Here is a 400,065-nt window from a genome sequence, read left to right as displayed (position 1 = left end):
CGCCTCGTCCTTCGCCGTCGCACCGTCACGCGGATGGGGCAGCATGTGCTCCAGGTTCGCCACACTCCACCCCGTGACCGGCACAGGATCACCACAGCCGACCGAACAACTCGACAGGCGGATCGGGGCGCCACCCACGAACTTGAAGACGTTGCCCGCCTCGTCCTTCGCCGTCGCACCGTCACGCGGATGGGGCAGCATGTGCTCCAGGTTCGCCACACTCCACCCCGTGACCGGCACAGGATCACCACAACCGACCGAACAACTCGACAGGTGAATCGGGGCGCCACCCACGAACTTGAAGACGTTGCCCGCCTCGTCCTTCGCCGTCGCACCGTCACGCGGCTGAGCCTCCATGTGGTCGAGGTTCGCCACACTCCACCCCGTGATCGGCACAGGGCGTCCGCAGCCGACCGAGCAACTCGACAGGTGAACCGGCGCCCCACCCACGAACTTGAACACATGGCCGGCTTCGTCGCGGGCGGTCGCGCCGTCCACCGGGCGTTGACGCAGATGGTTGCCTGGATGCTCAAGCTGAAGCGTACCGGCCGGAACGGGCACCGGGCTGCCGCAGCCGGGCGCGCAGCTGGACAGGTGGATGGGCGCGCCACCGACGAACTTGAAGATGTTGCCGCCTTCGTCCCTGACGCTCGCGCCATCGCGCGGGTACGGCCGGGCCGCGTCGACGATCCGCTGCGTCACCTTGACATGCCTGCCCGGGCACAGCCCGTTGGCACACGTCGTCATCCACAGCGGCGCACCCCCGGCCATCTTGTAGACGCGCCCGGTGTCACACGTCGCCAGGACGGTGCCGTCGGCCAGGTTGCCGACCGAGGGCAACTCGGGGCAGGGCGTCTCCACCGGCGGCTGCTCCCCCGGAGGGGGATCGTCCGGCGGCGGCGGGTCGTTCGGCGGGAACGTCGGCGGCACACCGGTGATCTCCCGGCACACCCGCGCCGTCGGGTCCGTGGGGGACGGCCCCTGCATGCCGCCGGCCACCCACTTCTCCGCTTCTCTGAGCATGTACTGCAGGTCGGTGTAAGTGGCCCTGCCGCAGTAGGTGCCGGGCCCGGTGAACCGCATCCGGACTGTCCTGGCGCACGGGTTTCCGGCGAGATCCTTGTCGGTCATGCACACCGGGGTGCTGACCATGTCACCCCCGCGGTAGGGGTCGCTGCCGGCCTTCCATATCGCCACCGTCAGCGTCCCGTCGCCCAGGCACATCGGGCCGGTGCGCTTCCGGCACTTCCACGGGCCGGCCAGCTCACCTATGCAACCGAGGAAGCGGCCACTGACATAGATGGTGCCGTCGGCACCGACCTGTGAGCCCATGCTCGCGGTGATTCTGCACTCACCGGTGTAGGACTTGCCGCCGAGTGGCCAGGAGAACGAGGTGTTACCCGGATCGGCACGAGCCGGCTCAGCCCTGCCGACCTGCCAGGTCACCAGGAACGCGGCCATCATTACCCACGCCACGGCAAGAACCCCGAACCTTCGTAAACGAACCCGTATAGCCATGAATCCTCCTGTTGATGACACGCGCTGCGACGAACCTCGCGTTCGCCGACAGGGGGACAGCCACCACGGCAGCCACCGGCTGCCCGCCGAATCAGGCGCTCACCGAGCCGAAACCCGAAAGCGGGCGGCCATCTTTTCTGAACAAGTGTCCAATATCCTAGTGAGCGTCTGTTCACAACAGCTCGTGAACGGGCCCGCTCCCTCGTGATCCAGGGTTGCCCGAGCATCCGCGGGCCGTCGAGTGGCCACCACAGCGTCAGCACCCGGGCGACGCGGCCATGCACGATCTACGACTCTTGCTACAACGATAAGAGTATGTTCACACTTTTATTTTCCCGGCCAGGGCCACTTCGTGGTCACCTTCAGCCATGTTGACCTCGCTGGAACGCCGGTCTTCGACCTCTTCCCGTTCGCGGTCGGCCGACCATCGAGAGCCGGGAGGCAAGTAGCCGGTCACGACACCACAAGACGCGAAGAACCGGCGCAAAGTTCTGCTGGGGCAGGTCGAAGAGGCCAGCGCCTTCGCCCTGAAGGAAGGCGCCCCCATCGAGGACCTTCGCGCCGCGGCCGACCCCTTGTTCAGCTCGTACGTGGCCATGGGTCCCGCGATGCCGGACCCCACGACCGCAACTTCGCTCGCCACACCGACCCCCTGGCTATCGATCGATAACCGTCACGAGTGGAAGGTTATCAATTGATAATCTTCCGGGCAACCGGAGGAGGACCGCGGCAATCCGTGCGTCAGCCGCAGGGCACGGAGTCGTCTCCCGTCGTGTATACCTTTGGCGGTGTCGCACGCCCGACTTGCCGGGGACCATGGGGAGGATGTCGCACCAAGAGACGGATCCACGTGATCAACCGGCCCCTTTCGGCACCATCGTCGTGCTGACCACGCTGTCAGCCATCGTCGTGATGGCGATCGAGCGCCTGCTGGCGACACCCGTGAGCATGAAATGGCTGCTCGTGGGGCCGATGGCGCTCGTGGTCTACGAGGTGGTGATCCACGACGTCTGGTGGAGGCGATGGTGGGGCGCCGTCCCCGGAGCGTTGGCGGGACTGGCGATCTACTTCGAGGGGCGCGAGATGGTCACCGTCGTCGTGGGGCCGTCGTGGGCCCACGACGTGGCGTATGTCGTGGCCTGGTCCGCCTTCGCGGCGATCTTCGCGGCGGCCAGCCGGGCCGCCGTCCTGGACGGGGATCGAGCACCTCGCAACAGTGGTGAGGACCAAGAGCCCGGACCTGCCTGACCTCGCGGAGCTCGAACAGCCAGAGCGAGGACACCGACGAACCGGCGGCATCCTCGATCGCGCCGTCCGCCGAGCCCACGACTTGCGGGTTCGCAGACTGCTACCACCGACGATGCAGGTTGGGCGAAAGGCGCCGGGCGATCCTTCACGGCGCGCGAGGGACCCTGTGGGGATCGAGCAGGCGGCGTCGATGTTCCGAGAACGGGGTTCGACAATAATAAAAATATAGTGATACGATTTCCTGCATGCCGAGAGTCGCCGACCACGCAGAGCGCCGCCGCCAGGTGGTGGAGGCCACGCTCCGGGTGATGGCGGCCCGGGGAGTGGAAGGGCCCACGATGGCCGAGGTCGCCGCGGAGGCGGGGGTCTCCGTGGGGCTGGTGCAGCGCTACTTCCCGACCAAGGACGAGATGCTGCTGCTGACCTTCGAGTTCCTCGGCGCCCGGCTGATGGTGCGGATCAAGACGGCGTGGCAGGCCGGTCACTCGGTCAGGGAACGCCTGCGCCGGTGCCTGCTGGAGTTGCTCCCGCTGGACGACGAGCGGATCGCGGAGATCAAGATTTACCAGGTGTTCTGCGGCAGGGCGATGAGCAATCCCGCGCTGCGACGAGTGCAGGTGACGCTGCACGCCACCGCACGGGCCGACCTCGGGGCGGCCATCGCGCGGGCGCAGGACGAGGGGGAGATCCCGGGCGAGCTGAATCCGGGCGAGGAGGCGGCGTTGTTGTGGGCATTGGTCGATGGACTCGCGGCGCACGGTTGTGCCGATCCAGCCGGGATGCCGCCGGCCATGGCCGAGCGTCTGGTCGACCGGCAACTGGACCGGCTGTTCAGCTGAGGCGCGGCATGTCCTCATGACTTGTTTTTGAACAAGAGTTCAGCAAAGAGTGAAGATGCTCGGGAGTGCCGCTTCGTCTTCCCGCGCACCGTCGTCGAGGGCGGCCTGGCCGCCCAGCTGAACGGCGGGCACCCTGGTCCGGCTGTGAAGCCGAGCAGCGCCAAGAGCACGGTCAACCGTGACCGATTCGGCGTCATTGACGGGCCTGCGGTCTCTCGGGGACCAAGGCAGGAGAAACGATCAAACCGAAGGAGCACGACCATGAAACTGAACGGTGTCTACGTAGGTCTCCCGGCCGTCGATCTGGCGGTCTCACAGCAGTGGTACGAGCGGGTCACCGGCCTGACGGGGGACGCGGAGTCGGCCCCCGACATGGTCGTCTTCGAGGTCTCCGGAGACAACGGGTTCGAGCTCGAGCGCGTCGAAGTCGTACCGGCCGGGCTCGGCTGGGGTCTCCGGCTCGTGGTCGAGGACGTGGAGCGCGAGCGCGCGAGCCTGGTCGAGAACGGTTTCACGCCCAGTGCGATCGAATCCGTCCCCGGCCTCGTGGCCTTCTGCCACCTGCACGACCCTGACGGCAACCTGGTCACCGTGGTCCAGGAGCTGAGTTAGGTCCTTGTCTCAAAGCCGGTCAACGCGTGTCGCATCCGGATGGACGAAGAGGTCTCCGGTACAGGGTTCGCCGACGAAGGAGAACCTGAACATCGGAGACCTCATGGCCGCCTCAACGGTGACGCGGCGGTGCAGGCCCTGGCCGATGCTGCAGGCCTGATCCCTGCGTCACTTCCAGCGCTTTGCGCAGTTCTGCGGTCTCGTGGCGCCGAGCGGCTCGTTCTTCCTCCAGCGTGCGAGCCAGCGCCCTCAGCGCCGATGACGGGGCAGCGGGTTCGGCATCCGTACCACGGGGTCCGCCATACCGCGCGACGTCGATCGTTGCCGTTCGATCCGCGCACGTGGTTCCGGGTGACGGCAGAGGAAGTCCGTGCTCACCCCAGCAGCTGCGGCGACGGCGGTGAAGCTGACCGGGCAGGGGCGACGCGGCCATGCGGCGTCGCCCCTGCCCGGTCGCCCTGCGAGCTCACTCGCGCCGCGGTCCTCCCGCGTTCAGGGCGGTCATGAAACGCGTGAGGAGCGGGCCCATGTCCCCGGCTCGCCAGACCAGGTGCAAGGTGGTGGCGGTACCCGCGAGTCGTCGAGCCGTCACGCCGTCCCGGTGCAGCACTCGATAGGAGTCGGCCATCACGGCCGCGCCGAACCCGGCGGCGACCAGCGCGAGGATCGTCTGGACGGTCCGGCCCCGTGCGCCGACGCGCGGAACGATCCCGGCGTGGTGGCACAACGAGGTGATCTCGTCGTGCGCGTGGGGCGCGGATTCGCGTGGCCACAGCACCAGGGGGATCTCGCTGAGTACGGACACCGGTGCCGGTTCACGGGTCGTGGCCAGGGCGTGGCCGGCCGGCAGGAAGAGGGTCAACGGCTCTCGCGCCCAGACTCGTGTGGCGAGACGGGCGTCGCGGACCGGCAGCCGCTGCACGGCCACGTCGAGGCTTCCGTCCAGGATGCCGGCCGACATCTCGGCGTCGTCGAACAGCTCCACCAGGGACAGGTCGACGTCGGGAAGTTCCGCTCGCAGCCGGCCGAGGGCGCCTCCCAGCGCGCCGTTGATGCCCGATCCGGCGAACCCGACCGTCACCCGGCCGGTCTTGCCTTCGGCGGCCAGCCGTACGTCGTGCAGGGCGGCTTCTGCTTCGGCCAGCATGCGCACGGCTCGCCGGAGCAGCGCCGCGCCGGCCGCGGTGGGCGCGAGGCCTCGGCCGGTGCGGACGAACAGCTCAGTATCCAAGCGTCGTTCCAGGTCACGCAGTTGCCGGCTCAGGGTCGGCTGGGTCAGCCGCAGGCGGCGAGCGGCTCCGCTGATGGATCCCTCTTCGGCGATCACCACCAGGTAGCCCATCACCCGCACATCCATCCATGCCTCCACAGCATGGATGGTATATCGATCGATGCCTTGCAGTAGGCGGGTTGGGGTCCTCAGGGGAAGAATGAAGCCGTCCCGCTGTTCTGAAACGCCGGAGTCGTCGTGAAACACCTTGGAGTTCTCGCTCACAGCACGGGAGGAGCCGCCCTTTGCTTCCTCACCTTCTGCGAGGAGGGATTTCGCCGTACCGGTCGCAACGAGCATCCCGACGTCACCCTGGACTACGTCGCCTTCGGGTACAGCATGCCCGCCTGGGAGAGCGGAGATCACGCGACCGTCCGGGCCACCCTGGCCACCAGCGCGCGGCGGCTCGCCCGGGCCGACGCCGACTTCTTCGCCTGCCCGGACAACACCGCCCACATGGCTCTGGAGGTGCCGGGACCGGACCTCCCGCTGCCGGGTCTCCACATCGCCGAGGTCGTCGCGGACCAGGCCGCGGCCGAAGGGCGTACCCGCGTCGGCGTGCTGGGCACCAAGTACACGATGGACGGCCCGATGTACCCGCGGGCGCTCGCCTCCCGTGGGATCGCCGCGGAGCTGCCGGACGCCGACGACCGCGACCTCGTCAACGAGGTGATCTTCAAGGAGCTGGTGAACGGTGTGATCAGCGACGCGTCGCGCCAGCAGTACCTCCGCGTCATCGAACGGCTGGCCGGCCGGGGCTGTGACGCGGTCGCGCTCGTCTGCACCGAGATCCCGTTGCTGATCACGCCCGATGTTTCTTGCCTGCCGACGTTGGATTCGACCCGTCTGCTGGCCCGTGCGGCCTACGACGTCGCCGTTGGGGAGCGTGCGATGCCCGATTGGCGCGGTGGCCCTCGATGAGCCCGGGACGCCGCGCGACCCTCTCACACCCCGAACGGCGCCTCGAGGCGCTGGGGTTGAGGTTGCCGGAGGTCGTCCCTCCGGTCGCGGCCTACGTGCCCGCCGTACGCAGTGGTGACCACGTCCACGTCTCGGGCCAGGTGCCGCTGCGGGAGGGGCGGCTGATCGCGACCGGCCGGCTCGGTGACACGGTCAGCGTGGAAGTCGCCTACGAGTGCGCGTGTCAGTGCGCGCTGAACGCGCTGGCGGCGCTGAAGGCGGAGATCGGCGATCTGGCGGCGGTGGCGCGCGTGGTCAAGGCCCTGGTGTTCGTCGCGTCGACGCCCGATTTCACCCGGCTCCCACAGGTCGGCGATGGGGCGTCGGACCTGCTCCGCGAACTTTTCGGCGACGCCGGACGGCATGCCCGCTCAGCGGTCGGGGTGTCGTCGCTGCCGCTGAACTCACCCGTCGAACTGGAACTTCTGATCGAGATTCGCCGACCGGCACGCGGCTGAGCCCGCGAATCCCTGGAACCCCCGGCCGCCGGCCCGTGGGGACGGCAACACCTTTCGTCACAAGGAGCGCGTACGCATGCCCGTGAAAGTCCCGGCGGCGATCGTCGGTTCAGGCAACATCGGAACGGACTTGCTCTACAAGTTGCGCCGATCCGAACTCGTCGATCCTCGTTTCATGATCGGAATTGACCCTGGCAGCGAGGGCCTGCGGCGGGCGAGGGACCTCGGTGTCGAGGTGTCGGCGGAGGGCGTCGACTGGCTGCTCAGCCGATCGGACCGGCCCCCGCTGGTCTTCGAGGCGACCTCGGCGAAGGTACACGCCGCGGCCGCGCCACGCTACGCCGCCGCGGGGATCACCGCGATCGACCTGACACCCGCGTCGGTCGGCCCCTGGGTCGTCCCCGCCGTCAACCTCGACGAGCACCTGCGGGCGCCGAATCTCAACATGGTCAGCTGCGCGGGGCAGGCCACCATCCCCCTCCTGTACGCGATCGACCAGGTCGCCGACGTCTCGTACGGCGAGATCGTCGCCACCATCGCGAGCGCGGGCGCGGGTCCGGGCACTCGGCGGAATCTCAGCGAGTTCAGCGAGAAGACCGGACAGGCCCTGACCGCCGTCGCCGGGGTCGACGAGGCCAAGGCGTTCTCGCTGATCAATCCTGCCGAGCCGCCCATGGTCATGCGCGACACCGTGTACGCGAGGGTTCGCCGGACTGACGCGGAGCGAATCGAGCAGGCCGTACGAGACATCGTCGCCGAAGTCCGACGGTACGTGCCGGGTTACCGGCTGCGATTCTTGGAGGTCGACGGCAACCTGGTCACCGTCATGGTGCAGGTGGAGGGCGCCGGCGATTTCTTGCCCGCCTACGCGGGCAATCTCGACATCATCACCGCCGCCGCGACCGCCGTCGCCGAACGGATCGCGGAGAAGACCCTGGGAGCCGTGCGATGATCACTCTCGTGGACACGAGCCTGCGCGACGGCATGAGCAGCGTCTCGCACACGTTCACACCGGAACAGGTCGGCGCGGTGGCCGGTGGCCTCGACCGGGCCGGTGTCCGGGTCATCGAGGTCGCCCACGGCATCGGCATCGGCGCCTCCTCCATCCAGTACGGCTTCGCCGCCGCGACGGACGTCGAGTACGTACAGGCCGCCGTCGCCGCGGTGGACAGAGCGGACATCGCCGTGTTGTACGTCCCGGGGATCTCGACGCTCGCGGCCTTGGACGCCGTCCGCGACGCCGGGGCGACCACCGTACGGGTCGCCACGCACTGCACCGAGGCCGACTGCGCCGAGCAGCCGATCCGCCACGCCCGCGAGCGCGGCATGCGCGTCATGAGCTTCCTGATGATGAGCCACAAGCTCGAACCGGCGGCACTCGCCGAGCAGGCTGCCAAGCTGGACTCCTACGGCGCGCAGGTGATCTACGTGGTCGATTCCGCCGGGGCGCTCGTGCCCGGTTCCGCCGGAGCCCGTGTCGCCGCGCTGCGCGACGCGGTCCACGCGGACATCGGCTTCCACGCCCACAACAACCTGGGCGTGGGTATCGGCAACGCGCTCGCCGCGGTCGAGAACGGCGCGACCTACGTCGACGGTTCGCTCCGAGGTCTGGGAGCCAGCGCCGGCAACGCCCAGACGGAGGCTCTCGCGGCGGCGCTGGAACGTTCCGGCCACCACCCAGGAGTCGACGTCCTCGCCCTGATCGAGGTCGCCGAACACCTCCTCGCGCCGTTGATGACCGAACCGCAGATCATCGACGAGACCGCGCTCCTGCTCGGCTACACCGGTCTCTACTCCACCTTTTTCCACCCGGCGAAGCGCGCCGCGGACAAGTACGGCGTACCAGTGCGCACGCTTCTCCTGGAACTGGGGCGACGCGAGGTCATCGGAGGCCAGGAGGACATGATCATCGACGTGGCGGCGGAGCTGTCGGGCCGAGCGCGAGGCGCGTGAACGATGAAGCCTTCTGAGGTCCGGGAGGCGGCGGCCGCGCTGCTTCACGCCTACCGGTCGGGCATACCGATTCCTCCCCTGAGCACCACCTATCCCGGCGCGACCGTCTCCGACGCCTACCGGATCCAGCAGGAGCAGGTGCGGTCCTGGACCGAGGCCGGAGACCAGGTCCGCGGCCACAAGATCGGCCTCGTCTCGGCCGCCATCCAGCGGCAGATGGGCGTCCACGAGCCGGACTACGGCCATCTGACCGCGAGCATGTTCCACGCCGAGCACCGGCCGATCCCCTACCGCGGGTTCACCCAGCCTCGGATCGAGCCGGAGATCGCCTTCGTCCTGGGCGCCCCTCTCCGGGGACCCGGCGTGACCGCCGACGACGCCATCAGGTCGGTGCGATACCTGCTGCCGGCGCTGGAAATCGTCGACTCCCGGATCCAGGACTGGAAGATCTCGATCGTCGACACGATCGCCGACAACGCATCGTCCGGGGCGGCGATCCTCGGGAGCACGCCGATCGATCCCGCGGACGTCGACCTGCGATCCGCGACCTGCGCGCTGATCAGGAACGGCATGATCACCGAAACCGGCAGGGGGACGGCGGTCCTCGGTTCTCCGTTCAACGCACTGGCCTGGCTGGCGAACGCCATCGGTGCGCTGGGGGTGTCGCTGGAGCCGGGCCAGGTGGTGCTGTCCGGCTCCATGACCCGGGCCATCACGATCGCGCCGGGCGACAGCGTCACCGCGGACTTCCCCGGGATCGGCCGGGTCACGGCGACCCTGTCCTGACCTACGGCGCAGGTCGTGGGATTGTCCACCCAGGAACCGGCGGGGTGAGCTTCCCGCCGTTCTCCGGGCACGTGATCTGAGGCCACCCCTGATCGTCAGCGGGGAGGCCTCGATGGCCAGTCCAACCAGCGCGCTAACGAACTCCGGCGTCCTCAACCGACGGCCCATGCATGGCCGCAGGGCGAATCGGGATCACGCCTGCGGTGGTGACCAGCCGTACTTGCGGATCAGGTCCTCGTCGAGCAGCTGCATCTTCCCGCCGCCCAAGGACCAGTCCTCCCGCCCGGTCTCCTGCAGCAGGATCAGCACATCCTCCGGTCGCACGCCGGCTTCGGACAGGTTGGCCACGATCGTCTGGTAGAGCGCGAGTTTCATGTCGCGTGTCCGCCCGCGGGTGAGCGTGATCTCCACCATCACCGGATCACGCCGATCACCGTCGAGGAAGTGGCGGTCTACGTGGAAGGCGGTGGCCGGTTGCGCGTCGACGATCTGGAACCGATCGTCCGGGGGAACACCGAGGGCGCTGACCAGCGCGCTGCGCACGCCTTCGGCGACGGCTGCGCGCATCGGTTCGGGACGGTCCGTACTCAACGTGATCCGGACGAACGGCATGGGGACCCCTTCGGTGGCAACATCGCCGATTGTCGTGACGTCTTCAGTGTCAGGTAGCGATCCGGCGGAGCGTTAATCAAGACCCGTGGATGAAGAACGCCGCCTCGGCCACGCCAACGACCGCCCCCTGCGCCTGGACACCAACCCGCCCGGCGGGGAGACGACCGCTGACAGGCCCGAATCCCGGACAGCCCGTCACCATCACGGTCACTTCGCGGCGCACGTTCGATGGACGCCCGCTCGGGCGCCGGTTCAAACCCTTCTCCTTGAGGATCTCCCAGACCGTCGAGGAGTCCGGCCGGACAAGCGGCACGTATGCCTCGACGCTGTCGATCGGCCGTCCGATGCCGCTGTCACCGCACCCACGGGGTGACCGCTTTCCACGGCCGCTACACCTGTCGTCATGGCCGTCCCTATCATCTCGTCATGGTGTCGAATGCGCTGCCGCGGCTCAGCCGGCGGGCGGTGCTGGTGGCCGCCGGCGGGCTGCTGGCCGGGTGCGCCGCGGGCCCGGAGAGCGACGAGGTACGGCTGCGCCTGGCGACGGGCCCGGCGGGGGCGGTGTACCGGCGGATCGGCGGCGCGCTGGCCGAGCACGTCTCGCGGCAGGTGCCGGGCGTGACCATGAGCACGGTGCCGAGCGGCGCGTCCACCGACAACATCCGGATGTTGCGCGCCGGGGAGGTCCACCTCGGGTTGTCCAGCCTCGACGCGCTCATCACCGCCGACGGCGGCGCGCCCCCGGGGCTGTCCGCGCTCTGCCGGCTCTATGACAGCCATCTGCATCTCGTGGTCATGGCCGGATCGCCGATCGGGGCGCTGCGCGACCTCGTGGGCAGGCGGGTCTCCCTGGGCGCGCGTGACTCGGGCACGGAGTTCACCTCGCGGCGGGTGCTGGAGCTGAGCCGGGTCGCGGCGCAGGCGCGGCTCCTGAGCCAGGCGGAGTCGGCCGCGGCCCTGCGGGACGGGGCGATCGACGCGATGTTCTCGCTGACCGGGGTCCCGACTCCGGCGATCACGGAGCTGGCGCTGCGGCACCGGGTGCGGCTGATCCCGCTCGACTCGCAGGTGGACGCGCTCTTCACCGCCTATCCCGGCCCCTACAGCCCGGGGACGATCCCGGCGACCGCCTACGCGGGGGTTCCGGCGACGCCCGCCGTGGCCGTGCCGAACGTGTTGCTCGTGCGCGACGACGTGGCCGCCGATCTGGTGTACGCCATCGCCGACACGATCTTCACGCACACCCGGGCGATCACCGGGGGCGGGGACTCCGGTCCCGAGGCGGTGCCGGAGGCGTGGCACATCAATGTGCGTACCGGCATCTCCACCGGCCCGGTGCCCCTGCACCCGGGCGCGGCCGCGTGGTTCCGCGACCGCAAGCACTGACCGGTTGCCGTCTATCCGGTCTCGTCCGGTACGGCCGGCAGTGTGATCACCGTCGCGAAGCCGCATCCCCGGCCGTGGGTGGAGTCGTCGGGGCGCGGCAGCCCGTCCTCGACGCGCAGCCCGCCCCCGGCCGCGCCGACCAGGTCGGCGCAGATCGCCAGGCCCAGCCCGGTTCCCGGGAGGTTCTGGTGCCGGGGTGAGCGCCAGAAGCGCTGCAACGCCTGGGATCGTTCGGGCTCGTCCATGCCCTGGCCGTCGTCGCGGACGGCGATCGTGATCACCTCGTCGCGGGCGCGGGCGGAGACCTCCACGTGGCCCGCGTCCGACAACCGCAGCGCGTTGCTGACCAGCTCGTCCAGGATGCTGCCCAACCCGCCGGAGGGCTCCAGGACCCGCAGGCCCGGCGGCACGTCGACCGACAGCCGTTGCCCAGCCATACCCGTCAGTGCCCGCCAGCGCTCCACCCGGGTGGCCAGGACCTCGTCGAGGTCGACGGGCGAAGACGTACGGATGCTCTCCATGCGGGCGCTGGCCTGCAGTGAGTTGAGCAGGTCCTGCATCGCCTTGGCCTCGTCGACGGCCATGTCGTACACCGGCCGGCCCTCCGCCCGGAGATACGGCTCGACGCTCTCCACCGCCAGGCGCAGGCTGGTCAGGGGGTTGCGCAGCTGGTGGGAGGCGTCGGAGACGAACGCCCGCTGCCGCCTGACCGCGTTCTCGACCGCGTCCATCATCGTGTTGAACGAGCCGGCGAGGCGCCGCAGCTCCATCGGGCCCGCCTCGGCGTCCGCCCGGATCGTGAGATCGCCCTGGGAGATGCGCGAGCTGGCCGCGTCCAGCTCGCGCACGGGCCGGAGCACCCACGCCGACACCGGCCAGGCGACGGCCACCAGGCCGATGAGCGGGAGCAGTCCGAGTCCGGCCAGCTGGGCCCAGCGGACGAGGATGCGGTGCCTGGTTTTCGACAGGTCCGAGATGGTGACGACCGCGCCGACGACCTCGCTGTCACGGCCCACCGGCTCGGCGACGACCAGGGCGGCGTCGTCCCACGGCGCCCACTCGCCCGACGGCTCCGAGCGTGTGCCCGCCAGCGCCGCCGTCACGATCCCGGGCAGGGCCGGCTGGGCCCGCGCCGCCTCCAGGTAGGCGCCCGACGGCCCCAGCAGCACCGCGCCGGAGGTGTCGATGACGGCGGCCCGGATGCCGTAGAGCTCGTGGTAGGTGGCGAGCTCCTGCTGCAGCGCCTGCGTCCGGCCCGTCGACAGCGCGGCGTCGGCCAGCGAGGCGAAGCGGCCCGCGTCGTTGAGCCGGTCGACGTAGGTCTCCTGCATCTCCCGCTCGGCCACCGTGACGCCGAGCGGAGCCCCGAGCGCCACGACGAGCAGGACCGCGAGAGGTACCAGGACGACCAGCAGGCGGCGGTGCACGGCCGGTCAGGCCTGGATCCGGTAGCCGACCCCGTGGACCGTCCGGATGGGCACCGCCGGACCGAGTTTGTGGCGGACCGCGGCGATGTGGGTGTCCAGGGTACGGCTGGAGGCCTCCCAGACCGCGCCCCAGACCTGGTCGAGGATGGTCTCGCGGCTGACCACGTTCGGCGCCCGGCGGGCCAGCAGCAGGAGCAACTCGAACTCCTTCCGGGTCAGCGCCATGGGCACGCCGTCGACGCTCACCTCCCTGGTGCCCAGGACGATCCGCAGCGGGCCCAGTACCAGCGGCTCGTCCGGGTGGCTCAGCGACCGGGCGACCCTGGTGCGCCGCAGGACGGCGTCGATCCTGGCCAGCAGCTCAGGGACCCCGAACGGCTTGACGATGTAGTCGTCCGCGCCGGCGCGCAGCCCGCGTACCCGCTCATGCTCCTCGGAGCGGGCCGTCACCGCGATCACCGCGGTCTCCGGACGGTCGCGCAGCTTGCGGATCACGTCGAGCCCGTCGCCGTCGGGCAGGCCCAGGTCGACGAGGACCACATCGGCCGGATCAGCCTGTACGGCTTCCGCCGCGGTGGCGATGCGGCTGACGTCGAACCCCGACTGAGTCAGCACGGTCACCAGCGCCCGGGCCACGCGGTCGTCATCCTCGATGATGGTGATCCGCATGAAGGCGGATTGTAGGGGTATGCCCGATGTTTGTGTGACCCCCAGATTTCTTGGGATTCTTTTGACACCATCCGCGCTCCCGCCATCCCAGACTTAGGCCGCGCACTACGACATCTGCGCCTGCCCTGCCGAGGAGGCCGCGATATGCCTACGACCAGCACATTACGGATGATCGCCGCGATCTGCGTCCTGTCCCTCACCGCCGCCTGTGGCGCAGGCGGGAGCGCGGGCGGCGGCGGCTACCCGGAGCAGAACATCACCATCGTGGTCCCGTTCAGCGCGGGCGGGCCTACCGACACCGTCACCCGCATGATCGCCGAGCCGATGGCCGCCAAGCTCGGCGCCAAGATCGTCGTCCAGAACGTCGAGGGCGCGGGCGGCACCGTCGGCGCGGACGAGGTCGCCAACGCCGACCCCGACGGCTACACCGTGCTGATGCACCACATCGGCATGTCCACGGCCCCCGCCCTCTACGCCAACCTCGGCTTCAAGCCGCTGGAGAGCTTCGAGATGATCGGCCTGGTCACCGAGGTGCCCATGACCATCGTCGCGAGCAAGAACTTCGAGCCCAAGACGCTCCAGGAGCTGGTCACCTACGTGAAGGCGAACGCCGCCAAGGTCACCCTGGCCAACGCCGGCGTCGGCGCCGCCTCCCACCTGTGCGGCCTGCTGTTCCAGACGGCCACCGGGGTCAAGCTGCAGGAGGTCCCGTACAAGGGCACGGGGCCCGCGCTGACCGACCTGGTCGGCGGCCAGGTCGACTTCATGTGCGACCAGACGACCAACACCAGCGGCCAGATCAACGCCGGCGAGGTCAAGGCCTACGCCGTCACCACGCCCGAGCGGGTCAAGAGCCTGCCCAACCTGCCCACCACCGCCGAGGCGGGCCTGCCCGACCTCAAGGTGAGCGTGTGGCACGGACTGTACGCGCCCAAGGGCACGCCACAGAACGTCGTGCAGAAGCTGACGGAGGCGTTGAAGACCGCGCTGGCCGACCAGAAGGTCATCGACCAGATGGCCAAGCTCGGCACAGAGCCGGTCAAGGCCGAGGACGCCACCCCGCAGGCGCACCGCGCCAAGCTGGAGGAGCAGCTCGGCATCTGGGCCAAGGTCATCGCCGACGCAGGGGTCAAGGCCTCCTGAGGTGAAGCGCAGCCGATCCCTCCCCGACGTTCTCGCCGGGGGAATCTTCGTCCTGCTCGGCGGCGCGTTCGCGGCGGGGTCGCTCGGCTACGAGCTGGGCACCCCGCTGCGGATGGGCCCCGGCGCCTTCCCGCTGCTGGCGGGGTTGATCGTCGCCGCCCTGGGCCTGGCGATCGTCGTCAAGGGCCTGGTGGCGGGCGAGCTGATCGCGTTCGGGCCGATCCCGTGGCGGGCCGTCGCCGCGATCACCGCCGCGCTCGTCTTCTTCGGGCTCACGGTCCGCGGCCTCGGCTTCGTCCCGGCCTCGGCCGTGACCGTCCTGCTGACGGCGCTGGCCAGCACCCGCGTACGCCCGCTCACGGCCGTGGCCGTGACGGCCGGGCTGACCGCGGCGGCCACCGTCATCTTCGTCGTCGGACTGCGGCTGCGGATCCCGTTGATCGGCCCGTGGCTGGGAATGTGACATGGACCTCCTCGACAATCTCGCCCTGGGCTTCTCGACCGCCCTGCTGATCCAGAACGTCGTCTACTGCTTCGTCGGCGTCCTGCTCGGCACCGCCGTCGGCGTCCTGCCCGGCATCGGGCCGACGGCGACGGTGGCGATGCTGCTGCCGATCACCTTCAACTTCGAGCCGGTCACGGCGCTGATCATGCTGGCGGGCATCTACTACGGCGCGCAGTACGGCGGCTCGACCACGGCCATCCTGATCAACCTGCCCGGCGAGTCATCGGCGGCGGTCACCGCCCTCGACGGCCACGAGATGGCCCGCCAGGGCCGGGCGGGCGCGGCGCTTGCCGCGGCCGCGGTCGGCTCCTTCATCGCCGGTACGGTGGCGACCGTGGTGCTGGCCGTCGCAGCCCCTCCCCTGGCCCGCGTCGCGTTGCAGTTCGGGCCCGCCGAGTACTTCTCGCTCGTGCTCCTCGGCCTCATCGTCTCGATCTCGCTGGCGCGCGGCTCGGCGCTGAAGGCCCTGGCGATGATCGCGCTGGGCGTACTGCTCGGCACGGTCGGGCAGGACATCTACACCGGCACCCCGCGTTTCACCTTCGACCAGCGTGAGCTGTTCGGCGGCATCGACTTCGTATCGGTCGCGGTGGGCATGTTCGGCGTCGCGGAGATCCTGCGCAACCTGGAGAACGAGCACGCCCGCACCACCATCGCCGGCCGGGTGCGCAACCTCTGGCCCACCCGCGAGGACCGCCGCCGGATCACCGGCCCGATCCTGCGCGGCACCGGGCTCGGCGCCGCGCTCGGCGTACTCCCCGGCGGGGGTCACGTGCTGGCCTCGTTCACCTCCTACGCCGTCGAGAAGCGCGTCTCGAAGCGCCGGGAGGAGTTCGGGCACGGCGCGATCGAGGGGGTCGCCGGTCCCGAGTCGGCGAACAACGCCGCGGCGCAGACCTCCTTCATCCCGCTCCTCACTCTCGGCCTGCCCGCTCACCCGGTGATGGCGCTGATGGTCGGCGCGTTCATCGTCCACGGCATCACCCCCGGACCGAACGTCATCACCGACGAGCCGGCGCTGTTCTGGGGCCTGATCGCCTCGATGTGGATCGGCAACGTGCTGCTGGTCCTGCTCAACCTGCCGTTGATCGGCATCTGGGTACGCATGTTGCGCATCCCCTACCAGGTGCTCTTCCCGATGATCATCCTGTTCGCGGCGATCGGGACCTACTCCCTGGGGTTCAACGCCTACGACGTCTACGCGATCGTCTTCTTCGGGCTCCTGGGGTACGTCCTGATCAAGTGCGGCTGCGAGCCGGCGCCGCTGCTGCTCGGGTTCGTGCTCGGACCGCTGATCGAGGAGAACCTGCGGCGGGCGCTGATCATCTCGCGTGGCGACGCGACCGTCTTCCTCACCCGGCCGATCTCGGCGGTGCTGCTGGTGCTGGCCGTGGCGGCCCTGATCATCGCGGCGCTCCCGGCGATCCGGCGACGTCGCGAGATCGTGTTCACCGAGGAGGACTGACCCCATGGGCACGAGCCGGAGCGCCCACATCTCACGCGTGCGGTGATCCAGACAGGCCTTCCGCGTTCGCCCGAGGGTGGCTTCGCGCCGGTTCGGGAGCTGAAGGTTTCCTGGATGGCCCGGGAAGTCCGATGAGCTGCGAATTCTCCGCTGCCACCGGCCAGAACGTGACCAGCACTTGGCACCGCTTGGAATACAGGGTGCCGGAAGTCGGTTAGAGTCGAGTGGCCGCTGTGGTTAGTGTCCCCCGGGCCGCAAATTACCGCCTTCACGGAATACCGTTCGGCTGGAGCCGTGTTGTGCCTCTCGCCGAGGAGGCGACCGCCACAGCGGCCTTGACGTCTTACCAGGCGCCCCACATCGAGTGGGGCGCCTGCTTTGCTGCTCAGGCCCACACCACCTGCCACCGCGCGAGATCGTCTCAAGGCGCTGACGGACGGAGCGCGGTGGCGATGTCGGTCTCGATGGCTTCGACGGCGGTGATCACGCCGTAGGCCAGCAGGTGGGTGGTGCAGTGGTCGCTGAGGTGACGGTCGCCGGCCCGCCACTCCACGACGTCCTCGTCGGTGAGGACGTCGGGGGCCAGGCCGGCCAGGAGGGCGACCTTCGCGCCCGCCCGGCCGCCGCCCTCCAGCGGGGCCAGGGCCTCGTCCAGCCACGCACCCGCGGGCACGCGGCGGCCGCGGTGGGCGGTGATCGTCGCGGTCACCACGTCCGACGCCGCCGGGGAGAGCAGCGCGGCGCCCTGGCCCGCGGTCGCCGTCAGCGCGGCGTACGCGGCGCCGATCGGGGTGCCCTCGGCCCAGGCGGGCTCTTCCCGGGAGGGCAGGCCGTCCAGCAGCGCCAGGGTGGCGCCGGGCTTCAGTTCTCCGGTGGGCTCGCGCAGCACGGGAGCGTCCTCGAACGCCGGCGGGTCCTCGGGGTTCAGGGTGCCGGGCATCAGGCCCGCCGGCAGCATCGCCGCGGCCACCCGGTCGATGAAATGGGTGAAAAGGACTGTGCCGACCAGTTCGGCGGCCGTCTCGCCGGTGAACGGCGCTTCGCCCGGCTCACGTACGCCGGTGGAGGAAGCCCAGGAAAGCAGTGCGCCAAGCCGTACATCGGCCGGATCTTCACCACGCTGGACGGCGTCGGCGAGCGCGCCCGCCCCCAGGCGGCGCACCACCACCACGAGCGTCTCGATCTCGTACGGGACGCCGTTGGCCAGCGCCGCGCCCAGGGCGGCGACCGCCTTGTCGAGCATCGGGACTGAGCCGGCCAGCTGCGCCTCCCGCATCAGCGACCACCCGGCCGCCATCAGCTCCTCCGACTTCGACAACATCATCACCGCCGGGCCGATGCTGCTGAACTCCCGGTTCACCTGCGTGTACACCTCGGCGACCAGGCCGCGGGCCCGCTCCGGCCGGACAGGGCTGACATGACGGATGAGGGATGACATCCCCGATGCTCCTCACGATCGTGCGAGTGGAGCCTCGATCCTCGCCGCCCGCCGACCGGTGTGTCGTCGCACCGGGGAAGGCATCCGGCGGTGGTAGGGCGGCTACGACGACGGGCGTACGCGCCAGCCGGTTTCCGTGCCTGGCGTCTTCCGGAGTTCTACGTTTCACGCCGGGTGAGCACCAAGGGGACGTCGTCGGTGATGGCGATCGTGTGCTCGGAGTGGGCCGTGCGTGAGCCGTCGGCCGAGCGGATGGTCCAGCCGTCGGCGTCGTAGACGATCCGATCGGTCGTCCGCGCGAACCAGGGTTCGAGCGCGAGAGTCAGTCCCGGCCGGAGTATCAGGCCGCGGCCCGCCCGGCCCTTGTTGGGAACGTGGAGTTCCTCGTGCATGGTACGGCCGATGCCGTGACCGCCGAACTCGGTGTTGACCGGATAGCCGTGGTCGCGGGCCACCGCCCAGACGGCCGCCGAGATGTCGCCCAGGCGGTTGCCCGGACGTGCCGCCTCGATCGCCGCCTCCAGCGCTTCCTCGGTGGCGCGGATGATCCGCAGGTCCTCCTCGGCAGCGGTGCCGACGACGATCGTACGCGCCGAGTCGGCCACCCAGCCGTCGATGCCGACCGCGAGGTCCGCGCTGAGCACGTCCCCGTCGCGCAGGGTGTAGTCGCGTGGCAGGCCGTGCAGGACGGCGTCGTTGACGGACAGGCAGATGACGTTGCGGAACGGGCCGCGCCCGAAGGACGGCGCGTAGTCCCAGTAGCACGAGTCCGCCCCGCGCCGTTTGATCATGCCGCGCACGTGGCGTTCCAGGTCCAGCAGGTTGACGCCCACCTCGGCGAGCCGGCCGACCTCGGAGAGCACCTCGGCGACGAAACGCCCGGCCACCTGCATGCGCTGGATCTCGGCAGGCGTCTTCAGTTCAATCACGAAAACCTCGCGTCAAAGTCGGTATTACTATACCGGCAACCTTAACACTTGCCGGTATAGTAATACCAACCCTATGCTGGGGGCATGGTCCGCCAACCGCTCACACCCGAGCAGATCGAAGCCGGCAGGCGTCTCGGCACCCTGTTGCGCCGCGCGCGAGCGGGACGCGACCTGGAGGAAGTCGCGGGCGCGGCCGGCATCTCGCCGGAGACCCTGCGCAAGATCGAGACGGGACGCCTGCCGTCCCCAGGATTCGGCACGATCGTCCGCCTCGGCGAGGCACTCAACCTGCCCGTTCAAGAGCTGGCCGCCACCTGGCGCGGCAACGACGTACCCCTGGAGGCCGCCTCGTAGCCGCCGACGCCCCCGCACGACCACCATCGCCCCGAGGCCAAGAGCCTGCGGGGCGTTGACTTTGTCGCAAGGCATGTCGCACTATGTTGCTACAAAGCTTGCGACAAAGGAGGCGCTGTGACGCGCGAACCCCTACCGGGCACCGACCCGCGAAGCCGTGCGGCCGACCTGCGGCTGGCGGGTGAGTGGCTCGCCCAGCACGACCTGGCCGGCGCCCGGCCGACCCCGCTGCTGGCCAGCCGGCTGGCGGTCCGCAGACGCGCCCGCCTGGCCACGTACGTCATCCTGGCCGCGCTGATCATCGTGAGCGCCCTCGCCGCCACTTCCGCCTTCGGCGGCCTCCAGCGGTATCGCCCGCTCCTGCTGCTGGCCCTGGCCGTGTCGGTGGCCGGGCTTCTGCTGGCGCAGTCCCTGCTCGGCCGGTGGGTGCGACGCGTCGACCGGCGAGCGGGCGCTACGCTGTCGCGCCGGGCCGCCCATCCGATCCAGCCCGGCTGGCGGGTCGTGCTCGGCCGGCCGTACGCCGTCTTCGCGATCGCCACGTTCGCCGGTGCGATGGCGCTGGCCGCCAGCGCCCTGACCGTGCCCGACCCCACCGTGCGGCAGCTGGCCGTCGTCGTGCTGATCGGCCTGCTCGGCGCGACGGCCATCACCGGCATGCAGCTGCGCCACCTGCTCAGGTTCCCGGTCGTGGCGGAGGACGAGGAGTCGCTGACCGCCGACGTCATCATGCGCGTCGAAGACGCCCGCGAGCTCACCACGCCGAGCGTGCAGTGGTCGCTTCCGGTGGTGCTGTTCGGCACCGCGCCCGGCTGGTGGGGCGCCGCCGCGTTCGCCTTCATCGTTCTGAGCCTGGCCGCGTGCGTCGCGCTCCACGCCAGGACGGCGTCGTGCGCGACGGTGGCCCGGCGGGCCATGATCGTTCAATGATCGTCATCGACGCGACCTCGCCGGTGCCGCCGTTCGAGCAGTTGCGGGTTCAGCTCGCCCGGCAGATCCAGGACCGCACGCTGGCCGTGGGCGCCCGGCTGCCGACCATCCGCCACCTGGCGGCCGACCTCGGCCTGGCCGTCAACACGGTCGGCCGGGCCTACCGGGAGCTGGAGGAGGCGGGGCTGATCGAGACCCGCGGGCGGGCCGGCTCGTTCGTGTCGTCCGCCGGCGAAGAAGGCCGGGAGCGAGCCCGCCGGGCCGCCGCCGACTACGCCGCCGTGATCGCCAGCGTCGGCCTCGACGCGGGCGAGGCGATCCGCATCGTCCAGGCGGCACTGGCCTCCGGCACGACAGCACCGGCCTCGCCGTAACGGCGACCCGAGGACCCGCGACCGCCGCCGGAACCATGATCCACAAGACGTCGTTTCGGAATACTCGCGGAATGATCAACGTTGGAGGATGCGGCCGGCCCCGCTCCGGCGCTGATCAGGCGACGATTTCGCACGCGAATCGATATTGCACATCGAGTGGGGTGCCTGCTTTATGGTGGGGTGCGCCGGAGCGAGATCGATTCAGGAGACCTGTTGCTGTACCAAGTGGTCAAGTTCGCCGCCACCCCCCTCGCGAACGTCATGTGCCGCCCGCACATCTCGGGTGGGTCGAACGTCCCCAGGACCGGCGGTGCCATCCTGGCCGCCAACCACCTGTCGATGATCGACTCCTTCCTGCTGCCCGCGCTGCTGCCCCGCCACGTGACCTTCGCCGCCAAGAGCGAGTACTTCTCCGGCAACCCGGTCTCCCAGTGGTTCATGCGGCTCGGCGGCAGCCTGCCCACCGACCGCGACAGCGCCCACGCCGCGCAGGCCATGCTCGAAGCCGCCGCCGACCTCCTGGAGCGCGGCGAACTGTTCGGCATCCACCCCGAGGGCACCCGCTCCCCCGACGGCCGCCTGTACCGGGGCAAGATCGGCGTGGCCTGGCTGGCGCTCAAGACGGGCAAGCCGGTGCTGCCGGTGGCGCTGTCCGGCACCGAGAAGGTCATGCCGGTCGGCGCCAGGGTCCCGCGCCCCGCCAAGATCGGGATCACGATCGGCGAGCCGATGCGCTTCGAGGGCGACTACAAGAGCGCCCGCGACCGGCGCCGCGTGACCGACGACATCATGTCGGCCATCCAGAAACTCTCCGGCCAGGAATACGTCGCCCAGTACGCCGCCAGCCTCAAAGCCGCCTCGTAGCGCACCTCGCCGCCCATCCGTCACGGCACCGTCCCGCTGTGGTGTCCGTGCCGTCACGCCGCCCATCCGTTACGGCAAGCCGCCCCACCCCCACCCGCCGCCGCGCGCGGGCGCCGATCGTGGGGATCGCTTCTCACGCCGGACAGACGCACCGCCGCAACGGCCCACGTGGACCAGCCGCACGGGGGCGCACAGCGAACGGCCGGAGCGGGATCTCCCGCCCCGGCCGGCCCCCGCTTGCTAGGTGTAGTTCTGGACCCGGACGTATGCCGTGCAGTTGACGGCCGCGACCCGGACGTCGTAGTACCGCGACGGGTTCAATCCGGTGATCTTGGTGGATCGGGCGATCGGGAACGCCCATCTGCCGCCGAAGTAGCTCTCCCTGTTGGTCGTCCGGTCCGTGTACCAGAAGTTCAGGTAGCACGATGCGGAGTTGACCGAGGAGTAGCGCACGTAGAGCCACCCCTCCGGGTTGTGCGGTTCGATGGCGCCGGGCTGCGAGCCGGCCTGGTTGACCACGCAGTCGATGATCACGTAGCTGGGAGCGCACCAGCGCCACCCCCAGGGGTCGGCGCTGGCCGGCGCCGGGTTCGCGGTGAACAGGGCCGCGGCCGTCGCGAGCGTCGTCGCGAGCACGACCAGGGTCCGCTTGATGCGTTTGCGCATGTCTCTCCCCGTGCTGTCGAGCAGGTGTGAGCTACCGAACGAAGCCAGCGAAAGGGATCTCCGGGGCGAGCGGCAACGGGCCACGAATTCTCCGCACAAGGCCGCACAAAAGGCCCGGCGCTCCGCCACTATGGGTGCGATGTCGCGCCAGGTTCGCGGAGGATGGCATGCCCGATGGCTTAGATCGTCCCGACCCCGACCGGGTCACCACCCCCGGGGAATCCCGCCCCGACCGGGCCACCACCCCTGACGATCCACGCCCCGACCGGGTCACCAACCCCGACGGTCCCCATCCCGGCCGGGCCACCACTCGCGAGGATCCCGATCCCGACCAGGTCGCCACCCGCGAGGATCTGGCTAGCGAGCTGACGCTTCTGCGCAACACGGCGCGAAAGACGATCAGGGAGCTCGGCAAGGCCGTCGACGTCCCCTACGGCACGCTGGGCGGATGGTTTCGCGGGGCGAACGTGCCGCTGGCCTCGCAGGCCGACCAGTACGAGAAGGTCCTGCTCACCTGCGGCGTGACCGACCCGGAGCAGCGTGAGCGGTGGGTGCGGGCGCTGCTGCGCGTACGGCGGGCGCCGGGCCGCCGCTCGGCCGACCAGGCGCCGCCGTACCGGGGACTGGAGTGTTTCCGGCCCGAGGACGCCGGCTGGTTCTTCGGGCGGCAGGAGCTGACCAGGCGGCTGATCGACCAGGTGTCGCCGGGGCTGACCATGGTGGTGGGGCCGTCCGGGTCGGGCAAGTCGTCGCTGTTGCGCGCCGGGCTGATCCCGGCCCTGCCGTCCTGGGTGCTGCTGAATCCCGGCGAGAGCCCGTACCCGCGAGCGACCGACGGGGTGGTGATCGTCGACCAGTTCGAGGAGATCTTCACCGAGGCGCTCACGGAAGGCGAACGGCTGCGTTTCATCGGCGAGCTCACCGAGCTGGCCGAGGCGGCGCCGGTCGTGGTGGGCATGCGCGCGGACTTCTATCCGCACGCCCTTCGCCACCCGGCGCTCGCCGGCGCACTGCAGACGCGTCAGCTCGTGGTCGGGCCGATGACCGAGAACCAGCTGCGCCAGGCCATCGAGGGCCCGGCCCGCCGCGCCCGCCTCGACCTCGACACCGGGCTGGTCGAACTGCTGCTGCGCGAGATCGCCCCCCACGAGGCGGGCACGCTCCCGCTGCTGTCGCACACACTGCTGTCCACCTGGGAGAACTCCCGCGGCCGCAGGATGACCGTCGAGCACTACCGGGCCAGCGGCGGCCTGCGGGGGGCGGTGGCGGCCACGGCCGAGTCCGTCTACGCCGAGCTGAAGCCCGACGGGCAGAAGCTGGCCAGGCAGACGTTCCTGCGGCTGACCCACATCGGGACCGACACCGCCGACACGCGCCGCCGGGTCACGCGGGACGAGCTGGCCGACGAGGCGGGGCCGGTTCTGGACCACTTCGTACGGCGCCGCCTGCTGACCGTGGACGCCGACACCGTGCAGATCAGCCACGAGACCCTGCTGTCGGCGTGGCCGAGGCTGCGGTCGTGGATCGACGCCGACCGGGCGGGGCTGCGCGTGCTGCGGCAGCTCACCCAGGCCGCCCAGTCGTGGGAGGCGGGCGAGCGGGACCCCGGCGCGCTCTACCGGGGCGGACGGCTGGAGGCGGCCCGTGAGTGGGCCGGCGACCCGATGCGCCGCGCCGAGCTGAACCCGCTGGAACGGCAGTTCCTCGACGTGAGCCTCCAGCAGCACCGGCGCAGGAACCGCCACCTCTACCAGCTGCTCGCCGCCCTGACCGTGCTCGCCGTGCTGGCGGGCGGGCTGGCCGCGTACTCCCAATGGAAAAGGGTGGAGGCCGACCAGGCGCGGGACATGGCGATCTCGCGGACCATGACGATGACGGCGGCGCGGCTGCGCGCCACGGACCCCGTGCTCGCCGCCCAGCTCGCGGTGGCCGCCTACCGGCTCGCGCCGACGGTCGAGGCGCGTTCCGGCCTGGTGGAGGCGGCCGGCGCGCCCGCGGTCACCCGGATGGTCCGCCCGGGACGGGCGCTGCAGGCGGTGGCCACCTCGCCGTCCGGGCGGCTGCTGGCCGCCGCGGGCGCCGCCGTCACCGACAGCGCCGTCCTGCTGTGGGACCTGTCCGACCCCCGCCGTCCGGTACGGCTCGGCCCGCCGCTCACCGGGCACACCAGCTCGATCTACGCGGTGGCCTTCAGCCCGGACGGCCGCATCCTGGCCACCGGCGGCAAGGACCGCACCGTCCGGCTGTGGGACGTGTCCGACCCGGCGCACGCGAAGCCGCTGGGCGCCCCGATCAGCGGCCCCGCCGACACCGTCTACGCGCTCGACTTCAGCCCGGCCGGGCAGGTGCTGGCCATCGGCAGCCGCGACGGCACGATCCGCCTCTGGGACCTGCGCGCCTCCACCCTCACCACCCCGGCCCCCGCACAAGGCCAGGACACCCCGAAGGACACGAAAGACGCGAACAGCACACCAGGCGCACAGGGCGCAGAGAGCGCAGAGGGCGCAGAGGGCGCGAAACACGCGGAGGGCGCTGGAGAGGCGGAGGGCGCGGTGCGGGCGCTGGCGTTTCGGGCGGACGGGCGGGTGCTGGCGGTGGGGAGCGGGACCGACACCGCGGGTTCGCTGCGGCTCTGGGACACCGGTGACCTGACCGACGTGCGGCCCGCCGGTCCCCCGCTGCCGCTGCCGAGCCGGGTCAACGCCCTCGCCTACCACGGCGCCCTGGTCGCGGTCGGCAGCAACGACGGCTCCGTGCGGCTGTGGGACACCACCCGCCCGGACCGGCCGGCGCCGTTCGGGCGCCCGCTGGTGGCCGAGGTGAGCGTGTGGGTGAACGTGGTCTCGTTCAGCTCCGACGGCCGCCTGCTGGGGGTCGGCAGCGCCGACAACAGCGCGCGTGTGTGGGAGGTGGCCACCGGGCGGGTGGTCGGTCTGCTGCCGCATCCGGAGCCGGTGACCGCCGTGCAGTTCAGGAACGGCGACCGCCTCGTCGTCACCGGCGGCGCCGACGGCGTGGCCCGCGTCTGGGACCTGCCGGGACCGGTGATCGAGGCGAGCGAGCACCCGATCGACAACGTGGCCTTCAGCGGCCGCTCCACCCTGCTGGCCGCCGCCGCGGGTGACATCAGGCTCTGGGACGTGGCCGGTCGCCGTCCCTCGCGGGTGAGCCCGCCGCTGACCGCGCCGGCGCCGTACGACCGGATGGGCAGCACGGTGGCGATCAGCCCGGACGGCCGCACGCTGGCGGGTGGCACGAGGCTCGGCAACGCCGTACTGCTGTGGGACATCACGGACCCGGCGCGGCCGGTGCGCCGCGCCACGCTGCTCGGCCCGTCGGCGCTCGTCCAGGGTGTGGCCTTCAGTCCCGACGGCGCGCTGCTGGCGGCGGGCGGCGACGACGGCACGGTGCGCCTGTGGGACGCGCGCACGTGGCGGGCGCTCGCCACGCTGAACCCGGGATCGGGGCAGGTCTTCGCGGTCGCGTTCAGCCCGGACGGGCGGCGGCTGGCGGCGGCGACGCAGGGCGGCGTGGTGGCGCTGTGGGACGTGCGCGATCCGGTCGCGCCGGGGCGGGCGACGACGCTCCTGACCGCGATGGGCGACGACGTGCGCTCGGTCGCCTTCAGCCATGGCGGCGCGCTGCTGGCCGCGGGCAACGCGTCGGGGACCATCCGGCTGTGGCGGCTGGGCGGCGCGGCCGGTCCCGTCCTCGCGGGCGCGCCGCTGACCGGGCCGGACGGGCGGGTCTTCGCGGTGGCCTTCGACCCGCGCGACGGCATGCTCGCGGTGGGGACCGGGGCGGGCCAGCTGTGGCTCTGGGACATCGCCGACCCGGCGGCGCCGCTGCTGCGGGTGGCGGTCAACAGCCCCGGCGAGAGCTACACGGAGCTGGCCTTCAGCGCGGACGGCGGCATGCTGGCCAGCGCCGGGGGCGACGTGCGGCTGTGGGAGGTGGACCCGGCGCGGATCACGGCCAGGCTCTGCCGGGAGTCGGGAGACGCGATCACAGAGCCGGAGTGGCGCAAGCACGTGTCCGGTGTCGCCTTCCGGCCGCCCTGCCCCGCGTAAGAATTTGCTGATCGCGCATCTTTTCCGATTCGGCAAGTTTGCGGCGGGCGTGACGGGCCTGCTGCTGCGTCCCGGCTGCCATGTCGCGTGGGCGTCGGCCGCGCCCCGGCCGGACGCTCAGGAACGCGAGGAACTTCGCACGGCCCCGTCACGCTGGTCCGGCACACCCCTCGCCGTGGCGGGGCGTGTGCTGAGGGATGTTCATCGCCGCGTCCAGGCGGGCTGGGCGACGTCGAAGACGCGCTGTTCACGGCCGCGCAGGCACACCTCGGCGAACTGCCACAGGATCGCCCCCGTCGGCGCGTGCACGAGGATCGCGGGCCCCAGCGGCATCTGCAGCAGAGGCCCGCGCCAGCGCGGCACACCGGGGGCCAGCAGCCGCTCCAGCGGCACCTCGTGCACGGAGGCGACCTCGCGCGGGTCGGGAACGGCCCGCTGATCGCCCCCGAACGCCACCACCGGAGTGATCACGAACCCGGAGTCGGTGACGAAGTCGTCCAGCAGCCCCGCCACCCGCACCCCGGTGATCCCGGTCTCCTCGGCCAGCTCGCGCAGCGCCCCCCGCACGGGCTCCTCGCCGTCGTCCAGCCGCCCGCCCGGCAGCGCCCACTGCCCCGCGTTGCGCCCGCGCGGCGCGCGCTTGATCACGATCAGGTGCGGCTCGCGCCCCTCCAGCACGCACACCGTGACCGCCGCCGCGCGCAACCCTTCGACCGGCGGCGCCGCCCGGCGCTCGAACCCGTCCAGGTTGGCCCGTACCGTCGCCTCCAAAGCCGCCAGCGCCTCGAACACCGGCCCAGGATCTCACCCCGCCCCGGCTCAGGAGGCGGCGGGCCGTACCGCGAAGGCGAGGGAGAGCTGGTGGAAGGCGCGCCCGGCGGCGGCGACCGCCTCGGGGTGGACCTCGTCGGCGGCACGGCCGCGGGAGAGCTCCAGCCACGTACGGCGGGCCAGCACCCGCTGCGCGGCCAGCACCTGGGCGGACAGCAGCGCCGCGGACAGCTCATCGTAGTGCCCGGCCAGGGCGTCGGCGAGGGCGCTCTCGTCGGCGGCGACGTACACGGCCACGCGGGCGGCCAGGCTGGGCGTCTCGAAGACCATGCGGTGGAAGGCGAGCACCGCGGGGTGGTCGTTGAGCCCGGTGACCGGGTCGCGGCGGGCCAGCCCCGCCAGGAAGTGGTCCCGCAGGGCCGCCAGCGGGTCGCCGTCCGCGGCGCGCACGACGCGGGCGGCCTCGCCCTGGTGGTCGGCGATGCGGTGGACGACGAGGTCCTCCTTGGTGGCGAAGTACTTGAAGAGCGTGGGTTTGGAGACGTCCGCGGCGGCGGCCACCTCGGCCACGGACACCTCGTCGAAGCCCCGCTCCAGGAACAGCGTGATGGCCGCCGCCGAGATCGCCTCGTGTACCCGCTGCCGCTTGCGCTGGCGAAGTCCCGTCATGCCACCATGTTAACCTGGTTAATAACTTAACCGAGTTAAAGGAGTTGGATGAGCACGCTGGACCAGGAGCGTGACTACGTCGAGACGTGCCGCGCGGGGCTGCGGCGCATGCTGGCGGGGGCGCGCGAGAACGTCATCATCGGCGAGAGCGTGGCCGGCGACCGCTACAGCGCCGAGCGGCTGGGCCGCTACCTGAAGAGCCTGGCCAAGGAACTCGGCGAGGAGCCCGACGGGCCGCCGTTCTTCGGGCGGCTGGCGTTCGGCCAGGGCGAGCACCGCGACCGCTCCTACTACATCGGCCGCCGCCACATCCCCGGCGAGCACGGCGGCGTGCCGCTGGTCATCGACTGGCGGGCGCCGGTCTCGCGCGCCTTCTACCGGGCCGGCGCCCGCGACCCGCAGGGCGTGGCGACCCGGCGCCGCTACGGGTGGTCGGGGCCGCGGCTGACCGGGTTCGAGGACGAGGACCTGGGCCGGGGCGAGCAGGGCGGCGGCGCGATCCTGACCGCCGAGATCGAACGGCCGCGCGTGGGCCCGATGCGCGACATCGTGGCCACCATCCAGCCCGAGCAGGACGACCTGGTGCGGGTGGAGGTGGGCGAGTCGGTGTGCGTGCAGGGCGCGCCCGGCACCGGGAAGACGGCGGTGGGGCTGCACCGGGCGGCGTACCTGCTGTACGCGCACCGGGCGCGGCTGGAACGCTCGGGCGTGCTGGTGCTGGGGCCCAACCGGGCCTTCATCGGCTACATCTCCGCCGTGCTGCCCGCGCTGGGCGAGGTGGAGGTGGAGCAGACGACGCTGGAGGAACTGCTGGGCGGCGCCGAGGTCCGGGCCGGCGACCCGGCGCCCGCCGCGGCGGTCAAGCACGACGCGCGGATGGCCGAGGTGCTGCGCCGGGCGCTGTACGGACGGATCGCCAGACCCGTGGAACCGGTCGTGGTCAGCGACGGGGCGGCGCGGTGGCGGGTGTACGAGGACGAGCTGCGGCGCATCGTGGACGACACGCGGCGCGAGGGCCTGCCGTACCTGACCGGGCGCGAACGCGTGCGCTCGCGGATCATGGCGCGTGTCATCCGGCAGGCCGAGCTGCGCGGGCACCTCGTCAACGCGGCCTGGACGAAGCGGATGGGCCGGCAGGTCACGCCGTTCCTGGACGCGGTCTGGCCGGCGCCCAAGCCCGAGCAGGTGCTGGCCGACCTGCTCACCGATCCCGCGAAGGCGGCGGGCGGCGTCCTGGAGACGCACGAGATCGAGGCGATCACCTGGGCGCGGCCGCCGCGCTCGTACAAGAGCGCCCGCTGGTCGGCCGCCGACGCGGTGCTGCTCGACGAGCTGGCCGGGCTGCTGGAGCGGCCCGCGGGCTTCGGGCACGTGATCGTCGACGAGGCGCAGGACCTGTCGCCGATGCAGTGCCGCGCCATCGCCCGGCGCAGCGAGCACGGCTCGCTGACCGTCCTCGGCGACCTGGCCCAGGCCACCACGCCGTGGGCGGCGCGCGCGTGGGCCGCCCAGCTCGCCGCGCTCGGCAAGCCGGCGGCGCGCACGGTCGAGCTCACCACCGGCTTCCGTGTCCCGGCGGCGGTCGTGGAACTGGCCAACCGGCTGCTGGCCGCCCTGGAGGCCGACGTGCCGGCGACCCGTTCCTTCCGCCGGGACGGCGCGCTGAGCGTGCGGGAGACCGCCGACCTGCCCGCGGCGGTCGTGGCGGCGGTGCGGCGGGGACTGGAGCTGGAGGGCTCGATCGGGGTGATCGCCGCCGACCCGGCCGTCGACGGGCTGCGTGCGGCGCTGTGGGACGCCGGCCTGGACGCCACCCTCGTCGAGCCCGGGACCGGCGGCGACACGGCGTTCCGGGTCAGCCTGGTGCCCGCCTCTGCGGCCAAGGGACTGGAGTACGACCACGTGATCGTCGCCGAGCCCGCCGAGATCGCCGAGGCCGAGGCGCGCGGGCTCAACCGGCTGTACGTGGCGCTGACGCGGGCCGTCTCCCGCCTGGACGTGCTGCACGCCCGCCCGCTGCCCGGCCCTCTGATCACCGCAGACTCGACAGGACATGCGCGTTCGGTGTGAGATGAAGTCCAGACACGCGTGACTTTCGGGGGTCCATACCTAGGGAGCAGTCCTATGACCACACCAGACGATCCCAACGCCCGGCCGCAGTGGTCACCGCCGCCCGAGCAGCCGGGGCCCGCTCCTCCCTACGACCAGCCGTACGGCCAGGCTCCCTACGGCACCCCGCCCAAGAGCGGCTCCGGCGTCCAGATCCTGTCGATCATCGGGTTCGTGTTCGCGGCCATCGCGCTGCTGTTCATCCCGATCCTGTTCGGCCTCATCGGCATCGTGCTCGGCATCGTCGGCCACACCCGGGGCGAGTCGCTCGGCAAGTGGGCCGCGGTCGCCTCCGGCGTCACCATGATCCTCGGTATGGTCATCGGATTCCTGGTGGTCCGGAGCATGACCGCTTGACCTTGTCGTAGCGTCAAGGTTTTTCATAGAGGTATGCGGATAGGAGAACTCGCCGCCCTGGCCGGCGTCTCGACCAGGGCGGTGCGCCACTACCATCACCTCGGCCTGCTGCCGGAGCCCGAGCGGCGGGCCAACGGCTATCGCCTCTACACCCTGCGCGACGCCGTCACCCTGTCGCGCATCCGGCGGCTGTCGGAGCTGGGCCTGTCGCTGGAGGAGATCCGCGACGTGCTGGCCGACCAGCAGGGCCGCGAGCTGCGCGAGGTGCTGACCGAGCTCGACGCCGACCTGGAGCGGCAGGAGGCGGAGATCAGGGAGCGGCGCGCCCGCCTGGCCACCCTGCTGGAGCAGGAGAACCCGCAACCCGACGACGCCCTCTCACCCGACATGGCGCGTATCCTCGGCCGGCTGCCCCGGGGCGCCGGCGGCATGGCCGCGCGCGACCGCGAGTTCCTGGCGCTGCTGGACACCTCGATGCCCGCCGACCGGCGGGCCGACTTCGTGGACCCCGTCCTGGCCCTGCCGGAGACCGACCCGGAGTTCCACGCCCAGGCCATGCAGGTCTACGCCGAACTCGACGCGTTCGCCGACATCGTCCCCGACGAGGACGACCCGCGGGTGGAGGAGCTGGCCTGGCGGCTGATCGAGCTGACGCCGCGCGAGCTGATCCCCGAAGGCAGCCTGCCTATGCCCGGTGAGGAAGACCCGTTCGTGCGGGCCTTCATGGCCGACCTGAGCCCCGGGCAGGCGGTCGTCATCCGCCGCGTCATGAAGCTGCTGAGCAAGCCGTGAGGGTGGCACGCCGCATGCTGGCGCACGAACTGCGCGCTCTGGCCAGCCTCGGCTACTGGGTGCTGGGCCGGCGCCATGGCGTCGGGCCCGGCCAGGTGGCCATTCCCTACCACGCGGGCGGGTCGATCACGCTGTGGATGTTCCTGTTCGCGATCGTGGTGGAGGGCGTGGCGCTGGAGCTGTGGCTGGGCTGGCCGATCCTGACCGTCGCGCACGTCTACTTCGTGCTCGCCAACCTCGGCATGATCGCCGCCGCGCGCTCGCGGCCGCACGTGGTGGGCGAGCACGAGGTACGGCTGCGCCAAGGAGCCGCCTTCGACCTGCGCGTCCCCCGCGAGCTGATCGTCTCGGCGCGGGCCGCGAGCCGGATCCACGACTCCGGGTTCGTCACCCTGGCCGAGGGGCGCCTGGAACTGGTCGTCGACTCGCGCACCAACCTCGTGCTGGAGCTGTCGGAGCCGGTGACGGTGGTGCGGCCGCTGGGCCGTACCGGGGAGGCGAGTTCGATCAGGGTGTTCGCCGACGATCCGCGAGAATTTCTCCGGACGCTGTCGATTCCCGCGCCGCCCGCGCGTCATGGCAGTGACCGAAGGGAGAAATCATGAAGTACGTGCTGCTCGTCGTGGGCGATGAGAGGCCGTGGTCGCAGGCGGGTCCCGAGGAGCGCGCCGCCGTCTACGCCCGGTGGGGCGCCTACACCGCGATGCTCACCGAGCGCGGGGCGAACCTCGGCGGCAACGAGCTGGCCCACTCCTCCACCGCCACCACCGTCAGGAAGAACGGCGACCAGGTCCTCATCACCGACGGACCCTACGCCGAGACCGTGGAGCAGATCTCCGGCTACCAGATCGTGGAGGCCCGGGACCTGGACGAGGCGATCGAGCTGGCCGCGGCCATGCCGTCCGACGTGGAGATCAGGAGGTGCGCGTCGTGAAATACGCCCTGTTGCTGTACGGCAACGCCGCCGACTGGGCCAGCGCCACCCCGGAGCAGATCCAGGAGGGCATCGCCCGCCACGGCGCCTACATCGAGATGCTCAAGGGCCGCGGCGCCTACCTGGAAGGCGAGGAGCTCGGCGCGCCGGGCGAGGCGGTCTGCCTGCGCAGGGGCGAAGGGGAGGTGCTGCGCACCGACGGGCCGTTCGTGGAGACGGTCGAGCACCTGGGCGGCTACTACCTCATCGAGGCCAAGGACCTGGACGAGGCGATCGAGCTGGCGACCGCCTGCCCGGAGCGGACCGTGGAGGTGCGGCCGGTGGTGGAGTACTCGGGATGAGCGCCGTCGAGCAGGCGTACCGCGAGCACTGGGCGCGCCTGCTCGCCATCCTCACCGCCGAGCTGCGTGACCTCGACCTGGCGGAGGAGTCGTTGCAGGACGCCTTCGCGGCCGCGGTGCCGGCCTGGCCGCCGGTGCCGGACAACCCGCCGGCGTGGCTGCTGACCGCGGCGCGGCGGCGGGCGGTCTCGCGGCTGCGCCACATGGCGGTCGCGGCCCGCAAGCTGCCGCTGCTCGTGGTCGACGAGCCACAGGCGGGCGACGACCTGCTCAGCCTGATCTTCACCTGCTGTCATCCGGCGCTGTCGATGGAGGCGCGGGTGGCGCTGACGCTGCGCTGCGTGGGCGGGCTGGGCACGCGGCAGATCGCCCGGTTGTTCCTGGTCGGCGAGGCGACGATGGCGGCCCGGATCACCCGTGCCAAGAAGAAGATCAGCCAGGCCGGCATCCCGTACCGGGTACCGTCCGGGCCGGAGCTGGTGGCGCGCCGCGACGGGGTGCTGGCCGTGCTGTACCTGATCTTCACCGAGGGGTACGCGGCGGCCGAGGGCGAGGACCTCATCCGGACGGAACCGGCGGCGCAGGCGATCGCGCTGGCCCGGATGCTGGCCGCGCTGATGCCGCACGACAGCGAGGTCGGCGCGCTGCTGGCGCTGATGATGCTGCACCACGCGCGGCGCGATGCCCGGCTGGACGAGCGGGGGCGCATCGTGACGCTCGCCGAGCAGGACCGCGGGCGCTGGCACCGCGAGGAGATCGCCGAGGCCCTGGGCCTGCTGCGGCCAGGACCGCCCGGCCTCTACCAGGTGCAGGCGGCGATCGCCGCCGAGCACGCCTCGGCGATCCTGCCCCAGGACACCGACTGGACCGCGATCGCCCAGCTGTACGAACTGCTGGAGGCGCTGACCGGGTCGGCCGTGGTCCGCCTGAACCGGGCCGTCGCGGTGGCCGAGTCGCAGGGGCCCGCCGACGGGCTGGAGCTGCTGGCGGGCCTGGAGGAGCGGTTGCCGCGCCATCACCTGCTCCCGGCGACGCGCGCCGAGCTGCTGCGGCGGCTGGGCCGGCTGGAAGAGGCGGTGGAGGAGTACGGCAAGGCGCTGGCGCTGGTGGGGACGGCGCCGGAGCGCGAGTTCCTGCAGTCCCGCCGCGCCACCCTGCGCGCGTGACGATCACGCGGGCTCGTGCAGCCAGGTCTCGTGCAGGTGCAGCCAGCGCAGTTCCCCGTCCGCTCGCTGGAAGACGGCCGTCGACCGGCGGGCGCCGCCCTCCTGCCACTCCTGGTAGGCGGCCACCAGCAGCGGCCCGGCCTCGGCCACCACGCGCACCTCCCGGATCTCGATCCGCAGGCCGGGCATCGCGCCGCGCAGTCCGCGCACCTGGCGCATCACCTGCTCCCGTTCCAGGGTGCGGCCGTCGGGCCCGGTCAGGGTGAAGGCGGCCGCGTGCGCCCGGTCGAACTCCTCGAACCCCTGCCCCGGCTCCCCCGACAGCCAGCGTTCGATCACCTGGTGGTGGCGGACGATCTCCTGCCGCGCCGTCATCGGGGCCGTCCGGTGAGCCAGTCGATCGGGGCGGCGGGCCGTACGCCCAGGAGGTCGAGCGCGGCGGGGTCGGCGGCCAGCAGCGCGCGGTCGGCGGCGGCCCAGCGGTAGGTGTCGGCGACGGCGGCGGCGGTGACCGGGCCGGTGAGAGCGCTCAGTGCCACCTCGAAGGCGGCGGGGTTCTGGGCGTGGAAACGGGCGCCGATCGCGGCGGCCAGGTCCGCGCCGGTGACGGCCTCGGCCGCGCCGACGTTCAGGATCTCGCCCTCCAGCCCGTCGAGGGTCAGCGCGGCGTGGGTGGCGGCGGCCAGGTCGGCGTGCGACAGCCAGGCCACGGGCAGGTCGGCGGGCAGCGGGTACGCCAGCACGCCCTCGGCGGCCAGCGGTCCCGCCACCCAGGGGGCGGCCAGGTTGTCGAGGTAGATCGGCGGGCGCAGCTCCACAACCGGCAGCCCGGCCGCGCGCAGGTCGTCCCCGGCGCGGCGGCGGGTCTCGAAGGCGGGCACACCGGTGCCGGCGGCGGGCAGGCGGTTGCCGGTGTTGAACACCAGCCGCCGCACCCCCGCCGCCAGCGCCGCGTCCCGCACGTTGCGGACGTAGAGGTCCACGGTGCCGGCGTCGTAGACCATGGGCAGCATCACCGAGGCGTGGGTGACGCCGTCGAAGGCCGCCTTCACCGCCGCGCCGTCGGCCAGATCTCCGGTGAACGGCCGCGCCCCCTCGGGAGCCGGGCCGCTCCGGGTGAAGGCGCGTACGGGAAGGCCCTCGGCCAGCAGGCGGCGGGCGACCGCGCCGCCCTGGGCGCCGGCGGCGTTCATCACAAGGAAGGTCATGGGAGACAGTTTGCCCGGCTCACGGGATACGCTCCATAAAGCACGCTCTCACAATCTTTAAGGATCGTCCGGTGGATGGGGACCTGCTCAGCGACCTGCTCGCCCCGCTGCGGCTGCACGGCGTCTTCCACAGCCGCTGGCAGGCCCGCGCGCCCTGGGGCGTGGCCGGGCGGCGGGAGAGCTGCGCCCTGCTGCACTACGTCGACCAGGGCTCGTGCACCGTCGAACTGCCCGGCCACCCGCCCGTCACCCTCGCCGCCGGCGACCTGGCCGTCTTCCCGCACGGCAGCGCCCACCGGCTGGCCGACCGGCCGGGGCGGGCCACCGTACCGCTGAGCGGGGTCCTTCCCGAACGCCAGCCCGGCGGCGTGCGCACCGTCGAGATCGACGGGCCGGGCGCGCGGACCGTCATGCTGTGCGGCGGCCTGCACTACGACCGTGCCGCCGCCGCTCCCCTCTACCAGGCGCTGCCGCCGCTGTTCGTGCTGGAGAGCGCGCGGTTGCGGGCCCATCCGCTGCTGGGCGCGACGCTGGAGCGGCTGGCCGGCGAATGGGACACCGCCGCGCCCGGCGCCCGGCTCGTCGCCCTGCGCGCGTTCGAACTCGTCTTCGTCCTCGCGCTGCGCGCCGCCCTCGACGCCCCCGGCTCGGCGCTGCCTGCGGGCGCGGCGGTCCTGGAGGCGCTGCGCCATCCGGGCGTGGCCGCCGCGCTGCACACCGTCCAGACCCGCTTCGCCGAGCCGTGGACCGTGGAGACGCTCGCCGCCCAGGCGGGCATGTCCCGTTCCGCCTTCGCCGCGACGTTCCGCCGCCTGGTCGGCCAGGCGCCCATGCGCCACCTGACCGCCCGCCGCATGCAGGAGGCGGCCCGCCTGTTGTCCGAGACCACGCTGCCGCACAACCGCATCAGCGAACGCGTCGGCTACGGCACGCCGGTCGGCTTCCACCTGGCCTTCCGTCAGTGGTACGGGCTGACGCCCGGCGAGTACCGCGCCGAAGCCCGGCCGTGACTACAGGAGGGTCAGCTGTTCGGCGTCCGGTCCGGGCTTGGCAGGGGCGCGCCTGGCGAGGCGGCGGGGTCCGGCGGGGCCGGATCCGCCGATGCCGTGGCGGCGGGCCAGATCCTTCACCTGAGCGGTGACGCGCTCCTGGTAGGCGCGGGGCGCGTAGGCGCCTCTGCCGTAGAGCTCCAGGTAGCGCGGCACCAGGCGCGGGTGTTCCCTGGCCAGCCATCCCAGGTACCACTCCCTGGCCCCCGGTCGCAGATGCAGCACCAGGGGCGTCACGTGCACCGCGCCTGACACGGCGATCGCCTCGACGGTGCGTTCCAGCTCGGCCGGGGAGTCGGTCAGATACGGGAGGACGGGGGCCATCAGGACGCCGCAGCGGATCCCGGCGGCGTTGAGGCGGGCGCAGGCGGCCAGGCGGCGTGCGGGGTGCGGGGTGCCGGGCTCCACGGTGCGCCAGGCCCGCTCGTCGACGAAGCCCACCGACACGTTGACGGACACGTCGGTCACCCGCGCCGCCTCGGTCAGCAGGTCGAGGTCGCGCAGGATGAGCGTGCCCTTGGTGAGGATGGAGAACGGGTTGGCCGCATCGCGCAGCGCCTCCAGAATCCCCCGCATCAGCTGATACCGGCCCTCGGCCCGCTGGTAGCAGTCGACGTTGGTGCCCATCGCCACGTGCCCGCCCTGCCAGCGGGGCGCGGCCAGTTCGCGGCGGGTCAGCTCGGCGGCGTTGACCTTCACCACGACCTTGGAGTCGAAGTCGAGGCCGGCGTCCAGGTCGAGGTAGGTGTGGGTGTTGCGGGCGAAGCAGTAGCGGCAGGCGTGGGAGCAGCCCCGGTAGGGGTTGATCGTGTGCTGGAACGACATGCGGCTCGTGGCGGGGACGCGGCTGATGATCGAGCGGGCCCGCACCTCGAAGAAGGTCATCCCCCGGAATTCGGGCGTGTCGAATCTCCGCGTCACCGCCTCCTCGGCGAACAGCGGCACCGCAGGATCACGGTCGTCGGCCCCGGTGAGCCGCAGGTTGTCCCAGCGCATGGCATGATTAGAACAGAGGTTCGACAGTGATCGCAAAGGAAAAGAGCGTACAATTACTGGGCAAGATCACGGCTAATGATCTTCATGGTTGGGCAGAAAGTCGGAACAGAGCTTGCGTTCCGGAGGTGCACCATGGCCTGGTCGCAGGACGAGGAGAGGCTGCTGGCCCAGATCGAGCGCCACCTCGTCGACGAGGACCCGCGGCTCGTCGCGCGTCTGGAGTCGTTCAACGAGCGCGCCCGGCGCAGCGAGGCCAGGGCCAACGCGGAGGCGGTCCCCCGCCGCCGCCCGCGCCGCTCGACGATCATCATCATGATCAGCTGGCTGCTCATCGCCACGCTCGTGGCCACGCTGCTCATCCTCGTACTCCGCAACGAGGCCGCCGCCCTGGCGTTCTGATTCAGATGTACGGCCCCGCGTCCCGCCGCGCCCACCCACAGGCGAAATGTCGGATTTATGGAGCAAGTGGGTATTAACGGCGTTGATGTCGCATCGGGCATCACGAATACGTCGCGAGTACATCGGGGGAAGAGAGCAATGGCAGAGCAGCGCAAGAAACCCGCCGCCAAGTCCGGCAAGGCCAAGAAGGCCACCATCAAGGCCACCAGGCAGGCCAAGGCCGCCAAGCGCCAGGAAACGCGCAAGCCGGTGGAAGAAGCATAAGAGTCACCGGCACTGAAAGGATCAGACAGCCGGGACACCACGTCCCGGCTGTCTGACCACGGAGAGACGATGCCCGCCTACCTGCGCTTTCCCGCCATCTTCCAGGACGTCGTCGTCTTCGCCGCCGAGGACGACCTCTGGATGGTCTCCGCCCAGGGCGGGCGCGCGTTCCGTCTCACCGCCGGGCTGGCCGAGGCCGGATACCCGCGCATCTCCCCGCGCGGCGACCAGCTCGCCTTCGTCGGCCGCGAGGAAGGCCCGGAAGAGGTCTACGTCATGCCCGCCGAGGGCGGCGCCGCGACCCGCCTGACCTACCACGGCGCCCGCTGTACCGTCACCGGCTGGGACCACGACGACCGCATCCTGTACGCCAGCGACGCCGGCCAGCCCTTCGAGGGCCGCAAATGGCTCCACCGGGTCGCCCCGGGCGGGGTCCCGCAGCGCCTGCCGTACGGCCCCGCCAACTCCATCGCGTACGGCCCGCACCACATGATCGTCCTTGGCCGCAACACCGCCGACCCCGCCCGCTGGAAGCGCTACCGGGGCGGCACCGCAGGCGACCTGTGGATCGACCCCGACGGCCACGGCGACTTCCGCCGGCTCATCAAGCTGCCCGGCAACCTCGCCTCACCCTGCTGGAGCGGCGAGCGCGTCTCCTTCCTGTCCGACCACGAGGGCACCGGCAACGTCTACTCCTGCACCCCCACCGGCGAGGACCTCCGGCGCCACACCCACCACAGCGACTACTACGCCCGCAACCTCACCAGCGACGGCCACCACCTCGTCTACCACGCCGGCGCCGACCTCTACCTCCTCCCGCCCGGCGCCGACCATGCGCGGAAGATCGACGTGCGCCTGGCCTCCTCCCGCACCCAGCGCAACCGGCGCTTCGTCGAGGCCGCCGACTACCTCGACAGCGCCACCCTCGGCCCCGACGGCACCACCCTGGCCCTCACCACCCGCGGCAAGGCCTACACCATGGCCGCCTGGGAGGGCCCGGTCCGCCAGCACGGCGCGCCCCACGGCGTCCGCTACCGCCACCTGACCTGGCTCAACGACGGCGAGCGGCTGGTCGCGGCGGCCAGCGGCGCCGACGGCGACGAGACCGTCACCCTCCTCGGCCCCGGCTCCAGCACGGAGCTGGCCGAGCTCGGCCGCATCAACGAACTCGTCCCCGACCCCGCCCACGACCGCCTGGCCGTCACCAACCACCGGGGCGAACTCCACCTCCTCGACCTCGGCACCGGCCAGGCGACGCTGGTCGAGGCCAACCCCCACGCCGGCCCGCACGACCCCGCCTGGTCGGCCGACGGCACCTGGCTCGCCTACGCCAGCCCGCTCAACGCCCAGACCACCGCCATCAAGCTCCACCACCCGGAGTCGGGCCGTATCGTCCAGGCCAGCGAGCCCATCCTGGAGGACAGTGCGCCCTGCTTCGACCCGGAGGGCCGCTACCTCTACTTCATCGGCCAGCGCACCTTCTCCCCGGTCTGGGACCAGCTCCAGTTCGATCTCGGCTTCCCGCTCGGCACCCGCCCGTACGCCATCGCCCTGCAAGAGGACGCGCCCGACCCCTTCGTCCCCCAGCCCCGCCCGCTGGAGACCAAGGACGAGGAGGAGGACGAGGAGGAGGACCCCACGCCCCTCCAGGTCGACGCCGAGGGCCTGATCCACCGGGTCACCGCCTTCCCGCTGCCCGAGGGCCGCTACGAGCGCATCGCCGCCCTGCACGGCAAGGCGCTCATCCTGTCGAGCCCGCTGGAGGGCGAACCCGTCCTGCACCTGTACGACTTCGCCAAGGCCAAGAACGAGACGTTCGCGGAGGACGTCACCGACCTCGAACTCGCCCGCGACCACAAGACGCTGCTCTACCGCGCCGACGCCCGGCTCCGCGTGGTCAAGGCCGGAGAGGTCCCCGAGCACGACGACGACCCGCCCAGCCGGGAGAGCGGCTGGATCGACCTGGCCCGCGTCAAGGTCTCGGTCTGGCCGGAGCACGAGTGGCGGCAGATGTTCCGCGAGGCCTGGCGCCTGCAGCGGGAGAACTTCTGGACCGCCGACATGTCCGGCGTCGACTGGCAGGCCGTCTACGAGCGCTACCTGCCCCTCGTCGAACGCGTCAGCACCCGGGGCGAGTTCTCCGACCTGCTGTGGGAACTGCACGGCGAGCTCGCCACCAGCCACGCCTACGAAAGCGGCGGCGAGTACCGCCCGGGTCCCGACTACAGCCAGGGCAAGCTGGGCGTCGACTGGGACTACCGCGACGGCGTCTACCACATCGGCGCCATCGTCACCGGCGACCCCTGGGACCCCGAGGCCACCTCGCCGCTCAACCGCATGGGCCTCGACGTACGGCCGGGCGACGCCGTACTGGCGATCAACGGGCACCCCATCGGCGCCGAGACCACCCCGAACGAACGGCTGGTCAGCCAGGCCGACCAGGAGGTCGAGCTCACGCTGCGCCGCGGCGAGGACACCTTCACCGCCACCGTCAGGGCCATCGCCGACGAAGGGCCCGCCCGCTACCGCGACTGGGTCAACCTCAACCGGGCCCGCTGCCACCAGCGCTCGGCCGGCCGCATCGGCTACCTGCACATCCCCGACATGAGCACCACCGGGTTCGCCGAGTTCCACCGCGGCTTCCTGGCCGAGTACGACCGGCACGCCCTCGTCGTGGACGTCCGCTTCAACGGCGGCGGCAGCGTCTCGGCCCTGCTGCTGGAGAAGCTGGCCCGGCGCCGCCTGGGCTACGACTACCCGCGCTGGGGCCACCCCGAGCCCTACCCGGCCGAGTCCCCGCGCGGCCCGCTGGTCGCCATCACCAACGAGTGGGCCGCCTCCGACGGCGACATCTTCAGCCACACCTTCAAGCTCCTCGGCCTCGGCCCGCTCATCGGCAAGCGCACCTGGGGCGGCGTCGTCGGCATCTGGCCGCGCCACCGGCTGGCCGACGGCACCGTCACCACCCAGCCGGAGTTCTCCTTCGCCTTCGACGACGTCGGCTGGAAAGTGGAGAACTACGGCACCGACCCCGACATCGAGGTCGACATCACCCCGCAGGACTACGCGGCCGGAATCGACACCCAACTGGAGAAGGCGATCGACACCGCCCTTGACCTGCTCGAACGCAAACCCCCGCACACACCGGCAACTCGCGTGCAACCTTGACGGGGTGAACAGCGTCTAAAAGGTCATAGAAGGGGCAGTGCCACGGGGACATCGGTGCTGCCCCGGCTACACAGATCCTGGAGCCGGTGGCGGGAACCTTCCGTCACCGGCCACGTGTGTCATGACACCGGACGAGGGGACAAGGACAAGGTGCGCGCACTGGCACGCAAAGGGAAGGCCGCGGCCGCCCGGCTGTACAGGGGATACAACCGGCGCAGGCAGCGCAACGCGCCGCCTCCCTCCATCGGCACGATCCGCATCCTGCTCCTGCACGCCAACGGCATGGGCGGCACGATCAGAACGGTGTTCAACCTGGCCAGCTACCTGGCCGCCACCGGGCGCGACGTGGAGATCGTCTCCATCCTCAAGGAGGCCGAGCGGCCGTTCTTCCCCGTCGACGAACGCGTGAGGTTCCGCTTCCTCGACGACCGGCTCAAGCCACGCCGCGGCGTACGCGCGATGCTGTCGATGATGCCCAGCCGCCTGATCCCCGAGGGGGAGTCGGCCGCCCACCGCTTCAACGCCTGGACCGACCTGCAGCTGGCCCGCTACATCCGCTCGCTCGACACCGGCGTCCTCATGGGCACCCGCCCCGGCCTCAACCTGGCCATGGCGCAGCTCGCCAACCCCAACGTGATCACCGTCGCGCAGGAGCACGTCGGGCTCAACGCCAAGCCCGAGGCCCTGCAGGAGCTCATCAAGTGGCGCTACCGCCGCTTCGACGCCCTGGTCACCCTCACCAAGGCCGACCTGCGCGACTACCGCAACACCCTGCCGAAGCGGCCCAGACGGCTGGTACGCATCCCGAACGCGGTGCCGCCCATGACCGGCGGCCAGGCCAAGCTCGACGCCAAGCTCGTCATCGCGGTCGGCCGCATCACCCGGCTCAAGGGCTTCCACCGCCTCATCACCGCGTGGGAGCAGATCGCCAAGGCCCACCCCGACTGGAAGCTGCGCATCTACGGCGACGGGCCCCAGCTCGACAACCTGCGCGCCCAGATCGCCGAGGCGGGCCTGGAGGACAAGGTCGAGCTGCCGGGACCCACGCAGGACGTGGGCGCCGAGCTGGAGAAGGCCTCGATCTTCGTGCTGAGCTCGCGCCACGAGGGCTTCCCCATGACGATCCTGGAGGCCATGGCCAAGGGGCTCGCCATCGTCAGCTTCAACAGCCCCCACGGGCCCAAGGAGATGATCAGCGACGAGGTCGACGGGCTGCTGGTCAAGCCCCGCACCAACGACAACCTCGCCGCCTCGATCCTGCGCGTCATCGAGGACGAGCAGCTGCGCCGTTCCCTGGCCGCCGGCGCCCTGGAGACCGCCCGTACCTACGACGTGGACGCGGTCGGCCGCATCTGGGACGACCTGCTGGAAGAACTGCTGGCCCGCCGCAACGGCACCTACGTGCCCAAGCCCAAGCCCGTCGCGTAACCCCTTTCCGACCGGCCGTTCCTCCGGGAGGCGGCCGGTCAGACGGTCAGCTCCAGCGGCTCGGCGATCACGTCCACGAGCGCGCCGTTGCGGTAGACGGTGATCGGCAGCGGGCGTCCGATCGCGTCGGCGAACATCAGCCGCTGCAGGCTCTGCGCGTCGCCCACCGGGGTACGGCCGGCGCTCAGCACCAGGTCGCCGCCCCGCAGCCCGGCCCGCTCCGCGGGCGAACCCGCCACCACCTCCACCACCCGCAACGCCGCCGCCTGCCCCGTGCGCCTGCGCAGCGGCTCCGGCAGCGGCGCGGGCGAGGTCACCAGGCCGAGGAAGGCCCGCCGTACCCTTCCGTCGCGGATGAGCGCCGCGATGATCGAGCGCGTCGTGCTGTTCATGGGTACGGCCAGCCCCACCCCCATCCCGGCCACCGCGGTGTTCACGCCCACCACCCGGGCCCGCGAGTCGGCCAGGGCGCCGCCGGAGTTGCCCGGGTTCAGGGCGGCGTCGGTCTGGATGACGTCCTCGATCATCCGTACCGCCGACCCGGCCCGCGCCGGCAGCGAACGGCCCAGCCCCGAGACCACGCCGGCCGTCAGCGACCCGGCCAGCCCGAGCGGGTTGCCGACCGCCACGACGAGCTGCCCGACCACGAGCTTGTCGCTGTCGCCCAGGACCGCGGGCTCGGGCGTGGGCCCCTGCGCCCTGATCACCGCGAGGTCCGACAGCGGGTCGCGGCCGACCACCGCGAACTCCTCCACCGTGCCATCGGCGAAGGCCACCGTGCCGGCCCGCGAGGAGCCGACCACGTGCGCGTTGGTGAGCAGGAACCCGTCGGAGGTGAACACCACCGCCGAGCCGCTGTTGCGTCCCGCCCGTACGCCGGCCACCTTGGGCAGCAGCTCCGCGGCGACGGAGGAGACCACTTGAGAGTAGGCGTCGAGGGGATCCGCCATCGCGCGCTCCTTCGTTGCTTACAGGATTACACGCTAACTCTTCACGATCGGCCGTGCGTCGTCACGACCAGGCGTGCGTTCGTCACGATCACACGTGCCTGTTCACGACCGGGTGTGCGTCTTCATGACCAGGCGTGCGCGAGGGCCGCCCCCGCCGCGGCGGCGCCCAGCCCGGCCGCCACGCTGAGCACCGCGTTGCCCGCCGCCGCCGGCCCCGCGCCGCCCTCCGCCAGCCGCAGCGTCTCATATCCCAGCGTCGAATAGGTGCTCAGCGCCCCGCACAACCCGGTGCCCGCCAGCGCCATCAGCCCCTCACCCGTGGGCCAGGCCACCAGGAACCCCAGCACCGCAGAACCGACCACGTTCACCACGAGCGTCCCCCAGGGGAACACCACCGGGCCCGACCAGCCGCGCGCCGCCACCCAGCCCTGGACCGCCCGGTCCAGCAGGAACCGCGTCGGCGCGCCCACCGCCGCCCCTATCGCCACCAGCAGCACGTTCATCCGGCCCACCGCCGGGCCAGCAGGCGCGCGAGCCGTACCCCTGACCAGGTCGCCACGACGGCGCCCGCCATCGTCCCCACGAGGTAGACGAGCGCGAGCCAGAACGGCCCCTCCCCCGTCAGGAGCCGCACATCCACCACATAACCCGAGAACGTCGTGAAACCCCCCAGAACCCCGACCCCCAGGAACGGCCGCGCCAGCCGGTGCATCCGCGGCGCCGCCACCATGAGCATCCCGATCAGCAGGCAACCCGCCACGTTGATCACCAGGGTCGCCCACACCGACGGCCACCACGTCTGCAGCCCGAACCGGGCCAGCGACCCAGCCACCCCACCCGCCGAGACCGCGCCGAGAACCCGCCACTGCCCCACAACACCCTCCTTCATCGTGTCAAAGCAGGCGATCATGGGAATTCACCGAGAAGAGGCCAAGCCTACGGAGGCTCCTTGAGCACACGGGACGCGGTCGCCCTCCTCGCCGGCGGCGTAATGATCGTTTCCTTGCTCGGCACCACGAACCGCACCCAGGCGGGCACCGCCACCAGCCCCCTGGCCAACACCACCGGCACCGGCACCGGCCTGGCGCCCCTCACCAGCCAAGCCGACAAGCAGGACGCCCGCGCCCTCATCTCCCGCCTGCGCGTCAAGGACCGCGGCTCCAGCACCGGCTACCAGCGCACCAACTACGGCGGCAACTGGGCCGACTCCGCCCCCGGCGTCCCCTACGCAGGCAACGGCTGCCGCACCCGCGACGACCTGCTGGCCCGCGACGGCCGCGACGTCGTCCGCGCCGGCTGCACCGTCCTGTCGTTAACCCTGACCGACCCCTACACCGGCCGCGACATCCACTGGCGCGTCTCCGACGCCGACGAGATCCAGGTCGACCACGTCGTCCCCCTCTCCTACGGCTGGCGCATGGCCGCCAAGTCCTGGCCGAAGTCCAAGCGTCTCGACTTCGCCAACGACCCCCTCAACCTCCTGCCCGTCGACGGCCGGGCCAACGAGGAGAAGGACGGATCGGGGCCCGCCGCCTGGCTGCCGCCCCAGCGCCGCATCCGCTGCGCCTACGTCACCCGCTTCGCCCAGGTCGCCGTCAAGTACAACATCCCGGTCACCCGCGCCGACAAGCAGACCATGCTCGACCAGTGCCGCTAGCCCTGCCGGCGCGCGTCCGTCCAGTCGAAGCCGTGCTTGAACGTCTGCTCGGCCAGCGCCCGCTGGCCCGCCGCGTTCGGATGGAAGAAGTCCCACTTGCTGATGTGATCCAGCGTGTACGGGAAGGAGAACACCGCCCCGCCGTCGCTGCGGCAGTTGGGGCCGTAACCGGCGCAGGCCCGCTCCAGCACCCGGTTGAAGTCCACGACCCGCTCCCGCACGCGCGCCCGCCGCTGCACGTCCTTGCGCTTGGTGGAGTCCGGCGCGGCCAGCATCGGCCGGCAGATCCGCCCCAGCGTCCAGAACGTCCGCGCGATCGGGTTGTCCTTGCCCGCCTGCCACAGCCGCCGAAGGTCCGGAATCGTGGCCACGAACACCCGCGCCCCCGGCAGCCCCGCCCGCAACGCCGCCAGCGACTCGGCTATCCGCCGCTCGAACACCGGCACCGGCGTCATCGTCTTCTCGGTGCCCGCGCACACGTCCTGGGCGCCGATGAGAATCGTCACATATTCCGCGTCGGCCGCCACCGCCTTGCCCACCTGAGCGCGCAGGTCGGCGCTCGTCGAGCCCGGCACCGCGAAGGTGAGATTGCCGTCCTTCATCCCCAGCCGGGTGAAATGACTGCCGACCGCGGGGTCCTTGCCCGCCGCCCACGAACGCGACGTGCACGAGACGTACCACCCGCACGCGTTGAACCCCGACGTGATCGAATCCCCCAGCGCCGCCATGACCTGCGGAACCGGAGCGACGATCGACCCAGACACCAGCACCGCGACCGCGGCCAAAGGCGTGATCATGGACACAAGGTAGATCGGCCCTTGCCTCCCGGCCAGGCGAACGGCCCGCACCACACCCACTTCGCATCGCCGCTTGACACGCCCGATCCGCAACACGCGAAAATTTTCGTGTTCATGGTCCGTAACCGGTCATTCACGGGGCCGGGAGTCGAACGTGTTCAGTTCCCGCATAGAGTGTCTTGAGTGAGTGTCGCGCTCGGAATCACCCGCCCTCTGCCGGTTCGCACCACCTCGGTAGGCGACCCCGGCGACCTGCTGCAATCCCTGCCGAAGACCGCGCCCTACGCGTGGATCCGGCATGGAGAAGGACTGGTCGGCTGGGGAGAAGCCGCCCGCGTGGCCGTCCCGCCCGGCCCCGGGCGCTTCGCCTGGGCCCGCGAGTGGCTGACCGACGTCTTCGGCCACGCCGCCGTCCGCGACGACGTGGGCACCCCCGGCACCGGGCCCGTGGCGTTCGGCACCTTCACCTTCGACGAGGACTCCCCCGGCTCCGTCCTCGTCGTCCCGCAGGCGATCCTGGCCCGCCGCGACGGCCACGCGTGGCTCACCACGATCGGCGACGCCCCCCTCGAACGCTTCAGCCCGATCCGCACCCCGGGCCGCATCAGCTACGGCGACGGCAGCCTCACCGCACCCGAATGGGAGACCATCGTCGCCCGCGCCGCCCAGCGCATCCGCGACGGCGAACTCGAGAAGGTCGTCCTGGCCCGCGACCTGCTCGCCACGGCCGAACGCGCCATCGACATCCGGCTGCTGCTGGGGCGCCTGGCCACCCGCTACCCCGACTGCTACACCTTCTCCGTGGCCGGCATGGTCGGCGCCACGCCGGAACTCCTCATCCGGCGCACCGGCCAGGAGATCGAATCCCTGGTCCTGGCCGGCACCACCCCGCGCGGCACCAGCCCGTCCGACGACCTCTCCCGCGGCGCCGCGCTGCTGGCCAGCGCCAAGGACCGGCACGAGCACGAGTGCGCGATCGCCAGTGTCCGCGACACGCTGGCCCCGCTCTGCTCGGCCCTGCAGACCCCCGACGAGCCGGAACTCCTCGTGCTGCCCAACGTCCAGCACCTGGCCAGCCACGTGACCGGCCGCCTGGCCGACGGCGCCTCCGTCCTGGACGTAGTGGCCGCCATGCACCCCACGGCCGCCGTCGGCGGCACTCCCACCGACACCGCCATCGACGTGATCCGCGAACTCGAGGGCATGGACCGCGCGGGCTACGCGGGCCCGGTGGGCTGGATCGACGCCCACGGCGACGGCGAGTGGGGTATCGCCCTGCGCTCGGCCCAGATCAGCGGCCGCCGCGCCCGCCTGTTCGCCGGCGGCGGCATCATGTCCACCAGCGACCCCGCCCTCGAACTCGCCGAGGCCCAGGCGAAGTTTCGCGTCATGCAGTACGCCCTCGAAGGGCCCTGAGCCCCTTTATCATCCTTTACGGCTCCGCCACCCCCACCCCACCCGCCGACGTCGGCGCGCGCAGGTCGGGGGGATCGCTTCTCACGCCGGACGGGCCGGGCGCCGCAACGGCGCCCGTCAACCACCCGACCGGGAACCCCAACCGATACCCCGGCCGTCCCGGCCCCTGCCGAACCGGGGTCAGGGGGTGATGCCGGCTGCTGCGATTCCGCGGCGGGTGTAGCCGATTCGGGTGTAGACGCCCAGGGCCGGCCCGTTGTCGTCGTCGACCATCAGGGCCGCCCGGCCGTAGGCGTGCACCAGTTCCCGTGACACCCACCGGCACACCCGCTCGCCCAGCCCCCTCCCGCGGAACGGCCCAGCGGTCGCGACCCCGGCCAATAAGCCCACGTCCGGCGCGCTCCACGCGTCCGCCGCCACCGCGGCCAGCTTGCCCTCCGCCCGCAGGCCCGCCCACCGCGTCACCCCGGCGGCGCCGGGCACCGCGTAGGACTCCGGAGCGAAGTCCGTCAGCAGCGCCGCCACCTCCGGGGACGCCTCGCCGGGCAGCCAGCCCACCTCAAGCTCGTCGGCCGGAACGGGGACAGCAGGCTCGCGAAGCAGGCTCATCCAGGAGAATTCGCCCGCCACCTCCATCCCCTCGACCTTCGCCGCCACCTCGGCGATCGTCCGCGTCTCGCCCAGCGGGCGGTAGGCAGGGCCCAGTTCGGCCAGGGCGTGGCGGACCAGCGGGACGGCGCTCGCCGTACCGCCGGAAACTGCCAGGCGGGCGCGACGGGCGAGGTCCGGTGCGGCCGTCACCACCGCGTCGCCCAGCGACCAGGCCCGCGCGCCGGGCCTGAGGCCCTGGGCCGCCCACATCAGCAGGTCGTCGTCGCCGCACGCGGCCCTGACCTGCGCCGGTGAGGTGAGCTCGTGGATCACAGAATCGAACCCGGCCGATACGCCGCCGCCTCCGGGTGGGCCGAGACCACGTGGCCCACCCGCTGCGAGACCGACTCCACCTGGTCGGCCGCGGCGCCGGTGAAGGAGACGCGGTCGGCCAGGAGAGCGTCCAGGGCCGGGCGGTCCAGCGGGAAACGTTCGTCGGCGGCCAGACGGTCCAGGAGCTCGTTGGCGGCGCCGCGCGAGCGCATCGCCAGCGCCGCCGCCACCGCGTGCTCCTTGATCAGCTCATGCGCGTGCTCCCTGCCCACCCCGGCCCGCACCGCCGCCATCAGCATCTTCGTCGTCGCCAGGAACGGCAGGTAGCGGTCGAGCTCGGCGGCGATCACCGCGGGGAAGGCGCCGAACTCGTCCAGCACCGTCAGCATCGTCTCCACCAGCCCGTCGAAGGCGAAGAACGCGTCCGGCAACGCCACGCGGCGCACGACCGAGCACGAGACGTCGCCCTCGTTCCACTGGTCGCCCGCCAGCTCGCCCACCATCGAGGCGTAGCCGCGCAGGATCACGGTGAGCCCGTTGACACGCTCGCACGAGCGCGTGTTCATCTTGTGCGGCATCGCCGACGAGCCGACCTGGCCCTCCTTGAAGCCCTCGGTCACCAGCTCGTGCCCGGCCATCAGCCGGATCGTCTTGGCCAGCGACGACGGCGCCCCGGCCAGCTGCACCAGCGCGGTGACCACGTCGTAGTCGAGCGAGCGCGGATACACCTGCCCCACCGAGGTGAACCGCCGCTCGAAGCCCAGGTGGGCGGCGACCCGGTTCTCCAGCTCGGCCAGCTTCTCGCGGTCGCCGCCCAGCAGGTCGAGCATGTCCTGGGCGGTGCCGACCGGGCCCTTGATCCCGCGCAGCGGGTAGCGGGCGATCAGCTCCTCCAGCCGCGTGTACGCCACCAGCAGTTCGTCGGCCGCGCTCGCGAACCGCTTGCCCAGCGTCGTCGCCTGCGCCGCCACGTTGTGGGAACGGCCGGCCATCACCGTGGCCTCGTGCTCCTCGGCCAGCGTCGCCAGCCGGGCCAGCAGCGCCACCGTGCGCTCGCGCACCAGCAGCAGGCTGTCGCGGATCTGGAGCTGCTCGACGTTCTCGGTCAGGTCGCGCGAGGTCATCCCCTTGTGGACCTGTTCGTGCCCGGCCAGCGCGTTGAACTCCTCGATACGCGCCTTCACATCGTGCCGGCTGACCCGCTCCCGCTCGGCGATCGAGGCCAGATCGACGTCCTCGACGACCTTCTCGTAGTCGGCGACCGCGCCCTCGGGCACCGTCACGCCCAGCTCCGCCTGCGCCCGCAGCACCGCCAGCCACAGCCGCCGCTCGGCGACGACCTTGTGCTCGGGAGACCACAGACGAGCCAGCTCAGGGGAGGCGTAGCGGGCGGCCAGGACATTGGGGATACGCGGCTTAGTCACGTTCCATGAGTCTATGGTGCGCCCATCGCCCAGGGCACGCCGACCCGGCCTGCCGTACCAGGGAGAAGAGCCACTGCGGTCTGCCGTGGTGGCGGACCCGAGCAGCAACAAGGCGACCTACCCGGATGCTGCGGGTCCCGGCGCCGACCTGGTGCTCATCGCCCTGCCGACGGGGTATCGCCAGGAGATCGTCCTTCGAGAGAAGCCCGCCAAACCGGTGGAGACGTGGTCACCGACAAGCAGCTTTCCGAGACCGGGGGGCAGGTGGTGATCGGCATTGAGGCTCGTCATGAGTGTGAACCCCTCTTCCCCTGGGAAGAAGGGGTCACCACGTTCGCCGTGGGATACCGGCTCGAACTCCGCTTCGATCTGAAGAGCCCTCTGAAGGGGCGGCAGATCGTAGACAGGGCAACGCGACAAGCCGTTCCCATGCTGTAGCCACATGCGCGCCTGTACGGCCCAGCATCGCCGTCAGACGGATCTCGTGGGTGAGAAGGCGCTGCGGCGGGCGGGGCACCACACCCGTCCGCCGCAGCGCGCTCATACCCCCCGGATCAGGGCGCCGAGGCCAGGACCTTCGGCTCTTCCTCCACCTCGGCCGCGGGCTTGCGGCGCAGGCGGTCCTTCGTGCGCTCGACCATCGTGTACAGAGTCGGGACCAGCACGAGGGTCAGCAGCGTCGAGGAGATCAGGCCGCCGATGACCACGATCGCCAGCGGCTGCGAGATGAACCCTCCCGATCCGGTCACGCCCAGCGCCATCGGGGTGAGGGCGCAGATCGTCGCCACCGCCGTCATGAGGATCGGCCGCAGCCTGCGCCTGCCGCCTTCGACGACCGCGTCGACGATGCCCATCCCCTGCTCGCGGTACTGGTTGATCAGGTCGATCAGCACGATCGCGTTCGTGACCACGATGCCGATCAGCATCAGCATGCCGATCAGCGCCGGCACGCCCAGCGCCGTGTCCGTGGCCACCAGCAGGCCGATCGCGCCGGTCGCCGCGAACGGGATCGACACCAGCAGGATCAGCGGCTGGATGAACGAGCGGAACGTCGCCACCATGATCATGAAGACGATCGCGATCGCCGCGAGCATCGCGATGCCCAGGTCCGAGAACGCCTCCGCCTGGTCGGCCGAGACGCCGCCGATGGTGTAGGAGGCGCCGGCACCCAGGGCCACGCCGTCCAGCTTCGTCGTCAGCGTCTGCGTCACGCTGCCCAGGTCGCTGCCGGCCGCCTTGGCCGAGATGGTCGCCGAGCGCTCGCCGTCGATGCGCGAGACCTGCGTCGGCCCGGCCACCTCTTCGACGTCGGCCACCGACGACAGCTTCACCAGGCCGGCCGCGGTCGGCAGCTTCAGCTTCTCGATCTCCTTGATGTCGGAGGGCGCGTCGTCGCCGCGCAGCACCAGGTCGGAGGAGCGGCCGTCGAGCGTGACCTCACCCAGCGGCGCGCCGCGGAAGGCCTGCGCCACGGCCTGGCCCACCTGGGCCTCCGACAGGCCCTTCTCGGCCGCCTTCTCCCGGTCCACCCGCACTTCGACGCGCGGCGCGCTGGCCTCCAGGTTCGAGGAGACGTCACGCAGGCCCGGCACGTCGGCCATCGCGGCCTTGACCGCCTCGGACGCCGTGCGCAGCGACTCCGCCTCCGGCGCCTGGACGATCACGTCGATCGAGTCGGAGGAGAACCCGCCGCTCTGCGCGCCGACCTTCACCTCGCCGACGCCGCTCAGCCCTTCCAGCCGCTCGCGGATGCGCTGCTCCACCGCGACCGTGTCGACGTCCTCCTTCAGCGTCACCGAGTACGAGGCCCGGTCGGCGCCGCCGCCGACGCCACCCTGCATCTGGTTGCCGCCGCCCACGTTGACCTGGTAGGACTCCACGCCGTCCAGCCCGGACAGCGAGTCCTCCACCTTCTTGGCCGCGGCGTCGGTGGTCTTCAGGTCGGTGCCGACCGGCATCTTCTGGCTGATCGAGATCGTGTTCTGCCCGGAGGAGTCCAGGAAGTTCGTCCGCATCTGCCCGGCCAGGCCCATCGTGCCCACGAACACGGCCACGCCGATGAGCAGCGTCACCACCCGGAAGCGGGTCGCGAAGCGCAGCACCGGCAGGTACATGCGCTGCAGCGGGCTGCGCAACTCCTTCGCCTCGGCCTTCTCCCGGTAGGCGCGCGCCTGCTCGGGCGTCAGCTTCGGCGTCTTCAGGAACCAGTACGCCAGCACCGGCACCACGGTCAGCGACACCACCAGCGAGGCCAGCAGGGCGACGGCCACCGTGACCGAGAACGGGCCGAACAGTTCGCCGACCATGCCGCCGACGACCGCGATCGGCGCGAACACCGCCACCGTGGTCAGCGTCGAGGCCGTGACCGCGCCCGACACCTCGCGGACCGCGGTCAGGATGGCTTGGAGTTTGGCCTCGCCGTACGCGAGATGGCGTTTGATGTTCTCCAGCACCACGATCGAGTCGTCGACCACGCGGCCGACGGCGATCGTGAGCGCGCCGAGCGTGAGCATGTTGAGCGAGTAGTCGCCCGCCCAGAGCGCGATCAGAGCGATGACGACCGACAGCGGGATCGAGACCGCGGTCACCAGCGTCGAGCGCACCGACAGCAGGAAGACCAGGATGACCAGGACGGCGAAGGCCAGGCCCAGCAGGCCCTCGGTGGTTAGGCTCTTGATCGACTCCTGGACGTAGGGGGCCTGGTCGAAGACCACCTCGACCGCCGTGTTCGAGGAGTCGCCCAGCGACTTGGTCAGCTCGGGCAGCTTCTCGCGGATCTCGTCGGAGATCGTCACGGCGTTGCCGTCGGGCGACATCGTCACCGACACGCCGAGGCTGGTGTGGCCGTCGGTGCGGGTGATCGTGCTCGCCTCGGCAAGGCCGCGCTCGACCGTGGCCACGGAGCCGAGCTTGACCGGCTTGAGCGGCTTCGGCGTCGGGATGGCCTGCGCCGGGATCTGACCGGTCTGCGGGCGGCCCTGCGGCTGCGCCTGGGGCTGGCCCTGCGGACGGGCCTGGGCCGGGTTCTGCGGCTGCGCCTGGGGCTGGGCGGGGGTGAGGTAGAGGTCCTTGAGCTTGTTCAGCGAGTCGACCCGGGCGCCCACCTGAACCGACAGCGACTTGCCGTCGTCGGTCAGCGAGCCGGCCGGGATCGGCGTGCCGTTGGCCTTCAGCACCTCGGGGATCTGCGCCGCCGACACGCCCGCTTTGGCCATCTTCTTGGCGTCGGGGGTGATGGTGACCACCTCGTCGCGGGTGCCGGTGACCGACGCCTCGCGTACGCCCTCGACCGCCTGCAATTCCGGCACCATGATCGTGCGCAGTTTCTCGGCCATCCCGCGGGGGTCGCCGCCGTCGCCCACCGACAGCACCATCACCGGGATGTCGTCGGTGTTTCCCGCCACGACCTGCGGATCGACGTTGTCCGGCAGCTGCGACTGAATGCGGCTGACCGCCGTCTGCATCTTGTTGAGCGAGGCCTCGATGTCGGTGCCGAAGGCGAATGCCACCTGGATCTGCGCCAAGCCCTCCTTCGAGGTGGAGGTGATCTGCTCCATGCCCTCGATGCCCTTGAAGGAGTCCTCGATGGGCTTGGTGACCTGATCCTCCACGATCTCCGGCGAGGCGCCCGGATAAGGGGCGACCACGAACGCGCCGGGGAAGGCCAAAGAGGGCAGCAACTGCTGCTTCAACTGCGGAATCGTGAATGCGCCGAACGCGCTGAGCACGATCGCGACCAAGATCACAAGGCTGCGGTTGACAAGGCTCAACCGGGCGAGAGCGGTCATGGGGGTCCCTTCAGAGTTCGCCCCAGACTAACACTTCGCCTTGCACGAATATTTAACGAGCAGTGGACTTCCTGATAACCTTCTCAGGAAGCAAGGGGTGAGAGTGGACGACGAACGCGCCGAACTGATCCGCCGGATCACCGATACTCAGCGTGACCTGGGGCGATTCCTCACCCAAGATCGATCGCCCCTCTTCGACAGCAACCTGACCCTGCGCCAGCTCAAGGTCGTCATGATCGTGTCCTTCCACGGCTCGGCCTCCGGTCAGGACCTCGCGCACAACCTCGGCGTCGGCCTCGGTACGGTCACCGGCATCGTCGACCGCCTCGTCGCCCACGGCCTGGTCAGCCGCTACGAGGACCCCCACGACCGGCGGGTACGCCGCATCCGGCTGACCGAGGCGGGCCGCGAGCTGATCGAGCAGATCAACGACACCGGCCTCGGCCACTTCCGCCGCATCATGGAGCGCCTCGACCTCGACACCCTGAAGACCCTCGCCGAGGTCACCGAGAAGATCCACGAAGTGGCCCGCTGCCTCTGAAGCTAGGCCGGAGAGGACTCCAGCCGGGCCAGCACCCTCGGCAGCGGTCCTTCGTGCACCACCGTCAGCCGCCGCGTCGCCCGCGTCACCGCCACGTACAGGTCGCGCCCGCTCATCCCCGCCGGATCGACCACCACCACCGTGTCGAACTCCAGCCCTTTGGCCTGCGTCACCGTCAGCACCGCCACCGGCGCGTCAAGGTCGTCGCCACCCGGGAACAACGCCGCCACCCGCGCGTGCTCCGCGTCGGAGACGATCACCCCGGCCCGCCCCTCCCCGATCGCGGCCAGTTCGGCCGCCACCAGGCCGGGCAGCACCTCGGGCCCGCCCGCCACCGCCCTGGGCTCGGCGCCGCCCTCACGCACCGATTCCGGCGGCTCGTGGCCGGGGTCGATCTCCAGCAGCACGTCGGCGGCCAGCCGCATGATCTCCACCGGCGTCCGGTAGTTGACCAGCAGCCGTTCCTCCCGCCACCGGCCCTCCAGGTACGGATCGAGCATCTGCGCCCACGTACGCGCCCCGGCCGCCGAGCCGGTCTGCGCGACGTCGCCGACCACGGTCAGCGAACGGGCCGGGACCCGGCGCATGACCAGCCGCCATGCCATCGCCGACAACTCCTGCGCCTCGTCCACGATCACGTGACCGTAGGCCCACGTGCGGTCGGCGGCGGCCCGCTCGGCCAGGCTCGGCCCCGGCCCGTCGTCGTGGTGGCGCTCGGCCAGTCCCCCGCCCTCCAGCAGGTGGCCGACGCCGGTCAACCGCACCACCTCGCTCGCGAACAGTTCCTCCTCCTCGCGCTCGCCGTCACTCTCGCGGGCCGCCGCGCGCCGGGCCGAGTCGTCCTCGCCCAGGAGTTCGGCCGCCTCGTCCAGCAGCGGGACGTCGCCGACCGTCCACCCCGCGTCCAGGGGCCGCAGCAGAGCCCGCGGGTCGAGCCCTTCCGGCACGGTCCTGGCGAGCGTGTGCGGGTCGGCGAACGTCTCGCCGATGAGTCGCTCCGGGGTCAGCTCCGGCCAGAGGCCGTCGACCGCGCGGCGTACGCCCTCATCCGCCCACAGGCGCTCCGAGCCCAGCCTGAGGTCGGTCTCGTCGAGGTCGCGATCCAGCTCCAGCGGCTCGTACTCGGGGTCGTCCAGGTCCTCGATGCGCAGCGCCGCCTCCAAAGCCCGCGTCTCGGCCACGACCAGCTCCTTGAGCAGCTCGGTCACGAACAGCTTGCGGGCCATGTTGTGCGGCAGGCGGACCGCGCGGGCCCGCCGCCGCAGCGCGGCGCACGTCGCGTGCGCGACCCGCAGGGGCAGGCCGTCGTAGAGGATCTCCAGGTCGCCCTCGGGCAGGCGTTGGCGGTCGCGCACCGCCGCCGCCACGAAGCCGGCCATCCGCAGGTCGCCCTTGACCAGCGCGACAGGGGCCGGGTCGGGCGCGGCGGCCCGCACGCCGGGGAACAGCTCGCCCACCGTCGCCATCACCACCTGCGTCTCGCCCAGCGCGGGCAGCACCTGGCCGATGTAGCGCAGGAACATCGGGTTCGGGCCCACGACGAGCACGCCGCGCCGGTCGAGGGCGTCGCGGTGGGTGTAGAGCAGGTACGCCGCCCGGTGCAGGGCCGCGACCGTCTTTCCCGTGCCGGGTCCGCCCTGCACCACCAGCGCCCCCTGGAGCCCGGCCCTGATCACCCGGTCCTGCTCGGTCTGGATGGTGGCCACGACGTCGGTCATCCGGCCGGTGCGTCCCCGGCGCAGCGCCGCCAGCAGCGCGGCCTCGCCGACCAGGTCACGGCGGTCGTGCTCGCTCATCCCGGCCAGGTCGAACACCTCGTCGTCCAGGCCCACCACCATGCGCGCGCGGGTGTGCAGGTGGCGGCGCCGTACCAGGCCGGCGGGATCGGCGGGGGTGGCGACGTAGAAGGGGCGCGCGACCGGCGCGCGCCAGTCGACGAGGACGGACTCGTGTTCGTCGTCGCGCAGGCCGATGCGGCCGATGTAGAGGGTCCGGCCGCCGGTCTCGTCGACGCGGCCGAAGCACAGGCCCCGCTCGACCGCGTGGAGCCGGGCCAGGCGGCCGGCCTGCTCGCCCGCCGTCACCTCGCGTTCGACCAGCATCCGGGCGGTCAGTCCCGCCCCGCCGCCGCCGTGCACCTCGCGCAACGCCCGCTCGGCCCGCTCGCGCGCGAGGTCGAGCCTGCCGTACAACATCGAGACCTTGACCTGCTCGGACTCGATCGCCTCAGCCAGAGCACTTTGACGATTGGACATCGCGTGGTATACTCCTTACTGGACATGTGTGGACATCGGCCAGCTCTTCACCATACTACCGCGTGCGATCGCACGCGGTTTTTGCGTCTTACGACCGTTTTACGGCGTGCGGCATTGACTCCCCGGTAGATCGAGGAGGCATGCCATGACCGACATAGACCCTGTCCGCGTGATTCCGCGCAAGCTCATCATCGGCGCCCTCGCCGCACTGGTGATCACCACCGCCGGCGGAGCGGGCGTGGCCACCGCGGCCAGCGCCTCGCCCACCCCCTCCCCCAGCGACAGCGCCACCCCCACCGAGACCCTGGCGCCCACCGAAGAGCCGACCGCCGAACCCCCGAGCGCGAGCCCGGAACCGCCCAGGCGCGCCCACCTGAGGGCCATGGGCGGCATCCGCAGCGAGGTCGTCGTGCCCAAGGCCGGCGGCGGCTACCAGACCGTCGCCACCCACACCGGCGAGGTCACCGCCACCGGCGCCGACAGCATCACCGTCAAGAGCGAGGACGGCTTCTCCCGCGCGTACACCGTCAACGACACCACTCGCGTCAACGCCGGCCGCGAGGGCCTCGGCGGCGTCAAGAACGGCGACACCGTCCACGTCACCGCCACCATCGAGGGCCAGAGCGCCACCGCCCAGCAGGTCACCGACCTCACCCGTCCAGAAGCCGGGCCCGAGACCCTGCCCGGCCACTTCAAGGTGCTGCCCGGCATCATGCCGCCCGACTTCGCCATCAAGAAGCGCCTGCCCGAGAGGGAGTGAGGGGCGCGCTGCTAACTTCGAGGCCGTGTCCGCTTACCTGACCGAACTGTTCTCCCTGACCGGCCGCCGCGCCCTCGTCACCGGCGGCAGCTCCGGCATCGGCTACACCATGGCCGAGGCCATCGGCCGCGCCGGCGCCGAGGTGGTCATCGTCGCCCGCCGGCGGCCCGAGCTGCGCCGGGCCGCCGACCGGCTGGCCGCGCACGGGGTCAAGGCCTCATGGATCAGCGCCGACCTCGGCGACCGGGCCGACCTCGACCGGGTCGTCGAGGAGGGCGGAGAGATCGACATCCTCGTCAACGACGCCGCCAACAACATCCGCAAACCCATGGCCGAGCTCACCGACGACGACTACGAGCAGACCATCGCGCTCAACCTCACCGCCCCCTACCTCCTCGGCCAGCACCACGGCCCCCGCATGGCCGCGCGCGGCTGGGGCCGCATCCTCAACGTCGGCTCGCAGCAGACCAACAGCGCCTTCGGCGACAGCGGCGTGTACGGCGCCGCCAAGGCCGCCATCGCCGGCCTCACCCGCTCCCAGGCCGAGGCCTGGTCCCGCGACGGCGTGTGCGTCAACACGATCATCCCCGGCTTCGTGCTGACCCCGCTCACCGAACCCGCCCAGGCCATCCCCGGACGCACCGAGGAACTCGCCGCCCGTCACATGAGCGGCCGCAACGGCCTGCCCGCCGACTTCGCCGGCGCCGCCGTCTTCCTCGCCTCCTCCGCCTCGGCCTTCGTCACCGGCCAGCAGCTCTTCGTCGACGGCGGCTTCTCGGTGCACTGACAGGCGGCTTCTCGGCGCACTGACAACCGCGCCGGCAGCGGCGCGTACGCCCTGGGGATCGTCCGGCCGGCGGAGGGGCGCTCCAGGGGTTTCGTCCCAGGTGAGGACGCCCGCGCGGCCCCGTGCTGGAAGGGTTTTGAGCACACACACCGACACGAAGGCGGTTGCCTTGCTCAGATACCCGGCCGCGTCCCTGCTCGCCGGAGCCCTCCTGCTCACCGGGCTCGCCGCCCCGGCCGCCCAGGCCGCCACACCCGCCATCTCCTGGGGCGCCTGCGCCCAGAAGGTGGCGGGCATGGAGTGCGGGACGCTCACCGTCCCCCTCGACCACGCCGACCCCAAGGCCGGCACCCTCGACGTCGCCGTCTCCCGCTTCAAGGCCACCGGCAGGCGGATCGGCTCGTTGGTCATGAACTTCGGCGGCGGCGGCAACGGCGTCGCCATCCTGGGCGCCGCCCATGCCCAGTACGCGGCGCTGCGCGCCGGATACGACCTGATCGGCTTCGACCCGCGCGGCTCCGGCGGCACCGCGCCGGTGCGCTGCGGCGACGGCCGCGCCTTCGCCCGCCTGGTCGAGCTCAACCCCGGCTACACCAAGGCGTTCCGCCGCGAGACGGCCGCGTTCGCCCGCGCCTGCGCCAAGGACTCCGCCAGGATCCTGCCGCACGCCGGCACCGCCGACACCGCCCGCGACCTGGACCTCCTGCGCGCCGCGCTCGGCGAGGACAAACTCCACTACTACGGCAAGTCCTACGGCAGTGCCCTCGGCGGCGTCTACGCCACCCTCTTCCCCGGCAGGCTCGGCAGGATGGTGCTCGACGCCGGCGTCGAACCCCGCCAGAGCCTCCTCCAGCTGGAACGCGGCGTCACCCTCGCCCTCCAGACCGGCTACGAACGCTTCCTCGCCGACTGCGCCCGCCGCGCCTGCGAACTGGGCAAGAACCCGGGCAGAACCATCGAACGCCTGCTCAAGCGCCTGGAGCACGACCCCCTGCAGGTCGGCAAGCGCCGGCTCGGCCGCGCCCTGGCCACCTCCGCCCTGACCTTCGCCACCACGCGCGAAGCCTGGCCCGGCCTGTCGGCGGCCATCGGCCAGGCGGTCAAGGGCGACGGCGAGACCCTGCTGGCCGTCTCCGACTACGTGACCCAGCCGCTGCCCGACGGCACCTACGGCTCCTATGCGGGCACCGCCACCAACCTCGCCGTCTACTGCCGCGACCGCATCCGCCCCGGCGAGAAGGAGCTGCGCCGCGACCAGGCCGAGCTGAGCCGCCTGTCGCCCGTGTTCGGGCCGATCGGGGTCACCAGCGGGTTCCTCGCCGCGGCCTGCCGGTACTGGCCGGTCGGGGCCGACGCGGAGGGCCGCACCGTCGCGCACACCGGCGCCACACCCGTCGTCGTCATCGGCTCCCGCAAGGACGTCGCCGCCCCGCTGAGCGGCGCCGCCAGTCTCGCCAGGCAGTTGCGCACCGGCATCCTCGTCACCTACGAGGGCGACATGCACGGCGCCTACCCCGACGGCGGGCCGTGCGTCACCGGCGCGGTCGAGGGATACCTGCTGCGCGGCGAACGGCCAGGCCGGAACCTGTCCTGCCCTGCCGTACGGTGAACCCATGGACGAGCGCCCTCTGCTGCTGGTGGGACGGCTGCGCCACCGGCACTGGGTAGCGCTGGACGTGGCCATGGCCGCCGGTCTCACCCTTCTGCTGGGCGGCGCGGCCGTGGTGCTCGGGACACCCGCGGCGGCGCCGTACATCGTGTGCATGTACGCGCCGCTCGCGGTGCGGCGGCTGTGGCCCCTGCCGGTGCTGGTCGTCATCTTCGCCGCGGCCGCCCTGTCGCTGCTGGCCGGGAACGTGCCGACCGGGCCGCTGGAGGTCGGCGGGTTCCCCGACGCGCTGCGGGTGCTGGCCTGGAACCAGCCGATGGCGGTGACCATCGCCCTGTACACGGTCGCGGTCCACTGCCGGCGCGCCACCGCCCTGGCCGCTCTGCTGGCCGCGGGCATCGGGCTGAGCGCGCTCGTCCTCGCCACGCGGCCCGCGCCCGAGGCGGTGGGAGCGGTGCTGATCTGCTGGTTCCTGTTCGCCAGCCAGTGGGTCACGGGTCTGGTCGTGCGCGAGCGCCGCCTGTACATGACGCGGCTGGCGGCCAGGACCGCGCGCGAAGCCGTACTCGACGAGCGCCTGCGCATCGCCAGGGACCTGCACGACAGCGTGGCGCACAGCATGAGCGTGATCACCGTCCAGGCGTCCGTGGCCGCGCACGTGGCCGAGGCGCGGCCGGCGGCGGCGCGCGAGGCCCTGGCCCAGATCGAGGCGACCGGCAGGGCCGCGCAGGTCGAGATGCGGCGCATGCTCGGGCTCCTGCGCCGCGAGGACGACGGCGCCCCGTGTGACGCGCCGGGGCCGGCCGCCCTGCCCGAGCTGGTCCGTGCCGCCGGGGCGGCGGGCGTCGAGGTCACCCTCGACGTGGACCCCGGGCTCCGGCTGGGCAACGGGCCGGGGCTGACCGTGTACCGGCTGGTCCAGGAGGCGCTCACCAACACGGCCAAGCACGCCGCGCCCACGCGCTGCCTGGTCACCGTCACCGCCGCCCGCGACGGGGTGCGGGTGCGGATCACCGACGAGGGCCCGCGAACCGGCGCGGACTCACCCGGCCGGCGTGCCGGAGCGCCGGGCGACGGCGGCCACGGGCTGGCGGGGATGCGCGAGCGCGTCGCGCTCTACGGCGGCGAGCTGACGGCGGGGCCCCTGTCCGGGGGCGGATTCGCCGTCGAGGCGTTCCTGCCCGACGAGTCCGCGCCGCGACCCGTGCGGCAGCCCGCCCAGGAGGAGCGGTGAAGCGGCGCACGATCCTCGTCGCCGACGACGAGCGGCTGGTGCGGGCGGCGTTCCGCATGCTCATCGACAGCTCGGACGACCTGGTCACCGTGGGCGAGGCGGGCACCGGCGGCGAGGCCGTCGCCCTGGCCGCCGAGCTGCTTCCCGACGTCGTGCTCATGGACATCCGCATGCCCGGCATGACAGGTCTGGAGGCCACCGGCCTCATCCGCGCCCTGCCCGGCGCCGAGGGGGTGCGCGTGCTGGTCCTCACCACCTTCGACCTCGACGAGTACGTCTACGGGGCGCTGCGCGCCGGGGCCAGCGGGTTCCTGCTGAAGGACACCCCTGCCGCCGATCTGCTGGCCGCGTTGCGCGTGGTCGCCGACGGGCAGGCCCTGCTCGCGCCCAGCGTCACCACACGCCTGATCGCCGAGTTCGCCCGCCGCCCCGGCGGCGCCGGGAACGGCCGTCACGGGACCGGCCGCCATGGAACCGGCCGTCACGGGATCGGCGGTGACGGGGGCGCGGGTCGCGCGAGCGTGCCGATGGCCGAGCTGGCCGGGTTGAGCGAGCGCGAGCGGGAGGTGCTGCTGCAGATCGCCCGCGGCCACACCAACGACCAGATCGCCGAGCACCTGGGCATCTCCCGCGTGACGGTCAAGACCCACATCCGCCGCCTGCTGGCCAAGCTCGACGCCCACGACCGCGCCCAGCTGGTCGTGGTCGCCTACGAGTCCGGCCTGGTGACACCGGGGCACTGATTCACGTCGCGGACTTCCTGGCCGGGCCGCCACGCCGCGCCCGGTACGCGGCGGCCTTGGCGCGGTTCTGGCAGGCCAGCCCGCAGAACCGGCGCGAGGCGTTACGCGTGACGTCGAAGAACACCAGCTCGCAGCCCGCCGCCTGACACGCGGCCAGCCGCTCCCCCTGCCCCACGCCGATGACCATCGCCAGTGCCGTGCCCGCGTCCGCGGCCATCGCACCGGCCACGTCGGCCTCGACCGCGTGGAAGGCCAGGACCGGGGGCTCGCCGTGGAGGTTGGGGACGGCGCCGTGCCGTACCAGGAGGGTGTTGAGCTCGGCCACGCCCGCGTACGGTCCGGCCAGGAAGGCGGGGCGCAGGGCCGTGGCCACCTCGGCCAGCCGGCCGGTGTCGAGCGGGCCGCCGTCGCCCGGGGGGCGGGGATGGCGGGCGCGCCAGTCGGCCAGCGCGGGTTCGAGCGCCGCCAGCCGTTCGGCCGGCGTCTCGGGAAGGGGCCGGGTACGGCCCTGCGTGTGGTCGACGGCGAGGGCGTTCACCAGCACGACGGCCAGCTCCGCCCACCGCCCGACATAACTGTCTATTTGGGATTGACCAGTGATGCGCCACACGTCTATCGTCACTGCCATAACCTTATTAGACAGTGAGAGGACGCTTCATGTCCACGATCTCCAGGCTTGCCCGCAGCATGTGGCACCAGTTGGAGCCGGTCCACGCCGCCGTCTACTTCGCCCCGCAGGCCTTCGAGCGGGCCGCGAAGCTCGGCTACGACGTCGAGTCGCGCTGGCCGAGCTACTTCGCCTGGCGCACCGCGCCGCTGGGGGCGGCCGGCCCGCACCTGGTCAGCGCCGCCTACTACAGCTTCAGCCCGGCCATGGTCGCCGGTTGCGTACCCGGGATCTGGGCGACCGCCTCCCCCGCCGAGGTGCTGACGGCCCGCCTGGAAGCCGTGGACCACCTCTACCGCGACTGGCTGGGCGACCACCTGACCTCCCCCGGCCTGGCCGAGGCCGCCAAGCTGGCCCGGTCCGCGGCCGAGAGCGTCACCACGCCGGGACGCCCCCTGGCCGCCGCCAACCTCGACCAGCCCTGGGCCGCCGAACCGCACCTGGTGCTCTGGCAGGCGGCGACCATCCTGCGCGAGCACCGCGGCGACGGGCACCTCGCCGCGCTCCAGGCGGCCGGGCTGGACGGCTGCGAGTCGCTCGTCTCCTTCGCCGCCATCGGCGCCGCGCCGGTCGAGACCTTCGCCGGGCGCGGCTGGAGCCCCCAGGAATGGGCGGCCGCCGGGGAACGGCTGCGCGAGCGCGGGCTCATCGGCGCCGACGGCCTGGCCACCGACGCGGGACGCGCGCTGCGCGACCAGGTGGAACGCATGACCGACGACCTGGCCGCCGCGCCGTGGCGCGGCCTGGGCGAGGAACGCGCCCAGCGCCTGGCCCAGCTCAACGGCCCGGTCCTGGGCGCGGTCTTCCAGGCCGGCGTCCTGCCCATGACCAGCACGCTGGGCATCGCCACCGTCAAGGCCCCGGACTGACGATGATCGAGCGACTGACGGGTGAGTCCGCGCGGGCCCGCGCCGAGGCCCTGGTCGCGGTGTACCGGGAGGCGTTCGGGCCGCCGCCGTGGAACGAGGGCGAGGACGAGGTCGAGGCCTTCCGCGCGCGGCTCGACGAGGACTCGCGGCGGCCGGGGTTCACGGCGGTGCTCGCCACCGCGGACGGCCGCCCCCGCGGATTCGGTACGGCCTTCCCCACCCCGTCGCCCCTGCCCCGGCGCAGGTCCTACGGGTGGGCGGCGGAGATCGCCGGGGCCGGGCGGCTGATCGGGGCGCTGGAGGTGACCGAGCTGGCCGTCTCGCCGCAGGCCCGCGGCCGGGGCCTGGCGGGCCGGCTGCTGGAGGAGCTGTGCGCCGGCGCGCCGCGCCGCTGGCTGCTGACCTCCACGCAGGCGCCGGACGCCGTCCGGCTCTACGAGCGGCTGGGCTGGCGGCGGCTCAACGACGGGCCCGGGGTGATCGTGTTCACCTGGGATATGGTTGCCCCAGACGTTAACGGTTAAGGGCTGGGGACAGTGAACGACCTGGACGCCACGCTATCCGCGCTCGCCGACCCGACCCGGCGCAAGGTGGTCGACCTGCTTCGCGAGGGGCCGCGACCGGCCGGGGAGCTGGCCGAGGCGGTCCAGATGAGCGCGCCCGCGCTCAGCCGGCATCTGCGGGTGCTGCGCGCCGGCGGGCTCGTCCAGGCCGAGACCGGCGACGACGACGCCCGCCTGCGCCTGTACTCCCTGCGCCCCGAGCCCTTCACCGCGCTGCGGGCCTGGCTGGACCAGGTCCAGGCGTTCTGGGCCGAGCAGCTCGGCTCGTTCAAGGAGCACGTGGAGCGCGAGCGGTGAGCGGGCGCACCGACTCGGTCACCGTGAGCGTGACAGTGGCCGCCGATCCCGGCACCGCGTTCCGGGTGTTCACCGACGAGATCGACGCGTGGTACGTGCGCGGGCCCTACAGCTGGGTCAACGCCGAGCGGGCGGCCGGGATCAGGTTCGAGGACGGCTACCTGCGCGAGGTCTGGAAGGACGGCGGGCACGTCGACACCGGGCGGATCCTCACCTGGGAGCCGCCCCGGCGCCTGGTGTGGGCCGACCTGCTCAACGACGGCGCCATGGAGATCGAGGTGGAGTTCCGCGGGGTGGCCGGCGGCACCGAGGTGGTGCTGGTCCACCGCGGCCTGGACACGCTGCCACCCGACGTGGCGGGGCGGATCCGCCGCGGATACTCCTGGAAGATCGGCCTGGAGTGGTACGCCGACTTCCTCGGCCGCTGAGGGGTCAGCGTCTGCCGTACTTCTTGTGCGCGGCCTGCTTGCTGACCCCGATCGCGTCGGCGATCGTCGCCCAGGGCAGGCCCGCGACCCGCGCCCGCCGGACCTGCACCGCCTCCATGCGCTCGATCTCGCGCCGCAGCGCGGTCGTGGCCCGCAGGGCCAGCAGCGGGTCCTCGTCCTGTGCTTGCCGTACGAGGCCTGCCAGGTCGTTCGTCATGGACTAAAGGTAGTCCAGCAACAGCGTGGTGATCACCTTCGGACGTTCCAAGGACGGCAGATGACCGGCCCAGTCGAGCTCCACGAGCCGCGCGTCCGGCAGGTTCTCCGCCAGGTGGCGGGCGCTGCGCCGGAAGTGGAGCAGGTCGTGGGCGCCGCCGGCGACCAGGGCGGGCACGTCGATCTCGGCGAGCGTGAAGTCCGGCTCGAACTCGTCCACGTCGCGGCCGAGCTGCAGCGAGAAGGCGTTCGCCTGCATCTCCACGACCAGCGCGCGCGCCTCGTCCGTGGCGTGGGGGCCGAGCCACGTGGCGGCGTTCAGCTCGGCGGCGCCCCTGATGTCGCCCAGCTCCAGCAGCCGGTCCTCCTCGGCGCCGAACGCCTTCATGTCGTCGGTCTTCGGCACGTCGGAGGAGCCCGGGTTGAGCAGCACCAGGCGGGTGGCGCGGCCCTGCTGGGCCAGTTGGAGGGCGATGCGGCAGCCGTAGGAGGAGGCGACGACGGCCACGCGCTCGTGACCCTCCGCCTCCAGCACGTCCGCGACGTCTCCGCAGGTGCTGAACGGCTCCGCCGCCTCATAGGGGGTACGGCCGAAGCCGCGGAAGTCCGGGGTGATGACCCGGAAGCGCCCGGTCAGCTCCGGCATCTGGGGCTCCCACATGCGGGAGTCGGCCACACCCGCGTGGAGCAGCAGCACCGGGTCGCCGGATCCGGCGGCGCCGTACCAGATCGTCATCGTGCCTCCAGGACCAGGCGCACGCCGAGCCCGATGAGCACGACGCCGGAGATCTGCTCCAGGCGGCGGCGCACGGACGGGCGGGAGAGCACCGCCTTGGCGCGCGCGACCATCCAGATGACCAGGCCGTACCAGAGGGTGTCGACGAGCACCCAGATGACGGCGAGGGCGACGAGCGTGAGCGGCACGTTCTGGCCTTGGGGCACGAACTGGGGCAGGAACGACATGGCGAACACCGCGGCCTTCGGGTTGGCCAGGCAGGTGCCGAGACCGGCGAGGTAGGACCGGCGCCAGCCGTCCACGGCCACGGGCTCGGCGAGCTCGGGACCGGCCGCGTCCCGGCGGCGCTTGCGGGCCTGCCACAGCGACTGCGCCCCCATGTACAGCAGGACGCAGGCGCCGGCCACCCGCATCACGTCGTAGGCGAGCTGGGAGGCCAGCAGCAGAGCCGACAGGCCGAAGGCGGCGGCCAGGGCCCACAGGAAGATGCCGGTCTCGTTGCCGAGGGTGGCGGCCATGCCGGAGCCGCGGCCCGCGCGCAACGTCTGGCGCAGGATGATCGCGGTGCTCACCCCGGGGACCATCGCCACCAGGACGCACGCGCCGATGAACGCGAAAAGATACATGGCGGCCATACTCGCACGCGTCAGGACATGTCAGCCGTAGATTTTCCCCAGCTCCGCCACCGCCTCGGCCATCAGCTCGCGCAGCTCAGGAGGCCCGAGCACCTCCACACTCGCGCCCATGCGCAGCAGCAGCCACCGGGCGTGGGTGATCGACTCGATCGGCACCGTGAGCGTGCGCCGGCCCTCGGCGTCCGGCTCACCCGCCGCCGCCATCGCCCCGGCCACGACGTCGTCGCCCATCGTGTAGGCCAGCAGCTTCTCGACGCCGGGCGCCGTCCTGATCACCGCCTCGGCCGTGTACATGCGTTCGCGGAACTCCTGCGCGTAGGCCCGCCAGAAGCCGCCCAGCTCGAAGTCGCCCGGCCGCTCGAAGGAGTGCCCGCCCGGCTCGGCGGTCAGGACGCGCGAGACCCGGTAGGTGCGCGGGTCGCCGCCCGCGGCCGGAGCCGCCACCAGGTACCAGGAGCCGCCCTTCAGCACCAGCCCGTACGGGTGCACGAGGCGCTCGACCACCTGCTGCCCCCAGCGCCGGTAGGTCATCCGCACCGCCCGCTGCTCCCACACCGCCTCGGCCACCACGCTCAGGAGCGGCACGTCGTCGGCCCCCCGGTACCAGCCGGGCACGTCGAGCAGGAACCGCTCGCGCATGCGCGAGGCCTGCGAGCGCGGCTCCGGCGGCAGCGCCGCCAGCAGTTTCAGCTCGGCGTTGGCCACGACCTCCGACAGCCCCAGCTCCGCCGCCGGGCCGGGCAGGCCCGCCAGGAACAGCGACGAGGCCTCCTCGGCGGTCAGGCCGTTGAGCCGGGTGCGGTAGCCGTCGAGCAACTGGTAGCCGCCGGCCGGGCCGCGGTCGGCGTAGACCGGGACGCCCGCCGCCGACAACGCGTCCACGTCGCGGTAGACGGTCCTGACCGACACCTCCAGCTCCCCTGCCAGCTCGCCCGCCGTCATCCTGCCCCGCGTCTGGAGCAGAAGGAGCAGGGAGAGCAGGCGGCTGGCGCGCATGCCAGCACCCTACGCGATAGGTTTCTTGCCGCCTTTAGCCGGACAGAAGGGATGCCCTCATCGTGGTCGACGACAGCGGCCTGCAGGCGCTGCGCGAAGCGGCGCGCCTGTCCCCCGACAATCTGCCCCTGCGCCGGCACCTGGCCGACCTGCTCCTGGGCAAGGGCTACCTCGCCGAGGCCGAGGGCGAATATCGCGCCGCCCTCCTGCTCGCGCCGCGCGACCCCGCCATCACGGCCGGTCTGGCCGAGGCGTTCGCCCGGCAGGGCGCGTACGGCGCGGCGCTGTCGGCGCTGGAGCCCTTCCTGGCCCAGCCCGGATACCCGCCGCGCATGGGCGTGATCGCCGCCCGCGCGCTGCTCGGCGAGGGAGACCTCGCCCAGGCCGGGTTCCGCTACCACGAGGCGGTCATGCGCGAGCCGGAGGCCGCCGACCCCGAGCTGGCCGCCCGGCTGGCCGCGCCCGTGCCCGCGCCCATGCCCGTGCCCGCGCCGCCGCCGGAGGAGAAGCGCTCCGGGGTCACCTTCGCCGACGTGGCCGGGATGGAGGGCGTCAAGGAGGCGCTGCGGGTCAAGCTGCTGCTGCCGGTGCAGCAGCCGGAGCTGTTCGCCGCCTTCGGCAAGCGCGCCGGCGGCGGGGTGCTGCTCTACGGGCCGCCGGGCGGCGGCAAGACCCACCTGGCCAGGGCGGCGGCCGGCGAGCTCGGCGCGTCGTTCGTGAGCGTGGGCCTGTCCGACGTCCTCGACATGTACGTCGGCCAGAGCGAGCGCAACCTGCACCACATCTTCGACGCCGCCCGCCGCAGCCGGCCGTGCGTGCTGTTCTTCGACGAGGTGGACGCCCTGGCCGCGCGCCGCTCCGACATGCGCCAGGCGCACAACCGCCAGATCGTCAACCAGTTCCTGGCCGAGCTCGACGGCGTCGACGACAAGGCCAACGAGGGCGTGCTCGTGCTCGCCGCCACCAACGCGCCCTGGTACATCGACGTGGCCTTCCGCCGCCCCGGCCGCTTCGACCAGCTCGTGTTCGTGCCGCCGCCGGACCTCGCGGCGCGGGCGGCGATCCTGCGCATCCTGTGCCGGGACAAGCCGCTGGCCGAGATGGACTTCGACGCCGTCGCCAAGGCCACCGCCGACTACGTGGGCGCCGACCTCAAGGGCCTGGTCGAGCGGGCCGTGGAGGACAAGCTGCGCGAGTCCATCGCCGCCGGGCGCCCCGTGCCGCTGACCACCCGCGACCTGCTCGCCCTCACCAAGTCGCAGCGGCCGAGCTCGGTACGCGAATGGCTGGCCACCGCGCGCAACTACGTCATGCACGCCAACGACTCCGGCGCGTGGGACGAGCTCCTGCCGTGGGTCAACCGGACATGGTGAGCGCCGAGGACGGCATCCGGCGCGCCCGCGCCCTGCTCGACCTGCGCCGCGCGCCCGAGGCGGCCCGCGCGCTGCACGGCGTCCTGGCCCAGGACCCCGGAAACTCGCTCGCCCACGCCTACCTCGCCCTCGCCCTCAGCTACCAGGACCGATGGGAGGAGGCGTCGGACGCCGCCGCCGAGGCGATCAGGCTGGCTCCCGACACCTGGTTCCCGCACTACATCGCCGGCCAGGTCCACCACCGGGCGCGCCGCCCGTACGAGGCCCTGCCGCCGATCCAGGTCGCCCTCGCGCTCAACCCCGAGTGGGCGCCGCTGTGGGAGCTCCTGGCACGGGTACGGCTGAGCGCCGGCCAGTACGGCGAGGCCGTCGCCGCCGCCCGCCAGGCCCTCGCCCTGGACCCCGAGGACGCCGACCCCGCCACCCTGCTCGCCCTCGCCCTCACCGGGCTCGGCCAGGTGCCCGACGCCCGCGCCGCGGCCGCCCGAGCCCTCGCGCTCGACCCCGAGAACGCCAACGCCCACCTGGCACTCGGCCGCCTCGAACTGGCCCACGGCGACCCCGCGCGCGCCGCCGACGCCTTCCGCGAGGTGCTGCGCCTGGCGCCCGGCTTCGACGACGCCCGCGACCTGCTCGTGCTCGCGCTCAAACGGCGCAACCCGCTGCACCGGGCGCTGACCCGCGTGCGCGAGCGCTACCGGGGCGGCTGGCGCCTGCTCCTCCTTCTTCCCGCGGTCCCGCCGATCATCCTCGTCTTCGTCGTCATCGCCTTACTGCACTGGGCGGCGTGGCTGGCCGAGGCGTGGGCGACGCTCCGCCTACACCTGGGCGTCCGCACCCGCCTGTTGCTGCCGGCCGCCGAGGCCCGCACCGCCGCGCTGAGCTGGGCGCTGGCGATCATCGGGCTGACGACGCTGGTGACGGGCATCGCGCTCGGCCACGAGCCGCTGGGCACGGCGGGGTTCGCGGTGATGGCGCTGGTCACGCCGCTGCAGGAAGCCGCCCACACCTCCGCCCGCCGCGGTCGCGCCCTCCTGTACGGCTGGGCCGCCCTGCTGGCCGCCACCGTGGTGACCTCGGCGGCGCTCGTCTCGGGGCAGACGCTGGGGCTGCTGGGCGCGTACGCGGCGCTGGGCACGATCTGGATCGCCGGCGGAGTCCGCCGGCTGGTCACGCGTTAGCTCGTACCGGTTCTTGGCGGGCCGGTTCCGGACGGGTCAGGCGAACTGCTGCCAGGCCAGGCGGGTGACCATGGCGGCCACGACGATCAGCAGCACGATCCGGACGAACGAGGCGCCGCGCTTGAGCGCCATGCGGGCGCCCAGGCGGGCGCCGGCGATGTTGCACACCGCCATGCCGAGACCCAGCGCCCACAGCACGTGCCCCTGCAGCCCGAAGACGACGAGCGCGCCCACGTTGGTCCCGATGTTGATGATCTTCGCGGTGGCGCTGGCGTTGACGAAGTCGAGGCCCAGGATGGTGGTGAACGCGATGATGAGAAAGGTGCCGGTGCCCGGCCCCATGATGCCGTCGTAGAAGGCGATGCCCACGCCGCCGACCGCGACCGCCGCGACCACCCGGGCGTTCGTGCGCAGGTGCGGCTTCGGCACCTGGCCCATCGCGGGCCGCAGCGTGACGAACGCCGCCACCCCCAGCAGCACCACCATGACCACCGGCCGCAGCACCTCGGCGCTGATCGCCACCGCGGCCGTGGCCCCGAGCCCGGAGCTCAGCACCGCCAGCGCCCCCGCCGGGATCGCCACCTGCCGGTCCAGCTTGGTGGAGCGCACGTACGTGATGGCGGCGGTGGTGGTGCCGAAGACGGACGACAGCTTGTTGGTCGCCATGGCCTGCACCGGCGGGATGCCCGCCATCATGAGCGCGGGCAGTTGCAGCAGCCCGCCCCCGCCCACGACCGCGTCCACCCATCCGGCTCCCGCGGCGGCCACGAGCAACACGACGACCTGTTCCAGCGACACGCCACTCCCCCGTCACGGCCCACACGGACCGCACAGAGGGTACAAACCCCACCCAAACTCCCCCACACCCGGGGTCACCCGCGGGTCCCGTGCCGGCAGCGACACCAGAACCCCGAGCGTCACCCGGACCCGGAGACCGGCCCGCCGAGATCACGTACGGCCCGGCGCGATGACCCCCACTCCCCGGCACCCCGGGGGCGGCTCGTGCGCCGTTGCCGGAGTGCCGGGGAACCCGAGGGGGTCAGCGGGGGATGAGCGTGCGCTTGCGGCCGGCGAAGACGTCGTCGATCAGGCCGTAGGTGCGGGCCTGCTCGGCGGTGAAGACGCGGTCGCGTTCGAGGTCGCGCCGGATCTCCAGCTCGTTCCTGCCGGTGTGCCGGGCCAGGATGTGCTCCTGCTGGTCGCGCATGCGCAGGATCTCCCTGGCGTGGATCTCCAGGTCGCTCGACTGCCCGCGCCCGCCCTCCGTGGACGGCTGGTGCAGCAGCACCCGGGCGTGCGGCAGCGCCCCTCGCTTGCCCGGGGCCCCGGCCGCCAGCAGGACGGCGGCGGCCGAGGCCGCCTCGCCGATGCAGACGGTCTGGACCTCGGGACGCACGTACTGCATGGTGTCGTAGATGGCGGTCATGGCGGTGTGGGAGCCGCCGGGCGAGTTGATGTAGAGCTGGATGTCCTGGTCGGGGTCGATCGACTCCAGCGTCAGCAACTGCGCCATCACGTCGTTGGCGCTGGTGTCGTCGATCGGCGTGCCGAGGAAGACGATCCGGTCCTCGAACAGCTTGTTGTAGGGCGTCATCTCCTTCATGCCGTAGGAGGTGCGCTCGGTGAAGGAGGGCAGGACGTAGCGTCCGCTCATGGTCAGTTCACCCCGCTGCTGGAGATGTGGTCGACGAATCCGTACTCCAGGGCCTCCTGCGCGGTGAACCAGCGGTCGCGGTCGGAGTCCTCCCTGATGCGCTCCAGCGGCTGCCCGGTGTGGAAGGCGATGAGCTCGGCCATGCGCCGCTTCGTGTACATCAGGTTCTCGGCCTGGATCTGGATGTCGGTGGCCGACCCGCCGATGCCGCCGAGCGGCTGATGCATGACGATCCGGGCGTTCGGCAGCGCGTAACGCTTGCCCGGCGCGCCACCGCACAACAGCAGCTGCCCCATCGAGGCGGCGAAGCCCATCGCGACCGTGGCCACGTCGCAGGGCACGAACTGCATCATGTCGTACAGCGCCATGCCGGCGGACACGGAACCGCCCGGTGAATTGATGTAAAGGGTCACGTCGCGCTTCGGGTCCTCGGCCGCGAGCAAAAGCAGCTCACCACAGAGTCGATTACAAATCTCGTCGTCGACCTCCTGGCCGAGAACGAGGATGCGCTCCCGCAGCAAACGCTGGCCCAGCTGCTCCGGCCACTGCTTCGTCTCTGTCATGACCTGCCTTTCCGTCGACGTGCAATTACTTCCGACGGTAGACCCGGCGGCTCTGAATTCGGCTTTCTTTTCGCTCACGGGGGATTTCACCAAAGGCGTATTATGCCGTCCGCGAATTTCGTCGACATACAATGCACCCTGTGAGAAAGAACCTCGCCAGGCGGTGGGCCTGCCTGGTGCTCGGCGGCGCGCTGCTGATGCCGTACATGATGGCCGGGGTCCTGATGTCCGGCGTGCTCAGCGGCGGCGGGCGGGTGCCCGACCTGCTGCTCCCGGTCGAGCTGGGCGTGTTCGCGGCGGTGCTGCCCGTCGTGGCGCTGACCGGATTGTTCCTGCCGGTGCGCGCCCTGGAGGTCAACGCCGCGCAGGGGCTGCTCGGCGTGCACGTCGACACCCCGCCGCGCCAGGCCCGCCGCAGCTGGCAGGAGCGCCGCCGCACCGCCGCCTGGTTCACGCTCCACCTGGGCGTCGGCGGGTTCATGAGCGGCTGCACGCTGGCGATCGTGCCGTTCACGCTGTGGACGCTGCCGCTGCCCCTGCACGGCGCCACCTGGCTCGGCTACGACGTCCGGCCCGGCTGGGCCGCGCTGCCCTGGACGCTGGCCGGGCTCGCGCTGCTGGTCGCGCTCGTGTTCGCGGTCGCGGCCGCCGGGGCGCTGCTGGCCAGGCTGGCCCCCGTGCTGCTCGGCCCCACCCCGGACGAGCGGCTGGCCGCCGTCGAGGAGCACGCGCGCGGCCTGGCGGAACGCAACCGGCTCGCCCGCGAGCTGCACGACTCCGTCGGCCACGCGCTCAGCGTCGTCACCCTCCAGGCCGCCGCCGCGGGACGCGTCCTGGACCGCGACCCCGGCACCGCCCGCGCCGCGCTGGCCGCCATCGAGCAGTCCGCGCGCTCGGCCCTCGACGACCTCGACCACGTGCTCGGCGTCCTGCGCGAGGACCGCGGCGGCCGCGGCGGCACCGAGCCGCAGGCCACGCTGGCCGACCTCGACGCGCTGGTGCGCGCCTCGGGCGCCGAGGTGCGCGCGGAGGTGGGCGATCTGAGCGGGGTGCCCGCCGTGGTGTCGCGCGAGGCGTACCGCATCGTGCAGGAAGCGCTCACCAACGCCATCAAACACGGTCATGGTCCGGTACGGCTGGCGGCAGCCGTACAGGGAGACGACCTGAAACTCGAGGTCGGCAACCCCGCGGCGGCCCGCGAGGAACGCGGCGGCGGGCGGGGCGTGACCGGGATGCGCGAGCGCGTCCGGCTGCTGCGCGGCGAGCTGGAGGCCGGACCCGCCGAGGGCGGCTGGCAGGTCTCGGTACGGCTGCCGCTACGGTCGAGCCCATGACAGTCAGGATCGTGATCGCCGACGACGAGGACCTCATCCGCGCGGGCCTGCGCATCATCCTCGACTCCGAGCCCGATCTCAGCGTCGTGGGCGAGGCGGCCGACGGGGCCGCGGTGATCCCGGTGGTGCGGCGCGAGCGGCCCGACGTCGTGCTCATGGACGTGCGGATGCCCGCCGTGGACGGCATCCAGGCCACCCGGCAGCTCGTGGCGATGGAGGAGCCGCCGAAGGTGCTGGTGGTGACCACGTTCGAGAACGACGACCACGTCTACGACGCGCTGCGGGCCGGCGCCGACGGGTTCCTTCTCAAGCGGACCAGGCCGGAGGAACTGGCGAGCGCGATCAGGACGGTGGCCAGGGGCGAGTCGCTGCTGTTCCCCGCGGCGATCCGCGCGCTGGCGGGCAGCCGTCCGCGCGTGCGGGCGCCGGGGATCGAACGGCTGACCGGACGCGAGGGCGACGTGCTGCGGCTGATGGCCAAGGGGCTGTCCAACGGCGAGATCGCCGCCGAGCTGGTGGTGAGCGCCGAGACGGTCAAGACCCACGTCGGCAACGTGCTGACCAAGCTCGGCGCCCGCGACCGCACCCAGGCCGTCATCGCCGCCTACGAGTCGGGGTTCGTCAGCCCGGCCTGAGACGTCACCTGCTCGCGCGCAGGATCTCGGCGGCGGGCAGGCCCGAACTGCCGGCGGCGCTCATGCCGGTGGCGGCCAGGTGGGCGTCGACCAGGCGCAGCCCGACCGCGTACCCGGCCATGTCGGGGATGCCGCGCGGCTCCCCGCCGAACTTGCGCACCGCGCTGTCGCCCAGCACGTACGCGGGCGTGTGCCGCATCCCCTGCAGATCGATGTCGGCCATGATCTTGCGGTAGGCGTCCTCCAGCGGCTCGCCGCTCACCATCGACGACCACGGCCCCATCGCCCCCGGCCCGGACACCTCGCGCACGAACGCCTCCGCCAGCCCCTCGGCCACGATGTGCTCGCCGACCGTGACGGTCTCCGGGTCCCACACGACGTTGTGGTAGCGGATCTGGTGGTGCATCTCGTGGACGGCGCAGTGGGCGATGCGCTCCACGTTCTCGTCGGTGGGCCAGGCCAGCAGGTAGAGCCAGCCGGGCGCGCCGCCCATGCCGTAGTAGCCGCGGGCGGTGGTCATGAGGTGTTCGTTGTCGGGGTTGCCGAGGACGAACATGACGCGTACCCGCTCGGGCTGCTTGAGGTGGGCCAGGCCCGCGCCGGCGCGCTCCAGCTCCTTCTCGATGCGGCCCTTGAGGTCGATCGAGACCAGCCGCTCGATGGCGGGCAGGTAGCGCGGGTCCTCGACGTCGGCCCGGAAGCCGCCGCCCTCGTGGTGGATGTCGACGAGGTCGCCGGGGAACGGGATGATCTCGCCGACCGGGGCGAGCATCTCGCGCAGCAGGTCCGGCCGCTCGGGCAGCGGGGCGCGCAGGATCGCGGCCATCACGTCCAGGTTGTCGTGAACGATGAGCTCCATGCCGGAGACGCTAAACCCTCCTGTTACGGGAGGGTCAAACCGGAATCAGATGGGGTCGCCCTCGCCGGACTCGTCGCCCGGCGTCGGCCCGGGGGTGCCGCTGCCGCTCTGGCTCGGCGACTGTGACGGTGTCGGCTGCTGCGGCTCCGGCGTGAGCGGCGTCGGCGGCGGCGTCGGCACCTGCACCGTCGGCGGCAGCGGGCGCGGCAGCGGCTCGCTCTCCTGCCTGCCCAGCAGCAGGACCAGCGCGATCACCACCCCGACCAGCAGCAGCGTCAGCAGAACGGCCAGCGCCAGCAGCACGCGCCGCGCGGTCTCGGTCAGCGGCCTGGCCGCGCCCGGCCGCCCCGGCAGCGCCGGAGCCCGGTCCCCCAGCCAGTACGGCACGAAGTCCGGCCCATGCGCCTGCCCGATCAGCGTCCCGCCGACCATCACCGGCTCCAGGAAGCGCTCCGCGCCCGGCCGTCCCGGCAGGTACGGCACCGCCACCCAAGGCGCCACCCCCGCGTCCATGGCCAGCACCTGCGGCGTGCCGTCGAGCACCGCCGCCCGTCCCGTGGCCCGGCCCAGCCACCCCCGCACCCCGGCGGGCGCCGACTCGCGCACGGCGGTGACGAACCGGTCGCGCGCCGCCGCGTCCAGCGCCGCGCCCTTCGTCAGCACGGCCAGCGACACCGCCCGCCCGTCCTGTGCCTGACCGAGGTAGACGAACCCGGCGGGCAGGACGTGCAGGCGCGCCTGCACCGTGAAAGGGCCCAGGGAGGGCGGATCACCGTGCTGCAGCGGACTGGCCACCCACCCATGAAAGCACAGCCGGCCTGCCGCCCCCGCGAGAGCGGGCCGCCCTGCCGGGGGTGCCTCCGTGCGAGTTCGCGGCACGTTTGGTGAAATGGCACCCATGACCGTCGCTGAAGAGCTGCCCAGCGGAACCGACCCGGCCGTGCTGCGCAAAACGCTGGACGAGGTCCGGCGCGTCATCGTGGGCCAGGAGCACATGGTGGAGCGCCTGGTCGTGGCCCTGCTCGCGCGCGGCCACTGCCTGCTCGAAGGCGTACCGGGCGTGGCCAAGACCCTGGCCGCCGCCACGCTGGCGACGGTGGTGGGGGGCACGTTCGCCCGCATCCAGTTCACCCCCGACCTGGTGCCCAGCGACATCGTCGGCACCCGCGTCTTCCACCCGTCGAGCGAGAAGTTCGACGTCGAGCTCGGGCCGGTGTTCGTCAACTTCCTGCTCGCCGACGAGATCAACCGCGCCCCCGCCAAGGTGCAGTCGGCGCTGCTGGAGGTCATGGCCGAGCGGCAGGTCACGCTGGCCGGCGTCACGAACCCGCTGCCCAGGCCGTTCATCGTGCTGGCCACGCAGAACCCGATCGAGTCCGAGGGCGTCTACCCGCTGCCTGAGGTCCAGCGCGACCGCTTCCTGTTCCGCGTACGCGTGCCGCACCCGAGCGCGCACGAGGAACTGGAGATCCTGCACCGGATGAGCGTGACCCCGCCGGTGCCCGAGCGGGTCCTGGAGCCGGACACGCTGATGGCGCTGCAGGAGCAGGCCGAGCAGGTCTCGGTGCACCAGCTCGTCGCCGACTACGTGGTGCGCCTGGTGATGACGACGCGCTCGCCCGCCGAGTACGGCCTGCCCGACCTCGCCGAGATGATCGAGATCGGCGTCAGCCCGCGGGCCACGCTGGGACTCGTGTCCGCCGGCCGGGCGCTGGCGCTGCTGCGGGGACGCGACTACCTGCTGCCCGACGACGTGCGCGACGTGGCCGTGGACGTGATGGCGCACCGGCTGATGCTGACGTTCGACGCGCTGGCCGACGGGGTGGATCCGGAACAGGTGGTCCGGCAGATCCTGCACGCCGTGCCGCCGCCCCTGGTGGTCTGGAACCAGAACCGATGACCGAGGCGGGAGCCGTACCACCGGGGAAGCGCGGCGCCGAGCACGCGCTACGGCGGCTGGAGCTGACCGTCACCCGGCGCCTGGACGGGCTGCTGCACGGCGCGCACCAGGGACTCCTGCCGGGAGCGGGCAGCGAGGCGGGCGACAGCCGCGTCTACGTGCCCGGCGAGGACGACGTGCGGCGTATGGACTGGGCGGTGACCGCACGCACGACGGTCCCGCACGTGCGGGACCTGATCGCCGACCGCGAGCTGGAGACGTGGGCGCTGGCGGACCTGTCGGCCAGCATGGACTTCGGCACCGCCGACACCGACAAGCGCGATCTCGTGGTGGCCGCGATCGGCGCGATCGGCTTCCTGTCCAGCCGGATGGGCGACCGGTTCGGGGCGCTGGTGCTGCACGAGGAGTTCATCCACCGGCTGCCGGCGCGCACGGGCCGCCCGGCCCTGTACGGGCTGCTGCACGCGCTGATGGACGCGCCGCGCGGCGGTCCCCGGCAGGACGCTCCCGACCTGGCCGAGGGTATCGACGTGCTGGCCGCCACGCGCAGGCGGCGCGGCATGCGGCTGGTCGTCTCCGACTTCCTCGACGCCCGGCCGTCCCTCGACCCCGACGCCGAGCGCCCATGGGAGCGCCCGCTCCGGCGGCTGGCGGCCCGGCACGAGGTCCTGGCGGTCGAGGTGATCGACCCCCGCGAGCTCGAACTACCCGATGTCGGGCAAATCGCGTTCACTGATCCGGAGAGCGGGAAGGTACGCGACGTGCACCTTTCACCCAAGGTACGGCAGGCGTACGCGGAGGCCGCGGCGCTGCAGCGCGAGGGCACGCGGGTCGCCCTGCGCCGGGCCGGCGCCGCCCACCTGGTGCTGCGTACCGACCGCGACTGGGTGTTCGACGTGGCGCAGTTCGTGCTCCGCCGCCGCAGGATGGCCCACCTCGCCCACCGGAGGGGCGCGTGACGTTCCTGTCCCCGGCCTGGCTGTGGCTGTTCGCGCTGATCGTGGCGCTGATCGGCGGCTACGTGGCGGCCATGTTCCTGCGCCGGCGCTACACGGTGCGCTTCACCAACCTCGCCCTGCTCGACCTCGTCGCCCCCGAGGGCCCCGGCTGGCGCCGGCACGTGGCGCCCGCGCTGTTCCTGGTGATGATGTCGCTGCTGGTCATCGGCGCCGCCCGGCCCGCCGACCAGGTACGGGTGCCGCGCGACCGGGCCACGATCATCATCGCGCTGGACGTGTCGTTGTCGATGGAGGCCGACGACGTCCAGCCCAACCGCATCAGCGCCGCCAAGGCCGCCGCCCAGGCCTTCGCCCGCGACCTGCCCGAGCGCTTCAACGTGGGCGTGGTCGCCTTCGCCCGCTCGGCCAACGTGGTCATCTCCCCCACCACCGACCACCAGGCCGTGGTGACCGCCATCGGCAACCTGACCACCCGGCCGGGCACCGCGATCGGCGAGGCCGTCTTCAACGCGCTCGACTCGATCCGCTCCTTCGACCAGCAGGCCGCCACCGACCCGCCGCCCGCGGCGATCGTGCTGCTGTCCGACGGCGACAACACCTCCGGCCGCTCGGTGCCCGAGGCGATCGAGGCCGCGACGTCCGGGCGCGTGCCCGTCTCCACCATCGCGTACGGCACGCAGGAAGGCACCGTCTCCATCGACGGCCGGGAGGTGAACGTGCCGGTCAACAAGCAGACGCTCCAGTCGTTGTCCGAGGGCACCAGCGGCCGGGCCTACGCCGCCGAGTCGGGCACCGAACTGCGCGAGGTCTACGAGCAGATCGGCACCTCGCTCGGCTTCAAGCTCGTCAACCAGGAGATCAGCCAGTGGTTCATCGTGGCCGCGGTGCTGCTGGGCGCGCTGGTGGCCGGTGCCTCGGTCTGGTTCGGTGCCCGGATCCCGTAACGTTTCTGCACGTGGCCCACTACTTCTCCGAGCGGCCTGACACGAGCCACAAGCCGGGCTCGGTCAGTCTCGTGCTGCCCGATCTGCACCTGCGGCTGGAGACCGACAGCGGCGTGTTCTCCCCCGAGCGGGTCGATCTGGGCACGAAGATCCTGCTGGAGAGCGTGCCACCGCCGCCGCGGGAAGGCGACCTGCTCGACCTGGGCTGCGGCTACGGGCCGATCGCGCTGACGATGGCCACGCGGGCGCCCGGAGCGACCGTCTGGGCGGTCGACGTGAACCGGCGCTCGCTGGAGCTTACGGAGCGCAACGCCCAGGCCGCCGCCCTTTACAAAGTAAGACCGGTTCATATCGACGACGTACCAGATGACGTGAAATTTCGGGCTATCTGGTCTAATCCGGCGATCCGGATCGGCAAACCGGCACTCCACGCCATGCTCACCAGGTGGCTGTCGCGGCTGACCCCCGACGGCGTCGCCTACCTGGTCGTCCAGAAACACCTCGGCTCCGACTCCCTGCAGCGCTGGCTCGGCGAGCAGGGCTGGCAGGCCTCCCGTGAGGCTTCCAGGGCCGCGTACCGAATCCTGAAGGTGACACGATGAGAAGGCAGCTTCGCCCCACGGACGTGAAGCGGCTCAACCGCACCTGGCGGCGCGGCACCGAACACCGGATCGCGCTGATCCTCGAATCGGTGACCGGCCCGTTCAACGTCGGCTCGATCTTCCGCAGCGCCGCCGCGTTCGGCGTCGACACCATCTGGCTGGCCGGCAACGCGACCCCGCCCACCAATCCGAAGGCGGGCAAGACGGCGCTCGGCACCGACCGCCTCGTCACCTGGCACGAGCCCATGCCCGCCGTCGACGCGGTCAAGGCGGCCCGCGAGGACGGCTACGCCGTACTGGCGATCGAGCTCACCTCCGACGCTCAGCCGATCTTCCGCGCCGACCTCGCCCGCGACGTCTGCCTGGTCGTGGGCAGCGAGGACCACGGCTGCTCGCCCGCGCTGCTCGACGCCGCCGACGGCGCCTGCTACATCCCGCAGGTCGGCCGGGTCGGCTCCTTCAACGTCGCGGTGGCCGCGGCCATGGCACTGGCCGAGACCCGCCGCCAGGAATGGGCAGCCCTGCCTGATTCGTAACCCAAACGTTCACCCACGGAAGGCATACTCGACCCGTGCTCAGCCGTCGATTCCCGTTCCTCGACCATCCGGGCCCCCTGGCCTTCGCCCACCGGGGCGGGGCGCTCGAAGGACGGGAGAACACCGCTGCCGCCTTCGAGCGGGCCGTCGCTCTCGGCTACACCTACCTGGAGACCGACGCCCACGCCACCTCGGACGGCGTGCTGCTGGCCTTCCACGACCACACGCTCGACCGGGTGACCGACCGGCGCGGACGGATCGCCGACCTGCCCTACAGCACGGTACGCCAGGCCCGCATCGGCGGCGCGCACGAGATCCCCCTGATGGAGGACCTGCTCGGCAGCTTCCCCGAGGCCCGCTTCAACATCGACGTCAAGGAGGCCGGCGCGATCGCCCCGCTGGCCGAGGTGGTCAGGCGCACCGGCGCCCACGACCGGGTCTGCCTGACCTCCTTCTCCGACGAGCGCCTCGAACGGGCCAGGGCGGCGATGGGCCGCGAGGTCTGCTCCTCCCTCGGGCCGCGCGGCGTGGCCGCCCTGCGCACCGCCGCCAGCACCTCCGGCTACGGCCGGCTGCTCACCCGCCTGGCCCGCTCCGGGGTCCCCTGCGCGCAGGTCCCGGTGGGCTTTCGCGGCCTGCGCGTGACGACCAGGGCCCTGGTGCACACCGCGCACGCCGTCGGCATGCAGGTGCACGTGTGGACCATCAACGACCCGCTCCGCATGGAACGCCTGCTCGACCTGGGCGTCGACGGCATCATGACCGACAACATCTCGGGCCTGCGCGACGTCCTCGACCGGCGCGGCCTCTGGCATCCCGGCTCCCTGGCCGCATAGGAGAAGCATGACCGTCCCCTCACCCCCCGCGGTCTTCGACGACTCCCCCGCCGCGCGCAAGCGCGAGCAGTGGGGCTGGTACTTCTACGACTGGGCCAACTCCGCCTTCCCGACGACGGTCCTGACCGTCTTCCTCGGGCCGTACCTGATCACGATCGCCGAGGCGGCCGCGAACGGCGCGCCGTACGTGGACGTGCTCGGCTTCGACGTACGGCCGGGCGCGTACTTCTCCTTCGTCGTCGGCGTCGCGGCGATCATGCAGATCATCTTCATGCCGGTGGCGGGCGCGCTGGCCGACCACACCGGGCGCAAGAAGGAGCTGATGGGCTTCTTCGCGATCCTGGGCGCGCTGGCCACGGTCTGCTTCTGGTTCGTCGGCGACGGCCGCTACATCCTCGGCGGCCTGCTGTTCCTGATCGCGAACGTGGGCTTCGCGTGCGCGTTCGTCATCTACAACTCCTTCCTGCCCGACATCGCCACGCCCGACGAACGGGACAAGGTCTCGGGCATGGGCTGGGGCTTCGGCTACCTCGGCGGCGGGCTGCTGCTGGCCGTGCACCTGGTGCTGTTCCTGTTCGGCGAGGACCTGCTCGGCATCGACAAGGGCACCGCGGTGCGCATCGCGCTCGCCTCGGCCGGCCTGTGGTGGGGCGGCTTCACGATCATCCCGCTGCTGCGGCTGCGCAACCGGCGCGGCCCCGCCCCGCGCCGCGAGACGGCGGGCCAGGCGATCGGCGGCTCCTTCCGCCAGCTCGGCCGCACCGCGATCGGGCTGAAGGCCTACCCGCTGACGCTGGCCTTCCTCGTCGGCTACCTGCTCTACAACGACGGCGTCCAGACCGTCATCTCCTTCTCCGCGACCTTCGCCGAGAAGGAGCTGGGCCTCGACACGACGGTGCAGATCGGCGCCATCCTGATGGTGCAGTTCGTGGCGTTCTTCGGCGCGCTGCTGCTGAGCTTCGTGGCCTCAAGGATCGGCGCGAAGAAGGTCGTGCTGATGGCGCTGGTGGCCTGGACGGCCGTCGTCGCGATCGCCTACTTCCTGCCCGCGGGCTCGGCCGCGGCCTTCTACGCGCTCGGCTTCGCGATCGCCATCGTCATGGGCGGCACGCAGGCGCTGTCGCGCTCCCTGTTCTCCCACGTGATCCCGAAGGGCAAGGAGGCGGAGTACTACAGCCTCTACGAGATCAGCGACAAGGGCTCGACCTTCCTCGGCTCGGCGACCCTCGGCATGGCCATCCAGCTGTCGGGCAGCTACCGGCTGGGCATCATCTCGCTGGTCGTCTTCTTCATCCTGGGCGGCGCCATCCTGGCCGCGGTCAACCTGCCCAAGGCCATCCGCGCCGCCGGCAACGACGTCCCGGACAAGCTCTAGTCCGGCTTGGCCAGCACCATCGTCCCCGGCCTCTGCGCGGCGCCGGGGCCTCCGACGATCGTGATCGTGTCCGCGCCGGCGGCGCCGCCGCAGTGCGGGCACGTCACCTCGGGCGTGAACTGCCGCCCGCAGGAGTGGATCAGCAGCGCGGGCGGCCCGCCGGGCGGCGTCGCCCACCGGTCGCCCCACGCCATCAGCGTGATGAGCGCGGGCACGATGTCGCGGCCCGCCTCGGTCAGGTGGTACTCGTGGCGGGCCGGCCGTTCCTGGTAGGCGACCTTCTCCACCACGCCCGCCGCCCGCAGGCGCTCCAGGCGTTGCGTGAGCAGGTTGCGCGAGATCCCGAGGTCCTCGCTCAGCTGGTCGAACCTGCGCAGGCCGAGGAAGAGGTCGCGCAGGATCAGCGGCGTCCACGGCTCCGCCACCACGCCGACGGCCTGGGCGATGGAGCAGTGCATGTCCCCGAACCTGTTCATGACCCCAGCATAGTCAGTTGATAAAGTGAACCCATGACAGTTCATTTTCAGGACTCACTCAACGCGGTCAGCCGCCGCTACCGCGAGGCCGGCGAGGCCAAGGACGTCGACGCCCTGATGGCCACGCTCTCCCCCACGGTCTCCTTCCACTCCCCGCTGAGCGCCCGCGCGGGCTTCTCCGGGCACGCGCAGGTCCGCGAGCTGTTCACGGTGGCGCTCGGCGCCCTGCGCGAGCTGCGCTACCACACCGACGTCGGCGACGAGCGCACCCGCATGCTCGCCGCCACCGCCCGCCTCGGCAAGCACGAACTGGAGGAGGCCGTCCTGCTCAGGATCGGCGAGGACGACCTCATCGAGGACGTCACCATGTGGATCAGGCCGCTGCCCGCGCTCACCGCCATGATGGCGGCGCTCGGCCCCGGCCTGGCCCGCGCCGCCGGCAAGCCCGCCCTGGCGGCGCTGGTCGGCGCCTCGGTCAAGCCGCTGGCGTTCATGACCGACTTCGGCGACCGCACGCTGGTGCCCCTCGTCACTCCGAAATGACGCGTACGTGCGCGCAGTGGCGGAAGACGTCGTCCGGGTCCCAGGCCGACTTCACCCGCCGCAGCCTGCCGTAGCGCTCCTCTCCCATCGCCCAGCGCACCCGGTCGTCGTCCGGCGCCTCCAGGTTCAGGTACGTGCCGGTCACCTCGTGGCCCCGGATCGCGGCGGTCACCTTGGCCGTCCAGGCCCGGTTGGCCTCGTCGTCGGCCGGGTCCGTCCAGACCGCCATGGGGTGGATGAGGTAGCGGCCGCCCTCCCGGCCCGGGTAGGCCGAGTCGGGGCCGTTCCTGACCGCCTCCGGCATCGCCGCGACGACCAGTTGCGTCAGCGGGCTGGGGGCGGTCATCGCGGCGTCCTGCAGGTCGGCGACGAGGTCCGGCGGCAGGCCGCGGACCATCTCGGCGCTCCACCGGTTGCGCCAGCCCGGCTGGGCGCCGCCGTCGATCATCGACTGCAGCGCCACGTAGGGCATCGGCTGGACGGCGTCGAACAGGGGCTCGGCCGCCGCGTACAGGGGCCTGATCAGCTCCTTTCCGGCGTCCGGGTCGCCCAGCCACACCGGCGCCACCGCGAGGACCGGCCGGCCGACCACGTGGCCGGGCACGAACGGCTCAGGCGGCGCCGTCATGAAGATCACCGCGCCGTTGAAGTCGGGGAACTCCTCCAGCCCGGCCAGCACGTCCAGGACGGCCGGCGCGTCGGCCACCCGGTAGCCGATCAGCCCGCCGAGCATCAGCGGCTCCACCGGATGCAGGCGGAAGGTGAAGGAGGTGACGACCCCGAAGTTGCCGCCGCCGCCGCGCAGCGCCCACATGAGCTCCGGCTCGTCCCGCTCGGTGACGGAGACCACGCGGCCGCCGGCGGTGACCATCTCCACGCCGATCAGGTTGTCGGAGGTCAGGCCGTGCCGTCCCGACAGCCACCCGTGGCCGCCGCCCAGCGTGAGCCCGGCAACGCCGGTGTGGCTCACCCGGCCGCCGGGGACGGCCAGGCCGTGGGCCTGCGTGGCCTGGTCGACGTCGCGCCAGGTCGCGCCGCCCCCGACCACCGCGGTGCGCTCGCGCGCGTCCACGGTGACACCGCGCAGCGCGGACAGGTCGATCACCAGGTCGCCGCCGAGCGCGAGCCCGGCCACGCCGTGCCCGCCGCCCCGCACGCTCACCTCCATGCCACGGGTGCGGGCGTGGGCCAGCGCCACCACCACGTCCTCCGTGCCGCCGGCCCGCACGAGCAGCGCGGGCCGCCGGTCGATCATGCCGTTGTAGAGCCTCCTGGCGTCCTCGTAGCCCGGGTCGTCGGGGGTGAGCGCTTCTCCTCGTACGGCGAGCCGCATCGTTGTCTCCTCAGGCCGTGTAACCGATGGCGCCCAGCCTGGACGGGCGACCTTCCACCTCCGTTTCACCGGCGTCTCACCGGCGAGCCTGGGATAATCCAGCCCATGTCATCGCCCTCCGGCCTGGACGTCCTCGTGCTCGGACCGGTCGTGATTCGCGCCGGTGAGGCTCTGGTCCGTCTGGAGCGTCCGCTCGAACGCGCGCTCCTGGCCCGGCTCGCGCTGGCCGGCGGGCGCCCCGTCCCCGACGAACGGCTCGCCGCCGACCTGTGGGGCGCGGCCGAGCTCACCCGGCCCACCGAACGGCTGCGCGTCCTGGCCTCCCGCCTGCGCACCGCCCTCACCGCGGCGCCGTCCCCGTCCTCGTCCTCGTCCGGTGCGCGGCTGGTGAGGGCGGCAGGCGGCTACTCCCTCGACGCCGGCCCCGCCGACCTGCGCGCCGCCCGCGAGGCGGCCGAGAGCCTGCACGCCGCCGTGCGCGCCGGCGACCACCGCTCGGCCAGGGCGGCCGCGGCCGAGGCGCTCGGGTTGTGGCGCGGCTCGTCGCTGGAGGACCTGCGATCCGTCCCCTTCGCCGCCGCGGAGGGCGAGCGGCTGGACGCGTGGCGCTTCGACCTGCTCGTGGAGCGGCTGCAGGCCGACCTGGCCCTGGGCGCCGCCGCCGAGGCCCGGCCCGAGCTGGAACGGCTGGCCGCCGAGCACCCCCTGCACGAGCGGCTGCACGGGCTGCTGGCCACCGCCCTCTACCAGAGCGGACGGCAGGCGGAGGCCCTGGACCGGCTGGCCAGGCTACGCCGCACGCTCGCGGAGGAGCTCGGCGTGGACCCGGCCCCGGAGACGGCGCGGCTGGAGATGCTCCTGCTCCGCCAGGACCCCTCCCTGCTCCACGAACGGCCCGGCCCCACGCGAGAGGCGGGCGCGGCGCGCGAACCCGCCGTCGGCGAGCGGCCGGGAGAAGACGCGCGGCCGGGAGAAGACAGGTCACCGGGAGAAAGCAGGCGGCCAGGAGAAGACGGGCAGCCGGGAGCAGACGGGCGGCCGGGAGACGGGGCGGTGCGGCTCCCCGGGCCCGCGACCAGTTTCGTGGGCCGCGACGGCGACCTGGCCGCCCTGGTGGGCCGGTTGGCGCGGCCGGGGCTGGTGACGCTCACCGGCGGGCCGGGCAGCGGGAAGTCCCGGCTGGCGATCGAGGCGGCCAGATCGGTGGCCGGGCAACGGCCCGCCATGGCGGCGCGACAGCGACCGATCACGGGGGCCGGGCGGCGGGCGGTCACGGTGGTCGAGCTGGCTCCGCTCCAAAGGCAGGACGCGATCTGGGCGGCCGTCGGCGCCGAGCCCGGCGACCCGGCCGAGGCGGCCGCGCGGCTCGACGGCTCCCTGCTGGTGCTGGACAACGCCGAGCACCTGGTCGAGGCGGTGGCGGAGCTGGTGATGGCGCTGCTGGGCCGTACGACGGAGCTGACCGTGCTCGTCACCTCACAGCGCCCGCTGCTGGCCCCCGGCGAGGAGTTGCACAGGGTCGGGCCGCTCGCGCCCGCGGCGGCGGCGCGGTTGTTCCTGCAGCGGTGCGCGCCCGACCAGATCGGCGCCGACCCCGACGCGGTGGCCGCGATCTGCGCCGCCGTGGACCGGCTGCCGCTCGGCATCGAGCTGGCGGCGGGACTCACCCGGGCGCTGACCGCGGCGCAACTGGCCACGCGCGTGGAGGACCGCCTGCGGCTGCTGGTCGGTGGCGGGCGCGGCGCCGGCGGACGGCACACGAGCCTGCGCTCCGCCCTCGACTGGAGCCACGACCTGCTGGAGGCCCGCGAGCGCGCGGTCCTGCGCCAGGTGTCGGTGTTCAGCGGCGGCTTCACGCTGGAGGCCGCCGAGCACGTGGCCGCCGCGCGCATGCCGGTCGGCGACGTCGCCCCCGCGCTGGCCGAGCTCGCCGACCGCAGCCTGGTGACGGTGGAGACCGGCGGTGGCGGGCGCAGGTTCGGGCTGCTGGAGACCGTCAAGGACTACGCCACGGTACGGCTGGCCGCCGCCGGCGAGACCGAGCCGGCCCGCGCCGCGCACCTGGCCTGGTGCCTCGACTTCGTCAGGCAGGCCGGCGACCCCGACGACTTCGCCGGGGCGGAGGCGGTCGGCGCGGTGTTCGCCGAGTGGCCGAACCTGCTGGCCGCGCTGGACGGCGCCCCGGGCACCGAGCGCGCCGCCGACGGCCTGCGGCTGGCCCTGGAGCTGCACACCCCGTGGCTCATCCGCGGCTGGTACGCCGAGGCCAGACGCCACTTCGCCGCCCTGTCCGACGCCCCTGGCAGCACCCGGGCGGAACGCGCGTCCGCCCTGTGCGACCACGGCTTCGTCACGACCATGGTCGGCCGCTTCGACGAGGCCGCGGACCTGCTGGCCAAGGCCGCGGAACTGGCCGACGACGACACGCTGACCATGAACGTCCGCTACTACCGCGGCATCGTGGAGATCGAGCGCGGCCGGCTGAAGGACGCCCTGGCCCCGCTGCTGGAGGGCCAGGAACTGGCGGAGCGGCTGGCCAACAGGCAGCGCAGGTCCGCGTTCGCCGACGCGCTGGGCACCCTGTACCTGTACACGGGCCGGGCCGAGGCGGCGCTCGACCGCTACGTCACCGCCAACGCGCTCGACCGGGAGAGCGGCGACGAGCACGGCCTGGCCAGGGGCCTGAGCAACCAGGCCCAGGCGCTGCTGGCCATGGGCCGTACCCGCGAGGCGGTGGCCTGCGCCGACGAGTCCGGCCACTACGCGACCCGGCTCGACGACCGGCAGATCCTGCCGCTGAACGAGCTGATCAGGGGCAACGCCCGGCTCGCCGACGGCGACACGGGCGCGGCGCAGGCGCACCTGCGGGCGGCGCTGGCCTACGCGGCCGAGGACGGGACCGGGGCGAGCATGGCGCACATCGACCTGGCCGACGTGCTGATCCTGCGCGGCGACCTGGACGAGGCCGGTTCGTTGCTGCGGGCGGTCTACGCCGACGCGCCGGAGGGCAGCACGCCGTGGCTGGCCGCCAGGGCGGTCTCGGCGGCGCTGACGCTCGCCTCCGGCGACCGGGCAGGCGCCGGGGACCTGGCCGAGGCGACGGCCTCCGCGTACGCCGCCTCGGGGTTCGGCTGGCCCAGGTACACCGCCCGGCTGGCCGAGGTCCGCCACTCGCTGAGCCGCTAGCGGCCGGCGATCCGCGCGTCCAAGGCCACAGCTTGGCCGTCCAAGGGCCTCAGCCTTCGGTGATCTGGGCGTCCAGGGGCTCGCCGTACCCGCCGAGCTGGACCTTCACCGACGCGACGTTCTCGGGGGGCGCGGGCAGCAGCCCCCACAGCGTCACCTCGGCGCCGGCGGGCAGCACGTCGAGCTTGCCCGGCATGAAGCCGGAGCTGAGCGTGCCGACGAAGTCGAAGTAGGTGGGCTCGGCGAACCCGCACAGCTCGTGGCGGCTGCCGGGGCCGCTGACCGACAGCTGTCCCGTGGTCAGCTCCTTGGGCGTGAAGTGGTTCTCGTACGGCAGCGGCGCGGGCTCGGAGCCGGGGTTGGTCACCTTCACCGAGGCCAGCAGATAGCCCGACAGCCGCCGCACGCTGTCGACCTCGGCCCGCAGTCCGGCACCGGACAGTTCGCCGCCGGAGACCGGCGCCTCGGGCTCGCGCCGGCCGTCGACCTCGACCTCGACGCGCCGGTTCTTGGCCCGTCCCCGGGGGTCGTCGCTGCCGTCCGGCTTGGCGTTCGGGGCGACGGGGTCGCTCTCGCCGTGGCCCTTGGCCCGGTAGTCGAAGGAGTCGCCGAGCGAGGGCCCCAGCGCCTGGCGGACCGCCCGCGCCCGGCGCTCGGACAGCGTCTGGTTGTCGGCGTCGCCGCCCACCCCGTCGGTGTGGCCGTCGACGGTGACGGTGCCGGAGGAGGCGCCGACCCGCTCGCCCAGACCGGTGATCGCCGACCTGGCCGCCGGTGACAGTTTGGCGCTGCCGAACTCGAACAGCACGTCGCTGGGCAGCGTGAACGCCTCCTTGCCGCCCTTGCCGACCTTGCAGACCAGCGCGCCCACCTGCGCGCCGCCCTGCCCGGGCGGCACCGCGCCGTCCTCGGGCCCGGCGGGGCCGATCGGCACCATCACGGGCCGCAGGCCGTTGAGCGCCACGAGCAGTTCGGAGGTCTCCCCGGGCGGCGCGGTGAACACGGCCGTCACCGGCGTGCTCCCACCGGGCTCCACGTCCACGTCCTCGCTGATGCGCCCTTGGCCGGAGTTGCCCGCCAGGCCGTAGGCGGTGCCCGTGACCGGGTCGACGAGGGCCACGAGCCGTTCGCGGGCGTCCAGGCCGAGCGCGCCGAGCGACAGCTCTCTGTCCGTGCCGTTGAACAGGTCGAACCGCAGCGCCAGCTCCTTGTCCCCGGACCTGGCCAGGCGCAGGTTCCTGCCCTCGACGGGCAGCGCGGTGGAGACGGCGGGGGCGACGATGCCGGGATCGGGCCGCCGCGGCCGGGGCTTGTTCGCGCTCGGCCGTGGCTCGTCCTCCGTGGAGCGGGGCTCCTCCCCCGCGAGGGCGGAGGGTTCCCCCGCGGGGGCGGAGGGCTCGTCTCGCCCGGCGGCGGTAGGGGGGAGCACGCCACAGGCGGACAGTCCGATGACGAGGGCCAAGCCGCAGGCCAGGCGCCGGGTGTGAGGGGTCATGGCGATAGCGTGCCGGGGGCGCGTTCCACGGACGTCTCACCGGCGTCTCACGCGAACCGCCTCGCGGAGAGCAGCGCTCTTGACACATGCGCTCTCATTCGAGAGCATTGCTCTCACAACAGAGCAATGCACTTCAAGGAGAACCCGATGCCCGCCCCTCGTCTCACCTCCGCCGCCTTCGCGGCCACCGGCCTGATGTTTCTGCTTTATCCCGTTCTGCGGCCCTCGGGGGACGACGCGGCGGCCATGGCCTCGGCGAACTGGGTCATCGGGCACCTCGCGGCCATGCTCGGGTTCATCCTGCTCGGCCTCGCCGTACTCGGGCTCCACCAGGTCCTCGGCGACCGGCTCTCGCTGCGCGCCGCGGTCGTGACCTGGATCGGCGCCGGGCTGACCCTGCCCTACTACGGCGCGGAGGACTTCGGGCTCAACGTCATCGCCAAGCGCTCCCTGCGCGACGGCGCGCCCGCGCTGATGGAACTGGCGCAGGAGTTCCGTTATGGGACGGTCGAGGTCACGATGTTCGCAGGTGGCCTGCTGCTGCTCGGCGTCGGCGCGGTCATGGCCGCGGTGGCCGTCTGGCGCACGGGCGTGCTGAACAAGTGGAGCGCGGTGCCGCTGGCGGCCGGGTTCGCCCTGTTCATCCCGCAGTTCTTCGCGCCGGTCTACGCCCTGCGCATCGCCCACGGAGTGCTCATCACGCTGGGCGCGCTGTGGCTGGCCGTGGAAATGTGGCGCTCGCGAACCGCGTGAAACAAGAACTTCCTCCCACTCCTGGCGGCCTGAGCGGTTGGATCACGCTCCGGGTGGGAATCCCATCACGGTACCAAGCGTTAGACACCGTGGGAGACAGACCCCCCATCTTAGTGGGGGCCCTGTAGGAGGCATTTAGACATGGGCGAGCGCGCACTTCGTGGCACCCGGCTCGGGGCAACCAGCTACGAGAACGACCGTAACACGGATCTGGCCCCGCGCCAGGAGGTGTCCTACACCTGTCCGAAGGGCCATCGCTTCGAGGTTCCGCTTGCCGCTGAAGCCGAGATCCCCGCCACCTGGGAGTGCCGCATGTGCGGCGTGACCGCGGTGCGCGTGGACGGCGAGCAGCCGGAGTCGAAGAAGGCGAAGCCACCGAGGACGCACTGGGACATGCTCCTGGAGCGGAGGTCCATCGAGGACCTGGAAGAGGTGCTCAACGAGAGGCTGGCCGTCCTACGCGCCCAGCGTCGCAAGAGCGCCTGACACATTCTCACGGTGAAGCCCCCGGGCCCTGACGGGTCCGGGGGCTTTGGCTTGTCCGCGACGGCCGCTCAGCCGCCGTCGCGCTCCTCCCTGATGACCTCGCCGTGCACGACCTTGCCGCCCGACGGGTCGGCCGGGGAGCTCTGGTCCGCGCGCTGGAAGGGCACACCCAGGTTCGCGTACGGCGAGGCCGCCGCCATCGCCTTGACCCGGCGGGCGAAGAACCACGACCCGAGGCGGCGCATCATCGGCCGCGTGAACGGCAGCACGCACAGGAACCCCGCGATGTCGGTCAGGAATCCCGGCGTCAGCAGCAGGGCCCCGCCCACGAGGATGAGCCCGCCGTCGGCCAGCTCTTTGTCCGGCATGCGCCCCGACTGCAGCGACTCGTTGATGCTGCGCCAGGCCCGGCGCCCCTCGCGGCGCACGATCCACGCGCCGAACAGGCTGTCGGCGATCAGCAGCGCCACCGTGGTCCAGCCGCCGATCACGGAGCCGACCTGGATGAGCACCCAGATCTCCAGCACGGGCACGACCAGGAAGGCCAGGAAAAGCAGGAGCCGGACCATCGATTTCCTCATTCGGGCAGGCGGACGCCGTCTACTGACGGTACAACGTCCGGGCCGCCCCGGACGTTCCGCGCGAGGACGGCGTCAGCGGCGGCGGCGCAGGCGTGAGGGCAGCCCGGTGACGCCCCAGAGGCTCACCCGCCACAGCGCCTCGGTGATGACCTTGCCGCTCATCTTGCTGACCCCGTTGACCCGCTCCACGAACGTGATCGGCACCTCGCGGGCGCGCAGCCCGCTGCGGACGGTGCGCAGGGTGAGGTCGACCTGGAAGCAGTAGCCCTGCGACTCCACGCCCGACACGCCGATCTTCTCCAGCGTGGCGGCGCGGTAGGCGCGAAAGCCCGCCGTGGCGTCGCGGATCGGCAGGCCCAGGATGAGGCGCACGTAGACGTTGGCGCCCCGGGACAGGAACTCGCGGTGCGCCGGCCAGTTGACGACCTTGCCGCCGGGCACCCAGCGCGAGCCGATCGCCAGGTCCGCGCCCTCGGCCAGCGCCTCCAGCAGCTTCGGCAGCTCTTCGGGCTGGTGGGAGCCGTCGGCGTCCATCTCGACGAGCACGTCGTAGCCCTCGCTCATGCCCCAGCGGAACGCGGCGATGTAGGCGGCGCCGAGCCCCTGCTTGCCCGGCCGGTGCAGGACGCGGACGTGGTCGTCCTTGGCGGCCAGTTCGTCGGCGAGGTCGCCGGTGCCGTCGGGGCTGTTGTCGTCGACGATCATGAGGTGCGCGTCGGGCACGGCGGCCCGGATCCGTTCGGCGATCAGCGGCAGGTTGTCACGCTCGTTGTACGTGGGTACGACGATGAGCACCCGGCCAAGCGTCTCCATGGTCAGTCGTTACCCCATCCGATCGTCTCGGCGCCTGCCGCGCCACGCGGCGGCGCCTACGGCCCCCACACCCATCACCATCAATGCCCATTCGGGCGCCGCGCCCACCGTGGTGGCGAGCGTGGCCCGGGTCCTTACGGGCACCTTGACCACGTTCATGTCGGCGACCCCCTCGCGGGTCTGCCAGGAGACCTTACCCTCCGGCGTGACGAAGGCGGAGATCCCTGTGGTCGCGGCGGTCACCACGGCTCGATTGTGCTCCACCGCGCGCAGCTTGGACATGGCAAGTTGTTGCGGGGGAAGATTGGACAGCGCGTAGGTGGCGTTGTTCGTCTGCACGGCCAGCGGCGTGCCACCGGCCCTGACGGTCTCGCGGACGGTCGCGTCGAAGGCCACCTCGTAGCAGTTGACGGCGCCGATGGTGACCGGGCCCATCCGGAGGTCGCCCGGCCTGGTGCCCGCCACCGACTGCCGCCCGACGAGCCTGGCCCGCTCGAACAGCGCCAGGAAGACCTCCTTGAACGGCGTGTACTCGCCGAACGGGACGAGCTGCTGCTTGTCGTAGTAGGCGCCGGGTCCCTTGACCGGGTCCCAGACGAGGCTGCGGGTGGCGCGCTCCGCGTCGCCGATCGAGACGACCGCGCCGACCAGCGTGGGCACCCCGACGTCCTTGACCGAGTCGTCGATGACCGAGCGGGCGAACTCGCTGCGGTAGGGGTCGATGTCGGTGGAGTTCTCGGGGAGGATGACGATGTCCGGCTTGAGTACCTTGCCCTCGCGCGCGGCCTGGGCCAGGCGCTTGGTCTCGTTGGCGTGGTTCTGCAGGACGATGGCGGGTTCCTCGCCGAAGGCGTACATGCCCTTGCCGGGCACGTTGCCCTGGACGATGCCGATGTTGATCGACCTGCCCTCGTCGCCCGGCCGCGGGATCGCGAGCGCCGCCAGCGGTACGGCCAGCGCGAGCGCCAGCGGCGCCACCGCCAGGCGCCTGTCACGCGGCTCTGGGGCGCCGGTGGCCCGGCGCAGCGCCGGAAGGTGCCGGACGGCCGCGTAGGCGATCAGCGAGCCGCACAGCGCCACGACGAAGGTCACCAGCGGCACGCCGCCGAGCGCGGCGTACGGGGTGAACGGCGACTCGCCCTGGCTGAAGGCGACCCTGGCCCAGGGGAAGCCGCCCACCGGGAAGGTCGAGCGGCACCACTCCATGCCCACCCACAGCGCCGCCGGCCACAGCGGCCACCAGGGCAGGCGCAGGGTGAGCCGGGTCAGGAAGGCCCAGGCGGCGTAGAAGAGGCTCTCGACGCCGACCAGCGCGATCCAGGCGTCGACGCCGATCGGGCTGACCCACCACAGGGTCGGCAGCAGGAAGACCACGCCCGCCAGGTAGCCGAGCCAGGCGGCGCGGCGGGGGCGGCAGCCGTACACGGAGATGACCAGGAGCGCCAGGCCGATCGGCGCGCTCCACCACCAGTCGAGCGGCGGGAAGGCGAGGAAGAGCGCGAGCCCTCCGGCGACGGCGGCGGCCACGCGGGCGAGCAGGCGCGCGGGCGGTTCCTTCGGCCACGTCACCGACGGCGTGGCGGGCGCGGCGGGGCCGGGGAGGGGCGAGGGCGGTGGGGCCGCCGCTTTCTCCTGCACCACGCCGGTCTCCTCGCGATCGCTTCAAGCCGTCGCGCAAACGGTACCGCCTGGCCGGGGCGATCGGCTCCGCGCCTGGCCAGGAGTGCCGCACCTGGCAGGGTGACCTCGCGGGCCGTCGGCCGCGAGATCACCCGGCGCTTGTGGTGATCCACTGGCACGGGAGCGGGAAGAGGGCCCGGAAACCCTTCGGACCGGACCCGTCTCGTCGGCGGCGAGCGCGGAATTCCGTTGTCTACTGGGCTACCGGGCCCGTCCCGGGTCCAACCCCCCGCCCGGTTGGGGTGCCCCGACTCGACGGACCGACGGCCCTGCACCTGGCTGTGTGGACGGAGTCGCGCACAATTTGTCACGCTCCGTCACGGACGCAGGATCCGACGATGTCAGAGACGGCCAACCGGCCAAGTCCCGTGCTGGACTGCGCAGCAAACTACCGACTCCAACTCAGATGTCAACCGTGTCCCGATCAGCGGAAACATCAAGTTTTCGCAGGTAGTCCATGGGAGCGGCAGGGGGACCGGGCGGTGACCCGCCATGACCCAGCCGGGGAGCCGCCGCGCTAAAACCCATTTGTCGGTCCATTTCCTCGTGGCCGCAGGCGGCTCAAGGCGGGCCCCAGCGGGCGATCGTGGGCGACGCCGAGGCGTTGTGTGGCGCGGGTCAGGGCCACGTAAAGATCGCTCGAACCGCGCGCCGACTGCTCGACGATCAGTTGCGGTTCCGTCACGATCACGGAGTCGAACTCCAGCCCTTTCGCGTCCGCCACGCCCATCACCGCCACCGGCGCGTCCAGCGCGGCCGCCCCGCCGCCCACGGCCGTGCCGGGCACCGCCGCGGCGACGCTCGCGCCGAGCGTGCCGACCAGGACGTCCGGGGCGACGACCACGACCTTGCCGCCCTCGCCCACCTCGGCCTTGACCAGGTCGGGCAGCTCGGTCAGCGGCGCCGACCAGGGCGTCGCCCCGCTCTCGCGCACCGAGGTCGGCGCCCGCAGCTCGAGGTCGATCGTGGCCAGCACGTCGGCGGCGACCGCCATCAGCTCCACGGGAGTGCGGTAGTTCACCGTCAGCTTCTCCTGGCGCCAGCGCCCGGCCACATAGGGGTCGAGGACGTCGGCCCAGGCGCGCGCCCCGGCCGCCGAGCCGGTCTGGGCGATGTCGCCCACGATCGTCATCGAACGCGTGGGAATGCGGCGCATCAGCGCCCGCCAGGCCATCGGCGACAGTTCCTGCGCCTCGTCCACGATGACGTGGCCGTAGGCCCAGGTGCGGTCGGCGGCGGCTCGCTCGGCCGTGGTCAGGTAGGGACCGCCGCCGCGCTGGCGCTCGGCCAGCCGCTCGGCCTCCATGACATCGGACAGACCGGTCAGCTCCAGGACCTCGCGCGCGTAGGCGAGCTCGGCCTCGCGCTCGTGCTCCTCGGCCTGGCGGGCCGCGGCGAGGTCCTCCTCGGCCTGGGCGGCGCTGGCGCGCAGCACCTTCTCGTCGATCTCGCCCAGAAGCTCGGCCGCCTCGTCCAGCAGCGGGACGTCGGACTCCGTCCAGTCCCCGCCCTCCCTGCGCAGCAGCGCGCGTTCCGCGGGGGTCAGGACGGAGGCGGCGTAGTCGAGCCGCTCGGGCGAGCCGTACAGGCCGAGGAGGAGACGCTGCGGCGTCAGGTAGGGCCAGAAGCGGTTGAGCGCCGTGCGCACCACCTGCTCGGTGCGCAGTTCCTCGCGCAGGTCCGCCAGTTCCTCGTCGTCGATCAGGCCCTTGCCCATCTTCTTGGCCGCCTGGCGGGCCAGGGCGTTGAGGATGGACCGCACGAACACCGTGCGCGCCTGGTTGTGCGGGCGGCGCGAGCGGACCGCCTTGTTGCGCGCGGCATCGAGCATGCCGGGCTCGATCGTCAGTGTGTAGCGGCCCAGCGGGAGCTGGACGGGCTTGCGCTGGACGCGCTGGCGGTCGCGCACGGCCCGCGCGATCACCTCGGCCATCCTGATGTCGCCCTTCAGCGCCGCCGCCTGCGGCCGGTCGCGGGCGGTGGCGTTCAGGCCCGGGTAGAGCTCGCCGACCGTGGACAGCAGCACGTCGGTCTCGCCGAGCGAGGGCAGCACCTGCTCGATGTAGCGCAGGAAGGTCAGGTTGGGGCCCAGGATGAGCACGCCGCGCCGTTCCAGGCGCTCGCGGTGGGTGTAGAGCAGGTAGGCGGCGCGGTGCAGCGCCACGACCGTCTTGCCCGTGCCGGGGCCGCCCTGGACGACCAGCACGCCGTTGAGGTCGGCGCGGATGACGCGGTCCTGCTCGGCCTGGATCGTCGCCACGATGTCGCGCATGCGGCCGGTGCGCTTCTCGTCCAGCGCCGCCAGCAGGGCGGCCTCGCCGTTCAGGGTGGCGCGGTCGGCCTCGCTGATCCCGTCGAGGTCCAGCAGGTCGTCGTCGACCCCCACCACGGTACGGCCGCGCGTCTGCAGATGCCGGCGGCGGGTGACGCCCATGGGAGCGGCCGGCGTGGCGCGGTAGAACGGCTGGGCGACCGGCGCGCGCCAGTCGATGAGCAGCCGCTCCTGCTCGTCGTCGGTGAGGCCGAGCTTGCCGATGTAGAGCCGGCCTTCCTCCGTGTGGTCCAGCCGGCCGAAGACCAGTCCGCGCTCGACCGCCCACAGGCGGGCCAGGCGGTTGGCGTACATGTCGGCGAAGGTGTCGCGTTCGGAGCGGTTCTGCATGGTGCCGACGGCTCCGGTGGCCAGGACGTCCTTCAGCTGGCTCTGGGTGCGCTCGCGCAGCACGTCAAGCCGGGTGTACAGGCGGGAGACGTACTGCTGCTCCTTGGCCAGCTCGGTTTGACGGGCGGTGGTGGGACCACTAGTGTTTGTGGTGTTAATGGGACACTCCGGGCCATTCTGCTAGTTGTTACGACAAATCACGACCTTAGCATGCCTGTTGAGACACCCAGGATCTTCCTTTCCTTGAGACGGTCACGTCTTGGTTTCACCTCTTGACCGATCCTGCCAGGACTCCGTACGTTCACACCAAGTTAGGAAACTTTCCTAACCCTCAACCCAGGAGTCGGGAGCCCCAGATCCCGAGGGTGAGGACGTGGCGAGGGAGATGTCGTGAGTGGTCCGGTTCCTGGTACTCCAAGTCTGCTCCGCGCGATCAACGACCGCGCGGCCCTGCAGGCGCTCCTGGAGCGAGGGCCCCTGACGCGCCCCGAGATCGGCACCCTGACCGGCCTGTCCAAACCCACCGCCTCCCAGCTCCTGTCCCGTCTGCAGGACGCCGGCCTGGTGGTCCTCGACGGGATCAGGGAAGGACTGCCGGGCCGTACAGCAGAGGTTTACCGGATCAACCCCGCCGCCGCCTACGTCGGCGCGCTCGACGTCACCCCCGATCGCGTCCAGGCGCGGGTCGCGGACATCACCGGCGCCGTCGTGGGCGAGTACACGCTACCCACGACGCGCCGCCCCTCGGGCACCCTCGTCGAACGGCTGCGCGCCGCCCTCGACGGCGCCAACGCCCCCGGCCCGCTGCGCCGCGTGGTCATCGGCGTTCAGGGCGCCATGGACCCGACCACCGGCCGCCTCGGCTTCGCCACCGCCAAGGACGTGCCGGGCTGGCTGATCCCCGACCTGGTGCCCACCCTCGCCGAGGGCCTGGACGCGCCGGTCGACGTCGAGAACAACGTCAACCTCGTGGCGCTGGCCGAGCAGGCCCACGGCGTGGCGCGCGGGCACGGCGACTTCGTGCTCCTGTGGGCCGACGAGGGCATCGGCATGGCCATCGTGCTCGGCGGGCGGATGCACCGCGGCGCCACCGGCGGCGCCGGCGAGGTCGGCTACATGCCCACGCCCGGCGCCCCCACCGCGCGGGAGGCCGGGCGCTACGCCAACCACGGCTACCAGGCGCTCAGCGGCGGCCCCGCCGTACAAACACTTCTCCAGTCCTACGGCGTGCGCGGGTCCGACTTCCGCCAGGCCATCGCCAACGCCACGCGCGCCGCCCAGGGAAGCGGGCAGCGCGCCGACGACGCCAGGGCGGGGCTGCGCGATGTCGCGGCCCGGCTCGCGGTGGGGCTGGCCTCGATCACCTCGGTGATCGACCCGGCGCTCATCGTGCTGACCGGCGGCACCGTGCTGACCGGCGGCGAAACCCTGCGTGAGCTCGTCGAACACGAGCTTCACGCGCTCACCACCCTTCGACCTCAGGTGCGCTTGTCGACCATGGAAGGCAATCCCGTCCTCGCCGGCGCGCTCGACCTGGCCCTCGACACAGCCCGTGACGAGGTCTTCAGCAGTACGGTTTCCACGCCATGAGGAGGCACCCCCCGTGCGCTTCGTCCCCCTGGCGGTCGCCGGGCTCACAGCCCTGGTCCTGACCGCCTGCACAGCGGGCAAGGAAGCGGCGCCGTCACTCGGCGCCCAGCCCAAGCCCTCAGGATCGGCCTCGCAGGCGCTGCCCGCGGCCACACTCGAACTCTGGCACGGCTTCGCCACCGATGCCGAGGCCAAGGCGTTCGAGGACTCTGTCGCGGCCTTCACCAAGAAGTTCCCGCAGATCACCGTCAAGACCAAGAAGGGCGTCCAGGACGACCAGATCACCGCGGCCATCCGCGGCGGCAAGGCGCCCGACGTGGCCGCGTCCTTCACCACCGACAACGTCGCCCAGTGGTGCAAGTCGGGAGCGTTCCAGGATCTCACCGCGGTCATCAAGCAGGACGGCATCGACCTGTCGGTGCTGCCCGAGGCCTCGCGCGCCTACACGGAGTTCGACGGCAAGCGGTGCACGATGCCGCTGCTGGCCGACGCCTACGGCCTGTACTACAACCGCGCCCTGATGAAGGGCAGCGAGCCGCCCAAGACGCTGTCGGAGCTGACCGAGCTGACCAAGAAGCTCACGGTCCGCGACGCCAACGGCGACATCAAGGTGGCCGGCTTCATCCCCAGCGCGCAGTACTACGAGAACAGCCCGTCGCACCTCGGCCCGATGGTCGGCGCCAAGTGGTACAACGACGACGGCACCTCGGCCATCGGCACCGACCCCGCCTGGAAGCAGTTGCTGACCTGGCAGAAGGAGCTGGTCGACTGGTACGGCTACGACAAGCTGGAGAAGTTCCGCAAGGGCCTGGGCGACGAGTGGGGCGCCGAGCACCCGTTCTTCAAGGGCAAGGTCGCCATGATCCTCGACGGCGAGTGGCGCAACGCCATGATCGCCAATGACCCCAAGGCCAAGAGCCTGGACTACGGCACCGCCCCCCTGCCGGTCGCCGACGACAAGCCCGACCTGCACGGCAGCGGCTTCACCGCCGGAACCGTCATCGGCGTCCCCAAGGGCGCCAAGAACCCGCAGCACGCCTGGGAGCTGATCAAGCACCTGACGACCGACACCGACTCGCTGGTGACGCTCTCGAACGCGCTGCGCAACGTGCCCACGACCAAGGCCGCGATGGAGTCGCCCAACCTGGCCAAGGACGACAACTTCAAGACCTTCCTCGACATCTTCGCCCACCCGAAGACCTCGACGCTGCCCGCCAACGTCAACAGCGTCTTCAACCAGGACGCCTTCTCCACCTTCATGGCCTCCTGGGAGAAGGGCCAGGTCAAGGACCTGGACGCCGGGCTGAAAGAGGTCGACAAGCGGATCGACGACAAGATGAAGCTGTCCGGAGGCTGATGTGGCTTCCCGCGCTCACGCTGCGCCGCCGTCCCGGTGGCGGCGCAGCGAGGGCCTGCGCGCCCTCGTGTGGCTGTCGCCCTGGCTGGTCGGGATCTCGATCTTCTTCGTCTACCCGCTCGTGGCGACCGTCTACTTCTCCTTCCACCGCTATGACCTGTTCACGCTGGAGTTCATCGGCCTGGACAACTGGCGCTACCTGTTCAAGGACGACCGGGTCTGGACCTCGATCCAGAACACGCTGTGGCTGGTCGCGTTCATGGTCCCGGCGCAGCTGATCTTCGCGCTCGGCGTGGCCCAGCTCATCACCCGGCTGAAGTCCGGCCTCGGGCTGATCCGCACCATCGTCTACCTGCCCTCGCTGGTGCCGATGGTGGCCGGCACGGTGGCGTTCGTCTTCCTGATGAACCCCTCGACCGGCCCGTGGAACCAGATTCTGGCACTCGTCGGCATCACCGGCCCCGACTGGTTCGGCAACCCCGCCTGGTCGAAGCCGAGCCTGACGCTGCTGGCGATGTGGAGCTGCGGCAACATGATCGTCATCTTCATGGCGGCGCTGCTCGACGTGCCCAAGCACCTCTATGAGGCGGCCTCCATCGACGGGGCGAACGCCTGGCGGCAGTTCCGCAGCGTCACCCTGCCGATGATCTCGCCGGTGCTGCTGTTCTCGACGATCACGGCGGTCATCTACGCCCTGCAGTACTTCACCCAGGCGATGATCGCCTCCCGGGTCGCGTCGGGCTCCACCGACTCGGCCGGGTCGGTGTTCACGCCCGGCTATCCCGACCAGTCGCTGCTGACCCTTCCGCAGTGGCTCTTCCACGCCGGCTTCCGCGACTTCTCCATGGGCTACGCCTGCGTGATGGCGCTCCTGCTGTTCGCGGCGGCGATGTTGTTCACCACGGTCCTGCTGCGCAGGTTCCGTTACGCGGAGGAGGTCTCATGAGCGCCACCGCGACCGCACCCGCCCGGCGGCGCGCCGTACGCGCACGCCCGGCGGCCGGCGCCCGGCGCAGGACGCTCGTGTGGATCGCCAAGCACGCGATCACCATCGTGCTCTGCATCATCTTCATCGCGCCGCTGGTCTTCGTGTTCCTGACCGCGCTGATGACCGACGAGCAGGCGCTCACGAGTGATCTGTGGCCGCAGACGTGGAACTGGTCGAACTTCGCCGCCGTGTTCGCCAAGTCGAAACTGGTGCAGTGGACGCTCAACACGTTCATGTACGCGGCGCTGGCGACGACGTTCACGCTGCTGTCGTCGATCCCGGTCGCCTACGCGCTGGCCCGCTTCCGCTTCCGCGGGCGCAAGCTGGCGTTCCTGCTGGTCATCACCACGATGATGCTGCCGCCCCAGGTGGTGGCCGTCCCGGTCTACCTCATCTGGGCCCGCTTCGACCTGACGGACTCACTGTGGCCGCTGATCCTGCCGATGCTGCTGGGCGACGCCTTCTCGATCTTCCTGATGCGCCAGTTCCTCGTCACGATCCCCCGCGACTACACCGACGCCGCCCGCGTGGACGGCTGCTCGGACGTCAAGACGCTGTTCAAGGTCATCCTGCCGATGGCCCGCCCGGCGATCGCGGCGGTCGCGCTCTTCCAGTTCTTCTACTGCTGGAACGACTACTACGGCCCACTCCTGTATGCGGGAGTCGACCAGGAGGGGTGGACGCTATCGCTGGGTCTGGCCACCTTCAAGGCCTTCCACAGCGTGCAATGGAACCTCACCATGGCGGCCACGCTGCTCGTGACGGCTCCGGTCATCATCATCTTCTTCCTCGCGCAGAAGGTGTTCATCGAGGGGGTGACATTGACGGGGGTGAAGGGCTGATCCTGGCCATCGACGGGGGCAACAGCAAGACCGACGTCGCTCTGGTCGCCGCGGACGGCCGGGTCCTGGCCACCGCTCGCGGCGGCCCGTTCACGCCGCACACCGACGGCGTCCCCGCCGCCGTCGCCACCGTCCTCCACACGGTACGGCGGGCCGGCATCACCACCTCCCCCGCGCTGGTCGCGGCCTTCCTGGCCGGCGCCGACCTGCCCGCGGAGGAGGAGATCCTGGCGGCCGAGTTCTCCCTCCAGGGCTTCTCCGGCCGGATCGTGGTCCGCAACGACACGTTCGCGCTCCTGCGGGCCGGGGCGTCGGGACCGTGGGGAGTGGCCGTCGTCTGCGGCGCCGGCATCAACGCGGTCGGCGTCTCCCCCACCGGCCGCGTGGCCCGCTTCCCCGCCCTGGGGAAGATGTCGGGCGACTGGGGCGGCGGGCAGGACGTGGCGGAGGAGATGCTCTGGCACGCCGTACGCGCCGAGGACGGCCGCGGCCCCGCGACCTCGCTGAGCACGCTGGTCAGGCGGCAGTTCGCCGTCGGGTCCGTCGAGGAACTCGTGCTCGACCTGCACTTCGGCCGGATCGATCCGGCCCGCGTACTGGAGCTGGCGCCCGGGTTGTTCACCGCCGCCGGCTCCGGCGACGCGGTGGCCGCGTCCCTGGTCCGGCGGCTGGCCGAGGAGGTGGTGGTGATGGCGGAGGTGTGCCTGCGGCGGCTCGACCTGCTGGAGACGCCCACCGAGGTGGTCCTGGGCGGCGGCATGCTGACCGCGCGGGACCCGCTGATGACGGCGCTGCTCGACGGTGAGTTCGCCGGGCGGGCGCCGCGGGCCAAGCTGCTCGTCGCCGACGTGCCGCCGATCGCCGGGGCGGCGCTGAGCGGCCTGGACCTGCTCGGCGCCACCGAGGAGGCCAAGGCCCTCCTGCGCGCCCAGTACGCGCCCCGGCTGCCCTGAACGGCTTCCCCGCCGCCAAGCGGGGAGCCTGTTTAGGCGTTCTGAGCTGCGGATACTAATCACCTCGGCAAGAGTTTCGCGACTCTGGGTGATGGTGTGACCACGTTGTGTTCGCAGATCGGATCGGCACGGTGGCCGGCGGTGCTGGCCGCGTTCTGGTTGTGTGTCGCGCTGTGGTCACCCGGTCACGCGGCCTGGGCGGCCGAGTCCGTCGCGGTGGCCTCGGCCGTACATCTGGGTGAGGAGTGCGGCACCGACGAGGCCGGTCCGCGCGGCACCCGCCGCCCGCCCGTGAAGCGGCCGCGCGCCGCGGCGGGCCGCCCTCTTCCCGGGGTACGGCGGGCCGTGGCGCGCACCCGGGCGGCCGGGCGCACCGAGCGCCTGGTCCTGCTGAGCGTCTGGCGGCTGTGAGCGGCGGGAGACCACTCCCCCGCCCGTCAGCCATCCGCACCGAACGCCAGGAGGGTGCTTCGCCATGCGCGAAACCGACGTCTTCTCCGAGATCTGGACCTTCTTCTGCCAGCGCTGCTCACACGTCTGGCAGGACGAGTACGAAGCCCGCCACCTCGACGACGGGCACGGCGGCGACGCCGTCGCCTGGCGCCACCACGGCGTGCACAGCATGCCGCCGTGGGCGCACGCGACGTGCGTGAGCTGCGACGGCGTCATGGTCACCGTGCTGCCGGCCATTCCCGGCCAGCGCTGAGCGCCGCGGCGGCCTCCCCGTGCGCCGGGGAGGCCGCCGCGGGAGGGTCACTCGGCGAGGTCCGCGCCGCCCTCCAGCTGCGGGGGGCGGTGCTCGTACGGGGTGCTCAGGACCACGGTCGTGCGCGTGGAGACGTTGGCGGCGGCGCGGATCTGCTGCAGCAGTTCCTCCAGGCCCACCGGCGAGGCCACGCGGACCTTGAGTATGTAGCTCTCGTCACCGGCCACGCTGTGGCAGGCCTCGATCCCGTGCAGATGCGCCAGCCGGTCGGGCGCGTCGTCGGGCGCGGCGGGGTCGATAGGCTTGATCGACACGAACGCGGTCAGCGGCAGCCCGATGGCGTCATGGTCGATCACGGCGGTGTAGCCGCGCACGATGCCGCGCTTTTCCAGGCGGCGCACCCGCTGGTGCACGGCCGAGACGGACAATCCCGTCTCCCTGGCCAGATCGGTGAAGCTCATCCGGCCGTCCTTGGCCAGCAGCGTGACGATCCGGCGGTCGATCTCCTCCATCGGTCAAAGGTAGCGGCTTCGTGTCACGGCGCGGTTCCGACGGGCTCGGCACCGGTCCGCAGCGCGTGCTCGACGAGCGTGATGAGCACCTCTTTGCCCGAGTCCTTACGGCGGGCGTCGCATAACACGATCGGGATCTCGGGCTCCAGCTCCAGCGCCCTGCGCACCTGGCCGACGGTGAAGGGGCGGGCGCCGTCGAAGCAGTTGAGCGCGACGACGAAGGGGGTGCGGTGGCGTTCGAAGTAGTCGATGGCCGGGAAGCAGTCGGCCAGCCGCCGGGTGTCGGCCAGCACGACCGCGCCCAGCGCGCCGAGCGCCAGCTCGTCCCAGACGAAGTAGAAGCGCTCCTGACCGGGGGTGCCGAACAGGTAGAGCATGTAGTCGTCACGGATGGTGATGCGGCCGAAGTCCATGGCGACCGTCGTCGTGGGCTTGGTCTCGACGCCGGACAGGTCGTCGACACCCGCGCTGACGTGGGTGATCATCTCCTCGGTGCGCAGCGGGCGCGTCTCGGAGACGGCGCCGACCATCGTGGTCTTGCCCGCGCCGAACCCGCCGGCGATCAAAATCTTGATCGCGGTCGGCAGTCGCCATCGTTCAGAGCGACCGAAGTCCATCGAGCACCGCCCTGTGAAGTGCCCTGGTCAGAGTGACCTGTCAAGGCGCAGAGAAAAGGTCCCATCCACTTACCTGGCAACGAGACACCCTAGCAACGCCACAATTTCCACTCAAGGCACAATCCATCACAGGAAGCCATATGTCCCTCTTTGTCGCCTAGAGCACGGTAATACATGACGGCCCGTCGCGCTCGTAAACTCCGGAGTCAGTGAGCTGTCAGGCCATAAGGCCCGAAATGCCATGAAAACCGGTATTAAATCCGATCTGACGGCGCAGGTACGCGGCCGTCAACGGGCTCACCTCGCGCAACGGCCCGATCAGCGCCGCCGCCTCCTCGGCCAGAACGGTCATCCGGTCGGTCACGTCGCCATGACTGACCCCCAGCATGAGCACGTTGAGGTCGCCCCAGCTGACGTCCCGGCGGTAGGAGGCCAGGTCACCCAGCAGGTGCAGATACCGCTGCACATGCCGGCTGGCCGGCTCCAGCTCACCCAGATGCCGCCGCGCCCACGGGTCGCCCGCGTAGATCCAGTGTGACAGATCCACGAAGCTCGAACCGCAGCTGTCGGCGTTGTCGAGATAGCGCCCGAGCGAGGGCACCATCCCCGCCTCCCGCCACACCCAGGCCCGCTCCATGGCCGCCAGCATGCGCTCCAGCTGCGTCCGCCAGCGCCCCCGCAGCCCCTCGAACCCCTTGACCGTCGCCATCTCATCCCGCAGATCCGCCAGGAACCGGGTCGCCGGCACCCTCGGCGCCGCCCCGTCGGCGACGGCCATGCAGTCGCGGCTCAGCTCGTCCACCTCGTCGCGGGTGGCAGCGGCGTGTTCCACCAGCCAGCCGACGGCCCGCACCCACAGCGCCGCCCGGTTGGCGACCTTCAGCCGCTCCGCGGCCGACCAGGGCGAGCTGAACGCCGTGGACAGGCAGAGGGCATGGTAGAGATCGGGGTCGAAGGCGGCTCTGGGGAACAACCCGCCGTACATCTCGACGCACCGGCGCAGGTCGCGGGCGCATTCGGCGGCGAGCGCACAGACGCGACCAAGCTCGGACGCCTCGCCCAGCTCGTCGCCCGCCACCCTAGGGCCGCTCGCTCAGCGTTCGCACCATGACGCCGACCCCCACACCGCGTGTATCGACCTGTGGGCGAATTGTCACATGATCGCGCACGACCGATCAAGGTATGCCCCCGTTCCTTCCCTCACCCATCCCCGACCCCCAGACCCAGCCACCAACCCCTTGCCATCCAGCCCCACCCAGCCACCCCACCCGAAACCCCGCGGCCTCGGGTGTCGCGTGAAGGCGGCCGGTACCGGCGCGCGGATTGGGCACGGCGACGCCTGGCCCGTTCAGGGGCCGGAAAGTCGTGGGCGAGTTGGCAGGTCCGGTGGTCCCCGGGGGCCGGTCGGCGGCCGGGAGATCGTGGGGCTGGCCGGTGTTACTTGAGGGTGTCGAGGAGGCGGTTGAGCGGGCTGTCGAGGTCGTAGCGGTCGGCGAGCTGAACCAGGGTTTCCGGATCGCGGGGCTTGGCGGGCAGGGTGAGGTCGGTGGTGGGCAGCGGGGCGTCGGAGGCGACCTCCACCACGGCAGGGGCGACCCGGAGGTAGTCGCGGGCGGCGGCCAGCTTGGTGCGGGCGCCGGCCGGGAAGCCCTCGGTGACGCCCTCGTCCAGGGCGGCCAAGAGAGCGTCCAGGGAGCCGAAGCGGGTGATCAGCGCGGCGGCCGTCTTCTCCCCCACGCCCGACACGCCGGGCAGGCCGTCGGACGGGTCGCCACGCAGGGTGGCGAAGTCGGCGTAGGAGCGGCCGGGAATGCCGTACTTGGCGGTCACGAACGCCTCGTCCACGACCTGGAGGTTGCGGATGCCGCGCGCCGTGTAGAGGATCCGGACCGGCCGCGAGTCGTCGACCAGCTGGAACAGGTCCCGGTCCCCCGTCACCACGTCCACCGCGCCGTCGCCGGCCGAGTGGGTCAGGGTGCCGATGACGTCGTCTGCCTCATACCCGGGCGACTCCAGGCGGGCGATGCCGACCGCGTCCAGCACCCGCTCGATCACCGGGATCTGCGGCACCAGCGTGTCGGGAACCTCCTCGGTGTCACCGTGGGCCACCCGGTGCGCCTTGTAGGTGGGAATCGCCGCCACCCTGAAGGCCGGGCGCCAGTCGGCGTCCATGGTCGCCACGAGCTCGGCCGGCCGGTACTTGCGCACCAGCGTGGCGATCATGTCGATCAGCCCGCGGACCGCGTTGACCGGCATGCCGTCGGGGGCGGTCATCGACTCCGGGATGCCGTAGAAGGCACGGAAGTAGAGCGAGGGTGTGTCGAGAAGCATCAGCACCCGCCCATGTTCGCACCCCACCCCGACATTCCGCTCCCCACCGCCCCCACCACCACCCGTTTTCCCGTACGCCCCCGCCCCAACCTCCTCCGCCAACGGGACAAGGCAGGGGGCCGAGCGGCGGGCCAAAGCCCAGGGCCGAGGCGTGTCGGGGAAACCTCAGAACCGGGAGCGCAGAAGCCGGGGCCCGGGAGCCGGAGGGCCGGGAGCCGGAGGGCCGGGGGCACGGGGGCCGGGGGCACGGGGGCCGGGGGCACGGGGGCCGGGGGCACGGGGGCCGGGGGCACGGGGGCCGGGGGCGGAAGGGCAGTGGCCGAAAGGGCGCGAGGGTGGGAGGCCGGGTTCGGGGGTCGCCTGTGGTGGCGGGCTGGGCTTGCCGCGCCGCGGGCTCAGGGTGGAGTCGTTACGGCGGGCAGCCCGTGAGCCCTCACGACCGGCGCTCGACGGGCGGTCACGCACGACGGCCGGGGCGGGTGGGGCGGCTTGCCGTAACGGATAGTAAAGATGGGACAGAAACATGTCAGATGCCCACGCCCACGGCGAGGAGGCAGGCGTCGTCTTCCGGGTTGGGGCCGCCGATGTCGGCGAGGAGGCGGTCGAGGCCGGCGTCGAGGTCGGTGGTGAGGAGGCGGGCGGCGGCCGACACCGCCAGGTCCAGGCCTTCGTCGATGTCGCGGGTACGTCGTTCGACCAGGCCGTCGGTGAACAGCAGGAGGAGGTCGCCGTCGCGGAGTTCGACGCTGGCCAGGCGGTAGGGCTGGTCGCAGGTGGCGCCCAGCAGGACGCCTCTCGGCTGGCTCAGGGTTTCGGCTTTGCCGTCGCGGACCAGGATGGGCGGCAGGTGCCCGGCCTGGCTCCAGGTGAAGGTCCAGGTCTTGGTGTCGAGGTGGCCGATGATGGCCGTGGCCGTGGTCTCCTCCAGGCGGTGCAGGACGAGTTCGTTGAGCCAGGCGAGGAGCTGGTCGGCGGGCCGGCCGGTCATGGTGAGGCCGACGAGGGCGTGGCGGAGCTGGGCCATGTGGGCGATCGCGGGCAGGCCGTGCCCGGAGACGTCGCCGATGGCGAGCAGGACGCGGTCGTCGGGCAGGGCGGCGGCCTCGAACCAGTCGCCGCCCAGGTTGGCGGTCTTCTCGGCCGGTACGTAGCGGACGGCGATCCTGGTGCCGGGCAGGTCCAGGCGGCCGGTCGGCTCGGGGAGGATGGCCTCGCGCATCGCGAGCATGACGTGGCGTTCCTCGGCGGCGCGTTCGCGGGCCTCCAGGAGCTGGCGGCGCGATTCGGACATGATGCGTTCGGCGCGGCGGCGGCCGGTGATGTCCTGGACGACGCCGTGGACGCCGATGGGACCGCCCGGGGCGATGAGGGGTTCGAGGACGACGCGCAGGTTGCGTACTTCGCCGCCGCGCCGGATGCGGAACTCCGCCTGGACCGGCTCCACGCCCTGCACCACGCTCCACAGGAGCTGGTCGAGGGCGCCGAGGTCGCAGGGCTCGACGTAGCCGGCGAGCTCGGGCAGGCCGAGCGGGCCGTCGGCGCGGTCGCGGCCGAAGATGACGTAGACGTGGTCGGACCATACGGCGTCGCCCGTGCGCAGGTTCCACTCGGCCCAGCCCATGTTGCCGAGCCGCTCGGCGTGGGACAGGCGGATGGCCAGCATGGCGGCGTCGTGCTCGCCGGCCTGCTGCCGGGTCAGGTGCCCGATGAGCTCGGCCGCGCTCATCGGACGGTGGTCCGGTGATGGGAGGGGTGGCTGATGGCCGCCCGTAACGTCGACCATAGTTCACTCGCAAACGACATGGATCGGGACAAGAGGTCCCACAGTATGTGATCGCCCTTGAACGGAGTGTAGCGATGGCTTGCCGTGTTGTGAGAGCTTTTCGCGGATTTTAGGTGAGCGGTGACGAGTAGATTGGGGCGCGTGACGTCCCAAGACTTGTATCCCGTGTCCCGTCTGGCCGCCGCCCAGGAGGCCACCGCCAAGGCCGGGCTCGACGCCCTGCTGCTCACTCCCGGGCCCGATCTGCGCTACGTCAGCGGTTACCAGGCGCTGCCGCTGGAACGGCTCACCTGCCTGGTGGTTCCGGCGGCGGGCGAGCCGTACATGATGGTGCCTCGGCTGGAGCTGCCGGCGGCGCAGGCCTCGCCCGCCTCGCGGCTGGGACTGGAGTTCGTGGCGTGGGACGAGACCGACGATCCCTATGAGATCGCCGCCAGGCGGCTCGGTTCGGTGGCCAAGGTGGGGCTGGCCGACCGGATGTGGGCGATGGCCTCGCTGGCCTTCCGCGCCGCGATGCCGGGGACCGAGCAGGTGCTGGCCGGGACGGTGCTGCGCGAGCTGCGCATGCGCAAGTCGCCGGCCGAGGTCGAGGCGCTGCGCGAGGCCGGTGAGGCGATCGACGCCGTGCACCGGCAGGTGCCCGGTTTCCTGCGGGCGGGGCGGACCGAGCGCGAGGTGGGCCGCGACATCGCCGACGCCATCCTGGCCGCCGGGCACGAGACGGTCGACTTCGTCATCGTCGCCTCGGGTCCCAACGGCGCCAGCCCGCACGCCGAGCTGTCGGACCGGGTCATCCAGGCGGGCGAGCCCGTCGTGGTGGACATCGGCGGGCAGTTGCACAACGGCTACTGCTCCGACTCCACCCGCAACTACTGCGTCGGCGAGCCGCCGGCCGAGTACGCGGAGTACTTCGCGGTGCTGCGCCGCGCCCAGGACGCCGCGTGCGAGGCGGTACGGCCCGGCGTGTCGTGCGAGTCGGTCGACGCCGCGGCCCGCGAGGTGATCACCGAGGCCGGGTTCGGGGACAGGTTCATCCACCGCACCGGGCACGGGATCGGCATCGAGACGCACGAGGAGCCGTACATCGTGGCGGGCAACGGCGAGCTGATGGAGCCGGGCTTCGCGTTCTCGGTGGAGCCGGGCATCTATCTGGCGGGCTCGCACGGGGCGCGGATCGAGGACATCCTGGTCTGTACCGACTCGGGCGGTCTGCGGCTCAACAACACGCCGCGCGACCTGGTGATCGTCTAGCCGGGCCAGCCCGGTTCGAGCAGGTCGAAGACGGCGCGCATCGCGGCCAGGGGGTCGGGCTCGGCGGCCGCGAGCTCGGGGATCTCCAGCACGTAGCGGGCCAGCGCGCGCACGCCACGCCGGACGGGTCCCGGCCGGCGAACGGCTGCGCGCCCTGCCCGCCGGGCTCCTCCTCCAGAGCGAGCGGGCGGCGGCGTGGCCGGCGGTCCGCGCCGTCCTCGACCCGGACGTGCGCGGCAGCCGGTTGTGAGGCCCCAGGGTGTTCGGCCTGCGCGGCCGGCCCGCCGGCGAACCGGTGCGGGGCCCGCTGGCCGACCCGGGGCTCGCGGCGGCCGTGTGGGCGGCCGGTGTCGAGCTGACCGGCGTCGACCCCGTTGGGAGCCTCCGCCGACCGTCAGCCGGCGCCGAACCGCGGCACCGGCAGGTCCTCGGTCGCCAGGTGCACGATCGGCGAGACCGTGTACACGTCGATGCTGTGCTGCCCGCCCTCGCGGCCCAGGCCGCTGGCCTTCACCCCGCCGAAGGGCGTGCGCAGGTCGCGGACGTTCTGGGAGTTGACCCAGAGCATCCCGGTCTCGATCGCCTGGGCCATGCGGTGCGCACGGCGCAGGTCGTTGGTCCACAGGTACGCGGCCAGGCCGTACCGGGTGGCGTTGGCCAGTTCGATCGCCTCGGTCTCGCTGCCGAACGGGGTGACGCACACGACCGGGCCGAAGATCTCCTCCTGGAAGATGCGCATGTCCGGGGTGACGTCGGCGAAGACGGTCGCGGCCAGGAAGTTGCCGTGGGGCAGGTGCGGCGGACGGGCGCCGCCGGCGGCGAGGCGGGCGCCCTCCTCGACGCCGAGCCGTACGTAGCCGGCCACCCGCGCGTAGTGCTCGGGGTGGATGAGCGCGCCCAGCTCGGTCGCGGGGTCGGAAGGGGCGCCGACGCGTACCTGGGCGGCCCGCGCGGCCAGCCGTTCGGTGAACTCGGCGTAGATCGAGGCGTGCACGAGCACGCGGGAGCTGGCGGTGCACCGCTCGCCGTTGAGGGAGAACACGCCGAAGACGGCGGCGTCCAGCGCCCGCTCCAGGTCCGCGTCGTCGAACACGATCAGCGGGGACTTGCCGCCGAGCTCCATGGACAGGGTCTTCAGCGCGCCCGCGGCGTTGCGCATGATGGCCTGGCCGGTGGCGCTCTCACCGGTGAAGGAGATCACCGGGACGTCCGGGTGCGCCACGAGCGCCGCCCCTGCCTCCTCGCCGATGCCGTGCACCAGGTTGAACACCCCGGGCGGCAGGCCCGCCTCCTCCATGATGTCGGGCAGCAGCCCGGCCGACAGCGGCGACCACTCGGCGGGCTTGAGCACCACGGGGCAGCCGGCCGCGAGCGCGGGAGCCAGCTTCCAGGTCTCCAGCATGAACGGCGTGTTCCACGGGGTGATCAGCCCGGCCACGCCGGCGGGTTTGCGCAGGACGTAGTTCAGCTGGGCCGAGCCGACCCGGTAGACGTCCTCGCTGAGCGTGGTGACGACGTCGGCGAAGAAGCGGAAGTTCTGCGCCGCGCGCCTGGCCTGCCCGCGGGCCTGGGTGATCGGCAGTCCGGTGTCGCGGCACTCCAGCGCCGCGAGGCGCTCGTCGCGCGCCTCGATCGCGTCGGCGATCCTGCGCAGCGTCACGGCCCGTTCCTCGCCGGGCAGCCGCGGCCACGGACCGTCGCTGAAGGCCTTCCTGGCCGCGGTCACGGCCGCGTCGACGTCCTCGGCGCGCCCCGCCGCCACCGTCAGGTACGCCTCGTTCGTCGCCGGTTCCACCGAGGTGAAGGTGGCGCCGGAGATGCTCGGGACGCGGGCCCCGTCGATGTAGTGCTCCAGGGTCATCGGGTCAGTTCCTCACAGTCGGCCAGCAGCGCCTCGATCCGGGTGATTCCGGCCGGGGTCGGCGGGATGAGCGGCGGCCGCACGTGTCCCGAGGCGATCCGGCCCCGCAGCTCCAGCACCCATTTGGCCGGGGCGGGGTTGGTCTCCACGAACAGCAGCTCCACGAGCGGGTGCAGGGCGTAGTGCAGGTCGAGCGCGGTCCGGTGGTCGCCTTGCGTGTACGCGGTGTACATGCGGGCCACGGCCGCCGGAGCCAGGTTGGCCGCCGCGCTGACGAACCCGGTGCCGCCGATGGCCAGCAGCGGCAGGCAGAGCAGCTCGATGCCCGACCACATGAGGAAGTCGCGGCCGCACCGGTGGAGTACCTGCGAGAAGTGCTCGAAGTCGCGGGTCGTCTCCTTGATGCCGACGATGTTGTCGTGCGCGTGGCGGAGCCTGGCGACCGTTTCCGGCGCGATGTCGACGGCCGTGCGGGAGGGCACGTTGTAGATCACGATCGGCAGGCCGGGGAACTCCGTGGCGATCGTGGAGTACCAGCGGAAGAGCGCTTCCTGGCCCGGCCTGGCGTAGTACGGGGTGATGACGAGGACGGCGTCGGCGCCGAGCCGTTCGGCCTCGGCGGTGAGCAGGAGGGTCTCGTCCAGCTTGGCCGAGCCGGTGCCGGGCAGGAACGGCGCCCGGTCGCCGACCTCCTCGGCGACGGCGGCCATGGCGGCGATCCGCTCCTCGGCCGACTGCGCGCCGGGCTCGCCGGTGGAGCCGCCGATGGAGACGCCGTGCGAGCCCTGGCCGAGCTGCCAGCGGACCAGGCCGCGCAGCGAGGCGAGGTCGAGCGCGCCGTCGGCGGTGAACGGCGTCACCACCGGCGCGATGGACCCCCTGATGGCGGCGGGGTCGGAACGGTACTTCACGCGTCTCCTCCTTGCTGCCAGGCCCGGTAGGACTCGCGCCAGGACTGGTTCATCGGGTAGAGGCCGTCGATCGAGGCGCCGGCCGCGACCCGCTGGTAGATGAAGCGCTCCTCGTCCTCCTGCCCGGCGGCGGCTCCGGCCACCTCGGCGGCCAGGGCGGGCGGCAGCACGACCACGCCCTCGGCGTCGCCCACCAGCACGTCGCCCGGCATGACGAGTACCCCGCCGCACGCCACGGGCACCTGCGACTCGATGGGCACGTGCCGGCGCCCGAGCACGGCGGCGTGCGGCACCGCGAAGTAGGCGGGAAGGTCCAGTTCGGCGAAGGAGGGGCTGTCGCGCAGTCCCCCGTCGGTGACCACCCCGGCCGCTCCTCTGCGCAGGGCGCGCATGGCCAGGATGTCGCCGAGGGTGCCGGCGCCATGCTCGCCGCGGGCCTCGATCACCAGCACCTCCCCGGGCCGGATCTCCTCGACGGCGCGCTTCTGGGCGTTCATGCCGCCGCCGAGTTCGGCGAAGACGTCCTCGCGCAGCGGCAGATAGCGCAGGGTCCGCGCGAGGCCGACCATGCGCAGGTCGGGCCGGGTGGGCCGGACGCCTTCGATGAAGTGGTGGTCGATGCCGCGTTGGCGCAGCTGCGCGGAGAGCGTCGCCGTGGAGACCGACCGCAGCGCCGCGATCGTCGGATCGTCCAGCGGGTACGGCGCCGCCGCCCGCCCCCGCCCGACGGCGGCGGCCCGGCTCTCCTCGTCGGCCCTCGGCTGCGCGCCCCACGCGGCGGGGGCGGCCCGGGGTTCGCCGACGACCTCGTTGCGCAGCCGTCCCGCGTCTTCGAGCTCGACCTCGACCACGTCGCCCGGCTCCACGACGGTCGAGCCCGCGGGTGTCCCGGCGAGGATGAGGTCGCCGGGCTCCAGCGTCATGTACCGCGACAGGTCGGCGATGAGCAGGTCGAAGCCGAACAGCAGCTCGCCGGTGTCGGCCTCCTGCGCGAGCTCGCCGTTGACGTAGGTCCGCAGCCGCAGGGCCCCGGGGTCCACGCCGGTGAGGATGGCGGGGCCGACGGGCGTGTAGCCGTCCTGCCCCTTGGCGCGAAGGTTGGATCCCCGGTCGGCGTGCCTGAAGTCGTACACCCCGAAGTCGTTGGCGGCGGTGTAGCCCGCGACGTGCTCCAGCGCCCGCTGCGGCGGCACGCAGCGGGCGCGCGCGCCGATGACGACGGCGATCTCGCCCTCGAAGGTGAGCAGTTCGCACCCGGCCGGGCGCACGACGGGCCGGCCCGACCAGGACAGCGAGGAGGGTGGCTTGAGGAAGTAGGAGGGCGCCGAGGGGAGGCGTCCCCGTTCGGCGGCCCGGCCGCGGTAGTTGAGGTGAACGGCGATGATCTTCCCCGGCGCCAGGCCGAGCGGGTGATCCATGGCGACTCCAGATCATATACGACATCGTGGATGATAGCGGATCCGAAGGATGGAGTACTATAGACAAAGATATCTGAGTTCGTACATGATTTTGCGATGCCGGGGGGTGGAACAGGCCCCCCGCCCTTCGGCATACTCAGTGAGCCGATGCCGGGCCTGGGAGGATGCGCATGGGAGAGATCGTCCTGGCAGCCAAGATCACACACGTCCCGTCCATCTGGCTGTCCATCCAGCCGGGCAAGCACTACGGCATCCGCCGGCCGGCCGAGATGGCGCTGACGGAGATCGGCAGACGCGCCCGCGAGCTCGGCACCGAGACCTTCCTGGTGGCCGACACCCACTGGATGAACAGCATCGGCTTCCACCTCAACGGCAAGGAGCGCCACCGCGCCTCCTACGCCAGCCACGAACTCCCGCACTTCATCCACGACCTCAAGTACGACTACGACGGCGACCCCGAGCTGGCCGAGCTCATCGGCGAGGAGATCGTCGCCGGCGGCCAGAAGGCGCACGTGCACACCTACAAGGACCTCGGTCTCGAGTACGCCACGCTCGTGCCCATGTACTTCGTCAACGGCGACGCCGCCATCAGGGTGCTGCCGATCGGGTGCAACATCTACTCCTCCATCGAGGAGAACCGCCGGATCGGCGAGGCGCTGCGCCGCGCGATCCTGCGCAGCGGGCGCAAGGTGGCCTTCCTGGCCAGCGGCTCGCTCTCGCACGCCTTCCCGCCCAACGAGATCGCCGAGACCCTGCTCAACGAGGTCAGCAGCGCGTTCAACCGCAAGACCGACATGGCGGTGCTCGACCTGTGGACCGAGGGGCGGATCGCGGAGTTCGTGGAGATGCTGCCCGACTACAACCTGCGGTGCACGGGCGAGGGCGCGATGGCCGACACCGCCATGCTCTTCGGGCTGCTCGGCTGGGACGAGTACACGGGCAAGGGCGAGCAGCTCTGCCCGTACTTCGGCAGCAGCGGCACCGGGCAGGTGGTCGTCGACTTCCCGGTGCCCTCGTGGAGTAACATCTGAAATCGTATGTGAAAGGTGCTGGAGTCATGGGAGAGCTGGCCGTACGCGTGTTCGCCGCCGAGGTGACGGCCGGTCCCCCGGTGCTGCTTTTGCACGGGTTCGCCACCGACGGGCAGCGCGACTGGGTGGCGACCGGGATCGCGGACGCGCTGGCCGCGACCGGCCGCCGGGTCGTGGTCGCCGACCTGCCGGGGCACGGGGACAGCGCGGCGCCGGTCAGCCCGGCGCAGGCGGGGGCGGGCCGGATCGCCGAGGCGCTGGTCGCGGTGATGGACGACGGGGTGTTCGACATCGTCGGGTACTCGCTGGGGGCCAGGATCGCCTGGGAACTGCCCGGCGCGGCGCCCGGCCGGGTGCGCAGGGCGGTGCTGGGCGGGCTCAGCCCGTTCGACCCGTTCACCGCCGTCGACGTCGAGGAGCTGCGCCTGGCCGTGGCGGGCGGTCCCGCGCCCGCCGACCCGCTCACGGCCATGATCGCTGATATGGTCCTCGCCCAGGGCCACCGGGCGGCCGGGCTGGTGACCTGCGTGGAAGGGTTGCGCGCCACCCCGTTCGAGCCGGGGGCGTGGGCCGGCGCGGAGCCTCCGGTGTTCGTCGCGGGGCAGGAGGACGTGGTCGTGGCCGGAATCGAGCGTATCGTCGGGCAGGTGACGGGTGCCCGGCTGGTCACCGTCGCGGGCGACCACTTCCAGGCGTTGTCCGGTCCCGGCCTGCGCGAGGTCGTGACGGCGACGCTGGCGCCTTGACAACGAGGGGGATCTCGACTTGAGAGGGATCTCGACTTGAGGGGAATGAGGAAAGAGCGGTGACTTCCGCGAAGGGGTCCACGCGGGCCAATGCGTCCAAGGCCGAGATCAGCTACGAGCTGTTGCGCTCGCGCATCCTCGACGGCACCTACGGTCCCGGCTACCGGCTGGTCATGGACCAGCTCGCCCGCGAGACCGGGGTCAGCACCATCCCGCTGCGCGAAGCCGTACGGCGGCTGCAGTCCGACGGGCTGGTCGAGGTGGTGCGCAACATCGGCGCCCGGGTGGCCGTCTTCGACGCCGCCCAGGTCGAGCACGCGCTGCAGGTGCTGGCCCGGCTGGAGGGGTACGCCACGGCCATCTCGGCGCCGCTCATGACCCCGGAGCAGCTCGCGCGGGCCCGCGCGGTCAACGACCGGATGGTGGAGGCGCTGGAGGAGTTCGACCCGGTGTCGTTCACCGCGCTGAACAGGGAGTTCCACTTCGCGATCTACGCGCAGTGCCCGGACGAGCATCTGCTGGCGCTGCTGGAGGCGGAGTGGGCCAGGCTGGACCACATGCGGCGCTCCACGTTCAGCCACGTGCCGGGGCGGGCGCGCCGTTCCGTGGAGGAGCACGAGCACATGCTCGACCTGATCCAGGCCGGAGCGCAGGCCCAGGAGATCGAGCGGGTGGCCTGCGCCCACAAGATCGCCACCGCCGACGCCCTCCACAAGGCCCAGGCCAAACACGTGAAGAACAGCTGAGTCAGAGGACACGCGCTTGGGGGCTGCCCTTCACGTGGGAGAAGGCCTGGGCGCCCCTGCGACGGCCGCGTGGCTCGCCCCTTCCCGGCAGGGCGAGCGCGGCTCAGGTGAGGAGCTGCCCGCCGTCCACCTGGACGACGGTGCCGGTGATGTGGCGGGCGGCGGGTGAGGCGAGGAAGAGGACCAGCGGCGTGATGTCGCCGGTCCCGGCGATCCTGCCGAGCGGGATGCGCGACTCCCAGGCGGCGCGGGCCGCGGGGTCGGACATGAGGCCCGCGGTCATCGGAGTCAGCACCGGGCCGGGCGCGACCCCGTTGGCCCTGATCCCGTGGGGGGCGAGCTCCAGGGCGGCGGTCCTGGTCAGGGCGTCCACGGCGGCTTTGGTGGCCTCGTAGTGTCCCAGGCCGGCGGTGGGCTGGCGGGCGCCGATCGAACTGACGTTGACGACGCAGCCGCCGCGCCCGGCCGCGATCATACCGGCGGCGACCGCCCGGGTGACCGTGAAGGTGCCGCGCAGGTTGACCGCGACGACCCGGTCGAAGACCTCCAGTGGCAACTCCACCAGCGGACCGCCACCGGCGACGACCCCGGCGTTGTTGACCAGGACGTCGATCGGGTCCCCCACGTGGGCCAGCGCGGCGTCCACCGACGCCGCGTCGGTGACGTCCATGGTCACCGCGTCGGCCCCGATCTCGGCGGCGGCCTTCTCCCCCGCCTCCCCGTCCACGTCGGCGATCACCACCCGGTCCCCCGCCTGCGCGAACGCGCGGGCCACGGCCTTCCCGATGCCGCTGGCCCCACCGGTGACGAGCACCAGCCGTCCCGCCTCGCCGGAAGCGCCCGAGGCGGGCGCGGCGGGCGCGGCGGGCTCGCCGTGCGGGCTCATCGGGCGTACGCCACGATCACGCGAGGGCAGCCGGGCAGGCACAGGGTCTGGCCGGGTTCCCAGCCCGCCTCGGTGAGCCAGCCGCGTACCTCGTCCTCGGGATAGACCGTGGTGCCGTCGATGACCAGGTACTCGGCGGCGTGCAGGGCGTCCACGACCCGCTGTACGGGGTCGGCGTCGAGGAAGAAGTCCAGCAGGAGCAGCGTGGCGCCGGGCGAGGCGAGTTCGCGGGCGCGTTCGGCGTAGCGGATGTTCCGTTCCGGGCCGAAGCGGTGCACGACGTGCTCCAGCAGGACGAGGTCGTAGCCGGCGAGCAGGTCCGCGGTGAACGGGTCGGCGACGGCCAGTTCCGCGCGGTCGCCGACGCCCGCCTCGTCCAGCGTCCGCTTCGCGAAGGCGGCCAGGTCGCCCTCGGCGCAGAACGTGCCGCGCAGTTCCGGAGCCGCGTTCAGGGCCTGGGCCAGGAACGCCCCGGACAGGCCGCCGAGGTCCAGGGCGCGGCGGTGCGGGGTGAAGTCGTAGTGCGCGGCGAGCGTCTTGGCGTGCAGGGAGTTGTAGGTCATCACGCCGGTGAGGAACACCTCCATCCGCTCGCCTTCCAGGTCCAGCGGGGCGGGCTCCCCGGTACGGGCGCTGGCGCCGAAGCCCAGCCAGTGCGGGTAGCTGACGGCCTCCAGGAAGGTGAGGAAGGGGCGCAGGTCGATCTCGCCCGCCGCGCCGGTCAGGTGGCGGTCGGTGGCGGGCGTGTTGGTGTAGACGCCGCCGGTGCGGGTGAGCAGGCCGAGGCCGGACATGGCGTCCGCGAGGATGCGCACGGTGCGCTCCGGCAGGCCGGTGCGCCGGGCCAGGTCGGGCGCGCTCGCCGGGCCTTTGGCCAGCGCGGCGAACAGGCCGAGCTCTCCCGCCGCGAAGAGCTGTTTGGCGGCCATGTATCCGGTGGCCACGTCCACGATGCGCGCCGCGCCGCTGCTGTCCTGGTAAAGCGACATGTGACACCCCTTCAGGAGCGAACAGTATCGGGAATGATATACGATTCTTGCGCGTGGCCGCCAGGCCCGTCGTCGCTCGGCTCAGGAGGTGTGCGGTGCGATACTCCGGTGCGGTGCCCAGGCGCAGGCTCGGCGTGCGGGGGCCCTTGGTCCCCATGGCCGGGCTCGGCTCGTGGAACACCTGGGATCGGATGGAGTTCGGGGCGGCGGTCGAGCTGATCGGCGCCGCCGTACACCATGGGGCGAGCCTGTTCGACGTCGCCCACTACAACGCCGGGCCGCACGCCGAGGACGCGACGACCGACGTGATCTTCGGCAAGGCGGTCAGGGAGGCGGGGATCGCGCGTGAGGAGTACACGCTGTGCGGGAAGCTCTGGCTGTGGGACTACCCCGCCAGCTCCTTCGCCGCGCAGATCGAGACGTCGCTGGAGCGGATCGGCACCGACCGGGCCGACCTCGTGGTCGTCGGCGACTTCCTGGGTGAGCTCGACCTGCCCTCGGTGCTGACCGACGTGTCGGAGCTGGTGCGGGCGGGGCGGTTCGCGGCCTGGGGGGTCAACAACTGGGCGGCGCGCGATCTCGGGCGCGCGTGCGCGCTGGCGGCCGCCGAGGGGTTCACGCCGCCGTCGTTCGCCCAGCTCAAGTACAGTCTGGCCCGGCGTTCCGTGCCCGAGGGCCTGCCGTACGGCCGGCTGCTGTCGCAGGCGGGGCTGGGGCTGCAGGCCTCCGACGTGTTCGAGGGCGGCATCCTGGCCGGCCGGCTGCACCCGCGGCGCAAGATCGGCGCGGACCCGGGCGGTATCCGGGAGCGGATCCGCGCCTCGTTCCCGCTGGTCATGCGGGCCGCCGAACGCTTCGGCGCGACCCCGGCGCAGCTGGCCGTCGCCTTCTGCTTCACGCACCCCGCGGTCGCGACCGTGCTGTTCGGGGCGAGCGGCCCACGCCAGCTCGAGGAGAACCTCGGCGCGCTCACCCTTCTCGAACGCCACGGCCCCGAACTGCGCGAAGCCGTGGCCGAGCTGTGGCTGGACCGCGGCGTGGTCGATCCCGAGGCCTCCTGGGGAACCTCCTAGGCCTGGTGCACGACGCGCCCGTCCACCATCGTCAGCGCGACGGGCACCCCGGGCAGCGCGGCCGGCTCGACCGTGCGCAGGTCGCCGCCGAGCACGCACAGGTCGGCCACCTTGCCCGTCTCCAGCGTCCCCTTCCAGTCCTGCGCGCCGTCCTGCCGGGCCGGGACGACGGTGTACGCGCGCAGCGCCTCCTCCATCGGCAGTCCCGCCTGGGCCACGCCCACCCGCCAGTCGGGTGTGAGCACAGGCGCGTCCGAGCTGAGGCAGAGCCGCACCCCCGCCGCCAGCGCCTCGCGCAGGGGCCAGGCGCCCGCGAGCGCCTCCGGTCCGAGCGCGGCGGCCAGCATGTCGCCGGCGGCCACGGCGATCCCCGGCTGGGTGTTGAGCCCGATCCCCGAGCCGGCCATCGCCGCGAGCGTCCGCGGCGCGACCAGGTCGCCGTGGATGACGTAGTGGCGCCGGTCGCGGCCGTCGCGGGCGGCGGCGGCCCGCATGGCCTCGACCGCGGCGTGCACGGCTCTGCCGCCGGTGGCGTGCACGCCGACCTGGTATCCGGCCGCGTGCGCCGCGGCGATCATCTCGGTCAGCACGGCCGCGCCGGCCTCGGGTGAGGAGCCTTCGACCAGGAGGCCGCCGTGGCCGCCGTGCGCGTACGGCTGCTCGGTCCACGCGGTGCCCATCGGCGGGATGCCGTCTGCGAAGATCTTGACCCCGGCCACGCGCAGCCATCCCGGCACCTCGGCGGGGGGCCGGAAGCCGCGCAGCCCCTCCCGCAGGGACGCCAGGGTGCTGGGCCCGTCGAGCTCCCCGAACAACATCAGCGCGGTGACCCTGGCCGTGAGCCGCCCGTCCGCGGCCAGCCGCGCGTAGTCGCGCAGCGCCGCCGACCCGAAGCAGCCGGTACGGCCGGCGTCCTCCCCCGGCCCCAGCCCCGGTTCGGTGTAGCTGGTGACGCCGAGCGAGGCCAGCAGCCGCCCGGTGCGCAGGATGGCGGCGCGCCGCTGCCGTCCGTTCTCCAGCCGTACCGGCGCGCCGTCGTGCTCGCCCGCGGCCATCTGGTCCATGAGCAGATCGGGCCACATCGCCCCGAGCCACACGCCGTGCAGGTGCGAGTCGTTGATGCCCGGCAGCACCGACCGGCCCCGCAGGTCGATCACCCGGGTGTCGGGTCCGATGAGCGGCGCGACCTCGCGGGCGGAGCCGGCGCGGGCGATGAGCCGGCCGCGTACCGCGAGCGCCTCGACGACACGATCTTCCTGGTCGAGCGTGTGCACCACACCGCCCGTGAGCACCGTGTCGGCGGGCCGGGAACCGTTGCGCAACATCTTCCTCCCCACTCTGGACACCACTGCGTGGATGCCCATAACGTACACGGAATCAGATACGATTCGAGTTCTGGCCCCGGGTGCGTCTCTCACCCAGGCGAGCGGAGGTAGGCATGCCTTTGCACCCCGACGCGCAGGCGATCATCGACCGCACTCCCGCCGTAGAAGCCGGCCGGCCCGTCGTGCTGGACCCCCAGACCATGCGCGAGCAGTTCCGCACCACCTGGCGGCTGCCCGACATCCTGCCCGAGGTGCACCGGGTGCGCGACACCGCGATCCCCGGCCCGGCCGGTGAGATCCCCGTGCGCGTCTACACCCCGGAGGGCACCGGGCCCTTTCCGGCCTTCGTGTGGTTCCACGGCGGCGGGTGGACGATCGGCAGCCTTGAGGAGAACGAGTACGCCTGCCGTACCGTCTGCGCGCAGGCGGGTGTCGTCGTGGTCTCGGTGGACTACCGGCTCGCGCCCGAGAACCCCTATCCGGCCGCGGCCGACGACTGCTTCGCCGCCGTTCGCTGGGTGCACGGGCACGGGGCGGAGATCTCGGCCGATCCGGACAGGATCGCGGTCGGCGGGGAGAGCGCGGGCGGCAACCTGGCCGCCGTGGCCGCGCTGAAGGCCCGTGACCTGGGCGGACCGCGGCTGGGCCTGCAAGTGCTGGTCTCGCCGGTGCTCGGGCATCCCGACGACGGGCGCGCCTCCTACCGGGACTTCGCCGAGGGCTATTTCCTGTCCCGGGCGAGCATGGAGTGGTTTTTCACCCTTTATCCGCGTGACCCCACGAACCTGCGTGAGCCCTACCTGCTGCCGCTGCGGGCCGAGGACCTGTCGGGCCTGGCCCCGGCGCTGGTGCTGGGGGCGGAGTACGACGTGCTGCGCGACGAGGGCGAGGAGTACGCGGCCCGGCTGCGCGAGGCCGGGGTGCCGGTGGAGGTGGTCCGCTACGACGGGCTGATCCACGGCTTCTTCGGCCTGCTGGCCACCGAACTGCCCGCCGCGCGCACGGCGCACGACCGGGTGGTGCGGGCGCTGCGGGCGGCGTTCGGCGGAGGCGGGCGGTGAGCGGGAGCGCCCCCGGCCCGGACCCCGGCCCGGACGCGGTCCTCGACCCGGACCCGCACACCAGCCCGGAACCGCGCACCAGCCCGGATCCGGACCCAAGTCCGGGCCCGGACCTCGGCCCTGACGCGGACCCCGGCCCTGACGCGGTCCTCAGGCTGGAGGCGGTCGGCGTCAACCGGGGCGAGGCCGAGATCGTCCACGAGGTCTCGCTGGAGGTCGGGCCCGGGACGGTGACCGTCGTCCTGGGCTCGAACGGGGCCGGGAAGACCACGCTCATGGACGGCATCGCCGGAGTCGCCCAGGTGTCCTCGGGCGCCATCCGGCTCGGCGGCAGCCCGATCGAGAAGCTGCCGGCCTACCGGCGGGCCCGCGCCGGCCTCGGCTACGTCGAGCAGTCACGCACCGTCTTCCGCACGCTCACCGTCGAGCAGAACCTGCTGGTCGCGCGCAGCGGGCGGGGCGAGCTGGGCCGCGTGTTCACGCTCTTCCCCGAGCTGGAGCGCCGCAGGAACCTGCAGGCCGGGCACCTGTCGGGCGGCGAGCAGCAGATGCTCGTCCTCGGCCGCGCGCTGGTCAGCGACCCTCGGGTCATGCTCATCGACGAGATGTCCATGGGCCTGGCGCCCGTGGTGGTGCGCCGGCTGATGGGAGCGGTGGGCGACATGGTCGGCCTCGGCATCTCGGTCCTGCTCATCGAGCAGTTCGCGGCGCTGGCGCTGGAGATCGGCACCCGCGCGTACGTGCTGCGCAAGGGACGGGTGGTCTACGCCGGCTCGTGCGCGGAGCTGAGGCGGAACCCGGAGCTGCTGCACGAGTCCTACTTCGGGGTGGCGCCGGCATGAACCCGCGCGCCCTGGCGATCGGGCTCGGCCTGGCCGTGGCGGCCTGCGTCGCCGTACCCGCCCTGTTCTCCGCCCACTGGGTCTTCCTGGCGATCACCGCCGTCGTCGTCTCGATCATCATGCAGAGCTACGGCGTGATCGTGGGCAGGGCCGGGATGATGTCGCTGTGCCAGATGTCGTTCGCGGCCATCGGCGCGTGGGTGGTGCTGAAGCTCAACCTGCACGACGCCCCCGGTGGGTTCCTGCTCTGGCTCGTGCTGGGCGGGCTGGCCGCGGTCCCGGTGGGCGTCCTGATCGGCCTGCCCGCGCTGCGCATCCGCGGCGTCAACCTGGCCGTGGTCACGTTCGGGTTCGCGGTCTCGACCGACATCGTGCTCAACGCCAACCAGTTCCCCGGCACCGGGGAGCTGAAGACGGTCGTGCGGCCGGCGCTGTTCTCCGGCGACCGGGGCTACTTCGTGCTCACGGTGATCGTCTTCTGCCTCGTGGCGGTCGGGCTGGGCCTGTTCAACCGCACCCGGCTCGGCATGTCCTGGCTGGAGCTGAAGCACTCCGAACGGGCCGCGGCCGCGCACGGCGTCTCGGTGGCGCGCAGCAAGCTCGCCGCGTTCGCCATCAGCGCGTTCGTCGCGGCCGTCGGCGGCGGGCTGATGGCCGGGCAGCTCGGCCTGGTGGTCGCCCAGAACTTCTCGATGGGACAGTCGCTGGCCTTCTTCGCGGTCGCGATCCTCATCGGGCCGCACCACGTGGACGGCGCGATCATGGGCGGCCTCTTCGGCGCGATCATGGCCACGATCCTGGAACGGCTGCACCTGCCGCAGGATCTGGGCGGCATGCTGTTCGGCGTCTTCGCCGTGCTCGCGCTGCGCTCCGGCGTGAGCCAGACCGACTTCGTCCAGGCCCGCAGGCGCGAGCGGGCGGCGCGGCCGCTGCTCGAAGGGCGCGGCGAGGTTCCCGAGGCGGTGCCGCCGGCGCCCGTGCCGCCGTCCGGGCCGCCGGGTCCTCCGCTGCTGGAGGTCAGCGGCCTCACCGTGCGCTTCGGCGAGGTCACCGCGCTGCACGAGGTGGACCTCACCGTGCCGGAGGGCGCGGTGGCGGGTCTCATCGGGCCCAACGGGGCGGGCAAGAGCACGTTCATCGCCGCCGTGACCGGGTTCCTCGGCGGCTACCGGGGCTCGATCGTGCTCGCCGGGCGGCCGCTGGACGGGCTGCGGCCCGACGTCCGGGCCGGGCGCGGGCTGCGCCGTACCTTCCAGACCACCACGATCCCGGCCGAGCTGACCCAGTACGAGTATCTGACGATCGGGGCCGGGCGCCGCCTGGACCGGGGCGAGGCCGGGGAACTGCTGGAGTTCTTCGGCTGCCCGCCGGCGGACGTGCCGGTGTCGCTGCTGGACGCCGGGACCCGGCGGCTGCTCGACGTGGCCGCCGCCGTCGCCGCCCGGCCCAAGGTGGCGCTGCTGGACGAGCCGGCGGCCGGTCAGTCGGGCGCGGAGTCGCTGCGCTTCGCGGCGCGGCTGGCCGAGGTGCCGTCCCGCTTCGGCGTCGCCGTCCTGCTGGTCGAGCACGACATGGAGCTCGTCTCCGCGGCCTGCTCGCAACTCACCGTCCTCGACTTCGGGCGGGTCATCGCCTCCGGCCCCACCAGGGACGTCATGGAGGACCCCGCCGTCGTCAACGCCTACCTCGGCATAGCGGCTGCCCCGCTGGCCTGATCTCCCTGAGGAGGAAGCACGCACATGCAGCTTTCACACAGGCTCGCCGCCGCGCTCGGGGCCGCGGCGCTCGCGCTGACCGGATGCGCCGCCGGCGGCGGTACCGACGGGCCCATCAAGGTCGGCTCGATCAACGGCGTCACGGGCCAGTTCCAGGCGCCCGAGGTGCCCAAGGCCGTGCAGGCCGTCTTCGACGAGGTCAACGCGGCGGGCGGGATCGGCGGCCGCACGATCGAGTTCATCAGCAAGGACGACGCCATGAACCCGCAGCGCTCCACCGAGGCGGCCGTGGAACTGATCGAGTCCGAGGGCGTGGTGGCGCTCGTCGGCTCCTCCAGCGCCGTCGACTGCGGCCTGAACCGGGCCAAGTACGGCAGCGCCGGCATCGTCTCCATCCCGGCCGTCGGCGTCGACCCCGCCTGCTTCACCAGCCCGAACATCGCCCCCGTCAACCCGGGCCCGTACAAGCTGCTCACCGCCGCCCTGTACTTCCTGTCGCAGACCAAGAAGCACGAGAAGGTGTGCGCCTACCTGACGGTCCTGCCCGGCAGCGGCGACGGCATCGAGAACGCCATCAAGGAGTGGTCCACGGTCACCGGTAAGCAGCTGACCGTCAAGGAGACCTCGGTCGGGACGGGCGACCCGACCCCCTACCTGGTCAAGGCCAAGGAGGCGGGCTGCACGGGCATCGTCTACAACTCCCAGGTCGGCCCCTGGTTCGCCCAGGCCAAGACCCAGGGGATGACCGCCGTCGACTTCGCCATGCTGGCCAACAGCTACACCGACGCCAACGCCCAGGCGATCCCCGAGGGGCTCAACGTGTACTCGGCCACCGAGTGGCAGCCCTACACCGACGAGAGCCTGCCGGGCAACGACAGGTGGGCCAAGATCGTCGGCGGCAAGGGGATCCCGAAGACGGCCTTCAGCCAGGGGGCGGTCATGGCGGCCGACGTCTTCGTCCAGGTGCTCAAGGGCATCCAGGGGCCGATCACCCGCGAGTCGGTGACCAAGGCCTTCAAGGAGATGAAGCCGGTGGACTATCCCATGGTCGGCACGCCGTACGTGTTCGGGCCCGGCGACGCGCACAACCCGGTCGAGGGCGCCAGGTTCGTGAAGGCGGAGAACCGCGCGTGGCGGGTGCTGCCCGAGGGGTTCGTCGTCCCCGGCAAGGGCTGAGCGATGCTCAACTCCCTGATCGCCGGGCTGACGAGCGGCGGCGTGTACGCGCTGCTCGGGCTGTGCGTGGTGCTGACCTACCGGCTGGTCGCCGTGGTGAACTTCGCCATGGCGGCCACGGGGGCGGTGGGCGCGTACGTGATGGTCTCGCTGATCGGCGCGGGCGCGCACGGGGCGCTCGCGCTCGCCGCGGGGGTCGCGGCGGGCGCCGCGCTGTCGGCGCTCGTCGGCGCGGTGCTCGTGCGGTGGTTCGGCGAGCACAGCGAGCGGACCAAGGCGGCGGTGACCGTCGCGCTCTACGTGGCCGTCATGGCGATCGGGCTGCGCGTGTTCGGCAGCGCCACCACGGGCACCCGGCGCTTCCCCGCGCCGCTGGACGGGCCCGCGTTCGTGCTGGGCGACGTCGTGGTGCCGATCTCCACGCTGGTCTCGCTGGCCTTCGCCGCGCTCATCACCGCCGGGGTGGGGCTGCTGTTCAGCCGGACCCTGCTCGGCCTGCGGCTGCAGGCGCTGTCGGAGCGTCCCACGACCGCGCAGGTGGTCGGCATCGCCGTGCCGCGCCTGGCCATGGCGGTGTGGGCGGTCATCGGCGGGCTCAGCACGCTCGTCATCGTCCTGGTCGCGCCCCGGCTGGGCGGCGACTTCGCCACGCTCGGCAACCTCATCACCACCGCGCTGGCCGTGGCCATGGTGGGCGCGTTCCGCAGCCTGCCCATGACGCTGGCCGGCGGGCTGATACTCGGGCTGCTGGAAGGCGTCGCCGTGTCGCTGAGCGGCCTGCAGGCCTACCGCGGCGTGGTGCCCTTCCTGGTGATCCTGGTGCTGCTGTGGTGGCGCAGCAGGAACGAAGTCTGGGACACCGCCCACACCCGCTGAGAAAGGACCCCGATCGTGCCTGCCCCGACCGCCACCCGCGCCGCCGTGCTCCGCGAGCACGGCGAGCCGCTGGTCATCGAGGAGCTCCCGCTGCCCGAGGAGGTGGAGCCGGGCGCGGCCGTCGTCAGGATCGGCTGCGCCACCCTGTGCGCCACCGACGTGCACATCTGGTCGGGGGCGATGTCCTGGCCGGGGATGCTGCCCATGGTGCTCGGCCACGAGATGTCGGGGACGGTCGCCGCCGCCGGGCCCGGCACCCTGGACGCGCTGGGCCGGCCGGTGCGGGCCGGGGACCGGATCGGCTGGTCGGAGTCGACGTGCGGGCACTGTTACGGCTGCGCCGTGCTGCGCGCCCCGGTCGCCTGCGCCCAGCGCGGGTACGGGTTCACGCAGCGCGCGGACGCGTGGCCGTACTCCACCTGCGGTCTGGCCGAGTACGCCTACGTCCGGCCGGGCGCGCTGAAACTCCTGCTGCCCGACGACGTCCCCGACACCTGGGCGGCCGCCGCGGGCTGCGCCGTCAAGACCGTCGTCCACGCGTACGGCAGGGCCGGCGGAATCCGCCCCGGCGCCGCGGTCGTCGTCCAGGGCGCCGGCGCCCTCGGCCTGGTGGCCACGGCCATGGCCGCCGCCTCGGGGGCGGGCACCGTCATCACCGTCGGCGCCCCGGCGGCCCGGCTGGAGCTGGCCCGAGGCTTCGGAGCCGACGTCGTGATCGGCCTGGACGGCACGCCGCCCGAGCGCCTCGGCCAGGTACTCGAGGCCACCGACGGGCGCGGCGCCGAACTCGTGCTCGACCTGGCCGGCGCGCCCGGCGTGGCCGCGGAGGCGGTGGACATGGCCGCCTGGGGCGGCACGTTCGTGGTCGTCGGCAGCACCGGACCGCGCCCCGACCCTGTCCCCATGGGCACGGTCATGGGCAAGGAACTGAACGTCCTCGGCTCGCTCAACGGCGACATCGGCGACTACCACCGCGCCCTGGAGTTCCTGCGCGCCTTCCGCGCGCGCTTCGACTGGAACGCCATGTTCGGCGCCCCCGCCGGGCTGGGCGCGGCCACCGGCGCGCTCCGGTCGATGTCGAGGCTCGACGAGGTCAAAGCCGTCATCCACCCGTGGCTACCGTGACGAGGAGTCTCATGCACACCGTTCCCCGCCGCACGATCGGCACGCACGGGCCCGAGGCCTCGGTCCTGTCCCTGGGCTCCTGGCACATCTACGACCGCATGGACTTCGCCGAGGCCGTCGCCATGGTGCGCCACGCCGTCGACCTGGGCGTCAACCTGTTCGACATCGGCGTCTACGGCATGCCGGGGCACCCGCCGGTCTTCACCGACGTGCTGTTCTCGGCCATCGTGCGCGCCGCGGGCATCGCCAGGGACGACTACCTGCTGTCGGAGAAGCTCTGGCTGGAGCGCTACCCCGAGCAGCCCTTGCGCGAGCAGCTGGAGCACGCGCTGTTCCGGGCCGGCGCCGACCGGGCCGACCTGGTGGTCCTCGGCGACGTCCGGCGCGCCGGCCTCGATCTCGAACGGCTGGCCGGCGACCTGGCCGAGCTGGAGCGCGACGGGATCATCGGCTGCTGGGGCGTCAACAACTGGTCGGCGAGCGCGATCAGGACGATCCGCGGGCACGCCCTGGCCGCCGGCTCCCCCGGGCCGCAGCTCGCGCAGCTCAAGTACAGCCCGTGCCGCCGCTCGATCCCGGACGGCGGGCCGTTCGCGCCGCTGTTCGCCGAGGGCCTGTCGCTGCAGGCCTCCGACGTGATGGAGGGCGGCATCCTGGCGGGCAGGACCAGCCCTGCCCGGCAGGTCGGCCGCGACCCCGGCGGCGTCCGCGAGCAGATCGTCCGGGCCGCCCCCGGCCTTGCCGAGGCCGCCGCCGGCGTGGGGGCGACCGCGGCCCAGCTCTGCATCGCCTTCGCGCTGTCGCATCCGGCGACCGGCACCGTGCTGTTCGGCGCCAGCAGTACCCGGCAGCTCGTGTGCAACATCGGCGCGCTGGCCGTGCTGGAGCGCGTCGGCGCGCAAGGGATCAGGGAGCTCGTGGAACCGTTCTGGGCCGACCGGGACGCGGTCGACCCAGAAGGTCCGTAGCCGCCCTAGTGGGTGCCGCAGTACGGCCCCGGCGGCACACCGGGGGCGTAGAACGACATGCACACCACGTCGCCCGGCACCAGCGCCGGGCTCGGGTAGTAGACGCCCTCCAGGTGGGTGGGCGTGCTCCACGTGGAGATCGACCCGCCGCGGGGCGCTCCGTTGACCGTGCTCTGCATCGACAGGGTGGACGGCCGCGGCTTGATGGTGAAGACGAAGCGCCCGTTGTCGAGGCCGGCGCACACCGGGGCCTCGGGGATGCAGATGGGCCCTGCCGCCTGGGCGGGCGCGGCGGTGAGGGCGAAGGCGAGGGACAACGACAAACCCAGAATGATCCGTACTGCGCTGATGACGCACCCCCTGCGGGTCCGCGGGATGACTTCGGGCGTGCCGCTCCGACCGTAACCCGGCCGGGCGGTCCGGTCCAGCGCCCGGCAGCGAGCCTGCTGGGAAACGGGGCGGGGCCTACCTAGGGTTGTGCGGTGAGCGCGGATCAGGTCCTTGAGGTGGCGACCAAGCTTTTCGCCGAACTGGGTTACGACGAAACGGATGTCGGGCTCATCGCGCGGGCGGCCGGGGTGGAGCCGGCCTTCGTCGGCCAGGAGTTCGGCGGCAAGGCGGATCTGTACAAGACCGTCATGCTCAAGGCCGACGAGGCGGAACACGCCGCGATCTCGGCGGCGCTCGCGCAGTTCACGGGCACGCCCGAGGCGCTGCACCGCATGGTGGACGCCTATCTCGACTTCTTCGCCGCCAACCCGATGCTGGTGCTCCTCTGGATGCATCGCTGGATGGGCGACGCGGCGGACATCCCGGAACTCGAGGAGGCCTATACCCGGCCGCTCCTGGACGAGATCCTCCGGGCGATCTCGCCTTTGCTGCCGCCCGGGGTCGAGACCCGCTACTTCGTCTGGATGATCGTGTGGTGCGTCTATGGGTTTCTCACCGGCGGCGTTCTCGAACGGCGGCGGAGCGAGCGCACGGTGAAGCCCGCGGAACTGGCGCGCTTCCGCACCTACCTGCACTGGGTGATCGGGCGGCTGGTCGCCTGAGTGAGGGGGGCCTGGCGGGTGGAGAACCCCCATAGTGTCCACGCCGCAGGCCCCACCACAGCATAGAGTGATCGGGCGGCGACCGAGGGTGGTTTTCACGCCCTGATTTCACGCCCCGGGCGCGGGGGACAGAATTGGCTGAATGCCGCCATGTGCCAGATGGCGGCAAGGGGATCGCGATCATAGCGTGGGCTCATGAGCGCTTGGTATGCGATGGACGCCGCCGAGACGGCCGAGCGGCTGGGCGTCGACCCGGCCGGCGGGCTGAGCGGGGCGGAAGCCGTACGGCGGAGGGACGAGCACGGCGCCAACCGGCTGCCCGAGGCGCCGCGCGAGCCGCGCTGGCACGCCTACCTGCGGCAGTTCCAGGACCTGCTGATCCTGACGCTGATCGGCGCGGCCCTGGTGAGCTTCGCGGTGACCCGCGAGTGGGAGACGCCGGCGATCATCGTGCTGGTCGTGATCCTGAACGCGACGATCGGGTTCGTGCAGGAGTCCAGGGCGGAGGCGTCGCTGGAGGCGCTGCGCAAGATGCTCCACACCGAGGCCACCGTGCTGCGGGGCGGGGCGGCCATGCGGCTCGACGCGGCCGATCTGGTGCCGGGCGACGTCGTGGACCTGGAGGCGGGCGACCGCGTACCAGCCGATGGGCGGCTGGTGTCCTCGGCGTCGCTGGAGGTGCAGGAGTCGGCGCTGACCGGCGAGGCGGAGCCGTCCGCCAAGTCCGCCGGCGCGGTCGTGGCCCGGGACGCGCCGCTGGCCGAGCGCTCCACCGCGGTGTTCATGAACACCACGGTCACCCGCGGCCACGCCCGCATGATCGTGACCGCGACCGGCGCCTCGACCGAGATCGGGCAGATCGCCGGGCTGCTCCAGCAGACCAAGCAGGCGCCGACCCCGCTGCAGCGCCAGATCGACACGCTCGGCAAGACCCTGGCGCTGATCGCGCTCGCGGTGATCGCGGTCGTGTTCGTCCTGGGCCTGCTGCGCGGGCAGCCGGTCGGCGATCTGTTCACGACCGCCGTCTCGCTGGCGGTGGCCACGGTCCCCGAAGGGCTGCCCGCCGTCGTGGCCTTCACCCTCGCCATGGGTACGGCCCGCCTGGCCCGCAGAGGCGCCATCGTCAAGCGGCTGGCCTCGGTGGAGACCCTGGGCAGCACCTCCCAGATCTGCACCGACAAGACCGGCACGCTGACGCTCAACCAGATGACCGCCCGCGAGGTGTACCTGGCCGACCGGCGCTTCACCGTCTCCGGCCACGGCTACGCGGTGGAGGGACGCATCCGCAGCACCGACGACGACCCGCCCGACAGCCAGACGCTGCACGTCGCGCTCGTCGCCATGGCGCTGTGCACCGACGCGGTGGTACGCGCCGCCGACGACGTGGTCGGCGATCCCACCGAGCTGGCCATGGTCGTGCTGGCCGAGAAGGGCGGGGTCGACGTCGCCGCCCTGCGGCGCAGGCATCCGCGGATCGCCGAGGTGCCCTTCGACTCCGACGACAAGTTCATGGCCACCTTCCACGAGGAGGACGGCCGGGTGCGCTGCTTCGTCAAGGGCGCGCCGGACGTGCTGGCCGCCCGCGCCGACCGCTACCTGACCGCCGACGGCCGGCGGCCCTTCGACGCGGCGGCCCGCGAGGACTACGCCGCCGCCAACGGCGAGCTGGCCGAGCAGGGGCTGCGCGTGCTGGCCGTCGGCGTGAAGGACTTTCCCGCCCTGCCCGAGGACGCCGATCTCAAGTCGATGCTCGACGGCATCGTGCTGATGGCGCTGGTCGGCATCGTCGACCCGGCGCGGCCCGAGGCGTCGGCCGCCATCGAGCAGTGCCACCGGGCGGGCGTCCAGGTACGGATGATCACCGGCGACCACGCCGTCACCGCCGCTGCCATCGCCCGCGAGCTGGACATCCCCGGCAAGGCGGTGACCGGCGCCGAGCTGGACGAGCTCTCCGACGAGGAGCTGGCCAGGCAGCTGCCGGACATCGGGGTCGTGGCCCGGGTCACCCCGCAGCACAAGATCCGGATCGTGCGCGCGCTGCAGGACGGCGGCGCCGTGGTGGCGATGACCGGTGACGGCGTCAACGACGCCCCGGCCCTGCGCCGGGCCGACATCGGCGTGGCCATGGGCGTCACCGGGACCGAGGTGAGCAAGGAAGCCGCCACGATGATCCTCACCGACGACAACTTCGCGACCGTGGTCGACGCGGTCCGCGAGGGGCGCGGCATCTACGCCAACATCGTGAAGTTCACCCGCTTCCAGTTGTCGACGGCGTTCGGGTTCGTGCTCACGTTCCTGGCGGCGTCGATCACCGGGCTGGCGGGCGGCGCGCCGTTCACCGCCGTGCAGATCCTCTTCGTGAACCTCATCATGGACGGCCCGCCCGCGCTCTCGCTCGGCGTCGACCCGGCGGGGCCCGACGTCATGTCGCGCCCGCCGCGCCCGCGGGACGAGCGCATCCTCACCACCGCGCGGCTGCTGCGGATCCTGCTGGCCGGGACGACGATGGCCGCGGGCACGCTGGCCGTGCTCGCGCTGGCTCCCCCGCCGGCCGCCGCGACGATGGCCTTCGTCACCTTCGTCTTCTTCCAGGTCTTCAACCTGGTCAACGTCCGCAACGACCTGCGCAGCGCCTTCCACCGCGACACCTTCTCCAACCGCTCGACGTTCGTGGCGATCGGCGTCGTGCTCGTCCTGCTGGCGGCCATGGTGGAGTGGAAGGGCCTGCACGCCTTCTTCTCCGTCACCAACCTCACCGCGGGGCAGTGGCTGACCTGCGCGGGCGTGGGCTCGGTGATCCTGTGGCTGGGCGAGCTGGTCAAGCTGATCCTGCGCCGCGCCGGCGCCCGCCCCTAAGGCTCGTCTTCGACGGTCACAGCCAGTTCTCGCGGGCGGCGTGCCAGGCCAGTTGCATCCGGGTCTGGGCGCCCGCCCGCTCCATCAGGTGGGTGATGCGGCGCTGGACGGTGCGCTGCGACACCTTCAGCTGCGTGGCGATCGACTTGTCGGGCACGCCCGCCAGCAGCAGCGACAGCAGGTAGAGGTGGTCGGCGTCGAGCGGGCTGCCCGGCGTGGTGAGGCTGACGGGGGTGGCCCGCTCCCACAGGGTCTCGAACAGCGCCTTGAGCGCGTCGAGGAGGCTGCTCGGCCGTACCAGGGCGGCGGTGAGCTGGGTCAGCCCGCCGGTGTGCTGGACCAGCGGGAGCACGCCCAGCTCGCCGTCGGCGATCATCATGCGCACCGGCAGTTCCGGGAGGGCGCGCGCCTGCTCCCCGAGCGTGATCCCCTCGGCGAGGTTGACCAGCATGCCGGGCTCTTCGAGCAGAGCCCGCTCGTACAGGACCCGGAAGCCCACCCCGCGCCGCAGCGCGGCCAGTTCCTCGGTGTTCTCCTGCGAGGTCATCGCCACGTGCCCGGCCCTGCACAGGCTCACGACCTCGTTCCGGGCGTTGTCCTGCATCAGCCGCAGCTGTTCGCGCAGGACCGTCCTGCTGCTGACCACCTCGATCAGCTGCGCGGCCTCGCGCCGCCTGGAATGGGCCAGGTACTCCCCCGTGAGCTGCTCCACGGCCTGCCGGGCCCGGTCCACTTCCTCCTGGCGCCGGTGCAGCCGCGCCGCGAGCGCGACGTCGGGGGCGACCGCGGTGAACGTGTCGCTTTCTCCAGGTACGGCACGCGCCAGCCCCTTGGCCAGCAACGACCCGAGCGCCCGGCGGGCCGCCTCGTCCGCCACGCCCAGCTCGCCTGCCAGCTCGGCGACCTCGACCTCGGCGGTCCTGACCAGGAGCCGGTAGGCGGCCTCCTCCTCGGCGCCCAGGCCCGCGGCGCTCAGCACGTCGCCGGGGAGATCCGGCCGGTGATCTCCCAGGGTCCACCACGTGGTGCTTTACGGCCATGAATCGGCAATATGTGGTTCACGTGCTCATTCTAGGGATGGCCATTCCAGGGAGCCGCCCGCTCCCGGGGGCATCCGCTAGGTCGGCGTGTGGCGTTGGCGGAAGGCGCCGTACAGGCCGCTGGCCACGCACAGGCCGACGATGGCGGCGAGCCTGATCGCGTCCATGCCGCCCGACACCACCAGCTCACCGGCGGGGTCGATGAGGAAGCCGGTGGCCATCGTCCAGGCCAGCGCCCCGGTCGCGGCGGAGGCGATCAGGTCGGCGGTGAGGCCGGCGTAGAGGGCGGCGATCAGGCCCACGACGGCGAAGCGGATCTCGACCTGGGCGTGCGGGACCAGTAAGGCGACCAGCGCGCAGGCGGCGATCACGACGAAGAACCCGATGCCGATCAGCAGACCGGTCGGTCGCGAGGAGGGAAGGTGCGGGCTGCGGAGAAACATGGGCCTCTCAGACGGCGACGAAGGAACGGCGTTGATGTTCATCAAAGTACGCCTGAATGACCATGTTGGCATCCGCACCCCCTTGACTTTGGGTCTTGCGCGTTTCCTCATCGGGAGTTGACTATTAGGAAACTTTCCTAAGCATTACACCCCCCAAGGAAGTGATCACGTGCGAAAACTCCTGGCCCCGCTGGCCGCGCTGCTCATGGCGCTGGGTGTGCTGGCGGTCGTCCTGCCGTCCGCCGCCAGCGCCGCGGCCTGCGCCACGGCATGGAGCTCCTCGGCCGTATACAACGGAGGCGCCGTCGTGTCGCACAACGGGCACAACTGGTCCGCCAAGTGGTGGACCCAGAACGAGAGTCCGGGCAGCGCCGCCGTCTGGGCCGACCAGGGCACCTGCTCGGGAGGCGGCGGCGGTGGCACACCGTGCAACTACCCGAACTGGGCCGCCGGGACGTTCTACGCGGTGGGCAGCATCGTCCGCTACACCGACGGCAACCACTACATCGCCGTCCACGAGAACCCTGGATACGACCCGGTGATCAGCCACTGGTTCTGGGACCCCTACGCCTGCGACGGCGGCCCCGGCCCGACCGACCCGCCGGACCCGTCGGGGTTCGTGGTGAGCCAGGCGCAGTTCAACCAGATGTTCCCGAGCCGGAACTCCTTCTACACCTACAGCGGCCTGACCGCCGCCCTCAGCGCCTACCCCGCCTTCGCCAAGACGGGCAGCGACACCGTCAAGAAGCAGGAGGCCGCGGCCTTCCTGGCCAACGTCAACCACGAGACCGGCGGCCTCGTCCACATCGTGGAGCAGAACACCGCCAACTACCCGCACTACTGCGACGCGAGCCAGCCGTACGGCTGCCCCGCCGGGCAGGCCGCGTACTACGGCCGCGGCCCCATCCAGCTGAGCTGGAACTTCAACTACAAGGCGGCCGGTGACGCGCTGGGCCTGCCGCTGCTGACCAACCCGTGGCTGGTGCAGCAGGACGCGTCCGTGGCCTGGAAGACCGCGATCTGGTACTGGATGACCCAGAACGGCCCCGGCACCATGACCCCGCACAACGCGATGGTCAACGGCCGCGGCTTCGGCGAGACCATCCGCAGCATCAACGGCAGCCTGGAGTGCAACGGGCGCAACCCCGCCCAGGTGCAGAGCCGGATCAACGCCTACCAGCGCTTCACCCAGATCCTCGGCGTCACCCCCGGCGGCAACCTGTCCTGCTGAGGGACCCCTCACCCGCCTCCGCGCCGTCCGTCCCCCGGTGGGACGGCGCGGAGGCCATGGCCCGGGTGAGGGTCCCGGCTTCTACTGCTCGTACGGCGCCGGCGGCCGCAGCGACGCGCACCCCGCGAAGACCTGCTTCTCCGCGGCCGAGCCCGGCTTGACCTGCTTGAACCCGGCCGGCTTCGCCTCCTTGCCGAGCGGCTGCCACACGCCGCCCTTCTGCAGGCACGTCGCCCAGGCGGCGAACGCGGCGTCCTCCTCGGGCGAGGCCGGCTCGCTGCTGCCGAGGATCACCGAGTCCCATTCCTTGCACGCCTTCATGGCGGCGTCGAGCTTGGCCTGGGTGACCTTGGTGACGGCGCTGGTGTCGAGGTCCTGGCCCTTGACCGGGTCGGGGACGTCGATGCCGTTGTCCCGCATGCAGGCCGCGAACTTCAGCGCGGTCTCGTGCCAGGTCGGCTTGGCGGACGCGGACGCGGACGCGGAAGCCGCGGGGCTCTGGCTCCCGGTGCTGGCGAAGCTCTGCGCTCCGCAGGCCGCGCTCAGGGCCAGCGCGGGCAGGGCGGCCATGACGGCCAGACGTCGCCTGCTGATGATCACGAATTCCTCCTGGAGGTGGCTGCTGATTGCCCCTGAGACTCTGGCGCGGCACTGTGCGCAACCGGTCCGCACGATGTCATGAACCTGTAATAGCTCCTGAGACCGGACAAAGCGCACGTCAGCGCGGCCGATACTGGGACGCATGGCTCGCGTGTTGCTGATCGAGGACGACCCGGCCGTCAGGGACGGTCTGACGCTCGCCCTGAAGGGCCGCGACCACGAGGTCGAGGCGGCGGCGTCCGGCGAGGAGGGCCTCGACCGGCTGGCGGAGTTCGCCGCCGACGTGGTCGTGCTCGACCTCATGCTGCCCGGCATCGACGGGTTCGAGGTCTGCCGGAGGATCCGCGCGGGCACCGCCACCTCCATCGTGATGCTGAGCGCGCGGGGCGACGACTTCGACGTGGTCGGCGGGCTGGAGGCGGGGGCCGACGACTACGTGGTCAAGCCGGTGCGCCCGCAGGTGCTGGAGGCCCGGATCAGGGCGGTGCTGCGCCGTACCGAGAGTGTGCAGTCGCCCGTCGAGACCCACGGCGCGCTCCGCGTCGACCGCGCCTCCCTCACCGTCGGCAGGGACGGGCGCGAGGTCGCGCTGCCGCCGATGGAGCTACGGCTGCTGCTGCACCTGTCGGCGGCGCCCGGCCGGGTGTTCACCAGGCAGCAGCTGCTCGAGTCGGTGTGGGAGCACGACTACCTGGGCGACTCCCGGCTCGTGGACGCGTGCGTGCAGCGGCTGCGCGCCAAGATCGAGGACGTGCCGGCCGAGCCCCGGTACGTGCAGACCGTGCGCGGGTTCGGTTACCGGTTCGGGCCGGTATGACCTGGCTGCGGGGCTTGCGGGCCCGGCTGGTGATCACGTTCGTGCTGGTCGGCGGGGTGTGCGCGGTGGCCGCGGCCGGGCTGACCTATCTCCAGGCCCGCAAGGACCTGGTGGGCGGGGTGCAGGACCGGCTGCTCGACGACTTCAGGAACCGGGTGCTGCTGCTGTCGCGCGACGTCGCGCTGCCCGCCGACGACGGCGAGCTGGCCCTGCTCGCCGAGGACCTCGAAGTGGGCGACCGCAAGGTGTACGTGGTCAGGGACGGCGCCGTCCCCAGCGACGCCCGCATCACCGCCGGCCTGCGGCAGGCCGTGGCGAGCCGGCCCGAGCTGGCCTGGCAGCGGGTCAGCCGGGACGGCGTGCCGTACCTGGTGGGAGGGAGCAGGGTGATGCTGCGCGCGGGCGGCACGCCGTCCGGGATCACCGTCTACCTCGTGGAGTCGCTCGCGCAGGCCGCCGCCGACGAGGCGGCAGTGCTGCGCGCGGCGCGGACGGCGGCGGCGCCCGTCGTGCTGGTGGCGGTGCTGGCCGGGCTGCTGGCCGCGCGCGGCGTGCTGCGCCCGGTCGCCGACCTGGACCGCGCCGCGCGCCGCCTGGGCGAGGGACGGCTGGAGACGCGGCTGCCGGTACGCGGCGGCGACGAGCTGGCGCGATTGGCTGGCCGGTTCAACGAGACCGCCGCCGCCCTCGAACGCTCGGTCGGCGAGCTGCGCGAGATGGAGGCCAGATCGCGCCGGTTCGTCGCCGACGTCTCGCACGAGCTGCGCACCCCGCTGGCCGCCGCGACCGCCGTCACCGACGTGCTCGAAGCCGGGGCCGGCCGGCTGGACGCCGACGCGGGCACCGCCGCCCGCATGGTCACCGCCGAGGTCGCCCGGCTCACCCGGCTCGTGGACGACCTGATGGAGATCTCCCGGTTCGACGCGGGCGCGGCCGTGCTCAACCTCAACGAGATGGACGTGGGCAAGGCGGTCGCCGCCTGCCTGCGTACGCGCGGCTGGACCGATGCGGTCACCGCCGACCTGCCCGGGGGCATCCACCTCGCGCTGGACCCGCGCCGCCTGGACGTCATCGTCGCCAACCTCGTCGGCAACGCGCTGCGCCACGGCGCGCCGCCGGTCACGCTCACGCTGCGCGCCGGCGAACAGGCGCTCACCCTCAAGGTGGCCGACCACGGCCCCGGCCTGCCCGCCGACGTCCTGCCGCACGTGTTCGAACGCTTCTACAAGGCCGACGCCGCCCGCGCCCGCTCCGAGGGCAGCGGGCTCGGCCTGGCCATCGCCCGCGAGAACGCCCTGCTGCACGGCGGCGACCTGTCCGTCGCCCCGGGCCCCGGCGCCGTCTTCACGCTCACGTTGCCGAGGACCCGACCGTGACCGGCCGGTCCCTGCTCCCGCTGCTCCTCCTGGCCGCCACGGCCTGCGGCACCGGGCCCACCGGCGTGGTCGGCGCCGGCGAACCGGCCCGCGGGTTCACCCAGGGCACCCGCCTGTACTTCGTGCAGAACGGGAGCCTGGCCTCCGTCGGCCGGCCCGAGGGCCCGCTGGACGCCGCCGGGGCGGTCGAACTGCTGACCGGCGGCCCCACCGCCAAGGAACGCGGGCGCGACTTCGACACGGTCCTGCCCAGGAATCTGGCCGTCCGGGTGAGCGACGACGGCTTCGCGCTGGAGAAGGGCTCGTCGATGCTGGTCGGCGGCACCTGGCTGCCGCCGGTCGAGCGGCTGTCGCGCATGGCCACCGGCCAGCTCGTCTGCACGATCGCCGCCGCCACCGCGGCCGGGCGCGGCGTGGACGTGGACGAGGTGCGGGTGACCGTACCGGAGAAGGGCGCGGTCCGCTGCGAGGACTACCGCTGAGACAAGCGCCGCTGGACAAAGACGCGCGTCCATGGTCATCGTTGGCGGCATGCGACAGGAAGAGATCTGGGACGAGGACGCCGCGCGCGGCTATGACACGCCGGGGACCGGCATGTTCGCGCCCGAGGTCCTGAAGCCGGCCGTGGACCGGCTCGCGGAGCTCGCGGGCGGCGGGCGGGCGCTGGAGTTCGCGATCGGGACGGGCCGCGTCGCCCTGCCGCTGGCCGAGCGGGGGGTGGCGGTCACCGGCATCGAGCTGTCGCGGCCGATGATCGAGCAGTTGCGGACGAAGGCGGACGAGGCGGCGATCCCCGTGATCACCGGGGACATGTCGGCCGCGACGGCCCCCGGGGAGTTCTCGCTCGTCTACCTCGTCTACAACACGATCTCCAACCTGCTCACCCAGGCCGGGCAGGTGGCGTGCTTCCGCAACGCCGCCCGCCACCTCTCGCCGGGCGGCCGGTTCGTGATCGAGCTGTGGGTGCCCGAGCTGCGCACGCTGCCGCCGGGCAGGCAGGCGACCGTCTGGCACCACGAGCCCGGCTACATCGGCCTGGACACCTACGACGTGCTGGGGCAGCAGATCGTCTCCCACCACTTCAGGTTCGGCGAGGACGGGCGGGGCCGGGTGTTCCGCAGCCCGCACCGCTACATCTGGCCGGGCGAGCTCGACCTGATGGGGCAGCTGGCCGGGTTCGAGCTGGAGAGCAGGCACGCCGACTGGTCGGGGTCCGAGTTCACCGCCGAGTCGCGTTCGCACGTGTCGGTGTACCGCCTCCCGCCGTCGGAGTGAGCCCTGCCCGCCCGCGCCGGCCGTCGCGATGAGCCGCGCCCGCCCGGCCGGCGGGCGCGGCCCCGGAGCCTAAGGCCGCCGTGCCACCAGGAGCAGCCTGGGACTGCCCAGCCGGTACGGCGTGCCGTCAGGCCCGCCGTACAGCCCGGCACCGGTGAACCCGGCCTCGGTGACCAGCCGGACGACCTCGGCCGCGGTGTACACGTGCTGCACCGAGGTCCCGCGGTGCTCCTGCTCGCCCCTGCGGAAGGTGAACGAGGTGAGCCAGCGGCCGGCGGCCACGTCGTACTCGTTGACCGAGACCGCCTCGACGCCGCCGAAGGTCATCGGCTCCTCCTCCAGGCTCAGGCCGGGAAGCAGCGACTCGGCCACGAACCCGTAGTCCAGGACGAGCGCGCCGCCGGGCACGACGAGCGCGGCCAGCCCGGCCAGGAACTCCCGCGTGGCGGCGTGTTCCAGGTAGCCGAAGGAGTTGCCCATGCAGATGACCGCCTCGGCCCGGACGTCGGCGGGCAGCGCCCGCATGTCGCCCCGGCGCAGGTCGAGGTCGAGCCCTTCGGCCTCGGCCGCGGCCCGGGCGTGGGCGACGGCCTCGGCCGAGACGTCGAGCCCGGTGACCCGGCAGCCGCGCCGGGCCAGTTCGAGCGCGTGCCGCCCGCTGCCGCAGGGCACGTCCAGCACCCGGGAGCCGGGACGGAGCCCGGCAGCGCGGACGACGAAGGCGACCTCGTCGCCGGTCAGTTCCTCGGGTACGGCCGCGCGCCAGAAGGCGTTGGGCAGCTCGGTGAAGAAGTCCGCGTACCACGCGGACAGGGAGTCATGCGACATTTCGTGAATGCTCCAGATCAGGAGAATGCGAAAACGGGCTGCGTGACCCGGGGCATGGCGAGGACACCTGTCCGTCCGCCCCGGAGTGACCGGGGGGCGACCATGGCATCGCCTTCTCGTGATCGGCCGGGCGGCGCCCGGCGGGAACATCTCCCGTCCAGGCTACAGGCCGCGGCCCTACGCTGGACAGGTGGAGACGGGTCGCTGTTACGGGTGCAAGCGGGAGTTCAGCTTCGATCCGGCGGAGGTCGAGACCTTCCTGGTCGATCCGGAGACCGGCCTGCCGCCGGGCCTCACCGTCCTGGCCTCCCTGCGCCCGGCCACGCCGGAGGCCGTCGCCCGCTCGGTGGACCTGCCCGTCTGCCCGGACTGCATCGAGAGGGCGAAGCGCTTCCCGGGCTAGCCCTTGCCATATCGTTTTTCGATGCTATCGTTTTTCGATAACATCGAAAAACGATATGTCCAGGAGAGTCTGATGGCCACCGCACAGCCCAGCGTCCTCGGCAGGGCGCGACGCCCCGCGATCTTCGCGCTCCTCGTCGCCGCGACCGGCGCGATCACCGGCATGGTCCTCTACTCCCAGGCCGGGCTCTTCGGCCTGGGCAGCCGGCTCGCCGTCGCCCGATCCCCCCACGGCTTCGGCATCAGCCTCGACGGCCACCCCGCCTTCACGCAGGGCGCCCTGCCGGGCGTCCACGTCTCCGCCGGGTCCGTCGAGTTCTTCACGGGCTCCCCCGGCACCGTCCAGTACATCTGGCAGGCCCTCACCACCGTACCGACCTTCCTGGTGACGGCCGTGGCCTTCTTCCTGGTGTGGCGGCTGCTGTGGCGGGCCCGCCAGGGGGTCTATCTGCCGCGGGTCGTCGGCCAGGTACGTCTGCTCGGCTGGTGTCTGCTGATCGGCGGCCTGCTGGCTCCTCAGCTCGAACACTTCGCGATGATGCGGCTGCTGGACACACTCGCGCGGAATGAGTCCTTCTACGGCCCGGCGAACGCCTCGCTGGCCGTCCCTCTCCTCGGCCTGGGCCTGCTGGCCGTGGCGAGCGTCCTGCGCGACGGCGTGCGCATGCGCGACGACCTCGAAGGCACGGTGTGATGTCGCCGGCCGAGGCCGACACCAACGCCATCAGCGTCCATCTCGACCGGCTGCTGACCGAGCGCGGCATGACTCTCACCGACCTCGCCGACCGCGTGGGGGTGACCGTCGTCAACCTGTCCATCCTGAAGAACGGCAGAGCCAAGGCCATCAGGTTCACCACGCTCACCAAGATCTGCGAGGTCCTCGGCTGCCAGCCCGGCGACCTGCTCACCCACACCCCGCACAACCGGCTCCCCCGTGAGGGGGAGGCGGATCGCCCGGCGGGGTGATCACCGGGCCGCGGCGTGCGCGACAGGCTCGGGACCATGCAGAACCTCACCAGGCCGTGGGCGTGCGCGGTCGTGATCTCGCTGGCCGCCCTGGCCGTCGGCGCGCTGTGGCTGGCCGTCCCCGGCTCCTACCCCTACGGCGCGGCCAGCCGCGTCACCGTGGGCGTCAACCACTGGATCGAGCGCGGCCCCGGCGCCGCGCTGCTGCTGGCCTCCGGTGCTCTCGGGCTGCTGCTGACGGCCGTCCGGCGGTCATGGCCCGGGCCGGCGTCGGCCGGGGCGGTGCTGGAGGCGGCGTTCTTCCTGCTGGTGATGTCGGACGCGGCCGTCCTGTCCTCGCTCGGGTACGCGCTGATCCCGCTGTCGGCCGCCGCGCTGCTCGGGCTGATCGTGGTGGGGTGCCTGCGGCGGCATCCGGCGGGGTACGCCGCTGCCGCCCTGGTCGCGGCGGCGGTGGCGGGGCCGGCGACCGGGCTGGTCGACGCGGGGCCGGTCGCCGGCTATCTGGGGAACCTGGGCAAGGGGTTCGGCGACTTCGGGGTCAGGATCGCGTGGTCGTGGGGCATGGCGGCGGGGGCCGCCGGGTGGGCGTGGGTGGCGCTCGCGGCGCTGCGTCCCGTCTCCGCCGCCGTCGCGGGGCCACGGCGGTGGGGGCGGGTGGTGACCGTGCTGGCCGCGCTCGGCGCCGCGCCGTACGCGCTGGCGCGGATCTCGTGGGCGACTCCGTGGCCGTTGTTCGGGTTCGACCCGCGCACCGACCGGATGGTGGTGCTCATCTCCGGGATGGACGCGGCGACCAGGCTGCAGGGCTTCCTGATCGGCCTGGGCTCCCTGGCGGCGGTGGTGCTGACGTTCGGGCTGATCAGCCGGTGGGGCGAGGTGTTCCCGCGGTGGCTGCCCGTGGTGGGCGGGCGCGAGGTGCCGGTCAGGGCGGCGGTCGGGGCGGGAACGGCGGGGGCGGCGGCGCTGTGCGTGTCGGCGCCGGGGGTGCTGGCGGGCGCGGTCCAGAACAGCGCCTGGCTGGACGGGGTGCTGTTCGTGGTGTTGTTCCCCTGCCCGGTGTGGGGGCCGCTCCTGGCCGCCGCCGTCTACGCCTACTGGGTGCGCCGCCGTACCGTAACTAAACCCCTTTAGCGGCCGGGGCCGTGCTCTCGCGGACGGTCAGGCGCGGCGTCGGCGTCTTGACGTCGCGCGGCCGCGACGGCTCCTCCAGCGTCTCCAGCAGGGTCTCGGCCACCTTCTCCCCCAGCGTGAACGTGTCGCGCGAGAGCGCCGTCAGCGCGGGGTGCACGATGCGGTTGAGCACCGAGTCGTCGAAGGCCACGATGGACAGCTCCCGCGGCACCTTGACGCCCATCTCGGCGGCCACTCCGAGCCCGGCCACCGCCATCACGTCGGAGTCGTAGACGATCGCCGACGGGCGCGTGGCGCGCGACAGCAGCGAGCGGGTGGCCGCGGCGCCCTCGGCGTCGCTGAAGTCGGTGGGCACCGACAGCACCTCGGCGAGCCCGAGCCGCCGGGAGGCGTCGCGCAAGGCGCGGATGCGGCGCTGGGTGTGGCGGAAGCCGGGCAGCCCGGCCACGTGGGCGACGCGGGTGTGACCGAGGGCGGCCAGGTAGTCGGCGATCGACAGCATGGCCTCGCGGTCGTCGGCCCACACGCTGGACAGCGTGCCGTGCCTGCCGGGTCCGCCCAGCACCACCGCGGGCACGCCCAGTTCCTCGATGACCGCGATGCGCGGGTCGGACACCTGCAGGTCGACCAGGATGAAGCCGTCGACGCGGTGCTCGCGGGCCCAGCCGCGGTAGACCTCGATCTCGGCGGCGGTGTCCTCCACGACGAGCAGGTGCAGCGCCACGCCCCGCGCCGACAGGCCCGCCTGCAGGCCCGACAGCAGGTGGGCGAAGAACGGCTCGACGCCGATCGTGCGCGCGGGCCGGGCGATCACCAGGCCGGCCGCCTGCGCCCGCGCGCCGCCCAGCGCCCTGGCGGCGCTGTGCGGGCTCCAGTTCATCTCCTCCGCCGCCGCGAGGATGCGGGCGCGGGTCTCCTCGCTGACGCCAGGGCGCCCATTGAGCGCGAACGACACCGCGCCCCTGGACACCCCGACCTTGCGCGCGATGTCGTCGATCGTCGGCCGTCCCACGGCCCCTCCCCTTGACACGATAAGTACAGCGGGTAGATAGTCCCGAAAACTGAAGCGGTTTAGCAACCCGGCAGGAGAGTGCACCATGCGCTTCCCCTTAACAGCGCTGACCACGGCGACGGTCCTGATGCTCGCGGGCTGCGGGCTCGGTTCCGCCGAGACCCCCGCGAACGGCCCCGCGGCGAGCGCGAGCGGCGCGATCACGGGGAAGGTCTCGCTGCAGACCTGGTCGTTGAAGCCGAAGTTCACCGACTACGTCCAGGGTGTCATCGATTCCTTCGAGAAGAAGTATCCCGGTACCGAGGTGGAATGGCTGGACCAGCCCGGCGAAGGATACGCCGACAAGGTGCTCAGCCAGGCCGCGAGCGGCACGCTGCCCGACGTGACGAACCTTCCGCCGGACTTCGCGCTGCCGCTGGCCCGCCAGGGCATGCTGGCCGACATCGGCAGGTCCGACACCGCCGCCCTGGCCGACTACGTCGAGGGCGGCCTGGCCGCCTACCGCTTCGCCGGGCTCGACGGCGTCTACGGCTACCCGTGGTACCTCAACACCGACGTCAACTACTGGAACGCCGAGCTGATGAAGAAGCACGGCCTCGACCCGGCCAAGCCGCCGGCGAGCCTGGACGAGCTCATCGAGCAGGCCCGCATCCTCAGGGACAAATCCGGCGGCAAGGTGTACCTGATGAGCCGCAAGCCGGAGCTGGGCGACCTGACCAACGCCGGCGTGAAGGTCATGAGCGACGACGGCAAGAGCTTCACCTTCAACACCCCCGAGGCCGTGGCGGTGCTCGACCGCTACCGGGAGGCGTTCAAGGAGGGCCTGCTGCCCAAGGACGTGCTGACCGACGACTACGCCGGCAACGCCAAGCTGTTCACCGAGGGCAAGGTGGCCTGGACGACGGCCGGCGGCAACTTCATCTCCTCCCTGGCCGTGGACAACCCGTCGATGGCGCCCAAGGTGGCCTCCAGCAAGGCGTTCGGCACCCCGCCCCTGTACGTGCAGGGCGTGTCGGTCTCGGCCAAGAGCAAGAACCCGGCCGCGGCGACGGCGCTGGCCCGCTGGGTGACCAGCCCGGACAACCAGGCGGCCTTCGCGCACCTGACCTCCATCTTCCCGAGCACCAAGGCCTCGGCCGGCGACCCGTTCTTCAGCAAGAGCGACGGCACCAACGGCGGCGACGCCAAGGTGACGGCGTTCGCGTCGCTGCCCGAGGCGAAGATGCTGCAGCCGGTCGAGGTGGGCGAGGCCATCTCCAAGGTCGTCAAGCAGCAGTTCTCGCTGGCGATCAGCGGGGGCACCACCTCCAAGCAGGCCCTGGACACCGCCGTGGCCAAGGCCGACGAGCTGCTCCAGCAGTGATCAGGACCTTCCAGGGCCGGTTCACCCCGTGGTTGTTCGCCGCGCCCGGCCTGGTGTGGCTGGTGGTGTTCAACCTGTGGCCGGCGTTCAACACGGTGGTGCTGGCCTTCACCAACGCCAAGCCGCTGGGCGGCGGCCACTTCACCGGGCTGGCCAACCTCGGCCGGGCGCTGAACGACGACCAGCTCGCCACCGCCCTGCTCAACAGCGTGATCTACATGCTGGTCTGCCTGCCGGTGCTGACGCTGACGCCGTTGCTGCTGGCCGTGCTGGTGGAGAAGAAACTGCCCGGGATCACGTTCTTCCGCACCACCTTCTACACGCCGGTGGTGGCCTCCGCGGTGGTGGTGGCGCTGATCTGGGAGTGGCTGCTGGAGGACCGCGGGCTGGTCAACGGCTTCGCGCAGTGGCTCGGGGTGATCGCCGAGCCGCTGCCGTTCCTGACCGACCGGTGGCTGCTGCTGCTCAGCGCGATCAGCCTGACGATCTGGAAGGGCATGGGCTACTACATGGTCATCTACCTGTCGGCGCTGGGAAACGTGCGGCGCGAGCTGCACGAGGCCGCGGCGGTCGACGGGGCGGGGGCGGTGCGCCGCTTCTGGTCGATCACGGTGCCGGGCGTGCGCAACACGATGCTGCTGGTGTCGGTGCTGATCTCGGTCTCGGCGCTGCGGGTCTTCTCCGAGCTCTACGTGCTCTCGAACGGCACCGGCGGCCCCGGCGGCCAGGACATGTCGGTCGTGATGCTCATCCAGATGTACTCCCGCGGCTTCACCGGCCATCTGGGGTACGCCTCGATGCTCAGCCTCGTGCTGTTCGTGGTCACGGTCGGCCCGATGCTCGTGCTGCTGCGGCTCAACAGGAAGGCGGCGTAGATGCGCGGCTTCACCGGGGAGAACGTGCTGCGCTACGCGCTGCTCCTGCTGGTGCTCGTGCTGACCGTGGGCCCGTTCGCGTGGATGCTGTCCACCTCGCTCAAGGGCAGCGGGGAGGACATCTTCACCGAGATCCCGGCCTTCCTGCCGCAGCAGCCCACGCTGAACAACTACGCGCGGGTCGCCGACAGCATCCCCGTGTGGTCCTACATCGCCAACTCGCTGATCGTGGCCGCCATGGCCGTGACCGGCAACGCCGTCGGCGCCACGCTGGCCGGGTACGCGCTGGCCAGGCTGCGCTTCCGCGGCGTGAAGCTGCTGCTGGGGCTCACGCTGGGCACGCTCATCCTGCCGGGCGAGGTGACGATCATCTCCCAGTACGTCACCGTGCGCGGCATGGGCCTGGCCGACACCCTGCTCGGCGTGGCGCTGCCCGGCGCGATCGCGATGCTCAACGTGCTGCTCATGCGGACCGCGTTCGCCGCGATCCCGGACGAGATGGACGAGGCGGCGATCATCGACGGCGCCGACGCGTGGCAGCGCTTCGTCCGCATCGGGCTGCCGAACGTCAAGGGCATGCTCAGCGTGGTGGTGATCTTCTCGTTCATCGGCGCCTGGGACGACTTCCTGTGGCCGCTGATCGTGCTGACCAATCCGGAGAAGTACACGCTGACGGTCGGCCTGCAGTACCTCAGCGGCGCCTTCAGCTCCGACCCACGGCTCATCGCGGCCGGAACCATGATCGCGTTTCTGCCGATCGCGGTCGTCTTCGGCGTGGCGCAGCGCTTCTTCTTCCGCGGTGTCGAGGAGGGCGCCATCAAGGGGTGAGGGTAGGTTTGCCCTGTGACGACCAAGATTCGCGTGCACGGCGAGGTCCCGGCCCGGCTGGACGAGGGGTTCGAGCGGATCAGGCGGGAACTGAAGCTGCCGGAGGCGTTCGCGCCGGCCGCGCTCCGGGAGGCCGAGCAGGCCGCGGACGCGGGCCACGGTGAACGCAAGGACCTCACGGACCTGCCGTTCGTCACCATCGACCCGCCCGGGTCGATGGACCTCGACCAGGCCGTCCACCTGGAGCGCCGGCGCGACGGTTTCCGCGTGTGGTACGCGATCGCCGACGTCGCCTCCTTCGTACGGCCCGGCGGCGCGCTCGACACCGAGGCCCACGCCAGGGGCGAGACCGTCTACCTGCCCGACGGCAAAGTCCCGCTGCATCCGCCGGTGCTGTCGGAGGGAGCCGCCAGCCTGCTGCCCGGCACCACCCGCCCGGCCGCGGTGTGGCAGATCGACCTCGACACCGAGGGCCGCATGGTCGGCGCCGACGTCCAGCGGGCCCTGGTCCGCAGCCGCGAGCGCCTCGACTACGCCTACGTGCAGGCCGCCGCCGACACCGGCGCCGCCGACGGCACCCTCGCGCTCCTGGAGGAGATCGGCCGGCTGCGCCTGGAACTGGAGCGCGAGCGCGGCGGCGTCACGCTGCCGACGCCCGAGCAGGAGGTCGTCGCCGCCGGTGACGGCTACCGCCTGGAGTTCCGCATCCCGCTGCCCGCCGAGGCGTGGAACGCCCAGATCTCCCTGCTGACCGGCATGGCGGCCGCCACCATGATGCTGGACGCCGAGGTCGGCGTGCTCCGGGTGCTGCCGCCGCCGCGGCCCGCCGACCTGGCCAAGGTGCGCCGGGTGGCGCGGGCGCTGGACGTTCCCTGGCCCGACGGCGCCTCCTACGGCTCGGTCGTGCACGGCCTCGACCCCAAGAATCCGCAGCAGGCGGCGTTCCTGCAGGAGTCGAAGGTGCTGCTGCGCGGGTCCGGCTACGTGGCCTTCGACGGCGAGCCGCCCGCGCTGGCCGAGCACTCCGCGGTGGCGGCGCCGTACGCGCACGTGACCGCGCCGCTGCGGCGCCTGGTGGACCGCTACGCCACCGAGGTGTGCCTGGCGGTGGCGGCGGGCGAGCCGATCCCCGACGCGATACGCGCGGCGCTGCCCGAACTGCCCGAGGTCATGGCGGCGACCGGGCGGCGCGCGGGCGGCGTGGAACGGGCCTGCGTGGATCTGGTGGAGGCCTTCCTGCTGCGCGAGCGCATCGGCCAGGACTTCCCCGCGGTCGTGATCGACGTGGACGAACGCGGCACCGGCGGCCAGGTCCAGCTCGTGGAGCCCGCCGTGATCGCCCGCTGCGACGGCGCCCTGCCGCTGGGCGAGCGCGTCACGGTACGGCTCGCCAAGGCCGACCCGGCGACCCGCGAAATCCGCTTTACCCTCCCCTGAGGCGCTGCCCCCACGCACTTTGACGAGGCCACGCGTCTCGATCTCCGGCCGAGGTTCTCCGTGTGGTAGCCCTTCAGCGACCTGGCCCGCACCCTGTGGAGCCCGGCGGCTCGGGGTGTCAGGCGGGCGCGGGAGAGGGCGTCAAGGCGTCGCGTACCTCGGCGGCGGGGCCCGGGGGCAGCCAGGCGTGCAGCAGCTCGACCCGGTGCACCAGCCGCGGCCCCAGCAGCGGCACCCCCTCCCCCACCGACGCGGGCAGCAACGTGAGCCCGTGCCCGGCCCTGACAAGGTTGAGCACCGTGTGCACGTCGTCGCCGGTGTAGGCCAGGCCCTGCCTGAAGCCGTCGCCGAGCAGGTCGCGCAGCCGTTCCAGCGGGCACAGCGAGGTCTGGAGCCAGACCGCGTCCACCAGGTCGCCCAGCCGCAGCCCCGCGCGCCCGGCCAGCGGGTGCCCGCAGGGCAGCGCGACGACCAGGTCCTCCTCGGCCACGCCGAGCGCGCTCATCGGCCCGGCGTCGGGCAGCCGCAGCGGGTCGCTGGGCGCGGTGATGCCGTCGGCCAGGCCCAGTTCGGCGCGGCCGGCGGCGACCTCGACGGCCACGCCGTCCCGGCTCGCGGTCCTCAGCTCGACGTGCAGGCGGGGCTGGGCGGCGCGGGCGCGCGCCAGCCGTGCCGCGATGCCGGGCGTGACGGCCAGCGGCGTGGCGGCCACCGTGAGCTGGTGGGCGGGCGCGGCGGCGGTACGCCGCACGTCGGCGCGGGCGGCGTCGATGCGCAGCAGCAGCGGCCCGGCGTGCTCCAGCAGCCGCGCGCCCGCCTCGGTCAGCTCGACCGGGCGCCGGCGCAGCAGCGGCAGTCCCAGGTCGGCCTCCAGCGCGGCGATCTGCTGGGAGACGGCGGACTGGGTGTAGCCGAGCTCCTCGGCGGCGGCCGAGAACGACCCCAGGCCGGCCACGCGGACGAGTGTGCGGAGCAGGCGCGAGTCCATCAGCAATTCTTATCAGAACACCAGGAACTGTCGTTGGCCTTATCCCCACGGGCCGGGCAGGCTGATGGCCATGAGAATCGCCCTGGTCGCCGACCGTTCGCCCAGCGTGCGGGCCCACGCCCGCGTACCCCGGATCCTCGAGTCCCTGCGCGAGCGCGACGGCCTCGCCCTCGACGCCTACTGGATCCCCACGCCCGAGGCCGTGTCCGGCCTGGAGGGCTTCGACGGCATCTGGGTGCTGCCCGGCAGCCCCTACGCCAGCGAGGAGGGCGCGGTCAACGCCGTCCGCACAGCCCGTGAGCACGGCATACCCTTCCTCGGCACGTGCGGCGGCTTCCAGCACGCGCTGCTGGAGTTCGCGCGCGGCGTGTGCGGCCTGGACGTCGCGCACGCCGAGAACGACCCGGACGGCCGGCGGTTCCTGCTGACGCCGCTGCGGTGCTCGCTGGCCGGGCACGAGAGCCTGGTCCTGCTGACGCCCGGCTCGCTGGCCGAGCGGGTGATCGGCGCGCCTTCGGCCCTGGCCGCGTACAACTGCTCCTACGGGCTGGACCCCGGGCACGAGGCGCTGCTGAGCGCGGGCGGGCTCGCCTTCACCGGCCGGGCCGAGGACGGGTCGGTGCGGGTGGCGGAGATCCCCGGCCACCCGTTCTTCCTGGGCACGTTGTTCCAGCCGGAGCTGTCGGGCGAGGGGTCCCGGCCGCATCCGGTCATCTCGGCCTTCGCCGCGGCGGTCGCCGTCCGGGCGGCGGCCGCGCTCAGCCGGTGAGGGCCTGGGTGATCTGGCGGGTGGTCTGCTCGGCGACCCGGGGGTTGACCGCGGCGTAGGCGTCGTAGGCGTTCAGGCCGGTGGTGAGCGCCCAGCCCCGTCCCCTCAGCCAGGTGGCCTCGTCCACGTCCAGGGCCGCGCGGAAGGCGGTGCGGCCGGCGGGCGACATCAGGGTGTAGGCGATCGTCAGGTCGCAGGCCGGGTCGCCGGCGCCGAGACCGCCGAAGTCGATGACCGCGCTGAGCCGGCCGCCGACGGTCAGCAGGTTGCCGGTGTGGAAGTCGCCGTGGAACCACACCGGATCGCGTCCCCACTCCGGCGCCGCCAGCGCCTCCTCCCACAGCGCGGTCATGGCCGCGCCGTCGAAGGCGCCGTCCGCCCGCGCGATCGCCGCGCGGGTCGAGCGGTCGCGGGCGGCCAGCGACTCTGCCGACAGTTCGCTCTCGGGGACGGCGGCGAAGCCCTGGAGCGCCAGCAGGAACGCGGCCAGTTCCGCCGCGGCCTCGCCGGAGTCGGCCAGCGCCTCCACCGTGGCGACCTCGCCCTCCAGCCAGCGCGCGACCCCCCACGGCCAGGGGTAGCCGAAGTCCGGCCGGCCCACCGCGACCGGCACCGGGATGGCCAGCGGCAGGTGGGGGGCGAGGCGGGGCAGCCACTCCAGTTCCTTGGCCGCCTGCTCGATGGCGCCGGTGTGGCGCGGCAGCCGTACGGCGAGTTCCTCGCCCAGCCGGTAGATCATGTGGTCGGAGCCGCCCGGGTCCACGAGGGCGAGCGGAAGCCCGGCCCACTGCGGGAACTGGCTGTCCACCAGCCGTCTGGCCAGCGCGGCGTCGATGTGGGGTCTGAGCGGCAAAGAGCCCTCCTGGCGATCACGGGATGCTGCCCGTGATTCTCGCCGCAAACCGGGCGAGCCGCACACCGGGACGTGTGCGGCTCGCCGTGGGAGGGCCGGGGTCACTTCTTCATGGGGCTCCAGCCGGCGCCTACGCCCATGAGGTGCAGGGCGACGCAGAGCAGGCCGGCGGTGCCGAGCGTGGCGACGGTGATCACGCCGCCGACGGCCACGTTGGCGATCTCGAAGATCAGGGCGAGGAGGAACAGCAGGGCGGCGACGAGGGCGAACATCTCAACCTCCTGGCAAGGAGCCGGACACCGCGTGGGGAGCGGGCCTCAGCGGATGCGTCCGAGGGGCTGACGGGCTTCGACATGGGGATGTCCGCCGAGATCGCCAAGGAAACTGGCCCGGAGGTGACGATGGGTGAACCATTGACGACAGCATCTTGACCGGGCGGTCAGTTTGCGGCGTGGTCAGGCGAGCTCGACGTCGTGGTCGGAGAAGAGCCGCCGCTGCTCGGCGGCCTTGCGCAGCCGTACCAGCGCGACTCTGCGCACGCCGCCGTCCTCGGGCTGCTCCTGACCCAGGAGTACGGCCAGCCGCCGCAGGCACAGCAGCAGCCAGCCCCCGCACATGTGGTAGCCGTCCCTGCCCCGCGCCCGCAGCCACGCGGCGGCGCAGGCGGCGGCGGCCTCGGCGTGCGCGCAGCCGGAGCGGCGGGCGCGGAAGAAGCCGAGCAGTTCGAGCAGCCGGGGCGCGTGCGGCCCCGGCAGCCCGTCCTCGCCGATCACGCGGGCCGCGGCGGCCAGGCCGTTCTCGCGGGGCGGCGGCGCGGCGGGCGGCGGGCCGAGCCAGGACAGTTCCGGCGGCACCGGCACGAACGGGTCGGGCGGCAGGTCGTCCCCGGGCACCGCGGGAGGCAGCTGGTCGTCGGCCAGCGCGCCCGCCACGGCGCTGTCGCGGCGCATCTTCTCCACGATGCCGGCGCTGTACCCCGGCCCGCCGAGCGCGCCCGCCAGCGTCTCGACGGCGTCGCCCGCCATCCGCGCCGCCAGGCCGGCGAGGCGGGCGCTGGCCGCGGCGAAGGCATGCGGGTCCTCACGCGCGGTCCGGCACAGCTCGTGGCAGACCGCCTCCCCGATCAGCAGATCGGCATAGGCGTCGGTGAGCCGCCGCGCGAGCACCGCCGCACCCGCCTCGGCCCGGCCCGGCCCGGCGGACTCCGCCGCGTCCCTGCCCGGCTCCTCCGCGTACGGCAGCGCCGCCCGCAGGCACGTGTCGAGCGCCCCGAGCGCCAGCCCCGCCACCAGCAGCCGCGCCACCGGCAACGTGCGCCCGGCCGTGGCCAGGCCCTGCCCGAGCCCGCCGACCACCTGCGCGTCCCCGGCGGGCACCCCGGCCAGCGTCAGCCGGCTGAGCGCGCCGCCGCGCAGGCCGTGCGCCTCGTGCGCGGGCTGGAACCACCAGTGCTCGCCGTCCCCGCGCAGCAGCAGAAAGGTCGTAAGCCCGTCACCCGTACGGGCCAGCACCGTCGTCCCGGCGGCGTGGCTGCCGTTGTCGATCAGCGACGTACGCCCGTCCAGCCGCCACGCGTGCCGGTCGCCGAAGGCGGCGATCTCGCGGGCGAGGATGTCCGCGCCCTGCTCGGCCTCGCCGACCGGCAGCCCCATCAGCTCGTGCTCGCGCAGCAGCCCGGCCACGGCCCTGCGCTGCGACTGGCTGCCGTCGCGCCAGACGGGCAGCGCCGACAGGAAGCTGGCCGCGATCGTCGTGGCGGCGGTGAGGTCGCGCCTGGCCAGCACCCTGAAAAGGGCGAAGGCCTCCTCCAGCGAGGTGAGCCTGCCGCCGGAGACCGCCGGGATCAGGTACTCGGCCAGTCCCCACGCCAGCGCCGACCCGCACAGGTGCCGGGGGAAGCGGGCGTCGCGGTCGGCGCGGACGGCGGCGTGGAAGGAGGCGGGGTTGCGCTCGTCCATGGGGTCGGCCAGCGCCCGGTCGAGCTGGGCGGCGACCGCCAGCGCGCGGGTGATCGCCTCGTCCATGCGCTCTCCTCCCCGTCAGGCCGGCCGCGACAGCGACAGCGCGGACCGGCCGGCGTACTCCATGGCCAGCTCCAGGAACAGGCTCTCGACGTTCTCGCCGGGCAGCGGCGTGCCGGGGCGCAGCACGGCGGTGAGCGCGGGGGCCAGCCAGTGCAGCCGCTCTCCGGCCAGGTGCCGCCTGGCCAGGCAGAGCGCGGCGAAGACCCGGGCGTAGCGCTCCCCCGCTCGCTGGCCCTGCTCGGTGCCGGGATCGGCGGGCTCGCGGGCGCCGGCGCGCAGGCGGGCGCCTTCGGCCCGCAGCAGCGCCGCCGCTCCGGCCAGGGCGGGCTCGTGGGTGCGCAGCGCCGTACACACCTCGTCGAGTCCTGCCGTGACGGGGTCGTTTCCGCTCGCGACGGCGAGCGCGCGCAGCCCCAAGGGGTACGGCGGCGCCACGCACCCGGGCAGGAAGGCCGGATCGGCGCGGCGCGGGTCGGCCCCGGGCCCGTCCAGGCAGGACAGCCGGGCGGCGAGCGCGCCGAGCATGTCGTGGGCGGCGCCGTAGAGCAGGACGAACAGCCGCGCGTCGCGCAGCAGCTTGTCGAAGATGCCCGACCAGTGGTCCTGGCGCAGCAGGTAGCGGGGGCCGAGGACGCCGGCCAGCCGGCGCAGCCGCTGCTCGGCCAGGTGCGGGACCAGGTACTTGGCGACGGCGGAGGAGACGGGCGCGAGCGCGGGCAGGCGCTGCAGGAGGCGGGCGCAGGTGCTCGCGACGGTCTCGGCGACGCGCAGGTCGAGGTAGGCGGTGGCCAGTTCGGCGCGTACGGGCGGCAGGTCGGCGGCGCGGCCGCCGTGCACCCGCTGGTGGCGCAGGAAGTCGAAGGCGCAGCGCAGGCCGGTGTCGAGGGCGCCGAGGCCGAAGGCGGGCAGGACGGTCCTGATCGCGGCCAGTGAGCGGGCGGCCAGGCCGGCGCCGCCGCCGGGACGGCCGAGCACCGCTGAGGCGGGCACGAACGCGCCGTGGAAGCGGATCCCGGCCACGTCGGCGCCGCGTACGCCGTGCGTGGACACGCGGGGCAGCAGCTCGTACCCGGCGGTGGGCAGTTGCTCCAGGTCGGTGAGCAGGAGGGTGTGGGCGCCGGTCTCGGGCTCGCGGGCCTGCAGGCAGGCGAAGCGGGCCATGCGCACGTCACTGACCATGGTCGCGGTGCCTTCGAGGCGGTAGCCGCCGTCGGCGCGGCAGGCGGTGAGCGTGTCCGTGCCGCCCTCGTGCGGCCGGTGCGATTCCGGCTCCCGCAGGGACAGCGCCGACCACTGGCCGCGCAGGGCGGCGTCGGCGTAGGCGCGCTGCTGGGCGGGGGTGCCGGCCTGCCAGACGGGGACGCCGGCCATCCAGGGCGAGGTGGCGATCAGGGCGGCGGTGGGGTCGCGCCTGGCCACGACGCGGGCCAGCGCGAGCAGTTCCTCCAGCGAGGTGAGCCGGCCGCCGAGCGCGGCGGGCACCAGGAACGCCGGGTAGCCCCAGCCGCGCAGGCGGTCCAGGGAGGCGTGCGGACGGCGTTCCGCGCGGTCACCGGCCATGGCGGCGGCGTAGGTGAGCGGGCCGTTCGGCAGGTGGGGGTCGCCGAGGGTGTGCTCAAGGGCCTCGGCGGACGGGAAGGTGTTCAATGCCGCTCTCCTGACCCGCTCGGTGTTCTCAGGCGGCCTGCTCCTGCTCGCGCAGGCACAGCCGGTGGACCTCGTCGGCCAGTTCGCTCAGCGTGGCGGTGCGGAAGAGCACCTCGTTGTCGAGCTCGATGCCGAAGGCGCGCTCGATGCGGCCGCCGATGCGCAGCAGCTTGATCGATTCGACGAGGCTGAGGTCGGTGATGCGTGAGCCGGGCATGATGCCGCCCTCCTCGACCTGGAGGACGCGGGCCACGATGCCCTTCATCGTGTTGCACACGGCCTGCTGGGTGAGCTGGTCGCCCATTTCGGGTACACCTCCGCCTTCTTTTTCGCCTATACAGGCAGTAAAGCCAGGCGGGCGGGGTGGTCCAACCCCTGCCGTGCCGGGGCGACCCCTATCCAGAGGGGGTCGCCCCGGAGCGGGCTTACCTGAGGCCGGCGTCGAGGGCGGTGGTCAGGGCGCCGGTGTCACCGGACATCTCCCAGATCATCGCGCCCAGCAGGCCCTTGCTCTTGATCCACGCGGTCTTCTTGCCGATCGACCAGGTGTCGTCGAAGCTCCACCACTGGCCGCCTGGACCGGTGTAGCAGTAGGTGGCGACGGCGGCCTCGTCGTGCTTGACCGCGCAACCGGGCACGCCGGCGATGAGGTTGCTGTAGCCGCGGGTGCCTGCCTCCTCGGCGAACTGGCCGGGGGCGGCGCCGTTGGCCGACTGCCACTCGCCGGCCTTGCCGCCCTCGGCGACCTCCTTCCAGCCGCGGCCGTAGTAGGCCAGGCCGATGGTCAGCTTGCGCGGGCTGACTCCGGCGTCGAGATAGACGTTGACCGCCTTCTCCACGCTGAAGTCGGGGTTGTAGGGGCTGTCGGCGTCCAGGTAGAGGTTGCCCTGGTGGCCGGTGCGGAAGGGCTCCCACGAGTTGTCGCTGCCGGCGCCGTGGAAGTCGTAGCCCTGGATGTTGAAGATGTCGAGGTTGGGGGCGATGTTGGGCAGGTCCCAGCCGGCCGCGATCTTGGCCGGGTCGGCGGGGGTGAACGCGGTCAGCTGGTAGCGCTTGCCCGTCGTGGTGGTCAGGGCGTCCAGCTGGCGGCGGAACTCGGCGATGAGCAGCGTGTTGTTGGCCTTGTCGCTGGGGCTGACGTGGTTGCCGGCGTGTCCTTCGGCGCCGGGCCACTCCCAGTCGAGGTCGATGCCGTCGAAGACGCCCGCCGCCGCGCCGGGGCCGCCCGCGGCGTTGACCACCGGCAGGTTGCCCTTGATGTAGATGTCGATGCAGGAGGAGACGAACTTCTTGCGGGCGGCGTCGGTGGCGGCCACGTCGGAGAAGTACTTGGAGTAGGTCCAGCCGCCGAGCGAGATGAGCACCTTCAGGTGCGGGTGCTTGACCTTGAGCTTCTTGATCTGGTTGAAGTTGCCGCGCAGCTTCTCCCAGCCGGTGTCGGCCACGCCGTCCACGGACTGGCCGGCGCTGAAGGGCCTGCCGTAGTCGGCCTCGGCGTCACCGGCGCCGTCGCCCTGGTTGGGGTCCTGCGGGTTGGGCGTGGTGCCCCTGGTGACACCCTGCAGGCAGGTCAGGTTGACCGGGTCGATGTTGGCGAAGGCGTAGTTGATGTGGGTGAGCTTGGCGGCGGCGCCGGTGGTGTCCAGGTTGCGGACGAAGTACTGGCGGCCGTAGATGCCCCACTGCACGAAGTAGCCGACGCGGGCGTAACCGGTCTCGACGATGTCGAGCGTGGTCACGGCGACGGGGGCGGTGGCGGCCGAGAGGTTGTCGTACAGGTCCCGGGCGCGCACGGTGAAGTTGTAGGCGGTGGACGGCGACAGCCCGGTGACCGTCGCGGTGGTGCCGGTGACGGTGGCGGCCAGCGTCGAGCCGGCGTAGACGTCGTAGTTGGCCACGCCGGTGTTGTCGGTGGCGGCGTTCCAGGCGAGCGTCACGCTGGCGGAGGTACGCGCGGTGCTGCGCAGGTTGCCGGGCACCGTCGGCGCCTGGGTGTCGTCGGCGGGGTTGTTGGTCGTGACCGTGACCGGGGCGCTGGCCGCCGAGAGCGTGCCCTTGCGGTCCTTGGTCTTGACGGTGAAGGTGTAGGACGTGTTCGGGGTCAGCCCGGTGACGGTGGCCTCGGTGCCGGTGACGCTGGTGGCCAGGGCGCTGCCGTTGTAGACCTCGTACCCGACGATCGGCAGGCTGCCGGGGGTGGCCGCGTTCCAGGCGAGGGAGACGGTCTTGGTGGTCTTCACCGGCGAGCGCGGGTTGCCGGGCGCGCCGGGCGGGGCGTCGGCGGAGCCGTCGCAGTTGACGTCGTTGACACGGCAGCTGGTGGGCTCGGCGTTGGCGCTGCTGACCGTGAACGCCGGGCTGTAGGGCTCGGTCGTGCGTCCGGCCGCGATGGTGGTGTTGTAGTGAGCGGGCGAGAGCGTCACCGTGCGCCCGCTCTGGCTGATGGAGCCGTGCTGGGCGTTGCTCGCGGTGACGCCGGCGGGCAGGTCGAAGACGACGCTCCAGCCGTTGAGCGCGGCCGTGCCGTTGTTGGCCACGACGATCTTGGCGGAGGTGCCGTTGACGTCATAGGTGGCGGTGACGGGCGCGGGGGCGGGTGGCTCGGGTCCGGTTCCGTCGCAGTTCGCGCCGTTGACCTTGCAACTGGTCGGCTGTACGGCCGAGCTGAGCGTGACCTTGGGGCTGAACGGCTCGGTGCTCTTGCCCGGCTGGAGATTGTCGATGTAGTAGGCCGGGGTGAGCGTCACCTTGGTGCCGTTCTGGCGGATGGTGGCGTTCTGGGGATTGCTCGCGGTGACGCCCGAGGGTAACTCGAACACGATCGACCAGCCCGTGACGGCGCTCGTGCCGGGGTTGCTGACCACGAACGTGCCGGTCGTCCCCGACAGGCTGAACGCGGCCAGCAGCCGGCCGGCGGCGTTGGCGGGCAGGGTCGACAGAGCGAGAACCACGAGGACGGCGATCAGGGGGGTGAGTGATCGGCGCACGTGCCAGGCCTTTCTTTAAAGAAAGTTTCCTAAGAATTACGCGGATCGTAAGCCCGCTGGGACGGCCATGCAAGGGAATGACTGGCAATCCTCACCAGAACGGATCAACATGGTCGTTAGGAAGCTTTCCTAATAAATTCGGAAGGAGCATGGCATGGGCCGCTTATCGGTGCTTTCCTTATGCGTCCTGCTGCTGTCCCTGATCGCGGTCCTGCCCGCCCAGGCCGCCACCACCCGCTACGAGGCCGAGAACGCCACCAGCGTCCGGGGCGTGGCCGAGGCCAACCACCCGGGCTTCTCCGGCACCGGATTCGTCAACAGTGACAACGCGGCGGGGCCGTACACGGAATGGACCGTGCGCGCGCCCGCGGCGGCGGCCCGAACGTCGACCGGATCACCGTCAGCGGAGCGGGCGGCCCCGACGGCCAGGCGCCCACCGCGCCCACCGGTCCGCGCGTGACCGGCACCTCGGCCACCAGCATCTCGCTGGCCTGGACCGAGTCGAGCGACAACGTCGGCGTCACCGGCTACCGCGTCTACGAGGGCACGGCCGTCGTGGCCACCTCGCCGACGCCGGCCGCCACCGTCGGCGGCCTGGCCACCGGCTCCACCCACACCTACACCGTCACCGCGCTCGACGCCGCCGGCAACGAGTCGGCCGCCGGCGCGCCGGTGACCGGCCGTGCCGACACCGGGACCGGCGGGCCCACCGCCGAGCAGTTGCTGTCCAAGGTCACCACCTGCCAGCAGATCTCCAACGGCCGCTACAAGACCGACGCCGACGTCGCCACGGGCACCATCGCGGTCTGCGCCAAGACCGGCGCGGTCCACTGGACGGCCGACATGGACATCGACTGCGACGGGGTGCGCACCGCGCAGTGCAACGAGGACACCGACTGCTGCTTCCAGCCCCAGACCTTCTGCCCGGCCAGTGGCGGTGGCTACCTCAACGCGGCGCGCCTGCCGTACATGGTGGTTCCAGGTCCCAGCGGCACCTGGGACTACAGCACCAGGGGCATCGGCTGCGGCACCGTGGTCGCGATCGTCTACAACGGCCAGGTGGAGTACACGGTGATGGGCGACACCGGCCCGGCGGCGATCATCGGCGAGGCCTCGTACGCGGCCGCGGCGAACCTGGGCATCAACCCCGACCCCAAGAACGGCGGCACCGACGGCCCGGTGACCTCCATCGTCTTCACCGGCACCGGGACCAAGGTCCAGACCATCGACGACCACGACCAGGCGATCACGCTGGGCAGGCAACTCGCCCAGCGGTTCGTGCAGAGCGACTAGGGAAGAACCCGGCCCCCGCGGCTGCGCACGCACGGGGGCCGGGGGCCTGATGCTCGAATTTACAGGAAAGTTTCCTGCAAATTCGGGAGCGTAGGGTTTCGTCATTCATCCGTCAATCCCTTGCGTCAAACCGTCCCTTCGGCGATAGTTGAACTCTTAGGAAAGTTTCCTAAAAGATACATCGGCTGCTGCGCGCTCCTCACCCCCCGTTCTCCAGGAGAGACAGTTGCGAACCCGAAACAAGGTGGCCCTCGCGACCACCGCCAGCCTGCCCCTGGCCCTGCTGGCCTCCGTCCTCACCAGCACTCCGGCCCTCGCCCACGGCACCATGTCCAACCCGCCCAGCCGCGTCTACACCTGCAAGAACGAAGGCCCCGAGACGCCCAAGTCCGACGCCTGCAAGGCGGCCGTCGCCGCCGGCGGGACCCAGGCCTACTACGACTGGAACGAGGTCTCCCTGCTGGAGGCCGGCGGGCGCCACCGGCAGATCATCCCGGACGGCAAGCTCTGCAGCGCGGGCCGTGACAAGTACCGGGGCCTGGACCTGCAGCGCGCCGACTGGCCCGCCACGCAGTTCAGCGCCGGGCCGCGCACCATCACCTACCACGCCTCCGCGCCGCACTCGAACAGCAACTTCGAGTTCTACATCACCCGCGAAGGCTGGAATCCGACGCAGCCGCTGCGCTGGTCGGACCTGGTGCACATCAAGACGTTCAACAACTTCAACCCCACGACGTTCACGAACTGGACGATCGACATCCCGCAGCGCACCGGCCGGCACATCCTGTACTCGATCTGGCAGCGGGTCGTAGGCAGCAACGAGGCCTTCTACACCTGCTCCGACGTGCAGTTCGGCGGCTCGAACCCGACGCCGACGCCGACCCCGACCCCCACGCCGACCCCGACGCCAACCCCCACGCCCACGCCGACCCCCACTCCCACGCAGCCTGGCGGTACGTGGGCCTCGGGCACCGCCTACCGCCCCGGCGACCGGGCCACCTACAACGGCGTCACCTACCAGTGCCTGCAGGCGCACACCGCGCTGCCCGGCTGGGAGCCGCCGAACGTCGCCGCCCTCTGGCAGCGCGTCTGACCGCACCCGGGCGCGCTCCCGTGCGGAGCGCGCCCTGACCGGCTCAGGTCAGTGACGAGTAGGCCACCACGCCGCGGCGCATCGCGTCCATCGCCTTGCCCGCGGTCGCCTTGACCTTGCTGTCCTTCGGCGCCGCCGCGCCGAGCTGGCTGAGCAGGTCCATGAGCTGCTTGATCCACCGGACGAAGTCGCCCGCGGCCAGCTCGCCGCCGTTGACGCCGTCGGCCAGCACGGCGTCCAGGCTGTGCCCCTTGGTCCAGCGGAAGGCCGCCCAGGCGAAGCCCAGGTCGGGCTCGCGGATCGTCTGCAGGGCGTGGTCGTTCTCGATCGCCTCCAGCTCGCCCCACAGCCGCACCATCTTGGTCAGCGCGTCCTGGGCGCGCCCCGCCGGGATCTTGGGACGGCGGGCGTCGTCGGCCTGGCGCGACTCGAAGACCAGCGCGGACACGCACGCCGCCAGCTCGGCCGGGTCGAGCTCCTCCCACAGCCCCTGGCGCAGGCACTCGGCCGTCAGCAGGTCGAGCTCGGTGTAGAGGCGGCCCAGACGGCGGCCCTCGTCGGTGACGCTCTCGTCCTCCAGGTAGCCGAGCTGCTCCAGCACCGCGCAGATGCGGTCGAAGGTGCGCGAGATGACGTGGGAGCGCCCCTCGACCCTGCGGCGCAGGCCCTCGGTCTCGCGCAGCAGCTTGTAGTAGCGCTCGGCCCAGCGCGCGTGGTCCTCGCGCTCGTCGCACCCGTGACACGGGTGCTGGCGGATACGGCGCCGCAGCTCGTTGATCTCCTCGTCCTCCACCGCGTGGTCGCGGGCGCGCTGCGGCTTGCCCAGATCGCGGTCACCGATCTTGGCCAGCAGCGTGGAGACGAGGTTGGCGCGCTCCTTGGGCGCGCGCGGGTTGAAGTTCTTGGGGATGCGCAGCTTCTCGATCGGCTCGACCGGCACCGGGAAGTCGGCCGGGTCGAGCTTCTTGACCTGCTTGCCGATCGTCAGCACCAGCGGGCTCGGGCCGTGGCCGCGCGGGTTGCGCCCCGGGTCGAGCACGATCGCCAGCCCCGCCCGGCGCCCGCCGGGCACCCGGATGACGTCACCGGGCTGCAGGGCCTCCAGCGACTTGACCGCCGCCGCCCGCCGCGCGGCGCCGCGCTCCTTGGACAGCTCCGCCTCGCGGTCGGACAACCGGCGGCGCAGCGCCGCGTACTCGGGGAAGTCGCCCAGGTGGCAGGTCATGGCCTCCTGGTAGCCGTCGAGCGCCTCCTCCTGCTTGCGCAGCTGCTTGGCCAGCCCGACCACGGCCCGGTCGGCCTGGAACTGGGCGAAGGAGGCCTCCAGCAGCGTCTTGGTGCGCTCCCTGCCGAACTGGCCGACGAGGTTGACGGCCATGTTGTAGGAGGGCTGGAAGCTCGAGCGCAGCGGGTACGTGCGGGTGCCCGCCAGCCCCGCCACGGCCAGCGGGTCCATGCCCGGCTGCCACAGCACGACGGCGTGGCCCTCGACGTCGATGCCGCGCCTTCCCGCCCGGCCGGTCAGCTGCGTGTACTCCCCCGGCGTGAGGTCGGCGTGCGTCTCGCCGTTCCACTTGTCGAGCTTCTCGATGACCACGCTGCGGGCGGGCATGTTGATGCCCAGCGCCAGCGTCTCGGTGGCGAAGACCGCCTTGACCAGGCCGCGCGTGAACAGCTCCTCGACGACCTCCTTGAAGGCCGGCAGCATGCCCGCGTGGTGGGCGGCCAGGCCGCGCTCCAGGCAGTCGCGCCACTCCAGGTAGCCGAGGACGGCGAGGTCCTCGTCGGGCAGGTGGGCGGTGCGCTCGTCGACGATCTGGCGGATCTCGTGCTGCTCACGCTCGGTCGTCAGCCGGATCCCGGCGTACAGGCACTGCATGACCGCGGCGTCGCAGCCGGCCCGGGAGAAGATGAAGCTGATCGAGGGCAGCAGGCCCTCACTGTCGAGCTTCTCGATGACCTGGGCGCGGTCCGGCGGCCGGGAGCGCTGCGGACGGCCGTAGCCACGCCTGCCCTTGCCCTGGGTGAGGCGCTCGGCGTCGCGCGTGACCCGCATGAGCGTGGGGTTGATGCGCGGGGTGAGCTCGTCGGTGATGAACAGGTCGTAGATCCTGTTGCCGATCATCATGTGCTGCCACAGCGGCACCGGGCGGTGCTCGTCGACGATCACCGTGGTGTCGCCGCGCACCTCGCCCATCCACTCGCCGAACTCCTCGGCGTTGGAGACCGTCGCCGACAGCGCCACCAGCCTGACCGACTCGGGCAGGTGGATGATGACCTCTTCCCACACCGCGCCGCGGAAGCGGTCGGCCAGGTAGTGCACCTCGTCCATGACGACGAAGCCGAGGCCGGACAGCGTGGACGAGCCCGCGTACAGCATGTTGCGCAGGACCTCGGTGGTCATGACCACGATCGGGGCCTCGCCGTTGACGCTGTTGTCGCCGGTGAGCAGGCCGACCTTGGCGGTGCCGTACCTCTTGACCAGGTCGTTGTACTTCTGGTTGGACAGCGCCTTGATCGGGGTGGTGTAGAAACACTTCATGCCCATTTCCAGGGCGATGTGCACGGCGAACTCGCCGACGACCGTCTTGCCCGATCCGGTGGGGGCGGCCACCAGGACCCCGTCGCCGGCCTCCAGCGCCCGGCAGGCGTCGAGCTGGAACTCGTCGAGCTCGAAGTCGTACAGTCCACGGAACGACCTGAGGGCCGTACCGTCGTCCCCGAATTTCTCGCGGAAGGCCGCGTAGCGCTCCGCTGGCGTCGTCATACCGATCAGCCTACCGAAACCGCCTTTCCGGTCAGGCCAGGTAGCCGCGCGGCCGGGGTGGACTCTCCCATGGCAGGAGAGCCCATGCTGGTCCGCATGATGCTCCACGACATTTCCCCGTACGGCACCGCCCACTGCGAGACCAGCGCCCTGGGCGTGCTGCTGCGCCACCAGGGCGCGGACCTGTCCGAGCCCATGCTCTTCGGCCTGGGCTCCGGGCTCGGCTTCATCTACTGGCAGGGCTTCGTCGGCGGCCGGATCAAGCCCATGGAGCTGACCCAGAACCTGGCCCGGCGGCTCGGCCTCGACCTGGTGGTGCGCGAGACCGGCTCGGCCCGCAAGGGCTGGGAGAACGTGCGGGCGGCGCTGGAGTCCGGGCTGCCGGTGGGTCTGCAGCTCGACAGCTACCACCTGGAGTACTTCAGCGCCAAGGTGCGCTTCGGAGGCCACGTGGTGGCCATGTACGGCTACGACGACGAACGCGCGTACCTGGTGGACACCGGCCAGCAGGGCGGCGCGGTGACCACCAGCCTGGAGAGCCTGGCGGCGGCGCGGGCCGAGCGGGGGCCGATGACCGCCCGCCACCTGTCCTTCACCCTCACCGGCCGGCCCGGCGACCTCGCCCCCGTGATCGGCCCGGCCGTCCGCGCCAACGCGGCCGAGTTCCTGGCCGCGCCCATCGCCAACTTCGGCCACCGCGGGATCGCCAAGACGGCCGATCTGGTGGAGCGGCTGCCGCCGGAGACCGGCATGCTGATGGAGCGCGCGGGCACCGGGGGCGCGTTGTTCCGCAACCTGTACCGGGACTTCCTGGCCGAGTGCCTGACGATCGCCGACGACCCGGCGCTGCGGCGGGCGCACACGATGTACGCCGAGATCGCGCCGAGGTGGAGCGCGGTGGCGGAGCTGCTGACCGACGGCAAGGCGCAGGACGCGGCGGCGATCCTGCGGGAGCTGTCGGAACGGGAGAGGGCCGCCATGGAGACGCTCGCCACCGTGGCGATCTGACGGCGCCTTTACAAAGTAGATCAGGTGAGGATGTGGAGGGCGCCGGGCTCGATCCGGCAGGTGACCGGGGCCGGGCCGACGCGCTCGCCGTCGGCGTAGGCGACCACGTCCGGCGCCTCAAGCGTGACCGTGCGGACCCGGTGGATCGAGACCGCCGGATGCCGCACGTGCGTGCCCCGGTACACGCTGGGGAACACCCGCAGGAACTCCCCCTTCGACACCGCCCGCAGCACCATCACGTCCAGCAGCCCGTCGTCGGGCCGCGCGTCCGGGCAGACCCGCATGCCCGCGCCGTAGGAGCTGGTGTTGGCCACCGACACCAGCATCGCCTCCCGCTCGATCACCTCGCCGCCGTCCAGCGTCACCCGGAACGGGATCGGCCGGAACGTACGCAGCTCCTCCACCAGCGCCACCAGGTACTTCGCCATGCCCGGCGGCCACGTCCGCCGGTTGGCCCGCTCGTTCACCCGGGAGTCGAACCCGCAGCACACCACCCCGGCGAACCACTCCCCCACGCCGTCGCCGGCATCGATCCAGGCGGCGTCGGCCCGCCGGGGACGCATGCGCAGCACCACGTCGGCGGCGGCCAGCGGGTCCTTGCGCGGCAGGCCGAAGGCGGCGGCGATGTCGTTGCCCGTGCCCGCGGGGATGATGCCCAGCGGCACGCCGGTCCCCGCCACGGCCTGGACCGCCAGGTGCACCAGCCCGTCACCGCCGAAGGCGACCAGGGCGTCGGGGCGTTCGGCGGCGGCCGTACAGGCTCGGGCGAGGGCGTCGGCGGCGTCGTCGCCGACGATCACCGACACGTCGGCGCCCCCGTCACGCAGACGGCGCACCACCGGCTCCAACAGGCGCACGGTACGGCCGCCGCGCGCGGCCGGATTCACGAGGAGGGCGAGTTGCACGGACACGCCCGGAACCTACCGGGGATTCGGGGAGGACACCAGATCAACCTGCCTCCGGGCTTGAGGCTGCGCCGCGCCTGACCTGCGCGAAACGGCCGGAAGTCTCCGGGCCGCGTTCAACGACAGGCTGGAGGGCATGGCGAACACCCCTGCTTTCCCCATGCCCCGCGACGCCCGCTGCCCCTTCGACCCGCCGCCGGGCCTGACGCTGCACGGCCCGGTCGCCCGCGTACGCCTCTGGGACGGCGGCACGGCCTGGATGGTCACCCGGCACGCCGACGCCCGGGCGCTGCTGGCCGACCCGCGCGTCAGCGTCGACGTCGCCGAGCCCGGCTTCCCGCACACCAACGCCGTCAGCAAGGCGCGCGACGCCCGCATGAAGACCCTGATGCAGATGGACGCGCCCGAGCACGTCACCCACCGGCGGCTGCTGACCGCCGACTTCACCGTCAGGAGGATGGAGGCGCTGCGGCCCAGGATCCAGGAGATCGTGGACGGGCTCATCGACGCCCTGCTCGACGGCCCGAAGCCCGCCGACCTGTTCGAGGCGTTCGCGATGCCGGTGCCCTCGCTGGTGATCTGCGAGCTGCTGGGCGTGCCGTACGCCGAACGCGGCTTCTTCCAGCGTGTGGCCGGCGAACTCGTCATGGACGAGGGCGACCCCGCGCGCGCCCTGGCGGCCAGCGAGGAGCTCCACGCCTACCTGGAACGCCTGGTGGACCGCAGACGGGCCGAGCCGGGCGAGGACGTGCTCAGCCGGCTGGCCGTCGAAGGCGTGCTGAGCCGCGCCGAGATCGCGACGACGGGCCAGCTGTTGCTGGTGGCGGGGCACGACACGACCGCGAACATGATCGCCCTCGGCACCGCCGCGCTGCTGGCGAACCCCGCACAGCTGGCCGCGGTGCGCGACGGTTCCGTCGCGCCGGCCGTCGCGGTCGAGGAGCTGCTGCGCTACCTGTCGGTCACGCACACCGAGGCGCGCCGCGTCGCCCGCGAGGACATCGTGGTCGGCGGGCAGCTGATCCGCAGGGGCGAGGGGATCATCGTGGTGAAGAGCACCGCCAACCGGGACCCGTCGGCCTTTCCCGGGCCGGACGCCCTCGACGTGGGCAGGGACAGCAGCCACCACATCGCGTTCGGCTTCGGGCCGCACCAGTGCCTGGGGCAGCCGCTGGCCCGCGTGGAGCTGCAGGTCGTGTTCGGCACGTTGTTCCGCCGCGTGCCCACGCTGGCGCCGGCCGTACCTCTGGAGCGGCTCGAGTTCAAGGAGCAGGCGGTCTTCTACGGCGTGCGCGCGCTGCCGGTCACCTGGTGAAGGCCGTGATCACCGCGGGTCGGGGCCGGTCTCCATGTCGGTGTTGTCCGCCGTGACGTCCGCGGGGGTGTCCAGCGGCGAGGCCTCGTCGTCGTCCAGGCCGGAGTAGTCCTCCGTCGCGGGCAGGCGCCGCTCGCGCAGGAACATCACGAACTCGGCCAGCGCGAACAGGATCAGCATCGGCACGGTCAGGGCGAGCATGGTGAAGACGTCGCCGCCGGGCGTGATGATCGCGCTGAAGACGAAGAGCAGGAAGACGATCAGGCGGCGGTGCTTGGCCAGCGTCGCCCGGGGCAGCACCCCGATGATGTTCAGGAAGACCATGAGCAGCGGCACCTCGAAGGAGACGCCGAACACCAGCAGCATGATCACCCAGTAGCTGAGGTACTCGTTCATCTCGATGAACGGCAGCGCGCTCTCGGGCATGAACGACAACAGGAAGCCGAGGCCGGTGTCCATCACGAGGTAGGCGAAGGCGGCGCCCACGAGGAACAGCGGGACGGCGATCGCCAGGAACGTGACGGTGTACTTCTTCTCGTTGCGGTAGAGGGCCGGCGTCACGAACCGCCAAACCTGGTACAGCCACACCGGAGAGGCGGCCACCAGACCGAAGAGCGCGGCGACCTGCAGGTTGACGAAGAAGGACTCGAAGACGCCGCGCACGGCGAACGTGCACTCGGGCCGCAGCTGCTGGGAGATCTTCAGCGAGCAGTACGGCTCGGCCATGAACTTCCAGATCGGATCGAAGAAGATCAACCCGACGATGGTGGTCACGGCCAGGGCGAGGACGGAGATGACGATGCGGTTGCGCAGCTCACGGAGGTGATCCATGAGCGGCATGCGGCCCTCGGAGTCCTGAGGTGCCTCGGAGCCCTCGGAGCTCTCGGAGCTCGTCCGTTTGAGCAGCGCCATGTGCGGTCCTCGTCCGTGTGTTGGGGGTCAGGCCTGCTTGTCGGCTTGGGCGTTGGCACGCAGCCGGGCGGCCTCCTCCTCAAGGCGGCGGGCCTGCTCCTCCGGCGTCAGCGGGGGCACGGCCGGCGGGATCTGCTGCGGGCTGACGGGCGCGGCCGGCTGCTGCACGGTCTGCCCCTGTACCACCGTGGTCTTGGAGTCGTCGTCGTCTTCCTTGCGCAGGTCGCTGGTCTCAGCCTTGAAGATGCGCAGGGACCGGCCCACACCGCGGGCGAGGTCAGGGAGCTTCTTGCCGCCGAACAGCAGGAGAAGCACCACGATGATGACGATCCACTCAGGTCCGAAGGACATGGAAAACTTCCTTTAGTGCGAGCGAGAGGCTTTCTCAGCCACGATCGTACGCTGCTCGGGGCCCAGACTCATCCCTCCACGGCCTTGTTCATCCCGATTTGACCCCGCAGGCGTTCCTCGGCGGGCGAAATCCGGGCCTCGGCAAGGGTGAGTTCCCTGCTCAGCTCGCGTGCCGCGGACAGGACCCGCACCCCCGCGGCCACCAGCACGGCGATGCCCGCGACCCCGAGCCCGATCGCCACGAAGATCCACGTCATGACCGGTGAGCGTACAGGGCCAGGGCGCGCTCGGCCTCCTCGCGCACCCGCTCGGCCATCGCCTCGGGGGCGGCCACGCGGCCGGTGTCGCCCAGCCGCAGCGCCAGCTTGAGCACCCAGTCCTCGTCACGGGCACGCAGCGCGATGCGTAGCCGGCCCTCGCCCAGCTCGGTGACGCCCTCGACCGGGTAGTACTCCGCCACCCACCGCCCGGCCGCGCTGACCTCCAGCTCGACCAGCTCGTCGGTCGGCGAGGGCCGGAAGACGCCCTGGGTGACGTCGATCGGCTCGGCGTCGGCGGGCGGGTCGGCGGGCACGTCCAGCACGTCGACGCCCACGACGCGGTCGAGGCGGAACAACCGCATCGCCTCGGCGCGGTAGCACCAGCCCTCCATGTAGGTGCGGCCGTCGACGACCATGACCCGGGTGGGGTCGACCTCGCGCGGGGTCACCTCGTCGCGGCCCGGCACGTAGTAGCGCAGCGACAGCCGGCGCTTCCTGTTGAGCGCGTCGCGCACCCGGGGCAGCGCGTCCGGGGCGGCGTCGACGTCCACGGCGACCTGGCTGCTGACGGCGGCGGCGCCCTCGCCGGCGGCTCGCTCCAGCTTGGCCACCACGCGCGGCAGCGCGTCGCCGGGCACCTCGGCGAACTCCGGCATCGCGCCGAGCATCCGCAGCGCCACCAGCAGGGCGCTGGCCTCGTCGATGCCCAGGCGCAACGGCCTGGCGATGGTGTCGGCGTTGTCGATGACGATTTCGCCGCCGTCCCAGGAGACGTCGATGAGGTCGCCGGGGGTGTGGCCGGGCAGGCCGCACATCCACACCAGCTGCAGGTCGTCGATGAGCTGCTTCTCGCTGAGGCCGAACACCTCGGCCACCTCGCCGACCTGCGCACCCGGGTGCGACATCAGGTACGGCACGAGCGACAGCAACCTCGGCAGCCGATCCGCGCTTCCGCTCACGACCGAGCCCCCTTCACGATGCCCGACAGCATGACCGACCAGACCACGCGGCTCATGCCAGCGCTCCCTTCAACCGCCGGATGACCGCCTCGCGCGCGTCGGGCGGGTCCAGGAGCTCCACGTCGGAGCCCATGCTGGCGATCCAGCCCGCCAGCCGTTCTGGGTCGGAGAAGCCCAGCTCCACCTCGTCCCATCCGCCGCCGCCCGCGCGGGTGACGGAGGCGAGCTGGCGCAGCCCCTCTCCCGCGCCCCGCCGTACGCGCAGGGTGGCCACGCGCTCCTCCATCGGCTCCTCGGGGAAGCCGATCATCTCGCGCACGTCGACGCCCGGCGGCACCTCGACCGCGCCCGTCCTGCCCACGGCGGCGACCTGGCCGATGATGCGGCTGAGGCGGAAGGCGCGCGGCGCGTCGCGGTCGCGGTCGAAGCCGGCCAGGTACCAGCGGCCGCGCCGGCTGACCACGCCCCACGGCTCCACGGTGCGGGTGCGCACGTTCTCGCTGCCGGCGCTGCGGTAGTCGAAGCGGACCACGCGCCGGTCGCGCACGGCGTCCCAGAGCGCCGGGAAGGCGGGGTCGCGGGTGTCGACGCGCAGCTCCAGCGCCCCGCCGCCGGCCGCGTCGGTGGCCACGCCGCCCGCGCGCAGCTTCAGCAGCGCCCCCGAGGCCGCCTCGGCGAGGCTGGCGCGCTGCCACACCTGCGCGGCCAGGCCGAGCACCGCGGCCTCGTCGGCCTCCAGCGTGATCTCGGGCAGCTCGTAGGACTGGCGCTCGATGCGGTAGCCGGGCTCGTCCTCCCACGGGTCGCGGACGACGTCGATGGGGATGCCGATCTCGCGCAGCTCGTTCTTGTCGCGTTCGAACATGCGCTGGAACGCCTCGTCGCCGTCGCGGTCGTAGCCCGGCACGGCCTGGCGGATCTGCTCGGCCGACAAAGGCCGGCGCGTGGCGAGCAGGCAGATCACAAGATTGAGCAACCGCTCGGTCTTACGGCGCGACATCTGCCCTCACTCCTCCTGTGTTCGACGCTACCCTGCCCTGGTGATCAGATGGCGCATGGGCGAGGTGACGCGGATCCGGCGCGAGTGGCCTGGGGCGGTGGAGCTCGACGTCGCCGTTCCCGAGGGTGAGTGCCGGGCGCTGGCCTACCCTCCCCTGGTGGGCCGCCCGGAACCCGGCGACGAGGTGCTGCTCAACACGACGGCACTCGCGATGGGTCTCGGTACGGGAGGTTACGCCATGGTGGTGGCCGTCCCGAACAGATTGCCGGAAGATCCCACCGGTCCCGGTCACCTCGTGAAGGCTCGCTACACCCCGCTGCAGGCCACGGTGCTGGGCGCGGACGAGCAGGATTCGCCCTACCACGAGCTTCTGCGCGAGGCCGACTCGCTGGACGGCATGCCGGTCGTGGTGGCCGACCTGCACTCGGCGCTGGCGCCGATCCTGTGCGGCCTGTACGCCGCGCGCCCCGGCGTGCGGGTGGCCTACGTGATGCTGGACGGCGGCGCCCTGCCCGCCTGGTTCTCCATGTCGTGCGCGAAGCTGCGCGAGATCGGCTGGCTGAGCGGGGTCGTGACGGTGGGCCAGGCCTTCGGCGGCGACGTGGAGGCGGTCACGACGCACACCGGGCTGCTGGCGGCCAGGCACGTGCTGGAGGCGGACGTGGCCGTCGTGACCCAGGGCCCCGGCAACCTCGGCACGGGCACGCGGTGGGGCTTCTCCGGCGTCTCGGCGGGCGAGGCGGTCAACGCCGCGGCCGTGCTGCGCGGGCGGCCGGTGGCGGCGCTGCGGGTCAGCGAGGGCGACAGGCGCGAGCGGCACGTGGGGGTCTCCCACCACTCGCTGACCGCCTATGGGCGGGTGGCGCTGGCCCCCGCGCAGGTGCCGGTGCCGGAGCTGCCGGGGGCGTTCGGGGAGCGGGTCAGGGACCAGGCGGAGATGCTGGCCGTACGGCACGAACTGGTGGCGGTGCCGGTCGAGGGCCTCCATGAGGCGCTGAGCGCCGCGCCCGTGCGGTTGTCGACGATGGGACGCGGGCTGGAGGAGGATCTGGCCTATTTCCTCACCTCAGCGGCGGCGGGCCGGCATACGGCAGGCCTTCTGGGGTAGACGCGGGCTCCGACCTGAGGCGTAGACGGATCAGCCCTGAGTGTGATGACGCTCACGCCTGGACGCGAGAGCGTGGAGGCATGACACGCACACGCATCGGGGCGGGCGTCGTGCTTGCCGTCGCGGCACTGCTGCTGGCGGCCTGCGGGAACGGACCGGCCCGGGGATCAGGCACCAGCGCGTCACCGTCGCCGCCGCCGTCGGCGACGGCTTCGCATGGAGGGCACGGACTGCACGGTTCTGCCACCCCGGCGCCGGCCGCCCCGCTGCGTGCGGGTGAACGTTTCGTGACGGCGACCATGCCCAGGCCGTACAAGCCCGAGCCGGCGGCCGGCGGCACCGACGTCTACCGGTGCTTCCTGATCGACCCCGGCCTGGCCGGGGCCGACGCGTTCCTGACCGGCACCCAGTTCGCCGCCCAGAACACCGACGTGGTCCATCACGCGATCCTGTTCTCGGTGGCGCCGGAGGCGCTGGCCGAGGTGAAGGAGGTCGACGCCAAGGACGCGGGCGAGGGCTGGACCTGCTTCGGCAACGCCGGCGTGGACCGCGCGGCCTGGATCGGCCACTGGGCGCCCGGCACCGATGAGGTGCTGCTGGATCCGAAGCTCGGCTATCCGATGGCCAAGGGTGGCGCGCTGGTCATGCAGGTGCACTACAGCACGCTGGCGCTGGACGGGAAACCGGCCGGCACCGACCAGTCGAGCGTGCGGCTGCGCCTGGCGTCGGGCACGCGCACGCCGCTGATGACGGCGCTGTTCCCCGCGCCGACCGAGCTGCCGTGCACCGCGCGGGAGAAGGGCCCGCTGTGCGAGCGCGAGGCGGCCATCCAGGACGTCGGCGAGCGCCTCGGGCGCGCGTCGGCCACGCAGGCGGGGGCGCTGCTGGAGCAGTGCGCGAAGGGCAAGGTCAAGCCGGGCCCCACGCAGCACTGCGACCTGACCTCGCCGGCAGCCTTCACGCTGCACGCGCTGGCCGGGCACATGCACCTGCTGGGCCGTTCGATCAAGGTGGAGCTCAACCCGGGCAAGGCGGGCGGGCGCACGCTGCTCGACGTGCCCGAGTACAACTTCGACAACCAGGCGCTGCAGCCGCTGCCCGAGCCGGTGGCGGTCAAGAAGGGCGACACGATCCGGGTGACGTGCACGCACGACGCCTCGCTGCGCGCCCAGCTGCCGCTGCTGCAGAAGCTCCCGCCGCGCTACGTGGTCTGGGGCGAGGGCACCCAGGACGAGATGTGCCTGGGCATCGCGGTCGCCTCGTAGAAGTCCTTGAAGGTGAACGCCTCGGGGCCGGGACCTTCGGCCCTGAGGCGTCGCAGCCGTTCGAAACCCTCCGCCGTCGTGGGCAGCTCCCCCACGGGAATCCACCACATCACCGCGTACGGCTCCGCGATGTGCTCGAACCACTCCCGGCGCCGCCGCAGGTAGTCCAGGTGGCCGGAGCGGTAGACGAAGTTCCACAGCGTCTCGCGTGACTCCCACACCGACAGCGTGGTGGCGAGGTAGTCGTCGTGGTCGTAGCTCAGCAGTTCCCTGGGGTCCTCGTCGTTGGCCCGCATCCGCCACACGAAGCCGGGCGCTGCGTCGGCGAGGGCGTTGACGGGTTCCAGTCCGTCGATGAAGTCGGCGATGCGGGGGTCGTCGGCGGGGGCGAGCAGGCGGGCGACGTTCATCTGTGCCAGGTGCATGGGCTTCACCTCACCATGCCCGCACTTCTATGTCAATCTTCATTTGTTTTAGAAGATCCGGCGAGGGTGACGCAGCACTCCCCCGGCCGGGGATCGAGCGCGGCCAGGCCGGGATCGCCGCCCATGCCCTCCAGCAGCCCCTGGCACAGGGCCAGGTTCATCGCGCACACCAGCACCGGCTGCTCCTCCGACAGCGTGTGGAAGGGGCAGTTGCGCATGCGCAGGACGCCGCCGTCGGTGTACGGCTCGTAGCCCCGCTCGCGCAGCACGGCGGCGACCGGCTCGCCCCGGCGGCCCCGGCCCAGGCGCTCGCCCGCCCGGCGCGCGGCCGTCTCGGCCCGATCCTCGGCGCCCAGCGTCCCGACCACCTCGGCCAGCAGGCCGGCCAGCACGCCGTAGTCGCGCGGCGGCAGGCTCACCGACCGCTCGGTCTTGGCCCGCCGGTAGACCTTGGCCGGCCGGCCGCTGCCGGGGCCCTTCTTGTCCGGGGCGCGAAAGCCCGCCTCCAGCAGCCCGACCTCGACCAGCTTGTCGAGGTGGTGGGCGGCCAGCGTGCGGGAGACTCCGGCGGCCTCGGCCGCCTCCGCCCTACCGACCTCGCCGCCCCGGGCCACGACGTGGTCGTACAGGGCCCGCCGTACCGGGTCCTGCAGGTGCGCCAGCGCGTCGAGGTCGTCGTTCACGCCCGCGAGTCTAGGTCCCCGCGCTCATCGGTAGGCGGCCAGCACGTCCACGACGAAGACCAGGGTGTCGGCGCCGCGGATGCCGAAGGCGGGCAGGCCGGCGCTGCCGTAGGCCGTCCGCGGCGGGGCGACGACCAGGACGCGGCTGCCGACGGGCACGCCGGTCAGCGCGCGTTCCCACGCCTCGATGACGCCGCCGTCGCCGACCGTGAACGCGCGCGGCCGCCCGCTCGTCCAGGTGGAGTCGAACACGCGCCGCCGCTCCCATACCGCGCCCTCGTACTGCGTGACCACGAGCTGCCCCCGCCCGACCCGCGGCCCGTCACCCCTGACCAGGACCTTGGCGGCATAGCGTGCGGGCGGCCGGGCGAGCGGCAGCGACAGCACCGGTCGCGCGCCGCCGCCGACCCTGATTCCCGCGTACGCGCCCGCGCGCCCCTGGACCGACTCGCCCTTGGCATGCGCGCCCAGGATGTCGATCACGTAGAAGAGCCCGTCGGACGGGCCGACGCCCTGGGGCGGGTTGGCGCCGAAGCCCTCGGCCGGCGGGATGGCGGCGATCACCCGGCTGCCCACCGTCCGCCCGCGCAATGCCTTGTCCAGCCCCGGAACGAGCTGCCCGACGGGGAAGGCCGCCGGAGCGCCGCGGGTGAAGCTGGAGTCGACCTGGCGGTTCTCCCGGCCGTCCCAGACATGCGCGGTGTAGTGGACGATCGCCACGTCCGTCGCGCCCAGCCGGGCGCCCTTTCCCGCGGTCAGCTGGTCGATCTGCAAACTCCCCGAGGGCCTGCCCGCGGGGAAGGCCACCGAGGGCCTGGCGCCGAACGCACCGCCGACCCTCAGCCCGGGGTCCTGCGCGGCGGGGGCGGTGCACGCGCTCAGCGCGAGGGCCGGGATCAGGAGCAGGGTCGGCCGCATCGACGTCCTTCCGCACCAACGCCAGTGGCCCGGGGCGATGCCCCGGGCCACGAGATGCTACCGCGTTGTCAGACCAGGCGTCAGTAAGCCGCGAGGACGTCCACGACGAACACGAGCGTGCTGTTGGCGGGGATGCCGTTCTGCTCCTTGTCGCCGTAGCCCATGGCGGGCGGGATGCTCATCACGACGCGGCTGCCGACCGGCACGCCGACCAGGCCCTTCTGCCAGCCCTGGATGACGCCGCTCAGCGGGAAGTTGGCCGGCTGGCCCCGCTCCCAGCTGGAGTCGAACTGCTTGTCGGTGCCCCAGATCTTGCCGGTGTAGTGCACGTCGAGGGTCTGGTTGGCCGCGACGGGCTTGCCGGTGCCCTTGATCACGGTCTTGACGACCAGGTCCTTGGGCGCCTTGTCACCGGTCTTGGTGGTCAGCGTGGGCGCCTTCTCGCCGCCCGGGCTCACGACCTTGACGCCCTTGATGGACTCCTTGGTCTCCTCACCGGTGGCGGCCTTGAGCGCGACGGGCGCGCCGCCGACCACGTCCAGCACGAACACCTTGGTCGGCTGGGCGGCGGCCTGCTGTTGCTGCTGCTGCGGGGCGGCGTCGGCGGCCAGGACCGCCAGCAGCCTGCCGCCGTGCTTGACCTTGGCGAAGCCGTCCTGCAGGACCTTGGGCAGCTGCTGGTCGATCGCGATCGTCTCCGGCTGCTTGGAGTCGTAGGAGGAGCCCTGCAAGGCGTTGGTCTTGCCGTCCCAGTCGTAGACGGTCAGGTTGACGATCAGCTTGTCGCCGCTCTTGATCGCGGGGCCGGTGCCCGCGTTGATCACCTCATAGGACGACTTGGCGGCGGGCGTACCCGAGGGGAAGGTCACCGTCGGCTTGACGTTGAGGTTGCCTGCGACCTTCACCCCCGACGACGCGGTGGCCGATGTGGAGCCGGTCGGCTCGGCGGTACCGCACGCGGCGGCGGTGAAGATCAAAGGCACGGCGGCCAGTACGGCCAGGCGGCGGCGCATGGACTTCCCTCGGGACAGACGTCTAGGTTCGCGCCACCCTATCCGAGACCGATGTAGGCCCGGGGTAAACGACCCACTACATTCCGGCGATGAGCTTGTCCACCCTCTCGTCCACACTGCGGAACGGGTCTTTGCACAGCACGGTGCGCTGCGCCTGGTCGTTGAGCTTCAGATGCACCCAGTCGACGGTGAAGTCGCGGCGCTTCTCCTGCGCCTTGCGGATGAACTCGCCGCGCAGCCGCGCCCTGGTGGTCTGCGGCGGCACCGACTTGGCCTCGAAGATCTTCAGGTCGGAGGCCACCCGCTCCACCGCGCCGCGCTTCTGCAGCAGGTAGAACAGCCCGCGCTTGCGGTGCACGTCGTGGTAGGCCAGGTCGAGCTGCGCCACGCGCGGCGAGGACAGCGGCAGGTCGTACTTCTTGCGGTACCGCTCGATCAGCTGGTACTTGGTCACCCAGTCGATCTCGCGCGAGACCAGGTCGAGGTTGCCCGTCTCGACCGCGCGCAGCGTGCGCTCCCACAGCTCCAGCACCCGGTGGGCGATCGGGTCACCGCCCCGGCGGTCGACGAAGTCCTTCGCCTTGGACAGGTACTCCTGCTGGATCTCCAGGCTGGAGGCCTCGCGCCCGTTGGCCAGCCGTACCCGGCGGCGGCCCGTCATGTCGTGGGAGACCTCGCGGATGGCCCTGATCGGGTTCTCCAGCGACAGGTCGCGCATCACCGTGCCCGCCTCGATCATGCGCAGCACCAGGTCGGTCGCCCCGACCTTGAGCAGCATCGTGGACTCGCTCATGTTGGAGTCGCCCACGATGACGTGCAGGCGGCGGAAGCGCTCGGCGTCGGCGTGGGGCTCGTCGCGGGTGTTGATGATCGGCCGCGACCTCGTGGTGGCGCTGGAGACGCCCTCCCAGATGTGCTCGGCGCGCTGCGAGACGCAGTACACGGCCCCGCGCGGCGTCTGCAGCACCTTGCCGGCGCCGCAGATGATCTGCCGGGTGACCAGGAACGGGATGAGCACGTCGGCCAGACGGCCGAACTCCCCGTGCCGGCCGACCAGGTAGTTCTCGTGGCAGCCGTAGGAGTTCCCGGCGGAGTCGGTGTTGTTCTTGAAGAGGTAGATGTCGCCGGCGATGCCCTCCTCGCGCAGGCGTTTCTCGGCGTCGACGAGAAGGCCTTCGAGGATGCGCTCGCCCGCCTTGTCGTGCGTCACGAGTTCGACGACGTTGTCACACTCGGGGGTGGCGTACTCGGGGTGGCTGCCCACGTCGAGGTAGAGGCGGGCGCCGTTGCGGAGGAAGACGTTGCTCGATCGGCCCCAGGACACGACTCGGCGGAAGAGGTAGCGCGCGACCTCGTCCGGAGACAGCCTGCGCTGTCCCCTGAACGTGCAGGTCACGCCATACTCGTTCTCGAGTCCGAAGATGCGACGATCCATCACCTCACACTATGCCCACGGATCGGCGAGCGGGAGGGATCTTGCCTGGCGTTTTTGCGCCGCCCGCGCCGCATGTCCCGACATATCACGCTTTGTGCGGTACGCCATGTGGTGCGGCGTGTGGTGTGCCGTGTGATGCGCCGCCCAGCATGCGGCTCTTGCCGGCCAGGATGTGCTCCTCCATCAGGTGGCCGACCGTGACCGCGTCGCCGGCGGCGATGCGCTCGACGATCTCCCGGTGCTGGGCGTTGGAGATCTGCCGGGCGGCGTCCGGCTCCAGGCCGTGCCGCCGGAACAGGTGCAGTTCCTTAGAAATATCGTCATAAAGCTCAACCAGACGGGGATTGCCGGACAACGCCACCAGGCGCCGGTGCAGGTCCACGTTGAGCGGATAGTAGTGATCCATGTCGGCGCAGTCCCGGAGCCGCTCGACCACCTCCAGCAGCCCGGCGACGTCGTCCTCGCCGGCCCGCTCGGCGGCCAGCCGCCCGGCCAGCCCGAACAGGCTCGCCCGGATGTCGTAGAGCTGGGCCGCCTGCTCGACCGAGATCTCCCTGACGAACATGCCGCGGTTGGCCCGGAACTCGGCCAGCCTGCTGCGTTCGAGCTGGCGGCAGGCCTCGCGGACCGGCCCGCGGCTGACGCCCAGCCGCATGGCCAGCGCCGACTCGTTGATCCGGTCACCGCCTTTCAGCGTGCCGTTGATGATCATGTTTTCGAGCTCTTCGACGATCAGCTGGGGAAGTGAGGTGGCCTGCCGCTCGGCCACCCGGCGCCGGAGCGCGTCGGTGTAGTCGCCCACCCGATCTTCCCTACCCCAGCCTTCCACAAATTGCAAATCGTTGACAGTTGACGATTTTCGGGGGGAAGCTCCTTCCACCACCCCCTGGACGAAGGAACAGCATGAAGATCAAGGACATCCGGGCCGGCGTGCACACCACCTCGATCGAGGTGCCGCTGCTGGAGGGCCGGGTCGACGGGTACGGCAGAGCCGAGCAGAAGGAGTTCGTCTTCTGCGAGGTCGAGACCGACGAGGGCCTGACCGGCGTGGCCATCACCGGCCACTTCCTGGCCCGCTCCGTCGTCGCCGCCCTGGAACACCACTTCCTGCCCATCGTCGCCGGCCTCGACCCGCGCGAGGTCGAAGCCGTCCACCAGCGCGTCTGGCAGAAGCTCAACCCCCGGACGATGACCGGCGTGGTCTCCAGCGCCCTGTCCCTGCTGGACATCGCCCTGTGGGACATCGCCGGCAAACACGAGGGCCGCACGGTGGCCTCCCTGCTCGGCGGCGCCCGTACACAACTGCCGGTGTATGTGACCTTCGGCTTCCCGCAGTACGACAGGGACCAGCTCGCCGAGGCCGCCCGTCTCCAGGTGGCGGCCGGGTTCACCGCGCTGAAGATGGTCGTCGGCGTGGACGAGGGCGGCTGGCGCGAGGACGCCCGCCGGATCCGGGCCGTGCGCGAGGCGGTGGGCGGCGACGTTGACCTCATGATCGACGCCAACTACCTGTTCACCCCCACCGAGGCCAAGTACCTGGCCCGCGCCGTCGAGGACTGCGACCTGACCTGGTTCGAGGAACCGCTGCACCAGAACGACGCCCGCGCCCTGGCCGACCTGCGCGAGCACACCTCGATCCCGCTGGCCGCCGGGCAGATGGAAGGCCACCGCTGGCGCCTGCGCGAACTGGTCGAACGCCGCGCCGTGGACATCCTGCAGCCCAACCCCTGCTACTGCGGCGGCTTCACCGAGGCGCGCAAGGCCGCCCACCTGGCCCAGATCTACAACCTGCCGATCGCGCACGGCGGCGGGTGGCCGCTGTTCAGCATGCACACCCTCGCGGGGCTGATGAACGGCTGGATCCTCGAATGGCACCTCGGCATGGGCCAGGTCGGCCGGCAGCTGTTCCCCGGCTCCCCCGCTCCGGAGGCCGGGAAGATCTCGCTGTCCGGCCGGCCGGGGCTCGGACTCGACGTCGACCGCGGCGCGCTCCGCGACACCCTGGTGCGGTAGCCATGCGGGCGTTGGCGCGTAACACCAGCATGCAGGTGCTCGTCGCGGCGGTCGCCGCCGCGATCTTCGGGTTGCTGTGGCCGGAGACCGGCGCCCAGCTCAAGCCCCTGGCCGACGTCTTCATCGCGCTCATCAAGCTGGTGATCGCGCCGGTGGTGTTCCTGGTCGTGGTCAGCGGCATCGTCTCGGCGGGCAACCTGAAGTCGGTCGGCAGGATCGCGCTGAAGGCGATCATCTACTTCGAGATCGTCACCACGCTCGGCATGCTCATCGGCCTGGCCGCCGTCAACCTCCTGCGGCCCGGCGCGGGGGTCGCCCCGCCCGCCGGCGCCTCGGAGGAGCTGACGGACTACGTCAAGGGCGGCACGGAGCGTACCTTCGCCGACTGGCTCACGCACATGATCCCCGACAACGCCGTCGGCTCCTTCGCCACCGGCGAGGTCCTCCAGGTGCTGATCTTCGCCGTGCTGTTCGCCCTGGCCCTGCTCGCCCTGCCGCCCGAGGTGGGCGAGCCCGTCGCCCGCGGGTGCACGCGCCTGGCCGAGGTGTTCTTCAGCATGATCCGCTTCATCATGTACCTGGCGCCGATCGGCACCTTCGGCGCCGTCGCGTACACGGTCGGCAAGTACGGCCCGGAGACCCTGACCGCGCTCATGAAGCTCGTCGGCGTCTCCGTCCTCGCACTGGCCGTCTTCATGCTGGTCGTCCTGGTCCCGATCTGCCGTATGGCCGGCTTCTCCTATCTGCGCCTGGTCCGCGCTCTGCGCCGCGAGCTGTACATCGTGCTCGGGACGTCCTCGTCGGAGTCGGTCATGCCGCAGCTCATGGCCCGCCTGGAGGAGTTCGGCTGCAAACGCTCGGTGGTCGGCCTGGTCGTCCCGACCGGCTACTCCTTCAACCTCGACGGCGTCGCCGTCGTCATCCCCATCTGCGTCGTCTTCATCGGTCAGGTGTACGGCGTGCCGCTCGGCCTCGGCGACCAGCTCCTGCTGTTCCTGGTCTTCCTGGTGCTGTCCAAGGGCACCGCCGGGGTCACCGGGTCGGCGTTCGTGACGCTGGCCAACACCGTGGCGGCGGTGCGGCTGGTGCCCGTCGCCGGCCTCGCGCTGGTGTTGTCGGTCGACCGTTTCCTCTCCCTGATCAGGGCCGTCACGAACGTGCTCGGCAACGCCGTGGCCGCGGTGGTCGTGGCCCGGTGGGAGGAGGGCGGCCTCGACCGCGAACTGTTCGAGAAGACCATCGGCGGCCCACGCAAGGAGAAGGCCCATGCCGCGGATCATCGCCATCCATGAGGGAACCGTCCCGATCAGCTCGTCCATCGCCAACGCCTATATCGGCTTCGGCCGCATGGACTGCTCCATCGTGGCGGTCGTCAGCGACGTCATGAGGAACGGCCGCCCGCTGACCGGCTACGGCTTCAGCTCCAACGGCCGCTACAGCGCGGGCGAGATCATCCGCCGCCGCGTCGCGCCCCGCCTGCTCGAAGCCGATCCGGACCGCCTGCTGACCGACGACGGCGTCACCTTCGACCCGGTCAAGGCGCTGCCCGTCATGACCGGCGACGAGAAACCCGGCGGCCACGGCGAACGTTCCGTCGCGGTCGGCGTGCTCGACATGGCCCTGCACGACCTGGCCGCCAAGATCGAGGACAAGCCGCTGTACCGCTGGCTGTGCGAGCGCCACGCCCTCGGCGAGCCGGACGGGTCCGTCTTCGTCTACGCCGCCGGCGGCTACTACTCCCCCGGCAAGACGCTCAAGGACCTCCAGGCGGAGATGCGGCGCTTCCTCGGCCTCGGCTACACCACCGTCAAGATGAAGATCGGCGGCGCGTCGCTGCGGGAGGACCTGCGCCGCGTCGAAGCCGTCCTCGACGTCGTGGACGGCGCCCACCTCGCCGTGGACGCCAACGGCCGCTTCGACCTCGCCACCGCCCTGGCGTACGGCGCGGCCCTCGAACCCTACGGCCTGGCCTGGTACGAGGAACCCGGCGACCCGCTCGACCACGCCCTGCACGCCACCCTGGCCGAGCGGTACCCGGGGCCGCTGGCCACCGGCGAGAACCTCTTCTCCCTGCCCGACGCCCGCAACCTCCTGCGGTACGCCGGCATGCGCCCCGACCGCGACCTCATCCAGATCGACCCGGTCCTCAGTTACGGCCTGGCCGAATACCTGCGCATCCAGGCCATGCTCCGGCGGCACGGCTGGTCCGCCCGGCGCTGCGTCCCTCATGGCGGGCACCAGTTCGCCCTGCACATCGCCGCCGCCCTGAAGCTCGGGGGCAACGAGTCCTACCCGGGCGAGTTCGAGCCCACGGGCGGCTTCGCCGACGACGCCGTGGTCGAGGACGGCCACCTCCGGCTACCCGACCTTCCGGGCATCGGCCTGGAGAACCAGACGAAGCTCCACAAAATCCTCCAATCCCTTCACCCCTAAAACCCCCGGTCAAAGGGCGGGACTGGAGAGCGAACCCCACCGCGGGCGAGGTCGTGCCGGAGTTCCTACCCACCACGGGCATCGGGCCGGAGGGTGGATCGGGCTGCGGGGTGCGCCGGTAGCCGGCCCGCGGGGCGGGCGTCGCGGCGGCCCGCCACGCGCGCCGGCCCGCCGTCTCCCTGGACGGAGGCCGGGCACGTGCGGCGGGTGGGGGTGGGCGCGGCTGGGCCGTAACGGACCGTCGCGCTGTTGACTGAGCGTCACCGCAACGACAGCCGCGGCCAATCGGCGACGTCGCGGAGGAGCTGCCGGTCGTGGGTGGCCATGACCACGGCGGCGGCCGTCGCGTGGAGGGCCTGCGTGAGTTCCTCCACCAGCGCCATCGACAGGTGGTTGGTCGGCTCGTCCAGCAGTACCACCTGCGGGCGGGCCGCCAGCAGCAACGCCAGGTCCAGGCGGCGCTGCTGGCCGATCGACAGTTCCGACACCGGACGGTGCGCGGCCTGCGACGGCAGCAGGCCCAGGCTCGACAGGCCCAGCCGCTCCGCCTCCGCCAGCACGCCGGTGCTGACCAGCCGCGCCATCGCGGCGTCGAACACCTCGTGGGCCGGTCGCCGCGACGGCTCCGGGGACTCCTGCGACAGCAGTCCCACCCGCCCGCCGCGCTGCACACTGCCCGCGCCGGGTTCGAGCCTCTGCGCGAGTACGGCCAGCAGCGTCGACTTGCCGGCGCCGTTCGGACCGGTCACCACGAGGCGGTCGCCCGCGCGCAGGTGCACCGACTGGGGTCCACGCAGCCGCCCGGCCACCTCCACCCCGTCGGCGCGCAGCAGCGTCACGCCGGGCGGAGCGGGCAGCGGCGGCGCCTGGAAGCGCATCGGCGGCTTCGGCACGTCCAGTACCTGCGCCTCGAGCGCCTCCTGCCGCCGGTGCACGGCCCGCACCAGCGCGGGCGCCCGGGTGGCACGCGTGTGCTTGCCGGTGCCCTTGTCGGGACGCCAGCCGGTGCTGAGCCGGTTCTGCGCGGTCGACAGGTCGTCGGCCAGGCGCTGGCGTTCGCTCTGCTGGTCGCGGTAGTCGGACTCCCAGCGTTCGCGCTCGGCCGTGCGGCCCTCGCGGTAGCCCTCGTAGCCGCCGCCGTACGTACGGGGACGGCCGTCGCGGGTCGGGTCGAGGTCGAGCACGGTGGTGACGACGTCGCTGAGCAGGGCGCGGTCGTGGCTGACCAGCACCACGCCACCAGGGTGCTCGCGCAGCCGGGCGGTCAGGTAGTCCAGGCCCGCCGCGTCGAGATGGTTGGTCGGCTCGTCGAGCAGCAGCAGGTCGTGCCCGGCGCCGAGCAGGCAGGCCAGCCGGATCCGGTAGCGCTGACCGACCGAGAGCCCCGCCAGCGGCCGGGCACGGTCGTCGACGGCGCCGAGCGCGGCCAGCGAGACGTCCACGCGCCGGTCGGCCTCCCACGCGCCGATCGACTCGGCGTCGGCCAGCGCGCGTTCGTACTCCTGCTCGGCGCCCGGCCGCCCCTCGGCCAGCGCCTCCGTGGACTCCTCGAACGCCGCCAGGACCCGCCGTACCTCGGCGAGCTCGACGTCGATGAGATCACCGACGGTACGGTCGTCGCCGACCGGCATCTCCTGGTCGGCCACGCCGATGGTGCCGGCCCGGCTGACCTCGCCCGCGTCCGGAACCAGAGCTCCGGCCAGGACCTGCAGCAACGTGGTCTTGCCCCGGCCGTTCTCACCGACGACGCCCAGGCGTTCGCCCGGGGAGACGGTGAGGTTCACACCGACCAGGACCGGCCGCCCGCCACGCGTGACGCGAAGATCGGTGGCGCTCAGGTGGGCGCGGGCGCGCAGGGAAAGAGCGGTAGACACACTTCCTCCAAGAACGGGGCTCAACCCCGCGAAAAGAATCGGACGGCGGATACGCCTCGCCGCGCCCGGGGCCGCTCATGGGGCCGCGTCGGGCGTAGTCGGGGGCTTGGCGCCGTCCCTCTTAGAGGAAGAAGTAATAGTGCATGAAATGAGCATATCGGACAGGCCGCAGGGTCCGCCCCTCATTTTCCGGTACGGCCGGCGAGGTCGGCGAAGACCACGACGTTGTCGGCGTACTCGCGCCTGACCGGGTCGAACGTCCCGCCACAGGTGATCAGGCGAAGTTCCGGGCGGTCGGTGTCGGTGTAGACGCGCTCCGACGGGAAGTGCCGTTTGGGGAAGGCCTCGACCGAGCGGACCCGGAACATGGCCGTCGAGGCGTCGGCCCGGGTCACCCTGATCAACGCGTCGGGCCGGAGGGTGGCGACGCCGTGGAAGACGGCCGGGCCGGTGGTGGAGTCCACATGGCCGAACAGGGCGGCGGCGCCCGGCTCACCCGGCGCGGGTCCGTGCTTGTACCAGCTGACCAGGTGCGCCTGACGCGCCGACGGGACGCGGGCGGTGCCGTCCTTGTTGAGGCCGCGCGGGGCGATCCCGGCCTTGACCTTGAGCCCGGGGATCTCCAGGCGAACAGGGGCAGATCGCGGCATGGGCGCGACGGCCGCCGAGTGGACCAGCCCCTCAAGAACCTCGACGACCTTCTCCAGCGCGGGCTTCCCCACCACCACGAGAACAATCCCGGCCACCACGACCCCCACGGCCCAGGCCCTCACGAGCCCACCCCGGCCGCGGCCCTTCCCGGACCGGCCCCGCACCACACCGCGGTCCCACAGCCCCACGCCACACCCTCGCACCCCAGCGCCACACCCACCGGCGTCACGCTCCCGCCCACCGGCGCCACACCCACCGGGGCGCGCCCCTCGGCACTCGGCATCGCGCGTTCGCCGCCCAATGTCACCCGCTCGCCGGCCGGTGTCCCAGGATTGCCGAGACGGCGCATGTCAGCCCCTGCGGCGGGTACGGCGGCGCATCGCGGCGACTCCGCCGAGCGCCAGCGCTCCTACTCCGGCCCACAGGAGAGCGCCTCCCGGGGCGCCCCGTTGCAGACCGGCCTCCTCCCCCTGACCTGCCGGCTTGGCCGCATGGGCGGGTCGGGGTGTGGGGGCCGTACCGCCGAAGCCGGTGTATGCCCCGCCGTGCGGGCGGCCTCCCACCACGGTGAACGCGGCCCGGCTGGTCGGCTCGTCCTCGTCGTCGCAGTACCCGTAGACCGGCTGGCGGCCCCGTGGAGTGCCGATGGGCACGCGTATGTCGTCCTCGAAACGACCGTCCCCCAGGTCGTCGATCGGGATCTCCCCGAACGAGGTGGGCCCGTCGATCATCCTCGACTCGGAATCGGGGTCGCACAGCAGCCGGACCGTCACCCATCCACCGGCCCGTACGGTCGACGGCCGCAGGCCCAGGTCCTCGTCGGCCCGGGCCGGGACCGCGGCCACCCCCAACGCCACGGTGATACCGGCCAAAGCGGCGGCGATCCCACGCATCTGCTGCCTCCAGCGGTGATCCACTTCCTCTGATCACCTACCGCCGCAAGCCCCAACGTAAGACCCACCTTGGGACTACGGGGTGTAAATCTCCTGCACTCGGACGATCTTCCCCTTGTAGACGGTGATCAGCGCCGGACGCTCGTACTGCTTGGCCCGCTTGATCAGCACCGACCGCGAGCACCGCTTGTTGCCGAGCCCGGTGTTGCGGTCCACGGTCATGTTCTGCATGGACGCCTTGCACCCGAACGCCGACAGGAACACCACGTTCTTCGCGATCGGCGAGGAGTACGCCCGCACGTCACCCTCGGGCGGCCCCACGAAGTGACCCTCGGTCTGGGTGCCCTTCTTCCACTTGATCGGCTCGTAGTCGGCCTTGACGCCGCTGACGTGGGTGATCCAGCCACGCAGGATGCCGTCGCGCCGCGAATGGACGCCCTTGGTGAAGTCGTGCCCGGGGTCCGCCTGGAAGGTGGTCCCGAAGATCTTGGGCGCCTTGAACGTGGGGATCGCCGTGAACGCGGCGGCCGTGGGCAGCGTGACGGTGCTCCGGGTGCCGGCGTGGGCGGTGCTGACGAAGGAAAGGGTCAAGGCGGCCACCGCGCCGCCCGCCAGGATGTATCGGGTCGAAGTCTTCACACGATCTACGATCCCGGCACACGTGCCCTGGTTCGCGCGGCAACACGTGACACACGTCACACCCTGTCGCCCGCGACGGCAAGTCCGGCTCCCAGGGCACCATCCGGCCCGCGACCCTGGCCGGAACGCCGCCGCGGCAGGCCGTACCCGAAAACCGGGCGCCACTCGGAACCGGGCCGAACCAGGCCGGAGGCCGACAGACAGGACACCGACGAGCACGACCGCCACACGGGCGCGGATCGGTGCCGAAGGCGAGCGGTGGTGGAACCACCGATCAGCCGCAGACGAGACACGGCCGGCGGGCGGGATCGGGAGGCTCCGGGCCGACCCCGGCGGGCGCGAGCGGGACCGGCCGGCGGGCCGCCGAGGCGAGGGCGGAGCGGGGAGTCCCGAAGCCGACGGTGCGGGAAAGAGCAGAGGGCGGGCCGGTGGAGAGGGTGGGGCCGAGAGGACGTGCGTGGGCGCCGCGGCGTTTCGCCGCGGCGCCCGATGCCGCTTCGGCCCAGAGGCCAGAGACCAGAAGCCAGAGGCCAGAGGCCAGAGACCGAGGAGCCCGTGGGCTCTGGGTCGCTACAGGGGTGAGGAGCCGTCGTCGATGTCGCCGTCCGGGCCCGTCGGCGGGCCCGTGGGGGCGTCGTCGGGTTCCGTGGCGGCAGCGGCGGGCGGGGTGGGCGGGGCGGCGGGGAGGATGCGCTCCAGGCGCGCCCCCGTCAGCCGCTGGAACTTGCGGTGCTCGCGGTTGCGGTCCAGGACCGCGACCTCCAGCTGGGCCACCGGCGGCCGTTCGCCACCGGGCTCCGTCAACGCCACCAGCGCGACCTCAAGGGCGTCGGCCAGCGGCATCGCCTCGCGGTAGCGCTCCTTCAGGCGGCCCGAGACGGCTTCGGCCTGGCCGCCCATCACGGTGAAGCCGTGCTCGTCGAAGACCGAGCCGTCGAAGGTGAGACGGTAGATGGCGTCGCCGTCGGGCGTGTCGCCGACCTCGGCCACCACGACCTCGACCTCCAGCGACTTGATCGACTCGGTGAAGATCCGGCCGAGGTTGGACGCGTAGAGGTTGGCCAGGCCGCGGCCGGTCACGTCGGAGCGGTCGTAGGTGTAGCCGTTGATGTCGGCGTAGCGGATGCCGCCCAGCCGCAGTTCCTCGAACTCGTTGTAACGCCCGACGGCGGCGAAGCCGATCTTGTCGTAGATCTCACTGATCTTGTGCAACGCCCGCGACGGGTTGGGCGCGACGAACAGGATGCCGTCCTCGTACTGCAGTACGACGACCGAGCGGCCCCGCGCGATGCCCTTGCGCGCGTAGTCCGCCTTGTCCCGCATGATCTGCTCAGGGGAGGCATATCCAAAAGGCATGGACACCGCAGGTGTTCCTTTCTAGCGCAGCGGGGCGATGGGGCCGTCAGGTGAGATCAACCGGGCTTCGAGCATCTGCTCGACGTATCCGGAGACCTCCTCGTCGGTGAGCCGGCGGAACCCGTTGGCGTCGATCACCGACACGATGGGCCAGATCTTCCTGGTCACGTCGGGTCCGCCCGTCGCCGAGTCGTCGTCGGCCGCGTCGTAGAGAGCCTGGATGAGCGCCATCACGGTGTCGTCGGCGCCGGCGCCGTCGCGGTAGAGCTTCTTCAGCGAGCCGCGGGCGAAGATGGAGCCGGAGCCGATCGCGTCGAAACGCTCCCGCTCGTACGGCCCGCCCGCCACGTCATAGCTGAAGATGCGCCCCTCGTCCTTGTCGGGGTCGTAGGCGGCGAACAGCGGCACCACCACCAGACCCTGCATCGCCATGCCGAGGTTGCCGCGGATCATCGTGGCCAGGCGGTTGGCCTTGCCGTTGACCGACAGCGTGCGGCCTTCCATCTTCTCGTAGTGCTCGAGCTCCACGCGGTAGAGCCGGGCCATCTCGATGCCGGTGCTCGCGGTGCCCGCGATGCCCATGACGGAGTAGTCGTCGGTGCGGAACACCTTCTGCACGTCACGCTGCGAGATCATGTTCCCCGATGTGGCCCGCCGGTCTCCGGCCATGACCACGCCGCCCGCGAAGGTGGCCGCCACGATCGTCGTGGCGTGCGGAACCTGGTCGCCGATCGGGGTGGCCAGGACCTCACCGCGGACCGGGAGCAATTCCGGCGCGTGCGAGCTGACGAACTCGGTGAACGACGAACTCCCCGAGTTCACGAAAAATCGGTCGACCAAGCCGGCGGGCAGATCCCTGTGCGATGCCACGCGACTCCCTCCCCAATCGTCATTACCTCTAGCCAGACCCTACTCATGTTGCGTTGCCCCATGCACTTCCCACGATCAGCTCAGGGCGAACCGTTCATCAGATCGTTTCTTTACGCCCGAGTCGGGTCGTGCGATTGTCGGTATGTCTGCACGTCCTCAACTGGAGGCCGACATGCGACCTGTGCTCATCGGCGCCGCCCTCCTCCTCGCCCTCGCCGCCTGCGGCACCGGCCGGCCGTCGAGCCCCGGGAGCGTGACCCTCACGATCGCCGCCAACTCGATCTCCGGCGGCAAGAACTCCGAGAGCGCCGACTGGATCAGGACCTGGGTGATCCCCGAGTTCGAGCGGAGCCATCAGAACGTCAAGGTGCTGTTCCAGCCGAGCGGCGTCGAGGACGAGCAGTACAAGACGAAGATCGCCCTGGATCTCAAGTCGAAGACCGGCGCCGACGTCATCGACGTGGACGGCATCTGGGTGGGCGAGTTCGCGCAGGCCGGTTACATCAAGCCGCTGGCGGAGGTGGGCGGGCCCACGGTGGACGGCTGGGAGGGCTGGTCGCAGATCCCGCAGGCCGTGCAGGGGCTCGGCATCTTCGACGGCAAGAAGTACGCGCTGCCGCAGGGCACCGACGGCCGCGTGCTGTTCTACAACCGGACGCTGTTCAAGAAGGCCGGCCTGCCGGAGCCGTGGCAGCCGGCGAGCTGGCAGGAGATCATCGACGCCGGGACCAGGCTCAAGGCGGCCGGGGTGCCGGTGCCGATCCAGATCAACGCCGGCACCGCGATGGGCGAGGCCACCACCATGCAGGGCGCGCTGCCGCTGCTGACCGGCGCGGGCTCGGAGATCTACACCACCGGCAAGTGGACCGGCGCCTCCCCGGCCATGAAGGACGTGCTCGGCTTCTACCAGCAGATCTACGCCAAGGGCCTGGGCGATCCGAAGCTGCAGCAGGAGGCCAAGGGCCGCGACAAGTCCTTCGCCCAGTTCGCCGAAGGCAAGATCGCGATCCTGGCGGAGAGCGACTACTTCTGGCGCTCGGTCATCGAGCCGAAGGCGGGCGTGGCGCCCTTGGCCGAGCGTGACACGGTCGTCGGTTACGCCAAGATCCCGGCCAAACAGCCGGGCGGCGGCATCCGCGGCCAGGACTTCGTCTCGATGTCCGGCGGCGCGGTGCGGGTGCTCAACCCCTTCTCCAAGAACCCGAAACTCGCCTGGGAGCTGCTGGCGTTCATGCACTCGGCGGCGGCGACCAAGTCGCAGCTGGCCGGGCAGGTGCGCATCAGCGCCCGCGACGACGTCAACGCCGAGGTGCTGACGGCCGACCCGATGCTCAAGTACATCGCGGAGGAGGTCCTGCCGATCACGGCGTACCGGCCGCCGCTGGCGGTCTATCCGCAGGTGTCGGCCGCGCTTCAGGAGGCCACGGCCGCGGTCGTGGCGGGCTCCTCGCCCGAGGAGGCGGCGGTCGCGTACCAGACGAAGCTGGAGCGGCTGGTCGGCGGCGCGGCCAACATCGCGGGATGATCACCGATGCCGCCGGGCTCGGGCGCGCCAGGGCCACCGCGTTCGTGCTGCCCGCGCTCGTGCTCATCGCGGTCTTCCTCGTCTTCCCCGCTCTCTGGACGATCTACCTGGGGCTCACCGACTACCGGCTGACCGGGCTCCAGGCGGCCGACCCGCAGGTGGTCGGGCTGGACAACTACACCTCCGCGCTCGGCGACCCGCGCTTCCTGTCCTCGCTGTGGCTGACCGTCGCCTACGTGGGCGGCTCGGCCGTGATCGGCCAGGCGGGGCTCGGGTTCGCGCTCGCGTGGGTGCTGCGCACCCGGCGCGGGGCGGTTCGGCGGCTGGTCGAGGGCGTGGTGCTGCTGTCGTGGATCCTGCCGTCGACGGTGGTGGGGTTCCTGTGGTTCGCGCTGCTCGACCGCGACGACGGCACGCTCAACGCGCTGCTCGGCACGCCGGGGTTCGCGTGGCTGCTGGACCACCCGCTGCTGTCGATCATCGTCTTCAACACCTGGCGGGGCACCGCGTTCTCGATGATGCTGTACTCGGCGGCGCTGGAGAACGTGCCGCCCTCCCACCTGGAGACCGCCCGCCTGGCCGGCGCCAACGTCTTCCAGCAGCTGCGCGACGTCGTCTTCCCGCTCATCCGCCGGCACGTGCTGACGAACCTGCTGCTGATCAGCCTGTGGACGTTCAACGACTTCACGCCGTTCGTCCTGACCGGCGGCGGGCCCGAGGGCCGCTCGGAGATCCTGCCGATCTACGTCTACAACCTCGCGCTGCGCGGCGGCGAGCTCGGCGTCGGCGCGGCGGTCTCCTTCCTCATCCTGCTCGTCAACCTCGTCTTCGCGCTGGCCTACCTGCGGCTGCTGCGCGGGCGGCGGCGGCAGGAGGCCACGGCCGCCGCGGGAGGGCCACCGGCATGATCAGGCACACGGTCGGCAGGCTCGTCTCCACGGTCTTCGTCGCCGTCGTCCTGGCGCTGTTCGCGCTGCCGATGTTGTGGCTGGCGGCGGCGCCGTTCGACGCCTCCCCCACGATCACGACGTCGGTGCCGGAGTTCACGCTCGCCAACTTCGCCGCCATCCTCGACAACCCCTACGCGCTGGGCTCCATCGGCAACTCGCTGATCCAGGGCGGGGGCGCGGCGGTGCTGGTCGTCGTGCTGGCCGCGCTCGCCGCGTACGCGCTGTCGCGGGTGTCCGTGCCCGGCAGGGACGTGCTCCTGTATCTGCTTCTGCTGCTGTCGTCCGTGGTCACCGGGACCGCCGCGATGGTCCCGATCTTCGAGCTGGCCACCCGGCTCAACCTCATCGACACGCATCTGGGCGTCATCCTGGTCGTCTCCGGCGGCCTGCTGCCCGCGGCGATCTTCATACTCAAGGACTTCATGGACGAGACGCCCACGTCCTACGAGGAGTCCGCGCGGGTCTTCGGCGCCTCGCCGCTGCAGATCCTGCGGCACATCACCGTTCCGCTCGTGCGTCCCGGCCTGGCCACGATCGGCGTCTGGGCGCTGGCCAGCGTGTGGGGCGGGTTCCTGTTCCAGTTCATCCTGCTGCGCGATCCGGAGAAGTCGCCCGGCTCGGTGATCCTCTACACCCTCTACACCGAGGGCGGCGCGCCCAAGCTCGACCTCATCTCGACCTTCTCGCTGCTCTACTCGCTGCCGGTCGTGGCCATGTACCTGTTCGTCTCCCAGCGGTACGGCTTCCGCTTCCACGGAGGTATCAAGCGGTGATCTCGCTGCACGGCCTGACCAAGGTGTTCCCCGGCGGTGTGCGCGCCCTGGACGCGATCGACCTGACGGTGGCCGACGGCGAGTTCTTCGCGCTGCTCGGCCCGTCGGGCTGCGGCAAGACGACGCTGCTGCGGACGATCTCCGGCCTCGAAACCCCCACGTCTGGAAATATCCGCATCAACGAGGCGGACGTCACCCGCCTGCCCCCGGGCCGCCGCGACGTCGCCATGGTCTTCCAGGACTACGCGATCTTCCCCCACATGGACGTCACCGACAACATTGCCTACCCGCTGCGCATCAAGAAGGTCCCCCGCGCCGAACGGGTGCGCAAGGCCGCCGAGGTGGCTCGCCGCCTGTCGCTGGCCGACCTGCTGCACCGCCGCCCCGCCCAGCTGTCCGGCGGCCAGCAGCAGCGGGTGGCGCTGGCCCGCGCGATCGCCTGCCACCCGGCCGCGTTCCTGTTCGACGAGCCACTGTCCAACCTCGACGCCCGGCTGCGCCTGGAGGCGCGCACGTTCCTCAAACGCCTGCAGCGCGAACTGGCCGTCACCACCGTCTTCGTCACCCACGACCAGGCCGAGGCGCTGGCTCTGGCCGACCGCATCGCCGTCATGTCGGCCGGGCGCATGGTGCAGATCGGCACCCCCGCCGAGGTCTTCCAGCGGCCCGCCACCACGTTCGTCGCCTCGTTCATCGGCTCCACCCCGATGAACCTGCTGCCCGGCACGAACACCGGCGGCGCGCTGCGTGTCGCGGGCGCCGTCCGCGCCGCTCCCGCCGGTCTCGGCGAGGGCGACGAGATCGTGTACGGCGTGCGGCCCGAATACATGCGCCTGTCCGAGACCGAACGGCAGGACGGTATCCCGGGCACCGTGGCCGTGCTGGAGAACCTGGGCACCGGAGTGCTGGTCACGCTCGAGTCCGGCGACCACCTCGTGCAGGCGGTCGTGCCCGAGGGCGGTGAGCCGGCGCTGGGTGCGCGACGCTGGGCCGTACCGGCTCGATCGCTCGTCTACCGCGACGGCGCGCTGCTCGCCTGACCGGCCGCGGCGGTGTGGCCGAGGATCGCCGGGACGACCTCGTCCCAGGTGCGCCGGGGGAAGATCTCGTGCCCGACGCCCTCCAGCACCCTCGCCCGCGCCCCGGGGATCGCCGCGGCCAGCGCCTGCCCGTGCCCCGGCGGGAACAGCGGGTCGTCGCCGCCCTGGAAGACCAGCACCGGTACCGCGATCTCGCCGAGCCGTTCGCGCCACGGCCGGCCGGCGTCGATGAGGAACGGGTTGGTGAGCTGGGCGGCCAGGTTCGGCGTGCGGTCCACGACGCGCGCGGCCATGGCCCGCAGCGCCGCCTCGTCGAAGACGGCCCCGGCGTAGGGGCGCTCGCCCTCGACCAGGTAGTCGAGCACGGCCGCGCGGTCGGTCCAGTCGGGCCCCGGCTGCTCCTCGGCGAACAGCGCCAGGATCCTGTCCGCCATCGGCGGCAGGTCGGGGGACTCGTGGCCCGGACCGCCGGGGGTGGCGCCGGTGAGGGTGAGGGAGGCGGCGCGGCCGGGGTGGTCGAGCGCCACCAGCTGCGCGACCGCGGAGCCCTGCGACATGGCGACGAGGTGGGCCCCGTCCAGGCCGAGCGCCTCGATCAGCGCGGCGGCGTCGGCCGCGAGGTCGTTCAGTCCGTACGCCGGCTCGCCCGCCGGATAGCTCGTCGAACGGCCGGCGTCACGGCTGTCGAAGCGCACCACCCGCCGTCCGCCCGCGACGAGCCGGGCGACGAACTCCTCCTCCCAGGCCACGAGCGACTGCCCCGCGCCGTGAAGCAGGAGGATCGCCGGGTCACCCGGGTCCCCGGACGTCTCGACGTTCAGCTCGACCCCGTTGACCGCCAGCTTGCGTTCCATGCCCCACACTCCCGCTACTTCGTTACGTGTAACGAAAGCCTATCCCAAGATCTGTTACATGTCACCGAAGTCCCGTAGACTGCCGGGGTGACCGAGACGAGGGACGAGACCGCGCTCGAGGCGTGGGAGGCCTACCGCCGCCTGCGCCTGCACGTCGACACCGAGGTCGCCCGCGACGTGGAACGCGCGAGCGGCCTGTCGATGGCCGACTACGACGTGCTGGCCGCCCTGGCCGAGCTCTCCGGCGGCGAGCACTGCATCCGCGTGCGCGGCCTCGCCGAACACCTGCGCTGGGCCCACAGCCGCCTGTCGCGCCAGCTCGGCCGGATGGAGCAGCGCGGGCTCGTCGGCCGCGAGAAGTGCGAGCTCGACGGCCGCGGCGAGGACGTCGTGCTCACCGGCGAGGGCCGCCGCGCGCACGACCGCGCGGCTCCGGTCCACCTCGACGCGGTACGCCGCCACCTCACCGGAGCGCTCTCCCCCGAGCAGCTGGCCGCCTTCACCGCCATCGCCCGGCGCCTCGCTCCATAACGATTGGGAACACCCTGGCGGTATCCACCTTTGCTCCGCGTGCGCGGAGGACGACGATAAGCACATGCGAGCAAGCGGCATCGCCCTGGGTTCCCAGGCCGGCCGGGTGCTGACGCTCCTGCGCGAGTGGCCCGGCCTTGAGGCGACAGCCCCGTACTGCACATGCGGAGTCGGCGTGGCCGCCGGCACCTGCCAGATCCTCCACCTGCACGCCGACGACGACGCCGAACTCCGCCTCACCCGCCCGGCCATCTGCCGCCTGTACCCGGCGCTGGCCGGTACCGAGCGGGTCGTGTTCGGGCGCAGCGAGGACTGGATCGGCATCCGCCTCGACACCGCACACGACACCGACCTTCTGCTCACCCTGCTCAGCGTCGCCATCAAGGCCTGTGACCGCGGCGAGTGCCGCCAGGCGGTCACCCCGTGCTCGGCCGCCCTCTACCGCGACGCGCCGGTCCGCCTGCCGGCCGGCACGGCCCTGGCCTGACCCTCCGCCAGCCGTACCCTCACCACAAGCTCCGGAACGTGCGGCGGGCGGGCGCTCCCCCGCGAGCCGTCACGAACACGGCCCGCGGCGCCCCCGCACGTCGGGAGGCGGGATACTGGAAGGGTGTCCACCAGGGACTGGATCCTGCATCTCGACCTCGACTCGTTCATGGCGTCGGTCGAGATCCTGCGGCACCCCGAACTGCGGGACCGCCCGGTCATCGTGGGCGGCAACGGCGATCCGACCGTCCCGCGCACGGTTGTGGCCACCGCCTCCTACGCCGCCCGCGAGCACGGCGTGCATTCCGGGATGCCCATGCGCACGGCGTTGCGCAAGTGCCCGGACGGCGTGTTCCTGCCCAGCGACATGCCCGCCTACGAGGCCGCCTCCGCCCAGGTCATGGAGGTCCTGCGGGCCTTCCCGATCACGCTGGAGGTGTGGGGGCTCGACGAGGCGTTCATCGGCGCCCGCACCGGCGACCCGTTCGCGCTGGCCCGTTCGCTGCAGCGGGCGGTCACCGACGAGACCGGGCTGACCTGCTCGGTCGGCATCGGAGACAACAAGCACCAGGCGAAGCTGGCCGCCCAGTTCCGCAAGCCGCAAGGGGTCTCCCAGCTCACCACCGAGCAGTGGACGGAGGTCATGGGCGAACGCCCCACCTCCGCGCTGTGGGGCATCGGCGACAAGACCACCAAGAAGCTCGCCGGCCTGGGCCTCCACACCGTCGCCGACCTGGCCGCCGCCGACCCCGCCGACCTGGCCGGGCGCTTCGGCCCCACGAACGGGCCCTGGCTGCGCTACCTCGCGCTCGGCAAGGGCGAGACGACCGTGACCGACACCCCGTGGGTGCCGCGCGGCCACAGCCACGAGAGCACGTTCACGACGAACCTCACCGATCCGGCCGCCGTCCGCGAGCACGTGACGGCCTTCGCCCGCCGCCTCGCGGCCGAGGCCGCCGACGAGGGCCGGAGCGTCGTCCGGGTGACGGTCAAGGTGCGCTTCGCCCCGTTCGTCACCCAGACCCGGCAGACCAGGCTCGCCGCGGCCACCGTCGACCCGGCGCCCATCGAGGCCGCCGCCCTGGCCGCCCTCGGCCGCTTCACCCTGGACCGGCCGGTGCGGCTGCTGGGCGTGGGTGTGGAGTACGTCAGCCGCTGAGACGCAGATGGTGGGCGGTGTGGGTGGTGGCCGACTCGATCATCGACCGCGGAGTGCCGGTGAAGACGACCTGGCCGCCGTCGTGCCCGGCCTCCGGGCCCAGGTCGATGATCCAGTCGGCGGCGCGGATCACGTCCAGGTTGTGCTCGATGACGACCACCGTCGATCCGGCGTCCACCATGCGGTCCAGCAGCGCGACGAGGTGGTCGATGTCGGCGAGGTGCAGGCCGGTGGTCGGCTCGTCGAGGATGAGGGTACGGCCCGGCGCCGCCAGTTCGGTGGCCAGTTTGAGCCGCTGGCGTTCGCCTCCTGACAGGGAGGTGAGGGGCTGGCCCAGGGTGAGGTAGCCGAGGCCGACGTCGGCCAGGCGGGTGAGGGTGTCGCGTACCGGCTTCTGGGGGAAGTGCGCCTGGGCCTCGGTGACGCTCATCTCGAAGACGTCGGCGATCGAGCGTCCGCCGACCGTGTGGCGCTGGGCCTCCGGGGTGAAGCGGCGGCCTCGGCAGGTCTCGCAGCGCGTGGTGACCCCTTCCATGAACGCCAGGTCGGTGTAGATGAGGCCGGTGCCTTCGCAGCCGGGGCAGCCGCCGGTCGAGTTGGGGGTGAACAGGCCCGGCGGGCTCCCGGTCGAGCGGGCGTAGATCTGGCGGATGGAGTCGAGCAGGCCGGTGAACGTCGCGGGGCTGGAGCGCCGCGAGCCGCGGATCGGCCGCTGGTCGATCACGACGGCGTCCGGGGCGGCGGCCGGCAGGTGGCCGAGGATGAGGCTGCTCTTGCCGGAACCGGCCACGCCGGTGACGACCGTCAGCACCTCGCGGGGGACGCGGACGGTGACGTCGCGCAGGTTGTTCGTCGACGCGTGCTCGATGACCATCCAGTCGCCGGCCGGGCGGGGTTCGCCGCGTCTGGCCCGGTCGGCGCGCAGACCGGCGCCGGTCGGGGTGCCGGCCTGGCGCAGCCGCTCGTACGTGCCCTCGAAGACGACCTGCCCGCCCGCGCCGCCGGCCCCGGGGCCCATGTCGACGCAGTGGTCGGCGATCGCCATGATCTCGGGGGCGTGCTCGACCACGATCACCGTGTTGCCCCGGTCGCGCAGGGCCAGCAGCATCGCGCCGAGCGTGTCCACGTCGCGCGGGTGCAGCCCCACGGTCGGCTCGTCGAACACGTACAGCATGTCGCTCAGCGCGCTGCCCAGGTGGCGCACCATCTTGACGCGCTGCGACTCCCCTCCCGACAGCGTCGAGGTGGCCCGGCCGAGGCTCAGGTACCCCAGCCCGAGCGTGACCATCCGGCTCAGGTGCTCGCGCAGCACGGCCACCAGCGGCGCCACCTCGGGACGGTCGAACTCCCCGAGTACGGCCAGCAGGTCGTCGGCCTGCATCGCGTCGCAGTCGGCGATCGAACGCCCGGCGACCAGGCTGGCCCGCGCCGGGGCGGCCAGCCGGGAGCCCGCGCACTCCGGGCAGCGCCGCCTGGCCACGATCCGCTCGAACGCCTCCCGCTGCGCCCCCTTGAGCGACTCCGGCTCCTTCTGCAGGTAGATGCGGGTGAACCGGGGCACCACGCCCTCGTAGGCGGTGCCGACCGCGTCCATGCCCGCGGGGGGCTTGAGTGTTCCCGCGGGCGCGTGCAGGAGGATCTCGCGTTCCTCCGGGGTGTAGTCGCGTACCTTCTTGTCGACGTCGAAGAAGCCCGAGCGGGCGTACGCCTTCCACATCCACTGGCCGGGCGCGAACGCCGGGAACCTGATCGCCCCCTCCGCCAGCGACCGGTCCTCGTCCACGAGCTCCGGCACCACCACGGTGGCCGCGACCCCGAGCCCCTGGCAGAGCGGGCACATCCCGGCGGGGTCGTTGAAGCTGTAGGCGTTGGAGTAGCCGGCCGACGGCTCGCCGAGCCTGGAGAACAGCAGCCGCAGCCGCGCCCCGATGTCGGTCGCGGTGCCCACGGTCGAGCGCGGGCCGCCGCTGAGCCGCTTCTGGTCCACGATGATCACCGCGGACAGGTTCTCCAGGTGGTCGACGTCCGGCTGGCCGTAACTGGGCAGGCGGCCCTGCGCGAAGGCGGAGAACGTCTCGTTGAGCTGGCGCCCCGACTCCGCCGCGAGCGTGTCGAACACCAGCGACGACTTGCCCGACCCCGACACGCCGGTGACGACGGTCAGCTTCCGCTTGGGGAGGTCGACGTCGACGTTCTTGAGCGTGTTCTCCCGCGCGCCGCGTACCCGGATCATCTCGCTCATCGGCTCAGCCCCTGGAACGCGCGGATCGCCAGCGGGCAGAACACCGCGGCCAGCACCAGCGGCACCACGAGCGCGAACAGCAGCGCGTGGTCGGCCGCCCAGGTCAGGCCCTGCACATGAACGCCGGTGAACAGCTCGCGCACCGCGCTGGCCGTGGCCGACAGCGGGTTGTGCTCGGCGATCGCGCCCAGCCACGGCGGCATCGTGGACGGCTGCACGAACACCGTCGACAGGAACCCGATCGGCCACGACAGCAGCTGCACCGCCCCGACCGCCTCCGGCGAGCCCACCCGCAGCCCCGCCCACACGCCGACCCAGAGCAGCCCGAACCGCAACCACAGCAGCAGCCCGTACGCCGCCAGCGCCGGCAGGATGCCGTTCTCCCACCGCCAGCCGAGCGCCAGCCCCGCCAGCGTGATCACCACGAGCTCCACGGCCGAGGTCAGCATGTCCGCCAGCACCCGGCCGAGCAGCACCGCGCCCGGCGAGATCGGCAGCGAGCGGAAGCGGTCGGTCACGGTCCTGGTCGCGTCGGTGGTGACCGCGATCATCGTCGTCTCGATGCCGGACAACATCGTGAAGGCCAGCACGCCCGGAATCACGAACAGGATGTACTGCGCCGCGCTGCCCGCGATCGCGCCGCCGAGCAGCCCGCCCATGAGCAGGATGACCAGCACCGGGAAGAACACCTGGACCGCGAAGCCGACCGGCCGCGCCCGCCAGTGCCGCAGCGTGCGGCCGGCCAGGATCAGCGCCTCCCGCCAGACGTGGGTCCGCGCGGGAACCGCCGGGATCGTCGTCATGAGGCCGCCACTCCCTCGTGCAGGTGCAGGTAGACGTCTTCGAGCGTCGGCTCGCGCAGCTCCATGCGCGGTTCGCCGACGAGCTTCTTCAGGTCGCCGGGCGTGCCCTCGGCGATGACCCGGCCCTCGCGCAGGATCACCACGTCGTCGGCCAGCGCGTCGGCCTCGTCCAGGTACTGGGTGGTCAGCAGCACCGTCGTGCCCGCGGCGGTGAGCGCCCTGACCGAGGACCACAGCTCGCGGCGCGCCTGCGGGTCCAGGCCGGTGGTCGGCTCGTCGATGAACAGCACCGCCGGGATGGTGATCAGCGACGTCGCCAGGTCGAGCCGTCTGCGCATGCCGCCGGAGAACGAGCCCACCGGGCGCCTGCCCACCTCGTGCAGGCCCGCCGTACCGAGGAGCTCACCCGCCCGCTCGCGGGCGCGGCGGCGGTCGAGCCCGGCCAGCCGGCCGAACAGCTCGAGGTTCTCGCGGGCGCTGAGCACCTCGTCCAGGGCCGCGTACTGGCCGACGAGCCCGATCGAGGCCCGCACCCGCGTGCCCTCGGCCCGTACGTCCGCTCCCGCGATCCGGACGGTGCCCGCGTCCGCCCTGGTCAGCGTGGTCAGGATGCGGATCATCGTGGTCTTGCCCGCTCCGTTGCCGCCGAGCAGCGCGCAGACCCTGCCCGCCCGGACGGTGAGGTCGACGCCGTCGAGCGCGGGACGTTCGCTGCCCGGGAAGTGCTTGCGCACCCCTCTGGCGAAGATCGGTGCGGATTCGCTGGTCATATGGCCTCCCTTCGTTTTAGACAATGTATAATACATCGTAAACAGATGGGAGCGCGGAATGGCGAAGAGAGCCGAACGACCCGGCGACCCGATCAAGCTGATCGGCCTGCTGTGGAAACCCACCGAAGCGGTGAGCAGGTCCGGCCTCACGCCCAGACGCGTCACCGGCGCGGCCATCGCGGTCGCCGACGCCGAAGGCCTCGACGCGCTCACCATCCGCAGGATCGCCGGCGACCTGGGGGTGAGCCCCATGGCCCTCTACCCGCACGTCGCCGGGCGCGCGGAACTCATCGAGCTGATGCTCGACGCCGTCGCCGCCGAGGTGTACGCCACCGGCCCGCCACCGGCCGGGGCGGCGACCTGGCGGGCCAGGATCGAACGCGTCGCCCAGGCCAACTGGGACCACCACATGGCCCACCCCTGGACCGTCGACGTGGCCCCCGGCCGCCCTGTTCCGGGCCCCGGCGTGTCAGGCAAGTACGAGGCCGAACTCGCCGCGCTGGACGGGCTCGGGCTCGGCGACATCGAGATGGACCAGACGCTCACCGCCGTCCTGGGCCTCGTCTCCAGCAGCGCCCGGGGGGTCATCTCGATGCGCCGCGTCTGGCAGGAGAGCTCCCTCACCGACGTGCAGTGGTGGGAGAGCGTCGCCCCCGCCCTGGCCGCCGCGATGGGCGGCGCGTCCTACCCCATCGCCCAGCGCGTCTCCACCACGGTCGGCGAGACCACCGGCATGTCCACCGACCCGGAGGGCGCGTTCCGCCTCGGGCTCACCATGCTGATGGACGGCCTGGCCCACCGCATCAGGTGACGCCGTCTCCGGAAGGCGGGGGCGGCCTCCCGCCGTGGGGGCGCCGGGGCGGCACCTCGCGGCGGAGGGTCAGGGCAGCATCTCGTCGTCGGCGTGTGCCGCGAACTGGGCGGAGCGCACCTCGGCGATCCGCTCATAGCGGCGGATGCGGTCCGTCCACCCGGCGTCCACCCCGAACGCCACCCGCGCGAACCCCAGCGCCTCGATCGCCTCCGGCAGCCCGGGGTCACCCGGCGCGAACGCCTCGTCCCCCACCCGCACCGTGTACGGCGCCAGGAACTCCTCCGGCCCCAGCCGCGACCGCGCGTGCACCGCCGCCCCGATCGCGACCACCCCGCCCGCGCCGATCTCCGCCTCCTGCAGAATCGTCACCCCGGTCGCCAGGTACGCGCACCGCTCCACCCGGCAGCCCAGCAACGTCGCCTGCGGCCCGACGAACACGTGGTCGCCCAGGCTCACCCCGCCGCGCAGGACGGCGTTCTCGCAGATGATCGAGCACTCCCCCACCTCGATCGCCCCGTCCTCGGCGTCGAGCACCGCCCCGTACATCACCCGCGCCCGCGGGCCCACCCGCACCTGGCCGACCAGAGTGGCGTTCGGCGCGACGTAGGCGGACTCATCGACCACCGGCTCGAACCCACGATGACGAATACGCATGTGTCCCATCATGTCCACGCGACACCCCGGCCTCACCCCGGCCGGCCGCAAGGTCCGAAACCCGCCACGCCGGCCCGCCAGGTCGCGGCACCGCCGTGCCACCGCTGAAAGCGATCATGGCCATCGGGTCACGGAGAACCAGGGCCGAGGTCGAGCCGGTCGCGGGAACCAGCGGACCTCGTGGACGGAGAGGGCCGGCGAAGGTCCGGGGAACGGTCTGACGGTCGGCGCGGAGCCCGCCCCGGTGGGCGAGCTCGCGCTCGAAGTCGTCTTTGGGTCATGCCATGGTCAGCCCATTCCCGGTGGACCCGTTTCGCCCGTGCTCCTCCTCGAACTCCCCGCGGACCTCACGTGCGCCCGTCCACGGCCGCACCGGCCGCGGCGGCCTCGCGCACGCCCCTCCCTCGCGCGATGACCCGAATGGACCGCACCCGGAGAGCAACCACAACCCGGGCACCCCTCACCTCGCGAGGGCGTTTCCACCCCTTTGCTAGATGCTTGCCCCTACTGGCCGCCCTTTTGGACGTAGGAGCGCACGAATTCCTCCGCGTTCTCTTCGAGGACTTCGTCGATCTCGTCCAGGATCGCATCGACGTCGTCCGTGAGCTTCTCCTGCCGCTCCTGGACGTCGGCGGACGCCGAGGCCTCGGTCTCCTCGACCTCGCTCTCGCGCCGCCCGGCCTGCTTCTGGCCGCCGGTGTCCTTTGTCGCCATGTCCTACCTACCTCCGCTTGGGGGACGGTCTCTAAGCCATATCTTCCCCGAACCGAGCGACATTTCGCGTCGATCACCGCGCGATCTTCGCTCGACCCGGAACCACTGCTCCACCCTACGTAAACACGAGCCGGACGCGACGGGCGGTCCACCGCGCGCAGGACCGGGCTCACGGCGCCCAGGAGAGCCGTCCGCGTGATTACGGGCGGCGTTACGGCGGGCCGGGCGGCGCGCCCTGCCTGCCGTCTCCCTGGACGGAGGGAGGGTGGTCGGCGGGTGGCGGTGGGGGCGGCTTGCCGTAACGGAGGGGAGGGGTTGCACCCACAACGCACGAAAGCGCCCGCAACGCACGAAAAAGCGCCCGCGACAAGGCGCGGGCGGAAAGGGCGGACAGAAAAGGCAGAAAAGGCGCTAGTCGCCGCCGGTGAGGGCGGCGACGAGGTCGGCGGCGGTGCGACAGCGGTCGAAGAGCTCGCCGACGTGGGCCTTGGTGCCGCGCAACGGCTCCAGGGTGGGGACGCGCTGCAGGGACTCGCGGCCCGGGATGTCGAAGATGACCGAGTCCCAGGAGGCCGCCGCGACGGACTCGCTGTACTGGCGCAGGCAGCGGCCGCGGAAGTACGCCCGGGTGTCGTTGGGCGGGTTCTCGACGGCGCGCTGGACGTCGTCCTCCGTGACCAGGCGCTGCATGCGGCCGCGGGCGACCAGGCGGTTGTACAGGCCGCGGTCGGGGCGGATGTCGGAGTACTGCAGGTCGACGAGCTGCAGGCGCGGGTGGCTCCAGGCGAGGCTGTCGCGGGTGCGGTAGCCCTCGAGGAGTTCGAGCTTGGCGACCCAGTCGAGTTCGCGCGAGAGCTGCATCGGGTCGTCGGCCAGGCGGGTCAGGACGGACTCCCAGCGGTCGAGGATGTCCTTGTTCATCTCGTCCTGGGCGGTGCCGCGCTCTTCGACGTACTTTCTAGCCTGCTCCAGGTACTCCATCTGCAGCTGGATGGCCGTCAGTTTGCGGCCGTCGCGCATGGCGATCTCGTAGCGGCAGGTGGGGTCGTGGGAGACCGCGCGCAGGGCCTGGACGGGGTTGTCGACGGCGAGGTCGCGGGTCAGGAAGCCGTCTTCGATCATGGCGAGCACGAGCGCCGTCGTGCCCAGCTTCAGGTATGTCGAAATTTCCGACATGTTGGCATCGCCGATGATCACGTGCAGGCGGCGGTACTTCTCCGGATCGGCATGCGGCTCGTCGCGCGTGTTGATGATGGGGCGCTTGAGCGTCGTCTCCAGGCCCACCTCGACCTCGAAGAAGTCGGCCCGCTGGGAGATCTGGAAGCCCTCGCCGCGCGAGTCCTGGCCGATGCCGACCTTGCCCGCCCCGGTCACGACCTGCCGCGAGACGAAGAACGGCGTCAGGTGGCGCACGATGTCGGCGAACGGCGTGGCCCGGCGCATGAGGTAGTTCTCGTGGCAGCCGTAGGAGGCGCCCTTGGCGTCGGTGTTGTTCTTGTAGAGCTGGATGGGGGCGTTCGTGGGGATCGCCGAGGCGCGGGTGGCGGCGTCGTACATGACGCGTTCTCCGGCCTTGTCCCAGATGACGGCGGCGCGGGGGTTGGTGCACTCGGGCGTGGAGTACTCCGGGTGGGCGTGGTCGACGTAGAGCCGGGCGCCGTTGGTGAGGATGACGTTGGCGAGCCCGAGATCCTCGTCGGTGAGCTGGCTGGGATCGGCCACCTCCCTGGCCAGGTCGAAGCCACGCGCGTCGCGCAGCGGGTTCTCCTCCTCGAAGTCCCATCTGGCGCGTCGCGCCCGGGCCGCCGAGGCGGCCAGGTAGGCGTTCACGACCTGCGATGAGGTCACCATCGCGTTGGCGCCTGGCTGACCTGGTACGGAAATGCCGTACTCGGTCTCGATGCCCATCACCCGACGCACCGTCATGCGCACCTCTCGTCGTCCAGCCAAATCGCTATCCGCCGTTTATATGCCCGAGCCTATGCCCTTCACAGTGCCCCAAGGCCACAGAGTTATGGCACCGACGCCTTTTCGACCTGTGTGGAGGGCGCTGCTGGGGTTCGGGATGACTTGCGTGGTCTGAGAAGTCGCTGGACCGGACGTTCGACGCACGCGTAGACGAGATAGGACACCAAGATCGCGGCGAGCAAGGTCACGAGGGCGATCAGCCAGGGCGGCATGCCGCCCGCGAGCAGCGGGATGAGGACGACGGCCGCGGCCGAGTGGAACAGGTACAGCGGGTAGGTGGTGCCGCCCAGCGCGGTCAGGAGGCCGTTGGAGCGCATCCGCAGGAGTCCGAGCGCGACCAGGGCCATGACCACGAAGATCGCGGTGACCGTGAGGATGACGCCGAGGTCGGTGACCGGCATGGCGGCCGATCCGGCGGCCTTGACCCGGCGTTCGACGCGTTCGAGCGCGGCGTTGAGCGCGAGGGCCCAGCCGGCCACGACGTAGAGCCAGGGCAGCCAGGAGGAGCCGCGCCGGTGGATCAGGTAGAGGGACATGCCGGCGACGAAGTAGGGGGCGTAGGCGGGCATGACGATCTCGTTGACGACCGGGTTGTCCAGGAACAGGGCGCCGGTGGCGGCGGCCAGCCAGACGCCGCCGAGAATCAGGATCCGGTTGGCGGTGATGCCGATGAGGATCATCACGGCCATGATCAGGTAGAAACGCAGCTCGGCCCAGAGCGACCAGTAGACGCCGACCGCGTCGATGCCCTTGAACAGGCGCTGGAACATGGTGGCGTTCAGGGCGTACTCGGCGCCGGTCAGCTTGGGGTCGGGCCCCTTGAGGGCGAGCACGCCGTACAGGCCGAAGGCGGCGGCGAGGCTCAGCCAGTAGGCCGGATACAGGCGGACGAACCGGGAGCGCGCGAATGCCCCCAGCCCGCGCCCCCAGGCGCTCATGAGGATCACGAACCCGCTGATCATGAAGAACAGCTCGACGCCCAGGATCCCCAGCCCGGCCAGGGGGGCGACGGCGGGGAAGAGCTCGGCGGGCTGCTCACCCCACACCGACTTGAAGGCCACCAGGTAGTGGAAGGCCACTACGGCCAGCGCCGCGACGAACCGCAGCAGATCCAGTTCAGCAAGCCGCTCCGGCGCCCGACGATGCACGCCCGCTTTGACGCGTCTCGTGCGTCACTTGGTTCCCATCTGTCCCATGCGTTTATTTTCGCGATGGTTGCCACCCGCCCACCCGCTCCTCAACCGGCCCCTCCGTGCCGATGACCAGGACGGTGGAGTCCGGGCCCAGCCGCAGCCGCGTCCTGGTGTGGTCGTCCAGGGCCATCAGCCCCGCCGTACCCGTGGCGCCGCACGGCGAGACGCGCACGCCCTCCTCGCCCATCGCGGCGGCGGCCAGGGCGGCCTGGGCGTCGGTCACGGTGACGAACGCGTCGGCGAGGTGCCCGAGGAGCCGGAAGGCCAGGAGGGACGGCTCCAGGCAGTCCAGGCGGCCCAGGGAGGTCGGGGAGCCCTTCACCCGGAGCGGCTCACCCGCCCGCACGCTCTCCAGCAGGCAGGGGGCGCCCTCGGGCTCCACCACGACCACCACCGGGTCCTCGCCCCACCGGTCGCGCACGTAGGCGGCGGCCGCCGCGGCCAGGCCGCCCACTCCCGCCTGCGCGAACACGTGCGTGGGCGCGGCGCCCGCCTCGTACGCCTCGTCGAGCAGGGCGGTGTAGCCGCGCATGACGTCCAGGGGCACCCGGGTGTAGCCGGGCCAGGAGCTGTCGGAGATGAGCCGCCAGCCGTTGCCGGTGGCCGCCTGGAGGGCGTCGGCCATGCTCTGGTCGTAGTCGGCGCCGCTGCGCCGTACCCGGGCGCCGAGGGCCCGCAGCCGGCCGGCGAACTCCTCGGGCACCTCGTGGCTCAGGTAGACCACACAGGTCCTGCCGAGCGCCCTGGCCCCGGCGGCCACGGAGATCCCGTGGTTTCCCGCGCTGGCGCACACGAACGGCGTCCGGGCCGCCACCTCCCGCAGCCGCCCCTCCCCCGCGTCCGGCCCCGCCTCCTCGGCGACCAGCCTGGCCACCGCGTAACCGCCGCCGAGCGCCTTGAAGCTCCCCAGCCCCATGCGGTCGCTCTCGTCCTTGACCAGAATCTTCCCGACGCGTTGCCCGGCGGCCAGCCGCGGAAGGCCGACGAGGGGCGTCGGCTCGGCGGCGAAGTGGTCGCGGGCCTGACGGGCGTGCGCGACCCCGATCAGTTCCCGGTCGGTGCTGGTGTACGGCGAGCGGCCGGCATTGAGCATGGCCGCCATGCTAACCAGGGCTACGGATAGAGCCGGAGAAGGTCGGACTCGGTTTCCCTGCGGACCACCACGCGGGCCGCGCCGTCCCGTACGGCGACGACCGGCGGCCGGGGCACGTGGTTGTAGTTGCTGGCCATCGAGCGCTGGTAGGCCCCGCTCGCCGGCACCGCGAGCACGTCACCGGGCTCCAGGTCGCCGGGAAGGCGGGCGTCGCGGACGAGGACGTCGCCGCTCTCGCAGTGCTTGCCGACCACCGTGAACCCGCGGGCGGGAGCGGAGGACGCGCGGGAGGCCAGGACGGCCGTGTACGGGGAGCCGTACATCGCGGGGCGGGGGTTGTCGCTCATGCCGCCGTCCACGCTGACGTAGCCGCCCTTGATGGTGCCGACCGTGTACAGGGCGACGGTGGAGGGCCCGGCGATGGAGCGGCCGGGTTCGACCGACAGGTGCAGGCCGCCGGTCTCCTTCTGCAGGATCGTCACGAGGTCTGAAGGGGCGGGCGGCCGGGGGTCGCCGGGGCGGTAGGCGATGCCCAGGCCGCCGCCGAGGTCGAGGCGGTCGACGTCCATGGCGCGGGCGAAGGCGGTCATGCGCCGGGCGGCCTCGGCGAAGCCGTCCAGCTGGAGGATCTGCGAGCCGATGTGGGAGTGCAGGCCCGACAGGCGCAGGGACGGCCGGGCGCGGACCAGGCGGACGGCGCGTTCGGCGTCGCCGGCCGACAGCGAGAAGCCGAACTTGGAGTCCTCTCCGCCGGTCGCGATGGACTTGTGGGTGCGGGCGTCGACCCCCGGGGTGACGCGGATCATGACCGGCTGGACGGTCCCGTGCCCGGCGGCTACGGCGGCCAGCCGTTCCAGCTCGGCGAAGGAGTCCAGCACGACGCAGCCGACGCCCCACGCGACGGCGCGGCGCAGTTCGTCCTCGGACTTGTTGTTGCCGTGGAAGACGACGCGCTCTGGCGGGATGCCGCCGGCCTGGGCTACGGCCAGTTCGCCGCCGGTGCACACGTCGAGGTTGAGCCCGAGCCGGTCCAGCCAGCGCACGACCTCCGGGCACAGGAACGCCTTGCCGCCGTAGTGCACGTCGCCGCCGGGCAGAGCGTCGCGCCAGGCCTGGGCGCGGGCGCGGAAGTCGGCCTCGTCGAGGATGTAGGCGGGGGTGCCGTGTTCGCGGGCCAGGTCGGTGACGGCCAGGCCGCCGAGGTGCAGCACGCCTTCGGCCCAGGTCGCGCTCGCCGGCCACACGCTGTCGATGCTCATGCCGCGTCAGCGTAGGAAGCGTCGCGGGTGCCGGTGCCTCAGCATCGAGGGTTTCGATGCTGAGGGGCAGAAGCGTGCACATCCCTTGGGATCGGGCGAAGTGCTCGCCAACGATGGCCGCCATGCGAAAACACCTGGTCATCGCGCTGGTCGCGGTGTGCGCGCTGGGCGCGGGCTGCGGCAGGTCGTCCTCCGGTACGGCGGCGCCCTCAGCCCCGGCGTCGGGCGGCAAGAGCGCCAAGGAGCTGGTGCCGCAGAGCGTCCGCGAGGCGGGCGTGCTGCGTGTGGCGACGTCGGAGGGCTACCCGCCGATGGAGATGTACAAGCCGGGCACGCAGGAGCTGACCGGCGTGGACCCGGACCTGGCCACGGCGATCGGCACGCGGCTCGGGCTGAAGACGACGGTGACGAACGCGGCGTTCGACGGGCTCATCCCGGGCCTGCAGGGCGGCAGGTGGGACATCGCGATGTCGTCGCTGAGCGACACGGCCCAGCGCCGCCAGGCGGTCGACTTCGTCGACTACTTCAACGCGGGCGGCTCGGTGATGGTCAAGAAGGGCAACCCGGAGGGCATCACGTCGCTGGCGGACCTGTGCGGCAAGAAGGTCGTGCTGGCCAAGGGCTCCTCGAACCTGGAGATCGGCAAGCGCCAGAACGACAAGTGCGCGAAGAAGATGGAGATCCTGCAGAGCGAGGACGCGCCGACGGGCCTGCTGACGATCGACTCGGGCCGGACGGTGGCGACGATCGTGGACTCGCCGGTGGCGTACATGTTCGCGAAGGAGACCGGCAAGTACGAGGTGCTGGCCGAGCAGTACGACGCCGGCCCCTGGGGCATCGCGGTCGGCAAGCAGAACGCGGGCCTGCGCGACGCGATCGCCAAGGCGCTGCAGGAGATGGTCGAGGACGGCTCCTACAAGGCGGTGCTCGACAAGTACGGCACCGGCCCCAACGCGATCTCCAAGGTGACCGTCAACACGGGTGCGCCGTGACGGCCGAGCTTCCGATCGAGGCGGTGAAGCCGCGGCGGCCGGGACCGATGGTCGCCGGGGCCGCCGCGGCGCTGGGGCTGGTGTGGCTGGCGTACACGGTCGTCGTCAACGAGAACCTGCACTGGGACGTGATCGTGGCGTTCCTGTTCGACGGCAGGATCCTGGGCGGGCTGCTGGTCACGATCGCGCTGACGGTGCTGTCGATGGGGCTGGGCGTGGTGCTGGGGGTGACGGCGGCGGTGATGCAGCTGTCGGACAGCCCGGTGCTGCGCGGCGCCTCGGCGTTGTACACGTGGTTCTTCCGCGGCACGCCGCTGCTGGTTCAGCTGATCTTCTGGTTCAACATCGGGCTGGTGTTCCCGGTGATCGGGATCGGCGTGCCGTTCGGCGGGCCGATGCTCGTGGAGTGGCAGGCGCACCAGCTGATCACGCCGTTCATCGCGGCGCTGCTGGGGCTGACGATCAACGAGGGCGCCTACATGGCGGAGATCGTCCGGGCGGGCATCCGCTCGGTGGATCCCGGCCAGCGCGAGGCGGCCGAGTCGCTCGGCATGTCGCACAGGAAGATCCTGCGCCGGGTGGTGCTGCCGCAGGCGATGCGGGTGATCATCCCGCCGACCGGCAACCAGTTCATCTCGATGCTGAAGACGACGTCGATGGTGTCGGTGATCGCCGGGGCGGAGCTGCTGACCGTCTCGCAGCGCATCTACCTGGAGAACTTCGAGGTGATCGCGCTGCTGGTGGTGGCGTCGCTGTGGTACCTGCTGCTGACGAGCGTCGCGAGCGTCGGCCAGCACTTCCTGGAAAGACGCTTCAGCAGGGGGTACGCGTCGTGAGCATGGTCAGGCTGCAGTCGGTCAGGAAGAGGTACGGCGCGCTGGAGGTGCTCAAGGGCGTCAGCCTGGAGGTGCCGGAGGGCGGTGTGGTGTGCGTCGTGGGCCCGTCGGGTTCCGGCAAGTCGACGCTCCTGCGGTGCGTGAACCGGCTGGAGACGATCGACTCGGGCCGTGTCTGGGTGGACGGCGAGCTCGTCGGCTACCGGGAGCGGGCCGGGCGGCTGCACCTGCTGCGGCCGGATGAGCTGTGCGGGCAGCGTCAGAAGGTCGGCATGGTGTTCCAGCGCTTCCACCTGTTCCCGCACATGACGGCGCTGGAGAACGTGATGGAGGGCCCGTGCGCCGTCCAGCGGGTGCCGCGCGCGGAGGCCGCGCGGCGGGCCGGGGAGCTGCTGGTGCGGGTGGGGCTGGCCGACCGGGCCGGGCACTACCCGTCGCAGCTGTCGGGCGGCCAGCAGCAGCGGGTGGCGATCGCCCGTAGCCTGGCCATGAACCCGAAGGTGATGCTGTTCGACGAGCCGACCAGCGCCCTGGACCCCGAGCTGGTGCAGGAGGTACTGACGGTCATGCGCGATCTGGCGGCGAGCGGGATGACCATGATCGTGGTGACGCACGAGATGGGCTTCGCGCGGGAGGCGGGCGACCACCTGGTGTTCGTGGACGACGGGCTGATCGTGGAGGAGGGGCCGCCGCGCGAGGTGCTGGCCCGTCCGCGCCACGAGCGGACCCGGGCGTTCCTCGGGCAGGTGCTGTGATGCTGGATCTGCTCATCACGGGCGCGCGCCTGGCCGACGGCACGGGCGCGCCCCTGCGCCCGGCCGACGTCGGCGCCCTGGACGGCCGCGTGGTGCTCCTGCCGCCCTCGGCCCCCTCCCACCGGGGGCACGCCCCCGTCCCCTCCCCTCAGGGGTACGCTCCGGGTTCCTCCCCTCAGGGGTACGCCTCGGGCGCGCCCCGTCAACGGCACGCCCCGGATGCCGGATCTCGGCCGGATCCCCGGGCGCGGGTGGTGCTGGACGGGGCCGGGATGGTGGTGGCGCCCGGGTTCATCGACGTGCACACCCACTCCGACGCCGCCTCGCTGTTCGGCCCCGAGTTCGCGGAGCTGGCCGCGGCGCCGGTGCGGATGGGGGTGACGACGGAGATCTGCGGCAACTGCGGGTCGAGCCTGTTCCCCGCGCTGCCGGAGCGGCTGGAGGAGCTGTCACGGTCAAGCCGGACCTCGTTCGGCGGCCGAGTAGCGATATTTCGGGACTTCGCCGGGTTTGCGGAGGCGCACGCGGGGGCGCCCCGGGCCAATCATCTCGCCTCGCTGGTCGGGCACGGCACGCTGCGGGCTGGGGTGGTCGGGTACGAGGACCGGGCGGCTTCGCCGTACGAGCTGGACGTCATGTGCGGGCTGCTCGGCGACGCGCTCGCGGCGGGCGCGGCCGGGCTCTCCACCGGGCTGATCTACACGCCGGGCACCTACGGCGGCACCGACGAGGTGGTCGCGCTGGCGAGCGTGGCCGCGCGGTACGGCCGGCCGTACGTGACCCATCTGCGCGACGAGATGGCGCGCGTGGAGGAGGCGCTGGAGGAGGCGGCCGAGATCGCCCGCAGGAGCGGCGCGGCGCTGCACGTCTCGCACCACAAGACCGCGGGCAGGCACGCCTGGGGCAGGACCGAGCGGACCCTCGCCCGCCTGGCCGAGCTGCGCGCCGGCGGCATGGACGTCACCTGCGACGTCTACCCCTACACGGCGGGGAGCACGTCGCTGTCGGCGATGCTGCCGCCGTGGGCCAACGACGGCGGCACCTCCGCGCTGCTGGAACGGCTGCGCGACCCGGCCCAGCGCGCCAGGATGCGCCGGGCGATCGCCGAGGGCGTGCCCGGCTGGGAGAACACGGTCGGCAACGGCGGCTGGGACCTCATCTCGGTGGCCTCGGCCGTGGGGCACCGCGAGCTGGAGGGCCGCACGATCGCCTCGCTCGGCGGCGACCCCGTGGACGCGGCGGCCGAGCTGCTGCTGGCCGAGGGCGGCCAGGTGACGATCATCAGCCATTCGATGCGCGAGGACGACGTGCGGCGGGTGCTGGCGGCGGAGTTCACGATGATCGGCTCGGACGGGGTGCCGAAGCCGGGGCGGCCGCATCCGCGGATCGCCGGGACGTTCCCGCGGGTGCTGGGGCACTACGCGCGAGAGGAGGGCCTGTTGTCGCTGGAGGCGGCGGTGCACAAGATGACCGGGATGGCGGCCGGGCGCTTCGGCCTGGCCGGTCGCGGGGTGGTGCGCGACGGGGCCCATGCCGATCTGGTGGTGTTCGACCCGGCCGCGATCGCGGACGCGGCCACCTACGCCGACCCGCTGCTGCCCCCTCGGGGACTGGCGGCGGTCGTGGTGGCGGGCGAGACGGCCGTCACCGGCGGCGAGCCGACCGGCGCCACGCCGGGCGGGATCGTCACCCCATGACGCTCGCCGAACTCGCGGCGGCCTGCCCGGGAACGCTGGCGGTGGCGGTACGCCGCCCCGGCGGCGGATTCGGGATCAACGAGGACGCCGAGCTGCCCTTGGCCAGCGTCGGCAAGCTCCTGCTGCTGGCCGAGGTCGCGATGAGCATCGACGGCGGCATCCTCGACCCGGCCACGCCCGTGCGCCTGGAGGAGGAGGAGGACTACTGCGGCGGTTCCGGCCTGCTGCTCGGGCTGAGCGCGCGCACGTGGAGCGTCGCCGACCTGGCCCTGATGACCGCGGCCGTCAGCGACAACACCGCCACCAACGCGCTCCTGCGCACCGTCGGCCTCGACCGGGTCAACGCGGCGGGGGCGGCCCTCGGCCTGACCCGCACGCGGCTGCTCGACCGCATCCGCGAGCCGCGCGGCCCGGAGCATCCGCCGACGTTCGCCGTGGGGACCGCGGCGGAGCTGGCGGGCCTGGCGGCGCTGGTGGCGGGGAGCAACGGCTGGCAGGTGCAGCTGCGCGAGTGGATGCTGGCCAACACCGACCACACGCTCGTGCCCGCGCTGGTCCGGCACGACCCGGAGGGCGCGTGGCTGGCCAACAAGACCGGCACCGACGACGGCGTGCGGGCCGACGTCGGGCTGATGGGCGAGCGAGCCTACGCCGTGCTCGCCTGCGGCCCGGCCGGCAGCGAGGACGACCTGGCCGCCGCCGTACGCCAGGCGGGCCTGCTCATCGCCGCCTGACCTGGGCTGATTAGGGTAGGCCCACGTCCGTTCGACAGAGGAGGCCGCATGCTCGGCAGCCATCGTCTCCGGGTGCTGCTGGAGGTGTTCCGCACCGGCAGCATCGCGGGGGCCGCGCGCGGCCTGAAGCTGTCGCCGTCGGCCGTCTCCCACCAGCTGGCCAAGCTGGAGGAGGAGGCGGGCGTCGGCCTGGTGGAGCGCAACGCGCAGAGCCTGCGGCTGACCGAGGCCGGCCGCCGGCTGGCCCACCGGGCTCAGGAGGTCGTCGACATCCTGGAGGCGGCCGAGAAGGACCTGCTGGCCCAGGCCCGGGTCGACGCGGGCGAGCTGCGGATCGGCTTCTTCGCCTCGGCCGGGTACCGCCTGCTGCCGCTGGCCCTGTCGCGCTTCGCCACCCGCTATCCGAGCGTGCGGCTCGACCTGGTGGAGGGCCAGCCGTACGAGCTGCTGCCCGATCTCGAGCGCGGCGCGCTCGACGTGCTCGTGGTCTTCGAGCACGCGCTGGATCCGTGGAAGTGCCCGGACGGAGTGGAGGTCCTGCACCTGTTCGACGAGCCGCAGCTGCTCGTGGTGCCCGCCGGCCACCAGGCCGCCCAGCGTCCCCGGGTACGGCTGGCGGAGCTGGCCGGTGAGCACTGGATCACGACGTTCGGCGCCGAGCATCCGGTCTCGACGCTGGAACGCGCCAGCGCGCTGGAGGGCTTCACCCCGCAGGTGCGCTGCCGCAGCGACCACTACGAGGTGACGATCGGCCTGGTGCGCGCCGGGCTGGGCGTGGCGCTGGTGCCGAGCCTGGGCCTGCAGGGCGTCACCGGCGTCCAGGTGTGCCGGGTGGTCAACCAGCGGCTGTTCCGCCGCATCGGCGTGGCCCGCCGTCCCACGAACCCGAACCCGGCGGCCCGCTCCTTCATCGCCTACCTGCGCACCGCCGCGGCGCAGCTCCTCAACTCCCTGGACCCCGGCCTGCGCTGAGGTCCCCCTGAAACGGAAGGGCCGCGCGGAGGGATCCGCGCGGCCACCTCACGTCCGTGGCGTTACAGGTACTGGCCCGTGTTGGCGACGGTGTCGATGGAACGGCCGGCCTCGGATCCCTGCTTGCCGGAGACCAGGGTGCGGATGTACACGATCCGCTCGCCCTTCTTTCCGGAGATCCGCGCCCAGTCGTCCGGGTTGGTGGTGTTGGGCAGGTCCTCGTTCTCGGAGAACTCATCGACGCAGGCGGCCAGCAGGTGCTGCACCCGCAGGCCCTTCTGCCCCGTCTCCAGGAACTGCTTGATGGCCATCTTCTTGCCCCGGTCGACGATGTTCTGGATCATCGCGCCGGAGTTGAAGTCCTTGAAGTACAGGACTTCCTTGTCGCCGTTGGCGTAGGTCACCTCGAGGAAGCGGTTCTCCTCGCTCTCGGTGTACATGCGCTCCACGACGCTCTGGATCATGCCCGCGATGGTTCCCTCGCGCGATTCGCCGTGCTCGCTGAGGTCCTCCGGGTGCAGGGGAAGTCCGGTGACGAGGTACTTGGAGAAGATGTCCTTCGCCGCCTCGGCGTCCGGCCGCTCGATCTTGATCTTGACGTCCAGGCGGCCGGGCCGCAGGATCGCCGGGTCGATCATGTCCTCGCGGTTGGAGGCGCCGATGACGATGACGTTCTCCAGGCCCTCGACGCCGTCGATCTCCGACAGCAGCTGGGGCACGATGGTGTTCTCGACGTCGGAGCTGACGCCAGAGCCTCGGGTGCGGAAGATCGAGTCCATCTCGTCGAAGAACACGATCACCGGGGTGCCCTCTGAGGCCTTCTCACGCGCCCGCTGGAAGACCAGGCGGATGTGCCGCTCGGTCTCACCGACGTACTTGTTGAGCAGTTCCGGGCCCTTGATGTTGAGGAAGAAGCTCTTGCCTTCCTGGCCGGTCTTCTCGGCGACCTGCTTGGCCAGCGAGTTGGCGACCGCCTTGGCGATGAGCGTCTTGCCGCAGCCGGGCGGGCCGTACAGCAGCACGCCCTTCGGGGGCCTGAGCTTGTGCTCGCGGAAGAGGTCGGCGTGCAGGTAGGGCAGCTCGATGGCGTCCCTGATCTGCTCGATCTGCCGCATGAGTCCGCCGATCTCCTCGTAGGAGATGTCGGGGACCTCTTCGAGCACCAGCTCTTCGACTTCGGACTTGGGAATGCGCTCGTAGACGTAGCCGGAGCGCGGCTCGAGCAGCAGCGAGTCGCCGGCCCTGATGGGCTGGTCGACCAGCGACTCGGCCAGGCGCACGACGCGTTCCTCGTCGGCGTGCGAGATGACCAGGGCGCGCTTGCCGTTGTCGAGCAGTTCCTTGAGCATCACGATCTCGCCGACCTCTTCGTAGCCGAGTGCCTCGACCACGTTGAGCGCCTCGTTGAGCATGACCTCCTGGCCACGCCGGAGCGAGTCGACGTCGACGGCCGGGCTGACGTTCACGCGGAGCTTGCGCCCTCCGGTGAACACCTCGATCGTGCCGTCTTCTCTGGCCTCCAGGAAGGTGCCGAACCCGGATGGCGGTTGCGCCAGCCGGTCCACCTCTTCCTTGAGGGCGACGATCTGGTCCCTGGCCTCCTTGAGTGTTGCCACCAGGCGTTCGTTCTGGCCGGTCACCGCCGCCAGATTCGCCTGGACCTCATGGAGACGCTCTTCCAGGACCCTGGCCTGACGGGGTGACTCGGCCAGCTTCCGCCTCAGCGCGGTGATCTCCTCTTGGAGGAAGGAGACCTGTGTTGTGAGATCAGCGACCTCCCGTTCGCGCTGCGCGGCTCGAGCCTCAGCATCATCGCGAGCTGCCACGCCCCGTCACCTCCTTCCCAGTCGAGGGCGACTACTAAGGACCTTACCTATCTCGGGCCCCTCCGTAACCTGGCCGGGCAGTGTTCGTAGAGTGACATTCGGTATTCGGTGAATAATCCCCAATGGTGCGTTTAATCCTGCCAGCATATGAACACGGCGAGATGTTCCCGTGTCACGCACCAACGCACCCTCGTGGCCAAATTGTCATAGTTCTTCGGTGGTCCCCTTCGGTCGTCTGCGGCGCGGCGGCGGGGTGACGCCGTCGGCCATGCGGCGGGCGGAGACGAGGAACCCGGTGTGGCCGATCATCCGATGATCAGGCCTTACGGCCAAGCCCTCGACATGCCAGTCGCGAAGGAGGGTCTCCCACGCATGGGGCTCGGTGAAACTCCCGTGATCCCGAATCGTCTCCACCGTCTTGGACATCTGGGTCGTCGTGGCGACGTAACAGCAGATGACCCCGCCCGGGGTGAGGGCCTTGGCGGCCGCGTCCACGCACTCCCACGGGGCCAGCATGTCGAGGATGACCCGGTCGACGTCGATCTCGTCGATGCTCTCGTTGAGGTCACCGACGACCAGGCGCCAGGTGCCGGTCTCGCCGCCGTAGAACTTCTCGACGTTCTTGCGGGCGACGTCGGCGAACTCCTGGCGGCGCTCGTACGACGTGACGTGCCCCTCAGGGCCGACGGCCCGCAGCAGGAAGCAGGTCAGGGCGCCCGAGCCGACCCCCGCCTCGATCACCCGCGCGCCCGGGAAGACGTCGGCCATGCCGACGATCATCGAGGCGTCCTTCGGGTAGATCACGGCGGCGCCACGCGGCATCGCCAGTGTGTAGTCCTGGAGCAGGTGCCGGAAGGCGAGGTACTGGGTGCCGCCGGAAGAACGCACCACCGAGCCCTCGGGCTGGCCGATCAGCTCGGCGTGGGGGATGGCGCCCTTGTGGGTGTGGAAGACGCCGTCCTCCTTGAGCGTGATCGTGTGGCGCTTGTTCTTGGGGTCGGTGAGCTGCACCTGATCCCCCGCCTGGAAAGGCCCATGCCTGCGGAAACCCATGGCGGCAAGGTTATAGGGATTTCGACTGGTCCCAGACGCGCGATATGAAGGGGGGATGTTTCCGCGCGATGTGATCTCCGCCGGCCCGCTGCTGCTGCGGCCCCCCACCGACGACGACACCCAGGCGGTCGTGCAGGCCTGTGACGACCCGGTGACGGCCAGGTTCCTGCCGTTCCTCGCCTCGCCGTACACGGCCGAGGACGCCCGTGACTACCTGCGCGTGGCCGAGGAGAAGTGGGCGAAGGGCGGCGCGGAGTTCACGATCACCCGCGAGGGCCGTTTCGTGGGCTCGGCCGGATTGCAGCCGATCGACCGCTATGGCACCACCTCGGTCGGCTATCTGGTCGCGCCGCACGCGCGCGGCACCGGCGTGGCCAGCACCGTCGCCAGGGCGCTCGCCGACTGGGCGCTCGACCACGGGGCCGCCCGCGTCGAACTTGAGGCCGAGGTGAGCAACCTCGCCAGCCTGCGCGCCGCCTACAAGGCCGGGTTCCGGCAGGAGGGCGTCAGGCGCGAGGGCAAGCGGCTGCGCGACGGCAGCAGGACCGACCAGGTGACGTTCGGCAGGGTGGCGGGCGAGCCGGTCGAGACGGCCGAGCCGTACTTCCCCTTCTTCCCCGGCGGGCACCTCACCGACGGCGTGGTACGGCTGGCGCCGATCGGCGAGGCGCACGCCGAGGGGTTCCTGGCGATGATGGGCGACCCGGTCGTGCGCTCGTACTCGATGGCGCCCCCGGGCCCGCTGTCGGACTACGTGCGCCGGTGCCGCTACACGGGCTTCTGGTGGATGTCGGGCCAGCGGGTGGAGGTGGTGATCGAGGACGCGGCCACGGGCGCCTTCGCCGGGCACGTGCAGCTGGTGAACGTGGCGCAGGTGCTCCACCAGGCCATGGTCGGCTACTCGCTGGTGCCGGGCTTCCGCGGCAGGGGCTTCATGAGCAGGGCGCTGGCGCTGCTGGTGGAGTGGGCGTTCGCGGCCACCCCGCTGCGCCGTCTGACGGCCGGGACCGCCGTGGACAACACCGCCTCCCACCGGGTACTGGAGCGGGCCGGCTTCACCCGCCAGCACGTGCACCGCCAGCTGCTCCCCCGCCCCGACGGCGGCTGGTCGGACGATCAGGAGTGGCTGCTCCTGCATCCCAAACTGGGGGAAAAATCCTGATTACCGGTTGAAGGTCTGGTCAACGGTGGATTTGGGAGGTAATAGTCGAAACCACCGACCCATCAGGCACCGCCGGCCGTTGGGACTTCCATGAGAATCAGCCGCACCGACGTCGCTGTGCACGATCTCATCCAGGACTTCTCCCGCGTGGACGTGGGGGTGCTCATCGATCGCCTGGCCCGGTCTGCGGCGGTCGTGACGGCCGCCGGGTACGCCGGGTTCGTCCAGGTGGATCCACTCCAGGAGCTGGCCAGGTCCGTCGCCCTGCACGGCCCGCCGGGCGACCCGCTGCGCGTGCGGGCCTGGCTGGCCGAGTCCGGGGTGCTGAAGGAGCTGGCCGTCAGCCGCGGGGCCCTGCTGCTGGCCCGTGACGTGCCGGTCGGCGAGCCGGGGTTCCTGGCGGTGCCGGTGCCGCTGGCGACGCGGGAGCAGGCGTTCCTGTGGACCGCCGGGCGGGACTTCGACGACTTCGACACCCACCTGCTCGGCCGCTTCGCCACGGCCGCGGGGCGGGCGCTTGAGGCGGCCAGCGGGATGGAGGCGGCCGTGCGCCTGCTCCGCGGCGTCCAGGCCTTCGCCCCCTGACCACCCGCCACTTCACCCCCTGACCACCGTCGCAAGCCTTCGCCCCCCGGCCGCCTGCACCCGGGCCCACCCGTCGCGGGCCCGGCTCCCTGACCGCGCGTCCGCAAGCCTTCGCCTTTGACCGCCCATCGCAGCCTTCGCCCCTTGGCCGCCATTCGGGTCCTCCCGCCTGACCCGGGGTGTGAGCGCCTGTCCTGGCGATGGAGCGCCTGTCTCAGGGCACGCGCCGTTGCCGTGTCCGCCGGGCGGGTGTCAGGGGCCCGCGGCGTGGAGGGCGTCGCGCAGCAGCGCGTCCACCTGGCGGGCGAGCCGGTCGACGTCCACGTCACCCCGCAGGTCGAGCTCGGTCACCTGCTGCCCCACCCGCAGTTTCAGCGTGACGCCCCTCCCGCGCACCCTCAACCACATCTCCACGGTACGGCCCAGCGCCTCCGCCTGAGCCTCGCCCTCCACCGCCACCAGCAGTTCCGGCGGCCCGGAACCCATCCGGCCCGGCCCCGGCGGCGCCGTACGCAGGGTGACCCGCCCCCGCAGCGCGTCCACGTCGCGCAGCCAGTCCTCCAGGGAGTGCAGCAGGTCGGCCTCCCCCTCCAGCGTGATGTCGGGCATGGCTCTCACTTCACGATCGGGGCGGTCCGGGCGGAGGTCACCCGGATCAGGTCCTGGGGCGCGAGCTCCAGCTCCAGCCCGTGCCGCCCGCTGGGGATGTACACGCTGTCCTGCCCGGCCGCGCCCGCGTCGAGCACCGACGGCAGGTACGGCAGGGCCACCGGGCTCAGGACGTCGGCCGCGATCGCCTCGCCGATGCGTTCGAGGTCGGCCCGGGTGGCCACCCGGGCGGCGCCGGCGCCGAACGCGGCGGCCAGGGCGTGCTCGTCGATGCGGCCCTCGATGGCGGCGATGGCCAGGACGGCGTGGTGGCCCAGGTAGAGGACGACGGCCTTGAGCATGCGGGGCGGCGGGACGCCGAGGGCCAGCGCCACGGCGGCGCGGGACTTGGTGTGGGCGGGATCGTGCGGATAGGGGTGGACGGCGAAAGGCGTACGTGTTTTCCGGAGAATGCGCATGGCCGTGGTCTCGGCGGCCGTTGAACGGCGTTTCCCGGGTGGGCGCGCTCGCCGTACCTGAAAGTCACGATATTTCGGGGAAAATACATATAAATAGTCAATGAAGGCTTCGGCGAGTTCCACCGCGTCGGCGGCTTCCCGGCGGGTGAGCGGGGCGGCGCCGAGGTGGGCGGCTTCGTTGCCGAGTTCGCGCAGTTCCTCGGCCCAGCTCAGGAGCCATCCGTCGATCCGGCCGGCCGCCCGCAGCTCGCGCAGGGCGTGGAAGAGCGTGCGGCCGGTGATGCCGTGGTCGGCGCAGACCGCCTCCAGCAGGCGCCGCACGTGCAGCACCGCCGCGGCCGCGGAGCCCGCGCGCAGGCCCGCCCTGGCCTGGGTGAGCTCGGCCCGCACGAGGGCGGGAACCTGCTCGCCGATCTCCCGTCCGGGCGTCGGCCACAGCACCTCGGCGGGACGGGCGGGCAGGTCGTCGGGGTCGGCGTCCGGCGCGGGCTCCCCGGACAGCAGCAGCATCACCTGGCGGCAACTCTGGCAGGCGGCCAGCACAAAAGGCTGCAATTCGGTCGGGAGAAAAACCCGGTGCGGCGCGTCCGCTTCACGGGCCAGAGTCTGCCGTCCGCAACCCGGGCAATCGACGTCGAATTTCGCCCCCCACCGCGCCACAGAACGGAAGATATTCGATCACATTAATTGCATCAAGGGCGTAATCTCCCAGTATGAAGACCTGGCCGTTCGCCGGGCGCAGGCAGGAACTGGAACATCTGGTCCGCCTCGCGCGCGATCCGACCGCGCAGGGCGTGCTCGTCGCCGGTCCCGCCGGGGTGGGCAAGAGCAGGCTCGCCGGGAAGATCCTGGAGGCCTTCCGGCCGGGCAGGGTCACGCTCCTGCCGATCACCGCGACCAAGGCGGCCAGCGGCATCCCCAACGGCGCACTGGCCGACCTCATCCCCCGCGACCACCCGCCCCACCTGGTCAACACGCTGCGCTGGGCGGGCGAGGAACTCCTCAAGCAGGCCCGCGGCCGCACCCTCGTCCTCGCCGTGGACGACGCGCACCTGCTCGACAGCCACTCGGCCGAGGTCGTCGCCTCCCTGGTACGGGGCCGCCAGGCCCGCCTCGTGGCCACGCTCCGCACCGGCGAGCCCGCGCCCGACTCCATGACGGGACTCTGGCGCGACGGCCACGTCCGCCGCCTCGACGTGGACCCGTTCAGCGACGCCGACCTCGTGGCCGTGCTCGCCGCCGCGCTCGGCGGACCGCCCGACGACGCCACCGCCCGGCGCCTGGGCGAGATCACCGAGGGCAACGCGCTGTTCCTGCAGGAGGTCGTGACGGCGGCGCGCGCCGCTGGATCGCTCCACCCCATCCAGGGCGTGTGGAAGCTGACCGGCGACCCGCCGCTGGCCCCGCGCCTGGCCGACCTCATCCACGAACGCATCGGCGCCCTGTCGCCCGCCCTGAAGGCCGTCCTGGAGTACACGGCCTTCGCCGAGCCGGTGGGCGCCAGAACCCTGTCGGCCCTGTGCTCGGAGGAGGCGGTCCTGGAAGCGGAGGAACGCGGCCTCATCAAGGTCGCCGTGGACCGCCGCCGCGAGATCGCCCGCCTCGGCCACCCCCTCTACGGCGAGGTCGCCCGCGAACACTGCCCGGAGCTGCGCCGCCGCCGCAGGCACGCCGACCTCGTCGCCGCCGTCGAACCCACCGGCCTGCGCCGCGTGGAGGACCTCGTCCGCGTCACCGTGTGGCGGCTGACCGCCGGCCTGGGCGCGGACCCCGAGCCGCTGCTGGCCGCCTGCCGCCTGGCGTGGGCGGCACACGACTACCCGACCGCGATCCGCCTGGGCGAGGCCGCCGTGGAGGCGGGCACGGACGGCGGTACGGCAAGCGCCCCCGCGACGGCGGGCACGCCCACGACGGCCCGCGGCGCCACGGAGACGGCCACCGGGAACGCGACGGCGGCGATCCAGCTGGCCACCGTCCTCGACTACGCCCAGCAGCCCGACCGTGCGCGCGCGGTCCTGGACGCCGTCGCCCCGCCCCGCGACGAACCCGGCCGCGCCCGCCTGGTCCAGGCCGTCGCCAGCAACCTGGCCTGGGGCATGGACCGCCTGGGCGACGCCCTCGACCTCCTGGCCACCACTGAGAAGTCCCTGCGAGACCCGGCCCTGCGCCTGCAGTTGGCCACCCGCCGCCTGTCCCTGACGGCATCGGCCGCCCGCCCCGCCGACGCCCTGCACCTGAGCGACACCCTCCTGTCCCCCGGCACACCCCCCGACCCGGCCCCGCCCCCCGCCTCTTCGCCGCCTCTGCCCGGCGCGCCGCCGTCCGTCGCGCGGCCCGTGGAGGAGCCGGGCACCAGCGACCCCGTGCCGCTCAAGGCCGTCGTCACCGGCACCTCCGGCCTGCCGCTACCGGAGGACGCGCCCCTTCCTCAGGCGGCCACCCTCCCGGAGGAAGCGGCTCTCCCCGACGAGGCGGCCCTGCCCAACGCGGTGACCCTGCCCGACGCGGCGGCTCTTACCGACCCAACGACCCTTCCCGGGGACACGACCGCCCCCGCGCGGTCGCGCGGCGTGAGGCTGGGCCCGGTGTTGCGGGCGCAGGTGCTGAACTCCCGTGCCCTGGCCCTCTGCTACTCCGGCCGCACCCGGGAGGCCGCCGAACTGGTCCGCGAGGCCCTGGACGAGGCACCGTCCTGGCGCGACGGCATCCCCGCCCTGGTCTCGCCCCTGCACTCCACGTGGGCCATGTGCGGCTACTTCGCCGGCGACCTCCCCCTCATGGACCAGGCGATCGCCTCCATGCGCGCCGAACTGGCCGGCCAGCGCGGATGGTCGCGCGGCGAGGGCAGCCTGGCGCTCTCACGGGGCCACGCGGCGACCCTCAGAGGCGAACTGGGCGCCGCGCTCCTCATCCTCCACTCCCCGGCCAACCACGAGACCGCCGTGACCGTAGGCGGCTGTATGGGGGCGTATGCGGCGGTTCAGGCGCTTCGGGGGGACGCACCGGCCGCCCGCGCCACCCTGCGCGCCGCCCTCGACCGCAACCGCGCCACGTGGACCGCGTTCACCCGCTGGGTGGCGCTGACCCGTGTATGGATAGCCGCCGCGGCCGGCGAGCTGGAACACGCCGCCGAACTCGCCCTCGCCGCCGCCGCTGAGTGCCGCGAGGCGGGCCTGTCGGCGTTCGAGTCGGTGGCCCTGCACGACGCGGTACGCCTCGGCGCACCCCACTCCGCCCTCCCCCGCCTGGAAGAGCTCACCACGGTGATGGACGGCTCCAGGGTACGGCTGGCCGCCCGCCAGGCCCGCGCCCTGTCCGCCGACGACCCGGGCGGTCTCCTGGACGTGGCGGCCGGCTTCGACACCCTGGGTATGCGCCTGCACGCGGCCGAGGCAGCCGCCCAGGCCGCGTCCCTGCTACGCCGCACCCGGGGAGAGAAGGCGGCACGGGCGGCGGCCACCGAGGCCTGGTCGCTGGCCGGAGCCTGCCAGGGCGTCGACACCCCCGCCCTGCGGGGCCTGGCCGCCCCCAACCTCACCAGCCGGGAACTCCAGGTAGCCAAGCTGACGGCCGCCGGCCTGAGCCACCGTGAGATCGCCGAACGCCTGGGCATAGCCATCCGAACCGCCATGAACCACCGCAACCAGGCCTACTGGAAACTGGGCGTCAACTCCCCCGCCGAACTGGCCAAGGCCCTGACCCGCCACTGAAAGCCCCACTACCCAAGCAACCACACGCCCGCAACCTCGCGGGCCGACAACCTCACGGGGCCCACGACCTCTCCCGCGCATGGCTCGCGTGCGCACGACCTCATGCAAGCCGGCCATCGCGTCATGCGCCCATGGGGCCTGCCGCGTGTCCGCGATTCCGTGGCGTCCCTGGGCGCGGTCGGCCGGCCGGCGTCGCGCACGTCACGGCGGCGCGGGCGCGCGGCCGATGACCGTTCCCCTGGAGGCCGCACGCCACGTGCGGCGGGTGGGGGTGGGCGTGGCTTGCCGTAACACCAGCCGTAACACCAAAGCCGTAACCCCAAGAGCCGTGACGCGAGGAGCCGCCCACAAGGACCCAGCTGACTATCCCCGGTGGGCCTCGAAGCGCATGGTGCGGGAGACGCCGACGCGGACGGTGGTGCCGGGGGTGATGGTGACGGGCTCGTTCGGGGGGATGTCGTAGAAGTTGGGGTCGCCGGGCGGCTGGATCTGGGTGCCGTTGACGGAGCCGAGGTCGACGAGGTTGACGTCCCAGCCGTCCAGGGCAACGCGCAGGTGGCGGCGGGAGACCGAGCCGTCGGGGCTGGTGACCTTGGCGGGGCGGGCGGTGCCGCCGGCCACCTCGGGGGCGCGCTCGGGGTCGCGGCCCAGCAGGTAGTCGGCCTCCAGGGGCAGCGCCATGCCGTCGTCCAGGATGAGGACACCGAGTGACGGGCGCGGGCCCTTGTAGGGGACGAGCGTGCGCTGCACGAGGGCGATGCCGCAGACCGCGCAGTAGGGAACGCGGGGGTCGTTGAAGTGGTCGTTCTTGCAGTCCACGCCGTAGACCATGGGGCGCTGGTCGCCGTCGGAGGGCGCGGCGCCGTTGCCGGGGGGCTGCTCGTCGAGCCTGGGTGCGCCGCCCATGGGCGGGGACGGCGGCACCTGCTGCGGCGGCGGGCCCCACGGGTCCTGCGCGGGCTGCTGTCCGGACGGCGCGCCCTGCTGCTCGAACGGGGGCTGATCGAACGGCGGCTGGTCGAAGGAGGACGGCTGCTGCGCCTCGAAGGGCGGCGGCTGGTCGAAGGTGGACTGCTGCTCGAACGGCGGCTGGTCGAAGGAGGGCTGCTGCGGCTCGTACGGGGGCTGGTCGAAGTGCGGCTCGGACGTCGGCGGGCTGGACGGCGGGCGCTCGTCGCGGGCGGGCTCCGGGCTCGGCATCGGGTACGGAGCCATCTGCACGGGAGCCGGCTCCGGCTCCGGTTTGGGCTGCGGCAGGAGGTCGGGGTCCATGTGGATGGCGGTGTGCGGCAGTTCCTCGGTCAGCGGCCGCGAAGCCGGGCGCCGTTCGGCCGGCTTGGCGGGCGCCGGAGCGGGGGCCGCGAGCGCCTGGGCGGGCGCGTCGATCATGTCCGCGAGCAGGCCGGCGCCGCCGACCACGCCGCCGTCGAACTGGACCGCCGGGTGCGGCTGCCCCGCCCCGGGCAGGCTCAGCTCGACCCGGTGCACGTGTCCGGCGATGAGCCGGTCGGCCCAGGTGAGGGAGTCGCTGCCGGACAGGCGGGTCTCGCCGTCGGCGGTGGTGATCGTGGCGGTGGCCGCCCCGCTGACGAGTACGGCCACGCCGCCGCCCACCGGCCCGGCCACGGCGCAGGTGGCCGGGTCGCCGGTCATCGCGCGGGCCAGCGCCTGGGCGGCGCGGCGGGCCAGGGCCCTGCCGTCGCCACCGGTGGCGGCGGTCTCCCGCAAGGCCTCGATCAGCTCGGTTCCGGTCGCCTCAGAAGCGTCGCATACCAGCAGCAGGCCGCCCACGTAGGCGACCAGCCCGTTGCCAGGAAGCGGACGCACCACTCCGAAGCCCTGGTCCGTCACTGAACCTCTCCTCCCCGGAAGCCGGCGGTTGTGCGGCACCGGCACCTTGGTGCTGGCCGCCAGCCTTACGCATACCCAGTCGGCCACGGAGCCAAGGTCTCGATTCGGTGAAACCCCTGGACCGTGGCAAACCCCGCACTGGTGCAAGTCTGACCAAATGGCACCCTATCGGCCAGACCTGTGGGGGGAAAACAGTCAGACCCCGGAGAAGACCCGGTTGACGTCGGCGGTGGCCAGCACGCCGTAGATCTCGCCACCCCGCTCGACCAGCAGATACTCGGCCGCCGGCGACTCGCGCATGGCGTCGATCAAGGGCTCTCCGGTGAGGTCGGCGGCCAGGACCATGGCGGGTTCCAGGGACTTGGCCAGCGCGCCCACCTCGACCCACGGGCGGCGGTGTTCCGGGGTGGCCTGGACGGCGGCCTCGTTGACGATCGCCACCGGCCTGCCGTCGTGGTCGACCACGACGACGGCGCCCGCCTTCTGCTCGGCGGCCTGGCGCAGCGCCTCCGACAGCGGCGTCGAGGCGATCACCGGGATCGCCCTGCGGGCCAGCTGGCGGGCGTTGACCTGGGGGATGCGGGCGCGGATGCGGGCGACGTTCAGCGCCTGGCTGGCGCCCATCCAGATGAACGAGGCCAGCACCACCGACCAGACGAGCTGCAGCGTGTCGATCGGACGGTCGCTCAGCAGCGACAGCGCCACCGGGACGAGGATCAGCACGACCGCCAGGCCCCTGCCGGTCCAGCCGGCGGCGACGGTGCCGCGCCCCGGGCTGGCGGTGAGCTTCCACACGCCGGCGCGCAGCATGCGCCCGCCGTCGAGGGGCAGGCCGGGCAGCAGGTTGAACACGCCGACGATCAGGTTCGACCACCACAGCTGCCTGATCAGGATCTCGGGGATGCCGGCCCCGTCGATCAGGAACGCGTCGGCCAGCAGCCCCACCGCCGCCAGCCCCAGCGACAGGATCGGCCCCGCCGCGGCGATCATGAACTCCTTGCCGGGCGTCGGCGGCTCCTTCTCGATCTCGGACACGCCGCCGAGGAGGTAGAGCGTGATGCGCCGGACCGGAAGGCCGTACCACTTCGCGAGGACGCTGTGGGCGAGCTCGTGCAGGAGCACGGACAGATACAGGAGTACGGCGAAGGCGAAGGCCACCCCGTAGGCCTCGAAGTCCCCCATGCCGGGCAGGCGGAAGACGTCCTGGAAGCTGATGGTGATGAAGCCCGCGATGATGAGCCAGGTCCACGACACGTACACGGGGATGCCGAACGGGCTTCCCATCCGAAGACCGGAGAATTCCTGCCGCGGCCGCTGGTCGCTCACTGGACTCCCTTTGAGATCGTGCTGTTGCTGCCTTGATGCTACGCGGCGGATCGCGCGAACCTGGTTTCGCGGCCCCCATTCTGTCGGGGTCTTGACCTACAGTGCGGTGCATGACGTTGACCGAACCGGTGATCATCGGAGCCCTTTCCCCCTCCCGGGCGGGCGACTTCATGACCTGTCCCCTTCTCTACCGCTTCCGGGTGATCGACCAGTTGCCGGAGAAGCCGTCGCAGGCGGCCGTGCGCGGCACCGTGGTCCACGCCGTGCTGGAGCGCCTGTACGACCTGCCCGCGCCGCGCCGGTCGGTCGCGGCGGCGCTGGAGCTGCTGGACCCGCAGTGGGAGCGCCTGCTGGGCGAGGAGCCCGCGTTCGCCGGGATGTTCGCCGACGACGCCGAGCAACGCCAGTGGCTCGACCAGGCGCGGGCGATGCTGGAGCGCTACTTCACCCTGGAGGACCCGACCCGGCTCGAACCCGCGGAACGTGAGCTGTACGTGGAGGCCGTGCTCGACAGCGGCCTCCTGCTGCGCGGTTACGTCGACCGGCTGGACGTGGCGCCCACGGGCGAGGTGCGGGTGGTCGACTACAAGACCGGCAGCGCCCCCGGGCCCGACTTCGAGGCCAAGGCGCTGTTCCAGATGAAGTTCTACGCGCTGGTGCTGTGGCGGCTGCGCGGTTCGGTGCCGCGGTTGCTGCAGCTGGTGTATCTGGGCGGCGCCGGCGAGGTCCTCCGGTACGCCCCCGACGAGGCCGACCTGCGCGCCACCGAACGGAAGGTGGAGGCGTTGTGGGCGGCGATCCGGCGGGCGCTGGAGACCGGTGAGTGGCGGGCACGGCGTTCGCGGTTGTGCGACTGGTGCGACCACCAGGCGTTGTGCCCGGAGTTCGGTGGCACTCCCCCACCCGTCCCGGACCGCCGCCCCGGCGACGCCGTCCGCACCCGCCGGGCGGCGACCGACGAGTTGTAGCCCTGGGCGGCCTTCTGCCGAGCCGCCGGGGCGCGCCACGGGCGTGACGGCCTCGGTGGTCGGTGGAGCGTCACGGCTCTGCCCGCGAGTGCCTCCGCCGTGTGCCCGGGGCTCCAGGCCCGCGCACGACGTGGGCGGCGCGTCAATGGCTCGGTCCGGCGGGCTCGGCTCGCACAGCGCCCCCCCCCCCGAGCGCCCATGTCACTCGCGCGCTCGTCCGAGCCGGCCCGGCGGGGGCGGTTCGTTGTGGGAGTGGTTCGCGCCGAGAGCTGGGGTGGTGAGGAGGGCGGATTCCTCCCAAGGTAGGAGGAGTCACGGCTTGAGCTGGGCCTACAGTGAATTCGTGCGCAACGATCGAGCCCTGTTTCGCGACACGGTCCTTGCCGTGGTGCTGGCCGCGGGCTCGCTCGCGTTGTTTCTCCTCTACGACGCCGCCGACCTCCTGTCCCAGCCGGGCCAGCCCCCCGGCGCGGTACGGTCGCCGGATCTGGTGGGCGGGGCGCTGGTCGTGCTGACGGCGGTGCCGCTGGCCGTCCGGCGGCAGTGGCCGGTCGGGGCGCTGCTGGCGAGCGCGGTCCCTGACACCCTGTTCAACGCGCTCGGCTACAGCATGGGCCTGGCCAGCGTGGCCGGGCTGGTGCTGCTGTACTCGGTGGCGGCCAGGCGCGGGCTGGCGGTGGCGCTGGCGGCGCTGATGTTCGCCGTGCTGGTCTATGCCACGGGCGCGCTGCTCAGCCCGCTCGACGCGCTGACCTGGGCGGACCATCTCGTCGTTGTGGTGCTCCTGGCCGGCGCCTGGGGAGTGGGCCGGGCCATCCGGCTGCGGCGGGCGTACTTCGAGGAGCTCAAGGACCGGGCGGCGCGGCTGGAGCGGGCCAGGGAGGCCGACACGCGGGCGGCGCGCGCCGAGGAGCGCTCGCGGATCGCGCGTGAGCTGCACGACGTGATCGCGCACCATGTGAGCGTGATGACGGTGCAGGCCGCGGCGGCGCGCAAGGTGCTGCTGTCCGATCCCGAACTGGCCAGCGAGGCGCTGTCGGCGGTCGAGCACACCGGGCGCAAGGCGATGGCGGAGATGCGCGACATCGTGGGCGTGCTGCGCGCCGGCTCGCCGGCCGAGCTGGGGCCGCAGCCCGGGATGTCGGCGTTGCCGGCACTGGTGGAGCAGATGCGCGAGGCGGGGCTGGCGACGCGGCTGACGGTCGAGGGGCACGAGACGCCTGTGCCCGCGGGGATTGAGCTGGCGGCCTATCGGCTGGTTCAGGAGGGCTTGACCAACAGTTTGCGGCACGCCGGGCCGGGTGCCGAGGCCGTGGTGACCGTACGGCACGAGCCGCGCGAACTGGACGTGCGGGTCGCCGACGACGGCCGGGGCGCGGCCGGAGTGGCGGCGCGGCCGGGGCATGGCTTGGTGGGGATTCGCGAGCGGGTGGCGCTTTATGGTGGAATCCTGAGCATCGGTCCTCGGCCGGGGGGCGGTTTCGAGGTGCGGGCGAGGTTCCCGCTGAAGGACGGAAGATGACGATCAGAGTGCTGCTGGTGGACGACCAGCCGCTGCTGCGTACCGGTTTCCGCCTGATTCTCGAGGCCGAGCCCGACATCACGGTGGTGGGCCAGGCCGGCGACGGCAAGGACGCGCAGGAACAGACCAGGGCGCTGCTGCCCGACGTGGTGCTGATGGACATCCGGATGCCCGGCGTCGACGGCATCGAGGCCACGCGGCGCATCGTGCGCGAGGCGGCGTCCGGGGCGCATGTGCCGAAGGTGCTGGTGCTGACGACGTTCGACCTGGACGAGTACATCGTGGAGGCGTTGCGGGCCGGGGCCTCGGGGTTCCTGCTCAAGGACGTACCGCCGGACGAGCTCGTGCAGGCGATCCGGGTCGTGGCCGACGGCGACGCGATCGTGGCGCCGAGTGTGACGCGGCGCCTGCTGGACCGGTTCGCGGCCAAGCTGCCCTCCGCCTACCAGGAGAGCACTCCGGCGCGGCTGGACCGGCTGACGGAGCGGGAGCTGGAGGTGCTCAAGCTCATCGCCAAGGGCATGTCCAACGCGGAGATCGCGGCCAAGCTGGTGGTGAGCGAGACCACGGTCAAGACGCACGTGGGCAACGTCCTGACCAAGCTCGGCCTGCGCGACCGCGTCCAGGCCGTGGTCCTGGCCTACGAAACCGGCCTGATCACCCCGGGCGCCCTGTCCTAGCCGCTGGGCGCGTTGGGCGAGCCCGGGGGCTGCCCGCCCCTGAAGGGCGCTGGGTTTCGCGTGGGCGACAGCCAGGGGCGCGCCGCGCGGCGGGGAGCCGCGCGGTGGAGGTCGGCGCGTGGTGCGGTGGCGAGCTGGGCAGCGGTGCCCGGCCCACGGATCGCCGTAGCGACGAGGACCACGTCAGACTGCCGGGCGACCTCGCACGGGCGCGCGCCCACGTCGGCGGGGGGCGTGTGGGTGGCTTGCCGTAACGGAAAACACGCCGTAGCGGAAAGCACGCCGTAACGGAAGAAGCCGCGGCGGAGAGCACCGCGCCCGCCGCGGCGACGGCGGGCGCGGCCTGGAAACGAACGGCGATCAGGGCGCAGCGGTCAACGACGGCGCCGGGGCGACGGCGTTCTCGGGGAAGTGACAGGCGACGCGGTGGCCGCTGGACAGTTCCTCGAGCGGTGGCTCCACCGTCTTGCAGATCTCCTGCGCCTTCCAGCAGCGCGTGTGGAAGCGGCACGCGGGCGGCGGGTTCAGCGGGCTGGGGACGTCACCGGTCAGCCGGATGCGCTCGCGGTCCTTGCGGTTCTTCGGGTCCGGCACCGGCACCGCCGACAGCAGCGCGTTGGTGTACGGGTGCATGGGCGAGCTGTAGAGCCGCTTGCGGTCGGCGATCTCGACGATCTTGCCGAGGTACATGACCGCGACCCGGTCGCTGATGTGGCGGACCACCGACAGGTCGTGGGCGATGACCACGTACGTCAGGTCGAGCTCGTTCTGCAGGTCTTCCAGAAGGTTGACGACCTGGGCCTGGATGGAGACGTCCAGGGCCGAGACGGGCTCGTCGGCGATGATCAGCTTGGGCTTGAGCGCGAGCGTGCGGGCGATGCCGATGCGCTGGCGCTGGCCGCCGGAGAACTCGTGCGGGTAGCGGTTGTAGTGCTCGGGGTTGAGGCCGACCAGCTCCAGGATCTCCTGGACCGCCTTCTTGACGCCGCCCTCGGTGTTGATCCCCTGGATGCGGAACGGCGCGCCGACGATGGCGCCGACCGTGTGCCGGGGGTTCAGGGAGGAGTACGGGTCCTGGAAGATCATCTGCATGTCGCGGCGGAGCGGCCGGAGCCGGCCCTGCGCCATGTGGGTGATGTCCTGGCCCTCGAAGACGACCTGGCCGCCCGTGGGCTCCAGGAGGCGGGTGACGAGGCGGCCGGTGGTGGACTTGCCGCAGCCGGACTCGCCGACCAGGCCCAGCGTCTCACCCTTGAAGACGTCGAAGGAGATCCCGTCGACGGCCTTGACCGCGCCGACCTGCCGCTTGAACAGGCCCTTGGTCACGGGGAAGTGCTTCTGCAGGTCCCGAACGGACAGCAGCGGCTCGTTTTCGCTCACTGGGTCTCCAGCACTGGCTTGATCTCATTCTCCCACAGCGTGCGCCGCTCGGTCTTGGCCATGTGGCAGCGCACCATGTGCCCGCCCTCGGTTTCGAGCAGGGCCGGGACCTCGGTGTTGGACTTGCCCTCGGTCCGGTCGGCGTAGGGGCAGCGCGGGTGGAACGCGCAGCCGTCGGGCACGTTGATGAGCGAAGGCGGCGAGCCCTTGATCGGCAGCAGCCGTTCGGTGCGCTCGCGGTCCAGCCGCGGCATCGATCCCAGTAGACCCCATGTGTAGGGGTGCTCGGGACGGTAGAAGATGTCTTCGGCGGCGCCGTACTCGATGCACTTTCCGCCGTACATCACCAGGATGTCGTCGGACAGTTCGGCGACGACGCCCAGGTCGTGGGTGATGATGATCAGCGCGGAGTTGAACTCCGTCTGAAGCTCGCGCATGAGGTCGAGGATCTGCGCCTGCACGGTCACGTCGAGCGCGGTGGTCGGCTCGTCGGCGATGAGCAGTTCCGGGTCGCACGACAGCGCCATCGCGATCATGGCGCGCTGGCGCATGCCGCCGGAGAACAGGTGCGGGTAGTCGTCGACGCGCTTGCCCGGGGTCGGGATGCCGACGCGGCCGAGCATGTCGATGGCGTGCTTGCGGGCGACCGACTTCGACACGTCGTGGTGGATGCGGTACGCCTCGATGATCTGGTCGCCGACCGTGTAGTACGGGTGCATGGCCGACAGCGGATCCTGGAAGATCATCGCCATCTTCTTGCCGCGCAGCCGGCGTACGTGCTCGGGCGTGGCGGAGACGAGCTCCTCGCCGTCGAGCCAGATCTCGCCGGAGATCTTGGCCCGGCCGCCCTTGTGCAGGCCGAGGATGCCGAGGCTGGTGACGGACTTGCCGGAGCCGGACTCGCCCACGATGCCGAGCGTCTTGCCGCGCTCAAGGCTGAACGACAGGCCGTCCACCGACTTGACCAGGCCGTCGTCGGTCGGGAAGTGGACCTTGAGGTCCTTCAGTTCCAGAAAGGTCACGACAGCCTCACTCTCGGGTCCACGACCGCGTAGAGCAGGTCGACGATCAGGTTGGCGGTGACCACGAAGAGAGCGGCCAGCAGGGTCACGCCCATGACCTTGGGCAGGTCCTGGTCGGTGATGGCCTGGATGGCGTACTTGCCGAGCCCGTTGAGGGAGAAGGCGCTCTCCGTCAGTACGGCGCCGCCGATGAGCAGGCCGAAGTCGAGACCGAAGATCGTGATGATGGGGGTCAGCGCCCCGCGCAGCCCGTGTTTGACGACCACTCTGCGTTCCTTCAGGCCCTTGGCCCTGGCGGTGCGGATGTAGTCCTCGTTCATGGTCTCCAGCATTCCGGCCCGAGTCAGGCGCGCGTACCCGGCGGCGAACTGGAAGGCCAGCGTCACCCATGGCAGGAGCAGCGCGTAGGCCCAGAGGGGCAGGGAGTCCTGGATGGTGGTGTAGGTGCCGCCCTGGGCGGCGAAGGCGAAGGGATTTCCGTAGGAGAAGACCTGGAGCGCGATGAGCGCGGTGAAGAAGATCGGCAGCGAGACTCCGGCCAGTGCGATGATCATCGCGGTCCGGTCGAAGACGCTGCCTCTTCGCAAGGCCGACAGCACGCCGATGCCCACTCCCAGGCCGACCCAGAGGACGGCGGCGCCCAGGGCGAGCGACAACGTGACCGGGAGCCGGTTCATCAGGTCGGGGAACACCGGCTGCTGCGTGATGAACGAGTAGCCCAGGCAGGGCGGCGGGCACTGCTCGACACCGGCGCCGTAGTCGTACTCCGCCCCGGCGACGATGCCCTTGACGTACCTCCCGTACTGGACGACCAGCGGGTCGTTGAACCCGAGCCGTTCCGCCGCGAGCTTGGCGGTCTCCCCGGTGGCGGTGCGGCCGACGTAGCGGCTGGCCATGCCCTCGGGGGTGGCGCCGGCGAGTTGCGGCACGAGGAAGAAGATCGCGAAGGTGACCATGCTGACGATGCCGAGCATGACCAGCGCGCCGATCAGACGCCTGATGATGTATGTGACCACAGTGCCCGGCCCGGTGGCCGCCGGGAGGATCGCTCCCGGCGGCCACCTGTGGCCTTCACCTGCCTTTAACTACTCGTTGACTGCGGGAAGAGGACCTACTCGACGCCCATCGCGACGTAGTCGTACATCTGCTGGCCGTCGGAGATGAGGACGTTGGTCACGCCCTTGCCGCGGACGAGCAGCGACTTGGCCCAGATGCCCGGCATGATGACGGACTCTTCCATGACCCGCTTGTCGATCTCCGCCCACATCGGCTCACGCTTGGTGATGTCGGCCTCGACGCGCGCCTTGTCGAGCATGGCGTCCACGTCGGGGATGCGGACCGAGGTGTTGGACGAGCCGCCGCCCTCACGGATGACGCGGCTGTCGGTGATCTGCTGCAGGAAGCCGTAGCCGTCAGGCCAGTCGGAGCCCCAGCCGTTGACGACCAGGCCCAGGTTCTCCTTCACGACGAAGGAGGGCTTGCCGGCGAAGCTGGAGAAGTAGTCCTTCAGCGGGTACGGCTTGATGGTGACGTTGATGCCGGCCCGGGCCAGCGAGTCCTTGATCGCCTCGGCGGTCGCCTTCTCCTTGGGGCGCTCGGCGCGGTAGGAGACGGAGGTCTCGAAGCCGTTCGGCTGACCGCACTTGGTCAGGTGCTCCTTGGCCTTGGCGATGTCGCCCTTGCCCTCGGGAGAGGGGTAGAGGTCGATCTTCTGGGCGCCGGGGATCGTCGGCGGCAGCAGGTTGGTCGCGATCTCGCCACCGGTCGGGCCGCCGTAGGCGGCGACGTAGCCGGTCTTGTCCATCGCGTACTGCACGGCGATCCGGCAGTCCTTGTTGTCGAACGGCTTCACCGTCGGGTTGATCGAGGTGTACCAGAGGCGCTGGATGGTGATGTTGTCGGCGCGAGCCTTCAGAGCCGGGTCCGGCAGGACCTTGCTCAGCGCGGCCGGCTGGACACCGGTGCCCTCGATGGCGACGTGGAGGTCACCGGAGATGACCCGGTTGTCCATGTCGTCGGCGTTGACGTTCGTCGTGACCTCGTACTTGTCCGGCAGGGCCGGACGGTTCGGGTCGACGGCCTCGCTCCAGTGCGGGTTACGGACCAGCGTGAAGCCCTTGCCGATCTCGTTCTTCTCGAACATGTACGGACCGGAGGAGATCACGTGCTCGCGGTACTTCGCGCCGGTGTCCTTGGCCTCGGGGACCGGGATCGTCGGCGACATCTGGACGATGTAGTCGAAGCCGGAGTAGGGCTCCTTGAGGTGGAAGACGACGGTCTTGTCGTCCGGGGCCTCGACGGCGGAGCTGAAGTCGGCGCCCTTCGACTTGTACGGGCCCTTGTAGTCCTTGGGCCAGTTCAGCATGTCGTTGAGGTAGGTGGGGCCGTTGGGGAAGGTCACCTTGTCGAAGGCGCGAGCCACCGCGTACGCGACGTCCTTGGCCACGATCGGGGTGCCGTCCTCGTACTTCAGGCCGTCACGCAGCGTGTAGGTCCAGGTCTTGAAGTCGGCGCTCGGCTTGCCGGCCTCCGCCGCCAGGTCCGGAACCGGCTTGGCGCCCTCGGCCCCGGGCTTGCCGGGGAAGAACATCAGGGCGCGGCCGTACAGCCGGATGAAGTTCCACGAGTAGCCGTAGTAGGTGTCGGCCGGGTCGAGGGAGTCCCAGTCACCGGAGTTCGCCAGCTTGAGGGTGCCGCCCTTCTTCGTGGACGGGTTGAACACCCCCGTCAGAGCAGCGTTGAACTCCTCCTTGGCGGCGGGCTTGCCTGACTCGCCGGCCTTGGGAGGCGTCTGGGTGCTGGTGCCTCCACAGGCCGCCAGGCCCATGGCGAGCGCCGCGACGAGCGCGGCCTTCGCCAGAGCGGGCTTTTTCATCATCTCTTACTACACCCCTTGTAGGTAGGAGCCAGGAAATTGCGGTGGTCGGTCATGCGGTGGTCGGGCAGGTCATCGGTTGCCGCGCGGGTCGAGCGCGTCGCGCAGGCCGTCTCCGAAGAGGTTGAAGGCGAGCACGGTGAGGAAGATCGCGAGACCCGGGAAGATCGCGTAGTGCGGGACGGTGTAGATGCGCGCCGCGTCGGAGAGCATGCCGCCCCAGGTCGGGGTCGGCGGGCGCACGCCCACACCGAGGAAGCTCAGCGCCGCCTCGAACAGGATGTTCGACGGGATCAGCAGCGTCGAGTAGATGAGGATCGGGGCCACGAGGTTGGGCAGGACCTCACGGAAGATGATGTACGGCCCGCGCGCCCCCAGGCTCCTGGCGGCGTCGACGAACTCCCGCTCGCGCAGCGAGAGCGTCTGGCCCCGGACGATACGCCCGATGTAGGGCCAGTTGAAGAAGCCGATGATGAAGATCAGCAGGGAGACGCGCAACGCGTCGCCGGAGAGCCCGAACGCCGTGTCGGGCACCACACCGGCCAGGGCGATGGCGAACACCAGCAGCGGGAAGGCCAGGAACACGTCCATGAGGCGGCTGATGACGGTGTCGACCCAGCCGCCGAAGAAGCCGGCCGTGACGCCGAGGATGGTGCCGATGCCGACCGAGAGCAGCGTGGCCAGGAAGGCGATGAGCAGCGAGATGCGCGCGCCGTAGACGACGCGGCTGAAGATGTCGCGGCCCCACTGCGGGTCGACGCCGAAGAGGTAGTCCCAGCTGATCCCGCCGAACCGGTCCTTGGGGATCTGGGTCTCCTGGTCGATCATGTCGCGGTGGAACTCGAGCGGCGGGTGCCCGAACCACTTCACGATCAGCGGAGCGAAGACCGCGACCAGGATCAGGAAGATGATGACGCCGGCGCCGACCATGGCGACCTTGTCGCGCTTCAGGCGCAACCACGCGATCTGCCCAAGTGAACGGCCCTGGATCGCCTTGCGGTCCACGCCCGTCACCACGGCTTCAGGAACTGCTTCCTTCGCCGACTCGGGAACATCCAGCGGTGCGGTCATGCGCGCCCTCCCACGCCCGCACCCGCAATGCCAGAAGTTGTGCGCATTGACTTCTGGCCCCCTGGGTTGCAGACGACATCGTCCGTTCGGCGGTGCCCGGTCAGGGACCGCCGTGATTGCAGGACCGTATGTCACGGCCCCAGGGTGCAGAATGTATGCGCTGAGCTGCGCTGACTAGTCCCTCAGACAGCTATGTGGCTCAACTGTGATTCTCGTGAAACTCATTCGTATTGATCTTGACGTGTTTGTCTACACGCAGTTCCGGTTGGGTCTCGGAACTGTGACATTGCACTGATTTCACCCGATACCGCGGCGCTTCAGGATCTCCTCGATGTCAGAGAAGTCATCGTCTTTTGTCCGCCCCTTGGCGGGGGCGGGCGACGGATTGACGGCCTGCGGCGCCGTAGCCGCCGGCGCGGCGGGCGTCTCGCCCGTCTTGACCCCGCTCTTGACCTTCGCCTGCTTGGGCTGCTTCGGTGTGGCCCCGCCGACGCCGCGCTTGCGCATCACGCCGGAGACCACGAACAGCACCACCGCCAGCCCCGCCAGCCCGACCCCCGCCCACACGAACGGGTTGATGATCCCCGCGACCAGCCCGGTCACGAACCCGACCACGGACGCCACGATCCCCCAGATCAGCGCATGGGCCCCGGTCAGGTAGGCGGCGATGGGCAGCAGCGACCACGCCACCCCGCGGATCCCGGCGGTGGCGCCCCTGCGCCGCCAGGCCAGGAAGCTCAGCACCAGCCCCAGGCCGGTGGCCCCGGCACAGACCGGCAGCCACAAAATGGTGTCGAACATGCCCACATCCCCTAGCTCTCGGTTACACCCATCCTGGCACGCGCACGCGCACCGCCCCCTCCTCCCTAAGAACGGCCCATCCCCTAGGGGAGGTTCCGCCGATCTCTTCTTCCGCCGACAGCGCGCGCTCGCGTCACCCCGACAGCGCGCGCTTGTGCCGCTCCGACGGCGCGCGCTGATGTCGCTCCGACGGCTTCGCCGTCTTTCTGCCTCTCCTTTACGGCTCCGCCCCCGCACACCCGCCCCACCGCCGTGCGCGAGCGCCCGTCAAGCGCCGCCGGTGAGGGCCCACGGGTCCCCGCCGCAACGCCGCCCCAAGACACGCGGCGCGGCCCCTGCCCGGGGGCCGAAAGACACGCCTCCACCCCGAGGCACGACCCGACCCCGCCAAGGGCCCACGGGCACGCGTCGGCCAAGGCACGCCCGGTGAGGCCCATATGCCGGTGGGTCCGGTGGAGTTAGACGGGGCGGGGTGCCGGGGTGTGGGTCGTGACCAGGTCGCGCAGGTGGGCCGTGGTCACCTGTGACAGGGAGGACACGACCAGGCGGCCTGGGGCGGGTTCTATGGGGAGGAGGCTGGGGACCGCCACCACCGCGCAGCCCGCGGCCGTTCCCGCCGCCACGCCGTTCGGGGAGTCCTCCAGGACCACGCTGCGGGCCGGGGAGACGTCCAGCAGGCCCGCGGCGGTCAGGTAGGGCTCGGGGTCGGGCTTGGTGCGTTCGACGTCGTCGGCGGTGATGATGACGTCGAAGCGGTCACGGCCCACGAAGGCCAGGATGGCTTCGGCGATCTCCTTGAGCGACGAGGTGACCAGCCCCACCGGCACGCCTTCGGCGCGCAGGGCCTCCACCAGTTCCAGGGCGCCGGGCATGACGTCGACGCCGCCCGCGAGGCGGGCCACCATGCCGTCGATCATCCAGGTGCGCAGGGTCTGCGGGGGCACCGAGGAGCCGGACACGTCCAGCATGTAGGCGACGGTGCGCTCCATGGAGCCGCCGACGAGGTGGGTCTGGTGCTCGTGGTTCCATTCGCCGCCGAGCCTGGCCATGCAGTCGGTCTCCACCAGCAGCCACACCTTCTCGGTGTCGACCAGAAGCCCGTCCATGTCGAAGAACGCCGCGTCCATCCATCCCCCGTTCCGTCCGGTTGTCACCCCTGCCCAGGGGCAGAGTTCAACAGCCGCCCCGAGCCTCCACATTCCCAGCCGCCGAAAATTCTCCGTCGACCGGGTCCCACGAAGCGCCCCAACAGCCTTGGCACCACCTATCTCCCCAGGTAGCACCTTCCCAGCGGGCCCCATAGCCCAACCCCGCACCCTCCCAGCCCCCCGCCAGAACCCTCCGCGTCCAGATCGCGTGCGACCCGGACCCGAAGACCCGGGCCGGGCGGGAGCTCGCCGGCGGGTAACGGCGCGCGCCTGTTCACCGAGACGACCGAGCCGGAGCGCCGGGCAGGCCGGTGGCCACGGTGGGTGGCCGGGCGTGCCTTGTCGCGGTGGGGCGTGTGTCCGGCTGCCGGGCGCACGGACCGAGCGGCCCGCCCGCGACGGCGGGCGGTGGCCTGCCCGGCTTGCCGTAACGGAGAACAGGCCGGACGAACCGCGAGGCGGCCCGCCCGAACCGGCGCACGGCGGCCTGGAGCGCCTACACGTTGAAGTACTTCGCCTCCGGGTGGTGGGCGACGAGGGCGCTGGTGGCCTGTTCGGGGTGGAGCTGGAACTCCTCCGACAGGGTCACCCCGATGCGCTCCGGGTCCAGCAGCTGGAAGAGCTGGACCTGGTCCTCGAGGTTGGGGCAGGCGGGGTAGCCGAAGGAGTAGCGGCAGCCCTGGATGTTGACCTTGAGCATGTCGTCCAGCGACTCCTCGCCCCCGATGCCCCACTCGGAGCGGACGCGGGCGTGCCAGTACTCGGCGAGCGCCTCGGTGAGCTGGACGGACAGGCCGTGGAGTTCGAGGTAGTCGCGGTAGGCGTCCTTGGCGAACAGTTCGGCGGTGGCCTCGGAGATCTTGCCGCCCATCGTGGCCACCTGGAAGCCGACCATGTCGACCTCGCCCGAGTCCTTGGAGCGGAAGAAGTCCGACAGGCACAGGTGCCGGTCGCGGCGCTGGCGCGGGAAGGTGAAGCGGGTGCGCTCGTTTCCGGCGTCGTCGAGGATGATGAGCGAGTCGCCGTCGCTGACGCACGGGAAGTAGCCGTAGACGACCGCCGCCTCCAGCAGGCCCTCGGTCTGCATGCGGTCGAGCCACATGCGCAGCCTCGGGCGGCCCTCGGTCTCGACGAGCTCCTCGTAGCCGGGTCCGTCGCCGCCGCGGGTGGGCTTGAGTCCCCACTGGCCGAGGAAGAGCGCGCGCTCGTCCAGGAAGGCGGAGTACTCGGCGAGCGAGATGCCCTTGACGATGCGGTCGCCGGTGAACGGCGAGCGCGGCAGCGGGTTGTCGGCGGCCACGTCGGAGCGGGCGGGCAGCGCCTCCACGGGTGTGCGGACCAGGGTGGCGCCGGACTTGACGCGGCGCTCGCGCAGCGGCGGCAGCGTCGCGCCCGCCACGCCGCGCTTGACGGCCATGAAGGAGTCCATGAGGCGCAGGCCCTCGAAGGCGTCACGGGCGTAGCGGACCTCGCCCTGGAAGAGCTCGGCGAGGTCCTGCTCGACGTAGGCGCGGGTGAGGGCGGCGCCGCCGAGCAGCACCGGGTAGCGCTCGGAGATGCCGCGGGAGTTCATCTCCTCGAGGTTCTCCTTCATGATGACGGTCGACTTGACCAGCAGGCCGGACATGCCGATGACGTCGGCCTTCTGCTCGTCGGCGGCCTCCAGGATGGCGCTGACCGGCTGCTTGATGCCGAGGTTGACGACCTCGTAGCCGTTGTTGGACAGGATGATGTCGACGAGGTTCTTGCCGATGTCGTGGACGTCGCCCTTGACGGTGGCCAGCACGATGCGGCCCTTGGTCTCGCCCTCGACCTTCTCCATGTGGGGTTCGAGGTGGGCGACGGCGGTCTTCATGACCTCCGCCGACTGCAGCACGAACGGCAGCTGCATCTGCCCGGAGCCGAACAGCTCGCCGACGGTCTTCATCCCGTCGAGCAGCGTGTCGTTGATGATCTCCAGGGCGGGGCGCTGGCCGAGGGCCTCGTCGAGGTCGGCCTCCAGGCCCTTCTTCTCGCCGTCGATGATGCGGTGCTTGAGCCGCTCCCCCAGCGGCATGGCGGCGAGCTCGGCCGACTTGCTCTGGCGCATCGCGGCGGCGTCGACGCCTTCGAACAGGTCCATGTAGCGCTGCAGCGGGTCGTAGCCCTCGCGGCGGCGGTCGTAGACCATGTCGAGGGCGACCTGGCGCTGCTCGTCGGGGATGCGGGCCATCGGCAGGATCTTGGAGGCGTGCACGATGGCCGAGTCGAGGCCGGCGTTGACGCACTCGTTGAGGAAGACCGAGTTGAGCACGATGCGGGCGGCCGGGTTGAGGCCGAAGGAGATGTTCGACAGGCCCAGCGTCGTCTGCACGCCCGGGTAGCGCCGCTTGAGCTCGCGGATGGCCTCGATGGTCTCGACGCCGTCGCGGCGGGTCTCCTCCTGGCCGGTGGCGATGGGGAAGGTCAGGCAGTCGACGATGATGTCCTCGACGCGCATGCCCCAGTTGCCGGTCAGGTCGTCGATGAGGCGGCTGGCGACGCGCACCTTCCAGTCGGCGGTGCGGGCCTGGCCCTCCTCGTCGATGGTCAGGGCGACGACGGCGGAGCCGTGCTCGCTGACCAGCCGCATGATCTTCTGGAAGCGGGAGTCGGGGCCGTCGCCGTCCTCGTAGTTGACGGAGTTGACGGCGGCGCGCCCGCCCAGCATCTCCAGGCCGGCCCGCAGGACCTCGGGCTCGGTGGAGTCGAGCATGATCGGCAGCGTGGAGGCGGTGGCGAAGCGGAAGGCCAGTTCCTTCATGTCGGCCACGCCGTCGCGGCCGACGTAGTCGACGCACAGGTCGAGCATGTGGGCGCCGCCGCGGGCCTGGTCGCGAGCGGTCTCGACGCAGTCGTCCCAGCGGCCTTCGAGCATGGCCTCGCGGAAGGCCTTGGAGCCGTTGGTGTTGCAGCGCTCGCCGATGGCCAGGTAGCTGGTGTCCTGGCGGAAGGGGACCGTCTGGTAGAGCGAGGAGGCGCCGGGCTCGGGGTGGGGGCGGCGGTTGACCACCTCGCGCCCGCGCACGCGGTCGACGACCTGGCGCAGGTGCTCGGGGGTGGTGCCGCAGCAGCCGCCGACCAGGGACAGGCCGTAGTCGCGGGTGAACGTCTCGTGCGCGTCGGACAGCTCTTCCGCGCTGAGCGGGTAGTAGGCGCCGTCGGAGGTGAGCACGGGCAGGCCCGCGTTGGGCATGCACGACAGCCTGGTACGCGAGTGGCGGGCGAGGTAGCGCAGGTGCTCGCTCATCTCGGCCGGCCCGGTGGCGCAGTTGAGGCCGATGACGTCGACGCCGAGGGGTTCGATCGCGGTGAGCGCCGCGCCGATCTCGGAGCCGAGCAGCATGGCGCCGTTGGTCTCGATGGTGACCTGGGCGATGACCGGCACGTCGCGCCCGGAGTCGGCCACGGCTCGCTTGGCGCCGATGACGGCCGCCTTGACCTGGAGGAGGTCCTGGCAGGTCTCGATGATGAGCGCGTCGGCGCCGCCGGAGATCAGACCGGCCGCGTTGTCCATGTAGGCGTCGCGCAGCTTCTCGTACGGCAGGTGCCCCAGCGTCGGCAGCTTGGTGCCCGGCCCCATGGAGCCGAGGACGAAGCGCGGGTGGTCGGGCGTGGACCAGTGGTCGGCGCGCTCGCGCGCGATGCGCGCCCCGGCCTCCGAGTACTCGAAGACACGCTCGGGGATGTCGTACTCGCCCAGCGCCGCGAGGTTCGCGCCGAAGGTGTTGGTCTCCACGCAGTCGACGCCCACCTCGAAGTAGGCGTCGTGCACGCTCTGCACGATGTCGGGCCGGGTGACGTTGAGGACCTCGTTGCACCCTTCGAGGTCCAGGAAGTCCTCGAGGGTGGGATCGGCTGCCTGCAGCATCGTCCCCATGGCCCCGTCGGCGACCATTACGCGCTGGGACAGTACTTCGCGGAAGGATGGGGAGTCGCTCATGGGCCCCAGCTTATCGGCTGCGATCGAGGCGCTATGGTGCCGGGGAAGATATTCAATAAAGCGTCCAATAGGAGGCGCTGTGCGTTATCAGACCATTCTCGTCGGGACCGACGGTTCGGCCTCCTCTCTGCGCGCCGTCACGGCCGCCGCAGAACTGGCCGCGGCGACCAGCGCCCGGCTGGTGGTGGCCTGCGCCTACCTGCCGATGCGCGAGAGCGAGCGGGCCCCGGCCGCCGACCGGCTGGGCGAGCTGGCGTACAAGGTGAGCGGGTCGACGCCGGCCGAGGACACGCTGCGGGCGGCGCGCGAGAGCGCGGTGGCCGCGGGGGCCGGGGAGGTCGTGCTGGCCGCCGAGGCGGGCGAGGCCGTGGACGTGCTGGTCAGGCTGGCCCACGAGCACCGGGCCGAACTGCTCGTGGTGGGCAACAGGGGGCTGAACTCGCTGGCCGGGCGGCTACTGGGATCGGTGCCCTCCGGCGTCTCGCACCGGGCCGGGTGCGACGTGCTCATCGTGCGCACCACGTCGGGGCGGTGACGCCCGTACCAGGCAGTACGCCCGTGGCGCAACGAGATCAGTGACGCGAGACCCCCCTCAGCGCATAGGCTTAGTCGAATGCCAGCCGAAGGAGGAGGCGACACGTGATCGAGCTCGAAAGGTTCCCCGAGCTCGTCGACCCGGTGCTGATCGCCGCGTTCGAGGGGTGGAACGACGCGGGCGAGGCCTCCAGCGGTGTCATCAGCCACCTGGAGAGCGCCTGGAAGGCGGAGCCGCTGACCGAGCTCGATCCCGAAGACTATTACGACTTCCAGGTGACCAGGCCGGTGGTGGAGCTGACCGACGGGGCCGAGCGTCGCATCGTCTGGCCGACGACGCGGTTCTCGCTGGCCAGGCCGCCGGGGTCCGAGCGCGACGTGGTGCTGCTGCGCGGCATCGAGCCGAACATGCGCTGGAAGTCGTTCTGCGAGGAGATCATCGAGGTCTGCCGCGAGCTGGGCATCGAGACGACGGTCATGCTGGGCGCCCTGCTCAACGACTCGCCGCACACCCGCCCCGTGCCGATCCTGGGCACCGCCTCCGACGAGGGGCTGGCGCGTTCGCTCAACCTGGAGCTCAGCCGCTACGAGGGCCCGACGGGCATCGTGGGGGTGCTGCAGCACGCCTTCGCGCTGGGCGGGCTGAGCGCGATCTCCCTGTGGGCCTCGGTGCCCCACTACGTCGCCCAGCCGCCCAACCCGAAGGCGACGCTGGCGCTGCTGCGCCGCCTGGAGGACGTGCTGGAGATCTCCATGCCGCTCGGCGAGCTCGACGAGGAGGCGCGCGCGTGGGAGCACGGCGTGGACGAGCTGGCCTCGCAGGACAGCGAGGTGGCCGAGTACGTCAAGGAGCTGGAGGAGCGCAAGGACGCCGCGGAGCTGCCCGAGGCCAGTGGCGATGCCATCGCGGCGGAGTTCGAGCGGTATCTGCGGCGCCGCGACCGCGATACTGACAGCTGATTCTCAGGTCATTGTTGCCATATTTCTCCCGGGTTTCAGGTAATAATCAGTGACCCGCGCCATTTGTACACAGTTGGAACACCAGCCGGCAACAATTGCATAACCAGGAGAAACACGGCTCCATAACAACGGCGAAATCGCCGGGTGCCACGTCGAACCTACCCATGTGACTGCGCACGTTAGGCCAACCATGGCGACTCCCCACCTAGATCCGCACCAAAGAAGTCAGGACACCAGGCGGCGCGTACTCGAGATGGCCGTCTCGCTCCGCGAGGACCGCACCGGCGGGCCCGTGGACCACTTCCTCGCCCTGCTCCAGGATCGCCTGCCCCTGTGGCTGCGCATCCTGCACGACCTCTCGCACCTGGTCGGCAAGGGCCGCGTCAACGACAACCTGCTGCCCATCGCACGGGCCGGGATCGACTACTACGCCGAGATCCAGTCGGCGGCGCTGCCCGCCTTCACCTCGCCCAGCGTGACGGTCCGCTTCCGTGAGGCGATCCGCGACAACGGCCTCGGGCCGCTGGCCGAGATCGCGCCGCTGGCCGCCTACCTCGGGGCCGAGCAGCGGATCGGCCGGGTGACCGCCGCGGCGGATCCCGATGCCAGCGCCCGCCTCCTGCTGGCGGGATGCTTCAGGCACGCCTACAACGAGATGTTCTTCGGGGCCTATTCCGGGCCCACGCGGGACGTGAGCGCTGAGGAGATCGTTCGCGAGCTTCGGCTGGAATCCGGGTAACTTGAATCCGGGTAAATAGTCATAAATCGCTTTGAGGGTACGGCGGAGCGTCGCCGTACCCTCTTCGTTGTCCGCGAGCCCCGGAGGAGAGCCATGGAGAGCCATAGGGAAACGGGTGAACCCGAGCTGCGGGCGCACCGGCGCCGCCCGCTGGGCTGGATGCTCGGCGGGGCGGTGCTGGTGGCCGCCTGGGCCGGCGGCGGGCGGTTGCCGTCGTTCGGCGGGCTCACGTACGCGGTCGTGGGCGTGGTCGGAGTGGTCGCCCTGGTGACGGCGTTGTGGCCGGGGCTGCCGCGCCGGGAGGCGCCGCGGCGGCCGGCCGCGCCGGGCTGGCAGGTGTGGGTGGCGCTGTTCGCGGCGTTCGGCGTGTGGGAGGTGTGGGCGCTGCTGGCGGGTGACGATCCCGGGCAGCCGACGGTCAGCGACCTGCTGGATCCCGTGCTGCTGTCGCCGGACTGGCGGGGCCTGTTCTGGGTGGCGTGGCTGGTGGTCGGATGGGGGCTGGTGCGGCGATGACGTGGGAGATCACGGTCTTCGGCTATGTGGCGGCGGCGGTGGCCATGCTGGTGCTGGAGGTGGTCGCGCGGCTGCCGGGGTCCACGACGCCGACGGCGGGCGACTGCTTCGCCTGGGTGATGCGTCATCCCGCGGGCCGGGTGCTGGTCATCCTGTCGTGGTGGTGGGTGGGCTGGCACTTCCTGGCCCGCTGAACGTCGTCGAACCGCCGCCAGATCAGCGCGGCCAGGCTGGGGTCGGCGCCGATGGGCGCGCTGACCAGGGCGGCGCCGGAGTGCTGGAAGCGGGTGTGGAAGAAGCCGGGGGCGAGCAGGTAGGAGGCGAGCGCCGTCCTGCGGCCCCACTCCCGGGGCAGGGCGGGGGTGCCCGACGCGGCGAAGGCGGCGGTGACCGGGCGGCCCAGCCGTACCGACAGCAGGCGGGCCTGCGCGCGCACGTCGGCCAGGGCCGCGGGGTCGGAGGAGCCGGCGCCGGCGAGCACCACCGCGTCGTCCGGGCGCAGCCCGGCCTCGGTGAGGCGGCGGGCCAGGGCCCGCGACAGCAGCGGATGGGGACCCAGCGGGCGGGCCAGGCGCGCGTCCGGACGGGTGCGCGAGACGATCTCGGGCAGGTCGACGTGGGCGTGGTAGCCGCCGGCCAGCAGGAGCGGGACGATCGTCACCGGGCCGGGCAGGCCGGGGAGCGCGCTGGACAGCAGAGGGCGGCTGATCTCCAGGTGGGCGAGGTGCACGCGGTGGCCCGGGCGGCGGGCGCGGACCGCTTCGGCCAGGTCGCGCAGGACGGCCTCGCCGCGGGCGTCGCGGGTTCCGTGCGCGGCCAGGACCAGCGTCACCGGACGGCCAGGCGGTAGCCGCGCTTGACGACCGTCTCCACGATCCCGGGCGGGCCCAGGGCGCGGCGCAGGCGGGTGACGGCCATCTCGACGGCGTGTTCGGCCGACTCGCGGGCGGGGCTGCCGGGCAGGACCAGGCGCAGCTCCGCGCGGGCGACGACGTGTCCCGGCTTGTCGGCCAGGCGCTTGAGCACGGCCATGGGCGCGGGCGGCAGGGGCCGCAGTTCGCCGTCCACGACGACGGCGTGGCCGCGGATCTCCAGCCGGTGCCCGCCCGCGGTGACGCGCGCGACGCCGAACTCGGGCAGATGCCTGGCCAGCGCCCGTGCCAGCGCGCCGAGGCGGGAGCGCTCCGGCTGCAGGGTGGGCACGCCGCGCTCGACCAGCGGGTGCGCGGTGACCGGCCCCACGCAGGCCGCGACGACGCCGCCGGAGAACGCTCCCAGCAGCGCCTCCTCCTGGCCTCGGGCGCGGGCCTCGCGGAGCATCGCGAGGACGGCGGGGGCGCTGGTGAAGGCGACCGCGTCCACGGCGCCGGTGACGGCCTGGTTGACCAGGCGGCGCAGCGGCGAGGTGTCGCGATAGGGCAGCCAGCGGTAGACGGGCACCTCGATCACCTCGGCGCCCGCGCGCCGCAGGTCGGCCACGAATCCGGCCAGAGGCTCGCCGTGCAGTTGCACGGCGATGCGCCGCCCGCCCAGATCCTGCGCCAGCAGGTACTCCTTGACCTCGTCGCAGGACTCGGTGGCCGGGGTCCAGTGGTCGCCGAGCCCGGCGGCGCGCACCGCTCCCCTGGCTTTGGGCCCGCGGGTGAGCAGGCGGGCCCGGGTGAGGCGTTCGGCCAGCTCGCCGGAGAGCCCCCACCCCTCGGCCGCGGCCATCCAGCCGCGAAAGCCCACCCCGGTGGTGATCACGACGTCGTCGATGGGCGCGGCGAGGGCCAGGCGCGTGGCCTCCAGGAGGTCGCCGTCCTGTTCCAGGGGGACCAGGCGGATGGCGGGCGCGCTGACCACGCGGGCGCCGCGCCGTTGCAGCAGCGCGCCGAACTCCTCGCGCCGCCGGGTGGCGGTCACGCCCACGGTGAACCCGGCCAGCGAGTCGGGCGCCGTCTCCGGCACGGCCCGGCCGGTCATGCCCGTACCTCGACGTACTCGCCCGCCAGCCGGACCTGGTGGACAGGGATCGCCTCCGCGCCTCCGTCCAGGCATTCACCGCTGACCAGCGAGAACACCTGTTTGTGCATGGGCGAGGCCACCGTGGGCTCGCCGCCCTTGGTGCCGACGATGCCGCGGGACAGGATGTAGGCGCCGCTGAACGGGTCCCGGTTGCCGACGGCGTACACCCGGCCGCCGAAGTCGCGGAACACGGCGATCTGGCGGCCGTTCACCAGCGCGCAGACGCCGCGCTCCGGCAGCAGGTCGGTGTAGCGGCAGACTGTGGTCCACACACCGTGTAGCAGCGTGGTCATCGCACGACCTCCAAGGGGATCAGAACGGGCTGGATCTGCTCGCGCACCGTCTCGAAGGAGATGGACGGGTCGGGCGTGCCGGGGGCGTTGACGAAGCTGACGAAGCGGGCGAGCTTGCCGGGGTCCTCCAGCGTGGCCCGCCACTCGTCCTGGTATCCGGCCACGTGCCGCGCCATCCGCGCGTCCAGGTCGGCGCAGATGCCCAGCGAGTCCTCGACGACGACCTCGCGCAGGTAGCCGAGGCCGCCCTCCAGCGCTTCGAGCCAGGCGGCGGTGCGCTGGAGCCGGTCGGCGGTGCTGATGTAGAACATCAGGAAACGGTCGATGGTCCGCACCAGCTCGGCGGTGCTCAGGTCGGCGGCCAGCAGGTCGGCGTGGCGTGGGGTGAAGCCGCCGTTGCCGCCGACGTAGAGGTTCCAGCCGCTTTCGGTGGCGATGACGCCGAAGTCCTTGGATCGGGCCTCGGCGCATTCGCGGGCGCAGCCGGACACGGCCGACTTCAGCTTGTGCGGGGCGCGCAGGCCCCGGTAGCGCAGTTCGAGCGCGATGGCCAGGCCGACGGAGTCCTGTACGCCGTACCGGCACCAGGCCGAGCCCACGCAGGACTTCACCGTCCGCAGCGCCTTGCCGTAGGCGTGGCCGGACTCAAACCCGGCGTCCACCAGCCGCCGCCAGATGCCCGGCAGCTGCTCCACCCGGGCGCCGAACAGGTCGATCCGCTGCCCGCCGGTGATCTTGGTGTAGAGGCCGAAGTCGCGGGCCACCTCGCCGATGACGATGAGCTTGTCGGGCGTGATCTCGCCGCCGGGCACCCGCGGGACGACGGAGTAGGTGCCGTTCTTCTGGATGTTGGCCAGGAAGTGGTCGTTGGTGTCCTGCAGGGCCGCGCGCTCGCCCTCCAGCACGTGCCCGCTGTGCAGGGAGGCCAGGATCGAGGCGACGGTCGGCTTGCACACGTCGCAGCCCCTGCCGGTGCCGTGCGCGGCGATGAGCTCGGAGAACGTGGTGATGCCGCGTACCCGCACGATGTCGTACAGTTCGGCGCGGCTGTGGGCGAAGTGCTCGCACAATGCCTTGGGCAGCTCGACGCCGGACTTCTCCAGCAGCCGCTTCAGCGTGGGCAGGCACGAGCCGCACGAACCGCCCGCGCGGGTGCACTCCTTGAGCGCGGGCACGTCGCGGGCGCCGTCCCCGATCGCCGCGCGCACCCGTCCGGCGCTGACGTTGTTGCACGAGCACACCTGCGCGTCGTCGGGCAGGTCGAGGGCGAGGCCGCCGCCGCTGAACAGCAGGTCCGACGGTGCGGCGGGCAGCGCCTTTCCGACGAAGGGCCGCAGCGCGGAGTACGGCGCGGCGTCCCCCACGCAGATGCCGCCCAGCAGCGTCGAGGCGTCGTCGGAGACGAACAGCCGCTTGTAGACCCCGGCGACCGGGTCCATGTAGGTGACGTCCAGCGCCCCCTCCATCGCCCCGAACTGCGCCACCTCGACACCGAGCAGCTTCAGCCTGGTCGACAGGTCGGCGCCGCCGAAGACCGAGCGGCCCCCGGTGATCCGGCCGGCGGCCACCTCGGCCATGGTGTTGCACGGCCCGACCAGCCCGTACACCTGCCCGCCGGCCAGGGCGCACTCCCCCACGGCGTAGACGGCGGGATCGGAGGTGCGCATGCCGTCGTCGACGACGATGCCGCCCCGTTCGCCGACCTCCAGCCCGCAGGCTCTGGCCAGCTCGTCGCGTGGCCGTACGCCGGCGGAGATCACCACGACGCCGGCCGGCAGTTCCTCGCCGCCGCTCAGCAGCACGCGGCCGGGTTCGATCCGCTCCAGCGACACGCCGGGACGCACGCCGATGCCGAGCGCCTCGATGTGGCTCTTCAGCACGGCGCCGCCGCCCTCGTCCACCTGGCGCGGCATCAGCCAGGGGGCCAGTTCGACGATGTGGGTGCGCAGCCCGAGCCCTTGGAGCGCGTCGGCGGCCTCCAGGCCCAGCAGCCCGCCGCCCACCACGACCCCGCCGTTCCGACCGGCCGCCAGTGCGTTTCCGGCGGCGGCGCGGATGGCGTCCAGGTCGGCGATGGTGCGGTAGACCAGGGCGTCGCCGGCGCCCGGCACCGGGGGCACGAACGGGGCCGAGCCGGTGGCCAGCACCAGGACGTCGTAGGGCTCGACGTGGCCGTCGGCGGTGGTCACGGCGCGGGCCGCGCGGTCGACGGCGGTGACGCGGGAGTTCAGCCGGGTGACGACGCCGGCGGGCGGGGTGTAGGTGAGGTCGGCGGCGCTCGTGCCCTTCAGGTAGGAGGTCAGCGCCACCCGGTCGTAGGCGGGCAGCGGCTCCTCCCCCAGCACCGTGACCCGCCCGTCGTATCCGCGCTCGGCCAGCGACTCCAGCAGCCGCTGGGCGGCGGGGCCGTAGCCGACGACCACGAGCCTGCTCATGCGTTCACCCCTTCCTGCTCGCACAGCCAGTCCACGATGCCCTCGACCGCGTCACGGCAGGTGCCGCAGCCGGTCGTGGCCCTGGTGGCCGCGCTGACCGCGGCCAGGTCGCGGGCGCCCGCCTCCCAGCAGGCGCGGATCTGGCCCTTCGTGACGTTGTTGCAATGGCAGACCTTGGCGGCGTCCGGCATCCGGACGGGGCTGTCGGCCACCGTCCCGGAGCCCTGCAGGCCGGGGAACAACAGGCCCGCGCGGTCGCCGGGCAGCGGGCCGCCGCGGTCGTACAGCTGGGTGAGGGTGCCGACCGCGTCGCTCTCCCCCAGCAGGATCGCGCCGACCAGCCGGCCGTCGCGGATGACGAGCTTGCGGTACGTGCCGCGGGCGCGATGGCTGAACCTGACCACCTCGGCCTGATCCTCCTCCAGGTGCGTCTCGCCCATGGCGGCCAGTTCCACGCTGCGCGCCTTGAGGCGGGTGACCAGGCGCGAGCCCCGGTAGCGCGCCTTGCCGCCGGTGATGACGTCGGCGGCGACCGCGGCCTGCTCCCAGGCGGGGGCGACCAGCCCGTAGACGGTGCCGTCGTGCTCGGCGCACTCGCCGACGGCGAAGATCGACGGGTCGTCGGTGCGCAGCTCGTCGTCCACGACGACGGCCCGCCGTACCTCCAGACCGGCCTGCGCGGCGAGTCCGGTGAGCGGACGCACGCCGCAGGCGAGCACCACGAGGTCGGCCTCCACCACCTCCTGTGCGGCTCCGGCGCCCAGATGGACGCCGGAGCCGGTGATGGCGGAGACGGTGACGCCGGTGCGGATCTCGACGCCGAGCTCGCCCAGCGTCTCGCCGAGCATGAGCCCGGCTTCGGCGTCGAGCTGGCGTTCCATGAGGTGTCCCGCCAGGTGCAGGAGCGTGACGGGCAGGCCGCGCCCGGCCAGGCCGCGCGCCGCCTCCACGCCGAGCAGGCCGCCGCCCACGACGACGGCGCGCCGGGCGTGCGCGGCCGCGGCCACGATGCGCTCGCAGTCCCCGAGCGTGCGGAACGGCACCGCCCGCGCCACCCCCGGGATCGGCGGCACGACCGCCTCGCTGCCGGTGGCCAGGACCAGCACGTCGTACGGCTCGCGCCGCCCGTCCCGGGTGATGACCGCCTGGGTGTCGCGGTCGATCTGGACGACCTCGGCGCCGAGGACCGCCTGGACGCCGTGCTCGGCGTACCAGGCGGCGTCCAGCAGGCGTACCTGGTCGGGCCCCGAGCTCCCGGCCAGGACGTTGGACAGCAGCACCCGGTTGTAGGGCTGCCACGGCTCGGCGCCGAAGACGGTGACCCTGGCCCGCGGGTCGCGCGCCCGTACCTCGCTGACCAGGCGCGAGCCGGCCATGCCGTTGCCGATGACGACGAGTCTCATGCCACCTTCTCCAGTCTCACGGCGCACACCTTGAACTCCGGCATCCGCGAGGCCGGGTCGAGCGCGGGGTTGGTGAGGCGGTTGACGCCCTCCCAGTGGAACGGCATGAACACGGTGTCGCGCCTGATCGCGGGGGTGATCCTGGCGACGACCTCGGCGCTGCCGCGGCGGCTGCGCACGCGGACCAGGTCGCCGGCGCCGATGCCGAGCTGCGCGGCGAGGTCGGGGTGGAGTTCGACGAACGGTTCGGGGGCCGCCTCGACCAGGGCGGCGACGCGGCGGGTCTGGGCGCCGCTCTGGTACTGGGCCAGGACCCGGCCGGTGGTCAGGTGCACCGGGTAGTCGTCGTCGGGTTCCTCGGCGGGCGGGCGGTGTTCGACCGGGGTGAAGCGGGCGCGCCCGTCGGGGGTGGCGAAGCGGTCGAGGAAGGGGCGGGGCGTGCCGGGGTGATCCTCGGCGGGGCAGGGCCAGAACACGCCGGTCTCGGCGGCGATCCGGTCGTAGGTGATGCCGGCGTAGTCGGCGAGGCCGCCCGCGCTGGCGCGGCGCAGCTCGTCGAAGACGGCGGGCGGGCTGGCCGTCCAGGTGTGGCCGAGCCCGGCCGCGATGCCCTGGATGATCTCCAGGTCGGTCCTGACCTCGCCGGGCGGCGGGAACGCGCGCCGCCGCAGCAGCACGCGGCCTTCGAGGTTGGTCATGGTGCCGTCCTGTTCCGCCCATTGGGCGGCGGGCAGGACGACGTCGGCCAGCGCGGCCGTCTCCGACAGCACCACGTCGGCGACGACCAGCAGGTCGAGGCGGCGCAGCCGGTCGGCGAGCGTGCCGGAGCGCGGCGCGGACACGACCGGGTTGGAGCCGAACAGCAGCAGCGCCCTGGGCCCTTCCGGGGTGCCGAGCGCGTCCAGGAGCTCCTGGGCGGAACGGCCGGGTCCGGGCAGCGCCGCCGGCTCGATCCCCCAGACCGCCGCCACGTGGGCGCGCGCCGCCGGATCGTCGATCCTGCGGTAGCCGGGCAGCTGGTCGGCCTTCTGCCCGTGCTCGCGGCCGCCCTGCCCGTTGCCCTGGCCGGTCAGGCAGCCGTAGCCGCTGCCGGGGGTGCCGGGCAGGCCGAGCGCGAGGGCCAGGTTGACGAAGGCGGAGACGGTGTCGGTCCCCTTGGCGTGCTGCTCGGCGCCGCGCCCGGTGAGAATGTACGCGTTATCCGCATTTTTCAGCATGTGTACGGCAGAGCGCATCCGAGCCACCGGCACCCCGGTGATCCGCTCCACCCGCTCCGGCCACCAGGAGGCCACCGACGTCCGCACCGCCGCGAACCCCGAGGTCCGCGCCGCCACGTACGCCGCGTCCATCCCGCCCTCGGCGATCAGCAGGTGCAGCAGCCCGAGCGCCAGCGCCAGATCGGTGCCCGGCGCCGGCTGCAGGTGCAGCGCCGCCAGCTTGGCGGTGGGCGTCAGCCGCGGGTCGACCACGATCAGCCGCGGCCCGCCCAGGTGGCGCACGAGCGGCGGCATGGTCTCGGCGACGTTCGCCCCGGCCAGCAGGACGACGTCGGCCCCGGCCAGGTCGGTCAGCGGAAACGGCAGACCCCGGTCCAGCCCGAACGCCCTGGTGGCCGCGGCCGCCGCCGAGGACATGCAGAAGCGGCCGTTGTAGTCGATCTGGCTGGTGCCGAGGGCCACGCGGGCCAGCTTGCCCAGGTGGTAGGCGCTCTCGTTGGTGAGCCCGCCGCCGCCGAAGACCGCCACGCCGTCGGGGCCGTGCTCCGCGCGGATCCCGGCCAGGCGCCTCGCCACGTGGTCCAGGGTCTTCTCCCAGGTGGCGGGCTCGCCGTACAGGAGGGGGGTGGTGAGCCGGGCGCCCGGCCGGAGCAGGTCGCCGGCGGTCCAGCCCTTCTGGCACAGCGCCCCGCCTCCGTGCCCGTTGGCCGGGATGTCGGTCCTGGGGGCGATCGCGACCTCGCCGCCGCGCGCGGTGACGGTCATGCCGCACTGCAGCGCGCAGTACGGGCAGTGCGTCTTCACGGACGCGCCGTCGGGGGGTGAGGTCACGGGTCCGATCGTGCTTTCGGGTGGTTTCACCCCTGGGTCCCTTCTGTTACTGCTGTGCTAACAGCGGCTCACCGCGCGTGTGAGCCTCACACGCGGGCGTGGGCGAGGCTGGGCAGGCGGGCGGCGCCGAGCGTGCGCAGGTAGCACCACCAGGTCAGCGCGGTGCAGGCGGCGTAGAAGAGGGCGAAGGCCAGGAAGGCCGCCGCCGGGCTGCCGGTCTGGGCGAACGACATGCCGAAGCCCCGGTTGATGAGGAAGCCGCCGAAGGCCCCGACCGCGGAGATGATGCCGATCGCGGCCGAGGCCTGGCGCTTGCCGTACACGAGGGCCTGCTCGCCCGCGCCGCGCTCGGCGCGCGCCTTCGCCTGGAAGATGGCCGGGATCATGCGGTACGTCGAGCCGTTGCCGATACCCGAGGTCACGAACAGCAGCTGGAAGGCCAGGAAGAACGCCCAGAACCCGCCACCCGCCGCGGCCGCCCACGTCAGCAGGACGCCCGCGCCCAGCGCGGCGAACGTCCAGAACGTCACCCGCGCGCCGCCCAGCCGGTCGGCCAGCCACCCGCCCACCGGCCGGATCAGCGAGCCCACGAGCGGTCCCGCGAAGGCCACCGCCGTCCACGGCGCCGCCGGGAACAGGCTCTTGGCCAGCAGCGGGAAGGCGGTGGAGTAGCCGATGAACGAGCCGAACGTGCCGATGTAGAGGAACGACATGATCCACGTCTGGGCGCTGCGGGCGACCGCGAGCTGCTCGCGCGGCTCGGCCTTGGCGGTGGCCAGGTTGTCCATGAAGAACCAGGCGCAGACCGCCGACACCACGATGAACGGCACCCAGAACCAGCCCGCCGCCGCCAGCCCCAGCCCGCCGATCACCAGCGGCACCACGAGTTGCACAGAGCTGACCCCGATGTTGCCGCCCGCCGCGTTGAGCCCGAGCGCCGAGCCCTGCTTACTCTGCGGATAGAAGTAGGTGATGTTGGCCATGCTGGAGGCGAAGTTCCCGCCGCCGAGACCGGCCGTGGCCGCGATCACCAGCAGCACCCAGAACGGCGTGGCCGGATCGCTCACCGCGAACCCGAGCGCGATCGCGGGGATGAGCAGCAGCAGCGCGCTGACCACCGTGAACGTCCGCCCGCCGAACCTGGCCGGCCCGAAGGTGTACGGCAGGCGCAGCGCGGAGCCGACCAGGTTCGGCAGCGCCACCAGCCAGAACAGCTCGTCGGTCGACAGGTCGAGCCGGCCCGTCTTGGCCGCCACCACGCTCCACAGCGTCCAGACGGTGAAGCCGAGGTGCTCGGCCAGGATGGAGAAGACGAGGTTGCGCCGGGCGACCTTCTTGCCGGTGCGCTCCCAGAAGGCGGGGTCGTCGGGGTGCCATGCGGCGATCCATCGGGTCATGGCCGTGACCGTAGGCAGCGCTCGTTACGCACGCTGACGGTCTGTGACGGTGCGGCGGTTACAGCGGACTCACCGCCGTAACCCCGGCAACACGGATGTAACGGCCGGCTCCAGGTTGGCGGCGATCATTGCTGGGAAACTGTTCCCTGACATCGCGCGAGATCTCGGGGAGTTGCGTGTGAGGGTCCAGGCGATCCGGCTGTTCGGCGATCCGGTGCTGCGTTCGGTGGCGGAGCCGGTGAAGGAGTTCGACCGGGAGCTCCGGGGGCTGGTGAAGTCCCTGACGATCACGATGCGGTCGGGAGCGGGCCGCGCCGGGCTGGCGGCGCCGCAGATCGGGGTGCCGTCGCGGGTGCTCGTCTACGACTACGACGGCAAGGCCGGGCACCTCGTCAACCCGCGGCTGGAGCTGTCGGAGCGGAAGGTGACCGCGGACGAGGCCTGCCTGTCGGCGCCCAGCGCCTGGTGGCCGCTGGAGCGTTCCTACATGGTGGTGGCGCGCGGGCGGGACATGTTCGGCAAGGCGGTCACGGTACGGGCGCTGGGCGTGCTGGCCAGGGTGCTGCAGCACGAGTGCGACCACCTGGACGGGGTGCTGTTCAGCGACCACCTCCCGGCCGACGAACGCGAGCGCTTCCTGGCCACCGTCACCGCGTAGGTCCTTCAGCCGGCCTTGAGGGTCTTCACCAGAGGTTCCGTGCCGCCGTCGGTCCTACCGGCAGCTCTTCACCAGCGGTTCCAGCCCACGGCGCGCGCCCAGTCGGCCAGGCCGGCGCCGCGCAGGCCCGCGCCCGCGAGCACGGGCTCGCTGAGGACGCGGTCGGCCACGTCGTTCAGGTCCGCGGCCACCTCGTCGGCGGCGTCGATCTCCTCGGGCCTGGTCAGCGGGGTCGGCACCAGGATGCCGCGCGCCCCGGCGGCGCGCGCGGTCTGCATGTCCTTGCCGAGGTCGCCCACGACCATGCAGTCGCGCGGGCTGACGTCCAGGATGGCCGCCGCTCTGATCACCAGGCCGGGTGCGGGCTTGCGGCAGGTGCAACCGTCGCCGTCGGCGTGCACGCAGATCGCCCAGGCGTCGAACGGCCCCAGCAGCGCCTCCACCGTGGAGTTGACCTGGTCCATGTCGTCCGGCGAGAGCAGGCCGCGCCCCACGTCCGACTGGTTGATGACCACCCCGACCGGCACGTCGGCGCGGCGCAACCGGCTGAGCGCCGCGCCCGCGCCCGGCATGGCCACCACGCGCCCCGGGTCGCCGTTGTGGGGAACATCCCTGATCAGCGTCCCGTCGCGGTCGAACAGGACGGCCGCGGGACGATGATGATCGAACACTTTCGCACCTCCGTCGGAACGCGGCCCAGCTACCCGCCGGACCACGCCCCAAACGACCCCGAGGCACCGCTCACAGGTGGAACCAGTGGATGCGCCGGCACGTGGCGCAGACGAAGCAGGTCGCGTCCCGGTTGGCCCAGTCGAGGTTCATGAAGGTCATCCCCGTGGTCTGCAGCTTCCAGCGGTGCTGCTCGAAGGCCGAGCCGCCGCAGGAGTCGCAGGCGAGGGTCTGGCCGTTGAGGAGGACGACCTCCTGAGGTTCCGACATGCCTGACATCCTAGACAAACCCCCTCGGGCCGCCCGGCCTCCGCGTCAAGCACGAGTTACCACGCTCCGGCGTGAACCGCGACGCGAGCGTCCCAGGCCGGGAGGGCGTTTCGGGACCGGCACCCGCATGGCGTGAAAGTGACGCCCTGATTGCGGTAACAATGCCGCGGTAGCTGTGGTAGCTTCTGCCCCGCATATGAGAGCCCCCGGCCCCTTGGTGTCACTCCAGCAGCCGGGGAACTCGCATCACTCGGGGGTTCAGCTAGCGCGCAGCTAGCTGAGCCCCCTACTCCTCTGAAGCAGATCGAGCAGACCGATCAGCACTTGGATCACCGCCAGCAGCGCGTACTGCGGGTCGGACTCCTCGACCTTGGCCCTCATAGCTCCCACCCTTCGGACCCCAGACGTTCCTGGAGTTGATCGCGGGGTCAGCTCGACCAACCCGCGGGGAGCGGATCGAGCGGTGAGAGTTATGACCGGGCAGAAGGTACCAGGTTTCGTGCTTTCCTGGACAAGAATGCGGTCTCTTTGGCGAACTCGCAGGTCAGGGGCCTGCCTACGATTGGTGATTTACTCCAAGGGTGCTCATGTTTCTTGAATGGAATTCCATTCGACATAAGCGTCACCGCAAAAGGCGGCTTACTTTCGCGCGCTTTAAAGGCGTACGCCCAGCAGCGCGTCGGTGAGAGCACGGACCAGGGCGGGGGCGGCGGGGTCAGGGCCGGGGCCGTCGGCCAGGGCCTGGGCGGCCCAGGTGTCCACGGCGGCCAGGGCGCCCGGGGCGTCCAGGTCGTCGGACAGGCGGGCGCGTACCTCCGCCAGCAGGTCCTCGGCGCGCGGGCCCGAGGGCAGCGCGGTCGCCTCGCGCCAGCGGGACAGGCGGGCCTCCGCGTCCGCCAGCTGGCCGGGGGTGTACTCCCAGTCCGAGCGGTAGTGGCGGGCCAGCAGGACCAGCCGGATCGCCATCGGGTCGTGTTCGGCGCGCAGCCGGGAGACGAAGACCAGGTTGCCCTTCGACTTCGACATCTTCTCGCCGTCGAGGCCGACCATCCCGGCGTGGGTGTAGAAGCGGGCGAAGGGCCACTCGCCGGTGGCGGCGTGGCCTTCCGAGGCGCCGCACTCGTGGTGCGGGAAGATCAGGTCGGAGCCGCCGCCCGCCACGTCGTAGCCGGGGCCCAGGCTGGCCAGGGAGATCGCGGTGCACTCGATGTGCCAGCCGGGACGGCCGCGCCCCAGCGCCGTGTCCCAGGCGGGCTCGCCCGGCCGCTCCGCGCGCCACAGCAGCCAGTCGAGCGGGTCGCGCTTGCCCGGCCGGTCGGGGTCGCCGCCGCGCTCGGCGAACAGCGTCAGCATCTCCTGCTCGGAGTAGCCGGACACCTCGCCGAACTTCGGCGCGGCGGCCCGGCTGAAGTAGATGTCGCCGTCGAGATCGTAGGTGTACGGCCCCAGCCGCCGGATCAGCTCGGCCACCTCGCCCACGACCTCGGTCACGCCCACGTACTCGCGCGGCGGCACGATGCGCAGGGCCTCCATGTCGGTGCGGAACAACTCGATCTCGCGCTCGGCCAGGTCCTGCCAGGCGATGCCGGTCTGCTCGGCCCGCTCCAGGAGCGGATCGTCCACGTCGGTGGCGTTCTGCGTGTAGTGGACCTCGTGCCCGGAATCCCGCCACACGCGGCCGACCAGGTCGAAGGCGAGATAGGTGTTGGCGTGGCCCAGGTGGGTGGCGTCGTAGGGCGTGATGCCGCACACGTACATGCGGGCCACGGGGCCCGGATCGGTCTGCCTGACCTGCCTCGCGGCGGTGTCGTAAAGCCGCAGCGGGACGCTCTCGCCGGGCAGCTCAGGAATGTTCGGGGCAGACCACGATCTCATGCCTGTGAGCCTATCCGGCCGGTGAGGTCGCCGAACTCGGTGGTCACCGCGTCGGCGGAGAGCGTGACCATGGTCACCGAGAGCGAGGCGAAGACCCGGCCGTCCGGCAGGACGTGGCGCAGAATCAGCGCGCCCGGCTCGGCGGAGTGCGGGTCGCCGGTGAGCGGCCACCAGTCGTCCGTGGCGGCGAAGCGGGGCCGCTGGGCGATGACTCGGGGGTCGCCGGGGTCCATGCCGCTGTTGACGATGACGCTGACGCCGTCCGGCAGGGTGGTGGCGGCCCGCCGTACGCCGTCCCAGCTCCACAGGCGGGCGCCGGACGGATCCGCGAGCACCAGGTGGAAGGGGTCGTAGACGGACAGGTCGCCAGCGGGCAGGCCGCCCTCGGCCAGGGCCCTGAGCGGGAGGTCGCCGCGGGAGACGCGGATCTTGTCGGAGGCGGGGACGCCGCGGCCGTTGAGCAGGGCGGCGGCGCGGCGGGTGGCGGGGTCGACGGCGAGCCAGGTGCCGCCCGCCTTGAGGTCACGGCCGCCGACGACGCCGGGATGGTCGGGCCAGTGCTCGCCGGGCCCCTCCCAGGGCCGGTCGGCGAACTCGTCACGCACGCCCATCAGGGTCAGGGGGTCGCCGGTTCTCACGATCACCGTGCACATGGGGCACAGCGTAGTAAACGCTCTAGTACCGGATCAGATGGGGGGCCAGGGTATGGCGGGCCAGTCCTCCGACGGATAGGGGTGTACGCCGGTGTCCAGCAGGCGGCGTACGCGGTTCCAGGTGGCCTCCACCTCGGCCAGCGTCAGCAGCTGACGCAGGCGGCGCCCCAGCCCGCCCGACTCGATGTCGCGTTCGAGCTTGGCCAGGACCGCCACCGCGTCGCGGGCCAGCGGCTTGCCCCGCCACTGCCACAGCACGGTGCGCAGCTTGTCCTCGGCGGCGAAGCAGACGCCGTGGTCGACGCCGTAGACGTGCCCGTCGGGCAGCGGCAGCAGGTGGCCGCCCTTGCGGTCGGCGTTGTTGACCACCGCGTCGAACACGGCCATCCGGCGCAGCCCGGGGTGGCGGCTGCGGACCAGGCGCATGAGGTCGATCTCGTGCTCGGTGTCGATCCACAACTGGCACATGCCGGGTCCGAACGGCCCGTCGCGGTAGACGGTCGGCGGCACGATGCCCCACCCGGTGGCCTGCGAGACCTCGAAGGCCGCGACCTCACGGGCGGCGAGCGTACCGTCGGGGAAGTCCCACAGGGGGCGCTCCCCGCGCACCGGTTTGTAGACACAGGCCGCCGTGCGCCCGCCCAGGGTCAGCGAGCAGTACAGCGTCATGTTGGTGGCCTCGACCAGGCGTCCGGCCACCTCCAGGCGGCCGTCGCGCAGCAGCCTCAGCGCCCCCTCGTCCTGCACGGCCGAGGGCTGGGCGTTTCTGACTACCGGCTCGCTCTCCTGGGCACTGCTCACGACGCTGCCTCACCCCCGCGGTATCCGTTCAGGCGCACGCACACATGTCCTTCGGCGTCGAGCGGCTGGCCGCACAGAGGGCACGGCGGCCGCCCGGCGGCGACGATCTGCAGGGCCCGCGCGGTGAAGGCGCGGGCTGCCCCCGCGCTCATCCGCACCCTCAGCATGGCGGGCTCCGGAGCGGCCTCGTCCTCCTCGTCGACGATCTCCTGGGCCTCGATGACCACCTGGGAGGTGTCGGGATCCCAGGCCAGGGCCATCGTGCCCACCTTGAAGTCCTCGTCGAGAGGGGTGTCGAGGGGGCCGTCGTCGGTCAGGTCGCTGGGAGCCAGGGCGGGGATATGGGCGGTGCCTCCACTGCGCCGCAGCACCTCGTCGAGCAGCTCGTCGAGCCTGCCCGCGAGCGCCGCCACCTGGAGCTTCTCCAGCGCGACCGTGGTCAGCCGACCTTCGGCACGGGCCTGAAGGAAGAAGGCTCGCGCCCCCGGCTGCCCCAAGGCACCGGCCACGAACCGCTCGGGTGGGTCGTAGTCGAAGACCGGCATAGCCTGACCTTACGTGGTCCCGGATCCGCCGCCGACGGCGGCATCGCTCCCGGTGAGTTTTTCTCCCCCGTCTTTCTCCTCCGAATCCTCGGGAAGCCGCAATTCCCCCATATCGTTAACTCTGCTAACAAAGGGACGCAAGGGTGTATAGCGAATCACGGTGAGTGCCGCCGGATCCGACGTAATGCGCTGAAACTGATCGAGATGGAGCCCCAGAGCGTCGGCCACGATCGCCTTGATCACGTCGCCGTGGCTGCAGACGAGGTAGACACCCTTCCCCCCGAGCCGCTCGTTCCACTCGCGCACCGCGGCCACCGCCCGCCGCTGCACCTCGGCCATGGCCTCGCCGCCCGGGAAGACCACCGCGCTCGGATGCGCCTGCACGACCTTCCACAGCGGCTCCTCGGCGAGCTCCTTGAGCTCGCGCCCGGTCCACTCGCCGTAGCCGCACTCGATGAAGCGCTCGTCGGTCCGTACGGCCAGCCCGCGCCCCTCCGCGACCGCGGCGGCGGTCTCCTGGCAGCGCTCCAGCGGGCTGGAGACGATCGCGTCCAGGCGCACCTGGGAGATCCGCCCCGCCAGGGCCGCGGCCTGAGCCCGCCCCGCCTCGCTCAGATGTACGCCCGGAGTGCGCCCTGCCAGCACCGGACCGGTCAAATCGGTCAGCCCGTGACGGGCCAGGAGAAGCGTGGTCACCTGGCAAGTGTCGCAGGCGTCGATCCCCGTGTTGGACGCGGCTGGGCGGTACCCTGGCGGGATCATGGAGCAGCGTTATGTCGGCCGCAGCGGCCTGTCGGTATCCCGGCTCGGACTCGGCACGATGACCTGGGGACGCGACACCGACGCCGACGACGCGGCGGTGCAGCTGCGCACCTTCCTGGAGGCCGGGGGCAACCTCGTCGACACCGCCGACGTCTACACGGGCGGCGACGCCGAACGCCTGCTCGGGCGGATGCTGCGCGACGCGGTGCCGCGCTCGGAACTGGTCATCTCCACCAAGGCCGTGGTCACCCCGACCGGCCGCAGGCCCCGTGACGCCTCACGCCGCCACCTGATCGCCGCCTGCGACGCCTCGCTCAACCGCCTCGGGCTCGACTACGTCGACCTGTGGCAGCTCCACACCTTCGACCCGGAGGTGCCGCTGGAGGAGACGCTCGCCGCGCTGGACGCCATCGTCACCTCCGGCCGCGCCGTCTACGCCGGCGTCTGCGACTACTCCGGCTGGCAGCTCGCCGCCGCCGCGGTCGCCCAGCGCGCGATCCCCGGCCGCATCCCGATCACCTCGGCCCAGGCCGAGTACTCCCTGCTGGCCCGCGAGCCCGAGCGGGAGCTGCTGCCCGCCGCCGAGCACGTGGGCGCCGGCGTGCTGGCCTGGTCGCCGCTGGGCAGGGGCGTGCTGACCGGCAAGTACCGCACCGGCATCCCGTCCGACTCGCGCGCCGCCACCCCGCACTTCTCCGACTTCGTCCGGCCCTACCTCGACGAGCGTTCGCGCAGCGTCGTGGAGTCGGTCATGACCGCCGCCGACGGCCTGGGCGTCTCGCCGCTGGCCGTCGCGCTGTCCTGGGTGCGCGACCAGCCCGGCGTGGCCTCGGCGATCGTCGGCGCGCGCACGACTTCCCAGCTCAACGCCGTCCTGCTGGCCGAGGACGTGATCCTGCCGCGGGAGATCAGGGAGGCGCTCGACGACGTGTCGTCGCTCGACTGAGCAAGGAATGAGAGCGCCACTCGCGTATCACTAGTCGATACCGAATCGCAACTTTCGCCGAGAAACACCTGCCTCTCGGCGGTGATGTCCATAAAGATTTCCTCCGAGGCGAAGTAGGAGGGCGCATGGGGAGCAGGGCCGCAATCACGACGGGTGTACTCGCCGTGGCCTTGGCCGCCATCCCGGGAGCGGCGCCGGCCGTCGCGGCCGTCCAGGACTGCGCCAAGGGCGGCGGGCTGCTCTCCGGCGTGACCAACAGCCTGTGCGACGTCGTGAACGCCGTCACCAGCACCGTGGACGGATTAACGGGCAAGGCCGCCGAGCCGGTGACCAACGGTCTGAACGAGACCACCGACGAGGTCCTCGGCACCGTGGGCAAGGCGGTGCCGACCGGCAAACCCGCCCCGACGCCGACGAGCAGCCGCCCGGCCTCGGCCAAGACCCCCGAACTGCTGGGCGACGTCTGCCTGCCCGTACTGGCCTGCGACGACCAGAGCGTGCTCGACACCCTGACCCCCACACCCACCCAGACCACCCGCGAACCCCGCCCGGCCCCGTCCACCCGCCCCACCCACCGCCGCGACGAGACCCAGGTCCTGCCCACGCAGGCCCCGACCCCGCCGCAGAGCGAGCCCTACCTGATGGACACCGCCGAACCGGTGGAAGAGCACAGAACCGCCGACCCCGAAGAGCCGCGCATCGACCTGCTGTGGCCCAACCCGTACGCCGACGAGCTCACGGTCCCGCTGCAGGACCGCCGCCAGGTGGTCCGCCCGAGCACCCCGGCCTCCGACGCGCTGGGCACCGCACTGACCGCCGTCCTGCTCGCCTCCGCCATCCTCGCCACCCGCGTCGCCCATCAACGCAAACGCCGCGAAGAACACTCCATCCCCTTCGAACCCACCCCTGCCCCCGGTCGACATCGCCTCGCTTGATCCCATCGTCGGCGGGCTCGGGGTCGCACATCTGCGGGTTCGGGTTCGTGCGGGTCCGCGGGTTCGGGCACGCGGGTCGGCGGGCTCGGGTCTGTGCGGGCTTCCGGGTTCGGGGTCGTGCGGTTCTGCCGTTACGGCAAGCCGCCCCACCCGCCCCGCCGCCATGGGTGACCGCCCGTCGAGCGCCGGTCGTGAGGGCCCACGTGGTCCCCGCCGCTACGACGCCCCCTTGGCCGGCCAAGTGCCACCCGATCCCGGAAGGCCCGCTCGTGCGGCGGGGCGAGAGCGATCACGCGATCACGGAGAAAAGGGCCCCCGGGGTGGCGGGGGCCCGGAAGGTCTATGCGCCGATCGCGTGGACGCCGCCGTCCACGTGGAGGATTTCACCGGTCGTGGCGGGGAACCAGTCGGACATCAGGGCGACGCAGGCGCGCGCGGCCGGGGCGGTGTCGGACAGGTCCCAGCCCAGCGGCGCCTTCTCCGGCCAGCTGTCCTCGAACTCCTTGAAGCCCGGGATCGACTTGGCGGCCATCGTGCGCAGCGGGCCGGCGGCGACCAGGTTCACGCGGATGCCCTGCTTGCCGAGGTCGCGGGCGAGGTAGCGGTTGGCGGACTCCAGACCGGCCTTGGCCACGCCCATCCAGTCGTAGACGGGCCAGGCCTTGGAGGCGTCGAAGTCGAGGCCGACGACCGAGCCGCCCTCCTTCATGAGGGGCAGGCAGGCCACGGCCAGCGACTTGTAGGAGAAGGTGGAGATGTGCAGGGCGGTGGCGACGTCCTCCCACGTGGTGTTCAGGAAGTTGCCGCCGAGTGCGGTCTGGGGGGCGAAGCCGATGGAGTGGACGACGCCGTCGAGGCCGTCGACGTGCTCGCCGACCCGGGAGGCCAGGGTGTCGAGGTGCTCGGTGTTCTGGACGTCGAGTTCGAGCACGGGCGCGGGCTGCGGGAGCCGCTTGGCGATGCGCTCGACGAGGCTGAGCCGGCCGAAGCCGGTCAGCACGACCTGGGCGCCCTCCTCCTGAGCGATCTTGGCCACGGAGAAGGCGATGGAGGCGTCGGTCAGCACGCCCGTCACCAGGATGCGCTTGCCTTCGAGAATGCCCATGTCAGTGCCCCATTCCGAGTCCGCCGTCGACGGGGATCACGGCCCCGGTGATGTAGGAGGCGTCGTCGCTCGCCAGGAAGCGGACGACGCGCGCGATCTCCTGGGGCGCGGCCTGGCGGCCCAGGGGGATGTTCTTGACGATGGCCTCGCCGTCGAGCTCGGCGGTCATGTCGGTCTCGACGAAGCCGGGGGCGACGACGTTGACGGTGATGCCGCGCGAGCCGTACTCGCGGGCGAGGGAACGGCCGAAGCCGACGAGCCCGGCCTTGGACGCGGCGTAGTTGGCCTGGCCCGCCTGGCCGGACAGGCCGACGACCGAGGAGATGAGGATGATGCGGCCGCGCTTGAGCTTCATCATCGGGCGGATGGCCCGCTTGGCGACGCGGTAGGCGCCGGTCAGGTTGGCGTCGATGACGTCGGTGAAGGTCTCCTCCTTCATCATGGCCAGGAGGGTGTCCTTGGTGATGCCCGCGTTGGAGACGAGCACCTCCACCGGGCCCTGCTCGGCTTCGACCTTGGCGAAGGCGGCCTCGACGTCCTCGGTGCTGGTCACGTCGCAGCGGACGCCGAACAATCCCTGTGGGGGCTCGCCCGATCGGTAGGTGACGGCGACGGCGTCGCCCGCCGCTTCGAGTTCGCGGGCGATCGCGAGGCCGATGCCCCGGTTGCCGCCGGTGACGAGTACTGAGCGTGCCATGGGACCTGACGCTATCTGCTACCGGCTGGTATGCGCTTGTCCAGGGGGTACAAGATCACGGGGTTAGGATCGTTGACATGCGTCAAATCGACCCCGATTTCCTCGCGCTGCCCCTCGGGCAGCTCGCGGACGCCGCCTTGCAACGTGCCCGTGACCTGGGTGCCGAGCACGCGGACTTCCGCCTCGAACGCATCAGGGGCGAGTCCCTGAGCCTCTACGACACGCGGCTCGAAGGCGCCGTCGACGCCGACGACCTCGGCTTCGCGGTGCGCGTGGTCAAGGGCGGCACGTGGGGCTTCGCCTCCGGCATCGACCTGACCCCCGAGGCCGCGGCCAGGGTGGCCGAGCAGGCGGTGCGGGTGGCCGAGGTGAGCGCGCCCATCAACAGGGAGCCGATCGAGCTGGCCCCGGAACCGGTCTACTCCGGCCTCACCTGGGTCTCGCCGTATGAGGTGGACCCGTTCGAGGTGCCCCAGGCCGACAAGGTCGCGCTGCTGGCCGAGTGGTCGGCGGGGCTGCTCAAGGGCGCCGACCACGTCTCGGCCCGGCTGCTGCAGGTGAAGGAGCAGAAGTTCTACGCCGACAGCTCCGGCACCTCCACCACGCAGCAACGGGTGCGCCTGCACCCGGCGCTCAACGCCATGAAGGCCTCCGAGCAGGGCTTCGACGACATGTCGACGATCGCGCCGCCGGTCGGACGCGGCTACGAGTACCTGACGGGCACCTTCTGGGACTGGGCGGGCGAGCTGGCCCAGCTGCCGGAGCTGCTGGCCGAGAAGCTGGCCGCGCCGTCGGTCGAGGCGGGCGACCACGACCTGGTCATCCACCCGTCGAACCTGTGGCTGACGATCCACGAGTCGATCGGCCACGCCACCGAGCTCGACCGCGCGCTCGGTTACGAGGCCGCGTACGCCGGAACGAGCTTCGCCACCTTCGACCAGCTCGGCGAGCTCGTCTACGGCTCACCGATCATGAACGTCACCGGCGACCGCACGGTCGAGCACGGCCTGGCCACGATCGGCTACGACGACGAGGGCGTGGCGGGCCAGAGCTTCGACATCGTGCGCGACGGCATCCTCGTCGGCTACCAGCTCGACCGGCGCATGGCGCTGATGAAGGGCTTCGGCCGTTCCAACGGCTGCGGTTTCGCCGACTCCCCCGGCCACATGCCGATCCAGCGCATGGCCAACGTCTCGCTGAAGCCCGCTCCGGACGGCCCGGCCACCGACGAGCTGATCTCGCGGGTGGAGCGCGGCCTGTACATCGTCGGCGACAAGAGCTGGTCGATCGACATGCAGCGCTACAACTTCCAGTTCACCGGCCAGCGGGCCTACCGGATCGAGAACGGCGCGCTGGCCGGACAGGTGCGGGATTTCGCCTACCAGGCGACGACGACGGACTTCTGGCGCTCGATGGAGGCCGTCGGCGGCCCCCGGACCTACGTGCTCGGCGGCGCCTTCAACTGCGGCAAGGGCCAGCCAGGACAGGTCGCGCCGGTCAGCCACGGCTGCCCGTCCGCGCTGTTCCGCGGCGTCCGCATCCTCAACACGGTCCAGGAGGGTGGCAAGTGATGACTCCCCAGGAGATGGTTGAGCGGGCGCTGGAGCTCTCCGGCGCCGACGACTGCATGGTGGTCGTGGACGACGGCTCGACGGCCAACCTGCGCTTCGCGGGCAACACCCTGACCACGAACGGCGTGGCCCGCTCCGCCCAGCTGACCGTGATCTCGATCGCGGGCGGGGGCGTGGGCGTGGTCTCGCGCGCGGCCGTACGTCCGGAGCAGCTCGCCGGCGTGGTGGCCGCGGCCGACGCGGCGGCGCGCGAGGCGCAGCCCGCCGAGGACGCCCGCCCGCTGGTGTCGGGCGTGCCGGCGAGCGCGGGCTGGGCCGATCCGGTCGTGCCGACCGAGATCGGGGTGTTCGGCGAGTTCGCGCCCGCGCTGGGCGAGGCGTTCTCGGCCGCGGAGGCGGGCGGCAGGAGGCTGTACGGCTTCGCCGAGCACACCCTGACCTCGACCTTCCTCGGCTCCTCGACGGGCCTGCGGCTGCGCCACGACCAGCCGACCGGCAGGCTGGAGCTCAACGCCAAGTCGGCCGACCTCAAGCGCTCGGCCTGGACGGGCGTGGCCACGCGCGACTTCGCCGACGTGGACGTCGCCGCGCTCGACGCCTCCCTGGCCATGCGGCTGGAGTGGGCGAAGAACCGCATCGACCTGCCCGCGGGCCGCTACGAGACGCTGCTGCCCCCGAGCGCGGTCGCCGACCTCATGATCTACGCCTACTGGTCGGCGGGCGCCAGGGACGCGCTGGACGGCCGGACGGTCTACTCCAAGCGCGGCGGCGGCACCCGCGTGGGCGAACGGCTCGCGCCGCTGCCGCTCACGCTGGCCGGTGACCCGGCGGCGGAGGGCATCGCCTGCGCGCCGTTCGTCGTGACCCGCTCGGCGGGGCGCGAGAGCTCGGTGTTCGACAACGGGCTGCCGCTGGCGGCGACCGAGTGGGTCTCCGGCGGCACGCTCACGGCGCTGCGCCAGACCCGCTACTCGGCGGAGCTGAGCGGCCTGGCCGTCACTCCCGACATCGACAACCTGATCATGCGCGGTGACGGCGGCAGGTCGCTGAACGAGATGATCGCCTCGACCGAGCGGGGCCTGCTGCTGACCTGCCTGTGGTACATCCGCACGGTGGACCCGCAGACGCTCCTGGTCACCGGCCTGACCCGCGACGGCGTCTACCTGGTCGAGAACGGCGAGGTCGTCGGCGAGGTGAACAACTTCCGCTTCAACGAGAGCCCGGTGGACCTGCTGGGCCGCATCAGCGAGGCGGGCGCCGCCGAGCAGACGCTGCCGCGCGAGTGGAACGACTACTTCACGCGGGCGGTCATGCCGCCGGTGCGGGTGCCGGACTTCAACATGTCGACGGTCAGCCAGGCGAGCTGAGCGTTGGCGAGCTGAGAGTGAAGGTGTGCACGCGTCGCCACCGTTTCGCGGTGACGACGCGTGCGCTCCCCTTGGCCAGGTCGTAGACGACCGACCAGCGGGTGTGGCCCTGGGCGACGCTCCTGAGCAGGTCCAGGGCGTCGGCCTTGGTGGTGAGACCCTGGTCGAGCGCGCGGTAGCGGGTGTCGGCCAGGCGGGTGTCCCGATCCGATCCGGCCATCGTGATGTTGGTGAGGATCCGGTCGCGGATGATGTGGAGCCGGCCGTCTCCGTACTCGGCGACGGCCGAGGCGCCGGAGCGGTCGGCGATGAGGTAGTGGACCTGTGGCCCGCCGGTGAAGTCGACGGTGCGCGAGCGCATGATCTCCAGCGCCTCCTCCACGGTCGCGGCGCGGTCGAGCATGAGGCGGATGATCCGCAGGCTGCTGATCGCGGGCCGTTCGGGCGTGGGCTCGGGCAGGTCGGCCGTGGGCACGGAGGCCAGGCCCACCGCCAGGCCCTTCTCGTTGACACCGTCGAAGGGCGTCAGGACCGCGTGGGCGAGGCGGCGCCGGTCGGCGGCCAGGTCGGGCGCGCCGCCGTGGTCGAGGATGTAGGAGACGTCGGACATCGCCAGGGAGGCGTAGGCGCCGGGCGGGTCGGACCTGATCATCATCGCCGGGTTGGGGTCCCAGTCGAAGTTGCGGCCGAACTCCCCGCCGCGCAGGAACAGCGAGCAGGCCCAGCCGGAGTCCTTCCTGGCCAGTTCCGCGTTGGTGAGCGGGGCTTCGGGGTCGTAGGAGCCCCGGTAGGTCATCTCGTACAGCGGCAGGTCGTCCACCTGCCGCAGGCTGGCGGCCGTGCGGGCGATCTCGTCGGCGCTCTGCCGTAACAGCGGCTCGGCCGCCGGGGCGCTGCTCACGGGCCTGTTCCTGCCCACGGCGGTTTCCTCCTGTACGGCGCAGCCCCCTGCGAGAACGGTCCCCAGCGCGCAGACCAGCGCCACGGTTCGGCGATGCATCGCGACCCCCTTCGCTCCGAAGTCTCCGATGCACCGCCGGAAATGTCACCCACCACCGCGAAATCGTGACGATCAGCCGTCTTCCAGGCGGAAGCCGACCTTCATCCCCACCTGGAAGTGTGCGACCTCGCCCTGATCGATGTGCCCCCGGATCTCCGTCACCTCGAACCAGTCCAGGTGGCGCAGGGTCTGCGAGGCCCGCCTGATGCCGTTGCGGATGGCCTCGTCGACACTCTCCCCCGAAGTCCCGACTATCTCGGTCACCCGATACGTTCGATCCGTCATCTTCGCCTCCTCTTACTCGAAAGCCATGATCGCATGACCCTCGCTCCGGCACCGGCGCCCCGTCGCGTCCTTCACCTCCGAGGTCTACCGTGGGAGGCATGAGGGGGTGGCGTACGCGCAAGCAGGTCCACCAGGTGACGGACGCGCAGCCGTCGCTCTCCGACGACGTGCGCAAGCGCGAGATCAGCTACCTCATCAAGATGGGCATTCGCACGCTCTGCCTCATCCTGGCCGTCGTGGTGCCCGTCCCGTGGCCGTACCGGCTGCTCTTCATCGCCGGCGCCGTCTTTTTGCCGTACATAGCCGTAATCGGGGCCAATGAGAGGTCGAAGGACTCCCCGCCTCCTACCTTTCACACACCGGAGGCTAACCAAAGCGAGATACCCCTGCACCGACGCGAGATCGGGTCGTGACTAAGTCTTGACGCATCCCACGGGTTGTAGGTGTACGCTTTAGCCAAGCGCTCCGGTCCCCCGTCGGAGTGCTGGTGCCGGCGTTCCGGGCCCCCGTCGGAACGCCGATGAAGCGAAGCCGGGTGGTTTGCCCCCGTAACCACCCGGCTTCGCCCTTTTCTGAGAAGACCTCATTGCCCCCGCTCAGCGGGTAGGTCTGCTTTCCCGAAATCGTTTACACCTCATCGGTGCGCGAAATTCACAGGAAATCTTCAGGTTTGGTCACGGGTTGACACGAGGAGTTCGTAGCAGTGTCACTCGCCGGTCAGCTTCTCCCCGGTGGCCTCGGTCCAGTCGCCGGCCAGCGCGGTCAACCGGGCCACGGCGTCCTCCGGCGCGGTGCCCGCTCCCTGGGCCAGTCCGAGCAGGTAGGCGGTGAGCGGGGCGGCCGGCCGGGCCACGCCGTGGGCCACCTCCTTGGTGAGATCCAGGATCAGGTCCCGGTCCACCTTGGCCGGGTCGATGCCGAGTTCCCCGCAGACCAGGGCCGTCCACTCGCTGAGCACGTTCATGTGAGCCTCCTCCAGATCGTCCATAGTGTCGCAGTCGAACCAGGGCCGGCCGGGCAACGCCACCCGCACCGGCTCCAGCGGGCCCAGCAGCCCGCGCAGAGACCGCCCGTCATAACCGCCGAGCGCCTCCCTGAGCAGCCCGGCCCGCCAGACCCCGGCCAGCCACTGCTCCCGCCCCCCGTCATCCACCAGAACCGCGCCGGCCGCCGGTCCGCCGGAAGCCACGCCGCGCAGAGCGGCGACGTGGGCGGGGCGCAACAGGGGCATGTCGCCCGCCAGGAGCGCCACCCAGGGCGCCAGAACCTCGTTCAGCCCGGCGCGCAACGCGGGCACCGGCCCGCCACCCCGGGGCTCCTCCAGCACGTAGAGGGCTCGCGGGGCAGACCGCTTCGGCCCCACGACGATCACCCTCCCGGCATCGGGCACGGCGGCCGCCACGATCTCCAGAAGCGAGCGCCCGCCCACGCTCAGGCCGGGCTTGTCCGCACCGCCCAGCCGCCGGGCGGCGCCTCCGGCGAGAATCACCGCGTCATACTCCACCCGGTCACGGTAACCGCCGCGATCACCCCCGCACGCCACGGGTTCGCCCCCCGGGGGGCTTGCCCAGGTGGTCCGCGTGCGCTGTATCGGCGCGCGGCCACGTCAGACTGCCGGCCATCGGCCGGGGCCGCGCGCCCGCGACGGCGGGCGGTGCTGGGGCGGCTCGCCGTAACGGCTGGAAGTCCCCCGCAACGGACAGAAACCGCCAGATGCCCGCCACGACGGAGAGAGACGGAGAGCTCAGCCGCCTATCGCCGACATGGGGCGAGACGGCTGGAGGAAGCTGGGGTCATCGATGCCGTGGCCGGGGCGTTTCGCGGCGACGGCGGAGATCCAGCGGGCGGCGAGGTCGTCGTCGGAGGCGCCGGCGCGCATCGCCGTCTTCAGGTCCGACTCCTCCCGCGCGAACAGGCAGTTGCGCACCTGCCCGTCGGCCGTCAGCCGCACCCGGTCGCACGCGCCGCAGAACGGCCGCGTCACCGACCCGATCACGCCCACCCGCGCGGGCCCGCCGTCGACCAGGAACCGTTCGGCGGGCGCGCTGCCCCGCTCCTCCCGGTCGTCGGGGGTCAGCTCGAAGGACGGCGCCAGCATCGCGAGGATCTCGTCGGCGGTGATCATGTTGTCGCGGGTCCAGCCGTGCTGGGCGTCCAGCGGCATCTGCTCGATGAAGCGCAGTTCGTAGCCGCGCTCCAGGCAGTGGCGCAGCAGCGCGGGCGCCTCGTGGTCGTTGATCCCGCGCATGAGCACGGCGTTGACCTTCACCGGCCGCAGCCCGGCGTCATCCGCGGCGGCCAGGCCGGCCAGGACGTCGTCGAGGCGGTCGCGGTGCGCCAGGCGCTTGAACGTCTCCGGCTCCAGCGTGTCCAGCGAGACGTTCACCCGGTCGAGCCCCGCCTCGGCGAGGGCGGGGGCCAGGCGGGCCAGTCCGATGCCGTTGGTGGTCAGCGAGACCTGCGGGCGCGGGCGCAGCCGGGTGGTGCGGGCGACGATGTCGGGCAGTTCGCGGCGCAGCAGCGGCTCGCCGCCGGTGTAGCGGACCTCGGTGATGCCCAGGCGTTCGACCCCGATGGTGACGAGCCTGACGATCTCGTCGGCGGTCAGCAACTGGGCGTTGGGCAGCCAGTCGAGTCCTTCGGGGGGCATGCAGTACGTGCAGCGCAGGTTGCATTTGTCCGTCAGGGACACCCGAAGGTCGGTAGCCACCCTCCCGTAGGAGTCGTTGAGCGTCGGGGTCATGTGGCACACCCTACGGCACGTGCTTCCGCGCGTCGGCGTTCAGGGTCTTCTCAAACCAATGGTGGGCATAAGGCTCCTCGTTGAAGCGGCTCACCTCGGTGTAGCCGGCCGTCTGGTAGAGCCGTTTGGCCTCGGCGAGGGCGGCGTGCGTCTCCAGCCGGACCGTTCTCGCGCCGTGCCCGGCCGCGCGCGCCTCCAGCTCGGCCAGCAGCCGCCGTCCCAGCCCCAGCCCGCGTACGGCCGGCGACACCCACATCCGCTTGAGGTGGGCGCCGTCGCCATGGAACTTGAGCGCCCCGCAGCCGACCGGGTCGCCATGGAGCGTGGCCACCAGGATCAGCCCGTTGGGCGGCGTGAGCTCCCGCTCCCCCGCCGCGATCCCCCGGGCCGGGTCGAACCCCTCGGGGAAGCGCCTGCCCAGCTCGGCGAAGTACTCGCCCAGGCTGTGGCGGGCGTCGGGGTGGCGTGGGTCGCTCACGGCCACCTCGACCATGGAGGCGACCAGCAGCCGCTCGACCTCGGTCATGGCGGCGACGAGCCGCGCGCGCTGGCCGTGGTCGAGCGGCCGCAGGATCGACTCGGCCCGCTCGTCGGAGCGCCGGTCGAGCTCGGCTCGCTCGGCCCGCCCCCGCTCGGTGAGCCGAGCCCGGCGCACCCGCGCGTCGCCCGCGTCGCTCTCGACGACCACCAGCCCGTCGCCCTCCAGGGCGCGCAGGATCCTGCTCAGGTACCCGGAGTCGAGGTCGAGGCGCGCGCGCAGCAGGCGTACCTCGCTGCCCGCGTCCCCGATCTCCCACAGCACCCTGGCCTGCCCGAGCGGACGCCCTCTGGCGAGGAAGGCGTCCTCCAGGGCGCCCACACGCTGGGTGACGGTGCGGTTGAAGCGCCGCACCCGCTCGACGAGCCTTCCGTCCATTCTCTGACCATAGTCAGACGATCCCGGACCGTCACCCCTTGACGCAGATGAGCTGGCGCAGGTGCGCGACCACCTTCACCAGGTCGGTCTGGGCCGCCATGACCGACTCCAGGTCCTTGTAGGCACCCGGAATCTCGTCCACGATCCCCGCGTCCTTGCGGCACTCCACGCCGAACGTCTGCTCCTGGAGGTCCTTCACGGTGAAGGTCTTCTTCGCCTTCGTCCGGCTCATCTTGCGTCCCGCGCCGTGCGAGGCCGAGTTGAACGCCGCCGCGTTCCCGAGCCCCTTCACGATGTAGGTGCCCGTGGCCATGGAACCGGGGATGATGCCCAGGTCACCGCTCCCCGCCCGGATCGCGCCCTTGCGGGTCACGAGCACGTCCACCCCGTCGTACCTCTCCTCCGCCACGTAGTTGTGGTGGCAGGAGATGGGCTGGTCGTAGGTGATGTCCGGGAGGTGGCGGCTGAGGACGTCGCAGACCAGGCCCATCATGACCGCGCGGTTGCGGCGGGCGTAGTCCTGGGCCCAGAACAGGTCGCGGCGGTAGGCGTCCATCTCCGGCGTGCCGCCGAGGAAGACCGCCAGGTCGCGGTCGACCAGGCCCTGGTTGTGCGACAGGCCGCGGGCCACGCCGATGTGGTGCTCGGCCAGTTCCTTGCCGATGTTGCGCGAGCCGGAGTGCAGCACCACCCAGACCCACTGCTCGTCGTCCGCGCAGATCTCCAGGAAGTGGTTGCCGCCGCCGAGCGTGCCCATCTGCACCTCGGCGCGCTCCCTGCGGGCGTGCACCTGCGGCGCGAGCTCGTCGAAGCCCTTCCAGAACGCGCCCCACCCGGACGTCTTCAGCCCTTGGACCGTGGCCGGATCGACGGGCAGCTTGTGGTGGCCGAAGCCGACCGGGACCGCCCGCTCCAGCTTCCCGCGCAGGTACGCGAGGTTGTCGGGCAGCTGCGAGCTCTTGTAGGACGTCTTGACCGCGGTCATCCCGCAGCCGATGTCCACCCCGACCGCGGCCGGGGAGACGGCGTCCTTCATCGCGACGACCGAGCCCACCGTCGCGCCCTTGCCGTGGTGCACGTCCGGCATGACGGCGACACCGTGGACCCACTCCAGGTTCGCCACGTTGCGCAGCTGCTGCATCGCCTGCGGGTCGACGGACCCGGGCTCCGCCCACATCCTGATCGGCCTGCGGGTGCCGGTCACCTCGTTGTACGTCATCTCGTATCGCCTCCTCCCGGGTACATCCCGAACGTGATCAATGACGCCAGAAGCGCGTCACCCCGGGCAACCCATTTAACGCCCCCGGGACTGGAGACGGCTGGAGAAGTTCACGCTGACCCGGGGGCCGGACGGGGTGGTCTGCTTGGGGACGCTGTGGCGCCAGTCGCGCTGGCAGCGTCCGCCCATCACGACCAGGTCGCCCGCGCCGGGGGTCAGCGCGACGCTCCGGCCGCCGGCGCGCGGCTTCAGGAGGAAGCGCCTGGTCGCGCCCAGGCTCAGGACCGGGACCACGCACAGTTCGCGCCTGCACGTGGCCCAGTCGCCGTGCCAGCCGGTGCTGTCGCGGTGGTCGCGGTAGAAGTTGATCCACAGTCCGTCGTACGGCACGCCGTAATGGGCCGACAGCACGGCGGCGGCCGTTCGGAGGAGGTCGTGGGGCGCGTCGGCGAGGTCGGGATACTCCGCGGTCAGCCGGGGCTCCACCATCATGCGGTCGGCGATGCGCCGCAGCCGCTGCTCCCACGCCGCGCCCGCGATGAGCGCGTGCAGCAGGTGCTCGGCGCCGGTCAGCCAGGCGGGCACGTGCTCCACCCAGGAGGTCTCGTCCAGCCGGAAGCGGCGGGCGGTCGCGAACGTGCGGTCGAGGCTCGGCGCCTGCTGCGCGAAGAGGTCGAGCTGGTCCATGCCTCCTGGTGTACGGCACCCGCGCCCGCCCCTTCCGGTCATATCCGGCCATCCCCGGGGGCTGGATGAGGTCCGAATCCGGCCGGTGGAGGCGCGGGCGGCCCGCGTAGGGTCGGCCGCATGACGAGTTCCAAGGCAGAGACCTTCGCCGCCCTGCACCGTCCCGGAGATCCGCTGCTGCTGCCCAACGCCTGGGACGTGGGCTCGGCGGTGGCGATCGCCGCGGCGGGGGCACGGGCGATCGCGACGACCAGCGCGGGAATGGCCTGGTCGCTCGGGTTCGCCGACGGAGCGGACCTGGGCGCCGACCGGGTGGCCGCGGTGGTCGAGCGGATCGCGGCGGCGGTCGGGCTGCCGGTGTCGGCCGACATCGAGGCCGGGTACGACTCGGTCGAGGCGACCGTGACCGCCGTCGTGCAGGCCGGGGCGGTCGGGGTGAACATCGAGGACCGCGTGGCCGGAGTGATGCTCGACCCCGCCGAGCAGGCCGAACGGCTGGCCGCCGCCCGTGCCGCCGCCGACCGGCTGGGCGTGCGCGTGTGGATCAACGCGCGTACGGACGTCTATCTCGCGGGCAGCGGGCGACTCGACGAGGTGAAGCGGCGCGCCGAGGCGTACGCGGCGGCAGGGGCCGACAGCGTGTTCGTTCCCGGGCTGGTCGATCTGGGGGCGCTCGCCGAGCTGTCGGCCGGGCCGCTGCCGGTCGCGGCGATGGCGTGGGCGGGGGCGCCGGGGGTGGCGGAGTTCGCCTCGGCCGGGGTGGCGCGGGTGAGCCTGGGTTCGGCGATCGCGCAGGCCGCCTACGCGCTGGCCGCGAGGGCGACGGCGGAACTGCTGGAGAAGGGCGGGTACGACGCCACGGGGGACGGCCTGCCGTACGACAAAATGAATGCTCTCTATAAATAGAGAGTGTACTCTTCTTTGGGAGTTGACTCCTAAAGGAGGTTTGCGGTGGGTCTGCATCATGTGGGGCATGTCATCGGTGACATGGAGGGGGCGGCGCGGCGTTACCGGCAGCTCGGGTTCACGGTGGCGCCGCCCGCCTATCCCGTGCTGCCCGGCGTCGAGCGGCCGTTCGGGGTGGCGAACGCGCACATCTACCTCGCCGACGGGTTCGTGGAGCTGGTGGCGGTGCTCGACGGGACGCCCGGCGAGGCGCGGCCGATCCCGTTGCGGGTGCCGGACGACAAGCTGCCGGGGCTGGTGGCGGCCATCCGGGCGGCGTCCGCGGCCATCGCGGGCTTCCTGGAGCGTTTCCAGGGCCTGCACATCGTGATCGCCGGCACCTCCGACCTGGACGCGGTGGCCGCGCGGCTCAGCGCCGACGGCGTCGGGCACGGCGGGGTGCACGCCATCCAGCGCCCGGTCGAGACCGCCGCGGGCACCGCGATGGAGCCCGCCCGCTACCTGGAGATCTCCGGCCCGCTGCCGGAGGGCAGGATCGGGTTCGCCGAGAACGGCCCGGACTCCGCGGCCCTGGCCGTCGAGCACGCCAACGGCGCGACCGCCCTGGTGGAGTGCGTCCTGTGCGTCGCCGACCAGAATGCCGGCCAGAATGCCGGCCAGGACGCCGGACAGGACACCGACGAGGAGGCGGCCGCGGCGCGGCGCCGCTACGACGGCTGGGCGGGCGTCAGGATCGTGCCCGCTTCGGCGCTGCCCGGACTGCTGCCCGGCGAGCGCCCACCGGCCCTGCCGGCGTTCGTCGCCTACGCGGTGTCGGTACGCGACCTCGCCGCCACCGAGCGCTTCCTGCGCGGCAACGACGTCCCCCTCGCCACAACCGGCACCGGCGAGATCTTCGTCCCCGCCGAAGCCGCGCTGGGCGCCGCGATCATCTTCCGCCAGGAGAGCTGAAGCGCCGCCGGGAGGATCGCGGCCGCACCAGGGGCGCTAGCGTCCCTCCACCCGCAGCCCCGGAGGCAGGCCCGTGACCCGCGCCGCGCCCGAGCCGTCGACCGTCACGTCCACGGGCGCTCCGGCCACCCGAAGCCCGCGGACGGCCAGCGCGCCCAGCGGCGCCCCCGGGCGGATCAGCACCCGCCCGCCCGGGACATCCGGATAGAGCCCGACAGCGGCGTGAACGATCGCCAGGGAGGAGGCCGCCGACCAGGCCTGCGGACGGCAGGCCGCCGGATACGGCACCGCCCGCCCCATCAGCGAGCGCTCGTCCCCCGCGTGCAGCTCGGGCAGCCGGTAACCGAAGGTCTCCGCGGCCGACAGCAGCCCCTCGGCCAGATGGGCGGCGAGCGCGCCGTGACCGCCGCGGGCGAGACCGGCGATGACGATCGCGGTGTCGTGCGTCCAGATGGAACCGCAGTGGTAGGACAACGGGCTGAACCCCGCGTCCGCCGCCGACATCGTGCGCAGGCCGAACCCGCCCGACATCGCGGGATCGGCCAGCGTCCGCGCGATCCGCCGCTCTTCGCCGGGTGTCAGGATGCCGGTGCCGAGGAGGTGCCCGATGTTGCTGGTCAGCGCGTCGACCGGGCGCTTGTCGCGGTCGAGGGCGAGCGCGGGATAGCCGCCGTCCACCCAGAACCGCTCCCTGAACCGCTCGGCCAGCCGCCCCGCGTAGTCACGCCACCGATCGGCGCCGGGCCGCCCGAACGCCTCCAGCAGCGCCGCCCCCGCGAGGGCCGCCTCGTGCGCGTACCCCTGGACCTCGGCGAGGGCGATCGGCGGCTCGGCCCGCGTGCCGTCGCGGAAGCGGACGGCGTCGCCGGAGTCCTTCCATCCCTGGTTGGCCAGCCCGCGGCCACCGGCGTCCAGGTACTCCAGGAACCCGTCGCCGTCGGCGTCCCCGTCGGTGGCCAGCCAGCCGAGCGCGGCCTCCATGGCGGGGAGCAGGCCGGCCACCTCCTGCTCCGGCAGGCCCCAGCGCCACGCGTCGTGCAGCAGGGCGATCCAGAGCGGGGTGGCGTCGATGGTGCCGTAGTAGGTGGGCGGCAGCCGCAGCCCGCTGTCGAGGACGAACCCGTGCCCGCGCAGCTCGTGCATGATCTTGCCGGGCGCCTCGCCCGTGGCGGCGTCGGACGTGGCGCCCTGGAGGCGGGCCAGGACGCGCAGCGTGCCCGCCGCGAGGGAGGTGCCCAGGGGCAGCATCATGCGCGCGGCCCAGATGCTGTCCCTGCCGAACAGCGTCAGGAACCACGGCACTCCCGCGCCCAGGAACGTCTCTCCGGGCGCCCCGGTCACGGTGAGCCGCAGTGACTCCAGGTCGTCGAGCGATTGGCGGGCCAGTCGTACCAGCCGGGCGTCGTCGGCCTCGATCTCCGGTCTGCTCCACTCGCGGGGGCCGGCCGGTGCCGCGACGACCGCGCGCGGGTCGGTGACGGTGACGTTCCACCGCAGCGTGCGCCGCTCGCCGGGCGCGAGCGTCACCTCCCACCGCGTGCCCGCCTCACTCCGCTCGCCGCCGTCGGAAGAGGTGACGGTGACGCGGGCGCCTCCGGAGCGCCAGACCAGCTCGCCGCCGGTGGTCTCGGGTTTCAGGGGTACGGCGCCGCCGCCCGACTTCACCACGTCGATGGGGGCGAAGTCGCCGGCCAGGGTGACGGTGACCGTACAGGTGAAGGGGGCCGACGCGGTGGAGGCGATCGTGATCTCCTCGGCCATCGCGCCCGGAGTGACCCGCCGCACACGCTCGACCCGGACGGTGGGGTCGGCGGCGCGGTCGCCCAGCCACCGGGCCAGGGAGACGAAGCGGGCGAGCCCCGCGGCCGGTACGGCGTGGCCGATCGGCTCCGGTTCGCGCCCGTCGATCTCCAGCCTGGCCTGCGAGAGCACGCGGCTGTCGGCGTGGAAGAGCCCTTGCACCCCGGCGGGCCTGATCTGGCCGTCCGCCCCGCTGAGCGCGCTCGTCGGGGCCAGGACGGTGCTGACGAGGTCGTGCAGGAGCGGTTGCAGACGGTGGTCGTGCACGGTGAGGACCCCTTGACACTCCGTTTACTTGAACGATCTAATCCTGTCACACACCTTTTAGATCGATCAAACCCCTAGAAAGGTCGTAAATGCCGGAAAAGGTGACGATCGCCGACGTGGCCCGTCATGCCAACGTCTCCCGCCAGACGGTGTCGAACGTGCTCAACTCCCCCGAAGTGGTCAAGGAGGAGACACGGCAGCGGGTGCTCGCGTCCGTGGAGACTCTCGGCTACCGGGTGAGCGCCGCGGCCCGGCAGATGCGGACCGGACGTTCGCGCCTGCTGGCCGTGCGGATCGAGACCACCCAGGATGGCATGAACGTCTTCGACCGTTTCCTGCACGGCCTCACCGAGTCGGCGGCCAGGTCCGGCTACCGCGTGCTGCTCTACGCCGCCGCCGGCGACCGCGCCGAGATCGCCACGATCGATGAGCTGCTGGGCGAGTTCGAGCCCGACGGGTTCGTGCTGACCAGCACCCACCACGGCGACCCGCGCGCCTCCTGGCTGGCCGAGCGCGACCTGCCGTTCGTCACCTTCGGCCGGCCGTGGGGCGCGCCGGCGGCCGGCCACCCGTGGGTGGACGTGGACGGCGCCGCCGGGACCGAGTCCGCCACCCGCCACCTGCTCGGCGAGGGCCACCGCCGGATCGGCTTCATCGGCTGGGAGGCCGGCTCCGGCGTCGGCGACGACCGCAAGGACGGCTGGTCCAGGACGCTGGCCGCGGAAGGGCTCGACGCCGGGCTCGCGCTGGAGACCGACGGCTCCAGCGCCCAGGGCCGGGCGGCCGCGCGGGAGCTGACCGGGCGCGGCGCGACGGCCCTGGTCTGCGTCAGCGACTCCGTGGCACTCGGCGCCCTTCAGGTCCTGCCGGCCGTGGTCGGGTTCGACGACACCCCCGTCGCCGCCGCCGTCGGCCTCACCAGCCTCGGCCAGCCCCTCGCCGAGGCCGCCGCGCACTGCGTCGACCTGCTCACCGGCCGCCTGTCCGGCCGGCCCGCGGCGGCGCACGTGCTGCTCACCCCCTCCCTGGTCATCCGGAAGGAACCCCCCTCATGAAACGCCTCGCGATCCCCGCGGCGGCAGCCGTACTCCTGTCGGCCACGGCCTGCGGCAGTGGCTTCGACGACCAGCGGGCGGCGCCCGCGCAGCAGAGCAGCGGCCCGGCCGCGCTCCAGATCCTGATGGCCTCCTCCGGCGAGGTCGAGACGAACGCGGTCAAGCAGGCGGCCGAGGCCTGGGCCAAGGCCAGCGGCAACACCGCCGCCGTCACCCCGGCGCAGGACATCCACCAGCAGCTCGGCCAGGCGTTCGCGGGCAGCGACCCGCCGGACGTCTTCTACGTCGACGCCGCGCGCTTCGCCGACTACGCCAGCGTGGGCGCCCTGGAGCCCTACGGGGACAAGATCTCCGACGCCCAGGACTTCTACCCGAGCCTGCGCGAGACGTTCACCTACGACGGCACGTTCTACTGCGCGCCCAAGGACTTCTCCACGCTCGCCCTGATCGTCAACGACGAGCTCTGGAAGAAGAACGGGCTGACCGCCGGCGACATCCCCGCCACCTGGCAGGAGCTCGCCGCCGTCACCGAGAAGATCAAGGGCGTGGCGCCGCTGGCGTTCGGCGAGACCCGTGACCGGCTCGGCGTCTTCATGGTCCAGTCCGGCGGCTGGATCACCAGCGAGGACGGCAAGCGCGCCACCGGCGACAGTCCGGAGAACCTGGCCGCCCTGGAGTACGTCAAGGGCCTGCTGGCCGACAAGCGGGCCCAGTTCGCCAAGACGCTCGACGCCGAGTGGGGCGGCGAGGCGTTCGGCAAGGGCAAGGCCGCGATGACGATCGAGGGCAACTGGATCAAGGGCGCGATGCGGGCGGACTACCCCGGCGTCGCCTACTCCGCGCACGAGCTGCCCGCCGGGCCCAAGGGCAGGGGCACGCTGTCGTTCACCAACTGCTGGGGCATCGCCGCCAAGTCGAAGAACAAGGCGGCGGCGATCTCGTTCGTCGAGGCGATGACCAAGGCCGGGCAGCAGATGGTCTTCGCCAAGGCGTTCGGCGTCATGCCCTCACGGCAGTCGGCCAAGGACACCTACCTCAAGGAGTTCCCCGGCGACGGCGCGTTCGTCAACGGCGCGGAGTACGCGCAGGGGCCGGTGAACGCCCCCAAGATGGACAGCGTCCTGTCGGACTACGACACCTCGCTGCAGCAGCTCGCCACCCAGGATCCCAAGGCGATCCTGGCCAGGCTCCAGAAGAACACCGAGAGCGCGCTCGGCTGACGTCATGCGCAGCCGTACCAGGGAGAACCTCGCGGGGTGGCTGTTCGTGGCGCCGGTGGTGGCGATCCTCGGGCTGTTCATGCTGCTGCCGATCCTCATGGCGCTCTGGGTGAGCCTGACCGGATGGAACGGGCAGGGCACCCCGTTCCGGGCGGGCGTGCCGTTCGTGGGCGGGGAGAACTACGCGCGGCTGTTCACCGAGGACGGCCTGGCCCGCGAGAACTTCATGACCAGCATCCGCAACAACGTCTACTACGTCGCCGTGGTCGTGCCGCTGCAGACGGCGCTGGCGCTGGGCCTCGCGCTGGCGGTGAACAAGCGCAGGACCTTCTTCCGCACCGCGTTCTACTTCCCCTCGGTGACCAGCTCGGTGGCGATCAGCGTGGTGTTCCTGTTCATCTTCAGCAACTCCGGGGCGGTCAACCAGGTCCTGGGGTTCCTCGGGGTGAACGGGCCGCAGTGGTTCACCGATCCGCGCGGGGTGATCCAGCTCCTCGTCGGCGATCCGCCGGCCGCGCTCATGGGCAACGGCGTGCTGGGCCTGACCTGGTGGGAGTGGCTGTCGGGGCCGAGCGTGGCCATGTGCGCGATCATCGTGCTGGTGGTGTGGACGACGTCGGGCACGTTCATGCTCATGTTCCTCGCGGCGCTGCAGAACATCCCGCGGACGCTGGACGAGGCGGCCATGATCGACGGGGCCTCGCGCCGGCAGCGCTTCCTGAGGGTGACGCTGCCGCTGCTGAAGCCGACGATGTTCCTCGTGCTGACGCTCGGGCTGATCGGCACCTGGCAGGTGTTCGACCAGATCTACGTGATGAGCCAGGGCGATCCGGCCAAGACCACGCTGACGCCCGCGTTCCTGTCGTACCGGACGGCCTTCCGCGACTTCGACTACGGTTCGGGCACGGCGATCTCGTTCGTGCTCTTCCTGATCATCGTCCTGCTGACGCTGCTCCAGCGCTGGATCATGAGGGAGCGCAAAGCATGAGGCGGGTCGTCCTGATCGTCTTCTCCATCGCCTTCGTCTACCCGTTCGTCATCCAGATCGCCAACTCCTTCAAGACCGATCCGGACGCCTCCGCCCACCCGCTCTCGCCCATCCCCGACCCGGCCACGCTGTCGGCGTTCGAGCGGGTGTTCTTCGGCACGGACATGCCGATCTGGCTGACGAACTCGCTGCTGGTCACCGTGGTGCTCACGCTGGGGCGGCTGCTGCTGGACTCGATGGCCGGGTACGCGCTGGCCAGGCTGCGGTTCCGGGGGCGGCGCGGGCTGTTCGCGGCGATCATCGCGATCATGGCGGTGCCGGGCGTCGTGCTCTTCATCCCGAAATTTCTGGTCTTGAACCAGTTGGGGATGTACGACTCCTATCTGGCGCTGATCCTGCCGGTCGTCGCCGACGCGGCCGGGGTGTTCGTGATGAAGCAGTTCTTCGAGTCGGTGCCGCGCAGCGTCGAGGAGGCGGCCCGCCTGGACGGCGCGGGGACCTTCCGCGTCTTCTGGTCCGTGGTCCTGCCGATGTCGCGGCCCGCGCTGATCACGCTCACGATCCTGTCGTTCCAGAGTTCGTGGAACGAGTTCCCGCACACGCTGGTCGCCGTGCAGGACCCGGCGCTGTTCACGCTTCCGCGCGGGCTGGCCGACCTGGTCAGCGGCTCGCTCGGTGGCGGCACCCAGTTCCCGCTCAAGCTCGCCGCCGCACTGCTGGCGACGATCCCGGTCGCCGTCATCTTCGTCGTCTTCCAGCGCCACTTCGTCCGCGACCAGAACCGGGGAGCCGACAAGGGCTAGCCGTCGGGGCGGACGCCGCGGGCCAGGGGGGCGCGCCAGCCGTACCTCATGGCGGCGATGCGCAGGACGAAGGCGATCACGGCGGCCGCCAGCGTCGCGGGCCAGCCGTGCAGGTCGTAGACGTACAGGGCGCCCATGACGGCGGAGCCGACCATCGCGGGCACGGCGTAGAGCTGGCGGTCGTACAGGAGGGTCGGGATCTCGCCGGCCAGCAGGTCGCGCAGCATGCCGCCGCCGACCGCCGTGGTCACGCCCAGCAGGACCGCGTGCAGGGGGTTCAGGCCGTATTCGAGGGCCTTTTCGGTGCCGACCGCGCAGAACAGGCCGAGGCCCGCGGCGTCGAGGATCATGATGGCGGGCATGACCCTGGCCACGTGCGGATGCCAGAAGGCGACGATGACCGTGGCGGCGAGCGGCACCAGGACGTAGCCGAGGCTCTGGAAGGCGGCGGGCCGTACGTTGAGGATGAGGTCGCGGACGATGCCGCCGCCCAGCGCGGTCATCGAGGCGAGCACCGCCATCCCGACCACGTCCAGCCGTTTGCGGACGCCCATGAGCGCCCCGGTGAGGGCGAAGACAAAGATTCCGGCCAGGTCGAGAATTTCGGACACGGTGGATGTTTTACCGGATCGGGGGCATCGTCGGCGTGTCGTGCTCGGCCATCATCTCCCTCAGCTTGCGCACGAACATGAACAGCGCCACTCCCGCGACGATCGCCATCGCGGCGAGCACCAGGTAGTACGTGGTGTCGGACATGACGCTGCTCAGCCTGCCGGTCTGGCCGCCCACCGCGTCGCCGACCGAGACGGCGATGAACCAGACGCCGAGCATCTGGCCCTTGAAGGCCGCGGGTGCGAGCTTGGTCGTGACCGAAAGCCCGACCGGGCTCAGCGACAGCTCGCCGAAGACCTGGATGAGGTAGACCAGCACCAGCCACCACACGCTGACCTTGCCGCTCTCGGCGAGCTTGGCGGCCAGCGCCATCACGACGAAGCTCAGACCGACCATGATCAGCGCGAACGCGAACTTCTGCGGCGTGCTGACCCGGTTGCCGAGCTTGAGCCACAGCGCCGCGAACACCGGTACGAAGATCATGATGAACAGCGGGTTGAACGACTGCGTGGTGGCCGCCTGGATCGGCACGCCCAGCAGGTTGAGGTCGGTGTTGTTCTGGGCGAAGAACAGCAGCTTGCTCGGCGCCAGGTCGTAGATCATCCAGAAGATGGCCGCGGCGATGAACAACCAGATGTAGGCCTTCATCTTGGAACGTTCGTCGGCGGTCAGCTCGTGGGGGCCGCGCAGCACGTAGAGGAAGTAGACGATCGGCACGGCCAGGATGACGATGGTCACGACCAGCGTGAAGCGGTCGAGGTCGAAGGTGCCGCTGGCGATCCAGACGGCCAGGACGGCCAGCACGACGACGACGCCGACCAGCGTCAGCCGCAGCACCTTGGTGCGCTCCGCCGGGGTCAGCGGCTCGCCGGGCCGGTCGCCGACGCCGCGCAGCTGCTTGCGGCCGAGGGTGTACTGCACCAGGCCGAGCGCCATGCCGACCGCCGCCGCGCCGAAGCCGAGGTGCCAGCGGTCGTCGGCGGCCAGCCAGCCCACGACCAGCGGGGCGAAGAAGGCGCCGAGGTTGATGCCCAGGTAGAACAACGAGAAGCCGGAGTCGCGGCGGCCGTCGTCGCCCTCGGGATAGAGCTTTCCGACCATCACCGAGATGTTGGGCTTGAGCAGGCCGGTGCCGGTGATGATGAGCAGCAGGCCGATCGCGATGAAGGCCGGCCCCTGGACCGGGATGGCCATGCTGATGTGGCCCAGCATGATGACGAAGCCGCCCCAGAACACCGACCTGCGGGCGCCCAGGATGCGGTCGGCGACCCAGCCGCCGGGCAGCGCGACGAGGTAGATGAGCGCGCCGTAGACGCCGACGACGGCCTGGGCGGTCTCCTCGGTCATGCCGAGGCCGCCGGTGGCCGGGGAGGCGGCCAGGAAGGTGGCCAGGATGGCGCGCAGCCCGTACCAGCTGAAACGTTCCCACATCTCGGTGCCGAAGAGCGTGGCCAGACCCCAGGGATGACCGAAGAACGTCCTGCCGCTGCTGCTCATGCGCGCCCCCCGAACGACACGTTGTGCATGTGATCCAACACTCTACGTGACCGGTCTCGTGAAGCTGTCTCACAGGGTCTTGCCGCTTCCCCCGGCGTGTGGTGCGATGCATCCCACTCGTGCAAGTGAATACTGACTGGAGGCGGGCGCCATGGCCGAAGTCCTTGAGGTACGGGCCGAGATCGAGTCGCAGATCGCCGGCCGTACCGTGTGCGAGCAGCTGAGACAGGTCGCCGCCGACCATCCCGGCTCCCCCGCCTACTCCGACCCCGAGGGCGAGGGCTGGCGCACACTCACCTACGCCGAGGCGCGCGAGAGGGTGCTGACGATCGCGGCGGCGTTCGCGGAGCTCGGGCTGGAGCCCGGCGAGGCCGTGGCGCTGATGATGGTCAACCGCGGCGAGCACGTGCTGGCCGACCTCGGAGCGGTGCACGCGGGCGGCGTGGGCTGCACCATCTACTCGACCTTCGCCGCCGAGCAGATCGCCTTCGTGGCCGCCGACGTCGGCGCCCGCTACGCCGTGCTGGGCGGCCCGGCCGACGTGGACCGCTGGATGCCGGTCCTGGACCAGCTCACCGAGCTGCGGCGGATCATCGTGCTGGACGGCGCGCCCGAGGGCGACGAGCGCTTCCTGTCATGGGCGGACTTCCTGGCGCTCGGCGAGCGCGCGCTGGCCGCGGGCCGCGACGCCGTGGACGCCCGCTGGCGGGCCGTCAGCGCCGACGACACCGTCACGGTCCTGTACACCTCGGGCACCACCGGCATGCCCAAGGGCGTGCCGCTCACCCACCGCAACGTCTTCTACGAGGTGGCCTCCACCGACCGCCTCACCACGCTGCCCGTCCAGGGCACGCAGATCAGCTACCTGACCTACGCGCACATCGCCGAGCGCGTCCTCAGCCTCTACCTGCCGCTGATGAAGGTCTCGCACGTCTACTTCTGCACCGACCTGGCCAACCTCGGCGCCACGCTGGGGCAGGTCCGGCCGATGATGTTCTTCGGCGTGCCGCGCGTGTGGGAGAAGATGATGGCGCGCCTGCAGGCCGTCCTCGCCACCCAGCCCGAAGAACAGCAGCAGCAGGTACGGCAGGCCATGGCGGCCGGCGTCGCCTACGTCGAGGCGGGCCAGCACGGCGGCACGATCACCCCCGAGATCCAGGCCGCCTACGACCAGGCCGACAAGGCGCTGCTGTCGGTGGTCCGCTCGATGATCGGCTTCGACCAGGCCCAGTGGACGGCGACCGGCGCCGCGCCGCTGCCAGGCGAAGTGCAGCGCTTCTTCGCCGGCCTCGGCCTGAAGGTCATCGACGTGTACGGCATGACGGAGACGACCGGAGCCTTCACCGGCAACAGCCCCGCCGACTACAAGCTCGGCACGGTGGGCAGGGCCGAGCCCGGCGTCGAGATCCGCATCGCCGAGGACGGCGAGATCCTCACCCGCAGCCCGCTCAACACCGGCGGCTACCTGAACCGGCCGGAGGAGAGCGCGGCCCTGATCGACGAGGACGGCTGGCTGCACACCGGCGACATCGGCTCGATCGACGAGGACGGCTTCGTGCGGGTCGTGGACCGCAAGAAGGAGCTCATCATCACCGCGGGCGGCGAGAACATCTCGCCCGCCAACATCGAGAGCCACCTGAAGGAGCACCCGCTCATCGGCCAGGCGCTCGCCTACGGTGACGGCCGCCCGCACCCGGTGGCGGTCCTCACGCTCGACGCCGAGCTCGCGCCCGCGTGGGCGCAGGCCCGCGGCGTCGCCTTCTCCTCACTGGCCGAACTGGCCCAGAACGGCGAGGTGCTCAAGGAGGTCGAACGGGCCGTGGAGGCGGCCAACGCCAAGCTGGCACGGGTGCAACAGGTCAAGCGCTGGGCCCTGATCGGCAGCGAGTGGACGGCCGAGACGGCGGAGCTCACACCGAGCCTGAAGCTGAAGCGGCGCGTCATCCACGCCAAGTACGCCGACGTCATCGAGGGGCTTTACGTGGACTGACGGCTTTTGCCGTTGGGGGCGTGTGTCCTACCCCTGGCCATTACCGGATGGTTCCTACCGTCTTGATCATGACTAGCAGAGTCCTTCTGGCTTCGCTCGCGGTGGGAGCCCTCGCGGTACCCGTGCCGGCGGCCAACGCGGCGGACGAGCCCGCCATCCGAGAGATCACCATACGTCCGGCCGATCCGGTGGTCGGGCCCAGCGGATCGGTCCGCCTCGTCATCGAGGTCGTCGCCCAGGGGGTGGACGGCCGCGAAGGGGTCACCGTCAAGGTGGACCCGGGCGCGCCACCGGACGGGGTGCCCGCGCCTCCGGTGGACCCCGTGGATCCGCCGCCGGTGACCCCGCCGCCGCTGGATCCGTCGCCTCCACTGCCCGCGCCCACCGTCGTCCCGTCCGTCGCGCCGTCCGCCCTGCCGTCAGCCGTGCCCTCGGTCGCGCCGTCCGCGGTGCCGTCGGCTCTGCCGTCCGTGGCTCCGTCGGCTCTTCCGTCGGCCCTTCCGTCCGTGCTGCCGTCCGCCGCGCCTTCCGCGCTGCCGTCGGTCGCGCCCTCCCAGGTCCCGCCGGTGCCCGCGCCGCTGCCGCCCGCTCCCGGGCTCGCCGTACCGTGGCGGGCGCCGCAGTGGCAGGAGGACAAGGCCGAGCCGATGCGCCGCGGCGACGGCTGGCAGACCTGGCGTTTCCTGCCCGAGAAGGGCCTGACCCGCTACTACCCGTCGGGCACCTGGACGATCGTCGCCACGGCGACCAGCCCCGACGGCAGGAGCGTGACCGCGTACAAGACGTTCAAGCTGCGCAAGGAGACCCGCCTGACCTCGGTGCAGGCCACCAAGGTGGCCGGCACGAAGGCCGTGCGGCTGCGCGGCGTGCTGACCCGCGTGGACCCGATGGGCTTCACCGACTACGCCCCGTTCGGCAACCAGCGCATGGAAATCCTGCACCGCCGCGACGAGAAGTCGCCGTGGAAGCAGGAGGCCGTGGCGACCACCTCGGAACTGGGCAAGTTCGGCAAGACCGTGCTGGGCCCGGCGAAGGGGCAGTGGCGGGCCCGGTTCCCGGGAACCGGTCACTACGCCGCCGAACTCTCCTCGGTCGAACATATCGGAGATCGTCCTTGACCTTCGCTTTACCGGCCGTTGCCGAATCGTGATCATTCTGGCGGCAACCTTTCCCTGCCTTTGCGCGTCATTGGCGTAGACGTGTTCTGTCCCGGAGCACGTCTCGACGGGGAAGGAAGTTTTTAGATGATGCGACGTCTCGCGGCCGCGGCAGCTGCTGCCGCGCTCGGCACCGCCGTGCTGGCGACCGCCACTCCCGCCATGGCCGAACCTCCCGGCCTCGGCTTCGACACCGGCGACTACGGCGACGGCGGCAACACCCGCCTGTCGTTCGACGCCAACCCGGAGCCGGTCTGGAAGGGCTCGCGCCTGACCCTTGAGGGCAAGCTCTCGGTGCAGTGCGACGAGGACTACATCAACGGCTACGTGCAGGTGTTCAACGCCGACCACTGCCGTGAGGGCAGCTGGTACTGGCTCGGCGGCAAGCGGATCACGATCCTCTTCAAGCCGAACTACTCCGGCCGCTGGCACTACGTCGACACGGTCCGCACGGACAACGGCGGCTACTTCCACACCGGGGCCCGCGCCTGGACCTCCGGCACGTGGAAGGCGGTCTTCGAGGGCAGCAGGTACCTCGAGGGCTCGGCCGCGACCGACTGGGTGAGGGTCGTTCGCCACTAGTCACAGCGCAAGCGGAACGCCCGGCCCTCTTGTCCCGAAGGGCCGGGCGTTTCGCTGTCCGCACCAGGAGTCAGACCATCGGGATGAGCGTCTCGGCCGGGCGGGGGCCGACCGGGCCGCGGGCGTCGGCGGCCGCGAGCATGCGGGCCGCCTCGGCCAGCACCGCCGGAGGCTGGGTAAACGGCAGGCGGACGTAGGACTCCAGGGTTCCCTCCAGGCCGAACCAGGGGCCGGGCGCCAGCCGTAGCCCGTGGGTGGCCGCGGCCTCGGCGAAGGCGATGGCGTTGCCGCGCGGCAGCCGTATCCACAGGGTGCCGCCGCCGCGCGGGACGGTGAAGCTCCACTCGGGCAGGTGCGCACGCACCGCGGCGACGAGCGCGTCACGCGAGGCGCGCAGCGTGCGGCGGCGCTCGGCGCGCGTCTCCTCCATCCGGTCGAACAGCCGCGCCACGATCAGCTGTTCCATCACCGGGCTGGCGATGTCGACGGCCGCGCGGTGCAGGGCCAGGCGGCGGGTGAGCGCCTCGGTGCTGCGGATCCAGCCGATACGCAGCCCGCCCCACCACAGCTTGGACGCCGACCCGATCGTGATCACGCGGCTGTCGGTGTCGAAGGCGGCCATCGGCGCGGTGCCCGGCACTTCCTCCATCGCCAGCTCCGCCCAGGTCTCGTCGATGAGCAGCATGGTGTCGGTACGGCGGGCCGCCCCCACCACCGCCGCCCGGGTGGCGTCGTCCATGAGCGCCCCGGTGGGGTTCTGGAAGTCCGGCATCAGGTAGGCGAGCCTGGCCGCCGACTGCCGCATCGCGCCCGCGACGAGGTCGGCCTGCCAGCCCGCGTGGGTGATGCCGACCGGCGCGATCCTGGCGCCGCGCTGGCGGGCGGCGTCGATGGCGTGCGGATAGGTGGGCGACTCGACGAGCACGGTGTCGCCGGAGCCGACGAGCAGCCCCATGACGAGCTGGATGGCGTGCTGGGAGCCGGTGGTGACGAGGATCTGCTCGGGCCGGGTGGCCAGGCCACGCGCGCCGTAGTGGGCGGCGATGCGCTCGCGCAGGACGGCCAGGCCCATCGGGTCGTAGCCGTTGCCCATGCCGTAGCGGCCCACGTCGTCGACCGCATCCAGCATGGCCTCGCGCAGGTGCGAGGTGGCGCCGGGGGCGGCGCAGTGCAGCTGGAGCAGCCCGTCGTCGCCGGTGGACAGCCACGGGTTGTCGACGGTGGTGGCCGGGTCGGGCAGCTCCGTCCAGCTGCCCGAGCCCTGGCGGCTGCCGAGGTAGCCCTGCTCGCGCAGCAGGTCGTAGGCGGAGGTCACGGTGGTGCGGCTGACGCGAAGCTGCTCGGCCAGATGGCGTTCGGCGGGCATGCGCACGCGGACCGGGATCTGGCCGTCCAGGATGCGCGCCCGCACCGCGCCGGCCAGCGCGCGGTAGTAGGGACGGGCGTCCCGCGGCACCGCGACGAGCCTCGCGACCTGCACCGCACTCAAGAACCTCATAAGGCCACTTTTCACGATTGGCCCTTTTAGCGCAACCCAAACCCCTGCCACCATGAGACCACTATGAGCGAAATGTCCGTCCCTACCGTGGGTTCCCTTCCGTCCCGTCTCCTGCGCCTCTACGGCGGCCTGGCCCTGTACGGCCTCGGCATCGGCCTCCAGATCGAGTCCGGCGTGGGCAACAGCCCGTGGGACGTCTTCCACCAGGGCGTAGCACTCAGGACGGGCCTGACCATCGGCACGATCATCATCGCGGTCGGCGCGCTGGTGATGCTGCTGTGGATCCCGCTGAAGCAGAAGCCCGGCATCGGCACGATCAGCAACGTCGTCTTCCTCGGCCTGTTCGCCGACGCCGCGATCTGGCTGCTGCCCACCCCGGGCCACTGGGCGCTCAGCTGGACGTACCTGCTGACCGCCGTCGTCACCATCGCCCTGGCCACCGCGCTCTACATCAGCGCGGGGCTGGGCCCGGGCCCGCGCGACGGCATCATGACCGGCCTCATGCGCCTCGGCCTGTCGGTACGGCTCGGCCGCTTCCTCATCGAGATCACCGCGCTGGGCGTCGGCTGGCTGCTCGGCGGCACGCTCGGCCTCGGTACCCTCGTCTTCGCCCTGGCCATCGGCCCGCTCACGCAGATGTTCACCCGCTGGTTCCCGCTGACGCGAGAGACCCCCTGAACCTCCCGTGGAAGCTGACGGACATGACGCGACATGATCGATAGCTTCCACGGGACCACCCCGCGGACGGGTAGCGTCGGTCCCATGCGGATCGAGGACTACGCGATGATCGGGGACATGCAGTCGGCGGCCCTGGTGGGCAGAGACGGCTCCATCGACTGGCTCTGCCTGCCGAGGTTCGACTCCCCGTCGTGCTTCTCCGCCCTGCTCGGCGGCGAACGCAACGGGCACTGGTGGCTCGGCCCCACCGGCAGGCGGGCGGCGACCAGACGCCGATACCGGCCCGACACGCTCATCCTGGAGAGCGAGTGGGACACCCCGACGGGCACCGTCCGCGTGATCGACTTCATGCCGCCGCGTGACAAGAACCCCGACGTCGTCCGTATCGTCGAAGGCGTCAGCGGCGAGGTGGAGGTCTCCACCCAGCTCCGCGTCCGCTTCGACTACGGCCGCATCGTGCCGTGGGTGCGCCGCAGCGACGGCCACCTGCAGGCCATCGGCGGCCCCGACTCGGTCTGGCTGCACTCCCCCGTCCCGCTCAAGGGCGGCGACTACGCCCACCGGGCCACGTTCACCGTCCGCGAGGGCCAGCGGCTGCCGTTCGTGTTCACCTGGCACCCCTCGCACGAGCCGATGCCCCGCGAGATCTCCGCCGAGGGCCAGCTCGCCGAGACCGAGGCCATGTGGGCCGAATGGGTGGCCAGGTGCACCTACGAGGGCCCCCACCGCGACGCCGTCGTACGTTCGCTGATCACGCTGAAGGCGCTCACCTACGCCCCCACCGGCGGCATCGTCGCCGCGCCCACCACCTCGCTGCCCGAGGACATCGGCGGCGTGCGCAACTGGGACTACCGCTTCTGCTGGCTGCGCGACGCCACCCTCACCCTCGACGCCCTCATCAGCTCCGGCTACATCGAGGAGGCGGGCGAGTGGCGCGCGTGGCTGCTGCGCGCGATCGCGGGCCGTCCGCAGGACCTGCAGATCATGTACGGCGTCGCCGGCGAGCGCCGCCTGCCCGAGCTCGAACTGGCCTGGCTGGACGGCTACGAGGACTCCCGCCCCGTGCGCATCGGCAACAACGCCGTCAACCAGCTCCAGCTCGACGTCTACGGCGAGGTCATGAACTGCCTGTTCGTCTCCAGGAAGATGGGCCTGGGCGCCGACGACCGCGCCTGGGCCATCCAGCGCGAGCTGCTGGCCTACGTCGAGGAACACTGGGACGAGCCCGACGAGGGCCTGTGGGAGGTACGCGGCCCGCGCCGCCACTTCACCCACTCCAAGATCATGTGCTGGGTCGCCCTGGACCGGGCGGTCCGCTACGTGGAGGAGTTCGGCCGCGTCGGCCCGGTCGACCGCTGGAAGCGGCTACGCGAGGTCGTCCACGCCGAGATCTGCGACAAGGGCTACGACCCGGTACGCAACACCTTCACCCAGTCCTACGGCTCGACCGAACTGGACGCGGCGCTGCTGCTCATGCCCCTCATCGGCTTCCTGCCCGTCGACGACCCCCGGGTGACCGGCACGGTGGCCGCCATCGAGAAGGAACTGCTGTCCGACGGGTTCGTGCTGCGCTACCCGGTGGCCGCCGACAACGACGTCGACGGCCTGGCCGGGGCCGAGGGCGCGTTCCTGGCCTGCAGCTTCTGGCTGGTCGAGGTCATGGCCCTGCAGGGACGCAAGAAGGAGGCCGAAGAGCTGTTCACCCGCCTGCTCGGGCTGCGCAACGACCTGGGACTGCTGGCCGAGGAGTACGACCCCCGCTACGCCCGGCTCGTCGGCAACTTCCCGCAGGCCTTCAGCCACGTGCCCCTGGTCCACGCCGCCCGCGCCCTGTCGTGACCCGTCCCGCCGAATAACGGCACGGCCGCCGCGGCGGCGCGGCCGTACCGGGTACTGAGGCCGCCGTGGCGGCGGGCGTGCTCACGCGGGTCCCCGGCGGTGGGGCTCGTCCCAGTCGGCCGCGCCGGGCGCGACATCGATGCGTTTGACGTCCGGGTTGTCCTCGGGCGGGCGGTGGCCGAACGTGGTGAAGTCGGTGGTATCGCGGAAGGCCGGGCGCTGGTAGAGGTCGCGGGCGTAGGCCCACAGATGCGGGAAGCCGGACAGGGGACGCTCGCTGATCCTGTTGGCCGGGTTGTAGCCGAGGTCGAAGCGGGCCAGCGTCACCCACAGCCGGACGTCGGCCTCGGTGAGCTGCTCACCGACCAGGTAGCGGTGCCCGGCCAGGTGCGCGTCCAGGCTCTCGAAGGCGGCGACCACACGCTGGCGCAGGTCGTCGTACTCCTCCTGGGTGCGCGCCCGGCCCACGAGGGAGACGCCGCGGTTGACCCGGTGGAGGATCTCGTCGTTGCGCGCGTCGATCAGCGCCCGCAGCTCGGCCGGGTACAGCCGCTCCGGCGAGTCCGACCAGCGCGCGAATCGGGTGGCCAGGTCGAGGGTGATGTCCGGGTAGTGGTTGCTGACGATCCTGCCGCCTGCCCGGTCCCACAGGACCGGCACCGAGATGTGCCCGGCGTATCCGGGCTCGGTGGCCTCGTACGCCTGCTCAAGGAAGGCGAAGCCGTTCACCGGGTCGGGGCCGCGGCGCTCGCGGAAGGCCCAGCCGCGGCCGTCTCGCTCGTCGTCGACGTAGCTCAGGCCGACCACCTGCTCCAGCCCGGCGAGCGTGCGCACGATCGTCGCGCGCTGCGCCCACGGGCACAGGTGGGCGGCGTACAGGTGGTAGCGGCCCGGCTCGGCCGGGAACGGGTCGGCGCCGACGCGGCCCTGGAAGGGGTAGATCGGGCGGTTCCACTCCGGCGAGGTGTGCAGCCGTCCCGGACCGTAGGGACCGTAGGCGGCCTGATCGGCGGGCGGGGCGAAGACGGTCATCGGAGCTCCTCTGTCAATGCAAGAAAGCCGGGGACGGGATCGCCGGGAAGGGATTGTCGGGCGTCAGGATGACCCGGCGGGTCTCGCCCTCCTGCTCGGCCGCGTCCAAATGCAGCAGCGCCGCCCCGATGCCCGCGGCCCCGACCATGTAGCCGGTGTCCGCGCTCACCTCCCCCGGCCGCAGCCGCCGGTAGGCCTGGTACCACCGGTTCCCCCGCCCGTCGTGCCCGGTCGCCCGGCCGATGAGGTGCTCGGCGAGCGTGCGCGCGTACTCCCGGTACGGCTCGTGGCCGGTCACCGCCCACAACCCCACGAACAGCTCCACGAGCCCGGCCGTCCCGCAGCACTGGCAGGCGGAGTTCCAGTAGCCGTTGGTCTGCTGGTACGGCACGCCGCTGGCGATGATCCCGGCGGCCAGGCGCTCGGTCCAGTCGAGGTCGCCCAGTTCGCCGGCCACGCGGTAGAGCTCGTAGAACATGCGGGCCACGCCCGCCGAGCCGGAGCAGTAGCCGAGATAGTGCAGGCCGCGCCCGTGCGGCACGTGGTGCGGCACGTACGCCGCGTGGTTCGTCACCACCGCCACCGACTTGACGAACCCCGAGCCGCGCCTGGCCGCCTCCAGGAAACGCTCGTCGCCGGTGACGCCGTACAGGCGGGCCAGGAGGAAGGCGGTGCCGGCCGTACCGCTGTAGAAGCCGGGCGTGACCGCGTCGGTCGGGATGCCGGGGCAGTCCCCGAACTGGTGCCCCGGCACCGCCTGCGCCCTGATGCGCTCGCCCGCCTCCAGCGCCGCCTGCTCGTAGGCGGGCACGCCAAGCATGGCCGCGGCGCGCAGCAGCCCGAGCACGATCCCGCCGTCACCCCTCTGGGCGGGGTCGTTCGACCAGCCCAGTCCTCCTGCCAGCGGACGGGCCCTGGCGACGATGTGGCCGGCGGCGGCCCGCGCCTCGTCTTCGAGCCGCTCCTCCCCCAGCACCCATCCGGCCTCGGTGAGCGCGAAGACGGTCCCGGCCAGGCCGTGGTAGAGCGTGAGGTCCTGCTGCTCACGCCAGGTGGCGGCCAGGTATCGGGCGCCTTGGCGGGCCTCCTCCAGGTACGCCTCGTGGCCGGTGGCGGCGGCCAGGTCGAGGAAGAACAGCACGATGCCGGCGGCGCCCGCGTACAGGGAGGCGGGTTCCGATCCCACGGCCGCGCGGCCGCGGTGGTCGGGGTTGGCCTGCCAGCGCCGCCCGTGCCCGTGGTCGGACCCCGCCGACCTGATCCAGCGTCCGGCCAGGATGGCCGCGTTCAGAGGAGTGGTCCGCTCGTGGCTCACCCTCGCAACTATCCCACACATTTGGTAGGAAATTAAGGTATCGACGGGTCATCCGGCGTGGAAGGGCCGGAACGCGGCTCAGACGGCCAGGCGGGCGAGGACCTGAGCGAAGTCCGGGGGCGGGGTGACCACGAGGCGGGCGTGGCCCTCGTGCAGGACGATGTCGGCCCTCAGGTGGGTCAGGCGGCCCTCGTGCCACCAGTACACCTGGTCGCTCATGCCGTCGGTCCTCGCGGCGTGCAGGCGCAGCCGTTCGATGGCGCGTACGACGCCGAGGCCGTTGACCGGGTGCACCAGCAGCGTGTACGGGTCGGGCAGAACCACCAGCACCCCGTCCCTCGGCACCGGAAGGTAGTCCGGCAGCCAGCGCAGGTGTGTCGGTGCGGTCGGGGAGGGACCGGTCAGGCGGGTGACGGGGGTGCCGGACAGCTCGATCGACTCGACGGTCAGCCGCTCGCCCTCGCGTACGTTCCTGGAGGCCAGTTCGAGCGCCTTGGCCGACGGCAGCGGCCAGCAGCCGGCCTCCTCCGGGCGGATCAGGCGGGGGCCCACGCTCAGCAGTTCCACCAGGTCGCCGTTGAGGTGGCGGCCGACGACGCGGGTCAGGTCCTCGACGGCGTCCACGGCTTCCACGCGGGTACGCAGCAGCATGCGCACCTGGTCCAGGTCGCAGAAATCGACCAGGTCACCGGAGACCGCGTTGCCGAGGTGCTCGGAGACGAGCGTGGGCCAGTCCTCGCGGGGCCGTCGACCGGCCTCCCTGCGCAGGCCGGTCAGCCGGACCAGAACGAGTCCGTCGCGCATCGGCCGGGTGTCCCTGCCCAGGTCGAACGCCGACCGGACGCCACCGTCCGGACCGGGTGTCAGGGTCAGGGTGGCACCGTCGGCGGCGAAGTCGCAGCCGTAACCCAGCGAGTCCGCCACCAGGGCGAGAAGCGAATCGAGGTCCACGTCCTCAGGGCGGCGGCGGGACGGCTCACGCCTGAAGAATTTCACGCGCTCTATCCCCTCATGCCGGTTTCGTCCCTGCGTGTTTCTCCTACCTTGCCGTGTCGACGTCGCTGAACTGACCAGCCAGCGAGCACGATTCGGTATCGATAGCACCAAGCGCACCAAGCCAGATGCTCAGCTGCGGAGTGCCGTGTCCCACGGGAAGCCCGGCCAGCACGGGGACGCCGAGCGGCAGCAACCGCTCCCGCAGAACGGGGTACGGGTCTCCGCACTCCTCCCAGGAGCCGAGCGCAAAGCCGAGCACTCCCTGGAAGGCCCCGGCCCGCAGGAGTTGCGTGAGCATCCGGTCGACGCGGTAAGGCGCCTCCCCCACATCCTCCAAAAACACGATATTTCCGGTAAAGCGTGGCTGCCACCGGGTCCCGCACAGCGACGCCAGCACCGACAGGTTCCCCCCGGCGATCGGACCCGTGACCGGACCCGTGACCGGACCCGTGACCTGGCCAGTGGCCGAACCGGCCGGCGGACCGGCGGCTCCGGGGAGCGGCCGCGACAGCATCGACGTGCCCGCCACCGACCACGGCTCGCCCTTCAGCGCCCCGGTCAGCGACGCCCAGGTCGCCGGCTCCGGCCCGCCTTCGTCGGAGAACGTCGTGCAGGCCGGCATCGGACCGTGCAGCGTCGCCACCCCCAGCTCCGCCCGGAACGCCTGGTGCAGAGCCGTCACGTCGCTCGACCCCACGAGCGTCTTGGGCCCGGCGGCCCGCATGGCGTTCCAGTCCAGCAGGTCGAGGACCCTGGCGGCGCCGTACCCTCCCCTGGTGCAGAACACCGTGGTGACGGCCGGATCGCACCAGGCGGCCTGCAGGTCGGCGGCGCGCGCGGCGTCCGAGCCGGCCAGGTAGGGAAGGTCCTGGCGCGCCATCGTGTGCGCGCCCACCACGACCCGCACGCCGAGCCCTTCCAGCAGCGCCACCCCGCGCGCGAGCCGGACGGCGTCGGGCGGTCCCGAGGGGGAGACGACGGCGACGGTGTCACCCGGCCGCATGAACCAGCTCCTTCACCAGCGCCGGCAGCGCCTGGCCGATCGGCTCGCGGACGACCTCGTGGGCGAAGTCGTCGTAAGGGGTGGGCTGGGCGTTCATGACGACCAGGCGGGCGTCGGCGTCGATCGCCTCGCCGCACAGCCCGGCGGCCGGATGCACGGTCAGCGACGTGCCCACGGCGAGGAACAGGTCGCAGGACCGCGCCGCCTCCAGCGCCGCGTGGATGACGAGCGGCTTGAGCGACTGGCCGAAGGAGATCGTGTCGGCCTTCTGGATGCCGCCGCACTCCGGGCACGGCGGGTCCTCCTCCCCCGCCTCGACCCGGTCGAGCACCTCGCGCATGGGCGTGCGCAGCCCGCAGGTCATGCAGACGACGTGGAAGAGCGTGCCGTGCAGCTCGATGACCTTCTCCGGCGAGTTGCCCGCGCGCTGGTGCAGTTCGTCGATGTTCTGGGTGAGCAGGGCGCGCAGCAGGCCGGCGCGCTCCAGCTCGACGAGGGCGGCGTGGCCGCCGTTGGGGCGGGCGTCCCAGGCGGCGTGCTCACGCCTGCCGATCCACGCGCGGCGCCGTACGTCGGGGTCGGCCAGGTAGGTGTCGATGGTGTACAGCTCCTGGGCGGCGGGGTCCTTCGTCCATACTCCCTGGGGCCCGCGAAAGTCAGGAATCCCGGAATCCGTGGAGATTCCCGCACCTGTCAGGACGGTCACCGACATTGGCTCGCTCACCTGGCAAACGGTGTCACACTTGGATGCCGTATGCGACTTCCGCCTCACATCCTCGTGGTCAACGGCATCAAGGTCCGCCGCCCGGTGTTCCTGCTCGGAGCTCCGCATTCGGGTACGGACCTGCTCGCCCGCGCGTTGAAACGTTCCCCCGGCTTCCACGTGACGACCGGCAGGGCCTGCGTGGCCAACGTCGTCTACGCCTTCGCCCGCAAACCCTCCATCGCCGGTGGTCCAGGCGCGGTCCGCGTGCTGCGCGACTCGCTGGCCGAGGCGTGGCAGGTGCTGCGCGGCTCGTGCGGCCTGTGCCCGGAGACCTGCCGCGAGGCGGGCGGCGTGACCGGCCTCGGCCCGTGCGTGGCCACCAGCACCGTGACCCGCTTCGGCGACGCCAGCCCCGACCTGCTCTACAGCGCGCCGGTGCTGCGACAGGCCTTCCCCGACGCCCGGTTCCTGCAGCTGATCCGCGACGGCCGCGACGTGGCCGTGGACATGCTGGCCGACCCGTCGTGCCTGGCCTGGTTCCGTCCGGTGATGCTGGCCGAGGGCACCGAGTTCCCGAACGCGTTCCTGGGACTCAGCCGCGACGAGCACCGCGAGCGCTGGAAGGACATGCCGGCCGCGGGCAAGTCGGCGCTGCGCTGGCGCAGCGCCGTGCGCCTGAGCGCCTCCCTGCGCCGCGACCTGCCCGCCGAGCAGTTGCTGACGCTGCGCTACGAGGACCTCGTGCTGCGGCCCGCGCAGACGATCGCGTCGGTGTCGGAGTTTCTGGAGACGCGCGTGTCGAAGGTCGCCCTGTACGGCCGGCCCATCCCGAAGGCCGGCTCCTGGCGCTCCGGCCTGCGCCCCGACGACCTGGCCCTGGTGGAGAAGGTCGCCAGGCAGGAGCTCACACGCCTGGGCTACCTGTCGAGCTGAACTGCGTGCGGTAGAGCTCGGCGTACAGCCCGCCGCGCTCCAGCAGTTCGTCGTGCCCGCCGCGCTCGGCGATGCGGCCGTCCTGGACGACGAGGATCGTGTCGGCCTCGCGGATCGTCGAAAGCCGGTGGGCGATGACCAGCGAGGTACGCCCGGCCAGCGCCGTCTTCAGCGCCTGCTGCACGGCCGACTCCGACTCGGAGTCGAGGTGGGCGGTGGCCTCGTCCAGCACGACCACGCGCGGCGCCTTCAGCAGCAGCCGGGCCAGCGCGAGGCGCTGCTTCTCCCCGCCGGACAGCCGGTAGCCGCGGTCGCCGACGACGGTGTCGAGCCGGTCGGGCAGAGCCTCGACCAGGTCGGCGATCTGCGCCGCGCGCAGCGCCTCCCAAATCTCCTCCTCCTCGGCGTCAGGCCTGGCGTAGCGGAGGTTGGCGCCGATGGTGTCGTGGAAGAGGTGCGCGTCCTGCATGACGACGCCCACGGTGTCGTGCAGCGAGGCCAGTGTGGCCTCGCGCACGTCGACGCCGTTGACGCGCACCGCGCCCTCGTTCACGTCGTACAGGCGCGAGACCAGCGAGGTGATCGTGGTCTTGCCCGCTCCCGAGGGGCCGACGAGAGCAATGAGTTGTCCCGGCCCGGCGGTGAACGACACGCCCTTGAGCACCGGGTGCGACGGGCCGGTGTCCTGGCGGGCCACCGACTCCAGGGAGGCCAGCGAGACCTCCTCGGCCGCCGGGTAGCGGAAGCGCACGTCGTCGAAGGTGATCGTGACCGGCCCGTCGGGCAGCGGCCCGGCCCCCGGCTTCTCGGCGACCATCGGCCTGAGGTCGAGCACCTCGAAGACCCGGTCGAAGCTGACCAGCGCCGTCATCACGTCCACATGCACGTTGGACAGCGAGGTCAGCGGGCCGTACAGGCGCATGAGCAGCGCGGCCAGGGCGACCAGCGTGCCGAGCTCGAAGACGTCGCGGGTGGCCATGACGCCGCCGATGCCGTAGACCAGCGCGGTGGCCAGGGCGGCGACCAGGCCGAGCGCGACCCGGAAGACGGTGCCGTACATGCCGACGGTCACGCCGACGTCGCGCACCCTGGCCGCCCTCCTGCCGAACAGGTCGGTCTCCTCCTGCGGCCGGCCGTACAGCTTGGCGACCATCGCGCCCGCGACGTTGAAACGCTCGGTCATCACCGAGCTCATCTCGGCGTCGAGTTGCATCTGCTCGCGCGTCAGCGCGGACATGCGCCGGCCCACCCACTTGGCGGGCACGATGAAGACCGGCAGCAGCACCAGCGCGATCAGCGTGACCTGCCACGACAGCGCGAGCATGGCGCCGAGCACGAGCAGGAGGCTGATGACGTTGGACACCACCGACGACAGCGTGCTCGTCAGGGCGCGCTGGGCGCCGATGACGTCGGTGTTGAGGCGGGAGACCAGCGCGCCGGTCTGGGCGCGCATGAAGAAGGCCACCGGCATGCGCTGCACGTGGTCGAAGACCTCGGTGCGCAGGTTGTAGATGAGCCCCTCGCCGATGCGCGAGGAGAACCAGCGCTGCGCCAGCGTCAGCCCGGCGTCCAGCAGGGCCAGCGCGGCGATCGAGACCGCCAGCGCGATCACCACGCCCGGCCGCTTGGGCAGGATGCCGTCGTCGATGATGGCCTTCATGAGCAGCGGGTTGGCCACCACGATCACCGCGCCCGCCACGACCAGCAGCAGAAACGCGGTGATCTGCTTCTTGTACGGCCGCGCGTAGGAGGCGATGCGCCGCACGGTGCCGGGCGTCAGCCGCTGGTCCATGACCGACTCGTCACGGCGCAGCGACCGCATCGCCTGCGGGCCGAACCCGCCACCCATCATCGCCATTGTCTGGTCAGCACGCGGGCGCCTGCGGCTGTTCCCCTCTCAGCTCCCGGCGAACAACGCCCGGATCCGCGCCGCCTGCTCCGTCCGCTCGGCGGCACTCTGCTCCTCCAGGGTGCGCGTCTGCGCCCCCTGGAGGAGACGCTTGGTCGCCGCGGCCGCTTCCCTGTTGGTCGACAGCAGCTGCGCGACCTTCTCCTGTACGGCTTTCGCCAGCTCACCCGGTTCGACGACCTGTTCGGCCAGGCCGATCCGGAAGGCTTCCTCGGCCCCGACGACGCGGGCGGTCAGGCACAGGTCCTTCGCCTTGGCGAGGCCCACCAGCTCGACCAGCGGTTTGGTGCCGGTCAGGTCGGGGACCAGGCCCAGTGCGGGCTCCTTCATGCAGAATGTGACGTCGTCGGCCACGATCCGAAGATCGCAGGCGAGGGCAAGCTGGAATCCGGCGCCGATCGCATGGCCCTGAACGGCCGCGATCGAGACGATCTCCGGACGGCGCAACCACAGGAATCCCTGCTGTGCTCGTTCGATCCCCTTGTCGAACGTGTCCTGATCCTGCCGGGCCACAGAGCTGAACGAGCCCTGTCCCGGAACCCCCTCGGGGGTGAACATGCGTAGGTCGATCCCTGCCGAGAAGGACGGTCCCTCACCTCTCACCACGACGACGCGTACCCGCTCCGGCAGGCTGTCGCCGATGCCGGCCAGTGCCGACCAGGTCGCGAACGTTTGCGCGTTCCGCTTCTCCGGTCGTGCGAGCGTGATCGTGGCAATCTCACCGTCCACCTCGAAGCGCAGGCCCGCCTCCTCGAAAGAGGCGTCCCTCGCACTCCCCCCGCGCTGATAAGGCGCCTTCGCTTCCGCCATCGCCTCGCTCCGTCCGTCGCTGTGCCGTCGCGCCCGAGCTTACAGAATAAGATTCTGACCCGGGCGCGACGGCCGGTCGACTGGAGACGAAGCGGCTGCGGTCGCGACGTTCCGAGGCGGCCTTAGCGCTTGGACTTGCCTCGGGTCGCCCCGCCGCGCCCGCGCAGAGTCACTCCGGACTCGCTGAGGATGCGGTGGATGAACCCGTAGGAGCGACCGGTCGAAGCGGCCAGGGCGCGGATGCTCTCACCCGCGGCGTAGCGCTTCTTGAGATCACCGGCCAGCTTGTCGCGGTCGGCCCCGGTCACCCGGGTGCCTTTCTTCAGAGTCTCGGCCACGAGTACCTCCTGTAGTGCCAGACTTCCGCAGCGTTACACCGCCATGATCAGTCATTTCAGCGGGATCGGCTACCTACTCCACGGGAAAAGATCCGTACCCACTCAAATTCAGATCAGGCGAGTGCCACAAGATCGGAAAATTCCTCGCTCCACGCGTCTTCAGTTCCGTCTGGTAGCAAGATCACCCTATCCGGTGAAAGAGCATCAACGGCACCCTCGTCATGGGTAACCAGGACGATTGCTCCTGAATACGACCGCAAAGCGGTGAGGACTTGCTCCCTGGAGACGGGGTCGAGGTTGTTAGTGGGCTCGTCCAGGAGGAGGACGTTGGCGCTCGACAACACCAGCAGCGCAAGGGCCAGCCGAGTTTTCTCACCTCCTGACAGCACCCCCGCCGGCTTGTCAACGTCGTCGCCGGTGAACAGGAAAGATCCGAGGACCTTTCTCAGCTCGGTGTCGGTGAACTCCCCGCCGGCGGAGCGCATGTTCTCCAAGAGGGTGCGATCGGCCTCCAGGGTCTCGTGCTCCTGAGCGTAGTAGCCGATCTTGAGGCCGTGACCCGGACGGATCTCGCCGGTGTCGGGATCCTCGACGCCGCCGAGGATCCGCAGCAGCGTGGTCTTGCCCGCGCCGTTGAGCCCGAGGATGACGACCCGGTGACCTCGGTCGATGGCCACGTCGACGTCGGTGAAGACCTCCAGCGAGCCGTAGGACTTCGACAGGTCCACGGCCTGCAGCGGCGTCTTGCCGCACGGGGAGGGGTCGGGAAAGCGCAGCTTGGCGACCTTGTCGCTCTGACGCTCCTCCTCGGTGCCGGCCAGCAGGCGGTTGGCGCGGCGCATCATGTCCTGGGCCGCCTTGGCCTTGGTGGCCTTGGCGCGCATCTTGTCGGCCTGCGCCAGCAGCGCGCCCGCCTGCTTCTCGGCGTTGGCCCGCTCGCGCTTGCGGCGCTTCTCGTCGGTCTCGCGCTGGTCCAGATAGGCCTTCCAGCCGACGTTGTAGTGGTCGATCACGCAGCGGTTGGCGTCGAGGTGGAGGACCTTGTTGACCGTCGCTTCAAGAAGACCGACGTCGTGACTGATGATCACCAACCCGCCGTGATGTGATCGCAAAAAATCACGAAGCCACCCGATTGAGTCTGCATCAAGGTGGTTTGTCGGCTCGTCGAGAAGGAGAGTTTCCGCTCCGCTGAAAAGAATGCGTGCCAATTCCACGCGTCTGCGCTGGCCGCCCGAGAGCGTTTCGAGCGGCTGCTTCAGGACCCTGTCCGGGAGCCCCAGGCTGGAGGCGATCGAGGCCGCCTCCGCCTCCGCCGCGTAGCCGCCCAGGACGTGCATCTGGTCCTCGAGCCTGCCGTACCTGCGCACGGCCTTCTCGCGGGTCTTGTCGTCGGCGGAGGACATCGCCAGCTCCGCCTGGTGCAGCTTGCGCAGCACCTCGTCCAGGCCGCGCGCCGACAGGATGCGGTCGCGCGCCAGCACCTGCAGGTCGCCGGTACGCGGGTCCTGCGGCAGGTAGCCGACCGCGCCCGTGGTCGTGACCGTGCCCGCGGCGGGCAGGCCCTCACCCGCCAGCACCTTGGTCAACGTGGTCTTGCCCGCCCCGTTCCGGCCGACAAGTCCTATTTTGTCGCCTGGATTGACGCGGAAGTTGGCCTTCTCGATCAGCAGACGCGCACCGGCGCGCAGCTCGATGTCAGTAGCAAGGATCATGGTTGAAAGGACGCTCCCGGGCTAGGAAAGGACGTCGGAGACGTGGGCATGCTTGCGCCGGTTAACCGGGAGTGTGCATGCGGCCAGTCTACGGTCCCCCGCGGCCCCCGGGCTCTGGGTCCACGACCCGGATGCGCACCGCGCGGAACTGCTCCGGAGCCTCCTTCAGCACCGCCAGCCTGGGATCGGGCACCACCAGGAACGGCTCCGCCTCCAGCGCCACCAGCGGCGCCAGCCGCCGATCGGCCCTGAGCGCGTCGGCGGCCTTCCTGTCGCCCCCGAACACCACGGCCTCCAGCCCGTCCAGGTGCGGCGTCAGCACGCGCAGCGCCGTCTCGGCGGCGGCCTCGAACGCCTGGTTCGCCTGGAGCGCGCGCCGCCTGGCGAACCGCTGCTGCGACCAGCCGCCGGCCGCCGTACGCCCCTGCACCAGCCGCGACCCCACCTTGGACGCGACCAGTTCGCTCCCCTGAAACACCCCCGCCGCATACCCGCCGAGCCGCACCAGCACCACGCCCACGCGCCGCTCCCGCTGAGCATGCGCCACGAACCTCGACACATAAGGCGGCCCTTGGATCATCGGCGGAAACGGCACGTGCATCTCCGCCAGCGCCCCGTCCCCGGCCCGCAGCCGCACGACCAGGTCATCCCCACCGGCCTCGAACGCCCCATGCCGGTCGGCGAACCCGTCGATCCACCTGTTCAGCCGCCCAGGCGCGACCGACACCCATCTCCCCCCACCCCGCGCCGGCCCCATCCCGCCCTCTCCTGTTCTCCCTTAAGGGCGCCCATCCGTTACGGCTGTCGCCGCCCACCCCGCCACCCGCCGCCGTGCGCCGGCGCCGATCGTGGGGGTCGCTTCTCACGTCGGACGTCGTCCCCACCGCAACGACCCTTCGTCACCCATCTCCCTGGGCAACCTACCGCCCTGCCCCGGTGTCGTGCCCGCTTGCTTTTGCCCTCGGGCGCCCACCAACGGCCTCTGCGCCAGCACGGTCAGCGCCTCCCCACGGCGATTCCCCCGAGCGTGGCTCTCTCGTGCGGCACGTGTTGTCCGGCACGTCCCGCCTCTCGGCAGGCGCATCGGACTGGTCCGGGTGGCAGGTGACATGCGGTGGCTGGGGGATGGAGCTGTGTCGGGGGTTCTGGTCAGGGACCGTTGGGGCTTGGGCGGGGTTCTGGTCAGGGCGGGTGGGGGCTGGGGCGTGGGGGGTCTCACAGGGGGCTGCCGGGGGCGGTGGGGCCTGGGGTGCAGGTGGGGTGGGCTGCGGGAGCGGAAGGGAGCTGGGGGTGGCCAATGCGGGGGTTCGGTGGTAAGGAACACTGCCTGAAATGTCGGTGAACTTCGTTTCCCGGCACTTATGCCGCACCGGTTGCCGGGCGGATCATTTTGGCGTGTCTTCCCAGTTCACAGCCCCTGTTGTAGATCTTGACACGGGGGCGGTCATCGCGACGCACGCCACAGACAGCATCCCTCAGGGACCGCTGCCGCTGCTGCTCGACCTGCCCGTCCAGGTGGTCCTGAACGGCGCCGGCGCGCTGGCCCCGCTCCACGAAGCGCTCCGCCGGGCCGGCCGGCACCCGCGGGAGGTGGTGCTCACCCTCCGGGGTACGTGTGGGGAGACCGAGAAGGACGTGTTCAAGGTCGGCCTCGACGGGCTGCGTGCCCACGGTTACCTGCTGGCCTTCAGCGGGTCGGGCGGCGTGCCGCTGGATCTGGTGTCGCAGGCCTCGCCGTACCTGCTGCTTCTGGAGACGGAGCTGGTCGCGCGGATGCCGCGCGACCACCGCAGCGTCGCGGTGGCGCGCGCGACCGCGACGCTGGCCCGCGGGCTGGGCGCGCATGTGCTGGCGCCCGGCGTCGAGGACGAGGCGGAGCTGGGCGCGGCCCGCAGCTGCGGCGTACGGCTGGCCTACGGGCCGCTGCTCGCCCCGGGACCCGACGGGCGGGTGCGGGTGCCGCTGCCCGCGCCCGAGGAGACTCCCGAGGCGTTCATGCTGGGGCCGAGGGTGCAGGAGCTGCTGCTGCCGGCGGTGACGCTGCCCGCCCAGGCCAACGCCGAGGACGTGGTCGCGGCGTTCGGGCACGAGCCGTCGATCTCCAGCGTGATCCTGGTCGACGAGTACCAGCGGCCCAAGGGGAGCCTGGACCGCAGCCGGTTCCTGCTGTCGTTCGCGGCGCGCTACGGGCACGCGCTGCACGGCAAGAAGCCCGCCCACCGGCTGGCCGACCCGCCCAGGACGGTGCCGCGCACCACCCCTGCGGTGGCGGCCATGCAGGCGGCGGGGCGCGACTCGATGCGCGTGTACGACGACCTGGTGGTGACCGACGAACTGAACCGCTGCCTGGGCATCGTCCGCGTCTCCGACTTGATCCGGCATGTCTCCAAGACCTGACATGTCGTGAAACCGTGATGGATCGGCCCTGTCTCGCGGCCTCGCGTGCGGGTAAGCAGGAGGCGTGAACCAGCAGCTGAACAGACGGGCCCTGCTCAGTGCCGGACTCCTGGCCGGGGTGGGCGCGTGCACCTCCGCTCCCCCGGCCGCCGCCCCGACCGGCGGCAGCCCGGCGCCACCGCTCAAGGCCGACGACTGGGCGTCGGTGCGCGCCCAGTTCGACCTGCCCAAGGATCGTGCCGACTTCGCCGCGTTCGTGCTGGCCCGCCACCCCGCCGAGGTCCGCCGCGCGATCGAGGAGCACCGCAGGGGGCTGGACGCCGACCCCGAGTACCTTCCCGCCGGGGGCAACCCCGACCAGGCCGTACGCGAGGCCGCGGCACGCTACGTGGGCGGCGCACCGGCCCAGATCGTGCTCACCGACAGCACCACGATGGGCCTGGCCCTCCTGTACGGCGGAATCGGGCTCCTGCCCGGCCAGGACGTGCTGACCACCGAGCACGACTTCCTGGCCACGCACGAGGCGCTGAGGCTGCGCACCGAGCGCACCGGCGCCGCCGTACGCCGGGTGCGCCTGTACGACGAACCCGCCAAGGCCTCCGTGGACGAGATCGCCGGCCGGCTGCGCAAGGCGATCGGCCCGAGGACCAGGATCGTCGCCGTCACCTGGGTGCACTCCAGCACCGGCGTGCGGCTGCCGGTCAAGGAGATGGCCGCCGTCGTCGCCGAGGCCAACAAGGGCCGCGAGGACAAGGATCGGGCGCTGCTGTGCGTGGACGGCGTGCACGGCTTCGGCGCCATGGCCGACGGCGCGGAGGACCTCGGCTGTGACTTCCTGGCCAGCGGCACCCACAAGTGGCTGTGCGGGCCGCGCGGCACCGGCATCGTGTGGGGACGGGCGTGGGAGGCGGTCGTGCCGCTGATCCCGAGTTTCGGCCAGGCCAGTTTCGACTACTTCTTCGAGGGGTCATCACAGCAGCCGGTCACCGCCGAGTACTTCACTCCCGGCGGCTACAAGGCGTTCGAGCACCGCTGGGCGGCCGGCGCCGCCTTCGCCTTCCAGGAGGCGATCGGCAAGGACCGAGTCCAGGCCCGCATCCAGGAACTGGCCACCCGCCTCAAGAGCGGACTGGCCGGGGTCGCCCACGTCAAGCTGGCCACTCCGGTCGCGCCCGAACTGTCGGCGGGACTGGTGTGCATGGAGGTGGACGGGATCGCCAATCCGTACGAGGCGGTGGGCAGGCTGCGCGAACAGCACCGGATCGTGGCCAGCAGCACCCCGTACCGCGAGTCGCTGCTGCGGCTCGGGACCACGATCATGAACACGCCCGAGGAGGTCGACCGGGCCGTCAAGGCGGTCGCGGCCCTGCGCTAGCCGGAGCGGACCTCCCGGCGACACGGTGATCGCCGGGAGGTCCCGGGGCTACAGCCTGCAGGCGTAGATGTCGGTGACCAGGATGGCCCTGGCGCCGATGTCCCACAGCTCGTCCATCACGTGCTGGTGTCCCTTGCGCCGGACCATGGCGCGTACCGCCACCCAGCCCTCGCGGTGGAGCGGGGAGACCGTCGGGCCCTCCATGCCGGGGGTCAGCGCGATGGCCTCCTCGATCCGCTCGGCGCGGATGTCGTAGTCCATCATCACGTAGTCGCGCGCGTGGATGACGCCCTGCAGGCGGCGCACGACCTGTTCGAGCCCGGGGGTGCCCGCGCCCTCGCGGCCCCTGATCAGCACGCCCTCCGAGCGCATGATCGGCTCGCCGAACACCTCGAGCCCCACGTTGCGCAGGGTGGTGCCGGTCTCGACCACGTCGGCGACCGCGTCGGCCACGCCGAGCCGGATGGCGGTCTCGACGGCGCCGTCGAGCTTGATCACGCGGGCGTCGACGTCGCACTCGGCCAGGTACTTCTCCAGCAGTCCCGGATACGCGGTGGCCACGCGCAGCCCCTTGAGGTCCTGCACGGAGCTCATCTGCCCGCTGCTCGCCGCCAGGCGGAAGGTGGAGCCGCCGAACCCTAGCGGCATCACCTCCTCGACCTGCGCGCCGGAGTCGATGAGCATGTCGCGCCCGGTGATGCCGGCGTCGAGCGTGCCCTCACCGACGTAGACGGCGATGTCGCGCGGGCGCAGGAAGAACAGTTCGCAGGAACTGTCGGTGTCGACGACCACCAGTTCCTTGCTGTCACGGCGGGGCCGGTAGCCGGCCTCCTTGAGCATGGTCTGGGCCGCTTCGCTGAGCGCGCCCTTGTTCGGTACGGCAAGCCGCAACATCAGTGGTCAACCCCCTACAGGTGCTTGTAAACCTCGTCCAGCCCGATACCCCGGGCGATCATCAGCACCTGCACGTGGTACAGCAGCTGAGAGATCTCTTCTGCGGCGCGGTCCTTCGACTCGTGCTCGGCGGCCATCCAGCTCTCCGCCGCCTCCTCCACGACCTTCTTGCCGATGGCATGGACGCCGGCGTCGAGCGCCGCCACGGTGCCCGATCCCTCGGGGCGCAGGCGTGCCTTGTCTGACAGCTCGGCGAACAGCTCTTCGAAGGTCTTCATGATCTCTCTCGTCGGTCGGCTGACATGCGGGTCCAGCCTAACGTTCGCGGCGGCCTCGTACGTGCGGCGTCCGCGACCCGAGACGCCCGGGTTTCGGTCCGTCGATAACGAATCGAAAGCGCTGGGCGCTACGCTCGCCGCTGTGTCGGGGGAGTGCGCCTCAGGGCGCACGGACACACGGGGTGCTGCGGCCCGCCGTGCCTCCTCCCGGGGAACGGCGGGCACAGCCAGTCACGGCTTCCGGGGTGACCGCGGGCGGGCCGTACCGGAATGCGAAAATCCCGGCCGATCACGCTGATCGGCCGGGATCTCAGGAGGCGCGCCGGGCGTCAGGCCCGGCGGCCGGGGTCAGCGGCCGTAGCGGCGGCCGGAGTTGCCGGTGTTGTTGCCGGAGCGGTAACCGTCACGGGGACGCTCGCCACGGTCGGCCGAGAACGGACGGCGCTCGCCACGGTCGTCGGCGCGGAACGCGCCACCGCGCGGGCCGCGGTCGTCGGCGCGGAAGGGACGCGAGCCCCGGTCGTCGGAGCGGAAGGAGCCGCCACGAGCGCCACGGTCGTCAGAGCGGAAGCCGCCACGGTCGTCGGAGCGAGGGCCCTGACGGTCGTCGGAGCGGAATCCGCCACCACGGGGACCGCGGTCCTCGCCGGAGCGGAAGCCGCCACGGTCGTCGGAACGAGGGCCCTGACGGTCGTCCGAGCGGAACCCGCCACCCTGTCCGCGGTCGTCGGAGCGGAAGCCCTGACGGTTGTCGGAACGGTAGCCACCACGGCCGCGGTCGTCGGAGCGGAAGCCGCCCCCACGAGGGCCGCGGTCGCCGGAGCGCTCGCCCGAGCGGTAGCCACCGCCGCTCTGACCGCGGTCGTCGCGCTCGGGGCGGTTCTCGCCGACCGTGCGGGGGCCGCCGTCGAAGTGACGCTTCGGGTAACGCTCGCCGTCCTCGTGACGACGGCCGCCGCTGGGGCGGTCACCGCCCTCGGGACGACGTCCGTAGGAACGCTCGCCACGACGGCCGCGACGCTCGCCGCCGTGACCGCCCTCACGGCGGGGACGCAGCGGCTTGCGGACGTCCGGCTCCCAGACCGGGATCGGCTCGCCGCTGGGGACGCGGGCGCCGGTGACCTCGGCCACCCGGGAGTTACCGGGAGCGGCCTTGAGGCGGAACGGGTGGATGCCCGCGCGCCGGGTCAGCTGGTCGGTCGAGCGCCGCTCGTTGGGCAGCACCAGGGTGACGACGGTGCCCTTCTCCCCCGCGCGGGCCGTACGGCCACCGCGGTGGAGGTAGGACTTGTGGTCCTGCGGCGGGTCCACGTGCAGCACCAGGCTGATGTTGTCGACGTGGATGCCGCGGGCGGCCACGTCGGTGCAGACCAGGACGTTGACGGAGCCCTCACGGAACTCCGCCAGGATCCGGGTGCGCTGGTTCTGGCGCTTGCCGCCGTGCAGGCCGCCGGAGCGCACGCCGACCCGGGCCAGCTGCTTGCACAGCCGGTCCACGCCGTGCTGGGTGCGCACGAAGATGATCGTGCGGCCCTCGCGGTTGGCGATCTCGGCGGTCACGTCGAACTTCTCGTCGCGGGTCACCTGCAGCACGTGGTGCTCCATGGTGTCGACCGGGGAGGTCGCCGGGGCCACGGAGTGGGTGATCGGGTCCTTCAGGAACTTCCGCACCAGCTTGTCGACGTCGCCGTCGAGCGTGGCCGAGAACAGCAGGCGCTGGCCGTCGGGGGCGGTCTGCGCGAGCAGGTCCGTCACGACGGGGAAGAAACCGAGGTCGCACATGTGGTCGGCCTCGTCCAGGACGCTGATCTCGACCTCCGACAGCGAACACTCACCCTGGCGGATGAGGTCGCCGAGGCGGCCGGGGGTGGCGATGACGAGGTCGATGCCGCGGCGCAGCGCCTCGACCTGCTTGCCCATGGACATGCCGCCGACGACGACCTTCATGCGCAGGCCGAGGCCGCGGCCGAGGGGCTCGAGGGCGTCGTGCACCTGGAGGGCGAGCTCACGGGTGGGAACGAGGATCATGGCGCGCGGGTGCTTCGGCTTGGGCCGGTCACCGGCGATGCGAACCATCGTCGGCAGGCCGAACGCCAGGGTCTTGCCGGAGCCGGTCTGGCCGCGGCCGAGCACGTCGTGACCCGCCAGCACGTCCGGGATGGTGGCGCTCTGGATGGGGAACGGGGCGTTGATGCCCTGACGGGCGAGGCCGTTCACGATCGGCGCGGGCAGGCCCAGCAGCTCGAACTCGGACGGACCCGACTCCGGGGAGGTTTCGGGCAGGACAACGTCAAGCATGGTCACGGAAAATCGTGCCTTTCGGTCGAAGTGGCGCGTCACTTCTGCGAAAGGACGAGCCGGGGCGTACGGCAGCGCCGTACCTGTGCAGAGAAAACACCTCGGGGTGGGGACGTGCCCGCCTTGATGGAGGCGGTCGTCTACGCGCACCCGGTGCCGGCGCAGGCGGCTGAAGACGCGAGATGATGCGTCAGGTGCACGTGGTGGCCAACACGGGAGGAGATCGATCTATTCCCGCCCTGGCACGCTGAAGCGGCTGACGCGGGCTGCGTCAGCCGTGCAGCTCAAGAAAAGTTCAGACCCTTGGGGATCAGACGTTGAAGCCTAGCATACGGAGCTGCTCGCGCCCCTCGTCGGTGATCTTGTCCGGGCCCCACGGCGGGAGCCAGACCCAGTTGATCTTCACGTCGGAGACCATGCCGTCGAGCGCCGAGTGCGCCTGGTCCTCGATGACGTCGGTCAGCGGGCAGGCGGCACTGGTCAGGGTCATGTCGATGGTGGCCACGGGCGCGGCGCCCTCGGCCGGATCGAGGTGGAGGCCGTAGATGAGGCCGAGGTCGACGACGTTGATCCCGAGCTCGGGGTCCACGACGTCCTTCAGGGCCTCCATGACCTCCTCGACGGTGGCCTCACCGTCATACCCCTGCGTCGGGGTCTGCGTTGGCTTACTCACGAGGCACTCCTCACCACAGCGTCTTTGTAGGCCATCCACGACAGCAGCGCGCACTTCACCCGTGCCGGGAACTTGGCGACCCCGGCGAAGGCGACGGCGTCGCCCAGCACGTCCTCGTCGGCCTCCACCTGTCCCCTGCCCTGCATGAGGCGGGTGAACTCATCGACCACGGACAACGTCTCGGTGACGGTCGAGCCGGTGGTCAGCTCGTGCAGCACCGACGCGGCGGCCTGGCTGATGGAGCAGCCCTGGCCGTCGTAGGACACGTCCTCGATCTTGCCGCCGTCGCCGAGCTTCACCCGGAGCGTGATCTCGTCGCCGCACGTCGGGTTCACGTGGTGAACCTCGGCATCGTACGGCTCGCGCAGCCCCCGCCCCTGCGGGTGCTTGTAGTGCTCCAGGATCAGCTCCTGGTACATCGACTCGCCGATCATGACTATGCGAACACCTTCTGGACGTGATGGAGGCCGCGCACCAGGGCGTCGATCTCGCCCGTGGTGTTGTACAGGTAGAACGACGCCCGCGTGGTCGCGGGTATTCCGAAGCGCAGGTGAAGCGGGCGGGCGCAGTGGTGCCCGACGCGTACCGCGATGCCGAACTCGTCGTCGAGGATCTGCCCCACGTCGTGCGGGTGAATCCCCTCAAGCGTGAACGCGACGGTCCCGCCGCGCTCCTCCAGCGTGGAGGGTCCGATGAGCCGCAGCGACGGGACCTCGGCCAGCGCGTCGAGAGCGTGGGCGGTCATGGCGCGCTCGTGCGCCTCGATCGCCTCCATCCCGGCGGCCGTGAGGTAGTCGACGGCGGCGCCGAGGCCGATGGCCTCGACGATCGGCGGCGTGCCGGCCTCGAACTTGTGCGGGTAGGGCGCGTAGGTCGAGTGGTCCATCCAGACCGCCTCGATCATCTCGCCGCCGCCCAGGAACGGGGGCATGGCCTCCAGCAGTTCGCCGCGGGCCCAGAGCACGCCGATGCCGGACGGGCCGAGCATCTTGTGGCCGGTGAAGGCGACGAAGTCGACGCCCAGCGCGGCCACGTCCACCGGGTGGTGCGGGACCGACTGGGAGGCGTCGAGCATGACCAGCGCGCCGACCTCGCGGGCCCGCCTGAGCACGGGCGCGACGGGGTTGACGGTGCCGAGCACGTTCGACTGGTGCGCGATCGAGACGATCTTCGTGCGCTCGGTGATGACCTCGCCCGACAGGTCCAGCCGGCCCTCGTCGGTGACGCCGAACCACTTCAGCGTGGCGCCGGTGCGCTGGGCCAGCATCTGCCAGGGCACGATGTTGGAGTGGTGCTCCATCTCCGAGATGACGATCTCGTCGCCGGGGCCCATCGTGAAGCGCGGGTCCTCGTTCGTCTTGTTGCCGAAGCTGTAGGCGACCAGGTTGAGCGCCTCGGAGGCGTTCTTGGTGAAGACCACCTCGTCGCGCGAGGGCGCGCCGACGAAGGCCGCGACCTTGTCACGGGCGTCCTCGTAGGCCTGGGTGGACTCCGCGCCGAGCACGTGCATGGCACGGCCGACGTTGCTGTAGTGCATCGCCAGGTGCTCGCGCATGGTCTCGACGACCTGCGCCGGCTTCTGCGAGGAGTTGCCCGAGTCGAGATAGACCAGCGACCGGCCGCCGGGCAGCTCGCGGGAGAGGACCGGGAAGTCCTTCCTGATCCTCTCCACGTCGAAGGCCGCCGACATTAGACGGCAGCCTTCGTGTAGGCCTCGTAGCCCTCGGCCTCCAGCTTGTCGGCCAGCTCGGGGCCGCCCTCTTCAACGATCTTGCCGTTGGCGAAGACGTGCACGAAGTCGGGCTTCACGTACCGCAGGATGCGGGTGTAGTGCGTGATCAGCAGAACGCCCGTCTCGCCGGAGGCGCGGAAGCGGTTGATGCCCTCCGACACCACGCGCAGGGCGTCGACGTCGAGGCCGGAGTCGGTCTCGTCGAGCACCGCGATCTTCGGCTTGAGGAGTTCGAGCTGGAGGATCTCGTGGCGCTTCTTCTCGCCGCCGGAGAAGCCCTCGTTGAGGTTGCGCTGGGCGAAGGCCGCGTCGATGGCCAGCGCGTCCATGCCGCCCTTGAGGTCCTTGGCGAACTCACGCAGCTTCGGCGCCTCGCCGCGGATGGCGGTGACGGCCGAGCGCAGGAAGTTGGAGACCGAGACGCCGGGGACCTCGACCGGGTACTGCATGGCCAGGAACAGACCGGCGCGGGCCCGCTCGTCGACCGTCAGCTCCAGCAGGTCGACACCGTCGAGCAGCACCTGGCCGCCGGTGATGGTGTACTTCGGGTGGCCGGCGATGGCGTAGGCCAGCGTCGACTTGCCCGAGCCGTTGGGGCCCATGATGGCGTGGGTCTCGCCCGACTTCACGGTGAGGTTGACGCCGCGCAGGATTTCCTTGTCCTCGACGGCGACCTTCAGCTCGCGGATTTCGAGAGTGCTCATTTATGACTCCTTCGAGAGCGAGACGAGCACGTCATCGCCATCGATCTTCACTGTGTAGACGTTCACGGGCTTGGTGGCCGGCGGGCCGGTCGGTTTGCCGCTGCGGATGTCGAAGCACGATCCGTGCAGCCAGCATTCGAGGGTGTCGTCGTAGACCTCGCCCTCGCTGAGCTTGACCTCGGCGTGCGAGCAGATGTCGTGCAGCGCGAAGACCTCCGCGCCCTTGCGCACGAGCGCGACCGGCGTCTCGCCCACCTCGACGGCGATGACCCCCGAGTCGGGAATGTCACTCACCCTGCAGACCTTCTCGTAGCTCATGAGTGGCTCACCGCGCGAGCTCCGCTTCCACCGCGCTCATCACGCGCTCGCGGATCGCCTCGACCTCGATCTTCTCGATCAGCTGGCCGAGGAAGCCCCTGATGACCAGGCGGCGGGCCTCGTCGAAGGGGATGCCGCGGGCCTGGAGGTAGAACAGGTGCTCGTCGTCCAGGCGGCCCGAGGTGGAGGCGTGGCCCGCCCCGGCGACCTCGCCGGTGAGGATCTCCAGGTTCGGCACCGAGTCGGCGCGGGCGCCGTCGGTGAGGATGAGGTTGCGGTTGAGCTCGTAGGTGTCGGTGCCCTCGGCCGCCACGCGGATGATCACGTCGCCGATCCAGACGGCGTGCGCCTCCTCGCCCTGCAGGGCACCGCGGTAGTCCACGTTGCTCTTGCAGTTGGGCTCGGAGTGGTCGACCAGGAGGCGGTGCTCCAGGTGCTGCTTGGCGTCGACGAAGTACACGCCCGACAGGTCGGCGTCGCCGCCGGGGCCGGTGTAGGAGACGCTGGGCGACAGGCGTACCAGGTCGCCGCCGAGCGTCACCACGAAGCTGCGGAAGGTCGCGTCCTTGGCGAGCTGGGCGTGGTGGTGGGAGACGTGCACGGCGTCGGCGGCCCAGTCCTGCAGGCTGACGACCTTCAGCGTGGCGCCGTCGCCGACCACGAACTCGACGTTGTCGGCGTAGACCGCGCTGCCCTTGTGGTCGAGCACGACCACGGCCTCCGCCATCGGCTCCACCTTGATCACGATGTGACCGTAGGTGGCGCCGTCGCCGGAGCCGGTGAGCGTGACGACCGTCTCCTTGGAGACGACGGCCTCGCGCGGCACGGTGATGACCGTGGCCTTCTCGAAGGAGTTGTAGGCCTGCGCGCTGACCCGGTCGGCGGGCACGTACGCCTTGCCGACCCGGGCGTCGTCACGGCCGACCGTCTCCACGGTGACCTCGGGGGCGGCGTCGACGTCCACGATCACGTGGCCGGAGGCCGCGGCGCTGCCGTTGTGCAGGCCCTTGAGACGGGACAGCGGCGTGAAGCGCCACTGCTCCTCGCGGCCCGTGGGCACCTCGAAGTCGTCCAGGTTGTAGGAGGACTTCTCGTGCAGGGTCGACAGGGGCTTCTCGTTCAGGCCCATCAGCCGACGGCTCCTTCCATCTGCAGCTCGATCAGGCGGTTCAGTTCGAGGGCGTACTCCATGGGGAGCTCGCGGGCGATCGGCTCGACGAAGCCGCGCACGATCATCGCCATCGCCTCGTCCTCACCGAGCCCGCGGCTCATGAGGTAGAACAGCTGGTCCTCGCTGACCTTGGAGACCGTGGCCTCGTGCCCCATCGAGACGTCGTCCTCGCGGACGTCGACGTAGGGGTAGGTGTCGGAGCGGCTGATCTGGTCGACCAGGAGCGCGTCGCACTTGACCGTGCTCGCGCTGCCGTGGGCGCCCTCCTCGATCTGCACCAGACCGCGGTAGGAGGTACGGCCGCCGCCGCGCGCCACCGACTTGGAGATGACGCTGGAGGAGGTGTGGGGCGCCAGGTGGACCATCTTGGATCCGGCGTCCTGGTGCTGGCCCTCGCCCGCGAACGCGACCGACAGGGTCTCGCCCTTGGCGTGCTCGCCCATCAGGTAGACGGCCGGGTACTTCATCGTGACCTTGGAGCCGATGTTGCCGTCGATCCACTCCATGGTGGCGCCCTCGTAGGCGACGGCGCGCTTGGTGACCAGGTTGTAGACGTTGTTCGACCAGTTCTGGATGGTCGTGTAACGGCAGCGGGCGCCCTTCTTCACGATGATCTCGACGACCGCGGAGTGCAGCGAGTCGCTGGAGTAGATCGGCGCGGTACAGCCCTCGACGTAGTGAACGTAGGAGTTCTCGTCGACGATGATCAGGGTGCGCTCGAACTGGCCCATGTTCTCGGTGTTGATCCGGAAGTAGGCCTGCAGCGGGATCTCGACGTTGACGTTCGGCGGCACGTAGATGAAGGAGCCGCCGGACCAGGTCGCGGTGTTGAGCGCGGCGAACTTGTTGTCGCCGACCGGGATGACCGAGCCGAAGTACTCCTTGAAGAGTTCCTCGTGCTCCTTCAGGCCCGTGTCGGTGTCGACGAAGATGACGCCCTTTTCCTCAAGGTCCTCACGGATCTTGTGGTAGACGACCTCGGACTCGTACTGGGCGGCGACGCCGGCGATGAGGCGCTGCTTCTCGGCCTCGGGGATGCCGAGCCTGTCATAGGTGTTCTTGATGTCCTCGGGCAGCTCTTCCCAGGAAGCGGCCTGCTTCTCGGTGGAGCGCACGAAGTACTTGATGTTGTCGAAGTCGATGCCGGTGAGGTCGGAGCCCCAGGTGGGCAGCGGCTTCTTGCCGAACAGCCGCAGGCCCTTCAGACGCAGGTCGAGCATCCACTCCGGCTCGTTCTTGAGCGCGGAGATGTTGCGGACGACCTCCTCGGACAGGCCGCGCTTGGCGGCCGCGCCCGCCGCGTCCGAGTCGGCCCAGCCGAACTTGTAATTCCCGAGGCCTTCCAGCTCCGGGCGGTCGGTGACAGTCACCTTCCGGTCTCCTTGCTCTCAGTGTCCAATGGGTCGCTCACCGCTCCTGGCTCCGTCCGCGAAGTCCCTGACGGGCCTCCACGCCGGTTGGGCGGATGCGCTCCCTGTATCCGAACGGGGCTCACATGCGTGGTGCAGACCCCGTCGCCGTGTGCGATGGTGGCCAGGCGTTGCACCGGGGTGCCGAGCAGCTGCGCGAACGCCTCCGTCTCGGCCTCACACAGCTGCGGGAACTCCGCCGCCGCGTGCGCCACCGGGCAGTGGTGCTGGCAGAGCTGGTCGCCGCCGGACTTGGCCTTGCTGGCCGAGGCGGCGTAACCCTCTGCCGACAGCGCCTGGGCCAGCACGTGCACCCGCTGGTCCTCCGGCACTGTCGCCATGACCGGCTCAAGCCGCTGCAGCAGGCTCTTGACCTGCGAGCGGGCGAACTCGGTCACGGCTTCCTCACCCATGCGCTCGGCCAGGAAGCGCAGCGCGCTCCCGGCCAGGTCGTCATAGGCGTGCTCGAAAGCACTGCGCCCCGCGTCGGTGATGGCGAACAGCTTGGCCGGCCGCCCTCTGCCGCGCTGCCCGCGCGGCCGCACGGTGCGAGGCTCTATCATCCCGTCGGTCAGCAGCGCGTCGAGATGGCGTCGTACGGCTGCGGGCGTGAGCCCGAGCCGCTCGCCGAGCGCGGCGGCCGTGACGGGACCGTGCTCCAGGATCAGCCGGGCCACGCGGGCGCGTGTGCTGCGCTCGCTTCCTGGCTCGATCGAGGAGGTCACGTTTTTCACAACATCAGTGTGCCGTAATTCCTTCCCCGTTCACAAACGGTTCCGGAGATGCGGAGAATGCAATTTCTCACGCAGGGTAGCCTTACCTAACTCCACGCCGGAGCAGGGTGAACGCCACTCCCGAGGCCAGGATGAGGCCGAGCATGACGCTCGCCATCGGCACCGCCGTACCGGATCCGGCGAGTCCCACCAGCGGCGCGGCGACCGCGCCGAGCGCGAACTGCAGGACCCCGAGCAGCGCCGAGGCGCTGCCGGCGACCTGGGGAGGCTGGCTGGCGAGGGCGAGCGCGCCGGTGCCCGGCAGCACGAGGCCCTGCCCGCACATGATGACGAACAGGCCCGCCACGATGCCGCCGAGACCCAGCCCCGCGGTGGCGGCGGCGACGAGCAGCACGCCTCCCGCCAGCGTGACGACCAGGCCGACGCGGACCAGGAGCGCGGGCCGGACGCGTCCGGCCAGGCGCCCGCCGACCTGCGCCATGACGGTCAGGCCGAGGGCGTTGAGCCCGAAGATGAGCGAGTACTGCTGCGGCGTGGCCTGGTAGACGCCCTGAAGGACGAACGGCGAGCCGGAGATGTAGGCGAACATGGCGGCGAAGGCCAGGCCCGCGGTCAGCGCGCTGGCCATGAAGGCGCGGTCGCGCAGCAGGCGCCAGAACGTCGTCGCGGTGTGCCGGAGCCCGCCGCTCTCCCGCTGGCCGGCGGGAAGCGTCTCCTTGACGCCGGGGATGACCGCGAGCAGCAGCGCCAGGCCGAGCAGGCTCAGCGCGACGAAGACGCCGCGCCAGGAGGTGAACGCCAGCAGTTGCGCTCCGGCGATCGGGGCCAGGATCGGCGCGAGGCCGCTGACGAGCATGAGGGTGGCGAAGATGCGGGCGATGGCCGCGCCGTCGTACAGGTCGCGCACCACGGCGCGGACGATCACCAGCGCGGCGCCGCCGAGCACACCCTGCAGCAGGCGCAGCGCGATCAGCGCCGGCACGTTCGGGGCGAAGGCGCACAGCAGCGAGGCCAGCGCGAACCCGCCGACGCCCACGAGCAGCGGCCCGCGGCGCCCGCGTACGTCGCTCAGCGGCCCGGCCAGCACCTGGCCGACGGAGACGCCGATGAGACAGGCGGTGAGGGTGAGCTGGACCTGCGCCGGGGCCGACATCATCTCGCCGGAGATGGCCGGCAGCGCGGGCAGGTACATGTCGATGGACAGCGGTCCGATGGCGCTCAGCGCGCCCAGGATCACCAGGAGCAGTCCGCGGCGTTCTTTCCTGACCTCGACCGCCGGCGTGGCCTCTGCCACGGACATGCGTGGTCCCCTCTCCCTCGTAGACCGATGGCCCACGAGGGCCGAGGGTGAAACGGGGATTAGGTCGCCCTAATTCCCCATTTCAGGAATTTTCACGAAGTTGGATGACGTTGAACGCCGCTCCCTGCGGGTCGATGAGCACGCCGAACGCGCCGGGCGGCGCGTCCATCCTGTCCACGAGGACCGTGGCCCCCTTCTCGCGGGCCTTGGCGATCGTGGCGTCGAGGTCGGCCACGGCGAAGTAGGTCCCCCAGTGGGACGGGACCTGCGGCGGGTACTCCTCGCCCATGGGCATCATGCCCGCGATGCTGTTCTCGCCGTTGTACCACTCGGTATAGGCGATCTCGCCCATCTGCTGCGCGTGGGGCCGCCAGCCGAACACCTCGGCGTAGAAGCGGGTGGCCGCCTCGACGTCGCGGCTGACGAGCTCGTTCCAGCAGTACGCGCCCGGCTCGTTGACCCGCGCCGCGCCATGGTGGTTGCCGGGCTGCCAGACACAGAAGAAGCCGCCGTCGGGACCCTGGAAGACCGCCATCGTGCCCTCTTCGAACACCGCGAACGGCTCGGCGAAGACCGTGCCGCCCGCGTTCTTGACCCGGTCGGCGACCGCCGCCGCGTCGTCGGTGGAGACGTACATGTTCCAGACCGGCGGCATGCCCGGATTCTGGAGCGGGCCGACGCCGGCCACGACCTTGTCGCCGACGTAGAACTGCCCGTAACCGCCCGCGGCCGGGTCCTCGGCCATCTCGGCCCGCCACCCGAGCAGCTCGCCGTAGAAGCCGACCGCCGCCGCCACATCGGTGGTCGACAGATCCACCCAGCAGGGAACGCCTGGATCATAAGCACTGCGTACTGACACTTCCCCCTCCTTCTGTGAGATGGACCACAATCACCCAATCACGTCCCGTCTCACCCGTCAGGCGACTTGACGGGTTCGTCCGCAAGCCTTTACGCGCTGCCAGGTCGAAGCCCGGACCACCGCGGGCAGTCCCTAGACTCTTGCCATGGATTCCCCAGCCGTCGAGATCATCGATCTGGTCAAGCGCTACGGCGCCACCACGGCGATCGACGGCCTCACGCTCTCGGCGGCGCGCGGCGCGGTCACCGCGATCCTCGGCCCCAACGGTGCGGGCAAGACCTCCACGATCGAGATCTGCGAGGGCTTCAGGCGCGCCGACGCCGGCACCGTCCGCGTGCTCGGCGCCGATCCGCGCACCCACGCGCTGCGTCCCCGGGTGGGCGTCATGCTCCAGGCGGGCGGCGTCCCGCCCGCGATGCGCTGCGGCGAGTGGCTGAGGCTGGTCTCGCGCTTCTACGCCCGCCCCCTCGATCCGCGGGCCCTTCTGGTACGCCTGGGGCTGGCCGAGCACGCCCGCACCCCCTACCGCAGGCTCTCCGGCGGCCAGCAGCAGCGCCTGTCCCTGGCCGCGGCGGTCGTCGGCCGCCCCGAGCTGGTCTTCCTCGACGAGCCGACCGCCGGGCTCGACCCGCAGGCCAGGCACGGCTGCTGGGACCTGGTCGGCGACCTGCGCGCGGCCGGGGTCTCCGTGGTGCTCACCACCCACCACATGGACGAGGCCGAGCGCCTGTCCGACCACGTCGTCATCATCGACCGCGGCCAGGTCGTGGCCGAGGGCAGCCCCGCCCAGCTGACCGGCGCCGAGCGGCAGCTGCGCTTCCGCGCCCGTCCCGGCCTGGCGCTGGAGGAACTGCTCAACGCGCTGCCGGCCGGCAGCGCCGCCAAGGAGTCCCCCGCCGGCCACTACATCCTCGAGGGCCAGGTCGGGCCCGAGCTGCTGGCCACGGTCACCGCCTGGTGCGCCGCCGAGGGCGTCACGGCCGACGACCTGCGCATCGAGCGCCGCACGCTGGAGGACGTCTTCCTCGAACTGACGGGACGCGAACTGCGATGACCACCCTTGACCTCACTCCGGCGCCCGGCGCGGCGCCGCTGCCCAGGATGGTGCTGGCGCAGGCGGGAGCCGAGGTGCGGGCCATCCTGCGCAACGGCGAGCAACTGCTGCTCACGCTGATCATCCCGGTGCTCCTGCTCGCGGGCTTCTCGCTGGCGCCGCTGATCGACATCGGGGGCGGCAGCCGGGTCGGCTTCCTGGCCCCCGGCGTGCTGGCGCTGGCCGTGATGTCCACGGCGTTCACCGGGCAGGCGATCGCGACCGGGTTCGAGCGCCGCTACGGCGTGCTGAAGCGCCTCGGGGCCACGCCGCTGTCGCGGGCCGGGCTCATGGTGGCCAAGACGCTGGCCGTACTCGCGGTGGAGGCCCTGCAGGTGGTGGTCATCGTGGCCGTCGCGCTGGCGCTCGGGTGGCGGCCGCAGGGCTCGTTCCTGGGGGCGGCCCTGCTGGTGCTGCTCGGCACCGCGGCCTTCAGCGGGCTGGGCCTGCTCATGGCGGGGGTCCTGCGCGCGGAGGCGACGCTGGCCGCGGCCAATCTCGTCTACCTGGTGCTCCTGGGCGCGGGCGGGGTGGTCTTCCCCCTGTCGAAGTTCCCTGAGGGGCTGCGCTCGGCGCTTGAGCTGCTGCCGATCTCGGCGCTGACCGGCGGCCTGCGCGCGGTGCTGCGCGACGGGGCCGCGCTGCCGCTCGGCGCACTGGCCGTGCTGGCGGTCTGGGCGGTGCTCACGCTGGGGCTGGCCTCGCGCACGTTCCGCTGGGAGTGACACCCCCGGACTCGGTTTGTGTCGGTCGTCGTGAGTACCCTCTGACGACGACCTGAGGAGTCCCCTTGACCGCCTTTGCCCTTGATGAACCATTCGACCGTTCCAAGTCCGGCGTGCCGGGACCGGGCGGCCTGCTGCGCACCGCCGCCGACTCGATCCCGCCGTCCGGGCTCGTGCTGCTGGCCATCGTCTCCGTCCAGCTGGGCGCCGGGTTCGCCAAGGACCTGTTCCACATCCTGCCGCCGAGCGCCATGGTCTTCCTGCGCATCGCGGCCGGGGCGCTGATCATCACCGCTGTGGCGCGGCCGCGGCTGCGGGGCATGACCAGGCGCGACTGGGCGGTCGTGGTCGGCTTCGGCGCCACGTTGGCGGTCATGAATCTGACGTTCTACGAGGCTCTGGCCCGGTTGCCCATGGGGATCGCGGTGGCGATCGAGTTCCTGGGGCCGCTGGGGGTCGCGGTGGCCGCCTCGCGGCGGCGGCTGGACCTGTTGTGGGTGCTGCTGGCCGGGGGCGGCGTGGTCCTGCTCGCTCCCTGGGGGCAGTCGTCCTCGGTCAGCTGGGCCGGCATCGGCTTCGCGCTGGTGGCCGGGGCCTGCTGGGCGGCGTACATCCTGCTGTCGGCGGCGGCCGGGCAGCGCTTCTCCGGCGCCACCGGGCTGTCGCTGGCCATGGCGGTCTCGGCGGTGGTGGTCGCGCCCGTCGGCGTCACGGCCGGCGGGGCGGACCTGCTGCAGCCCGAGGTGCTGCTGATCGGACTGGGGGTCGGGCTGCTGTCGTCGGTGATCCCCTACTCGCTGGAGCTGCAGGCGCTGCGCCGGATGCCCAAACACGTGTTCGGGATCCTGATGAGCCTGGAGCCCGCCGTGGCGGCCATGATCGGGCTGGTGGTGCTGGGCGAGATCCTGCACCTCCGCGAGTGGGCGGCGGTCATCTGCGTGGTCGCGGCCAGCCTGGGCGCCACCCGGGCGCGCAAGAAGCTCTGACCCAGGCTGGTTTCCACCCCCACCACCAGGCACTATTACCCTGAGTCATTCTTCGGACGCGAAGGGTTGTGGGCGATGGGGTCCGAGCCGGTCAAGCTCACCAGCGACTGGATGGCCGTGCTGCGTGCCCGCGAACACGCCCAGCCCGATGCGTACCTGGACGATCCGTGCGCGGCCGTCTTCGTCACCCCCGCCTCCGAGGCGGGCGTCGACAGCGTGCGCGCCGACGCGCTGCCGTCCGCGGTGGTGCCGCTGCGCGGGCGGCTGGGCGACCTCACGCTGCTCTCCTCCGGGGTACGGCAGGCCGTCTGCCTCGGATCCGGCACCGACGCCCGCGCCTACCGGCTGCCCGTCGAGCCCTCGCTCGTCTACTACGAGGTGGACCTGCCCGGCCAGCTGGACGGCAAGGCGGAACTGCTGGCCGCGGCCGGGTTCGGAGCGCGCTGCGACGTGCGGGTGGTCGAGGCCGACCTCCGGCTCCACTGGGCCCCGGCGCTGGTCGAGGCCGGGTTCTCCGTCTCCGAGCCGGCCTGCTGGATCGCCGACGGGCTCTTCTACTATCTGACCCCGGCCCAGACCCACGCGGTGCTGGACTCGGTCAGCGCGCTGGCGGCGCCGGGGTCGTGGCTGACGTTCGACGTGCCGCACGAGCTGTTCCTGCGGGACCCGGTGATGCAGCCGTTCCTGCGGGAGATGGCGCTGCGGGGAGTGCCGTTCGTGGGGGCGCTGCGCGATCCGGCGGGGCTGCTGGCGCGGCACGGGTGGAGCGCGTCGGCCGCCCTGCACCGGGAGATCGCCGCGGGGGCGTGCGGGTGGCTACCCCCGCTGCCGCAGCGGCTGCGCACCCCGGCGATGGACCTCTGGCTGGTGCGGGCGCGCCAGCCCTGACGGCCTATTCGGGGCGGTCGGCCCAGATGCCGCGCACGTGCTGGATGTGGGCGCTCATGATGCTCTCGGCCGCGGCGGAGTCGCCCGCGGCCAAGGCGCTGAGCAGAGCCAGGTGCTCGCGTCCCGAGTCGGGGAGCTTGCCGCGCTCGAAGAGCTGCTGCAGGCCGTACAGGCGGGCCCGGTTGCGCAGGTCGCGCACGACTTCCACCAGGTGCGCGTTGCCCGACAGCTTGAGCAGCTCCACGTGGAAGCGCAGGTCGGCGTCCACGTAGGCCAGCAGGTCGCCGCGTTCCGCCGCGGAGACGATCTCCTCCGCGATCGGCCGCAGGCTCTCGAACTCCGCGGCCCGCGAGGCGTCCGCGAGCCGGGTCACCGTGGGCACCTCGATCAGCTGGCGAATCTCGGTGAGCTCGTCGAGGTCGCGCTCGGACAGCTCCGTGACCCGGAAGCCCTTGTTGCGGACCGCCTCGACCAGGCCCTCCTTGGCCAGGTCGAGCATGGCCTCGCGGACGGGGGTCGCCGACACCCCGAACTGGGCGGCCAGCACCGGCGCGGAGTACACCACGCCCGGCCGCATCTCGCCGGTGATCAGCGCCGCCCGGAGCGCGTGCGCGACCTGCTCGCGCAGGCTCTGCCGCTCCCCCACCATCGGCAGGTCGAGCCGGTCCTCCGCAGCCATCGCGCGCATCCCTTTCCCTACGTCCACGCCTCGTATGCGGCCGCGGCCACCACGAGGTCCTGCCAGGCCATCCCTGTGCTCTTGAACAGTCTGGGCCCTGGGCCTGCGGTGATGCGGCCGTTGATCAGCTCGGCGAGGTTTCCGGCGAGGTGACCAGTCGTGATCGTACCGTGGCGGATCGGGACGATCACATCTCCGGCCTCGACCAGCGCGCTCGCCCGGGACTCGACGACCACGCACGAGCGGGCGACGAGGTCGTCGTCGACCTCGCGGGCGTCGGGTTCGTGGGAGCCGACGGCGAGGATGGCGGCGCCGTCGCGGGCGAGCTTACCGGCGAACAGCGGCTCGCGGGCGGTGGTGCAGCAGGCGATGAGGCCGGCCTCGGCCACGGCGGCGTCGACGTCCGCGCGCGTGCCGGGATCGTCGCCGCGAAGGGCCCGCGCGGTCAGGCCGAGTGACCGGCAGCGGGCGGCCAGGGCCTCGGCCCGCTCCCTGTGCCGGGCGACGACGGTGACGCGCTCCAGCGGGCGTACGGCGCGCAGTGCCAGGACGTGACCCCAAGCCTGCGGGCCGGAGCCGAAGACCACCAGCGTGCGGGCGTCGGCGGCGGCCAGGTGGGTGGCGGCCAGCGCGGAGACGGCCGGGGTGCGCAGGCTGGTCAGGGCGATGCCGTCCATGACCGCGAGCGGGCTCAGGGTGCCGCCGTCGAACAACAGGTAGGCGCCCTGGATGCGGGGCAGGTCACGCGCGGGCCCGTCGGGCGCGATCGTGACCGCCTTGACCCCGGCGTAGGCACGGGTGGCGGCGGGCATCAGCAACATCTGGCCGCCCGGCAGGTCCACGACCGGCCGCTGCGGGGTGTCCTCGGGATCCAGGCCGTCGCGCAGCGCCTGCTCCAGCAGCTGTACGGCCCGCCTCACCGGAACCAGGCGGCCGAGGGCCTCCGCGTCGATATAGGGCAGCGCGTTCATGGGGCCAAGCATCCTGGCCACCGACCGGAGAAGGGAAGGGGGCCGCGCGGACGAGTCGTCCTCCTCCCCGCGACCGAGAAGGAAAGGGCCACGGGCCCGAAGCGCCCGGACCGTGCCCCCGGTCACCATGAAGGCGTGTCAGTCTCCCCGTCCTCTTCGTCCTCTTCGCAGGCCCCGGTCGCCCCGAAGCAGCGCATCGCCGCGCTCGACGCGCTGCGCGGGTTCGCCCTGTGCGGGATCATCTTCGTGAACATCCCCCAGACCATGGAGATGTTCGCCTACGCCGGGCAACTGCCCGGCCCGCTGCGCCTGTTCTTCCTCGGGCGCTTCTATCCCATCTTCTACCTGCTGTTCGGCATCGGCTTCGGCATCTTCCTGCGCTCGGCCGCCCGGCGCTCGGGACGGCCGAGGCTGCTCCTGCTGAGGCGGTTCGCGGCGCTGGCCGCGCTGGGCGCCGTCCTGCACCTGCTGCAGCCCGGGGAGGTGCTGCTGCCGTTCGCCGTCACCGGCGTCGTGGTGCTTCTCCCCCTCAGCTACCTGCCGCGCCGGGCGCTTCCCGCCGTGGCCGTCGTGCTGACGGTGGCGGGCGTCCTGGCCGGGGTGGGCGGTCTGGGGCTGCTGCCCGGATTGTTCGCGCTCGGGTACACGCTGGCCGAACTGCGGGTGCCGGAGACGCTCGGCGAGCGTCCCCGGCGCCTGGCCGCGCTCGGCGTCGTCTCGCTGGCGGTCTGCGGGCTGACGTACTGGCTCATCACCCTGCCGCTGCCCGACATGGCGCAGATCCGGCTCGGCACGACGCTGTCGCTGGCCACCGCGGGCTGCTACGTCGCGCTGTTCCTGCTGCTTCTACGCACCCCGGCGGGGACGGCGCTGTCGTGGGCGCTGGCGCCGATGGGCAGGATGGCGCTGACCAACTACTTCGGGGCCGCCCTGCTGTTCGTCCCGATCGGCACGGCGCTCGGCCTGCGCGGCTCGAAGGAATGGGCGCTCGCGGCGGCTCTGGGCGCAGCGATCCTGCTCCTTCAGGCCGTGGTGAGTAACCTGTGGTTGCGAAGGTACGGCTACGGCCCGCTGGAGTGGGCCTGGCGGTGCGTGACGTACTGGCGGCGGCTGCCCATCGGCGGTCGCGCCGACGCCGGAGGAGCGCGCGGAGCGGCATGAGCGTGTGGAGCGAAGGGCTGGCGCGACTCGGCGTCCGCACCGCCGCCGGGCGTGACGCGCTGGCCGCCGCTCTGCTCATCCTCGTCAGTACGGCCCGCCTGCTGCCCGCCGTCCACCAGGGCACGCTGAGCGCGCTCGCCCCCGGCGTCGTGGCCGCCGGCTTCGGCCTGGCCGCGGCGGACCTGGCCACCATCGCCACGCGGCGGCGCCGTCCCGTTCTCGCGCTGGCGGCGGCCAGTGTGCTCCCGCTGGCGGCCATGCTGTTGCCCGGCCGTCCCGCCCTGATCGGCGTGGGCGCCGTGGTGTGCTCCTACACCGTGGCCAGCCGCCTGCCCCAGGTGCGGGCGACGGTCGCGATCCTGGCCTGCGGCGCCGTCCACGCCGCCGGAGGACTGCTCGGGACGCTGGCGGGCGGCGGGCACAGTGGGCTGCTCACCTTCTGGGGTGTGCCGCCGGGCGATCCGGCCGGGATGGCGGCCGCCGTCGCCGCGGCCTATCTGCTTCCCGCCACGGCCGGCTTCGCCGTACAGGCCAGGCGGGCGGGTGCGGCCAGGGCGGCGGCGGGCATCGCGCGCGACCGGGAGGAGCGCGCCAGGACCGCGGTCGCCGAGGAGCGGGCCAGGATCGCCAGGGAACTGCACGACATCGCCGCGCACGACCTGTCCGCTATCGTCGTGCAGGCTGGCGCCGCCGACCGGCTGCTCGACCGCGACCCGGCCGCCGCGCGGGCCACGTTACGGGCGATCAGGTCCCAGGGACGCGACACGCTGGCCGCGCTGCGCGCGCTCGTGGGGCTCATGCGCGACAGCGAGCCGGGTGAGGCCGACGGCCGCGCCCCCGCGCTGACCGGAGTGGCGGAGACCGTCCGCCGGTTCCGCACGACCGGCATGGACGTCGAGGTCAGCGCCTCGGGCGAGCCGCGGACGCTGCCCGTCACGACCGGGCTGGCGGTCTCCCGCCTCGTTCGGGAGGCGCTGACCAACGCCCGCCGGCACGCGCCCGGCGCCAAGGTCAGCGTCACGACCACCTTCGGCGAGGCCGGGTTCGCGGTGGCGGTGCGCAACGCCAGGCCCGCCCGCGCCGCCCGCCCGACCGGCGCCGACGGCGGCTACGGCCTGCTCGGCATGCGCGAACGCGTCAACCACGCCGGCGGCGCGCTCACCGCCGGCCCCGAGCCCGACGGCGGCTGGCTGGTCAGCGCCTCCTTTCCGCTGGAGCGTCCATGACCTTCACGATCCTGATCGCCGACGACCAGGCCGTGGTCCGGGCCGGGTTCCGCACGATCCTGGAGTCGGAGCCCGACCTCGAGATCGTCGGCGAGGCCGCCGACGGGCAGGAGGCGGTACGGCTCGCCCGCCGCCTGCGGCCCGACCTGGTCATCATGGACGTCCGCATGCCCGTGCTCGACGGCATCGCCGCGACCGAGCGCCTTGCCGGCGTGGGGGTCGCCGACCCGCTCGCCGTCCTGGTCGTGACCACGTTCGACCTCGACGAGTACGTCTTCTCGGCGCTGCGCGGAGGTGCGCGCGGCTTCCTGCTGAAGGACGTCGAACCCGACGAGCTGGTGGCGGCCGTGCGGGTGGTGGCCGGAGGTCAGGGCCTGGTCGCGCCCGGCGTCACGCGCCGCCTCGTCGCCGAGTTCGCCCGCACCTCGAAGCCGCCACGGGTCCTGGAGCCGCTGCCCGCGCTGACCGGCCGCGAGCACGACACGCTCGTCCTCCTGGCCCGAGGGCTGTCCAACGTGGAGATCGCCCAGACCCTGACCGTGAGCGTCTCGACGGTCAAGACGCACGTGGCCAACCTCCTGGCCAAGATCGGCTGCCGGGACCGCGTCCAGGCGATCATCTACGCGTACGAGCACGGCGTCGTCGAACCGGGCAGCCCGTGAACCGGACACGCCACAGCCCGCGAGCCGACCGGACGAGCCGCGAGCGCGACAGGCCGGGGCAACCAGAGTTGAGCAGCCCGGCCGCCCACGTGCCAGCCACCCAGAAGCTCAGGCGGCCCGGGAACGTGCCGGGCGGGCAGTTCGTGAGCCGGGGGACCTTGCGGCCGGTGAGCCGATGGGCCGGGCGGGCTGTGGGCCGGGCGGCCCGTGAGCGGGGGTCGGGGCCGGGCGGCCCGTGAGCGGGGTCAGCGTAGGACGAAGCCGGTGCCGAGGGGGTCGGCGGGGTCGAGGTCGAAGGTGTGGCGGCCGGTGCGGTAGGCCATGCCGTCGATCTCCGGCACGATCCCCTCGGCCGTCCGCCCGGCCACCCGGGCGGTGAAGCGGGTGCCGATCACGCTGTCGTGGGTCAGCGTGACGGCGTCGCCGTGGTCGGCGGCCAGCAGGGCCATGCGGGCGGCGGTGCCGGAGCCGCAGGGCGAGCGGTCCACCTCGCCGTCGGCGAAGACGGTGACATTGCGCTGGTGGAGGGCGGTTCCGGCGGCGGACAGCTCGTCGTGGAAGATGACGCCGTAGATCCCGGACAGCCGCTCGTCCCCGGGGTGGCGGGCGGCGGGGTGGTCCCGCAGCGCGGCCTTGACGCGGCGGCCGTGGGCGATGAGGGCGGGCAGGTGCTCCCGCTCCACGGACAGGCCCACGGCGGAGGCGGGCAGGCTGGCGTAGATGGCGCCGCCGTAGGAGAGGTCGAGGCTGACGCCGGCGACCTCGACGCCGCGGGCGATCACCCACGACGGCACGCTGCGGAAGGTGACGCCGGTGATCCGGCCCCCCGCGCGGGCCACGCGGGCCGTCACCCGCCCCGACGGGACGTCGACGACCACGTCGGTGGCACCGTCCGGGCCGGTGGCGACCAGCCCCTCCTGCACAGCGTGTACGGCCAGCGCGATCGTGCCATGACCACACGCGGTGGAATAGCCGTCCTTGTGCCAGAACAGCACGCCCAGATGAGCCCCGGCGTCGTCAGGCGGCACCAGGAAGCATCCGTACATGTCGGCGTGGCCCCGCGGCTCATGGCACAACAGCCGCCGTACATGATCGACCCCCTCGGTGGCCGACCGCCGTTCGAGCACCGTGGCGCCGGGAATGTCCGGCACGCCACCGGTCACGATCCTGAACGGCTCGCCACCGGTGTGGTAGTCGACCGTCGTGATCACAGCTCGAACCCTTCGGGGAACGGGTCGCGGGGATCGAGGAAGTACTGGGCGGTCCCGGTGATCCAGGCCCGCCCGGTGATGGACGGCACGACCGCGGGCCGCCCGCCCACGGTGGTCTCCTCCAGCAGCCGCCCGACGAAGCGGGTGCCGATGAACGACTCGTTGACGAAGTCGGCGCCGATCGCCAGCTCGCCCCGGGCGTGCAGCTGGGCCATCCGGGCGCTGGTGCCGGTGCCGCAGGGCGAGCGGTCGAACCAGCCCGGGAAGATCGCCATCGCGTGCCGGGAGTGCTGGGCGGTGGAGCCGGGGGCGGCGAAGTAGACGTGATGGCAGCCGCGGATACGCGGGTCCTCGGGGTGGACCGGCTCGTCGGTGGCGTTGATCGCGTCCATGGTGGCCAGCCCGGCGGCGATGATATCGTTCTTGGCGGCCCGGTCGAACGGCAGCTTGTAGGAGTCGAGGCCGGCGATGGCGTAGAAGTTGCCGCCGTAGGCGAGGTCATAGCGGATCCGCCCGAACCCGGGCACCTCGACCTCGGCGTCCAGCCGGTCGCTGAAGGCGGCGACGTTGCGGAGCGTGACCGACTCGGCGACGCCGTCCCTGACCGCGACGTCGACGGTGACCAGCCCGGCGGGGACCTCCAGCCGGATCGTGGTCACCGGCTCGCTCACCTCGACCATGCCGGTCTCGACCAGCACGGTCGCCACCCCGATCGTGCCGTGCCCGCACATCGGCAGCAGCCCGGACACCTCGATGAACAGCACGCCCCAGTCGGCGTCCGGCCGGGTGGGCGGCTGCAGGATCGCCCCGCTCATCGCGGAGTGGCCGCGGGGCTCGCGCATGAGCAGGTTGCGCAGGTGGTCGAGGTGGTCACGGAAGTACACCCGGCGCTCGGCCATGGTGGCGCCCGGGATCACCCCGACGCCGCCGGTGATCACCCGTGTGGGCATGCCCTCGGTGTGCGAGTCGACCGCGTGGAAGACCCGGTTGGTTCTCATGTCGCTCCTCTGGGGGGTGCCTGGGCCACGTGGCCGGTGCGGCGTACCTCGTGGAAAGTTATGCGATCCCCTCGGCGAGGGCCTTCTCGGTGGCGGCGCGGACGGCGCTGGCCTGGTCCTCGGTCAGCGGCACGCGCGGCTGGCGGCAGGGGCCGCCGCGGCGGCCCGCCACGTCCATGGAGAGCTTGATGGCCTGCACGAACTCGATCTTGGAGTCCCAGCGCAGCAGCGGGTGCAGCGTGCGGTACAGGGGCAGCGCCGTGTCCAGGTCGCGGGCGAGCGCGGCGCGGTACAGGGCGACGTTGGCGGCGGGCAGCGCGTTGGGGAAGCCGGCGATCCAGCCCACGGCCCCGGCGATGCCCAGCTCCAGCAGCACGTCGTCGGAGCCGACCAGCAGGTCGAGTCCGGGGGCGAGCTCGGCCAGCTCGTAGGCGCGCCGCACGTCCCCGGTGAACTCCTTGACCGCCACGATCAGCCCCTCGGCGTACAGCCTGGCCAGCAGCGCCGGGGTGAGGTCGACCTTGGTGTCGTAGGGGTTGTTGTAGGCCACGACGGGCACGCCCGCCTCGGCCACCTGGCGGTAGTGCTCCAGCACGGCGCGCTCGTCGGCGCGGTAGGTGTTGGGCGGCAGCGCGAGCACCGAGCCGCAGCCGATCTCGCGGGCGTGCTCGGCCCACCGGCGCGACTCGGCCGCGCCGTAGGCGCCGACACCGGCCATGACGCGCTCGCCGCCGATCGCGGCGACGGCGGTCTCGGCGACCTTGGCGCGCTCTTCCGGCGTGAGCGTCTGGTACTCGCCCAGCGAGCCGTTGGGCACGACGCCGTCGCAGCCGTTCTCGACCAGCCAGCGGCAGTGCGCGGCGTAGCCGTCATAGTCCACGGACAGGTCGTCGTGCAGGGGAAGCGCGGTGGCCACCATGACGCCGTGCCAGGGTTTGGTGCGTGTTGTCATCGATATTCCTTCTGTGGGGGCTCCGCTAGGGCGCCTAGGGAGATCGGCTGGGCGATGGGGCGGCGTGGGGGTTGCTGGGGTTCCCCGGCCAGGCAGGAGAGCGCGTAGCCGCACATGCGGCCCTGGCACCAGCCCATGCCGGGCCTGGCCAGCAGCTTGATCGAACGGGCGTCGGTGGCGCCGAGCTCCTGTGCCTCACGCACGCGAGACAGCGGCACCTCCTCACACCGGCAGATGAGCGTGTCCTGGGTGAGCCACGACTGCCAGCCCGGCCTCACCGGGTAGGCGCTCTGCAGCGCCGCGGCGAAGGCCCGCAGCCGGGCGCGCCTGCGCAGCAGCAGGCCGGGCACCTCGCCCGCGGGCCCGCCGGCGAGCGCGAGGCCGGCGACGCGGCCCTCGATCTCCGACAGCTCCCAGCCGCCGACGCCGGTGGGCTCACCGGCCGCCCACACCCCGGGGACGCTGGTGCGCTGGCGCGCGTCCACGTCCACGACCGGCGTGCCGTCGGTGTCGTGGCGGGTCCCGCAGCCGAGCTGGACGGCCAGCTCGATCTGCGGCACGAACCCGTAGCCGACGGCCAGCGCGTCGCACTCCAGCTCCTCGGTGCCCAGAACGTTCCAGTCGCGATCCAGTCTGGCCACCGTGACCGCGCGCAGCTCGTGCTCGCCGTGCGCGGCGATCACCGCGTGGTTCCTCCGGTACGGCACGCGCCGCGCGGCCAGCGCCCACGCGTACCCGGCGGCCTCGCCCGCCTTGGCGAGGGCCATGACCGGGTGCCGGGCCAGCCCCAGCCCGCCCGAGGCCTCGAACACCCCGGCCACCTCCGCGCCCGCCCCGGCCAGCCCGGCCGCCACCGGCAGCAGGAACGGCCCGGTCCCGGCCACGACGATCCGCCGCCCGGCCAGCACGCGTTCGCCCTTGAGCAGCGCCTGCGCGCCGCCGGCGGTGAGCACGCCGGGCAGGTCCCAGCCGGGGAAGGGCAGGGGCCGGTCGTGGGCGCCGGTGGCGATGAGCAGGCGCCGCGCCTGTGTCTCGGTGCGGGCGGCGCCGTGGGCGTGCACGGTGAATCCGTCGTCCTCGCGGCTGACGGCCCAGACCTGGTGCTTGAGCAGGACCTCGGCCCGTTGGCCCAGGGCGTGGGACTGGCGGGCGAAGCGGGGTTCCGGTTCCGCCCCGTGGGCGTGGCGGAAGTACTGACCGCCCAGGCGCGGGCCGCCGTCCAGCAGCACGACGCGCAGCCCGGCGAGCGCGGCGGTCAGCGCGCCCGCGACCCCGGCGGGGCCGCCGCCGATGACGGCCAGGTCGTAGGTCATGAGGTGCTCACCTCGTCACCGGGACGGGCCTCCAGCCGGCAGGCGCGCTCGGCCGGGCGGCCGTTGACCTCGACGAGGCAGTCGAAGCACACGCCGATGCCGCAGAACAGGCCGCGCGGCCGGCCGCCGAACCGGGTACTGCGCCAGGAGCGCACCCCGGCGGCGTGCAGCGCCGCGCCGATCGTCTGCCCCGGCTCGGCGGGCACGGCGCGGCCGTCGACGGAGATGTCGAACCGCTCCATCAGCCGGTCTCCTCTCGGGTGAAGCGGTCGGGGCGGAACGGGCGGAGGTCCAGGCCGGGCCGCTGCCCGGCCAGGAGCTGGGCCAGCAGGTGGCCGGTGGCGGGGGCCAGGCCGATGCCCGCCCCCTCGTGGCCGCAGGCGTGGTAGAGGCCGGGCGCGCGGGGGTCCTCGCCAATGACGGGCAGATGGTCGGGACAGTACGGGCGAAAGCCGCAGTAGGAGCGGATCGCCCGCACCTCGCGCAGGGCGGGGAACAGCGCGACGGCCTGCGCGGCCAGCCTGGACAGCACCGGCACCGAGGTGGTCCGGTCGAAGCCGACCCGTTCCCTGCTGGCCCCGATGAGGACGGGTCCGGCGGGGGTGCCCTCGACCACGGCCGAGGTCTCCAGCCCTTCGGCGTCGCTGGCCACGTTGGTGACGTACGCGGCGGTGTAGACCTTGTGCCGGATCAGCGGTTCGCGCAACGGTTCCGTCACCAGGATGAAGCCGCGTCTGGGCAGCACCGGCAGGTGGAGGCCGGCCAGCGCGGCGACCTCGCCGCCCCAGGTGCCCGCGGCGTTGACGACGGCGCCGCCGAGGATGTCGCCGTGGGAGGTGCGCACGCCGCTCACCCGCTCTCCGCTGCGCAGGAATCCGGTGACGGTGACGCCGGTGCGCAGGTGGAGGGTGCCGTGGCCGTAGGAGTCCGCGCCGAGCCCGATCAGGCGGGCGGCGGCGAGCATGGGCTGGACCTGCGCGTCCTGGGGGTAGTGGACGCCGCCGGCCAGCCCCGGCGCCAGGTTCGGCTCGTAGCCGCCCAGCGCCTCGCCGGGTACCGCCGTGTGCTCCACGCCCTGCTTGGCGGCCAGTTCGGTGAGCTGCCGCAGGACGTCGGCGGTCTCGGCGACGACGAGCCCGCCCTTGGCCTCGAACTCGAACCCGCCGTGCTCGGCCAGTTCGCGCCAGAGGCGGTTGGACAGAAGGGCGAGGTCGAGCTCGGGGCCCGGCTCCTTGTCGGAGACGAGCACGTTGCCCTCGCCGGATCCCGTGGTGCCGCTCGCCACGGGGCCGCGGTCGACGACGGTCACGTCCAGCCCGGCGCGCGCCGCGTAGTAGGCGCAGGCGGCGCCGACCACTCCGGCGCCGATGACGATGACGTCCGACATCGGCCTCCCTTCAGTAATATGTCACACTACACTGAACTTCGCCCGGTCGGCCAGAGGCCATCGCGGTGGAAGGACCGGCACATACGGCCCCTACCATCGATGACGTGAAGCTACCCACGGACCACCGGAACCCGATCATCAGGAGTCTTTTCTTCTGGGCGCCCACTCAGGCCTCGATCCGCTACTGGGCGCTGGCGTCGGTCGTGGTCAACGCGGGCATCACGGTCACCGGCGCCACGGTCCGGGTGACGGAGTCGGGGCTGGGCTGCCCGACCTGGCCCCAGTGCACCAGCGACAGCTACCTCCCGGTCCTGCATCCGGAGATCTCGCCGCTGCACATGGCGGTCGAGTTCGGCAACCGGCTGCTCACGTTCCTGGTGCTGGCGGTCGGCTTCGCCTGCGTGATCGCCGCGCTGCGTCTGGCGCCGCGCCGTCCCGACCTGGTACGCCTGGCCTGGCTGCAGCCGGCCGGCATCGTCGTGCAGGCGCTCTGGGGCGGACTGGTGGTCAGGAGCGCGCTGCACCCGGCCACGGTCGGCACGCACTACCTGATCTCCGTGGTGCTGATGGCCGCGTGCTGGCTGTTCTACGTGCGGACGGGCGAGCGCGAGGGAGTGATCCGGCGCACCGTGCACCGCGACATCAGGCGGCTGGCACAGGTCCTGGTCGCGGCGACGTTCGCGCTGCTGATGGCGGGTGTGCTGGTCACCGGCACCGGCCCCCACTCCGGCGACGAGATCGCCTCGCGCTTCGACTTCGACATCGAGACCGTGGCGAGGATCCACGCCGACCTCGCCTACCTCGTCGTCGGCCTGACCTTCGCGCTGCTGATCGCCCTGCACGTGAGCGACGCGCCACGGGCGGCCCGCCGGGCGGCGCTGGCGCTGCTGGGCATCGAACTGCTGCAGGGCGTCATCGGCTACACGCAGTACTTCATGGGCGTGCCCGCCTTCCTCGTGGGCCTGCACGTGCTCGGCTCGACCCTGGTGTGGATCTTCGCGCTGCGTGCGGCGACCGCCACGCGCGTGCGTGAGCCGGTGGGGACGCTCCCCTCCCCCAACCGGGAGCCCGCCACCGCCTGACCGGTTATGGCACGATAGGTCCGCCCCTCCCCCACCGGCGGAAGGCCACCCTTGTCGGGAAATAAGCGGAAGCTCCTGAGAAGGGGCTACCAGACACTCGTCCTGGCCAGCGTGCTCGCGCTGGCCCCCATGACCTGGGCGTGGCTCGACAGCTCACCGCACCGCGCCACCGCCGACACCGAGGGCTGGCTCGCGCGGGTCCCGGACGCGCAGGCCGCCCTCGTGCTCGGCGCCGGCCTGTACGGCGGGCAGCCCTCCCCCATGCTCGCCCGCCGCCTGGACATCGCCGCCGAGCTGTACCGGGCCGGCAAGGTGAAGGCGCTGCTGCTGTCCGGCGACAACAGCCGCAGGGAGTACGACGAGCCCACCGCCATGCGCGACTACCTGACCCACAAGGGCGTGCCGCCGGGCGCGATGGTCCTGGACTACGCCGGATTCGACACCTGGGACTCCTGCGTACGTGCCCGCAAGGTCTTCGGCGCCCAACGCCTGACCGTGGTCACCCAGGTCTTCCACATCCCCCGGGCCGTCACGCTCTGCCGTACGGCCGGCCTGGAAACCTACGGGGTGGGCGACGACTCGACCAAGCAGTGGGCGGCGGCGACCTACGTCTACGCGACCCGCGAGCTCCTCGCCACGGCGAAGGGCTTCGCCGACGCCGTCCTCCTGCGCTCCGACCCCGTCTTCCCAGGCCCAAGGGAAACCACCCTGGACCACATCCTGGCCCACCCCGCCCCCTAGGATCCCCAGGGCCGATCGTGACTGCGTCTCCGGCCAAGCCGTGACGGCCCAGGCGCCGACCCACGAGGTGCCGCAGGGCGCGATCCACCCAAGAGGGGCAGCGGTCGCGATGGCCCGGGTTCTGGTCCACGCCGGAGCCGGGTCGTCACGACCTGAAGCACCGGTTCACGTGGGCCGTGACGGCGGGGACCCCGTCCGACGTGAGAAGCGACCCCCACGATCGGCGCCCGCCCACGGCGGCGGGTGGTGGTGGGGTGGCGGCAGCCGTAACGGAAGGCGATCGTCCTCGCGCGCAAGAAACGATCGAGCAAGAGAGCGCCGAAACGCTATCTCCGCGCGGGGACGGGGAAGCCGGCGCGGGCGGCGCTCATGCATTCGAGGAGGGCGCGTTGTTCCTCGTGGAAGGTCTGCTCGTCGACCACCCGGCGGGCCGCGCGGTCGTGCAGCAGGCCGAGTTCGGTGGCGGCGAGCTGGTAGTCGCTCATCGCGCGCAACCCGCGTTTGCCGCCGTGCGCGCTGGCCCACTGGCGGGCGCGGCGGCGGCGGGACAGGGCCGAGAGCATGTGGATGTCGGCGGTGTCGACCAGGCGGGTCGGGGCGTAGGGCGGCAGGTAGCGCTGGATGAGGGCGACGATGCGCCGTCTGTCCTTGATGACGATGCCGATCATGACCAGGAGGACCAGCAGCAGGATCAGGTAGGCGATCACGAGGCCGCCGAAGCCGCCGTAGGAGGCCATGCCGTTCCACAGGCCGTGCAGGAGCATCGCGCCGATCCAGCCCGCCAGGATGTAGCCGACCCGCACCGAGCCGCTGCGCAGCGCGGCGTAGGCCACCGCGACGCCGATCATCGAGGTGAACAGCGGGTGCGCGAACGGCGACAGGATGCCGCGCAGCACGACCGTGACGGCCAGGCCCTCGACGCCCCTCTCGGTGAGCGCGGCCACGTAGTAGCTGACGTTCTCGCTCATCGCGAAGCCGAGCCCGACCATGCTGGCGTAGATGATGCCGTCGGTGGGGCCGTCGAGCTCGGCCCGGCGAAAGCGCAGCAGGCCGAGCAGGACCAGGCCCTTCATCGTCTCCTCGACGACGGGCGCGCCGAACGTGGCGGCGACGCTGCGGGCGTTGTCGGGGGTGAGGTTGGCGGCGTCGACGATGTAGTGCAGGTTGAGCGAGTTGACGACGCCCGCCACCAGGACGGCCACGCCCGCCCCCCACGCGAAGGCGAAGACGAGGTTGCTCCGCGGCTCCGGCTCCATGCGGTCGAGCGCGAGCACCGCCGCGAGCAGGACGGGCACCGGAGCCAGGGCCAGCAGGAGAGCGACGAGGAAGTCGACAGGCGCGCCGTTGATCACGTCGAAGGAGAGCGAGACGAGTGCGCAGATGCCGGTGACGACCAGCCCGATGATCAGGGCGAAGGATGGCCGGTCCTTGAACACCCAGCGTGGATCACGGGACGCCATAGGGTGACTTTAACGGATCGCGTGCACGGTGTCCCGCCGCACACGCTCAGCTGAGGAGCGGGTCGATGGCGACGGCGAGGAAGAGAAGCGCCAGGTAGGCGTTGGACCAGTGGAAGAAGCGCATCGGCCGCAGATCGACGCCGGTCTTGCCGGCGTTGACCCTGGCCAGCATGCGGTGGATCTCCCACAGGCACACCACGCCGAGCGCCAGCGCCACGATCGGGTAGAGCAGCGTGGTGCCCGCGACGGGCCACAGCAGCAGCGAGCAGATCACCGTCGCCCAGGTGTAGACGATGGACTCCACGACGACCCGGCGCTCGGTGGCGACCACGGGCAGCATCGGGATCGAGGCGGCGGCGTAGTCCTCCTTGTAGCGCATGGCCAGCGTCCAGGTGTGCGGCGGCGTCCAGAAGAACACCACGCCGAACAGCACCAGCGGCGTCCACTCCAGGCTGCCGGTGATGCCCGACCAGCCGATGACCACCGGCATGCAGCCGGCCAGGCCGCCCCAGACGATGTTCTGGGACGTGCGCCGCTTGAGGATCATCGAGTAGACGAAGACGTAGAACAGGATCGCCGACAGGTTGAGCGCGGCGGCGAGCAGGTTCGTGGTGACCCACATGCCAACAACGGACAAAGTTCCGAGGACGATTCCGAAGATCAGCGCGTTGCGCGGCGTGACCTGGTGGCGGGCCAGCGGGCGCTTGCGGGTGCGCCGCATCTTCACGTCGATGTCGCGGTCGATGTAGCAGTTGAGCGCGTTGGCGCTGCCCGCCGACAGCGTGCCGAACACCATGACCCACAGGGCCTTCCACAGGGGCGGCAGGCCGCCCGACGCGAGGAACATGACCGGCAGCGTCGTGATCAGGAGCAGCTCGATGACCCGCGGCTTGGTCAGCGCGACATAGGCCTTGACGACCGCGCCGAAGGAGCGCGGCGGCGCGGCCTGCGGGGCCGGGGCCGTCGATTGCCTGTTCGTGAGCACCGTCAAGGCGCTTCCAGCACGTGCGGAGTCAACGCGTAACCTCTGATTAGAGCGGATCCGTGAATGGACGCCGTGGCGTCTCTGCGAACACACAAACTGTAGTAGCAGGGTCGGCCGGTCCGGCCATGGGGGGCGTGACCCGCTCTCGGACACGCACGGAGCGGCAAGGGAATCGATCTTGACCGCGGCTCCGTTAGGGTCCGGTGTGGGCGGGAAATGCCAACCGGCACCACCTATGACAACGAGATTCCGGAGATCGAGCAGTTGAGCACCTTTGAATGGACCGACCTCGACAAGAAGGCGGTCGACGTCGTCCGAGCACTGGCGATGGACGCGGTGGAAAAGGCCGGCTCCGGCCACCCCGGCACGGCGATGAGCCTGGCTCCGGCCGCCTACCTGCTCTTCCAGCGCACGATGCGGCACGACCCGACCGACGCGAGCTGGCTCGGCCGCGACCGCTTCGTCCTGTCGTGCGGCCACTCCAGCCTCACCCTCTACATCCAGCTCTACCTTTCCGGTTACGGGCTGACGCTTGAGGACATCGAGGGCCTGCGTACGTGGGACAGCCTCACCCCCGGCCACCCGGAGCACGGGCACACGATCGGCGTGGAGACCACGACCGGCCCGCTGGGCCAGGGCGTCGGCAACGCGGTCGGCATGGCGATGGCCGCCCGCCGCGAGCGCGGCATGTTCGACCCGGACGCCGCCCCCGGCACGAGCCCCTTCGACCACCACATCTGGTGCGTCGCCTCCGAGGGTGACATCGAGGAGGGCATCAGCCACGAGGTCAGCGCGCTCGCCGGCCACCAGAAGCTCGGCAACCTGACCGTGCTGTTCGACTCCAACCACATCTCGATCGAGGACGACACGCAGATCGCGCTGTCGGAGGACATCCTCAAGCGCTACGAGGCCTACGGCTGGCACGTGCAGAAGGTCGACTGGACGAAGACCGGCGACTACACCGAGGACGTCGCCGCCCTGAACGCCGCCCTGGAAGCCGCCCGCGCCGAGACCGGCAAGCCGTCGTTCATCATGCTGCGCACGATCATCGGCTGGCCGGCGCCCAACAAGCAGAACACCGGCAAGATCCACGGCTCCAAGCTCGGTGCCGACGAGGTCGCCGCCACCAAGAAGATCCTCGACATGGACCCGGAGAAGTCCTTCGACGTCCCTGCCGAGGTGCTGGAGCACGCGAGGCTGGTGGCCGCGCGCGGCCGCGAGGCGCACGCCGAGTGGGAGAAGGGCTACGCCGCCTGGCGCCTGGCCAACCCTGAGCGCGCCGCCGAGCTCGACCGCATCTCCGCCCGTCAGCTGCCCGGCGACTGGACCAGCGCGCTGCCGGAGTTCGAGGCCGGCGCCTCGGTCGCCACGCGCAAGGCCTCGGGCGAGTTCCTCAACTCCGTCTCCCGCGTGTTGCCCGAGCTGTGGGGCGGCTCGGCCGACCTGGCCGAGTCCAACAACACCACGATGAAGGGCGAGCCGTCCTTCATCCCGGAGGAGCACCAGACCAAGGACTTCCCCGGCAACCGCTACGGCCGGACGCTGCACTTCGGCATCCGCGAGCACGGCATGGGCGCCATTCTCAACGGCATCGCCCTGCACGGCGGCACCCGGCCCTACGGCGGCACCTTCCTGGTCTTCTCCGACTACATGCGGCCGGCCGTACGCCTGGCGGCGCTGATGAAGCTGCCGGTCACCTACGTCTGGACGCACGACTCGATCGGCCTCGGCGAGGACGGCCCGACCCACCAGCCGGTCGAGCACCTGTGGGCGCTGCGGGCGATCCCGGGCCTGGACGTGGTCCGCCCGGCCGACGCCAACGAGACCGTCTTCGCGTGGAAGGCCGTGCTGGAGCACACCGACCGCCCGGCCGCGCTGGCGCTGACCCGGCAGAATCTGCCGGTCTACGAGGGCACGAGCGCCGAGGGCGTCAAGCGCGGCGCGTACGTGCTGCGCGAGGCCTCCAACGGGCAGCCGCAGGTGATCCTCATCGCCACCGGCTCCGAGGTCGAGCTGGCCGTGGAGGGCAGGGAACTGCTGGAGGCGCAGGGCATCCCGGCGCGCGTGGTCTCGATGCCGTGTGTGGAGTGGTTCAACGGGCAGGACTCCGCCTACCGGCAGAGTGTGCTGCCGCCCTCGGTCAAGGCCCGTGTCGCGGTCGAGGCGGGAATCGCGCTCGGCTGGCGGGAGTTCGTGGGTGAGGCGGGCGAGACGGTCAGCCTTGAGCACTTCGGGGCTTCCGCTCCCTACAAGACGCTGTACGAGCAGTTCGGCCTGACGGCCGAGCGCGTGGCGGCGGCGGCCAAGGCCAGCCTCGCCAAGCTCGGTCAGGACAAGGGCGAGACGACGGGAAACTGAGATGAGCAGCAGCGAGATCCTGAACAAGCTGTCCGGCCAGGGTGTGTCCATCTGGCTCGACGACATCAGCCGTGAGCGCCTGCGCACCGGCAACCTGGAGCAGCTGATCCGCGAGAAGAACGTGGTCGGCGTCACCTCCAACCCGACGATCTTCGCGGGCGCCCTCGGCAAGGGCGACGCCTACGACAGCCAGATCCAGGACCTGGCGGTACGCGGCGTCGACGTGGGCGAGGCCGTGCGCGCGATCACCTCCTACGACATCCGCTGGGCCGCCGACGTGCTGCGCCCCGTCTACGACGCCACCGGTGGCGTGGACGGCCGCGTGTCGCTGGAGGTCGACCCGCGCCTGGCCCGTGAGACGGAGAAGACCGTCGCCGAGGCCCGCGCGCTGTGGTGGATGGTCGACCGGCCCAACCTGTTCATCAAGATCCCGGCGACCCTGGAGGGCCTGCCGGCGATCACGCAGGCGATCTCCGAGGGCATCAGCGTCAACGTCACGCTGATCTTCTCGCTGGAGCGCTACCGCGCGGTGATGGACGCCTGGCTGACCGGCCTGGAGGCCGCGCAGGCCAAGGGGCTCAAGCTGTCCGGCGTCGAGTCGGTGGCCTCGTTCTTCGTCAGCCGCGTCGACACCGAGATCGACAAGCGCCTTGACGCCGCCGGCAAGCCGGAGCTGAAGGGCAAGGCGGGCGTGGCCAACGCGCGCCTGGCCTACGCGGCCTTCGAGGAGGTCATGAACTCCGAGCGCTGGCAGCGCCTGCGCGCCGCCGGCGCCCGCCCGCAGCGCCCGCTGTGGGCCTCGACCGGCGTGAAGAACCCCGAGTACCGCGACACGATGTACGTCGACGACCTCGTCGCGCCCGGCACGGTCAACACCATGCCGGAGAAGACGCTCGATTCGACCGCCGACCACGGCAACATCACCGGCGACACCATCCGCCCCTTCTACGAGCAGGCCTGGAACACGATGGCCGCGCTCAAGGAGGCCGGCGTCGACTACGACGACGTCGTGAAGGTCCTGGAGGACGAGGGCGTCGACAAGTTCGAGGCCTCCTGGACCGAGCTGCTCGACAGCGTGGCGAAGAAGCTGGCCGGTTAGTGGAAGTCACGATCCGCGACGAGGGGGTGGCCGCGGCCGCCTCCTCCGCCGCGGTACGTCTCCTCGACGACGGTGTGCCGCCACGGCTGGCCGCCGGCGACCCAGGGCTCTGGGGTGAGGAGGCGGCGGCCGGGGCGGCGACCCGCCTCGGCTGGCTCGACCTGCCCCTGACCTCTCGCGAGCTGCTGCCGGAGATCGGCAAGCTGGCCGAGTGGGCGGGGGCGCAGGGCCTGACCAACGTCGTGCTGGCCGGGATGGGCGGCTCCTCGCTGGCCGCGGAGGTGATCTGCAACACCGCCGACGTGCCGCTGACCGTGCTCGACACCAGCGACCCCCGGCAGGTACGCCGCGCGCTGGCCGACGACCTGGACCGGACCGTCCTCGTGGTGGCCAGCAAGAGCGGCACGACCGTCGAGACCGACGCCGCCCTGCGCGTGTTCGAGTCCGCCTTCCGCGCCGCCGGGATCGACCCCGGCGACCGGATCGTGGTGGTGACCGACCCGGGCTCGCCGCTGGAGCAGGCCGCGATCGACGCCGGGTACCAGATGATCCTGGCCAGGCCGGACGTGGGCGGCCGCTACTCGGCGCTGTCGGCGTTCGGCCTGGTGCCGAGCGCCCTGGCGGGCGCGGAGATCGGGCGGCTGCTCGACGACGCCGACGAGGTGACGCCGCTGCTGGCGCGCTCCGAGGGCAACCCCGGTCTCGACCTGGGCGCGGTGCTCGGCGGCGCGGCGCTGGCCGGCCGCGACAAGCTCATCCTGGAGGACCGGCTGTCGCAGATCACCGGGCTGCCCGACTGGATCGAGCAGCTCGTCGCCGAGTCGCTCGGCAAGGACGGCCGCGGCATCCTGCCCGTCGTCGCCGCCGACCCCGGCGGGGCCGGCGACGAGCTCGTCGTGGCGATCGGCTCCGACAACGGCGACGTGCGCGTGGACGGCCCGCTCGGGGCGCAGTTCCTGGTGTGGGAGTACGCGACGGCGCTGGCCGGGCGGCTGCTGGAGGTCGATCCCTTCGGCCGGCCGGACGTGGCCGAGGCCAAGCGCAACACCGCGGCGCTGCTGGAGCACCCGGCCGCGGAGCGGCTGCCCGCGTTCACCGACGGCCCGGTGGAGGTCTACGGCTCCACCGCCGCCCGTGACCTTCCCGGGCTGCTGGCCGAACTGCTGGCGGCCGTGCCCGGCGACGGCTACCTGGCCGTGCTCGCCCACCTCGACCGGCTGGCCGCCTTCGACGCGCCGGTGCCCGACGGCGCCGACTTCGAAGAGATGACCGACACCTGGATGGCGGCCGACGCGGCGACGTTGCGGGCGCTGCTCGCCCTGCGCACCGACCGGCCGGTGACCTTCGGCTGGGGGCCGCGCTACCTGCACTCCACCGGGCAGTACCACAAGGGCGGGCCACGGAACGGGGTGTTCGTCCTGATCACCGGCGTGGTGGAGGACGACCTCGGGGTGCCCGGCCGGCCGTACAGCTTGGGCGGGCTGCAGCTGGCCCAGGCGCTGGGCGACCTTCAGGCGCTGGCGGGCCGGGGGCGGCCTGCCGTACGCCTGCATCTGACCGACCGCGTGACCGGAGTCGCGCACTTGCTCGCAGCCGCACAGGAGGCTTGACATGACAGACCCGGCAGCGCCCGCAGAGGAGGCCGTCACCGTGGCGGCGGCCGTCGCGGGCACCGCCACCACCCTTGAGGTGGCGGCCGCCAACCCGCTGCGTGACCCGCGCGACAAGCGGCTGCCCAGGGTGGCGGGACCGTGCGTGATGGTGTTGTTCGGCGTGACGGGCGACCTGGCCAAGCGCAAGTTGTTGCCGGCGATCTACGACCTGGGCAACCGGGGGCTGCTGCCGCCCGGCTTCTCGCTGGTCGGTTTCGCGCGCCGTGATTGGAAGGACCAGGACTTCGCGCGGCTGACGCACGACGCGGTGAAGGCCAACGCCAGGACGCCGTTCCGCGAGGAAGTGTGGAAGCAGCTGGCCGAGGGGATCCACTTCGTGCCCGGGGAGTTCTCCGACGACGGCGCGTTCGACGCGCTGGCGATGGCGTTGAAGGAGATCGACCAGACGCGGGGCACGGGCGGCAACTATGCCTTCTACCTGTCGGTGCCGCCGAAGTTCTTCCCCGCCGTGGTGAAGCAGTTGAAGCGGACGGGGCTGGCCGACGCGCCGGAGGGTTCGTGGCGGCGGGTGGTGATCGAGAAGCCGTTCGGTCACGACCTGAAGAGCGCCCACGAGCTCAACGAGATCACCAACGAGGCCTTCCCGGAGTCGTCGATCTTCCGGATCGACCACTACCTGGGCAAGGAGACCGTCCAGAACATCATGGCGCTGCGCTTCGCCAACAACCTGTACGAGCCGATCTGGAACCGCTCCTACGTCGACCACGTGCAGATCACCATGGCCGAGGACATCGGCCTGGCCGGGCGGGCGGGCTACTACGACGGCATCGGCGCGGCCCGCGACGTGATCCAGAACCACCTGCTGCAGCTGCTCGCGCTGGTGGGGATGGAGGACCCGACCTCCTTCGAGGCCTCGTCGCTGCGCCGGGAGAAGGAGAAGGTCCTCAAGGCGGTACGCCTGCCGGCCGACCTGAAGAACAACACCGCCCGGGGCAAGTACGCGGCCGGCTGGCAGGGCGGCGAGAAGGTCGTCGGCTACCTGGAGGAGGAGGGCATCCCGGCCGACTCCACGACCGAGACCTACGCCGCCATCAAGCTGGAGATCGCCAACCGCCGCTGGGCGGGCGTCCCGTTCTACCTGCGCACGGGCAAGCGGCTCGGGCGCCGGGTGACCGAGGTGGCCGTGGTGTTCCAGCGCGCCCCGCACCTGCCGTTCAGCAAGGACGACACCGAGATCCTCGGCCAGAACGCGCTGGTCATCAGGGTGCAGCCGGACGAGGGCATCACGGTGCGCTTCGGCTCGAAGGTGCCGGGCACCGCGATGGAGGTGCGCGACGTGTCCATGGACTTCGCCTACGGCGAGTCGTTCATGGAGTCCTCGCCCGAGGCCTACGAGCGGCTGCTGCTGGACGTCATGATCGGCGACCCGCCGCTGTTCCCGCACCAGCGCGAGGTGGAGCTGTCGTGGAAGATCCTCGACCCGATCGAGGAGTTCTGGGCCACGCAGGGCCAGCCGGAGGACTATCCGGCCGGCTCGTGGGGCCCGCCGTCGGCCGACGAGATGATGGCCCGTGACGGGCGTGTGTGGAGAAGACTGTGACCACTTTCATGCTGACGGACACGACCGCGGGGAAGATCTCCGCGCAGCTCATGCACCTGCGCCACCAGATGGGCGCGCCCGCCATAGGGATGGTGCTGACGCTGGTGGTGATCTGTGACGAGCGCGACCAGTACGACTCCCTGCGCGCGGCCACCGAGGCCGCCCGTGAGCATCCCTCGCGCATCCTCGTGGTGATCAGCCGGGAGGCCGACGAGGCCAACCGGCTCGACGCCGAGCTGCGGATCGGCGAGTCCACGCCGGGCGAGGTCGTGGTGCTCCGCCTGTACGGCGAGCTGACCGAGCACGCCGACTCCGTGGTCAGCCCGCTGCTGCTGCCCGACACGCCGGTGGTGGCGTGGTGGCCCGGCGCGGCGCCGCGGGTCCCGGCCAAGGACCCGATCGGCGCGCTGGCCCAGCGCCGCATCACCGACGCCAAGGCCGTGCACGACGGCATCAAGGAGCTGGCGACCCTGGCCAAGGGCTACGCGCCCGGCGACACCGACCTGTCGTGGGCGCGGCTGACGCCGTGGCGCAGCCTGCTGGCCGCCGCCTTCGACCAGCCGGTGGGCAAGCTGAAGAAGGGCGTCGTGGAGGCCACCGCCGGGCACCCGAGCGCGCCGCTGCTGGCGGCGTGGCTGACCGAGCGCCTGGGCGCGCCGGTCAAGGTGGCGGACTCGGCGGGTCCCGGCCTGACCTCGGTACGGCTGTCGCTGGCCGACGGCGAGCTGACCGTGAGCCGCAGCGACGCCCGCCTGGCGACGCTGTCGCGGCCCGGCCAGCCCGACCGCAACGTGGCGCTGGCCAGGAGGACCACGGCGGAACTGCTGGCCGAGGAGCTGCGCCGCCTCGATTCCGATGAGATCTACGAGGCGGCGGTCAAGCGGCTGGCCAAGTCCTACAAGGGGTGAGAATGCCGGTGAGTGTTCCTTCTGTGGTCGTCCATCGCGACGCCGACGTGCTGGCCAAGGCCGTGGCCGCCCGGATCATCACGCGGCTGGTCGACGCGCAGTCGGCGAAGGGGTGGGCCTCGATCGTGCTGACCGGCGGCTCGGTCGGCATCGCCACGCTGGCCGCGATCGCCGCGACCCCTGCCCGCGACGCCGTCGACTGGCCGAGGCTGGACGTGTGGTGGGGCGACGAGCGGTTCCTGCCGGAGGGCGACCCCGAGCGCAACGAGACCGGCGCCCGCAAGGCGCTGCTCGACCACGTCGACCTCGACCCGGCCCGGGTGCACGTCATGCGCGGGCCGGACTCGGGGATGACCGCCGAGGAGTCGGCCGACGCCTACACCGCGGAACTGCGTGCGGCGGCGCGGCCGGAGGACCACGGGCCGGCGCCGAGCTTCGACGTGATGCTGCTCGGCATGGGGCCCGACGCCCACGTGGCCTCGCTGTTCCCGGGAATGCCGGCGCTGTACGACACGCGGCCGGTCGTGGCGGTGCACGGCTCGCCCAAGCCGCCGCCGACGCGGATCTCGCTGACGCTGCCGACGATCCAGGCCGCGCGCGAGGTGTGGGTGGTGGCGGCTGGAGCGGAGAAGGCCGGGTCGGTGCGGCTGGCGCTGTCCGACTCCGGCCCGGTGCAGGTGCCCGCGGCGGGCGCGCGCGGGCGCGGCCGTACGTTGTTCCTGCTAGATCGCGCCGCGGCGGCGAAGATACCGGCGGGGCTTGGCCGTATCGCCTCGCCGTGAGACGCGGCCCCACGGCTTGAAGATCGACAGCACGACGGCGACCAGCAGCAGGCTCGGGGCCACGAAGATCGGGTAGAGCAGCTGGTCCGGCGGCTGCGCGGCGGTGTCACCCGCCGCCAGCCGCCGTCCGTGCTCGGCCGCCTCGTACAACCCCGGGCGCAGGGAGAAGTAGATCAGCGTCGTCATGGCCAGGTTGATCGTCAGTTTGGCCGCCACCCACCAGTAGCGGATCAGCCCGTACCTGCCGCCCAGGCCCAGCGTGACACCGGTGGCCAGGCCGAGCAGGCTGGCGATGAGCATCGGCCAGACGGCGATCAGGTGCGCGGCCTGGAAGGCGGTCGCGGCGGTGGCGGTGTTGTCCGTGAGCATCGCGGTCAGCACGAGCACGCCGAGCGCGAGGTCGATGCCGATCCACGCGCTCACCGAGACGACGTGGCCGACCAGGACGACCTTGCGGGTTCTCGTTCCCAGTCTCATGACGTCCAGGGTCCGGGTTCGCGGCTCGGGCCGCGTCCGGCGCGGAGAGTCCGTGCGGGTACCGCGCCGCGTGTACGCGCGGGCGGGCGGGATCGGCCCCTGGGTGTACGCCCGCCGCCTGACCAGAAATGTTAGGCCTTGTCATGAGCAAGAGTCGCGTTTAGCTTCGGGGGCGAATCCTCACGAAGGGATACCCCCATGGCGTTGTTCCGCTGGGCAGCCGCCCTGGCCGCGGCCGCCGCCACCGTCCTGGCGAGCACCGCCCCCGCGCTCGCCGACCCCGCCCCGGCCATCCTCACCCCGGAGGCCGAACCGATCCCCGGCAGCTACATCGTGGTGCTCAAGGATTCCGGCGAGGTACGCGCACGGGCCGGCGACCTGACCGCGCGGCACGGGGGCACGACGTTCGCCGAGTACCGGCACGCGCTGCGCGGCTTCGCCGTGAACGCCACCGAGCGGCAGGCGCGCCGCCTGGCCGCCGACCCGGCCGTCGCCTACGTGCAGCAGAACGCCGTCCACCGCGCCTCCGACACCCAGCCCAACCCGCCGTCCTGGGGACTGGACCGGATCGACCAGCGCAACCTGCCGCTCAACAGCTCCTACACCTACGGGCCCACCGGGCAGGGCGTGCGGGCGTACATCATCGACACCGGCATCAGGCCGAGCCACGGCGACTTCGGCGGCCGCGCCTCGATCGGGTACGACGCCATCGGCGACGGCCAGAACGGCAACGACTGCAACGGCCACGGCACCCACGTCGCCGGGACGACCGGCGGCACCGCCCACGGCGTGGCCAAGCTCGTGACGCTGGTCGGCGTGCGCGTCCTGAACTGCCAGGGCTCCGGCACCACGGCCCAGGTCGTGGCCGGCATCGACTGGGTCACCGCCAACGCCGTCAAGCCCGCCGTCGCGAACATGAGCCTCGGCGGCTCCGCGAACACCGCGCTGGACGACGCGGTGAAGGGCTCGATCGCCTCCGGCGTCGGCTACGCGATCGCGGCGGGCAACGGGCTGTTCGGGCTGTTCGCGCTGGACGCCTGCACGCAGTCGCCGGCCAGGGTGCCCGAGGCGATCACGGTGTCGATCACGAACATCTCCGACACCAAGCCGTCGTGGGGCAACCGCGGCCCGTGCGTGGACCTGTTCGCGCCCGGCTACAACATCACCTCGGCCTGGAACACCTCCGACAGCGCCACCAACACGATCAGCGGCACCTCGATGTCGGCGCCGCATGTCGCGGGGGCCGCCGCCGCGTACCTGCAGGGCCATCCGACCGCGACCCCGCAGCAGGTCCGCGACGCCATCGTCGCCAACTCCACCACCGGCGTCGTCCGCAGCCCCGGCTCCGGCTCCCCCAACCGCCTCCTCTACACCCCGGGCCTGTGACGCCTGCGGGTTTCGGTTCGGGTTTCACCGCCCTTATGGGTTACGGCAAGCCGGGCTGACCCGCACGCGCCGACGTGCGCGGGCCCCCGTCCTGGCCGGTCGTGAGGGCCCACGGGGCCGCTCGCCGTGACGAGCGCCCCGTGGGCCCGCGCCGTGGCAGGGGGTGCCCGGCGGCCGCGGTCAGGGGGTCGGCACTGCGTCGATTTCGGCCAGGAGAGTGTGCTTGGCTTCCTTGGGCAGGTAGGAGGCGTTCACGCCGTTGCGGGCCAGCTGGGCGAGTTGGTCAGCCCCCAGGCCCAAGGTGTGGGCCACTCGGTACTCCTGGGACAGCGTGGTCGCGAACATGGGCGGGTCGTCGCTGTTCAGCGTGACGTACAGGCCCTCCTCCAGCAGGCGCGGCAGCGGGTGGTCCTCGATGCGGGCGACCTGGCCGGTGCAGACGTTCGAGGTCGGGCAGACGTCCAGCGGGAGCTGCGTCTCGCGCAGGTGGGCGACCAGGCGCTCGTCGCCCAGGCAGTTGATGCCGTGGCCGACGCGCTCGGCGCCCAGGCCCTCGATGACCTCCCAGATCGTCTCCGGGCCGGACATCTCGCCGCCGTGCGGGACGCTGTGCAGGCCGGCGGCGCGGGCCGCGGCGAAGGCGTCGCGGAACGTGTCGCGGAAGGGCGGACGCTTCTGTTCGATCCCGCCCAGGCCGAAACCTACCAATGCGGCGGGAGGTTCGTTGAGCGCGTGGTCGAGGGTGATCCGGGCGGCCTCTTCGCCGCACTCGCCGGGGATGTCGAAGATGTAGGCCATCTCGACGCCGTGGTCCTCGCGGGAGGCGGTGGCGGCGAGGTTCAGGGCCTCTGTCACCTCGCGCATCGGCATGCCCATGATCGCGTGGGCGTACGGGGTCACCTGGAGTTCGGCGTAGCGGGCGTTCTGGGCGGACAGGTCGCGGGCCAGGCCCAGCACCAGGGTGGCGACGTCCTCCGGGTCGCGGACCAGGGCGTTGACCGCCTGGTAGACACGGGCGAAGTGGGGGAAGTCGGTGAAGGTGTAGAACGCGCGGAGTTCCTCCTCGCTGGTGGGCACGCCGCTGCCGGGGTGGCGCCGTGACAGTTCCAGCACCGTGGAAACCGAGGCGGAGCCGACCAGATGGACGTGGAGTTCCACCTTGGGCAGGGCGTCGATGAAGGCGTCGATCGTCATGCGGACGACCATAAGTCGCCCCAAACGGGCAACGACAGGCTTTACAGCGAAATTTCACACAAGAATGTAAGCTTTAGGGTTACAAGACGCGCCCCCGGCATCTCCCCCGCTAGGCTGCCGACCGTGACCAACCCCCAGGTGTACGCCCGCGGCTTCGCGAGCCTCACCGCCCACACCGTGGACCCGCTGCTCAACCTCGTCCGCAAGAGCCGCGCCCCACGACTTCTGGACCTCGGCTGCGGCACCGGCGTGGTGACCGCGGCGGCCCTGGCGCTGGGCGCCGACGTCACCGCCGTGGACTCCGACCTGGACATGCTGGAGTACACCGCCCGCGCCCACCCCCACGCCGCCGTCCGGCTGGCCACCCTGCCCGAGCTCCCCTTCCCCGAGGGCGGCTTCGACGCGGTGGCGGGCAACTTCGTCATCCAGCACGCCCCCGGCACCCCGGCCACCCTCGCCGAACTCCACCGCGTCCTGCGCCCCGGCGGCACCCTCGCCCTGAGCTGGTGGAAGCGCGACGAGATGCCCGCCACCACCCTGCTGGCCGACGCCGCCGCCTCCGCCGGACTCCCCCGGGACCCGGACCCGCCGCGCGACTTCGACCGGTACACCAGCCCCGCGGCCTTCACCGCGCTGCTCGGGAAGACCGGCTTCTCCGGCGGCGCGGTCGACACCATCCGCTGGCGCCACCGCGTCGACCTCGCCACCTGGTGGGACGACGTCACCGGCGCCGCCGGGCCGCGCTTCGCGTTCATCCTCGAACAGGACGCGGCCACCGTGGAGCGCGTCCGCCAGGCCTACTTCGCCCTGGCCGCCCCCTACGCCGAGCAGGGCTTCCCGGTCTGCGCCCACCTGGCCCACGCCACCCGCTAGCCGGGGCGGCGATGACTTCGCGCGTCCGGAAGGGTCTGCCCTACACGTGAGCCGAACGCAAGGAGGCGCTTCAGGTGCGCAAGATCGTGTTCCACATGCAGACCACCCTGGACAACCGCATCGCCAACGCCGCCGGTGAGTTCTGGGAGCCGTTCCCGTGGGGCGAGGAGGAGACCGCGTACATCACCGGGCAGTTCGCCCGTGCCGACACCTGGGCGCTGGGCAGGACGGCGTACGAGACGATCGTGCCCTGGTGGGACCGGGTCGCGCGCGGCGAGAACCCCGGCGACGGCCCCCTCACCGCCGCCGACCACGGCTTCGCCCGGCGGCAGCGGGCCATGGCCAAGGTCGTCTTCTCCCGGACCCTGCGCTCCACGCCCGAACGCCTGGTCGTCGGCGGCGACCTCGTCGCCGAGCTCACGGCGCTGAAGCGCGAGGACGGCGGGGACGTCATCCTGTCCTGCGGCCCGGACACGCTCGCGCCGCTCGCCGCCGCCCCCGGGCTGATCGACGAGTACCTGTTCGCCGTCACCCCCGCCGTCCTGAGCTCGGGACCGAGGATGTTCGACGGCCTGACCGCCGACCTCGGCCTGCAGCTCGCCGACACGCGGGTGTTCGACGGCGGCGCGATCGTCGCGCGCTACCGCGTCGTCAGCCCGCTCTAGTGCGCCTTCTCCAGGCGCTGGCGGGCCAGGCGCTCCTCCCGGCGGGCGACCTCGACGCGCTGGTGGCTCTCGTTCTGCTTCTTGCGGGCCTTGGCCAGCTTCTTCTCCAGCCTGGCCACCTTCTCCGAGCGCTCGTCCAGCTCCTGAACGGCCAGCGCCAGCGTGTCCCGCCACTCCTGGTAGTCGGACTCGGCCTGGGCCAGTTCCCTGGCCCGCCGTTCCCCGGCCTCGCGCCGCTCCCGCTCCACCTCCTCCGGTGAGCGGGTGGCGCGGCGGGGCCGGGCGGAGGTACGGCCCAGCCCCGGCCCGGCCGACGGCAGCCCGGAGGGTCCGCCGAAACCGCTGTAGCTGAGCGGCTTCACCAGGCGGCCGAGCCGTACGAGGCCCGCCGCCTCCTCGTCCACCACGGCCGCGTCGAGGGTCTGGTCGGCCTCCGTGGCCGCCGCGCCGGACAGGCCGCCCTGGCGCAGGAGCCGGGCGAGCTTGCCGGTCACCTCGCCGCGGCGCCTGGTCAGTTCGGCGAGCGCGTCGGCGTCGCCCTCGGCCCAGGCGGCGCGCAGGTCCTCCCCCACCGACAGGAGCTCGGCCAGCAGGTCGGGATGTTCCCTGCGGGCGCGGTTGACCGCTCCGGCCGAGACCGTGGGCTTGCGCAGCGCGGCGATCTCGCGCGCCAGCCGTACCTGCCCGGACTCCTTCGCCGCGGCGGCCTCGGCGGTGCGTGCGGCGGTGAAGTCGGCAGGCGGGAGGCCATACAGGCGGTCCGCCACCTCGTCAAGATCCACACCTGTCAATTACCCCCCATCGGGGGGTTTGTAGCGCATAGTGGAGTCAGCCCTCTTAGCCGGGAGGCCCCCGTGTTCGAGCGTTTCACCGACCGTGCCCGCCGCGTGGTCGTTCTGGCCCAGGAAGAGGCCAGGATGCTCAATCACAACTACATCGGCACCGAGCATCTCCTGCTCGGGCTGATCCATGAGGGCGAGGGAATCGCCGCCATGGTGCTGCGGGAGAACGGCATCGCGCTGCCCGAGGTCCGCGTGGAGGTGGAGCAGATCATCGGGCACGGCCAGGCGTCGCCGTCGGGGCACATCCCGTTCACGCCGCGGGCCAAGAAGGTGCTGGAGCTGTCGCTGCGCGAGGCGTTGCAGCTGCACCACAACTACATCGGCACGGAGCACATCCTGCTCGGCCTGATCAGGGAGGGCGAGGGGGTGGCCGCGCAGGTCCTGGTCAAGCAGGGCGCGAACCTGAGCGCCCTGCGGGCGAAGGTCGTGGAGAAGACCCGCGGCCGCAACCCGGAGAGCCTGGCCGATCCGCTGATCGGGCCGCGGGCGACCCATCTGGAGGAACGGCTGACGCGCATCGAGGCGAGCCTGCGGCGGATCGAGCGGCACCTGGGCATCGCCCGTCCGGACGACCCGCCCGCCGAGGGCCGCGAGCCCGGCGGGAAGGACGACGGGGGCGAAGCCGCATCAGGCTGAGGCCTTTCCGCGGCGGGGACGTCAGGCCGAGGTCAGGGCGCCGACCGGAAGTCGCGACTCGACCACGCCGGGGTCGTCGGTGTAGCCCAGCGTCGCGCCCAGGGAGACGAGCAGGCGGCGCATCCTGACGTTGTCGGAGAGCATCGTGGCCCGCACCTCGGCGTAGCCCTGGTCGCGCGCCTCGGTCACCAGCATCCTGGCCAGCGCCGCGCCCAGACCGCGCCCCTGCCAGCGGTCCTCGACCAGGAAGGCCATCTCGGCGATGCCGGGATCCGGCGTGAACATCAGGTTCGCCATGGCCACGACCTGGCCGTCGTGCCCGGCCACGAGGGAGTGGCCGCGGGTGCGGTCGCAGAGGCGCTCGAACATGCGCGGCGGCAGCGCCGGCATCGAGGTGAAGTAGCGGAACCTGCGCGCCTCGGGCGAGCACCGGTCGTGCAGGTCGCGGACGGCCTCGCGGTAGATGCCGGTGAGCGGCTTGACCGTGACCTGGGCGCCGTCGGCCAGCCGGACGCCCTGCTCGGCGGTGGAGTGGTCGGGGGCGGGCTGCGCCAGCCGCACGAAGGAGGCCGCCCGCGCCGCCTCGGTCAGCGTGAAGGGCAGGTCCGCGCGGCGCAGCCGTACGGCGCGCCGGGCGGCGACCGGCACCACCAGCCGCGTCGGGTCGGGAAGATCGCTCACCGCTTCACCATAGGTCCATCGGCCGTCGTCCGCGCGCAGCAGCTCGGCCAGCAGCTCCGGCAGGCGCCACGGCATCGAGCGCAGCCGGGAGGCCAGCAGGAGCGCCCTGGTGGGCTCGTCGGTCAGCTCGTGGGCGGTGGCGGGCACCACCTGGACCCGGCGTCCGCCGGCCGCCTCCAGGGCGGTGCGGACGGTCTCGGGTGTGGCGGAGATCTCGGCGACGAACTCGTCGACGGTCCCGTCGGCGTCGGTCTGCACGCTCAGGCCGAGGATGTTGCCGCCCCGGCCGGCCAGGGCGGCGGCCAGCGAGGCGAGACGTCCGGGACGTTCGTCGACCGTGGTGCGGATGCGCAGGAATGCCATGTCTTCCAGCATGCGGGGAGGCTGTTTCGGACAAGCTAACACTCTGTTTCGCTCACACCCCTTTTCGATGCAGCGTGTTACATCCCGAATGCTGGAAGATGGGGTGCTATGAACGCGCGTGTGCCACTAGCTGAGGACTTCGTCAATGGCGAGGTGTCTTTCTGGTATCGCTCCTCCGGCGTACCGGAGCCCGGACCGCGCCTGAACGGCGACCTCCGGGCGGACGTGGTCATCGTCGGCGCCGGCTTCACGGGGTTGTGGACCGCGTACTACCTCAAGAAGGCCCGTCCCTCGCTCGACGTGGTGGTGCTGGAGCAGGAGTTCGCCGGGTTCGGCGCCTCCGGGCGCAACGGCGGCTGGCTGACCGGCGCGCTGGCCGGCTCCCACGGGCGCTACGCCAAGACCCACGGCGAGGACGGCGCGCGGGCGCTGCAGCGGGAGATGTACGCCACGATCGACGAGGTGATCGCGGTCTGCGCCAAGGAGGACGTGGACGCCGGCATCGTCAAGGGCGGCGAACTCACCGTGGCCCGCACCGGCGCCCAGGCCGGACGGCTGCGCGAGCTCGTCGCGGACGCGCGCGCGACGGGCCTGCGCGAGGAGGACCTGCGCGTGGTGGACCCCGCCGACCACCTGCGCGTGGCCGGCGCGGTGGGCGCGGTCTGGACGCCGCACTGCGCCCGCATCCAGCCCGCCAAGCTCGTGCGCGGCCTGGCGCGCGTGGTGCGCGACCTCGGCGTGCGCGTCTTCGAGCGCACCCCGGTCACGCGCATCCTGCCGCATCGGGCCGTCACGCCGTACGGCACCGCCGAGGCCCGGCACGTGATCCGCGCGACCGAGGGCTTCACCTCCCAGCTCAAGGGCCTGCGCCGCCAGTGGCTCCCGATGAACAGCTCCATGATCGTCACCGAGCCGCTGCCCGCGGCGTTCTGGGACACGGTCGGCTGGCAGGGCGCCGAACTCCTGGGCGACCTCGCCCACTACTACATCTACGCCCAGCGCACCGAGGACGACCGCATCGCCTTCGGCGGCCGCGGCCGCCCCTACCTGTACGGCTCCCGCTTCGACGCCCGCGGCAACACCCACGACTGGACCGTCGAGGCGCTCTGGCAGATACTGATCGACTTCTTCCCCGCCGCCGCCTCCTCGAAGATCGCCCACGCCTGGTCCGGCGTGCTGGGCGTGCCGCGCGACTGGTGCTCGACCGTCCACCTGGACCGTGACACCGGACTGGGCTGGGCGGGCGGCTACACCGGCCACGGGGTCACGACGACGAACCTGGCCGGCCGTACCCTGCGCGACCTGATCCTCGGCGAGGACACCGAGCTGACCGCGCTGCCGTGGGTGGGCAGGAAGGTGCGCGCCTGGGAGCCGGAGCCACTGCGCTGGGCGGGCGTGCACTCCATGTACCGCCTGTACCGTATGGCCGACCAGCGCGAGCGCTCCATGACCCGCACCTCGGCCCTGGCCCGCCTCGCCGACCTCATCACCGGCCACTGAAGGAGAACACTCCCCGATGACGACCCTCTTCCGCGGCGGGCGCGTGTTCACCGCGCTCGGCGGCTTCGCCGAGGCCGTACTCGTGCGCGACGGCGTGATCGCCGCCGTGGGCGACGAGGCCGACCTGGTACGGCAGGCCCCCCGCCACGAGAGCGTGGACCTGGACGGCGGCCTGCTGGTGCCCGGCTTCACCGACGCGCACATCCACCCGGTCCAGGCCGGGCTGGAGCGCGCCAAGTGCGACCTGAGCGAGGTCTACGGCCTCGACGCCTACATCGAGGAGATCAGCCGCTACGCCGCCGGCCATCCGGGCAAGGAGTGGATCGACGGCGGCGGCTGGGACATGTCGGCCTTCCCCGGCGGCCTGCCTCACCGCGCGCAGCTCGACTTCCTCGACCGCCCCGCCTACCTGATCCAGCGCGACCACCACGCCGCCTGGGTCAACACCCGCGCCCTGGAACGGGCCGGGATCACCAAGGACACCCCCGACCCCGCAGACGGCCGGATCGAGCGCGACCCCGACGGCACCCCGAGCGGCGTCCTGCACGAGGGCGCCATGGACCTCGTCGGCCTGCTGACCCCGCGCGCCACCGCCCAGGACGCCGACGACGCGCTCGTGGACGCGCAGGCGCACCTGTTCTCGCTGGGCATCACCGGCTGGCAGGACGCGATCGTCGGCTCCTACGCCGGCTCCGACGACCAGTTGCCGACCTACCTGTCGGCGGCCCGCTCAGGACGGCTGAAGGCCCGGGTGGTGGGCGCGCTGTGGTGGGACCGCACCCGCGGCGCCGAGCAGATCCCCGGCCTGGTGGAGCGCCGCGCCTCCGCCGAGGGACTGGAGCGTTTCCGCGCCACCTCGGTGAAGATCATGCAGGACGGCATCACGGAGAACTTCACCGCCGCGACGCTGGAGCCGTACTGCCAGTGCGGCGGCACCGGCCTTTCCTACGTGGACCCGGGCAAGCTCAAGGAGTACGTGCGCGAACTGGACCGGCTCGGCTTCCAGGTGCACTTCCACGCCATCGGCGAGCGGGCGGTGCGCGAGGCGCTGGACAGCTTCGAGGGCACCGACCCGGCCAACCGCCACCACATCGCCCACCTGCAGATCATCGAGCCGTCGGACGTGCCGCGCTTCGCCGCGCTCGGCGTCACCGCCAACCTGCAGGCGCTGTGGGCCACCCACCACGCCCAGATGGACGAGCTGACGCTGCCCTTCCTCGGCGAGCCACGCTCGTCGTGGCAGTACCCCTTCGCCGACCTGCTCGGCCACGGCACCCGCTTCTGCGCGGGCAGCGACTGGCCGGTCTCCAGCGCCGACCCGCTGCAGGGCCTGCACGTGGCGGTCAACAGGACCGAGCCCGGCGGCTCTGTGCACGCGCACTACCCGACCGCGCGCACGCCGTTCCTGCCCGGCCAGCGGATCGGCCTGGCCGAGGCGCTCACCGCGTACACGGCCGGATCGGCGTGGATCAACCGCTCCCCGGCGGGCGTCATCGAGCAGGGCCGTCCCGCCGACCTGGTGGTGCTCGACCGCAACCCGTTCACGCTGCCCGACAGCGAGATCTGGACGACTCGCGTGCGCCGTACGTTCGTGGACGGCGAGCAGGTCTACGCCGGCTGAGCACGGGAGCGTTGTCCGCGCCTTCACCGAAGGTTCCCCTCGTGTCGTCGTCGCGGACACCGATGCTGTGAAGGATCGGGCTGCGCGTCCACCACCCCGGAGCGCGCACGCCGGGAACATGCGGAAGCCCCCGCGAGGGCGCGGGGGCTTCCGTCGAACCGGGTCAGCGTCTACCAGGGCGACTTGTTGTTGCGCAGGCGCTCGAGCGCCTCCTCCAGAATCGCCTTGCCGTCCTTGTCGCTCCGGCGCTCCTTCACATAGGCCAGGTGCGTCTTGTACGGCTCGTTCTTCGGAGGAGCGGGCGGGGCCGCCTCGTCCTGACCGGCCGGGAGGCCACAGCGCGGGCAGTCCCAGTGCTCGGGGACGGCCGCGTCACTGGCGAAGCTGGGTCGCGTCTCATGCATGTTGGCGCACCAGAACGAGACCCGCACTCTGGGAGCTGCCTCGCCGCGCTCGGCCTCCCCCATCGGGCCGGCGCCGACACGGCTGCCACGGATCGCGTTGCCACTACCCACGGATGAACTCCTTGCTCGATCGCCCCGCGAGCGGCGGGGGGAGAATCACTGTCACGCGTCGCCGGGAAGCTCAGGGCTTGAGCAGCAGGCCGAGCGCGATGATGCAGACGAACCAGACCACGCCGGTGATGACGGTCAGCCGGTCGAGGTTGCGCTCCACCACGGACGAGCCGCCGAAGTTCGACGAGAAACCGCCGCCGAACATGTCAGACAGACCGCCACCCTTACCCTTGTGGAGCAGGACGAGCAGGATCATGAGAAGGCTCGCCAGGATGAGGGCGATGGAGATTCCGATTTCCACGGTATGCCTGTTCCTTCAATCCACTGTTACGCGTGACGATTCAAACTTGCTTCTAGAGGGTACGACCTGGTGTCAAGTCGCACCCCCTGAACGACCCAGTTAGCCGGACAATTCGCCGAATCGGCAGATCTTGACGTACTCCCCGGCGTCGATGCTGGCGCCGCCCACGAGCGCGCCGTCGACGTCGGGCTGAGCCATGATCCCGGCGATGTTGCCTGACTTCACCGATCCTCCGTACAGGATACGGACCGCGGCGGCCACTTCGGCGTCGTAGAGCTCAGCGAGTCGCTTTCGCAGCGCCCCGCAGACCTCCTGCGCGTCCTGTGGGGTGGCCACCTCGCCGGTGCCGATCGCCCAGACCGGTTCGTAGGCCACCACTATCGATTTTGCCTGCTCCGGCGTGACTTTGCGCAGAGCGGCATCGAGTTGTGACACGGAATACGCCACCTGGCCGCCCGCCTGCCGTACCGGCAGGCCCTCGCCCACGCACAGGATCGGCGTGATCGAGTGCCGGTAGGCGGCCAGCACCTTGGCGTTGACCAGCTCGTCGTCCTCGTTGTGGTACTCGCGCCGCTCGGAGTGGCCGACGGTGACGAACGTGCAGCCCAGCTTGGCGAGCATGGCGCCGGACACCTCGCCGGTGTAGGCGCCGCCGTCGTACTGGCTGATGTCCTGCGCGCCGTACACGATGCGCAGCTTGTCGCCGTCGACGAGCGTCTGCACGCTGCGCATGTCGGTGAACGGCGGCAGCACCGCCACCTCCACCTTGTCGAAGTCCTTGTCGTTCAGGGAGAAGGCGAGCTTCTGCACCAGAGCGATGGCCTCGAGGTGGTTGAGGTTCATCTTCCAGTTGCCGGCGATGAGCGGCTTTCTCACTGAAGGGCCTCCAGCCCGGGAAGGGTCTTTCCTTCGAGGTACTCGAGGCTAGCGCCACCACCGGTCGAGATGTGGGAGAAGCCGTCCTCGGGCAGGCCCAACCTGCGTACGGCCGCGGCGGAGTCGCCGCCGCCCACGACCGTGAAGGCCTGCGAGCGGATCAACGCCTCGGCGACCGCCCGTGTTCCCCCGGCGTAGTCCTCGAACTCGAAGACGCCCATCGGGCCGTTCCAGAAGACGGTGCGCGCGTCGGCGAGCTTGGTCGCGAACAGCTCGCGGGTCTTCGGGCCGATGTCGAGCCCCTGGCGGTCGGCCGGGATCTCGGTGGCCGCCACGACCTCGTACGGCGCGTCCTCGGCGAAGTGCGTGGCCGCCAGGACGTCCACCGGGAGCACCAGCTCCACGCCGCGCTTGATCGCCTCGGAGAGGAAGCCGCGCACCTGGTCGAGCTGGTCCTCCTGCAGGAGCGACTGGCCGACCTCGTAGCCCTGGGCCTTCAGGAAGGTGTACGCCATGCCGCCGCCGATCAGCAGCCGGTCGACCTTGGTGAGCAGGTTGGCGATGACGCCGAGCTTGTCGGAGACCTTGGCGCCGCCCAGGATCACGACGTAGGGGCGCTCGGGGTTCTCGGTGAGCCGCTTCAGCACCTCGACCTCGGCCGCCACCAGCCCGCCCATGACGTGGGGCAGCAGCCGCGGCACGTCGTAGACGCTGGCGTGCTTGCGGTGCACGGCGCCGAACCCGTCGCCGACGTAGAGGTCGGCCAGGCCCGCCAGCTCCCGCGCGAAGGCGCCGCGGGCGTCGTCGTCCTTGGACTCCTCGCCCGGCTCGAACCGCAGGTTCTCCAGCAGCGCCACCTCGCCGTCCTTGAGGCCGTCGACGAGCTCGCCGTCCACGACCTTCCCGGAGAAGGCGACCTCGCGGCCCAGCAGCTCGCCCAGGCGGGCGGCGACGGGCTTCAGCGAGTACTTCTGGTTGTGCTCGCCCTTGGGGCGGCCCAGGTGGGCGCAGACGACGACCTTGGCGCCCTGCTCGGCCAGGGCCCTGATCGTCGGCACCGAGGCGCGGATGCGCCCGTCGTCGGTGATCGTCTCGCCGTCCAGCGGCACGTTGAGGTCGGCGCGCACCAGCACGCGCCGGCCCCTGACGTCGGTGTCTGCGAAGGTCACAGGTCCTTGCCCACCAGCTCGATGAGGTCGGCCAGGCGGTTGGAGTAGCCCCACTCGTTGTCGTACCAGCCGATGACCTTGACCTGGTTGCCGATCACCTTGGTGAGCCCGGCGTCGAAGATGCAGGAGGCCGGGTCGGTGACGATGTCGCTGGAGACGATCTCGTCCTCGGTGTAGGTCAGGTAGCCCTTGAGCGGGCCCTCGGCGGCGGCCTTGTAGGCGGCCTTGACCTCGTCGACGGTAACGTCGCGGCGGACCTCGACGGTGAGGTCGGTGGCCGAGCCCGTGGGGATCGGCACGCGCATCGCGAAGCCGTCGAGCTTGCCCTTCAGCTCGGGCAGCACCAGGCCGATCGCCTTGGCGGCGCCGGTTGAGGTGGGCACCACGTTCAGCGCGGCGGCGCGGGCGCGGCGCAGGTCGCCGTGCGGGCCGTCCTGCAGGTTCTGGTCCTGCGTGTAGGCGTGGATGGTGGTCATCAGGCCCTTCTCGATGCCGAAGGAGTCGTTGAGCACCTTCGCCAGCGGGGCCAGGCAGTTGGTCGTGCAGGAGGCGTTGGAGATGACCGTGTGGCTGGCCGGGTCGTAGGTGTCGTGGTTGACACCCATGACGACGGTCACGTCCTCGTTCTTCGCCGGGGCGGAGATGATGACCTTCTTCGCGCCGTTCTCGGCGTGCACCTTGGCCTTGTTGGCGTCGGTGAAGAAGCCGGTCGACTCGACCACGACGTCCACGCCCAGATCGCCCCAGGGCAGCTTGGCCGGGTCGCGCTCGGCGAAGGCCTTGATGGTCTTCCCGTCGACGACGATCTCGTCGGCAGTGGCCTTCACCTCGTACGGCAGGCGGCCCAGGATGCTGTCGTACTTCAGCAGGTGGGCGAGCGTCGCGTTGTCCGTCAGGTCGTTGACGGCCACGATCTCGATGTCCTTGCCGCTGGCGGCGACCGCGCGCCAGAAGTTACGACCGATGCGGCCGAAGCCGTTGACGCCTACGCGGATGCTCACGGGAACCGATCTCCTCGAACGTGATGGCGGGCTGAAACCTCAATCACGAACCCTATCGGACCTAAATTGGTTTAGACCACTGCAACCCCCGCCCTGCGTATGACAGATCAGGGAGCGCAATTTGCGGCATTGAAGTAAAGTGCCCGACTCGTCGGAGTAAATTCGCGGCATTCTCTGGGGGCTGAGATGTCACAACCACGATCCGGCCTGGTACGAGGGCTATTCGCCGGGTTCGTCGCCATGCTGGTCGCCGGAGTCGCGTACAGCGCGGGCTCCTACGGCTTCACGCAGCTGCCGTACAACGTGAGGTGGTTCACAGGCGACCAGCGCCTCCTGGCCCACACCGTTCTCGGCCTCGTCATCGCCGTGATCATCTGGGTGGCCCTGTGGCTGACCCGCCCGCGCAGCCTGCTGGTGCCGGTGCTGGCCGCCCTGTTCGCCTTCGGCGCCCGCACGATCGGCTCGATGGGCTCCGAACTCGGGAACTACGTCAGGGCGGGCTTCCCGTGGCCGTCGCTGGACGACCACGCCCTGCGCATCGTCTCGGAACTGCCCGAGCTCCTCCGCACCTCCCCGATCTTCTGGACGGGCGTGGCGATCGCCGCGACTCCGGCCTTCCTCCTCACCCTGATCCGCGTCCTGCGCCTCCGCCGCCGGGACCGGGCGCGGGCCGGCGCCCTCGCCGCCCCATCACCCGCCTCCCCCGCACCCGAAGGCCCCGCCGCACCCGCGCCAGACCAGCCCGCGACCTCGGAACAGTTCGATTCGTTCACCCGCTCCGCTACGTCCGCACAGCCCACCCGGCCCGGTTCGCCGGCGCGTTCCGGTTCCCCCGCTTCACCCGCACAGGACCCCTGGTCCGCGCAGCCCGCCCAGGACCCCGCGGCCGCCGGGCAGGCCGCCGGAGGAGCCACGGTGGACCACGAGGCGTTCCGCCGGCCCGCGAGCGAAAGGGATGCCGCGGAGGCCCGCGGGGCCGAGAAGGAGCACGGGGTCGAGAAGAGCCCCAGGGAAGCCTCGGAGGAGCGGAGCAACGCCGAGGAGCGTGGAGCGTTCGAGCCGCTTCAGCCCCCCGCGCGCCGTCCCGTCCCTGACATGTTCGCCCCGCCTCGCGAGCCGGGAGAGTCCTGATGCGTGTCCTGATCTTCGGCTTCCTCGCCATGGCCGTCAGCGCCACCGCCCTCGCCTGCGCCAGGCTCTTCGGCGACCGCCTGCCCGCGGTCATCACCCAGACCGCGGACGGCCTGCCCTGGAGCACCGCCCAAGCCCTGCTGCCCGGCCTCGTGGTGGGCCTCACCCTGCGCATCGGCCGCCCGCGCAGCCTCCTGGTCCCGTTCCTGGCCCTCCTGTACGCGGGCGCCGCCATGACCCTGGGCCTGATCATCGGCGCCGCACCCGCGGCCTACACGCGCTCCGCCACTCCGGCCGCCGAGCACCTGATCACCCTGGACACCGTCCTCGGCGGCTTCCGGCAGGCGGCCACGGCCTACATCGAGCCCATCCAGCACTCCTGGCCCTACTGGACGCTCACCACGATCCCGGCCCTGCTCGCCTTCGCGCTGGTCACCTTCAAGGTCCGCCGGACACGCGGAACCACCACCCCGGACACCCCCGGCGCCCCGGACCACGGCGGCTCACTCGACCCCGTCCAGCCGCCGGAGCAGCGCGGGGCGTTCGAGCCGGTCCAGCCACCCGAGAAGCGCGGCGCCTTCGACCCCGTCCAGCCACCCCGCCCCGCCGGCACCCCCTTCGCCTCATCCCACCAGGACCGCCGGCCATAACCCCACCGGGCCATCGGCAGTCTCCACACGTGCCAAGGTGGCCGATGCCATGGCGGCGGGCCCACGCCTTCGTGTGGCCCCGCAGCATTGGGGGCGCTTGTGTCGTCACCTGGCAAGGCGGCCACGGAGCCCGGCCCACAGGGCGCTCGTCACGGCGAGCGACCCCGTGAGCCCTCACGACCGGCCAGGACAGAGGCCCGCGCACGTCGGACCGTGCGCGGTGGTGGGGCGGGAGCCGTAACGGATGCAAGGGCCGAAACAGCAACAGACACACAGAGAAACTGCAACGAAGGGACGGCGGAGAGAAGCCGAACAGACGCGGATCAGGGGGCGAGCATGTCCGAGGTGAGGTTGGCCTCGGTGCTGGGGATGCCCAGGTCGGAGGCGCGTTTGTCGGCCATGGCCAGCAGGCGGCGGATGCGGCCCGCGATCGCGTCCTTGGTCAGCGGCGGGTCGGCGATCTGCCCGAGTTCTTCGAGGGAGGCCTGCTTGTGCTCCACCCGCAGCCGCCCGGCGATCACCAGGTGGTCGGGCGCGTCGTCGCCCAGTATCTCCAGGGCCCGCTGCACCCGCGCCCCCGCCGCCACCGCCGCGCGGGCCGAGCGGCGCAGGTTGGCGTCGTCGAAGTTGGCCAGCCGGTTGGCGGTCGCCCGCACCTCGCGGCGCATGCGGCGTTCCTCCCAGGCCAGCACGCTGTCGTGCGCCCCGAGGCGGGTCAGCAGCGCGCTGATCGCGTCGCCGTCACGGACCACGACGCGGTCGACGCCGCGCACCTCGCGGGCCTTCGCGTGGATCTTGAGCCGGCGCGCCGAGCCGACCAGGGCCAGCGCCGCCTCCGGCCCCGGGCAGGTGACCTCCAGGGACATCGAGCGCCCCGGCTCGGTCAGCGACCCGTGCGCCAGAAACGCCCCGCGCCAGGCCGCCTCCGCGTCGCAGGCGGCCCCCGCCACCACCTGACGCGGCAGGCCGCGCACCGGCCGGCCGTGGTTGTCGATCAGCCCGGTCTGGCGGGCCAGCGCCTCGCCGTCGCGGTAGACGCGCACGACGTAGCGCGAGCCCTTGCGCAATCCGGCCGGCGCGAGCACCAGCACTTCCGCCTTGTGCCCGAACACCTCGCCGATGTCCTTGATCAGCCGACGGGCGGTGGCATTCGTGTCGAGTTCGGCCTCGATCACGATCCGCCCTCCCACCAGGTGCAGGCCGCTGGCGAACCGCAGCAGCGTCGAGACCTCCGCCTTGCGGCAGCACGGCTTCAGCACCGGTAGTCGGCTCAGTTCGTCCTTGACCACACCTGTCATCGCCATAAGCGTTAGTCCTCCCCCATTCAGACCGGCCTCACAGCAGTCTCTCGCACCTTTCGGGCCGCCGCCCCCGATAGGTGGCCTTGATCAGCGCTTCTGGAGGAAAATCTCGTCCAGGACGGAGGCAAGTCGGCGTGGGTCGTGCCTGGGCGAACCGTCGGAGGCCGCGACGTCGGCCATCACGAGCCGGCCGCCGAGCGCCGCCGCCGCCTTCTCCAGGGCGTCGCGGTCGTCGACCACCCCGGTGTCGGCGAGTACGACATCTACCGAAAGATCGGGCGCGTGCTGCCGGAGCACCTCCAGGTGCTGCTGCGGCGAGAAGTCATCCGTCTCCCCCGGCTGGGGCGCCAGGTTGAGCGTGACCAGGCGGCGCGCCCGCGTCTCGTGCAGCGCCCTGGCCAGTTCCGGCACCATCAGATGCGGCAGCACGCTGGTGAACCACGACCCGGGCCCGAACACCACCCAGTCGGCCTCCCGCACCGCCGCGATCGCCTCGGGCCGCGCCGGAGGATCCTCGGGCACCAGCGACACGGACTGAACCCGCCCCGGCGTCAGCGCGCAGGCGACCTGCCCGCGCACGGTCGAGATGTTCCCGTCGAGCTCCACCCGGGCCACGATGTCCAGCGGCACCGACGCCATCGGCAGCACCCGGCCGTGCGCCTTGAGCAGCCTGCCCACCCAGTCGAGCCCGGCCACCGGATCGCCCAGCAGTTCCCACAGCGCCACGATCAGCAGGTTCCCGACCGCGTGCCCGTGCAGGTCGCCCTCGGAGCGGAAGCGGTGCTGCACGACCTCGCTCCACGTGCCGCCCCACTCGTCGTCGCCGCACAGCGCCGCCAGCGCCATCCGCAGGTCGCCCGGAGGCAGCACGCCGAGCTCACGCCGCAGCCGCCCGCTGGACCCGCCGTCGTCGGCCACCGTCACCACCGCGGTCAGCTCGCCGCTCACCCCGCGCAGCGCCGACAGCGACGCGTAGAGCCCGTGCCCGCCGCCCAGCGCCACCACCCTCGGCCCGTCCCGCCGCGTCCCGCCGCTTTCCGCCGGCACGGATATCTGCCCCTCCATCCGGTACGGCACCGCCGCCCCGTCCCCCAGCAACACCCCGAGCACGTCGGAAACCGCCGCAGGACCGGGTGCCCCGGAACCGGCACGCGGATACGCCGAACGGGCGCCGGAAGCCGCCGTGGAAGCGTCTCCCGCGCCCGGAAGTTCATCAGTCACTCGCGGCCCACATCCCGGTGGCTCACCTGGATCTCCATCCCGCGGTCGCGCAGCCGGGCGGCGACCTGTTCGGCCATGGCCACGCTGCGATGCTTGCCGCCCGTGCAGCCCACCGCCAGCGTGGCGTAGCTCTTGCCCTCACGCGCGTAGCCGGCGGCGACGACCCCCAGCACCTCCTCGTACGCGTCGAGGAACTCCTTGGCGCCCGGCTGGCTGAGCACGTAGTCGCGCACCGGGGCGTCGAGCCCGTTCATGGGACGCAGGTCCGGCACCCAGTGCGGGTTGGGCAGGAAGCGGCAGTCGACGACGAGGTCGGCGTCGACGGGCAGGCCGTACTTGAAGCCGAAGGAGAGCACGTTGACCCGCAGGCCGGGCCGGTCCTCCCCGCCGAAGTAGGCGACGATCTTGTTGCGCAGCTCGTGCACGTTGTGCGCCGAGGTGTCGATGACCAGGTCGGCGTTGGCCCGCACCTCGCGCAGGATGCCGCGTTCGCGGGCGATGCCGTCGACCAGGCGGCCCTCGCCCTGCAGCGGGTGAGGGCGGCGGACGTTCTCGAAGCGGCGGACGAGTTCCTCGTCGCTGGCCTCCAGGAACACCACCCGGACGCGGACGCCGCGGCCTTCGAGCTCCTCGATGGCGGCGTTGAGGTCGGTGGTGAAGGCCAGGCTGCGCACGTCGACGACGGCCGCCACCTTGTCGGCGGCGAGCTTGACCTTGCCGGCCTCCTCCGCCATGGCGAACAGCAACCCGGGCGGCAGGTTGTCGATCACGAACCAGCCCAGGTCTTCCAGTGCCTTGGCCGCTGTGCTGCGCCCCGCCCCCGACATGCCGGTGACGATCACGAACGCCGGCTCGGTGGTGCTCACTGTCCTTCCCCCTTCAGCCTCGACACGATCAGCTCCGCGGTCGCCTCGCCGATGCCGGGGACCTCGCGGATCTCGGCCACCGTGGCTTCCTTGAGCTTCTTGACCGAGCCGAACCTCTTGAGCAGCGCCTGCTTGCGCGCCGGGCCGAGGCCGGGCACCGCGTCGAGCGCGCTCTCCTTCACAGACTTGGACCTCTTGGCTCGATGGTAGGTGATGGCGAAGCGGTGTGCCTCGTCACGCACACGCTGCAGCAGGTAGAGGCCCTCGCTCGAGCGCGGCATGATGACCGGCTGGTCGTCGGTGGGCAGCCAGACCTCCTCCAGCCGTTTGGCCAGGCCGCACACGGCCACGTCGTCCACGCCGAGCTCGTCGAGCGCCCGTTGCGCGGCCGCGGCCTGGGGGCCGGCGCCGTCGACGACGACGAGGTTGGGCGGGTAGGCGAACTTGCGCGGCCTGCCCGTCTCGGGGTCGATCGGGCCGGAGGCGACGCCCTCGACGCCCTCCTCGTCCTCACCCGCCTCCGGCGTCAGCTCGCCGGTGTTGGAGCGCTCTTCGAGGTAACGGCGGAAACGCCGCTTGATCACCTCGTAGATCGAGGCGACGTCGCCTTCCTTGGTCTTCACCGCGAACCGGCGGTACTCGCTCTTCCTGGCCAGGCCGTCCTCGAAGACGACCATGGAGGCCACGACGTTCTCGCCCTGCAGGTGGGAGACGTCGTAGCACTCGATGCGCAGCGGCGCCTGGTCGAGGTCGAGCGCGTCGGCGATCTCCTGCAGCGCCTTGCTGCGGGTGGTCAGGTCGCTGGCGCGGCGGATCTTGTGCTGGGCCAGCGACTCCTTGGCGTTGCGCTCGACGGTCTCCATCAGCGACTTCTTGTCGCCGCGCTGCGGCACGCGCAGCTCGACCCGGGCGCCGCGCTGCTCGCACAGCAGCTCACCGACCGCCTCCGGCTCCGGCGGCAGTTCGGGGACCAGCACCTCGCGAGGGATCTCGCCCTCGGAGTAGATCTGCAGCAGGAAGTGCTCGACCAGCTCGCCCGGCGTCGTCTCCTCGACCTTGTCGACCACCCACCCCCGCTGCCCGCGAATGCGCCCGCCACGCACGTAGAAGACCTGGACCGCCGCTTCGAGCGGATCCTCCGCCAGCGCGATCACGTCGGCGTCGGTGGCGTCGCCGAGCACCACGGCCTGCTTCTCCAGCGCCCGCTGCAGCGCCTGGATGTCGTCGCGCAGGCGCGCGGCCCGCTCGTACTCCTGCTCGGCGGCGGCCTGGCGCATGTCCTGTTCGAGGCGCTTGATCCAGCGGGTGGTGTTGCCCGCCATGAAGTCGCAGAAGTCCTCGGCCAGCTCGCGGTGCTGGTCGGGGGTGACCCGGCCGACGCACGGCGCCGAGCACTTGTCGATGTAGCCGAGCAGGCAGGGGCGCCCGATCTGGCCCGCCCGCTTGAACACCCCGGCCGAGCAGGTACGCACGGGGAAGACGCGCAACAGCAGGTCGACGGTCTCGCGGATGGCCCAGGCGTGGGAGTAGGGGCCGAAGTAACGGGTGCCCTTGCGCTTGGCGCCCCGCATCACCTGCACGCGCGGGAAGTCGTCGCCCATGGTGACCGCGAGATAGGGGTAGGACTTGTCGTCGCGGTACTTGACGTTGAAGCGCGGGTCGAACTCCTTGATCCAGGAGTATTCGAGCTGCAGCGCCTCCACCTCGGTGCTGACGACCGTCCAGTCGACGTCGGCGGCGGTGGTGAGCATCGTCTGGGTACGCGGGTGCAGCCCGGCGAAGTCCGCGAAGTAGGAGTTGAGCCGCTGCCGCAGGCTCTTGGCCTTGCCCACGTAGATCACGCGGCGGTGCGCGTCCCGGAACCGGTAGACCCCTGGGGAGTCGGGGATGGAGCCGGGTCGGGGGCGGAAACTGAGTGGGCTGGACACGGATAGAAGCCTAGCCCGCCCGACCGACAACCTCATGCGGGCCGGGAACGCGGGAGGACGGAGCAGGCCCGCCGTGCACGAGGCGCGACGGGCCGCTCCGGCGCTCTCAGGCGAGCTTGATCTGATCGCCCTCGACCGTGACGTCCTTGGCCGGCAACGGCTTCGCCGCCGGTCCCTTGACCACCGCCCCGTCCGCGATGGCGAACTTGCTGCCGTGGCACGGGCAGTTGATCGTCCCGTCGGAGACGGAACCGACGGTGCACCCGCTATGCGTACAGGACGCGCTGAAGGCCTTGAACTCCCCGGCCTTCGGCTGCGTCACCACGATCTTCTCGGACGCGAAGATCTTCCCGCCGCCGACCGGCACGTCGGCCGTGCTGCCCAGCCCGCCCGCGGGCGCCTGCGGCGCGGCGGAACCCGAGGTCGCCGGGGCGCCGGAAGCCTCCGCCGACGTCTCGGCGGAGCCACCGCCACAGGCCGCCAGCGCGAGCGTGAGCCCGCCCGCGCCGACGCCGGCGATCATCGTCCTACGGCTCTGAAGGTCATCTCCCATGCGGGACAGACAACCGCACCCGCGTGAGAATTGCATGAATCAGCCCGTGTCAGGCGAGCTTGATCTGGTCTCCGTCGACCGTGATCTTCTTCTTGGGCAACGGCTTGGGCGCCGGGCCGCCGGTCACCGAACCGTCGGAGATGTCGTACTTGCTGCCGTGGCAGGGACAGTTGATCGTGCCGTCCGCGACGTCGGCCACCGTGCAGCCCGCGTGCGTGCACGTCGCGCTGAACGCCCTGAACTCCCCCGCGGTCGGCTGCGTCACCACGATCTTCTCGCTCTCGAAGACCTTGCCGCCGCCCTCGGGGATGTCGGCGGTGGCGGTCAGCGCCTTGCCTCCGGCGGCCGGCTTCTTGCTCTTCTTCGGTTCCGTGGCTCCGTAGCTCGGCGCCTCCGAACTGGGTGCGGCCGCGTCCTCCCCGGCTGGCTGTCCGTATCCCGCGCACGCGGTCAGCACCGCCGCGCCGGCGCCCAGCACCACGGCCCTGCGTGTCGTCTCCGCCATATCCGGTCCTCCCAGGTCGTTTGCTCACTTCAGGTACGGCCGGCGCACCGGCACCGGTTCAGCCTGAGGCGTGCCGATCCTGGGAACCACGCACAATTACCGGTTCAGACGATGACGATCCCGTCGCCCTGAACCTTGACCTGGTAGGCGGCCAGCGGCGCCGTGGCCGGCCCTTTGAGGCACTTGCCGTCGTTGGCGTCGAACTCGCTGCCGTGGCACGGACAGGTCATGACGCCTTCCTTCGGCGAGGCGACCGCGCAGCCCTTGTGCGTGCACGCGGCGCTGAACGCCTTGTAGACGCCGGCCGTCGGCTGGGTCACGACGATCTTCCACTTGGAGATCACCTTGCCGCCGCCCACGGGGACGTCGGCCGCCTTGGCGATCTCCTTGCCCTTGATGCCGGGCGCCGCGCCCTTGGGCTCGCCGCCGCATCCGGCCAGAGCCACGCCGCACGCGGCCACGCCCGCCGCACCCAGCACCGTCCGGCGGCCGACTTCCGGCATGACGACATCACGCTCAGAACTTGTCATTTCCCGACCCTTCCGCGTCGCCCGTGACCCCCAACAGGCCAGGTCGTTACCCGTCGCACCAATCTATTGGCCGCCCAGGGCGGTCCCGTCAGCGGGTGGTAGACCGACGGTCAGCGCTCCGCCCGACTCTGAACGCGCACACCGCGTCACCTCCAGCGTCCGGTCTCCGGGTACCGGACCTCAACCCCGGCAACCCCCTAAGGAGTTCTCGTGACCGACACCATGCGAAAGGCCCCTGTGCGGCTCGCGCCGGCCGCACAGGGGAGGTCTCTCGTCTCAGACGGACAGGATCTTGCGCAGGAAGCGCCCGGTGTGGCTCTCCTCCACCGCCGCGACCTCTTCCGGCGTCCCCGCCGCCACCAGCGTGCCGCCCCTGGATCCGCCCTCCGGGCCCATGTCGATCACCCAGTCGGCCGTCTTGATGACGTCGAGGTTGTGCTCGATGACGATCACCGTGTTGCCGCCGTCGACGAGCCGCCCAAGGACGCCGAGCAGGCGCCGGATGTCCTCGAAGTGCAGACCGGTGGTCGGCTCGTCGAGGACGTAGATCGTCCGCCCGGTCTGGCGGCGCTGCAGTTCGGAGGCGAGCTTGACCCGCTGGGCCTCGCCGCCCGACAGCGTGGTGGCGGGCTGGCCGAGCCGTACGTAGCCGAGGCCGACGTCGTTGAGCGTCTGCAGGTGGCGCCTGATCGCCGGGATCGCGTCGAAGAACCCGAGGGCCTCCTCGATCGGCATGTCCAGCACCTCGGAGATGGTCTTGCCCTTGTAGTGGACTTCCAGGGTCTCGCGGTTGTAGCGGGCGCCGTGGCAGACCTCGCACGGGACGTAGACGTCCGGCAGGAAGTTCATCTCGATCTTGATGGTGCCGTCTCCCGCGCACGCCTCGCAGCGACCGCCCTTGACGTTGAAGCTGAAGCGGCCCGGCTGGTAGCCGCGCACCTTGGCCTCGGTCGTGGCCGCGAACAGCTTGCGGACGTGGTCGAAGACCCCGGTGTAGGTGGCCGGGTTGGAACGCGGGGTACGCCCGATCGGCGACTGGTCGACGTGGACGACCTTGTCGACCTGGTCCATGCCGTTGATCCGGGCGTGGCGGCCGGGCACCGTGCGGGCGCCGTTGAGCTCCTTGGCCAGGGCGTTGTAGAGGATGTCGTTGACCAGCGTCGACTTGCCCGAGCCCGAGACGCCGGTGACCGCGGTGAACACACCGAGCGGGAAGTCGATGTCGACGCCCTTGAGGTTGTGCTCGCGCGCGCCCTTCACCGTGATCTGGCGCTTCTTGTCGCGCTTGCGGCGCTTGGGGGGAACGGCGATGGACCTGCGGCCGGACAGGTAGGCGCCGGTCATCGACTCCTCGCTGGACAGCAGGTCCTGGACGGTGCCGGAGACGACCACCTGCCCGCCGTGCTCGCCCGCGCCGGGTCCGATGTCGACCACCCAGTCGGCGGCGGCGATCGTGTCCTCGTCGTGCTCGACGACGATGAGCGTGTTGCCCATGTCGCGCAGCCTGATGAGGGTGTCGAGCAGGCGCATGTTGTCGCGCTGGTGCAGGCCGATGGACGGCTCGTCCAGGACGTACAGCACGCCGACCAGGCCGGAGCCGATCTGCGTGGCCAGGCGGATGCGCTGCGCCTCACCGCCGGCCAGGGTGGCGGCGGCGCGGTCCATGGACAGGTAGTCGAGCCCGACGTCGAGCAGGAAGCCCATCCGGGCGTTGATCTCCTTGACCACCCGCTCGGCGATGTGCATGTCACGGTCGGACAGCTTCAGTCCCGCCAGGAACTTCGCGCACTCGCCGATGGACATGCTCGCCACGTCGGCGATCGACATGTCGGCGACCGTGACGGCCAGCGTGACCGGCTTGAGGCGCTTGCCGTCGCAGGCCGGGCACGGGATCTCCCGCATGTAGCCCTCGAAGCGCTCGCGCGTGGCGTCGCTCTCGGCCTCGGCGTGGCGGCGCTGCACCCACGAGATGACGCCCTCGTAGGTGGTGTAGTAGGAGCGCTGGCGGCCGTAGCGGTTGCTGTAGCGGACGTGGACCTGCTCCTCGTGGCCGAACAGCAGCGACTTCTGCGCCTTCTTCGGCAGCTTCTCCCAGGCCGTGTCGAGGGTGAAGCCCATCGTGTGGCCGAGCGCCTCGGTCAGCCGGATGAAGTACTCGCTGGTGTGGCCGCCCGACCACGGGTGCAGGGCGCCGTCGCGCAGCGTCTTCTCCGGGTCGGGCACGACCAGGTCGGGGTCGACCTCCATCTTGGTGCCCAGGCCCGTGCACTCGGGGCAGGCGCCGAAGGGCGAGTTGAAGGAGAACGAGCGCGGCTCCAGCTCCTCGAACGACAGGTCGTCGTAGGGACAGTAGAGGTGCTCGGAGTAGAAGCGCTCGCGGCCGGGGTCGCCCTCGGGCAGGTCGACGAACTCCAGCGTGATCGTGCCACCGGACAGCTGCAGCGCGGTCTCGACCGAGTCGGTGAGCCTGCGGCGCGCCGAGTCCTTGACCGACAGGCGGTCGACGATGACCTCGATGTCGTGCTTCTCGTACTTCTTCAGCGTCGGCGGCTCTTCCAGCCTGATCACGGTGCCGTCGACGCGGGCACGGGCGAAGCCCTTGGTCTGCAGCTCGCGGAAGAGCTCGGCGTACTCGCCCTTGCGGCCTCTGATGACCGGGGCGAGCACCTGGAAGCGGGTGCCCTCCTCCAGGTCCATCACGCGGTCGACGATCTGCTGCGGCATCTGCCGGGCGATGGGCCGCGCGCAGACCGGGCAGTGGGGCTTGCCGATGCGCGCCCACAGCAGACGCAGGTAGTCGTAGACCTCGGTGATCGTGCCGACGGTCGAGCGGGGGTTCTTGCTGGTGGCCTTCTGGTCGATGGACACCGCGGGCGACAGGCCCTCGATGAAGTCGACGTCGGGCTTGTCCATCTGGCCGAGGAACTGGCGGGCGTAGGCCGACAGGGATTCGACGTAGCGCCGCTGACCCTCAGCGAAGATCGTGTCGAAGGCCAGGCTGGACTTGCCCGATCCGGACAGGCCGGTGAAGACGATCAGCGAGTCTCGCGGCAGGTCCAGCGAGACGTCCTTGAGGTTGTGCTCACGTGCTCCACGCACGATCAGGCGGTCAGCCACGGCGATCCCGGAAGTCGATAAACGGATAGGTCCACGGGGATAGTAGATGGGGGCACCGACAATTTCGGCGGCCCGCTCCCCGGCCCCCGAAAATCCGTCCCACTCAGACTACGGCCTCCCGCCGCGAGGGCAGGCGCTCTTTGGGACTCAACCGCGCGACCTGCGCCTTTATGCCCGCGTACGGCGGCCGCCGCTGGTGAAGAGGCCACCGGCCCTGCTGGAACAGCCGCCATGACGGTCATCCCCGCGCTCCACTCCGAGATCACGGCGGCCACCAACCGTCTCCTGGCCACCGCGGCCGGCCTGTCGCCCGCCGGCCTGTCCGCCCCGTCGAACCTGCCCGGCTGGACCCGCGGCCACGTCCTGGCCCACCTCGCCCGCAACGCCGACGGCCTGCTCAACCTGCTCGCCTGGGCCAGGACCGGGGTCGAGACGCCCCAGTATCCCTCGCTCGCCGCCCGGGTCGCCGGCATCGAGGAGGGCGCCGGCCGTACCCCGGCCGAACATCTCGCCGACCTGGAAGACGGCGCGGTACGGCTCGCCCGCGCCATCCGCGAGCAGCCCGCGCAGGCGTGGAGCGGCATGGTCCGCGCACTGCGCCCGCCCTGGCACCCCGCCTGGTACGTCCTGGTCAGGCGGATCAGGGAGCTGGAGATCCACCACGCCGACCTGGGCGCCGGCTACGGCCCCGCCGACTGGCCCGCCGCGTTCGTCCGGCGCGAGCTGCACGACTGCCTGGCGAGCTGGCCGTACGGGAAGAGCACGGTCGGCGAGATCACCCTCCTGGGCGAGCCCCCGCACACCTGGAGCGACCTCGGCGGGAACGCGGCGGCTCCCGGCGGACGGCTGCCCGCGGTGGCGGGCAGACCGGTGGACGTGCTCGCCTGGCTCACGGGTCGCTCGCGTGGCGAGGGGATTAGGGTGGTGCGCGAGGGGCACGCCGTTCCTGAGCCGCCGCCCTGGCTGAGCCAGCCGGCCCCGCCCGGCCTTCCGGCGGCGCCCCCCGACGACTATCCGTGATCGGGCCCCGAGGAGATCTCATGACCTACACCGGCGACGTCACGGTCGGCGGTCCCGCCGATGTGCGGCAACTGCCCGCGCTGAGCATCGCCAAGCTCGCCGTCGGCCCCTTCGACAACAACGCCTATCTGCTGCGCTGCGCCGTGACCGGCGACGGCCTGCTCATCGACGCGGCCGCCGAGGCCGACCGGCTGCTGGCGCTGGTCGACGAGCAGGCGATCAGCACGATCGTCACCACCCACCAGCACGGCGACCACTGGCAGGCGCTGGAGCAGGTGGCCAAGGTCACGGGCGCCCAGGTGATCGCCCACCCGCTCGACGCGCCCGCGCTGCCCGTCGAGCCGGCCCGCCTGGTCGAGCACGGCGACCACGTCACGGTCGGCGAGGTCACGCTGGAGGTCATCCACCTGCGCGGCCACACACCGGGTTCGATCGCCCTGCTCTACGACGGCGGCGAGACGATCAAGCACCTGTTCACCGGCGACTCGCTGTTCCCCGGCGGCGTCGGCAACACCTGGGACGACGCCGAGCGCTTCACCCAGCTCTACACCGACGTGGCCGAGCGGGTCTTCGACCGGCTGCCGGACGAGACCTGGGTCTACCCGGGCCACGGCAAGGACACCACGCTGGGCGCCGAGCGCCCGTCGCTGCCGGAGTGGAAGGCCCGGGGATGGTGAACCCGGCCGCGAGATGAGCTACCTGATCGGCCCGAGGATCCTGGCGATCCGGTCGGCGGCCTCGGCGGGGTTGGTGGTCGACTCCACCACCTCGCCCCAGGACCAGCGGTAGTACCAGCCTTCGGCGATCGGAACGCAGTCGACCGTCTCGGTCAGCAGCCGGGCACCGGGGTCGCCGACCCGCAACGAGGGCGGGTCGGCGCGCAGCGTGGCATCGAGGCCACGGAACTCCAGCTCCCTCGCGAGCTTGCCGAGGAAGTACGTGCGAGTGTGTTCGCGCGCCATGCCTCCATCAAAGCCGATGACGCCCGGCTTGAGGAGGCTCAGTTGTCGACGCGGTGGGCTTCCTTGCGCTGCTCGCGCTTGTAGAAGAGCATCCGCAGCGGGATCGCCGCCACGAGCGCGATCTGCATGGTCGCGCCGATCTTGATCGGCAGGTCGCCGCCCTGGGGGAAGGCCACCCAGAACGTCAGGAAGGCGACGTTGACCATGATCCAGCCGAGGACGACGGCGGCGAGCTGGCCCTTGGGCTTCGGGTACTCCACGCGGCTGACCATCAGCCAGGACACGCCGAGCACGGCCAGCAGCGACCAGATGTTCGCCTCGAACAGCATGACGATCGAGATGACGGTCATACAGCCCATGGGGATGGGCAGGCCCATGAAGTCGCCGCTCTTGGTCTTCACGCAGGCGAAGCGGGCCAGCCGTACGACGCCGGCGATGAGCACGGAGGCGGCGGCGGTCAGCACCCACCAGATGGGCACGGTGCCGTTGAAGCCGCCCCAGATCACCACCATGAAGGCGGGCGCGAAGCCGAAGCTGATGACGTCGGCGAGGTTGTCGAGTTCGGCGCCCATCGCCGAGGCGCGGAAGCGCCGCGCCACCAGGCCGTCGAACAGGTCGCAGGTGGCGCCGATGAGCAGCAGCACCACGGCGGTGGCGAAGAAGCCGGGCTGGATCACCAGGCCCTTGTTCGCCTGCAGGGAGGTGACGGCCGAGGTGGCCAGCACGCACACGGCCAGGAAGCCGCACAGCGCGTTGCCCAGCGACAGGGAGTCTGCGGCGGAAAGGCGGAACGCCTTGCCGACGGGCCCACGGGGGTCCTCGTCGTCGGCTTGCCAGCCGCCTGCGTCAGCCGTGGTCAATTCGGGTCACCCCCGCAACCGTCTTCTCACCCACGGCGACCGCGGGCGTGATGCCTTCGGGAAGGTAGATGTCCACGCGCGAGCCGAACCGGATCAGGCCGATCCGCTCGGTCTGGGTGACCTTGGCCCCCGCGCTCAGGTACGGCACGATCCTGCGCGCCACCGCGCCCGCGATCTGCACCATCTCGATGTCGCCGAGCGCGGTCTCGAAATGCCACACCACGCGCTCGTTCTGGTCGCTGTCCTTGTTGAATGCCGGCAGGAACCCACCCGCCACATGCTGCACGGAGGTGACGGTTCCCGCAAGGGGTGCGCGGTTGACGTGCACGTTCAGCGGGCTCATGAAGATCGCCACCCGGGTCCGGCCGTCCGGCCACGGGTCGATGCTCTGCACCACGCCGTCGGCGGGCGACAGAACGCGGCCCTGACCGGGCGTCCGGTCGGGGTCGCGGAAGAACCAGAGCATCCCGCCCGTGAGTGCGCTCAGCGGCACGGCGGCCAGCGCCCAGCGCTTGTCCTTGCGGGTGAGCAGCGTGGTCGCGGCGGCGGCCGCCACGGTCGGGAGGAGCCACGGGGACACCCCGCGCGCCAGGCGCACGCGGGCGGTCTTAGCTGAATCGTCTGACACGGACAACCTTTGGAGTGGTGAACGAACCGGCGCTTTGCCGTGATGTTACAGAACTTGCAACTATGACACGACGCAACTAGACACAGCAAAGCGCCTAGAACGCCTTTTAGCTAGCCCCGGTCTGGCTCGCGCTCTTCACGCCCTTGCGCGCGTCGCTGCGGGACTTGAGCAGGCTGGCGACGGTGGTGACGACCATCGTGACTCCGATGACCGCGAGCGAAAGCTGGATGGGCACGGTGGGCGCCCAGGAGACGTCGCTGGCGTGCAGAGCCTCCAGAACCAGCTTAACCCCGATGAAGCCGAGGATGAACGCCAGGCCGTAACTGATGTAGACCAGGCGCTGGAGCAGCCCGCCGAGCAGGAAGTAGAGCTGGCGCAGGCCCATCAGGGCGAACGCGTTGGCGGTGAAGACGATGAACGGGTCCTTGGTGAGCCCGAAGATGGCGGGGATGGAGTCGAGCGCGAACAGCAGGTCGGTGGTGCCGATCGCGACCATGACGATGAGCATCGGGGTGACCATGCGGCGGCCGTGCATCCTGACCATGATCTTGGAGCCGACGTAGTCGGGCGTGGTCGGGAACGCCCTGCGCACCCACCGCAGCACCGCGTTCTCCTGGAAGTCCTCGTCGTCGCCCTTGAGGTGCTGGCGGACGATGTTGATCGCGGTGTAGACGAGGAAGGCGCCGAAGACGTAGAAGAGCCAGCTGAAGCGCTCCAGGGCGGCCGCGCCGAGCGCGATGAAGATGCCGCGCATGACCAGCGCCATCAGGATGCCGACCAGCAGCACCTTGTGCTGGAACTGCTTCGGCACCGCGAACCGGCTCATGATGATGAAGAAGATGAACAGGTTGTCGACGCTCAGGCTGTACTCGGTGATGTATCCGGCGAAGAACTCACCGGCCTTGCCGCCCCCCTCGGTCACCCACAGCAGCACACCGAAGGCCACGGCGAGCGCGACGTAGAAGGAGACCCAGTAGGTCGCCTGCCGCATGGAGAATTCGCGGGCCTCGCCCCTGTCGACGATCCACAGATCGATGGCGATGACCAGGAGGAGCCCGCCGATCACGGCGATCCAGGCCCACACGGGTACGGTCACGTTTTCCTACCTCCGGCACGCATGACTGACAGCCGGAGGTCTCTCCCGCCGGCGCTTTCGGCCGACCGGCAGCCCCGGGGGCCCCGTGGAGCGGGGCTACACCGTGATGACGAGGCTGCCGCGAAGGGATACTCCCCTCCCCTAACCAACGCAGTATAGGAGAACGCGGGGTCGCGGCCTAATCTTCCCGGGGGTCTTCACGCGGTGTAGACGCCCAGGACAGCGTCCACCGCGTCGTCGTCGCGGGGCAGCGCCGCGCCCCTTTCCGCCGCCGCCCGAGCGTGCCGCTCCGCCTCGCCTGGCTCCTCCAGAACCGCCCGTACGGCCGCGCGCGCCGCCCCCACCTCCCCGTACGGCACCAGCGTCCCGGCACCCCCCAGCAGGTCAGGGATGCCACCCACCTCGGTGGCCACCACCGGACGGCCCGCCATGAGCGCCTCGCTGAGGCTGAGCGGCTGCCCCTCCCAGCGGCTCGGCCAGAACACGAGGTCGGCCGCGGCCAGCAGATCGGGCACGTCGTCGCGGTCGCCCAGCAGCCGCACGGGCAGTTTCTCCCTCTCGATACGTTCCTGGAGCTCCCGCTTCAGCGGCCCCTCCCCCGCGATCGCGAACACCGGCTCCCGCCCGCCCCAGGGACCGGCCGCCACGTCCAGCAGGAACTCCAGCCCTTTCTGCTGCGCCAGCCGCGCGACCGTCAGCACCACGGGCCGCTCTCCCGCGCCGAGTTCCTCGCGCACTCGCGCGGCGGCGCGTGACGGCGGCCTGGGCACGGGGGCGGGCACCACGGCCGGGCGCACGTCACGGGCGCCGAGGGCGGCCATCCGCTCCCCGAGATCCGGTGAGACGACCAGCACACGTCCGGCGCCCCGTGCCACGATCCGCTCCAGCACGCCGTGGACCGCGCCGACGAAGCCTCCGGCGGTGAGCGCGTTGTGCAACGTCACCACCGGCGCCGGGCGGGCCCTTCCGAACCCGGCCAGGACGGCGAGGGCGCCCGCGCGCAGCCCATGGGCGTGCACGACGTCGGCCTCACGGGTGATGCGGCGGATCGCGGCGACCGCCGCCAGGTCGCGGGCCGGGTGCGGCCGGTCGGAGACCGCGACCGGCGTGAACCGCGCCCCGGCCGCGCCGAACCCGAACGCCTCACCGACCGCCGCAGGCCCGGCGACCACGACCTGGTGGCCGCGCCGTAGCAGGCCTTCGGCCAGCATGAGCACGTGCCGCCCCGTCCCGCCTGACGTGGTTCCGAGCACGAACACCACCCGCACGACGTTTCTCCTCTCAACCGTCCGCTGAAGCCCGTTCCGGTCCCCGTCGGCGCCGCGTGGCCATCCCGGCCAGGGCGCGGGCGTCGTCGCGGTCCAGCAGCGCCGCGACCGCGGCCCCCGCCACGATCGCGACCGCCCCGGCCAGCGCCGTGGCCCCGAGCCGGGGCCAGAGCCCGTCGGCGCCGATCAGTCCCGCCGCCCACGCGCCCGCCAGGAACCCCGCGGCCCCTCCGGCCACCGCCGCGACCGCCGCCCTGACCAGCCCCGCGGCCGCCGCCCTGCCACGGGCCCGCAGCACCGCGACCAGCAACCAGAGTCCGCCCACGGTCATCCCGGCGCTCATCCCGAGCGCCATCCCGGCGATCTCCCACTCATCCGGCAGCACCAGCACGAACCCGGCCTGCGCCACCATCACCACCAGCCATCCGGCCACGGTCCCGGCGGCGGCCTCCCGGCCCTTGCCCGCCGCGTACAGCACCCGGCTCAGGTGCGCGATCAGCCCGTACCCGATCAGGCCCGGCGCGAACAGCGCGATCGTCCGCGCGAACTGCGCGTGTGGCACCGCAGACTCCGACCCCAGCAGGAACGCCTCCGCGCCCGGCCCGGACACCGCCGCCAGCGCCCCCGCCGCCAGCCCCGACACCAGCACGACCGCCCGCGTCGTGCGCGCGGCCAGTCCCGCGAAGCCCTCCTCGTCGCCGCTCTCCGCCCGCGCGGACAGCCCGGGAAAAGCACTGGTCGCGATGGGTACGGCCAGCACCGCGTAAGGCACGAGGTAGATCGCCCACGCGTAGTTGTAGACCGCGATCGCCCCCACGCCGATCCCGTTGGACAGGTACAGCACCACGACCATGGCCGCCTGCTGGGCCAGCAACCCGGCGATCCCGGCGAACGCCAGCCCGCGCACCTGCGCGGCGACCCCGTCGGGGAAGCGCAGCGTGGGCCGCCAGCGGAGCCCGAGCCGCGAGGCGGGCCCGGCGACGGTGAGCACGAGCGCGAGCACGCCCAGGCTGGTCCCGACCGCCAGGACGGTCTCGCCCGCGTCGAGCGGGCTGACCGGCTCGCTCGTGCCGCCGCTGACCGGGACGAACACCAGGTAGGCGGCGATCACCACGATGCTGGACACCAGCGGCGCCACGGCGGGTCCGGCGAAGCGCTTGTGCGCCTGAAGGACGCCGTAGAGGACGACGGCCACGCCGTACAGCGGGATCTGGGGGGCGAAGACGACCAGCATGTCCGCGGTGACGGCCCGCACGGCCTCGACCTCGCATAGCGGGAGCGCCGAGCCGTAGAAGAGTCCGGCGATGGGGCCCGCCAGCACCGCCACGCCCACGGCCAGCGGGACCAGCACGACCAGCACCCAGGTCAGCAGTGCCGAGGAGACGCGGCTCACGTACGCGTGGGCCTCGACGGGCGAGGCCGCCATGGCCTGGGCGCCGCGGGCGGCCTCCGGGGAGTCGGGTTCCTCCAGCGGCGGCTCGCCCCACGGCCGGGCGCGGGCGGCGGCGCCGGCGAGGACCGGGACCACCATGCCGGCCAGCGCTCCCCCGACCACCACCTCGAAGACGATGTTGGGGATCTGGTTGGCGGTGAAGTAGGCGGTGGACAGGCAGCCGGTGCCGACGGTCTGGGCGAAGACGTACTGCTTGGCGAAGCCGGTGACACGCGCGAGGATCGTGATCGCGCCGATCAGTACCGCGCCGCCCGCGACGCCCCGCGCCAGCCGTCCGGTCACGGGGCGGGGCGGCGGCCGAGCATGTCGATGCGGTTGAGCATCGGGTTGCCCGCGATGACCTTGGTGAAGGAGACCTTCTCCGAGGCGGCGGTCAGGACGGCGACGGTGCCGAGCACGGCCAGCCGTCCCGGGCGGCCGAGCGTGGTGACGGCGGCCAGGCCGAGCAGGGCACCCAGGGCGTTGGCCCCGGCGTCGCCGAGCATGGCGCGCTCGCCGAGGTCGTCGGGCAGCAACGCGGCGGCGGCGCCCAGCGGGACGGCGGCCAGCGCCGCGCCCGACGGGGAGCCGCGCAGCAGCGAGGCGGCCAGCAGCGGTCCGCCGGTCAGCAGCGCGACCTTGATGGCCCGGCCGGGCCGCAGGTCGAAGAGGTTGGCCAGGTTGGCGGCTCCGGCGATCGTGGCGCCGTTGGCGAGGGTGTCGAGGGGGCCGCGGGAGACGAGCGCGGCGGCGGCCAGGCCGGTGGCGCCGATGCCGAGGATCTTGACGGCGCCGCTGGTCACCTCGCCCTTGGCCAGGGCGCTGAGGTGGCCCTTGAAGCCCTTGGAGGAGGTGCTGCCGTAGAGGTCGTCGTAGGCGCCCAGCGCGCCGCTGCCGGCTCCGGCCAGGAGGGCGGCCAGCCGTACGCGGTGGTCCAGGCCGGGGGCGAGCGCGGCGGCGGCGCTCGCGCCCGCCACGAACGCGGGGCCTTCGAGCAGCGTGATCGGCTCGCCCCGGTGGTTGCTCCGGGTCCAGGTGGCGGCGGCGCGCAGCCCGCCCGTGGCCACGACCTCGCCGGACGGCGTGGCCGTCTTCTCGGGAGCCTCGGCCACACGCGCGGTGAAGGCGGAGTAGGCGGCGCGGGCGGCGACGGCGCCGAGTGCGGCTCCGGCGAGCGCGCACAGCAGGGCACGGGCCATGGGTTCAGCTCCCTGACGAGGTGGGGACGGGGGTGGGACTGGGCAGCGGCGGCTGGAAGTCGGTCACGCCGGTGCCGATGCCGTACTGGCCGGCCCGCCCGGCGATCTGCTCGCGCAGGGCGTAGACGCTGACGACACGGCCGGCGGGCATGTCGAGGGTGTCGATGCTGGAGACCCGCTGGCTGATGTCGCCGGAGTCGCGCAGTTCGGTGATGACGCCGCCGGGGGCCACCGCGGTCGTGCTGCCGGCGATGAGCGCGCCCCTGCTCCCGGCGTCGAGGCCGGCGGCGAGGGAGACGAGCGCGGCCGCCTGCGTCTCGGCGCGCTCGCCCTCGAAGGGCTTGTCAGGCGCGAACATCACCGCGAGCGTGGCGCGCTTGTCGACGTCGCCTTCGACGCTGATGAAGCCGCCCTTCTCGAACGCGGCCAGCACGGCCGCGGTCTCGGCGTCGGCGGTGCCCGCCTGGGTGGGGTCGGCGGTCGTCAGCGTCGCGGCCAGGAGCTGGGCGACCTTGTCGTAGACGCTCGCGCCCGCGGTGTAGGTGAGGCCGGCGGGCTTGAGCTGGGTGGCCAGGCCGTCGAGGACGCCTTCGCTGTCGAGGGCCAGGAACTTGTCGCTGATCGTCACCCGCTGGCCGACGGTCGCGCCGGCCTGGTCGAGCACCTGCTGCTGCGCCTCGCGCAGGGCGCCGGTGGAGCCGGGCGTGTCGACCAGCAGCACGCGCTGGCCGCTGAGCCCGCCCGCGACCAGGGCCAGCACCGGGGTCATGTCCTTGACGAAGGAGTCGTTGCCGGCCTGGCGCCTGGCCAGGTCGTCCTTCTCGGCGCGCAGCTCGCTGTTGTTCTTGATCAGCCCGTCCGTGGTCTCCTTGGCCATCTGGATGGCCGGATTCTGCAGCAGCGTGGTGCCCATGACGATGCCGACCGCCAGCGCGAGAAAGATGGCGACGATGGAGACGAGGTGATAGCGGAAATCGATCACGAGAAAAGTCCGACCAGCCAGAAGATGAAGGCGTTCCAAAGGTCTTGCTGGCCGTTGAGCCAGGTCTGGCCGATGGGCGAGCTGAACAGAGCGACCCCCATCGTGACGAGCGCGGTGCCCACCAGCAGCAGCAGTTGCTGCGTGGAGATGCGGCTGCGGTAGAGCCTGCTCACGCCCTTGGCGTCGATGAGCTTGCTGCCGATGCGCAGCCGGGTGAGGAAGGTGCTGGCCATGCCGGAGCGCCCCTTGTCGAGGAACTCCTCCAGCGTCCAGTGGGTGCCGACGGCGACGATGAGCTCGGCGCCCTTGTCGTCGGCCAGGAGCATGGCGATGTCCTCGCTGGTGCCGGTGGCGGGGAAGATGACGGCCTCGCGGCCGAGCTGGTGCACGCGCTCCAGGCCGGGCGCGCGGCCGTCGCGGTAGGCGTGCACGATGAGCTCGGCGCCGCAGGTGAGCGCCTTGGTGGAGACGGAGTCGAAGTCGCCGACGATCACGTCGGGCAGGTATCCGGCCTCCAGGAGCGCGTCCGCGCCGCCGTCGACGCCGACGAGGACGGGGCGGTATTCGCGGATATACGGCCGGAGCGTGGCGATGTCCTCTTTGTAGTGGTATCCGCGCACGACGATGAGAACGTGCCTGCCCTCGATGGGGGTGCGGATCTCCGGCACGCCGACTCCGTCGATGAGAAGCCTGCCCTCACCACGAACGTACTCCATCGTGTTGACGGCGAAAGCCTCAATCTGCACGGAAAGTCCGGCGCGAGCCTCGGCCATGGCGGCCTCGACGGTCTCCTCGGTCGCGACGTCGCCCTTGCCGACCATCTCCTCGCCGAGGTAGACGATCCCGTCGCAGACGCGGACAGGTTCGCCGTCGGCCACCCGCTCGAACAGCTCGGGCGTGGCGTTGTCGACGAACGGGATGCCCGCCTCGACCAGGATCTGCGGACCCAGGTTGGGGTAGCGCCCGCTGATCCCCGCCGCGACGTTGACCACGGCGGCGGCGCCGCACGCGACGAGCGCCTCCGCGCTGACCCGGTCCACGTCAACATGGTCGATAATCGCAATTTCCCCCGGCCGGAGGCGCTTGGTTAGCCTCTTCGTCCGCCGGTCGATTCTCGCCACTGCCGTGAGGCCGGGAAGGTCACCGACCTTCCTGCCGCGGAGGCCCGGCAACTTGTTCCCCGGTACCTTCATCAAGACCATCCTGCCAGAGCCGGAGAGCCCGGGGGCCACGCACTGCACGGCGTGTCTGATATGTCACGCAGAGTCGGCGGCGGCGAGCCCGAGCAGTTCTTCCGCATGGGCCCTGCCCAGCTCGGAATCCTCCAGGCCCGCCAGCATGCGCGAAAGCTCGCGTACCCGGCCCTCGTGGTTGAGCGTGACGACGCCGCTGCGCACCACGCTGCCGTCGCTGGCCTTCTCCACGACGAGGTGCTGGTCGGCGAAGGCGGCCACCTGCGGCAGGTGGGTGACGACGATGACCTGGGCGGTGCGGGCGAGCCTGGCCAGGCGGCGGCCGATCTCGACCGCGGCCTTGCCGCCCACGCCCGCGTCGACCTCGTCGAAGACGAAGGTGGGCACGGGGTCGGCGCCGGCGAAGACGACCTCGATGGCGAGCATGACGCGGCTGAGCTCGCCGCCCGAGGCGCCCTTGTTCAGGGGCAGCGGCGGCGCGGCCGGGTGCGCCGCCATGCGCAGCTCGACCTCGTCGACGCCCTCGGGGCCGAACTCGGCGCTCTGGGCGAGCTGCACGACCACGCGGGCGTGCGGCATGGCCAGCGCGGTGAGCTCCTCGGTGACGGCCTCGCCGAAGCGCTCGGCGGCGGCCTCGCGCACCTTGGTCAGCTCGGCGGCCAGCTCGGTGAGCCGCTCGGTCAGCTCGTCGAGCTCGCGGGTGAGCTCGTCGATGCGCTCGTCGTCGCCTTCGAGCTCGGTCAGGCGCGCCGAGGACTGCTGCGCCCAGGCCAGCACGCCGGCGCTGTCCTCGGCGTACTTGCGGATCAGGCCGGTCAGCAGCGAGCGGCGCTCCTGCACGATCGCCAGCCTGGCCGGGTCGGCCTCGATCGACTCGGCGTAGGCGGCCAGGTCGGTGGCCACGTCGGAGATGAGGTAGCCCGCCTCGGCCAGCCGGTCGGCCACCTGGGCGAGCTGCGGGTCGAAGTCGCGCACGCCCTCGACCGCCGAGCGGGCCTCGCCCAGCAGCGAGATCACGTCGTGAGTGCCGTCGGCGGACTCCATCGGGTCGCCGAGCAGCGCCGTGTGGGCGCCGGTGGCCGCGGAGCGCAGCGCGTCGGCGTGGGAGAGCCGCTCCTCCTCCGCGCGCAGCTCGACGTCCTCGCCGGGCTTGGGGTCGACCTTCTCGATCTCCTCCAGGCCGAAGCGCAGCAGGTGGGCCTCCTGGGCGCGCTCGCGCGCCCGGGTCGTCAGCTCCTCCAGCAGCGCGGCCACCTGCTTGTGCCGCTTGTACGCCTGCGAGTACGCCCGCAGCGGCTTGACCAGATCGTCCCCGGCGTACCGGTCGAGCGCGGCGCGCTGCCTGGCCGGCTGCAGGAGGCGCTGCTGGTCCATCTGCCCGTGGACGGCCACCAGGTCGTCGGCCAGGTAGGTGAGCGTGCCGACGGGGACGGTGCGCCCGCCCAGCCAGGCGCGCGAGCGGCCCTCGGCGGAGACGGTGCGCGAGATGATCAGCTCGCCGTCATCGACCTCGCCGCCGATGTCCTCGACCTGCTGGCCGACGCGGCCGCCGGCCTCGATGACCAGCGTGCCCTCGACGGTCGCCTTGTCGGAGCCGGGGCGGATGCGCGAGGGGTCGGCACGGCCGCCGAACAGCAGGCCGAGCCCGGTGACGACCATGGTCTTGCCCGCTCCGGTCTCGCCTGTGACCACGTTGAATCCCGGCGAGAGCTCGAGAACGGCCTCGTCGATGACACCCAGCCCCTGGATGCGGACCTCTTCGACCCTGGGTCGCACCGGCCACTCCTGTCGCTGCCTGCGTTTACGGTCGCACCCGGCTTCGGAGCCCACTGTCCGAACACACGTGCGCAAGCGATCCTACGCGCTCCTGAGCCCATTGACTCAGGGACGCACCCTTCCGCGCCACCCCTGCACGGGAAGTTCGAACTTGGCGACCAGCCTGTCGGTGAACGGCGCGCCGGTGCTCTCGATGCCGTGCAGGCGGGCCACGCGCACCGGGTGCTCGCCGCGGCGGACCTCGACCCGGGTGCCGGTCGGCAGGTCGAAGCGGCGGCGGCCGTCGCACCAGAGCACGCCGCCCGGCGTGCCGGGCAGGATCTCCACGGCGAGGGTCGCGCGCGGCGAGACGACCAGGGGCTTGGCGAACAGCGCGTGGGCGCTGATCGGCACCATGAGCAGCGCCTCCACCTCCGGCCAGACCACCGGGCCGCCGGCGGAGAAGGCGTAGGCGGTGGAGCCGGTCGGGGTGGCGCAGATGACGCCGTCGCAGCCCCAGCGCGACAGCGGGCGGCCGTCGACCTCGGCCACGACCTCCAGCATGCGCTCGCGCTTTTCGACGGTGGCCTCGTTGAGCGCCCATGTGTCGGCGATCACCTGGCCGTTGAGCCGGGCGAGCACGTCGATGGTCATGCGCTCCTCGACGTCGTAGTTCCCGGCGACGACGCTGTCGACGGCGGCGGCCAGGTCGTCGACCTCGGCCTCGGCCAGGAAGCCCACGTGGCCGAGGTTGACGCCGAACAGCGGGGTGCCGGCCGAGCGGGCCAGTTCGGCCGAACGCAGCAGCGAGCCGTCGCCGCCCAGGACGATCATCACCTCCGCGTCCTTGGCCGCGCCGGGGTCGCACGGCACCACCTCGGCGCCGACGCAACCGATATCCACGGCCTCCTGCTCCAGCACGCGCACGGTGATCCCGGCGTCGACCAGGCGGTTGACGACAAGGCGGGCGCTCTCGACGGCGGCGCCGCGCCCGGTGTGCACGGTGACCAGAACGGTCCGGTTCATTGGGGCCCTTCTTCTACGGCGCGCTGGATCTCGGCGTCGAGGTCGAGGAGCCCGGCGACCGGCGGCTCGCCCTCCCCCTTGCCCAGCCAGAGCAGGTATTCGACATTTCCCGACGGTCCCGGCAGCGGGCTGGCCGTGACGCCGCGCACCGCCAAACCTATGTCCTGTGCCTTGGCGGCGGCGTCGCGGACCGCCTGCGCGCGCAGCGCGGGCTCGCGCACCACGCCGCCGGCGCCGACGCGCTCCTTGCCCACCTCGAACTGCGGCTTGACCAGCATGACGAAGTCGGCGGCCGGCGCGGCCACGGCGGCGAGCGCGGGCAGCACCAGCCGCAGCGAGATGAACGACAGGTCACCGACGATCAGGGTGGGGGCCTCGCCGACCATCTCCTGCGTCAGGTCGCGCACGTTGACGCGTTCCATGACGGTGACCCGCTCGTCGGTCCGCAGCGACCAGGCCAGCTGTCCGTAGCCGACGTCCACGGCCAGGACGTGGGCGGCGCCGTGGCGCAGCAGCACGTCGGTGAAGCCGCCGGTGGAGGCGCCGGCGTCGAGGCAGCGGCGGCCCTCGACGCTCAGGGCCTTGAAGGCCTCCAGCGCGCCGAGCAGTTTGTGGGCGCCGCGCGAGACGTAGTCGGGGCCGTCGGGCGAGTCGGCCACGACGATGGCGGCGGCGGTGCCGACCTGGGTGGCCGCCTTGCCGGCGACCTGTCCGCCCACGCTGACCCGGCCGGCCTCGATGAGCTGGGCCGCCTGTTCGCGGGAGCGGGCCAGGCCGCGCCGTACGAGCTCGCTGTCGAGCCGGACGCGTCGGCTCACTGCTCGTCCATCGCGGCGAGGGTCTCCTCCAGCCCGGCGAACGCGTCGTCGTAGACGGCGGCGTGCTCGCCCACGGGCAGCCCGGACAGACGCTCCAGACCTGCGAGAACGGCGTCGACCCGCTCGTCGCCCGTCCCCTCCGGGATCTCAGTCATGACACGACCGTAACGCCTGGCACCGACACCCGGCACCTCGGCAGGCGTGTCACACGTTATGCAGTCGTATGGAACGCTACGGTCCGTGTCAGTGGGGAGAAAGGAAGCGCATCCATGGCAAGCGTCGAGGACTGCCGGGCCGCTCTGGCCAAGCTCGTCGCCAATTTCGACGAGATCAGCGACGAGGACCGCGCCAAGCACGTCGTCGAGCGGACGGTCAGCTGCCGCGTCTCCGACCTCGACGTCTTCTTCTACGGCCGGCTCAGCCACGACGGCCTGGATCCGTTCACCGAGGTGCCTCCGGCCGACGGCAAGGAGTCCGACGTGAAGCTGACCATCACGAGCGACGATCTGATCGCGCTGGTCGACGGCGAGCTCGACCTGGCCAGGGCGCTGCTGGGCGGCCGGGTCAAGGTGGACGCCAGCTTCGGCGACCTCCTGCGGCTGCGGAAGTTGCTCTGATATGCTTAACGCATCCGTTAAGTACTTGGGGTGCGTCCATGGGAATGATCATCGACGCGGAGCGGCTCAGCCGCCGCTTCGGGCAGAGCACCGCGGTTGACCAGCTGACCCTCACGGCCGGCGCCGGCGAGGTCGTCGGCCTGCTGGGTCCCAACGGCGCCGGCAAGACCACGACCATCCGGATGCTGGCCACTCTGCTCCCGCCGAGCTCGGGCACGGCGCGGGTGTGCGGCTTCGACGTGGTATGCGCGGCCGGCCAGGTACGCCTGCGCATCGGCTACGTGATGCAGCAGGTCTCCCCGATGGGCTACTACATGCTCACCGGCCGGGAGAAGACCGAGATCGAGGCGGCCCTCTACCACGTGCCCAGGAAGCGGGTGAAGGCCAGGGCCGCGGAGGTCCTGGAGCTCGTGGGCCTGAGCGCCCATGCCGACCGCCTGGTGCAGGCCTACTCGGGCGGCATGCAGAAGCGGCTGGAGCTGGCCTGCGGCCTGCTGCACCGGCCCGAACTGCTCATCCTCGACGAGCCGACGCTGGGCCTGGACGTGCAGTCGCGCCACCACGTCTGGGACCACATCAGGCAGCTCTGCCAGGAGGGCATGACCGTCCTGCTGGCCACCAACTACATGGACGAGGCCGATCGCCTGTGCGACCGGCTGACCATCATCGACCACGGCCGCGAGGTGGTCTCGGGCACCCCCGCCGAGCTCAAGGCGGAGATCGGCGCCGGCAGCCTGGACGAGGTCTTCCTGCGCCACACCGGCCACGCGCTGCGCGAAGAGGCCGCGTGATGTGGGCCCAGGAGGTGCTGGCGCTGTCGCGGCGCTGGCTGCTGATGACCCTGCGCGAGCGGCTGAACCTGCTGTTCAGCGTGCTCCAGCCGGCGGTGTGGCTGGTGTTCTTCGCCGGCTCGCTGGGCGGCGCCATGAACGCCGAGGTCGTGGGCACCACCGACTACCTCGCCTTCGCGGTGCCCGGCATCATCGCCTTCACCGTCGTCGGCAACGGGGTGAGCGCGGCGATGCCGTTGCTGTTCGACAAGGAGACCGGCTACCTCGACAAGCTGATGAGCATGCCGATCAGGCGCAGCTCGCTGATCGTCTCGCGCTTCGTCTTCCAGATGGGCATGAACTCGGCGCAGGTGCTGGTCATCCTGCTCGTCGCACTCCTTCTCGGGGTACGGCCGGCCACCGGACTGCCCGGCGTGCCGGCGATCCTGCTGACCGCCGCGCTGCTGACGCTGGCGATGACGGCGGCGGCGATGGCGCTGGCCTGCGCGGTTCCCTCGCACGGCACGTTCTTCGCGGTCACCGGGTTCGCCTCGCTGCCGCTGCTGTTCATGTCCAACGCCTTCGTGCCGCTGACCGCGATGCCCGCCTGGATGCAGGTCGTGGCCACGGCCAACCCGCTCACGTACGCGATCGAGGCCATGCGGCTGCTGATGCTGGACGGCTGGAGCGCCGGGCTGCCGGTGGCGATGGGGGCGCTGGTGCCGGCGTCCGCGCTGCTGCTCGTGGTGGGAGCGTGGCAGTTCGGACGCCAGACCAGCGAACGCGTCGCCTAGAGGAGCGGCTGGGCGCGGTCCAGGGCGGGCGGGCTCACCGGGCCGCCGCCGAGGTAGGAGCGCAGGGCCTCGTAGTCGCGGGGCCCGCGCACGGCGTCGGTGTATCCGGTGAAGGCGCTGTAGCCGTCGGCGCCGATCAGCGTGTAGGCCAGGGCGGCCAGCCGGTAGGTGCGGGCGGCGTCGAGCGGCTTGCCGTCGATGAGGACGTTCTGGACGCGCTCGCCGACCGGCTTGCTCGCGTCATACGAGAAGCGGACATTTCCTGATACGGCCAGCGGGGCGAAGCGGACCGTCCCGTTGGGCTGCGTCTGCCACTGCTGCTCTAGCGCCTGGTCGATCTGGCCGCCGTTCACCGACACGGTCAGCACCGGGTTGGCATAACCCCACGCCGCCCATGCCTGGGCGAAGGTGACCGCACCGGCCTTGAGGTCGCCGCGCAGCGAGTTGGAGCCCTTCACCGGCGCCACCGCCACCATCGCCAGGTCGGCGCCGTCGGAGGCCGCCTTCTCCGCGTCGGCCGCGAGGTTGCCCAGCGTGCTCTCGCCGTCGGCGTCGCGCACCCTGGTCACGTCACCGGTCAGCGTGCCGATCTGGCGGGCGCCGGTCTCCTTGGCCTTGGCGTTCCAGTAGTCGACCATCGCGACCATCTCGGGGTCGGCCGGCACGTCGCGGGTGACGGGGTGGTTGCGCGCGGTGGTGGCCGGCCTGATCACGTCGCGGGTGCGGCGGTCGATCTTCAGGTTGATCTCGTTGATGAGCCGGCCGTGGTTGGCCGCCTCCACGACCGGGCGGAGGTTGCCCGCCGGGTCGGGCAGCGAGCAGTTGAAGAACCAGTGCCAGTGGCCGGTGACGATCGCGTCGATGTCGGGTGAGGCGTCGCGGGCGAAGTCCCAGATCGGGCCGCTCTTGGTCGCCCCGCAGCCGTTGAAGTCCTGGCCGGCGGCGCCGCCTTCGTGCACGTTGGCGACGATGGCCTCCACGCCCATCCGCTTGAGGATCGCGGCGTACTTGTTGGCCGTCTCCACCAGCGGCAGGTTGTCCAGCGTGGGCTGGTAGGAGGTCGAGCCGGCGACCGTCGTGGGCGTGGTGAGGTTGATGAAGCCCACCGGCACGCCCTGGAAGCGCTTGATCACGAACGGCTCCAGCACCGGCCGGGTGCTGCCTTTACGGGTCATGTTGGCCGAGGAGATCTCGAAGCGGGCGCCGGGGAAGCGCCTGCCGGAGGAGTCGGTGAAGCAGCTGTCCAGGCCGACCTCGCCGAAGCACCTGCCCTTGCCCATGTGGTCGCGGGTGAACTCCAGCGACCGGTCGAACTCGTGGTTGCCCGCCGCGGTGAACTGCACGCCGATCCGGTTCAGGAACTCGACGGTCGGCTCGTCGGCGTGGTGGGAGACCTCCACCGGCCAGCCGCTGAAGTCGTCGCCCGTGGTGAAGGTGACGGAGTTGCGCTTGCCGTTCCGCAGATTCTTCAGGTGGGTCGAGACGTACGGCGCGCCGCCCACCACCAGCGTGTTGCCGGCGCCGTCCTTGATCGTGCCGTCGGCGGCGTTGCTCTGCGGGGTGATGTAGCCGTGGAAGTCGGTGATGGACAGCAGTTGCACGTCGACGGGCTGGCGCCCGGCGGCGGAGGCGGGCTGTGCGGTGAGCGCCACGAGGGCGGCCGCGCCTATCAGCAGGGGTAAACGCATGGGGATCTAACCCTTCGTTCCGGTGAATGCGATTCCGGCGATGAGCTGCCGCTGCATGATCACGAAAAGCACGATGACCGGCAGCGAGGCGACGATCGATCCGGCGAACAGGATCGGGAAGTTGGTCTGGAACTGGCCGCGCAGCGAGGCCAGCCCGGCGGCCAGCGTCATCTGCTCGGGGTCGGTGTTGACGACGAGGGGCCACAGCAGACTGCTCCACGACCACATGACGCTGAGCAGGCCGAGCGCCAGCAGCCCCGGCCTGACCAGCGGGAGCATGACGTGCCAGTAGATCTGCAGCGGGCTGGCGCCGTCCAGGCGGGCGGCCTCGTCGAGTTCGGTGGGCAGCGTGAGGAAGAACTGCCGCAGCAGGAACGTCCCGAAGGCGCCGAACACGCCGGGCGCGATGAGCGCCTGCAGCGTGTTGAGCCAGCCGAGACCCTGCATGATCTCGTAGCGGGGCAGCAGGAACAGTTCCTGCGGCACCATCAGCACGGCCAGGAACACCATGAAGATGGCGCCCCGCCCCGGGAAGCGCAGCCGCGCGAAGGCGAAGGCGGCCAGCGAGCACAACAGCAGCTGCCCGGCCGTGACCGCGGCGGTGACCACGACGGTGTTGAGGAACTGCCGCCCGAGCGGCACCGTCTTGAACACGTCGGCGAAGTTCTCCCACCGCCACGACGGCGCGAGCACCGGCGGCACCCGCAGCGAGTCGCTGAGCGTCTGCAGGGAGACGATGAGCTGCCACACGAAGGGCGCCAGCATGACGAGCGCCCCGGCGATCAGCGTCACGTGCGCGGGCCAGGTCCTACGCATAGTGCACCCATCTCTTCTGCAGCCTGAACTGGATCGCGGTGAGCACGAGGATCAGGCCGAGCAGCACGACGGCGATGGCGGCGGCGTAGCCGCGCTGGTTCTGCACGAAGCCCTGCTCGAAGAAGAAGTAGACGATCGTGCGGGCGCCGGGCAGCGCCGGGCTCTTGAGGTCGAAGATGAGGTAGACGAGGTCGAAGACCTGCAGCGCGTTGATCAGCGTGATGACGAGGACGAAGAAGGTGGTCGGGGTGAGCAGTGGCAGCGTGATGCGGAAGAACTGGCGCAGCCGCCCGGCCCCGTCGATCTCGGCCGCCTCGTAGTAGTGGCGGGGAATGCCCTGGAGCCCGGCCAGGAACAGCACCGCGTTGTACCCGATGGAGCTCCAGATGCCGACGAGGGCGAGGGCGTAGATCGCCACGTCGGGGTCGGCCACCCAGTACGGGCCGTCGATCCCGACCACCGCCAGGAGCTGGTTGATCGGCCCGAAGTCGCCGTTGTACAGGTAGCGCCAGGTCAGGCCCACGGCCGCGGGCATGGTGACCACCGGCAGAAAGTAGATCGTCCGGTAGAAGCCCAGCCCGCGCAGCCCGCGTACGTTGAGCAGAGCCGCGACCACGATCGACAGGGGCACGCCCGCCAGCACCAGCACCGCGTACAGCAGCGTGTTGCCCAGCGCCCCCGTCATCTCCTCGTCGGCGGCCAGCGCGGTGAAGTTGTCCAGGCCGACCCAGGTCTGCCCGCCGAACACGCCGGACTCGGTGAAGCTGAGGTAGAGCGTCTGCGCGATCGGCCAGACGTAGAACACGGCCAGGCCCAGGGCCATCGGGGCGATCAGCGCATAACCCCAGAGCCGTTCCCTGCCTTTCATTCCTTGGCCAGGATCTCGTTCATCTTGACCGCGATCTCCTTGGCCACCTCGGCCGTCGGCCGCTTGCCCGTCCAGGCGTCGACCAGCAGCTTGTTCTGCACGTCCTGCCACTTCGCGGTGTCGAGCGTCACGGGGTACTCCACCCCGTGCGGCATCGAGCCCTCGAACAGCCCCTTCAGGTCGAAGTCGGGATAGGCCTTGTAGAAGCCGTCCTGGGTGCCCTCGCGGGCCGAGATCGAGGCGCCGCCCGCGTCGCTGAAGATCTTCTGGCCCTCCTCCGAGGCGAAGAAGGCGGCGAAGGCGGTGGCCTCCTTCGGGTGCTCGGTCTTGGCCGAGACCGCGTTGGCCAGCGAGGCCACGATCATGCCTTCCTGCGCCGGGCCCTTGGGCAGCGGGACCAGGTCGACGCGGGACTTCACCTCGGGGTTGGCGGCGTAGGTGGCGGCGAACCAGGACCCGCCGTACTGCATGCCGATCTTGCCCGTCTGGAACAGCTGCAGCGGCTCGGTGTCGTTGTAGACCTGGGCCTGCGGCGCGACCTTGTCCTTGATCATCAGGTCGGTCCAGAACTCCAGGCCCTGGATGGAGCCGGCCTCGTCGAAGCCGGACTTCTTGCCGTCGGCCGACAGCACGCGCCCGCCGGCCTGGATCATCGTGTTGTAGAACCCGCCCTGGTCCCACATCGGGGTCATGATGCCCCACTGCTTCTTGGCCGGGTCGGTCAGCTTCTTGGCGGCGGCCTTGACGTCGTCCCAGGTCCAGTCCGCGGTCGGGTACTTCATGCCGGCGGCGTCGAAGATCTTCTTGTCGTACCAGAGCGCGGGCAGGCTCACACTGAACGGCAGCGCCCACAGCTTGCCGTCGTAGCGGTACCCGGCGACGGTGGCCGGGGTGAAGCCGGCCGTCTTACTCTCGTCGGCCGGGGCGATGACGCCGCCCTTGGCGTACATGCGGACGTTGAGGCTGCTCATCCAGAACACGTCGGGCGCCGATCCGCCGGCCGCGGCGGTCTGGAGCTTGGTCCAGTACTGGTCCCAGGGGGTGATCTCCAGCTTGACCGTGACGCCGGGGTTGGCCTTCTGGAAGGCGTCGATGATCTTCTGGGCGGCGGGGGCGTCGTTCTTCTCCCACAGCGCATAGCTGATCTCGATTTTTCCGGGCTTCTCGGGCTCGCTGGAGCCGCAGCCGGAAGCTAACAGGGCCAGTCCGAGCAGCCCGGCGATGGGCAGGCGCTTACGCATGGTCGTTCTCCAAACAGGGGGTGTGGCTACGGCCAGCGAAGGTTGGCCGTCCAGGCGGCGAGCTCTGCGTCGATCTCCGCCCGGGTTCGTGGGTGGCCCGGCGCGTCGGGGCGCCGTTGCCAGGGATGCGGCCCGCCGGCCGGGCGATACTCCACGCCCAGCGCGTCCAGCCGCCTTTCGTGTACGGCGAGGCGGCCGAGGAAGTCCTCGAAGTCGCGCCCGTCGTTCCATACCGCCTCCGCGAACGCGGCCAGGCGGGGGAAGGCCATGTAGTCCAGCAGCCGGGGCGAGTCGATGTGCTCGGTCCACAGCGCCGCCTGCGCGCCCAGCACCCGCTCGCGTTCGGCCGCCGAGAGCCCGGCCGGCACCGGGTCGAACCCGTGCACGGCGCGCAGCCCGGTCACGCTGCCGATCGCGACCGGCTCCTGCTCGCCCTCGGCCTGCCGGAAGTCCAGGTAGGTCTCGGCGAAGGGCGAGACCACCACGTCGTGGCCCGCCCGCGCGGCCATCGCCGCGCACGCCTGCCCGCGCCAGGCGGCGACCGTCAGGCCGGGCGGCAGCCCGCCCGCCAGCAGCTCGTCCCAGCCGACGGGCTTGCGGCCGCGGGCGATGAGGTAGTCGGTGAAGTGGCGCACGAACCAGCTCTGCAGTTCCTCGGCGTCGCGCAGGTCAAGTTCGCGGATGCGCTCCTTGGCGGGGACGCTCTCGTTCCACTGGCCCTTGGGCACCTCGTCGCCGCCCACGCACACGTACGGTCCGGGGAAGAGCTCCAGCACCTCGTCCAGGACGTCCTTGAAGAAGGCGATGGTGGCGTCGGCGACGTTGAGCACGTTCTCGCCGACGCCCCACTCGGTGCGCACCGGCAGGGTCGTGTCCAGGTTGCCGAGTTCGGGGTAGGCGGCGATGGCGGCCTGCGTGTGGCCGGGCAGGTCGATCTCCGGCACGACGGTGACGAAGCGGTCGGCCGCGTAGGCGACGATCTCCCGGATGTCGTCCTGGGTGTAGTAGCCGCCGTGCGGGCGGCCGTCCCATCTGCCGTGCTTCTTCGCGCCGAGCGGGGACTCGTGGCGCCAGGCGCCGATCTCGGTGAGCTTCGGGTACTTCCTGATCTGCAGCCGCCAGCCCTGGTCGTCGGTCAGGTGCAGGTGCAGGACGTTCAGCTTGTGGGCGGCCAGCAGGTCGATGTAGCGCAGCAGGTCGTGCTTGGGCAGGAAGTGCCTGGCCACGTCGATCAGGCAGCCGCGCCAGCCGTACCGGGGACGGTCCTCGATCGTGACGGCGGGCACCTGCCACGGCCCCTGCGCGGTACGGCCGGCGCGGAAGGCGGCCGGGCCGAGGAGCTGGCGCAGGGTCTGGGCGCCGTAGAAGGCGCCGGATGCGGTGGTGGCCTCGATGAGGACGCGGGCGGGGGTGGCGGTGAGGCGGTACTCCTCCTCCGCCATGCCGGGCACGTGGCGGATCTCGATGCCGCCGGGGCCCTCCGGCAGGGGTAATCCGGTGGCGGGGCCGAGCGCCTCGCGCAGCCAGGCGGCGGCGCGGGCCAGGGCGGGGTCGGCGGTGAGCGTGGTGGCCGGGCCCAGGCTGAAGGCGCCCTGCCCGGGGACGGCGGCGACGGGTGCGGGAACGAGCGTCACAGGGTCACCACCGTGCCGGTTTCGCGGGCCCGTTCCGCCGCCCACACCAGCAGGTGCCCGGCGAGCGCGTCGGTGGCGTCGCCGCCGAGCCCACTCTGGTCCCGGGTGGCCACGGCGTCCACGAACGCCTCCACCAGGCCGCCGTCCCCGCCGCCGTGCCCGTCGGACAACGAGGCGCCGCCGCCCGTGGCCTCGACGGTGTGCTCCCGGCCGGTGCGGAAGTCGACGACCCTGATCGAGGCGCCGTCGCCCTCGGCGTAGCCGTGCGAGCCGAAGATCCTGGTCTTGCGGTGTTCGAGCGGGGTGAAGGCGGTCATGGTGAAGGCGACCGTCGCGCCGCGGGCGAACTCCACGATCACGACCTGCTGGTCGACCACGTCGTTGTCGGCCGCGTAGACGCAGCGCCCGTACGGTCCCGTCTCCAGCGCCCGCGTGACCCCGGCCACACTGGCGTCGGCCGTCACCGCGCCCAGCGGCCAGAACTCCTTGTGCGGGTCCCCGATCATCTCCAGGTAGAACCGCTTCGCCGAGTACGGGCAGGCCGATTCGATCTCCAGCGGGCACGACACACAACGGTCGGCGGCGCCGGCCGGCCGGTTCTCGGGACGGAAGTGGACCAGCGAGCCGAAGGAGGCGACCCGGGCGGGCTCGTCCTCGACGACGTGCAGCAGCCAGTCGAGGTCATGGCACGACTTGGTGAGCAGCATCGGGCCGGATCCGGCCACGTTGCGCCACGCCCCGCGCACGAACGAGTGCGCCTGATGCCACCACCCCACCGGCTCCAGGTGCTGCACGCTGGCGATCTCGCCGAGCACGCCGGAGGCCAGGACACGCTTCAGCTCTCTCGTGTACGCCGTGTAGCGCAGCACGTGGCCCACGGCGAACACGACCCCGGCCCGCTCGACCGCCTCGACGATCCGGCGGGCCTCCTCCTCGGTCGGAGCCAGGGGCTTTTCCAGCAGCATGTCGTAGCCGAGCGCGGCGAAGGCGACGGCCGGGCCGGCGTGCTGATGGTCCTGAGTGGCGATGACCACGGCGTCGGCCAGCTTCGGCACCGCCGCCAGCTCCTCCCAGCCGGGGAAGCAGGCCTCCTCGGGCAGCCCGTGCTCACGGGCCACGGCCGCGCGGCGCCCCGGGTCGGGATCGGCCACGGCCACGACCCTGGCCCGGCCGGAGGCGGCCGCCGCCCTGGCGTAGATCTGCCCGCGCGCTCCGGCGCCGGCGATCGCGATGGTTACGGTCATCGATGTGTTTCACTCCGCGACTTATGTGGGAGTCCATAAATATTCATGGATGACCGGCCGTGGTCAAGCCCCCGGTTCCGATGTGGCGAAGACGTCGCCTGCCGTACATAATGAGGTTTCCATCAAAAAAGGAGGGGCACAGACGTGCACGTCAGCGGTGGGGACCTGCAGCGGTTGCGGCAGCTGAACTCGCTCAGCAGCATCCGCGCCCTGCGCGACGCGCGACGCCCGCTCACCCTCACCGAACTCGCCGCCCACACCGGGCTCTCACGCGGCTCCATCGTCGATGTCGTCACCGACCTGCAGGAACGCGGCTGGATCGCCGAGGTCGAACCCTCACCCGGCGGCATGGGCCGGCCCGCCCGCCGCTACCGCTTCCGCTCCGACGCAGGGCACGTCCTCGGCATCGACATCGGCGTGCACAAGGTCCTGGCCACCATCACCGACCTCAACGGCAGGGCCATCGCCAGCGGCCGCACCTCCGTCAGCCCCGGCACCCCGCGCGAGCAGCGCCTCGACGCCATGAACAGAGCCATGGACGCCGCCCTGATCGCCGCCGGCCTCACTCCCGGCCAGATGTGGGGCGTGGCCGCCGGCACCGTGGGCGTCGTCGACCGCGAAGGCGTCATCACCCGCGTCCAAGCGCTGCCCGACTGGGCCGGCACCGACCTCATCGGCCACCTCGGCGCCCGCCTGCCCTGCCCCATCACCATCGAGAACGACAGCAAGCTCGCCGCCCTCGCCGAACAACGCCTCGGCGTCGCCGCGGGCGTACGCGACCTCGTCTACCTCCACGCCGGCCGCCGCCCCGGCGCCGCCCTGATCCTCAACGGGCGCCCCTACCACGGCTTCAGCGGCGCCACCGGCGAGGTGGGGCTGATGGAGATCACCGGCTGGCGTACCATGACCGACCACCTGGAATCCTGCCCCGTCGCCGCCGGCGCACCCGCGGAGGACGCCGCCGCCCTCGTCTTCGGCGCCGCCCGCTCCGGCGACCCCACCGCCCGCGCGGCCGTCGAGGCCTACGCCCGGGACCTGGCCCTGGGCACCGCGGCCATGGTCCTCACCCTGGACCCCGAGGTCGTGGTCCTGGGCGGCGGCTTCTCCCGCTCAGCCGACGTCCTGCTCGCCCCGCTACGCCACGCCCTGGCCCCGCACTGCCTGCGCGTACCGGAGATCCGGCCTTCGACGTTGGGCGAGGAATGCGTGGTTCTGGGGGCGGCCTGCCTGGCCCTGGACCACATCGACCACCTGTTCTTCTCCCCCGAGGGCGCCCTCACTCACCCCACCGCCCCCCAACGCCCAGCCCCCGCCTAACCCATCACCCACCAGGACCCCACGCCCCCGGGCGAACCGCTCCCGAGCGACCCGCACCCCGGCTCCCCGCGCAACCCGGCCCCCGGCGGCAACCCCAAGGCCACCTCCAAGTACACCTAGCGCCTCAGCCCACGCCCGCCTCACCCAGCCCCTCGGCCCACCCCCGCCTCACCCAGCAGCCCAGGTCGGCCAGCGCCCGCCTCACCCAACGGCCCCTCGGCCCACGCCCGCCTCACCCCGAACCCAGCAGCCCCACCCTCGGCCACTTGCCCCAGCCACCCCCGGCGCCGGACCGCCCTCGGCCACTTGCCCCAGCCACCCCTGGCGCCGGACCGCCCGGCACCCGATCCCGCCACTCTGCGCCCCGCCTCGCCTGCGGACGTCCCACCCCTTCGGCCCGTTCCCCCAGGAGCGCCCCCGAGCCCGGCGGCGGGATCGGCGCCGCTACCCCAGGTCAGCCGGCCTGGAGGCGTTCCAGCACCGGTTTGACGCTGTCCTCGTCCACCCGCCCCGCCCCGGCCGCCGCCCAAGCCGCCTCGCAGGCCGTCCGGAGCCCGTCGATCCAGGTCCCGTCGCCTTCCAGGCGGAGGCTCCCGTCGGCCCACGTGGCCCGCCAGCCCCGCCGTACCTCGGGATAGTCCTCGCCCAAAGCCCGCAGATCCTCCGCGATGTAGGTGGGCCGCTGCTCAGGCGCGGCCGTCAGCACGTCAAGCGGACCCGCCACCCCCGTCAGCACCAGCAGACTGTCCACGCCCGCATTGCGGGCCCCCTCGATGTCGGTGTCCAGCCGATCCCCCACCACGAGCGGCCGCTCAGCGCCCGTCCGCAACATCGACTCCCGATGCAACGGCGGCGCCGGCTTACCCGCATAAACAGGCTCCACCCCGGTAGCCGCGGCGATCACCCGCACCATAGCCCCGTTACCCGGCAATTCCCCCCGCCCGGAAGGCAGCGTGCTGTCCCCATTGGACGCCACGAACAGCGCCCCCTGCCGAACCGCCAGAGCCCCCTCAGCCAGCAGCCCGTACGACAACCCGGCCGCCATCCCCTGCACCACCGCCACAGGCTGGTCCATGGCGGTCGTCACCACCCGAAGCCCCTGATCCCGTACGGCCAGCCGCAACCCCGTCCCACCCACCACCAGCACCGGCGCCCCAGGCTCGAACCGCTCAGCGATCACCCGGGCCGCCGCCTGCGCCGAAGTGACCACGTCCTCCCGCTCCGCAGGCACCCCCAGCTCCCGGAGATGCCCCGCGATGGCAGCGGGAGTACGCGAAGCATTGTTCGTCACATAAGCCAGCCGAGCCCCCCGCCCTTTGGCCGCCACCAACGACTCAGCCGCCCCAGGCACGGCATGAGCCCCCAGATAGACAACCCCATCAAGGTCAAGCAGCAAGGTGTCGTACCTGTCAACCAGCACCACACATCCCCTAACTCGCGACCAACACCGCCAGCGACTCTAACCCCCGCGCCTTCACAACCAGCTGCCCAGCCGCACACAGGAGAACCTCAACGACGCCGAGGGCGAAACCCAAGAACAAGCCCAAGAGGCAACGCCCAAGAGCCGAAACCCGAGGCCCGAAGTCCCAGCGCCCATGCCAAGGACAAAGCGGCAGCCGTCGGCGACGGATCCCGCACACACGAAGCCCAGCGGCGCAGACTCCAAAAGCCCCTACGCACAGAACCCAAGCGCCCCCTCGGCAGAGCTCCGAACCATCAGAAGATCGACAGCTGCCCAGAACACGCCCGCACACGCATCAAGCACCTACGCAACGCCCAGCCCTGCCAGCCAAGCCGCCCAGAGAACCGGAACGACACCGAACCCCTCACATAGCCCGCCGAGCCCGCAACGTCGCCCGCACATTCCTCAAAGCCGTCACATAGTTACGCTCATCCGGCCGCATGGCCACAGCGATAGCCAACGGCTCCTGAGCCGCTTCCATATCCCCAGTACGCCACAACGCCAGCCCAAGCCCGAAATAGGCGTAATCCTCCGCCGGATTGGCATCCACAATCCACCGAAAGGTATCCGCAGCCTGCACATACTGCCGCGAGTTGAACTGCGCCCGAGCCAACGCCTCCCGAATGCTGCGCGAGTCCGGCTCAGCGGCCACCGCACGTTCCAGAAGCGACGCGGCAGCGGCCGGACTGCCCTCCTGAAGAAGCTTCACCCCACGCTGGTACCAGTCATAAACCTCACCCGAAGGCACTCCGGGGGAATCATCAGGGACGTTTCTGCCTTGGATCATGCGTGAGGGCTCCTTCATCGAACGACGGCAGTTCCGCGCGATTCCCGGAGAGAACGGGCATCGCCGGGATATGGGGGCAACCCGGGGAAGACTCGGACCTCTATGGGAGCATGCCCGGTATGGGGACTCCTGAACTACCGGTGCCAGATGGGCTAATGCTGCGCCCCTTCCGCGGTGTCCGCTTCGCCGTGGACGACCCTGGGGCGGTCACCTCCCCGCCCTATGACCTGATCTCGGACGACGACGTCCAAGCTCTCCTGGACTCTCATCCCAACAATGTCGTCCGCCTCATCCTTCCCCGCGCCCCAGCCCACCCGGCCTCCCCGCCCACCACCCCCCTCAAATCCGGCGAGTCCTCCACCGACCCGGCCAACCCCCCTCACAGCACACCCCACCCCCCGACCCTCACCTCCACCCCCCAATCCCCACCCCAGCGACCCCCCGCAGCCCCACACAACACGAACCCCGAAAGCCCTCGGCTCACAGACCAGCAGCCCACGAACACCGCACACCCACATGACGCACGCCCGACGGGCAGCCAACCCAAGAACGCCGAAGGCCGGCACAGCACGGCCCCGGGCACGGATACCGCACATCAGCACAGCACGGACGCGGCAGACCAGCACAGCGCGGACACCACGGGCCCGCCCAGCACGGCCCAAACCTCCCTGCCCGCCTCCACCGTCCATGGATCCACGGTCTCCGCACGCCTCGACGACGTTGGACAAGCTCCCATCCACCGCCCACACTCCGAGGCGCCGCACAACGCCCAAGACGCGGACCAGGCATCGGGCACAGTCCAGAGCGCCAGCGAGGCCACCGAGCCCAACCACGCCCTGAGGCAGGTCACACAGGCAGCTGAGCCGACCTCGGCCCACCCGCGGGCCGCTACGCAAGCGTCACCTTCCGCCCGCCGATACGGCGCGGCCCGAGACGCCCTGCGCGCCTGGCTGGCGGACGGCGTGCTGGTCCGTGACGACCGCCCGGCCCTGTACGTCTACGAGCAACAAGCCCCCGGCTTGCTGCAACGCGGCCTGATCGGCGATGTCGGCCTGGCCGCACCGGAGCAGCGCATCATCCTCCCCCACGAGAACGTCATGCCCGGCCCCGTAGCCGACCGCCTGGCCCTGATGAGCACCACCCAGGCCAACCTCGAACCCATCCTCCTCCTCTACAACGGCAACGACCCCACCACAGCCCCAAGCACGCACTCAGGCCCCAAGGACACCCCGGCCGCCGGATACCGAGGCAGCGGAACGTCAGGCTCGGCAGCCCGGCAGGGCAGGGCGAGCCGCCTGGTCGACGAGGTCGCCACCACCCGCCGGCCCCTGGTGACCGCCCAAACCACCGACGGCGTACGGCACAGCCTCTGGGCCATCACCGACCAGGCCGAGATCGACGCCGTGAACGCCGACCTCCGCCACCGCCAGGCGCTCATCGCCGACGGCCATCACCGCTACGCCACCTACCGCGAACTCCAACGCCACGAACACGCCCGCCGTACGACCACCCCCACAACCCCCGAACCAACAGCCCCGCACCCAGCGGCCATCCCCGCCCCGGCCCCGAGCCCAGCCGACGCCGCGATCAGACCCGCACCGGCGACCGGCCAGGCCGACACCACGAACAGGCCCGAACCGGCGACCAACTCGGCCCAGGACGACCACCTGTCCGGCACGCAGGATCAGGCCCCCGGCCCGTGGGACTTCGGGCTGGCCCTGCTCGTCGACTCCGACGCCTACCCGCCGGACCTCAAGGCGATCCACCGCGTCATCCCCGGACTGCCTCTCGAAGAGGCGGCCGCCCGCGCCAAGGGAGCCTGGCGAGTCCAGGACTTCGCTGACCTGCCCTCAGGGCTGGCGGCGCTGCGGGAGGCACGCGAACCGGCGTTCCTGCTGGCCGGAGAGGGCGGCGGCCATCTGCTGACCGACCCGGATCCGGTGCAGTTCGCCCGCGCGATGCCGGCTGACCGCTCGGCGCGGTGGAACGCGTTGAACACCTCCGTCCTGACGGAGTTCGTCATGCCCAGGGTGTGGGGCATGCGGGACGACGAGGTCGACGTCCGGATCGTGCACCACGACGCGCGGGCCGCCGCGGACCTGGCCGCCGCCACCGGTGGCACGGCGGTGATCCTCAACGCGCTGGCCGTCGACGACGTGCTCGCGGTGGCGGCCGAGGGTGAGCGGGTGCCGCGCAAGTCCACGTCGTTCGGGCCGAAGCCGCGCACGGGACTGGTGTTGCGTACGCTGGACGCCGAGTGATCCGGCCGGGGCGGCTCAGCATGCGGCCACCGCCTCGGCCTCGGGGACGACCGCTCGGGTGACCGAGGCGACCTCGACTTCGTAGCGCCAGACCTTGGCATGCGACGGACCGTAGATGCGGCAGCGGATGGCCCCGCTGATCTCCATGCGGTCACCGGGCGCCAGGCCCTCGACGAACGCGGCGATACCGGGGTCGTACGTCACACACCGGATCGTGTCGACGACCGCGCGCGGCCGGGGCTGCGGGCGGCGGACGACCAGGCGCCATGCCGTCTGCGTGTCGCCGCTCGGCATCTCCCTGTGCTCCGGTGCGCCGGACAGCTTGCCGGTCAGCTGGACGTCGTTGTGGTCCATCTCAGGCCTCCCTCGTCGGTGAACTGGCCGAGATCACTCTTTACGATGAGGGCATGGCCGGATCGGCTAGAGCGCCGTTCTGGGGATTGTGGTGAACGACTCGGGAGTGCTTGTGGACAACATCACCGCCCTTGGCGGCGACGTGTACGAGATCGACACGAAGATGGCCGGATACTCCGGGATCACCGCAGGCTATCTGATCCTGGGTGACCGGCCATGCCTGGTCGAAACGGGCACCTCGACCTCCGCGCCGGTCGTTCGGGACGCGCTGGCCTCACTCGGCGTGGGACCACAGGACCTCGCGACGGTCGTCGTCACCCATATCCACCTCGACCACGCGGGCGGAGTGGGGGACATGGCGAAGTACTTCCCCTCCGCGCAGATCGTGGTGCACGAGAAGGGAGCGCGGCATCTGGCCGATCCGTCGAGGTTGATGGCCAGTGCCCGGATGGTGTGGGGCGATCGGCTGGACACGCTGTTCGGGGAACTGACCCCCACCGAGGCCGAACGCATCGTCGCCCTCGGCGACACCGGCGCCATCGACCTGGGCAACGGCCGCACGCTCAGCAGCCACTACTCCCCCGGCCACGCCAAACACCATGTCGGGCTGGTCGATTCGGGCACCGGCGACCTCTATGTCGGCGACGCGGCCGGGGTCTACCTCCCCGAGACCGGCGACCTCCGCCCCGCCACCCCGCCACCCGACTTCGACCTCGAAACGGCACTCAACTCGATCGCGCTGTTCGAGGCGCTGGGGCCGCAACGGCTGCTGTTCAGCCACTACGGACCGGTCGAGGCGGTTCAGGAGACTCTGGAGAGGTCCGCGGAAGAACTCCGCGTCTGGGTGGACATGACGCGCCAGGCCCGTTCCGAGGGGATGGACCTGGATCACGCCGTCGCCATGGTCCACGAACGCACCAAGGAGCGCTACCTCGCGCTCAAGGCCGACGACGAGACCGCCGAGCAGTTCGAGCTGCTCAGCGGCGCGGCCTCCAACGTCGCCGGCATCCTCCACTGGCTCGACCGCGTCTCGCCGTGAAGACGGCGCCGCCCGCCGTACCCCAGAAAGATTCCAGGGTACGGCGGGCGGCGCCGCAGGTCAGGACTCGGTCTTGCCATCCTTGGGCTCAGGCGCCTCGTCGAGGATGTCACCGAAGTCCGGCTCGATGAACGCGGGCGTGATACCGGCCGCCGCCGGGGCCTCATCGTCCGGCTTGTCGGCCTCAGGCTCCGCTTCTGCCACCGGCTCCGTCACCGTCTCGGCCTCGGCCAGGTCCGTGGCGTCGTCAGCCGCGGGCGCCTCCTCGGCAGCGTCGACGGGCTCGTCGACCTCCGCCTCGTCCGTGACGGGCTCCTCCGCGACCACGGGCTCTTCGACGTCGGGCTCGTCCACGGCCACGGGCTCGTCGCCGCCCAGCAGGTCACCCGCCTCCGCGAACGCCGCAGAGTCGGACACCTCCTCGGCCTCGACGTCGGTCTCGGCGTCGGCGTCGAGGTCCTCGTCGTCCTCCTCAAGGTCCTCGATGACCGCTCCGGTCAGCTCCGCGTAGCGCTCGGCCGCATCCGTCTCGCCGTCCTCGTCGAAGGACATGGCCCGCGCGAACCAGTCCGTCGCCGCCTCGCCATGCCCGGCCTCGGCCAGCGCGTCCGCGTAGGCGAACGCCAGCCGCGCCGACCAGGGACGCGTCTGCGGGTCACGCAGTTCGGGAAGCCGCTGCAGCGTGATGACCGCGGCGTCGTGCTGCCCCAGGTCCCGGCGGGCCCCGGACTCCACGATCGCCAGTTCGATCCGCCCGGCGCGGTCAAGCCGCTCCGCTTCCGGCGAACGCACCAGGTCGAGCGCCCGCTCAGGCCGCCCGAGCCCGCGCTCGCAGTCCGCCATGACCGGCAGGTACGCGTCCGACCCGGTCAGCCGCCGCGCCGCCCGCAGATCGCTGAGCGCCTCGGCGAAATGCCCGGCCCGGTAGGCCACGATCCCAGCGGCCTCCCGCACCACCCCGATCCGAGCAGCGAACCGCCGCCCGACCTTGGTGTGCTCATAGGCCTGATCCGGGTCGTCCTCACCAAGCGCCCGCTCGGCGGCGACGAGATGCCTGGCCACCAGGTCCGCGAGGTCGCCGGGCAAGGCGCGCAGCTCGTCGCGTACCTCCTGGTCGAGCTCGTCCGCGGTGATGTCCGCCGGCATCTCGGGCAGCGGCTCACGCTCGCGCGTCTCTTCCCGCTCGGGCTTGCCGAAGCGCGCCCGCGACCCACTGTCGCCTTCGCGCGAGAACGGCCGGCCACGGTCGGAGTCATGCCGCTCCTCGCCGCGTGAGTCCCGCTCGTCACGGAATCCGTCGGTACGGCGGGGCCCCCGGTCATCCCGGTAGCCCCCCTCACGCTGCGGACCACGATCATCCCGCCGAGGCCCACGATCGAACCCGCCCTCACGACGAGGACCGCGATCATAACCACCCTCACGACGGGGGCCACGGTCATAGCCACCCTCGCGACGC

At 71.7% G+C, this 400,065-nt stretch carries 383 protein-coding genes and 1 pseudogene; 178 read left to right on the top strand and 206 right to left on the bottom strand.

The genetic code is table 11. The annotated features are described in order from the left end of the window. A partial coding sequence (locus ACIBHY_RS09495; protein WP_397306408.1) for a hypothetical protein occupies positions 1–1,476 on the bottom strand: 1,476 nt, incomplete at its 3' end. Between the two features lie 361 nt (positions 1,477–1,837). After that, positions 1,838–2,116 carry a hypothetical protein gene (locus tag ACIBHY_RS09490; RefSeq protein WP_397306407.1) on the bottom strand — a complete coding sequence of 93 codons (279 nt, stop codon included), beginning with the start codon at positions 2,114–2,116 and terminating at the stop codon, positions 1,838–1,840. A 227-nt stretch (positions 2,117–2,343) separates the two neighbouring features. Here ACIBHY_RS09490 and ACIBHY_RS09485 point away from each other — a divergent pair, with 227 nt between their 5' ends. The 3 genes from ACIBHY_RS09485 (at position 2,344) to ACIBHY_RS09475 (ending at position 4,217) form a co-directional block, all read left to right on the top strand. Next, positions 2,344–2,766, top strand: a complete 423-nt coding sequence (locus ACIBHY_RS09485; protein ID WP_397249639.1) for a hypothetical protein — start codon at positions 2,344–2,346, stop codon at positions 2,764–2,766. 245 nt (positions 2,767–3,011) lie between these two features. Further along, the gene (locus ACIBHY_RS09480) at positions 3,012–3,605 is read left to right on the top strand and encodes a TetR/AcrR family transcriptional regulator (protein ID WP_397249641.1); all 594 of its coding nucleotides are present in this window, start codon (positions 3,012–3,014) and stop codon (positions 3,603–3,605) included. A 261-nt stretch (positions 3,606–3,866) separates the two neighbouring features. Beyond that, on the top strand, positions 3,867–4,217 hold the full coding sequence (locus ACIBHY_RS09475) for a VOC family protein (RefSeq protein ID WP_397249643.1): 351 nt from the start codon (positions 3,867–3,869) through the stop codon (positions 4,215–4,217). A gap of 466 nt (positions 4,218–4,683) precedes the next feature. Here the strand turns inward: ACIBHY_RS09475 and ACIBHY_RS09470 are convergent, their stop codons facing one another. Further along, positions 4,684–5,586 carry a LysR family transcriptional regulator gene (locus ACIBHY_RS09470; protein WP_397249645.1) on the bottom strand — a complete coding sequence of 301 codons (903 nt, stop codon included), beginning with the start codon at positions 5,584–5,586 and terminating at the stop codon, positions 4,684–4,686. A 99-nt stretch (positions 5,587–5,685) separates the two neighbouring features. On the opposite strand from ACIBHY_RS09470, the gene ACIBHY_RS09465 reads away from it, so the two are divergent. The 5 genes from ACIBHY_RS09465 to ACIBHY_RS09445 all read left to right on the top strand — a co-directional run bounded on the left by ACIBHY_RS09465 (position 5,686) and on the right by ACIBHY_RS09445 (position 9,644). Continuing rightward, positions 5,686–6,408, top strand: coding sequence for an aspartate/glutamate racemase family protein (locus tag ACIBHY_RS09465; RefSeq protein ID WP_397306406.1), 723 nt, complete (start codon positions 5,686–5,688; stop codon positions 6,406–6,408). Continuing rightward, on the top strand, positions 6,405–6,905 hold the full coding sequence (locus ACIBHY_RS09460) for a RidA family protein (protein ID WP_397249649.1): 501 nt from the start codon (positions 6,405–6,407) through the stop codon (positions 6,903–6,905). The genes ACIBHY_RS09465 and ACIBHY_RS09460 overlap by 4 nt, the downstream gene beginning before the upstream one ends. A gap of 76 nt (positions 6,906–6,981) precedes the next feature. Beyond that, the gene (locus ACIBHY_RS09455) at positions 6,982–7,857 is read left to right on the top strand and encodes an acetaldehyde dehydrogenase (acetylating) (protein ID WP_397249651.1); all 876 of its coding nucleotides are present in this window, start codon (positions 6,982–6,984) and stop codon (positions 7,855–7,857) included. Further along, complete coding sequence (gene dmpG, locus ACIBHY_RS09450) at positions 7,854–8,858, top strand: 4-hydroxy-2-oxovalerate aldolase (RefSeq protein WP_397306405.1); 1,005 nt, start codon at positions 7,854–7,856, stop codon at positions 8,856–8,858. Before ACIBHY_RS09455 ends, dmpG begins: the two co-directional genes overlap by 4 nt. 3 nt (positions 8,859–8,861) lie before the next feature. Then, entirely contained in the window at positions 8,862–9,644 is a 783-nt protein-coding gene (locus tag ACIBHY_RS09445; RefSeq protein ID WP_397306404.1) for a 2-keto-4-pentenoate hydratase, read from the top strand. A gap of 192 nt (positions 9,645–9,836) precedes the next feature. Here the strand turns inward: ACIBHY_RS09445 and ACIBHY_RS09440 are convergent, their stop codons facing one another. Then, on the bottom strand, positions 9,837–10,256 hold the full coding sequence (locus tag ACIBHY_RS09440) for a tautomerase family protein (RefSeq protein ID WP_397249657.1): 420 nt from the start codon (positions 10,254–10,256) through the stop codon (positions 9,837–9,839). A 426-nt stretch (positions 10,257–10,682) separates the two neighbouring features. Here ACIBHY_RS09440 and ACIBHY_RS09435 point away from each other — a divergent pair, with 426 nt between their 5' ends. Next, positions 10,683–11,642 (top strand): TAXI family TRAP transporter solute-binding subunit, encoded by a 960-nt coding sequence (locus ACIBHY_RS09435; RefSeq protein WP_397306403.1) that lies wholly within the window; start codon positions 10,683–10,685, stop codon positions 11,640–11,642. An 11-nt stretch (positions 11,643–11,653) separates the two neighbouring features. Here the strand turns inward: ACIBHY_RS09435 and ACIBHY_RS09430 are convergent, their stop codons facing one another. Continuing rightward, entirely contained in the window at positions 11,654–13,069 is a 1,416-nt protein-coding gene (locus tag ACIBHY_RS09430) for an ATP-binding protein (RefSeq protein WP_397306402.1), read from the bottom strand. Between the two features lie 6 nt (positions 13,070–13,075). After that, positions 13,076–13,738, bottom strand: coding sequence for a response regulator transcription factor (locus tag ACIBHY_RS09425; RefSeq protein ID WP_397306401.1), 663 nt, complete (start codon positions 13,736–13,738; stop codon positions 13,076–13,078). 144 nt (positions 13,739–13,882) lie between these two features. Here ACIBHY_RS09425 and ACIBHY_RS09420 point away from each other — a divergent pair, with 144 nt between their 5' ends. The 3 genes from ACIBHY_RS09420 to ACIBHY_RS09410 are packed head-to-tail and all read left to right on the top strand — an operon-like array spanning position 13,883 to position 16,851. Then, positions 13,883–14,881 (top strand): tripartite tricarboxylate transporter substrate-binding protein, encoded by a 999-nt coding sequence (locus ACIBHY_RS09420; protein WP_397306400.1) that lies wholly within the window; start codon positions 13,883–13,885, stop codon positions 14,879–14,881. Between the two features lies 1 nt (position 14,882). Further along, positions 14,883–15,344: a tripartite tricarboxylate transporter TctB family protein gene (locus ACIBHY_RS09415; protein WP_397249667.1), complete on the top strand. Its 462-nt coding sequence runs from the start codon at positions 14,883–14,885 to the stop codon at positions 15,342–15,344. Between the two features lies 1 nt (position 15,345). Beyond that, positions 15,346–16,851 (top strand): tripartite tricarboxylate transporter permease, encoded by a 1,506-nt coding sequence (locus tag ACIBHY_RS09410; protein ID WP_397306399.1) that lies wholly within the window; start codon positions 15,346–15,348, stop codon positions 16,849–16,851. A 421-nt stretch (positions 16,852–17,272) separates the two neighbouring features. On the opposite strand, the gene ACIBHY_RS09405 is transcribed toward ACIBHY_RS09410, so the two are convergent. Together ACIBHY_RS09405 and map are read right to left on the bottom strand one after the other, a co-directional pair. Beyond that, on the bottom strand, positions 17,273–18,289 hold the full coding sequence (locus tag ACIBHY_RS09405; RefSeq protein ID WP_397249671.1) for a hypothetical protein: 1,017 nt from the start codon (positions 18,287–18,289) through the stop codon (positions 17,273–17,275). 158 nt (positions 18,290–18,447) lie between these two features. Beyond that, positions 18,448–19,218 carry a type I methionyl aminopeptidase gene (gene map, locus ACIBHY_RS09400; protein ID WP_397249673.1) on the bottom strand — a complete coding sequence of 257 codons (771 nt, stop codon included), beginning with the start codon at positions 19,216–19,218 and terminating at the stop codon, positions 18,448–18,450. An 84-nt stretch (positions 19,219–19,302) separates the two neighbouring features. On the opposite strand from map, the gene ACIBHY_RS09395 reads away from it, so the two are divergent. From ACIBHY_RS09395 to ACIBHY_RS09380, 4 genes are all read left to right on the top strand, one after another. Beyond that, positions 19,303–19,572 carry a helix-turn-helix domain-containing protein gene (locus ACIBHY_RS09395; RefSeq protein ID WP_397306398.1) on the top strand — a complete coding sequence of 90 codons (270 nt, stop codon included), beginning with the start codon at positions 19,303–19,305 and terminating at the stop codon, positions 19,570–19,572. Positions 19,573–19,689: 117 nt separating this feature from the next. Next, entirely contained in the window at positions 19,690–20,502 is an 813-nt protein-coding gene (locus ACIBHY_RS09390) for a hypothetical protein (RefSeq protein ID WP_397249677.1), read from the top strand. After that, a complete protein-coding gene (locus ACIBHY_RS09385) occupies positions 20,499–20,876 on the top strand; it encodes a GntR family transcriptional regulator (RefSeq protein ID WP_397249679.1) in 378 nt (125 codons plus the stop codon). Before ACIBHY_RS09390 ends, ACIBHY_RS09385 begins: the two co-directional genes overlap by 4 nt. Before the next feature lie 213 nt (positions 20,877–21,089). Beyond that, positions 21,090–21,740 (top strand): lysophospholipid acyltransferase family protein, encoded by a 651-nt coding sequence (locus tag ACIBHY_RS09380; protein WP_397249681.1) that lies wholly within the window; start codon positions 21,090–21,092, stop codon positions 21,738–21,740. Between the two features lie 240 nt (positions 21,741–21,980). On the opposite strand, the gene ACIBHY_RS09375 is transcribed toward ACIBHY_RS09380, so the two are convergent. Continuing rightward, positions 21,981–22,406 carry a hypothetical protein gene (locus ACIBHY_RS09375; RefSeq protein ID WP_397249683.1) on the bottom strand — a complete coding sequence of 142 codons (426 nt, stop codon included), beginning with the start codon at positions 22,404–22,406 and terminating at the stop codon, positions 21,981–21,983. Between the two features lie 167 nt (positions 22,407–22,573). Here ACIBHY_RS09375 and ACIBHY_RS09370 point away from each other — a divergent pair, with 167 nt between their 5' ends. Beyond that, entirely contained in the window at positions 22,574–26,476 is a 3,903-nt protein-coding gene (locus ACIBHY_RS09370; protein WP_397306397.1) for a hypothetical protein, read from the top strand. A gap of 201 nt (positions 26,477–26,677) precedes the next feature. Here the strand turns inward: ACIBHY_RS09370 and ACIBHY_RS09365 are convergent, their stop codons facing one another. Further along, positions 26,678–27,268, bottom strand: a complete 591-nt coding sequence (locus tag ACIBHY_RS09365; RefSeq protein WP_397249687.1) for an NUDIX hydrolase — start codon at positions 27,266–27,268, stop codon at positions 26,678–26,680. Between the two features lie 27 nt (positions 27,269–27,295). Then, positions 27,296–27,916 carry a TetR family transcriptional regulator gene (locus ACIBHY_RS09360; RefSeq protein ID WP_397306396.1) on the bottom strand — a complete coding sequence of 207 codons (621 nt, stop codon included), beginning with the start codon at positions 27,914–27,916 and terminating at the stop codon, positions 27,296–27,298. Positions 27,917–27,964: 48 nt separating this feature from the next. On the opposite strand from ACIBHY_RS09360, the gene ACIBHY_RS09355 reads away from it, so the two are divergent. Genes ACIBHY_RS09355 through ACIBHY_RS09325 form a run of 7 tightly spaced genes read left to right on the top strand, consistent with a single transcriptional unit; the run spans position 27,965 to position 33,615 of the window. Then, positions 27,965–29,986 (top strand): HelD family protein, encoded by a 2,022-nt coding sequence (locus ACIBHY_RS09355; RefSeq protein WP_397249691.1) that lies wholly within the window; start codon positions 27,965–27,967, stop codon positions 29,984–29,986. Positions 29,987–30,040: 54 nt separating this feature from the next. Continuing rightward, positions 30,041–30,382 (top strand): hypothetical protein, encoded by a 342-nt coding sequence (locus ACIBHY_RS09350; RefSeq protein WP_397249693.1) that lies wholly within the window; start codon positions 30,041–30,043, stop codon positions 30,380–30,382. A 33-nt stretch (positions 30,383–30,415) separates the two neighbouring features. Next, positions 30,416–31,174 (top strand): MerR family transcriptional regulator, encoded by a 759-nt coding sequence (locus ACIBHY_RS09345; protein WP_397306395.1) that lies wholly within the window; start codon positions 30,416–30,418, stop codon positions 31,172–31,174. Further along, positions 31,171–31,779, top strand: a complete 609-nt coding sequence (locus tag ACIBHY_RS09340) for a hypothetical protein (protein ID WP_397306394.1) — start codon at positions 31,171–31,173, stop codon at positions 31,777–31,779. Before ACIBHY_RS09345 ends, ACIBHY_RS09340 begins: the two co-directional genes overlap by 4 nt. Beyond that, positions 31,776–32,108, top strand: coding sequence for a YciI family protein (locus ACIBHY_RS09335; RefSeq protein ID WP_397249699.1), 333 nt, complete (start codon positions 31,776–31,778; stop codon positions 32,106–32,108). The genes ACIBHY_RS09340 and ACIBHY_RS09335 overlap by 4 nt, the downstream gene beginning before the upstream one ends. Then, positions 32,105–32,449, top strand: a complete 345-nt coding sequence (locus tag ACIBHY_RS09330) for a YciI family protein (RefSeq protein WP_397306393.1) — start codon at positions 32,105–32,107, stop codon at positions 32,447–32,449. The genes ACIBHY_RS09335 and ACIBHY_RS09330 overlap by 4 nt, the downstream gene beginning before the upstream one ends. Then, positions 32,446–33,615, top strand: coding sequence for an RNA polymerase sigma factor (locus ACIBHY_RS09325; RefSeq protein WP_397249703.1), 1,170 nt, complete (start codon positions 32,446–32,448; stop codon positions 33,613–33,615). The genes ACIBHY_RS09330 and ACIBHY_RS09325 overlap by 4 nt, the downstream gene beginning before the upstream one ends. Positions 33,616–33,618: 3 nt before the next feature. On the opposite strand, the gene ACIBHY_RS09320 is transcribed toward ACIBHY_RS09325, so the two are convergent. After that, the gene (locus ACIBHY_RS09320; RefSeq protein WP_397306392.1) at positions 33,619–33,990 is read right to left on the bottom strand and encodes a DUF4440 domain-containing protein; all 372 of its coding nucleotides are present in this window, start codon (positions 33,988–33,990) and stop codon (positions 33,619–33,621) included. Next, positions 33,987–34,823, bottom strand: coding sequence for an SDR family oxidoreductase (locus ACIBHY_RS09315; RefSeq protein ID WP_397306391.1), 837 nt, complete (start codon positions 34,821–34,823; stop codon positions 33,987–33,989). The genes ACIBHY_RS09320 and ACIBHY_RS09315 overlap by 4 nt, the downstream gene beginning before the upstream one ends. 71 nt (positions 34,824–34,894) lie before the next feature. Between ACIBHY_RS09315 and ACIBHY_RS09310 the strand changes: the two genes are divergently transcribed. Next, positions 34,895–35,833 (top strand): AraC family transcriptional regulator, encoded by a 939-nt coding sequence (locus ACIBHY_RS09310; RefSeq protein ID WP_397306390.1) that lies wholly within the window; start codon positions 34,895–34,897, stop codon positions 35,831–35,833. Here the strand turns inward: ACIBHY_RS09310 and ACIBHY_RS09305 are convergent, their stop codons facing one another. Beyond that, a complete protein-coding gene (locus ACIBHY_RS09305) occupies positions 35,834–36,868 on the bottom strand; it encodes an Rv2578c family radical SAM protein (protein WP_397249711.1) in 1,035 nt (344 codons plus the stop codon). Between the two features lie 132 nt (positions 36,869–37,000). Between ACIBHY_RS09305 and ACIBHY_RS09300 the strand changes: the two genes are divergently transcribed. The 4 genes from ACIBHY_RS09300 (at position 37,001) to ACIBHY_RS09285 (ending at position 42,127) form a co-directional block, all read left to right on the top strand. After that, the gene (locus ACIBHY_RS09300) at positions 37,001–37,267 is read left to right on the top strand and encodes a DUF3040 domain-containing protein (protein ID WP_397249713.1); all 267 of its coding nucleotides are present in this window, start codon (positions 37,001–37,003) and stop codon (positions 37,265–37,267) included. A gap of 138 nt (positions 37,268–37,405) precedes the next feature. Beyond that, positions 37,406–37,531, top strand: a complete 126-nt coding sequence (locus ACIBHY_RS09295; RefSeq protein ID WP_379624270.1) for a hypothetical protein — start codon at positions 37,406–37,408, stop codon at positions 37,529–37,531. 69 nt (positions 37,532–37,600) lie between these two features. After that, positions 37,601–40,699: a S41 family peptidase gene (locus ACIBHY_RS09290; RefSeq protein ID WP_397306389.1), complete on the top strand. Its 3,099-nt coding sequence runs from the start codon at positions 37,601–37,603 to the stop codon at positions 40,697–40,699. A 150-nt stretch (positions 40,700–40,849) separates the two neighbouring features. Next, a complete protein-coding gene (locus ACIBHY_RS09285) occupies positions 40,850–42,127 on the top strand; it encodes a glycosyltransferase family 4 protein (protein ID WP_397249717.1) in 1,278 nt (425 codons plus the stop codon). A 38-nt stretch (positions 42,128–42,165) separates the two neighbouring features. Here the strand turns inward: ACIBHY_RS09285 and ACIBHY_RS09280 are convergent, their stop codons facing one another. The 3 genes from ACIBHY_RS09280 to ACIBHY_RS09270 form a co-directional block, all read right to left on the bottom strand. Continuing rightward, entirely contained in the window at positions 42,166–43,077 is a 912-nt protein-coding gene (locus ACIBHY_RS09280) for a S1C family serine protease (RefSeq protein WP_379638153.1), read from the bottom strand. Between the two features lie 122 nt (positions 43,078–43,199). Further along, complete coding sequence (locus ACIBHY_RS09275; protein WP_397249719.1) at positions 43,200–43,580, bottom strand: fluoride efflux transporter FluC; 381 nt, start codon at positions 43,578–43,580, stop codon at positions 43,200–43,202. Then, positions 43,577–43,966: a fluoride efflux transporter FluC gene (locus tag ACIBHY_RS09270; RefSeq protein WP_397249721.1), complete on the bottom strand. Its 390-nt coding sequence runs from the start codon at positions 43,964–43,966 to the stop codon at positions 43,577–43,579. Before ACIBHY_RS09270 ends, ACIBHY_RS09275 begins: the two co-directional genes overlap by 4 nt. 60 nt (positions 43,967–44,026) lie before the next feature. Between ACIBHY_RS09270 and ACIBHY_RS09265 the strand changes: the two genes are divergently transcribed. After that, complete coding sequence (locus ACIBHY_RS09265; protein ID WP_397306388.1) at positions 44,027–44,734, top strand: HNH endonuclease family protein; 708 nt, start codon at positions 44,027–44,029, stop codon at positions 44,732–44,734. Here the strand turns inward: ACIBHY_RS09265 and ACIBHY_RS09260 are convergent. Further along, entirely contained in the window at positions 44,731–45,531 is an 801-nt protein-coding gene (locus ACIBHY_RS09260; protein WP_397249725.1) for an SGNH/GDSL hydrolase family protein, read from the bottom strand. The two genes, ACIBHY_RS09265 and ACIBHY_RS09260, sit on opposite strands and share 4 nt — an antisense overlap. Positions 45,532–45,714: 183 nt before the next feature. On the opposite strand from ACIBHY_RS09260, the gene ACIBHY_RS09255 reads away from it, so the two are divergent. Then, complete coding sequence (locus ACIBHY_RS09255; protein WP_397249727.1) at positions 45,715–46,947, top strand: isochorismate synthase MenF; 1,233 nt, start codon at positions 45,715–45,717, stop codon at positions 46,945–46,947. Positions 46,948–47,127: 180 nt separating this feature from the next. On the opposite strand, the gene ACIBHY_RS09250 is transcribed toward ACIBHY_RS09255, so the two are convergent. Then, on the bottom strand, positions 47,128–47,871 hold the full coding sequence (locus ACIBHY_RS09250) for a GNAT family N-acetyltransferase (RefSeq protein WP_397306387.1): 744 nt from the start codon (positions 47,869–47,871) through the stop codon (positions 47,128–47,130). Then, positions 47,868–49,295, bottom strand: a complete 1,428-nt coding sequence (purB, locus tag ACIBHY_RS09245) for an adenylosuccinate lyase (protein ID WP_397249731.1) — start codon at positions 49,293–49,295, stop codon at positions 47,868–47,870. Before purB ends, ACIBHY_RS09250 begins: the two co-directional genes overlap by 4 nt. Positions 49,296–49,520: 225 nt before the next feature. Between purB and ACIBHY_RS09240 the strand changes: the two genes are divergently transcribed. Then, positions 49,521–49,733 (top strand): hypothetical protein, encoded by a 213-nt coding sequence (locus ACIBHY_RS09240; protein WP_397306386.1) that lies wholly within the window; start codon positions 49,521–49,523, stop codon positions 49,731–49,733. Positions 49,734–49,849: 116 nt separating this feature from the next. Here the strand turns inward: ACIBHY_RS09240 and ACIBHY_RS09235 are convergent, their stop codons facing one another. Further along, a complete protein-coding gene (locus tag ACIBHY_RS09235; protein WP_397306385.1) occupies positions 49,850–53,083 on the bottom strand; it encodes an efflux RND transporter permease subunit in 3,234 nt (1,077 codons plus the stop codon). 103 nt (positions 53,084–53,186) lie between these two features. On the opposite strand from ACIBHY_RS09235, the gene ACIBHY_RS09230 reads away from it, so the two are divergent. Beyond that, a complete protein-coding gene (locus ACIBHY_RS09230) occupies positions 53,187–53,624 on the top strand; it encodes a MarR family winged helix-turn-helix transcriptional regulator (protein ID WP_397249737.1) in 438 nt (145 codons plus the stop codon). 2 nt (positions 53,625–53,626) lie between these two features. Here the strand turns inward: ACIBHY_RS09230 and ACIBHY_RS09225 are convergent, their stop codons facing one another. Beyond that, positions 53,627–55,879, bottom strand: coding sequence for a HelD family protein (locus ACIBHY_RS09225; protein ID WP_397306384.1), 2,253 nt, complete (start codon positions 55,877–55,879; stop codon positions 53,627–53,629). Between the two features lie 145 nt (positions 55,880–56,024). Here ACIBHY_RS09225 and ACIBHY_RS09220 point away from each other — a divergent pair, with 145 nt between their 5' ends. The 5 genes from ACIBHY_RS09220 (at position 56,025) to ACIBHY_RS09200 (ending at position 61,012) form a co-directional block, all read left to right on the top strand. Then, complete coding sequence (locus ACIBHY_RS09220) at positions 56,025–56,639, top strand: hypothetical protein (protein WP_397306383.1); 615 nt, start codon at positions 56,025–56,027, stop codon at positions 56,637–56,639. 25 nt (positions 56,640–56,664) lie between these two features. Next, complete coding sequence (locus ACIBHY_RS09215; protein WP_397249743.1) at positions 56,665–57,426, top strand: SDR family NAD(P)-dependent oxidoreductase; 762 nt, start codon at positions 56,665–56,667, stop codon at positions 57,424–57,426. Between the two features lie 169 nt (positions 57,427–57,595). Beyond that, positions 57,596–59,035 (top strand): alpha/beta hydrolase, encoded by a 1,440-nt coding sequence (locus ACIBHY_RS09210; RefSeq protein ID WP_397306382.1) that lies wholly within the window; start codon positions 57,596–57,598, stop codon positions 59,033–59,035. 4 nt (positions 59,036–59,039) lie between these two features. Further along, positions 59,040–60,269: a sensor histidine kinase gene (locus ACIBHY_RS09205; RefSeq protein WP_397306381.1), complete on the top strand. Its 1,230-nt coding sequence runs from the start codon at positions 59,040–59,042 to the stop codon at positions 60,267–60,269. Further along, the gene (locus ACIBHY_RS09200; protein WP_397306380.1) at positions 60,266–61,012 is read left to right on the top strand and encodes a response regulator; all 747 of its coding nucleotides are present in this window, start codon (positions 60,266–60,268) and stop codon (positions 61,010–61,012) included. Before ACIBHY_RS09205 ends, ACIBHY_RS09200 begins: the two co-directional genes overlap by 4 nt. 1 nt (position 61,013) lies before the next feature. Here ACIBHY_RS09200 and ACIBHY_RS09195 read toward each other — a convergent pair whose 3' ends face one another. Next, positions 61,014–61,634 carry a CGNR zinc finger domain-containing protein gene (locus tag ACIBHY_RS09195; RefSeq protein WP_397306379.1) on the bottom strand — a complete coding sequence of 207 codons (621 nt, stop codon included), beginning with the start codon at positions 61,632–61,634 and terminating at the stop codon, positions 61,014–61,016. 35 nt (positions 61,635–61,669) lie between these two features. On the opposite strand from ACIBHY_RS09195, the gene ACIBHY_RS09190 reads away from it, so the two are divergent. The 4 genes from ACIBHY_RS09190 to ACIBHY_RS09175 are packed head-to-tail and all read left to right on the top strand — an operon-like array spanning position 61,670 to position 63,836. Further along, complete coding sequence (locus ACIBHY_RS09190; RefSeq protein ID WP_397306378.1) at positions 61,670–62,548, top strand: hypothetical protein; 879 nt, start codon at positions 61,670–61,672, stop codon at positions 62,546–62,548. A gap of 2 nt (positions 62,549–62,550) precedes the next feature. Then, positions 62,551–63,072, top strand: coding sequence for a GNAT family N-acetyltransferase (locus ACIBHY_RS09185; protein ID WP_397306377.1), 522 nt, complete (start codon positions 62,551–62,553; stop codon positions 63,070–63,072). 12 nt (positions 63,073–63,084) lie between these two features. Further along, positions 63,085–63,408, top strand: a complete 324-nt coding sequence (locus tag ACIBHY_RS09180) for an ArsR/SmtB family transcription factor (protein WP_397249757.1) — start codon at positions 63,085–63,087, stop codon at positions 63,406–63,408. Then, positions 63,405–63,836, top strand: coding sequence for an SRPBCC domain-containing protein (locus ACIBHY_RS09175; protein WP_397306376.1), 432 nt, complete (start codon positions 63,405–63,407; stop codon positions 63,834–63,836). Before ACIBHY_RS09180 ends, ACIBHY_RS09175 begins: the two co-directional genes overlap by 4 nt. A 4-nt stretch (positions 63,837–63,840) precedes the next feature. Here the strand turns inward: ACIBHY_RS09175 and ACIBHY_RS09170 are convergent, their stop codons facing one another. The 4 genes from ACIBHY_RS09170 to ACIBHY_RS09155 are packed head-to-tail and all read right to left on the bottom strand — an operon-like array spanning position 63,841 to position 66,419. Beyond that, positions 63,841–64,053, bottom strand: a complete 213-nt coding sequence (locus tag ACIBHY_RS09170) for a hypothetical protein (protein ID WP_379627807.1) — start codon at positions 64,051–64,053, stop codon at positions 63,841–63,843. Positions 64,054–64,056: 3 nt separating this feature from the next. After that, a complete protein-coding gene (locus ACIBHY_RS09165) occupies positions 64,057–64,788 on the bottom strand; it encodes an alpha/beta fold hydrolase (protein ID WP_397249761.1) in 732 nt (243 codons plus the stop codon). Beyond that, positions 64,785–65,414 carry a LysE family translocator gene (locus ACIBHY_RS09160; protein WP_397306375.1) on the bottom strand — a complete coding sequence of 210 codons (630 nt, stop codon included), beginning with the start codon at positions 65,412–65,414 and terminating at the stop codon, positions 64,785–64,787. The genes ACIBHY_RS09165 and ACIBHY_RS09160 overlap by 4 nt, the downstream gene beginning before the upstream one ends. Positions 65,415–65,444: 30 nt before the next feature. After that, positions 65,445–66,419 (bottom strand): helix-turn-helix transcriptional regulator, encoded by a 975-nt coding sequence (locus tag ACIBHY_RS09155; protein WP_397249765.1) that lies wholly within the window; start codon positions 66,417–66,419, stop codon positions 65,445–65,447. Between the two features lie 62 nt (positions 66,420–66,481). Here ACIBHY_RS09155 and ACIBHY_RS09150 point away from each other — a divergent pair, with 62 nt between their 5' ends. Both ACIBHY_RS09150 and ACIBHY_RS09145 read left to right on the top strand, forming a co-directional pair. After that, positions 66,482–67,792 (top strand): AAA family ATPase, encoded by a 1,311-nt coding sequence (locus ACIBHY_RS09150; protein ID WP_397306374.1) that lies wholly within the window; start codon positions 66,482–66,484, stop codon positions 67,790–67,792. Continuing rightward, a complete protein-coding gene (locus ACIBHY_RS09145) occupies positions 67,771–68,973 on the top strand; it encodes a tetratricopeptide repeat protein (RefSeq protein WP_397306373.1) in 1,203 nt (400 codons plus the stop codon). The genes ACIBHY_RS09150 and ACIBHY_RS09145 overlap by 22 nt, the downstream gene beginning before the upstream one ends. A gap of 36 nt (positions 68,974–69,009) precedes the next feature. Here the strand turns inward: ACIBHY_RS09145 and ACIBHY_RS09140 are convergent, their stop codons facing one another. From ACIBHY_RS09140 to ACIBHY_RS09130, 3 genes are all read right to left on the bottom strand, one after another. Continuing rightward, on the bottom strand, positions 69,010–69,771 hold the full coding sequence (locus ACIBHY_RS09140; RefSeq protein ID WP_397249771.1) for a TSUP family transporter: 762 nt from the start codon (positions 69,769–69,771) through the stop codon (positions 69,010–69,012). A gap of 241 nt (positions 69,772–70,012) precedes the next feature. Next, positions 70,013–70,627, bottom strand: coding sequence for an ATP-dependent Clp protease proteolytic subunit (locus tag ACIBHY_RS09135; protein ID WP_397306372.1), 615 nt, complete (start codon positions 70,625–70,627; stop codon positions 70,013–70,015). Positions 70,628–70,629: 2 nt separating this feature from the next. Beyond that, on the bottom strand, positions 70,630–71,190 hold the full coding sequence (locus ACIBHY_RS09130) for a ClpP family protease (RefSeq protein WP_397249775.1): 561 nt from the start codon (positions 71,188–71,190) through the stop codon (positions 70,630–70,632). A gap of 140 nt (positions 71,191–71,330) precedes the next feature. Between ACIBHY_RS09130 and ACIBHY_RS09125 the strand changes: the two genes are divergently transcribed. Both ACIBHY_RS09125 and ACIBHY_RS09120 read left to right on the top strand, forming a co-directional pair. Further along, on the top strand, positions 71,331–72,524 hold the full coding sequence (locus ACIBHY_RS09125) for a sensor histidine kinase (RefSeq protein WP_397249777.1): 1,194 nt from the start codon (positions 71,331–71,333) through the stop codon (positions 72,522–72,524). Continuing rightward, positions 72,521–73,159 (top strand): response regulator, encoded by a 639-nt coding sequence (locus ACIBHY_RS09120; RefSeq protein WP_397249779.1) that lies wholly within the window; start codon positions 72,521–72,523, stop codon positions 73,157–73,159. Before ACIBHY_RS09125 ends, ACIBHY_RS09120 begins: the two co-directional genes overlap by 4 nt. 4 nt (positions 73,160–73,163) lie before the next feature. Here the strand turns inward: ACIBHY_RS09120 and ACIBHY_RS09115 are convergent, their stop codons facing one another. Both ACIBHY_RS09115 and ACIBHY_RS09110 read right to left on the bottom strand, forming a co-directional pair. Continuing rightward, the gene (locus ACIBHY_RS09115; RefSeq protein ID WP_397306371.1) at positions 73,164–74,018 is read right to left on the bottom strand and encodes a DUF2268 domain-containing protein; all 855 of its coding nucleotides are present in this window, start codon (positions 74,016–74,018) and stop codon (positions 73,164–73,166) included. Positions 74,019–74,063: 45 nt separating this feature from the next. Then, positions 74,064–74,813: a hypothetical protein gene (locus ACIBHY_RS09110; protein WP_397249783.1), complete on the bottom strand. Its 750-nt coding sequence runs from the start codon at positions 74,811–74,813 to the stop codon at positions 74,064–74,066. Between the two features lie 103 nt (positions 74,814–74,916). Here ACIBHY_RS09110 and ACIBHY_RS09105 point away from each other — a divergent pair, with 103 nt between their 5' ends. The 7 genes from ACIBHY_RS09105 to ACIBHY_RS09075 are packed head-to-tail and all read left to right on the top strand — an operon-like array spanning position 74,917 to position 81,170. Further along, positions 74,917–75,918 carry an AAA family ATPase gene (locus ACIBHY_RS09105; protein WP_397249785.1) on the top strand — a complete coding sequence of 334 codons (1,002 nt, stop codon included), beginning with the start codon at positions 74,917–74,919 and terminating at the stop codon, positions 75,916–75,918. Next, positions 75,915–76,877: a DUF58 domain-containing protein gene (locus ACIBHY_RS09100; RefSeq protein WP_397306370.1), complete on the top strand. Its 963-nt coding sequence runs from the start codon at positions 75,915–75,917 to the stop codon at positions 76,875–76,877. Before ACIBHY_RS09105 ends, ACIBHY_RS09100 begins: the two co-directional genes overlap by 4 nt. Continuing rightward, a complete protein-coding gene (locus tag ACIBHY_RS09095) occupies positions 76,874–77,821 on the top strand; it encodes a VWA domain-containing protein (RefSeq protein WP_397249789.1) in 948 nt (315 codons plus the stop codon). Before ACIBHY_RS09100 ends, ACIBHY_RS09095 begins: the two co-directional genes overlap by 4 nt. 11 nt (positions 77,822–77,832) lie before the next feature. Continuing rightward, on the top strand, positions 77,833–78,423 hold the full coding sequence (locus ACIBHY_RS09090) for a class I SAM-dependent methyltransferase (protein ID WP_397249791.1): 591 nt from the start codon (positions 77,833–77,835) through the stop codon (positions 78,421–78,423). Then, a complete protein-coding gene (locus ACIBHY_RS09085) occupies positions 78,420–78,959 on the top strand; it encodes a TrmH family RNA methyltransferase (protein ID WP_397306369.1) in 540 nt (179 codons plus the stop codon). Before ACIBHY_RS09090 ends, ACIBHY_RS09085 begins: the two co-directional genes overlap by 4 nt. Before the next feature lie 35 nt (positions 78,960–78,994). Beyond that, positions 78,995–79,795 carry a glycerophosphodiester phosphodiesterase gene (locus ACIBHY_RS09080; RefSeq protein WP_397306368.1) on the top strand — a complete coding sequence of 267 codons (801 nt, stop codon included), beginning with the start codon at positions 78,995–78,997 and terminating at the stop codon, positions 79,793–79,795. A gap of 7 nt (positions 79,796–79,802) precedes the next feature. After that, entirely contained in the window at positions 79,803–81,170 is a 1,368-nt protein-coding gene (locus ACIBHY_RS09075) for an MFS transporter (RefSeq protein ID WP_397249797.1), read from the top strand. On the opposite strand, the gene ACIBHY_RS09070 is transcribed toward ACIBHY_RS09075, so the two are convergent. After that, a complete protein-coding gene (locus ACIBHY_RS09070; protein WP_397306367.1) occupies positions 81,167–81,646 on the bottom strand; it encodes a winged helix-turn-helix transcriptional regulator in 480 nt (159 codons plus the stop codon). The genes ACIBHY_RS09075 and ACIBHY_RS09070 overlap by 4 nt on opposite strands. A 33-nt stretch (positions 81,647–81,679) precedes the next feature. Between ACIBHY_RS09070 and ACIBHY_RS09065 the strand changes: the two genes are divergently transcribed. Beyond that, on the top strand, positions 81,680–82,189 hold the full coding sequence (locus ACIBHY_RS09065; RefSeq protein ID WP_397249799.1) for a nuclear transport factor 2 family protein: 510 nt from the start codon (positions 81,680–81,682) through the stop codon (positions 82,187–82,189). On the opposite strand, the gene ACIBHY_RS09060 is transcribed toward ACIBHY_RS09065, so the two are convergent. After that, positions 82,176–83,522: an FAD-binding oxidoreductase gene (locus ACIBHY_RS09060; RefSeq protein ID WP_397306366.1), complete on the bottom strand. Its 1,347-nt coding sequence runs from the start codon at positions 83,520–83,522 to the stop codon at positions 82,176–82,178. The genes ACIBHY_RS09065 and ACIBHY_RS09060 overlap by 14 nt on opposite strands. A gap of 105 nt (positions 83,523–83,627) precedes the next feature. Here ACIBHY_RS09060 and ACIBHY_RS09055 point away from each other — a divergent pair, with 105 nt between their 5' ends. Next, positions 83,628–86,708, top strand: coding sequence for an AfsR/SARP family transcriptional regulator (locus tag ACIBHY_RS09055; protein ID WP_397306365.1), 3,081 nt, complete (start codon positions 83,628–83,630; stop codon positions 86,706–86,708). A 49-nt stretch (positions 86,709–86,757) separates the two neighbouring features. Here the strand turns inward: ACIBHY_RS09055 and ACIBHY_RS09050 are convergent, their stop codons facing one another. After that, positions 86,758–88,203, bottom strand: coding sequence for an OmpA family protein (locus ACIBHY_RS09050; RefSeq protein WP_397306364.1), 1,446 nt, complete (start codon positions 88,201–88,203; stop codon positions 86,758–86,760). 147 nt (positions 88,204–88,350) lie between these two features. On the opposite strand from ACIBHY_RS09050, the gene ACIBHY_RS09045 reads away from it, so the two are divergent. Both ACIBHY_RS09045 and ACIBHY_RS09040 read left to right on the top strand, forming a co-directional pair. Beyond that, a complete protein-coding gene (locus tag ACIBHY_RS09045; protein WP_397249807.1) occupies positions 88,351–88,956 on the top strand; it encodes a hypothetical protein in 606 nt (201 codons plus the stop codon). A gap of 141 nt (positions 88,957–89,097) precedes the next feature. Then, on the top strand, positions 89,098–89,442 hold the full coding sequence (locus ACIBHY_RS09040; protein WP_184968423.1) for an RNA polymerase-binding protein RbpA: 345 nt from the start codon (positions 89,098–89,100) through the stop codon (positions 89,440–89,442). A gap of 68 nt (positions 89,443–89,510) precedes the next feature. On the opposite strand, the gene ACIBHY_RS09035 is transcribed toward ACIBHY_RS09040, so the two are convergent. The 4 genes from ACIBHY_RS09035 to ACIBHY_RS09020 all read right to left on the bottom strand — a co-directional run bounded on the left by ACIBHY_RS09035 (position 89,511) and on the right by ACIBHY_RS09020 (position 95,178). After that, a complete protein-coding gene (locus ACIBHY_RS09035) occupies positions 89,511–90,011 on the bottom strand; it encodes an FxsA family protein (RefSeq protein WP_397249809.1) in 501 nt (166 codons plus the stop codon). Between the two features lie 84 nt (positions 90,012–90,095). Then, a complete protein-coding gene (locus ACIBHY_RS09030; protein ID WP_397306363.1) occupies positions 90,096–90,836 on the bottom strand; it encodes a polyprenol monophosphomannose synthase in 741 nt (246 codons plus the stop codon). Between the two features lie 9 nt (positions 90,837–90,845). Then, the gene (gene lnt / locus ACIBHY_RS09025; RefSeq protein ID WP_397249813.1) at positions 90,846–92,477 is read right to left on the bottom strand and encodes an apolipoprotein N-acyltransferase; all 1,632 of its coding nucleotides are present in this window, start codon (positions 92,475–92,477) and stop codon (positions 90,846–90,848) included. A 556-nt stretch (positions 92,478–93,033) separates the two neighbouring features. After that, positions 93,034–95,178, bottom strand: coding sequence for a HelD family protein (locus tag ACIBHY_RS09020; RefSeq protein WP_397306577.1), 2,145 nt, complete (start codon positions 95,176–95,178; stop codon positions 93,034–93,036). A gap of 390 nt (positions 95,179–95,568) precedes the next feature. On the opposite strand from ACIBHY_RS09020, the gene ACIBHY_RS09015 reads away from it, so the two are divergent. The 7 genes from ACIBHY_RS09015 to ACIBHY_RS08985 all read left to right on the top strand — a co-directional run bounded on the left by ACIBHY_RS09015 (position 95,569) and on the right by ACIBHY_RS08985 (position 101,614). After that, positions 95,569–96,768 carry an ROK family protein gene (locus ACIBHY_RS09015; protein WP_397306362.1) on the top strand — a complete coding sequence of 400 codons (1,200 nt, stop codon included), beginning with the start codon at positions 95,569–95,571 and terminating at the stop codon, positions 96,766–96,768. A 13-nt stretch (positions 96,769–96,781) separates the two neighbouring features. Then, entirely contained in the window at positions 96,782–98,125 is a 1,344-nt protein-coding gene (locus ACIBHY_RS09010) for an ABC transporter substrate-binding protein (RefSeq protein WP_397249815.1), read from the top strand. Between the two features lies 1 nt (position 98,126). After that, the gene (locus ACIBHY_RS09005) at positions 98,127–99,071 is read left to right on the top strand and encodes a carbohydrate ABC transporter permease (protein ID WP_397249817.1); all 945 of its coding nucleotides are present in this window, start codon (positions 98,127–98,129) and stop codon (positions 99,069–99,071) included. Next, positions 99,068–99,955, top strand: coding sequence for a carbohydrate ABC transporter permease (locus ACIBHY_RS09000; RefSeq protein ID WP_397249819.1), 888 nt, complete (start codon positions 99,068–99,070; stop codon positions 99,953–99,955). Before ACIBHY_RS09005 ends, ACIBHY_RS09000 begins: the two co-directional genes overlap by 4 nt. After that, positions 99,841–100,908 carry an N-acetylglucosamine kinase gene (locus ACIBHY_RS08995; protein ID WP_397249821.1) on the top strand — a complete coding sequence of 356 codons (1,068 nt, stop codon included), beginning with the start codon at positions 99,841–99,843 and terminating at the stop codon, positions 100,906–100,908. Before ACIBHY_RS09000 ends, ACIBHY_RS08995 begins: the two co-directional genes overlap by 115 nt. A 96-nt stretch (positions 100,909–101,004) precedes the next feature. Next, positions 101,005–101,319: a hypothetical protein gene (locus ACIBHY_RS08990; RefSeq protein WP_397306361.1), complete on the top strand. Its 315-nt coding sequence runs from the start codon at positions 101,005–101,007 to the stop codon at positions 101,317–101,319. A 64-nt stretch (positions 101,320–101,383) separates the two neighbouring features. Next, complete coding sequence (locus ACIBHY_RS08985; protein WP_397249825.1) at positions 101,384–101,614, top strand: hypothetical protein; 231 nt, start codon at positions 101,384–101,386, stop codon at positions 101,612–101,614. Between the two features lie 47 nt (positions 101,615–101,661). Here ACIBHY_RS08985 and ACIBHY_RS08980 read toward each other — a convergent pair whose 3' ends face one another. From ACIBHY_RS08980 to ACIBHY_RS08960, 5 genes are all read right to left on the bottom strand, one after another. Continuing rightward, a complete protein-coding gene (locus ACIBHY_RS08980) occupies positions 101,662–102,126 on the bottom strand; it encodes an Lrp/AsnC family transcriptional regulator (RefSeq protein WP_397249827.1) in 465 nt (154 codons plus the stop codon). A gap of 23 nt (positions 102,127–102,149) precedes the next feature. Continuing rightward, positions 102,150–102,743, bottom strand: a complete 594-nt coding sequence (locus ACIBHY_RS08975; protein ID WP_379624508.1) for an ATP/GTP-binding protein — start codon at positions 102,741–102,743, stop codon at positions 102,150–102,152. Between the two features lie 217 nt (positions 102,744–102,960). Next, positions 102,961–103,821 carry a terpene synthase family protein gene (locus ACIBHY_RS08970; protein WP_397249829.1) on the bottom strand — a complete coding sequence of 287 codons (861 nt, stop codon included), beginning with the start codon at positions 103,819–103,821 and terminating at the stop codon, positions 102,961–102,963. A 359-nt stretch (positions 103,822–104,180) separates the two neighbouring features. Next, positions 104,181–105,074: a 5'-3' exonuclease H3TH domain-containing protein gene (locus ACIBHY_RS08965; RefSeq protein WP_397250318.1), complete on the bottom strand. Its 894-nt coding sequence runs from the start codon at positions 105,072–105,074 to the stop codon at positions 104,181–104,183. 526 nt (positions 105,075–105,600) lie between these two features. Beyond that, positions 105,601–106,800, bottom strand: coding sequence for a PP2C family protein-serine/threonine phosphatase (locus ACIBHY_RS08960; protein ID WP_397306360.1), 1,200 nt, complete (start codon positions 106,798–106,800; stop codon positions 105,601–105,603). Between the two features lie 198 nt (positions 106,801–106,998). Between ACIBHY_RS08960 and ACIBHY_RS08955 the strand changes: the two genes are divergently transcribed. Further along, complete coding sequence (locus ACIBHY_RS08955; RefSeq protein ID WP_397306359.1) at positions 106,999–108,108, top strand: M24 family metallopeptidase; 1,110 nt, start codon at positions 106,999–107,001, stop codon at positions 108,106–108,108. A gap of 394 nt (positions 108,109–108,502) precedes the next feature. Here the strand turns inward: ACIBHY_RS08955 and hpaE are convergent, their stop codons facing one another. The 3 genes from hpaE to ACIBHY_RS08940 are packed head-to-tail and all read right to left on the bottom strand — an operon-like array spanning position 108,503 to position 112,298. Continuing rightward, a complete protein-coding gene (hpaE, locus tag ACIBHY_RS08950; RefSeq protein WP_397249837.1) occupies positions 108,503–109,969 on the bottom strand; it encodes a 5-carboxymethyl-2-hydroxymuconate semialdehyde dehydrogenase in 1,467 nt (488 codons plus the stop codon). Beyond that, positions 109,966–110,880: a 4-hydroxy-tetrahydrodipicolinate synthase gene (gene dapA / locus ACIBHY_RS08945; protein ID WP_397306358.1), complete on the bottom strand. Its 915-nt coding sequence runs from the start codon at positions 110,878–110,880 to the stop codon at positions 109,966–109,968. The genes hpaE and dapA overlap by 4 nt, the downstream gene beginning before the upstream one ends. Continuing rightward, positions 110,877–112,298 (bottom strand): fumarylacetoacetate hydrolase family protein, encoded by a 1,422-nt coding sequence (locus tag ACIBHY_RS08940; protein ID WP_397249841.1) that lies wholly within the window; start codon positions 112,296–112,298, stop codon positions 110,877–110,879. The genes dapA and ACIBHY_RS08940 overlap by 4 nt, the downstream gene beginning before the upstream one ends. A gap of 170 nt (positions 112,299–112,468) precedes the next feature. On the opposite strand from ACIBHY_RS08940, the gene hpaD reads away from it, so the two are divergent. Genes hpaD through ACIBHY_RS08925 form a run of 3 tightly spaced genes read left to right on the top strand, consistent with a single transcriptional unit; the run spans position 112,469 to position 114,821 of the window. Continuing rightward, positions 112,469–113,329 carry a 3,4-dihydroxyphenylacetate 2,3-dioxygenase gene (hpaD, locus tag ACIBHY_RS08935; protein ID WP_397249843.1) on the top strand — a complete coding sequence of 287 codons (861 nt, stop codon included), beginning with the start codon at positions 112,469–112,471 and terminating at the stop codon, positions 113,327–113,329. A 26-nt stretch (positions 113,330–113,355) separates the two neighbouring features. Next, complete coding sequence (locus tag ACIBHY_RS08930; protein ID WP_397249845.1) at positions 113,356–114,075, top strand: alpha/beta fold hydrolase; 720 nt, start codon at positions 113,356–113,358, stop codon at positions 114,073–114,075. 59 nt (positions 114,076–114,134) lie between these two features. Then, entirely contained in the window at positions 114,135–114,821 is a 687-nt protein-coding gene (locus tag ACIBHY_RS08925) for a GntR family transcriptional regulator (RefSeq protein ID WP_397306357.1), read from the top strand. Positions 114,822–114,924: 103 nt separating this feature from the next. On the opposite strand, the gene ACIBHY_RS08920 is transcribed toward ACIBHY_RS08925, so the two are convergent. After that, entirely contained in the window at positions 114,925–115,707 is a 783-nt protein-coding gene (locus ACIBHY_RS08920) for an SDR family NAD(P)-dependent oxidoreductase (protein WP_397306356.1), read from the bottom strand. Beyond that, entirely contained in the window at positions 115,704–116,696 is a 993-nt protein-coding gene (locus tag ACIBHY_RS08915) for a methyltransferase dimerization domain-containing protein (RefSeq protein ID WP_397249850.1), read from the bottom strand. Before ACIBHY_RS08915 ends, ACIBHY_RS08920 begins: the two co-directional genes overlap by 4 nt. A 95-nt stretch (positions 116,697–116,791) precedes the next feature. Here ACIBHY_RS08915 and ACIBHY_RS08910 point away from each other — a divergent pair, with 95 nt between their 5' ends. Then, complete coding sequence (locus ACIBHY_RS08910) at positions 116,792–117,769, top strand: aldo/keto reductase (RefSeq protein ID WP_397249852.1); 978 nt, start codon at positions 116,792–116,794, stop codon at positions 117,767–117,769. Here ACIBHY_RS08910 and ACIBHY_RS08905 read toward each other — a convergent pair. Next, positions 117,766–119,094 (bottom strand): amidohydrolase, encoded by a 1,329-nt coding sequence (locus ACIBHY_RS08905; RefSeq protein ID WP_397249854.1) that lies wholly within the window; start codon positions 119,092–119,094, stop codon positions 117,766–117,768. The two genes, ACIBHY_RS08910 and ACIBHY_RS08905, sit on opposite strands and share 4 nt — an antisense overlap. Positions 119,095–119,207: 113 nt before the next feature. On the opposite strand from ACIBHY_RS08905, the gene ACIBHY_RS08900 reads away from it, so the two are divergent. The 7 genes from ACIBHY_RS08900 to ACIBHY_RS08870 are packed head-to-tail and all read left to right on the top strand — an operon-like array spanning position 119,208 to position 126,857. After that, the gene (locus ACIBHY_RS08900) at positions 119,208–120,155 is read left to right on the top strand and encodes an alpha/beta hydrolase (RefSeq protein WP_397249856.1); all 948 of its coding nucleotides are present in this window, start codon (positions 119,208–119,210) and stop codon (positions 120,153–120,155) included. Continuing rightward, positions 120,152–120,997, top strand: coding sequence for an ATP-binding cassette domain-containing protein (locus ACIBHY_RS08895; RefSeq protein ID WP_397306355.1), 846 nt, complete (start codon positions 120,152–120,154; stop codon positions 120,995–120,997). Before ACIBHY_RS08900 ends, ACIBHY_RS08895 begins: the two co-directional genes overlap by 4 nt. Further along, positions 120,994–122,712 (top strand): ATP-binding cassette domain-containing protein, encoded by a 1,719-nt coding sequence (locus ACIBHY_RS08890; protein WP_397306354.1) that lies wholly within the window; start codon positions 120,994–120,996, stop codon positions 122,710–122,712. Before ACIBHY_RS08895 ends, ACIBHY_RS08890 begins: the two co-directional genes overlap by 4 nt. Before the next feature lie 24 nt (positions 122,713–122,736). Next, positions 122,737–123,888 (top strand): ABC transporter substrate-binding protein, encoded by a 1,152-nt coding sequence (locus tag ACIBHY_RS08885; protein ID WP_397249862.1) that lies wholly within the window; start codon positions 122,737–122,739, stop codon positions 123,886–123,888. Positions 123,889–123,891: 3 nt separating this feature from the next. Then, on the top strand, positions 123,892–124,764 hold the full coding sequence (locus ACIBHY_RS08880; RefSeq protein ID WP_397306353.1) for a branched-chain amino acid ABC transporter permease: 873 nt from the start codon (positions 123,892–123,894) through the stop codon (positions 124,762–124,764). A gap of 15 nt (positions 124,765–124,779) precedes the next feature. Next, positions 124,780–125,889 (top strand): zinc-binding dehydrogenase, encoded by a 1,110-nt coding sequence (locus ACIBHY_RS08875; protein WP_397249866.1) that lies wholly within the window; start codon positions 124,780–124,782, stop codon positions 125,887–125,889. Positions 125,890–125,900: 11 nt separating this feature from the next. Then, on the top strand, positions 125,901–126,857 hold the full coding sequence (locus ACIBHY_RS08870) for an aldo/keto reductase (RefSeq protein WP_397306352.1): 957 nt from the start codon (positions 125,901–125,903) through the stop codon (positions 126,855–126,857). 5 nt (positions 126,858–126,862) lie between these two features. Here the strand turns inward: ACIBHY_RS08870 and ACIBHY_RS08865 are convergent, their stop codons facing one another. Next, positions 126,863–127,180, bottom strand: coding sequence for a hypothetical protein (locus ACIBHY_RS08865; protein ID WP_397249870.1), 318 nt, complete (start codon positions 127,178–127,180; stop codon positions 126,863–126,865). A 159-nt stretch (positions 127,181–127,339) separates the two neighbouring features. Here ACIBHY_RS08865 and ACIBHY_RS08860 point away from each other — a divergent pair, with 159 nt between their 5' ends. Then, a complete protein-coding gene (locus ACIBHY_RS08860; RefSeq protein WP_397306351.1) occupies positions 127,340–127,909 on the top strand; it encodes a TetR/AcrR family transcriptional regulator in 570 nt (189 codons plus the stop codon). A 195-nt stretch (positions 127,910–128,104) separates the two neighbouring features. Next, positions 128,105–130,765, top strand: a complete 2,661-nt coding sequence (locus ACIBHY_RS08855; protein WP_397306350.1) for a cation-translocating P-type ATPase — start codon at positions 128,105–128,107, stop codon at positions 130,763–130,765. 16 nt (positions 130,766–130,781) lie between these two features. Here the strand turns inward: ACIBHY_RS08855 and ACIBHY_RS08850 are convergent, their stop codons facing one another. Both ACIBHY_RS08850 and ACIBHY_RS08845 read right to left on the bottom strand, forming a co-directional pair. Further along, complete coding sequence (locus ACIBHY_RS08850) at positions 130,782–131,744, bottom strand: helix-turn-helix domain-containing protein (RefSeq protein ID WP_397249876.1); 963 nt, start codon at positions 131,742–131,744, stop codon at positions 130,782–130,784. Between the two features lie 138 nt (positions 131,745–131,882). Next, on the bottom strand, positions 131,883–132,248 hold the full coding sequence (locus tag ACIBHY_RS08845) for a hypothetical protein (RefSeq protein WP_397249878.1): 366 nt from the start codon (positions 132,246–132,248) through the stop codon (positions 131,883–131,885). A gap of 169 nt (positions 132,249–132,417) precedes the next feature. On the opposite strand from ACIBHY_RS08845, the gene ACIBHY_RS08840 reads away from it, so the two are divergent. Continuing rightward, positions 132,418–133,479, top strand: a complete 1,062-nt coding sequence (locus ACIBHY_RS08840; protein ID WP_397306349.1) for a glycoside hydrolase family 19 protein — start codon at positions 132,418–132,420, stop codon at positions 133,477–133,479. 81 nt (positions 133,480–133,560) lie between these two features. Here ACIBHY_RS08840 and ACIBHY_RS08835 read toward each other — a convergent pair whose 3' ends face one another. Beyond that, complete coding sequence (locus ACIBHY_RS08835) at positions 133,561–134,079, bottom strand: hypothetical protein (RefSeq protein ID WP_397306348.1); 519 nt, start codon at positions 134,077–134,079, stop codon at positions 133,561–133,563. 142 nt (positions 134,080–134,221) lie between these two features. Between ACIBHY_RS08835 and ACIBHY_RS08830 the strand changes: the two genes are divergently transcribed. The 4 genes from ACIBHY_RS08830 to ACIBHY_RS08815 are packed head-to-tail and all read left to right on the top strand — an operon-like array spanning position 134,222 to position 137,547. Beyond that, a complete protein-coding gene (locus tag ACIBHY_RS08830; protein WP_397306347.1) occupies positions 134,222–134,896 on the top strand; it encodes a response regulator in 675 nt (224 codons plus the stop codon). Continuing rightward, the gene (locus ACIBHY_RS08825; RefSeq protein WP_397306346.1) at positions 134,893–136,272 is read left to right on the top strand and encodes an ATP-binding protein; all 1,380 of its coding nucleotides are present in this window, start codon (positions 134,893–134,895) and stop codon (positions 136,270–136,272) included. Before ACIBHY_RS08830 ends, ACIBHY_RS08825 begins: the two co-directional genes overlap by 4 nt. Continuing rightward, the gene (locus ACIBHY_RS08820) at positions 136,269–136,754 is read left to right on the top strand and encodes a hypothetical protein (RefSeq protein ID WP_397306345.1); all 486 of its coding nucleotides are present in this window, start codon (positions 136,269–136,271) and stop codon (positions 136,752–136,754) included. Before ACIBHY_RS08825 ends, ACIBHY_RS08820 begins: the two co-directional genes overlap by 4 nt. Before the next feature lie 49 nt (positions 136,755–136,803). Beyond that, a complete protein-coding gene (locus ACIBHY_RS08815; RefSeq protein WP_397306344.1) occupies positions 136,804–137,547 on the top strand; it encodes a class I SAM-dependent methyltransferase in 744 nt (247 codons plus the stop codon). 69 nt (positions 137,548–137,616) lie between these two features. Here the strand turns inward: ACIBHY_RS08815 and ACIBHY_RS08810 are convergent, their stop codons facing one another. Then, positions 137,617–138,375 (bottom strand): SAM-dependent methyltransferase, encoded by a 759-nt coding sequence (locus ACIBHY_RS08810; protein ID WP_397306343.1) that lies wholly within the window; start codon positions 138,373–138,375, stop codon positions 137,617–137,619. Positions 138,376–138,565: 190 nt separating this feature from the next. On the opposite strand from ACIBHY_RS08810, the gene ACIBHY_RS08805 reads away from it, so the two are divergent. From ACIBHY_RS08805 to ACIBHY_RS08790, 4 genes are all read left to right on the top strand, one after another. Next, positions 138,566–138,778, top strand: a complete 213-nt coding sequence (locus ACIBHY_RS08805; protein ID WP_397249894.1) for a hypothetical protein — start codon at positions 138,566–138,568, stop codon at positions 138,776–138,778. 72 nt (positions 138,779–138,850) lie between these two features. After that, complete coding sequence (locus tag ACIBHY_RS08800; protein ID WP_397306342.1) at positions 138,851–139,471, top strand: DUF2975 domain-containing protein; 621 nt, start codon at positions 138,851–138,853, stop codon at positions 139,469–139,471. Beyond that, complete coding sequence (locus tag ACIBHY_RS08795; RefSeq protein ID WP_397306341.1) at positions 139,471–139,743, top strand: helix-turn-helix domain-containing protein; 273 nt, start codon at positions 139,471–139,473, stop codon at positions 139,741–139,743. The genes ACIBHY_RS08800 and ACIBHY_RS08795 overlap by 1 nt, the downstream gene beginning before the upstream one ends. 36 nt (positions 139,744–139,779) lie before the next feature. Beyond that, a complete protein-coding gene (locus ACIBHY_RS08790) occupies positions 139,780–140,877 on the top strand; it encodes a hypothetical protein (RefSeq protein ID WP_397306340.1) in 1,098 nt (365 codons plus the stop codon). Here ACIBHY_RS08790 and ACIBHY_RS08785 read toward each other — a convergent pair. Further along, complete coding sequence (locus tag ACIBHY_RS08785; protein WP_379623593.1) at positions 140,864–141,889, bottom strand: LacI family DNA-binding transcriptional regulator; 1,026 nt, start codon at positions 141,887–141,889, stop codon at positions 140,864–140,866. The two genes, ACIBHY_RS08790 and ACIBHY_RS08785, sit on opposite strands and share 14 nt — an antisense overlap. Before the next feature lie 85 nt (positions 141,890–141,974). On the opposite strand from ACIBHY_RS08785, the gene ACIBHY_RS08780 reads away from it, so the two are divergent. From ACIBHY_RS08780 to ACIBHY_RS08765, 4 genes are read left to right on the top strand one after another with little or no spacing between them, the layout of a single operon-like run. Beyond that, positions 141,975–143,252: an ABC transporter substrate-binding protein gene (locus ACIBHY_RS08780; RefSeq protein ID WP_397306339.1), complete on the top strand. Its 1,278-nt coding sequence runs from the start codon at positions 141,975–141,977 to the stop codon at positions 143,250–143,252. Beyond that, positions 143,249–144,127, top strand: a complete 879-nt coding sequence (locus ACIBHY_RS08775; RefSeq protein ID WP_397306338.1) for a carbohydrate ABC transporter permease — start codon at positions 143,249–143,251, stop codon at positions 144,125–144,127. The genes ACIBHY_RS08780 and ACIBHY_RS08775 overlap by 4 nt, the downstream gene beginning before the upstream one ends. After that, positions 144,128–144,955 carry a carbohydrate ABC transporter permease gene (locus tag ACIBHY_RS08770; protein WP_397249906.1) on the top strand — a complete coding sequence of 276 codons (828 nt, stop codon included), beginning with the start codon at positions 144,128–144,130 and terminating at the stop codon, positions 144,953–144,955. Between the two features lie 15 nt (positions 144,956–144,970). Continuing rightward, positions 144,971–146,392: an RNB domain-containing ribonuclease gene (locus tag ACIBHY_RS08765; protein ID WP_397306337.1), complete on the top strand. Its 1,422-nt coding sequence runs from the start codon at positions 144,971–144,973 to the stop codon at positions 146,390–146,392. Positions 146,393–146,510: 118 nt separating this feature from the next. Here ACIBHY_RS08765 and ACIBHY_RS08760 read toward each other — a convergent pair whose 3' ends face one another. Further along, the gene (locus ACIBHY_RS08760; RefSeq protein ID WP_397306336.1) at positions 146,511–147,380 is read right to left on the bottom strand and encodes a LysR family transcriptional regulator; all 870 of its coding nucleotides are present in this window, start codon (positions 147,378–147,380) and stop codon (positions 146,511–146,513) included. Positions 147,381–147,450: 70 nt separating this feature from the next. Here ACIBHY_RS08760 and ACIBHY_RS08755 point away from each other — a divergent pair, with 70 nt between their 5' ends. Then, positions 147,451–148,149 carry a hypothetical protein gene (locus tag ACIBHY_RS08755; RefSeq protein WP_397249912.1) on the top strand — a complete coding sequence of 233 codons (699 nt, stop codon included), beginning with the start codon at positions 147,451–147,453 and terminating at the stop codon, positions 148,147–148,149. Here the strand turns inward: ACIBHY_RS08755 and ACIBHY_RS08750 are convergent. The 6 genes from ACIBHY_RS08750 to ACIBHY_RS08725 all read right to left on the bottom strand — a co-directional run bounded on the left by ACIBHY_RS08750 (position 148,139) and on the right by ACIBHY_RS08725 (position 155,660). After that, positions 148,139–149,002, bottom strand: a complete 864-nt coding sequence (locus ACIBHY_RS08750) for an aminoglycoside phosphotransferase family protein (protein ID WP_397249914.1) — start codon at positions 149,000–149,002, stop codon at positions 148,139–148,141. The genes ACIBHY_RS08755 and ACIBHY_RS08750 overlap by 11 nt on opposite strands. 101 nt (positions 149,003–149,103) lie before the next feature. Then, entirely contained in the window at positions 149,104–149,274 is a 171-nt protein-coding gene (locus ACIBHY_RS08745; protein WP_184968326.1) for a hypothetical protein, read from the bottom strand. 183 nt (positions 149,275–149,457) lie between these two features. After that, entirely contained in the window at positions 149,458–151,026 is a 1,569-nt protein-coding gene (locus ACIBHY_RS08740) for a hypothetical protein (RefSeq protein WP_397306335.1), read from the bottom strand. Positions 151,027–151,041: 15 nt separating this feature from the next. Beyond that, positions 151,042–152,673, bottom strand: a complete 1,632-nt coding sequence (locus ACIBHY_RS08735; protein WP_397306334.1) for an acyl-CoA dehydrogenase family protein — start codon at positions 152,671–152,673, stop codon at positions 151,042–151,044. Positions 152,674–152,701: 28 nt separating this feature from the next. Beyond that, positions 152,702–152,977, bottom strand: coding sequence for an acyl carrier protein (locus tag ACIBHY_RS08730; RefSeq protein ID WP_379623571.1), 276 nt, complete (start codon positions 152,975–152,977; stop codon positions 152,702–152,704). A 121-nt stretch (positions 152,978–153,098) separates the two neighbouring features. Then, positions 153,099–155,660, bottom strand: a complete 2,562-nt coding sequence (locus ACIBHY_RS08725; protein ID WP_397249920.1) for a glycosyl hydrolase family 18 protein — start codon at positions 155,658–155,660, stop codon at positions 153,099–153,101. A gap of 154 nt (positions 155,661–155,814) precedes the next feature. Here ACIBHY_RS08725 and ACIBHY_RS08720 point away from each other — a divergent pair, with 154 nt between their 5' ends. The 3 genes from ACIBHY_RS08720 (at position 155,815) to ACIBHY_RS08710 (ending at position 158,046) form a co-directional block, all read left to right on the top strand. Next, the gene (locus tag ACIBHY_RS08720; RefSeq protein WP_397306333.1) at positions 155,815–156,120 is read left to right on the top strand and encodes a hypothetical protein; all 306 of its coding nucleotides are present in this window, start codon (positions 155,815–155,817) and stop codon (positions 156,118–156,120) included. Continuing rightward, entirely contained in the window at positions 156,009–156,953 is a 945-nt protein-coding gene (locus ACIBHY_RS08715) for a glycoside hydrolase family 75 protein (RefSeq protein ID WP_397306332.1), read from the top strand. Before ACIBHY_RS08720 ends, ACIBHY_RS08715 begins: the two co-directional genes overlap by 112 nt. A gap of 226 nt (positions 156,954–157,179) precedes the next feature. Beyond that, complete coding sequence (locus tag ACIBHY_RS08710) at positions 157,180–158,046, top strand: lytic polysaccharide monooxygenase (protein WP_397249926.1); 867 nt, start codon at positions 157,180–157,182, stop codon at positions 158,044–158,046. A 43-nt stretch (positions 158,047–158,089) separates the two neighbouring features. On the opposite strand, the gene ACIBHY_RS08705 is transcribed toward ACIBHY_RS08710, so the two are convergent. Then, positions 158,090–160,813, bottom strand: coding sequence for a DEAD/DEAH box helicase (locus tag ACIBHY_RS08705; protein ID WP_397108062.1), 2,724 nt, complete (start codon positions 160,811–160,813; stop codon positions 158,090–158,092). 84 nt (positions 160,814–160,897) lie between these two features. On the opposite strand from ACIBHY_RS08705, the gene ACIBHY_RS08700 reads away from it, so the two are divergent. Beyond that, the gene (locus tag ACIBHY_RS08700) at positions 160,898–161,821 is read left to right on the top strand and encodes a BtrH N-terminal domain-containing protein (protein WP_397306331.1); all 924 of its coding nucleotides are present in this window, start codon (positions 160,898–160,900) and stop codon (positions 161,819–161,821) included. A 20-nt stretch (positions 161,822–161,841) separates the two neighbouring features. Here ACIBHY_RS08700 and ACIBHY_RS08695 read toward each other — a convergent pair whose 3' ends face one another. Continuing rightward, positions 161,842–162,732 carry a diacylglycerol kinase gene (locus ACIBHY_RS08695; RefSeq protein ID WP_397249930.1) on the bottom strand — a complete coding sequence of 297 codons (891 nt, stop codon included), beginning with the start codon at positions 162,730–162,732 and terminating at the stop codon, positions 161,842–161,844. 130 nt (positions 162,733–162,862) lie between these two features. On the opposite strand from ACIBHY_RS08695, the gene ACIBHY_RS08690 reads away from it, so the two are divergent. Then, a complete protein-coding gene (locus ACIBHY_RS08690) occupies positions 162,863–164,041 on the top strand; it encodes a cytochrome P450 (protein WP_397306330.1) in 1,179 nt (392 codons plus the stop codon). A gap of 9 nt (positions 164,042–164,050) precedes the next feature. On the opposite strand, the gene tatC is transcribed toward ACIBHY_RS08690, so the two are convergent. The 5 genes from tatC to ACIBHY_RS08665 form a co-directional block, all read right to left on the bottom strand. Continuing rightward, on the bottom strand, positions 164,051–164,953 hold the full coding sequence (tatC, locus tag ACIBHY_RS08685) for a twin-arginine translocase subunit TatC (RefSeq protein WP_397249934.1): 903 nt from the start codon (positions 164,951–164,953) through the stop codon (positions 164,051–164,053). Positions 164,954–164,980: 27 nt separating this feature from the next. Then, positions 164,981–165,304: a Sec-independent protein translocase subunit TatA gene (gene tatA, locus ACIBHY_RS08680; protein WP_379623553.1), complete on the bottom strand. Its 324-nt coding sequence runs from the start codon at positions 165,302–165,304 to the stop codon at positions 164,981–164,983. A gap of 68 nt (positions 165,305–165,372) precedes the next feature. Next, positions 165,373–165,561, bottom strand: coding sequence for a hypothetical protein (locus tag ACIBHY_RS08675; protein ID WP_397249936.1), 189 nt, complete (start codon positions 165,559–165,561; stop codon positions 165,373–165,375). Then, positions 165,558–166,523, bottom strand: coding sequence for a helix-turn-helix transcriptional regulator (locus tag ACIBHY_RS08670; RefSeq protein WP_397249938.1), 966 nt, complete (start codon positions 166,521–166,523; stop codon positions 165,558–165,560). Before ACIBHY_RS08670 ends, ACIBHY_RS08675 begins: the two co-directional genes overlap by 4 nt. Positions 166,524–166,575: 52 nt before the next feature. Next, entirely contained in the window at positions 166,576–167,523 is a 948-nt protein-coding gene (locus tag ACIBHY_RS08665; RefSeq protein WP_397249940.1) for a helix-turn-helix transcriptional regulator, read from the bottom strand. A 40-nt stretch (positions 167,524–167,563) separates the two neighbouring features. Between ACIBHY_RS08665 and ACIBHY_RS08660 the strand changes: the two genes are divergently transcribed. Beyond that, on the top strand, positions 167,564–168,631 hold the full coding sequence (locus ACIBHY_RS08660) for a DUF3866 family protein (RefSeq protein WP_397306329.1): 1,068 nt from the start codon (positions 167,564–167,566) through the stop codon (positions 168,629–168,631). Positions 168,632–168,711: 80 nt separating this feature from the next. After that, positions 168,712–169,896, top strand: coding sequence for a monooxygenase (locus ACIBHY_RS08655; RefSeq protein WP_397249942.1), 1,185 nt, complete (start codon positions 168,712–168,714; stop codon positions 169,894–169,896). Here ACIBHY_RS08655 and ACIBHY_RS08650 read toward each other — a convergent pair. The 6 genes from ACIBHY_RS08650 to ACIBHY_RS08625 all read right to left on the bottom strand — a co-directional run bounded on the left by ACIBHY_RS08650 (position 169,833) and on the right by ACIBHY_RS08625 (position 175,172). Next, on the bottom strand, positions 169,833–170,321 hold the full coding sequence (locus tag ACIBHY_RS08650) for a DUF3291 domain-containing protein (RefSeq protein ID WP_397249944.1): 489 nt from the start codon (positions 170,319–170,321) through the stop codon (positions 169,833–169,835). The two genes, ACIBHY_RS08655 and ACIBHY_RS08650, sit on opposite strands and share 64 nt — an antisense overlap. 32 nt (positions 170,322–170,353) lie before the next feature. Beyond that, positions 170,354–171,004: a helix-turn-helix transcriptional regulator gene (locus ACIBHY_RS08645; protein WP_397306328.1), complete on the bottom strand. Its 651-nt coding sequence runs from the start codon at positions 171,002–171,004 to the stop codon at positions 170,354–170,356. 24 nt (positions 171,005–171,028) lie between these two features. After that, entirely contained in the window at positions 171,029–171,922 is an 894-nt protein-coding gene (locus ACIBHY_RS08640) for an FKBP-type peptidyl-prolyl cis-trans isomerase (protein WP_397306327.1), read from the bottom strand. An 80-nt stretch (positions 171,923–172,002) separates the two neighbouring features. Further along, complete coding sequence (locus ACIBHY_RS08635) at positions 172,003–172,935, bottom strand: FKBP-type peptidyl-prolyl cis-trans isomerase (protein WP_397249950.1); 933 nt, start codon at positions 172,933–172,935, stop codon at positions 172,003–172,005. Positions 172,936–173,011: 76 nt separating this feature from the next. Then, positions 173,012–174,370: a Pup--protein ligase gene (pafA, locus tag ACIBHY_RS08630; RefSeq protein WP_379623533.1), complete on the bottom strand. Its 1,359-nt coding sequence runs from the start codon at positions 174,368–174,370 to the stop codon at positions 173,012–173,014. A gap of 85 nt (positions 174,371–174,455) precedes the next feature. Then, positions 174,456–175,172: an FCD domain-containing protein gene (locus ACIBHY_RS08625; protein WP_397306326.1), complete on the bottom strand. Its 717-nt coding sequence runs from the start codon at positions 175,170–175,172 to the stop codon at positions 174,456–174,458. A gap of 101 nt (positions 175,173–175,273) precedes the next feature. Here ACIBHY_RS08625 and ACIBHY_RS08620 point away from each other — a divergent pair, with 101 nt between their 5' ends. Genes ACIBHY_RS08620 through ACIBHY_RS08610 form a run of 3 tightly spaced genes read left to right on the top strand, consistent with a single transcriptional unit; the run spans position 175,274 to position 178,816 of the window. Beyond that, positions 175,274–176,383 (top strand): mandelate racemase/muconate lactonizing enzyme family protein, encoded by a 1,110-nt coding sequence (locus tag ACIBHY_RS08620; RefSeq protein WP_397249954.1) that lies wholly within the window; start codon positions 175,274–175,276, stop codon positions 176,381–176,383. A 2-nt stretch (positions 176,384–176,385) separates the two neighbouring features. Next, positions 176,386–177,675, top strand: coding sequence for a cation:dicarboxylate symporter family transporter (locus ACIBHY_RS08615; RefSeq protein ID WP_397249956.1), 1,290 nt, complete (start codon positions 176,386–176,388; stop codon positions 177,673–177,675). Further along, on the top strand, positions 177,650–178,816 hold the full coding sequence (locus ACIBHY_RS08610; protein ID WP_397306325.1) for a mandelate racemase/muconate lactonizing enzyme family protein: 1,167 nt from the start codon (positions 177,650–177,652) through the stop codon (positions 178,814–178,816). The genes ACIBHY_RS08615 and ACIBHY_RS08610 overlap by 26 nt, the downstream gene beginning before the upstream one ends. Before the next feature lie 260 nt (positions 178,817–179,076). On the opposite strand, the gene ACIBHY_RS08605 is transcribed toward ACIBHY_RS08610, so the two are convergent. The 6 genes from ACIBHY_RS08605 to prcB all read right to left on the bottom strand — a co-directional run bounded on the left by ACIBHY_RS08605 (position 179,077) and on the right by prcB (position 185,099). Then, positions 179,077–180,690 carry an ATP-binding cassette domain-containing protein gene (locus ACIBHY_RS08605; protein ID WP_397249960.1) on the bottom strand — a complete coding sequence of 538 codons (1,614 nt, stop codon included), beginning with the start codon at positions 180,688–180,690 and terminating at the stop codon, positions 179,077–179,079. Between the two features lie 182 nt (positions 180,691–180,872). Next, entirely contained in the window at positions 180,873–181,463 is a 591-nt protein-coding gene (locus ACIBHY_RS08600; protein ID WP_397306324.1) for a class F sortase, read from the bottom strand. 228 nt (positions 181,464–181,691) lie between these two features. After that, a complete protein-coding gene (locus ACIBHY_RS08595; RefSeq protein ID WP_397306323.1) occupies positions 181,692–182,234 on the bottom strand; it encodes a hypothetical protein in 543 nt (180 codons plus the stop codon). A 75-nt stretch (positions 182,235–182,309) separates the two neighbouring features. Then, positions 182,310–182,873: a hypothetical protein gene (locus tag ACIBHY_RS08590; protein ID WP_397306322.1), complete on the bottom strand. Its 564-nt coding sequence runs from the start codon at positions 182,871–182,873 to the stop codon at positions 182,310–182,312. Between the two features lie 570 nt (positions 182,874–183,443). Then, the gene (prcA, locus tag ACIBHY_RS08585) at positions 183,444–184,229 is read right to left on the bottom strand and encodes a proteasome subunit alpha (protein ID WP_397249968.1); all 786 of its coding nucleotides are present in this window, start codon (positions 184,227–184,229) and stop codon (positions 183,444–183,446) included. A gap of 21 nt (positions 184,230–184,250) precedes the next feature. Continuing rightward, a complete protein-coding gene (gene prcB / locus ACIBHY_RS08580; protein WP_397249970.1) occupies positions 184,251–185,099 on the bottom strand; it encodes a proteasome subunit beta in 849 nt (282 codons plus the stop codon). A gap of 172 nt (positions 185,100–185,271) precedes the next feature. Between prcB and ACIBHY_RS08575 the strand changes: the two genes are divergently transcribed. The 4 genes from ACIBHY_RS08575 to ACIBHY_RS08560 are packed head-to-tail and all read left to right on the top strand — an operon-like array spanning position 185,272 to position 189,387. Beyond that, positions 185,272–186,624 (top strand): extracellular solute-binding protein, encoded by a 1,353-nt coding sequence (locus ACIBHY_RS08575; protein WP_397306321.1) that lies wholly within the window; start codon positions 185,272–185,274, stop codon positions 186,622–186,624. Then, a complete protein-coding gene (locus ACIBHY_RS08570) occupies positions 186,621–187,532 on the top strand; it encodes a carbohydrate ABC transporter permease (protein WP_397306320.1) in 912 nt (303 codons plus the stop codon). The genes ACIBHY_RS08575 and ACIBHY_RS08570 overlap by 4 nt, the downstream gene beginning before the upstream one ends. After that, entirely contained in the window at positions 187,529–188,347 is an 819-nt protein-coding gene (locus ACIBHY_RS08565) for a carbohydrate ABC transporter permease (RefSeq protein ID WP_184968263.1), read from the top strand. Before ACIBHY_RS08570 ends, ACIBHY_RS08565 begins: the two co-directional genes overlap by 4 nt. Further along, positions 188,344–189,387, top strand: a complete 1,044-nt coding sequence (locus ACIBHY_RS08560) for an ABC transporter ATP-binding protein (protein ID WP_397306319.1) — start codon at positions 188,344–188,346, stop codon at positions 189,385–189,387. Before ACIBHY_RS08565 ends, ACIBHY_RS08560 begins: the two co-directional genes overlap by 4 nt. Here the strand turns inward: ACIBHY_RS08560 and ACIBHY_RS08555 are convergent. Further along, positions 189,360–190,241, bottom strand: a complete 882-nt coding sequence (locus ACIBHY_RS08555) for an alpha/beta fold hydrolase (RefSeq protein WP_397249979.1) — start codon at positions 190,239–190,241, stop codon at positions 189,360–189,362. The genes ACIBHY_RS08560 and ACIBHY_RS08555 overlap by 28 nt on opposite strands. An 87-nt stretch (positions 190,242–190,328) precedes the next feature. Here ACIBHY_RS08555 and ACIBHY_RS08550 point away from each other — a divergent pair, with 87 nt between their 5' ends. The 3 genes from ACIBHY_RS08550 (at position 190,329) to ACIBHY_RS08540 (ending at position 192,417) form a co-directional block, all read left to right on the top strand. Then, a complete protein-coding gene (locus ACIBHY_RS08550; protein ID WP_397249981.1) occupies positions 190,329–190,772 on the top strand; it encodes a MarR family winged helix-turn-helix transcriptional regulator in 444 nt (147 codons plus the stop codon). A 64-nt stretch (positions 190,773–190,836) separates the two neighbouring features. Further along, positions 190,837–191,259 carry a luciferase family protein gene (locus tag ACIBHY_RS08545; RefSeq protein ID WP_397249983.1) on the top strand — a complete coding sequence of 141 codons (423 nt, stop codon included), beginning with the start codon at positions 190,837–190,839 and terminating at the stop codon, positions 191,257–191,259. Between the two features lie 123 nt (positions 191,260–191,382). Further along, positions 191,383–192,417 carry a DNA polymerase IV gene (locus ACIBHY_RS08540; protein ID WP_397249985.1) on the top strand — a complete coding sequence of 345 codons (1,035 nt, stop codon included), beginning with the start codon at positions 191,383–191,385 and terminating at the stop codon, positions 192,415–192,417. On the opposite strand, the gene ACIBHY_RS08535 is transcribed toward ACIBHY_RS08540, so the two are convergent. From ACIBHY_RS08535 to ACIBHY_RS08525, 3 genes are read right to left on the bottom strand one after another with little or no spacing between them, the layout of a single operon-like run. Further along, the gene (locus tag ACIBHY_RS08535; protein ID WP_397306318.1) at positions 192,407–194,659 is read right to left on the bottom strand and encodes an ATP-binding cassette domain-containing protein; all 2,253 of its coding nucleotides are present in this window, start codon (positions 194,657–194,659) and stop codon (positions 192,407–192,409) included. The two genes, ACIBHY_RS08540 and ACIBHY_RS08535, sit on opposite strands and share 11 nt — an antisense overlap. Beyond that, on the bottom strand, positions 194,656–195,462 hold the full coding sequence (locus tag ACIBHY_RS08530; RefSeq protein WP_397249989.1) for an ABC transporter permease: 807 nt from the start codon (positions 195,460–195,462) through the stop codon (positions 194,656–194,658). The genes ACIBHY_RS08535 and ACIBHY_RS08530 overlap by 4 nt, the downstream gene beginning before the upstream one ends. After that, positions 195,459–196,232 (bottom strand): ABC transporter ATP-binding protein, encoded by a 774-nt coding sequence (locus ACIBHY_RS08525; protein WP_397249991.1) that lies wholly within the window; start codon positions 196,230–196,232, stop codon positions 195,459–195,461. The genes ACIBHY_RS08530 and ACIBHY_RS08525 overlap by 4 nt, the downstream gene beginning before the upstream one ends. Before the next feature lie 58 nt (positions 196,233–196,290). Here ACIBHY_RS08525 and ACIBHY_RS08520 point away from each other — a divergent pair, with 58 nt between their 5' ends. Beyond that, the gene (locus ACIBHY_RS08520) at positions 196,291–197,043 is read left to right on the top strand and encodes a TetR/AcrR family transcriptional regulator (RefSeq protein ID WP_397249993.1); all 753 of its coding nucleotides are present in this window, start codon (positions 196,291–196,293) and stop codon (positions 197,041–197,043) included. A 69-nt stretch (positions 197,044–197,112) separates the two neighbouring features. On the opposite strand, the gene ACIBHY_RS08515 is transcribed toward ACIBHY_RS08520, so the two are convergent. The 6 genes from ACIBHY_RS08515 to lysA form a co-directional block, all read right to left on the bottom strand. Further along, a complete protein-coding gene (locus ACIBHY_RS08515) occupies positions 197,113–197,700 on the bottom strand; it encodes a gamma carbonic anhydrase family protein (protein WP_397249995.1) in 588 nt (195 codons plus the stop codon). Between the two features lie 504 nt (positions 197,701–198,204). Continuing rightward, positions 198,205–198,414 (bottom strand): ubiquitin-like protein Pup, encoded by a 210-nt coding sequence (locus ACIBHY_RS08510; RefSeq protein ID WP_184968246.1) that lies wholly within the window; start codon positions 198,412–198,414, stop codon positions 198,205–198,207. 411 nt (positions 198,415–198,825) lie between these two features. Then, positions 198,826–200,340 (bottom strand): depupylase/deamidase Dop, encoded by a 1,515-nt coding sequence (gene dop, locus ACIBHY_RS08505; protein WP_397306317.1) that lies wholly within the window; start codon positions 200,338–200,340, stop codon positions 198,826–198,828. An 86-nt stretch (positions 200,341–200,426) separates the two neighbouring features. Then, positions 200,427–201,530: an acyltransferase family protein gene (locus ACIBHY_RS08500; RefSeq protein WP_397249997.1), complete on the bottom strand. Its 1,104-nt coding sequence runs from the start codon at positions 201,528–201,530 to the stop codon at positions 200,427–200,429. Between the two features lie 52 nt (positions 201,531–201,582). After that, positions 201,583–202,668 (bottom strand): diaminopropionate ammonia-lyase, encoded by a 1,086-nt coding sequence (locus tag ACIBHY_RS08495; protein WP_397306316.1) that lies wholly within the window; start codon positions 202,666–202,668, stop codon positions 201,583–201,585. Positions 202,669–202,688: 20 nt separating this feature from the next. Then, on the bottom strand, positions 202,689–203,927 hold the full coding sequence (gene lysA / locus ACIBHY_RS08490) for a diaminopimelate decarboxylase (RefSeq protein WP_397306315.1): 1,239 nt from the start codon (positions 203,925–203,927) through the stop codon (positions 202,689–202,691). A gap of 122 nt (positions 203,928–204,049) precedes the next feature. Here lysA and ACIBHY_RS08485 point away from each other — a divergent pair, with 122 nt between their 5' ends. From ACIBHY_RS08485 to ACIBHY_RS08460, 6 genes are read left to right on the top strand one after another with little or no spacing between them, the layout of a single operon-like run. Continuing rightward, positions 204,050–204,919, top strand: a complete 870-nt coding sequence (locus ACIBHY_RS08485) for an ABC transporter substrate-binding protein (RefSeq protein WP_397250003.1) — start codon at positions 204,050–204,052, stop codon at positions 204,917–204,919. Further along, on the top strand, positions 204,916–205,755 hold the full coding sequence (locus ACIBHY_RS08480; protein WP_397250005.1) for an amino acid ABC transporter permease: 840 nt from the start codon (positions 204,916–204,918) through the stop codon (positions 205,753–205,755). Before ACIBHY_RS08485 ends, ACIBHY_RS08480 begins: the two co-directional genes overlap by 4 nt. Before the next feature lie 2 nt (positions 205,756–205,757). Continuing rightward, positions 205,758–206,510 (top strand): amino acid ABC transporter ATP-binding protein, encoded by a 753-nt coding sequence (locus tag ACIBHY_RS08475; protein WP_397306576.1) that lies wholly within the window; start codon positions 205,758–205,760, stop codon positions 206,508–206,510. Beyond that, positions 206,510–208,207: an amidohydrolase family protein gene (locus tag ACIBHY_RS08470; RefSeq protein ID WP_397306314.1), complete on the top strand. Its 1,698-nt coding sequence runs from the start codon at positions 206,510–206,512 to the stop codon at positions 208,205–208,207. Before ACIBHY_RS08475 ends, ACIBHY_RS08470 begins: the two co-directional genes overlap by 1 nt. Continuing rightward, complete coding sequence (locus ACIBHY_RS08465) at positions 208,204–208,941, top strand: serine hydrolase (RefSeq protein ID WP_397306313.1); 738 nt, start codon at positions 208,204–208,206, stop codon at positions 208,939–208,941. The genes ACIBHY_RS08470 and ACIBHY_RS08465 overlap by 4 nt, the downstream gene beginning before the upstream one ends. Positions 208,942–208,989: 48 nt before the next feature. Further along, complete coding sequence (locus ACIBHY_RS08460) at positions 208,990–209,913, top strand: LysR family transcriptional regulator (RefSeq protein WP_379638379.1); 924 nt, start codon at positions 208,990–208,992, stop codon at positions 209,911–209,913. A gap of 62 nt (positions 209,914–209,975) precedes the next feature. On the opposite strand, the gene arc is transcribed toward ACIBHY_RS08460, so the two are convergent. Beyond that, the gene (gene arc, locus ACIBHY_RS08455) at positions 209,976–211,739 is read right to left on the bottom strand and encodes a proteasome ATPase (protein ID WP_184968230.1); all 1,764 of its coding nucleotides are present in this window, start codon (positions 211,737–211,739) and stop codon (positions 209,976–209,978) included. 204 nt (positions 211,740–211,943) lie between these two features. Next, a complete protein-coding gene (locus tag ACIBHY_RS08450; RefSeq protein ID WP_397250010.1) occupies positions 211,944–212,792 on the bottom strand; it encodes a tRNA (adenine-N1)-methyltransferase in 849 nt (282 codons plus the stop codon). Between the two features lie 55 nt (positions 212,793–212,847). On the opposite strand from ACIBHY_RS08450, the gene ACIBHY_RS08445 reads away from it, so the two are divergent. After that, positions 212,848–213,954 carry a GNAT family N-acetyltransferase gene (locus tag ACIBHY_RS08445; RefSeq protein WP_397250012.1) on the top strand — a complete coding sequence of 369 codons (1,107 nt, stop codon included), beginning with the start codon at positions 212,848–212,850 and terminating at the stop codon, positions 213,952–213,954. 90 nt (positions 213,955–214,044) lie between these two features. Further along, a complete protein-coding gene (locus ACIBHY_RS08440; RefSeq protein WP_397306312.1) occupies positions 214,045–214,539 on the top strand; it encodes a hypothetical protein in 495 nt (164 codons plus the stop codon). Between the two features lie 252 nt (positions 214,540–214,791). On the opposite strand, the gene ACIBHY_RS08435 is transcribed toward ACIBHY_RS08440, so the two are convergent. Next, complete coding sequence (locus ACIBHY_RS08435) at positions 214,792–215,148, bottom strand: hypothetical protein (protein WP_397306311.1); 357 nt, start codon at positions 215,146–215,148, stop codon at positions 214,792–214,794. A 5-nt stretch (positions 215,149–215,153) separates the two neighbouring features. Next, positions 215,154–216,116, bottom strand: a complete 963-nt coding sequence (locus ACIBHY_RS08430; RefSeq protein ID WP_397250322.1) for a DUF4145 domain-containing protein — start codon at positions 216,114–216,116, stop codon at positions 215,154–215,156. Positions 216,117–216,319: 203 nt separating this feature from the next. On the opposite strand from ACIBHY_RS08430, the gene ACIBHY_RS08425 reads away from it, so the two are divergent. Beyond that, complete coding sequence (locus ACIBHY_RS08425) at positions 216,320–219,316, top strand: AAA family ATPase (RefSeq protein ID WP_397306310.1); 2,997 nt, start codon at positions 216,320–216,322, stop codon at positions 219,314–219,316. Positions 219,317–219,679: 363 nt separating this feature from the next. Here ACIBHY_RS08425 and ACIBHY_RS08420 read toward each other — a convergent pair whose 3' ends face one another. Both ACIBHY_RS08420 and ACIBHY_RS08415 read right to left on the bottom strand, forming a co-directional pair. Continuing rightward, the gene (locus tag ACIBHY_RS08420; RefSeq protein WP_397306309.1) at positions 219,680–221,167 is read right to left on the bottom strand and encodes an FHA domain-containing protein; all 1,488 of its coding nucleotides are present in this window, start codon (positions 221,165–221,167) and stop codon (positions 219,680–219,682) included. Positions 221,168–221,362: 195 nt separating this feature from the next. Then, complete coding sequence (locus tag ACIBHY_RS08415; RefSeq protein ID WP_397250022.1) at positions 221,363–222,451, bottom strand: site-2 protease family protein; 1,089 nt, start codon at positions 222,449–222,451, stop codon at positions 221,363–221,365. Positions 222,452–222,603: 152 nt separating this feature from the next. Here ACIBHY_RS08415 and ACIBHY_RS08410 point away from each other — a divergent pair, with 152 nt between their 5' ends. The 3 genes from ACIBHY_RS08410 (at position 222,604) to ACIBHY_RS08400 (ending at position 225,663) form a co-directional block, all read left to right on the top strand. Beyond that, the gene (locus tag ACIBHY_RS08410; RefSeq protein WP_397250024.1) at positions 222,604–223,461 is read left to right on the top strand and encodes a RecB family exonuclease; all 858 of its coding nucleotides are present in this window, start codon (positions 222,604–222,606) and stop codon (positions 223,459–223,461) included. Positions 223,462–223,804: 343 nt separating this feature from the next. Beyond that, the gene (locus ACIBHY_RS08405) at positions 223,805–224,983 is read left to right on the top strand and encodes a histidine kinase (protein ID WP_397250026.1); all 1,179 of its coding nucleotides are present in this window, start codon (positions 223,805–223,807) and stop codon (positions 224,981–224,983) included. Then, positions 224,980–225,663, top strand: a complete 684-nt coding sequence (locus tag ACIBHY_RS08400) for a response regulator (protein WP_379622191.1) — start codon at positions 224,980–224,982, stop codon at positions 225,661–225,663. Before ACIBHY_RS08405 ends, ACIBHY_RS08400 begins: the two co-directional genes overlap by 4 nt. Before the next feature lie 360 nt (positions 225,664–226,023). Here the strand turns inward: ACIBHY_RS08400 and ACIBHY_RS08395 are convergent, their stop codons facing one another. From ACIBHY_RS08395 to metH, 8 genes are all read right to left on the bottom strand, one after another. Next, positions 226,024–227,043, bottom strand: coding sequence for an ABC transporter ATP-binding protein (locus tag ACIBHY_RS08395; protein ID WP_397250028.1), 1,020 nt, complete (start codon positions 227,041–227,043; stop codon positions 226,024–226,026). Further along, positions 227,040–228,065 carry an ABC transporter ATP-binding protein gene (locus tag ACIBHY_RS08390; protein ID WP_397250030.1) on the bottom strand — a complete coding sequence of 342 codons (1,026 nt, stop codon included), beginning with the start codon at positions 228,063–228,065 and terminating at the stop codon, positions 227,040–227,042. Before ACIBHY_RS08390 ends, ACIBHY_RS08395 begins: the two co-directional genes overlap by 4 nt. Beyond that, positions 228,062–229,081 (bottom strand): ABC transporter permease, encoded by a 1,020-nt coding sequence (locus ACIBHY_RS08385; protein WP_397250032.1) that lies wholly within the window; start codon positions 229,079–229,081, stop codon positions 228,062–228,064. The genes ACIBHY_RS08390 and ACIBHY_RS08385 overlap by 4 nt, the downstream gene beginning before the upstream one ends. A 95-nt stretch (positions 229,082–229,176) precedes the next feature. Further along, positions 229,177–230,943 carry an ABC transporter substrate-binding protein gene (locus ACIBHY_RS08380; protein WP_397250034.1) on the bottom strand — a complete coding sequence of 589 codons (1,767 nt, stop codon included), beginning with the start codon at positions 230,941–230,943 and terminating at the stop codon, positions 229,177–229,179. Between the two features lie 69 nt (positions 230,944–231,012). Continuing rightward, complete coding sequence (locus ACIBHY_RS08375) at positions 231,013–232,011, bottom strand: ABC transporter permease (RefSeq protein ID WP_397250036.1); 999 nt, start codon at positions 232,009–232,011, stop codon at positions 231,013–231,015. Positions 232,012–232,308: 297 nt separating this feature from the next. Next, positions 232,309–232,812, bottom strand: coding sequence for a cellulose synthase (locus tag ACIBHY_RS08370; RefSeq protein ID WP_397250038.1), 504 nt, complete (start codon positions 232,810–232,812; stop codon positions 232,309–232,311). A 458-nt stretch (positions 232,813–233,270) separates the two neighbouring features. Beyond that, a complete protein-coding gene (locus ACIBHY_RS08365) occupies positions 233,271–233,939 on the bottom strand; it encodes an HAD family hydrolase (protein WP_397250040.1) in 669 nt (222 codons plus the stop codon). 517 nt (positions 233,940–234,456) lie between these two features. Then, positions 234,457–237,921 (bottom strand): methionine synthase, encoded by a 3,465-nt coding sequence (gene metH / locus ACIBHY_RS08360; RefSeq protein ID WP_397250042.1) that lies wholly within the window; start codon positions 237,919–237,921, stop codon positions 234,457–234,459. 79 nt (positions 237,922–238,000) lie between these two features. Between metH and ACIBHY_RS08355 the strand changes: the two genes are divergently transcribed. From ACIBHY_RS08355 to ACIBHY_RS08335, 5 genes are all read left to right on the top strand, one after another. Beyond that, positions 238,001–238,456: a universal stress protein gene (locus ACIBHY_RS08355; protein ID WP_397306308.1), complete on the top strand. Its 456-nt coding sequence runs from the start codon at positions 238,001–238,003 to the stop codon at positions 238,454–238,456. 104 nt (positions 238,457–238,560) lie between these two features. After that, complete coding sequence (locus tag ACIBHY_RS08350) at positions 238,561–239,415, top strand: PAC2 family protein (protein ID WP_184968192.1); 855 nt, start codon at positions 238,561–238,563, stop codon at positions 239,413–239,415. A 253-nt stretch (positions 239,416–239,668) separates the two neighbouring features. Beyond that, complete coding sequence (locus tag ACIBHY_RS08345; protein WP_379622212.1) at positions 239,669–240,154, top strand: hypothetical protein; 486 nt, start codon at positions 239,669–239,671, stop codon at positions 240,152–240,154. 93 nt (positions 240,155–240,247) lie between these two features. After that, the gene (locus ACIBHY_RS08340; protein ID WP_397250048.1) at positions 240,248–240,670 is read left to right on the top strand and encodes a hypothetical protein; all 423 of its coding nucleotides are present in this window, start codon (positions 240,248–240,250) and stop codon (positions 240,668–240,670) included. After that, complete coding sequence (locus ACIBHY_RS08335; RefSeq protein WP_397108184.1) at positions 240,667–240,864, top strand: DUF6186 family protein; 198 nt, start codon at positions 240,667–240,669, stop codon at positions 240,862–240,864. Before ACIBHY_RS08340 ends, ACIBHY_RS08335 begins: the two co-directional genes overlap by 4 nt. Here ACIBHY_RS08335 and ACIBHY_RS08330 read toward each other — a convergent pair. The 7 genes from ACIBHY_RS08330 to ACIBHY_RS08300 form a co-directional block, all read right to left on the bottom strand. Next, entirely contained in the window at positions 240,795–241,502 is a 708-nt protein-coding gene (locus ACIBHY_RS08330) for a sirohydrochlorin chelatase (RefSeq protein ID WP_397306307.1), read from the bottom strand. The genes ACIBHY_RS08335 and ACIBHY_RS08330 overlap by 70 nt on opposite strands. Further along, entirely contained in the window at positions 241,499–242,635 is a 1,137-nt protein-coding gene (locus ACIBHY_RS08325; protein WP_397250054.1) for a uroporphyrinogen-III synthase, read from the bottom strand. The genes ACIBHY_RS08330 and ACIBHY_RS08325 overlap by 4 nt, the downstream gene beginning before the upstream one ends. Further along, a complete protein-coding gene (gene nirD, locus ACIBHY_RS08320) occupies positions 242,632–242,970 on the bottom strand; it encodes a nitrite reductase small subunit NirD (RefSeq protein ID WP_397250056.1) in 339 nt (112 codons plus the stop codon). Before nirD ends, ACIBHY_RS08325 begins: the two co-directional genes overlap by 4 nt. Further along, entirely contained in the window at positions 242,967–245,405 is a 2,439-nt protein-coding gene (nirB, locus tag ACIBHY_RS08315) for a nitrite reductase large subunit NirB (RefSeq protein WP_397306306.1), read from the bottom strand. The genes nirD and nirB overlap by 4 nt, the downstream gene beginning before the upstream one ends. After that, positions 245,402–246,808, bottom strand: a complete 1,407-nt coding sequence (locus ACIBHY_RS08310; RefSeq protein WP_397306305.1) for an FAD-dependent oxidoreductase — start codon at positions 246,806–246,808, stop codon at positions 245,402–245,404. The genes nirB and ACIBHY_RS08310 overlap by 4 nt, the downstream gene beginning before the upstream one ends. Continuing rightward, on the bottom strand, positions 246,805–248,856 hold the full coding sequence (locus tag ACIBHY_RS08305) for a molybdopterin oxidoreductase family protein (protein WP_397306304.1): 2,052 nt from the start codon (positions 248,854–248,856) through the stop codon (positions 246,805–246,807). Before ACIBHY_RS08305 ends, ACIBHY_RS08310 begins: the two co-directional genes overlap by 4 nt. A gap of 86 nt (positions 248,857–248,942) precedes the next feature. Then, the gene (locus ACIBHY_RS08300; RefSeq protein WP_397306303.1) at positions 248,943–250,253 is read right to left on the bottom strand and encodes an MFS transporter; all 1,311 of its coding nucleotides are present in this window, start codon (positions 250,251–250,253) and stop codon (positions 248,943–248,945) included. A gap of 178 nt (positions 250,254–250,431) precedes the next feature. On the opposite strand from ACIBHY_RS08300, the gene ACIBHY_RS08295 reads away from it, so the two are divergent. Further along, positions 250,432–250,911 carry a peptide deformylase gene (locus ACIBHY_RS08295; protein WP_397250066.1) on the top strand — a complete coding sequence of 160 codons (480 nt, stop codon included), beginning with the start codon at positions 250,432–250,434 and terminating at the stop codon, positions 250,909–250,911. A gap of 68 nt (positions 250,912–250,979) precedes the next feature. On the opposite strand, the gene ACIBHY_RS08290 is transcribed toward ACIBHY_RS08295, so the two are convergent. The 7 genes from ACIBHY_RS08290 to ACIBHY_RS08260 all read right to left on the bottom strand — a co-directional run bounded on the left by ACIBHY_RS08290 (position 250,980) and on the right by ACIBHY_RS08260 (position 256,420). Next, positions 250,980–251,582, bottom strand: coding sequence for a D-glycero-alpha-D-manno-heptose-1,7-bisphosphate 7-phosphatase (locus ACIBHY_RS08290; RefSeq protein WP_397250068.1), 603 nt, complete (start codon positions 251,580–251,582; stop codon positions 250,980–250,982). A gap of 70 nt (positions 251,583–251,652) precedes the next feature. After that, a complete protein-coding gene (locus tag ACIBHY_RS08285) occupies positions 251,653–251,850 on the bottom strand; it encodes a hypothetical protein (protein ID WP_397250070.1) in 198 nt (65 codons plus the stop codon). A 654-nt stretch (positions 251,851–252,504) separates the two neighbouring features. Then, on the bottom strand, positions 252,505–253,725 hold the full coding sequence (gene mshC / locus ACIBHY_RS08280; protein WP_397250072.1) for a cysteine--1-D-myo-inosityl 2-amino-2-deoxy-alpha-D-glucopyranoside ligase: 1,221 nt from the start codon (positions 253,723–253,725) through the stop codon (positions 252,505–252,507). Next, a complete protein-coding gene (locus tag ACIBHY_RS08275) occupies positions 253,722–254,378 on the bottom strand; it encodes an NRDE family protein (RefSeq protein WP_397250074.1) in 657 nt (218 codons plus the stop codon). The genes mshC and ACIBHY_RS08275 overlap by 4 nt, the downstream gene beginning before the upstream one ends. 33 nt (positions 254,379–254,411) lie before the next feature. After that, positions 254,412–255,179: an SCO1664 family protein gene (locus tag ACIBHY_RS08270; protein ID WP_397250076.1), complete on the bottom strand. Its 768-nt coding sequence runs from the start codon at positions 255,177–255,179 to the stop codon at positions 254,412–254,414. Next, the gene (locus tag ACIBHY_RS08265; protein WP_397250078.1) at positions 255,176–255,724 is read right to left on the bottom strand and encodes a DUF3090 domain-containing protein; all 549 of its coding nucleotides are present in this window, start codon (positions 255,722–255,724) and stop codon (positions 255,176–255,178) included. Before ACIBHY_RS08265 ends, ACIBHY_RS08270 begins: the two co-directional genes overlap by 4 nt. 9 nt (positions 255,725–255,733) lie before the next feature. Next, entirely contained in the window at positions 255,734–256,420 is a 687-nt protein-coding gene (locus ACIBHY_RS08260) for an MSMEG_4193 family putative phosphomutase (RefSeq protein WP_397108210.1), read from the bottom strand. Between the two features lie 64 nt (positions 256,421–256,484). Here ACIBHY_RS08260 and ACIBHY_RS08255 point away from each other — a divergent pair, with 64 nt between their 5' ends. Next, entirely contained in the window at positions 256,485–257,432 is a 948-nt protein-coding gene (locus ACIBHY_RS08255) for an aldo/keto reductase (protein ID WP_397250080.1), read from the top strand. Positions 257,433–257,557: 125 nt separating this feature from the next. Then, positions 257,558–258,367: a hypothetical protein gene (locus ACIBHY_RS08250; RefSeq protein ID WP_397250082.1), complete on the top strand. Its 810-nt coding sequence runs from the start codon at positions 257,558–257,560 to the stop codon at positions 258,365–258,367. Positions 258,368–258,707: 340 nt separating this feature from the next. On the opposite strand, the gene fabI is transcribed toward ACIBHY_RS08250, so the two are convergent. Further along, positions 258,708–259,472, bottom strand: a complete 765-nt coding sequence (fabI, locus tag ACIBHY_RS08245; RefSeq protein ID WP_379617780.1) for an enoyl-ACP reductase FabI — start codon at positions 259,470–259,472, stop codon at positions 258,708–258,710. Position 259,473: 1 nt separating this feature from the next. Next, a complete protein-coding gene (locus ACIBHY_RS08240) occupies positions 259,474–260,169 on the bottom strand; it encodes a beta-ketoacyl-ACP reductase (protein ID WP_379617778.1) in 696 nt (231 codons plus the stop codon). 77 nt (positions 260,170–260,246) lie between these two features. Here ACIBHY_RS08240 and ACIBHY_RS08235 point away from each other — a divergent pair, with 77 nt between their 5' ends. Together ACIBHY_RS08235 and ACIBHY_RS08230 are read left to right on the top strand one after the other, a co-directional pair. Then, the gene (locus ACIBHY_RS08235) at positions 260,247–261,740 is read left to right on the top strand and encodes a TldD/PmbA family protein (protein WP_397250084.1); all 1,494 of its coding nucleotides are present in this window, start codon (positions 260,247–260,249) and stop codon (positions 261,738–261,740) included. Next, positions 261,740–263,107, top strand: a complete 1,368-nt coding sequence (locus ACIBHY_RS08230) for a metallopeptidase TldD-related protein (RefSeq protein WP_397306302.1) — start codon at positions 261,740–261,742, stop codon at positions 263,105–263,107. The genes ACIBHY_RS08235 and ACIBHY_RS08230 overlap by 1 nt, the downstream gene beginning before the upstream one ends. On the opposite strand, the gene ACIBHY_RS08225 is transcribed toward ACIBHY_RS08230, so the two are convergent. Next, a complete protein-coding gene (locus tag ACIBHY_RS08225) occupies positions 263,091–264,107 on the bottom strand; it encodes a carcinine hydrolase/isopenicillin-N N-acyltransferase family protein (RefSeq protein WP_397306301.1) in 1,017 nt (338 codons plus the stop codon). The genes ACIBHY_RS08230 and ACIBHY_RS08225 overlap by 17 nt on opposite strands. 72 nt (positions 264,108–264,179) lie before the next feature. Beyond that, positions 264,180–264,392: a dodecin gene (locus ACIBHY_RS08220; RefSeq protein WP_397108224.1), complete on the bottom strand. Its 213-nt coding sequence runs from the start codon at positions 264,390–264,392 to the stop codon at positions 264,180–264,182. A gap of 98 nt (positions 264,393–264,490) precedes the next feature. Between ACIBHY_RS08220 and ACIBHY_RS08215 the strand changes: the two genes are divergently transcribed. After that, the gene (locus ACIBHY_RS08215; protein WP_379617768.1) at positions 264,491–264,805 is read left to right on the top strand and encodes a DUF3099 domain-containing protein; all 315 of its coding nucleotides are present in this window, start codon (positions 264,491–264,493) and stop codon (positions 264,803–264,805) included. A 293-nt stretch (positions 264,806–265,098) separates the two neighbouring features. Here the strand turns inward: ACIBHY_RS08215 and ACIBHY_RS08210 are convergent, their stop codons facing one another. From ACIBHY_RS08210 to ACIBHY_RS08190, 5 genes are all read right to left on the bottom strand, one after another. Further along, positions 265,099–265,896 (bottom strand): NTP transferase domain-containing protein, encoded by a 798-nt coding sequence (locus ACIBHY_RS08210; protein WP_397306300.1) that lies wholly within the window; start codon positions 265,894–265,896, stop codon positions 265,099–265,101. Between the two features lie 240 nt (positions 265,897–266,136). Next, on the bottom strand, positions 266,137–267,135 hold the full coding sequence (gene moaA / locus ACIBHY_RS08205) for a GTP 3',8-cyclase MoaA (RefSeq protein WP_397250092.1): 999 nt from the start codon (positions 267,133–267,135) through the stop codon (positions 266,137–266,139). 10 nt (positions 267,136–267,145) lie between these two features. Beyond that, positions 267,146–268,051, bottom strand: a complete 906-nt coding sequence (locus tag ACIBHY_RS08200) for a GNAT family N-acetyltransferase (RefSeq protein WP_397306299.1) — start codon at positions 268,049–268,051, stop codon at positions 267,146–267,148. Positions 268,052–268,082: 31 nt separating this feature from the next. Further along, entirely contained in the window at positions 268,083–269,270 is a 1,188-nt protein-coding gene (locus ACIBHY_RS08195) for an RtcB family protein (protein WP_397306298.1), read from the bottom strand. 75 nt (positions 269,271–269,345) lie between these two features. Continuing rightward, a complete protein-coding gene (locus tag ACIBHY_RS08190) occupies positions 269,346–269,957 on the bottom strand; it encodes an alpha-ketoglutarate-dependent dioxygenase AlkB (RefSeq protein ID WP_397250098.1) in 612 nt (203 codons plus the stop codon). 120 nt (positions 269,958–270,077) lie between these two features. Here ACIBHY_RS08190 and ACIBHY_RS08185 point away from each other — a divergent pair, with 120 nt between their 5' ends. Then, on the top strand, positions 270,078–270,863 hold the full coding sequence (locus tag ACIBHY_RS08185; RefSeq protein WP_397250100.1) for an isocitrate lyase/phosphoenolpyruvate mutase family protein: 786 nt from the start codon (positions 270,078–270,080) through the stop codon (positions 270,861–270,863). Positions 270,864–270,908: 45 nt separating this feature from the next. Continuing rightward, positions 270,909–271,814 (top strand): VOC family protein, encoded by a 906-nt coding sequence (locus ACIBHY_RS08180; protein WP_397306297.1) that lies wholly within the window; start codon positions 270,909–270,911, stop codon positions 271,812–271,814. Between the two features lie 36 nt (positions 271,815–271,850). Here the strand turns inward: ACIBHY_RS08180 and ACIBHY_RS08175 are convergent, their stop codons facing one another. After that, entirely contained in the window at positions 271,851–273,881 is a 2,031-nt protein-coding gene (locus tag ACIBHY_RS08175) for a glycogen debranching N-terminal domain-containing protein (RefSeq protein WP_397306296.1), read from the bottom strand. 89 nt (positions 273,882–273,970) lie between these two features. On the opposite strand from ACIBHY_RS08175, the gene ACIBHY_RS08170 reads away from it, so the two are divergent. From ACIBHY_RS08170 to ACIBHY_RS08155, 4 genes are read left to right on the top strand one after another with little or no spacing between them, the layout of a single operon-like run. Beyond that, on the top strand, positions 273,971–274,936 hold the full coding sequence (locus ACIBHY_RS08170; RefSeq protein WP_397306295.1) for a LacI family DNA-binding transcriptional regulator: 966 nt from the start codon (positions 273,971–273,973) through the stop codon (positions 274,934–274,936). Next, entirely contained in the window at positions 274,933–276,156 is a 1,224-nt protein-coding gene (locus tag ACIBHY_RS08165) for an extracellular solute-binding protein (RefSeq protein ID WP_397306294.1), read from the top strand. Before ACIBHY_RS08170 ends, ACIBHY_RS08165 begins: the two co-directional genes overlap by 4 nt. A 4-nt stretch (positions 276,157–276,160) precedes the next feature. Continuing rightward, positions 276,161–277,144 (top strand): carbohydrate ABC transporter permease, encoded by a 984-nt coding sequence (locus ACIBHY_RS08160; protein ID WP_397306293.1) that lies wholly within the window; start codon positions 276,161–276,163, stop codon positions 277,142–277,144. Continuing rightward, positions 277,141–277,947, top strand: coding sequence for a carbohydrate ABC transporter permease (locus ACIBHY_RS08155; protein ID WP_397250112.1), 807 nt, complete (start codon positions 277,141–277,143; stop codon positions 277,945–277,947). Before ACIBHY_RS08160 ends, ACIBHY_RS08155 begins: the two co-directional genes overlap by 4 nt. Here the strand turns inward: ACIBHY_RS08155 and ACIBHY_RS08150 are convergent. Then, the gene (locus ACIBHY_RS08150; protein WP_379639182.1) at positions 277,944–278,558 is read right to left on the bottom strand and encodes a trimeric intracellular cation channel family protein; all 615 of its coding nucleotides are present in this window, start codon (positions 278,556–278,558) and stop codon (positions 277,944–277,946) included. The two genes, ACIBHY_RS08155 and ACIBHY_RS08150, sit on opposite strands and share 4 nt — an antisense overlap. 10 nt (positions 278,559–278,568) lie before the next feature. Then, entirely contained in the window at positions 278,569–280,056 is a 1,488-nt protein-coding gene (locus ACIBHY_RS08145; protein WP_397250114.1) for a peptide MFS transporter, read from the bottom strand. A 151-nt stretch (positions 280,057–280,207) separates the two neighbouring features. Here ACIBHY_RS08145 and ACIBHY_RS08140 point away from each other — a divergent pair, with 151 nt between their 5' ends. From ACIBHY_RS08140 to ACIBHY_RS08130, 3 genes are all read left to right on the top strand, one after another. After that, positions 280,208–282,046 (top strand): AMP-dependent synthetase/ligase, encoded by a 1,839-nt coding sequence (locus tag ACIBHY_RS08140; RefSeq protein ID WP_397250116.1) that lies wholly within the window; start codon positions 280,208–280,210, stop codon positions 282,044–282,046. Between the two features lie 68 nt (positions 282,047–282,114). After that, positions 282,115–283,164, top strand: coding sequence for a hypothetical protein (locus ACIBHY_RS08135; protein ID WP_397306292.1), 1,050 nt, complete (start codon positions 282,115–282,117; stop codon positions 283,162–283,164). A 126-nt stretch (positions 283,165–283,290) separates the two neighbouring features. Beyond that, entirely contained in the window at positions 283,291–283,785 is a 495-nt protein-coding gene (locus ACIBHY_RS08130; RefSeq protein ID WP_397250120.1) for a hypothetical protein, read from the top strand. Positions 283,786–283,855: 70 nt separating this feature from the next. Here the strand turns inward: ACIBHY_RS08130 and ACIBHY_RS08125 are convergent, their stop codons facing one another. After that, complete coding sequence (locus tag ACIBHY_RS08125) at positions 283,856–285,283, bottom strand: PLP-dependent aminotransferase family protein (RefSeq protein WP_397306291.1); 1,428 nt, start codon at positions 285,281–285,283, stop codon at positions 283,856–283,858. 72 nt (positions 285,284–285,355) lie between these two features. Between ACIBHY_RS08125 and ACIBHY_RS08120 the strand changes: the two genes are divergently transcribed. Next, positions 285,356–285,961: a YitT family protein gene (locus ACIBHY_RS08120; RefSeq protein WP_397250124.1), complete on the top strand. Its 606-nt coding sequence runs from the start codon at positions 285,356–285,358 to the stop codon at positions 285,959–285,961. 84 nt (positions 285,962–286,045) lie between these two features. Further along, entirely contained in the window at positions 286,046–287,800 is a 1,755-nt protein-coding gene (locus tag ACIBHY_RS08115; protein ID WP_397250126.1) for a glycoside hydrolase family 15 protein, read from the top strand. Positions 287,801–287,881: 81 nt separating this feature from the next. Here the strand turns inward: ACIBHY_RS08115 and ACIBHY_RS08110 are convergent, their stop codons facing one another. From ACIBHY_RS08110 to ACIBHY_RS08090, 5 genes are all read right to left on the bottom strand, one after another. Further along, positions 287,882–288,832, bottom strand: coding sequence for a glutathione S-transferase C-terminal domain-containing protein (locus tag ACIBHY_RS08110; RefSeq protein ID WP_397306290.1), 951 nt, complete (start codon positions 288,830–288,832; stop codon positions 287,882–287,884). Between the two features lie 13 nt (positions 288,833–288,845). After that, entirely contained in the window at positions 288,846–290,147 is a 1,302-nt protein-coding gene (locus tag ACIBHY_RS08105) for a lanthionine synthetase LanC family protein (RefSeq protein ID WP_397250130.1), read from the bottom strand. Positions 290,148–290,225: 78 nt separating this feature from the next. Next, positions 290,226–291,143: a hypothetical protein gene (locus ACIBHY_RS08100; protein ID WP_397306289.1), complete on the bottom strand. Its 918-nt coding sequence runs from the start codon at positions 291,141–291,143 to the stop codon at positions 290,226–290,228. 43 nt (positions 291,144–291,186) lie between these two features. Then, a complete protein-coding gene (locus ACIBHY_RS08095; protein WP_397306288.1) occupies positions 291,187–292,146 on the bottom strand; it encodes an LD-carboxypeptidase in 960 nt (319 codons plus the stop codon). Next, positions 292,133–292,858: an SIR2 family NAD-dependent protein deacylase gene (locus tag ACIBHY_RS08090; RefSeq protein WP_397306575.1), complete on the bottom strand. Its 726-nt coding sequence runs from the start codon at positions 292,856–292,858 to the stop codon at positions 292,133–292,135. The genes ACIBHY_RS08095 and ACIBHY_RS08090 overlap by 14 nt, the downstream gene beginning before the upstream one ends. 42 nt (positions 292,859–292,900) lie before the next feature. Here ACIBHY_RS08090 and ACIBHY_RS08085 point away from each other — a divergent pair, with 42 nt between their 5' ends. Beyond that, positions 292,901–293,785, top strand: a complete 885-nt coding sequence (locus ACIBHY_RS08085) for a sulfotransferase family protein (RefSeq protein ID WP_397250136.1) — start codon at positions 292,901–292,903, stop codon at positions 293,783–293,785. On the opposite strand, the gene ACIBHY_RS08080 is transcribed toward ACIBHY_RS08085, so the two are convergent. From ACIBHY_RS08080 to ACIBHY_RS08060, 5 genes are all read right to left on the bottom strand, one after another. Beyond that, complete coding sequence (locus ACIBHY_RS08080) at positions 293,757–295,643, bottom strand: ABC transporter ATP-binding protein (protein WP_397250138.1); 1,887 nt, start codon at positions 295,641–295,643, stop codon at positions 293,757–293,759. The genes ACIBHY_RS08085 and ACIBHY_RS08080 overlap by 29 nt on opposite strands. 39 nt (positions 295,644–295,682) lie before the next feature. Continuing rightward, positions 295,683–296,504, bottom strand: a complete 822-nt coding sequence (locus tag ACIBHY_RS08075) for an enoyl-CoA hydratase/isomerase family protein (protein WP_397250140.1) — start codon at positions 296,502–296,504, stop codon at positions 295,683–295,685. Positions 296,505–296,626: 122 nt separating this feature from the next. Then, on the bottom strand, positions 296,627–296,842 hold the full coding sequence (locus ACIBHY_RS08070) for a helix-turn-helix domain-containing protein (protein ID WP_157247547.1): 216 nt from the start codon (positions 296,840–296,842) through the stop codon (positions 296,627–296,629). A gap of 113 nt (positions 296,843–296,955) precedes the next feature. Next, positions 296,956–298,554 carry an ABC-F family ATP-binding cassette domain-containing protein gene (locus ACIBHY_RS08065; RefSeq protein ID WP_397250142.1) on the bottom strand — a complete coding sequence of 533 codons (1,599 nt, stop codon included), beginning with the start codon at positions 298,552–298,554 and terminating at the stop codon, positions 296,956–296,958. A gap of 88 nt (positions 298,555–298,642) precedes the next feature. Further along, positions 298,643–299,281: an acVLRF1 family peptidyl-tRNA hydrolase gene (locus ACIBHY_RS08060; protein ID WP_397250144.1), complete on the bottom strand. Its 639-nt coding sequence runs from the start codon at positions 299,279–299,281 to the stop codon at positions 298,643–298,645. A 668-nt stretch (positions 299,282–299,949) separates the two neighbouring features. Between ACIBHY_RS08060 and ACIBHY_RS08055 the strand changes: the two genes are divergently transcribed. Both ACIBHY_RS08055 and ACIBHY_RS08050 read left to right on the top strand, forming a co-directional pair. Then, positions 299,950–300,951 (top strand): EAL domain-containing protein, encoded by a 1,002-nt coding sequence (locus ACIBHY_RS08055; RefSeq protein WP_397250146.1) that lies wholly within the window; start codon positions 299,950–299,952, stop codon positions 300,949–300,951. A 64-nt stretch (positions 300,952–301,015) separates the two neighbouring features. Further along, entirely contained in the window at positions 301,016–302,326 is a 1,311-nt protein-coding gene (locus ACIBHY_RS08050; RefSeq protein ID WP_397250148.1) for an aminotransferase class V-fold PLP-dependent enzyme, read from the top strand. Positions 302,327–302,374: 48 nt separating this feature from the next. Here the strand turns inward: ACIBHY_RS08050 and hisG are convergent, their stop codons facing one another. The 13 genes from hisG to ACIBHY_RS07985 all read right to left on the bottom strand — a co-directional run bounded on the left by hisG (position 302,375) and on the right by ACIBHY_RS07985 (position 314,654). Beyond that, the gene (hisG, locus tag ACIBHY_RS08045; protein WP_379639194.1) at positions 302,375–303,220 is read right to left on the bottom strand and encodes an ATP phosphoribosyltransferase; all 846 of its coding nucleotides are present in this window, start codon (positions 303,218–303,220) and stop codon (positions 302,375–302,377) included. 14 nt (positions 303,221–303,234) lie between these two features. Beyond that, on the bottom strand, positions 303,235–303,498 hold the full coding sequence (locus tag ACIBHY_RS08040) for a phosphoribosyl-ATP diphosphatase (protein ID WP_184974198.1): 264 nt from the start codon (positions 303,496–303,498) through the stop codon (positions 303,235–303,237). Between the two features lie 348 nt (positions 303,499–303,846). Further along, positions 303,847–305,796 (bottom strand): DEAD/DEAH box helicase, encoded by a 1,950-nt coding sequence (locus ACIBHY_RS08035; RefSeq protein ID WP_397250150.1) that lies wholly within the window; start codon positions 305,794–305,796, stop codon positions 303,847–303,849. Positions 305,797–306,106: 310 nt separating this feature from the next. Beyond that, positions 306,107–306,469, bottom strand: a complete 363-nt coding sequence (locus ACIBHY_RS08030) for a metal-sulfur cluster assembly factor (protein ID WP_397108657.1) — start codon at positions 306,467–306,469, stop codon at positions 306,107–306,109. Further along, complete coding sequence (gene sufU, locus ACIBHY_RS08025; protein ID WP_379617703.1) at positions 306,466–306,903, bottom strand: Fe-S cluster assembly sulfur transfer protein SufU; 438 nt, start codon at positions 306,901–306,903, stop codon at positions 306,466–306,468. The genes ACIBHY_RS08030 and sufU overlap by 4 nt, the downstream gene beginning before the upstream one ends. 2 nt (positions 306,904–306,905) lie before the next feature. Continuing rightward, complete coding sequence (locus tag ACIBHY_RS08020; protein WP_397250152.1) at positions 306,906–308,159, bottom strand: cysteine desulfurase; 1,254 nt, start codon at positions 308,157–308,159, stop codon at positions 306,906–306,908. Beyond that, positions 308,159–308,905 (bottom strand): Fe-S cluster assembly ATPase SufC, encoded by a 747-nt coding sequence (sufC, locus tag ACIBHY_RS08015; protein WP_397250154.1) that lies wholly within the window; start codon positions 308,903–308,905, stop codon positions 308,159–308,161. Before sufC ends, ACIBHY_RS08020 begins: the two co-directional genes overlap by 1 nt. Beyond that, positions 308,906–309,223 carry a non-heme iron oxygenase ferredoxin subunit gene (locus ACIBHY_RS08010; RefSeq protein ID WP_184974174.1) on the bottom strand — a complete coding sequence of 106 codons (318 nt, stop codon included), beginning with the start codon at positions 309,221–309,223 and terminating at the stop codon, positions 308,906–308,908. It abuts the gene before it with no gap. 7 nt (positions 309,224–309,230) lie between these two features. Next, positions 309,231–310,352 carry a Fe-S cluster assembly protein SufD gene (gene sufD / locus ACIBHY_RS08005; protein ID WP_397250156.1) on the bottom strand — a complete coding sequence of 374 codons (1,122 nt, stop codon included), beginning with the start codon at positions 310,350–310,352 and terminating at the stop codon, positions 309,231–309,233. Beyond that, entirely contained in the window at positions 310,352–311,764 is a 1,413-nt protein-coding gene (sufB, locus tag ACIBHY_RS08000) for a Fe-S cluster assembly protein SufB (RefSeq protein ID WP_379617693.1), read from the bottom strand. Before sufB ends, sufD begins: the two co-directional genes overlap by 1 nt. Beyond that, positions 311,761–312,537, bottom strand: coding sequence for a helix-turn-helix transcriptional regulator (locus ACIBHY_RS07995; protein WP_397250158.1), 777 nt, complete (start codon positions 312,535–312,537; stop codon positions 311,761–311,763). Before ACIBHY_RS07995 ends, sufB begins: the two co-directional genes overlap by 4 nt. An 82-nt stretch (positions 312,538–312,619) precedes the next feature. Beyond that, positions 312,620–313,837, bottom strand: coding sequence for a multidrug effflux MFS transporter (locus tag ACIBHY_RS07990; protein ID WP_397306287.1), 1,218 nt, complete (start codon positions 313,835–313,837; stop codon positions 312,620–312,622). Between the two features lie 82 nt (positions 313,838–313,919). Further along, positions 313,920–314,654, bottom strand: coding sequence for a VOC family protein (locus ACIBHY_RS07985; protein WP_397306286.1), 735 nt, complete (start codon positions 314,652–314,654; stop codon positions 313,920–313,922). 187 nt (positions 314,655–314,841) lie between these two features. Here ACIBHY_RS07985 and ACIBHY_RS07980 point away from each other — a divergent pair, with 187 nt between their 5' ends. The 4 genes from ACIBHY_RS07980 (at position 314,842) to ACIBHY_RS07965 (ending at position 318,388) form a co-directional block, all read left to right on the top strand. Further along, entirely contained in the window at positions 314,842–315,750 is a 909-nt protein-coding gene (locus ACIBHY_RS07980) for an ABC transporter ATP-binding protein (RefSeq protein ID WP_397250164.1), read from the top strand. After that, positions 315,747–316,514, top strand: a complete 768-nt coding sequence (locus tag ACIBHY_RS07975) for an ABC transporter permease (protein ID WP_397306285.1) — start codon at positions 315,747–315,749, stop codon at positions 316,512–316,514. The genes ACIBHY_RS07980 and ACIBHY_RS07975 overlap by 4 nt, the downstream gene beginning before the upstream one ends. Before the next feature lie 65 nt (positions 316,515–316,579). Further along, positions 316,580–317,500, top strand: coding sequence for an EamA family transporter (locus tag ACIBHY_RS07970; RefSeq protein WP_397250168.1), 921 nt, complete (start codon positions 316,580–316,582; stop codon positions 317,498–317,500). Positions 317,501–317,575: 75 nt separating this feature from the next. After that, on the top strand, positions 317,576–318,388 hold the full coding sequence (locus tag ACIBHY_RS07965; protein WP_397306284.1) for a class I SAM-dependent methyltransferase: 813 nt from the start codon (positions 317,576–317,578) through the stop codon (positions 318,386–318,388). Between the two features lie 4 nt (positions 318,389–318,392). Here ACIBHY_RS07965 and ACIBHY_RS07960 read toward each other — a convergent pair whose 3' ends face one another. Then, the gene (locus ACIBHY_RS07960; protein ID WP_397250172.1) at positions 318,393–319,067 is read right to left on the bottom strand and encodes a GntR family transcriptional regulator; all 675 of its coding nucleotides are present in this window, start codon (positions 319,065–319,067) and stop codon (positions 318,393–318,395) included. A 17-nt stretch (positions 319,068–319,084) separates the two neighbouring features. Beyond that, a complete protein-coding gene (locus ACIBHY_RS07955) occupies positions 319,085–320,038 on the bottom strand; it encodes an ornithine cyclodeaminase family protein (protein ID WP_397250174.1) in 954 nt (317 codons plus the stop codon). A 135-nt stretch (positions 320,039–320,173) separates the two neighbouring features. Here ACIBHY_RS07955 and ACIBHY_RS07950 point away from each other — a divergent pair, with 135 nt between their 5' ends. Genes ACIBHY_RS07950 through ACIBHY_RS07940 form a run of 3 tightly spaced genes read left to right on the top strand, consistent with a single transcriptional unit; the run spans position 320,174 to position 323,087 of the window. After that, positions 320,174–321,199, top strand: coding sequence for a DUF418 domain-containing protein (locus ACIBHY_RS07950; protein ID WP_397250176.1), 1,026 nt, complete (start codon positions 320,174–320,176; stop codon positions 321,197–321,199). Further along, a complete protein-coding gene (locus ACIBHY_RS07945; protein WP_397250178.1) occupies positions 321,196–322,425 on the top strand; it encodes a sensor histidine kinase in 1,230 nt (409 codons plus the stop codon). Before ACIBHY_RS07950 ends, ACIBHY_RS07945 begins: the two co-directional genes overlap by 4 nt. Beyond that, positions 322,422–323,087, top strand: a complete 666-nt coding sequence (locus tag ACIBHY_RS07940; protein ID WP_397306283.1) for a response regulator — start codon at positions 322,422–322,424, stop codon at positions 323,085–323,087. Before ACIBHY_RS07945 ends, ACIBHY_RS07940 begins: the two co-directional genes overlap by 4 nt. Before the next feature lie 245 nt (positions 323,088–323,332). Here ACIBHY_RS07940 and ACIBHY_RS07935 read toward each other — a convergent pair whose 3' ends face one another. From ACIBHY_RS07935 to ACIBHY_RS07910, 6 genes are read right to left on the bottom strand one after another with little or no spacing between them, the layout of a single operon-like run. Continuing rightward, on the bottom strand, positions 323,333–324,298 hold the full coding sequence (locus ACIBHY_RS07935; protein ID WP_397306282.1) for a proline racemase family protein: 966 nt from the start codon (positions 324,296–324,298) through the stop codon (positions 323,333–323,335). Continuing rightward, complete coding sequence (locus ACIBHY_RS07930; protein ID WP_397306281.1) at positions 324,295–325,296, bottom strand: proline racemase family protein; 1,002 nt, start codon at positions 325,294–325,296, stop codon at positions 324,295–324,297. The genes ACIBHY_RS07935 and ACIBHY_RS07930 overlap by 4 nt, the downstream gene beginning before the upstream one ends. 58 nt (positions 325,297–325,354) lie before the next feature. Then, positions 325,355–326,248 (bottom strand): dihydrodipicolinate synthase family protein, encoded by an 894-nt coding sequence (locus tag ACIBHY_RS07925; RefSeq protein ID WP_397306280.1) that lies wholly within the window; start codon positions 326,246–326,248, stop codon positions 325,355–325,357. Then, complete coding sequence (locus ACIBHY_RS07920; RefSeq protein ID WP_397306279.1) at positions 326,245–327,561, bottom strand: NAD(P)/FAD-dependent oxidoreductase; 1,317 nt, start codon at positions 327,559–327,561, stop codon at positions 326,245–326,247. Before ACIBHY_RS07920 ends, ACIBHY_RS07925 begins: the two co-directional genes overlap by 4 nt. Then, positions 327,558–327,803 carry a (2Fe-2S)-binding protein gene (locus ACIBHY_RS07915; protein ID WP_397250190.1) on the bottom strand — a complete coding sequence of 82 codons (246 nt, stop codon included), beginning with the start codon at positions 327,801–327,803 and terminating at the stop codon, positions 327,558–327,560. The genes ACIBHY_RS07920 and ACIBHY_RS07915 overlap by 4 nt, the downstream gene beginning before the upstream one ends. Further along, on the bottom strand, positions 327,803–328,948 hold the full coding sequence (locus tag ACIBHY_RS07910) for an NAD(P)/FAD-dependent oxidoreductase (protein ID WP_397306278.1): 1,146 nt from the start codon (positions 328,946–328,948) through the stop codon (positions 327,803–327,805). The genes ACIBHY_RS07915 and ACIBHY_RS07910 overlap by 1 nt, the downstream gene beginning before the upstream one ends. A gap of 104 nt (positions 328,949–329,052) precedes the next feature. Between ACIBHY_RS07910 and ACIBHY_RS07905 the strand changes: the two genes are divergently transcribed. Both ACIBHY_RS07905 and ACIBHY_RS07900 read left to right on the top strand, forming a co-directional pair. Further along, entirely contained in the window at positions 329,053–330,030 is a 978-nt protein-coding gene (locus ACIBHY_RS07905; protein WP_397306277.1) for a heme A synthase, read from the top strand. Positions 330,031–330,081: 51 nt separating this feature from the next. Then, a complete protein-coding gene (locus tag ACIBHY_RS07900; protein ID WP_397250196.1) occupies positions 330,082–330,771 on the top strand; it encodes a vancomycin high temperature exclusion protein in 690 nt (229 codons plus the stop codon). Positions 330,772–331,097: 326 nt separating this feature from the next. Here the strand turns inward: ACIBHY_RS07900 and ACIBHY_RS07895 are convergent, their stop codons facing one another. Beyond that, positions 331,098–332,231, bottom strand: coding sequence for a PrsW family intramembrane metalloprotease (locus ACIBHY_RS07895; protein ID WP_397250198.1), 1,134 nt, complete (start codon positions 332,229–332,231; stop codon positions 331,098–331,100). 46 nt (positions 332,232–332,277) lie between these two features. Continuing rightward, entirely contained in the window at positions 332,278–333,222 is a 945-nt protein-coding gene (locus ACIBHY_RS07890) for a heme o synthase (protein WP_397250200.1), read from the bottom strand. Positions 333,223–333,543: 321 nt separating this feature from the next. Here ACIBHY_RS07890 and tkt point away from each other — a divergent pair, with 321 nt between their 5' ends. Genes tkt through pgl form a run of 6 tightly spaced genes read left to right on the top strand, consistent with a single transcriptional unit; the run spans position 333,544 to position 341,576 of the window. Continuing rightward, positions 333,544–335,574: a transketolase gene (tkt, locus tag ACIBHY_RS07885; protein WP_397250326.1), complete on the top strand. Its 2,031-nt coding sequence runs from the start codon at positions 333,544–333,546 to the stop codon at positions 335,572–335,574. Between the two features lies 1 nt (position 335,575). After that, positions 335,576–336,673, top strand: a complete 1,098-nt coding sequence (gene tal, locus ACIBHY_RS07880; protein WP_397250202.1) for a transaldolase — start codon at positions 335,576–335,578, stop codon at positions 336,671–336,673. Beyond that, positions 336,673–338,283, top strand: coding sequence for a glucose-6-phosphate isomerase (locus ACIBHY_RS07875; RefSeq protein ID WP_397250204.1), 1,611 nt, complete (start codon positions 336,673–336,675; stop codon positions 338,281–338,283). Before tal ends, ACIBHY_RS07875 begins: the two co-directional genes overlap by 1 nt. A gap of 1 nt (position 338,284) precedes the next feature. Next, entirely contained in the window at positions 338,285–339,886 is a 1,602-nt protein-coding gene (gene zwf / locus ACIBHY_RS07870; RefSeq protein ID WP_397250206.1) for a glucose-6-phosphate dehydrogenase, read from the top strand. Beyond that, a complete protein-coding gene (gene opcA, locus ACIBHY_RS07865) occupies positions 339,883–340,794 on the top strand; it encodes a glucose-6-phosphate dehydrogenase assembly protein OpcA (RefSeq protein ID WP_397250208.1) in 912 nt (303 codons plus the stop codon). The genes zwf and opcA overlap by 4 nt, the downstream gene beginning before the upstream one ends. A gap of 8 nt (positions 340,795–340,802) precedes the next feature. Then, a complete protein-coding gene (gene pgl, locus ACIBHY_RS07860) occupies positions 340,803–341,576 on the top strand; it encodes a 6-phosphogluconolactonase (protein WP_397250210.1) in 774 nt (257 codons plus the stop codon). On the opposite strand, the gene ACIBHY_RS07855 is transcribed toward pgl, so the two are convergent. Continuing rightward, positions 341,517–342,053, bottom strand: coding sequence for a hypothetical protein (locus ACIBHY_RS07855; RefSeq protein WP_397306276.1), 537 nt, complete (start codon positions 342,051–342,053; stop codon positions 341,517–341,519). The genes pgl and ACIBHY_RS07855 overlap by 60 nt on opposite strands. A gap of 198 nt (positions 342,054–342,251) precedes the next feature. On the opposite strand from ACIBHY_RS07855, the gene ACIBHY_RS07850 reads away from it, so the two are divergent. Further along, positions 342,252–343,439, top strand: coding sequence for a S8 family serine peptidase (locus ACIBHY_RS07850; protein WP_397306275.1), 1,188 nt, complete (start codon positions 342,252–342,254; stop codon positions 343,437–343,439). A 180-nt stretch (positions 343,440–343,619) separates the two neighbouring features. Here ACIBHY_RS07850 and add read toward each other — a convergent pair whose 3' ends face one another. Further along, on the bottom strand, positions 343,620–344,633 hold the full coding sequence (add, locus tag ACIBHY_RS07845) for an adenosine deaminase (RefSeq protein WP_397306274.1): 1,014 nt from the start codon (positions 344,631–344,633) through the stop codon (positions 343,620–343,622). Between the two features lie 123 nt (positions 344,634–344,756). On the opposite strand from add, the gene ACIBHY_RS07840 reads away from it, so the two are divergent. After that, positions 344,757–345,506, top strand: a complete 750-nt coding sequence (locus tag ACIBHY_RS07840) for a class I SAM-dependent methyltransferase (protein WP_397306273.1) — start codon at positions 344,757–344,759, stop codon at positions 345,504–345,506. A 74-nt stretch (positions 345,507–345,580) separates the two neighbouring features. Next, positions 345,581–346,171, top strand: coding sequence for a dihydrofolate reductase family protein (locus ACIBHY_RS07835; RefSeq protein ID WP_397306272.1), 591 nt, complete (start codon positions 345,581–345,583; stop codon positions 346,169–346,171). Here ACIBHY_RS07835 and ACIBHY_RS07830 read toward each other — a convergent pair. Next, positions 346,168–346,938: a hypothetical protein gene (locus tag ACIBHY_RS07830; protein ID WP_397306271.1), complete on the bottom strand. Its 771-nt coding sequence runs from the start codon at positions 346,936–346,938 to the stop codon at positions 346,168–346,170. The genes ACIBHY_RS07835 and ACIBHY_RS07830 overlap by 4 nt on opposite strands. Before the next feature lie 87 nt (positions 346,939–347,025). Here ACIBHY_RS07830 and ACIBHY_RS07825 point away from each other — a divergent pair. Further along, positions 347,026–347,422: pseudogene (locus ACIBHY_RS07825) on the top strand (Clp protease N-terminal domain-containing protein); the annotation flags it as partial. Between the two features lie 248 nt (positions 347,423–347,670). Here the strand turns inward: ACIBHY_RS07825 and ACIBHY_RS07820 are convergent. Beyond that, entirely contained in the window at positions 347,671–348,705 is a 1,035-nt protein-coding gene (locus tag ACIBHY_RS07820; protein WP_397250224.1) for a GNAT family N-acetyltransferase, read from the bottom strand. Between the two features lie 96 nt (positions 348,706–348,801). Between ACIBHY_RS07820 and ACIBHY_RS07815 the strand changes: the two genes are divergently transcribed. Together ACIBHY_RS07815 and ACIBHY_RS07810 are read left to right on the top strand one after the other, a co-directional pair. Further along, positions 348,802–350,193 carry an NAD(P)/FAD-dependent oxidoreductase gene (locus ACIBHY_RS07815; protein WP_397306270.1) on the top strand — a complete coding sequence of 464 codons (1,392 nt, stop codon included), beginning with the start codon at positions 348,802–348,804 and terminating at the stop codon, positions 350,191–350,193. A 16-nt stretch (positions 350,194–350,209) separates the two neighbouring features. After that, a complete protein-coding gene (locus tag ACIBHY_RS07810) occupies positions 350,210–351,814 on the top strand; it encodes an amidohydrolase (protein WP_397306269.1) in 1,605 nt (534 codons plus the stop codon). Between the two features lie 170 nt (positions 351,815–351,984). On the opposite strand, the gene ACIBHY_RS07805 is transcribed toward ACIBHY_RS07810, so the two are convergent. From ACIBHY_RS07805 to gap, 5 genes are all read right to left on the bottom strand, one after another. Next, entirely contained in the window at positions 351,985–352,329 is a 345-nt protein-coding gene (locus ACIBHY_RS07805; RefSeq protein WP_184974105.1) for an RNA polymerase-binding protein RbpA, read from the bottom strand. Between the two features lie 70 nt (positions 352,330–352,399). Then, positions 352,400–352,630 (bottom strand): preprotein translocase subunit SecG, encoded by a 231-nt coding sequence (gene secG, locus ACIBHY_RS07800; protein WP_184974103.1) that lies wholly within the window; start codon positions 352,628–352,630, stop codon positions 352,400–352,402. Positions 352,631–352,729: 99 nt separating this feature from the next. Then, positions 352,730–353,506, bottom strand: a complete 777-nt coding sequence (gene tpiA / locus ACIBHY_RS07795) for a triose-phosphate isomerase (RefSeq protein ID WP_397250230.1) — start codon at positions 353,504–353,506, stop codon at positions 352,730–352,732. Then, entirely contained in the window at positions 353,503–354,675 is a 1,173-nt protein-coding gene (locus ACIBHY_RS07790) for a phosphoglycerate kinase (RefSeq protein ID WP_397250232.1), read from the bottom strand. The genes tpiA and ACIBHY_RS07790 overlap by 4 nt, the downstream gene beginning before the upstream one ends. Next, positions 354,672–355,676, bottom strand: coding sequence for a type I glyceraldehyde-3-phosphate dehydrogenase (gap, locus tag ACIBHY_RS07785; RefSeq protein ID WP_379617625.1), 1,005 nt, complete (start codon positions 355,674–355,676; stop codon positions 354,672–354,674). Before gap ends, ACIBHY_RS07790 begins: the two co-directional genes overlap by 4 nt. A 186-nt stretch (positions 355,677–355,862) precedes the next feature. Between gap and ACIBHY_RS07780 the strand changes: the two genes are divergently transcribed. Both ACIBHY_RS07780 and ACIBHY_RS07775 read left to right on the top strand, forming a co-directional pair. Further along, the gene (locus tag ACIBHY_RS07780; RefSeq protein ID WP_397306268.1) at positions 355,863–356,807 is read left to right on the top strand and encodes a hypothetical protein; all 945 of its coding nucleotides are present in this window, start codon (positions 355,863–355,865) and stop codon (positions 356,805–356,807) included. Next, a complete protein-coding gene (locus tag ACIBHY_RS07775; RefSeq protein ID WP_397306267.1) occupies positions 356,807–357,457 on the top strand; it encodes a hypothetical protein in 651 nt (216 codons plus the stop codon). Before ACIBHY_RS07780 ends, ACIBHY_RS07775 begins: the two co-directional genes overlap by 1 nt. Positions 357,458–357,780: 323 nt before the next feature. Here ACIBHY_RS07775 and whiA read toward each other — a convergent pair whose 3' ends face one another. The 8 genes from whiA to uvrA all read right to left on the bottom strand — a co-directional run bounded on the left by whiA (position 357,781) and on the right by uvrA (position 367,478). After that, positions 357,781–358,761, bottom strand: coding sequence for a DNA-binding protein WhiA (whiA, locus tag ACIBHY_RS07770; RefSeq protein ID WP_379617619.1), 981 nt, complete (start codon positions 358,759–358,761; stop codon positions 357,781–357,783). An 84-nt stretch (positions 358,762–358,845) separates the two neighbouring features. Then, positions 358,846–359,823, bottom strand: a complete 978-nt coding sequence (yvcK, locus tag ACIBHY_RS07765) for a uridine diphosphate-N-acetylglucosamine-binding protein YvcK (protein ID WP_397306574.1) — start codon at positions 359,821–359,823, stop codon at positions 358,846–358,848. A gap of 152 nt (positions 359,824–359,975) precedes the next feature. Beyond that, positions 359,976–360,845 carry an RNase adapter RapZ gene (rapZ, locus tag ACIBHY_RS07760; protein ID WP_397108564.1) on the bottom strand — a complete coding sequence of 290 codons (870 nt, stop codon included), beginning with the start codon at positions 360,843–360,845 and terminating at the stop codon, positions 359,976–359,978. Further along, on the bottom strand, positions 360,842–362,809 hold the full coding sequence (gene uvrC, locus ACIBHY_RS07755; protein WP_397306266.1) for an excinuclease ABC subunit UvrC: 1,968 nt from the start codon (positions 362,807–362,809) through the stop codon (positions 360,842–360,844). The genes rapZ and uvrC overlap by 4 nt, the downstream gene beginning before the upstream one ends. A gap of 70 nt (positions 362,810–362,879) precedes the next feature. Beyond that, complete coding sequence (locus ACIBHY_RS07750; protein WP_397306265.1) at positions 362,880–363,326, bottom strand: Rieske (2Fe-2S) protein; 447 nt, start codon at positions 363,324–363,326, stop codon at positions 362,880–362,882. A 49-nt stretch (positions 363,327–363,375) separates the two neighbouring features. Further along, on the bottom strand, positions 363,376–363,831 hold the full coding sequence (locus ACIBHY_RS07745; protein ID WP_184974084.1) for a Rieske (2Fe-2S) protein: 456 nt from the start codon (positions 363,829–363,831) through the stop codon (positions 363,376–363,378). 104 nt (positions 363,832–363,935) lie between these two features. Further along, the gene (locus ACIBHY_RS07740; protein WP_397250242.1) at positions 363,936–364,361 is read right to left on the bottom strand and encodes a Rieske (2Fe-2S) protein; all 426 of its coding nucleotides are present in this window, start codon (positions 364,359–364,361) and stop codon (positions 363,936–363,938) included. Between the two features lie 276 nt (positions 364,362–364,637). Continuing rightward, positions 364,638–367,478: an excinuclease ABC subunit UvrA gene (gene uvrA, locus ACIBHY_RS07735; RefSeq protein WP_397250244.1), complete on the bottom strand. Its 2,841-nt coding sequence runs from the start codon at positions 367,476–367,478 to the stop codon at positions 364,638–364,640. 231 nt (positions 367,479–367,709) lie between these two features. Here uvrA and ACIBHY_RS07730 point away from each other — a divergent pair, with 231 nt between their 5' ends. Both ACIBHY_RS07730 and ACIBHY_RS07725 read left to right on the top strand, forming a co-directional pair. Then, a complete protein-coding gene (locus tag ACIBHY_RS07730) occupies positions 367,710–368,498 on the top strand; it encodes a maleylpyruvate isomerase family mycothiol-dependent enzyme (protein WP_397250246.1) in 789 nt (262 codons plus the stop codon). 20 nt (positions 368,499–368,518) lie between these two features. After that, positions 368,519–369,175, top strand: coding sequence for an MBL fold metallo-hydrolase (locus ACIBHY_RS07725; protein WP_397250248.1), 657 nt, complete (start codon positions 368,519–368,521; stop codon positions 369,173–369,175). 18 nt (positions 369,176–369,193) lie between these two features. Here the strand turns inward: ACIBHY_RS07725 and ACIBHY_RS07720 are convergent, their stop codons facing one another. The 13 genes from ACIBHY_RS07720 to ACIBHY_RS07660 form a co-directional block, all read right to left on the bottom strand. Continuing rightward, a complete protein-coding gene (locus ACIBHY_RS07720) occupies positions 369,194–369,460 on the bottom strand; it encodes a hypothetical protein (RefSeq protein ID WP_379617601.1) in 267 nt (88 codons plus the stop codon). 38 nt (positions 369,461–369,498) lie between these two features. Then, positions 369,499–370,320, bottom strand: coding sequence for a CDP-diacylglycerol--serine O-phosphatidyltransferase (gene pssA / locus ACIBHY_RS07715; RefSeq protein ID WP_397250250.1), 822 nt, complete (start codon positions 370,318–370,320; stop codon positions 369,499–369,501). Next, complete coding sequence (locus tag ACIBHY_RS07710; protein ID WP_397250252.1) at positions 370,307–370,948, bottom strand: phosphatidylserine decarboxylase; 642 nt, start codon at positions 370,946–370,948, stop codon at positions 370,307–370,309. The genes pssA and ACIBHY_RS07710 overlap by 14 nt, the downstream gene beginning before the upstream one ends. Before the next feature lie 106 nt (positions 370,949–371,054). Then, positions 371,055–372,044, bottom strand: coding sequence for a TerC family protein (locus ACIBHY_RS07705; protein WP_397250254.1), 990 nt, complete (start codon positions 372,042–372,044; stop codon positions 371,055–371,057). Between the two features lie 197 nt (positions 372,045–372,241). Continuing rightward, positions 372,242–373,312: a glycosyltransferase gene (locus ACIBHY_RS07700; RefSeq protein ID WP_397306264.1), complete on the bottom strand. Its 1,071-nt coding sequence runs from the start codon at positions 373,310–373,312 to the stop codon at positions 372,242–372,244. 13 nt (positions 373,313–373,325) lie between these two features. After that, positions 373,326–375,047 (bottom strand): murein biosynthesis integral membrane protein MurJ, encoded by a 1,722-nt coding sequence (gene murJ, locus ACIBHY_RS07695; protein ID WP_397306263.1) that lies wholly within the window; start codon positions 375,045–375,047, stop codon positions 373,326–373,328. Then, positions 375,044–375,943: a hypothetical protein gene (locus ACIBHY_RS07690; RefSeq protein WP_397306262.1), complete on the bottom strand. Its 900-nt coding sequence runs from the start codon at positions 375,941–375,943 to the stop codon at positions 375,044–375,046. Before ACIBHY_RS07690 ends, murJ begins: the two co-directional genes overlap by 4 nt. A 4-nt stretch (positions 375,944–375,947) precedes the next feature. Continuing rightward, a complete protein-coding gene (locus ACIBHY_RS07685; RefSeq protein WP_397250262.1) occupies positions 375,948–376,925 on the bottom strand; it encodes a copper transporter in 978 nt (325 codons plus the stop codon). Continuing rightward, positions 376,922–378,118 carry a putative cytokinetic ring protein SteA gene (steA, locus tag ACIBHY_RS07680; RefSeq protein WP_397250264.1) on the bottom strand — a complete coding sequence of 399 codons (1,197 nt, stop codon included), beginning with the start codon at positions 378,116–378,118 and terminating at the stop codon, positions 376,922–376,924. The genes ACIBHY_RS07685 and steA overlap by 4 nt, the downstream gene beginning before the upstream one ends. A gap of 63 nt (positions 378,119–378,181) precedes the next feature. Further along, a complete protein-coding gene (gene recN / locus ACIBHY_RS07675) occupies positions 378,182–379,894 on the bottom strand; it encodes a DNA repair protein RecN (RefSeq protein WP_397250266.1) in 1,713 nt (570 codons plus the stop codon). Between the two features lie 105 nt (positions 379,895–379,999). Continuing rightward, positions 380,000–380,899: an NAD kinase gene (locus ACIBHY_RS07670; protein WP_397250268.1), complete on the bottom strand. Its 900-nt coding sequence runs from the start codon at positions 380,897–380,899 to the stop codon at positions 380,000–380,002. Next, complete coding sequence (locus ACIBHY_RS07665; protein ID WP_397250270.1) at positions 380,896–381,717, bottom strand: TlyA family RNA methyltransferase; 822 nt, start codon at positions 381,715–381,717, stop codon at positions 380,896–380,898. Before ACIBHY_RS07665 ends, ACIBHY_RS07670 begins: the two co-directional genes overlap by 4 nt. Beyond that, on the bottom strand, positions 381,714–381,872 hold the full coding sequence (locus tag ACIBHY_RS07660) for a hypothetical protein (RefSeq protein ID WP_379617577.1): 159 nt from the start codon (positions 381,870–381,872) through the stop codon (positions 381,714–381,716). The genes ACIBHY_RS07665 and ACIBHY_RS07660 overlap by 4 nt, the downstream gene beginning before the upstream one ends. Before the next feature lie 114 nt (positions 381,873–381,986). Here ACIBHY_RS07660 and ACIBHY_RS07655 point away from each other — a divergent pair, with 114 nt between their 5' ends. Genes ACIBHY_RS07655 through ACIBHY_RS07645 form a run of 3 tightly spaced genes read left to right on the top strand, consistent with a single transcriptional unit; the run spans position 381,987 to position 383,898 of the window. After that, on the top strand, positions 381,987–382,334 hold the full coding sequence (locus tag ACIBHY_RS07655) for an SCP2 sterol-binding domain-containing protein (protein ID WP_397250272.1): 348 nt from the start codon (positions 381,987–381,989) through the stop codon (positions 382,332–382,334). Between the two features lie 38 nt (positions 382,335–382,372). Continuing rightward, positions 382,373–383,125 carry an ABC transporter ATP-binding protein gene (locus tag ACIBHY_RS07650; RefSeq protein WP_397306261.1) on the top strand — a complete coding sequence of 251 codons (753 nt, stop codon included), beginning with the start codon at positions 382,373–382,375 and terminating at the stop codon, positions 383,123–383,125. Beyond that, positions 383,125–383,898: an ABC transporter permease gene (locus ACIBHY_RS07645; RefSeq protein ID WP_397250330.1), complete on the top strand. Its 774-nt coding sequence runs from the start codon at positions 383,125–383,127 to the stop codon at positions 383,896–383,898. The genes ACIBHY_RS07650 and ACIBHY_RS07645 overlap by 1 nt, the downstream gene beginning before the upstream one ends. On the opposite strand, the gene ACIBHY_RS07640 is transcribed toward ACIBHY_RS07645, so the two are convergent. From ACIBHY_RS07640 to ACIBHY_RS07615, 6 genes are read right to left on the bottom strand one after another with little or no spacing between them, the layout of a single operon-like run. Then, positions 383,895–385,586, bottom strand: coding sequence for a bifunctional metallophosphatase/5'-nucleotidase (locus tag ACIBHY_RS07640; protein ID WP_397250276.1), 1,692 nt, complete (start codon positions 385,584–385,586; stop codon positions 383,895–383,897). The two genes, ACIBHY_RS07645 and ACIBHY_RS07640, sit on opposite strands and share 4 nt — an antisense overlap. 6 nt (positions 385,587–385,592) lie before the next feature. Continuing rightward, positions 385,593–386,402, bottom strand: a complete 810-nt coding sequence (locus ACIBHY_RS07635; protein ID WP_397250278.1) for a carbohydrate ABC transporter permease — start codon at positions 386,400–386,402, stop codon at positions 385,593–385,595. Beyond that, positions 386,395–387,270: a carbohydrate ABC transporter permease gene (locus tag ACIBHY_RS07630; protein WP_397250280.1), complete on the bottom strand. Its 876-nt coding sequence runs from the start codon at positions 387,268–387,270 to the stop codon at positions 386,395–386,397. The genes ACIBHY_RS07635 and ACIBHY_RS07630 overlap by 8 nt, the downstream gene beginning before the upstream one ends. Then, the gene (locus tag ACIBHY_RS07625) at positions 387,267–388,511 is read right to left on the bottom strand and encodes an ABC transporter substrate-binding protein (RefSeq protein WP_397306260.1); all 1,245 of its coding nucleotides are present in this window, start codon (positions 388,509–388,511) and stop codon (positions 387,267–387,269) included. Before ACIBHY_RS07625 ends, ACIBHY_RS07630 begins: the two co-directional genes overlap by 4 nt. A 26-nt stretch (positions 388,512–388,537) precedes the next feature. Next, positions 388,538–390,145, bottom strand: a complete 1,608-nt coding sequence (locus ACIBHY_RS07620; RefSeq protein WP_397306259.1) for a beta-N-acetylhexosaminidase — start codon at positions 390,143–390,145, stop codon at positions 388,538–388,540. Next, positions 390,142–391,389 (bottom strand): Gfo/Idh/MocA family protein, encoded by a 1,248-nt coding sequence (locus ACIBHY_RS07615; RefSeq protein ID WP_397306258.1) that lies wholly within the window; start codon positions 391,387–391,389, stop codon positions 390,142–390,144. Before ACIBHY_RS07615 ends, ACIBHY_RS07620 begins: the two co-directional genes overlap by 4 nt. 144 nt (positions 391,390–391,533) lie before the next feature. Between ACIBHY_RS07615 and ACIBHY_RS07610 the strand changes: the two genes are divergently transcribed. Further along, positions 391,534–392,706, top strand: coding sequence for an ROK family protein (locus ACIBHY_RS07610; RefSeq protein ID WP_397250288.1), 1,173 nt, complete (start codon positions 391,534–391,536; stop codon positions 392,704–392,706). A 454-nt stretch (positions 392,707–393,160) separates the two neighbouring features. Here the strand turns inward: ACIBHY_RS07610 and ACIBHY_RS07605 are convergent, their stop codons facing one another. Both ACIBHY_RS07605 and ACIBHY_RS07600 read right to left on the bottom strand, forming a co-directional pair. Further along, entirely contained in the window at positions 393,161–394,126 is a 966-nt protein-coding gene (locus tag ACIBHY_RS07605; protein WP_397306573.1) for an HAD-IIA family hydrolase, read from the bottom strand. Positions 394,127–394,532: 406 nt separating this feature from the next. Then, positions 394,533–394,955, bottom strand: a complete 423-nt coding sequence (locus ACIBHY_RS07600; RefSeq protein WP_397250290.1) for a tetratricopeptide repeat protein — start codon at positions 394,953–394,955, stop codon at positions 394,533–394,535. A gap of 110 nt (positions 394,956–395,065) precedes the next feature. On the opposite strand from ACIBHY_RS07600, the gene ACIBHY_RS07595 reads away from it, so the two are divergent. After that, entirely contained in the window at positions 395,066–397,216 is a 2,151-nt protein-coding gene (locus ACIBHY_RS07595; RefSeq protein ID WP_397306257.1) for a DUF1015 family protein, read from the top strand. Positions 397,217–397,231: 15 nt separating this feature from the next. Here ACIBHY_RS07595 and ACIBHY_RS07590 read toward each other — a convergent pair whose 3' ends face one another. Then, entirely contained in the window at positions 397,232–397,570 is a 339-nt protein-coding gene (locus ACIBHY_RS07590) for a single-stranded DNA-binding protein (RefSeq protein WP_397306256.1), read from the bottom strand. A 112-nt stretch (positions 397,571–397,682) separates the two neighbouring features. Here ACIBHY_RS07590 and ACIBHY_RS07585 point away from each other — a divergent pair, with 112 nt between their 5' ends. Further along, the gene (locus ACIBHY_RS07585; RefSeq protein ID WP_379617549.1) at positions 397,683–398,609 is read left to right on the top strand and encodes an MBL fold metallo-hydrolase; all 927 of its coding nucleotides are present in this window, start codon (positions 397,683–397,685) and stop codon (positions 398,607–398,609) included. 60 nt (positions 398,610–398,669) lie between these two features. On the opposite strand, the gene ACIBHY_RS07580 is transcribed toward ACIBHY_RS07585, so the two are convergent. Beyond that, positions 398,670–399,755: a hypothetical protein gene (locus ACIBHY_RS07580; RefSeq protein WP_397306255.1), complete on the bottom strand. Its 1,086-nt coding sequence runs from the start codon at positions 399,753–399,755 to the stop codon at positions 398,670–398,672. Between the last annotated feature and the right edge of the window lie 310 nt (positions 399,756–400,065).

Source organism: Nonomuraea sp. NPDC050547 (genome assembly GCF_044457345.1).
Lineage (GTDB): Bacteria > Actinomycetota > Actinomycetes > Streptosporangiales > Streptosporangiaceae > Nonomuraea.
Note: the sequence above shows the minus strand (reverse complement) of the source record. Positions and strands in the feature narration are given on the sequence as shown.

Bases quoted from the DNA above. Each gene is read 5' to 3' on its own strand.
- ACIBHY_RS09490 (WP_397306407.1), bottom strand. From the start codon at position 2,116: ATGGCCACGTACGAGCTGAACAAGGGGTCGGCCGCGGCGCGAAGGTCC.
- ACIBHY_RS09485 (WP_397249639.1), top strand. From the start codon at position 2,344: ATGTCGCACCAAGAGACGGATCCACGTGATCAACCGGCCCCTTTCGGC.
- ACIBHY_RS09480 (WP_397249641.1), top strand. From the start codon at position 3,012: ATGCCGAGAGTCGCCGACCACGCAGAGCGCCGCCGCCAGGTGGTGGAG.
- ACIBHY_RS09475 (WP_397249643.1), top strand. From the start codon at position 3,867: ATGAAACTGAACGGTGTCTACGTAGGTCTCCCGGCCGTCGATCTGGCG.
- ACIBHY_RS09460 (WP_397249649.1), top strand. From the start codon at position 6,405: ATGAGCCCGGGACGCCGCGCGACCCTCTCACACCCCGAACGGCGCCTC.
- ACIBHY_RS09455 (WP_397249651.1), top strand. From the start codon at position 6,982: ATGCCCGTGAAAGTCCCGGCGGCGATCGTCGGTTCAGGCAACATCGGA.
- dmpG (WP_397306405.1), top strand. From the start codon at position 7,854: ATGATCACTCTCGTGGACACGAGCCTGCGCGACGGCATGAGCAGCGTC.
- ACIBHY_RS09445 (WP_397306404.1), top strand. From the start codon at position 8,862: ATGAAGCCTTCTGAGGTCCGGGAGGCGGCGGCCGCGCTGCTTCACGCC.
- ACIBHY_RS09440 (WP_397249657.1), bottom strand. From the start codon at position 10,256: ATGCCGTTCGTCCGGATCACGTTGAGTACGGACCGTCCCGAACCGATG.
- ACIBHY_RS09435 (WP_397306403.1), top strand. From the start codon at position 10,683: ATGGTGTCGAATGCGCTGCCGCGGCTCAGCCGGCGGGCGGTGCTGGTG.
- ACIBHY_RS09425 (WP_397306401.1), bottom strand. From the start codon at position 13,738: ATGCGGATCACCATCATCGAGGATGACGACCGCGTGGCCCGGGCGCTG.
- ACIBHY_RS09420 (WP_397306400.1), top strand. From the start codon at position 13,883: ATGCCTACGACCAGCACATTACGGATGATCGCCGCGATCTGCGTCCTG.
- ACIBHY_RS09410 (WP_397306399.1), top strand. From the start codon at position 15,346: ATGGACCTCCTCGACAATCTCGCCCTGGGCTTCTCGACCGCCCTGCTG.
- ACIBHY_RS09405 (WP_397249671.1), bottom strand. From the start codon at position 18,289: ATGTCATCCCTCATCCGTCATGTCAGCCCTGTCCGGCCGGAGCGGGCC.
- ACIBHY_RS09395 (WP_397306398.1), top strand. From the start codon at position 19,303: ATGGTCCGCCAACCGCTCACACCCGAGCAGATCGAAGCCGGCAGGCGT.
- ACIBHY_RS09385 (WP_397249679.1), top strand. From the start codon at position 20,499: ATGATCGTCATCGACGCGACCTCGCCGGTGCCGCCGTTCGAGCAGTTG.
- ACIBHY_RS09375 (WP_397249683.1), bottom strand. From the start codon at position 22,406: ATGCGCAAACGCATCAAGCGGACCCTGGTCGTGCTCGCGACGACGCTC.
- ACIBHY_RS09370 (WP_397306397.1), top strand. From the start codon at position 22,574: ATGCCCGATGGCTTAGATCGTCCCGACCCCGACCGGGTCACCACCCCC.
- ACIBHY_RS09360 (WP_397306396.1), bottom strand. From the start codon at position 27,916: ATGACGGGACTTCGCCAGCGCAAGCGGCAGCGGGTACACGAGGCGATC.
- ACIBHY_RS09355 (WP_397249691.1), top strand. From the start codon at position 27,965: ATGAGCACGCTGGACCAGGAGCGTGACTACGTCGAGACGTGCCGCGCG.
- ACIBHY_RS09350 (WP_397249693.1), top strand. From the start codon at position 30,041: ATGACCACACCAGACGATCCCAACGCCCGGCCGCAGTGGTCACCGCCG.
- ACIBHY_RS09345 (WP_397306395.1), top strand. From the start codon at position 30,416: ATGCGGATAGGAGAACTCGCCGCCCTGGCCGGCGTCTCGACCAGGGCG.
- ACIBHY_RS09335 (WP_397249699.1), top strand. From the start codon at position 31,776: ATGAAGTACGTGCTGCTCGTCGTGGGCGATGAGAGGCCGTGGTCGCAG.
- ACIBHY_RS09325 (WP_397249703.1), top strand. From the start codon at position 32,446: ATGAGCGCCGTCGAGCAGGCGTACCGCGAGCACTGGGCGCGCCTGCTC.
- ACIBHY_RS09320 (WP_397306392.1), bottom strand. From the start codon at position 33,990: ATGACGGCGCGGCAGGAGATCGTCCGCCACCACCAGGTGATCGAACGC.
- ACIBHY_RS09315 (WP_397306391.1), bottom strand. From the start codon at position 34,823: ATGACCTTCCTTGTGATGAACGCCGCCGGCGCCCAGGGCGGCGCGGTC.
- ACIBHY_RS09305 (WP_397249711.1), bottom strand. From the start codon at position 36,868: ATGCGCTGGGACAACCTGCGGCTCACCGGGGCCGACGACCGTGATCCT.
- ACIBHY_RS09300 (WP_397249713.1), top strand. From the start codon at position 37,001: ATGGCCTGGTCGCAGGACGAGGAGAGGCTGCTGGCCCAGATCGAGCGC.
- ACIBHY_RS09295 (WP_379624270.1), top strand. From the start codon at position 37,406: ATGGCAGAGCAGCGCAAGAAACCCGCCGCCAAGTCCGGCAAGGCCAAG.
- ACIBHY_RS09290 (WP_397306389.1), top strand. From the start codon at position 37,601: ATGCCCGCCTACCTGCGCTTTCCCGCCATCTTCCAGGACGTCGTCGTC.
- ACIBHY_RS09280 (WP_379638153.1), bottom strand. From the start codon at position 43,077: ATGGCGGATCCCCTCGACGCCTACTCTCAAGTGGTCTCCTCCGTCGCC.
- ACIBHY_RS09275 (WP_397249719.1), bottom strand. From the start codon at position 43,580: ATGAACGTGCTGCTGGTGGCGATAGGGGCGGCGGTGGGCGCGCCGACG.
- ACIBHY_RS09270 (WP_397249721.1), bottom strand. From the start codon at position 43,966: ATGAAGGAGGGTGTTGTGGGGCAGTGGCGGGTTCTCGGCGCGGTCTCG.
- ACIBHY_RS09260 (WP_397249725.1), bottom strand. From the start codon at position 45,531: ATGATCACGCCTTTGGCCGCGGTCGCGGTGCTGGTGTCTGGGTCGATC.
- ACIBHY_RS09235 (WP_397306385.1), bottom strand. From the start codon at position 53,083: ATGACCGCTCTCGCCCGGTTGAGCCTTGTCAACCGCAGCCTTGTGATC.
- ACIBHY_RS09225 (WP_397306384.1), bottom strand. From the start codon at position 55,879: ATGTCCAATCGTCAAAGTGCTCTGGCTGAGGCGATCGAGTCCGAGCAG.
- ACIBHY_RS09220 (WP_397306383.1), top strand. From the start codon at position 56,025: ATGACCGACATAGACCCTGTCCGCGTGATTCCGCGCAAGCTCATCATC.
- ACIBHY_RS09205 (WP_397306381.1), top strand. From the start codon at position 59,040: ATGGACGAGCGCCCTCTGCTGCTGGTGGGACGGCTGCGCCACCGGCAC.
- ACIBHY_RS09190 (WP_397306378.1), top strand. From the start codon at position 61,670: ATGTCCACGATCTCCAGGCTTGCCCGCAGCATGTGGCACCAGTTGGAG.
- ACIBHY_RS09185 (WP_397306377.1), top strand. From the start codon at position 62,551: ATGATCGAGCGACTGACGGGTGAGTCCGCGCGGGCCCGCGCCGAGGCC.
- ACIBHY_RS09170 (WP_379627807.1), bottom strand. From the start codon at position 64,053: ATGACGAACGACCTGGCAGGCCTCGTACGGCAAGCACAGGACGAGGAC.
- ACIBHY_RS09165 (WP_397249761.1), bottom strand. From the start codon at position 64,788: ATGACGATCTGGTACGGCGCCGCCGGATCCGGCGACCCGGTGCTGCTG.
- ACIBHY_RS09160 (WP_397306375.1), bottom strand. From the start codon at position 65,414: ATGTATCTTTTCGCGTTCATCGGCGCGTGCGTCCTGGTGGCGATGGTC.
- ACIBHY_RS09155 (WP_397249765.1), bottom strand. From the start codon at position 66,419: ATGCGCGCCAGCCGCCTGCTCTCCCTGCTCCTTCTGCTCCAGACGCGG.
- ACIBHY_RS09135 (WP_397306372.1), bottom strand. From the start codon at position 70,627: ATGAGCGGACGCTACGTCCTGCCCTCCTTCACCGAGCGCACCTCCTAC.
- ACIBHY_RS09130 (WP_397249775.1), bottom strand. From the start codon at position 71,190: ATGACAGAGACGAAGCAGTGGCCGGAGCAGCTGGGCCAGCGTTTGCTG.
- ACIBHY_RS09120 (WP_397249779.1), top strand. From the start codon at position 72,521: ATGACAGTCAGGATCGTGATCGCCGACGACGAGGACCTCATCCGCGCG.
- ACIBHY_RS09115 (WP_397306371.1), bottom strand. From the start codon at position 74,018: ATGGAGCTCATCGTTCACGACAACCTGGACGTGATGGCCGCGATCCTG.
- ACIBHY_RS09105 (WP_397249785.1), top strand. From the start codon at position 74,917: ATGACCGTCGCTGAAGAGCTGCCCAGCGGAACCGACCCGGCCGTGCTG.
- ACIBHY_RS09100 (WP_397306370.1), top strand. From the start codon at position 75,915: ATGACCGAGGCGGGAGCCGTACCACCGGGGAAGCGCGGCGCCGAGCAC.
- ACIBHY_RS09085 (WP_397306369.1), top strand. From the start codon at position 78,420: ATGAGAAGGCAGCTTCGCCCCACGGACGTGAAGCGGCTCAACCGCACC.
- ACIBHY_RS09075 (WP_397249797.1), top strand. From the start codon at position 79,803: ATGACCGTCCCCTCACCCCCCGCGGTCTTCGACGACTCCCCCGCCGCG.
- ACIBHY_RS09070 (WP_397306367.1), bottom strand. From the start codon at position 81,646: ATGAACAGGTTCGGGGACATGCACTGCTCCATCGCCCAGGCCGTCGGC.
- ACIBHY_RS09065 (WP_397249799.1), top strand. From the start codon at position 81,680: ATGACAGTTCATTTTCAGGACTCACTCAACGCGGTCAGCCGCCGCTAC.
- ACIBHY_RS09060 (WP_397306366.1), bottom strand. From the start codon at position 83,522: ATGCGGCTCGCCGTACGAGGAGAAGCGCTCACCCCCGACGACCCGGGC.
- ACIBHY_RS09055 (WP_397306365.1), top strand. From the start codon at position 83,628: ATGTCATCGCCCTCCGGCCTGGACGTCCTCGTGCTCGGACCGGTCGTG.
- ACIBHY_RS09050 (WP_397306364.1), bottom strand. From the start codon at position 88,203: ATGACCCCTCACACCCGGCGCCTGGCCTGCGGCTTGGCCCTCGTCATC.
- ACIBHY_RS09045 (WP_397249807.1), top strand. From the start codon at position 88,351: ATGCCCGCCCCTCGTCTCACCTCCGCCGCCTTCGCGGCCACCGGCCTG.
- ACIBHY_RS09040 (WP_184968423.1), top strand. From the start codon at position 89,098: ATGGGCGAGCGCGCACTTCGTGGCACCCGGCTCGGGGCAACCAGCTAC.
- ACIBHY_RS09035 (WP_397249809.1), bottom strand. From the start codon at position 90,011: ATGGTCCGGCTCCTGCTTTTCCTGGCCTTCCTGGTCGTGCCCGTGCTG.
- ACIBHY_RS09030 (WP_397306363.1), bottom strand. From the start codon at position 90,836: ATGGAGACGCTTGGCCGGGTGCTCATCGTCGTACCCACGTACAACGAG.
- ACIBHY_RS09020 (WP_397306577.1), bottom strand. From the start codon at position 95,178: ATGCAGAACCGCTCCGAACGCGACACCTTCGCCGACATGTACGCCAAC.
- ACIBHY_RS09000 (WP_397249819.1), top strand. From the start codon at position 99,068: ATGAGCGCCACCGCGACCGCACCCGCCCGGCGGCGCGCCGTACGCGCA.
- ACIBHY_RS08995 (WP_397249821.1), top strand. From the start codon at position 99,841: ATGGAACCTCACCATGGCGGCCACGCTGCTCGTGACGGCTCCGGTCAT.
- ACIBHY_RS08985 (WP_397249825.1), top strand. From the start codon at position 101,384: ATGCGCGAAACCGACGTCTTCTCCGAGATCTGGACCTTCTTCTGCCAG.
- ACIBHY_RS08980 (WP_397249827.1), bottom strand. From the start codon at position 102,126: ATGGAGGAGATCGACCGCCGGATCGTCACGCTGCTGGCCAAGGACGGC.
- ACIBHY_RS08975 (WP_379624508.1), bottom strand. From the start codon at position 102,743: ATGGACTTCGGTCGCTCTGAACGATGGCGACTGCCGACCGCGATCAAG.
- ACIBHY_RS08965 (WP_397250318.1), bottom strand. From the start codon at position 105,074: ATGCTTCTCGACACACCCTCGCTCTACTTCCGTGCCTTCTACGGCATC.
- ACIBHY_RS08960 (WP_397306360.1), bottom strand. From the start codon at position 106,800: ATGAGCGCGGCCGAGCTCATCGGGCACCTGACCCGGCAGCAGGCCGGC.
- hpaE (WP_397249837.1), bottom strand. From the start codon at position 109,969: ATGACCCTGGAGCACTACATCGACGGGGCCCGCGTCCCGAGCATCTCC.
- ACIBHY_RS08940 (WP_397249841.1), bottom strand. From the start codon at position 112,298: ATGGATCACCCGCTCGGCCTGGCGCCGGGGAAGATCATCGCCGTTCAC.
- hpaD (WP_397249843.1), top strand. From the start codon at position 112,469: ATGGGAGAGATCGTCCTGGCAGCCAAGATCACACACGTCCCGTCCATC.
- ACIBHY_RS08930 (WP_397249845.1), top strand. From the start codon at position 113,356: ATGGGAGAGCTGGCCGTACGCGTGTTCGCCGCCGAGGTGACGGCCGGT.
- ACIBHY_RS08920 (WP_397306356.1), bottom strand. From the start codon at position 115,707: ATGAGCCCGCACGGCGAGCCCGCCGCGCCCGCCGCGCCCGCCTCGGGC.
- ACIBHY_RS08915 (WP_397249850.1), bottom strand. From the start codon at position 116,696: ATGTCGCTTTACCAGGACAGCAGCGGCGCGGCGCGCATCGTGGACGTG.
- ACIBHY_RS08905 (WP_397249854.1), bottom strand. From the start codon at position 119,094: ATGTTGCGCAACGGTTCCCGGCCCGCCGACACGGTGCTCACGGGCGGT.
- ACIBHY_RS08900 (WP_397249856.1), top strand. From the start codon at position 119,208: ATGCCTTTGCACCCCGACGCGCAGGCGATCATCGACCGCACTCCCGCC.
- ACIBHY_RS08890 (WP_397306354.1), top strand. From the start codon at position 120,994: ATGAACCCGCGCGCCCTGGCGATCGGGCTCGGCCTGGCCGTGGCGGCC.
- ACIBHY_RS08885 (WP_397249862.1), top strand. From the start codon at position 122,737: ATGCAGCTTTCACACAGGCTCGCCGCCGCGCTCGGGGCCGCGGCGCTC.
- ACIBHY_RS08880 (WP_397306353.1), top strand. From the start codon at position 123,892: ATGCTCAACTCCCTGATCGCCGGGCTGACGAGCGGCGGCGTGTACGCG.
- ACIBHY_RS08870 (WP_397306352.1), top strand. From the start codon at position 125,901: ATGCACACCGTTCCCCGCCGCACGATCGGCACGCACGGGCCCGAGGCC.
- ACIBHY_RS08855 (WP_397306350.1), top strand. From the start codon at position 128,105: ATGAGCGCTTGGTATGCGATGGACGCCGCCGAGACGGCCGAGCGGCTG.
- ACIBHY_RS08845 (WP_397249878.1), bottom strand. From the start codon at position 132,248: ATGTTTCTCCGCAGCCCGCACCTTCCCTCCTCGCGACCGACCGGTCTG.
- ACIBHY_RS08830 (WP_397306347.1), top strand. From the start codon at position 134,222: ATGGCTCGCGTGTTGCTGATCGAGGACGACCCGGCCGTCAGGGACGGT.
- ACIBHY_RS08825 (WP_397306346.1), top strand. From the start codon at position 134,893: ATGACCTGGCTGCGGGGCTTGCGGGCCCGGCTGGTGATCACGTTCGTG.
- ACIBHY_RS08815 (WP_397306344.1), top strand. From the start codon at position 136,804: ATGCGACAGGAAGAGATCTGGGACGAGGACGCCGCGCGCGGCTATGAC.
- ACIBHY_RS08810 (WP_397306343.1), bottom strand. From the start codon at position 138,375: ATGTCGCATGACTCCCTGTCCGCGTGGTACGCGGACTTCTTCACCGAG.
- ACIBHY_RS08800 (WP_397306342.1), top strand. From the start codon at position 138,851: ATGGCCACCGCACAGCCCAGCGTCCTCGGCAGGGCGCGACGCCCCGCG.
- ACIBHY_RS08795 (WP_397306341.1), top strand. From the start codon at position 139,471: ATGTCGCCGGCCGAGGCCGACACCAACGCCATCAGCGTCCATCTCGAC.
- ACIBHY_RS08790 (WP_397306340.1), top strand. From the start codon at position 139,780: ATGCAGAACCTCACCAGGCCGTGGGCGTGCGCGGTCGTGATCTCGCTG.
- ACIBHY_RS08780 (WP_397306339.1), top strand. From the start codon at position 141,975: ATGCGCTTCCCCTTAACAGCGCTGACCACGGCGACGGTCCTGATGCTC.
- ACIBHY_RS08770 (WP_397249906.1), top strand. From the start codon at position 144,128: ATGCGCGGCTTCACCGGGGAGAACGTGCTGCGCTACGCGCTGCTCCTG.
- ACIBHY_RS08760 (WP_397306336.1), bottom strand. From the start codon at position 147,380: ATGGACTCGCGCCTGCTCCGCACACTCGTCCGCGTGGCCGGCCTGGGG.
- ACIBHY_RS08755 (WP_397249912.1), top strand. From the start codon at position 147,451: ATGAGAATCGCCCTGGTCGCCGACCGTTCGCCCAGCGTGCGGGCCCAC.
- ACIBHY_RS08745 (WP_184968326.1), bottom strand. From the start codon at position 149,274: ATGTTCGCCCTCGTCGCCGCCCTGCTGTTCCTCCTCGCCCTGATCTTC.
- ACIBHY_RS08740 (WP_397306335.1), bottom strand. From the start codon at position 151,026: ATGGACGAGGCGATCACCCGCGCGCTGGCGGTCGCCGCCCAGCTCGAC.
- ACIBHY_RS08730 (WP_379623571.1), bottom strand. From the start codon at position 152,977: ATGGGCGACCAGCTCACCCAGCAGGCCGTGTGCAACACGATGAAGGGC.
- ACIBHY_RS08720 (WP_397306333.1), top strand. From the start codon at position 155,815: ATGGGCCGCTTATCGGTGCTTTCCTTATGCGTCCTGCTGCTGTCCCTG.
- ACIBHY_RS08715 (WP_397306332.1), top strand. From the start codon at position 156,009: ATGGACCGTGCGCGCGCCCGCGGCGGCGGCCCGAACGTCGACCGGATC.
- ACIBHY_RS08705 (WP_397108062.1), bottom strand. From the start codon at position 160,813: ATGACGACGCCAGCGGAGCGCTACGCGGCCTTCCGCGAGAAATTCGGG.
- ACIBHY_RS08700 (WP_397306331.1), top strand. From the start codon at position 160,898: ATGCTGGTCCGCATGATGCTCCACGACATTTCCCCGTACGGCACCGCC.
- ACIBHY_RS08690 (WP_397306330.1), top strand. From the start codon at position 162,863: ATGGCGAACACCCCTGCTTTCCCCATGCCCCGCGACGCCCGCTGCCCC.
- tatC (WP_397249934.1), bottom strand. From the start codon at position 164,953: ATGGCGCTGCTCAAACGGACGAGCTCCGAGAGCTCCGAGGGCTCCGAG.
- tatA (WP_379623553.1), bottom strand. From the start codon at position 165,304: ATGTCCTTCGGACCTGAGTGGATCGTCATCATCGTGGTGCTTCTCCTG.
- ACIBHY_RS08675 (WP_397249936.1), bottom strand. From the start codon at position 165,561: ATGACGTGGATCTTCGTGGCGATCGGGCTCGGGGTCGCGGGCATCGCC.
- ACIBHY_RS08665 (WP_397249940.1), bottom strand. From the start codon at position 167,523: ATGTCGCGCCGTAAGACCGAGCGGTTGCTCAATCTTGTGATCTGCCTG.
- ACIBHY_RS08655 (WP_397249942.1), top strand. From the start codon at position 168,712: ATGACACGCACACGCATCGGGGCGGGCGTCGTGCTTGCCGTCGCGGCA.
- ACIBHY_RS08650 (WP_397249944.1), bottom strand. From the start codon at position 170,321: ATGCACCTGGCACAGATGAACGTCGCCCGCCTGCTCGCCCCCGCCGAC.
- ACIBHY_RS08640 (WP_397306327.1), bottom strand. From the start codon at position 171,922: ATGCGGCCGACCCTGCTCCTGATCCCGGCCCTCGCGCTGAGCGCGTGC.
- ACIBHY_RS08635 (WP_397249950.1), bottom strand. From the start codon at position 172,935: ATGCGCCGCCGCCTGGCCGTACTGGCCGCCGTGCCTTTGATCTTCACC.
- pafA (WP_379623533.1), bottom strand. From the start codon at position 174,370: ATGGATCGTCGCATCTTCGGACTCGAGAACGAGTATGGCGTGACCTGC.
- ACIBHY_RS08620 (WP_397249954.1), top strand. From the start codon at position 175,274: ATGAAGATCAAGGACATCCGGGCCGGCGTGCACACCACCTCGATCGAG.
- ACIBHY_RS08615 (WP_397249956.1), top strand. From the start codon at position 176,386: ATGCGGGCGTTGGCGCGTAACACCAGCATGCAGGTGCTCGTCGCGGCG.
- ACIBHY_RS08610 (WP_397306325.1), top strand. From the start codon at position 177,650: ATGCCGCGGATCATCGCCATCCATGAGGGAACCGTCCCGATCAGCTCG.
- ACIBHY_RS08595 (WP_397306323.1), bottom strand. From the start codon at position 182,234: ATGCGTGGGATCGCCGCCGCTTTGGCCGGTATCACCGTGGCGTTGGGG.
- prcA (WP_397249968.1), bottom strand. From the start codon at position 184,229: ATGCCTTTTGGATATGCCTCCCCTGAGCAGATCATGCGGGACAAGGCG.
- ACIBHY_RS08575 (WP_397306321.1), top strand. From the start codon at position 185,272: ATGCGACCTGTGCTCATCGGCGCCGCCCTCCTCCTCGCCCTCGCCGCC.
- ACIBHY_RS08570 (WP_397306320.1), top strand. From the start codon at position 186,621: ATGATCACCGATGCCGCCGGGCTCGGGCGCGCCAGGGCCACCGCGTTC.
- ACIBHY_RS08565 (WP_184968263.1), top strand. From the start codon at position 187,529: ATGATCAGGCACACGGTCGGCAGGCTCGTCTCCACGGTCTTCGTCGCC.
- ACIBHY_RS08555 (WP_397249979.1), bottom strand. From the start codon at position 190,241: ATGGAACGCAAGCTGGCGGTCAACGGGGTCGAGCTGAACGTCGAGACG.
- ACIBHY_RS08545 (WP_397249983.1), top strand. From the start codon at position 190,837: ATGCGAGCAAGCGGCATCGCCCTGGGTTCCCAGGCCGGCCGGGTGCTG.
- ACIBHY_RS08535 (WP_397306318.1), bottom strand. From the start codon at position 194,659: ATGAGCGAGATGATCCGGGTACGCGGCGCGCGGGAGAACACGCTCAAG.
- ACIBHY_RS08530 (WP_397249989.1), bottom strand. From the start codon at position 195,462: ATGACGACGATCCCGGCGGTTCCCGCGCGGACCCACGTCTGGCGGGAG.
- ACIBHY_RS08525 (WP_397249991.1), bottom strand. From the start codon at position 196,232: ATGACCAGCGAATCCGCACCGATCTTCGCCAGAGGGGTGCGCAAGCAC.
- ACIBHY_RS08520 (WP_397249993.1), top strand. From the start codon at position 196,291: ATGGCGAAGAGAGCCGAACGACCCGGCGACCCGATCAAGCTGATCGGC.
- ACIBHY_RS08515 (WP_397249995.1), bottom strand. From the start codon at position 197,700: ATGCGTATTCGTCATCGTGGGTTCGAGCCGGTGGTCGATGAGTCCGCC.
- ACIBHY_RS08510 (WP_184968246.1), bottom strand. From the start codon at position 198,414: ATGGCGACAAAGGACACCGGCGGCCAGAAGCAGGCCGGGCGGCGCGAG.
- dop (WP_397306317.1), bottom strand. From the start codon at position 200,340: ATGACGGTGCGTCGGGTGATGGGCATCGAGACCGAGTACGGCATTTCC.
- ACIBHY_RS08495 (WP_397306316.1), bottom strand. From the start codon at position 202,668: ATGCTCAATGCCGGCCGCTCGCCGTACACCAGCACCGACCGGGAACTG.
- lysA (WP_397306315.1), bottom strand. From the start codon at position 203,927: ATGAGCATCGACAGCGTGTGGCCGGCGAGCGCGACCTGGGCCGAAGGC.
- ACIBHY_RS08485 (WP_397250003.1), top strand. From the start codon at position 204,050: ATGCGAAAACACCTGGTCATCGCGCTGGTCGCGGTGTGCGCGCTGGGC.
- ACIBHY_RS08475 (WP_397306576.1), top strand. From the start codon at position 205,758: ATGGTCAGGCTGCAGTCGGTCAGGAAGAGGTACGGCGCGCTGGAGGTG.
- ACIBHY_RS08470 (WP_397306314.1), top strand. From the start codon at position 206,510: ATGCTGGATCTGCTCATCACGGGCGCGCGCCTGGCCGACGGCACGGGC.
- ACIBHY_RS08465 (WP_397306313.1), top strand. From the start codon at position 208,204: ATGACGCTCGCCGAACTCGCGGCGGCCTGCCCGGGAACGCTGGCGGTG.
- ACIBHY_RS08460 (WP_379638379.1), top strand. From the start codon at position 208,990: ATGCTCGGCAGCCATCGTCTCCGGGTGCTGCTGGAGGTGTTCCGCACC.
- ACIBHY_RS08450 (WP_397250010.1), bottom strand. From the start codon at position 212,792: ATGGGTTTCCGCAGGCATGGGCCTTTCCAGGCGGGGGATCAGGTGCAG.
- ACIBHY_RS08445 (WP_397250012.1), top strand. From the start codon at position 212,848: ATGTTTCCGCGCGATGTGATCTCCGCCGGCCCGCTGCTGCTGCGGCCC.
- ACIBHY_RS08440 (WP_397306312.1), top strand. From the start codon at position 214,045: ATGAGAATCAGCCGCACCGACGTCGCTGTGCACGATCTCATCCAGGAC.
- ACIBHY_RS08435 (WP_397306311.1), bottom strand. From the start codon at position 215,148: ATGCCCGACATCACGCTGGAGGGGGAGGCCGACCTGCTGCACTCCCTG.
- ACIBHY_RS08430 (WP_397250322.1), bottom strand. From the start codon at position 216,116: ATGCTGCTGCTGTCCGGGGAGCCCGCGCCGGACGCCGACCCCGACGAC.
- ACIBHY_RS08425 (WP_397306310.1), top strand. From the start codon at position 216,320: ATGAAGACCTGGCCGTTCGCCGGGCGCAGGCAGGAACTGGAACATCTG.
- ACIBHY_RS08415 (WP_397250022.1), bottom strand. From the start codon at position 222,451: ATGGGAAGCCCGTTCGGCATCCCCGTGTACGTGTCGTGGACCTGGCTC.
- ACIBHY_RS08410 (WP_397250024.1), top strand. From the start codon at position 222,604: ATGACGTTGACCGAACCGGTGATCATCGGAGCCCTTTCCCCCTCCCGG.
- ACIBHY_RS08400 (WP_379622191.1), top strand. From the start codon at position 224,980: ATGACGATCAGAGTGCTGCTGGTGGACGACCAGCCGCTGCTGCGTACC.
- ACIBHY_RS08380 (WP_397250034.1), bottom strand. From the start codon at position 230,943: ATGATGAAAAAGCCCGCTCTGGCGAAGGCCGCGCTCGTCGCGGCGCTC.
- ACIBHY_RS08375 (WP_397250036.1), bottom strand. From the start codon at position 232,011: ATGACCGCACCGCTGGATGTTCCCGAGTCGGCGAAGGAAGCAGTTCCT.
- ACIBHY_RS08370 (WP_397250038.1), bottom strand. From the start codon at position 232,812: ATGTTCGACACCATTTTGTGGCTGCCGGTCTGTGCCGGGGCCACCGGC.
- ACIBHY_RS08365 (WP_397250040.1), bottom strand. From the start codon at position 233,939: ATGGACGCGGCGTTCTTCGACATGGACGGGCTTCTGGTCGACACCGAG.
- metH (WP_397250042.1), bottom strand. From the start codon at position 237,921: ATGAGCGACTCCCCATCCTTCCGCGAAGTACTGTCCCAGCGCGTAATG.
- ACIBHY_RS08345 (WP_379622212.1), top strand. From the start codon at position 239,669: ATGGCCGTCTCGCTCCGCGAGGACCGCACCGGCGGGCCCGTGGACCAC.
- ACIBHY_RS08340 (WP_397250048.1), top strand. From the start codon at position 240,248: ATGGAGAGCCATAGGGAAACGGGTGAACCCGAGCTGCGGGCGCACCGG.
- ACIBHY_RS08335 (WP_397108184.1), top strand. From the start codon at position 240,667: ATGACGTGGGAGATCACGGTCTTCGGCTATGTGGCGGCGGCGGTGGCC.
- ACIBHY_RS08325 (WP_397250054.1), bottom strand. From the start codon at position 242,635: ATGACCGGCCGGGCCGTGCCGGAGACGGCGCCCGACTCGCTGGCCGGG.
- nirD (WP_397250056.1), bottom strand. From the start codon at position 242,970: ATGACCACGCTGCTACACGGTGTGTGGACCACAGTCTGCCGCTACACC.
- nirB (WP_397306306.1), bottom strand. From the start codon at position 245,405: ATGAGCAGGCTCGTGGTCGTCGGCTACGGCCCCGCCGCCCAGCGGCTG.
- ACIBHY_RS08310 (WP_397306305.1), bottom strand. From the start codon at position 246,808: ATGAGACTCGTCGTCATCGGCAACGGCATGGCCGGCTCGCGCCTGGTC.
- ACIBHY_RS08300 (WP_397306303.1), bottom strand. From the start codon at position 250,253: ATGACCCGATGGATCGCCGCATGGCACCCCGACGACCCCGCCTTCTGG.
- ACIBHY_RS08285 (WP_397250070.1), bottom strand. From the start codon at position 251,850: ATGTCGGAACCTCAGGAGGTCGTCCTCCTCAACGGCCAGACCCTCGCC.
- mshC (WP_397250072.1), bottom strand. From the start codon at position 253,725: ATGAGATCGTGGTCTGCCCCGAACATTCCTGAGCTGCCCGGCGAGAGC.
- ACIBHY_RS08275 (WP_397250074.1), bottom strand. From the start codon at position 254,378: ATGTGCACGGTGATCGTGAGAACCGGCGACCCCCTGACCCTGATGGGC.
- ACIBHY_RS08265 (WP_397250078.1), bottom strand. From the start codon at position 255,724: ATGCCGGTCTTCGACTACGACCCACCCGAGCGGTTCGTGGCCGGTGCC.
- ACIBHY_RS08255 (WP_397250080.1), top strand. From the start codon at position 256,485: ATGGAGCAGCGTTATGTCGGCCGCAGCGGCCTGTCGGTATCCCGGCTC.
- ACIBHY_RS08250 (WP_397250082.1), top strand. From the start codon at position 257,558: ATGGGGAGCAGGGCCGCAATCACGACGGGTGTACTCGCCGTGGCCTTG.
- fabI (WP_379617780.1), bottom strand. From the start codon at position 259,472: ATGGGCATTCTCGAAGGCAAGCGCATCCTGGTGACGGGCGTGCTGACC.
- ACIBHY_RS08240 (WP_379617778.1), bottom strand. From the start codon at position 260,169: ATGGCACGCTCAGTACTCGTCACCGGCGGCAACCGGGGCATCGGCCTC.
- ACIBHY_RS08235 (WP_397250084.1), top strand. From the start codon at position 260,247: ATGCGTCAAATCGACCCCGATTTCCTCGCGCTGCCCCTCGGGCAGCTC.
- ACIBHY_RS08230 (WP_397306302.1), top strand. From the start codon at position 261,740: ATGACTCCCCAGGAGATGGTTGAGCGGGCGCTGGAGCTCTCCGGCGCC.
- ACIBHY_RS08225 (WP_397306301.1), bottom strand. From the start codon at position 264,107: ATGCATCGCCGAACCGTGGCGCTGGTCTGCGCGCTGGGGACCGTTCTC.
- ACIBHY_RS08220 (WP_397108224.1), bottom strand. From the start codon at position 264,392: ATGACGGATCGAACGTATCGGGTGACCGAGATAGTCGGGACTTCGGGG.
- ACIBHY_RS08215 (WP_379617768.1), top strand. From the start codon at position 264,491: ATGAGGGGGTGGCGTACGCGCAAGCAGGTCCACCAGGTGACGGACGCG.
- moaA (WP_397250092.1), bottom strand. From the start codon at position 267,135: ATGACCCCGACGCTCAACGACTCCTACGGGAGGGTGGCTACCGACCTT.
- ACIBHY_RS08200 (WP_397306299.1), bottom strand. From the start codon at position 268,051: ATGGACGGAAGGCTCGTCGAGCGGGTGCGGCGCTTCAACCGCACCGTC.
- ACIBHY_RS08195 (WP_397306298.1), bottom strand. From the start codon at position 269,270: ATGACGTACAACGAGGTGACCGGCACCCGCAGGCCGATCAGGATGTGG.
- ACIBHY_RS08190 (WP_397250098.1), bottom strand. From the start codon at position 269,957: ATGGACCAGCTCGACCTCTTCGCGCAGCAGGCGCCGAGCCTCGACCGC.
- ACIBHY_RS08185 (WP_397250100.1), top strand. From the start codon at position 270,078: ATGACGAGTTCCAAGGCAGAGACCTTCGCCGCCCTGCACCGTCCCGGA.
- ACIBHY_RS08170 (WP_397306295.1), top strand. From the start codon at position 273,971: ATGCCGGAAAAGGTGACGATCGCCGACGTGGCCCGTCATGCCAACGTC.
- ACIBHY_RS08165 (WP_397306294.1), top strand. From the start codon at position 274,933: ATGAAACGCCTCGCGATCCCCGCGGCGGCAGCCGTACTCCTGTCGGCC.
- ACIBHY_RS08160 (WP_397306293.1), top strand. From the start codon at position 276,161: ATGCGCAGCCGTACCAGGGAGAACCTCGCGGGGTGGCTGTTCGTGGCG.
- ACIBHY_RS08155 (WP_397250112.1), top strand. From the start codon at position 277,141: ATGAGGCGGGTCGTCCTGATCGTCTTCTCCATCGCCTTCGTCTACCCG.
- ACIBHY_RS08145 (WP_397250114.1), bottom strand. From the start codon at position 280,056: ATGAGCAGCAGCGGCAGGACGTTCTTCGGTCATCCCTGGGGTCTGGCC.
- ACIBHY_RS08140 (WP_397250116.1), top strand. From the start codon at position 280,208: ATGGCCGAAGTCCTTGAGGTACGGGCCGAGATCGAGTCGCAGATCGCC.
- ACIBHY_RS08135 (WP_397306292.1), top strand. From the start codon at position 282,115: ATGACTAGCAGAGTCCTTCTGGCTTCGCTCGCGGTGGGAGCCCTCGCG.
- ACIBHY_RS08130 (WP_397250120.1), top strand. From the start codon at position 283,291: ATGATGCGACGTCTCGCGGCCGCGGCAGCTGCTGCCGCGCTCGGCACC.
- ACIBHY_RS08125 (WP_397306291.1), bottom strand. From the start codon at position 285,283: ATGAGGTTCTTGAGTGCGGTGCAGGTCGCGAGGCTCGTCGCGGTGCCG.
- ACIBHY_RS08120 (WP_397250124.1), top strand. From the start codon at position 285,356: ATGTCCGTCCCTACCGTGGGTTCCCTTCCGTCCCGTCTCCTGCGCCTC.
- ACIBHY_RS08115 (WP_397250126.1), top strand. From the start codon at position 286,046: ATGCGGATCGAGGACTACGCGATGATCGGGGACATGCAGTCGGCGGCC.
- ACIBHY_RS08110 (WP_397306290.1), bottom strand. From the start codon at position 288,832: ATGACCGTCTTCGCCCCGCCCGCCGATCAGGCCGCCTACGGTCCCTAC.
- ACIBHY_RS08095 (WP_397306288.1), bottom strand. From the start codon at position 292,146: ATGCGGCCGGGTGACACCGTCGCCGTCGTCTCCCCCTCGGGACCGCCC.
- ACIBHY_RS08090 (WP_397306575.1), bottom strand. From the start codon at position 292,858: ATGTCGGTGACCGTCCTGACAGGTGCGGGAATCTCCACGGATTCCGGG.
- ACIBHY_RS08085 (WP_397250136.1), top strand. From the start codon at position 292,901: ATGCGACTTCCGCCTCACATCCTCGTGGTCAACGGCATCAAGGTCCGC.
- ACIBHY_RS08080 (WP_397250138.1), bottom strand. From the start codon at position 295,643: ATGGCGATGATGGGTGGCGGGTTCGGCCCGCAGGCGATGCGGTCGCTG.
- ACIBHY_RS08075 (WP_397250140.1), bottom strand. From the start codon at position 296,504: ATGGCGGAAGCGAAGGCGCCTTATCAGCGCGGGGGGAGTGCGAGGGAC.
- ACIBHY_RS08065 (WP_397250142.1), bottom strand. From the start codon at position 298,554: ATGATCCTTGCTACTGACATCGAGCTGCGCGCCGGTGCGCGTCTGCTG.
- hisG (WP_379639194.1), bottom strand. From the start codon at position 303,220: ATGTTGCGGCTTGCCGTACCGAACAAGGGCGCGCTCAGCGAAGCGGCC.
- ACIBHY_RS08040 (WP_184974198.1), bottom strand. From the start codon at position 303,498: ATGAAGACCTTCGAAGAGCTGTTCGCCGAGCTGTCAGACAAGGCACGC.
- ACIBHY_RS08035 (WP_397250150.1), bottom strand. From the start codon at position 305,796: ATGCTTGACGTTGTCCTGCCCGAAACCTCCCCGGAGTCGGGTCCGTCC.
- sufU (WP_379617703.1), bottom strand. From the start codon at position 306,903: ATGATCGGCGAGTCGATGTACCAGGAGCTGATCCTGGAGCACTACAAG.
- ACIBHY_RS08020 (WP_397250152.1), bottom strand. From the start codon at position 308,159: ATGTCGGCGGCCTTCGACGTGGAGAGGATCAGGAAGGACTTCCCGGTC.
- sufC (WP_397250154.1), bottom strand. From the start codon at position 308,905: ATGAGCACTCTCGAAATCCGCGAGCTGAAGGTCGCCGTCGAGGACAAG.
- ACIBHY_RS08010 (WP_184974174.1), bottom strand. From the start codon at position 309,223: ATGAGCTACGAGAAGGTCTGCAGGGTGAGTGACATTCCCGACTCGGGG.
- sufD (WP_397250156.1), bottom strand. From the start codon at position 310,352: ATGGGCCTGAACGAGAAGCCCCTGTCGACCCTGCACGAGAAGTCCTCC.
- ACIBHY_RS07990 (WP_397306287.1), bottom strand. From the start codon at position 313,837: ATGTCCGTGGCAGAGGCCACGCCGGCGGTCGAGGTCAGGAAAGAACGC.
- ACIBHY_RS07980 (WP_397250164.1), top strand. From the start codon at position 314,842: ATGGATTCCCCAGCCGTCGAGATCATCGATCTGGTCAAGCGCTACGGC.
- ACIBHY_RS07975 (WP_397306285.1), top strand. From the start codon at position 315,747: ATGACCACCCTTGACCTCACTCCGGCGCCCGGCGCGGCGCCGCTGCCC.
- ACIBHY_RS07965 (WP_397306284.1), top strand. From the start codon at position 317,576: ATGGGGTCCGAGCCGGTCAAGCTCACCAGCGACTGGATGGCCGTGCTG.
- ACIBHY_RS07960 (WP_397250172.1), bottom strand. From the start codon at position 319,067: ATGGCTGCGGAGGACCGGCTCGACCTGCCGATGGTGGGGGAGCGGCAG.
- ACIBHY_RS07955 (WP_397250174.1), bottom strand. From the start codon at position 320,038: ATGAACGCGCTGCCCTATATCGACGCGGAGGCCCTCGGCCGCCTGGTT.
- ACIBHY_RS07945 (WP_397250178.1), top strand. From the start codon at position 321,196: ATGAGCGTGTGGAGCGAAGGGCTGGCGCGACTCGGCGTCCGCACCGCC.
- ACIBHY_RS07940 (WP_397306283.1), top strand. From the start codon at position 322,422: ATGACCTTCACGATCCTGATCGCCGACGACCAGGCCGTGGTCCGGGCC.
- ACIBHY_RS07930 (WP_397306281.1), bottom strand. From the start codon at position 325,296: ATGAGAACCAACCGGGTCTTCCACGCGGTCGACTCGCACACCGAGGGC.
- ACIBHY_RS07925 (WP_397306280.1), bottom strand. From the start codon at position 326,248: ATGACAACACGCACCAAACCCTGGCACGGCGTCATGGTGGCCACCGCG.
- ACIBHY_RS07920 (WP_397306279.1), bottom strand. From the start codon at position 327,561: ATGACCTACGACCTGGCCGTCATCGGCGGCGGCCCCGCCGGGGTCGCG.
- ACIBHY_RS07915 (WP_397250190.1), bottom strand. From the start codon at position 327,803: ATGGAGCGGTTCGACATCTCCGTCGACGGCCGCGCCGTGCCCGCCGAG.
- ACIBHY_RS07910 (WP_397306278.1), bottom strand. From the start codon at position 328,948: ATGTCGGACGTCATCGTCATCGGCGCCGGAGTGGTCGGCGCCGCCTGC.
- ACIBHY_RS07895 (WP_397250198.1), bottom strand. From the start codon at position 332,231: ATGGCGTCCCGTGATCCACGCTGGGTGTTCAAGGACCGGCCATCCTTC.
- tkt (WP_397250326.1), top strand. From the start codon at position 333,544: ATGGACGCGGTGGAAAAGGCCGGCTCCGGCCACCCCGGCACGGCGATG.
- tal (WP_397250202.1), top strand. From the start codon at position 335,576: ATGAGCAGCAGCGAGATCCTGAACAAGCTGTCCGGCCAGGGTGTGTCC.
- zwf (WP_397250206.1), top strand. From the start codon at position 338,285: ATGACAGACCCGGCAGCGCCCGCAGAGGAGGCCGTCACCGTGGCGGCG.
- ACIBHY_RS07855 (WP_397306276.1), bottom strand. From the start codon at position 342,053: ATGAGACTGGGAACGAGAACCCGCAAGGTCGTCCTGGTCGGCCACGTC.
- ACIBHY_RS07850 (WP_397306275.1), top strand. From the start codon at position 342,252: ATGGCGTTGTTCCGCTGGGCAGCCGCCCTGGCCGCGGCCGCCGCCACC.
- add (WP_397306274.1), bottom strand. From the start codon at position 344,633: ATGACGATCGACGCCTTCATCGACGCCCTGCCCAAGGTGGAACTCCAC.
- ACIBHY_RS07820 (WP_397250224.1), bottom strand. From the start codon at position 348,705: ATGCTGGAAGACATGGCATTCCTGCGCATCCGCACCACGGTCGACGAA.
- ACIBHY_RS07815 (WP_397306270.1), top strand. From the start codon at position 348,802: ATGAACGCGCGTGTGCCACTAGCTGAGGACTTCGTCAATGGCGAGGTG.
- ACIBHY_RS07810 (WP_397306269.1), top strand. From the start codon at position 350,210: ATGACGACCCTCTTCCGCGGCGGGCGCGTGTTCACCGCGCTCGGCGGC.
- ACIBHY_RS07780 (WP_397306268.1), top strand. From the start codon at position 355,863: ATGTCACAACCACGATCCGGCCTGGTACGAGGGCTATTCGCCGGGTTC.
- ACIBHY_RS07775 (WP_397306267.1), top strand. From the start codon at position 356,807: ATGCGTGTCCTGATCTTCGGCTTCCTCGCCATGGCCGTCAGCGCCACC.
- whiA (WP_379617619.1), bottom strand. From the start codon at position 358,761: ATGGCGATGACAGGTGTGGTCAAGGACGAACTGAGCCGACTACCGGTG.
- yvcK (WP_397306574.1), bottom strand. From the start codon at position 359,823: ATGGAGGGGCAGATATCCGTGCCGGCGGAAAGCGGCGGGACGCGGCGG.
- uvrC (WP_397306266.1), bottom strand. From the start codon at position 362,809: ATGAGGTTGTCGGTCGGGCGGGCTAGGCTTCTATCCGTGTCCAGCCCA.
- ACIBHY_RS07750 (WP_397306265.1), bottom strand. From the start codon at position 363,326: ATGGGAGATGACCTTCAGAGCCGTAGGACGATGATCGCCGGCGTCGGC.
- ACIBHY_RS07745 (WP_184974084.1), bottom strand. From the start codon at position 363,831: ATGGCGGAGACGACACGCAGGGCCGTGGTGCTGGGCGCCGGCGCGGCG.
- ACIBHY_RS07740 (WP_397250242.1), bottom strand. From the start codon at position 364,361: ATGACAAGTTCTGAGCGTGATGTCGTCATGCCGGAAGTCGGCCGCCGG.
- ACIBHY_RS07730 (WP_397250246.1), top strand. From the start codon at position 367,710: ATGACGGTCATCCCCGCGCTCCACTCCGAGATCACGGCGGCCACCAAC.
- ACIBHY_RS07725 (WP_397250248.1), top strand. From the start codon at position 368,519: ATGACCTACACCGGCGACGTCACGGTCGGCGGTCCCGCCGATGTGCGG.
- ACIBHY_RS07720 (WP_379617601.1), bottom strand. From the start codon at position 369,460: ATGGCGCGCGAACACACTCGCACGTACTTCCTCGGCAAGCTCGCGAGG.
- ACIBHY_RS07690 (WP_397306262.1), bottom strand. From the start codon at position 375,943: ATGGCCCGTGCCCTGCTGTGCGCGCTCGCCGGAGCCGCACTCGGCGCC.
- steA (WP_397250264.1), bottom strand. From the start codon at position 378,118: ATGAAGGTACCGGGGAACAAGTTGCCGGGCCTCCGCGGCAGGAAGGTC.
- ACIBHY_RS07670 (WP_397250268.1), bottom strand. From the start codon at position 380,899: ATGAACCGGACCGTTCTGGTCACCGTGCACACCGGGCGCGGCGCCGCC.
- ACIBHY_RS07660 (WP_379617577.1), bottom strand. From the start codon at position 381,872: ATGACTGAGATCCCGGAGGGGACGGGCGACGAGCGGGTCGACGCCGTT.
- ACIBHY_RS07655 (WP_397250272.1), top strand. From the start codon at position 381,987: ATGGCAAGCGTCGAGGACTGCCGGGCCGCTCTGGCCAAGCTCGTCGCC.
- ACIBHY_RS07650 (WP_397306261.1), top strand. From the start codon at position 382,373: ATGGGAATGATCATCGACGCGGAGCGGCTCAGCCGCCGCTTCGGGCAG.
- ACIBHY_RS07645 (WP_397250330.1), top strand. From the start codon at position 383,125: ATGTGGGCCCAGGAGGTGCTGGCGCTGTCGCGGCGCTGGCTGCTGATG.
- ACIBHY_RS07640 (WP_397250276.1), bottom strand. From the start codon at position 385,586: ATGCGTTTACCCCTGCTGATAGGCGCGGCCGCCCTCGTGGCGCTCACC.
- ACIBHY_RS07635 (WP_397250278.1), bottom strand. From the start codon at position 386,402: ATGCGTAGGACCTGGCCCGCGCACGTGACGCTGATCGCCGGGGCGCTC.
- ACIBHY_RS07630 (WP_397250280.1), bottom strand. From the start codon at position 387,270: ATGAAAGGCAGGGAACGGCTCTGGGGTTATGCGCTGATCGCCCCGATG.
- ACIBHY_RS07625 (WP_397306260.1), bottom strand. From the start codon at position 388,511: ATGCGTAAGCGCCTGCCCATCGCCGGGCTGCTCGGACTGGCCCTGTTA.
- ACIBHY_RS07615 (WP_397306258.1), bottom strand. From the start codon at position 391,389: ATGACCGTAACCATCGCGATCGCCGGCGCCGGAGCGCGCGGGCAGATC.
- ACIBHY_RS07600 (WP_397250290.1), bottom strand. From the start codon at position 394,955: ATGATCCAAGGCAGAAACGTCCCTGATGATTCCCCCGGAGTGCCTTCG.
- ACIBHY_RS07595 (WP_397306257.1), top strand. From the start codon at position 395,066: ATGCCCGGTATGGGGACTCCTGAACTACCGGTGCCAGATGGGCTAATG.
- ACIBHY_RS07590 (WP_397306256.1), bottom strand. From the start codon at position 397,570: ATGGACCACAACGACGTCCAGCTGACCGGCAAGCTGTCCGGCGCACCG.
- ACIBHY_RS07580 (WP_397306255.1), bottom strand. From the start codon at position 399,755: ATGCCGGCGGACATCACCGCGGACGAGCTCGACCAGGAGGTACGCGAC.